This window comes from Atlantibacter sp. MEI4A-1023, assembly GCF_056155425.1.
In genome coordinates this window covers 1,898,739-2,360,111 of sequence record NZ_CM149568.1, presented here as the reverse complement: position 1 = coordinate 2,360,111, position 461,373 = coordinate 1,898,739, and the positions used below count along the sequence as shown (strand labels likewise).

Below are 461,373 nucleotides of genomic sequence, written 5' to 3'. Positions count from 1 at the left end.
ATTGCTCCACTCAGAGGTAGAAAATTCGGCTCCGGTAAGCGTCCATTATATCCCGATTTATCTGCTGATTGCCGTCTATGTTTGCGCTGGCAAGGATCGGCGGCGTTACGCCGTTCTCCTGCATCAGCTCACACAAACGCAGCACCAGGCTGTTGGCGAGGGTCGCGCCCATGATGGTCGACAGCGGCGCGGCTTTTTGCGCCAGCCCTGGCAGGTTGACCGAGGCGTCGCCGTAGTCGCACTGATTATCCAGCGTAATGTCGGCGACCTCTGCCAGCAGTTTGCCGCTGGAGTGGCGCGAGGTGACGCGCTTTGCCGTCTCCAGGCTGGTAATGGCAATCACCGTCGCCCCACAGGCTTTTGCCGCCAGCGCCACGTCGAGAGTAATCGCGTTGCGCCCGGAAACCGAATGAATAATCAGCGTGTCCCCCGCCTCCAGCGGGGAACTTTCCACCATGACTTTCCCCAGCCCTTCGACATTTTCTACCGCGCTGGTGAGCGTTAGCGGACGCACGTTGAGCATCAGCGCCGGAGAAAAAAGCGGGTTGACGATAGCAAGCCCACCTGCGCGATAGCTCATCTCCTCCGCCAGAATCCCCGCGTGGCTGGCACCGAACACAAACAGATTGCGGGTCTTCAGCACCGTGTCCAGCATCGCCTGAGCAGCGCGGTCGATAACCGCCTGCTGCGCCGCCAGCTGCGCCAGCTTTTGCTGGATTTGTTCAAAATAGGCGTTAACTGCGTGACTCATGGTTATTTCCCTCAGAACGTCAGCAGACGGGTTAAGGCGCTAATCAGCGGCGACAGCACGAACATATCGCTGTCCCCGGCCCACAGCGCGGTGTCCGGCACGGTGTTATTAATGAAGTAGCTGACGCAGAAATATTGCCCCCAGGCCACTACCGTCGAGGTGATAAAGCCCGCCAGCAGCGCGCCCTTATACCCGCCCGTGACGTTGCCGAATACCCCGGCGGTGCCCGCATGGAAGAAAATCACGATCATGCTGGGGATAAACACGTAGCCGGTGTAATGACCAATCAGCGTCAGCCACAGCAGCGAGCCGACAAAGGCGCCCACGAAGCCGAGCACCACGGCGTTGGGCGCGAAGTTAAACAGGATCGGGCAATCCAGCGCCGGACGCGCGCCGGGAACCAGCCGCGAACCGATACCGTTAAACGCCGGGACCATTTCGCCGATAAACATCCGCACGCCGAGCAGCACTACCGCAATTCCGCCGGTAAACATCAGCGACTGTTTCAGGGCATAGATGTAGAAGCTTAAATCGCCGGACTGCGCCAGGATTTCCGCCGCTTTCGGGGTGCCTTTAATTTGCAGAATAAAAGTGCCGATAAAAAACAGCAGCGTCATGGTCAGGGCGGTCACTACGTTGGAATCACGCAGGAAGCCGAGTTTTTTCGGTACCTGGATATCTTCTGAACTGATGCTGTTGCGGGAGAACAGTTTGCCGAAAATGGCCCCCAGCAGCGCCACCGAGGCCGAAGTATGGCCGAGCGCGATATTGTCGTTGCCAGTGATTTTACGCACCCACGGCTGAACCAGCGCCGGTTGCAGCGTCCAGTACAGGCCCATGATCACGGTGAGCATCAGCGTTAGCTGCCAGCCGGCGATCGCCGGGTTGCTGTTGACCATCACGCCCGCGAAGATCATGGTGGTCCAGAACATCATGTGCCCGGTGAGGTAGATGTATTTAAAGCGCGTCAGGCGCGCCAGCAGCAGGTTGAAGGCGAACCCGCCCGCGATGGCGATGGTGACGCTGCTGCCGTAGCGCTCGCTGAACTTCACCTGGCCGATAATATTGGTCAGGTTCATGGAGCTTAAACCGAACACTTCGGTCCAGATCGGCTGGAAGATCAGCAACGCGGAGACGATAATCCCTGCCCCGGCGCCGATAATCAGGAAGCCTAAAATCCCCTTCAGCGTGCCGGAGACGATATCCGCCAGCGGTTTATTTTGCAGCACCAGCCCGAGCAGTACGATCAGGCCAATCAGGATGGACGCTTCGCCGAAGATATTGACGGTGATCCAACGCAGTACGCCGATAAATTCGTTCATGGTCTTACCCCTGAGTAAGGATGCCTGCGTTGACCAGCGCCTGGGTGATTTCGTTGGTGTCGATGTAGTTATTCACCACCACCACCGGGCAGGAAAGATGCTGTAAATTGCCCACCAGCTCGGCGTTGGTGATCACCAGATCGGCATTGGCCGACGCGGCGGCAGACACGTCCATATGCTCGACGTTCGCGTCCACGCCGTGCTTTTTGAGCACCGTTTCCACGTTCATCCGCAAAATTAAGCTCGACCCCATTCCCAAACCGCACACAGTTAGAATTTTCATTGTTATTTCTCCAGACGGACGTAGTGGTTTATTCCGCATCGATCATCAGACGATAAATCTGCTGCGCATCATGGGAATTCATTAAGGTTTGCAAATTTTCTTCATCGCCCAACAGGGTGACGATTTTTTGTATCAACTGAATATGCTGATCGCTGTTGGTCGCCGAAAGGCCCAGCACCAGTTGCACCGGGTCGTTTTCCGCGTGACCGAACTCCACCGGCTCGCGCAACCGCACCAGGCTGATTTGCGGCGCAATCGCCCCGTTTTCCGGGCGGGCATGGGGCATCGCCAGGCCCGGCGCAATCACAAAATAGGGGCCGAACTGGTGATAACTGTCGATCATCGCCTGGGTGTACTGCTCGCTACAGGCTCCGGCGGCGCACAGCGCATCGCCGGATTTGCGGATGGCCTCGTCGGCAGACGTGGCCGGGTAATCCAGATGGATTGCGTTCGGGCTGATCATTGCGCCTCCCTGATAATACGCGTGATGGACGCCAGCGTGGATTCCAGCGCCTGTTGAACGAAAGCTTCGCCTTTCTCTGCGCTGGCGCAGCGCGGATCGCCCAGTACCGAATAATCGGAAAACGCGGTCCAGGGCACGGGGCGGTAGCGGAAATCTTCCGGGAACGCGGGGTAATGCTCCCGCGCCTGGGACATGTCCACCGTCTCCGGGGCGAGCGCCAGCATCAAAGACGTTTCGATTTCATCGGCATGCATATAGCCCGGATACGCCACCGCCGATTCGCGCAGCTTCGCCACGCAGCAGTCCATCCCAGCCCAGCTGTAGCTGAGCAGCGTGATGCCCTCCTCCCGAAGCGTGCGCGCCGCCGCCTTGATGGCGTCGAAATTGCCGTAATGGGCGTTGATCACCGCCGTGGTGGTAATGCCGTAGCCCGCCATATTGCGCGCCAGGCTCACCAACAGATCCCCCAGCAGCGCGTTGCCGATATCAATCGCCCCGGCGTGGCCGCGCAACGACCATACCTGGCTGTAACACATCACCGGCAGGGTAATGGCGTCCTCGCCCAGCGCGCTATCAAGCCGTTCGCAAAAGCGTTCGGCTAGCAGGTTATCGGTATCCAGCGGCAGGTGATCGCCATGTGGCTCCACCGCGCCTAAGGGCAGCAGCGCGATTTTGGCGCGGGGGAGCGCCTGCTTCGCCTGCTGTTCGTTAAGCTGATGCAGTTTCATAGGCTGCCTTAACCGAAGCTGAAGTAGCGCGCCGGGTTTTCGACGAAGAAGTCATGCAGCAACGCTTCGCCGTCAAAACCCGCTTCCCGCGCTTCTTCAAGGAACCGTGGGCGCCAGTCCGCCAGGATAAATTTCAATCCCAGCCCGCCTTTTCCATAATGGGCGCTCATGCTTTTGCGAGCGAAATCGCCGCCGATCAGGATCTGTTTTTGATACCCCTTTTTGCACAGCGCCAGAATGGCTTCGGTGCGCACGTGCTCGGGGAAATATTTGATCCGGCTGATACCGTCAAACGAGATGAATGCCCCGGTGTTGGCAAGTTGACGGTGTAGCCACGGATCGGGATTGCGATCCATATGTGCAAAGCAGATGCGGGACAAATCAAGGCCCAGTTGTTTAAAAATCGCGGCCTGCTCCAGGGCCATCGTGCCCATTTCCGTATGGCTGTGCATCGGCGCGTGAGTCGCCTGTTGGGCGCGCACCACCACTTCCATAGTTTTACGCTCCAGGGGGGAAATGGCGTTATAGCCGGTGCCACACTTCACCATCCCGGCGCGGTACGCGGTGCCATCGATGCCGTCGGTCACTTCCCGGCTGACGTGTTCCACCAACGCATCGAGCGGCGTGTTGGCAATCCAGTCGGCGAAGGTCTGGTCGGTGCCGGGGCGTTTCGAACTCCACAGGAAGCCCTTGTTAAACCCGGCGGTGGCGACGATCTGCACCTGCTGACGGCTGGCGATTTCCGCCACTACCCCGACGTGACGGCCATAATCCGGCGCGGTAGCGTCATAAATCGACTGGCCGCCCGCGGCGCGGAAATCCGCCAGTTCCCGCTCCGAAGCGGCTTTATCGTCAAGCAACAGATCTTCTTCGTTGCGCTCCTGCCAGTACGGCGGGATGCAGTAAAGGTGGTCGTGACTGTAAGTCACCCCAAGCTGCTGCGGTGCGATGTCACCGGTGAGTGTGCGAATAAACCCCATACGATACGCCTTGTTATCAGTGAGTTGGTGTATTCAACTTAGAACTTGTCCACCTGACTGGTCAAGTGATCATGGTCGCAAAACAACCAGCAAAAAGCCCATTGCTGCGAGGCAACGCACACTTTCATAGGAAATGTCGATAATTCAGGAAAAGCGCCTGGGAAGCGTGCGAGACAGTTGGTGTGATAACAAGCCGCAGAAATCGGGCGTAGGGGGAGGTGAAAAGCTAACCGGGAACGCGGCAGACGCATTCCCAATTGACGGCGTTAATCCAAATCTGCGCCGTTGCTGGATATGACTTTCGTATACCAGTAAAACGATTTTTTACGGGTGCGCGCCAGAGTGCCCGCGCCGCTGTCGTCCCGATCGACATAAACAAAACCGTAGCGTTTGCTCATCTCGCCGGTAGACGCCGACACCAGGTCGATACAGCCCCAGGTGGTGTAACCGATCACCGGGATGCCGTCTTCAATGGCTTCGCCCATGGCTTTGATGTGCTCGCGCAGGTAGCTAATGCGGTAATCGTCGTTGATTTCGCCCTGCTCGTTGAACTCATCTTTCGCGCCGAGACCGTTTTCCACCAGGAACAGCGGCTTCTGGTAGCGGTCATACATCATATTCATGGTGATGCGCAGCCCCAGCGGGTCGATGCCCCATCCCCATTCGCTGGCCTGGATATGCGGGTTCTTCAGGGATTTCACCACGTTGGCGGCGCTGCTGTTGCCGTCGTTCATCTCGGCGGAGGCGCAGCGCGAGGCGTAATAGCTGAAGGAGACAAAATCCACGGTGTTTTTCAGGATCTCGTTATCACCCGGCTCGCTGACGATGCTGATGCCCTTCTCTCTGAACATCCGCGCCGCATAAGACGGATAGGCCCCGCGCGCCTGCACGTCGATAAAGAACAGGTTCTCGCGGTCCTTTTCCAGCGCTGCCCATACGTCTTCCGGCTTGCAGGACCACGGATAGAAATTGCCTCCCGCCAGCATACAGCCCACCTGGTTCGCCGGGTTCACCTCATGGGCGATTTTGGTCGCCAGGGCGCTGGCCACCAGTTCATGGTGCGCCGCCTGGTACTTCACCTGCTCTTTATTGTCGCTTTCATCGAACACCAGCCCGGCCCCGGAGAACGGGCTGTGCAGCAGGATGTTAATTTCGTTGAAGGTCAGCCAGTATTTCACCAGCCCGTCGAACGCTTCAAAGCAGGTGCGCGCATAGCGGGTAAAGAATTCGACCATTTTGCGGTTGCGCCAGGAGCCGTATTCACGCACCAGGTGCATCGGCACGTCGAAATGGCACAGCGTCACCAGCGGCTCAATACCGTACTTTTTGCACTCGGCGAACAGGTCACGGTAAAACGCGATGCCTTCGGCGTTGGGCGTTAACTCGTCGCCCTGGGGGTAAATACGGCTCCAGGCAATAGAGGTGCGGAACACGGTAAAGCCCATTTCCGCCATCAGGGCGATATCTTCTTTGTAACGATGATAGAAATCGATAGCCTGGTGGCTGGGATAGAACTCATCGTCCCGCAGCGTAAAGCGCGGTTCGAGGCCCAGTTTGACCGCCATCCGCTGGCTGCCGTGGGGGATCATATCCACGGTTGTCAGCCCTTTCCCGCCTTCAAGGTACGCGCCTTCCGCCTGGTTGGCGGCCAGTGCGCCGCCCCATAAAAAACCGTCCGGAAATTGTGAAACAGACATGAAGCACTACTCCTTGAATTAATTAACTTTTACTGCCGGTTCGATCTGTGGGTTGGCGGATGCGGGCTGTTCAGCCTCCACCGGCTTTTCTACCGGGATATCTTCAAAGCCCAGCAGCAGCGTGACGAAGAACGAAATCACCACCGACAGGATCATCACGCCCACCACCCAGGCAATGCTCATTGGGTTAGCCGGGTCAAAGAACTGGACGCTGGTAAACAGCCCCGGCGACGCCATCGAATGGCTGGCAAGCCCGCCAATACCCGCTACCGCGCCGCAGATAAAGCCGGTAATTAAACAGGCGATCAGCGGGCGTTTGAGGCGCAGCGCCACGCCGTACAAGGCAGGTTCAGAAATCCCGGCGACAATCGCCGATGCCGCAGCGGCCAACGCCGTCTGGCGCAGTTCCGGGTTTTTGGTACGCCACGCCACCGCCAGCGACGAGCCGCCCAGCGACAGGTTGGCACCGATCTCAGACGGCATCACCATGCCCTCTTTGCCGGTTTCCGCGATGGTTTGGATAATGGTTGGCGTAAATACGCGGTGCATCCCGGTCATGACCAGCAATGGCCAGATGGCGCCCATAATCGCCACCGACAGCCAGCCCAGATGGCTGTGAATGGTGTAAACCACGCTGGAAATCCCGCTGCCGATCCAGATGCCCACCGGGCCGATAAACATAATCGCAATGGGTGCGGCAATCAGCACAATCAGCATCGGTTTCAGGAAGTTTTTGGTGACCGCCGGGGTAATTCTGTCAACCCAGCGTTCGATGTACGACAGGATCCAGGTCATGCACAGCGCCGGGATCACGGTGTAGGTGTATTTCACTGCCGTGACCGTCAGGCCCATAAATTCAACGTGCTGGCCCTGGGCGGCTTTTGCCATCAGGTCAATAAAGTTCGGGTGTACCAGCACGCCTGCGATGGCAATCGCCAGCGACATGTTAGTTTTAAATTTCACGGCCGCCGAGGCCGCCACCATGATCGGCAGGAAGAAGAACGCGCCATCCCCGATGGTGTTGAGAATAATCAGCGTTGAGGAGCCTTTCTCGAACACGCCGGTCATATCCAGCATCATCGCCAGCAGCTTCAGCATCGAGCCGCCGATAATCGCCGGGATCAGCGGCGACATGGTGCCGATCAGCGCATCGAGAATGCCCGCGCCGATGCGCCGCAGAGTAATTTTGTTTTTCTGCGGCAGTTCGTTATGCGCCACCGCGCCTTCCGGCAGCAGCTTCAACACGTCGGCATAGGCCTGGGATACGGTATTGCCGATGATCACCTGGCACTGGGTATCGTTATTCACCACGCCCAGCACGCCGCTGATGCTTTTTAGTTTAGCGATGTCCGCCGCGCTGTCGTCTTTCAGCACGAAGCGCAGACGGGTCATGCAGTGCGTCACCGACGCGATATTGTCCGCACCGCCAATGGCATCCACTATCGAGCGGGATACTGCTGCATAATTTTTTGACATGACTGATTCTCGCGTAATGCCTTACCGTATTTTTATCGCCGAGCTTGCTGGCCGGCAAAATCAGCGCGTTTATATCGGTAAGGCCATTACTTTCATAGGGTTAGACAAGAACTTCACGAAACGCCGTTTTTTGTGTAACAGTATAGGTAACCGGTTCCACATAAGGGTGGTTAAATCACGTTTAGTTTTCAACACAAAATTAATATTGATTGTGAATCTGTGACTCAGATCGCCACAGAGCCCCTGCATCACCTTTCTCTTCGTGAAAACTGCCGCTGCCATTCGGGGAAAACTGTGTAGAATGGCTGGCGTACTCACCGTCCGGGATCGATTCATGTCAACAATGCAGGAAGTGGCAAAAAAAGCGGGTGTATCAAAGGCGACGGTGTCGCGGGTGCTCTCCGGCAAGGGGTATACCAGCGAAGAGACCAAAGAACGGGTGTACAAAGCGATTGAGGAAACCGGCTATCGCCCTAACCTGCTGGCGCGCAACCTGGCGACCAATAAATCACAATGCATTGGCCTGGTGGTGACCAATACCCTGTATACCGGCAGCTACTTTAGCGAACTGCTCTCTCAGGCGGCGAAAAAACTCGAAGCCAATGGCCGACAGTTGATCCTCGTCGATGGGAAACACAGCGCTGAAGAAGAGAAAGCCGCCATCGATTTTCTGCTCGACCTGCGCTGTGATGCCATCATCATCTACCCGCGTTTCCTCAACGTGGATGAAATGGACGCCATCGTCGAAAAGCACAAACAGCCGATTATGGTGATGAACCGTAAGCTGCGTAAGCATCACAGCCACTGCATTTGCTGCGATCACCACGGCGCGAGTTTTATGGCAACAAAGCACCTGATTGACCGGGGGCATCGCAATATCGCGTTTATTACCGGTTCGATGGACTCTCCAACTGCGATTGATCGTCTGGCGGGTTACAAAGCGGCGCTCACGGCCAGCGGCATCCCGGTACGCGATGCGCTGATCGCCTTCGGTAAATGGTCCCCGGCCAGCGGCGCGGAGGCGACGGATAAACTGCTGAGTGCAAAATTACCCTTTAGCGGGCTGGTGGTCAGTAATGATGATATGGCGATCGGGGCCATGAAGACCCTGCACGGTGCGGGTCTGACGGTGCCGGGCGATGTCTCGATCGTGGGTTTCGATAATATCGCTACCGCGCCATTCCTGCAGCCCGCGCTGTCGAGCATCAAAGATCCGGTGAGTGAGATGATTAACGAAGTGATTGAGCGGCTAATTTCGATGCTGGATGGTGGATATTTGTCGACCAACAGCCTGTTTTCTTCACGGCTGCTGGAACGGGATTCGGTACAGGACGGGCCGTTTCGCTAAAACCCGTCCTGCAACAGGACGGGTTATTAACGGTTAGCCTGCTTTACGGGTTGAACTCGCCATATGCCGCTGCTGCAATAGCACCAGCCGTTCCATATAGGCAATGTCTTTCGGTTCGAGACTGAATGCCGCCTCGACCCAGTCTTCGGTGATGTCCATCAGCTCCGCACGCGGAAGGCTCAGCACCCGCTGCCGGGTACGCAGCATGGCCCTGACGCCGTTCAGCTTAAGCGTCAGCGAATCGATAAACGTGCGTGTCGCCACGGTTCCCTGCCCCGGTTCGAACAACATATCCACCAGGCCATGCTGCTCATGCCACTGCGCCGGATGCGCCTCGCCTTTGTAGATTAACGCCTCTGCGAGCTTCATCCCCGAACGCCGCGCCACCAGAGAGTACGCCCCCATGCCGGGGAATAAATTAAAGGCAATTTCCGGGAAACCGAGCCGAACGTCGTGCTGCGCCAGTATAAAATGATGCGCCAGCGCGGCCTCGAACCCGCCACCCAGCGCGCTGCCCTCTACCATGGCAATGCTGATCGCGCCCGCGTCAAACCCCCGCGACGCGGCGTGGACACAGTCTACGCAGGCCCGGGCATAGGCGCGTAATGCTTCCCGCCGACCGTTTTTTATCGCCTCGACGAAAAAGGCCAAATCCCCGCCCGCGTTATACAGGCCAGGGACCAGCGATCCGGTTACCCAAAAATTTACCGCAAAGCCGATTTTTTGAACCAGATATTGCAGGTTCATAATTTCCTCGATTAATTGATGATTAAACGATGGCCGGGGTTGCGCATTTAACATCATCCAGATGGTTTTGCGTTTTTCCTCATACCAGGCCGAAAGTTGGGTGTATTGCGCGCTATCAGTAAATAAATGGCAATCAGGATGAGTTATTATCGTCATAGTCTTTCCTTATTAAACATTATGCGAAAATCGCAGCGAAAGACTACTTCAGACGTTAAGCCAGCAATACATCAACAACCCTATCGCCAATTAACAAGATTGTTATGCATTTGAAAAAGAAGAAAAGCGGAGTGATACATAACGTGCTATTAACCATTAATAGCACGAGCAATAAAAACACCAGCACAATATACTCCCCCCTGTTCATGAACAACAAAAAATATTGAGGTCACAAACATTTATCCATTTCAGGTTAAACAAGTAAAATGAGTGGCATTGTCAGTGAAAAACTCCGGAGTGATAAAATAAAGAGAGATTCATAAGGTTATTTGAAAAAGCAAGGCCGTGATAACCGTTATTAGCTGCGGATTGTAAACCATTAAGATAATCCTATAATTAATTGTACCGTCCCCGCCTGCGGTTAAGCTTAACAGTCATAGACGTGATAGTTTAATGGAATGGAAGTGATATGGATACTCTGGTAAAAGTCTTTATATGTACCGATAACTATTACCTGTACAAAGGCATCGTTTGCTCTCTTTCAGAAAGAGTAAACTGCCATTTCGTTTGGGTAAGTGATATTGATAATAAATCTTCTTTTGTTCTGAATGCGCTACGGCAACAAGATATTGTCATTCTGCTAACAGAGACAAAAATGATTGATTTCTATTTTCTAATCAAGCTTTGCAAGTGTCAATGCAAGGTCGTAATGGCAAGCAACGAGCAAAACTGGTTACTCAACATTATGTTTAACTTTGCCATGATAAATACTCATTTTTATTTGAGCGATCTCTTGCTTGCGATCTACAGTAAAAGCAATCAAAATTTTTATGCGAAGTACCCGAAATTCACAAAACAAGAGAAAAAGGTGTTGTTCTATACGTCTAAAGGGCATTCCGTTAGTGCAATGAGCAGATACCTGGAAATATCCGAGAAAACAATTTACCAGCATCAGCGCAATGCACTGAATAAAATTGGAATGGACAGGCCACGCAGCGTGGTAGGTTTGCCAAAAAATTTCCTTGATTTTTTATTCCATAAACAGAGCTGAAACTATATTAGCAATATGCGTCGGAAAAGTGGTTTTTTACCGCAACATTCTCAATGAGATATAATGCACTGATTAAATGACGATACTTAATAAGATCCTGTACAGTATGCATCCCTAATTTCCTGATGGCGGACATTCTTTGATTATAAAGAGTTTTATAATGTCCGCTATATTCTTTACTGGATTCTTTAACGCCTCTTCCAGTGAAAACATTGGTTACGGCAATAAGCTCTGCCGGAGATAAACTCCTGGCTCGGTAGTTTCTTCTGTGGGCGGGATGGAGGGTCCTTTTTGCCGTAAATGGCGTTTTGCTGCTCCCTTTACATTGCCCAACATAGTCTTTCAACTGTAGCTTAAGGATCTCAATATCACTTCTGCCATCTACAAAATGTACGATATTCAGTTCTTTGACAAAAATCGATTTCAACTTAGAAATTGCATCCGATACGATAATGACTTTGTGGCTATCCAGTTTAAGCCTCTCAATATCCTCTACTAAAAATCTTACTATTTCCGCACGCATCATGTTCATCTGGTCATGGATATGGATAATGATAGAATTAATCTCCCCGGCGAAACTCTCCCGCCAGGTAATAAATTCATTCACATCTTCGAAAACACAGCATCGTAATGCCGGAACCGGTGATTTCAATATAGAGGTCATGGCGGCCCGACTATAACAACATTCATCTATAATAATATTCACAGCTGAATCATAGGGTTGATTAATTTTCATTGGCATTTTACTGTCCCTGTTGGAGGTCGTTTTCATTAACATCTGGTTGAGTAAAAGAGCGCCTGAATACCACAGGAATTGCAGGCGCTAAGGGGGCTACTATTTGTTACTGCTTTTTTTGTTATTTATAACGGGGGTCGCTTTATCATTTTCTTCCGTTGTAGTCTGCTGCTGTGGCTGGACTTGAGCCTGAACATCATTAATTACCATAACATCAGAAAAATATTCTTTACCTAATATTTTACCACTACCAAACCACGGAACCCCTTTGGAAGTAAACATCACATTGCCCGCTTGCTGGGTTAGCACGTCACCCGTTGCGTTTGCCACAGTAAAGCTGTTCAACGTCACATTCACTGGCACCAGTGATTTCGCGGAGTTACTTTTATAAAACATTGTGATTTTACGTAAATATTCAGGCGCATAGTTATAAACGATACCGGCGATTTTTTGTTGGTAACCCGCCCAATACTGATCCTTCTCATTCTGAATATTTTCAGCGATTACGGCATACATCTGCGCAGTAGCCTGAACAATGGCCATTTTAACCTGCGCATCATGAATGAATTGCGGCTGGTTAAATACAATCTGCTCGGTTTTCTCAGAGGTAGTCTGTTGTTTATCAGACTTCCAGAAACTCCAGCCACTTGATTTTGCCTCTTTTTTATCCGCTTTTTCTTTCGTGGGCTGTTTAGAGAAATAACCTCCATTATTAACAGGCGCGAATACAGAATTTGCCAGATAAACAGCACAGGTCATCTGCTGCTGCTCTTTATCGCCATTAACCAGCAATGATGCCACGCTGCCACTACGGGGGATTTTCGCGGTATCAACGCCTTTTTCTTTTAACGTGGTAATAACGTCTTGTTGAGTTTTTTCGCCTCTCGCCAGCGCACAGATCTGCTGCATCGCAAAATCATTACGCTTTCCTTCAATCGTCGGCATGATCGACTGGAGGGTGTCAGTGATCATATTATACGCCGGTACACTGATGGTTTTAACCGGCAAATCCTGGGGTGCGGCGACAGCCTGTTCTACAGCCAGGAGGAGAAGACCGCCAACGGCGGTCTTAATTACATTTGAAACGGACATGCTTATTTACCTGAATTAATATCTACAACATCAAAAGTCATTCGACGGTTTGGTGCAAGGCACTCAATAACAGCCGGAGATTTTTTACCGGGGCAATTTACGCGTGGCATCGCATCGCCCATTCCACGGGTCTCAATCGCTGAGCCCGTAATACCGTTCTCAATCAGCATTTGTTTGACTGATTCAGCACGTGCCAGTGACAGCTGCTGGTTTTTTACCGGGTTGCCAATACGATCGGTATGACCGGTTACAACAACATGTTTGCCAGCAAGCGATTCACCTTTTAACTCAGTGGCAAGACGGCTCACCTGTAATACCCCTTCAGCGCTCAGTGCAGGGCTTCCAAAGGCAAACAGACTTGAACCACTCAGTTCTTTATGCACTGGCGCTTTTACCTGCGGGGCTGCGGGCGCTTTCAGTCTTGACAGACAATCTTCTGGCAAGAAATAGAAACTCTGCGCGGTCATCTGCGAATCAAATAAAACTTTGTATTGGCACGTTAATAAAGATTTATCCGGCTGAGTGAAATGGAAAATATAATCCCACTCTTTCACACGAATAACGCCTTCTTTGAAATGTGGCACGCCAATCAACTCGTAAACCTGCGGTTTGGTTAAACCCGGACGCATTTGCTTCAGGTTATCGAGATTAACAAAGCTGCCCTCTTCCCTTACTGCGCTGGACTGCTCCGGGAAAACTGGCTTTGCGGTTTTGCCTTGAGCGTCAACATCGCTAATAGAGTGAGTACAGGCAGATAATAACGCCATGCCACCCATCGCCAGCGCCAGACGAGCTGTTTTTAAATAATTCATAATCAATTCTCTATAAAGAGGTAACAGGCCCCCGGACATTACCGGGGGCATGATTTATGCGAAAATTAGAACTGGTAGCCTACGCCTACAGCCGCGCCGACATCGCCCTGGCTGTTGGTGGTACCAGAAATTTTCGTTACCCACTTACCGTTATCGGAAATAGTGGAAACACCCAGTGCAATCGCAGATTCACCCTGGTAGGTGCCGCCAGCCAGACCAACCATACTTGCGCCTGGTTGATAAGGCTGTGGTAGTCCCGCCATGGCCATTGCACCCGCCACGCCCGCGCTCAACTTATCCTTCTGGTCATCGACCATGTTTTTAAGATCGTTGAACTTTTTGTTGGTGTACTGATAAGAGTTGTTAACACCCTCTTTCAGCTGACCCACGTTCACGGCGTCGGTGTTTTGAGTCCCTGCTGCAACGTTTGTAATTTGACGCTCATTGCCGACAGAGCCCACTGAGACGCTGTTGTCACGATCGGTTACCGAGTTGTAACCCAATGCAACAGAGTTGGTATGGGTTGCTTTCGAGTGAGTACCGATTGCAGTACTGTGATCCGCACTGGCAATTGCGCCAGCGCCGCCCGCGACAGCATCTTTCCCGGTCGGTTTCGGTTTCGGCAGATTACTGGTGTTATTCACCTGGAACATGCCGTCCGTACCGTTAGAGATGTTGGTTACACTCTGGTTAACCTGATCCAACTGGTATTTGTTCACTGCATCGCTTGGGGCTTCGCCATTCGCGACGTTAGTGATGGTAGTACCACCGGTGTGAGTGGAGTTGTCGTAAGTATCCCCGCCCATAATCACTTTGTTGTAGTTAACCGTACCGTCAGAGTTAGTCTCATACTTCACGCTTCCGGCATCAATATTGTTGATGTCGCCAGAGATCTTCTCAATTGCCTGGTTGGTGGCGTAGAGCTCAGAACCGTTCACCGCATCGGTGCTGTCAGCCGTAATACGGCCTGCAGCGACATTAGTGATAGTCCGTTCGTTGCCTTCGCTACCCACACTGACAGTGCTGGTCGGCGTAGTGCCTGCAACTGCATAGGCTTCACCATTGATGGTTACGCTGGTAGTTGCTACCGCTGCCTGAGTGACCGAGCCTGCACCCAGCGCCACATCGTTGGCGTTGTTTGCGATAGAACCCGTACCCACGGCTACACTGTTCTCTCCATTGGTCTGAGACCTCTGGCCAATCGCTGTACTGCCTTTGCCCGTAGATTTGGCATCGTCACCCATTGCGACGGAGCCATCACCCAGAGACTGGGCGTTAGGGCCTACCGCGATGGAATCCATGCCGCTTGCCACTGAATCCGCTTTATCGGAATTGGCGTGGAAGTACTTGGTCCCGTTGTTGTAGATATTGGTGGTGGCATCAGTCAGTTGCTGCACGTTAACCGCATCGCTCGGATCGCTACCGTAAGCTACGTTAGTGATACGCGTACCGCCGGTTTTGGTCACGCTGTTATACGTGTCGCCGCCCAGGGTGATGTGGTTGTAGTTCACCGTGCCGTCTTCGTTGATCTCATACTTCACCGTGCCTTGATCCAGCGAAGTAATCGCTGAATTGGTAGCAAACAGTTGAGAACCGTTGATGGCATCGGTGCTGTCAGCCGTCAAACGACCCGCCGCCACATTAGTGATGGTGCGTTCATGACCGCGGCTGCCCACAGAGACGGTACTCAGCGGATTGATGCCCGCGAAGCCGTAATCAACATCATTGATGCGTACACCCGTAGTGGCCACTGCGGCTTCAGTTACCGAGCCGGAGCCCAACGCCACATCGCCGTCGTTGATGGACTGCGCATCGCGGCCCAGCGCCAGGCTGTCGAGACCGGTTGAGCGTGCGTTGTAACCCACCGCCGTGCTGCCCTGACCGTTGGCATAAGCATCAGCCAGCGCCAGACCGGCATCGTTGGTACGTACATAGCGGATACCACGACCGTTGATCTCGGTGTAATCATCACCCTGATCGCCCGCGAAATTATTCACGGTATTGGTCACGTTGGTGATGTTGTTGTTGGTTTCCGTCAGCTGCGAGAAGTTAACCGCATCACTCGGCGCCACACCGTCCGCCACGTTAGTGATGGTGGTGCCGCCCGTGTGGGTGCTGTTGTCGTAGGTATCGCCGCCCAGCGTCACGCTGTTGTAGTTCACCGTACCGTCAACATGGGTGTCGTATTTCACCGCGCCCTGTTCCAGACCGTTGATTGCCGTATTGGTCGCAAACAGCTGCGAGCCGTTAATGGCATCGGTACTGTCAGCGGTGATACGACCTGCCGCCACGTTGGTGATGGTGCGTTCATGACCCAGGCTGCCCACAGACACGGTGCTCAGCGGATTGATACCTGCGAACTCATAGTCAACGCCCTGAATACGCACACCCGTGGTTGCTACCGCAGCGTCGGTTACCGAGCCGGAGCCCAGCGCCACATCGCCGTCATTGATGGACTGCGCATCGCGGCCCAGCGCCAGGCTGTCGAGACCGGTTGAGTGTGCGTTGTAACCCACCGCCGTGCTGCCCTGACCGTTGGCATAAGCATCAGCCAGCGCCAGACCGGCATCGTTGGTACGTACATAGCGGATACCACGACCGTTGATCTCGGTGTAATCATCACCCTGATCGCCCGCGAAATTATTCACGGTATTGGTCACGTTGGTGATGTTGTTGTTGGTTTCCGTCAACTGCGAGAAGTTAACCGCATCACTCGGTGCCACACCGTCCGCCACGTTAGTGATGGTGGTGCCGCCCGTGTGGGTGCTGTTGTCGTAGGTGTCGCCGCCCAGCGTCACGCTGTTGTAGTTCACCGTACCGTCAACATGGGTGTCGTATTTCACCGCGCCCTGATCCAGCCCGTTGATGGCCTGGTTGGTGGCGAACAGCTGCGAGCCGTTGATGGCGTCAGTGCTGTCAGCAGACAGGTGACCGGCTGCCACGTTGGTGATCAGACGCTCATTCCCTTCCGAGCCCACGCTCACCTGGCTGGCCGGATTGGCACCCGCGAACGTGTAGTCCACGCCCTGCAGGGTGACGCCCGCCGTCCCGGTGGTTGCGCCCGTGACCGAGCCTGCGCCCAGTGCGATATCATTCGCATTGTTCGCCACTGCGCCCATCCCGATTGCCACCGAATCCGCACCCAGCGCCTCAGAATCCGCGCCGGTGGAGTTGGCGTGGAAGTACTTGGTACCGGTGTTGTAGATGTTGTTTACGGTGTCGCCCAGATCCGTCACGTCACCCTGGATAGTGGTGATATCACCCTGAATGTTGGTGATATCGGTGGTGTTGGTGTCGACCTGGTCGCCCAGGCTGTTGATGGCCGTGTTGGTTGCAAACAACTGCGAACCGTTCACCGCGTCAGTGCTGTCAGCAGACAGATGACCGGCTGCCACGTTGGTGACCAGACGCTCATTCCCTTCCGAACCCACGCTCACCTGGCTTGTCGGAGCCGCACCCGCAAAGGCAAAGTCCTCACCGTTGATGGTGACGCCCGCCGTCCCGGTGGTTGCGCCCGTGACCGAGCCTGCGCCCAGCGCGATATCATTCGCGTTGTTCGCCACTGCGCCCATCCCGATTGCCACCGAATCCGCACCCAGCGCCTCAGAATCCGCGCCGGTGGAGTTGGCGTGGAAGTACTTGGTACCGGTGTTGTAGATGTTGTTTACGGTGTCGCCCAGATCCGTCACGTCACCCTGAATGTTGGTGATGTCGGTGGTGTTGGTGTCGACCTGGTCGCCCAGGCTGTTGATGGCCGTGTTGGTTGCAAACAGCTGCGAACCGTTCACCGCGTCAGTGCTGTCAGCAGACAGGTGACCGGCAGCCACGTTAGTGACCAGACGCTCATTCCCTTCCGAACCCACGCTCACCTGGCTTGTCGGAGCCGCACCCGCAAAGGCAAAGTCCTCACCGTTGATGGTGACGCCCGCCGTCCCGGTGGTTGCGCCCGTGGCCGAGCCTGCGCCCAGCGCGATATCATTCGCATTGTTCGCCACTGCGCCCATCCCGATTGCCACCGAATCCGCACCCAGCGCCTCAGAGTCCGCGCCGGTGGAGTTGGCGTGGAAGTACTTGGTACCGGTGTTGTAGATGTTGTTTACGGTGTCGCCCAGATCCGTCACGTCACCCTGGATAGTGGTGATATCACCCTGAATGTTGGTGATATCGGTGGTGTTGGTGTCGACCTGGTCGCCCAGGCTGTTGATGGCCGTGTTGGTTGCAAACAGCTGCGAACCGTTCACCGCGTCAGTGCTGTCGGCAGACAGATGACCGGCTGCCACGTTAGTGACCAGACGCTCATTCCCTTCCGAACCCACGCTCACCTGGCTTGTCGGAGCCGCACCCGCAAAGGCAAAGTCCTCACCGTTGATGGTGACGCCCGCCGTCCCGGTGGTTGCGCCCGTGGCCGAGCCTGCGCCCAGCGCGATATCATTCGCATTGTTCGCCACTGCGCCCATCCCGATTGCCACCGAATCCGCACCCAGCGCCTCAGAATCCGCGCCGGTGGAGTTGGCGTGGAAGTACTTGGTACCGGTGTTGTAGATGTTGTTTACGGTGTCGCCCAGATCCGTCAGGTCGCCTTCCACCGTGGTGACACGGTTGTCCAGGTTGGTGACGTTAGTATTGGTTTCCGTCAGCTGCGAGAAGTTCACCGCATCACTCGGTGCCACACCGTCCGCCACGTTAGTGATGGTGGTGCCGCCCGTGTGGGTGCTGTTGTCGTAGGTGTCACCGCCCAGCGTCACGCTGTTGTAGTTCACCGTACCGTCAACAAAGGTGTCGTATTTAACCGAGCCAGCATCCAGGTTATTGATATCGGTGTTCAGTGTATTGATCGCCGTGTTGGTGGCGAACAGCTGCGAGCCGTTGATGGCGTCAGTGCTGTCAGCAGACAGGTGACCGGCTGCCACGTTGGTGATCAGACGCTCATTCCCTTCCGAGCCCACGCTCACCTGGCTGGCCGGATTGGCACCCGCGAACGTGTAGTCCACGCCCTGCAGGGTGACGCCCGCCGTCCCGGTGGTTGCGCCCGTGGCCGAGCCTGCGCCCAGCGCGATATCATTCGCATTGTTCGCCACCGCGCCCATCCCGATTGCCACCGAATCCGCACCCAGCGCCTCAGAATCCGCGCCGGTGGAGTTGGCGTGGAAGTACTTGGTACCGGTGTTGTAGATGTTGTTTACGGTGTCGCCCAGATCCGTCAGGTCGCCTTCCACCGTGGTGACACGGTTGTCCAGGTTGGTGACGTTAGTATTGGTCTCGGTCAGCTGCGAGAAGTTCACCGCATCACTCGGTGCCACACCGTCCGCCACGTTAGTGATGGTGGTGCCGCCCGTGTGGGTGCTGTTGTCGTAGGTGTCCCCGCCCAGCGTCACGCTGTTGTAGTTCACCGTACCGTCAACAAAGGTGTCGTATTTAACCGAACCGGCGTCCAGAGTTTCGATGGCAGAGTTAGTTGCAAACAACTGCGAACCGTTGATGGCATCGGTGCTGTCGGCTGAAATGCGCCCTGCTGCAACATTCGTTACAGTTCGTTCAGCGTTTACATCACCGACACTGACAGTAGCGACAGGCGAAATGCCTGCAAAGTCATACTGCTTACCATTGATGATCGTACTGGAGGTACCCACCGCTGAGGATGTTTGAGCGCCTGAACCTAAGGCTACAGACATATCATGTAATGCCTGTGCACCCTGACCCAACGCCAGGCTGTTAGCGCCAAACGCTGACGTGTCTGCACCAACCGCAGTCGCACGTTCACCTGCTGCCTTAGAATTCGCACCAAATGAAGATCCGCCTAATCCCGTGGCAATCGCACCAGAACCAAAGGCAGCCGTAAACTGCTCCAGCGCCTGAGCATTTTGACCTACAGCAGTAGAGGCAAACTGAGTAGCCTTGCTGTTTGCGCCAACCGCGGTAGCAAAGTCAGCCACTGCCTGACTATCCTGACCAATCGCAACAGTTGCGGTGTTCATCGCCTGGCTGTTAGCGCCTAATGCCAGAGAATAGTCACCGGATGCACTGCTTGACTGACCGATTGCGGTTGCAACATAGCCATCCGCGAGACTGCCCTGACCCAATGCCATGGTCTTTTCACCCACTGCGGAGCTGTTCGCGCCTATTGCAGTAGACTCATCACCCTGTGCATTTGCGGATAAACCAATAGCCACGCCATCCTGACCCGCCGCCGAAGCATTTACGCCAGCTGCCAGTGCATTAAGACCCGTTGCACCGTCATTGTTGTAATTACCACCCTCAACGCCATTGTCATTAACGCTGTAGTAATGGGTTTTGACACCCTCTACCGTTTCGTTAAGCTGATCAACGTTCACCGCATCGCCACCCTCCACGCCATAAGCAACGTTATTGATGACAGTACCGCCAGTGTGAGTGCTGCTGTCGTAGGTGTCACCACCCAGCGTGATGTGGTTGTAGTTCACCGAGCCATCAACAAAGGTGTCGTATTTAACAGAACCGGCATCCAGAACGTTGATCGCGGAGTTGGTGGCAAACAGCTGCGAACCGTTCACCGCGTCAGTGCTGTCGGCAGACAGATGACCGGCTGCCACGTTGGTGACCAGACGCTCATTCCCTTCCGAACCCACGCTCACCTGGCTTGTCGGAGCCGCACCCGCAAAGGCAAAGTCCTCACCGTTGATGGTGACGCCCGCCGTCCCGGTGGTTGCGCCCGTGGCCGAGCCTGCGCCCAGCGCGATATCATTCGCGTTGTTCGCCACTGCGCCCATCCCGATTGCCACCGAATCCGCACCCAGCGCCTCAGAATCCGCGCCGGTGGAGTTGGCGTGGAAGTACTTGGTACCGGTGTTGTAGATGTTGTTTACGGTGTCGCCCAGATCCGTCAGGTCGCCTTCCACCGTGGTGACACGGTTGTCCAGGTTGGTGACGTTAGTATTGGTCTCGGTCAGCTGCGAGAAGTTCACCGCATCACTCGGTGCCACACCGTCCGCCACGTTAGTGATGGTGGTGCCGCCCGTGTGGGTGCTGTTGTCGTAGGTGTCCCCGCCCAGCGTGATGCTGTTGTAGTTCACCGTACCGTCAACGTTGGTGTCGTACTTAACAGAACGATCGCTGAGATCGTTGGTTACCTGTGCAACCGCTGAGAGCTGTGCAACGTTAACGGCATCAGAATCTTCAGTACCCGCTGCTACGCCGGTGATTTGGCGGAACTTACCGGTATCAACATCCCCGATACTTAACGCACCCAGTGTGCTGGTGGTTGCATTGATAGCCATGGCCGCAGCAGAAGAAAGACCTTCCGGCAAGTAACCCGGTTTACCCGCAGAGGTATTTGCAACTGAGTTGGCACCCAATGCAATACCATCAGCAACATTGGCCTGCGCACCGTAGCCCATCGCTACTGCGTTATCGCCGACAGCAGTTGCCGCGATACCGGCAGCCATGGAATTTACGCCCGTTGCGCCGTCATTGTCGAAGTTGGCATTTTGGAAGCCGTTGTCGTTAACGCTGTAGTAATGGGTTTTGGCACCCTCTACCGTTTCGTTAAGCTGATCAACGTTCACCGCATCGCCACCCTCCACGCCATACGCAACGTTATTGATGACAGTCCCGCCCATGTGGGTGCTGTTGTCGTAGGTGTCCCCGCCCAGCGTCACGCTGTTGTAGTTCACCGTACCGTCAACAAAGGTGTCGTATTTAACAGAACCGGCATCAAGGGTGTTAATGGCAGAGTTAGTTGCAAACAACTGCGAACCATTGATGGCATCGGTGCTGTCGGATGAAATACGTCCTGCTGCAACATTCGTTACAGTTCGTTCAGCGTTTACATCACCAACACTGACAGTGGCGACAGGCGCAGCGCCTGCAAAGTTATACTGCTTGCCATTGATTATCGCGTCGGGAGTCGCCACCACAGGGGCTGTCCGGGAGCCTGAACCTAAGGCTACAGACCTATCCTCCTGAGCAATCGCACCTTCACCCAATGCCAGCGTGCTGGTACCAATTGCCCTGCTATTCCAGCCGACAGTAACGGAACCGCCACCTAGTGCAGTTGTACTCATACCAACAGCTACGCTGTTGTCACCCCCTGCGTAAGCTTTTACACCAGCCGCCAGTGAATTTTCACCGATTGCACCGTCATTGTCGTAGTTGCCATGTTGAACGCCGAAATCGTTAACGCTGTAATAGTGGGTTTTAGCACCCTCTACCGTTTCGTTGAGCTGATCAACGTTCACCGCATCGCCGCCATCCACGCCATAAGCAACGTTATTAATAACGGTGCCGCCAGTGTGGGTACTGCTGTCGTAGGTGTCTCCGCCCAGCGTGATGTGGTTGTAGTTCACCGTGCCGTCAACAAAAGTGTCGTATTTAACAGAACCGGCATCCAGGGTGTCTATCGCGGAGTTGGTTGCAAACAACTGCGAACCGTTGATGGCATCAGTACTGTCAGCTGCGATATGACCTGCCGCGACATTCGTGATCAGACGCTCGTTACCTACTGTGCCTACACTCACCTGGCTGGTCGGATTCGCACCAGCAAAGAAGTAATTTTTACCGCCGATTATCGCACCAGGCGTACCTGCGGTAAGACCGGTCTCTGAACCTGCACCCAACGCTACGTCATTGTCATTATTCGCCAGAGCGAATTCGCCAAGCGCCATTGAGCGAGTGCCAGCAGCTTTACTGCGCGTACCCATCGCAATTCCGCTTTCATTCATTGCCGTTGCACGATCGCCAAGCGCAATGCTGCTTTCGCCTTCTGCACTGGCATACGGACCGATGGCGGTACTGGCCGCTTTCTGCGCTTTTGCGCCTGAACCCAAAGCCGTTGCATCGGTATCCGCAGCCAGAGCCTCCCAACCAATGGCTACTGCGCCGGTGCTGGTCGGATTACTGGTGCTGGAATCCACACCTAACGCGATGCTATTGATACCCTGAGAGCTGGCACCAAAACCGGTGGCAATACTGGATTCACCAATGGCTTTAACGTTGGTGCCCATAGCCACAGACGATTGTCCCAGCGACATAGCACCGACGCCCGCAGCAAGCGAGTTCATGCCCGTTGCGCCATCGTTGTTGTAGTTACCGCCAGGCGTGCCGAAGTCATTAACGCTGTAGTAATGTGAGGTAACTGCATTAAGACCGGTTTTCAACTGCGCAACGTTAACCGCATCAGTATCCAGCGAACCGGCGGCAACGCTGGTGATCTGACGAGTCAGGTTATTGGCAATATCACCGACGCTGACGGCACCCAGCTTACTCTTCCATGTTGCAGAAGTATTGGCGCTGATAGCTTTGGTTAACGGATCATAACCTGCAACACCCGCTTCGGTGGATGCAACAGAACCTGCACCCAACGCGACGGCATTCAGCACAGTGGCGCTTGATGCCAGTGCGAAGTTACCACCCAGAGCAAGCGCGCCCTGCGCGGTCGCGTTACTATAAGCACCCAAGGCGGTAGCATAGAGCGCTAACGATTTTGAGCCGTAACCCAGCGCAGAGGAACCGGTGAAAGTAGCCTTAGTACCATTACCGATTGCGGTGGCGTTATCGCCAGTGGCTGCTGCCGCTGCCCCGACTGCGGTACCGTAATAGTTACTCCGGGTACCGCTACCTATAGATACAGCACCTTCACCGCTTGCTTTGGCATCACGTCCATAAGCAGAAGCGTAGTTTGCATTAGCCAGAGATGAATCACCTACAGCCGTAGCAGAACTACCGCTTGCAGTGCTATATGAACCGATGCCAACAGCGTTATCACTGGTAACACTGGTGTTATTACCCATTGCCAGGGACTGGTAACCGGTAGTCGAGGTTTTATAACCAATAGCAATGTTATTGCCATTTGTATTATTGACTGTAGCACTATTACCAATCGCGATACCGTTATAATTCAGCGCCTTAGCGTTAGTGCCCATTGCAACGCTGTCACTGCCGGTTGAACCCGCGCCTACGCCAGCCGCCAGGGCGTTAGTGCCCGTTGCGCCATCGTTGTTGTAGTTACCGCCAGCCGTACCGCCATCGTTAACACTGTAATAATGGGTTTTTGAATCATTCAGATCGGTCGCAATGGCAAACAGTTGCGAACCGTTCACTGCATCAGTACTTGTGGAGCTGAGACTACCCGCCGCCACATTTTTGATTTGACGTTCAGCGCCTACAGCGCCAACACTTACTACGTCGCCCGCAGCAGGTGTGCCGCCAGCAAAGGTGTACGCTTTACCTTTGTAGGTGAATCCAGCCGTTGGAGTTGATGCGGTTACCGTTGAACCGTTACCCAGAACCACGGCGCCGTCAAACCCTGTACCGACAGTCACATTGTTACCGACCACAAACGCATTGTTCGCGGCGATATTATTGTTGTTACCCAGTGAGTAACTTCCGGCACCGGTGATGGTGGTTGGGTCGCCGATAGCGCCTGAGTTATTGCCAGATACTGTATTGCCGGTACCGATACTTAAAGAACTGGTACCCGTTGCTTTGGCTCCGTTACCCATGGCAATGCTGTTGGTGCCTTGCGCAAGAGAAGACTGGCCGAACGCCACGCTGGATGCGCCCACGCTGTTGGCCAGATAGCCCATAGCCAGACCGCCTGTCCCCGATGCCGTCGCTTCACGGCCAATTGCCATGTTGCTGGAGCCTACACCGCTGGTGATGGCCTTATAGCCCAGCGCAATGGAGTAATCTGGTGTTGCTTTGGCGCTATTGCCCATCGCAATACCACTGTAGCCCGTAGAGTTAGCATTTGCGCCCTGCGCAATACTGTAACTACCTGTCACAGACGCGCCGGTACCTAACGCCATTGAACCGATGCCGGTTGCAGATACGCTGCTGGAACTACCCAGTGCAATCGCGTTATCGGCCATAGACTGGGTATTCGCACCCAGTGCAACAGCGTTTTTGCCCGCGGCTTTGGCGTTATAACTTTGTGCCAGTGCCGCTTCACCCGTCGCAGCGGTCTGCGCGCCCAACGAAGTAGAGTTAATGCCCGCTGCGTTTGCGCTCTGCCCCAGTGCCAGCGCGTTACTTTGTGCTGCTACGCTATTTGAACCAATAGCCACGCCATAAGACGCACCGGTATTCACATTGGCGTTGTAGCCCATACTGATACCGTGCATGGCATTGGATTTGGCACCTTCACCGACCGCAACGGAGTAGATTTCGGTCGCGTTTGCGCTATGACCGATCGCCGTCGCCCCTGCCGAAGTGACCTGAGCCTGGTAACCCATCGCAATTCCGTTCAGCGCGTTGGTTGCGTGAGCATCAGTACCCAAAACGACAGAATCCGAACTGATGCTATCAATGGTAGAAGAGGTGCCCACCATCGTGCCGCGTGTGGCATCGTTAGTTGATGCTGCGCCTATGGTCACGCCACGTTGGGCATTGGATTTAGCGCCATTACCCATTGCAATAGCATCGCCCGCTGCGGCAACGCTGTTGGCGCCCGCTGCAATCGCTCCGCCAGCAGAGGCTTTCGACATGGTACCAATCGCAGTGGACGCGGTACCGCTCGCCGCGGCCAGGGTCCCCATCGCAAATGCCTGGGTTTTGGTTGCTGACGCGCTGGAACCCAATGCCACGGTATCCTGTGCAGAAGCCTGCGCGGTATAGCCGATAGCCAACGCACCGGTTGAAGCCGGGTTCGCTGGATCGCTTAACGCTTTTGAGTTTTGACCAATGGCAATACCGCTAATAGAGGTTGCGCTTGCAAGGTTGCCTACTGAAACAGCGCCATTGCCTGATGAGTTACTCAGTGCGCCAATGGCAGTAGAAGCGTTGCCCGTTGCAGCGGCACCGCCGCCCATCGCAAAGGCTTGTTTTTTGGTGGCTTGCGCAGACGCACCCAGCGCCAGGGCATCCTGAGCATTGGATAACGCACCCCATCCGATCGCAATCGCGCCGGTGGTGGTTGAATCTGCCGGGTCGACTAAAGCTTTGGATATCTGACCAATAGCAATACCGCTACCCGAGGTGCTAAGCGCGCCGAGGCCCAGAGCGACTGAGTTATTACTTGACGCCGTAGCATTTTGGCCCATTGCCAAAGAGGCTTCGCCGGATGCGCTTGACGCCATACCAAAAGCCGACGCGGCTAAACCCGACGCCACCGCACCGGTACCTACCGCAGTAGAATCAATGCCAGTTGCTTGCGCACTTTTACCAATGGCAATCGCTTCCTGCTGACTGGCGACAGCGTTAGCGCCCATCGCAATAGTGTATTGATCGCTTGCTGTAGCGGTTGGGCCAATCGCGGTGGCGTTGCCCGTGACCGCCGTTGCTTTACCACCATTGATAGAGGTGTTGCTGGCTATGTTACCGTCAAGCGAAGCATTACTGGTGCCTGTGCCTGCAACCCAGGCATGGGCATCGTCGAGGGGAATAAACGCTAACGTTAACGCCCCCAGCACGCCTGCGGTGGTGCTGGCGAGTTTGTTGCGGCCGGTTTTACCCTTTCCTTTGGCCTTAGCAAACTCGCTCACAGCCACCCACGACTGCAATGCCGGATTCCAGACAATCCGATAAATTTTATTCATAAAAGCTCCTGCCATTCCTTACCGAATGGCCATTTCCTTATTTACTTTGAAGGGCAAGCTTGTTTAACGCGGCGCATTCTCGATCAATAAACGGTCGTTCAAGCGAGACGCTATTAAGCTTGTTGAGATTGCCGTTAAACAGTTGCATCGCAGCCGCGTTGTCGTGCTTAACGTTTTGCAGATATCCTCCTGCAAAAAAAGTGGCTTCAGTGAGCGCATCTTTGCGTAACGCTTCATCTAAAACCTGGGTGGAAATAGAATTAAATACGCTCTCGATGGTTTCCTGACCGGCGTATAATTTTGCGATGTTTTTCATATAAGACGGTTGCCAGTCTTGTGCATTGACCAGACGTTCTAATTTTTTATTAAGCTCCTTGTTGCTTCCCCTCCATTTTTTTGCGGTTAACCATAACTGCCAAAGTTGTGCATATTCTTTTTCACGCACGTTGGCACTCTTAGTTAAACGACTGAAAGCTTTTTGGGCGCTGGAATAATTTCCCATCGCGGCCAAATTAACAGCAGCAGGCACAGCGCTAACGCTGGCATAATCCGTTTTGCGTAATTTATCGAACGCCTTTTTGGCCTCACCGTAACGCCCAGCGAAATAGTCATCCACCGCATGTTCAAAGGTGCTCTTACTCTCTACGACCACGGCGGTAGATGCGCTATTGTTCGAAAAATTGCTGGCTGACGCACCCTGGCTAAAAATAACGCAGGAGCCGATCAGAATAATGTTCAATACATTTCTGACGCAGCCGATATGCAGACGCAAAGATGAGGACTCATACAATGCTTGTTTCATAAAATAAATACCTTTCAGAAAAATAGTACTTTTCATGGTCATTACGACCCATGAAATGCTTTCAATCCCTGGGGGCAAAATAGTGCCGATAAAATAAATCAAACATCAAAATAAAAAAGTAAATTAATAATTATTAAGCCATGCTTTTATCATCGATAAATTCATCACTCTTTTTATAGTACAACGCAGTAATATCACGATATTCGATAACGTATCCTTTTCCTTTTACGTAATGGATAAAGCCATCGGGAATACCAAGCATGCTCAATTTTTTATTAAGCGCATTCAGAACCTGCCATAAACGTTGCGTTGATGGGCTGAGGTCGTGGTCTTCCCAGATCTTCTTTAAAAGCTCATCCTTAGATACCTCTTTCTGACACGCGTGACTCAAAAGATAGAGAAATAAATTCATCATGGTGTCGTTAAAGTAAATCGTACCGAAAATGAGATTTTTTTCTGCACCGCTTGCGGATAAGCGATATAGACATTTATTTTCAATATCGAAATGGATATCTCTGCCGATTAAAAAGCCATAAAGTTGGTAATTCATAACAGTATTCCCTGGTGCATTAATCCAGTAAAACGTGCAAATTTACTCAATTAAAAAACCTTAACTTTTATTGGGCGATTATAAATCCCGAACATTGAGTTTCAATACACGCAGTAATATCAGTAGGCCCTCCTGTTGATAGTAATTTTTTACGTTGTTCCCCTTGACCAACACCTTTGTCTGGTATGAAAGCCCGTCAAAGAAGTCAATCACAGAATAAATCACTAAATATTGCGCTCATCGACATCATCAACTTTTCATAACGAAATAAGCGCAAGTTTCAGAGAAAAAATCTATTTAATTTCTTAACTCCTTGTATCATTGAGAAAATTATTCACGGTTATTAGTAATATTCTTATGAAACACTCAAAAATGGTTTCTGTTCTCTATTGACGTTCTGTTTAGAAGCAAAGGAAAGACTACATTTTGTCTTTCCGCGCCTCCCTTCCTTTGAGCTAACGCGTCCCCATCCGGCTGGTGGAGACACAATAATGGGCTTGGGAAAAATCTGTGTGTGAAGTTATGTGAAATTCCCTGAATCAAACCCAACCTGTTGATATAAAAGAATTTAATTTGGTTATGATTAAAAGTATAACTTGCCTTTCTTTGAATAGAGATTAACTCATTGATTATTAAGCAATAAATATCTTATTAAGAATTTTACCCGGCATTGAATCTTAATCATTCATTAGCTATCCTCAAACTAAATATGATTATTAAAGATAGAGTTATGGACGAGAATGGCACGTACGTCATCAACGATAAGGTTATGTTTTCACCCGATACTAATAGCTTGCACGCTCTCGATGGAGCGGCAAACCCCATTTTTTTACACACGCCAAGTAGCCAATGTTTGCTCATTTTGCTGCAAAATAATAATGCGGTTGTGAGCCAAAAAATCCTCTTTGAGGAGGTCTGGGAAAAAAACGGGACACTGGTTAGCGCAAATACTCTGTACCAAAATATCGCGTTATTACGAAAGGCGCTAAAAACGCTCAGTATTGACGAAGAGATAATTAAGACGATTCCTAAGCAAGGATTTAAGCTCTCCGCGCAAGTGAGTTATCGCGAATACCTCGATGGAGGTAGTTGCGATGAAAACATTTTAGAAACCCACGATCAATTAAGCATTGAAGATAATGTATCGTCGGTTAACAACCCGGTTATTGCTCCCGATCCGTCACCTGTCGTTGTCCGCGCGCCACATGATGTTAAAAAACATGAAGACATAGTTAAATTAATTGTTAAATTAAAAGGCAGCTTTTTTTTCAAATACGTCCTACCGCTGATATTCAGCACTATCTTTTTAAGCATTTTGTATCCTGCTTTTTTAACTCAACTCCGATTGGGTAAAGATTTTTTCAGTAGCTACTACTCACTGGGCGAGATCGACAAGTGCGCCATCTATTCATCTTTTGATGTGAAAGAAGCCAGTCTGGAGAAATTTAAAAAATTAGCCCGTGCCAGTAAGCTCGTTTGCAAGCCAGGTAATGTCGTTTACCTCACCTTTAATCGGCAATACGGGCAAGACTCCATGGTTTTTTGTGATAAATCTATCCGCGATGATACCGCCCACTGTAAGACCATCATTTATCAGGAGACCATCCTTAATGAAAATTAATTTATCCCGTACGCTTTGGTCTCTGGCACTGGTGTTAGGGGTGTTAAGTGCTGCGATTTATTATCTGGTCAACTATCGTATGACTCACTTTTATTGCCAGAATGAAGTGTCCGTTGTACAGAACGACACCCTATTCAATCTGATAAGCAGCTTTGATTTCAATGGGGATAAAGGAAAATACCGTTCAAGTGGGCAGGTTGGGCAAGCCGGGAAAATCTTTGAAGATGCCACACAAAGCGTTTCCTTTGATTTCTGGTATATGAATGGTCAGATTATTGCCGTTTCCACAGATAATAGCTCTCACAGCAAAAACCTTGAAGACATTCCCATCTTCATCCCTGCGTTCTTCATCCATCGCGGTAGCGGCATTGCTCTGGAGCTGATTAAAATTAATGCCTCTGCATACTTGATCACTAAAGAAAAAACCCCGTTCTTTTATTGCAAGCTGGCTTCAGCAACGTAAACGCCTTTATTCGTCGTCCTTTCTCTTTAAAATTCCGAAAAACCGCCTTACTCATTGCGAGATAAAACCCTAAGATCTTACTTTAACGTCTGGCGTTGACGACCTGGTAAAGCGCAATGGAAAAGGATGAACAATACACAGCGATCCGTAACGCCCAGACGTTATTGTACCTCTACAAATCAAGAGATTTAACGTTGTTACCGGAAGACATTCACGCAGCCCTGCGGGACTGTTACCGGTTTGATGCAGGTAAACCGGGCTTATTATTACGTATGTATTTGGGCGCGGATTATCAATTGATCGGAATGGGCTATAAATGCGAGGCGCTACAAAATGTGGCGGTGGAAGTTTTTTGTTGCCGGCAAAACCATCATTTAATTAATTTAATTCATCAGGCTGAAATGATCATGGAAGACATCCGTCCCTAAACTGCGCACCGGCATCAACCGGTGCGCATAAGCGTTAGTACAATCCCATCGGCTTATTGTCAAAGCTCACCAGGATGTTCTTCACCTGCTGGTAATTATTGAGCGCCATTTTGTGGGTTTCGCGGCCAATACCGGAGTTTTTATAGCCGCCAAACGCCGCGTGCGCCGGATACAGATGGTAGCAGTTGGTCCAGACGCGGCCCGCTTTAATCGCCCGCCCCATACGCCATGCGCGGTTGATGTCACGGGTCCAGACGCCTGCGCCAAGCCCAAACTGGGTATCGTTAGCCAGCGCGATGGCTTCCGCTTCATCCTTAAAGGTGGTGATGCCGATCACCGGCCCAAAAATCTCTTCCTGGAAGCTGCGCATCTGGTTGTTGCCTTTGATTAGCGTCGGCTGGATGTAAAAGCCGGTTTCCAGCGCGTCGCCGTGCCCGACGCGTTCGCCGCCCACCAGAATTTCACCGCCTTCTTCACGGGCAATAGAAATGTACGAAAGGATCTTGTCGTACTGCTCTTCAGACGCCTGCGCACCGATCATGGTGTCAGTATCAAATGGGTCGCCCTTGCGGATGCTTTCCATTTTGGCGAGCACTTTTTCGATAAACTGCGGGTAAATCGATTCCTGAATCAGCGCGCGCGACGGGCAGGTACAGACTTCGCCCTGGTTAAAGAAGCCCAGCACCACGCCTTCCACCGCTTTATCGATGAAATCCTGGTCGCCGTTCATCACATCTTCGAAGTAGATGTTTGGCGACTTCCCACCCAACTCGACGGTACTCGGAATAATGTTTTCCGCCGCGCAGGAAAGAATATGGCGGCCAATCGGCGTTGAACCGGTAAAGGCGATTTTCTCAATGCGTTTACTGCGCGCCAGCGCTTCGCCCGCTTCTTCACCGAAGCCGTGAACCACGTTGACCACGCCTGCCGGCAGCAGATCGCCAATGGTTTCCATTAATACGCAGATACTCAGCGGGGTTTGTTCAGCCGGTTTCAGCACCACGCAGTTACCTGCCGCCAGCGCCGGTGCCAGTTTCCATGCCGCCATCAGGATCGGGAAGTTCCAGGGGATAATTTGGCCGACTACGCCCAGCGGCTCGTAGATGTGATACGCCACGGTAGTGTTATCGATTTCCGCCGCAGTGCCTTCCTGGGCGCGAATACAGCCCGCGAAGTAGCGGAAGTGATCCACCGCCAGCGGCAGGTCTGCGCCTAAGGTCTCGCGGATCGGTTTGCCATTATCCCAGGTTTCGGTCAGGGCCAGTTTTTCCAGGTTCTCTTCAATGCGATCGGCAATCGCCAGCAGCACGTTCGAACGCGCCTGAACGCTGGTTTTACCCCACGCGTCGGCAGCGGCATGGGCGGCGTCCAGCGCGCGCTCAATATCCTGTGCGTCAGAGCGCGGGAATTCCGCCACCACTTTGCCCGTGACCGGGGTGGTGTCAGGGAAGTAGTTGCCTGCAACCGGCTCAACAAATTTACCGCCAATATAGTTGCCGTAACGCTCACGGAAAGTGACTTTTGCGCCTGGCTGGTCAGGATGGGCATATTTCATTGTAATGTCCTCTGATTATGATGTTGTAGGGTAAGGCCTATCTCCATAAGCAGTTCTTATGCCAGGATTTCCTCCGCCGCGTTTAAATTTTTTTTCTTTTTATATTCATAACGTTACAAAACCGCCTGACACACAGTGTCCCGCCCTGTCGCGGAATTGTGTTGCGCATCGCAACAGGTGAGACACTTTGATGCTACATATATGCAACACTCATGACGCGGAGAGGATAATGCCACGCAGAATCGGATCACATCATGTCGACGTCAGCACTTCTCGCCTGGTGCTCCCCGGCCTGGTCAGCGAATCCTGGCAGCGTTCCGAACGCCTGGGCCTGCGGCGGGACGATGAAGCGGCACCTGTTCTCCCGCTTGCCGATCTGAATAATGCCCGCGAGCAAAATCCGTGGATATCCCGCCTGCTCCAGCCGCAACTGAGTACCCTGCTGCCAACCCTGAAAAATAGCCCGTCAATTATTGTGATGTCCGATGCGCAGGGGCTGGTGCTGGATACGCTCGGCAATCAGGACTTCCTGCATAAAGCCCAGCGCTTCGCCCTGCTGCCCGGCAGTTTATGGGGAGAGAAAGCGCGCGGCACAAACGCCATTGGCACCGCGCTGGCGATTGGCAATTTTTGCGAAGTGGCGGGCGAGCAGCATTTCCTGAATCACAACGCCGGGTTGTATTGCGCCGCTACACCGGTTTACGGCCCGGACGGAAAAATCGCCGGGGTACTGGATTTATCGACGCCGGCCGACCACCCTGGACGTGACGCTGTCACGCTAATCCGCCGCGCCGTGTCGCGAATTGAGCATGACTGGGCCTGCAGTATGCTGAATAAAGACCGCTGGCTGCTGCGTTTACACGCAGAACACGATCCCGAGAATGAAATGATTATGGTGTTCAATGATGAGATATTGCTCGGCGCAAACCGGCAAGCGATGCAGGAGTTTGGCCTGTCGTCGGCGAGTATCGGCAGCGTGGCGTGGCGTGCATTATTTACCCACCGGCCTAATCACCATCCTGAGCCTGTTGAAGCCCTAAACCAGCGCCGCTATATGGCGCATCAGCAAACCCAGCGCAGCGCGCGTGTTACCGTGCCGCCATTACCCGAGCCGGTACATCCCCAGGCGCTGCGGCTGCTGAATGCCGGGATTGCGCTGTGCATTACCGGCGAAACCGGCAGTGGTAAAGAGCATCTGTGCCGCGCCCTGCATCAACAAAGCCACTGGCGCAGTGGGCCGTTTGTTGCCATTAACTGCGCCGCCGTCCCGGAAAATTTAATTGAGTCAGAACTGTTTGGCTATGTGCCCGGCGCGTTTACCGGCGCGAACCCGAAAGGCTATGAAGGCAAACTGCGCGAGGCCAACAACGGCGTGCTGTTTCTTGATGAAATCGGGGATATGCCGCTGGCGATGCAAACCCGCCTGCTTCGGGTACTCCAGGAAAAATGCGTCACGCCGCTGGGCGGCAATGGTCGTCACAACGTCAATTTCGCCCTGGTGTGCGCCACCCACCGCGATTTGCAACTGTGCGTGGAGCAAGGCAGCTTCCGGGAAGATCTGCTGTACCGCATCCAGGAATTCCAGCTGCGCTTACCGCCGCTGCGTGATAAACCCGATCTCGCCGCGTTTATTCTTACGCTGTGGGAACAATTGGGCGGCGTAAAGCGGCACATCGCGTTGTCAGAGACTCTCCTCCACACCCTTGCCCGCCTGCCCTGGCCGGGCAACGTGCGGCAACTGCTTAGTTTCCTGAAAGTGCTGTTGGCGCTGTATGACGATGGCGATGTAATAGAAGAAGAAACCCTGCCAGAAGGCGTGGTATGCCCTGGACTCCGCGCGGCGCCAGCGCTTAGCGCCGTCGCCCCGCCACCGGATGAACTGGCGGCGTTGCGTGAAGCCAACGGCAATATGGCCCAGGCCGCCCGCCAGTTGGGCATTTCCCGCAGTACGTTGTATCGCCGGTTAGAGCGGCGCAGCGTCAGTTAAGCGAACGGTAACGCCTCATCCGCCCAGCCGGTAATGCCGCCAGGCATCACTTTCACATATCGTCCCATTCCGGCGAGCATTAATGCCGCCCGGTCCGCGCCGTTGCAGTGCGGCCCGGCGCAATACACCACAAACAGCGTGTCCTGCGGCCATTCTTCCATGCGCTCAGGCGTCATCTCCCGATGGGGCAAAAAAATCGCGCCCGGCAGATGACGGCGAGCGAAGGTCGTTTCGTTGCCTACCACATGCAGTAAAACAAAATCCTGCTGACCGTCGCGGATGGCCGCATGAACATCCGCGCAATCGGTCTCAAACGCTAAACGCTGTTGATAATGGGCAACCACCTGCTGCGGCTCGGCGGGGGAAAATTCAGTAACGTAGCTCATTGGTATGACTCCTGTTTTGTGTTAACAATACTCTAACTTCCGCCCTGCAAAACGGCTGCAGTCAGACGTGACAGAAATCGCCAGGATCATGACATGATGAAACACTCCCTCGCCCAACCGCTGGTTGTTGCGCTGGCCTACGACGGCTTGTGTACTTTTGAATTTGGCGTCGCTGTGGAAATATTCGGTCTGCCGCGACCGGAGCTGGGAGAAAACTGGTATCGCTTCGCCGTTGCGTCCGTGGATGCAGGCGAGTTGCGTGCGACAGGCGGTGTTCGGGTGGTAACGGATGGCGATTTATCGTTAATTGCCCAGGCCGGAACGGTGATGGTGCCAGGCTGGCGCGGGGTGGACGAGCCGGTTCCCGAGGCGCTGTGCGAGCAGTTGCGCGCCGCTTACGAACGGGGTTGTCGAATTATGTCGATTTGTTCCGGGGTATTTGTGCTGGCGGCTGCCGGATTGCTGGATGGGCGCAAAGCAACTACCCACTGGCGCTATCTTGACGCGCTACAGCAGCGTTTTCCCTCTATCGACGTGGTGCCCGATGTGCTGTACGTCGATGAAGGCGATTTACTGACATCCGCAGGCAGCGCGGCGGGCATTGATTTATGCCTGCATCTGGTCCGGCGTGATTTCGGTCAGGAGACGGCGAATAGCGTGGCGCGGCGTTTGGTCGTACAACCCCACCGCGACGGCGCGCAGTCGCAGCGTATTGTTCGGCCCGTGCCGGTGGCACGCGAAAGCAAACGGCTGGGCTTACTGTTTGATTATCTGCACCAGCAACTGGCGGAAAACCATACCGTGGCGTCGCTGGCCAGCCGCGCCGGAATGAGTCCGCGTACCTTTCTGCGCCGTTTCCAGGATGCCACCGGCACCACGCCTGCGCGTTGGTTGCTTAACGAACGACTGGTGCGCGCCAGAACTATGCTGGAAAAAACCCGGTTGTCGCTTGACCTTATCGCCGCGCAGGTCGGATTCGGCAGCGCCAGCACCCTGCGCTATCACTTTCAGCAACACTTTTCCGTTTCGCCTGCGGCTTATCGCAAAAGTTTTACCTGACAGCCGCATTATCTTCACACAGTTCTGCTTTTGTTTAGGTTGGGTGCGGTAATCTCTCTGCACTCGGTTGAGGTTCTTTTTACTAAAGTGAGGTTTTATCAGTTAATAAATGGAGGTCCACCATGCTGGGCAATATGAACGTTTTTATGGCAGTACTGGGCATTATTCTTTTTTCCGGTTTTCTTGCCGCTTATTTCAGCCACAAATGGGATGATTAATGAACGGAGATAGTCCCTTCCAGAGACAGGCCCCTCGTTGATACGCACACCGAGGGGCCTTTTACTTTTGCGGTTTTGTTAAGTCAAAAAAAAACCGCCAGAGCCCTGACGGTTAAATGCTTGCATGGATAGATCTTTGAAATTCGTAGTCTGCGCGCAGTTCTCAATGGCAAAGAGAACGCCGGAATACCCTTTAAACTTATCAGTCTATTGCTCAACGGCGAGTAAACGAAGCACGTAAAATTAATGGAAACGTGTCCAGCACAGGATCAGCAGCCAGGCGCTGAGACTCCAGCATCCTACCGCCGCAATCAACGCGAAGGGCACCCGCATCATGCCGGTGAAATACCACAGCGACGCGAGATAAATAAAGTAGGGAATAATCGACCACATCCCGAAAATAATGGTAGTGCGTAACGCGTCGACCCCACGTTCGGTGGCGACGATATAGTGCGCAATCAGCGCGAATGTCGGAAATAACGGAATAAGCCCGGCGATATAATAATTTTTGGTCCGCGATAGGATCGCAATTAACACCACAATCAGCGCACCCAGCGCCGCTTTAATCAGTAAGCCCATTTTCCCTCCCGAAAAGCCACCCGGCAGCATACGCAGCGAAGCGAAACGATAGCAACCTTTAACGGGTGAAAATTTTTCAGGCCTGCAACGGCGTTTATCGTTGCGTTATCTATAGTTATCAGATAACTCCACACGGCAAGGACATGCGCTATGCGAATCTCGAAAAGTCATCTGCGAACCATTCTGAACAAGCTGGAAGATCTTTATCCTCTGCCGATGGAAGCAGAAGATTACGCCGATCTGGCGGCCTCATTAGGGGATGAGATGACCCTCGACGGACACCTTTTATATCTCCAGGAGAAAGGATTCATTCATATCACAATGAATTACAACGTAGGTCAGCGCGCCTGGCGCATCCACTCACAGGAAACCCGTATTAGCGCCGAAGGGCTGGACTATCTTGAGGATCAGCGCAGCATTTAGCTGCGCTGTTTACGCGGCGCCATCGCCAGGCTGTAATAGTCGCGCAGCGCGCGCTCAAGTCCCTGACGGGTCATAGTGATATGGGTGCGGTGCCCGGGTCGCGTCAGGCGATACTCTTTGTCTTTGGTGACGACGGTAACCCGATACCATTCGCCACGATAATAAATCCAGTTCATATCATGCATATTACGTATTGACAGTACCCTATGTATACCTGTCATTCATCGAAAAAACCGAGATATGACAGGTAAAATGGCCATAATGACCAGGTACTTTTAGCGCTTACCGCTATACGTATAACGACATTTCACCAGCAGGACGCGTTTTGAACCGACGGTGCACCCAGAGATATTGTTCCGGCGCGCGCAGGATTTCATGTTCAATAATCCGATTGGTAAACGCCGCCGCTTCCGCTTCGTTGGTCGGGTAATTTTCAATTTCCGGGGAAATAAACAATCGATAGCCGCTGTTATCCGCCCTGCGCACCATCGTCACCGTCAGCAACGCCGAGCGCGATAAGCGCGACAGCACAAAGGTGCCATTGGTGGTGGCGACATCTTTCACCGCGAAAAACGGGGCAAAACAACTGCCTTTGATACCGTAATCCTGATCCGGCGCAAACCAAACCGATTCGCCTTTTTTCAGTGCGCTGACCATGCCTTTGAGGTTACGGCGGTCGATCATCGCTTTATTAGAGCGCATACGGCCTTTCGTCTGCACCCACTCCATCATCGCATTGTTATGAGGCCGGTAGGTCGCCATCATTGGCTGGCAAAGGCCCATGATCCGCCCGCCAAGCTCCAGCGACATAAAATGCACGCCCACCACCATCACACCCCGCTGTTGAGCGGCGGCGCGGCGGAGATTGTCCAGGCCTTCTACATCAAAATATTTGCGTACCCGGCGATCGGACCAGAACCACGCCATCCCGGTTTCCAGCAGCGCCATGCCCAGAGATTTAAAATTCTCCGCCACCAGGCGCTCAGTATCTGCCGGCGTATTGTTGGGGAAACATAACCCGATGTTTTTACGGGCGATGGTTTCGCGGCGTTTTAAAAAAGGCCGCGACAGTTTGCCAGCGTTAAACCCAATCGCGCGGATCGCCGGATAGGGCAATTGCACCAGCAGCCACAAAAAACCAAGGCCAAACCATGTCAACCAATATTTAGGATGTAAAAATTGGTTTTTAAAACCCGTTAACTTAAACATAAAAACCTTACGCGCAGCTCTTTTGAGGGCGCTAATGATGAGAAAATTCTTCACGCTGCTTACTTAGGCACCGTTATAAGAAATAATTCATTTTTTATTGTAAATCCCAGAAAAAATACTGGGACAATATGTTTCTGGAGATATTAATTATTGAAATCAATAACTTAAAATTCGTACTGCGTTATTCATCTGCATAACGCCGGGCGTCATCACGTGTCACAATGCATTTAAGAATCGAAGTATATTATTTTGCGAATTTCATATCCATTTCATTTACTTTAAAGAAATTCTTAATTCTGAAGCACGGTCATTAAATTTATCTGCTGCTGTTTTTTAAACCGTTATTACCCGAAAAAGCTTAATTAAACATTAGCTTTATTAAACTCAGATGACGCGCCATTGTGCTTCCCTTGTTATAAATGCCTGTTGCTGTTTTATCGCTCGGGCGTTCCGATGCATGTATCTCCCTCCTGAAGCAAAACCCGTGACGCCACAACAGGTTAATGAGCAGATTTACCGTCATTTATTCGAAAAGAACGTATACTGAGAGATTCGCATTTTGTTAAACCTCTTTTAACAAGCGTGCTTTTCGGGGCGTTGTGTTCCCCCTCACTTGCCACACGGAGCCTGACATGGGCCGCTTTTCAATTGAAATACTCGCTTCTCAGTGCGGTGTGACCACGCAAAATTTACGTTCGTGGCAGCGTTATGGTCTGATCAAAGCCTTTAAAGATGAAAAGGGTCACCGTTACTACGATTTTTCACATATTAACCAGTTAAATTTGATTGTGCAGTGGATTGGCAAAGGCGTGCCGCTGCGCAACATTCATGCGCTGATGAGGGGAGAAGAAATCCGTAAAAACTCCGGCTGGTTTGCCTTGCAGGAGCAGCTCTACGCGCTGTGCGAAGCAGGCAACCTGAGCAAACTGCGTGGTTTCATCTGGAAGATCGCCCGTGAAGTGCCGCCGCACGTGTTTATCGATGAGTTTATTCGCCCATTCCGGCTGTGGCTTACGGCAGGCCGCCAGCCAGGCCTGGAAATCAGCCGCGTCAGACTGGATACCGCGCTGATCGAGTACGCCGCCTTTACGATGAGTAGCGTCCGTAAACGCGCAGGCGGTTCGATGCTGATCCTCGGGGTTAATTTCAGTGATACGGTGGAGCTGTGGCTCGAAGCCATTCGCTTTGCCGGGGAAGGTTTACAGGTTGAGGTGCTGGCGGGCGTGGTTTCCCAACCGGATCTCAGCCGCGAGCCCTACGACCATATTCTGGTCTGGGCTGAACGTCCGTTAACCGCCGCGCAGAAAGCGCGCCATACCGCCTGGCTTGAACAGGGCGTACCGGTCGCCATCACCGGGCCCGGCGTGCGTCCAAAGATGAAGACAGCCAGCCTGGGGGGAGACCTCATACTTAAAACGCTGCCTGCCGCTAACCAAAACCCGCCGGATAATCTCGATATCAAAACCGCCTGACGTTCAACCCGCGCGACCTGAAAAGGTAGCGCGGGCTGATGTTATCTGGGCGTCAGGCCAGACCGCGGTTTTTCAGCATCGGCTCAATCTCGGGCTCGCGCCCGCGCCAGTCGCGGTACAGCAGCTCTAAATCGCTGCTGTTGCCGCGCGATAAAATCGCCTCACGGAAACGCTGGCCGTTATCCCGGGTTAAGCCGCCCTGCCCGACAAACCATTGATAACCATCATCCGCCAGCATTTGTGTCCACAGGTAAGCGTAATAGCCTGCTGCGTAACCACCGCCGAAAATATGCGCGAAGTAGCTACTGCGATAGCGCGGCGGCACGGCCTCCATCCCTACCTTCTCTTTCTCCAGCGCCTGGCGCTCGAACGCCGCCACGCTCTCCAGCGGCTCGCCCGCTGAGCGAGTATGCCAGTTCATATCCAGCAACGCCGCCGCCAGCAGTTCAGTCATATCGTAACCTTTATTAAACTGCGCGGCGCGGAACAGGCTTTGTTTCAAGGTTTCCGGCATCGGTTCGCCGTGACGGTAATGGCGCGCATAGTTGGCGAACACCTCAGGATGGCTGGCCCAGTGCTCATTGATCTGCGACGGGAACTCCACGAAATCACGCGGCGTATTGGTGCCGGAAAGTGTGGCGAAACGCTGCTGCGCAAACAAACCGTGCAGGGTATGGCCGAATTCATGGAACAACGTAACCACATCATCCCAGGAGATCAGTGCGGGCTGGCCGTGTGCCGGTTTCTGGTAGTTACACACGTTATAGATCACCGGCAAATTGCCAAGCAGCGTAGATTGCTCGACAAAATTGCCCATCCACGCGCCGCCGCCTTTGCTGTCGCGGGCAAAGAAATCACCATAAAACAGCGCCAGCCCTGCACCAGTGTGATCAAAAATTTCCCATACCCGCACGTCCGGGTGATAAACCGGGATATCTGCACGTGGGATAAATTTCAGGCCGAACAGTTTGCTGGCGGCCCAGCACACACCATCATTCAGCACTCGGTCCAGCTCGAAGTATTCGCGAAGTTGGTTTTCATCCAGCGCGTATTTTTCACGCCGTACCTGTTCAGCGTAAAACGCCCAGTCCCAGGCTTTAGCCTGAAAACCACCCTGCTGTTTATCAATGCAGGCCTGAATGTCCGCCTGTTCCTGGCGCGCACGCGCCGTCGCGGCCGGAACAATATTGCGCATAAAGCCCAGCGCGGCGTCCGGGGTTTTTGCCATCTGGCTGGCAATGCTCCAGGCGGCGTAATTATCAAAACCTAATAACGCCGCTTTTTCAGCCCGCAGCGTCGCCAGCTTTGTGACAATGTCACGCGTATCGTTAACATCGCCTTTTTCAGTACGATGCCAGGCCGCGTTAAACAACGCTTCGCGGGTAGTGCGATCCTCCAGCGATTGCAATGCGGGCTGCTGAGTCGTATTAAGCAGCGCTAGCCACCAGCGCCCTTCCAGCCCTTTATCCGCTGCGGCCTGGGCGGCAGCCTGAATCTCCGCGTCCGTCAGACCTTTCAGTTGGCTAACGTCGCGAATTTCCAGCCCGCCGGATTTATCCGCCGCCAGTAAGTGTTGATTAAACTGGCTGGTCAGGCGCGCCAGCGACTGGTTAATCGCTTTGAGCGACGCTTTTTGCTGCGGTGCCAGCGTGGCCCCCGCCAGCATAAAGTTCTGCCATATCACCTCAATCAGGCGCAGCGCTTCTGCATCCGGGGCCATTTCATGACGTTGCTGATACACCGTATCCAGTCGGCTGAACAGTACCGGGTTAAGATAAATTTCATCCGCCAGCGCCGCCAGTTCGGTTGAAAACTCTTCATCCAATTGCTGAAGGTAATCGTTGGTATGCGCCGAGGTCATAGCGAAGAACACGTTAACGACGCGGCTGAGCATCTGGCCGCTGAGCTCCAGCGCCAGAAACGTGTTATCAAAGCTCGGCGGTTCGACGAACGCGGCGATCTCCGCGATTTCCTGACGTTTTAACCGCAACGCCTCATCAAACGCCGGGCGGTAATGTTCATCGCGTATTTCGTCAAACGGCGGTGCCTGGTAAGGCTTCAGGCTGACGCTAAAAAAAGGATTGGATTGCTGCATAACGCGCTCCCGCAGGAATTCTGGAAAACTCAAGCTTATGCAACCCCTTGCCTGGCCGCAATAATTTCTGACAACGGATGCCCTTACCACAACCTGGCTCCGCATGCTAAGGTATTCAACACTTCGAAAAGCGTTGAGGAACAGCGAGATGATTATCCTGGTTACTGGAGCCACCGCCGGTTTCGGCGAGTGCATTACCCGTCGTTTTATTCAAAATGGTCATAAAGTGATTGCCACTGGCCGCCGTCAGGAGCGTTTGCAGGAGCTGAAAGACGAGCTGGGCGATAATCTGTACACCGCGCAATTGGATGTACGCAACCGCGCCGCGATTGAAGAGATGCTGACTAACCTGCCGCAGGAGTGGCGCGCGATTGATGTGCTGGTCAACAACGCCGGGCTGGCGCTGGGGATGGAGCCAGCGCATAAAGCCAGCGTTGAAGACTGGGAAAACATGATCGACACCAACAACAAAGGGCTGGTGTATATGACCCGCGCCGTGTTGCCGGGGATGGTGGAGCGTAACCGCGGTCATATCATCAATATTGGCTCTACCGCAGGCAACTGGCCTTACGCGGGCGGCAACGTCTATGGTGCCACTAAAGCCTTTGTGCGCCAGTTTAGTCTGAACCTGCGCACCGACCTGCACGGCACTGCCATTCGCGTAACCGACATTGAGCCAGGCCTGGTAGGCGGCACCGAGTTCTCTAACGTGCGCTTTAAAGGCGACGATGAGAAAGCCGACAAAACCTATCAGAACGCGAATCCGTTAACCCCGGATGATGTCACCGAAGCGGTATGGTGGGTCGCCACGCTGCCTGCGCACGTCAACATCAACACCCTTGAAATGATGCCGGTTAGCCAGACCTATGCCGGACTAAGCGTTCACCGCGGTTCCTGATCCTTACCTGCTACCCGGCCTCGCGCCGGGTAGCAGATCCGTGGTAGATTGAATACGTTACCCGCAAACGAAGCACATACCGATGGCCGTTGAAACCCTGTTAAACCCCACCCAACCCGTTAACCAGCAAATTTACCGTATTTTGCGCAGCGATATTGTTCATTGCCTGATCCCGCCGGGTACGCCGCTGTCGGAAAAAGAAGTCTCGGTGCGGTTTGATGTCTCCCGCCAGCCGGTACGCGAAGCCTTTATCAAACTGGCAGAAAACGGCCTGATTCAGATCCGCCCGCAGCGCGGCAGCTACGTGAATAAAATCTCGCTGGCGCAGGTACGTAATGGTTGCTTTGTCCGCCAGGCGATTGAATGCGCCGTGGTGCGCCGCGCCGCCGGGATGATCACCGCCGGGCAGTTGTATCAGCTGGAGCAAAACCTTAACCAACAGCGCACCGCCATTGAGCGTAAGCAGATTAACGACTTTTTCGAACTCGACGACGCCTTTCACCAGAAACTGGCTGACATCGCGGAATGCCAGCTTGCCTGGGACACCATTGAAAATATCAAAGCTACCATTGACCGGGTGCGTTATATGAGTCTCGACCACGTGTCACCGCCGGAGATGCTGCTGGAACAGCACCTGAGCATTTTCCACGCGCTGGAAAAAGGCGATGCGGATGGCGTTGACCTTGCCATGACCCGCCATTTGCAGGAAATCAGCGAGTCGGTTCAGCTCATTAAGCAGGAAAATCGCGACTGGTTCAGCGACGACGTCTGAGCGTGACATTCATCACACAAATCCGCTTTTTTTGATCGGCGTTAAGGTTTTCGCTGCGGTGATTTTTAAAATATTCACCGTCTGAATTTTCAGTCTATTCAGGAGAAAACCACCATGATGACCTATGACCGTAACCGTAATCCCATCACCGAAGGCAGCCGCGTCATGATCAATGGCACCGGCCATACCGGCATTGTTCGTGCTATTCTTAGCGACGGGATGACTGCCGCCGATGTGCGCCGCCAGCAGACGGTAGAAGTGGAAGGCTATGACGGGAAAGTTGCGCCGGTTGAATTAATTCGCCTCGGCATGCACTAAGTGGTGAGAATGCCGCCGCGGGCGGCATTCATTCGGTTTTTATAACGCTTTTGCGTATTCCGCGACCGTTGCTTTCGCACCTTTTTCCAGCAGCTTCAAATACGCTTTCGTCACGCCTTCCACAAACGCCGGGTTTTGCGGTAAATCATTGCCAAATATCGCCGACAGGCCCAGCAGCGCGTTAACCCGCGCCTCGCCCTGCTCGCTCTGCGCCACTTTTGCCGCAATGTTGGCTTTCAGCGGATCGCTGATTTCAATGGCTTCGCCCTGCTCATCGACGCCTGCCACATAGCGCATCCAGCCCGCGACGCCCAGCGCCAACAGCGACCATGACGACCCGTTTGCCAGATGCCAGCGGATGGAGTCGAGCATACGTTGCGGCAACTTCTGGCTGCCGTCCATGGCGATTTGCCAGGTGCGGTGCGCCAGCGCGGTGTTCTCATAGCGGGCGATCAGGCTGTCGGCGTAGCGGGATAAATCCACACCCTTCACCTTCAACGTCGGGGCCTGTTCGTTTAGCATCAACGCCCGTGCGGTAGCGCGAAAGTTGGCATCTTCCATACAGACGTTAATTAGCGGATAACCCGCCAGATACCCCAGATATGCCAGGAACGAATGGCTACCATTGAGCATCCGCAGTTTCATTTCTTCAAACGGCAGCACATCCTTAACCAACTCTGCGCCCGCCTTTTCCCACGCAGGGCGACCGGCAACGAAGTTGTCTTCTATTACCCACTGACGGAACGGTTCACAGGCTACGGCCACCGGATCGTTAACACCGGTCTGCTCAGCGATGCGATGCAGCGTTTCCGGCGTAACCGCCGGAACAATACGGTCCACCATGGTAGAGGGGAACGTCACCTCGCTTTCAATCCAGTTCGCCAGTGCGGCATCTACCGCGTGGGCATAGGCCAGCACCACATTACGGGTGACGTGGCCATTTTCCGGCATGTTATCGCAGGACATCACGCTGAAACCGCGCAGGCCCGCTGCCTTACGGCGCGCGAGAGCGGCGACAATCACGCCGACTGCAGAAACCGGTTGCTGCGGCTGTTTTAAATCTGCGGCGATTAACGGGTGATCGCGCATCAGTTCCCCGGTCGCCGGAGAGTGGCAGTAGCCTTTCTCGGTGATGGTCAGCGACATAATCGCGATTTCAGGCTGGCACAGCGCGTTAAGCACCGCCTCCAGGCCATCGACCTGCGCGTGCAGCGCCTGGTTTACCACGCCCACTACGCGGGTCGCCCAGCCGTCGGCGGACATTTCCGCCACGGTGTATAAACGGTCCTGCTGATTAAGATCGGCAATTTGCTGCTCGCCACCAATCAGGTTGACTTCGCAGTAACCCCAGTCGCTGTGATGATCGGTCGCCAGAATATCGGCGTAGACCGCCTGATGGGCGCGGTGAAAGGCCCCGAAACCGAGGTGGACGCAACGGGTAACCAGCGCGCTGCGATCGTATTGCGGTGAAGGTAACTTTCTGTTTTCCATGATTAACTCGCTTTAAACACATTAAAAAGCCCCCCTTTGCAGGAGGGCTGGTTGTTAACTGTCTCGTGAAACACGAAGCTCAGCGGGTTTCAGAGGTGATGCTGACTCGCCGTTGCACCACAATTCTTCGTAACGATAACCGGTGAGATCCTCAACCACTTTGCGGGTCTCTGGCTGAACATCGCTTTTCGCGCCGTGCGCTTTAAGGCGCTCTACTTCATCGACAAAAATCTTGTGGGTGCGTTTATTCAGGCGGAAGGTCAAGGCTTGCCACAGTGCAATCAGCAGCAGGCCCGCCGTACCGATAAACAGCAGTGAAGCGATGGTATTTACCGCACTCTCCGGCTGAACCTGGCTGCCCTTCACGAATCCGCCGCTTTGTAACAGCAGGCCCACGATAAAGGTCGCAATCGCCACCGTGGTTTTACGGGAGAAGGTCATGACGGCGGCAAACAACCCTTCACGACGCTGACGGGTGATCATTTCATCGATATCGGGAATAAACGGGAACACGTTCCACGGGGTAAATTCCAGTACACAACGCCCAACCTGATACACCGCGGCCAGTACCACTAACAGCAGCACTTTATTGTCGGTCGGGAACTGATAAACCAGGAACAAGCCAAACAGGCACAGCATCATCACGGTATAGGCGAAGACATACAGACGCGACGGGCCGTATTTGATGATCGCAACGCCCGCCAACAGAGTGACCGGCAACCCGACGATACTCATGGAAAGCAGCGTACCGGCAAGAGACGAAGAAACTTGCAGACAATACACGCAGAAGAATACAAACACGGTGTTATAAACATCTTTGGCGGTAAAGGAGAATAAATAGATCGCCAGATGTTTTCTGAACGCCCGGACTTTCAGGGTGGAGCCGTAATCTTTAAATAAGTTGCCCAGCAGAGCCAGTTTTTCCCTGAAGGTTTTTGTTTCGCTGGGGCGCTCAAGCTCTGCCAACATTTCTGGGGTTAATTCACGCTCCCAGGTCACTTTCCAGGAGATAAATACGCACACCATAAACAGCACGGCAAATACCACACCGTTGATCAGATAAGCATTGGCGTTATGTTCCCCGAAGAAACCGATCAGCAGCCCCGGAATAAAGGTTGCCAGAAAAGTCCCGGTCGCGGAGAAGAACATCCGGCAGGTGGATAATTTGGTACGCGAGTTAAAATCTTTGGTCATTTCCGACGGCAGGGTTTCCCAGGGAATAAGCACCATCGCCGCGATAATTTCAAACGCCAGATACACCGCCAAATAAAAAGCCCAGGTCATGCCGTCCAGCCAGAGTAAGGAATAAACCAGCATTAACGGCGCGCCAATTAACAAGAAGAAGCGGCGTCGACCAAATTTTTTACCTAAATAGTTTTTATAAAAATGGTCGGTAAAGCTACCCATAAACAAACTGACAATCGCATCGACAATACGCGCAATGGCGACAATAGAGGCGGCCTCCACCGGAGACAAGCCCACGAACGTGGTATAAAAGAAGAGAAGCCAGGCACCGATAACGGTAAAGGCCCCGCCGCCCATAATATCGGTTACCCCATACCCAATACTGACGGGTATGGTGATTTGTTTTTTGGACTGAGACATGGTCTACCTCAATAGGGTCAGAGTATTCAGAATCGGAAATAATTTTTAGCGTTGTCGTGACAAATATTTGTTATTAGTTTCGATAATATTTTCGGATTATCAGGTACTTCTCCACGCTCAACCCATCCGCCGACCAGATTACATAAAATACGGCGGAAATAGTCGTGGCGCGTATAGGAAATAAAACTGCGTGAATCAGTCAACATACCGACAAAGTTCATCAGCAACCCCTGATCGGCCAGGCAGTTCAGTTGGCTTTCCATACCCCGCCGCGTGTCGTTAAACCACCACCCGGAACCAAACTGGATCGGTGATTTCACGCCGTCTTCAGCGGACTGAAAGTTTGCGATTGTCGTGGCGACGATATCGTTATAGCCAGGGTTCAGGTTATACAGGATGGTTTTTGGCAGCGCGTTATTGCGCGCCATGCTATCCAGTAAGCCGTTTAATCCCTGCGCCAGATGAGATTGATCGGCAATCGAATCAAAACCGGTGTTGATGCCAATCTTCTCTTTCATGCGCGTGTTGTTGCTACGGATAGCGCCAAAGTGGATCTGCATGGCCCACTGGCGTTTCTTGTAGTGCCCGGCTAGCATCACAAATATTGCGCTCATCAGTGCCGCATTCTCTTGATGGCTTAATGTCTCGCCGCTGCATTTTTTAGTGAACAACGCCTCGATTTCGGTTTCCGTCGCGGCCTGGTAATAAATTTCTACCGGGCCGTGATCGGAGATTCGACACCCGACGTCATGGAAATAATCGATGCGATTTTCCATTGCGCGTGACAGGTCGGCGAAATGCTGAATATTCACCCCGGTGAGAGCGACCAGCTTTTCGATGAATACCCGAAACTGCTGCGGGTTTTCCTCAAAAATTTCGTCTGGCCGGAATGTAGGTAATACCTGAGGCGTAAATTCAGCCTCATCGCGCAATAACCGATGGTATTCGAGCGAGTCCAGCGGCGAGTCGGTAGTACAAATTACCTCAACATTTGAGCGGGTAATCAGCGCGCGGGGTTTAAAATCGTCCTGTAATAAAAGCTGATTGCAGGCAGCCATGATTTCGCGCCAGTTGCCGGAATCCAGATTATCTTCAATGCCGAAATAATAATTCAGCTCCAGGTGCGTCCAGTGATAAAGCGGATTGCCGAAACAGGCCTCGACCGTTTCCGCCCATGCCTGAAACTTTTCTTGCGAAGACGCGTTGCCGGTAATTTTTTCTTCGCTGACGCCATTAGCACGCATCGCGCGCCATTTATAATGATCGCCCGCCAGCCATAATTGGGTAATATCTTTAAAAGATTTATTTTCATAAATCTCTTTCGCATCAAGGTGGCAATGATAATCGATAACTGGCAAATCCTTTGCCAGTTCACGATACAGTTTGCGCCCTGATTCATTATTAATCATAAAACTATCGTTTATAAATTTCATGACTGCTCTCCAGACCTGCGCATGGATTAAATTAAATCGTCAGGGCTTACCAGTTCCACAATGTGCCGTCTTCAAGACGGGCCACCGGCAAATAGGCCGGGTCATAGGGGTATTTCGCCGCCAGTTTTTCATCAAATTCGATGCCCAGACCCGGTTTGTCGCCCGGATGCATATAACCGTTATCAAAGGTCCAGTTATGCGGGAAGACTTCAAGCATCTGTTCGGAGTAGCCCATGTATTCCTGAACGCCGAAGTTAGGCACCCACAAGTCGAAGTGCAACGCTGCCGCCATGCAAACCGGGGAGAGATCCGACGGGCCATGTGAACCGGTGCGTACCTGGTACAACGAGGCGAAATCGGCAATGCGACGCATACCGGTGATGCCGCCTGCATGGGTAATGGTGGTGCGGATATAATCGATGAGCTGTTCTTCGATCAGCTGCTTGCAATCCCAGATGCTGTTAAACACTTCGCCCACCGCGATGGGTGTGACGGTGTGCTGGCGGATCAGACGGAAGCACGCCTGGTTTTCCGCAGGTGTTGGATCTTCCATCCAGAACAGGCGGTGTTGTTCTACGCTCTTACCGAAACGCGCGGCCTCGATGGGCGTCAGGCGGTGGTGCATATCGTGGAGCAGGTGCTCATGAAAGCCGAATTTATTGCGTACTGCTTCAAACAATTTCGGGGTGAAGTCGAGATATTTCTCAGTTGACCACAACTGCTCTTCCGGCCACTCGCCTTTGGTCGCCGGTTCGTAAGCCTGCCCTTTGCCTTTCGCCATCCCGTAAGTGGTTTTCATCCCCGGTACGCCGCACTGCACGCGAATGGCTTTAAAGCCCATCTCTTTATGGCGCGCGTAGTCGTCCAGCACTTCGTCAATGCTATGGCCGGTAGTGTGGCAGTACACCATCACCCCTTCACGGGATGCGCCGCCGAGAAGTTGATACAGCGGCATATTGGCGGCTTTGGCTTTGATATCCCACAGCGCCATGTCGATAGCGGAAATGGCCGACATGGTTACCGGGCCGCGACGCCAGTATGCGCCCTTATAGAAGAATTGCCAGATATCTTCGATGCGGTGTGCATCGCGCCCCACCAACTGCGGGCACAGATGATCTTTTAAATAGGAGGCCACGGACAGCTCACGGCCATTGAGCGTGGCATCCCCTAACCCGGTTAACCCGCTATCGGTCGTGATTTTTAAGGTGACAAAGTTGCGGCCCGGACAGGTCACAAAAACTTCAGCACTGACGATCTTCATGGTTTTTCCTTACAACGTGAACGGCATGTATTAAGTTGCGTTCAATTTACGCAACTGAGCTACTACCATACAAGTATGAAGATCGTGAAAGTTTGAGTGCAGTCACAAACAGTTTGGAGACTTGCTCATTTTTGCAGCTGAATTTGGGTTATGCGCGGCCCCAGCCTGCGACGATGATCAGCATCCCGCACAGGGCGATCCCCGCCCCAAGCCAGTCATAAACGCTGAGTTTGACGCCGTCCACCACCCGCAGCCATAGCAGCGCGGTCATCACATAAACGCCGCCGTAAGCGGCATATACGCGGCCACTTGCCGCCGGATGCAGGGTTTACAGCCAGACAAACACCGCCAGCGAAAGCCCGGCGGGCACTAACAGCCACGCGCTCGCGCCACGCCGCAGCCAAAGCCACGGAAGAAAACAGCCAATAATTTCAGCAAGCGCGGTGGCAAAAAACAGCAGGGTTGTTTTAATCATGTTGAGGGAAAATCCTGATAATGGTGTTCGAGTGTGCTGCTCTGTAACGCGGCAATGGTATAATAAAAGCATTGGGCTACCGATATGTACTGTTTAACCTTAAAGGAAACCAGGATGAAAAACCTCCGTAGCAAATCTGCAGTTCTGATGTTGCTGGCTGGTGTGTTTACCTTCGCTTCGCCGACCCATGCGCAAACCGACAGACTGGTCATCGAATCCGGTGACAGCGCGCAGTCGAGCCAGAATGCAGCGATGGATAAAGAGCAATGGAATGACACGCGCTCGCTGCGTCAGAAAGTGAACAAGCGCGCAGAAAAAGAGTGGGATAAAGCGGACGTCGCCTTCGACGCCCAGGACAAATGCCAGCAAAGCACGAATATGAACGCTTACTGGGAACCGAATACCCTTCGCTGCCTGGATCGCCGCACAGGCCGCCAGATTATGCCGTAATACTCAGGGCTCCCGGCGGAGCCCTTGTTTCACCTGCTTAAAAAAGGATTTACCATGCCCAGCGAGTATGCCGTGAAACTTCGTCCGCTTGAGCGCGAAGATTTGCGCTTCGTTCACCAACTCGATAATAACGCCAGCGTAATGCGCTACTGGTTTGAAGAGCCTTACGAGGCGTTTGTTGAACTCTCCGATCTGTATGACAAACACATTCATGACCAGAGCGAGCGGCGCTTCGTTGTGGAGTGCGATGGCGACAAGGCTGGCTTAGTGGAGCTGGTGGAGATTAACCACGTGCACCGCCGCGCGGAATTTCAAATCATTATTTCCCCGGAGCACCAGGGCAAAGGCCTGGCGTCGCGCGCTGCTAAACTGGCGATGGATTACGGCTTTACGGTGCTGAATCTCTACAAGCTGTATTTGATTGTCGATAAAGAAAACGTCAAAGCAATCCACATCTACCGCAAGCTGGGCTTTATGGTAGAAGGCGAACTGGTCCATGAGTTCTTTATCAACGGTGAATACCGCAATACCATCCGCATGTGCATTTTCCAGCATCAATACCTGGCGGAACATAAAACCCAGGGCAGTATTTTAAAACCCACCGCGCAGTAGCCTTTCCCGCGGCAAAGCCGCGGGATCAATAATATTCAATCGTGTTTTTGATGGTGAAATGCTGCAAGGCAGGCGGCGTTACGCTTTCATCGGTAATGTCTAGCGTACAGCTAACTGGGTTGAAATACCTATCGTATTCACAGGCCTGCTTAGCGCGCCCGATGGCTTTATCGTTCAGCGTGCTCACCGACTGGTAATCGAGCTTTTTGCGTTTATCTGCGGCGGCTGTCGCACTCACCGCCAGCGTCGAGGCTTTCGCCTGGGTCTTTTTTCCCAACGGATAGCCCTCGGCGTCGTAATGATAGTTAATGGTGGCCTCTTTACTGTGGGCCGCCACCACAAAGCCGTTGTCGTCTGTATCGTAAAGCATCCCGATGCCGGGCAGTTCGGCAAGCTGGCATTTGCCCTGGAGCTTTACCCGTTTCTCACCGGAGTTGGCTTCCAGATAATAGTTAGCATCCAGCACCAGCGCTGCGCCGGTATTGGCATCCAGATCGTGGAACTCCAGCGAATCGAAGCACCCTTCTTCCGATAACGACGCGCTCACGCGCCGGGTCACTTCACCCTTTTCATTAATCAGCGTTTGGCTGAAATCCTTCACCGGTCCACGCAGCGGGTCAAAATCAAATTCATTAGAAAAACTTGCCATTTCAGGCGTATAGGCAATCGGCCCTTGTGAGTTGTCACAGCCGCTCAGTGCTGCCGTTACCGCTATTATCAAGATCTGTGGCTTCACGCGTGGGCTTCCTCCCGTCTGAAAACAAGGCTTATGATATAAGCAAATACAGAGATTTACACTACGGATGCTATGCTTAGACCTGAGCCCAACCAAAAAGGAGCTGGATATGAAGCGTTTATCCTGGCCTGGAGCCTGTTTGATCGTGACGGCGATGCCCGCGCTCGCTGCGCCCGAGTCATGCGAACGGGTGAAGGCCGACATTCAGCAGCGAATCATCAATAACGGCGTACCGGAAACCAGCTTTAGCTTAACGATTGTGCCTGGCGATCAGGTTGATCAGGTGGATGCGCAGGTGGTGGGACATTGCGCCAACGACACGCACAAAATCCTCTATACCCGCACCAGTAGCGGTAACGCGCCGGGCAACCCGCCGGCAGCGCAGGATGGCTCGCAGAGCGAACCCCAGTAATGACACCGCCTCCGGCGCAACGCCGGAGGCGCGTGATTAGCTTAAGTCGATATTTTTACTGCCGAACAGCCAGGTCAGAATAAACCCGGAAACATAAGCCACCAGCAGCCCCGCCGCGTAGACCGCCATCCCGGCGTAAATCCCGCTGCCCGACGTCATCAGCGGTAGCGCCACCAGGCCTGAAGGGCCAAACACGGTATTCAGCCCCACCGGCAATCCCATCCAGGCCACCAGCCCGATAAAGAAACCGCCGCAGGCCCCACCCAGACAAGCGGTGATAAATGGCTTCACGCGCGGCAGCGTCACGCCGTAGATCAGCGGCTCGCCGATCCCCAGGATGCCAGGAATAATCGCCCCTTTGATCTGGGTACGCAGAAGCGCCTCTTTACTGGCGCGCACGTAGAGTGCCAGCGCCGCGCCGACCTGGCCGCCTCCTGCCATCGCCAGAATAGTAAACAGCGAGTTGAAACCCTGCGCTTCCATCAGTGCAAAGTAAACCGGCACGAAACCCTGATGCACGCCGAACATCACCGCCAGCAGGAACAGCCCCGCCAGTACCGCCGACCCGAACGGGTTGCCGTTAAGGTGCAGGAACAGCCAGGACATCCCGTTAAACAGATATCCGCCCACCGGCATAATGACGATAAAGGTGACCGCGCCCATAATCAGCAGCGTCACGGCGGAGGTCAGGATCATATCCAGATTCGCAGGCATCACGCTGCGCACCCGTTTTTCCACCCAGGCGCCGAGGATAGCGGCAATCAATACGCCGATAATGTTACCGCGCGGATCGATAGTGTGGCCAAAGAACGAAGAGATACCGGAATAGAAGCCAACGGTCGCGTCAGGGTTGTAACCGAGCACAAACAGCGCAGCGATAATCGCCCCGTTCACGCCAGAACCGCCAAAGGCTTTTTGCGCATTGTAGCCGATCAGGATGCTCAGAAAGGTAAACATCCCTTTGCTGAACACCTTCATATAGCTAATGGTTTCAACCAGCGCGCCGTTGGGCGACGGCTTGCCGAGCACAAAGATCTGTTCGGCGAGCGTTGCGAACCCCAGCAGCAGGCCCACGGCGATAAACCCCGGGATCAGCGGCGTAAAGATCGTGGCGAATTTCGCCAGGAATTTTTGCACGCTGCTGGTCTGCTTGCCTTTTAACTGTTGCTTTTTCTGCGCCGCGATTTCTTCCAGCGTTTGACTCTCGCTGACGTCTGCGGCAGGCGCGCTTTCCAGATGGTGATTCATCATCTCCGCCGCCGCCTGGGCTTTACCGGGACCCAGCACAATCTGGAATTGCTCATCGCTTTCAATCACGCCCAGTACGCCGGGGATTTGGCGGATTGCGGCGGCATCGGCACGGGTATCATCACGCAACGTGAGCCGCAGCCGGGTCATGCAGTTGCCACATTGCGCAACGTTGCCGCTGCCTCCAACGGCGTCGGTAATGCGCGCTATCATCTCGCGGGTTATTTTTGCCATTATTGTTTCCTTTACGCGTTGTGTAACGCCAGGCGAATAAATCCGTTATTTTTTTCCAGCAGCGCTTTTGCCTGCGCGGCATCCAGGCCCGACAGCACCATCACAATGGCGGTTTTACAATGCCGGTTACACTGCTGTAGCGCCATCTGCGCCGTCGTGCGGTCGCATTCGGTGGCATCCATCACGATGGAAATCTGGCGTTCGATCAGCTTGGCATTGGTGGCTTCCACATCAACCATCAAATTACTGTAGACCTTGCCGCTACGGATCATTGCCCCGGTGGTGATCATATTCAGCACCAGCTTTTGGGCGGTGCCCGCTTTCAGACGGGTTGAGCCGGTGACCACTTCCGGGCCGACAGCGGGCGTAATGGCGATATCCGCCAGCGCCGCCATTTCGCTTTGCGGGTTGCAGCTCACCACCGCGACGCAGGCGTTCAGGGATTGCGCATACGCCATTGCCCCTAAAACGTAAGGCGTTCTGCCGCTGGCCGCGAGGCCCACCAGCACATCTTTCGCGCTGAAGTTAAGGGCTTGCAGATCGGCAGCGCCCTGTTCACGGTTATCTTCAACATTCTCTACCGCGCTTAAGATGGCTTTATGGCCGCCAGCGATAATGCCCACCACCTGCTCAGGCCGGGTGCCAAACGTCGGCGGGCATTCGCTGGCATCCAGAATGCCGAGGCGGCCTGATGTGCCTGCACCGATATAAATCAACCGCCCGCCTTCAGCAAACGCCTGCGCCACGCGATCCACCAGGTGGGCAATTTGCGGCAGATAAGGCGTAATCGCCTCCGGCAGGCGCCGGTCTTCATTATTGATAACGGTCAGCATCTCCAGCGTGGAGAGCGTATCAATGTTGTTGCTCGCAGGGTTGCGGCGTTCAGTCAGTAACTGGCTTAGATCGATACTCATAACGGCCTCATCTTTTCAACGTGGTCACAGCGTAAGGAATATTTTATTCCAACCCTATGAATTCTGTCACATACCCTGAATAAAATCTTGTTAACACAACGCGAAATTCAGCCTCATCTTTACAAAAAATATAGTTATATTGCTGATTTGATTCACTTTTATTTTAAAATCGGTTTTTGCATCTAAAAGAATTTTTTATTTCGCCTGTTATACCTTCTGCCAATTGGGGAAACCAGCAAGAACACCCAATGCCCTTTGTTAATCTGACGCCACAGGGCCTAAAGGTGACAACGTCACACAGCGTTAACAAGTTTAAGATAATTCTCTATGTTGCGCATTTTTCCAGTTCTTATAAGGCCAAACTAATGGTTCTATGCATGAACCATTACCCTGTTAATGGTTCAGGAACTGGAATCATTCCCAACGCATTGCTATAGCTGTTAACACCCTGCCAACACAAGGCATAACAATTCGATAAAGCGTGCTCAGGGAGACACACCGCAATGTATAAAAACCTCGCACTTCGCGCAGTGATGGCGCTGGTTGCACTTATCGTCGTGGCAGGCTTCATCGTCTGGGGCGTCGGACTGGAAACCGTTAAAGCCCGTCAGGTTGATTTACTTTATCTCGGGAAACAGCACTTGATTCTGGTGTTCAGCTCTATGGCGCTGGCGCTGGCCGTGGGTATCCCCAGCGGTATTGCGCTTAGCCGCCCTGCTGCCCGCCGGTTTGCTGAATATGTGATGCAAATCTTTAACGTAGGTAATACGTTGCCGCCCCTGGCGGTACTGGCGCTGGCGATGGTGATCATCGGCATCGGCGACCGTCCGGCGATTATCGCATTATTCCTCGCCTCGCTGCTGCCCATTGTTCGTAATACTTACGCCGGATTGTGCTCGGTCCCCGCCTCATTAATTGAAGCCGCCAAAGGCATTGGTATGACGCGCTGGCAACAGCTGCGGCAGGTGGAGCTGCCCAACGCGTGGCCAGTCATGCTGTCCGGCATTCGTATCGCCACGGCGATTAACGTCGGTACCGCCCCGCTGGCGTTTCTGATTGGCGCCAGCAGCTACGGCGAACTGATTTTCCCCGGCATCTATCTGAACGACTTCCCCACGTTAATTCTGGGCGCGGCTGCTACGGCGCTGTTCGCGATGATTCTGGATATGGCGCTGGCGGGTCTGGGCCGCCTGATGAGCCCGCATACCGCCTGATAATAATAACAAGGAGCGAACCATGAAATTGTTGTCCCACCTGCTTGCCGCCCTTACGGCGACCGCACTATTCGCCAGCGCGGCGCAGGCCGCGCCGATCGTACTGGCGACCAAGGGCTTTACCGAACAGCATATTCTTTCCGCCATGACCACGATGTACCTACAGAAGAAAGGCTTCCAGATCCAGCCGAAAACCAATATCGCGGCGGTGATCTCCCGTAATGCAATGGTGAATAACCAGATTGACGTCACCTGGGAATACACCGGCACCTCGCTGATTATCTTTAACAAAATCGACAAGCGCATGACCCCGCAGGAGTCTTATGACACGGTCAAACGCCTTGATGCAAAACTCGGTTTAGTGTGGTTGAAGCCGGCGGATATGAACAACACTTATGCCTTCGCCATGCAGCGTGAACGGGCCGAAAAAGAAGGCATTACTACGCTGTCGCAGATGGTGGAACGGATGGACACCCTGCGCAAGCATGACCCGAAAAACAACTGGTTGCTGGGCCTCGACCTGGAGTTCGCCGGGCGTAGCGACGGCATGAAGCCGTTGCAGCAGGCTTACAACATGCATCTGGATCGCCCGCAAATCCGCCAGATGGACCCGGGCCTGGTGTACAACGCCATCCGCGATGGCTTTGTTGATGCCGGGCTAATCTACACCACCGACGGGCGCGTAAAAGGCTTTGACCTGAAAGTGCTGGAAGATGACAAAGGTTTCTTCCCGAGCTATGCGGTGACGCCAGTGGTGCGTAAACCGATCCTCGACGCCAACCCTGGCCTGGATGAGGCGCTGAACACCCTGTCCGCCTTGCTGAACAATGACGTTATCTCCACGCTCAACGCGAAGGTGGATATCGACCATGAATCGCCCCAGAAAGTGGCGCGCGAATTTCTTCAACAGCACAAGCTGCTTTAAGGAGGCGACCCGATGGATACGATTCATTACATGATGGATAACGCCGGGTATATCGGCGGGTTGACCCTCCAGCATTTGTGGCTGGTCGGTCTGGCCGTGGGCATGGCGATTGTGATTGGCGTGCCGCTGGGCGTGCTGATCGTACGCCATAAATGGCTGGCCACCCCGGTGCTCGGCATTGCCACCGTGGTACTGACCATTCCGTCTATCGCCCTGTTCGGCCTGATGATCCCGCTGTTTTCGCTGATCGGCCAGGGCATCGGCGCGGTGCCTGCGGTCACGGCGGTATTTCTCTACTCTTTATTACCGATTGTCCGCAACACCCACACCGCGCTGGAAAGTCTGCCGCCGGGGCTGCGCGAAGCCGGGCGCGGTATCGGTATGACCTTCTGGCAGCGCCTGCGCTGGGTGGAAATTCCGATTGCCCTGCCGGTGATCTTCGGCGGTATCCGCACCGCGGTGGTGATGAATATCGGCGTGATGGCGATTGCGGCGGTGATCGGCGCGGGCGGCCTGGGCCTGTTACTGCTTAACGGCATCGGCGGCAGCGATATCCGCATGCTGATCGCGGGTGCGGTAATGATTTGCCTGTTGGCGATTGTACTTGACTGGATGCTGCACCGTTTGCAGGTGCTGCTGACTCCGAAGGGGATACGATAATGATAAAACTGGAAAACCTCACCAAACAGTTCACGCAGAAAAACGGCCAGACCTTTAAAGCCGTGGATAACGTCAATCTTAATGTGCCGGAAGGCGAAATGTGTGTGCTGCTCGGTCCGTCCGGCTGTGGCAAAACCACCACGCTAAAAATGATTAACCGGTTAATCGCCCCCAGCAGCGGCAACATTCTGATCAACGGCAAAGACACCAACGATATGGATACGGTGACGCTTCGCCGCAATATCGGCTATGTGATCCAGCAGATTGGTTTGTTTCCGAATATGACCATCGAAGAAAACATTACCGTCGTGCCGCGCATGTTGGGCTGGGATAAGGCCCGCTATCAGGCCCGCGCGTCGGAACTGATGGATATGGTGGCGCTTGATCCCAAAAAGTTTCTTCACCGCTACCCCAAAGAGATGTCTGGCGGGCAACAGCAACGTATCGGGGTTATTCGCGCTCTGGCGGCGGATCCGCCGGTACTGCTGATGGATGAGCCTTTCGGCGCGGTCGACCCGATCAACCGCGAGGTGATCCAGAACCAGTTCCTGGAAATGCAGCGCCAGCTCAAAAAGACCGTGATGCTGGTAAGCCATGATATTGATGAAGCGCTGAAACTTGGCGACCGGATAGCGGTATTCCGCCAGGGGCGCATTGTACAGTGCGCCAGCCCGGATGAACTGTTGGCGAAACCGGCGAATGAATTTGTCGGCTCGTTCGTCGGCCAGGACCGCACCCTTAAGCGTTTGCTGCTGGTGCAGGCAGGCGACGTTACCGAGCAGCAACCGACGATTACCGTGCAGGTGTCCACACCGTTATCGGAAGCCTTCGCAATTATGGATGACCACGATCAGCGATCGGTCACCGTGGTGGACAGCGAATCCAAACCCATCGGCTTTGTGAAGCGCCGTGAAGCGCGCGGCGCGACGGGCGTTTGTGGCGATATCCTTCACCCGTTCCGCATTACCGGCAAAGCAGAGGACAACCTGCGCGTGGTGCTGTCGCGGCTGTATGAGCACAACACAGTGTGGATGCCGATTGTTGATGAAGACGGGCGCTACAGCGGGGAAATTTCTCAGGATTACATTGCCGACTATCTGAGTTCAGGTCGAACTCGCCGGGCATTGAATATTCACGGGGAATAAACAGAAAAGGGATACGGCGGTATCCCTTTTCTTATTCAGGCACTTAACTTGATAGGGTCAGCAGGCATCTGAATGTACTGGGCCAGCTCCCGCTGTTCGGCGCGCGGCAGATAAGGCAATTCGCCTATCAGGGGTGCCGGAATTTTTTTACGCAGCACCTCAATGATTTCAGCGTAGTGCGCCAGGCCAGGGTTAATACGGTTAGCCACCCAGCCCACCAGCGGCAGCCCATCGCTGGCAATTGCCTGGGCCGTCAGTAAGGCATGGTTGATGCACCCTTCCTGAATACCCACCACCATCACTACCGGCAGTTGTTCCTGAACCACCCACTCCGATAGCGGACGCAAATCGTTCATCAGGCTGCGCCATCCTCCCGTGCCTTCCACCACCACGTGATCCGCCTGTTCGCTGAGCTGGCTCAGCGTGTCGGTCAGCAAGGGATAGTTGATAGGGAAACTGTGCGCCACGCTGCTTTCATCTTCGCTGAGCGCAATCGGGTTGATGGTGGAATATGGCAGCGCCAAAGTGGAAACGCTTTGTAGCACCAGGGCGTCTTTATTACGCAACCCCTCTGGCGTCTCTTTACTGCTTTTGGCGACGGGTTTGAACCCCACTACGCTTTTACCTTCCGCCGCCAGGGCCTGAAGCAGCGCACGGGAAACGACCGTTTTACCAACAGCAGTATCAGTACCCGTCACAAAGAAACGCTTAAACATCACAAACTCCAGGATATGCTCTTAAAAATATATTGATTCGGAATAATTCAATAGTGAAAGTCTAAGAGAAGACGTCTGGAGTCAGCTTGAGATAGCGCAATTTTTAGTGGATTATGAAAATTTGTTAACCCTGCAACAGACGAATCAACAGCGATCCCGTATACATCGCGTCTTTTACCAGCGCGGCGCCTGCCATCGTGCCCTGATTCGTAAACTGCGTGCTTTCCACCACCGTATTGCGGCTGTAGGCTGGCAACGCCTGCTGGCGAATACAATCGGCAATTGCCGGAAACAGAATATCGGACGCGCGATTGAGCGGCGAACCAATCAGTATTTTTTGCGGATTAAACAGGTTCACCATAATCGCCAGAATACGGCCTACGTTCGTCCCTACCCCAACGATAATATCCCGCGCCAGCAGATCGCCTTTTTGGGCGGCATCACACAGCGTTTCAACGGTCAGCGGCTGACCGTGGAGCATTGATCCCATGGATTGGTTCATGCGCTGCTGCGCCAGCTCCAGTACACTGTCGATACTGGCGATGGTTTCGAGGCAGCCGTGGTTGCCGCAGTAACAGCGTTTACCGTAAGGATCGACCTGGGTATGGCCGATTTCCACCAGGCTACTGCTGCCCGCGTGCAATAAGCGCCCGTCGGTGACCACGCCCGCGCCGACGTTATGATCGATCACCACCTGAATCACATCCCGCGCGCCGCGCGATGCGCCAAACAGCGATTCCGCCATAGTCCAGGCGCTGATGTCATGCTGAATAAACACCGGCACGCCAGTGCGGTTTTCCAGCGCCGGGCCGAGCGGCATTTCCTGAACGTCATAAAACGGCATGCGGTGAACGATGCCGTTTTCGGTATCAATAATGCCCGGTAGCGTAATGGCGATGGCCGTCAGCCGCTCGAGCTTTTGCTGATGGCGAATAAAGAACTGATCGATATGGGCGATGATGCGCTCAAGTAGCGGTTGCTCGTCCTGCTGCGGCAGTGCCAGCTGTTCTTCCACCACCAGTTTGCTGCTGAGATCGCGTAACGCGAGGTTAATTTCCCCACGGTTAATGCGCACCGACAGATAGTGCCAGGCTTCGGTTTCCACCATCAACCCCACCGCCGGACGCCCACGGCTGCCCGGCTCCTGGATTTCGGTTTCCTGCACCAGGTGCGCTTCAATCATTTCGCGGACAATTTTCGTGATACTGGCAGGCGCGAGCTGCGCCAGACGCGAAAGATCAATACGTGACACCGGGCCTAGTTGGTCTATCAGACGATATACCACGCCGGCATTCGTCTGTTTAATCTGATCAATATGGCCCGGTTGACTATCAGCAACCACTGCAATCTCCCTTTATTTTCGGGCTTCGAAATAAACTTACGCTATGGTGAAGCACATCAATACGAGCCGTCAAATTTTTAGTCATGGTTGTGATTTACAGCACGTTTTAACGCGGGGTTGCGCTGTTTTTACGCACGTTGAGCGCCTCGTTCAGCAGACGCATAAACCGCAGGGCGGCGGCGCTTTTCTCGTGATGTTTCGACCACACCAGCCACATTTCCGATACTGCATCCGCTTCGGTTATCGGCACCCAGCGCATTTCATTCAGTTGAATCCGCTGGAACGAGGCCGGTAAGATCGACACGCCAAGCCCGGCGGCCACCAGCCCGATAATGGTCATCGCTTCCCCCACTTCCTGGGCGATCAGCGGCTGGATATCATAACGGTGCAGCAACCCGAGAATATCGTCATACAGCCCGGTCCCGACGTGCGGGTCGAAAAACACAAACGGTTGATCGGCCAGTTCGCGAAGCGAAATCGCGGGCTTCGCCGCCAGCGGGTTTTCGCGGTGCACCATGGCCATCAGCGGTTCGCGCAGGATCAATTGCCAGTCGAGAGTGTCGGGCAAAGGGGTGTTGCGCATTAACCCCAGCTCCAGTTTTCCTTCATTAAGCGGTGCGATTTGCGCCCGGGTGTTGATTTCAAGGGTCTGTAAATGCACATCCGGGTAACCTTTGCGAAACTGCGACAGGCTGTCAGAAATGGGTTTGATAAACGGCGCGGAGGAGGTAAAGCCGATGCGTAACTCGCCGGTCTCCCCGTGATGCAGACGCGCCGCGCGCACCGCCGCCGCTTCTACCTGGCTTAAAATCTGGCGGCTGTCCGCCAGAAACTGCGCCCCCGCCGCCGTCAGGCCAACGCTGCGATTGGTGCGCGCCAGCAGTTTCGCGCCGACCTGGGCTTCCAGGATCTGGATTTGCTGGCTTAGCGGCGGCTGGGAGATATTCAGCCGCGCCGCCGCCCGGCCAAAATGGAGTTCTTCCGCTACCGCCACGAAATAACGCAGGTGCCGCAGTTCGATATTCATATTTAATACATATCATTTGAGATTATTAATATATTAGACAGAATATTAGGCGCTTTCTACTCTGTTTATAGTCTGTTCCGTCATCCACAAGGATCTGTTTTGAGCCGTACATCCACCGTCTCGCCTGATTCGGCTGTTCAGCAAGACGTTATCACTGCTTCCCAGCCTGCTTCATTTATTACCCGCGGTACACCGCAATTTATGCGCGTGACGCTGGCGCTGTTTTCCGCCGGTCTGGCGACGTTTGCCCTGCTGTATTGCGTACAGCCGATCCTGCCGGTGCTGTCCCAGGAATTTGGCGTCTCCCCGGCGAGCAGCAGTATTTCGTTGTCTGTGGCGACCGGTTTAATGGCGCTGGGGCTGCTGTTTACCGGGCCGCTGTCCGACGCCATCGGGCGTAAAAATGTCATGGTAACCGCCCTGCTGCTGGCTTCCTGCTGTACGCTGCTCTCCACTCAAATGACCAGCTGGCACGGCATTCTGATTATGCGTGCGCTGATTGGCCTGTCGCTGAGCGGCGTGGCGGCGGTGGGTATGACGTATCTGAGCGAAGAGATCCACCCAGGCTTTGTGGCGTTTTCGATGGGGTTGTACATCAGCGGCAACTCCATTGGCGGGATGAGCGGGCGCTTGTTAAGCGGTGTGATCACCGATTTCTTCGACTGGCGCGTGGCAGTCGGCGCAATTGGCTGTTTCGCATTGGCGGCGGCGCTGATGTTCTGGAAAATCCTCCCCCCGTCGCGCCATTTCCGCCCGGCGTCGTTGCGGCCTAAAAGCCTGTTTATTCATTTCCGCCTGCACTGCCGGGACGACGGCCTGCCGCTGCTGTTCGCCGTAGGGTTCCTGCTGATGGGCGCGTTCGTCACTTTGTTCAACTACATCGGTTATCGGCTGATGCTGTCGCCGTGGCATCTCAGCCAGGCGGTAGTCGGCCTGCTGTCCGTGGCGTATCTGACCGGCACCTGGAGTTCGCCGAAAGCGGGCGCGCTGTCGGTTCGCTACGGGCGCGGCCCGGTGATGATCAGCTTTACCGGCATCATGCTGCTGGGCCTGTTGTTAACGCTGCTGCCGTCGCTGTGGGTGATTTTTGCGGGGATGCTGTTGTTTTCCGGAGGATTTTTCGGCGCACACTCGGTGGCCAGCAGTTGGATCGGCCACCGGGCGAAGCGCGCCAAAGGCCAGGCCTCGTCGCTGTATCTGTTCAGCTACTATGTAGGCTCCAGCGTGGCCGGTACGCTCGGCGGTGTTTTCTGGCACCGCTACGGCTGGAATGGCGTCGGCGGATTTATCGCCCTGCTGCTGTTACTGGCGATCCTGACGGGATGGCGGCTGCACCACCGCGCGCATTGATTTCCGGGCCTCGTGTTTCCGCCTCGGTAGTGTTACTTTTCACACTACGCTCCACCTGCACACGAGGCTTTATGGAAAACACGCATTATCAAAAACTTACCAAAACCTTTGCTCGCCTGTCGCGTTTCTCGCACCTCTCCGCCATTGCCGGATGGGATATGTTCACCATGATGCCGCCTGGCGGTAGCAAAGCGCGTTCTGAAGCGCTGGCGGAGATGAGCGTACTGTGCCATCAGATCCTCACCAGCCCGGAGATGGCGCGCGCGCTGGCCGACGCGGAGCAGGAAGATTTAAACGATCTGGAACGCGCCAACCTGCGCGAAATGGCCCGCCAGTACCAGCAGGCGGCACTGCTGCCGGAATCGCTGGTAGAAGCAAAGTCTCTGGCAGGTAGCCGCTGCGAACACGCCTGGCGCACCCAGCGCCCGAATAACGACTGGCAAGGATTCGCTGAAAATCTCAAAGAAGTCGTGAAATTCAGCCGCGAAGAAGCGGCCCTGCGTGCCGCACACCGTGGCGGTTCGCGCTATGACGCTCTGCTGGATATCTACGAGCCGAACATGACCAGCGCGCGGCTCGACGCCCTGTTCGGCGATCTGAAAAGCTGGCTGCCGGATTTGCTGGCCCGCGCCACAGAAAAACAGGCTCAGAAAACGCTGATTGCCCCACAGGGCCCATTCCCCATCGCGCAGCAGCGGGAACTGGGGCTCGACGCCATGAAACTGCTGGGGTTTGATTTTGACGGGGGGCGGCTGGACGTCAGTGCCCATCCGTTCTGCGGCGGCGTGCCGGAAGACGTGCGCATCACCACGCGCTATAACGAAAACGAGCTGTTCAGCGCCCTGTTTGGCGTGATCCATGAAACCGGTCACGCCCGCTATGAGCAAAACCTGCCGCGCGAATGGCTGGGCCAGCCGGTGGCGCTGGCACGCTCTACCGCGCTGCACGAATCGCAAAGCCTGTTTTTCGAAATGCAGTTAGGGCGCAGCGACGCGTTCCTCACCCGCCTGTTACCGCATATCACCGCGCGTTTCGGTGAACAGCCAGCGTTTGAACGCGATAACTATATCGCCTGGAACCAGCGCGTGAAGCCGGGCTACATTCGCGTAGATGCCGATGAAGTGAGCTATCCGGCGCACGTGGTGCTGCGTTATGACATTGAGCGGGCGCTGATTGAAGGCGAGATTGAGGTCAACGATATCCCGGCGCTGTGGGATGAAAAAATGCAGCACTGGCTGGGGCTGTCCACCAGAGGCGATTACCGCAACGGCTGTATGCAGGATATCCACTGGACCGACGGCGGTTTCGGCTACTTCCCATCCTATACATTAGGCGCAATGTACGCCGCGCAGTTGTTCCACGCCGCCCGCCGGGCGCTGCCGACGCTCGACCAGGATATCGCCAGCGGTGATTTCAACGCCCTGTTTGAGTGGCTGCGCCAGAATATCTGGCAGCACGGCAGCCGCTTTACTACCGCGCAACTGGTGGTGAATGCGACCGGGGAAGATCTCAACCCGCACTACTTCAGGCAGCATCTGGAAAAGCGCTATTTGTAAAACGCCGCGCCGGGTTAACGCCCGGCGCTGTACATAGCGTTACACGCCGTAACGACTCCCTCACGGAACCCCTGCATTATCAGTACTATAGTGCGGCCTGTCGCTTATCGTAAAAGGCAGGTTCAGATGCGCCGTTATCTGTTCGAGATCCTTCTTGTCTCTCTTATTCTGTGCGCCCTTGTGTCGGCCTCATTCTACTGGTAAAGCCCCGTAGCATGCTGATTTTATTCCCTCTTTATTACCAGCCCGTCTATAATCAACATCAATGGGTTTACATTAATAATCATAATTGCCCCACCCGAGAGTGATATGCGCAAAACCGTTGTGTTAATTCTGGGAACCATTTTTCTGAGCGTTTTTCCTGCCCGTGCAGATGTCGGAGAGCCGCCGGAATCCACCGCAAATGAGGTCAAAACGCTGTTTTTCGGTCACGATGACCGGCAGCGCATCACCGATCCGACGCAATCACCGTGGGACGCTATCGGCCAACTGGAAACCGAAAGCGGCAACCTGTGCACCGCAACGCTTATCTCAGCGCATCTGGCCCTGACCGCCGGGCATTGCCTGCTGGCCCCACCGCGCGGCAAGCTCGACAAACCGGTGGCGCTGCGTTTTGTGGCGCTCAAGGGTAAATGGCGTTACGAAATTCACGACGTTGAAGGACGCGTGGAATCGAGCCTGGGCAGACGGCTTAAAGCCGACGGCGACGGCTGGATTGTCCCGCCCTCCGCCGCCCAGGATGATTTTGGTTTGATTGTGCTGCGCAACCCGCCTTCGGCGATTACGCCGCTGCCGCTGTTTACCGGCGACCGCACGGATCTGAGCGCCGCGTTAAAAACCGCCGAACGTAAGGTCACCCAGGCGGGTTATCCGGAAGATCATCTGGATAATCTCTACAGCCATCAGGACTGTATCGTTACGGGTTGGGCGCAGAAATCAGTATTGTCGCATCAGTGCGATACCCTGCCCGGTGACAGCGGTTCGCCGCTGATGATCCATACCGATGACGGTTGGCAGTTGATTGGCGTACAAAGTTCAGCGCCTGCCGCCAAAGATCGCTGGCGGGCAGATAACCGCGCCATCTCGGTCACTGGCTTCAGGGAAAAGCTGGAACAGCTTGCCCAACAGTGACCACGACGGCGCGGCTTAGGGCATCAGGCGAGTTTAATCAGCACCATGCCCACCAGCAGCAGGGCTAAACCGGCCCACCCCTTGCGGTTGAGGCGCTGACCGAACAGGATCCACCCTGCCGCGACGGTAGCGGCGATACCAAAACCGCCCCATAAGGCATACGCCACGGAAAGCTCAATACCCTTCACCGCCTGCCCGAGGGCGCTGAACGCGGCCAACACCGCCAGCAGAGAAAACACGCCATACAGCGGACGGCGAAAACCGTCCGAGAACTTCAGGAAAATATTGGCGGCGATTTCCAGCACGATTGCCAACATCAGCCATGCGCCGTGAACCCATTCAAACTGCGACATGGCGGCCTCCTGTTTGCGGTTTTTTGGCTTTGCGGGTGCCGGATTTAATCAGTACGATGCCCGCCACCAGGGTCGCCAGTCCCGCCAGTTTTACCATCGACAGGCTTTCATCAAATAACCAGACGCTGAATACCGTAATAATTAAAATACCGATGCCTTCCCACAGGGCATAGGCCACCCCAAGGGCGATGCGTTTAACGGAAAAAGACAGAAAAATATAAGACAGGCTGATCATGACCAGCATAAAAATAAACGCGGCGGAACTTCCGTTCTGGCTGGCCCATTTTAATGACAGCGTCCCGGTAATTTCAGCGATAATCGCCAGACCTAATAAAGCCCAATAAAACATGATTTTTCTCCTGCATGAGAAAATAATACGCCACAGCTTGCTGCACCAAATCGATAGGGCGACAAACCGAAAAAATGAGACTGATAGCGTGGCTACGCTGTGCGCAGACGCCAGAATTCACATGCAGGGACTAAAGCGCGTTGCGCCAGTGTTGTTCACCAAACTGGTGAAAAGAAAGGGGGAAAACGTGTGGGGGTAACAATAACGTCCTGAACAGATTGTCCATAATTTTCCAACTTATCCGCGGTATTGCTTCTCTTCGTTGCGGATGAAAATTGTCCTCGGTAGTTAAACACGCTGGAATTAAACCATAGCCGTTGGGTTTACTCAATCCCTTTTCAATTCTTTACTGAGAATTTCCTTAAGCCGTTATTTTCTGGTCTGGAGTAAATTTTATTTTCTTTTTTCATGCTGACTGGTATTGATAACCACCGGTATTTTTCCAGACTCAAAAAATAACAAGGAATAAAAATGACAACCCTTCTGCACGCCCTTCAACAACGTTACCCTCAGGCGCTGGTCTGGGGTTTTGGCGACTCGCCTGAAATGGCCGACGAGCTGGCTGCGCTGGTGATTCAGGGTCACAAGCGCGCCACCTGCGGCGCGCTGGTCTCTTATCTGAAAGAGCCGATCCTGCCCGGCTGCTACAACATCATTCTCAATGGCCGCGATGAGCCGGTATGCGTGATCCGCACCACCGTGCTGCGGGTGGTGCGCTATTGCGACATGACCGCCGAGCTGGCGAGCCTGGAAGGCGAAGGCGATCGCAGCCTGGCCTGGTGGCAGGCTTCACATCAGGCTTTTTTCGAACGTGAAGGCACCTGGGCACCGGATATGGAACTGGTGTTCGAAGAATTTACGCTGGTAGAGGTGGTTTAACGCAGCGCGGCTACCCCATAGCTGTCGATCAGCGTTTGCAGCGGGGCGAACAGCGGCGACGGCAGCGCATCGGGGGAAAACCATTCCCAGCCGTCGCACTTTTCCGGCTCACGGCATTCTGGCTCGCCCTGCGCATCACGGCTAATCATAAACAGCGTGATGTAATGTTTGCCGACGTCGTGAAATACGTCGCTGACAAACCGCCCGGCTTCAAGATGATTCAGCGTCAGCCCGGTTTCTTCGGCGGTTTCCCGGCGTGCGCACGCTTGCGGCGTTTCGCCAAACTCCAGATGCCCGCCTGGTGCGGACCAGGTGGCTGCGCCGTGACTGCCTTTGCGACGCCCTAACAACAGTTTTCCGTCGCGAAAAATCAGTACTCCGACGCCAATTTGCGGTGACATAACGGCTCCTTTGTTGCTGTCTGTGATCCGCAGGCACGGTAAAAGGTTTTCTGTTTATCTTCAAGTGGCGGGTAACACGCCCAACCTTAAGCCTCTTAAGGTTTTCCTAATTTTGCTTTGGCATCCTGCATACATTGAAATGACAGGATGCTCTGCTATGCCACTCCCCCGCCTGAAAAGACCGACGCTAAGCCGGATCGCGTATATAAGCCTGTTCTCAGCGTATATTGCGCTGTTTTTAAATTTCGCCTTTTATCATCAGGTACTGAGCGTTTTCCCGTTAACCACGCCACGCAACATTCTGGTGTTTATCACCATGCCGCTGGTGATTTTTTGCGTGGTCAGCAGCCTGGCGACCCTGGCCTCGCTGGTGAAGCTTGACCGCCTGGTGATCGCGCTGTTTATTCTGGTCAGCGCCTCGGCTCAATATTTTATCCTGACCTACGGCATCGTGATGGACCGCTCGATGATAGCGAATATGCTGGATACTACGGCATCCGAAACATTCGCCCTGCTCACCCCGCAACTCACGCTGACGCTGGTGTTTTCCGGCGTGCTGATGGCGATGCTGGCCTTCTGGGTGCGGGTAAAAGAGGCCGCTTCCTGGCGTCGTTTTGCCCATCGCGCCCTGAGCCTGATTGCCTGCGCCGCCGTCGTGGTCGTGGTGGCCCTGCTGTTTTATAAAGATTACGCCTCGCTGTTTCGTAATAACAAAGAGCTGGTGAAATCGATCAACCCGTCCAATACCGTGGCCGCTGGCTGGTCGTGGTATGTCCATAACCGGGAAGACAACCTGCCGCTGGTAAAAATCGGCGAGGATGCAAAGCAAAATCCGCTGATGCGCCAGGGCAAGAAAAACCTCACGATCTTAATCGTCGGGGAAACCTCCCGGGCGGATAATTTCTCGCTTGGCGGCTACGCGCGGCAAACCAATCCGCAACTGGCGCAGCAGAACGTGGTTTACTTCCCGCATACCACTTCCTGCGGCACCGCCACCGCGATTTCCGTGCCCTGCATGTTTTCCAATATGCCGCGCGCCCGCTACGACGAGGCGCTGGCCCATCACCAGGAAGGGATGCTGGATATTATTCAACGGGCGGGCATTCAGGTACTGTGGAACGAAAACGACGGCGGCTGCAAGGGCGCGTGTGACCGGGTTCCCCATCAGGATATGACCAAACTGAACCTGCCCGGACAGTGCATTGAAGGCGAATGTTATGACGACGTGCTGTTTCACGGGCTGGATGACTACATTGACAAGCTGACCGGCGACGGCGTGATTGTGCTGCACACCATCGGCAGCCACGGGCCGACCTACTTTAACCGCTATCCGCCGCAGTTCCGTAAATTTACGCCAACCTGCGATACCAACCAGATCCAGACCTGTACGGCGGAGCAGTTGACCAATACGTATGACAACACGTTGCTTTACGTGGATGATATCGTGTCGAAAGCCATTGATACCCTGAAAGCCCATCAGGATAAATTTACCACCCGCCTGGTTTACCTTTCGGATCACGGCGAGTCGCTGGGTGAGGACGGCGTCTATTTACACGGGCTACCGTACCGTATCGCGCCCGAAACCCAGAAACATGTGCCGATGCTGGTATGGTTATCCGACGACTATCAAAAACGCTATTCTGTGGATCGGGATTGCCTGAAGAAACGCGCCGCACAGGATGCTTCACAGGATAATTTGTTTTCAACCATGCTGGGGCTGACGGGCACGCAAACCACCGAGTACATTCCGTCTGACGATCTCGTGGCGGCTTGCAGGGGAACAACGCGATGAAAATATTAGTAGTTGAAGACGATACGCTGCTGCTTCAGGGGCTGGTGATGGCGCTGGAAGGCGAAGGTTATGTGTGTGATGGCGTGTCCACCGCCCGGGCAGCAGAAGCCAGTTTACTGGCCGGGCAGTACAGTCTGTTGATCCTCGATCTGGGCCTGCCCGACGAGGACGGGCTACACGTGCTGTTACGCCTGCGCCGCCAGAAAATGATGCTGCCGGTGTTAATTCTTACGGCGCGTGACTCGGTGAACGAGCGTATCGCCGGGCTGGACGCCGGTGCCGATGATTACCTGATCAAGCCGTTCGCGCTGGAAGAACTGCTGGCGCGCATTCGCGCCCTGATCCGCCGCCACGCCAACCAGGCGGAAAATACACTCTCAGTCGGCAATCTGACGCTGGATATGACCCACCGAATCGCCAAACTTGACGGTGTGCAGGTGGAACTCACGCCAAAAGAGTACGCCATTCTGTGCCGTTTGATGTTAAAAGCGGGCCACCCGGTACACCGGGAAATCCTCTATAACGACATCTACAACTGGGACAATGAACCGTCCACCAACACCCTCGAAGTGCATATCCATAACCTGCGCGACAAAATCGGCAAAGCGGCGATCCGCACCGTGCGCGGCTTTGGCTATGCGTTAATCAAACCGGGCGAGGAAAGCGAACCATCATGAGGGAACTGCTGACCCGTCTGGGGAATCACCGCACGCTGCGCTTCCGCCTGCTGCTGGCGATCGGCCTGATTCTGGTGGTGTGCCAGGCCATCAGCGTGGTGTGGCTGTGGCACGAAAGTAAAGAGCAGATCTCGTTTCTGGTTGATGAAGCGCTGCACAACCGCAACAACCAGCGGCACATTGAAAAAGAAATTGTCGAAGCGGTGGCAAGCCTGGCGCTGCCCAGCCTGGTGATGATTTCGCTGGCGCTGCTGCTCTGTTTCCAGGCAGTGAAATGGATCACCCGCCCGCTGCAGGAGCTACAGCGCCATCTCGACAGCCGCAGCGAGGATAACCTCGACCCCATCGGCTACGTCAGTTCGGTACGGGAAATCGACGCAGTGACACACGCCATTAATCATCTGGTGTCACGATTGACCGTGACCCTTGAGCGCGAGCGGATGTTTACCGCCGACGTCGCCCATGAGCTGCGCACCCCCTTAGCCGGTTTGCGGCTGCATCTGGAACTGATTGAAAAGGCCCATCATGTGGATGTAAAACCGTTATTGCAGCGTCTCGACCAAATGACGCAAAGCGTATCCCAATTGCTGCAACTGGCGCGGGTTGGGCAATCTTTTGCCTCCGGGGAGTATCAGCAGGTGCCGCTACACGCCGAAGTGATTGAACCAATGCGGGCGGAATTCGAAGCGATGTTGCAAGCGCGCCATCAAAAGCTGCACGTTATCGCCCCGCAGGACGTCACCGTACGCGGCGACGCGACGCTGCTGCGCGCCATGCTGCGTAACCTGGTAGAGAACGCCCACCGCTACAGCCCGCAAAACTCCAACATCTTTATTCGGGTAGAAAACGCGCCCGCGCCGCTGTTGGTTGTGGAAGATGAAGGGCCAGGCATTGATGAAAACAAAAGCGGCGAGCTGAGCAAAGCGTTTGTGCGTATGGACCGCCGCTACGGCGGAATTGGGCTGGGGTTAAGCATCGTCACCCGCATCGTACAGTTACATCAGGCGCAATTTATTCTTGATAACCGCAGCCCGGAGCCGGGTTGCCGGGCGCGGGTGCGGTTTATGTAAGGCTGCGCTAATTCATGTTGCCGTTCTGGCGGGCTGTTTGAAATGTCAGCACGCCAGCGCTCAGAAGTAGCGCGCCGCTCAGTGCAAACGCGCTTTGCCAGCCCTGGTTGTCAAACACCATGCCACCTGCCGTTGAACCAAGCGCGATAGAAAGCTGGATCACGGCGACCATCAGCCCGCCGCCCGCCTCGGCATCTTCAGGCAGCGTCCGCGCAATCCACGTCCACCATCCCGTTGGCGCAGCGGTCGCCAACAGCCCCCAGAAACCTAACAGCAGCGCAACTGCCGCGACGCTGTGTCCAGCCAGGATCAGCGTCCCGGCAATGGCAGCCATCAGCAACGGGATAGCCGTTAGTGTCAGATAAAATTTCGCGTTCAGGAACGGCGTAACGATCAGCGTACCAATAAAACCCGCCACGCCAATGACCAGCAGGATCAACGACAAGCTGCCCGCGCTCACCCGGGTCACCGTCTCCAGAAACGGCCGCACATAGGTAAATAACGCAAACTGCCCCATAAAGAACAGCCCGCAGGCCAGTAAGCCAACCCGCACGACAGGGTTGCGGAACAGTCGAAACACCGAGCCCCGTGGTGCCTGGCTTTTATCATTTTCCATAGCCGGCAGGCTGACGCACTGCCAGATAAACGCCACTATCGCCACCGGCACCAGGCACATAAAGGCTCCGCGCCAGCCGATGGTGGTGCCGAGATAGCTGCCAAGCGGCGCGGCCACCACGGTCGCAAGGGCATTCCCGCCGTTAAAAATGGCTAATGCGCGGGGCACCTGATGCGCCGGCACCAGCCGAATGGCCGTGGCGGCGGACAATGACCAGAAACCGCCGATAGCGATACCGATCAGGGCCCGCCCCGCCATATACACCAGGTAGCTGGAAGCCAGGGCGATGACCATTCCTGATAATGCCATCAGCGCGGTCATCCCCAGCAGGACATATTTGCGGTTGATATTTCCGGTTATGCCCGAGATCGACAGGCTGGTTATTACCGCCAGCGCGCCGGAGATCGCTATCCCCTGGCCTGCCAGCCCTTCGGAAATATTCAGATCGCTGGCGATCGGCGTAAGCAGGCTGACCGGCATAAATTCCGAGGCAATAAGTGCAAAGACGCACAGGGTCATCGCAAAAACGCCGCTCCAGTGTGCGTGCGCTTTGCGGTGTGATGTTTTACGGATTAGTGTGGACATTTTCAGCTTTCAGGCTGGTTTTGAAAAATTGTTCGAATTTGTCGAATGGAATTTTTCCGGCCACGTTGTCATATAAATCGACATGGTTGGCCCCCGGGACAATGACCAGTTGTTTATCTTTACTGCCCACCGCGTTAAAAGCATCTTCCGCAAAATAACGGGAGTGCGCGTTTTCACCGGTCACCACCAGCGTCGGGATGGTGATTTCGCTGGCGTAGCTCAGCAGCGGCATATTCATAAACGACAGCGGCATTGTCGCGTTCCAGGCGCCCGTCGAGTTCACGGAACGCTCGTGGTAACCGCGCGGCATCCGGTAATAATCAAAAAACTCTTTCAGCACCGGGTGCGGGTCCGCCGGTAACGCTTCTGGCAGAATACGATTTCCCGCGCTGGCGTTGCCCTTTTCGTCGACATAAATATCGTGGCCGCCAGGCGCAAAGGTGCCGTTTTCCGCATCCTTCCAGCGCTGCTGGTTCAGATACTGCAACACGGCGCGGCGATCGGCGGTGGTGTAACGGTCTTTGCCATCGCCCACGCCGTGGCCCATCGCCCGGCTCATGTCATACATCACGCTGGTCGCGACTGCTTTTACGCGGGTATCCATGGCGGCGTCATTTAACGCCATCCCGCCCCAGCCGCAGATGCCGAGCAAACCGTTGCGGTTGCGATCCACCTCTTTCTGTAGCCCCAGGAAATCTACCGCCGCGCTAAAGTCCTCGGTGTTGATATCCGGAGAGGCGACATTACGCGGTTGGCCGCCGCTTTCACCGGTATAAGACGGGTCGAAGGCCAGGGTGATAAAGCCCTGCTCCGCCAGCGTCTGCGCATACAGGCCGCTGGATTGCTCTTTAACCGCGCCGAATGGGCCACTCACCGCAATCGCGGCAAGTTTGCGATCGCCACGGTTTTTCGGGATATACAGATCGCCAACTAAGGTGATCCCGTAGCGGTTCTGGAAACTCACCTTACGGTGATCGACCTTCGTGCTCTCGGCGAAGATTTTATCCCATTTTTTCACCATCGAAACGGGCAAGTTTGGATGGGTTGTATCAGCATAACTCATTGTCGTGACTCCACTTAGTGATGCGCATAGCAGCATGGCAGGTATCGCGGCTGTCAGTTTTTTGGTGAAAACGCGCATGTAAATTCCCCCTAAAAACACGGTATCGGTACAGGTTTCTTACGGACAACGCTGCTGTGCTTTGTTGCAATGCGGTCATTATAGTTAGCAGTATTTATGCTGATTAGAGGCCAAAAAGTGCTAGAATTAATATCAATTTGTTATGAATAAGGGCTGAGGATGCGCGGATGGCGAAACGGGAAAACTATAACGATCTCTACCTGTTTATGGCGGTGGTGCAGGAAGGCAGTTTTACCGCTGCGGCACAGCGGCTGGGGCTCGCGCAATCCGGGATCAGCCGTTCTGTGCGCGAACTTGAAGAACGGCTGGGCGTACAGCTTCTGGTGCGCACCACGCGCCGATTATCGTTAACCCAGGCGGGCGAGCAGCTCTACCAGACGATTGAATCCGGCTTTGATGCGTTAGATTCGGGGCTCGCGACGCTGGCACATTATCGCCATACGCCGTCCGGCACGGTACGCATCAATGCCAGCCAGCACGCCATTGACAAAGTGCTGCTACCGAAGCTGGCGGTATTTAAACAGCGCTATCCTGATATCCAGCTTGAACTGATCAGCGAAAGCCGGTTTGTCGATATTATCGCCGAGCGCTTCGATGCCGGTATCCGCCTGGGAGGCGAAGTCGGCAGCGGCATGGTAGCGGTGCGTATTTCCCCTGACATGGAAATGGCCGTTGTGGGCACGCCAGACCATTTCCGGCGCTACGGCTTTCCACAAACACCCGCTGATTTAGTTACACATCCCTGTATCGCCTACCAGTTTGCCGACGGGAGTCTGTACCAATGGGAGCTCAATCTGGACGATAAAAAAATAACCCATCGCCCGCAGGGCCAGTGGGTGTTTTCTGACAGTTACATGGAAGCGGAAGCTGCACGGTTGGGTCTGGGGCTGGGCTATGTTCCTGAAGAGCTGATTGCCGATGATGTAAAGTATGGCCGTTTGATCCGTGTATTGCATCGCTACAGCCTGCGGTTGGACGGTGCATTTCTCTACTATCCGCACCGTAATGTGTCGCCCGCGCTACGCGCCGTTATTGATACGCTGAAAATTTGAAGGTGATGGGTAGAAAATTGAGGGCATGTGGTGATGGCGTATCTGTGCCAGAATGATTGAAATTTAACGCGTAATGGAGTCTGACTGAGAATGGTGATGGTATTTATCCCTGCGCTTGTGGCAGTGCTGGAAGCAAAAGAGCAAGAAACGGGTCGTGAATTGACCCGCGATGAAGTTGAGTCGATACGCGATAATGCCACTGCTATGGCGTTGCCGGAAGAAATTGCAGTAGATATGGCCAACAGCCGTGGTTATCCCGATATCGATCCGGAGGATGTCTGGAATGAATGGTTAACCTACAAGAAAAATAAATGCCTGTGAAAACGATTGAAGAACTACGGGCGGAACTTCTTAAAATTGGAGAGCAGTTAGGTGGAGGAATAAGGCCCAATCATTACTTCATTATTCCTGATAGCCCGGATGGTCTGGCGACACCCTGGCTGGAAATTCATGGCCAGGAATACCATTTTATTGTCTGTGAAAGGGGCATCGAAATAGCGCGTAAAGTCACGTCCAGTGATGATGAGATCCTTTATTGGTTTGTTGAGTGTGGCGTGGCGGGCCTGGCTTCACGCTATGCGGCGTTAAACAGTTCGCCTGAAAAGGAATTCAGGGATATTTATTTCCGCAAGCAATACCGGTTAATGCTCGCTATCAACCCTGAATGGGCCACGAGAAAGCGTAAAGAATTCACAGCGATCCTGCGATCTCAAATTAACGAAGAGAAGTAAATTTCAACACACCATCCGCGTTGGCGTTCTGTCCTGGGCTTATCTTATTAGATCGCCGGGATTTACCCGGCCTGCTGTTTCCGCCAGGCAATCTGCGCATGGATAAATTCTACAGCGCCTGCGGCCTCACTTTCGGAAGTAAAAACCCGCTCAGGAATGACAATACAGTTGTCATTTCGCATATGAATAAAGATAAAGCCACCTTTTCGGTAACTCGTTTTAATATGTTTCCAGTAGACGCGCCCGGTCGCTGAAGGGGTGATGTTTTCGACATAATACCGGGTAAGCTTCACTCTCTGAGCAAGTTCATCATCCGTTTGCTCCGCGTCTGCATTTTTTTTCATGGCCTTGCTTAACAGCCTGTCATAAAGGTTAAACAAGGCCAGCGAAAGCGCGAACAGCGCCAGCAGAACGATATTTATCACCCGGGTTCGGGCCATCATGCTGTCATCATGAGGGACATTAATAATCTGCATAATCATTTGCAGAATAGTAAACATCGCCGCAAAAATGAAAATATACCCTGCGGCCCGCTTGATGAAGGCAATAGATCCGTAGGGCTTAATGCACGCTTTCTCATAAGCTTTTATCAGCTTGCCCGCTTCGGTGCGCTCAAGCACTGACATTGAAAAATCAACGATAATTCGGCTTTTTGTTATCATCTGGCCTATCCCTGTTTTTTTTGAGTCAATGCCTCCTGACAATATCAAATCTCGATACCGCAGGGATGGATTGACTATGAGGTGCAGGATCCTGGCTCAGCTCCCCGTGCATTAAGCGAAGGAGTAAGCCGTCGTTCATGAAAGGAAAAACGTCGCCAGCGCAACCCGCGCTGGCTGAATGGCGTGGACATTATCATTGGCAGCCGGTAACGACACTCTCAGTTACCACATCAAATCATCAGGCACTTTAAAATCGGCATACGGATCGTCCTCATCCTGCGCTTCCTGGCTAAGCGCGCTGTTTACCACAATGCTGTCTGCATCGCGCTGCGCGATTTTGTCCGCCACGCTGGCGGGAATAATGGCGTAGTCAACTGTGTCCTTGCCATCAACAGCCAGACGCGCAATGGCGAGACGGCCATTGATCAACTGCGCTTGCGTCGTCTTATCTACTACAACCTTTTTAATCAGGTTGTTATCGGTGAAGTTAAATTCAATATTGCCTTTGGCAACCGCAATACGGTTCATTTCAATCAACTGCTTCACCTGGGCTTTATATTCTTTCGATAACGCAGCCTGTTTTTGTTGTTCGCTGAGCTGCTTATCGCGCTCCAGTTGCGCCTTCTTATTTTCTTCTACGGCCTCCCTGGCCTCACGCGCCTGAACGCGTGATTTTTTTGCCGTGCGCTGGACTTTAGCCATCTTTTTGCTGGTCACTAAACCGGCTTTTAGCATCTGCTCTTGTAAGGTAAGTTTTGTCATCGTCGTTTCTACGCTCGCCTGTCATGCAATCCAAATTATTTTAATTTAAGCATTTTCACTGTGGCATCGATATCAATCTCGTCTTCCGAGAAGATTAACGTCTCGCCCTGGAACGTGGTGATCGCCAGCTTTTTCAGCGAGCGCATTTCACCCGGCTTTGCGGTTGATTTCGGCCTGATGCTGCTCATTAACGCGCCGACAGACAGCACCGCATTTTCTTTATCAATGCGGGCATCGGCAGGGACTTCTTCGCTGTAAACCAGATAAGACTTGATCGCGGTGAGCTTCAGGCGCTCGCCCGCGATAAAGATGTATTTACTTTCCGGGACCACTTTCACCGCGTACGCCGATAACCCTTTGTTATTGGTGGTGGGTTCGAACGTCACCGCCGCGTCTTTTTTAATCAACTCCGGGTTGGCGACCTTAATCACATGAAAATAGCGGTTGTCGCCGTTTTCATCTTTGATAAAACCAAAACCTTTATCTTTAAACCACGTTGTGATCTTTCCGTTCATCGCCATTACCGCCTGGTTAATCATTTAGCTACTTAATTTTTGCAGCGCGAAGTGTAAAACACAATGTCGGTACAGTCTACGCGGCAGGCTGCCCGATTTCTGGATCACCTGCCGGGCGCTCCTGCTCTTCACAAAGCAGGCACGATATCTGCTGCCTGATGAGTTGACTTCAGGAAAACGCATCGGAGACACTCACAACGACTCTTACAATTAAGCGAGTAAAGCTATGAAGAAATTGCTGATTCAACTCATTTTCTTAAGCGTGGGTTTATTCAAGGCAGGAGACCTAATGGCAAATACACCGGAACACGTCGTGATTGCTTTCCAGCACGATTATAAAATCTGGAACGATCACGCTTTCCAGCAAAGCCAGATTCACAAAGATAAAGATACGATGCCGCTGGCGCAGCAGCACTGGAATGAACTTTTAAAAAAGTACACAAAGCCCGATTTTGAAGGCGAACCTATCGCTTTTGGTTCTGAGTCCTCTCATGACCCTGAGCAGGAGAAGATCATCTCTACAAAAATCACTGGCGATGTCGCCATTGTTACCACCAGGTTATCGCAACAATATTACTCCCCGATCTATGAATATCAATTGTTCAGGCAGAGCGATAACTGGTACTTATCTCAGATTTTTTTAGTTGATGAAAACGGGAAATACCCAAGCCTGTAATTCCCTTCCACACCTACCCCACCACGCGTAAATTCGATAACCGCGTGGTTTGAGGGTGATACTTTTAGAAGATTCCCTCTCCCACCCGGCAAGTAAGCAGACCGGTATTCTCTCTTGTCAGCTTTCTGATTGTGTCATGCTCATTTATGCCTGCCATTTTCCATTTTTTTTTACAGTGATAATCAATAATCATAACCGGATATCCGTAACTCTTACCCGCTACTTTCGGCCTCGATAACATTTTTACACACTGCTCCAGTGTAAGCCTGCGGCCGAAAAATATTTCCATGCTACATGGTAATCCACCTGCCTTGTGTATTAATCCAGTGAAGTGATATCTGCGCGGCTTTTCTCTGTAAGGTGATAATATCTAATTTTGCTGACCAGAAATAATACAGAAATTCCGATCCTACAACGCATCGAATATTTGGCAGGAAAAAATATAAATTTACACGGCATATTTCTCAAGAAATCACATAACCTATGTTGTAACTTACGATCTCTTAAATATACGTAACAGAGCCCTCCCTACGGATATTGTAAGCCGTCCAGTGTATCCTATGGGTGAACGATGTTTGAATTCATTATGTTTAAAATACCTTCAGTTCCCACTGCAAAATACTGGTTATCAGAAATGATATAAACTTTATGCATAAATAACATCCTGTTGAGCGCTCTTCTGGACTGTTGCTGAAATGATTAGTGAAAATAATGTAGTAACGATTAATTTAGTATTTCTGCGGGAGATTTTTTACTCCACGTAAAATCTCCCTTTCTATCGTAATTTACCCACCTGTCTTGAGATCGGATAATACACTGTCGGCACATCAAAAATTTCGAGTAATACGCCACCAGGATATCATTATAAAGAAATCGCACCACTTTTAATGAAATAACATTTTTCAATATGTTTTTTATTAATAGTAAGTCGTGTCTTTGCACTATAGTGCCCATAACTCAAAAACGGTTCAACTTTTCCCATTGTTACTTTCAAGTAATGGGTGTTAGTGCGGGTTGAATTTATGTTCATAGTTGAAATCAAAACAAGCCAGTGAATGTAATTTTTAGCACAAGTTTTGGGTTTATCAACTTAATGCTTATGCTTTAAGTTCATAAATTTCAACTGTTCGCACCAGAAGTTTACAGAGGCTACATCAAAAAAAATAAGATTCATATCCTTATCAAGGATCAGTGGTATACAGGGATAATGTTCAGGTTTCCCCTCGTTTAGAAGGGCACTGACTTCACCTTCGGCAAAAATACTTAAATCAAAAAAACGTAAATACCATTTTTTGAATTCCTCAAATGAATGGAGAACAATAAGTTTCTGTTTTTCTGACTTTAAGTTAATCACGGTTTGCATAAAACTCCCGTTGAAAATTTTACAGGGCATTAAATAATCCTTTAGATTATAACCACACAACAAAGAACCTTAAAGCAACTGAAAGTCCAAAATTGGATCAAGATCAGGTTCTTTTAACTCCTGCAACCCATTGAAATGAAATAAATTTTTCAAAGTCCAAATTGGCACCAGTAACGAGTTGTAATTTTTTATCTTAATCACATAATAAACGCGTAAAAACCCATCTCACCCATTGGCTTTAATTAATGAAAAGCATAGCTACATCTTGCTTTTCATTATTATCGCCTTGGGCTGCGTTTTTATTCCTTTAAGGAAAAAAGTTGAACCATTACCGTAATTCATGGGGTCATAATGAATCCTAAGTTAAGTAAACTCTCGGCAGCTGTGTGTATCTTTACGCAACTGTCCAGCGCCGCAATGCCCGCTTTTATACCCTTAATATCCCGGGCACAAAGCAAACCACTCGCATCCAGTGAGATTAACACCACACCTTACACATTAAAAAAAGACGAAACTGCGGCGGTCGTGGCGGCCCGGTACTCAATCAGTGTGGACGAACTGAAAAAACTCAACGTTTTCAGAACGTTTAGTAAGCCCTTCTCAAAGATTGGAGAAGGTGATGAAATTGATGTTCCTGTCACGAAACAAAATCAGAAAGATCAGTCTGACAGTCCTCTAACCGATACAGGTTCAGTCTGGGCTAACAGGGCATCCGTAGCTGGTTCTACATTAACTTCCGACCATCCGGGTGAACAGGCCATCGGAATGGCCAAAGGTATAGCCACCGGCGCAGCCGTTTCTTCTGTCGAGGAATGGCTGGGTCAGTTTGGTACAGCCAAAGCAAAGATCAATCTTGATGAAGATTTGAATCTTGATGAGTCTTCACTGGATGTGCTGTTGCCACTGTATGACAGAAACAACCATTTATTGTTCACCCAGCTCGGTTACCGGAACAAAGATTCCCGTAATACTGTTAATGCGGGTGTGGGCTTCCGTACTTTCCAGGGGAAATGGATGTACGGTATTAACAGCTTTTATGATGACGATGTGACGGGCCACAACCGTCGTATCGGTTTTGGTCTTGAAGCATGGACCGATTATCTGAAACTCGGCGCGAACACCTACAGCGGCATCACAGACTGGCATCAGTCCCGTGATTTTGCAGATTATGATGAACGTCCAGCAGATGGTTTTGACATCCGCGCGGAAGGCTGGTTACCGGCTTATCCTCAGTTGGGTGGCAAGCTGGTTTATGAACAGTACCGTGGAAATGAGGTTGCCCTTTTCAGCAAGGACGACCGTTCTGACGATCCTAAAGCGGTTACCATGGGGCTGAATTACACTCCTGTACCGTTGGTTACGGTCAGTGTTGATCACCGACAGGGTCAGAGTGGTCAGAATGACACCAGCGTAAATCTGGAGTTTAACTATCAGCTGGGCCTGCCGTGGAACAAACAGATAGATGACTCTCTCATTGCCGCCCGCCGTACACTCGCCGGCAGCCGTCTTGATCTTGTTGATCGTAATAATGATGTGGTTCTGGAGTATAAAAAACAGGACCTGATCCACCTGACGTTACCAGCTACCCTGGAAGGAAAAGCTGGTAATACAGGAAATATCGATGCCACCGTACGGGCTAAATATGGCGTCGATCATATTGACTGGGATTACAGCGAAATCCTGGTAGCAGGCGGGTCTGCAGCGATCGTCAATAAACAAACGCTTAACGTGACCTATCCACCGTTCAGCAGTACGGGAACCAATGTTTATCACGTCAGCGCTGTTGCTTATGATGCTCAAAAAAATAAATCGAACCGTGAAACAACGGAAATCCATGTCAGCGAACCGGAAGCCACTATAGTCGCAGGGGATTTGACGGTTACTGTCGACGGAGCGGTAGCGGATGGCAAAGCCACTGATACGGTTCAGGCAAAAGTAACCGATGCTTCCCATCATCCTGTTGCCGGTGTCGCGGTGGCGTTTACTGCCGATAATGGTACTCACGTCACTGCAGACTCTGTAGTCACAGATGCAAACGGTCTGGCTACGACAAACCTGACTAACACTCATGCAGGCAAATCAAACGTGACTGCGACAGCGAACGGTGCCAGCCAGAGCGCACCAGTTAGCTTCATTGCCGACAGCAGCAGCGCGGCCATTTCCGATGGCAACCTGACCGTCATCAGAGACAAGGTTGTAGCGAACAACAGTGAAACAAACGCTGTTCAGGCCATAGTCACCGATAAAAACGGTAATCCTGTCTCCGGAACCACTGTGACGTTCTCCACTACCGCGGCCGGTGCTACCATTGTGTCATCGTCCGCAATTACCGATGAGAAAGGGATTGCCACCACCGAACTGACCAGTTCAGCCCCGGGCATTGTACCGGTATCTGCCACTGTTAACGGTAGCAGCAAATCGGTCGACACACACTTCACTCAGGACAACAGCAGCGCCACCATCACTGACGGCAACCTGACGGTCACCACCAACAACGCCAAGGCTGACGGGACCGCCACCAACGCCGTCAAGGCGGTTGTCACCGATGCCAACGGCAACCCACTTGAAAATGTTTTGGTCACCTTTAGTACGCAAAATAATGCAAAAATCGTTAATGAAAAAGTGCCTACCGATAAAAATGGTATCGCCGCAACAACGTTAACCAGCACCAAGGCCGGCGTTTCTGCGGTCACCGCCACGGTGAACGGCAACAGCCAGTCTGTCGACACCACCTTCGTGGCCGACAGCAGCACCACCACCATCACCGACGGCAACCTGACGGTCACCACCAACAACGCCAAGGCTGACGGGACCGCCACCAACGCCGTCAAGGCGGTTATCACCGATGCCAAGGGCAACGCAGTGAAAGACGCTGCGGTCACCTTCACCGCCACCAACGGCGCGACCGTGACCACCGCTTCCGCCACCACCGATGCTGACGGCTTCGCCACCACCACCCTGACCAGCACCAAGGCCGGCGTTTCTGCGGTCACCGCCACGGTGAACGGCAACAGCCAGTCTGTCGACACCACCTTCGTGGCCGACAGCAGCACCGCCACCATCACCGACGGCAACCTGACGATCACCACCAACAACGCCAAGGCCGACGGGACCGCCACCAACGCCGTCAAGGCGGTTATCACCGATGCCAAGGGCAACGCAGTGAAAGACGCTGCGGTCACCTTCACCGCCACCAACGGCGCGACCGTGACCACCGCTTCCGCCACCACCGATGCTGACGGCTTCGCCACCACCACCCTGACCAGCACCAAGGCCGGCGTTTCTGCGGTCACCGCCACGGTGAACGGCAACAGCCAGTCTGTCGACACCACCTTCGTGGCCGACAGCAGCACCGCCACCATCACCGACGGCAACCTGACGGTCACCACCAACAACGCCAAGGCCGACGGGACCGCCACCAACGCCGTCAAGGCGGTTATCACCGATGCCAAGGGCAACGCAGTGAAAGACGCTGCGGTCACCTTCACCGCCACCAACGGCGCGACCGTGACCACCGCTTCCGCCACCACCGATGCTGACGGCTTCGCCACCACCACCCTGACCAGCACCAAGGCCGGCGTTTCTGCGGTCACCGCCACGGTGAACGGCAACAGCCAGTCTGTCGACACCACCTTCGTGGCCGACAGCAGCACCGCCACCATCACCGACGGCAACCTGACGGTCACCACCAACAACGCCAAGGCCGACGGGACCGCCACCAACGCCGTCAAGGCGGTTATCACCGATGCCAAGGGCAACGCAGTGAAAGACGCTGCGGTCACCTTCTCCGCCACCAACGGCGCGACCGTGACCACCGCTTCCGCCACCACCGATGCTGACGGCTTCGCCACCACCACCCTGACCAGTACCAAGGCCGGCGTTTCTGCGGTCACCGCCACGGTGAACGGCAACAGCCAGTCTGTCGACACCACCTTCGTGGCCGACAGCAGCACCGCCACCATCACCGACGGCAACCTGACGATCACCACCAACAACGCCAAGGCCGACGGGACCGCCACCAACGCCGTCAAGGCGGTTATCACCGATGCCAAGGGCAACGCAGTGAAAGACGCTGCGGTCACCTTCACCGCCACCAACGGCGCGACCGTGACCACCGCTTCCGCCACCACCGATGCTGACGGCTTCGCCACCACCACCCTGACCAGCACCAAGGCCGGCGTTTCTGCGGTCACCGCCACGGTGAACGGCAACAGCCAGTCTGTCGACACCACCTTCGTGGCCGACAGCAGCACTGCCACCATCACCGACGGCAACCTGACGGTCACCACCAACAACGCCAAGGCCGACGGGACCGCCACCAACGCCGTCAAGGCGGTTATCACCGATGCCAAGGGCAACGCAGTGAAAGACGCTGCGGTCACCTTCACCGCCACCAACGGCGCGACCGTGACCACCGCTTCCGCCACCACCGATGCTGACGGCTTCGCCACCACCACCCTGACCAGCACCAAGGCCGGCGTTTCTGCGGTCACCGCCACGGTGAACGGCAACAGCCAGTCTGTCGACACCACCTTCGTGGCCGACAGCAGCACCGCCACCATCACCGACGGCAACCTGACGATCACCACCAACAACGCCAAGGCTGACGGGACCGCCACCAACGCCGTCAAGGCGGTTATCACCGATGCCAAGGGCAACGCAGTGAAAGACGCTGCGGTCACCTTCACCGCCACCAACGGCGCGACCGTGACCACCGCTTCCGCCACCACCGATGCTGACGGCTTCGCCACCACCACCCTGACCAGCACCAAGGCCGGCGTTTCTGCGGTCACCGCCACGGTGAACGGCAACAGCCAGTCTGTCGACACCACCTTCGTGGCCGACAGCAGCACCGCCACCATCACCGACGGCAACCTGACGGTCACCACCAACAACGCCAAGGCTGACGGGACCGCCACCAACGCCGTCAAGGCGGTTATCACCGATGCCAAGGGCAACGCAGTGAAAGACGCTGCGGTCACCTTCACCGCCACCAACGGCGCGACCGTGACCACCGCTTCCGCCACCACCGATGCTGACGGCTTCGCCACCACCACCCTGACCAGCACCAAGGCCGGCGTTTCTGCGGTCACCGCCACGGTGAACGGCAACAGCCAGTCTGTCGACACCACCTTCGTGGCCGACAGCAGCACTGCCACCATCACCGACGGCAACCTGACGGTCACCACCAACAACGCCAAGGCCGACGGGACCGCCACCAACGCCGTCAAGGCGGTTATCACCGATGCCAAGGGCAACGCAGTGAAAGACGCTGCGGTCACCTTCACCGCCACCAACGGCGCGACCGTGACCACCGCTTCCGCCACCACCGATGCTGACGGCTTCGCCACCACCACCCTGACCAGCACCAAGGCCGGCGTTTCTGCGGTCACCGCCACGGTGAACGGCAACAGCCAGTCTGTCGACACCACCTTCGTGGCCGACAGCAGCACCGCCACCATCACCGACGGCAACCTGACGATCACCACCAACAACGCCAAGGCCGACGGGACCGCCACCAACGCCGTCAAGGCGGTTGTCACCGATGCCAAGGGCAACGCAGTGAAAGACGCTGCGGTCACCTTCTCCGCCACCAACGGCGCGACCGTGACCACCGCTTCCGCCACCACCGATGCTGACGGCTTCGCCACCACCACCCTGACCAGTACCAAGGCCGGCGTTTCTGCGGTCACCGCCACGGTGAACGGCAACAGCCAGTCTGTCGACACCACCTTCGTGGCCGACAGCAGCACTGCCACACTTACGGCAAATAACCTCACAGTTACGACTGATAATGTGATAGCTGATGGTCAGGCTACTGACAGCGTTCAAGCGAAAGTGACGGATGCTAACGGTAACTTAGTACCAGAAATGACTGTGACGTTTAGTGTGACGACGGGGGCGACGGTTGTAACCGCTTCAGCCATCACAGATGCTTATGGCCTTGCCCATACAGACCTGACAAGTGAGATATCGGGTACATACACCGTAACGGCGACTATTAAAGAGGTAAGCCAGACAGCTTCAGTCCATTTTAAAGCTAATGCATCGACTGCAGTGACAACTCTGGCTTCAGATGTTGTGGAACAAGTAGCTGATGGTAAATCTGCTGTTGTGGTCACCGCTACAGTGAAGGATGCAAAGGGAAATTTGGTGCCGAATGAAGATGTTGTATTTACTACCACAGGCTCAGCCATGTTGGGTACAGCTGAAAAAACCACAACAGTGGCAACCGATATAAACGGTGTAGTACAACTAAATGTAACAGATGTAACCGGAGAATCAGTTACTATTAAGGCTCAAAGTAAGACAAATTCATCCGACACAGGTGGTGAAATTGACCTGACGTTTATAGCGCCACCTCCTGAACCCATGCCATCATCCACTCTACTGGCGGTAAATGGTTCTAATTTTGGTCTTGACTTGGGCTTCCCTAAAACTGGCTTTGTTGGCGCCAAGTTCCAATTTGCAATCAAAGGAGATAAATCTAAAAACAGTGATTATAACTGGAGTGTAGACAGTGACTGGGTATCCGTTGACGCTTCTGGAACAGTAGAGTTTATTTCTACCGGGAACAGTAGTCCTGTCACTATAAGCGCAACCCCAAAAACTGGAGGGGCGGCCATAGAATATAAATTTAGTCTCGAAAAATGGTTTATATTCCATGATGGTATGGACGAAACTACCTTTGGTGAAACGTGGTGCCCATCCCAGGGATATTCATCTCCAGATGCAAAACTGGTTCTAAGCGTAGCTGGAGCTCGAAGTGGTTCTAGCGGAACACTCTGGAACGAGTGGGGAGATATTCAGAAGTTTGGTCTCATACCTGCTGCCACCAGTAATTTGCTTGAAGTGGATGGTGCTAATACAGCTGTTTACTTACCGGTTGGTTCAATGAATAGCTCAACTGTACGCGGTGGGACAGCATGTTATAAAAACCTTTAATTAGTAAAAGACCACCTTCCTGGAAGGTGGCTTTCCAGAATACCCCCCTGTAAGGGGGGTATTGTTACCTTCCAGTTTCTGCTCTAGCAATTCCATCTGCTGTTCGTGTGTTTGTTCCGTTTTCTCCTGATGCCGCACATATCGTCCACACTTTATAACTTACTCTCATCAATGGAATAAACCTCGGTGGCAGGCGCCACCTCTTCCAGAATGCTCATCACCCGATGGCTCATGTCGCCATTTATGTGGAATAGAAAAGCAACCTTTGAGGAAAACATATGTTTCCGGAAGTGGCTTCATCGTATGCGGGCTATCGGGATATCGTCCCAATGTGTCGTCCACGCCGGGCTAAGCATTTCTCGTTTCATTTCCCACTCTCTGTTGACACTTTGTCCCGCAAACCACACGTTACCCAACCCAGATTGATTGATGCCATCCAGTACTTTCATTAGTTGGGCGCTTTGCACTCTTGGTTTGTCCTCGTCAAAGAGGCTTAGTTGGGTCACACCATTCGGCGTAAAATCATCGAGTGTGACGCCTGCTTTCATGTAACGTCGGCCATCCAGCCAGATTCGGTCGAGCGAACGCACGGCGACTTCAATAATATCTCGCGTATCCTGAGTGGGGAGAGCAAGTGCCTCCCCAGCGCTGTTACCGTAATATATTTCGTTGATAGCGTGTGGTGATGTTCTGATAAAAACCCCAACGTGCCGGCAAAACTGACGTTCCCCCCTCAGCCTTTCAGCCGCGCGTGTAGCGTACTGACATATCGCCTGCCGCATAGTGTCTTTTGACGTGATGCGCTCACCGAAGGAGCGCGAACAAACAATCTGCTGCTTTGACGGAGGAAGTTCTTCATGAGGAATGCAGGATTCTCCATTCAGTTCTCGAACGGTACGTTCCAGAACGACCGTGAAGTTTTCCCGGATAAATCTCGTGTTGGACTGAGCGAGCTGTAAGGCATTTTTTATACCCATCAGGTTAAGGCGTTTGCCTATTCTCCTGCCCACCCCCCAGACCTCCTCTACTGGCTGATTTTCCAGTAGCGTCGTTGTGCGCTTCGGGTTATCCGGCGTAAGCGCCAGGACGCCGCGAAATTGTTTCCACTCCTTGCCTGCCCATTGGGCTGATTTGGCCAGTGTTTTGGTCGGCCCTATACCCACGCCAATGGTCAGCCCGGTTGTGTTAAGAATGTGCCCTCTGAGACGTCGGCCAAAATGTTCAAGATCTTCACAGCGGTCAATGCCGGTCAAATCCAGAAACATTTCGTCGATACTGTACTGTTCGACCCGCGGCGCGATCTCCTCAAGGGCGATCATCACTCTCTGACTAAGGCTATGATAAAGCGCATAATTTGAGCTAAAAACATGTACCTGTTTCGTATAAGCCTGAGTTTTAATTTGAAACCAAGGTACGCCCATTTTTATTCCTAACGCTTTTGCACCTGCATTACGCGCGATAACACATCCGTCATTATTACTCAGCACCACAATCGGTTTGCCACGCAGGTCTGGGCGAAACAATGCTTCACAGCTGGCATAGAATGAGTTTACATCTGCAAGACCAAACATTGGCATCGTTACCTCCGGCGGGCTCGGGTACTGTTGAAAAACCAGGTGACGACACCGAGCAGTTGTAATTCTTTCGGATAAATAACAGAGAAAGCTGGGTTCATTGGCAAGAGCGCGACACACGGCTCCAGTTGAAGACGTTTAACAGTAAACTCGCCATTTACTTCTGCGATAACAATATCGCCGTGAACAGCCGCCTCTGCCCGGTCAACCACCATGATATCGCCGTCGCAGAGTCCAATATCCTGCATACTGCAACCGCTGGCGCGTACAAAAAAAGTCGAGGCTCGTCGGCGAATACAAAGCTCATTTAAATCCAGCTCTTTTTCGACATAATCCTGAGCCGGGGATGGAAATCCTGCCGCGCAAGGCTCCGCAAAGAGAGGTACACGCACCGGTGGAGTAAAAACGGGTGGACAAAAAAATGTCAGTTTCTCAGAGTAAGTGAGAGGTTTCATAGAGACATACTCCGGATATCCCTTGGAAGGAAGTGAGTGAAAACTGGTTTGCGCATAAGACACCTTTTATTTTTACTGTTTATATATACAGTATTAATGAGCGATGATGCGCTGACAAGGGGAACGAACTAACAAATTCTAAAACGCATGCACCAGGCTGAGAAAACGGGTTATTTAAGCAGCACACTTGCGATGTCATGCCTGACAAACATTAATTGTTCGCGTAATGAACTGTTAGCAGCACGGTGCAAAAGGTTAAACGAGGTTTGATCGTCAGGTATGCGAGGAAGCTTTGTGATTCTGGGAACCAAGCCCCGTCCGCTATAAATGGGTCCCGACAGTGCTGCCCGAGGAATTGGATTGGTTTTACTTAGCCCTTGGTAAGTAAAAAATTCGTACCAGAGTCGTATGGCGGAAATACGCATTGCAGAGTCGCACTAGCCACCGGTTTTTCCCTGCCAGGCAATCGTGGTCGGATATAGCCTGAAAAAACTTCAAAATGTGTATTTTGGGGGAAAAGATATTTTGCCTCGCAGTAGCTTAAATAACGGACCCGGGCCCACGGTAAGCTTTGATCGTCGCTTCGGCACGCCCATAAAAACCCTTATCGCCTTCGCCTGGGCATTGCGCGCGATCACGCAGACATCGTTATTACTCAGCACTACCACCGGTCGCCCCATAAATCTGGCCGGAAGATCGCCTCACAGGAGGCGTAAAAGCTGTTGACGTCAACCAGCGCAAACATGGTGGTCGGCTCTTAAATCAACTCGCGTCGCGGCGAGGAGGTTATGCTGCGCGCGGCAGCTGTGTGTAATCAATTAGTTGCATGATAAATATATAATGAATCTGTATATATAAACAGTATCGTTAATTCTGCATGCGGCTCAAGGCATTAGAAATAAAAATAGTTATCTTGAGGATATTTCTGATGATTTTTTGTACTAAAGAGCGCAAAGTAATCTCAGGCGTTACGTATTGATGTTTATTACGTGGAGTTTTATTGATGCAAGTGAGTCCAATCATCATTCTTCAGGTGGGTACGCCCCCGGAGGAGATGCGCGCAGTACACGATGATGTCCCGGTATGGTTTTGCCATGCGTTGCAGGTGCCCGTTGGCGCAGTCGACGTGATCCGCGTGTTTGAGGGCGAGCCGCTGCCGGAGCCCGACCCACACAGGATGGCGATCATCACTGGCTCCTGGGCAATGGTGACGGAGCGCCTGCCGTGGAGTGAAGCTATGGCAGAGTGGATCCGCGAAGCCATGCGTATCCATATGCCGCTGTTCGGCGTCTGCTACGGTCACCAGCTTATGGCGTATGCCCTCGGGGGACGCGTTGACTACCATCCCCAGGGCCGTGAAGCGGGCAACCAGCAAATCACCCTGACACCGGAAGCCAAAAAGGACCCGCTACTCAATACTTTTCCGCAGACCTTTACCGCGCACTTAACGCATATGCAGACCGTGGTCGAACTACCGCCGGGCGCCTCTGCGCTGGCCTGGTCCAGCCATGACCCGCACCAGATTGTGCGCTATGGGCCGAACGCGGTATCCACGCAGTTCCACCCGGAATTTACGCCCGTGATTTCAACGGCGCTAATGCAATTCCGCGCGGAGGTGCTGCACAGCGAAGGCCGCGATGTTGATGCGATGCTCAGTGAAGTCCGCGATGCCCCGGAAGCCCGAAACGTGCTGCGTTTTTTCATCCAACAGACGTGCGGCCACCCGAGCCAGGATATTTTCGACGAACCGAGCGTGCTGCGGGGTTAACGCGCTGTCCACCACCAGCAAATCCCCATCGGAGATGCCCTCTCCCGTCATCGAATCCCCGGAGGCCTTAAGGAAATAGGTCGCGCTGGGGTGTTGAATGCATAACGCCGCAATATCGATACGCGTTTCCACGTAATCCTGCGCGGGGGACGGAAAGCCGCACGGCACATACTCCAGAAAGAGCGGTAAAAATTCGGGGCGAGTCGCTTAGCTTAAAGGGATTAATCGGTTCATTTTTTGTCAGACCCAACATCACTGTGTTTATATACAGACTTATTGTTTTTGCGGAACCGATAACGCCATTTTGGCCGCTTCGCCGCAGGCGATTGAACAAATTGAGGATTTTATTTTTTAACCGATTCAAAACGTGACAGCGTGACACGGGGATAAAAAAGACCGCCTGCACAGGCAGGCGGTCGGGGTTAAGGGATCAGAACGTGTAGCGGTAAGAAATCCCGACCTGCTGGCCGGTGTTGTGGCTGGACGCGTCCAGGCTATAGCCCACGCCCCAGGTCATATTGCCTTTTTGCATTTTCACGCCCAGCCTGCCTTCGAACGCGGTTTTATCCATGACTTCAGCCGAGATGCTGTCTGAAGCCGGAATACCCGTCGTCCTGACTTTACTGGTCACGTCAGTATCCCCTGCGGCAAACACCACCGACATATCCGCATCGGTGCTCAGCGCCCAGCCAGAGTCCATCGCCCAGGCTTTGTTCAGCCGCACCCCTACCGGGAATTGCCAGATATCCTGACGGGTTTTATCGGTTTTAAACACGCCGTCACGATCTGCGGTGCGCGTAGTGAAGCCGTCCGTGGTGAGCTGGTTATAACGCGCGCCCACATGCGGGATGATATTCAACACCGACGCATCAATCACATACTCACCGTTCAGGCCAACGGTGAATACTGAGGCATCAACGTTATCGGCTTTCAGCTTGCCGCCCATCCCTGCCCAGCCGGGTAAATGCTGGGACAGATCGTGGCTGCCTGCGCTGTATCCAACGTCCGCCGTCAGGTTAAACGCCTCGTTGCGCCAGTTTTGATACAGCGAGACGCCGGTAAAGTTGAAATCATCGCGAGTCGCATTGAAATCACCGTCAGAGTCGGTTTTGCCTTTGCCGGTATTCACCGCCACGCCGGTCCGCAGGTTGCCGTTTGCCAGGGCGTAGTCTTTATCCACCCCGACGATCACGCCCCAGAAATCGGTGTCGTAACCGTAACGGGTGTTCCCGGCGCTAAAGCCATCGCTCTGCTGATTGCCGTACAGTGCCTGAACCCACACGCCCGCATCCTGGGCGGTATCCAGATCCGGCGCGGCATTGCGGTCGCGAATAGCATTGTTTACGGCGTTGTTTACCGCCAGGCTGCTGCTTTGCACCCCGCCCGCTACCGCCAACTGCGCGGCACTGTTCAGGGTTTTCACCACATCGCTGACGCTGGCATTCGGCGCTTCAACCGCGCGGGAGAGCAGACGAATTCCGGCGTCCGGGCTGTTCACCGCGTTGGCGTTATCGTTCATCATCCTGTCCAGCGCGTGGCTGACCATCACACCCGGCAACACCTCGCTGGCGCGTCTGGCGGTGGTAGTGACGTTTACGCCGTCCTCCGTCGGGCTGAGCGTCGCCTGCAACAGTTTGTTAGTGATTAAGTTAGTGTCGCGCCAGCCGCTGCCGACGATATCCAGCGTCGTGAAGCCGTCGGCGATGGCGTACGTGCGGTTAGCCTGGGCATCGGAGATATACAGTTTCGCGCTGTCCGCCACGCTCAGGGTGCCGCTGCTGGCGGTTAACGCCACATTGCCGTTGGTGGTGGAGCCGCTGTTCACCATCAGCAGCGACTGTTCGCCAAAAGCGGCTGTGTTGGCTGACGCATCGCGGCCCGCCGCCGGAACCGCTGCGGTGAGACTGCCATCGATACGCAGCCCGCCCTGCCCGGAGACCAGCGTTTGCGGCGCCATGACTACCAGCGCGGCGGTCACATCCTGCCCCCAGGCCAGGCCGCTGGCGGCAAAGTCGCGGTTTACGCTGTCGACATCGTTGCCGCCCAGCATCAACAGTGAGTTTTGTCCTGCGGTCAGGCGTCCGTTGACCTGATTGCCGCCCAACGCCACGCGGGAAGCATCGCTCAGCGTAGCGCCATCCTGCCAGACCGGGTCAATAAACAGCGCAGCCCCCTGTAAATCCACTTTATCGGCAGTCAACACCCCGGCGGCGCTAACGTCACCTACGGTGATACGCGCGTCGCTGCTGGCGGTTAACGAACCGGCGTTCACGGTGCCCGCCACCGCCATTTGCCCCTGCTCCTGTAGCGCGACATCCGCCGTCAGGCTCGCATTTTGATTGATGTTCAGCGCGCCACGGTTCACCACCCCGGAGCCTGTCACGGTGTGATGGCCTGCGGCCACGTTCATCACCCCTGCGCTTTCGATGCTAATCACGCCATCCAGCGTAGATTCGCTGGCCCCGGTGGCCACATTACCCAGATTCAGGGTGCCCTGATTCACATTGACCGTCACGTTACTGGCGGCAGCGCCAGAGGCGGTGATCAACGGGCCGCCGAGCGCGCCGGTCAGCGTCAGGGACTGGTCGCCTTCAATCATCACGGCGGGGTTGCCTTCGCCGTTAAGCTGCAACTGCGCTGCGCCAAAACCCTTCGTGACATGTTGGGTATCGGCATCGGCGTTTATACCGCCAATCTGGATGCGGTTTTTATCCGCCGTCACCGCGACATTCGCCAGCACCGCGCCGGTCATCGCCGCACTCTCCAGCGAGGTGGTGCCGGTGGCCTGGTCGCCATCCACCAGCGCACCCGTCATAACCAGCGAATAGCCGTTCTGGCCTGCCAGCAGATCGTTTACCGATCTCACATAATCGAGGCGGTAAGCGCTGTCGTTCAGCGCCAGTACGCTGTCGTTAAAGGCGATGCGCGAACCGGAAAGCGTAACGCTCTCTGCCGTGGCGGTTTCTGCCGAGGCCGCCTGCGTAAATAGCTGGGCCGAGTGCGTCTCCAGCACGCTGTTTTGTAAGGTCAGCGACGAGGCGTCGCCAAGCGTCAGCGTGTCGGCAATCAGTTTACTGGCGCTAAACGCGAGGTTGCCCTGGGTGAGGTTGACCGGCGCAACCACGCTGCCCCCGTTCACTGTTAGCTGTTGGCCGACGTTCGCATCGCTGAAACCACCGTCCATCACCAGATCGCCGTTCAGATTCAACGCGTTAAATCCGCTGAACTTTGCGCCGTCAAACTGCTGAACAGAGGAGCCGAGGTTTAACACGCTGCTGCCGTTACCGTAGAGATTCCCCTGCACCTGGGCGTTATCCAGCCACACGCTGGCGTTTTGCAGAGTGCCATTATTAAGGATGACGTCGCCGGTCACCAGGCTGTGATCGGTAATATGCAGCGCCAGGTCGCCTTTCCCGGCGCTGGCGGTAATATTCCCGTCCACCAGTGTATCGGCCAAATTGACCCGGATATCTTTAGCGTTGCGAAGCGTTAAATTCCCTGAGAGTTGGCTTTCTGAAAAATGACTGCTAATAAGATCGGTGCCAGCAATATCGGTATTACCGGTCACAATGGAATCGTTAACGTTTAAATACGTTTGTTTGGCATTAACCAAAGACAACGCTTTTTTATTGGTATCGGTGGTGGCTGCCACGCTGCTCTTGTTATTCAGCGATACCCGCGTGGTGCCGCCGGAACCGCTGACGGCTAATGTGCCCATCAGTTCACTTTGCTCAACCTGAACGGTATTGATATTTGCTACAGAGGCTCCACCCCGCAGATTAATCGCGTTTACCGTTTTATTAGCGGAATCCCGGCTATCGATTATGCTATTTTTCACGGTCACCGTATTATCGCCCTGACCGTTAGTAATGTAGATTTCGCCTTTATTTATCTGGCTGTCGCTAACCGAAATACTGTGGTTACCCGCGCCGCCGGTATAAATACCACCGGTCAGTTGGCTTTTATTCGCGATTTCAATTTCCTGATTCCCTTTATCTCCTGCATCCAGATAAATGGCGTAACCTTTGGCGTAGGCTTTCCCTTTGGTGTTTCTGTCGTAATCCAGGGTGGGATCAACGCCGTTCAGTTTTGAACCATCGACAACAATATGGGTATGGGTCGTTGAGCCGCCCGCTTCCAGCCAGTCAACCGAGGCATCATTGACCAGCGTAATATTGACGGATCCACCCTTACTGGCGTTGATATAAAATCCATCCAGTTTGGCTCCATCAACCAGTAAACTTTGCAGATCGTTATCGCCACGGGAAGCCCCGCCGGCGGCGGTATAGAGATTTTGCGCTTTGGCATTGGCACCGATAATCGCGTTTTGCGAGGGGACGTTAAAATACCAGGCCGTGGCTGGGCCATAGTTGCCGTAAATGGTCATTCCTTTTTCAGCCAGACCACATACGCCGCTTGCATCAGCAGAAACACACTCACTGGCGAAACTGGAACCCGCTATAGCCAGGCTGCCTGTGAAAATAATAGCCACACTTTGTGCAACGGGTGTTAACGGGAAATACTTTCTCATGATCAAGCTCCTTTTGTGAGAATAAAAAATCCAGCAAAGTGTTTACAATTTCTTATCTCCACACCTTGCTTTTAATAACAATAACAAACTTTCCGAAAAGGCTGTGTCAGACCAAAGGCCCGCCATTAAGAAAATTCTTAATCGCAATTACAATTTATTGTTTATATAAGCATTTTGTTACTAATAAAAAATTCAACCGCACGTTCGGTCACTATTTGATTAAGATTAATCCTATACTCATACAATATTTTCTGAATTGCAAAATCCTGGCTCAGGATAGAATATTCCTGGTAAGTTTCCCTTATAGGGTGTGGTTATGATTATCGTTGTAACGAATTGTGGATTATTTAAAAACGGATTTGAAAGTTTTCAGGAAAGTTACATCTGTGATTGCACCTCTTTTTCGCGCGTTGAATATGTCAACCATCTTGATAAAGCGTCTTATTTAAAATACACGCAGGTCAAGGCGGTTATTGTTGATTATGAGCAGCAGGATATATCTTTGTTAATCGCGTTAATGGAGATCAAATCTCTGGACCCTGAACTGACGCTTATTTTGATGACCCGTGAGGCGCGTTTTTCTAATACTATCGAAAACATACTGATTAATACCGTCGCAGATTATGCGCTTAACTGCACCGACTCTCTGAGAAAACTGGAGCGGGTATTAAGAGAATTACATGGCTGCACCCAGCATAAAACCATTATTAAAAACACGGCCTGGTATCGCATCGAAAAAGCGTCGAACCTGACGCGCAAAGAAGAAGTGGTGCTGCCTTATATTGTCTCGGGGAAAAACAACAAAGAGATCTCTCGTTATCTGAATTTATCGCAGAAAACAGTCAGTTGCCATCGCCGAAGCATCTATGAAAAATTTAAGGTCAATAATTTGATTGGCCTGTACAACACCTTTTGCTATATGAAATAGCCAAAAACTGAGTGGGATTATGTCTACGCCAGAATATATTGAGAAAGCGTTACAGCAGTGTTTTTTAGCGTTATATCTTCAGCGCGGCGATACCAGCCATACCGCCGCTTACTCAGCATTTTTCGCCACGCTCGGCGAACATGACGTCCCGGCCTGCCAGCGTCAGTATTACCGGGATTTAAAGCAGACCTTTCTGGCGGCCATCAGCTATATCGAGCAGAACCTGGCGCATCAGAATAGCGATGTGTTTATCGATAAACTCCGGCAAAAAATGCTGTTGCAACTGCTCGATTTTTACAGGGAAACCTGCGGCTGGCTGGCGGTAGAGGACTATATCGCCTCACGCAATACCCTCCTCTACCACCACGCGCTGTGTGAATAATCAGGCGGGCAGCCGTTGTTCCAGTACCGCGTCAATCACATCAAGTGCGCCGCTGTGGTTCAGCGAGCCCGTGGCGTATTTGGCGATCTTTTTCACTTCCGGCGCAGCGTTGTCCATCGCAAAGGAGTAACCCGCCAGTTGCAGCATCTCAATGTCGTTGCCGCTGTCGCCCACCGCCACGCATTCGCCGGGGGCGATATTCCAGCGCGCCATCAGGCGCTGCAATCCGCTGGCCTTGTGTGAGCCGGGAATAATCAAATCGACAAAACCAAAACCGCTGGTCACCGGTTTAACGATGCCGTCCAGCGAATGGTGCAGGCTGTCCACCAGCGCCGGGATCGCGTCGTCGTGCAGATTGAGTGAGAATTTAAAGATCACATCGTCGATGGCGTACAGATCGTCCACCGGTTTCAGGCGATGATAGTGTTTCGACATCAAATCGATAAACGCCTGCGGCGCGCCGGCGCGGTAATACGCGCTTTCCAGCCCGCACACCACGAAGTTAATGCCCTCGAATTCACCGAGTTCATCCACCACTTTATGGAACTGGGCCGTGGTCAATTCCCCGTGGTGGACGCGTTGCCCCTGGTCATAAACCAGCGCGCCATTTTCCGCAACGAAAGAGATGTCGTGACAAATCTCCGGGAAGAATGAAATGAGCTGGTAATACTGGTTGCCGCTGGCCACCACAAATTTGATGCCCTTCTCCTTCAGCGCGTGGTACTGCTTGTGAAACCTTTCCCGATCGTAATCCTTTTGCTCGTTGAGAAAGGTGCCATCCATATCCACTGCGATGAGTTTAATCTTCATACAACCTCATTAAATCAGTACAACTTAAGGGCAACATGCTAACACCCTTTAATCGAAGAACCATATGCATTGGGCGAATTCATACTTATCGCAAATGAATTCACGCCGATTCCAGCCGCGCCATCACTGCCCGCAACGCATCGCGGCGGATGCCGTGTACCGGGTGCGAGACATTCAGCCCGCACTCTTCCACCAGGCAATCATACAGCGCATCGGCATTCGGCAACGCTTCCGTTGCGGCAGGCATTCCGGGCATACGCCGGGTAACGCGCCGGTTGAGAACGGTGATTTTACCGCCGTCGGGGCGCATCAGCGCCAGCAGTAAATGATGCCGGAAATGGGAGTCAGGCCAGCGGGAGACAAAGTGATTCGCCATTAAATAATCCGCCGGATACTGGTGTGCCAGGTCAAAGCGGTACAGCGCCTGCCAGCCCTCGTCATTGCGCGTTTCCAGACAGTAATCGTCATCACTTTGGAGCAGCCGGTAGCTGCCGTGAGGCGTGTTCTGCACGGTATCGGGCACAAACTCAATCGGCGTCGACAGCGTCTGACCGCCGAATCCCACGTCCGCCAGCCACTGTTTGCCATCCAGGGTAATCAGCGATAGCCGATGGGTGCGCGGCGGCATCTCCAGCGGATTAGCAATCACCACCCGCGCCCCCAGATCCTGCACCGCAAACCCCAGCTCGCGCAGCGCACGGGTAAACACGCCGTTCTGCTCGTAACAGTAGCCGCCGCGCCGGGCGGTAATCAGCTTGTCTGAGAGGTGCGTATCATCCAGCAAAATGGGCCGTTCCAGCAAAACGTCGAGGTTTTCGAAGGGAATATGACAGGTATGCAGCAAATGAAGCTGTTTTAACGTCGCGTAATCCGCGTGCGCCGCACCGCAAAAACCGATGCGCGCAAAGTAATCATCAATAAAGGCCATAACCCGGTTCCTGTAAAAACACCTTACCGTTATAGCCTTAAATGACGAACGCCTGTTTCGGTTTGTGCGCTTTCAGGCGTTATCCGGGGCGATAAGGATCGCGCGGATATCGTTGACGTTGGTTAGCGTCGGGCCGGTGATTACCAGCGCCTGCTGCGCGGCGAAATAGCGGTAACTGTAAGGCTTTAAGCTGCGCCAGGCCATCTTCCAGCATCATCACGCCGTGGGCTTTGTAATAATCCGATCCCCACTCAAAGGGCTGGATCTGATTTTTATCAGGCCGCCGGCGCGGCTGGATGAGGAGTTCGCCCAGCAGTTTTTGTTGTATGAGGATATTGTGGTGGCGCCGTCGCGGCACCCGTTCGCGCTGCGCCAGTCGCTGATGATTAGCGATTTAGCCAACGAACCGATGATCGTGCCGGAGCGCCGCTCGCGCCCGCACAGTTACGATCTCACCATGAACCTGTTTCACGATGCCGGGTTAACAGTACATATTTCCCAGGTGGCGGATGAAAAACAGACCATTATTAATCTGGTGTCGGCGGAATTTGGGCTGGCGATTGTGCCGCAGTGGAGCAGCCGGATTTCGCTGCCGGGTGTGTCGTTTGTGCCGCTGAACGTCGACGCCCATTCTACCCGCAAGGGCTTGCCGCTAGCCGCCGTGTGGCTGCATTCGGCAAGCGACCCGTTACGCGATGCGATGCTGGCGGTGCTTAATGCTCATCGGGAGTTTTATTCCCGGCCTGAGTAACATGTTTACTGCTTAGCAAAGCGCAAAGAGCTCTTTGTTGCTTTCAGCGTCATCGCTATTTGCAGGCTGCAGCTTTCGCTCGAATTCACTGTCACGCAACTGACCAACCGGTATTCTGACGGTCTTTGGCAGATCATCGTCAACTGGACCGTCATCGAGTCCCAGCATTATGTTGTAACCCGAGAATAGCGGTCTGTCGTCCAGACATGGACGCGGCAGCAATCGAGTCGGTATCGTCACCCAGAGTCGCACGTCGTAATGGCATCCCAGATAAACCCCCAGGAGCGCGATCACATCTTTTCTCAACTGACCATCCGGCATCCAGCCCCAGGACTCTTCAGGATCGTCGGTATACAACTCCACCGAGGTGCAGTAGTTCACGTCACCCATCTCATCCCCGAGTATCAGATGTTCCCCAGGCGTTCTGGGGTTATCCATCGAAAGCTGCGCCCGCTCTTCCACCGGCATCATTACCGGGTAATGCGGTTTAATCTCCACGCGGGTTCGCTCAGCCTGTGCTTTTATTACCGCTGCCAGACCGTCCGCCGTACGAGTGGGGTGCAACAGGATCGGCAATAGCGCCAGCAGGCGCGAGGCCGGGGGATTGTCAGAGCGGGCGATACCGGCCAGGGCCATCAGGCTTTGCGAGACCGCATCCGTTCCACCCGGCTCAAAGGCTGACGGGTAGTGGTATTTACGCCAGATACGGTAGTACTGCGTCAGAATGCGGTGGTTGAAGATATCAAGAAACGCCATCATTGCTTCATGGCCTTCATGACCACGGGTAATATCGTCGGTCAGTGAGGTAGGAAGTGGCGACTCCACGCCGTAAAGGCCCATAAAGTTGACCCGGACAATCGGTGGGCGTTCAGGATGCTCTGCATCCGTTTCAGTGGTTCGCAGTTCTCCGGCCGGAAAACCCATCCCCGCATAAGGCAACAACCGTATAGGGTCCGGCTTCGGGGATGCCCCTTCCCCCAGACGTGTCCCTGCCAGTCGCTCGGCAAGCTGACAGAAGCGGTAAAAGTTGAACATCGCTGTGCGGTCGTGGCCGTCTTCGTTACGCCAGAAAGGCGGGAGGTTGTGCGGGTTATCGTCGTTAATCACATCAGTACCCTGTGAATGCGCCGCTCCGGCCAGGTCCATTCGGTTTTCGATTCGGTGAGCGTCACCGTCAGTTGTATGAAACGAATCACGCTGGCGTACTGCGTGAAAAACTGCTCCAGCAGTTCGCTGAACAGACGCGTATCTCCCATGCCGCTGAACTGCGTTTCATCCAGTTCGACACGGATACGCACGCCGTGCCACTGGTGCGAGGCGTTGAACGCCTGTCGGTAGCTAACCGCCGTGATACCGTTAATGCGTCGCCGGTTATTCTCTTCGCCCGTCCAGTCAAACTGGCCGATGGCATGGCGCAGGTTTTCCGCGTTGTCGATAAGAAAGCTCAGTGCGCGCGGATGCAGCAGCGACATCACTTCCCACTGGTTGCGGGGTCGCGTCGGCGGGTAATACGACATGGAAGGGAAACTGCGAGTGCGCCCGTTCAGGGCCAGGTTCCCGGTCTGGTACGGTGCGTCAAACAGCGCCTGTTGTAATGACATTCGCGGGAATGCGCCGTTGGTACAGGTGAGGTTTAGCAGCAGACGCACGCCGGGTAGCTGTTCGTGGATTCTGCCGCCGAGCATCAGCAGCGTTTCATGCAGGCCGCTCACGCCCCGCCAGGTGCGGGTATGGAAGAAACGCTCCGGCCACTCTTTCTCGTATTGCAGCATCCCACCTTTATGACGAAAGTGACGATAAGCCGCATAGGGGTATTCCGTTTCGTCTTCTTCGTCTTTCTGGCTCACCGTGTCCACGCTGTAGATTTCGGTATGGCCGTCGGTCAGACGATGGGGCTTCAGCCGGTAATCGAGTTTCGCCGGTTGCGTTACCAGCGGCTCTCCCGCCAGGCGGAACAGGTTAATCACCGGTACGCAGTGCATGCGAATCGCGTCTTCGGGAACCGGGATATCCAGGGGAAGCAGTTCGCTTAAGGCAATATCCAGCTCAAAGTGCGAACAGTGCGGCGGCAGCGTCAGAGGAGCTGAACTGCTCAGCAGTATAAAAAAGTAACGCTGCGGATTGCTGAAGTATTCCAGCAACGGGCGCACCTCACCGCACAGCGACGGGCTGTCGCTTTCCGGCCACAATGCCGGTTGCGGCGTGGTCCACTGCGGCGTGAAGGTAGCCTCCAGCGGGTAAAGCTCGGTGTCGCCACTGTAGCGAATGCGGACATGTAGGATGTGACGGCTCAGCGCCAGATACAGCGCGGCCTGCAGCGGACGTTCGCCGTTCAGGTACAGTGGGATATCGTGCAGGGTAAGCGGCCGCGCATCGCTCTGCGGCGTGACGGTAAAGCGCAGGCGCAGCGTATGACCGCCTTCTGTTCGGGTATAACGGCTGACGGTGACAAGCGTAACGGGGTATATCACCAGGTCGTTTACCGTCCGGTACGGGCAGCGGTTGCCGCGCTGGTACTGCATGGTGCTGACGGGCAAACTCAGCAATTCGGTCCCGGCAGGCAGCGTCATTTCACGGGTCGGGTCCGGCTCGTCCGGCGTCAGCTCCACCACGGCGGTTGAGGGCAGCGTACGGTTCACCACCGGCAGCAGTTGCGACAGCACCGGCTCCGTCAGCTCAGGGATATCATCATCAATTTTGCGACGAACCTGCGCCATCATAAAGGCAAAGCCCTGGAACAGTTGCTCCACCGAGTCTTCGGTTTTAAGCGACATGGAATCGATGCCGAGCTGTCTGGCCGTATCCGGGAACTGCTCCGCAAACTCCTTCGCCGCTTCTTTCAGGTAGCGCATCTCACTGTCGTAATAGCGCAAAAAATCATGGTCTGACACAGTGGCTATCTCCTGAAGGTAAAAATGGCGTCCGGCAGCTGAAAGTTTTTCAGCGTCAGTACGGTAAGCGGGTTATGCGCCGGGTCTGTTTCCAGCAAATAATTTAGCGACAGACCATCCGGTGCGGTCCAGACCAGACGGATGTGGTGGTTATCCACCTCCGTGGCTTTCGCCATATCAAGCAGGCGAATAAAGCCCCACTGCCCCGGCAGCTCCCGGTAGATACGCGCCCCGGTGCGGACGCTGGTCCACAACAGCATGGTGCCGGGTCTGTTGAACGTCCCCGGCCAGCGGATATCCTGCCAGAACGGCATCTGGTTGAAACAGGTCACGTCCTGCCCGTCAATGGTCAGCTCCGTCTGCACCACATCCCGCGCTGTTCCGGGCTGGAGACGAAAATGCAGGCCGAAGCTGTTGGCAAACAGCGTATTCCCTACCCGGCTCAGACGATTCAGCGCGGTAAGGAATCGCGGGCTGACAGCAAGGCCCGGTGGCAGCTTACCGGCAACCTGCCAGCGGTTACTCCGGTACACCAGCACACCGCGCAGATGCTGAGCGATAAACTCCGCAATAAGGCCGGTATCCGGTCGGATGAAATCCGCCACATCGGCCAGGTTACAGTCGGTCGCGCTGGCGCTGAACGGGTAACAGAGGTCAAAATGCTGTCGCCAGCTGTTGACTATCTCCTGTTGCCACTGCGTATCCATCCGTGACATCCCGCCGCGCATCACGCCTTTCCAGGTCTGTCCGGTGGGTGCGATAAACAGCGCCCCCGCCATCGGCTCCAGTTCCGGCCCCAGCTGGCGGGTAATGCGTTCCGGCAAATCCGCAGCAGCGTTATCAATCTGCGTCCCGGAGAAAACCGAGGTGGCGAGCACTTCAGTGCTGCCGGAGCGCGCCGCCAGCCTGCGTACCCGGTCACGTAAACGGGTGATATCTGTCAGCCAGGCGCTGAGCGATATACCGTCCTTTGACACCTTTCCGTTATGCGAGGTCATACCGACAATGCCGCCAAACACCGGTGCCAGCGGCGGGTTCACCACCGCATGCCGTTCATCCGGGCTGGCGACCAGCCCCTGCGCCGTCAGAGACCGCATCAGCAGCACCAGCGGCGAACGGTTACGGTCCGCAAGGCGGGTCAGCTGTTGCAGCGGGTCGCCGGAGACCACCGGCTGAATGCGGTTCAGTACCGACCGCCAGGCCGCAGCATAATCGGAGAGATAGCGCTCTGTGAGCCGCACGCCCAGTCCTTCCGGTGACAGCGCCCCTTCCGCCGGGTGTGCGGGGTCAGCCAGCACGCGGGATATCTGCTCACGACGGGTCTGCACCAGCGCGGCAATCTGCGGACGAACGGCACCGTCATACGCCTCACGGGTAAAGGCGCCGGGCACCGCTGCATCAAGGGTAAACAGTCCGGCCGCGCTTTCGCCGTCGGTTAACTGGTCCAGCGTCATGTCGGCATAGTTGCGGCTCACGTCATGCAGCATCTGCTGATACAACTGCGTTTCGGCCTGCGCTCCCGCTAGCGCATCAAGCAGGCTGCGGCGGGCACGGGCGACCAGCGCGTCGTCCGGTATAAGGTGCAGCGTCCGCTGTGCGGCAAACTGGCGAACAAAGAACGCCAGGCTGTCCGGTGAAATGTCCGGTAACAGCGTCGCCAGTTGTTGCGTCAGAAAAGTCTGTGCGGCACGGCTATCCACCCAGGACGGCGTTGCCAGCATCAGGTACGTTTTCAGGTGGTTGTAACGGATAGTGGTCTGGTCGTCGTCCGTTACCAGCAGTCGTTCCAGCGCCGTTTGCGCCGGGTTAAGAATGACCTGACGACTGAGCTGCTCCCATGCCGGAGGTAGCACCGGCTCTACCCTGCGGGTGACATCCAGACCCGCGCGACGATACCAGGGCGCGCCGCGCTGTAACCAGTCAGCCTGTTCCGTCATTACCTGCTGCAGGGGCGCAAGCCGGGAGGCCTGCGGAGCCGCGTGAATCTGTGCCACCAGCTCACTGACGCGGCGCAGCCACAGCATATTGCTCACTGCTGATGTAACGACGCCCGCGCCACAGAGCAGCAGTACGCCAGCGGCAGACCAGCGGGCAACCCGCCAGCCGTCCACCCCGGCAGGACGCCCGCGCAATCTCCGGCAGTGCGCGGCAATACCGTCCCAGATAACCGACGGTCGCCAGCGGTAGTCGCGTGACGCCAGCGATGCGTCGGATGCTTCCGGCATTTCCGGGGCCGCCAGCACCACACCGTGCAACGCAAAGGGATGCCAGCCGGTGAAGAACGGCTTAAAGAACGCCAGCAGGCGTTCTGCGCCGCCCTGGCGCAGCACCGAAGAAAGATACAGCCAGAAATGATGATGGTTATCATCGACCACTTCCGCCATACCGTAAGGCACCAGGTCGTTTGTCAGGTCAGCCAGTGCGCTTTCCAGCGTCTGTGCCGTGAACGGTGTGGTGGACAGGGCCGCACTGAACGTTTTGCGGTATGCCGTCCCCGGCCACGGCAGCGCATGAATATTCAGGCGATACAGCGGCGGCAGCCAGTTCAGCATCCGCTGCATGGTCCACAGACCATAAAGCTGCTTACCGGCAACAACCGACGTCAGCGTGCTGTCGTGATGACCGGCAAGGATCATCGCATCCACCGGGCGACGCCCGCGCAGACGACGAAGCGCTCCGAGGTCGGGCTGGTTTCCTCCCCTGGCGATATCCCCGCCCCACAGCAGCAGCACGTCACCGGCAAACTGCCAGCCCTGCTGAACAAGACCCGGCGCGGCGGCATCCACATCCCTCACCGCCCCGGTGACCAGCAGCCACGGCAGACGACGCTTCCAGCGCCAGCCGTAGCGCTGATACAGCGCCTGTTTCAGCTCAGTCAGGTCAAGGTGGTACTGCGGCAGCGCCCGCAACGCGTCTTCCGACAGCGGCGGAGCCGGGATACCTTCTTCATCCAGGCGGTGTGGTGCCCGGTGCCATAATCCGAACAGTACCGCGAGGTAAGCCAGCAGCACGCATACCGTCACCACCAGCCAGCCGGTAACGGAAGGAACCGGAAGCCCTCTGGCGAGAGTGTGCGGCAGCCACAGCGTCTGCTGCAGATAAAGCAGACTGGCGGCCACCAGCACCAGGAGTATCCCCATTACGCACGGCCTCCCGGAATCTGCACCTGCCACAGACAGCATGGTCCCTGGTCGGACGAGAACAGCTGCACGGCACCTGACGCGTGAGCCGCCAGCGACAGCATCACCGCTTCGCGGGCCACGCCGGGGAGACCCAGCGCACTGTCTGCGTCATGCAGCCGCGACGTACCACAAGCCAGATGCTGAGTCGCACAGGTCAGCTGCAGTTTTTCCACCATCGCATCAGGAACAGCGGTGTACCACCCCGTATACAGCTTATCGGCAGTCTGCTGCTGAGAGCACTGCAACTGCAGCGCCTCAGCCAGTCTGGCAAAGGGAGCCAGCAACGGACGGGCCAGCCTGCGCTGCGGCGACAGTTTCAGCGCCCGGCACTCTGCATCAGACGCCAGCAGCAACGCCGCCGACTCCTGGCTTGCCTGGTCACCCGACTCAATAAACACCAGGCAGCACAATCCCTGCGGTGGCTTATCGCACGCAGCAGTCAGCCAGCCGGTAAAGCTGTCGTTCGCCAGCGGCGCAACGGATGCGAGTGGCAATGACAGTTGTTCTGCTACCGTGGTCAAAAGCGACGACCAGTCTTCATCAGCAGGTGACGAAATCGTCCATACAAGCGATACCGGGGCACCGCCTGCATGCTGCTGATGCCAGCGGGCCACCGGCTCCAGCAAGGTTGTCAGTAACTGTTGATGGCGTTCCCATACCGGCAGGTCCGACAACGTATGCAGTTCCAGACGGTTATTCTGGTTAACCGGCAGTTCACCACTGGCAGAAAAGACTCCGCCAGATTCATCCGGCGCGGTGAGGCGATTTTCCGCCAGCAGGCACATGCCCTGATTTGCCCAGCGCCGCCACTGCTGACGCCGCTGTCCGAGCACCTGATTACGGGCGGCAACCACCGTGCCGGGAATCTCTGCGGCCATCAGCCGCAACCCGAAGAGCAGCAGCCACAGCAGAAAGGGGCCACCTGCCGCCACCGTCAGCAGATGCGGTTTATCTTTCAGCTCGTTATCGGCCATAAGATAGACGGCGAGCAAAAAACCGCCCACCAGCATCACTAACAGCACAATACCCCATACCCATAACCGGGGCATGGCGGGCCGTTCAGCTTCCACCATCTCCGGCAGCGACCAGTTCATCGTTACTGCTCTCCGGCGTTTTTAAGGCTGGCCATCAACGTGCAGCCGCATTCGGTTTTAAAGCCGTCCAGTGCCGCAAGCTTGCCGTTGATGGTTACCCGCGTTTTCCCCGGCAGAATGGCGTTCACGCCGTGGCCTTCCTGTGGGCACTGTACCTTATCCCCCACCAGCGCTACTTTTTTGCCATACACCATCGGGCCGGAGGCCGTTATCACCCGACCGCCATGGTCGGTGGCATCATCAAGACGAACAAAGGCACGCATGGTCTACTCTCCCTGCACTGGACGAACGGGCGGCATGCTCAGCACCTGCTGGCGCAGCGCATCCACATTGACGGTTTCGATATAACGGGCAATCCGGGGGAAATAATTCTCGTGGTAGCCGTATTCCGGGCGACGCAGCTGCGCCAGCACATCAGCCCGGCTGGCGTGGTCAAACACCATCTCATACAGGGCGATAATCAGTCCGGTACGGTCGCTACCGTGCCAGCAGTGCACCAGCACCGGCTTAACGGAACGGTGCAGAATGCGCAGCGCCTCAACGATATCGTCCCGGGTAAACGCCACGGTGTTCATGCTGACGTGGTAGAGAATGAGCGATGTTCCCTGCGCTTCGTCGCTGTCGCTGTGCCACTGGCGCAGGTTCAGCACGGTACGCACTCCGGCGCTTTGCAGCGCCTGCATCTGGATACCAGACGGCTGGGCGGAACGGTAAAGCTCCGCTGTGACGCGATGAAAGTTATCGGGCAGGCTGGCGGCCAGTGCAGACAAAGAGCAAAGTAATCCGGCCAGCAGCACCAGAGCCTGAGCACGGTTTCGCGGACTACGGCTTATCGCCACGAGCATTAACCTCATTGCGGCTGCGGCTCTTTTTTGTACTCAAAAGTACCGTCCCATTTTGGCAGTTCAGCAGGTGGCAGCGGGACGATTTTGTCGATATCGGGGAAACGGGCGGAAGGGTTACTGGAGAGCTCTTTGTAAATAAGATCATAACGATGAACTCGTGCTGGATCTTTAGCCAATCCTAAATAATTTATGTCATTAGTGGAACGAGGACCATTGAATAATTTTTCGAGTTTATATGCTGCTAATAAGTGGCCATTTTTTACTGCTAACTGAAAGTACTTTAAAGCTACGCTATGATTATCATCGCTGTAGTAGTTCCCCAACCTGAAAGCGGCTTCGCCGAAGCCCTGGTTTGCTGAACAGTCCAACATATTTTTACCAATTTCAGGTCGGTAGGCTGGATTATCACTCCAGTCAGGTAATACCTTAGACAGAAACAAATCGCCAATCACATACTGCCCTTCAGGACTCCCAAGATCTGCCGCCTTTCTGTAGAAAGCTAACGATGCCATTTTGTCCTGTTTTACTCCGTAACCGTTTTCCAGGTAATAACCCATCGCGTAAGAGCCTGCCGGGATATTCAGCTTGATCATCTTCTCCACAATCTCGACTGCTTCCCCTGTGGGGCTGTAACCAGGTAAAGGTTTAACCAAGCCTTCCAGCAACAGGTTTTGCAGATTACGCATCGCCTTATAGTGGTCTTTTGCTATCGCCTGGCGATAGAGAGAGCCGATTGCATCATAATTTTTTACACCAGAAGCCTTCTCCATTGCTCGTGCCTGCTTAAACCAGATATCTGCCTGCGTGTCTAAAGGCGGCAAATGGTCGGCTTCTTTCGTGCAGGTAAACTGGAGTTTTTGTTCTTGCAATGCAGTACTCATTTTCACCTCTTTATTGCTCTGGCAAGCAGCTAGCAGAAATACGCAGATAATCAACATTGGTGGGTTAACTGTTCTCATACTCATCCCTTTTTAGTCCTGATTCACCAGCTTGATGCTGCCATCATTAAACTCAATCAACGACACTTTAGGCTCACCTTTCTTAGATAAACGATCTTTATTTTCCGCAATAAGTTGCGCCCAGTCGTTATAGACACTCTCAGGATCATCCCCGACTTCCTTATTACCGCTATGCAGCCCCCACAAATTACGCCGGACTGTCGGTATAATTGGATCCTGATCGGTGTCCTGGAGCGCTATCGCAATCTCACTGTCAAACGCCATACTGCGCAGATTGATATTGGCCGATCCCTGAATCAAAAAGGTGTCATCGATCAGCATTAGCTTGCTGTGAACATAGGTGGGATACCATTGTTGCCCGGCGGGGGAGTCCGGGGAGACCAGGGTGCAAATAAGCGTTTTCAGCCCTGGAATATCCTGCGCCTTAACCGTCACCGTCGAGTTTTTATCCAGCTTTGCATATTTGGGATATAAGTCGGCCCGCCCCAGCGTATCCAGCATTTTGTAGGTCTGGTAACCGCCAGAGGCAATGGACGGCCAGGCGCTATTCTTCGCTTTTTCCGTACTGTTGGTCACCACAAACAGGTACAGATAACCGTGTTTATCGGGATCGCGACCACAGCCAATTAGCGTATTGACGGTATCTCTGATCTGCTCTGCCAGTTCTTCAAAACGAAAATACTGGTTCTCGATATAGATATACTTTCGCGCCCGCCTGACGCTTTCCATATAGGCTTTCAGAATATCGTACCGTTTGTACTGCGGCTGAGTACGGCAGATTTGCCCTATCGACGGATTCAGCGGCACCGGAAGGTTCAGCCGCGTGTTCAGCGCCTGAAGGCGAGCGGGAGTAGGTAAAAAAACGTCCGGCTGTATGCCCGCACGTTCACTTTTTGGCGTGCTGTCTCCTGCGTCCCTTTCCCAGCTCTCAACGAAGTTATCGTTCAGTTGCCAGAGCACTTCGCCGTACACACAGGAAGAGAAGTCCTGCCACGCCGTCGCCCCGTCGCGCCCGCTGTCGGGTGAATGATGTTTCCACCATTCATGTCGGTCTGTATCCCAGTACTGCGACAGCATGTTGTGCCCCATCACAAACCCGACTGCCTGATCGGGTTCTTCATAGTCAATCAGCACCATTTTCTGGTGATGTGTGGCATACAGTTTCAGCAGCGCATCCCGCACCAGAGAAGAGTCATCCTTAACCTCATAGGGCGGAGACAGCTCTTTCAGACGTGCGTTTACAGAAGAGGGATCGGCTACCCAGCTGAAATCCCGGTGGCGTACCTCAAGACCAGGGATATAGCCATGCGCGGCCTGATAATGCCAGTCCTTGTCGTACTCATATTGTTTGTCCGTTTCGTAAGCGAGCTTCATCCCCGTCGCCAGCAGTGGTACACCGTTCTTCCGCTGCTGCTGGTAGTGCGCCTGCTCCTCGTCATGGCTCCTGAACCGGCTGTTCTGCTGTTGTTGTTCTGCCGGGAAATAAGCCTCCCAGCCAGGGAAGTTAGGATCAACCTTCTGACCGGTTGGCGAGAACCAGACCATCACCCTGACCCGGACGCCGCGCTTTGTGGCTTCTTTCAGCATGTCGCCGACGTATTTCCCCGGACGCTCAAAATACATCGATGCCTGAAAACCCCAGGTGATGATATCAATGCTCTTTTTCGCCTGCGCAATCGCCTTTGCCACTGAGCCAAACGCATGCTCACCGTTGATCAGCGGTGCATACGCCGCACGGCAAACCGGAAACTCCCCCTTTTCCGGCAACCACTGCGGCGTCATGATAATTTCTTTCGTTTTCCCCGGCACGGCGTTACAGGTTTGCGGTGTAGGCATCACCTTGTTTTTCATTGCTGATGTTCCTTATTCATTCTCATCGCCGGATGGTGGATTCAGAAACTGATAAAAGACGCCGCTGAACTTCGTTCCCAGGTTGCTGTTAGCTTTCGTCTGACCGGGATCGACGGCGCGAAATCCCTGGTGCGCCAGCGTGTCTTCCGGCTTGTCTTCACCGTCATTCACCATCCTGATGGTGTAGTGTTCACCACTGGCAAGCTCCACCTGATAGTTGCTGGTAGAAACCTGGTGGTCGATCGTGATACCGCCGTTTTCATCCGTCAGCCCCTGCTGCAACAGCGCGCCATTGGCACTGAGCTTATAAGGCTCGTTTGCCAGAATTTTTGTCGGGCTTTGCGGACTGCCACCTAGCTGAAAACGCATCTGCTGCTTCGGTATGCTCTGCGGCCAGGTCGGACTGGTGATATCCATGCTGTCTCCGCTGGTCACCACCCAGTTCGATGCTTTCACCGTCTGGTTGCCAGGACTGCCAAATGTAATCTCGCCGCCCTTGAGCCGGATATACGCGCCGCCGCAGGTCAGCAGCAGCTCATCTTTCGCCGCCACGATGGTTTTGCCTGCAACGCTGGTCACCGTCATGTCTTTCTGCGAGGTCAGGTGCATCTCATCACTCTGCGCCTGCAGCTCCACGTTGCCTTTCGCAGCGAAGAACTTCATCCCCGACTCGCGGGCAAACAGGCTGATGGCCTTTCCTGCCGCCATCGTGATGCGTTTCAGCACCGAGAAGTCCGCCTGGTTGCCGGCGTTAAACGTCAGGTTCTCCCCGGCATTCAGTTGCACGGTTTTTGGCGTGGTCATCGCAATGCCTGCTGGCGAACTCATCAGCAGCGCTGCCTGTTTCAGTTCATCAATACTCTGCGACAGCAGCGCTTTCTGTTTCGACAGGTCGGCCAGTTCCGCTTTCGCCCTATCAGCGGCTTCACGCAGGGATTCAGAGAGCGTAATAGCGTCCTGCAACTGGCGTTTCGCTTCGCGCATATCCAGCTGTTGCGAGGTGGCTTTCGTGCGCAGATCGGTACTGATGAACAACCCTTTCCCGGCACGTAGTGCGCCCCAGTGATCAGTACGCAGCTCAAAACCGTCGCCGCGCTGTGCGCCATCTGCTGACGGCAGCCAGCCCGCATTCAGCTGGGTGTCACCGGCGTAAGGCGTGGACAGCCGGACAAACTCACGACCCCGCGTGTCATCCATCAGCAGGGTGTTGCCCGCTGGCGTCAGCAGGATATTGCGCTTATGGTTATAGCGGGTAACGTGGTCGGGATGGCGGGAATCGTGCATTACGTGGGCGATATACGGGCGATCACCGTCACCACTCTCAAACGCAATCAGTACGCCGGTCGCATCCAGCAGCGGCCAGTGAAAACCACAGGCATCACCGGCGTAAGGTTTCGCCAGACGCACCCAGCCGCTTTCAAAGCCTTTCTTCCACTCTTTCAGATCCAGGTCAAAGCGGATACGGTAGCGACCCTGGCTGTCGATATACGAATAGGTGTCATTGCTTTCTTCACTGGAGACCCGCGCCGGTAGTGTGGCGGGCATCTGCGGCCACGGCAGGACGGGAGGACGGTACGTCGTCTGGCTGTTCCATGGGATCGCGGTAAACGTCACCATATACGCGGTATCGCGGGCGATGTTCTCGCAACGGGTGGAAACTATCAGCAGCCCGTCCGGCGCATCGGCATACGTCTGGCCGGAAAGGGTGATGGTCATCCCCGGTCGCAGGTCAACGCAGTTAGACTTCCCTTCGAACGTCACCAGCTCGGTCAGCCAGCGTTCCTGACGGCGCTGCGCGTACCAGATCCCCTGCCCTGGCTGTTCTTCATAAGCCTTACCGCTCTCAGGGTAGTGCTCCGCCCAGCGGTAATCGGTGGCCCACAGCGCCCGGTAATCCTCACTGGTTTTCACCTCCGACTTCATGTCACTCTGCGCCTGCAGGTAATTGTCGTCACTGGTTTTCACCCGCTTCGGCACCGCGCGGCGGGTCACTGTGATATCCCACACCGATTCAAGGCCGCCGTCAAACAGCCCCGCCGGATGACGGAACGGGATCTCCGGACCTTTCATCCAGCCCCGTGAATGGTCGGTAAGGACAATCACGTCTTCGTTGTTTTCTTCGTCGTACTGGCGGTAGAACGAGACGCCGCCATCAGCCAGACGGCGGGCAACATGGGCGTAATCAGATTCTTCGTACTGCAGCATGAAATCACGCTGCGGATAGCGGTCGGTCAGCTTAAAGGCAAAGCTCAGCTTGTCTATCAGGTACTGCTCAAAGGTGTTCTCGGTCAGGCTGATGATACTGTCGTTGAGGAAAACCGCGCTGTTGCGGCCCTGCGCCATGCGTGCCATTTTGTGCTCCAGCACGGCGACGTAGCGGGTTTCATCGGCGGAGGTGTTGCACTGACGGAACTGCGTAATGATGCCGGGGATAATGCGGGGTCTGAGGCTTTCGTAAGGTTTGCCGTCGGGGTACATCAGTAACTGGGCGCTGTAGTTAATCAACAGGTTTGCAGGGATATCCGGCGTGGCACTGGTGAATTCAATTTCATAGCGTGGTATCCGGCTTATTGCCTCATCCCCGGCAAATCTGAGTACCGAAACCTGAATATCCGGCCTTTCCTGGTTCAGCTTTTTAAACAGCAACTGGTAATGGTTGTAAGTACCGTACTTACCGCCGGTAATAATGTAGTCCTGAATCGCCATTGCGAAGCTTCCCTGTTCACGCACGTGATATCTGTTCGCCTGCCGGGCATGCGGCATTATTATTTGCTGTATAAAAAAAAGATGAAAAAAATAGCGGGAAATTTTGTAAAGCCTATTCCTGCCGCAAAAGAAATCAATAAATTAACCGTAACAAAACCTGATCGATAAAAGCGTAATTACGCCTGAATCACGCCCTGACTGAATTAATAACGCCCTGACCGAAAAAACGTATTAACGGGATTAAATAAACCTTTTAATATATTCACTGAACGTATGATTATTCCCTCACTGACTGACCAGTTCCTGACGCGGAATAGTTTAGGGCCGGGCGTTATTCTCATTGCGACTGCGGCTCTTTTTTGTACTCAAAAGTACCGTCCCATTCCGGTAATTCGGCAGGCGGTAGCGGGACGATTTTGTCGATATCAGGGAAACGGGCGGAAGGGTTGCTGTCGATCTCATCGCTAATTAGCTTGTAACGACGTGAACGTTCAGGATCTTTAGTTACATTAAGATTATATTTTTCTTCTGAATACAAACGTTCAAATACTTGACTAAGTTTATATGCCACGGTCGAATTACCATATTGAACGGACAATTGAAAATACTTAATAGCGTTTTTATAATCCCCTTGTATCAATTGATAATTCAATGCTAACTGGTATGCCGCTTCTGCACTACCTTGATTCGCTGCACAATCCAGCATTATACGACCGATTTCTGGGCGATAAGCTGGATTGGGTTTAAAGTGTACTTTGTAAGGATCTGGATTTGATGCATCCTCAAACCGAGCCGTCATAAACAGTTTACCAATAACATACTGCCCTTCCGGGCTACCTAAGTCCGCCGCTTTGCGAAAATAGGCCAGCGATGCTGCTTTGTCCCGTTTCACGCCATAGCCATTTTCCAGATACTGGCCCATCGAGTAGTAACCTCCCGGTACTCCCAGTTTCATTAGTCGCTCAGACAGCTCAACAGCTTCTTCCGGTGCAGCTTTACCATAATCGGGTTTTGCCAGTCCCTGATACAACATATTCTGAAGGTTGATCATGGCCTTGTAATGATCTTTCGCTGCCGCCTGTCGATATAGGCTGGCTATCGCATCGTAGTTTTTTGCCCCTGGTGCTTTCTGCATCGCCCGCGCTTGTTTAAACAAAATATCAGCCAGTGGATCTAACGGAGGGACGTGATCAGCTTCTCTGGTACAGGTAAAGGCCAGATTTACCTCAACGGCCGTTGTATTCGTATTCATATTGTCTCCATGTTTTACCTGACACCCGGCGATACTTATCAGGCAAGTCACCCATAAACCTGTTGATAACGATCTCTTCATCAGTTAATCCTTATCCTTCTGATTGGGGCTGGGATCGATAAATTTTATTAAGGAGGCTATTAATGCCCCACCGTCTGGAGATTGCCAATTCGTTGTATTTGTCTCAATTAAATCGTTCCATGCTTTAAAAACTGACTTAAAATCATTCCCCGAGCACCCCGGCCACTTCGCCGTATGCAATTCCCACACCTTATCCCTCGTCGGCGGAATAATATTGCTGATATCAGTATCCTGGATCATGATTGCCGATTCGCTGTCAAACACCATGCTGCGCAGGTTCATATTCGCCGAACCCTGGATCATAAAGATGTCATCAATCATCATCAGCTTGCTGTGAACATAGGTGCGCTGGCGATTATTCCCCGGCGAATCTTTTGACACCAGCGTACAGATGTGCGTTTGCAGCCCGGCGATCTGCTGCGGCTGAATGTCTTCCGCCTTCACCGGATTGTCCTGATTCTTCGTGTGCTTATTGTACTGCACCGCCGTATAGCCCGGCATCCTGTCGCCGCGCCCCAGCGCATCCAGCATCTTCCAGGTCTGTACGCCACCGTCGGCAATATCCGGATCCGTAGTGCTGTTGGTCACCACGAACAGATACAGATCGTTCTTAAACCCGCCCTCCCTGATCTCTTTCAGCGCCTCATGGATTTTCAACACCAGCTCCTTAAAGCGAAAATACTGGTTTTCGATGTAGATATAGCGGCGGGCTTTTCTGACGCTCTCCATAAACCCGCGCAGAATGTCATACCGCCCGTCCTGTGGCTGGGTGCGGCAGAAACGGGCCATCACCGGCGTGAGTCCCGTTTCCAGTTTCAGGCGGGTATTGATGGCCTCCAGACGTTCAGGGGTCGGGTAATAGTTCTCTTTCGGGATGCTGTTTCGTGCAAGCAGACTTTCATCGCCCGTATCCCGCGCCCAGGCTCTGGCAAAATTATCATTCATCCCCTTCAGGGCCTGACCGTAGATGCATGAGGAAAAATCCTGCCACGCCGTTCTTCGCCGTCCTAGGGAAACCATTCCGTGCTCAGACTGATAGTCGTGCACGCTCCCAGCCGGGGCGTCACGCTGAAAGCCTGTTTTGTCGGCTTATAATCCACCATTGTTATTCCCCTGCCTGGTTATCGTTGCCTGACTGAGGATCCAGCAGGTCGCTGAACGTATTGCGCCAGCTGTTGCCAGGGCCGGAGGCATCCAGCGTCTGGGTTGAGATCCGGTGGTCAATATTCACATTGCCGCTTTCACCCGGGATCTGAATATCCGGCCTTTCCGGGTTCAGCTTTTTAGGCAGTAACGGGTAATGGTTGGTTGCACCATACCGCCCACTCTCAATAACGAGATCCTGTATACCCATGGCGAAGCGTCCTTATTCTCGCACGTGATATCTGTTCGCCTTCCGGGCACCCGGCATTATTATTTGCTGTATAAAAAAGATGAAACAAATACAAACGAAGCGGCTAATTTTGTAAAGCCTATTCCTGGCGCAAAAGAGATCAATAAATTAACGGTAACAAAACCTGATCGATAAAAGCGTAATGACGCCTGAATCACGCCCTGACTGAATTAATAACGCCCTGACCGAAAAAACGTATTAATCCGGATTAAATAAATACAGATAGATATTCACTGAGCATATATTTATTCCCTCACTGACTGACCAGTCCCTGACGCGGAATAGTTTAGGGCCGGGCGTTATTCTCATTGCGGTTGCGGCTCTTTTTTGTACTCAAAAGTACCGTCCCATTTCGGCAGCTCAGCAGGTGGTAGCGGGACGATTTTGTCGATATCGGGGAAACGGGCGGAAGGGTTAGTGTCGATCTCATCTTTGATTAACTTATAACGTTGAGCTCGCTCAAGATCTTTAAGTTGCGCCATATAATTCAATTTATCTGACACATTTGGACCACTAAAAACACGACTCAACTTGTATGCTGCCTTTGTATTACCGTATCTAACGGACAATTGATAGTACATAAGTGCTTTATTATCATTTCGTTGGACAAACTTATAATCTAAAGCAAGTTCGTAAGCCGCATCTCCATAACCCTGATTTGCGGAACAATCCAGCATGGTGCGACCGATTTCCGGGCGATAAGCCGGATTCGGTTTATATTTGATCGTATAGGGATCGGGGTTTGAAGGATCTTCAAATTGTTCCGTCATAAACAATTTACCGACTACATACTGGCCTTCCGGACTCCCTAAATCCGCCGCCTTGCGAAAATAGGCCAGCGATGCCGCTTTATCCCGTTTAACACCATAGCCATTTTCCAGATACTGGCCCATAGAATAGTAACCTCCCGGCACGCCCAGCTTCATCAGTCTCTCAGACAGCTCAACAGCTTCTTCCGGTGCAGCTTTACCATGAGCGGGTTTTGCCAGTCCCTGGTATAGCATATTCTGAAGGTTGATCATGGCCTTATAATGGTCTTTTGCAACGGCCTGACGATAGAGGCTGGCAATAGTGTCGTAATTTTTCGCGCCAGAGGCTTTCTGCATAATTCTGGCCTGTTTAAACAAAGCATCAACCTGCGGATCTAATGGCGGCAGGTGATCAGCCTCTTTGGTGCAGGTAAAAGCCAGATTTGCCTCAACGGCTGCTGTATTCGTATTCATACTGTCTCCATGTTTTACCTGGCATCCGGTGATGCCCAGCAGACAAGTCACCAGCAAACCAGCTGAGAATAAGCGCTTCATCATTTAATCCTTATCCTTCTGGTTGGGGCTGGGATCAATAAATTTAATCAGAGGAGCTATCAAATCACCTTTATTGGTACTAGCGATCTTTGAATTACTATCGATTAAATCGCCCCAACCTTTAAAAACACCTGCATAATCATTCCCTGTGCAACCATCCGAATTTGCCGTATGCAACCCCCACAGTTTATCCCTCGTCGGCGGAATAATATTTCTGATATCAGTATCCTGGATCATGATTGCCGATTCGCTGTCAAACACCATGCTGCGCAGGTTCATATTCGCCGAACCCTGGATCATAAAGATGTCATCAATCATCATCAGCTTGCTGTGAACATAGGTGCGCTGGCGATTATTCCCCGGCGAATCTTTTGACACCAGCGTACAGATGTGCGTTTGCAGCCCGGCGATCTGCTGCGGCTGAATGTCTTCCGCCTTCACCGGATTGTCCTCATTCTTCGTGTGCTTATTGTACTGCACCGCCGTATAGCCCGGCATCCTGTCGCCGCGCCCCAGCGCATCCAGCATCTTCCAGGTCTGTACGCCACCGTCGGCAATATCCGGATCCGTAGTGCTGTTGGTCACCACGAACAGATACAGATCGTTCTTAAACCCGCCCTCCCTGATCTCTTTCAGCGCCTCATGGATTTTCAACACCAGCTCCTTAAAGCGAAAATACTGGTTTTCGATGTAGATATAGCGGCGGGCTTTTCTGACGCTCTCCATAAACCCACGCAGAATGTCATACCGCCCGTCCTGCGGCTGGGTGCGGCAGAAGCGGGCCATCACCGGCGTCAGCCCTGTCTCCAGCAACAGGCGGTTATCGATCGCGCTCAGGCGCTCGCAGGTCGGGTAATAGTTCTCTTTCGGGATGCTGTTTCGTGCAAGCAGACTTTCATCGCCCGTATCCCGCGCCCAGGCTCTGGCAAAATTATCATTTATCCCCTTCAGCGCCTGGCCGTAGACGCATGAGGAAAAATCCTGCCACGCCGTCGGGCCGTCACGTCCTTTATCCGGCGCTTTCTGGCAGTCAGAATGCGCATCGTCATCCCAGTACTGCGACAGCATGTTGTGTCCCATCACAAACCCCACCGCCAGCTCCGGGTCTTCGTAATCCACCAGCATAGTTTTCTGGTGATGGGTTGCGCCGGTGGTCTGGGCCAGCGTATGCATAAACGAAACATCGCCCGAAAGGCGATACTGCGCCGGCACCTTTTCTTTCAGCCACGCTGACATCCAGCCGACATCCACCTCACTGATATCGCGGCATTTAATCGTCAGATTCGGGATATGCCCGCTGTCTGCACGAAAGTGCCAGCGTTTGTCGTAATCATACTGCCGGTCTGTCTGGTAGCTGAGCCGGGCTCCTGTTGCCAGCAGCGTTGCGCCGTGTCTGTCCACCCTGTCGAGCCATTGCCGGAACTGCTCCTCCTTCGTCAGGAACGCGCCTGACTGCTGGCGCTACCCTTCCGGCAGATACGCCTGCCAGCCGGGGAAGTTACTGCCGACAAACTTCTGTTTTACCGAATTAAACCAGACCAGGATTCTGACCTGCACGCCCCGGTTTGCTGCGGCTTCCAGCAGCTCGCCCAGCATTTTATAGCTGTTACCCGAGCCACGAACCGGATACATCGACGCCTGGAAACCCCAGGTGATGATTTCAATACTTTTCTGCGCTGATGCTATTGCGTTCGCCACGGCACCAAATGCCCGCTGCCCGTTCATCAGCGGCGCATACGCCGACGGACAGGCCGGGTATTCGCCGTCCCACGGAAACCATTCCGTGCTCAGACTGATAGTCGTGCACGCTCCCAGCCGGGGCGTCACGCTGAAAACCTGTTTTGTCGGCTTATAATCCACCATTGTTATTCCCCTGCCTGGTTATCGTTGCCTGACTGAGGATCCAGCAGGTCGCTGAACGTATTGCGCCAGCTGTTGCCAGGCCCGGAGGCATCCAGCGTCTGGGTTGAAATCCGTTGGTCAATATTCATATTGCCGCTTTCATCCGGGATCTGAATATCCGGCCGCGCCGGGTTCAGCTTTTTAGGCAGTAACGGGTAATGGTTGGTTGAACCATACCGCCCACTCTGAATAACGAAATCCTGTATACCCATGGCGAAGCGTCCTTATTCACGCACGTGATATCTGTTCGCCTGCCGGGTACGCGTCATCATTATTTGCTGTATAAAAAAGAAGAAATAAATACAAACGAAGCGGGAGGTTTTGTAAAGCCTATTCCTGCCGCAAAAGAAATCAATAAATTAACGGTAACAAAACCTGATCGATAAAAACGTAATGACGCCTGAATCACGCCCTGACTGAATTAATAACGCCCTGCCCGAAAAAACGTATTAATCCGGATTAAATAAATACAGATAAATATTCACTGAGCATATGTTTATTCCCTCATTTATTAATTAGGCTTTGTTCCGGGACGCTTTAAGCCCCAGGCGTTTTGCCAGCCGGTGCAGGTTCGCCACGTCAATATCCAGCGCCCTTGCACAGGCAGCCCAGTTATTGTCATGTTGCGCCAGAGTGCGGCGGATCAGCTGGCTCTGAAACGCATCGGTCGCGCTACGCAGCGCCAGGTTTTCTTCCGGGAGTTCCACAGACTGCGCGGGTGCGGTTTCCAGGCCCGGCGTGAGGGCAAAATGGCTGGCTTCGAGGATCAGTTCATCGCTGTTCTGCGTCGCGCCCGCCAGCAAAATCGCCCGGTGGATGGCGTGTTCCAGCTCGCGGACGTTGCCCGGCCAGCCGTAAGCGCGGATATGCGCAAGCGCGCTGGCGCTCAGCACCACGCTGCCCAGCCCCAGCCGCGCCCTGGACTGCTCGCAGAAGAAGCCTGCCAGCACCACTTTATCGTCGCCGCGCTCGCGCAAGGCCGGAACGGCCAGCGGGAACACGCTCAACCGGTGGTACAGGTCGGCACGGAAGCGCCCTTCCATCACTTCTTCTTTGAGGTCGCGGTTAGTGGCCGCTAACACGCGGACATCGACCCGCAAACTGCGATCGTCACCCACGCGTTGAATATCGCCATATTGCAAAACCCGCAGCAATTTTGCCTGTAGCGGTAGCGAAAGCTCGCCGATCTCATCTAAAAACAGCGTCCCGTGATCCGCCATTTCGAATTTCCCGCTGCGGTTGCTGATCGCCCCGGTAAAGGCCCCTTTGACGTGGCCGAACAGTTCGCTTTCCGCCACGCTTTCCGGCAAGGCGGCGCAGTTGAGATACACCAGCGGGTTGGCGGCGCGCGCCGAACCTTCGTGGATAGCCCGTGCCACCAGCTCTTTACCTGTCCCGGTTTCACCGCTAATCAGCACGTTAAGATCTGACGGCGCGACAATATCAATCGCCTTTTTCAGGGCCACCATCGGCGCGCACAGGCCGATCATCTCCGTACCCGACGCGTTGCCGGTATGGGCGGCCGTGGCCGCGGGCAGCGGGTTATTTTTCTCAAGCTGTTCTATCAGCAACGCATTATCCAGGGCGCCTGCAGCGAGCACGGCAATCAATCGCAATTCTTCATCGCTGAAGTTATCAAACTGGGTGGGATCCATGCCGTCGAGGGTGAGCGCGCCAATCAGGGTTTGCCCGGCAAACAGCGGCAGGCCGATACAGGCATGCACTTTCAGGCTTTCATGACCGGGGATCAGCCCGTCATACGGGTCCGGCAGGGTGCTGTCCGCCGGGAAGCGCACGATATCGCCAGCGCGGGCGATGGCCTCCAGACGCGGATGCTCGTTAAGGGCGAAACGTCTGCCGGGTACGTCCGGGGATAATCCATCAATCGCCAGCGGGCGAAAGTGCTGGGCCTCATAGCGCAGCAGCGCCGAGGCGTCGCACTGCAACACATCGCGTAAGGTACTGATTAAACGCTGGAAGCGGTCCTGATGGCTGATGCCCTGCTGGAGTTCGATGGCGATGGTGGCGAGAAGATTAACGGACAGACTCATAAGGCGCACTCATACATAGTCATAATGACTGCATTTTGTCATATTGACTGCGACTATGAAAGCCGCGCGGGAAATTGCCCACCGTAGCGGGCACTGAATTACATGCTGTAGCCCGGCTTCTTCGCCAGCGTCTCCAGATTCGGCGCGATTTCCGTATCCCACACCTGCGCTTTCCAGTTATCCGGCTGGACTTCTTCCAGCGCCACGCTCACCGAGGTCGGTTTGATGTCGAGATGTTGAATCACTACCTTAGCAATATCCTCGGCGAAGGCCTGGCGCTGTTCTTCGGTTAAATCACGGGGGAAAAATTTAATGTCTACATGCGGCATGGGAACACTCCTGCGAAAAGGGAACCGTTATCCTGCCCTGTTTGTTTAACTATGACAAAAGCTTATTTGCCCGCAGCACGTTCTGTAACTCGGGCCGCTCACACACCCGGTCGGCCAGCGTGTTGAGCTTCGGCGTTTCGGCGGCGAACCAGTCCGGACGTGGCCGCCAGATACGGATCGCCGGCCAGTACGCGTCAATCAGAGTAAGCCGCTCGCCAAACAGGTAAGGCGCGTGATGCAGTTGAGTTTCCAGCCAGCGCCACAGCGTCTCGCGGTAACGGTCGGTGCTGTCAGTCAGCGAGGCCGGGTTACCCGTCACCCAGCGCTGCGGGTAATCGCCATAGGTAAAGGTGGGATAGACATTCGCCACCAGCCAGACCAGCAGCCGCCAGAACTGCTGGCGTTCCCTGCTCCCCGGCTCGGGCGCGAAGTGCGGATGCCGGTCCAGCAGCCACAGCGCAATGGCGGCGCTTTCGGTCATTATCTCGCCGTCGTCCAGTTCCAGCGTCGGCACCTGGCATAGCGGATTCAGCGCCAGCAGCCGGTCACGCTGTGGGCCTGGCTGGTCGAAGCCTTCGATATCAATAAACTGGTAGGGCTCCCCCACCATCGTCAGCATGATTTCACTGATTGCCGAGCCCCAGCCCGGCGCGCCGTAAAGGTTCATCGTCACCTCCTGCGTATCACTTCAGTGTAATGGCTATTAAAACATTCACCCGGATGATTGTTCTGTCCTGAAACGAGTCAGTAGCGGAGCACTTCGCGTTACCCTTCCTTTTTCGCGTTTTTTACTCTTCCTCACGCTTCACTCACTGCGCGGATTTGCCGCCACAGTGAATTCGGGTAGGATGCTGCGCCGGAAAGCCGCCTCACCAAAAACATAACAGAGGCGGCGCAACGCTTTTATCAGGACAGGAACACAGGAAAACATGACCACCAACAAAGATCATGCGGCCGAACATCGGGCCGCCAAACGACGCTGGCTCAATTCCCATGAAGAGGGCTACCACAAAGCGATGGGCAATCGCCAGTTACAGATGATCGCCATCGGCGGCGCTATCGGCACCGGGCTGTTTTTAGGCGCGGGCGCGCGGTTACAGATGGCCGGGCCGTCGCTGGCGCTGGTTTATCTGGTATGCGGGATTTTCTCGTTTTTCATTTTGCGCGCCCTGGGCGAACTGGTGCTGCACCGCCCCTCCAGCGGCAGCTTTGTTTCTTACGCCCGTGAGTTTCTCGGCGAGAAAGCCGCGTTCGTGGCGGGCTGGATGTACTTCATCAACTGGGCGATGACCGGTATCGTCGATATCACCGCAGTAGCGCTGTACATGCACTACTGGGGCGCATTCGGCGATGTTCCGCAGTGGGTATTCGCGCTGGCGGCGCTGGCGATTGTCGGCACCATGAACATGATCGGCGTGAAGTGGTTCGCCGAGATGGAGTTCTGGTTCGCGTTGATCAAGGTACTGGCGATTGTGGCGTTTCTGGTGGTGGGGACGATTTTCCTCGGCACCGGCAAACCGCTGGACGGCAACGCCACCGGCTTTCATTTGATCACCGATAACGGCGGTTTCTTCCCGCACGGCCTGCTGCCCGCGCTGGTGCTGGTACAGGGCGTGGTGTTCGCCTTCGCCTCCATCGAACTGGTGGGCACCGCGGCGGGTGAATGCAAAGATCCTGAAAAAACCGTACCGAAGGCGATTAACAGCGTGATCTGGCGTATTGGCCTGTTCTATGTCGGCTCGGTGGTGCTGCTGGTGCTGCTGTTGCCGTGGATGGCTTACCAGCCCGGCCAGAGCCCGTTCGTCACGTTCTTCTCTAAGCTCGGCGTGCCGTACATCGGCAGCGTGATGAATATCGTGGTGCTGACGGCGGCGCTCTCCAGCCTCAACTCCGGTCTGTATTCCACCGGGCGTATTCTGCGTTCGATGTCGATGGGCGGTTCCGCGCCGCGCTTTATGTCGAAAATGAGCAAACAGCAGGTGCCCTGGGCCGGGATCCTCGCGACACTGTGCATTTATGTGTTCGGCGTGGTGTTGAACTATCTGGTGCCCAGCCGGGTGTTTGAGATCGTGCTGAATATGGCATCGCTGGGCATTATCGCCTCCTGGGCATTTATCGTGGTGTGCCAGATGCGCCTGCGTAAAGCCATCCGCGAAGGCAAAGCCGAGAAAGTCAGCTTCAGAATGCCGGGCGCGCCGGTTACCTCATGGCTGACCCTACTGTTCCTGCTCAGCGTGCTGGTGCTGATGGCGTTTGATTACCCGAACGGCACCTGGACCATCGGCTCGATCCCGGTGCTCTGCCTGCTGCTGATTGCCGGCTGGTACGCGGTACGCAAGCGCGTGAACCAGATCCACAGCACCGCGCCTGTTGAGCCTCAGGCTCCTGATGAGCCAGAGCAACCGCTGGTTAAACATCTTTCCCGTTAATCGTTACCACGCCGGAGCTCTCTCCGGCGTTTTTCTTTCTCGTTGAAATCCTCGAAAAAAGCGCTAATTTTCATTGCCTGTACTCAGGATTATGCGCAACGATAGCAGCATTATTTTTATAACGTATTCAGGAGGAATCGATGAAACCATTTGGGATATCGATAACCGCGTTAGCACTGTGCGCCGGAAGTACCGGGGTTTGGGCTGCGGATGGCGTATCGTTTAATTATAAGAACTGGGAAGTGGTCTGTGACAATACGCTGACCTGCCGTGCGGCGGGCTACGGCCCGGAAGAAGGCAGCGGCGGCTCGGTGCTGCTGATCCGTGAGGCGGGCCCCGGTACAGCAGTACAGGGGCGCGTGATGCTGGCGGATATCGAAGAAAACGATTCCCCGGAAACCGTGGAATTAACGCTGTTTATCGATAACCAGACGATGGGTACGGTCGCCCCCGGCCCGGACGGCGACTGGGAACTCACCCAACCGCAGACCGACGCCCTGATCGGCGCGGTTAAAGGCAGCGGTGCGGTGGAGTTTCGCGGCGGAAAAGCGCCGTTTATCCTCTCCGGCGAAGGCGCGAACGCGGTCATGCTGAAAATTGACGATGTGCAGGGCCGGGTGAACACGCCGGGCGCACTGATCAAAAAAGGCAACAAGCCGGAAAACAGCGTGCCTGCGGCCCCTGCGAAGCCGGTGATTGTGGCGGCGGCAACTCTGGACGCGCCGGAAAAACCGCTGGATGACCAGCAAACCGCCGTGATTCGTTCCCTACTGCAAGCCAGCACCGGCGCGGAGGATTGCGAGAGGTTGTATGCCGACCAGGAAAACCCGCCTGAAGCCATTTCCCTTACGCCGCTGGATGACAAACACGTGCTGCTGTCTACGCTGTGCTGGCGCGCCGCCTATAACGAAGGCTACGGCTACTGGGTGATGGACGCGGCGCTGAAAGGCAAGCCGCAGCAGGTGACCTACTCCGGCACCAGCTACCTGAAAGGGATCATCGATATGGCTCAGAAAGGCCGTGGGCTGGGGGATTGCTGGGGGAATGAAAGCTGGGTCTGGGACGGGAAAAAATTCCAGCTCAGCAGCAGTTACACCACTGGCATGTGCCGCTATTTACGCGCAGGCGGCACCTGGGTCTTACCCACTTTCGTGACAGACGTTAAAAAAGCCGATAACGCGCTATAACCTTCCTGTGCGGGCGCGGCCACCGCCGCGCCCGCTGCCCTGCGAATCCTCTCAGAAATCCCCTGTCATCGCTCTGTAACCCGACCCGCAGCACAAGGTGTCTATACTTGGTGCTTATGCCTGAATTATGGGAGGAGAAATGGCGTATCTGGCACAACTGAATTTCGTTACGGTCCTGATGTCGACGACGTTCTGGATTAACCTGGCTATCGTACTGGTGGTCACACTGGTGGTTTACTGGATCATCAACAGGCTACTGGCTTTTGTTTACAAGACCATTCAAAACTGGCGCAACGGCCACCCCGGCGATAGCAACCTTCGCTATATCGCGTTCGATATGCTGAAGAAAACCAGCAAGATCTTAATCCTGATTACCGCGTTTCTGTTCAGCCTGCGTTTTGCCGCCCTGCCGGACCGGCTGTTTTCCGCCATTTCCCAGGCCTGGTTTTTAGTCATCGCCATTCAAATGGCTATCTGGCTGGATCAGGGGGTGCAATCCTGGATGCGCCATTTGATGCGCGCGCCGGACACCCACCGCAATCCGGTGACGCTGGTGATCCTGGGGATGATCCTGCGGGTGCTGGTCTGGTCCATGATGCTGCTGTCGATTCTGGCTAACGCGGGCGTCGATATCACTGCGCTGGTCGCCAGCCTGGGGGTCGGCGGTATTGCCATTGCCCTGGCCGTGCAGACCGTATTGAGCGATGTGTTCGCCTCGCTGTCGATAGGTTTTGATAAGCCGTTTGAAATCGGCGACTTTGTGGTGTTTAACGACGTGGCGGGCAGTATCGAACATATCGGCCTGAAAACCACCCGTATCCGCAGCCTGAGCGGCGAGCAGATTGTCTGCGCCAACGCCAATTTGTTGCAGCAAACCATCCACAACTACAAGCGGATGCAGACCCGCCGTATTGTGTTCACTTTTGGCGTTGCCAGCACCACCCCGCCGGAAAAACTGCGCATGATCGGCGACATGGTGAAAGAGATTGTTAATGACGTCGGCAATACCCGGTTCGACCGTGCCCACTTCCTGTCATTCGATCAGGATCGCCTGACTTTTGAAGTGGTCCATATTGTTGCGACCGCCGACTATAACAAATACATGGATATTCAGCAGGAGATTAACATTCGTATCATTGAACAGTTGAACGAAAATGATATCGAACTGGCGCTGCCAAGCCTGGTGATGCGCGCCCCTGTCCAGGTCAAACGCGCGACCCCGGCGCAGAACGCCGCGTAAGCCCTGTCTCACGCCGCCTGAGTCCCGGGCGGCGTTTCCCCCTTCCTTCACAGTTTTTCTTGTGCCGCCCGCGCCGTTGTCATAGCTTGTCGTTTCGTCTTATGAATGCTAAGCGTTATATAAAAAAATTTTAAGGATCGTTATGACGACACAACGTTTAGGGCAAGCGGTAGTCATTGGCGCGGTGATGATTTTTGGCCTGACCTATGGCCTGAGCGCGCCGCTTATTTCTTTACGTCTGCATACCGAAGGATTTGATGAATGGTTTATTGGCCTTAACGCTGCGATGCATGCCGTCGGCGTATTCGCCGTGGCCCCTTTCCTCCCGGCGCTTTGTCAGCGCTACACCCCCGGCGCAATGATCACCCGTTCCCTGTTCGCCATTCTGGTGCTGCTGTGCCTGTTCCCGTTTGTGCCGCTGCTCGGCTGGTTTGCGCTGCGCTTTCTGCTGGGGGTGTTCAGTGAAATTATTCTGGTGGTCACCGAAACCTGGCTGAACCACACCACCGTTGAGCAGGCGCGGGCAAAAACCCTCGCCTGGTATACCGCCAGCCTGTCGCTGGGCTACGCGATTGGACCGCTGTTGCTGTTAATTGCGCCAGGTGATATCCCGTTTTATCTCGGCGGCGGCCTGGCGCTGTTGAGCGCGCTGATCCTCTGGACCAGCGCCCCGCCCAGCCCGCCGCTGGCGGAAGAAAAAGTCAGCGGGATTCTGCGCTACATCTGGATCGCGCCGCTGGCGATGGCGGCCACCGCGCTGAATGCCGCGCTGGAAGCCGCCGGGCTAAACTTGCTGGTGGTCTACGCCATGCAGATGGGCTGGAGCGAACAGGCTGCCACCGAATTACTGGCTGTCCTGATGGTGGGCGCAATTGTGCTGCAATTGCCGGTGGGCTGGCTGGCGGATAAGTACGATCGCCATAAGCTGCTGCTGGGCTGCGCCGCGCTGTCTACCGTCGGCGCGCTGCTGTGGCCGCTGGCGCTGAATGTGCCGTTTCTCGCCTGGCTGCTGATGTTTTTCTGGGGCGGCGTGTTTGTGGCGATCTATACGCTGATCATCACTCAGGTGGGGTCGCGCTTTACCGGCACGCATCTGGCGGGCGTTTACGCGGCGATGTCGATTATGTGGGGCGTGGGCGCGTTGATAGGTCCGAGCCTCGGCGGGATCGCCATGAGCCTGTTTACTCACGGCCTGCCGTATCTGGCGGCGCTGCTGTGCGGGCTGTTTTTTGTCTGGTCGCTGTGGATTTACAAGCGGGAAAACGGTGGGGACTAGCCCCACCGCTCGGCTTACAGGGCGATGCGGATCACATCGTCCGGGCTGGTAGCTTCCTGCTTACGGCTGGAAGGCTGCTTCACGCTGACATACAGCGTTTTGCCGTCCGGCGACAGCGCCAGGCTGTTCGGATGGACCGGCGTTTCGATGGTTTTCACCACCTTGTAGGTTTTCGCGTCAATCACGCTGACCGTGCCCGCCTGACGGTGGGTCACGTAGGCTTCATTGCGCGCCGGGTTAAACAGCACCGCCAGCGACGCTGGCGCATCGATTTTCGCCAGTACGTTACCGTCGCGGGTATCCACCGCCAGCACCTGCGGCTGTTTGGAATCGGTAATAAATGCGCGGTGGTTCGCCGGGTCAAGGCTGATGTTCAGGAAGAAATGCTCTTTACCGTCGTCGAGGACTTTCTTACGCAGCACCTGTTTACTGTTGGTGGTATCGAAGGCGATCAGTTCGCCGTCGGCATTGGTGGTATAAACGCGTTTCGCATCGCTATCCAGCGCCAGGCCGGTGCTGAATTTACCGGTGCCGGTCAGCGTGGTGCGCAGCTTCATGGTTGCGCCGTCAATCACCCAAATCACGCTGTCTTCGCTCAGTCCGGTCACATAAACGGTGTTAGTCGCTTCATCCACCACCAACTGGCGCGTGTGCATCGGCTTCACCGTTTCGCTGCGCTGGCGGTTATCCAGCACGATGCGGCCTTTCACTTCACCGGTTTTGGCGTCAATCGCCGTGACCGCGCTGTTCACCGTATTGCCAAACCACAGGGTATTGGTTTTGGTATTGATAGCGGCGCCAAACGGTTTGAGATCGTTGTGAATACGCTGTTTCACTTCCAGGGTGGCCGGATCAAGTTTATAGACCACGCCGCCTTTATCCAGCGAACGGCTCTGGGACGTCGCCACATACAGCGCCTGCTCTGCCGGACTGTAGGCCATTTCATACGCCCCCTTGTCGACTGGCTTACGCAGCAGCTCGTCTGCGGCGTGGCTGGTAAAAGTGGCGAACGATGAGCTAAACAGCAGCGCGCCAAGCAGTGCACGGCGTGCGGACAGATGACGAAATTCCATAACAACTCCCTTTTTACGTAGAAATGGCGGCGTCACATTGCATCCAGACAAGCGGCCATGATTTTTTCACGGCTCTGCTTTTAGTGAGAATAATAATCATTATTTTTACAAAAAGGGAACAATTTTGCGTAACTGCCTGGCAATTGCCCACTACACTTCAATTGTTAACGATAAGTGCTGTTAATGTTTTCAACTTATTTACAAATAACCTAACATTTTGGCGCATTTACATAAAATTGGTTCAGGCATGATTATTTCTCGCGCGTTATTTCCCTTGCCGGTAGTGCTGCTGCCCGCAATTTTTTCCCCCCTGACGGCCCTCGCCGCAGAAAACGAACAAACCATGGTGGTCACCGCCTCCCCCGGCCCGGTTTCTGAACTGGATACCCCGGCTGCCGTCAGCGTGGTAACGGGCGACGATCTGCGCCACGCCGCGCCGCAGATTAACCTGTCGGAAAATCTTGGCAGCGTACCGGGCTTACAGATTCAAAACCGGCAAAACTACGCTCAAGATTTACAGCTGTCGATTCGCGGGTTTGGTTCGCGCTCTACCTACGGCGTACGAGGTATTCGCCTGTACGTGGACGGCATCCCGGCCACCATGCCGGATGGCCAGGGTCAAACCTCGAATATCGATTTAAACAGCGTGGCGAGCGTCGAGGTGCTGCGCGGGCCGTTTTCCGCGCTGTATGGCAACGCTTCCGGCGGCGTCATTGACGTGAAAACCGAGACCGGCGAAGCCCCGCCGACGCTGGAAGCCAGCAGCTATTACGGCAGTTTCGGCACCTGGCGCTACGGGCTGAAAGCCAGCGGCGCAGTGGGCGACGGCACCCAGCCGGGCGACGTGAATTACACCGTCTCCTCTACCCGCTTCACCACCCACGGCTATCGCGACCACAGCGGCGCGCGTAAAAATCTCGCCAACGCCAAACTGGGCGTGCGGGTTGACGAAGCCAGCACCCTGACGCTGTTGCTGAACAGCGTGGATATTCACGCTAACGATCCCGGCGGGCTCTCCTACAGCGAATGGCAGGATAATCCGCGCCAGTCGCCACGCGGCGATCAGTACAACACCCGTAAATCCATTAAGCAGACCCAGGCGGGGCTTAATTACCAGCGGGCCATGACCAATAACGACGATCTCAGCGTCACCGCCTATGCGGGCGAGCGGGAAACCACTCAGTACCAGTCGATTCCCATGGGGCCGCAGTTAAACCCAACTCACCCAGGCGGCGTGATCCAGCTAAGCCGCCACTACCAGGGCATCGACAGCCGCTGGACCCACCGCGATACGCTGTGGACGCTGCCGGTTAACGTCACCCTCGGGCTCAACTACGAGAACATGAGCGAGAAGCGCAAAGGCTACGAGAACTTCGTGCTGGAAAACGGCGCGCCGGTGTATGGCGAAAAAGGCGATACCCGCCGCGACGAGCGCAACCTGATGTGGAACCTCGACCCCTATTTGCAGTCGAGCTGGCAGTTGACCGACAAGCTAACGCTGGACGCCGGGATGCGCTACAGCTCCGTCTGGTTTGACGCCAACGACCACTACATCACCGCCGCAAATGGCGATGACAGCGGCGACGCCAGTTATCACAAATGGTTACCAGCGGGCGCGTTGAAATACAGCGTGACCGATGCCTGGAGTGTTTATCTGTCGGCGGGCCGTGGATTCGAAACCCCGACCATCAACGAGCTGTCCTACCGCTCAGGCGGTCAGAATGGCCTGAACCTGGCGCTAGAGCCTTCCACCAGCGATACCCTTGAGCTGGGCAGCAAAACGCGCATCGGTAACGGCCTGTTCAGCGCCGCGCTGTTCCAGACCGATACTGATAACGAGATCGTGGTGGATGCCAGCAGCGGCGGGCGCACCACGTATAAAAACGCCGGGAAAACCCGCCGCCAGGGGCTGGAGCTCGGCCTCGATCAGCAATTCGCTTACGACTGGAAGCTGAAAATGGCCTGGACCTGGCTGGACGCCACCTACCGCAGCAATGCCTGCAGCGCGACGGACTGCAATGGCAACCGGATGCCGGGCATCGCCCGCAACATGGGTTACGCCTCGTTCGGCTATCAGCCGGAACAGGGCTGGTACGCGGGTGCGGACGTGCGTTATATGGGCGATATCATGGCGGATGACGAGAACAGTGCCAAAGCGCCCTCCTATACCGTTGCTGGCCTGAATACCGGGTATAAATTCCTGTATGACCGCTGGGCGCTCGACCTGTTTGGCCGGGTAGATAACCTGTTTGATAAACGCTATGTCGGCTCGGTGATCGTCAACGAGAGCAATGGACGCTACTACGAGCCTGCGCCGGGCAGGAATTATGGCGTGGGGATGTCGGTCAGCTATCGGTTCGAATAACCCGAAAAAAATGGCCCTTCGCCTGGAAGCCTGTTCACAAGCTCACCGGCAAGGGCCATCAAAAAACGCGCACAGTTCATTCCAGTAACGTAAGCGTATCGTGCGGCGGAACGCGTTACGGCTTACGATACCAGGCAGGATCGATATTGCCGAAATCAATGCCATAAAGATGTCCGGTTGGGATAAAGGATTCCATTACGCGCCCGCTATCGGCAGCGTGATGCACAACAGAGGTGGGAATAAAAGCGGCTTTCAGCGCCCGGCCGAGGCGGTTTAAAATCGTTTGCATATGACCTCACAGGAAAACGGCGTCTACTGAACTCAGTAAAACGCCGTTTGCATGGGAGGGGAACGAAAAAGGTTTTCTTTGGTTAGTTGAAAATTCGCTAACCGACCGACTGATAGTAAAAACGGCTCACCAAATCGTTAGCATCCTCAATCACCTGATGAACAGCGCGCACACAGCGTTCAGGATCACGTGCTTCGAGGGCATCAATGAGTTCGTGATAGTCATACTGGCATTGTTCAATTTCGGGCAGTTGTGGATACAGGAAATTGAAGCAGGGCCCAACCTGTACCCAAAGTTGCTCAATCAGGTTATTAAGCGTCGGCATTTGCGCCAGCTTATACAGCTCAAAGCGGAAATTCCGGTTAGCCACCAGCGTGTGCTCAACTTCACCACTCTGCTTCGCCAGGGCAAAATTGTCCCAGAGTTTACGCAAGGTTATTACGTCCTCTGCGGTCATTTTTTCCAGCGCTTTTTCGACGGCCAGTCCTTCAAGGCCCTGACGAATCAGATTAATTTCTCTAAAGCGTTCCTCACTTATCTCCGGCACTAAAAAGGCCTGAGCCGGCGTCGCGACCAGCGCGCCAGATGAAACCAGCCTCAACAAGGCTTCACGTACCGGAGTAATACTGGTCCCCAGCTGTTCAGCGAGGTCTTTCGTGACTAGACGCGAACCAGGCTTCAAACTACCAATGATCAACGCATTCTTTAATCTCACCTCCACTTGCGTGGTTAAACTCATCCGTTGCGCCCTTTCCAGATCAAGCATGGTATTTCCTGCCTCACTCTATGATGTCATATTCCTGTTGCCGTCCTTCAGGCACCCTCCGTTCAGGCTTGTAGAGTTAATAGCCTTATAGTTTTCGGGTGCACGTAAAGAAAATAGCGATATTTAGATAAGATGCCAGCAAAATCGTTAAGAAATGCTAATCGAATTCTTGTTAAGAAGCACGACTAAATACACGCACAACACATCACTTTCGTTAATAAAGTGACAATCGTTGGGAGGTCCGAGCTCCAGGCAGTCGCCCTGGTGCATTTCGTGGCGTACATCGCCCTCTAAAAACACCAGTTCGCCCTGCTGTATCCAGATGAGTTGACGGGTAAAGGCATACGCCGAGGCGGGCATAGGAATATCGCTGCCGGCAGGTAATTCCACCTGCACTAAATCGAGCGGGAAATCATTTTGCGGTGAGATATGGCGGCGCAAATAGTGGCTCTGCGGATCGCGCCACAGCGGCTGATCGGCATAACGCAGCAGCCGTCCGGACGGCGCTTCCGCCCGGGCGATCAACGTCGACATGCTGATGCCGAACGCGCCGGAGAGCCGCGCCAGTAACGTGGCTGTCGGACTGCTCTCGCCGCGTTCGATTTTATGGATCATGGCGCGGGAAACCCCGGCTCGCTGGGCTAAATCGTTCAACGACCAGCCGCGCACTTCACGCTCAAGGCGGATTCTGCCACTGATCCGTTGATTTAATGTGTCAATTATATTATTCATACCGTAACAATATAGTGAACACCCCCCTGAGGTTCAACCATGAAGATTCGCCGCGCCCGCGCAGAAGACTGTGAAGCCATTGCCGGTATCTACAACTACGCCGTTTTGCATACCGCGGCGATCTGGAACGACCGCACGGTGGATACCGAAAATCGCCTCGCCTGGTTTTATCAGCGCGGCAACGCGGGTTACCCGGTGCTGGTCGCCGAAGAGAATAACGCCATTATCGGCTATGCCTCGTTCGGCGACTGGCGGGCATTTGAAGGGTTTCGCCATACGGTGGAGCACTCGGTGTATGTCCACCCGGATCACCACGGTAAAGGCATCGGCAAAGCATTGATGCTGGCGTTGATTGATGAAGCGCGCGCCTGCCATAAGCACGTGATGGTGGCGGGAATCGAATCCGAAAACGCAGCGTCCATCGCGCTGCATCATAAGCTTGGCTTTACTATTAGCGCAAAAATGCCCCAGGTCGGCACCAAGTTCGGTCGCTGGCTGGATCTGACCTTTATGCAGCTCCAGCTCGACGACCGCAGCGAGCCGGATCTTCCGGCATGAACAGCTCCCTGACTCTGCTGTTTTTAACCGCCGCCGGGATCGGCCTGGTGGTGCAAAACACCATTATGGTGCGTATTACCCATTCCGCATCCACCATTCTGATCGCCATGCTGCTGAACTCGCTGGTGGGGATTGTGCTGTTTACCGGTATTCTGCTGGCGCGCAACGGCCTGGCGGGCGTTCAGGAGCTGGTCGCCACCGTGCGCTGGTGGACATTAATTCCCGGTCTGCTGGGGTCGTTTTTCGTGTTCGCCAGTATCACCGGGTATCAGAACGTCGGGGCGGCCACCACTATTGCGGTGTTGGTCGCCAGTCAGTTAATCGGTGGGCTGGTCATGGATATCGCCCGTAGCCACGGGGTATCGCTACGGGCGTTAATCGGGCCAGCCATCGGCGCAGTGCTGCTGGTGATCGGCGCCTGGCTGGTGGCACGAAGGCAGTTTTAAAGAATGGTGCCGCCGCGCGTCAGCTGATCAAGACGCGCTTTTTCCGCCTGCTGTCGCTCCTGTGCCTGGTGATGCCCATGATGAGCGATGGCGGTACGCAGCCGCTGCTGCTGTTGATAACGTTCCTCGCGGCTCAGCCCGGCATCGTCACTCAGTTCAATCAACAATTCATTCATTGGCGCAATCACGCTTTGCGCAATCGCCGCATCGACGCGGCTTATCACTTCATCCAGATGAGACATCGCCCCTCCTTATTTGGTTTTGCTAAAGCTTAGCGCGCCCGCACAGGACAAACCAGGGCATTTAGCTCAGGCGTGTCAATGCCCCGATAATTCATAGGTTTTCGCTTTTCTTCCGCCGTTTGCTTGCGGCCCGGCGCGGTAAAGTAGAGGCGTAAAAGAAGATGGGCAGGAACAACACGTGGCAAAAACACTCTTACGCAGCGGAAATCTGGATGACTTCCAGGCTGTCGGCGATAACGGGCAATCCGTTTTTGACTCTGCGCTGCAAATTCGTGAAACCCTGCGTCTGCGCAAGCAGCCGCTGGTGGATTATCTCGCCATCCCGCAGCGTAACGACGACGGCGATCGCGTGGACTGGTACGCGCCGCTGGAAGGCAAAGCGACCTCCTGGCTGGCCGCCAGCGACGCTCAGCGCAAACAGGCGCGCCGTTTACTGGAAAGCGCCCTCGCCAGCGCCAGCGCGCTCAGCCTGCGTTGCCGCCAGAGTGACAAAACCGCGTTGGCCCACTTCGGCGCGCTGCTGGAAAAAGCGCTCCAGTTCCCGGCCGCCAACCACGTCTGGCTGGTAGACGGTAAACCGGTGATCACCTTCTGGGGCTTCGTGAACATTAATGAAGGCCTGCGCGACGATATTCTGGCCTGCCTGAATGAGGTTGAACCCGCGCCGCCGGTCATCGAAACCGTGCCTGCTGACGAGCCCGACGCGCCGGTGATTAAACCGCAGATGAGCGAACCCGATGCGCCGCTGCTGATGGCCGCGCCAGAACCTGCCCCGGTTGCGCCAGCTATCGTTGCTGTTAGCGAACCGGCTCCGGCGGTTCAACCTGCCCCCGCCGCTCCGGCACCTGCGCCAACCCGACGTAAATCCGTCTGGCTGCTGCCGGTCGCCGCTGCGGTGATTGCCGCCATCGCTGCCCCGGCGCTGTGGTATAGCCTGCAAAGCCCTACCGCGCCTGCCATTGCCGCCGCGCCGAAAGCCGCCGAAGACAAAATCGCCGCGGTGCGCGCGCTGGAAAACCCTGCGCCAGTGGTTGCGGAAGTCAAACCCGCCCCGGTTGTTGAGGCCCCGGCGCTGCCGCTGGTCCAGGCGAGCATCACCCAGCCAGAACCGGTCATCGCCCCCGTACCCGCGCCGGTTGAAGACACCCGCAACGCGATGGTGATGGACGCAGAACAGGTCAAAATCGGCTCGACCCGCTTCCTGAACGGCAGTTGGCGGATTCAAGTGGAATCCCGCGATCCGATCACCGGCAAGCCGCCGTCGCTGCGTTACGACATCAAAAACAACAAAGGCAGCGTGCGCATTACCCACGGCGACAATATCGTCTGCCGTGGCGAGGTGTTCTCTGGCCTGCACAGCACCGGCGAGCTGATGATTAAAACTCGTGGCAACGCGCGCTGTACCGACGGCTCGCGTTTCCCGTTACCGGAAATTACCTGTAAAGCGGGAGAAGGTAACGTCGCTCAGTGTACAGCACGATATGACGAGAACACCCTGCTTCCCCTGACGTTTAAGAAAGCGAGCGCCTGATCCTATGCTGGCAACCCTGTGCGATTACCAACAAAACGTAGCCCTGATTGAAAACAGTGGCATACAGTTCCTTGATTTCGGCCTCACGCCGCAAGAACCGCTGCACGGCGGGCGCTTTGTGCGTAAAACCGCCAACGGCCCGTTGCTGCGTCTCGACTATCTGGCCGCCAGCGATAAATATGCACTGCCGGCCCGCGATGGCGGCGCGGCGGAGGTGGTGAAGCCGGAAAGCGTCCATCTGCTGAGTTATTCGCTGAGCGTACTGGATGGCGTCTGGCTGCCGGTACCGGTGATGCGTTTCAACCCGCCGCGCACCTTCACCACTGGCCCGGATAACTGGGCGCGGGTGCAGATCCGCCGCCTGCCGGAGCCTGACAGCGCAGGGAATACCCACCGCGTTACCTTCGCTTTTGATACCCATCTCAGTGACGACGATAGCGCCTCGTTGCTGGCCCCTTCGCGGTATGACGTGCGCAACGGCAGCCGTTTCGCCCTTGCCTGGCGCGACGACGAAGTGGGCGATTTTCTCGATCACACCTGGGTCGACGGCTGGCTGCGGGAAAGTTTTACCCACTATCTCGCCACCCATGAAAACCGCACCCAGGGCGACAGCACAAAGGCGCTTAAAAACTTCGAATACCAGGCGCACTGGCTGAACCTGCTGACCATGCTGGGCGAACAGTTGCAGGTGCCGGAAATCAAAATCGTCACCGAAACGCTCAGCACCGCCGCCATTAACGTCGATTTGATTCTTGATGTGGGCAACACCCACACCTGTGGCGTGATTATTGAAGATCACGGCGAAGCCAACGACGGGCTGCGCCAGACCATGGAACTCCAGGTGCGTTCGCTGAGCGAACCGCAATTTCTGAACTCCCCGCTGTTTACCAGCCGGCTGGAGTTCTCCCAGGCACGCTTCGGTAAACAGCATTTCTCGGTGGAAAGCGGTCGAGACGACGCCTTTGTCTGGCCGTCGATCGTGCGGGTGGGCGATGAAGCGCGCAAACTCGCCACCGGGCGCCTGGGCAGCGAGGGCCACAGCGGTATCTCCAGCCCGCGCCGCTATTTATGGGACGAAACCCCGTCCAGCCAGGCGTGGCGCTTCAGTCTGCTGACGCCGAAAACCCAGCGCGAACCGTTGGCTACCGCCTGGCCGCTGATGAACTTGATGAACGATGACGGCGAGCCGCTGTGGAAGCTGCCCGCCGACGAACGCCTGCCGGTGTTCTCGCCGCAATACAGCCGCAGTTCGCTAATGTCCCAGATGCTCTGCGAGCTGCTGGCCCAGGCGCTGGTGCAGATCAACAGCGTCGCCAGCCGTCAACGTATGGGCTTCAGCAATTCGCCACGCCATCTGCGCAACCTGATCCTCACCCTGCCGTCCGCCATGCCGGGCCAGGAGCGGGAGATTTTTCGCCGCCGGATGCAGGAAGCCATCGCCCTGGTGTGGAAAGCCCTCGGCTGGCATCCGCAGGATGAAGATTTCGCCAGCATTCAGGGCAAAAGCCAGAGCCGCATTCCGGTGCCGAATATCCATATGGAATGGGACGAAGCCAGCTGCGGCCAACTGGTGTGGCTGTATAACGAAGCGATGGTGCATTTTCGCGGCCAGACCGAAGCCTGCTTTAAAAGCTTCGCCCGCAGCGATCGCCTGCCGGAACCGGGCGAAGCCCCGGGCCGCGCCCTGCGCGTCGCCTCCATTGATATCGGCGGCGGCACCACCGATATGGCGATTACCCGCTACAGCCTCGACGACGGCGTCGGCAGCAACGTAAAAATTTCTCCGACCCTGCTGTTCCGCGAGGGATTCAAAGTCGCGGGCGACGATCTGTTGCTGGATATTATTCAGCGCTGCGTCCTGCCTGCATTACAGGCCGATCTGCAAAAAGCGGGCGTGGCGGATGCCGCCTCGCTGCTGGGGTCGCTGTTTGGCGATTCCGGGCGCATGGATACCCAGGCGATCCTGCGCCAGCAAACCACCCTGCAATTGTTAATGCCGCTGGGCCACGCGATTTTGCAGGCCTGGGAGCAAAGCGATCCGGCGGATGAACTGGCGGGTCTGTACGCCAGCGTCGGCGACTTGCTGGCAAAACGCCCGAGCGTCAACGTCCTGAATTACCTGAATCAGGCGATCGCGCTGGCGCTGCCTGCCGATGCCGACGGTTACGATCTGTTTGCCGCACCGCTGCAAATCCGCTTTAGTGAACTCCAGGAGCAGATATTTGCCGGCAAGTTCTCGCTGTGTGCGCCGCTGCATGCGCTGTGCGAAGTCATTTCTCACTACCGCTGCGACGTGCTGCTGGTCACCGGGCGTCCCGGCTGTTTACCGGGCGTACAGGCGCTGATCCGCCACCTGCAACCGGTACCGGTCAGCCGTATGGTGTGGCTGGAAAATTATGAAGTGCATGAATGGTATCCGTTCAGCAAACAGGGCCGCGTCGGCAACCCGAAATCCACCGCCGCCGTGGGCGCAATGCTGTGCGCCCTCGCCCTGGATCTGCGCCTGCCGCGCTTTAACTTCAAAGCGGCGGATATCGGAGCCTATTCTACGGTGCGCTATCTCGGCGTCCTGGACAATGAAGCCAATACTCTGCGCGATGAGAATATCTGGTATCGGGATATCGACCTTGATAACCCCGGCGAGAAACTCAACGCGAAGCTGCATTTCCCGCTGCGCGGCAACGTCACGCTCGGTTTCCGCCAACTGGATAACGCCCGCTGGCCCGCCACACCGCTGTATACCGTGGCGGTCAACTCCACCTCGCTGGCGAAAGCCATCGCCGGAGATGGTGTGCTAAATGTGCGCCTCGCGCTGCACGGCGAAAAATCGCGCCCGCCGGAAGGCTTTACCCTGGCGGAAGCCTGGCTGTCTGATGGCAGCAAAGTCCCGGTGGATCAACTGACTTTTAAACTGAATACCCTGGCGGACCGCCGCAGCAGCGGCAGCCACTACTGGATTGATAGCGGGAGTGTGTACCTCAAATGTCTGTAACATCCTCACTTCCGGCGCTGGAAAACTGGCTGGCGCAGGCGCGCCAGCGCTCGGCGCTGCTGGATGCGCAAGCCAGCGCGCTGCAACTGGTCCTCGCCCGGCTGGCCGCCAGTGCCCAGGCGCAGCAAAACCAGGCCGACGCACCGCGCACCCTCGCGCTGTGCGGCGCAGGCCAGGCCAGTAAAGCCTTTTTGCTGAGCGCGTTTTGCGGCGGCGAACAGGGCCGCTTGCCGGTCACGCCGGGCAAACATCTTGATTATCTGGCGCATATCAATCCCGGCCACAACGCCACCGCGATGGCCCTGCGCTTTACCGCCCGTGGTGCGCTGAGCGACGCATTTCCCCTGACGTTGCGGCTGTTGAGCGAAGCGGAGCTGGTTACGTTGTTTATCGAACATTACCATCACCAGCCCACTCCGCGCGGTCTCGACGACGCGCTGCTGCGTAAGCGTCTGGATGAGTTGCAGCCGTTGCGCCAGCCGCTGGCTGACAGCGCTATCAGCACTGCCAGCCTCGCCGTAGTCATCGACACCTTTACCCGTCGTGCCGGGTTCCGCGCCCGTAGCGTACAGATGGAAACCTGGCACCGCTTCACGTCGCTGATCCCCCATCTTGGCCTCGGCGAACGCAGCCAGCTTTACGCGCTGTTGTGGGGCGATCAGCGCGAGTTCACTGCGCAATGGCTGGTGCTTGCGGAAACCCTGCAACTGCTGGGCTACCACCGTACGGTCGCGGCACCGCTCAGCCTGCTGGTAGACAACTTTTCGCTGCCTGAAGAAGGCTTTTTGCTGTGCGAACATCAGGAAACAGCCAGCGCGCGGGACGTGCTGGTGTGCGCCATCAACGGCGACACGCTGCAACCGGCGCTCAGCGTCCCGATCAACCAGCTGGCGCTACTGTGCGCTGAGCTGACGCTGCCGCTGGAAACCCCGTGTGCCCTGGGCGATATCGATCTGCTCGATCTGCCTGCCCCGGCTTTTTCGGCTAGCGCGCCGCTGTGGCAAACCAAACGCGCATTTTTACTGGACTGTTACCGTCAGCAGGCGGCGATCGATCTGCTGGTAATGTGCGGTGCCACGCCGGACCGCGTCTCGACGCCCGCCATTGCCCGTACCCTGCTGCGTTGGGCGCAAGAAACGCATCCGGTGCAGGACGATACGCTGCCAGGTCTGATCTGGGCAATTACCCCCGGCGACGCGCGCTTCAGCGGCGAACAGCATCTGGATGACGGCGTCCAGCGTTTACTCGGCAAACCGGGTCAGCGCTGGGGCACACTTCAGGCGCTGGATAATCGCAGCCTGCCGCGCCTGATCGAATGGATGCAGGAAGCGCTCAGCGAACAACGGCGCGCGAAGCGTCACGCAGCGCAGCAACAGCGGTTGCGCCACGCCCTCAGTGACGCTTTCGCGCCTTATTATAACGATTGCGCCACCGCCGTTGATGCCGAACAGGCTATCCGCGCGCTGCAACGCCAGGCGGCGCGTCACGGGGACATTCTGGCAGCGCTGCTGCCACCGGTCGCCACGCTACAGGCGCTGTGTGACACGCCAGATAGCGCGCCGGTTGCGCATGCGCAGGGGCTGTTCGATCAGCAGATCGATTTGTTCGCCGAGCCGCAGTCCGGCGACGCGCCCTTAACGTCTGCGCAGGGCACGCTCGCCGCCCGGACGCATCAGTTATGGATTAACCATGTCCGCTTGTGGAGCCAACAGCCCGAACAGGCGCGCTTGCTGGATCTGGAGCCTACGGTGCTGGCCTGGCTGGGGGAAACGCTGATTGTCACCAGCTATCGCCTGCGGCTGGATGCGCAGTTGGACGCTATCGCCCGTGAAGAAGGCGTCTGCGGCGCACTGCTGTATGCGGGGCTGGGGAACTTCATTACCTGGCTCGGCGTCAACGATTTGCCGCAGGATACGCGCCCTGCCAGCCGCGTGAATGCCGGAAAACCGGTATTTGCGCCGCAGCCAGGCTGTAATACCCGGCTGACCCGGCTCAGCGAACAGCCCACTCACGCCGCAACGGGCTACGTCTATGACTGGCTGGTGATGTTGTATCACCAGGCGCGCGGAAATCAGGGCTATCAGCACCCCGACGCGCTGAACGTCCGGGACAGAGAATCGTTAGAAAGGCTGTTGTCGCCGATCGTATAGCCATAAAAAAAGACCAGCCCGCGTAAGCGCCTGGTCTTTTTTGTCGCGATCACGCATTTACCAGGCCAGCCATTCGCCCCCTCTGGCGCTGCTGGTTTTCACCGTTTCAATAAACTTCATTCCACTGATGCCAGCATCAATACCCGGCAGCAAAGGCGCGTCACTCTCGCCGCGAATCAACTGCGCCGCTTCTCGATAGATTTGCGCGAAGCCTTCGAGATACCCTTCGGGATGCCCGGCAGGCGTGCGGCACAGCTCGCGGGTTTCATCGCGGTTTTCCGGCCCGTTGCGCGTGACAGTGTAACTACTTGCGCCCTGCGGATAGATCACCAGGTGCTCCGGGTTTTGCTGATGGAAGCTTAAGCTGGCACGGCTACCGATAATCCGCAGCCGCAAATCGTTAAGATAGCCGCCCGCCACCTGGCTTGCCAGCAATCGCCCATGCGCGCCGTTGGCGTAGCGCATATCAGCCACCACCTCGTCGTCCAGCCGTCGGCCTTCCACGCGGGTCATCAGCTCGCCGCGCAGGGAAACCGGCTCCATGCCGCTGACAAAGGCCGCCAGTTGCCAGGCGTGAGTGCCGATATCGCCAATCGCGCCCGCCCCGGCGAGCGTCGGGTCGCCGCGCCAGCGAGCCTGTTTATTATCGGTATCTTCCAGCCGTTCGCTGAGCCAGCCCTGCAAATACTCCACTTCGATGCGGCGAATATCGCCCAGTTCGCCCGCCGCGACCCGCGCCCTGGCTTCACGCACCATCGGTAAAGCACTGTAGTTGTGGGTGAGGATAAACCGGCAGCCGCTGTCGCGTATTTTTTTAGCCAGCGCCCGGCCTTCCTCCAGCGTAATGCCCAGCGGTTTATCACAGATGATATGGATACCGCGATCAAGAAACGCCTGCGCCACCGGCACATGCAGATGGTTGGGGGTAACGATGGACACCACATCGATGCTGTCGTCGCGCGCCGCTTCGCGCTCCGCCATCTCCTGCCAGCTGGCGTAGCTGCGATCCGGGGCGATAAACAGCGCCGCGCCGGAGCGCGCCGCCACGTCAGGGCGGGATGAAAACGCCCCGGCGACCAGTTCAAACTGGTCATCCAGCCGCGCCGCGATGCGGTGTACCGCGCCGATAAACGCCCCTTCGCCGCCGCCCACCATGCCTAACCGTAAACGCCGTGTCATGAGCCCTCCGCTAAACCAAGCATCTGGCGGATGGCCGTGCGGTCGCTGTTGCGCAGCGCAAAGTCATCAAAGGCGTGGTCGGCAACGTGAATAATATGATCGGAGATAAATTTCGCCCCTTCCCGCGCGCCGGTTTCGCCATTTTTCAGGCAACACTCCCATTCCAGCGTCGCCCAGCCCGGGTAATCGTATTGCGCCAGTTTGCTGAAGATGCCTTTGAAGTCCACCTGGCCGTCGCCGAGCGAACGGAAGCGACCGGGGCGATCGACCCACGCCTGGTAGCCCCCGTAAACGCCGCTCTGTGCGCTGGGCGTAAATTCTGCGTCTTTGACGTGGAAGGCGCGGATGCGTTCATGCCAGTAATCGATAAAGCCCAGGTAATCCATCTGCTGGAGCACCATATGGCTGGGGTCGAACAGGATGTTGCAGCGCGGGTGGTTGCCGGTGAGTTCAAGAAAGCGACCAAACGTTGCGCCGTCGTGGAGATCTTCGCCGGGGTGTAGTTCATAACACAGATCCACGCCCGCCTCGTCAAAGCTATCAAGGATCGGCGTCCAGCGCTGGGCCAGGGTGGTGAAGGCTTCATCAATCAGCGCCACGTTACGCGGCGGCCAGGGGTAAAAATAGGGCCAGGCCAGCGCGCCGGAAAAGGTGGCGTGGGCGTTTAAACCGAGCTGCTGTGAGGCTTTGGCAGCGTTTTTCAGTTGCTGCACCGCCCACTGCTGACGACCGGCGCGATCGTTGCGCAGCGTTTCGGGCGCGAACCCCGCGAATGCCAGTTCGTAAGCCGGATGCACCGCCACCAGTTGGCCCTGCAAATGGGTCGACAGTTCGCTGATCACCAGACCAACATCCGCCAGTTTGCCGCGAACCTCATCGCAGTAGGTTTTGCTGGCAGCCGCCTGGTCGAGATCGAAAATATGAGGTAAATGGGTCGGAATTTGTACCGCCTTGTAGCCCAGCCCTGCCGCCCAGGCGGCTAAGGTTTCCAGCTTATTGAACGGCGGCGCGTCGCCAATAAACTGGGACAAAAACAGGGATGGTCCTTTCAGAGTCTTCACTTACATACCTCCTTTAAAAATACCGTTCGCTGTTCGCGTACCGCGCGGTCTGCCGCCAGTACCACCGCCAGGCTGTCTATCGCCTGGCGCAGATGGGCGTCAAGCGGCGCATCGCTGGCAATCGCATGGGCAAAAAATTGTTGTTCCCGGCGGCACAGTTCGTAGTGATCGGGCTCGTCATCGGTGTCGATCCACTTATCGGCGTTGACGAAGTTACCCTGAGCGTCCAGCCCGGCATGATGCAGGCGTAAGGATTCGGTGCGGGTATGGGCCTCGACGTTCGCCGACTGCCCTTCGCCGCCCGCCTCGCGCGCCACAATGGAGGCCGAGCCGTTGGGGCCAATCACATCTTTTACAAAAAACGCGGTCTGGCTCATCATCGGGCCCCAGCCCGCCTCATACCAGCCTACCGAACCGTCGCTGAAACGCACCTGGAGCTGGCCGTAGTTGTACTGCTGTTCAGGGATTTCCTCAGAAAGCCGTACGCCGATGGCGCTCACAGCTACCGGCGTGCTTTGGGTCATCTGGCACATTACGTCCAGATAATGCACCCCGCAGTCGACAATCGGCGACAGGGACTGCATCAGCGCTTTATGAGTTTGCCACGCCTCGCCTGCGCTTTGCTGGTTAAGGTTCATGCGCATCACCAGCGGCTTGCCGAGCGTGTGGCTAAGTTCGATAAAACGCTGCCACACCGGGTGCTGGCGCAGGATATAACCCACCACCACTTTTTTAGCGGCGCGGGCGGCGGCATCCACTACCCTTTCGGCACCGCTCACCGTGGTGGCGAGCGGTTTTTCGATGAACAGATGGCAACCCGCGTTCAGCGCCTCGATAGCCAGGCGCTCATGGCTATCTGGCCAGGTGGCGATGCACACCGCGTCAGGCCGGGCGTCGCTCAGCGCATCGGCAAGCGTGTCATACAGCGCGACGTCGCCGGTAAGTTTTTCCCGCAGGCGCGCTTTAGATTCGCCACGCGCCACCAGTCCGCACAGGGTGAATTCCGGCATGGCGTCCAGGGCCAGCGCGTGCGCGCTGCCCATGTTGCCGCATCCAACCACCACAATGCGCAGCGGTTTAGCCATGCTGTTTCTCCTCACGGTAGTTGAAGGTGAAGAAGAAGATGGCGGCAATGATCACCGCCGCGATTGCCGGTAGCCACCAGAAGTCCTGCCACTGGGCCAGCGCTTCTGCACCCTGGGCGGTAACGGAACGGTTGAACACCGCGCCGCTGATTTGCGAACCGATCAGCATCCCCAGACCGTAGGTGAACAGCACCAGCAAACTTTGAGCCTGGCCTTTAACTTTGTTGCCCGCCACTTTATCGGTATAGATAAAGCCGATAACAAAGAAGAAGTCATAGCACACGCCGTGCAGGATGATGCCGATGTAAATCATCCAGCGGGTTTCTTCATTGATGCTCAGGGCGAACATGGCGTAGCGCAGGAACCACGCCAGCATCCCGATCAGCAGCATCATCTTGATGCCCAGCGCCCGGAAGAAGAACGGGATCAGCAGCATAAACAGCAGTTCAGACATCTGACCAAACGCCATCACCCCACTGACGTTCTCGAAGCCGAGAGCGGAGATAAACGGCGCGGCGTAGGCGTAATACGCCGCCAGCGGGATGGAAATCAGCGTGGCGCAGATGATAAACACCAGGAAATGGCGCTGTTTCAGCAGTGCGAACGCATCGGCACACATCAGGTCGCGCATCGACAGTGGCTTACCGCGATCGGGGGCCGGGGTATGCGGCAGCGTGAAGCTGTAAATCCCGAGGATCACCGAAGCAACCGCCGCCAGCGTGAAGATGCCAGTGCTGTCGGACAGCCCCGTCGCGCCAACGATCAGGCCCGCGACAATCCAGCCGATGGTGCCGAAGGCGCGGACAACCGGGAAGCCTTTCTCGCTGTTGCTCAGGCTGTGGAATGCCACGTTATTGCTGAGCGCGATGGTCGGCATGTAGCACAGCATGTAGGCGAAAATAATCCACAACAGCCCGCTCTGCCCGCTTTCGAACAGCGTCGGCAGCCACCACAGTAGCGCCGCGCCTATCAGGTGCAGAATACCCAGCACTTTTTGCGAGGCAAAGAAGCGGTCCACCAGCATGCCCAGCAGGAACGGCGACAGAATTGAGGCGATCGGCCCGGTGGAGAACGCATCACCAATCAGCGCGCCCAGGCCGTACTTCGACATAACAATCCCTAAGGTGACGTACCAGGCCCCCCAGACGAAAAACTCTAAGAACATCATGAGTGACAGACGCGGTATCACCCATTTATGGGTGGCAACCTGTGCGCCGACGGCTGATTGAGAAGACATAGCATCCTCCAGAGATGTGGGTTGAGGTAAGTGTCCGGAACATCCTTGTAATCGATTACATGTTATACTGAGGTAAAATGTAATCGATTTCAGAAAGCTTCTCCAATCTCGGGAACGGCTTTTTGGTATGATTGACGCAATTCTGCAAGGGGCTTCACAGTTCAAGGATAAGCATGTCGATCGATAAAGTGGCGCGAGTCGCCGGCGTTTCAACTGCCACCGTTTCCCGGGTGCTGAACGGCAATCCGGGCGTGAAGCCCCTTACCCGCGAAAAGGTACTGGCCGCTATCGCCACCTGCGACTATCAACCTAATCTGCTGGCGCGCCAGCTGCGCACCTCGCGCAGCAACATGCTGCTGGTGCTGGTATCGAGCATCCTTAACCCCTTCTGCGCGGGCGTGGTGCGCGGCATTGAAGAGGAAGCGGAGAAAAACGGCTATCACATCCTGCTGTGTAATTCCGAGTCCCGGCTCAACCGTGAATCGGCCTATTTGCGCTTGTTGAGCGGCAAAGTGGTGGATGGCGTGATCACCATGGACGCCATTAGCTGTTTGCCTGGCCTGACGACGCTGATCGGTGATTCGCCGTGGGTACAGTGCGGTGAAGGCGACCCGGGATATAACGCGTCGTCGGTGACCATTGATAACGGCCTTGCGGCTAAAGCGGCGGTGGATTATCTGGTTGAGAAAGGTTATCAGCGTATCGCCATGATCAACGGCGATGTGCGCTATTTGTATGCCTCCCAGCGTGAGGCCGGTTATCGCGAAGCCTGTGAGGGCCGCTGGCAGCAGGTGGTCTATACCGAAAGTCTGGAGTATCAGGCCGGGTTTCAGGCGATGGAGCAACTGCTTAATCAGCCCGAAAAACCGGATGCAGTATTCGCCATTTCCGATTCGCTGGCGGGCGGCGCGCTGGCCTGCGCGCATCAGCGTGGGCTAAAAGTGCCTGAAGATTTAGCGATTATTGGGTTTGACGGCATTCCGTTCGGGGAGATCACCACCCCGCCGCTGACCACTATCGCCCAGCCGATTCATCAGCTGGGCGTGCGTAGCGTTCAGTTACTGCTGGAGCGAATTGATAACCCGGCGATGACGCCGGTGTATGAGATGCTACCCTGGTCGTTGGTGCAGCGCGGTTCAGCGTAAGCGGCCTGCTACTTTGGCAGGCCATAAAATCATTATTCTTTCTGGAAACGATGCGCGACGATGTGCACGTTATCGCCTTTTTTCTCCAGGGTCCCGCTCACGCTCATTAAGTGATCCGGGCTCACCTGGCGGTCTCCGGCGACATTCTGCGGGATCATGACTTCCACTTCGCCGGTTCTGTCACGTAACAAATAGCGCTCTTTGCCGGTTTCCTGGATCAGGTTGCCGCGCAGGGAAACCGACGCGCCCTGGTGCATCGCCAACGCCTGTTTCACCGTCATGATGCGGGCATCCTCAATGCCGCGATAGCCGTCGGTTTGTTCATGAGCCGGTGGCGCGGGTTCGTCGTTTTTCAGCACTTTACCTTCCTGGGCCTGAGCGCCAAAACCGAATAACGTCAGGAAAAGAATACCGTGAATCGCTTTCATCATGCTCTCCTGTCATTTTTAGTGTTGCTTAAGCCTGGCATACTCCCGTTATATTGATGGCGCAAAAGCGCTAACGCCGCGAATTTCAGGATTATTCTTTGTTTTGCCGAAACTTATTTTGCCGCTGCGTTTAGCTGCTACCCAGGGATGATGGAATACCGGCCAAACTCTCCTACACTTATTAAGCGTTGCGTTAAAACCCGTCGGTCATGACTCATTTTGTTTAAAATGAACAGGTTGATTTATGCCAAAACCCGCATCGGTGCAAAATAAAATCCCGGTCAAAGAGAGCCCTAAATGGCTGGCCTTTGAATATATCATGCAGAAGTATGGCGGCGTGGCGCTGGTCATCATCGTCTGCCTCGGTCTGGCCGGATTATTTTCCGACGGGGTATTAAGTTCCAAACGCCTTAGCAATCCGACCCATACCCTGAGCGTGGAATATGAAAATGTGGGCCGTATCGACAGCGATATGAATATCAAAATCGAAACGGCAGCAACCGGTGAAAATGTCACGCTGGTGTTTGGCGGCGACTGGATGGAAGCCAACGAAATCAAATCGCTTTATCCGACAGCAGAACGGATGACCAGCCAGAATGGCGAATTAATTTTACAGTATCGCGCCAGCGCCGCTTCCGGTCCCTTCGCGGTCTGGCTGGGCGTGACGCCGCGTAAGGCGGGCAGGCACGAGTACCGTATACAGTCCGGCGATAGCTCGCTGGCGTTCAGTCAGGTTATTCTTCCCTAGCGAGGCGGCAACAATGGAAACGGTACTGAGAGCGGTCAGCGTTTATGTTGTTCTGGTGATCGTGTTTAAAATCGCCGGGCGCCGCACCCTGCTGCAAATGACAAACTTTGATTTAATCTTAATTTTAATCATCAGCGAAGCCACACAGCAGGCATTATTGGGTAATGATTTTTCGGTGGTTGGTGCGTCATTAACCATTATCACCTTAATTTGTGCTGATATTATTTTTGGCATTATGAAGAAATACGTGCCCGGCGTTGACAATATGATTGACGGCGTACCGGTTATTTTGGTGGCGGATGGCATTCCCAATCAGAAAAAACTGAAAATGACTGATATCAGCGTGGATGATGTCATGGTGGCTGCGCGCTGTAATCAGGGCATTATCGATATCAAAGATATTAAATTTGCTATCCTTGAAAAGAATGGACAGATATCCATTATCCCATATCAATAAAATAGAGTACCTGCGATGGATCAAGACGAATTAATTAACCAAGCCAATGAACTGGGGAAATTACTGATTGCCCGACAATTACGCCTGACCACGGCGGAATCCTGCACCGGCGGACAGCTCGCCGTGGCACTGTGCGCGGCGGAAAACACCCCGGAGTTTTATAGTTGCGGATTTATCACTTTCAACGACGACGCCAAGAGCAAACTGGTGAATGTGAAGCCGGAAACCCTCACCCGCTACACGGCCGTTAGCCAGCAGACGGTGGAAGAAATGGTCGCAGGTGCTATCGAACGCTCTGGCGAAAACATTGGCGTGGCGATCAGCGGCTACGCCGGACCGGACGGCGGCCCCGACGGCACCCCCGCCGGTACGGTCTGGTTCGCATGGGGACATGCCCACACTATCAAAACGGCGGTAAAACGCTTTGAGGGCGACAGCGTGTCGGTGCTCCAGCAGGCGGTGGTTTACGCTATTTCAATGCTCAAGGAGTATGTCACTCATCTGCAAGATGATGATGTCTAACAGACTGGTTACGTCAGCGGGATCAGGCTCCGGGCGGCCCCGGAGCTCAGGTCTGCCTCTTTCAGGCAACGTTCTGCGCCTGCGCCGCAGGGCTCACTAACGTCCGGCTACGGCTGCCATCCACTCCCACCGCGCTTTCCCCTTCCACCGTCACGCGGCGCACCAGGCGCGGCTGATTACCGTAGTCATTCACCGCGTAATGCTGAGTGGCGCGGTTATCCCAAATCGCCACATCGTCCTGCTGCCACTGCCAGCGCACGGTGTTTTCCAGCCGGGTGATGCGGTTTTGCAGCAGCTCGAAAATCTTCGCCGATTCTTTACTGCTAAAACCCACTAGCCGCTTGAAGAAATGCCCCAGCAGCAGCGCGCGTTCCCCGGATACCGGATGAACGTGTACCAGCGGGTGCTCCGCTTCCCAGACCGAAGAGACAAACACGTTCTGGTGGTGCTCCAGCCGGTGCGCCTCGGTCACCGTGCGTTCAGCGCCGTAATCATAATCGTTGCTGTGGACCGCGCGCAGCGACTCGGCGAAGCGTTTGAGCGATTCCGGCAGCTGTTCATAGGCCGCCGCGGTATTGGCCCACACCGTATCGCCGCCGTACGCCGGAATGGTTACGCCGCGCAAAATAGAAATTTTCGGAAAGGCATCCACGAAGGTGACATCGGTGTGCCAGGAGTCGGCGCGCCCGCCGCCTTTTGAGGCATCCAGCTCAAACAGCTTACTGTTGCCTGGCGCAGGCACGGTAGGATGCGCAACAATTTTGCCAAACCGCGCGCCAAATGCCTGATGGGTTTCATCCGTCAGATGCTGCTGGCGGAAGAACAGCACCTTATATTTGATTAACGCCGCGTCGATTTGCGCGAACAGCGCATCATCCAAATCGGGGGATAAACGCACGCCGCGAACTTCAGCGCCAATATTCCCCGCCACCGGGCGAAGGTCTAATAATGAAAAGTCGTGACCAACAGCATTAACCGACGTACTCATGCGATGTTCCTCAATAGTGAGCGGAAACATCACCTTAAAGAGCGCGGCGATCGGACCAAACTAATTTATCTGGATATCGATATGCGGCGCGCCCGCCTATTCTTTGCCAGATTGCGCAAATAGCCTGGCACCCGGGATTTTAAACAGGCCGCAAATTAGCGCATGAAATCCGGCGAATGCGCCAGAATTTCTTATCCTTAAAGACTGACGTCGCTGCCCTGGCTACTACCGAACAGAGAAATCAACGTTAACGCAAAGATACGATGCCCCCTGGTGCAGGAGCACATTATGTTTTCAGGACTCAATCAATACGAAACCAAAAAGCTCGCGGCGCTGGATTTGCTGCGCCGGGATGATAAACCGCGCGATCGGGTGCTGGGCGAGTTTGCTCGTCTTGCGAGCACGATCATGGGCGTTTCTGGCTGTTTTGTAACGATTTTCGACCCTAAGTTCCAGTACATCAAATACTCAAAAAATATTCCGCTACCCGACAAGATCCCGGCGGAGGAGTCGATGTGCCAGCACTCGGTGCATTCCTGCGAATCGATTATTTGCCCCGATACCCGCCAGGATGAACGTTTTCATCATCATCCGCTGGTGCAGAGCGGCGCAGCGGTGTTTTACGCCGCCTCGCCGTTAAAAACGCACGATGAATTTGTGCTGGGTACGCTCTGTGTCACCGAACAACACCCGGTCAAACCCTCACAGGACAAGATCGACCAGTTTCTTCATATCGCCGCCCTGGCCAGCGCTTATCTGGAGGCCTGGTATTCCGTGGGACAGATCGATGCGTTAACCGGCCTGCCTAACCGGCAGAATCTACTCAACGAACTGGAAAGGATCGTGCAATCGAAAACGACCGAACTGCATACGCTGCTGATTTTCGACTGCATTGAGATCCCCAAGTTGTATGAGCTGTCGCGCTATTTAGGGGTTGCCGCCGTGGAAACCATGTTGCGCAACTTCGGCGCGCTGCTGCGGCTGCGGCTTGATTTGAGCAGGTCGATTCCGCTGTATGCGTTTGCGACCGGGCGTTTCGCGGTGCTGGTGAAGGCCAGTCAGGCCAGCGCGATCGTGGAAAAAGCCGAGCGAATGCCGCCGACACTGGCGAGTATTACCGGCGATATTGAGCTACAACTGCAAACCCACACCGGCTACGCGCTGTTTTGCCCATCCCAGACCAACGGGCAGGAGGTGTTCCGCCACGTCATCAGCGCGTTGCATGAAGCCATACGCCAGGGCGTGCCGGTGAAAGCCTTTGACCCGGTACTGGATCGCAAACGCAATGACGACTTCAAACTGCTGTATGACATCGGCGAAGCCATCAAAGCGCCAAACCAGCTCTATCTGGTCTATCAGCCGAAAATTTCCCTGCATACCGGGCAAACCATTGGTGCGGAGGCGTTATTGCGCTGGGACCACCCAACGCGCGGCAACATTCCCCCTTCCACTATCGTCGCGCTGGTGGAAAGAACCACGTTGATGAGGGATATCACCCAGTGGGTGATCCGGGAAACCCTCCGCCAGACCAAAATATGGCGCGAAAGCGGTATTTATTTGCCGATCTCGATTAACGTCACGGTGAGCGATTTTTCGGTTCCTGGTTTCGCCAGCGACCTGGAGAAACAGGTGCTGAATGCCGGGTTGTCCTGCCAGGATTTCCGTATCGAATGCCTGGAAACCGACAAAGTGCTGGAAAGCGACGTGGCGTTAATGGAGCTTGATTTGCTCAAGGCGAAGGGATTTTTAATTTTGCTCGACGACTTTGGCGCAGGCTACAGCAATATTAATTATCTGCGGCGTATCCCTATCGATATTATCAAACTGGACCGCTCGCTGATTAGCCAGATAACCACTGATGAGGCGAGCCTGGTGATTGTGCGCAACGTTATCGTGATGCTGAAAGAACTGGATTATCAGGTGCTGGCGGAAGGCGTGGAGGATCGCGCGACGGCGAGAATATTAAAAGAGTTCGGCTGCGATGAGGTGCAGGGGTTCTATTTTTCCAGGCCGCTGTTGCCGGAGAAGATCCCAGAATGGATGGCGACGACGAATGTTTTAGAGGGGCTATAGCGCGAGGACGGATGAATGAGTGCGGGAATGGGGTTCCCAAGAATTTTTCGCTCGTTTTGAGGTTGTGCATTTATGCGGCCACAACCTCCTTAAACGTATAAAACAACTACTCTGTTCCGACCAGTGCCAAACCATTGTAAAGATACCCTCCCTACGCCCATTAGCATTCCCTACGATAGCATTGCCCTCCATGAATGGTGGGGAATGGGTGCTTAGGTTTATAAAAAATCAATTCAAATAAAATGACCAGAGAGATTTTTTAATTGAAAGACACTATTTTACGTGAATTATAAATCAGGGGTATTTATTGTCGATAAATAATTCACAAGCATGATATCTTTTGCTGAGCTTATAACTTTAGAAATGATATACCCATTCAATTTAATATCAAACGCAGAGCTGCAACAATCGTGGGAAATGTCACTATAATTTGACTAATATCAACAACGAAATAAATGAACAATGATCATTTTCCATGTAGCAGTATATTTCAATCAAAGGAACTCCATTAGATCAACAAGGAAAGACTCATGAAAGAAAAACAGAAAGTAGATATTATTTTCAACACCACTCTAATATGCCCATGGAACTGCGATATATGTTGTGTCGATGCGGCACACGTTGAAAAAATTGGTAACAAAATATCGGTTAAAGATAATAATCTTCAGAATATTGAAATGATTCCTTGTAACAGCAAGGACAGTATCTATGACCAGGCCGCTGCAATGAGGATCCAACGAGGCGAAGAATTAAGCCTTAGCGATAAAAAAAGAGTCATTGATAACCTTTCAGGTTATGCTGTCAGAATGGATATTTCTGGTGGAGATGCACTGGTTCTTAAGGATAATTTAGAATTACTTCATTACGCCTCTTCAAAATTAGGAAAGAATAATATTACTCTCACTGCTACAGGCATGGGCACATCCAAAGTTAATATTAAAGAAGTAGGGTCACTCATAGCAGAGTATAATTTTACTTTTGATGCTGCATCTGTAAATGATATAGCAAATCGTCCGAATGGTTATTCGGCTGGCAATCTTAGACGAGCAAAACGCTTTTCAGATTTAGGATGTATGACAAGAGCCGAACTCCCCTTAACAACAGATATTTTATCCCGTGAACATCTTGAGCGGCTCTATAAAAAGTTGAATGCATTCGGAATAGATAAGCTACTCATTATGCGCCTTTTTCCAGTAGGCCGAGGCGCAGGTAAAATCGGAAAAACTCCAAATAAACATGAATATTTATTTGCGATTGATATTCTGCGTGAAATGGAGTCTGTATTACAGAAGCCCAAGGTTAAATTACAATGTGCTTTGAGTAATATCATCCCGGAGGGCTCAGGTGTTAATCCATGTGACATGCTCAGAGAGTCATTTGGCATAACGCCTAATGGGAGATTACTGGCATCGCCTTGGGCTTATAGTTGTGGGGGAAAAATGCTGAACGATTGCTGGGATTTAGGAAACATTGTAGAAAACACACTTGAGAGCTTACTTACCAGTAGCAAGGCTGAGCGTTATTACAAACGTCTTGATGATAATATTGGTCACTGTAAGCTGTTTAGTTTTCTTGGCTCAGAGAAAGATAACCCAGAAGAAAGAATGTTCGATTGCGCAGATGTCTTATATTATAAGAACATTGAGTGAATATCATGAGTAATAAATTATGCACGCCTTTTCTGGGTAAAGATTTATATAGCCCTATAATTGTTGGTTCCGGTCCTGGTTCAAAAAGTGTCGCAGATATTTTAGAAGCTGAGAAATTTGGCGCTGGGGCAGTAATAATAAAATCTATTGGATGGCATACTGAAGTTATAAAATCCGATAAAGATAGAAAAAGATATCGTTGGATAAAAGGATATGGAACATATCTTAAATCAACATACCTTTGTGAAATACTATCAAAACCTTACGGATGCGATCTCATTAAAAGTGTCAGAGAGGTTTCAAGCATTCCATTATATGCATCAGTTTTCTATCCATCATTACAAAATGCAGAAGATATAAATCGTTGGATTCAATTGATTGGAGAAATATCTGATGCAGGCGCAGATGCAATTCAACTGGATTTCTTTTATCTTGATTTACGCAAATTAACACAGGCAGAGATAGAGTTCTTTATTGATGCAATAGATCAAATATGCGCATCTACGCAATTACCTGTACTCCCCAAAATTAATATCGCGATGGATCTTGATCTCATAAAAGCTTTGGCATGCAGGAGTCTTTCTGCAGGTTTTATTTTCATAGACTCAATCAATACAGAACCATATATAGATATTTGGAATAACGGCGAGCCCGTGTTTGATGGTGTGCTTTACAATACTCAGTCAGGTAAATCGGGAAGTGTTTTTGCCGGGGAACCGCTGTTACCTTTTACTTTTAATATGACGCAACATCTTAATAAGATAACAAATAAACCATTATCTGCTGGAGGTGGGATCGAGCGCTGGGAGGATATTGTAAGGTGTCTAATGTTGGGTGCTTCTACCATACACCTCACTTCCGTTCTTATGCGGCGTGGATTCAAATATATAAGAGAGCTGAATGCGTCTCTTAACAATTTCCTGGATAAAGAGGGAGTTGAGCGAGTTTCTCAATTAAAAGGAATAAGCTATACAAAGGGAGCCTCAGGCAAAATCGTCCCAGAAAGAAAACTTCAGGACAGAAAAGCGGTCGTTGATTATTCAAGATGTAATCATTGCGGTATCTGCGAAAGACTGCGCGTATGCGGCTCGTTTGCGGTAAAACCGTATAACTTCCTGGATAACTGTGATGGTTGTACTTATTGCATTCAATTCTGTCCAAAAAAAGCGATAAGTTTACAGGAGTGTAGCAATGAGCAGGTTTAATGATAAATCGTTGTTAAATATAGTTTACTTCTTATTTACTCTTGTATTCTTCTCGCTGCAACTTCGACTTGCTATTGAGTCATTTTATTTTGACCGTTATTCCTTTTCGGCACTGTTTGTGAGTCTTCTGTGCTTTAAGTTAGGGGAACTTCTTAATGAGATAACGGATTTTGGAACGACGAAATTTTATGCGATATTAGGAACGATAGCTATACCGTTAATTCTTTATAATACGCATGCGTTTCTTTTTTTTGGTTGTTTCTTATTTGGCTTTTCAGTAATGAAAGTCAGAGACAAAACAATACATTATAGTTCAAAGAGAGTTAAATTCACAGCGCGTGCAATAGGTTTTATTTTATCTCCAGTTTTACCTTTATCTCTGTTAGTTGCAACAAGCATTATTGCCACGCTGATTCTTTTGTTCTGCCGACTGGATGATAAATTAAAAAAAATTAAATTAAAATGGTATCAAAAAAATTCAGATATTGCAGGAAACTGGAGCATGGGGATTCACCATTTCCATTACTTCTCATATGCATATTCAATACCATTAATTTATCAATTACACACTACTTTAAAATATTTATGGCTGGGACTGATTTTCTACATTGGTTGGGCGGCATATAATGCATATGAACGTTTTGTAAAACCAGCATGGAGCCTTGTTTTTTTTGGTCATGTCGTCGCAGCATTATCATTAATTATGCTTGCTAGTGCTACATCCCCTTTTTCAATGACATTCTGGTGGTTTATGACAGGGCTTGGCGGTGGAACAGTATATATGATTCAACCCTTAACTTCACATAATAAAAATCATGAGACTGAACTTAAAATATCAGAAGGCTTTGGACATGTTGTGGGGATTGTGATTTGGGGAGCGGGTTATTTTGTCTTCGGAGTGAATGCCACATTTTTGACAGGAGCACTGGGTGGTCTGACTGTGGCAGTAATAGCACTAAATAGAATGAAGTTAAAAAACTGAAATAAGGAATTCTACATGAAAAAGATTTGTTATGTTGTCGGGGTTGCTGGTGCCGCTTTGGAGTTCTCACTTCCTCGCATTAGAAATAAAGGGGATATTTATGCGCTTGTCGCTGCACCTTTAGCGCGCGCCAAGATTGATACCCTAAGCAATTTCTGCACAGATGTAAAAATTATTTCTGAGCTAACAGATCATTCATTTAATGAAAATGCGTTAGAAAACTACATTATTACTTACGCTAAATCAATTAATGCTGATGCAATAATGACACTTGATGAATTCAGCATTGCTGCGGTTTCCAGAGCCGCTTTAAAACTTAACCTACGTGGCGCTGGAAAAAACATCATTTATTCGAGAAATAAGTTTTTAATGCGTGAAGCTTTTAGCCGGCACGGTGTACCAAACCCCAATTACTTTAGAATTACCGAAGACACTAACAGAGAAAAATTTTTAAATAACATCACCCCGCCTTTTATAATTAAAGTTACCGAGGGGGGGGGTTCTTTTTGCCACACGGTAATCGACAAAAGAGAAAATTTTAACGCTGAATTTGATACCTTACTGCAAACTGTTTCTAAAATTGGTAATGAAAAATTCCTTGGCGTTGTTGACTCCTTTAACAAACCTGAGTTTATTGCTGAAGAGGTAATCAATGCTACCACTGACTCATGGTATGATGAAACGGATTACGGCAACTACGTCAGTGTTGAAGGATTTGTTGTTAATGGCGTTTACAAGCCAATATCCATTACCAGTCGCTTACCAACCATTCCTCCTTTTACAGAGACAGGGCTACAAACTCCATGTGTTTTAGGCACCCAAAAAAGAAAACTCATTGAAGAGATGGCCAAAAGAGCTGTAGATGCAATGGAACTGCAGTTTTGTGGCACTCATACAGAAATTAAGCTTCTACAGAATAATTGCATGTGTTTAATTGAGACCGCAGCCAGATTGCCCGGAGCCTCGATCACTTCTATGGTAGAAGATTCATTTAACATTGATTTAATTGGTGCCCTTGCTGAAGTACTCCTTTATGGAGATTCGTCAGAAATTCCTGACAAAATGCTGGATGATCAGGCAGTTCAGGCCACAGGGTCAGTTGCGCTGGTCCCTGCTAATGCAGCTGGCATTCCATGGAAATCAACGCCTAAACTTAACAAAGATATTAACCTCCAACCCCTACTTCCTGAGGGAGTGACCTATGAAATCATCTGGAACAAAGATTTAAAAGAAGGTCAAATTATTCAGCCATATGATATGAAAAAAGGGTACTTCAATTTTTTTGGTGGTGTTTACTTAAAGTCACAGAAAACGGCAGATATAGCCAAGGCACAAATCTCAATTTTGAACTCGATGGAATCAATATTAACTGGCACAAAGGAAGCTTAAAATGGATGATATTAAAGCATTAGCTAAACAGTCGTGGCCAATATTTCTTAGTCATTTAGCCGTCACTCTGTTTGGTGTTGTTGACACCATTTTTGCAAGTCAACTTTCTCCGGACTCCCTTGTGGTCGTAAGCGTAAGCTCTAATATCTATAGTACAATATATATTACCTTTTCAAGTGTTTTGTATATTTTGACACCGTATATTTCTCAGTTGTTTGGTGCCAAAAAAAACAAAGAAATGATAGATGTACTACAGCAAGGAGTTTGGTTATCTCTTATTTTATGCGTACCAATTATTTTCTTACTTCTCTTCCCGGACCCATTTCTTAACATAGCAAACTTATCAACTAATCATATTGATAGCATTAGAAACTATCTTGCAATTACTATTATTAGCATCCCGGCCATAATGATACTTCGCGTCTATTTTTGTTTTTGCACAAGTACATTAAGACCCACTTATGTGATGCACCTCAATTTTGCAGGATTAACATTTAAAATAGTACTATCCTATCTTTTAATCCACGGAATGTTCGGCATGCCAAAATTAAATATATATGGATGCGCAATTTCCACGGTTATAGTTAGCTGGATGACTTTATTGATAAGTATTCTCATAATGAAGAAAGATGTTGCACATGGTGGGAAACTTTTTTTCAAAAAGTTTCCTGTACCAAACTTTGGCTATTTGATTGAATTAATTACTAAAGGTTTTCCTATTGGATTGACGTTTTTTATTGATTTCACTTCATTAACATTCATTGGATTGCTTATTGCAAGGATGGGCGATATTATAACGGGTGGTTACCAGATCGCTTCAAGTATTTCTTTACTCTGTTATCTATTTCCCTTATCTATAGGCAGCGCAGCAAGTGTTTTAGTTGCCAGGTCGGTAGGAGTATCGGATTTTGAAAAGACCCAGCGGATAAGAAATGCTGCGTTGTTCCTTACGTCCGCAGTCAGTTTATCTATTTGTATAGTTTTGGTTTTTTTATCTCACAAACTTTCATTGATTTATACTAATAATCCTGAGTTAATCGAAGTATCCTCAAGCTTGATACAGCTTGTCGCAGGGTATCATTTCTTCGACTCCTTACTCACAGTAATAAGTGGATTATTACGTGGTTATAAAAAAACCTCATTCCCAACTGTTATTTATGGAATAAACCTTTGGCTCTTTGGATTAGGTGGTGGATATTATTTTGCTTTTCTTAGAGGTGTTGGTGCAGCAGGGTTCTGGTATGGTTTAACGTTTGCAGCATTTGTTGCTTCATTATGTCTGATAATTTATCTTCTTCGTGTTGAAGCATCACAACCTTCAAATTAATTCATTAGATAAATGGAATTTGTATGAAAATATCTGAAGTTAATGCAAAATCAATTATTACCAAATCAAAATTGCCAGATGCTGATTATGTTGTAAACCCTTATACAGGCTGTGCTTTTGCTTGCATGTACTGCTATGCGTGTTTTATGAGTCGTTTTGTGGGTGAGCAAGACACGCCCTGGGGTGAATATGTTTATGTAAAAAAAAATTCTGTTGAGCTTTTTAAAAATGAAATAGCCAAAATGATGGACAAAAAGAGAACCGGAAGCATATTTCTCAGTTCTGTTACCGATCCGTATCAAAATGTTGAGCATAAATATGAATTAACTCGTGGTATTTTATCAGCGACTGCCGATATCGCTTACCCTGGCCAAATCAGTATCTTAACAAAATCCCCTCTCGTTATGAGGGATGTTGATTTGCTCCTGAAAATTAAGAATATTGAAGTTGGCATGACAATTACTTCGTTGAGTGACAAATTAAGCAGGGTTCTTGAGATGAATGCGCCATCCACGGCAAGGAGATTAAGGACGCTTAAGGAATTGAACAGCTATGGTATAAAAACATACTGTTTTATTGGACCTTTGTTACCTCATTTTCGTCATCAAGTTGATGAACTCGAACTACTCATATCTTCAATTGCTCAAACTGGCGTAAGATCAGTGTATGTTGAACATATAAATTTAAAGAAATATATTTCTGATAGCCTAATAAAATACACCCATTCAGATCCGCTTACTCATCACATTTATAAAGATGCACGGTCAAAAAAAAGTCGTCTTGAACTTGGGGAAATTGTAATGGGGCTTCTTAATAAATATGGGTTGCAGTTAAAAATGGGACAAATGCTTGACCATATGACCGCTACTTCGAAGCTGTAAGCTTCCTGCTTAATATTATGATAAGCTTAAATTAATGGTGTTATAGACTCCTGGACAGAAAGTAAAGAAACAGGCACGGCGTGCAGTGCCTGTTTCTGGGTACAGTCGGGAAGCCAGCGAAGCGATGAGCGTCTGTTATTCCTTTTTTAGTCATAGATATTCCCGCCGGGTGTTCTTAGCCGACAGCTCTAAATATGGCGCGTGGTCATTATTTGACGTCGCTAACCTGGATTCGCTGACGGATATTGTCACCGATGCGGGAATTGTGCATGAAGCACGAGAAAAAATTATCCAGTTAAATGTCAGCTTTACAGTGGCTGAATAGCGATACGTTAATTTTTCAGCCCATAAAAAAGCCTCGCTATTGCGAGGCTTTACAGTTATTACTCTCTGGCGAGAGCGGTAATTTATTTATGGAGGCTGCCAGAAACTTGTGCGGGCTGCACACGAAACGCCACGTTATCTAACGTCACCATGGCCGATTTACAAAAAATACATTTTGCGCCAAATGGGTTTTGCTCCGAGACGTCAAAATGCGAAGTGCGATACTGAGAGCCATGACAGCAAGGGCAACGGAAATGAATATGTAACATAATAAGAAATTCCTCACAGCGCCGTAGCGCTGACTGTAACCAACCACTCCACTCCCTGTTCTTCGTCTACGTGTTTTTTTGAGTATGACGGCAGGAGAAGCAATGTCTGGTAAAAATTAACAATTACCGAAAAGACCGTTTTTCAGTTTTAAGCTTGATAAATCAGGATAGTCCATCCGGTAACGCTTTGTTCGATCGGTGCCAGAATATTTTATTTATTTTGACCGTCAGCGATGTTTTTTGACTGACGTGCTCTAAGATCGAGCTTGATGAGGTAAGAAAAGAAAAAACTCAAAAGGAAATATCTGAAAGATATGTGTGATGAGAATGACTTAAAAACCGCTAAAAATAACTTTATCTCTAAACCGATATTTCATTAACGCATGTTTACAGCCTATAAGCAACCCATTAATGATAAGATTCTGATAAATCATCAATTAAGCGGCCCATTCTGTTTCCTTTCGACTGACATGTGGTTGACTAACCTGACAATTCTCTCACCCATTATCATTATCTCTCTAACGGTTTTATTGTATCACCATGCTTCAGCACGCATTTTCCTGACCCCAGCAGGAATATTGTGGGTGCTGTTTCCAGGAGGACACTCGCATGAAAAAATTACTGATTTGCTGTTTGTTTGGAAATACGGCTAATTCACTGGCCAAAAAAATGCAGAAATTAGCAGACGCCCAGGGCATTGCGATGGTGATTGGCGCGGTGGGGCTGGATAATTTCGCAAGCGTGGCGCCTGCTTTTGACTGTTTTCTTGTGGCACCACACGTGCAGTACAAGCTGGACGAGCTGATAGCAGCGACGGGCGACTCGCAGTCAATCGCCATTATTGACAGCCTGCCCTACGCATCGCTGGACGCTGAGCAAGTTCTGAATTTTGCCCGTTCCCGCTTCCCCGAATTAGCTCACTGATACCCAGGAACTCATGCTCAGGGATGAGTTTATTTACCGCTATTAAGGGTGCCAGGCCAGCAGGGTATATAATCAAAAGCGTGTTATTCCTCACAGAACCGTGTAAGGTTATCGGCCATCCAAACAGGAAAGAACCTATGACCGAACGGAAAAACGTTAAAAAAGCCCGCAATTACCTCGTTACCAGCCAGTGCCCTAAGTGCGAAAAAAACTCTGAACATAGCTTCTCGCGGGTACAAAAAGGCTCCACGCTTATCTGCCCACACTGCAATCAACTTTTCCAGCCCGCTAAAAACGTCGCCGCATAATGCCTGCGTAATCGATAAACCCGCAGGGATAGACGGTGTTATCCCGGCGGGTTTGAGCCAGTTAATGCTTAATCATCACATGCCGAACAATCGTGTAATCCTCTAACCCATACACCGACATATCTTTCCCGTAGCCTGAAAGTTTCTGTCCGCCGTGCGGCATTTCGCTGACCAGCATAAAGTGGGTGTTGACCCAGGTGCAGCCGTACTGCAACCGGGCGCTTAAGCGATGGGCGCGGCCTACGTCCTGCGTCCAGACCGATGATGCCAGCCCGTACTGGGAGTCGTTGGCCCACGCCAGCGCTTCGGCTTCATCGCTAAATTCCGTCACGCTGACGACCGGGCCGAACACTTCACGCTGCACGATGGCGTCATCCTGCTTCGCACCGGCCAGTACAGTGGGTTTAAAGAAGTAGCCTGGGCCCTCGACTTTCTCGCCGCCCGTTACCACCTTGATATGACCCAGCGCTTTGGCGTCGTTCACCGCCTGGGTGACGCGCTCCAGATGCGCCTGTGAACTCAGCGGGCCAAGCTCGGTGGATTCATCATCCGGCGAGCCGTATTTAAGGCTGCCCACCGCGTCGCCGAGTTTTTCCACCAGTTTGGCGTAAATGCCCGACTGGGCATAAACACGGCAGGCGGCGGTACAGTCCTGCCCGGCGTTATAAAAGCCGAAGGTGCGAATGCCTTCAACCACTGCATCGAGATCCGCGTCGTCAAACACCAGAACCGGGGCTTTGCCGCCCAGCTCCATATGGGTGCGCTTCAGGGTGCTGGCGGTGCGGCCCACAATGTGCGCGCCGGTGGCGATAGAGCCGGTGAGCGACACCATGCGCACTTTCTCATGCCCGGTTAACGGGTCGCCGACGTTTTTCCCGGTGCCGAACAGCACGTTCAACACCCCAGCCGGGAAGATATCTTTCGCCAGTTCCGCCAGCTTAAAGGCGGTAAGCGGCGTGATTTCCGAAGGTTTAATCACCACGCAGTTGCCTGCCGCCAGCGCCGGGCCGAGCTTCCAGGCGGCCATCATCAGCGGATAGTTCCAGGGAGCAATCGACGCCACCACGCCCACCGGATCGCGGCGGATCATCGAAGTGTGTCCCGGCAGATATTCGCCCGCCGCCAGGCCGTTCAGGCAGCGCGCTGCACCCGCGAAGAAGCGGAATACGTCCACCACCGCCGGGATCTCATCATTCAGCACACAGTGATACGGTTTGCCGCAGTTCAGTGATTCGAGTTTCGCAAAGGTTTCGCCGTTTTGCTCAATCACGTCCGCCAGTTTCAACAGCGCTTCAGCGCGCTCTTTCGGCGAGGTTTGCCCCCACTGGTCGAAGGCGGCGTCGGCGGCGTCCACGGCGTCGTTCACTTGTTCCGCCGTGGCTTCGGGGATTTCCAGCAGCACGTCGCCCGTGGCCGGGTTGTAAACCGGCAGGCGCTCGCCTTTGCCGTCTACCAGTTGTCCGTTAATCAATAATTGACTCTGCATAGCCTGCCTCATCGATATCGAATTTTATTTACCGCTACCGGCGACCATTTCGCCATCGCGCGTTAGCCACCAGGCCCCGAGGATCGGGATGGTGGTGACCAGCATCACGCAAAGCGCCACCACGTTGGTGACGGGTACATCGCGCGGTCTTCCGAGCTGGTTGAGCAACCACAGCGGCAGCGTACGTTCATGCCCCGCCGTGAAAGTGGTGACGATGATTTCGTCAAACGACAGCGCAAACGCCAGCATGCCGCCCGCCAGCAGCGCCGAACCGAGATTCGGCATAATCACATAGCGGAAGGTCTGCCAGCCGTCTGCGCCTAAATCCATGGATGCTTCAATCAGGCTGTACGAGGTGCGCCGGAACCGGGCGATCACGTTGTTAAACACCACCACCACGCAAAACGTGGCGTGGCCCACCACGATGGTCAGAAAACCCGGTTCCAGATCCACCGTTTTAAAGGCGGTCAACAGCGCGATGCCGGTGATGATCCCCGGCAGCGCAATTGGCAGCAGCAACAGCAGCGAGATGGCGTTCTTACCAAAGAAATCCCGTCGCCAGAGCGCTGCTGCAGCAAGCGTGCCAAGTACCAACGCCAGCGCGGTCGCGAGGGAGGCGATCTTCACGGATAGCATCACCGCGTCCAGGATATCGCCGCGCTGCGCCGCCACGCTAAACCACTTCAGGGTGAAGCCCTGCGGCGGAAAGCTAAAGGCCGCGTCCTCGGTATTAAAAGCATAGGTGCCAATAACGAAAAGCGGCCAGTGGAGGAACACAATCGCGCCCCAGGCGGCGATTTTGAGCCATATTGGTGCGCGTTCAGAGTGCATCGAAGGCTCCCAGGCGTTTCACGATCGCCAGATAGATTGCAATCAACACGATCGGCACCAGCGTAAACGCCGCCGCCATCGGCATATTGCCGATCGCCCCCTGCTGGGAATAGACCATGTTGCCGATGAAATACCCCGGCGGGCCAACCAGTTGCGGCACGATAAAATCGCCTAACGTCAGGGAAAAGGTGAAGATGGAGCCCGCCGCCACGCCCGGAATGGCGAGAGGTAAAATCACGAAGCGGAAGGTTTGGGTCGGCGTGGCCCCCAAATCCGCCGAGGCCTGGAGCAATGACGGCGGCAGACGCTCCAGCGCCGCCTGAATCGGCAGGATCATAAACGGCAGCCAGATATAGACGAACACCAGGAAGCGCCCGAAGCCGGAGGTAGACAGCGTGTTGCCGCCCACCAGCGGCAGCGTCAAAAACGCTGCCAGCGCGCCGTCTAACCCCAGGTGTTGCAGGAACCACTGCGCCACGCCGTCCTTCGCCAGCAGCAGGGTCCAGGCATAGGCTTTCACGATATAGCTGGCCCACATCGGCAGCATTACGGCGATATAAAAGAAGGCTTTCATTTTGCCACGCACATAGCGCGCCATGTAGTAGGCAATCGGGAACGCGACAACCGCACTGGCGAGAGTCACGACAATCGCCATCGTCACGGTACGCACGATGATGTCGTAATTCGCCGGCTGAAACAGGGCGGCCAGGTTAGCCAGGGTCAGATCCGACGTCACCGACATGGTGAAGTCGTCAAAGGTGTAGAAGCCTTGCCACAGCAGGGTCAGCAGCGATCCTAAATAGACCACGCCGAACCACATCAGCGGCGGCAGCAGCAGTAACAGCAGCCACAGCGTCGGGCGTGCCCAGAAAAAGGCGGTCACGCGGCGCATCAGGCCTGGCTGTTGAGTGGGTTGCGGGAGCGTCATATCCATGTCATCCCTCCGCGTGCAATGGGATCATCGCGTCACGGGACCAGGAGGCCAGCACCGGTTGGCCAATATGAAACGCGCCGCCAGGCTGGGCATCATAAAGGTTGGCCTGGCTGACCAGCAACCGCCCGCCGTCATCAAGCCGCAGTTCGAGGCGCGTCGCTGCGCCCTGGTACTGGATTTCCTGCACCGTACCCTGCACCTGGATATCGCCCGGCTGATTCAGCGCGATATGTTCCGGGCGCAGGGAATACGCCCCGCTGCCGCCCCACAGCCGCTGCACCTGCTCGTCTGTCAGCACGTTGGAAGTACCGACGAACCCGGCGACAAACGGGGTGCGCGGGCGCATATACAGTTCGCGCGGCGAATCGACCTGCTCAATACGGCCATTGTTGAACACCGCCACCCGGTCAGACATCGACAGCGCTTCGCCCTGATCGTGGGTAACGAAAATAAAGGTGATGCCCAGCTCGCGCTGGAGTTTTTTCAGCTCGCCCTGCATCTGCTCGCGCAGCTTCAAATCCAGCGCGCCGAGGGGTTCATCCAGCAGCAGCACGCGCGGCTGATTGACCAGCGCGCGGGCAATCGCCACCCGCTGGCGCTGGCCGCCGGAAAGCTGCGACGGTTTGCGGGCGTGCGTAAACCCGAGCGCCACCTGGTCCAGCGCCTGGGCCGCTTTCGCCAGCCGCGTCTTTTTATCCACGCCTTTGACCATCAGCCCATAGGCCACGTTTTCCAGCACCGACATATGCGGGAACAGCGCGTAATCCTGGAACACCGTGTTGACGTCACGCTGCCACGGCGGCAGATCGCGCGCTTCCTGGCCGAAGATGCGGATTGAGCCTGACGAGAGCTGTTCAAAACCGGCAATTAACCGCAGACAGGTGGTTTTACCGGAGCCGGATGGCCCCAGCATGGAGAAGAACTCGCCATCGTTGATCTTGATGGTGACGTCATCCACCGCCCGCACGTCTCCATACAGGCGGCTGACATTGATAAATTCTACTGCGTACGACATGGTAACCCCGCTTAGCGTCCGCCCATAATGGCGATATAGTCCTGCGTCCAGCGGCTGTACGGAACGAACTTCCCGCCGTTGGCGACCGGGGTTTTCCAGAACACGATCTTATCGAAGTAGTCGAAGCCGTTGGTTTCGCAGCCTTTATCACCCAATAGCTGGCTGGCTTTACAGCCTTCCACCACTGCTGGCAGCGAGCCGAACCAGGCGGCCACGTCGCCCTGCACTTTCGGGGTCAGCGACCAGTTCATCCACTTGTAGGCGCAGACCGGGTGCTTCGCCTGGGCGTGCAGCATGGTGGTATCCGCCCAGCCGGTAACGCCCTCTTTCGGGAACACGGTGGCGACAGGCTGCCCTTCGGCTTTCAGGGCGTTGGCCTGATAGGGCCAGGCGCTGGACGCGACCACGCCCTCGTTTTTGAAATCGCTCATCTGTACGGTGGTGTCATGCCAGTAGCGGTGCACCAACTGATGCTGATCGCGCAGTACTTTCAGCACCGCCTGGTACTGCTCTTCGGTGAGCTGGTACGGGTCGTTGATTTTTAAATCCGGCTGGGTTGTTTTCAGATACAGCGCGGCATCGGCGATATAGATTGGCCCGTCATACGCCTGTACGCGGCCCTGGTTAGATTTGCCGTCTGGCAGATCCTGCTTAACAAACAGTACGGCCCAGCTATCCGGCGGGGTAGTAAAGGTTTTGGTGTTGTACATCAGCAGGTTTGGGCCCCACTGGTACGGCGTGCCGTAGACGTTGCCATCGACGTTAAACCATTCACCCTTCACCAGCCGGGGATCGACGTTTTTCCAGTTGGGGATTTTGCTGATGTCGATGGGCTGAACGCGTTTGCCCATAATCAGCCGCAGGGAGGCGTCGCCGGAAGCGGTGACCAGGTCGTAGCCGCCTTTCGCCATCAGGCTGACCATTTCATCGGAGGTGGCGGCGGTTTTCACGTTGACTTCGCAGCCGGTCTCTTTCTCGAACTGGGTTACCCAGTCGTATTGTTTGTCGGTCTGACCACGTTCGATGTATCCCGGCCAGGCGATAATGTCCAGCCGCCCTTCCCCTTTGGCATCGCTGTCGGCAGCCTGAGCGGTAAGCACAGTCAGGCACAGCGCACTCAATGTGCTCAGCGCAAATTTCTTACTCATAAACGGGTACTCCTGTCTGAAGTCGTATCAGGCAGCCTTGCCGTAAAATTATGTCCCACTTGAAAAAATAGCCTTCGCCTTAAAACCATTCCTGTAGATTGGCAGGAATTTATTAAGGTTGTGACAAACCGCGCACTATTTCATGCAAGCAGCACGACAGCATTTTTAGAGTGTAGACAGGGAGTTAGCTTTTTTTGTAGATATCAACATTTCCTATGACGGTTATTTTTGGGGTTGGCAAAAATGACCTTCTATAAAAAATGCCGATATTGTTAATCGCTGAAAATAAGTTATTCAGCGAAAGAGAAAATAAAGCATCAGTGCGCAAAATTAATTATTTAGCGTGTTGAGTTTGTAATCCACCGATCAACGTCCCCAGGGTTTTTACCGCCTGCTCTTCCCGCTCGCCCCACGCCCAGGAAGCGTTAAAACGGAAATAGCTGTCGTAGATACGTTCAGTGGTAAACATTTTGCCCGGCGCGATGCTGATTTTATGGCTTAACGCCCGTTCGCTAAGCTGTCCGGCATCCAGGCCTTCAGGTAATTCAATCCATATGAAATAGCCGCTTTCGCTGCGGTGGATTTTCACTTCCGGGGGAAGATGGCGGCACAGGGATTGCCACGCCTGCTGTTTGCGTTGCGCCAGCTCGCGGCGTAAACGGCGCAGGTAATTGTCATAACGCCGTGAGGAGAGATAATCCACCAGCGCCAGTTGCATTGGCGAACTGGTAGACAGCGTGCTCATTAATTGCAACTGCTGAATACGCCGGGCATGGCGGCCCGCAGCCACCCAGCCGATGCGAAAACCCGCCACCAGGCATTTGGAAAACGATGAGCAGTGCAGCACCTGGCCTTGGGTGTCCCAGGCCAGCGCGGGCAGCGGTTTTTCCCGTCCATAATAAAGCTCGCTGTAAACATCATCCTCGATTAGCGCCACGTTATGACGGGTCAACAGCGCCACCAGTTGTGCTTTCTTTTCCGGGCTCAGGGTAAAACCCAGCGGATTCTGGCTGTTGGTCATCAGCCAGCAGGCTTTGACCGGGTATTCATTCAGCGCCTGCTCCAGCGCCGCCAGGTCGATACCCTGCTCCGGCGTGGTCGCTATCGACAGCGCTTTTAACCGCAGCCGCTCCAGCGCCTGAAGCGCGCCGTAAAAACAGGGGTTTTCGACAATCACCCAGTCGCCCGGCTCGGTCACGGCCTGGAGGCTGAGATTTAACGCTTCCAGCGCCCCGGCGGTGATCACGATTTCATCCGGCGAGACGTTGATCCCCTGTTGGGCATAGCGTCGGGCGATGGCGTGGCGTAACGCTTCATTGCCGGGCGGCAAATTATCGATCACACTCATGGCGGTGGCCGTTTTACTGACGTTCGCCAGTGAGCGGTTAAGCTGGGCCAATGGGAACAGACGCGGATCGGGAAATGCCGAGCCGAACGGCACCACGCTGGCGTCGCAACTGGCCTGTAAGACATCGAAAATATAGGTATTGATGTCCACCGTTTCGCTGCGCATGACCTGCGTGGCGGGGGCGCGTGACGGCGTTGTTGGGCGCGGCGCGACGTAATAACCCGACTGCGGACGCGCCACGATCACGCCCTGGCTTTCCAGCGTCTGGTAAGCGTGGCTAACGGTCATAAAACTGATGTCGCCGCTGGCGCACTGTTCACGCAGGGAGGGAAGCCGGTCGCCCGGTTGCCAGACGCCTAATTCAATTTGGTCAATAATTTGCTGCGCCAGCCGCTGGTATTTTTTCATGGTCCCTCCCGTTTGAGCCAGGAGTATAACAATATCGCAACCCTCTGCGAGCGGCAGCAAAAGCGATTAACAACTTATTCGGCTGCCAATAACAGAAAACGCGTTTTTTACTGAGAACAATCCTGAACATTTTCCAGGTCAATGGTTTGCGTTGATATATCATGTTTCACGGATACACTGCGCTTCAGGTTACTACGCCACTACAACGGAACGCGATTCATGAAAAAACTGATTGCCAGCTCACTGCTATGCTGTTTCCTCGCCGCGCCGGCTCTGGCTGCGGATAAAGTCACCACGGTGCCGGTGCAATTTGCCAAAGGCACCTCCAGCGCCCAGATGAAAGGCACCTTTGCCGGTTATGACACCATTAACTACACCGTGACGGCGAAACAGGGCCAGCAAATGACGGTGAAAATCGCTGGCAGCAACAATGCTAACTTTAACGTATTCGGCCCAGGCGCGACGCCGGGCGCAGCGGAGGCGTTAGGTTCCGGCTACGTCGGCGGCGACTGGACGGCGAAACTGCCAGCCAGCGGCAAATATACCGTTCAGGTCTTCCAGACCCGCGCCACTGCCCGTAAAGGCAGCAAAGTGCCGCATACGCTGACCGTTAGCGTGAAGTAAATTGTGCGCGGCTGGGAGACCAGCCGCGTATTTTAAGGCTTCCACTCCGCCGGAAGGGTGACCATTTTGTCGTTCAGTTCCGACAGATTACTGACACCCAGCAGGATCATGGTCTGGCGAATCTCTTCCTGATAGATATCGATAACCCGATCGACGCCTTTCTCCCCGCCTGCCGCGACGCCCCAGACCCAACTGCGCCCCAGCGTGACGGCATCTGCGCCCATGCACAGCGCTTTGATCACATCCACGCCGGAACGAATGCCGCCGTCGAGGAAAATTTCACACCGATCGCCCACCGCTGCCTTTAATGCCGGTAAACAACTCACCGCGCTTTTTGTGGAATCCAGTTGCCTGCCGCCGTGGTTGCTGACGATAATCCCATCCACGCCGCAGTTGACGGCGTTAAGCGCATCCTCCACCGTTAATATCCCTTTGATGTAGAGCTTTTTCGGCCAGCGTTCGCGCAGCTTTTTTAAATCTTCCCAGGTGGCAGAGAGATTCGACAGTTCCTTATTAATAAATTCGCTATGCGATAAGGCGCTGTTCCCTTCAGCGATGCCGACGAAATTACGAAATCCAATCGGATCGCCGGAGGTAATATCCATCAGCCAGCGCGGTTTAGTCATTGCCTCAAACGCGTTGCGGAATGTGATTTTCGGCGGTATCGACATGCCGTTGCGTAAATCACGTAGCCGGTTAGCATTTAACGGCACGTCGATGGTTAATACGAGGGCGTCGCACGCGGCTTTTGCCGCCCGCTCAATTAATCCGTCGACGATGTCTTTATTGCGCCATAAATAAAGCTGAAACCATAACGGCCCCTGCGCCACTTGCTTAATATCCTCGATGGAATATGACGATGAGGTGCTGATGGTATAAACCAGCCCGCGTTTCCCGGCGGATTTTACCGCCGAAACTTCGCCTTTATTCCCTACCACGCGCACTAACCCTGCCGGGCCGAGAATAATCGGCAGCGGGAAATCCCGCCCACAAAAGTGAGCGGAGGGGTCTTGTTTTGACACGTCTACCAGCGAGCGAGGGTTAAAAAATACACGCTGAAAATCGCTTTCGTTATGGCGCAGCGTCACTTCATGCCCTGCACCGCCGTCGACAAAATCAAAAATCATTTTCGGCACATTACGTTTCGCCATCAGCCGCATATCGGCAATGCTGGGCACCTGTTCCAGTTTGCTTTTGTTGTCCCTTTTGAATAACGATGATGCCAGTAATTTATACGTCTCTAATGACATAACTCATTCCTCGCTGAGCACTAACTTCTTCTCGTAGTTAATTAACAGGCTGCATACCAGGTAGCACAATCCGCAGGCGGCAAACAGAATCAACGCCGCAAAATAGGAACCGGTCATGCTAACAACCACACCGGTCACCAGCGGAATAATGATCCCGCCGACGTTAGAAAACATATTCATCATGCCGCCCAAAATACCCGCCTGGCTGCGCACGGTTAAGGTGCCCGGCAGCGACCAGTACAATCCCAGGAAGCGCCCAAAGAACAAGGTCACCGCCAGCAGCACAATGGCGGCGTTAGCGCTTTCCACAAAGGCCACCGCGAAAATCGCCAGGGTGGCAATCGCCGCAGAGATGCCCAGCAGCGTGCGCATCACCACGTTCTGACAATAGCCGCGACGCAGCCCTTTTTGCGCCAGCCAGCCGGCAAAATTTTCGCCGAAGAAACCGGAAATATAAATAAAGAACGACGCGCTGGCTAAGGCGTGAATATCCAGGCCGCGCGCCTGAAATAAATAGAGCGGACCAAAGGTTAATAATCCGTAGAACAGCATATTGGCGGTCATAAAACCGACGGCCATAAACCAGAAGGTACGGTGTTTAAGGAAATTTACCGGTTTGCCGATCAGCGTTTTTTGTTCTTCCTGGCTGTCTTCTTTACGATGCTCTTCAGCAATATATCGTGCTTCCAGTTCATTCACTTTCGGGTGCTGTTCCGGCTTATCACGTATATAACGATGGATCACAAACCCTGCCCCGGCGGTAATAATCGCCACGGCGATAAAGGATTCGCGCCAGCCGCCTAATAAACTGATTAACCCGGCAACAATTAAACTGCCAAATGCCGCACCCAGCGTGGATGAGGAGTCCATTAATACTGCGCCCCTGGCGCGGTCTTTTAACGGCAGCCATAGCGCAGCGAGTTTTGCGCCGGTGGGATATTGCGGCGCTTCCGTCGCCCCCAATCCCAGACGGGCGATCAGCATCATGGTGAAGTTCAGCGCCAGCCCTGTGGCTAACTGGCAAACCGACCAGAGCGTTACCGCCCAGGTTAATATCCGGCGCGGCCCAATTTTATCCGCCAGCCAGCCGCCAGGAATTTGAAATAACGCGTAGGTCCAGAAAAATGAGCTTAATAATACCCCTTGCATTTGCGGGCTTAAATCAAACTCTTTGGCAATAAGCGGCATCCCAATGGAGAGAGAAATACGGTCGATATAACTTAACGCGCCCACAAACAATAACAGCACAAATGTTTGCCAACGGACTTTGGTCATTTTAGTGGTATTCGCAATGCTGATTGGGTTTTCCATATACGCACCGTTCATATGTTCATTAAGTGAGCATTTAGTTAAGCAGAGCGCAGGAAAATTAACCAGTGATCACAATCACGTAAACGATCATTAACCGTAATTTCTCATTTTGCGGAAAATAATGAGATTTAAATCACTAAATATCAGCCTTAAAAGCAGTGCTAATGATTTTATATTGAACTTATGAACAACATATTTTTAACCTTTGTACGTTTGCGTCGTTGAATTTCATATAAGTCAGTGAGTAACACTCACTCGCAACCATAACAAAAACAAAATATCAGCAGATTAAATAAACTGTTATAGCCAAATACCCCGCCACTGTTTCTTATCATCCGCCTCGCCTGGGCCTATTCTCCCGCCAGAGCTATTGTCAGGAGCCAGGCATGTTTGATTTGGATGCGTTTCACTTAGCGCGAATACAGTTCGCGTTTACCGTTTCTTTCCACATAATCTTCCCCGCGATTACCATTGGTCTCGCCAGCTATCTGGCGGTGCTGGAAGGCATGTGGCTGAAAACCAAAAATCCGGTATGGCGTTCGCTGTACCACTTCTGGTCGAAAATTTTTGCCGTTAACTTCGGGATGGGCGTGGTGTCGGGGCTGGTGATGGCCTATCAGTTCGGCACTAACTGGAGCGGATTTTCCCAGTTTGCGGGCAGTATTACCGGCCCGCTGCTTACCTATGAAGTGCTGACCGCGTTCTTCCTCGAAGCCGGTTTTCTGGGCGTGATGCTGTTTGGCTGGAACAAAGTCGGGCCGGGGCTGCACTTTTTCTCGACCTGCATGGTGGCGCTGGGCACGCTGATGTCCACTTTCTGGATCCTGGCCTCTAATAGCTGGATGCAAACACCCCAGGGCCACGAAATTATTAACGGCCAGGTGGTACCGGTGGACTGGTTCGCGGTGATCTTTAACCCGTCGTTCCCCTATCGTTTATTCCATATGACCATCGCCGCGTTTTTGAGCAGCGCCCTGTTTGTCGGCGCGTCGGCGGCCTGGCATTTGCTGCGCGGCAACACTACCTCCGCCATCCGCACCATGTTTTCGATGGCGCTGTGGATGACGCTTATCGTCGCGCCCATCCAGGCGCTGGTGGGTGATATGCACGGGCTGAATACGCTCAAGCACCAGCCGGCGAAAATTGCCGCCATTGAAGGCCACTGGGAAAACCCGCCCGGCGAGCCGACACCGCTGCTGCTGTTCGGCTGGCCGGATATGGAGCAGGAGCGCACCCGCTACGGGCTGGCAATCCCGGCGCTGGGTAGCCTGATTTTGACCCACAGTCTCGATAAACAGGTTCCGGCGCTGAAGGCGTTCCCCAAAGCCGATCGCCCTAATTCGCCGATTGTGTTCTGGTCGTTCCGCATTATGGCCGGGCTGGGCATGTTGATGCTGCTGCTCGGGGCGATGGCAGTGTGGCTGCGCTACAAACAGCGCTTGTACACCTCGCGGCCTTTCCTGCGTTTTGCACTGTGGATGGGGCCTTCGGGACTGATCGCTATTCTGGCGGGATGGGTAACCACAGAAGTGGGCCGCCAGCCTTGGGTCGTGTATGGCCTGCAACGCACCGAGGATGCGGTGTCTGCCCACGGCACGCTGCATATGAGCATCAGCCTGCTGGCGTTTTTCGTGGTGTATATGTCGGTATTTGGCGTCGGGTACAGCTATATGGTGCGCCTGATTAAGAAGGGCCCGCAGCCCGAGGACGCGCTGCCGCCGGTTAATGGCACCCCCGCCCGACCGCTGTCTGCCGCAAGCCAGTCAACCTCCGGGGAGGCCGTATGACCTTTGATTTCGCTATTATCTGGTTTGTGATTATCGTATTCGCCACCCTGATGTATATCGTCATGGACGGTTTCGATTTGGGGATTGGCATCCTGTTCCCGTTTATCCGCGATAACGACAATCGCGATGTAATGGTCAACAGCGTCGCGCCGGTATGGGACGGCAATGAAACCTGGCTGGTGTTGGGCGGTGCGGGGCTGTTCGGCGCGTTTCCGCTGGCCTATGCGGTGATTGTCGATGCGCTGACTATACCGCTATCGCTAATGCTGATTGGGCTGATATTCCGTGGCGTGGCCTTTGAGTTCCGCTTTAAAGCCACGCCAGGCCACCGACCGTTCTGGGATAAAGCCTTTATGGCCGGTTCGATTCTGGCGACCTTCTGCCAGGGCGTGGTGGTCGGCGCGGTGGTCAGCGGATTTGAGGTAACCGGGCGCACCTTCAGCGGCTCGCCGCTGGGCTGGCTGACGGCGTTCAACCTGTTCTGCGGCGTAGGGTTAGTGGTGGCTTATGCCCTGCTGGGCGCAACCTGGCTGGTAATGAAGAGCGAAAACCCGCTGGAACAGCGAATGCGCGCCCTGACCCGCCCGCTGCTGCTGGCGCTGCTGGCCGTGATTGCCGGGATCAGCCTGTGGACGCCGCTGGCCCACGCAGAGATCGCCGCACGCTGGTTTACCCTGCCGAATCTGTTCTGGCTGCTGCCGGTGCCGCTGCTGGTTATCGTCTTCAGCCTGTGGCTGTGGCGCTGTGTGGCGGATAGCCGCAGCCATACGCTGCCGTTTGTCCTGACGCTCGGGCTGATTTTCCTGGGTTTCAGCGGATTAGGGATCAGCATCTGGCCGCAAATTATCCCGCCGCACATCAGCATCTGGCAGGCCGCTGCGCCCGTGTCCAGCCTGAGCTTTATGCTGGTCGGCGCGCTGCTGATTATCCCGATTATTTTGATTTACACCTTCTGGAGCTACTACGTGTTTCGCGGCAAGGTGCAGCACGGCGAGGGGTATCACTGATGAAAACCACACTCTGGTCGAAACGGCTGTTCTGGCTGGTGGTGATTTGGGGAGGCAGCGTGTTAACGCTGGCTGCAGTGGGCCTGTTTTTTCGGGTGATTATGGCAGCCGCCGGGTTTACATCCCATTAGGATCAGGCAGTAAAACATGCCCAACCTCAACCCAATGGCAACCAACACGCTTCTTCGTGAGACTTTGCAAAACTGACACAGGGTTTGCAGGCATTTAAAAATCGCAATAATAAACATACGTTATTATTGCGAAATTAGCGCCACCTGCCACACGGAGCAATCTGATGACAAAGAAGCTGATAAGCGCCCTGCTGCTATGCACGGCGCTTTTTTCCGGCCAGAGCGCGGCACAGCGCAATGGGCATGTGTTTTATAAAGTGCAGAACGCGGATACCACGTTACGCCATGCGGCTGACAGCGATGAAATAAGAAGCGCCGCCGAAGAGGCCGCGCTGGATGTGCGGGAACATCATCACTGGTCTACATCCCGCAAGCCGGGGACGCACCAGAATTAACGGCTCAGACTGAAAACAGCCCGCGCAGGTGATGCGGCTCGCTGCGCTGATACTGCGGGACGACGGCGATTTTGCTGCCGAGCTTTGCTGCCGCATGCCACGGCCAGCGCGGATTAAACAAGATCCCACGCGCCAGGGCGATAAACTCCGCCTGGCCGGTGGCGATAATCGCTTCCGCCTGTTCCGGTTCGGTGATCAGCCCCACGGCGATAACGGGCGTCTTCACCTGTTGCTGGATCTGCTGGGCGAAAGGCACCTGGTAGTTCGGGCTGACGGCAATTTGCTGCGCCGGGGATAAACCGCCGGAAGAGACGTGAATATAGGCGCTGCCGCGCGTTTCCAGCGCTTTCGCCAGTTGAATCGAGCTGTCGATATCCCAACCCCCTTCCGCCCAGTCGGTGGCGGAAATACGCACCCCTACCGGCAGCGACACGGCGGCTTTAACGTCATCAAAAATCTCCAGTACCAGCCGGATACGGTTCACCAGGCTGCCGCCGTAATTGTCCGTGCGCTGGTTCGACAGCGGCGACAGGAACTGATGCAGCAGATAACCATGCGCGGCGTGCAGTTCAATCAGATCGAAACCCGCCTTTTGCGCCCGGCGCGCCCCGTCAACAAACGCCTGTTTGATCTGCGCAATATCTTCTGTGGTCATGGCTTTTGGCGCGCGGTATTCGCCAAATCCCAGCGCCGACGGTGCAAGGGTTTCCCAGCCGCCTTCGCTATCTGACAGCGATTTGCCGCCTTTCCACGGCGCATCCACCGAGGCTTTACGCCCCGCATGGCCGAGCTGTATACCGAGTTTAACTGGTGACCAGCGGCGAATAATCTCTACTTCCTGCTGCAACGCATCGCCCAGTTCGTCGCTCCAGATCCCTAAATCCCAGGGAGAGATACGCCCTTCCGGCGTCACGGAGGTGGCTTCAATAATCAGCAGCCCGGCCCCTGACTGCGCCAGGGTGCCGAGATGCACACGGTGCCAGTCTGTCGGCGCGCCATTTTCAGCGGAATACTGGCACATCGGCGCGATAATAATGCGGTTATTCAACGCAAGCTCGCCAAGATGACCAGCGGAAAACAGGTGACTCATCACAAACCTCCAGGGATGGTAATTCCAGTAAATAAACGCTGTGGTCCAGTATAGAAAGGAACCGCCTGTTTCTGTTGGCGATTTTTGCGGCTAACGCCAGGGCGCTTAATATCCGGTTACGGGCTGTTTCCAGAAAACGCACAATATTTACGAATATAGAGCTGTTTGTAGAAAAAGTAGCTTGATTTTCCACCAGGCAACCGCGTTACAATTATGCCTTCACGCTCAAAGCTGAAAGGCCGGGCGTCTCAGGGTTAATTATCAGATTATTTCCCCAGGACATGAAATGCGGGCGAAATAAATGAATTTTAAGCCCATTTGCATCGATGATGCGTCAGTTGTATCGGCCTTTGCGCCCTGAGTTCTTGCCGCTTACCGGCCCGACAAATCCATTTGCTAAACTTAAGAGTAACGCTTTCATAAAAAGCTACTCTGGAGGTTGTTATTAGTATGCTTAATCAGACATCTCGACTCACATTATCGGAATCAGAAGCTTACGAAGAAGACGTTCGGTATGAGTTCGATCCCTGTGAGCTCAAGCTGGATGAGATGGTCGAAGCGGAACCGCTGCCCGAGCTGATTGAAGGCATGCCTGCTCCTGATGCGCTGACACCGGCGGATCGTTATCTGGAGCTGTATGAGCATGTGCAGTCTTCACGCATGTTTCCTGACAGCAAAACCTTTGCCGACTGCGCGCCAAAAATGACGCCGCTGGCGATTTTACTGAACTATCGTCGTGCGAAACGCTATCCGGGTTTTCAGCTGGAAAAATTCGTGCACGACCATTTTCATCTGCCGCAAGACTACAGCAAAGAGTACATCTCCGACCCGGACCGCAGCCTGAAAGACCATATCGACAGCCTGTGGCCGGTACTGACCCGTGAGCCGCAGGAGCATATTGAGTTCTCGTCGCTGCTGCCGTTGCCTCAGTCCTATATTGTTCCGGGGGGGCGATTTCGCGAGGCCTATTACTGGGACTCTTACTACACCATGCTGGGGCTGGCGGAAAGTGGCCGCAACGACCTGCTGCGCTGCATGGCGGATAACTTTGCATGGATGATCGAAAACTACGGTCATATCCCCAACGGTAACCGTACCTATTACCTCAGCCGCTCGCAGCCACCGGTGTTCGCCCTGATGGTGGAACTGTTTGAAGAAGACGGGGTACGCGGCGCGCGGCGCTATCTCGATCATCTGCTGATGGAATACGCTTTTTGGATGGACGGCGCCGATAGTCTGGATTACAACCAGGCCTACCGCCGCGCGGTGAAAATGCCGGATGGCGCGCTGCTTAACCGCTACTGGGATGACCGCGACACGCCGCGCGACGAATCCTGGTATGAGGACGTGGAAACCGCCAAACTGTCTGGACGCCCGGCCAGCGAAGTGTATCGTGATTTACGCGCGGGCGCGGAATCCGGCTGGGACTACTCGACCCGCTGGCTGCGCGATGCCGACCGTCTGGCGAGTATCCGCACGACCCAGTTTATCCCGGTGGATCTCAACGCGTTCCTCTACAAGTTAGAGACCGCGATTTCCAATATCGCAGGCTTGAAGCAGGACGCCATCATGGCGGCCCGATTCCGCGAAAAAGCGCAGGCCCGCCGTAACGCCATGAACCGCTACCTGTGGGATGAGGCCACCGGCACGTTCCGCGATTACGACTGGCGACGCGAATGCCTGGCCTCATTCTCTGCAGCCTGCGTCGTGCCGCTGTATGTCGGCATGGCAACTCACGAACAGGCGCAGAAAATCGCGATTAACGTGCGCGAACGGCTGCTGACGCCTGGCGGTATTCTGGCGACCGATGTGGAAAGCGATCAGCAGTGGGATAAACCCAACGGCTGGGCACCGCTACAGTGGATGGCGATCCAGGGCTTTAAAAACTACAGCGAGGACGGCCTGGCGGACATCATTGCCCATAACTGGATGCGCACCGTGAAGCGCGTGTATATGGAGCAAAACAAGCTGGTAGAAAAATACCATATCGCGGATTACGCGCCGCAGCCCGGTGGCGGGGGTGAGTATCCGTTGCAGGATGGGTTTGGCTGGACCAACGGGGTAACACGCCGGTTAATCAGCCTGTACGGGGAACCGTAATACAACAGCGCCGCCTTAAAGGCGGCGCTGTTGTTTTCAGGCTTTGCGGCCCGGTAAGGTTTTTAACAGCTCATCGGGGCTGATAGAGGCCACCACGCCGCTACCCGGCAGCGGCATCTTCAGAATGTGATTTTTGATTTTGCCGATAACGTGCATTTCGCAAGGACGGCAGTCAAATTTCAGCGTCAGCACTTCATCGCCGTGGATCAGCTGCATCGGCGTGGCCTTCCAGCTCTTAATCGACCCTTTCGCCTGTTTCGGGCACAGATTAAAGGCAAAGCGCAGGCAATGTTTAGTGATCATCACCGGCACGTCGCCTTTTTCCTGATGGGCTTCAAACGCCGCGTCGATGAGCTGCACACCATAGCGATGGTAAAACTCGCGCGCTTTATGGTTATACACGTTCGCCAGGAAGCTTAAGTGGCTGTCCGGGTAGACTGGCGCAGGTTCGCTCACCGCTTTGCGGGTCGCACGCTGATAGGCCGCCAGCCGGGCTTCATCCAGCGCCTCGCTGGTTTCGCGGCGCAACTGGTTAAGCAAGCTGTTCGGCACAAACAGTGCGCCAGGCAAGTTAATCGTCACTGCGCGGGCGTAATACATCGTCTGACCGAGTTTTGTGACACCGTCACGCAGGCTGTTATACGCTTTTTCCGGGTTATTGGCCTCGCTGAATTCCCCGTCCAGGGTTCGCGTCACGCTGACCCCCTCTTCGGAAGTCATGGTCAGGATAAGCTGTTCCTGCCAGCCGCCCAGTTCGATATCCACCGCCACCCGGCGTTCGCTGGAGGTTTTCAGCAGCGCCTGCTGCCAGTTGTGATCGAGGTTACGGTTCAGCGGATGGTGCGGACGCAAGGTTTTCAGCGCATCCGGCATGTCGTTTGGCCAGACGCGGTAACGGCTTTCGGTGAGTTTTTCCACGGTATTGGCGCGGAACCCGACGGCTTCACGTTTTACCAGCACGTTCAGCCCGTCGCCATTTGACAGCGGCTCCGTGACGTCCACGTCAAGGTAATCTTTCGCCACTTTCATCACTTCACCCACCGGCAGGCCGATAAACTTCGGTGAGTCAAACGCGCCGATATCAATTTTGCGGGCGTTAACGAAATAGTCAGTGCTGCCGCGATGGAAGGTTTTATCCGGCGACGGCACAAAGTAGTGCTGGGTCACGCCCGCCGAGGCGCGCGCCAGGTCGCCGCGCTGCTCCATGACTTCATCCAGCAACTGGCGATAGTACGCGGTGATGTTTTTCACGTAGCTCATGTCTTTGTAGCGCCCTTCGATTTTGAAGGAGCGTACGCCTGCATCGACCAGCGCCGCCAGATTGGCGCTCTGATCGTTGTCTTTCATCGACAGCAGGTGTTTTTCATAGGCTACCACGCGGCCCTGGTCGTCTTTCAGGGTGTACGGCAAACGGCAGGCCTGGGAGCAGTCGCCGCGGTTGGCGCTGCGACCCGTCTGGGCATGGGAGATATTGCACTGCCCGGAATACGCCACGCACAGCGCGCCGTGGATAAAGAACTCAATGGTCGCGTCGACGCTGTCGTGAATAGCTTTAATCTGGTCAAGATTCAGTTCGCGCGCCAGCACGATTTGCGAGAACCCGACGTCAGAGAGAAACGTCGCCTTTTCCACGCTGCGGATATCGCACTGGGTACTGGCGTGCAGCTCAATCGGCGGGATATCCAGTTCCAGCACGCCCATGTCCTGGACAATCAGCGCATCGACGCCCGCCTGCCATAACTGGTGGATCAGCGCCTGCGCCGGTTCCAGTTCATCATCATGAAGAATGGTGTTGAGCGTCACGAAGATCTTCGCGCCATAGCGATGGGCGAACGGCACCAGCTCGGCGATATCCCGCAGGCTGTTGCTGGCGTTGTGGCGCGCGCCAAAGCCCGGGCCGCCGATATACACCGCGTCGGCGCCATGAAGGATCGCTTCACGGGCGATGGCGGTGTCGCGTGCCGGGCTCAGAAGTTCAAGATGATGGGAGTGCAGGCGCATGTTTTGTCGTTATCCAGTATTTGAAATGGCGGCTATTGTAGTCACAAGGCGGGCAGATCAGAAGTATTACGTGTCTTTTGCCGTTCTGCGGCAATGCTTCGCGTTTTTTGTTGGTTTGGCGCAGAGAAAATCCGCGCTAAGGTGAAGCCGTATTCCTTCTTGTTCGAATACCCATATCGTCGTGTGGTTATTGATTTTTATTACCGCAAGTTATCGCTTGCGGTATTTTTTTGTCATATCCGCGCGTAATGAATTAACGAATGGAAGCGTACCGGTTCAGCGGTCTGGTTGCGGTAAGCATGCGTCTGATCGGCGTGGAAGCGTTGTCCCTCTCCCACCGCCAGCGTTTGCCATTCTCCCTGAAGCCGCAATTGCAACTCGCCGCTAATGACTACTACGTGTTCTATCACACCGCGCTCATGGGCTGATGATTCGCTCATCGCACCGGGAGCCAGCGTGACCACCAGCAGATCAAAACCCAGGTGTTCATCATACGGGAACAGCGGTTCGGCGGTCATTCCCTGATGGGCATCATACACCGGGCGTTCGCTGGCCTGCGGTGGGATGATAAACGCCGAAAACGGCACGTTAAAACCGGTGGCGATTTTCCACAGCGTCGCCACCGTCGGGCTTGATTCCTGGCGCTCAATTTGCCCCAGCATCGCCTTCGATACGCCGGTCTGTTGTGCGGCCTGGGTTAAACTCCAGCCGCGCGCCTGGCGCAGCGCTTTCAACGTATCGCTTAAATGGGTAGCAATATCCATCACATTCCCCAACGGCTTAAAAAGGCCAGTTTACCTGCTTGTGCGTTATAGCGCACAGTGTTATTTTTCATGGACGCTATAACGCACAACGGACATAAACGATGCGTCAATTCACTTTTCCCACGTTACTGGCCGGATTGGTCGCCGTACTGGTGGGCTACGCCAGCTCCGCTGCCATTATCTGGCAAGCCGCGGCGGCGGCAGGCGCGAATGCAGATCAGATTGCAGGATGGATGACCGCGTTGGGCATCGCGATGGGCGTCAGTACCCTGGGATTATCACTGTGGTATCGCGTACCGGTATTAACCGCCTGGTCGACGCCCGGCGCGGCGTTGCTGGCGACCAGCCTGCACGGCGTGACGATGAATGAAGCCATTGGCGTGTTTATCTTCGCCTCCGCGCTGATTGTGCTGTGCGGCGTCACCGGCCTGTTTGCCCGGCTGATGACGCTGATCCCTCACAGCCTGGCCGCCGCGATGCTGGCCGGCATTTTACTGCGCTTTGGCCTCGATGCTTTCGCCACCCTGCCCGCTAACGGCTTGCTGTGCGGCGTTATGTTGATCGCCTGGCTTATCGCCAAAGCCATTGCGCCACGTTACGCCATCGTCGCGACGCTTGTCGCCGGGCTGGCGATTTGCCTGGTGACCGGGCAGTTTCACACCAGCCAGACGGATATCACGCCTGCGCTGCCCGGCTTCACCCTGCCGCACTTTACGCTGCAAAGTTTACTCGGCATCGGCCTGCCGTTTTTCCTGGTGACCATGGCGTCGCAGAATGCGCCCGGTGTGGCGACGCTAAAAGCCTCGGGCTATCAGGTGCCGGTATCGCCGTTGATGACGGTCACCGGGCTGATTGCGCTGGTGATGGCGCCGTTTGGCGTGTTTTCCGTGTGCATTGCTGCGATCACGGCAGCGATTTGCCAGAGCCCGGATGCGCACCCTGAGATGAATAAACGCTGGCTGGCCTCGGCGGCGGCAGGCGGATTTTATCTGCTGGCTGGCGTATTCGGCGGCGCAATCACCGCGCTGATGACGGCGCTGCCGCTCGCCTGGATCCAGATGCTGGCGGGCCTGGCGCTGCTGGGCACCATCGGTGGCAGCCTGCACCAGGCGCTAACCCATGAAACCGATCGCGATGCTGCGATTGTGACGTTTTTAATTACCGCATCGGGCATTACGCTGGGCGGAATTGGCTCGGCATTCTGGGGATTAATTGGCGGCGGAATTGGCTATGTCGTATTGGGTATGGCGCGGAGCCGGGGAAATAAAAAAATGTGACGCGCTATAAAACCTATTTAACGGGGGAGCGAACTCCCCCGAATTTATTATTGCTTTTTGGTGATATCAAACATTTTGGCGTCGGTCGCCATATCGTCGACAACCTGTTTTAAGTTTTCTAAAGCCATGGGGGTATTTTCGTTGTTCAGGTCTTTACCTTCACCTTTACGCACCACTTTAAACACCGGCTTTTTAGTTGCGGCGTCAATCAGCTCGCCTTCAAAATAAAGGTTGGTATCCATTGTGCGATGGCCAGTGGCCATTTGCGTTCCGGCGACTAACAACGCGACCGGCACTACTTCATAGAACTGTAAGCCTTCACTGCTGCTGTCAACACCGGTGATCGCGCCACGGAAGATCAGGCTGCGCGGCCCTGGGGTCGCAACCAGCGGCTTACGTTCTGCGGCCGCCGCTTTCATCTGCTGATTGGTGTAATTAAGCAATTGCGTCAGAACCTTCTCACCAATCTGCGTGGTGGGTTTAGGAACCGGGTAGTACACGATCGGGGTATAGACAATGCTGTCGTAATTATTTGGATTAAAGTCAGGTGCAACCCAACGCATCACGGTTTTGCCGGTGGATGAAGTTGTTTCCTGTAAGCCTGAGTAGTCTTTCAAAAAACCGGAGTATTTTTCCGGTGAGGTGACTTTTGACGCACAGCCTGCAAGCGCGAGCGCTGCACAAAGCACCGAAGCCTTAACAAATAAAGAGGTTCTCATTTTTTGCACCTGTAATTGCACATAAGCAGACAAGTTATAGCAAAGCTATCAAAGAGTTTTGAGGCATAAATAGCTATCTGAGAAAAAATCCGATTACCTGTGCAAATTTAAGGCAGTAATATTTTTCTGGCAAATAAAATCAATATCCGTATTTCAAGATTTAATTAGCAGAGTAAGCAATCGGCAGGAAACAAAATGGCTGGCGCGAGAGGATCGCGCCAGCGGAATATTAAGGTTTGCGCGCCAGCAAGGTGGCAAAACGTAATTTAATGCGGTTACCCGCTTCATCAGTACGGTGCAACTCACCCGGCTCTTCGTTGTATTTCACAACTTCCCAACCGGCATAGTAACCGCTCAGCTCACCCTCGCGGAACGCGAACGGGAAGCCAACAGTGCACGGGAAGTCTTCGGTATCCATCGCCGCGACAATCAGGTTATAGCCGCCGCTTTTGGTGCAGCGCTGCATATTGTCAATCAGGCCTGCAATGGTGGTCGATTCAAGGAACATCATCACCACAGTGGACAGAATGAAATCATACTCACCGTCGAATTTCAGGCTGTTCAGATCGCGCACGTCGCTTTGCAGATTGTTCAGCCCTTCCGCTTCCACCACGCGTTGCAGATTGGCGATGCTCATCGGGTTTTTGTCCCAGGCGGTGACGTCAAAACCGTTGGCCGCCAGGTACAGGCTGTTGCGGCCATTACCACAACCCAAATCCAGCACCTTGCCAGGTGTCAGGTAAGGCATGGCAGCGACAACTTCAGAGTGCGTGCGGGTTAAGCCATATTTGTCGGTAAAATAATTTTCATCACGAACGGTCATAGTGATTCCTTAGAAGTATGAGAAACAGAAGTACGAATCAAGAGTTTGCCCTGGCACAACAAAATCAGCGTGCGAACGAGCAGCAGGCCGATAAGCACGTTACTGCTGATAAACAGCGGTAACGCCAAAAAATGAAAAACGCCGTCCGGCGCGGCATGCCCAAGATGCAGCGTGGTAGTGGCCAGCGCCGACAGGCCGAACGAGAAGCTCCAGAAGGTGGGGTTAAACGGCTGGGAGAGATACCACGGCGCCAGGCGGATCATAAACAGCGCCTGCAACAAACCATAGCCGAACAGCATTTTCGCGAACATATCCGCCTCGCCGCCGTTAACGCTTAGCAGCGCGCTACAGGCCACCAGCGCCGGGGCCATCTGGATGCCAAGCGAGGTGCGCACCGCCGGGGGCATTTCCCCTGCGCTGCGCATACGGTGCAAAATCGCCGGTTCCAGGCTCAGCCAGGACAATACCCCGGCCCCTAAAAACAGAATGCCTAAATCATGGAAACCCAGCGCGCCGCAGGCCATGGTGCTGATGAAGTTGTTAGCGACGGTGGGTAAATAGAGTCCCGGCGTGGTGGCTTCATGGGGATGCTTCCCGCGCCACAGCCCGGCGTTTTGCCAGGCGGCATACAGCAACTGGCTCACCGCGCCGATGCTGAACAGCGCCACCGCCAGCGGGCGCACCCACGGGGCCAGTCCAATCGATACCAGCATCGTAGTGGCCGGGAACAGGCTCACGTAGCTGCTCATCAGCGGATGCAGGATTTCCGCTTTTACCGTTTGCGGGTGCGCCATCAGACGCCAGACAAACGCCATCGCCAGCAAAAACCAGATCAGCGTCGCCAACGCCACCAGCCCTTCGCCGATCCACGGCGATACCAGCCAGATTGTTGCCGCGTAACGCCAGGAGAAGCCGATCCCGATAGTGCCCAATACCATACCGAAATACCCGGCAGGCAGATTCAATAGAGTTGATGACGCGCTGGCGGATTGCCAGGCAATGGTTTTATTCATTTTGTTTAAAGTTTAAAAATATATTTGATATGCATTTTATGGGACTCCGGCGCGAATTACCATAACCCGCAGGTTGCTGAAAAGTTTGCTACGGTTAGTCAATGCGCATAACGGAGCCATTAGCATGGAAAAATACCGGTTAACGGACGCCACCAGAACGGTTGACTATCAGGAAAATGGCGTCACTCACAAATTTACCCTGCGCCAGATAGAAGCGCTGCGTGATTTTAGTGATATCAAAGCGGGAACCCTGGGCGGCTGGATGGAGGATGAAAGCAATCTTAGCCATGACGGCGATTGCTGGGTTTACGATCATAACAGCGCGGTCTTCGCCGGAGCGAGCGTCAGCGGCAATGCGCGAGTTACCCAGCCCTGCACCCTCAGCCACGGCGCGTCGCTCGCTGGTGAGTGCTGGGCGGATCGCGCGGATATCAGCCACGGTGCGGCTGTATACGATCGCGCCATGATCCAGGCATCGCAGGTACGGGGTGAATGTCGGATTTATGGCGATGCGCGGGTAATGCATCAGAGCCAGGTGATCGCCGCCGTGGGGTTGACCGAAGACCGCGACCAGCGGCTGCAAATCTACGATAACGCCACGGTTAACGCCTCACGCATCGTCCACCAGGCGCAAATCTATGGCCGGGCGCTGGTGAACTACGCGTTTATCGAGCATCGCGCCCAGATCTACGAGGATGCGATTTTAGAAGGCAACGACGAAAACAACGTCTGGGTCTGCGACTGCGCGCAAATCTACGGCCAGGCGCGGATTGTTGCCGGAACCGAGATCGACCAGTGCCCCACCATCCGCTACAGTTCGCAGGTGTTCGGCAACGCGGTGATTGAAGGCGACTGCGTACTGAAACATCACGTACACGTGTTCGACGACGCGGTGATTACCGGTGGCCCGGTGCAACTGGACGACCGGATAAAGATTTGCGGCCATGCGCGGGTGACCGGCAACGTATTGATTGAAAATCAGGTCACCGTCATGGATAACGCCGTGATAGAAGCCTTTAACGGCGATCCGCTGCATCTTCGCGGCGCGAAAATTCTCAACGGCAATCAGTATATTACCCGCACGCCGGTTATTGGGGCGATTTAATGCCCGGTTTGTGATGGTTTATCTATGATGCGCGCATACATATTCTGATCGTGAAACGCGCCGTTCAGGTATTCCGCCTGCTTCAGGCAACCTTCCAGAACAAACCCGTTGCGCAGCGCCACCTGGTTGCTGGCATGATTAGTGACGATGCACTTAATCACGAAGCGGCGCACGCTGCCTTCGTTGGCGTAATGCTGCATCATCGCCTGTAGCGCCTGAGAAATAATGCCCTGCCCCTGTAAACCTTCATCCAGCCAGTAGCCAATATAGGCGGCCTTATTCGTCGGTTCGATCTGGTTAAACGAAATCACGCCGCATACCGCGTCATGGCGCAAAATCATAAACATTTTGGCATAGCCGCGATGGTGCAACTGATAATTGCCCTGCACCGTGCGGCGGATATCGTTACTGCTGACCACCGACTTCGGCCACTCCATCGCCTGTTGCAGGTAGGCTTTATTGCGCTCAACCAGTTGATATAGCGGCTCAATAAACGGGTCGTTGACCGAGTGCAGTTTCAGGGTGTCGTTAATAATAATGATGTCGTCATGCCACTCAGCGGGATTTTGCACGCGGGGTCTCCGGATGGTGTTTTTTTATTAGCATAACGTAAAAAGGGGAGCCTTCGCTCCCCTCAACATTTGCCAGACCGATTAGCGCATCTGGCGATCGTCAACGTAATGACGTTTGTCCGGCGCGGGCGGGAAGTACTGATACAGCCAGGTTTCGCTGATGGTCTCGCCCTGGCAGCGCAGGAACATGCGCATTTCCACCGGATCCGTCGAGTCGGATGTCGGGTGCCAGTCGAACAGAATACGGTAACCGTCAAACGGTTCGACATACAAAATTTCAATCTGCTTCGCTTCGCCGCTGGACAGCGTGATCACCGGCTCAATGCCTTTCGGCGCGGCGTCTTTCAGATTGCCGCCGATAAAATCAATGGCGAAACGGCGTGACCAGGTGGTCGGGAAATGCTCGCCCGGTGCCCAACCTTCCGGGAAACTGCCCATCCCGGTGCGGGTGGCGAGAATATTCGCCAGCGGCGAGCGCACCGGCGGTTCGCCGCTCCAGTACAGCTTGTATTTGAAATTGAGCTGATCGCCCGCTTTCACCGGCTTTTCCGGCTGCCAGAAGCAGACGATGTTATCCAACGTTTCCCCGGTGGTCGGGATCTCCATCAGGCCGACGGTACCCTTGCCCCATTTGTTGGTCGGTTCGACCCACAGGCTTGGGCGTTTGTTGTACCAGCCCATGATGTCCTGATAGCTCTCGAAATTACGGTCGGTTTGCACCAGGCCGAAGCCTTTCGGGTTATCGTCGGTAAAGGCGTTGAACTGCAGACGCTGCGGGTTATTCAGCGGACGGCACACCCATTCGCCGTTGCCGCGCCACATTGCCAGGCGGTCGGAGTCGTGGATTTGCGGATGGATGGTGTCGCACATCCGGCGCTCGTTAGTGCCGCAGGCGAACATACTGGTCATCGGCGCGATACCCAGTTGTTTGATGTCTTTACGCGCGAACAGGCGGTTTTCTACCTCCATCACCACCCGCTTCTCTTCGCAGTGGATAATGAATTTGTACGCGCCGGTGACGCTCGGGCTATCGAGTAGCGCATACACCACAAATGTGGTGTCGTCGGCTTTCGGGGTTTCAAACCAGAAGGCGGTGAAATCCGGGAATTCTTCCAGGCTATCGGTAAAGGTATCTACTGCCAGACCGCGCGCCGAGAGGCCGTACTGGTAGGTACTGTCAACGGCGCGGAAATAGCTCGCGCCGAGGAACGACACGATATCGCGGCGCGCCAGTTCCGGGGCTTTGAAAGCGCGGAAACCGGCGAAGCCGAGATCGGGCTGGCCCACTAGCTGTTTGGTGTCGACGCCCGCATCGTGATATTTGAACAGTTCAGGGCGGAAGTGGATTTCACGCGCCTGATGGGAGGACGGGTCGAGGGAAAACATCCGCACGCGGCGGCGGAAGCCCATGCCAACGTGGAAGAACTGCACGTCCAGTTCGCGCCCAGGGATATTGTTCCACAGCGAGTGTTCCGCATCGTACTGAATGCTGTTGTACGCCTGCGGGGTTAAGGTCGCCAGGGTATCCGGCAACGGACGCGGTGCGCCGCCCCAGGGTTTTTTGGCTAAATCGCCTGCCATGGATTGCAGAACGTCGAAATCAAATGCGCGCGACAGCCCGTCGGCGATATCTGACTCTTGCGCCCATGCTGCGTTAGAAAACAGGGTCATCAGACCCGGCGTACCGCAAGCGGCGGCAAGTGCCATTGAGGCTTTAATAAAACGTCTGCGATTCATGCCTGAGAACGCGTCCTTTTGGAGTCAAAGAGTGCTGTCACGCGCAGCGCCAACAGCGGCAATTTATTGTATTTGTTACGACCGCTCACTCTAGTCAAAATTCATTTTGAAGCCAATAGCTTTCCACGCGCACCGTCACGCTTGTAGAAAGGAAAAACGTGTTATCTTGCGCCATGTAAAGAAAGGTCAACTTTCAGAAAAAATAAGCTGTTGTTATTTAGCTGTTTCGCAGCATCTCATTAAACCGGTTTGCACGTTTTGACAAATCGCTTTCTGTTTCGATGTCGGGGATAAACAGAATCATCTGAAGGGGGATTTTGCACGCCCACACATAACTGAAATATATCTTTCGGCGGGCTTGCCAGGCGGTAAAAGACGGGGTAGTTTCAGCGTCGCGCCAGGGGTGGGATTACCCTCTCCCTTGCGTATATGCCTTTATTCCTCTCGTTGAGAGGGCCCGATACCACAATAAAAATATCGGGCGGACACCAAATTATATTAATGATGATAGCTTGTGGTGGCCCGGCGTTGCCGGGTTCTCTTCAAATGTCCAGCGGCATAAAAAAACCCCGTTTCGCAAGAAATCGGGGTTTTTACTTTTCAGGGGGAGCGGTTATTTAACGCTAACGTCGATGCCTGGGAAGTACTGCGCAGCCAGTTTAGTGATGGTGCCGTCGGCGCGGACCTTATCAATCGCGGCGTCCAGCTGTTTTTTGGTTTCCTCATCGCCTTTACGCAGGCCGAAACCGATACCGCTACCGAGGATTTTATCGTCAACCACCGGTTTGCCGATAAAACCGAAGCCTTTGCCCTGCGGTTTGCTCAGGAAGCCGCCCTGACCCGCAGCCGACATCACCAGCGTGGCGTCGATACGTCCGTTCACCAGGTCACCCCACGCCAGGTTCTGATCTTTATAGGAAACCACTTCAACGCCCTGCTTTTCCCAGTGCTCTTTGGCATAGGTTTCCTGAATGGACCCCTGCAATACGCCGATGGTTTTGCCTTTCAGCGCTTCCGGAGTGGCATCCAGCGCGCTGCCTTCTTTACCCACCAGCTGTGACGGAATACGGTAGATCGGCTGGGTAAAGTCGATGCTCTGGCGGCGCTGTTCGGTAATGTTCATCGCCGAGTTGATAGCATCGAATTTCTTCGCGACCAGGCCGGGGATCAGGGTATCAAACGAGGTTTCTACCCAGCTACATTTCAGGCTGGCAGCCTGGCAGATGGCTTTGCCCAGTTCGATATCAAACCCTTCCAGTTCGCCCTGTGAATTGCGGCTTTCAAACGGCGGGTATTCTGCTTCCAGGCCGTAGCGCAGCTCGGTCGCCGCCAGAGAAGAGAACGATGTCACCATCCCCAGTGCCAGACACAGCATTTTCATTTTAGTCATTGTGATCCCCTTCTTAGCGTGGCTTAACCTGACAGAGCGCCTGCGCCCCTGCCCGTAACGTCGCTTCATCTTTGGCAAAAGAGAGGCGAATCAATTTATTATCGGTTCCGTCTGTGTAAAACGCCGACAGCGGAATCGTTGCTACACCATAATCCACGATCAGCCGTTTCACCATCTCGCTGTCGCTTTCATCGCTAAAATGTTCATAGCTCGCCAGCAGGAAGAACGATCCGGCGCTCGGCAGCAGTTTAAACGGCGACGCCGCCAACAGCGTTTGCATCAGATCGCGTTTACGCTGGTAAAACTCGCCTAGCGACAGATAGCGCGCCGGGTCGCTCATATAGTCGGCGAAAGCGTACTGCATCGGCGTATCGGCGGAAAACATCAGGAACTGATGCACTTTTATCACTTCATCCATCAGCGCCGCCGGCGCCAGGCAATAGCCCACGCGCCAGCCGGTTACATGGAACGTTTTGCCGAACGAGGAGATAATCACGCTGCGTTCCGCCAGCGCCGGATGGGTCGCCATACCGTGGTGCTTCAGACCATCGAACACGATGTGCTCATAGACTTCATCAGACAAAATCACGATATCGGTGTTGCGGGTGATGGCGGCGAGTTTTTCCAGATCGTCGCGGCTGAACACCTGGCCGCTCGGGTTATGCGGCGTGTTGACGATAATCATCCGGGTGCGCGGCGTGATCGCGGCCTGCACTTCATCCCAGTCCACGGCGAAATCCGGCACCGTCAGTTTGATCGCCACCGGCGTCGCGCCCTGCAACCGGACAATCGGCGCATAGCTGTCGAACGACGGCTCGAAATAGATAACCTCGTCTCCCGGATGCACCAGGCCGCTGATGGCGCAGTAAATCCCTTCGCTGGCGCTGGCGGTGATCAGTACTTCGCTGTCGGCGTCGTAGTTCGCGCCATACAGCGCCGCGACTTTTTCGGCGATCAGCGTTTTGAGGGTAACCAGCCCGGTCATCGGCGCGTACTGGTTGCGGTTGGCTTCCATCGCCCGGGTGACGCCGGCGATCAACTGCGGATCGCAGGGGAAATTAGGCGCACCCTGAGAAAGATTAATCGCCTGGTGTTGGGCGGAAAGCTGACCAATCACAGTAAAAATCGTGGTGCCGACATCGGGCAGTTTGGAGCGTAATTGTACCGGCGTGTGATGGGGCATATTGGTTCCTTTCTCGTTTTGAGTGCATAACTATTCAAACCGCAGTGCGATAGCTCTGCAACCGATTTGTTGTCATAATAGCCATGCAAAAAATGCATGGCTTAAAACTTCAGGGAGCCGTTATGACGCGCCGCACTCTTCCTTTAAATGCGCTTGAGGCGTTTTTAGTGACCGCCCGCCACCTCAATTTAACCCACGCGGCGCGCACGCTGTATCTGACCCAGGGCGCAGTAAGCCGCAAAATCGCCGCGCTGGAAAACTGGTTCGGTTTTACGCTTTTCGAGCGCCATGCTCGCGGATTACGGCTGACGCCGCAGGGCAGCGCCCTGCTGCCGGAACTGCAAAGCGCATGGGATCAGTTAATGACCACCGCCGAACAGGCGCGCCAGCAGCATAACATTATCCGCCTGAAAGCCCCGACCTGCGCCATCCGCTGGCTGGTGCCGAAGCTGATGCAACTGGAAAAGACGCTCAACGACGTACAGGTCACGCTGACCACGACCACCGATCATGACGTCAATTTCAAAACTGAGCCCTACGACGCGGCGATTATTTTCGGTGCCCATAAAACCCAGGGATTTTTGCTGTTTGATGAGGCGCTAACGCCGGTATTAAGCGCTTCAACGATCGGTGAAATACCCGCCACAGCGGAAGCGCTGGCACCGTTGACCTTTTTGCATCCCACCCGTGATAAAACCGACTGGTCGCTATGGCTGGCCCAGCAGGCGTCGCCGCGGCCGGTTATGCGTAAAAATCAACACTTCGATACTATGGATTTAGCCATCAGCGCGGCGATCCAGGGGTTTGGCGTGGCGATTGCCGATGAACGGCTGGTGGCAGAAGATTTACGCGCCGGGCGGCTGGTCCGTCCGTTCCCCCAGAGCGTAAAAACCGGCGCCAGCTACCGTCTGGTGCTGCGCGATGCGCCGCAGGAAAACGAGCTGATGGCGGCATTTGTCGCGCAGTTGCTTACTCCAGACTGACATGATGGCGCATCACCCGCCGGAACAGCGCCAGCCGGGCGCGCATAAAGCGGTTCTCCAGTTTAAAGCGCGGCTGTTGATCTACGCCCAGGCGCATCAGCCGGTCGCGCCCTGGCAGGCAGGCTGGCCAGCGTAGCGGCCCTTCTAAAACCGTATGCTCAGCGCTGGCGTGTTTGGCGAAGCTGACCCAGTAATCCGCTATCCGGGCGCTGAAGGTTAAATCGCGCGCGTTAACGTAATGACGCGCCGGTTCGCTGAGCGTTAAGGTGTCAAATACGTAAGGCACTTCATTGCCGTGCCAGGTGCCGTTGGGATAGGTTTCACGCTCCGCTTCAGCCACATAGTCAAACCAGTAGCGCCAGCAGGGCTGATTGACCCGCTGCTGGGCCTGCATCGCCACATAGCCCATGGTGGTGAACGCCATATCGCGGCATACCTGACGGCCTAATTCCTCATCGCCGCGCACGCCGGGATAGAGCAGTTTAATTAACCCCAGTCCCAGCCGCTTTTCCCGCCGCAGCTTGTGAATTTGCGCTTCCAGCGACACGCCAAAGTACGCCAGTACGCTCGCCTCATCACTATTACTGCCAATCATCAGCGGCAGTGGGTGCTGACGGGCGTGAAACAACACATCGAGCATCGGCTCTGGCAGTACCCGGTCGCCGCTAATGGGCGCGGGGCCGATATTCAACGGCGCTTCCAGCGGCCAGAAGGCGTCGGCAGGTAGCTGGCGCAATTGCGCTGCCGTGGCGTCTTCCAGCCCAAAATGCTTCGCGACGCGCTGGCCTTTCTCCAGCGCTTTTTCACGCTTCACATCAGGCAAGGTATAGGCGCTTTGCACAATGGCCTTATGAAATAAACCGCTGGCCAGCGGCGACGCCATCAGTGACAATACGCTGCGCCCTCCGGCGGATTCGCCAAACAACGTGACGTTGTCACGGTCACCGCCAAACGCAGCGATATTTTCCTGCACCCAATGCAGCGCGGCAATTTGATCCAGCAAGGCGAAGTTATGGGTCGGCCCGTCAGGATCTTCCCCCTCCAGCGCCGGATGAGCGAAGAAACCCAGGTGCCCAAGCCGGTAATTTATCGTTACCAGCACCACGCCGCGTTTTGCCAGCGCCTGCCCGTCATAGGGCGGTAACCCGCCTGCGCCAATGGTGTAGCCGCCGCCGTGGATCCACACCATCACCGGGAGCGGCTGAGGCAAGTCGACGGGCGACCAGATATTGAGATACAGACAATCTTCAGAGAACTGCCCCGGATCGCCGCCGCCGATGGCCTTACAGTAGTCGAGGTTTTGCCAGCTGGCGCGGGAGAACGCATCGGCCTGCCGTACGCCCCGCCACGCCGCAAGCGGCTGCGGGGCGCGCCAGCGTAAGTCACCGGTGGGCGGCGCAGCGTAGGGAATACCGCGCCAGACATGTATATCGTCAATTTGCTGGCCGAGCAGTTGCCCCTGAGCCGTCGCGACCAGCGGATGTTGAGGTGTTTTCATCGGCGTTCCTGCAAAAGACCTCTTTTACAGTAGCCCGCAGCGGCGTTTGCTGCGATCGGAGGCTTCCTGGTACAGCGCAAACTCATCCTGCACCGGGCAACCCAGCGCCTCCTGGAACGCTTCCCGGCTGGCATTGCCGTGGCTGCGCCCGCGCGCCTCATCGCCCAGATTAGACTGGAAAATCCCCGCCGCGCTGACCGGCAGGAAATCTTCATAAATAATCGGCTGGGCGGTGATCCAGCCGCGCTCAATAAGCGGTTGCGGGTCATCGCCGGGGTTGATCTGTTTGCGGTGGGTTTCGCCCACCGGGGTTAAACGGTAGCGGAAATAGGCCAGCCCCTGATGCCGCAGCAGCATGTCGCTGTCAGGAAACGCCTGGAACACCTCCTGCAAATGAAGCTGATGTGTCAGGTTATCGCTGCCGTTGCCCGCCTCGCCCAGCAGTTTGTCATACAGCGCCCGGCCTTTCGGGGTCAGGGCGATGCCGCGCTGTTCGATTTCACCAAATCGCGCGGTATGGGTGCCGTGATGTTCGCCGTTAAACATAATCGGCTCTTCCAGCGCTTTGAAACTGGTCTGGCGCAGCAGGATCGGGATCTCCCGGCGCGGCGGCCCTTCGATAATCATTTTGGGTTCGATGCCGTATTCCGGCATCAGCGACTGCACGCGGTCGATGTCCAGGGTGCGCGGCGTCAGATGGTTGATGTGACAACCGCGAAACGACACCACATCGGCAATCAGCCGATGGGCGTTATGCAGCGCGTGGTAGGTTTCAGTATCCACCGTGGCATGGCTGTGCCAGCGGAACGTTTCCAGCGCTTCGCTAACAAACTCCCTGGCCTGCTTCTCATCCAGCCCGCCCTGCGCGTCATAAATATCCAGCAGTTCGCGGCAACGCGGCGTGAAAATGTCCCGCGCGGCGAGAATGCGGGCAGCCTTTTTGCGCAGGTTTTCATCTTCGATCAGTTCCAGGCGCAGCAGCGAGGTAAAAACGCGAAACGGGTTGCGTTGCAGCGCGGTGTCGTCAATGGGGCGAAACGCGGTAGAGTGCACCGGTACGCCCGCCTGGGAAAGATCGTAATAGCCCACCGGATACATGCCCAGCACCGCGAACACCCGGCGTAGCGTGGATAATTCCTCCGCTGTTCCAACCCGGATCGCGCCGTGGCGCTCCACATTCAGGCGCGCCAGTTCGTCGGCGTTTACCAGTTGCTCATGCAATTGCGGATTATTTTCCAGCACCGCCAGGTTCACATCCGCCACCAGTTCAAGCAGCGTGCCGTACTGTGGCACCTCTTTCTGGTACATCGCTGACATTGCCTGCGAAAATTGTTCCCGAATCTCATCTGCCGTGATGCTGTTCGCCATGATGTCATTTCTCCAGTGAATATTGCTGAGATTGTAGGAAACGACGGAATAGATTGACGTGAAGAATGTGGAATCTGTGATCTCAGGCCGGGGTGATGATTTTATAAGCCAGGCGCGGAATTTGATCTTCAGACAAGTCCTGGGCAATACCCCAATAATTGGAATATATCCGCGTTGTTTTGTTAACTTAAATACCGTAATGTTAATAATAATTTGCTATCAAGTTATCAAAATCACACAACTTTTCTTGTCACGGATCACGTTTCGTTTTTAACATCGATTATGGAAAAAAACGGTTTGTTCAGTCAGCGCATTCGTTTGCGCCATTTACATACATTCGTTGCCGTCGCTCAACAGGGAACGCTGGGGCGCGCGGCAGAAACCCTTAATTTAAGCCAGCCTGCATTATCAAAAACGCTTAATGAACTTGAGCAGTTGACCGGTGAGCGCCTGTTCGACCGTGGTCGGCTGGGTGCACAATTGACGCTGGTCGGTGAACAGTTTCTCACTCACGCCATCAAGGTGTTGGACGCGCTCAACCACGCCGGACAGTCGCTGGCCCGCAAAGAAGAGCAATCCAAAGACGTGGTGCGCATTGGCGCGCTGCCTACCGCTGCGCTGGGCATTCTGCCAGCAGTGATCGGTCCGTTTCACAAACATCAAACCAACCTGACGCTTCAGGTCGCCACCATGAATAACCCAATGCTGCTGTCGGGGCTGAAATCGGGCGAGCTGGATTTAGGCATTGGACGCATGTCTGACCCGGAAATGATGACCGGGTTCAATTATGAACTGCTGTTTCTGGAGTCGATGAAGCTGGTGGTGCGCCCCAATCATCCACTGTTAGCCGACACCATTACCTTAAGCCGGGTGCTGGAATGGCCGGTCGTGATCTCCCCGAAAGGCACCGCACCGCGCCAGCACGCCGACGCGCTACTGGCGAGCCAGAACTGCAAATTGCCGAATTCCTGTATTGAAACGCTGTCGGCGTCGCTGTCGCGCCAGCTGACGGTGGATTACGACTACGTATGGTTCGTGCCCTCTGGCGCGGTCAAAGAGGATCTGCGCCAGAACACGCTGACCGCTCTGCCTATCGCTAACCCTGGGGTTGGCGAGCCCATCGGTATTCTGACACGGATCGATAAGCCGCTCTCGCCTGGGGCGCAACTGTTGCTGGCGTCAATCAGAAAATCCATGCCGCTGTAATGGCGGCTGTTTTCATCACCTGCTGGAATAATTAAGCGCATAAAGTGATAACCGCCGTTTCTCCGGGCGTACATAATGAGTTCACGCAATCAGACCCGGAGAAACCTATGCCCACCCTGTATGATCCCGTAAAAATCGGCGCGCTTGAGCTGAAAAACCGTATCGTTATGGCCCCGCTGACCCGCATGCGCGCGGTTGACGAGCGTGCGCCCGGTCCACTGACCAAAGAGTATTACGTCCAGCGCGCCAGCGCCGGGCTGATCTTTACCGAAGCCACCTCCGTGACTCCCCAGGGCGTGGGTTATCCCAACACGCCGGGCATCTGGTCGGAAAAACAGGTACAGGCGTGGAAAGAGATCGTCGACGCGGTACATGCAGCGGGCGGTAAAATCGTCAGCCAGCTCTGGCATGTGGGCCGCGTGTCCGACCCGGTTTTCCTCGACGGCGCGTTGCCGGTTGCCCCCAGCGCCATCGCGCCAGAAGGCCACGTCACCACCGTGCGCCCGCAGCGCCCGTATGAAACCCCGCGCGCCCTGGAAACCGACGAGATCCCGGCCATTGTGGCGGATTTTGTCCGTGCGGCGGAAAATGCCAAACGCGCCGGGTTCGACGGTGTGGAAATCCATGCCGCTAACGGCTATCTGTTTGATCAGTTCCTGCATGACGGCTCTAATAAGCGTACCGACCGCTACGGCGGCAGCATTGAAAATCGCGCCCGCTTTCTGCTGGAAGCGGTGGATGCGGTGCTTAACGTTTGGCCTGCTGACCGGTTAGGGGTACATCTGAATTTGATGTCCAACTCCTATTCTATGGAAGACAGTAACCCGCTGGCGCTGTTTAGCTATGTGGCGGAGCAGCTCAGCCAGCGCAAGGTGGCCTATATCTTCGCCCGCGAATCCCAGGATTTCCCTGGTCGCGTGGGGCCGCAGGTGAAGCAAAAATTCAGCGGCGCGTGGATCGCCAACGAAGGGCTGACACAACACTCGGCGGAGGCGCTGATTGAACGCGGTGAAGCCGATGCCGCCGCGTTCGGCAAGCTGTATATCGCTAACCCCGATCTGGTGGAGCGCTTTAGCCAGCAAGGACCGTTTAACGAGCTGAACAATGCAACCATTTATGCGCCAGGCGCGACGGGATATACCGATTATCCGGCGTTAAGTTAACCGCAAAAATAAAGAGAGCGGCATAGTTGCCGCTCTCTTTTTATCTTCAGGGGATGAGCAGGATTTTAGCGGAAGAGACCCGCTGGAATTCCAGGTCATCAAACGCCCGTTGCCCGGCCAGCAGTTCCCGCTGTTCAATCCAGCCCAGCGTCCCCAACGCGCCCTGCTCCAGCATCGACAGCGTCAGATGGAAATCTTCCATGGTGTAGGTGTACGTCCCCAGCAGCGTGATCTCCCCGAGGGTGATTTTGCGCATATCTATTTCGCTGTCCCAGTCCTGCAAACCGATATGCATCACCACCCCGCCCGGCTTGACGGTTTTAATCGCCAGTTTGCGGGTGATGGCGGACCCTACCGCGTCGATCACCACCTGACGGCTGGATTCATCAATCGTCTGGTTGATGGGATTAACGCATTCGCATCCGGTGTATTGCTGTGCCGTGTCGGCGCGCAGCGGATTGGTTTCCGCCAGGGTGATTTCCCGGCATCCCCAGGCGCGCAGCACCAGTACCGTCAGCAGGCCGATCGCCCCGCCGCCGATCACCAGCACCCTGGCGTCCGCCAGCGGCATCTGCATCGCCCGCTGCGTCAGGCGCAGGGCGTGCACCACGGTGGCAGCGGGTTCGGTGATCGCCGCGTCCTGTAACGACAGGCCATCGGGCAACGCCACCACCGAGGCCGCCGGGATTGCCATGTATTCGGCGAACGCCCCCGGCCAGTCCATGCCGATCATATGCCGGTCGCTGCAAAGGTTGTCGCGGCCCTCGCGGCAATAATCGCATTTCCCGCAGGTGATCAGCGGATTGGCGGTGACCCGCTGGCCCGGCTTAAAGCGCGGCGACTGGCTTTCGACGATTTCGCCGGACAACTCATGCCCCAGCACCAGCCCCGGCTGGCGGCGCGGATCTTTACCGTGAAAAGCATGCATATCCGAGCCGCAAATCCCGGCGGCGGCAATGCGGATCACAACCTGATCGCCGCCTTCCGGCAACTGCGGATAAGGCCGCTCCTGAATCTCAACGCCCAGCGGGCGGGTATAGACAAGTGCTTTCATGCATCCTCACTTCATCATGACTGAATGGGTTACCGCCATGCGGCCTGCACCGTGGGTGCGTCGCCACAGATACACTGCGCAGGCGGCGCTGATCAGGCCGATAACCAGTACGTAGGCGCAGATGAGCCACGGCTCGCCGCCCATCGATTCGGAGAACAGGGTTGCCAGCACCGGCGTTAAGCCCCCGGCGAAAACGCCAGAAATCTGGTAGGCAAACGAAATGCCGGTATAACGCACCGACGCGTCGAAACATTCCGAATAGACCGACGACATGGTGCCAAACACCGCCGCATGGAAAATCCCGAACGGCACGATGATCGCTGCCCACACCAGCCAGATTTGGTCCGCGTTGTAATGCATAATCGCGAACGCCGGGAATGCCGACAGGCCCGAAAGCGCCGCCCCCATGGCGTAGACCCGCGCCCGCCCCCAGCGGTCCGCCATATAGCCCCAGAACGGAATAAAGAAGCTCATCACAAAGGCGCTGCCGAGTATCGCCACAATCGCCTGATCGCGCGGAATGTTCAGGGTCTGTGTCAGGTAAGTCAGCGAAAACACCCCAAAGATATTAAAGAACACGCCGTCGATCAGGCGCATCCCCATGCAGGTGAACACCAGTCGGGTATGTTTGCGGAACAACTCCACCAGCGGGATACGCTTCGGCGCATCTTTTTGCTTTTCTTTGGCTTTCAGGAAGTCTTCAGTTTCCGCGACATTTTTACGGATGTAGGTGCCGATAATCACAAACACCCCGCTGAGCAGGAACGGCACGCGCCAGCCCCATGACATAAAGTCCTCATCGGAGAGGGTAAATGAGGCCAGGCCAATCGCGCCGGAAGCCAGCAGCAGGCCCAGGGACATCCCCACCTGGGGAATACTGGCGAAGAACGCGCGGTTCTTTTCCGGGGCCGATTCAAAGGTCATCAGCACCGCGCCGCCCCATTCGCCGCCGAGGCCGATGCCCTGAATCATGCGACAGGCAATCAGCAAACACGGCGCCCACAGGCCAATTTGCTGATAACTGGGTATCAGCCCTATCACCACCGTCGCGCCGCCCATGATCACCAGCGTCAGGATCAGCATGTTTTTGCGCCCGAGGGTGTCGCCGAAGTGGCCGAAAATAATCGCCCCGAGCGGCCGGGTCAGAAAGCCGATGGCAAACACGCCGTAGGAGAGCAGCGTGGTGATAAACGGATCGCCTTCCGGGAAATAGAGTTTGTTAAACACCATCCCGGCAACGGTGCCGTAGAGAAAGAAGTCATACCATTCAATGGTCGAACCGAACAGGCTGGACAGCGTAACGCGTCGCAAGTTACCGGCAGCGGGTTTTTGCATGATGTGTTCCTCTGCGCTGAAAAGAAGAGATCAAATGGCGCTGTAACCGCCGTCGACCATCAGGGTTTGCCCGGTGATATAGGCGCTGGCGTTGCTGGCGAGAAACAGCGTCACGCCAGACAAATCCTCCAGCTCGCCGTTACGCCCCAGACAGGTGTGCTGGGCGTGACGTTCGCGCAGGGCCTCGTCGGCAAACACCGGCCCGGTTAACGCAGTAGGGAAAAAGCCCGGCCCGATGGCGTTGCACGTGACACCGTCACGCCCCCAGCGCTGGGCGATGGCCCGCGTGAGCTGCACCACGCCGCCCTTGCCTGCGCCATAGGGGGCGCTGTTGGCAAACGCCCGCGTCGACTGGAGCGAGGCGATATTAATAATCCGCCCCCAGCGCCGCCGGGCCATGCCCGGCGCCAGCGCCTGGGTCAGGAAAAACGGCGCTTTAAGATGCAGCGCCAGTTGCTCATCCCACGCCGACTCACTGACCTCTTCAAACGGCTGGCGTAAATTGACCCCCGCCGCGTTGACCAGAATATCCACCGCGCCGCAGGCTGCCGCCAGTTTGTCGATATCGGCTTTTTTGCTGATATCCGCGCACAGATAACTGGCGCGCCCGCCCGCTGCGGACAAGCGCTGGACGGTTTCGGCCAGGGTGCCTTCGCGCCGCGCGGCAATAATAACGGTCGCCCCGGCCTGCGCCAGCGCCCCGGCCATCGCCGCGCCGATCCCGCTGCCGCCGCCAGTGACCAGCGCGGTTTTGCCCGTCAAATCAAATAAAGCTGAAAGTTGCATAGGAGTTCCTCAACGGGTGACCGGGACGCCGGTCAGGAAAGACTCGCCGGCGAAATATTTCTCCAGCCGGACTTCTGCGGTGCGCGCGTGCGCTTCCATGCCTTCCAGCCGCGAAATGCGCGCGGTGGTTTCGGCAATTTGCGGCACCGCTTCCCGGGACATCTGCTGCCAGGTCAGGGTTTTCAGGAATTTGTGTACCGACAGGCCGCCGGAATAACGCGCCGCGCCTTTGGTCGGCAGGACGTGGTTAGGGCCGCTGCACTTGTCGCCGAACGCCACGGTGGTTTCTTCACCGAGGAACAGCGAGCCGTAGCAGCTCAGGGTATCGCGCCACCAGTTCAGGTCGCTGGTATGGACTTCGAGATGCTCGGAGGCGTAGCGGTCGGAAATCTCCACCACTTCTTCGCGTGTGTCGCAGACAATCACTTCGCCGTAATCACGCCAGGCGCAACTTGCCGCGTCGCGGGCTACCGGCGGGAGCTGGTCGATCAGCTGCGGGACGCGCTCAAGTACCTCTTCCGCCAGTGCGCGGGAGGTCGTAAACAGCCAGGCGGGCGATTCATGCCCGTGCTCCGCCTGCCCAACCAGATCGCTGGCGACAATATGCGGATCGGCGCTGTCATCGGCGATCACCGCCACTTCTGATGGCCCGGCAAACACGTCAATCCCTACCTGACCAAACAGCGTGCGCTTGGCTTCTGCAACAAACTTATTGCCTGGCCCCACGACCACATCGGCGGGTTTACCGGTAAACAGCCCCCACGCCATCGAAGCGATGGCCTGTACGCCGCCCAGCGTCATAATGGTGTGCGCCCCCGCCCGGTGAAACGCGTACAGCACACACGGGTGAATCGATTGCCCCAGATAAGGGCCCGAACAGGCAATAATGTTTTTCACTCCCGCCGCTTTAGCGGTCGCCACGCCCATATAAGCAGAAGCGATATGCGCGTAGCGGCCAGCGGGCGCATAACACCCCACGGTCGTGACGGGCAGAACTTTTTGACCTGCCACCAGCCCGGAAGGTAAAGTCACTTCAAAGTCTTTCACCGATTCGCGCTGGGCGCAGGCAAAGGTGTATACCTGCTCGATGGCGTAGTCGATATCGCGGCGTACGTCGCCGGGCACTTCGCGGATTTGCGTGGCGATTTGGTCGGGGGTCAACATAATATCGCCCGTCCAGTTATCGAGCTTACTGGCGTAGCGACGTACTGCCTCTTCACCCTGTTCTTTAATGGTGGCGAGCATCTCATCCACCACACGACGCGCTTCAAACGTGTTGGACTCCGGTGTTTTACTCGCTTTCTTTAACCAGTTAATAGACATACGTATCTCCACGGATTGTTTAAGGGACCGGGCTGAACTGCTGACCGTTATTCCTGTGTCATATATATGACTATCGTTATCTATAGTGAGCATCGACGCGAACTGCAAAAGATAATCGAACAAAAAGTGATCGCGATCGCCCTCATTCCCCAGAACTCCTGCCCCGATCACATTTTTTTCACATCTCAAAGCCCTTATTAAATAAAGTATTATTAATCATCGATTTAAACGATTAGTCCTTTCTGACCTTTGTTGCCTTTCTGTTTCTCCAGGGTGACCCCCTCTATTCGTGAGCCGGATCTCAAAAACTAACCACCCGCGCTAAATTAATTTGGCACCTTAAGGTCATTTAATATATGTCATATACATGAGTTGATTTCTTGTGCACTAAAACGGAGGCGATTATGAGTATCGATTTTGTCGTACACGATGATGGTGATTCAGTAGGGGTGGTGGTGATAGAGGGCGTTGAAGCGGGCCAGAAGCTCACCGGCTGGATTATGGACCAGAACAAAACCATTGAATTTGAAGTAAAAAATGACATTCCCATCGGCCATAAGCTGGCCATTCGCGATTTGGCCGTCAATGACTCGGTCATTAAGTATGGGGAAGACATTGGCCGCGTCGTCTCGGCGATCAAGCAAGGCGAACATCTGCATGTACACAACGTGAAAACCAAAAGGTGGTAATGATGGAAATCAAAGGACGTCAGTTTGCAGGTTATCGCCGTGAAAATGGCCGGGTCGGTATCCGCAACCATGTGATTGTGCTGCCGGTGGATGATATTTCCAACGCCGCAGCGGAAGCGGTCGCCAACAACATTAAAGGCACCATCGCCCTGCCGCACCCGTATGGGCGCTTACAGTTTGGCGAAGATCTGGAGTTGCACTTTCGCACCCTGATCGGCACCGGCTGTAACCCTAACGTGGCGGCGGTGATCGTCATCGGCATCGAACCGGGCTGGACCCAGCGCGTGGTCGACGGCATTAAAGCCACCGGCAAACCGGTCGCCGGTTTCTGGATTGAGCAGAACGGCGATCACAACACCATCTGCAACGCCTCGCGCAAAGCGCGTGAGTTTTCACAATATGCGTCGGAACTTCAGCGTGAGATGTGTGACATCAGCGAGCTGTGGGTGTCCACCAAGTGCGGCGAATCGGATACCACCTCCGGCTGCGGCGCCAACCCTGCGGTCGGCAATCTGTTCGACCGGCTGTACGAGAACGGCAATACCCTGCTGTTCGGCGAAACCTCGGAGCTGACCGGCGGCGAGCATCTGGTCGCGGCCCGCTGCGCCAACAGCGATGTGCGCCAGAAGTTCCAGTTTATGTTCGACCGCTACAGCGCCATGATCGACCGCTGGAAAACCAGCGATCTCTCCGAGTCGCAGCCTACCAAAGGGAATATTGAGGGCGGGCTGACCACCATCGAGGAAAAAGCGCTCGGCAACATCCAGAAAATCGGCAAGAAATGCCGGGTCGACGGGGTACTGGATAAAGCCGAAATGCCCACCGGGCCGGGATTGTGGTTTATGGATTCCTCCTCCGCCGCTGCCGAAATGGTGACGCTGTGCGCCGCCGGGGGCTATGTGGCGCACTTTTTCCCCACCGGCCAGGGCAACGTGATCGGCAACCCGATCCTGCCGGTGATCAAGGTGTGCGCTAACCCGCGCACGGTGCGCACCATGTCGGAACATATTGATGTGGATGTGTCGGCTATTCTGCGCCGCGAGATGAATCTGGATGGCGCGGGGGATGCGCTGTTGGAGAGCCTGCTGCGCACCGCCAATGGCCGCCTGACTGCCGCCGAAGCGCTGGGGCACCGGGAGTTTGTCCTCACCCGTATTTTCGAAAGCGCCTGATCCTTTGCCCGCCGCTCCGGCGGGCCTCTCTTCACGCTTGCCTGCGGTGCCGTTCGGGCACCGATTCTCACGCGAGGATATCCAGATGCGATTGCTCAAGCACCTCTACGTCCAGGTTTTAATCGGCCTGGTCGCCGGGGTTGCTGTGGGGTACGCCTTTCCTGATTTTGCTGTTCAGATGAAACCCCTCGGCGACACCTTTATTCGTCTTATCAAGATGATCGTTACCTTAGTAATTTTTTGTACCGTGGCGATTGGCATTGCCCGTATGGAAAGCCTGAAACAGGTGGGCAAAGTCGGCGGTAAGACGCTGATTTACTTTGAAGTGGTGACGACGCTGGCGTTGATCATCGGCATGGTGGTGGCCGATGTGATGAAACCCGGCGCGGGCATGAACATTGACGCCAGCAAGCTGGACGGCAGCGCCGTCAGCCATTACGTCAGCGCCAATGAGCACAGCAAAGGCTTTATGGAGCAGATCATTCCCGATTCGGTGATTGGCGCGTTCGCCCAGGGGAATCTGTTGCAGGTGCTGCTGTTCTCGGTGCTGTTCGGTGTCGCCCTGTCGCTGGCCTCCCAGCGTAGCGAATTTATCACCAAAACCATTGAGCAGTGCGGCGAAGTGTTGATGCGCATCGTCGAGCTGATTATGCGTCTCGCGCCCCTCGGCGCATTCGGGGCCATTGCTTTTACGGTCGGCAAATATGGCCTGACCTCGCTTTCGCATCTCGGGATGCTGATCGTCTGCCTGTACATCACCAGTTTTTTGTTTATCGGCGGCGTGCTGGGGCTGATCTGCAAGCTGGTGGGGGTCAGTTTATGGCGGCTAATCCTCTACTTCCGCGAGGAGTTGCTGATCGTCCTGGGCACCTCGACCACCGAATCAGTACTGCCCCGGCTGATGGTGAAAATGGAAAAACTGGGCTGCGACCGCGCCATTGTCGGGCTGGTGCTGCCGACCGGCTACTCTTTTAATCTGGACGGCGCAGCGATTTACCTGACCATGACGGCGCTGTTTATCGCCCAGGCGACCAATACCGATCTCACCCTGTGGCAACAAATCAGCCTGCTACTGATATTACTGTTGACGTCGAAAGGCGGCGCGGGAGTGGCTGGCGCGGCGTTGATTGCGCTTACCGCGACGCTGGCGACCCACAATATTATTCCACTGGCGGGCATAACCCTGGTGCTGGGTATCGACCGGATTTTGAACGAGATGCGCGCCGTCACCAATATGATCGGCAACGTGGTGGCGACGCTGGTGATCGCCCGCTGGGAGCAAAAATTAGATCTGGCGACGGCCAGAGAACAATTGCGTCTTGGCCCCGGCAAAATCACCCTGCCGCAGGATACGCCGATCCTGGAGCCGGAAAAAAGGAGTATGCCGTGAACGATCTTGTCTCCATTAGCGTGGTGCAACTAGATGCCCTTGCCCGTCAGGCGTTAATGAAAACCGGCGTCACGGCGCAGGCCGCCGAGGCAACATGCCGGGCGCTAATGGCGGCAGAACGTGCGGGCATTGCCTCGCACGGTTTCGCGCGGCTGCCGTTTTATCTTGATCAGCTCGCCAGCGGCAAACTCAACCCCAACGCGCGGCCCGCCATCACCCCGCGCGGCGCAGTGCTGAACGTGAATGCGGACGCCGGGCTGGCGTTTCCCGCCGTACAGTGCGGGCTTGAACGCGGCCTGGCGCTGGCGGAAGAGTTTGGCGTGGTCGCGGTGGCGATTGGCCGTTCGCACCATTTCGGTATGGCGGGATACTATGTCGAGCAGGCGGCGCAACGGGGTATGCTGTGCCTGGCCTTCAGCAACGGCCCGGCGGCGATGGCACCCTGGGGCGGTCAAACGCCGCTGTTCGGCACCAATCCCATCGCTTTCGCCTCACCGCGCGTGAATGATGAACCGCTGGTCATCGACCTGTCGCTCTCTGAAGTGGCACGCGGGAAAATCATGATAGCCAGCCAGAAGAAGCAAGCGATCCCGCAGGGATGGGCGTTCGATCGCCAGGGAGAGCCGACCTCCGATCCCGACGCCGCGCTGGCGGGCAGTATGGCTCCCGCAGGCGGCGCTAAGGGGGCCGCACTGGCGCTGATGGTGGAACTGTTAACCGCAGGCTTAACCGGCAGCCATTACGGCTTCCAGGCCAGCTCGTTTTTTACCGCCGACGGCGAACCGCCATTAATCGCCCAGCTGTTGCTGTTGTTCAATCCTGGTTTTTTCCCGCCAGGTTATCTTCAGCATTGCGAAACGCTGTTCAGCGCGATGCTGGCGCAGCCCGGCGTGCGTTTACCTGGCGAGCGGCGGCGGGAGGTCGCCAGGCAAAACAGCGAGACGCTGCAGATGCCTGGCGCGTTAATGGCGCAGTTGCGGATCAGAGCTGGTTAAAGTACGCATGATGCCGGGTGAGTACCGTGGAAACGCGGTACTCCACCGGTTTATCCTGAAAATCCCGGGCGATACGGTAAACCCGCAGCAGCGCCTCGCCCTCTTCTGCTTCAAGATGCAACACCTCATCCGGCCCCGCATTCACCGCTTTAATCTGCTCGTGCGCATTCGCCACGGTGCAGGCGAATTTCTGCTGATAGAGCTGGTAGAGGGTATTGGGCAGAATTTCCGGGTCGCGATCGAGGCCAGGGAACAGCGCGGCATCCACATAGACATGCTCAAGAATTGCCGGCGCGCCATCCAGATCGCGTACGCGCCAGATATGGATCACTTTGCTGCCTGGCGCGATACTCAGCGCGGCAGCCTCCTCCTGCGACGCGGCGCGTAAATGGCGTGCCAGCACGCGGGACAGCGGCAGCGAGCGTTCGCCATTTTCCCGCAGAATATTAAAGAAGCGGAACAGCGCGCTGTCGGAGTCATGCGCTGCCACCACGGTGCCTTTGCCCTGGTAGCGGATCACCACGTTATTGCTGACCAGTTCGTTCAGCGCCTTGCGTAAGGTGCCGATGCTAACGTTATACGCCTCGGCAAGGCTGGCCTCGCTGGGAATATAGGTGCCTGCGGGCCACTCGCCAGAGGCGATCCTTTCCAGCAACAGCTGGCTGATTTGCAGATAAAGCGGCTGAAAAACGGCTGACTTCATTTCAGCAGAGGGTGAAATGTCCTGATTCATGCGTACCTTCCTCCCGGAACGAGTCCTACAACATCACGGTAGAATTACTATGACATATAGAGGAGTGGCTGACATCTTTTGCAGGCGAATTTCGTGAGGATGTTGCGGTTTTCTGGATGTTTTTACATGATTATTCGTTTTGGCTTAGTTGATATTGGGGAGTATATTGACTGGAAATTTTTGCGACTTGGTTTCAGGTAACATCTTTATATATTGATTTATATCATTTTTAATCTTATCCCGTCTTTGCAAAAACCATTAACACAACCTGTTTTGCGCTTCCGAGTCCTTCAGGTATGTCCATACCGGTTATTTCGATTAATTATAACGATATAATAAATTTTTCTTTTCTCAGGTTATGCCTCATGCTGAGTCCTATACATGAGAGGGAAAGTGATTATGGCCGAGATTTCCAGCACGCGATATCAGCACGACGTTAAACGCTTTGTTCCTGGCCTGGCGCTGACGGCGGTTATCGCTTTCGCCACGGCGTGGATTGGCAACATCCCCGCCGTCTCGTCGCTGGGCCTCGGCGCGCTGACTCTGGCGATTATCGTCGGTATTGTGCTGGGGAATACCCTTTATCCGGCGGCGCATCCGCTGTGCGATACTGGCGTGCAGTTTGCCAAACAGAAGCTGCTGCGACTGGGGATTATCCTTTACGGCTTTCGCCTGACCTTTCAGCAGGTGATGGACGTGGGCGTGAGCGGCGTGGCGATCGATATCGTGATGCTAACCAGCACTTTTCTGCTCGCGACCTTTATCGGCGCGCGGTTGCTGAACCTCGACCTGAAAACCTCGTGGCTGATCGGTGCGGGCAGCAGCATCTGCGGCGCGGCGGCGGTGCTGGCGACTGCCCCGGTGGTTAAGGCGGAATCCTCGAAAGTCGCCGTGGCTGTGGCAACCGTGGTGATTTTCGGCACGGTTGGGATCTTTCTCTACCCGGTGATTTGGCATGAAGTCGCCAGCCACTACCCGGCTATCTCCGCAACGCAATTTGGCGTCTATACCGGCTCAACCATGCACGAAGTCGCCCAGGTAGTGGCAGCGGGCCACGCGGTCAGCCCGGAAACCGAAAGCGCGGCAGTGATTGCCAAAATGCTGCGGGTGATGATGCTGGCACCGTTCTTACTGTTGCTGAGTATTGCGGTCAGCCGCCATGTGGAAAGCGACGATACGCATAAACAGCCCATCGTTTTCCCCTGGTTCGCCCTGATGTTTATCCTGGTGGCGCTGTTTAACTCGTTTCATCTGCTGCCCACGCAGTGGGTAGCGATGATTAACGTGGTGGATAATGTGCTGCTGGCGATGGCGATGGCGGCGCTGGGCCTGACTACCCGCATCATCCAGTTGATGAAAGCAGGGCTGAAGCCGTTCCTGCTGGGCTTGATCCTGTTTGCCTGGCTGATTATCGGCGGCGGCGCAATCAACCTGGCGATCCACAGCTGGATTGGCTGATGATGGATTTCAGGTATAAGAAACCCCGCGTGATGCGGGGTCGTTTGTTTGAGCGAACTTAAAACGTTTCCCAGTTATCGCCGTGCGCCGCCGCCGGGCGGGTAAAGGTGTTCGCTGGCGGCGCGCTATCTGCTTTCGCGTTTTCACGTACCCTTTCCGCGTGTGACGAGAGACGGAAAATACCCACCGCATCAGTTAGCCGCGCCGCCTGCTCTTCCAGCGCCAGCGCCGCCGCTGAAGCTTCTTCCACCAGTGAAGCGTTTTGCTGGGTGACGTTATCCATTTCCGACACCGCCTGGGCGACCTGCTGGATACCGCGGCTCTGCTCGTCCGAGGCGGCGGCGATTTCCTGCATCAGATCGGTCACACGCTGCACCGCTTCAACGATACCCTGCATGGTTTGACCGGCCGCCACCACTTCGCTGGAGCCTTTATCCACCAGGCTTACCGAGTTCTGGATCAGCCCTTCAATCTCTTTCGCCGCCTGGGCGCTACGGCTGGCAAGGGTACGAACCTCGCTCGCCACAACTGCGAATCCTCGTCCCTGCTCGCCCGCACGGGCAGCTTCCACGGCAGCGTTGAGTGCCAGGATGTTGGTCTGGAACGCAATGCTGTTAATTACTGCGGTGATTTCCGAGATTTTCTTCGAACTGGTGGAGATATTGCCCATGGTGGTCACCACGCCCGAGACCATGCGCCCGCCGGCGCTGGCTTTATCGGATGCATCGTTCGCCAGCTTGCTGGCGTGGTGGGCGTTTTCAGCGTTCTGTTTCACCGTGGCGGTGAGTTGCTCCATGCTGGCGGCGGTTTGCTCCAGCGCGGACGCCTGTTCTTCGGTACGGGAAGAAAGATCGGTATTCCCTGCGGAAATTTCGCTGGTGCCCTGATAAATGGCTTCGGCACCGGTGCGCACCGTGCCGACGGTTTCCGCCAGCGAATGCTGCATTTTTTGCAGGTTCTGGCTGAGTACGCCGATTTCACTGCGGCCTGCGGCTTCCGGCGCCACGGTTAAATCACCGTTGGCAATATGCTCGATACGGTTGGCCGCCCGGCGCAGCGGTAAAATCACGATGCCGCGCAGCGCCACAAAGGTAATGATGGTCATTAACACGGCAATGGTCAGCGCCGCGATCATCGCCATCACGCCCCAGGTGGTGCGCGTTTCCGCCGCCACGCCCAACGCTGTCGCGCGCTCCATACGGATCGCGATGGCCTTTAACAGCACCTCGTTATAGGCGCTGTCCAGGCCGCGCGCCTGCTCGTTTTCGTGTTTGATGATCGCTTCGAACATGCCGTTTTTAGCGAATTTCACCATTGGCTGCATGCCCTGAATATAGGCGTCGAAACGGGCTTTAAGTTCGCCATCCAGCGCTTCGTCCTGCGGGGTTTTTACCCGGCGCGCCATATAGCTGTCGAATCCTTCCTGCGCCTGCTTCAGGCGTTTTTCCGCATCGGCGACGTTACGTTTCAGATCGTCCATTTCCGCCACTCGGCTGGCGGCCCCGGCGTTGATCAGGTTGATTCGCGCAGTGCGCAGATGGTTGGAACTGTTGGAAAGCCCCATGCGTACCTGGATCTCCTCGGTAACGTCATGAAGCGCGGTGTTGCTCTGAACCATGAAATAACTTGCTAATCCAACGCTCGCCGCGAAGAGCACCAGAATACCACCGAGAATAAAGCTAAAGAGCGGGACTAAACGGATGTGATGCCAGAAACTCACAGCTGCAGGTTTTTGAATTATCGTGTTGTGTGTCGTCATAACAGTCTTCCTGGGTCAGGTATATGCTCGTCAGATAGTCATCGGCAAAAACCCGGGTTTCGATTACCCCAGAAAACGTCAGATGGGTCACAAATCAGGATAAAGATAAATTATGGCCAGCGACAGGACGCCGCTGGCCGAAGGAATTACTGGTCACCGAAGTGAATAACGGTACGGATCGACTTGCCCTCGTGCATTAAATCAAAGGCTTCGTTGATCTGTTCCAGCGGCAAACGGTGGGTGATAAACGGGTCGAGCTGGATTTTGCCGACCATCGCGTCTTCCACCATGCCCGGCAACTGGCTGCGCCCTTTCACGCCGCCAAACGCCGAACCGCGCCATACGCGACCGGTGACAAGCTGGAACGGACGAGTGCGGATTTCCTGGCCCGCACCCGCTACGCCAATGATCACGCTTTCACCCCAGCCTTTATGGCAGCATTCCAGCGCGGCACGCATCACGTTGACGTTGCCGATGCACTCGAAGCTGAAATCCACGCCGCCGTCGGTGAGTTCAACGATCACGTCCTGGATGGGCTTGTCATAATCGTTCGGGTTGACGAAATCGGTGGCACCCATTTCACCCGCCAGCTTAAATTTCTCGGGGTTAGTATCCACGGCGATGATGCGGCCCGCTTTGGCCTGCACTGCGCCCTGGATCACCGCCAGGCCGATACCGCCCAGCCCGAAGACCGCGACGCTGTCGCCTTCTTTCACTTTCGCGGTGTTATGTACTGCGCCGATGCCGGTGGTCACGCCACAGCCCAGCAGGCACACTTTATCCAGCGGCGCTTGCGGGTTGACTTTCGCCAGCGAGATTTCCGCACAGACGGTGTATTCACTGAAGGTGCTGGTGCCCATGTAGTGGTAAATCGGCTCGCCGTTGTAGGAAAAACGGGTGGTGCCGTCCGGCATCAGGCCTTTGCCCTGGGTGGCGCGAACGGCCTGGCAAAGATTGGTTTTACCGGATTTACAGAACTTACACTCACCGCATTCGGCGGTATAAAGCGGAATAACGTGATCGCCCGGCTTCAGGCTGGTGACGCCCTCGCCCACTTCCACCACAATCCCGCCGCCTTCGTGGCCCAACACCGCCGGGAAAACGCCTTCAGGATCGTCGCCCGACAGGGTAAACGCATCGGTATGGCACACCCCGGTGTGGGTAATTTTGACCAGCACTTCGCCCTTCTGCGGCGGCGCAACATCAATTTCCACAATCTCCAGCGGCTTGCCAGGGCCGAATGCGACGGCTGCACGTGATTTCATATCGTCTCTTCCGTTGTTGTGAGTCGTGACTCTTATTTTAGATAAGCGCGCAATAAATGACCGATTTCATCCATCCGCTGCGCGCGTTGTTCGCGAGTGGTTTCGCCGTTGACCAGTTCATCGTTGAGATGGATTTCCACCATCTCGCCCATCAAACCGTTGGCCGCGCCACGTACGGCGGCAATTTGTTGCAGAATTGCGATGCAGGGTTCGCCCGCTTCCAGTGCGCGCTCCAGCGCCTCAACCTGGCCGCGGATCCGCCGGACCCGCGTCAGGGCGCGTTTTTTATCTTCAGGGGAATGGGGCATGGTTGCCTCCTGTATAGTATAGGGGGGTATAGTAACAGGATCGGCAAGTGATTGTAAAATTTATGTTTTTGTTTTGATTCAGAGGGTTAGAATGAGTGAGGTTAAGACACAGAGAGACATAAGCGGCCTCTTCGTTCAATCCGCGCACTGACTCTCCAGCCACTGACCAACGGCGGGCCATAATTTCTCCGCACATCGCGCACGAAAAAAGCCCATATGACCAATGGACGAAAGACCAAAATCTGCGCGTCGTATTTCGCGGCGTTCGATTTTTGCGTTTTGTACAGGCTCCATCAACCGCGCAATGGCTTCAGGGTTAGCCCAGGGATCGTCATCAAAACCCATCACCAGTACGGGTAACGTTATCTCACTGGCCCGCTGGCGTGCATTCCAGTCTGGATCGTCGTAGAAATATCCCTGCATTGTGCTCCAGCGCCCCCACTGAAGCATCACTGGAGCCGGTAAATCTTCGCCCAGCCCCAGGCGCCTGGCAGGCATGTACCCGAATATACGGCACAGAACCGGGGCCAGCACACGCAGCAGGCACCAGACACGCACCTTTTCTGTGGTTTGTTTTATTGTGCTCGTCACACCCGCATGTGAAGCCACAATGACTGCCGCCTCCAGGTGGTGAGTGGCTGTCGAAAGCAGAATGGCATGCCCTCCTACACTGTGCCCTACCGCCAGCAGGCTAAGCCCGGGGAAACGCGCTTTCGCCCAGGCTGTTATGCATCCAACGTCCTGCTCGATCCAGTCTGACATGGAGACGCTGTAGCTACGGACCGTCCCGGATTTCGACCGGCCAGTGCCACGGTAATCGTAAGTGAGGACACTGAATCCCCTGTTAAAAAGGTATTCTGCGAACCCTTCATAAAACGTTTGCACAACCGCCGTTGCGGGATGAAGGATAACCATCGCTTTGGCATCACTTCTTTCCCAAATCGTGGCAGCCAAAAATCCGCCTTCATTGACGGGTATTATTATTGAATTCATTAAATGAGCCTGTTCTATGTGGTCATACCAGTGGCACCTGAATTCAATTTAGCCTTTACTACCAAATCTGGCGATTTTTTTGTTGTGAATTTTGACGTCGGCATATCGCTCATTGAGGCCCTTCGGCGGTAGCGACTTACCCGCTTCGTGCCAGAAGCGGTCCTTCGCTATGTTTACAGCCTGTCGAACGGCAGCTTCAGGCCAATTCTGGTCGTTACAGCTTGCGACTGCCTATAGCGAGCATCGATCGGCACACTTACAGGAAAGGTCGTCCCTGTCCTTCAATACTGTCAATAATGACGCTCCTACCGTGACGTTATGAAACTTTTTGACCGTGTGCCCACCGAACAACCTGGCTACTTACCTGATTGCATCGACAACTGCTGAGCGGCCTTCAGGTGCTGCTCAACAACGGGGGTATGCGCGTCGGCCAGGGCTTTCACATCTGGATCCTTGATCTTCTGGGCGTCACTTTTCAGTTTCGACAGCACCATCTCGTGGTCTTTGGTGCCGGCATTTTCCATATACATCTTGTCAAATGCCTCGCCGCTCTGTTGTTCAAGCCGGGCGGCCATGTCCTTGTGCATAGGGTCTGGCTCAGTCGGCAGCGTTACGCCTTTTTGCTGGGCAACAGCCTGTACTTTGGCCAGGGCATCGCCGTGGTCTTTGACCATTTGCTGAGCGAATGTTTTGACTTCGCTGCTTTGGGCTTTGTTCAGCGCGATCCTGGCGGCGGCGATTTCATTGATATTGGCCTGCGCCATGTCCTTCAACGCTTGTTCGTCGCCGGAACTGAGTTTAGTGTTCGATGCGGTCTGGCCTGCGGCGTCATTCTGCGTGGCGGTCGACTGGGTCTGGGCTTGCACGCCAACAGTGGTGAACATCGCGACGACTGCTGATATAGCCAGCAATCCTTTCAAGGTTTTACTCTTTTGCATGTTGTTCTCCTGGTGGTCATGGGAAAGGTGGGTAGCAGGTAATAAACCGTGCGCAGTTCCGTATGAAAATGACAACTGCATTGGTCAGTATAGTGGGAGGCAGCAGTTTAGGTTATGTTCTGAACGGAGAGCGGCAGAAAATGACGTAAGCGAGCCGCTTTATGTTCCGAAAATGTTGCTCAGGTAAGGTCATGCAGCGGCTTGCCGGAAGGGGTACTGAGGATAAAGCTCTCGAAAGCGACGTCGAGCCCCTGCCTTTCAGGTGTGCACGCCATCACCCCGACAAAACGTTGTTGGCGTTGCGGCCAGTGGCACAACCTGAGTAACGGCCAGGTTTGACCATCCACGGAATACTGGATCCGCAATGCCTCATTTTCCAGCGTGGCGCGCATCCAGAACTCGCCGGGATCGCCCAGGAAAAGGCCGGTTGACCAGTCCGATGTTTTACGGGTTACCACGCTTCCTGTAGAGGGCCGATCGTCATTAAATTCTATGCCTGCCTTAACCCAGTGATCTTCGTCATCCTGCAGGAACAGGCCGGCCTGGTCATAAAGATGGGAAAAATCAGCCCTGATTTTTACCTGGAGGGTAAAATCATCGGCCAGATAAAACCCAAAGGCATGGCCGGAGTGTCGCTGGAAGCCATAGTAAGTTTGTTTCCAGAAATCCGTGTTGCCTTGCGTTGTGAAGCGCAGCATCCCGTTTTCGAAACTATAAATATCGGGCGGGTTGATCCAACTCCCCCCCTCTGCGTGCAGCGAATCAATCATGATCATCAGTTTTCTCCTCGTCTCACGTTATTTATAGCAGGCATCAAACGGGACTTAACGGGAAATAACAAGGCCCACCGAAGTGGGCCTTAAAAATGGCGTTATGAAGCCTTATGCTCAATAACCGGCTGTGAATTTTCGATCGCGATTTTACGCGGCTTTTCGCTTTCCGGTATTTCCTGATAAATGGACACGTATAACAGCCCGCTATCCAGTTTTGCATTGTTCACCTTCGCAAATTCAGGTAGCGAGAAGCTCAGGCGAAAATCAGCACGTCGAATGCCCCGGTAAATCCAGCCTTCTTCACTCTCAGATTCGCTGGCAGAACGTTTACCCGACACGTGCAGGGTTCCGCCAACCGTTTCAATCTCCAGCTCGTCCTCTTTCCAGCCCGGCACGCTTAAGGTAAGCAGATAATTATTGCCATCGACTTTCCTTAAGTCGTAAGCAGGTAAAGACGATACCGGCGTATCCCCTGTTAACTGGCTGAAAAGCCGATCGATACGATTAAAGCGATCGCTAAATACAGAATCAGCAAAGCCTGGAAGTGCTGACAAGGTTCTGAGTGCCATAAGTTAACCTCCTGAATAACCCATTCAAAAGTTCACGTTAAAGGCAAGCGTGGCTTGTCCGCTATTTAAATATGATCGCTGGCTGGGGTTTCAAGGGCAGAAATAAAAAAATTTTTACCAAAGGATCCATTCCCCCTTCTGTACCCGGGCCGCATCTCAACCAGAGCCAGACTGTTTGCCTGACACCCTACAAGAAAAGGGAGTTGAGTGGCGCAGGCAATATACCTATCCTGCTTTTTTATTTAGCAGGTTATTCTGTACCCTTGGGGAGCCGTCATGAGCACATTCAATATCATCGCCATCCCGTTTTTTGCGACGGCCATGGTATTTTTGATCCTGGGCGCGGCCCAGCAAAATCGCGCCTTTTTTATCGTCGGCGGCGTGTTTATGGCCTCATCGGTGGTAAATGCGGTAATTGGTCTGTCGCTATAGTCTGCGAATTGTCCCCCCCCCTTTGAATCGCTTCGCCTCAGGATCGCTCAGGCATAATGGACTCAGGGGGGATAAGAAATTTAACGTTCTCATTTTTTGCAAATACCCGGTTGCATTGCAGACATATTAAAGACTTTTACTTTCACGCTTCATTTCCGCTCTTTAATCTCACACCACTACGCATCATTTATTAAGCAATGTCTTATTACCTACATTAACTAGTACCTTTGTATAATAATAGTCAAAATATAATCCCGCAGAGAACTAAAAACGCAATCGCTACGCAAAAAGTCTTATGTATCAAACGGTAAACATAATAAAAAGATCGTCACAATCATTAAAATTTTGTTTAAGGCATTTTTTTCACATTTTCATTAGACATCATCATTTCATTTGCTAATATTGAATTGCAGTTTCAAAACGCTATTGGATAAATGCAAACACACCACAGGAGTAGTATTTTCGCATGGAATGGGTTGTAGAAAAGCAGTTAGTTTGTCCCTCGACCGGCACATGTTTCGCACTGGTATCAAGTGCCAAAAACCTAAAACTCATATTATGGTATAAAGGTAGTTATTTTATACGTGCTGGAAACACAATCAGGACGGGGTACTTCGGAATTAATATTAATGGGCGAGCCAGAAACATCGAAATTCTTCATGCCTTCCCTTACAATATTATTCTCTGGAACACTTTTAAATCAACAATGTGCTGTCCGGGCAATGAAGCCCTGATTTCTTGCGAATGTACGCGCGCTGAGAGTTGTTTATTTAAAATATGCCCTTACGGCATTAGACCTTTTAAAGGCTAACTCACGCTGCCAACGAATATAAAAATTACAGTCAATACGAGCAAATAAATAATGAAGCAAATAAAAACGCTTCATTATTTATCATTAACATTTCTCCAGAAAATATTGGCGTAGTATTCTGCCCATTACGTCTGAGTGTCCGTTATTTTGAAAGACTGGTTCTGGAAATGGGCTTGTGCTGTTTTTCCTGCCCTAAACCATAATTTATAACCGGGCGTACGATATTCTGTGGGCCCGGTTTGTCTGACGTTAGCTACGCGGCGCGAGTGCTTCCTGAATCGCATCCGCCAATGGGCCGATCTCTCTTGCTACCGACTGTAAATCGTATTCCGTACGCGCCCCAGAAATCCCGTTGCCCGCGCCCACAGCGGATTTCGCAATTTCGAGTGCGGCCGCAACGGCGAGCAGACGCTGTTTGTTTTGTACTGCATCAGTATCGTCAAAATACCCCTCTAACATCATGATCTCCTTTTATATCAATCAAAATGCCAGCATACGCCACGGTATCAGCGGAACGAAGTCATATTCATAAAATCTATGGATAAGGCCGCAGGAGCTCATCAATCACGATCTCCTCGCGCGCGAGCCGTATTTTACCAGCCGCAAACCTCGTGCTCATTTTCGGTATCATAGGCGCGCACGGTGTTAACCAAATCCTTCACCACTTCGGCGGCCACTTCCGGCACCAGCAAAGCCATCGGCGTTTCGGTTTCATAATCCACGGATACACCGTTGCTGTTATTGGTCACGGTGACGGTATAGGTTGCTTTGCCCATTATTGATTCCTTATTTCTTCACGTTGCGCAATGTTGCGCCCTCTAACAGCACCTCGGGAGCGACGAAAAAGTCGACATTAAACCAGGTGTCGTCAGTCAGTAATTCGATGTAATGCCATTTTTCCGGTGGGAAAACGCCAAACTCTCCGGCGTTGATCACCCGTTGGCTGTCCGGCTCCGGGCATTCGCCATCGGCAAAACCGTAGTATTTCACTGCGCCCTGCATGACCGATAATCGCGGATAAACGCCCGGACGGGTGCCGGTATCAAGGTGGCGTTTGAAAATGCCCGCAGGGGCGGTGTCTTTATTCCAGAAAGGCGTAGAACGGGTATGAATACAGTTGGGTGGAATGCGTAGCATGTGATCCCCTTTTAATGTCGCATCATGCGTTGCGACTATTTAACCACGTCGTGTCAGGGGTCATTTTTCAAAATGTGCAGTTAAAATGCAACTTTATTTTAAGGTCGTTTGCCCGGCATCATGCGCAGCAGCGTATTGTCTTTCCAGACGTAGTGATGAAACAGCGCCGCCCCCGCATGCAGGCCCAGCACGATATAGCCCAGCCGGGCGATAAGCCCATGATAATCCGCAAGCGTATCGGCGAAATCCTCATCCGGCTCCGGTGCGACGGGCATGGAAACGCCGAATGCCACCCAGTCGCTACCGCCATAATATTTTAGGGTGACGCCCAGCAGCGGCAGCGCGAGATAGATGAGATAAATCAGCAGATGCACCAGATGGGATAGCCCGATAAACAGCGGATGGGGTTTAGGGGTTATCGGTGGCGCAGCGTATCTAATGCGCAAGAATAACCGGGTCGCCATTAACAGGAAGATAGCGATCCCGCAGCTAAAATGGGTCGACACCCCCAGCGGCCGGACACTGCGCGGAAATTCGCTGCGCAGCTCCATCGCCGTACAGGCGATAATCACCAGCAGGAAAACCAGCCAGTGCAGCGTAATTTGCAAAGAGGTGTATTTTGAGCGCATTGCGAAAACCCGGACAGTGATCCCTGTTTAAGCGTAGCCGCAAGCTGTTGGCATGGCGAAAAAAAACGGCCCGTTATGGGCCGCCTGGATTACTCGTTGATGTCCGGATGCTGCTGCACCAGGCGCTGGCGCTTCTCCTGAAGTTCAGCGATTTCATGGTCGATATCGTCGATTTTTTGCTCGATGTTATCGTGATGCTCCTGAAGGATTTCCCGCGCTTCCTGAATGTCCGATGCCGCTGGCGTCGCGCCTTTAAGCGGACGGTTGGCGGTTTCTTTCATCGTCAGGCCGGTAATCAGACCGATCACTGCAATCACCATCAGGTAATAAGCAGGCATCATCAAATTGTTAGAGGTTTCCACCAGCCAGGCTGCGAGAGTTGGCGTCAGGCCCGCGATCAATACCGAAATATTAAACGCGCTCGCCAGTGCGCTGTAGCGGATATGGGTCGGGAACATCGCAGGTAGCGTGGAGGCCATCACGCCGGTAAAGGCGTTAAGGATCACCGCCAGCATCAGCAGGCCCGCAAAAATCAGCCCGATAACGTTGCTGTTAATCAGGATAAACGCCGGGATTGCCAGCAACAACAGCGCGATGCTACCGAAAATCACAAACGGGCGGCGGCCAAAACGGTCGCTCAGCAGGCCCATAATCGGCTGCACAAACAGCATCCCGATCATGATGGCGATAATAATCAGCACGCCGTGATCTTCGGAGTAATGCAGGTTGTGGGACAGGTAGCTCGGCATGTAGGTGAGCAACATGTAGTACGTCACGTTGGTGGTGATCACCACGCCGATACAGGTCAACAGGCTGCGCCAGTGTTTAGTGGCAATCTCTTTAAACGAGACTTTCGGCCCGTCGCGCAGACCCTCGCGATCGCCCTGCTCCAGCTTTTCAACATGCTGCTGGAACGCCGGCGTCTCTTCCAACGCGTGGCGCAAATACAGGCCAATGATCCCTAACGGCAGCGCCAGGAAGAATGGAATACGCCAGCCCCACTCAAGGAATTTTTCTTCGCCAATCATCGCGGAGAGCATGACCACCACGCCCGCGCCCAGCACGAAACCGGCAATAGACCCGAAGTCCAGCCAACTGCCCATAAAACCGCGCTTACGGTCTGGCGAATATTCAGCGACAAAAATTGACGCGCCAGTATATTCCCCCCCCACCGAGAAGCCCTGCGCCATTTTACACAGCAGCAGCAATACCGGCGCCCAGATGCCGATCGAGGCATAGGACGGTATCAGCCCGATACAGAAGGTACTGACCGACATAATCACTATCGTGATGGCGAGAATTTTCTGGCGACCATATTTATCGCCCAGCATCCCAAAGAACAGGCCGCCGAGCGGGCGGATCAGGAAGGGGACAGAGAAAGTCGCAAGCGCGGCGATCATCTGAACGCTGGGATCGGCACCTGGGAAGAAGACTTTACCGAGCGCATAGGCCACGAAGCCGTAAACCCCGAAATCGAACCATTCCATGGCGTTACCCAGGGAGGCCGCCGTTATCGCTTTACGAAGCCGCGAGTCATCAATAATCGTGACATCGGAGAGCGATATCGGCTCAATTTTTTTCCTTTTAAGTTTCATAGTCATCCTCTAAAAATCCCCGCAGCGACAGCAGAACACACGCGTTTTGCCCAGACTGGGCAGAGCGTGATTTCACTAAGCGGCGAAATAAAAGTAAGAAACAGGGTTGCCCCTTTGAAAGCGTAGCAGGTTTGTTATTTCAGCATGGTGAAGTAATAAGCAATCGCGCTGTGTGTGCGTCAGGCGTTGCTGTAACAACTTATTTACCTTATCAGGGATGTAAATAGTGATCAACTTCACATAATCTGAAGTTATGGATAGGAGGGTAACTTTTTACAGTTTTCGTAAACGAATGATTACAAAGCTAAAGACGGAAATATGACTGCGCCGGGTCAGGCCCGGCGTCAATTTATGAAGCACTCAGCGATTCAGTATCGCAGTAAGCGAGGGATCGTTACGCAGCGTTTGCCAGGCCGCTAAAACGGCTTCAGGGATGTCCACCGCTTCAATAAAACCGCGCCCATTAGGACCATAGCCGTCTTTATCATTACGCAACCGGGGGATTTCCCCGACAATCAGTGAAAGATAGCGATCCACCGACCACAACCCTTCTCCTTCGGCAAAACGGGTGTCGCGCGGCGTGGTGGTGAGCATCGGCACAATTCCCGGCACGTTAAACCATTCAACCTGATGTTCAGCATCGCGCCATACGCGGGCAAAGGTCGCGGCGGTACGGCGCTGCATGGTCGGGTCCTGCACCACAATCGCCTGGGGCGGCACTACGTCACGTGCGGTCATCATGTCGCGTGTGAAGGCCGCGTTCTCGCCACAGTTGGTGGATTTATCCTCTACCAGCAATTTATCGGCGGGGATGTTCCAGAACCGGGTGGCGATATCCGCAAGTACTGCCGCTTCGCTACGTCCGGTGGTGGGCAAGACGTTATAGCGAGGGTGACGCGCGACGGCAGCGTACAAAAATGGCGTGGAATGGCCAATCCCACCGCTGATCAACAGCGGCACCTTGCGCTGCGCCGCTTCCCGGCACGCCGCGTCAATGGCGGGGATGGCCGCATTACCCGCCAGCACCACCAGGCCGATATCTTTCGCGGCTGGCAGCTCGGCGCTGTCATCCTGCGCCAGCCACTGTCCAAGTGTGTTCGCGGCGTTAATCAGCGCGGGGGATATAGGAGGAAATGGCGTCATCGTTTGGCACTCCATGTTAGAAACCAGCGACCAGTGTATCGTCGCCAGATGAGGGTTGCAGGGAGAAGCGTCCGAAAGACTTATTCCTGCGCATCGCGGTACAAACTCCCCTGACCGGAACGCGCCCTTTCCCACAGTTCTTCATCGTTCAGCCCGGTTTGAATCAGCTCTATCGGCACGCCCGCATCGTTAATCACCGCCACGAAATAGTCGTCGATAGGCTCATACGGCCCGAGGATCACCTCTTCGCCTTCGATAGCCCGCTGTAAATCGTCCACCTTGAACGCGACGTGCGGTACGGTCTTTAACAATGGGTGCAGCGGGGAATCGTCGGTAAAACGATGCCACTGGACGCGAAACTTACCGGGGTTATCGGTGGTATACATTCCCGCACTGGCGCTATGAACCCCTTCGTGAACCCCGTCCTGCAACGGAATACCAAAATGGTGAAAGGTGTAACTGATATTAGCTTTCATGATGTTCATCCCCAGGCAAATGAATAATTAACGTGACCTGCTCCAGTATGCGTTCGACCAGCGTCTGGGCATTTTCAAACGGGCTGACTCGTGCAATACCGGTCAGGCGCTTATCGATCAGCAAGGTCGCCAGCCCGTGCAAATACGCCCAGGCGACGGTCACGCGCATTGCTGCCGCCTCATCCATGACCCTGGTCCCGTCACCCGCGTCCGACGAAACGCTACGCGCCATCATAAACATGGCGTTGCGCATCGCGCTGAGCAGGTTTGGATTAGATAAGCTGATGATCTCGTTGCGAAACATCAGGCTAAACATGTGTGGATGTTCAGCGGCGAAGTGAACGTAGGTTTTCGCCATCTCGCGCCGCCGCGCCGCGTCATCCGTGCAGTGTTCCGTGGCGTTGAACAGCGCCGCCGCCAGCCGCTGATAGCCTTTTGCCGCCAGCTCGCTCAGCAAATTCGCCAGGTCGCCGAAATGATGCTTTGGCGCGGTATGCGATACCTCCGCTTCCCGCGCGATGGCGCGTAACCCTACGCCCGCGATCCCGTCGCGCACCAGCACCCGCTCAGCGGCTTCCAGTACCGCCTGCGGTAAACTGCCGTGATGATAGGGGCGTTTCTCATCCGTCATAAAAGCTCCTTAACAGCGCTACATCTTACCATTGTAAAAATAAACCTCACGGGTTAAACCGCCCGTCAACGCTCCGGCTGATGGCTTTGTAAAACGGAGTAGAGGCAATGGAAAATTCCGTTAATTTACGGCATCATTTTGCGCCTTTGAGGCTCCGGCACGTTTATTGATAAACCAGGTATTCACGCGTTATGAAAACCCGTTACACCTTAATCGCCCTTGCGGCGCTGTTTGCGCTTAGCGGATGCAGCACCCCTTCCCAGCTCCGCGCCCAGTATGACGTGGATTGCACCCAAAAATCTGATGGCGAGCAGAAAGCTTTTGATACCTGTTACAGCGAGTCCAGAGAGGCCATTCGCAAGCGGATGAATTTCGTTAACCCGCTCGGCGCGGCGGAACTGGCGCAAATCCTCGAAAAACTGGATGCCCAGAAATCAGCATTTAAACCGAAGCCGAAGCCGAAACCTCTAACCGGCGACGAGTATCAAAAACTGGTGGTGGCTGAATTAGATAAGCGCTTTGATGCTGAGCAGTCCGCGTATGCCGGTCAGGCCTGCGAAGTGCTAATGAGCGTGAACGCAGACGGCACTATCGAACAGATTGAAGGCACTCCGGCGCTGCCGAGCGCCCAGGCCGCTGCCGCCAGTGCAGCGATGGCCGATGCCAGTATTGATGATGCGCTGGCAAATGGGCCATCAGCCGATGGATCCGCCGCCACGCCTATCGCGCCGCCGGAAATTCAGCAACAGCAAAACGGCGGCTCGCTGTGCAATGCGTTTATTACTACCGCCAAAGCCAGCCCGCTACCCAAACCGCCCCTGGCGAAGGGCGAAAGCAGCTTCCCGGTCTCCTTCACCTATGAAGATGCCGCAAAGCCGCAGAGTTAACCGATAAAAAAGGCTGCACATAATGTGCAGCCTTTTCATTTACGCAGCGCCGATCTGCTCCATCGCCTGCAACACCCGTTTATCCGAAATGGGATACGGCGTGCCCAGCTGTTGGGCAAAGTAGCTTACCCGCAGTTCTTCTATCATCCAGCGGATCGCAGTGACTTCTTCGTCATCACGACGCGCGGCAGGCAGTTTGTTCAGCCACTGCTGCCACGCCTGCTGTACCGCTTCCACTTTCAACATCTGGGCACGATCGCGATGCGGATCGATAGCCAGCTTCTCAAGCCGTTTTTCGATGGCTTGCAAATAGCGCAGGGTATCGCCTAACCGTTGATAGCCATTGCCGGTCACGAAACCGCGATACACCAGACCGCTCATCTGGGCTTTGATATCGGACAGCCCCAGCGCCATCGTCATATCGACCCGCCCCTTGAGCCGCTTGTTGATGTTAAACACCGCCGTCAGGATCTGCTCGACCTGTTTAGCGATATCCACCACCGTGTCGTTAAGCCCGGCACGCACGTTTTCATGCAACTGCGCGAAGCCTTCTTCGGTCCACACCGGCCCGCCGTGTTCGGCAATCAGCTTATCCACGCCGCAGGAGATGCAATCGTCGATCAGATCCAACACTTTGCCGTACGGGTTGAAATAAAGGCCCAGCTTGGCTTTGTTAGGCAGTTTTTCATGCAGATACTTAATCGGCGACGGAATATTAAGCAGCAATAAGCGCCGCAGCCCGCGCCACATGGCGTTCTGCTGGTCCTGCGGGTTATCAAACAGCTTGATGCCGACGCTCTCTTTTTCATCCACCAGCGCGGGCCAGGCTTTAACCTGGTAGCCGCCGCGCTTCTGCTCGTAGTGATCGGGCAGCGTGCCGAAGCTCCAGATATGCAGGCCGCTTTGCTCGATGCCGTCATCCGCCACGGCGGAGAGCGTTTCCTGCACTTTATCCTTCAGGCTGCCTTTCAGCGCCGTGAGATCTTTACCTTCATTGAGTTTGCGGTTCTTTTCGTCCACGACCCGAAAGGTCATTTTCAGGTGATCGGGCACCTGTTCCCACTGCCACGCCTCGCGGTCAACGGTGACGCCGGTCATGCGGCGCAGTTCGCGCTCCAGTGACTCGAGCAGCGGCTGTTCCAGCGGCGTGGCGCGCCCTAAGAATGCTTCTGCATAATTAGGCGCGGGCACAAAGTTACGGCGTAACGGCTTGGGCAGCGATTTAATCAGCGCGATAACCAGCTCGCGGCGCATCCCCGGCACCTGCCATTCGAACCCCGCATCTTCCACCTGGTTCAGCAGCGGCAATGGAATATGCACTGTCACCCCGTCCGCATCGCCGCCCGGCTCAAACTGGTAGCTGAGGCGCAGCTTGAGATTGCCCTGATGCCAGAAGTTCGGATAGTCCAGCTTGCTGACTTTCTCCGCGCCTTCTTTAATCAACATGCTCTTTTCAAAATTGAGCAGGTCCGGGTTCTCTTTACTGGCCTTTTTCCACCAGCTGTCGAAGTGACGCGCCGATACCACGTCGTGGCCGATGCGCTGGTCGTAAAACTCAAACAGCGATTCGTCATCCACCAGGATGTCGCGACGACGCGATTTGTGCTCCAGCTCTTCCACTTCGGCACGCAGTTTCTGGTTATCCCGGAAAAAGGCGTGACGGGTTTGCCAGTCGCCTTCCACCAGCGCGTGGCGGATAAACAGTTCACGGCACAGCGCCGGGTCAATCTGGCTGTAATTCACCTTACGCGCCGCGACAATCGGCAGCCCGTAAACCGTGACCTTCTCCGTGGCCATGACCGCGCCCTGCGCCCGCTCCCAGTGCGGCTCGCTGTAGCTACGCTTCAGCAGGTGCTGCGCCACCGGTTCAATCCACTCGGGATCGATGCGCGCGGCAATACGCCCCCACAGGCGGCTGGTTTCCACCAGTTCGGCGACAATCGTCCATTTCGGCGGCTTCTTAAACAGGCCGGAACCGGGGAAGATCGAGAACCGGGCGTTGCGCGCGCCGGTAAACTCCTGTTTATCGGTATCCTTCATGCCGATATGCGACAGCAGGCCGGTGAGCAGCGCAGTGTGGATCTCGCGGTACTCCGCCGGTTCGCTGTTTACCGGAATGCCCAACTCTTTGACGACCTGGCGTAGCTGGGTGTAGATATCCTGCCATTCGCGCACCCGCAGATAGTTCAGGTAATCGGCCCGGCACAGGCGGCGGAACTGGTTCGAGGAGAGCGCTTTTTGCTGCTCGCCGAGGTAATTCCACAGGTTCACAAACGCCAGGAAATCCGATTCCTTATCATGGAAGCGGCGGTGTTTTTCATCGGACGCCTGCTGCTTATCCATCGGACGCTCGCGCGGGTCCTGAATCGACAGCGCCGAGGTGATAATCATCGCCTCGCGCACACAGCCAAGCCGCTGGGCTTCCAGCACCATACGCGCCAGACGCGGGTCAACCGGCAGTTGCGAGAGCTGGCGGCCCTGCGGGGTAAGCTTGTAGACCGAGGCCTGCTCGTCGGTGGTAATCGCCCCCAGCTCTTCCAGCAGACGCACGCCGTCCTGGATATTGCGCTTGTCTGGCGCTTCAACGAACGGGAAGGCGGCGATATCGCCCAGCCCCAGCGCGGTCATCTGCAAGATAACTGACGCGAGGTTGGTACGCAGAATTTCCGGGTCAGTAAACGCCGGGCGCGACAGGAAATCGTCTTCCGAATAGAGACGGATACAGATGCCTTCCGACACGCGGCCGCAGCGGCCTTTACGCTGATTGGCGGAGGCCTGCGACACTGGTTCAATCGGCAGGCGCTGCACTTTAGTGCGGTAGCTGTAGCGGCTGATGCGCGCCTGGCCCGGATCGATCACATATTTGATGCCTGGCACGGTCAACGAGGTTTCCGCCACGTTGGTCGCCAGCACGATGCGCCGCCCGGTATGGGACTGGAAAATCCGGTTCTGTTCGCTGTTGGATAAACGCGCGTACAGCGGCAGCACTTCGGTGTGCGGCAGATTCAGCTTGTTCAGGCCGTCGGCGGTATCGCGGATTTCCCGCTCGCCGCTCATAAAGATCAGGATATCGCCGGGCGCTTCGTGGCTCAGTTCGTCCACGGCATCGAAAATCGCCTGGAGCTGATCGCGTTCGGTGTCGTCGGCGTCTTCAACAATCGGACGATAGCGCACTTCCACCGGGTAAGTCCGTCCCGACACTTCAATAATCGGTGCGTGGTTAAAGTGGCGTGAGAAGCGTTCCGGGTCAATGGTTGCCGAGGTGATAATCACTTTCAGATCCGGACGACGCGGCAGTAGCTCTTTCAGGTAGCCGAGCAGGAAATCGATATTCAGGCTGCGTTCGTGGGCCTCATCGATAATCAGCGTGTCGTACTGCATCAGCAGCCGGTCCTGCTGGATTTCCGCCAGCAGGATCCCGTCGGTCATTAGCTTGACCTGGGTGGATTCGCTAACGTGATCGCTAAACCGGACCTTATAGCCCACCGCGCCGCCCGGCTCGGTTTTCAATTCTTCGGCGATACGGTTCGCCACGGTGCGCGCCGCCAGACGGCGCGGCTGGGTGTGGCCAATCAGCCCCGTGATGCCACGCCCCAGTTCCATACAAATTTTCGGTAACTGGGTGGTTTTGCCCGAGCCGGTTTCCCCGGCGACAATCACCACCTGGTGATCCCGGATAGCCGCCAGGATGTCATCTTTTTTCTGGCTGACCGGCAGATTATCCGGGTAGGCGATCGCCGGGCGCGCGGCAAGGCGCAGCTGAACCTTCCCTACCGCTTCGTTAATTTGCTGGTCCAGCTCGGCCAAAATGGCCTGTTGGGCATCAGGATTTTTCACTTTTTTCGCGCCATGCAGACGGCGCGCGAAACGCTGGCGATCTTTCAGCATCAGCGTATCAAGGCGCGCCATCAGCGCGTTTACGTTCAGGTTTTTGGTTTCCATGGTGCTTTTAAATGTTAGGTGCACAAGGTGTTAAGGCGTCGAGCGCGATGCGGCGTAGAGTACCACATCGCTCAATCCCACGCCTTGTTCAATAAATTCGAACCTAGGAATCGATATATTGCGCTATCACTGCAATCGGATTGTGAATAAAGTGTTTTTAAGCAAGGGGCATTACCCCGACTATCAAATAAAAGGAACCACCCATGAGCAAAGTATTAGTTCTCAAATCAAGCATTTTGGCAGGGTATTCACAGTCTAACCAGTTATCTGATTATTTTGTCGATCAGTGGCGTGAGCAGCACAGCGCGGACCACATCACCGTGCGTGACCTGGCAGCAAACCCAATCCCGGTACTGGATGGCGAACTGGTCGGCGCGCTGCGTCCGAGCGATGCCCCGCTGACCCCGCGTCAACAGGACGCGCTGGCGCTGTCTGATGAACTGATTGCCGAGCTGAAAGCCCATGACGTGATTGTTATTGCGGCGCCAATGTACAATTTCAACATTCCGACCCAGTTGAAAAACTATTTTGACCTGGTAGCGCGTGCGGGTGTGACGTTCCGTTATACCGAGAAAGGGCCGGAAGGTCTGGTAACCGGTAAACGTGCGATTGTGCTGTCCAGCCGTGGCGGTATCCATAAAGACACCCCGACCGACCTGATTGCACCGTACCTGAGCCTGTTCCTTGGCTTTATCGGCATCACCGATGTGAACTTCGTGTTCGCGGAAGGGATTGCTTACGGTCCGGAAGTCGCGACCCAAGCCCAGAGCGATGCCAAAGCGGCGATTGATAGCCTGGTCGCGGCGTAAGCTTCACCGTTCAGTAGAATGTGTAAGAAGTGGGCCTCGCGCCCACTTTTTTTATGGCTACACCACTTCCCACGGCGTTTCATCAAGCGTAATCACCAGCGCATCCCCTTCCCGCTGATAGGCCACCGTATACTGATGCTCATCATGCATATTGCGATCGCAGCACGGCTCAAAGTAGTGCGTCAGGCAGCGGAACGTGAATTGCTTATCGTCGAGGGTAACGATTTCAAACGACTCCGGCTGGTACGCATAGCGACGATCGCCGGGAAACGCCGACATCACGAAGCGTTCGAAAATCGCCGCATGGCGGGTGATTAACGGGATAAGCTGCTGCTTGTCCTGCGCATCGATGCCGTCCAGCGGCAGGCGAAACGTGTGTTGTTCCATGACGGTTCTCCATCAAAATAAGACTCACAGCGTAACACTTCAGGCCTGGCGCGGAGACTACCCGTCAGGGGTAGCAGGTTAGCGGCGCATCCATTGCCCGTTAATTCCGCGCACATATTCACCCGGCGCGGCGCGCTCCACCAGTTTCTGTCCGGCCATTTTCGCCACGTCGTCGGCGGGTAAATTATTCCGCTCGGCCAACTGGCGGTAGCTTTGCGCCCTCGCCGCATTGATTTGTTTGACCAACGCCAGCGTCTGGCTGTCCTGAGCGCGCGGCGCGATATAGCCGTCCAGCGTTTCACCCACTAATCCCTGTTGGCGCGCCTCGTTGAGGGTCAGCGCCAGCACGGGCTGGCACAGCAATAATAATCCGGCGAGCGCGGCCATTTTACTTTTCATGGTCAGTTGCTCCCGAAGATATCGCTGCGGTTTTTGAGCAGCGCTTCCACGTCTTTATCCACTTTGATATGGATTTCGTGCTCGATTTTTACGTTCATATTGATGGTAATCGGCTCTTTCGGGGCCGCCACCTCAATACGCGGCGTGCAGCCGCTGAGCACCGGAAACAGCAGCGCCAGCCCGGTTGCTAACATCACTCTCATTGGGGATCCTCACAGGTTTCGCCGGTTGCACACGCGCTATCCGGCAAACTTGCATGTTGTTCAAGCCAGGCCTGAAGATTGTCGCCAAATCGCAAGCTGCGCCACAGGGTGAAGAGGTTCTCTTCATGCTGGTAGTTCAACTTGACGGTATTACTTTTGCCATCGATACGGCTGATGCCCTGGAGTTCGGCATGCAGCGTCAGCACGCCGAGATTGGTCAGATTAAGCCGCGTCCAGGAGCGAGAAATCTCCATATAACGCAGCCAGTTGATGCCCACTCCCGCTGCCATATTATCTTTGACGATGGCGTCCGCCATGTCTTTATCCAGCCGCAGCGTCATCGGACCAGGGTTGGTCAGCCAGCCGTCGCGAATAATCCAGTCCGGGTTATCCAGCCACAGCGGCAGCGCGCCGTTCACCCGCCCGGACAGGGTAAACTGTTTCGGATTTACCGCCGTAATCAGTTCGCTGGAGGAAATATTGTTTACCCGCAGTAGCGCCGCATCGTGCTGTGGCATCCGCAGCTGCTGCATACTGATATTGCCGCCCAGCACGTCAACGTTGACGTTACTGAGGATCAGCGGCTGCTGTTCATTCCAGGGATACCAGCCTTCCAGATCCGCCGTGAGGTTTTTCGCCACCACCTGGTTTTCTACTCTGGCGATACGTAGCGTTACCGGGCCGCGCGTGCCGAGTTGCCAGGTCGAGTCGCTGAAGCGGAACGGCAGGACAAAATCCACGCCGTCGAGTTTGTTATCCGGCATCCAGGCGCTGCCGCCCTTGAGAACGCCGTGCCCGCCCGCTTCAAAACCCTGCTCCGCCGCCGCCGAAAACGCGATCTGGGCGTAGAACGTGCCGTTGCGCAGGGCCATTTTCCAGTCAGGCGGGATCAGCGGCTGAAAAACTGCCAGCGGCTGGGCGGGCCACCACGCCTGGCCGCGCAGGCGAATACCGTCCCAGCGACCGTTAACCTGTACCGGGCCAATCTCATCGGCATGCAGATCGCCTTTGAACTGGAACGACGTGGGGTCGCTGCCCTGAATGCTAAAGTTGAGCCGCGACGGCGGCAAGACGCTACCGCCAGTGAAGGTGGTTTCTCCCGCATCCAGGGTCATCGCCCCTTCAAACAGTGGATGCTCCCCGTCACGCACCCAGCGCACCGGCTTGTTCATCGCCAGGCGCGGCGCGTTGATGCGCATCGAGCCGTATTGCAATTTGTCGAACCCGGTAGAAAGCGTGTTCAGCGTGATGGTGCTGTCGTGCCATTCGCCGGTGCCCTTCACATCCCAGCGCGCCTGCATCGGCGTAAAGCCGCCTTCACCCCAGTAGCGCCACTGCCACAGGCCGCTGTCGGGTAAAAAGTCATTCGCCTGGCCGTCGAGATGCAGTTCAAAATCGCCCATCTGGTTTTCATGGGCGCGCAGAATGGCCTGGAGCCTACCGTCCACGCCGGTTGAGGCGACTTTCACCCCCGCCAGCGGCCAGCGGATTTCGTCGATATTCAGCGAGTCGATCACCCGCCCACGCGAGCGCAGTAGCGCGCCGGGCGCGAAGCGCAACTGCGGGTCGAGCAGCGGGCCGCTCAGCGCCCCTGGCAGCACCGCGTAGAAAATCATCTGGTCCTGTTTGGCTTCCCCGGTGAGCTGTACCGGCATGGCGCTGTCGATCAGGCTCAGTTTGCCCGGCCCAAAATTGAGTACCGCGTTGCCTTTCCCGGCGGTCCCCTGAGTCACCACGTTCAGCCGCCCGCTGATTTTCGCCGCGTCCAGCCCCTGCTGCCAGTTATCGGCGTTGATAGCCAGACGGCCGCTCAGCGGCATGCCTTCCAGCGCCCAGTGCCAGCGACCGTCGCTAATGGACAAGCGATCGGCGGTCACCGTCCAGGGAAGGTCGAGCAGCGGATCGGGATCGTCCGGGGCGCTAATCAGCAATTGGCCGCGATTTTGTTCCCATTCCAGCTCGGCATCCGCCAGCGGCAGCGGACCTGGCAAGTGGACGCGCGTAGTCAGGTGCCCCTGGGTCGGCAAGCCGTCCGGAAGCAGGCCCAGCGTCACGTCGCCCGCCAGCGACAGTGGCTCCTGCCCTTCAAGGGCCTGCAAGGAGAACGATTTGATGGTGGCGGTTTGCCCGTCGATTTGCGCACTCAAAGATACCGTATCACCCTGATAGCTGATGGTCTGGCGCGTCGGGGTCAATCCCACGTTGAGTGCACCCGCAAACTGCTGCCAGGGGGCAAGCGTGAATTGATTAATTGTTAGCCAGCTATAGGGCAGCATCGCCTGCCATTCCGCCAGAGTACGCGGCGCGGCGGGGTTTTCTTCACCTGCGGGGAGTTGATTAAAACAGGCGCTGTTAATATCGAGCGCATCGACGTCGAGCTTCCAGCGGCTGGGATGGCTGAGCGTGGCGTGGGTTACTTTCGCCAGTTCGCAGACTCCCGCCAGATAGCTGAGATGCGGGATCACCACGCTGTTGCGCGTCATGCGCGGGCTCTCTTCCAGCGCGATACGGGTGCCCGGAGGCAGCCAAATCCCCACCAGCCCCGGCAGCCAGTGCGCCACCGTCAACAGCAGCGCCAGCGGCAGCAGGACCAGCAACAGCGCAAGGGCGATAAGAGCTCGGTATTTACCCCTCATGGGTGATTAATATCCTGATAATGAAAGAGATTTAAACGGGCTATCCCGCGCATTGTGCCATTTTTATCAGTAACGTTGAACCTGGCCGTTGATTTAAGCGTAGTTGGCCTAAAATTATTGATAACCCTAACTTTCATATCAGATTTTTTAGACTTTGTAAGAAAATTTGAATCATGCTAACGTGATCACAGAAAATCACTGGAGAATGTCTTATGAAACTGGCCGTGTATAGCACAAAACAGTATGACAAGAAGTATCTACAGCATGTTAACCAGGAGTATGGTTACGATATCGAATTTTATGACTTCCTGCTCACTGAAAAAACCGCTAAAACCGCGCACGGCTGCGACGGCGTGTGTATTTTCGTGAACGACGACGGTAGCCGCCCGGTTCTGGAAGAGCTTAAAAAGCAGGGCGTGAAGTTTATCGCCCTGCGCTGTGCCGGGTTTAATAACGTCGATTTAGACGCCGCCAAAGAGCTTGGCCTGCGCGTGGTGCGCGTACCCGCCTACTCGCCGGAAGCCGTTGCAGAACACGCTATCGGCATGATGATGTGCCTCAACCGCCGTATTCACCGCGCTTACCAGCGTACCCGTGACGCCAACTTTTCTCTCGAAGGATTAACCGGTTTTACCATGCACGGCAAAACTGCCGGGGTCATCGGCACCGGTAAAATCGGCGTCGCCACGCTGCGGATCCTAAAAGGCTTCGGGATGCGCCTGCTGGCGTTTGACCCGTACCCGAGCGCGGCGGCGCTGGATATCGGCGTGGAATACGTTGATTTACCGACGCTGTTCTCCCATTCGGACGTGATTTCCCTGCACTGCCCGCTCACCCCGGAAAACTATCACCTGTTAAACCAGGCGGCCTTCGATCAAATGAAGGATGGCGTGATGATCATTAACACCAGCCGTGGCGGGTTGATTGACTCCCAGGCCGCCATCGATGCCCTGAAGAATCAGAAAATCGGTTCGTTGGGCATGGACGTGTATGAAAACGAGCGCGATCTGTTCTTTGAAGATAAGTCCAACGACGTGATTCAGGATGACGTGTTCCGTCGCCTGTCTGCCTGCCACAACGTGCTATTCACCGGGCACCAGGCTTTCCTGACCGAAGAGGCGCTGATCAGCATTTCCGAAACCACGCTGGATAATTTGCGCCAGCTGGAAAACGGCGGCGAGTGCCCGAACGCGCTGGTATAGGTCTTTTAAGACGATCCTCAATGATTACGCGGACATAACGTGGCACACTCCCCGCGTAATCATTGATGGCGTAAATACTTATGGAGGAGTTATGAAGAAATTAACCTGTTTAGCACTCGGCATCACCCTGCTCGCAGGCTGTGCGCAATCCGCCAGCGATGCGCTGTCCCCGAAAGACCTGGAGCATCGCCGTTATGTGCTGGAAAGCGTCGACGGTAAACCGCTAACCGTAAATTCACGCCAGCAGGATCTCAGCTTCGGAGAAAATCTGCACGTTGCGGGCAGCATGTGTAACCGCTTTATGGGCCAGGGCAAACTGGATGGCAACATGCTGAAAGTGGACGGCATGGCCTCCACCCGGATGCTGTGCGCCGAGCCTGAACTTAACCAACTGGATAACCTGATCGGCGAGATGCTGACAACGGGTGCCACAGTCGACGTTAAGCCGCAGTCGCTGACGTTAAAAAACCCACAGCACACCCTGGTTTATAAGCAGGCCGACTGGGTCAATTAATAGCTGGCGCAGCTACCGGACGCTAAAGCGGCTTCGCTACAGCGTTTGCCGTTCGGTAATGCGCACATGCCAATTAACGAGCCGTCCAGTTGCCGCGCGGATAAAGCCGCGCCGCCGACCATCGCGCAGTTGGCTTCGCCGGAACTGGACATTGCGGCCTTCATGCCGGGCGCCACGTGCGCCGCCGTCGCCTGTTGGACCGGTTCATTACTGCACGCGGACAAAAAAAGTGCCGCACACCCCACTAAAAACGCTGCACGCATGACGCTCCCCTCATTAATAAACAGCAAAACCCCTGCAATATAGGCGAGCCAACGCCGTCACGTCGATAGCACCTGCGCCACTTTCGGCGTCTGGACACATTTTTTAGCACTTTTATGGCTATTCACGCCTGAAACGATCAGAAGATATATCGAGGACACAAAAGCGAAAATGGCCCGGGCGGCGCTTTGCTAAACTTAGTGAATTATTTCAGGACTCCACGCTGAGGGAGTTTATTTAATTTTGCGCAATGTAAGGGTGTCGAATGATCACAATTGACGGTAACGGCGCAGTCGCCTCGGTGGCGTTTCGCGCCAGCGAAGTGATTGCTATCTACCCCATCACCCCCAGTTCTACCATGGCGGAGCAGGCCGACGACTGGGCTGGAAACGGGGTGAAAAACGTCTGGGGCGATGTCCCGCGCGTGGTGGAAATGCAGTCTGAAGCCGGGGCGATCGCCACGGTTCATGGCGCGCTGCAAACCGGTGCGCTGTCGACGTCGTTCACGTCCTCACAGGGATTGTTACTGATGATCCCGACCCTGTATAAACTTGCCGGACAGCTCACCCCGTTTGTACTGCACGTGGCCGCGCGTACCGTCGCCACCCACGCGCTGTCGATTTTCGGCGATCATTCTGACGTGATGGCGGTGCGCCAGACCGGGTGCGCCATGCTGTGCGCCAGCAGCGTGCAGGAAGCGCAGGATTTCGCTCTGATTTCCCATATCGCCACCCTGAAAAGCCGGGTGCCGTTTATTCATTTCTTTGATGGTTTCCGCACCTCCCACGAAATTAACAAAATCGTTCCGCTCTCCAACGAGACGCTGCTAAGCCTGCTGCCGCAGGAGGAAATTGACGCCCACCGCGCAAGAGCGCTGAACCCGGAACATCCGGTGATCCGCGGCACCTCCGCCAACCCGGATACGTATTTCCAGTCCCGGGAAGCCACCAACCCGTGGTACGACGCGGTCTATGACCACGTTCAGCAGGCGATGGACGATTTCGCCGCGGCGACGGGCCGTCAGTACCGGCCGTTTGATTATTACGGCCACCCGCAGGCCGAACGCGTGATCGTGCTGATGGGCTCGGCTATCGGCACCTGCGAAGAAGTGGTGGATGAACTGCTGACGCGCGGCGAGAAAGTCGGCGTGCTGAAAGTCCGGCTGTTCCGCCCGTTCAACGCCAGCCAGATGCTGGATGCGCTGCCGCAAAGCGTGCGTCATATCGCCGTGCTGGACCGCACCAAAGAGCCTGGCGCGCTGGCGGAGCCGCTGTACCTGGACGTGATGACCTCACTGGCGGAAGCCTTCAGCCGCGGCGAGCGCGAAACGCTGCCGCGCGTGATTGGCGGGCGCTATGGGCTCTCCTCTAAAGAGTTCGGCCCGGACTGCGCGCTGGCGGTATTTGAAGAGCTGCGCCAGGCGAAACCGAAATCACGCTTTACGGTGGGGATTTATGACGACGTCACCCATCTCTCTCTGCCGCTGCCGGAAAACACCCTGCCGTCTCACGCCAAACTGGAAGCGCTGTTCTACGGTTTGGGTAGCGACGGCAGCGTGTCAGCCACCAAAAACAACATCAAAATTATCGGTAACGCCACGCCGTGGTACGCCCAGGGCTATTTTGTCTATGACTCGAAAAAGGCGGGTGGCCTGACGGTTTCCCATCTGCGGGTCAGTGAAAAGCCGATTAACTCCGCTTATCTGGTGGACAAAGCCGATTTCGTTGGTTGCCACCAGCTACAGTTTATCGATAAATACCAGATGGCCGAGCGCCTGAAACCCGGCGGCATTTTCCTGCTTAATACGCCGTATAGCGCTGAAGAAGTCTGGGATCGTTTGCCGCAGGATGTCCAGGCGGTGCTCAATCAGAAGCAGGCGCGGTTTTATATCATCAACGCCCAGAAAATCGCCCGCGAATGCCAGCTCGGCGCGCGTATTAACACGGTAATGCAGATGGCGTTTTTCCATCTGACCCAGATTCTGCCTGGCGACAGCGCCCTGCAACAGCTTCAGGGCGCAATAGCGAAAAGCTACAGCAGCAAAGGCCAGGAGCTGGTGGAGCGCAACTGGCAGGCGCTGGCGCTGGCGCGGGAATCGATCTCCGCCGTGCCGTTACAGCCGGTGAACAGCCAGAGCGCCAACCGCCCGCCGGTGGTCTCCGACGCCGCGCCGGACTTCGTCAAAACCGTCACCGCCGCCATGCTGGCGGGCCTCGGCGACGCGCTACCGGTTTCAGCCCTGCCGCCGGACGGCACCTGGCCGGTGGGCACCACCCGCTGGGAAAAACGCAATATCGCTGAGGAAATCCCGATCTGGAAGCCTGAGCTGTGTACCCAGTGTAACCACTGCGTCGCCGCCTGCCCGCATTCGGCTATTCGCGCCAAAGTGGTCTCGCCTGAGGACATGGAGCACGCGCCGGACGCCCTGCAATCGCTGGATGTAAAATCCCGCGATATGCGCGGTCAGAAATATGTGCTGCAGGTTGCGCCGGAAGATTGCACCGGCTGTAATCTGTGCGTAGAAGTTTGCCCGGCAAAAGATCGCCAGAACCCGGACATCAAGGCGATCAACATGATGTCGCGCCTTGAGCACGTGGAAGAAGAGAAAGTGAATTATGACTTCTTCCTGAATCTGCCGGAAATCGATCGCAACAAGCTGGAACGTATCGATATTCGTACCTCGCAGTTAATAACCCCGCTGTTCGAATACTCGGGAGCCTGTTCCGGCTGCGGCGAAACGCCGTATATCAAACTGCTGACCCAGTTGTACGGTGACCGTTTGCTGATTGCTAACGCCACTGGCTGCTCGTCAATTTACGGCGGCAACCTGCCCTCCACGCCGTACACCACCGATGCCAACGGGCGCGGCCCGGCATGGGCTAACTCGCTGTTTGAAGACAACGCCGAATTTGGCCTCGGCTTCCGCTTAACGGTGGATCAGCACCGGGCGCGCGTGATGCGTTTGCTGGAGCAATTTGCCGACAAGATCCCGGCAGAGCTGAACCAGCAACTTCACAGTGAGGCCACGCCGGACGTCCGCCGTGAACAGGTGGCGCAACTGCGTCAGCATCTTGCCGGGGAAACCAGCGTTGATGCGCGCCAGTTGCTCACCGATGCCGACGCGCTGGTGGAAAAATCCATCTGGCTGATTGGCGGCGACGGCTGGGCCTACGACATCGGCTTTGGCGGTCTGGACCACGTGTTGAGCCTGACCGAGAACGTCAACATTCTGGTGCTGGATACTCAGTGCTACTCCAACACCGGGGGCCAGGCGTCTAAAGCGACGCCGCTTGGCGCGGTGACCAAATTTGGCGAGCACGGCAAGCGTAAAGCGCGCAAAGATCTCGGCGTCAGCATGATGATGTACGGGCACGTTTACGTGGCGCAGATCTCGCTGGGTGCCCAGCTTAACCAGACGGTGAAGGCGATTCAGGAAGCAGAAGCCTATCCGGGGCCGTCGCTGATTATCGCCTATAGCCCTTGCGAGGAGCACGGCTACGATCTGGCGCTCAGCCACGATCAGATGCGTCAGTTAACCGCTACCGGCTTCTGGCCGCTGTACCGCTTCGACCCGCGCCGTGCCGATGAAGGCAAACTGCCGCTGGCGCTGGATTCTCGTCCGCCGTCAGACGCGCTGGCCGAAACGCTGCTCAATGAACAACGCTTCCGCCGGCTCAATTCGCAGCAGCCGGAAGTGGCGGAGCAGTTGTGGAAGGATGCCACGGCGGATCTGCAAAGACGCTATGACTTCCTGGCGCAGATGGCGGGTAAAGCTGAGAAAGCCAGCAGCGAGTAAGCTGGCTGTATAAACCAAAATCCCCGCTTTTTTGAGCGGGGATTTTTTTATCTGGCGAAAGTTACTTCAACAGGCGCACCTTACAGGACTTGCCTTTGATTTTCCCCTGCTGAAGCTGCTTCCAGGCATGACGGGCTACCGACTGGCGTACCGCCACGTAGGCGTGCATCGGATGCATATCGATTTTGCCGATGTCCGCGCCATCCAGCCCCATATCTCCGGTCAGTGCGCCGAGAATATCCCCCGGACGCATTTTGGCCTTTTTACCGCCGTCGATGCACAGCGTCGCCATTTCCGGCTCCAGCGGTTTGACAGTAGTGCCCATCACCGGCTCACGCCAGTCCAGCGACAGGCCCAGCATCTCAGCAAGAATCGTTGCCCGCTGCGCTTCTTCCGGGGCACACAGGCTAATCGCCAACCCGCTCTGCCCGGCACGTGCAGTACGGCCAATGCGGTGAACGTGGACTTCCGGGTCCCAGGAGAGCTCATAGTTGATGACCATCTCCAGCGACTTGATATCCAGCCCGCGCGCGGCGACGTCCGTGGCCACCAGCACCCGGCTGCTGCCGTTGGCGAAGCGCACCAGCGTCTGGTCGCGGTCGCGCTGTTCCATATCGCCATGCAGCGCCAGCGCGCTCTGGCTGTGCTCGTTCAGCGCGTCGCACACCTCCTGACAGTCTTTTTTAGTATTGCAGAACACCACGCAGGACGCAGGCTGATGCTTGCTTAACAGGCTCAGCAATAACGGGATTTTCTGGCGGCGAGAAGCCTCATAAAACTGTTGCTCGACGGCGGGCAACTCATCCACGCTGTCGATTTCAATATGCTCGGCGTTGCGCTGCACGCGGCTGCTGATGGCGGCGATGGATTCCGGCCAGGTGGCAGAGAACAGCAGCGTCTGGCGCTGCGGCGGCGCATGGCGGATCACATCGTCAATGGCATCGCTAAAGCCCATATCCAGCATGCGATCGGCTTCATCCAGCACCAGCGTTTTTAACGCTTCCAGCGATACGGTGCCCTTTTCCAGATGATCCAGCAGACGCCCCGGCGTGGCGACAATGATATGCGGAGCATGTTGTAATGAGTCGCGCTGCGCGCCAAACGGCTGGCCGCCGCATAGCGTCAGCACTTTGATGTTCGGCAGATAGCGCGCCAGGCGACGCAGCTCTTTTGCCACCTGATCCGCCAGTTCACGGGTCGGGCACAACACCAGCGACTGGGTAATAAACTGGCTGGCGTCGATATGCTGAAGCAGCCCCAGTCCAAACGCCGCCGTTTTGCCGCTGCCGGTTTTCGCCTGCGCGCGCACGTCTTTTCCCGCGAGAATGGCCGGTAATGCCGCCGCCTGAACCGGGGTCATGGTGTGGTAGCCCAGCTCGTTAAGGTTGGCGAGCAGTTCGGCAGGCAAAGCATGTAAGGTTGAAAAGGCAGTCACGGTCATCTCTCTGAAATCAAGCGGGCCGCTATGCTAGCAGATTCAGGTGGCGCGGTCATTTGGCAGACAAAAACAAACAGGCCCGAAAACCGGGCCTGATGTTTATTGCGCGTTAAACGGGTCTTTTTCATCGTCTTCACTGTCGTCGCGCTTGCGGGGGATTTCACCCTGCTTATTGGGCGCGTCGTTCACCTGATGCTCATCCTCTTCCCAGGCGTTCCCCGCGTTTGGCGCGGCCTCAGGCAACCCTTTGCTCACTTCGCCTTCTTTATTGCGTTCGAAATTGGTTTTATCAGACATAACGTTCTCCCATCAGATGTCGTCAGTTAAGTGTAGACGACGGGGGAAAAGTGAGGATATTCAGCGGGTTTTTGCACACTTCAATGCGCTACCGGTGCCGCCCCGGTCATCAAGGGTTTGCAACACCACCGAATCCGCGCCCAGTTTTAAGGCTTCCATTTGCAGATCGTTTTTCACCTGCTGCTGGTATTCAGCCATGTCCAGGAAAGCCATAGGATTACGGTGCGATACCACATTGCCGACAAACTGGCACTGCGCGGAAAACGCACTGTTGCCTTTAATGATACCGACCTGTTCCGCCTGCGGGTTAACCGTCGCGCAACCCGCCAGGCTTACCATTCCCAACGCCATAATGATTTTTTTCATGATTTCACCCCAGATTAATTTACGCGCAGCATAATGCATAAACCTCAGCGGATCATAAACGGAATGTCACCAGGCCCGGCGATATATTCTGCATCCGGCATCCCGTTTACTCTTTATTGATGACAATGGATAGCAGGCAGAGAGAAATCCTGCTGGCAATCGCCGCCGTAATCCGTACCATACACGCCACGCAACGCATTGCTCATGCATTAACTGATACGGGAACGCTCCGTATCCCTCTGAATCAACCGGTCACGCGAACTATGCAAGATACCCAGCAGATTGATAAAAAAACGCAATACAACCTGAATAAACTCCAGAAGCGCCTGCGCCGCAATGTCGGCGAAGCCATTGCCGATTTTACTATGATCGAAGACGGCGACCGGATCATGGTTTGCCTGTCGGGCGGCAAAGACAGCTACACCATGCTGGAGATTTTGCGCAATCTGCAACAAAGCGCGCCGATCAGCTTTAGCCTGGTGGCGGTTAATCTCGACCAGAAACAGCCGGGTTTCCCGGAGCATGTGCTGCCGCAATATCTGGAAAGCATCGGCGTTGAATACAAAATTGTGGAAGAAAACACTTACGGGATCGTGAAAGATAAAATCCCGGAAGGAAAAACCACCTGTTCACTCTGTTCCCGTCTGCGTCGCGGCATTTTGTACCGCACCGCCACCGAACTGGGTGCTACCAAAATCGCACTCGGCCACCATCGTGACGACATTCTGCAAACCCTGTTCCTGAACATGTTCTACGGCGGGAAAATGAAAGGCATGCCGCCGAAGCTGATGAGTGATGACGGCAAACACATTGTGATCCGTCCGCTGGCCTACTGCCGTGAGAAAGACATTGAGCGTTTTGCCGAAGCCAAAGCCTACCCGATTATCCCTTGCAACTTGTGCGGCTCCCAGCCAAACCTCCAGCGCCAGGTGATTGCCGATATGCTGCGCGACTGGGACAGACGCTACCCGGGGCGCATCGAAACCATGTTCAGCGCCATGCAAAACGTGGTGCCGTCGCACCTGAGCGATATCAACCTGTTTGATTTTAAATCCATCACGCACGGCAGCGACGTGGTAGATGGCGGCGATCTGGCATTCGACCGCGATGAAATCCCGGTACAGCCGGTGGGTTGGCAGCCGGATGAGGACGAACAGCTGGATATCAGCAACCGTCTGGATATCGTCGAAGTGAAATAAGCGAAACGCCCTCAATCTCGAGGGCGTTTTTTTATCGTTGCGGCGGTGACGCCAGGATCGGGCCCGGATCGGGTGTGGGTTCAGGGATGGGCTGAGGCCGTGGGATCGGGTCCGGAACGGGAACCGGATCGGTGGGTACCGGGTCGCTCATCTTGATAGTCATCGTTACCTCCAGAAGTGGCTGTACTCCTTAAGCGTAGAAGCCCCTTTCCGACTGGCAAAAAAAAAGCCGACTGATTAGAGTCGGCGTCGTACGAATTAAATTGTGCTATGCAGTAATTCAAAAAAGGAAGTAAGACAATATGGAGCGCAACGCCCATCGCTTGACGTTGCATTCACCTGCAAGAGAGAGTTTGCCCGCAGTAGCCGCTTTTTTTATTGACTTCGCTCAATAAGAAACGCTTTAAAAGGTTCCAATATTGTTAAAAATGTGAATTTTTACAGCCATTTACTGCGATGCAACCACCAGGTAACACCCCCAATTAGCACCACTAACATCAGGCAAAACAAACTAAATCCTAACCGCCACTCGCCGCCGGGGATGCCGCCGAGGTTAACGCCGAACAGCCCGGTTAAAAACGTACTGGGTAAAAACACCATCGCCATCAACGACATGGTATAGGTCCGGCGCGCCAGGGATTCCTGCATCACCTGGGCGATTTCATCGGCCATGATGGCGGTACGCGAGATACAGGCGTCGATTTCATCCAGGCCGCGCCCCAGCCGGTCAGCAATGTCCTGCATTCTGCGGCGATGATCGTCGGTCATCCACGGCAGGCGTTCGCTGGCGAGCCGCGCATACACGTCGCGCTGGGGTGCCATATAGCGGCGCATCACGATCAACTGCTTGCGCAATAGCGCCAGAAAGCCGCGCGGCGGGATTTGCTGATCCAGCAGGTTGTCTTCGAGGTCAATAATCTTATCGTGCAGTTCCTCGATAAACTCACTGGCGTGATCGGTTAGCGCATCGCAGATGTCCACCAGCCAACTGCCGCCATCCGTCGGGCCGGTACCGTCGTTGAGATCCTGCACCACATCGTCCAGCGCCAGCACTTTACGTTGCCGGGTAGAAACAATGAGCCGCTCGTCCATATACAGGCGCATCGCCACCAGCTGATCGGGGCGCTCGTCGGTGCTGCCGTTAATACAGCGCAGCGTAATCAACGTACCATCGCCCATACGGGTCACGCGCGGACGGGTGCTTTCCCCTGCCAGCGCATCGCGCACGGTATTGGGTAGCAGCGGCGTGGTCGCCAGCCATTGTGCGCTTTCAGGGTGGGTATAGTTGAGATGCAGCCAACACGGGTGCTCTTTATCAATGGTGTCATCGTTATCCAGCGGTTTCACGCCGCCTTTTCCATCCAGTATCCATGCAAATACCGCATCCGGTACATTCAGTTCCGATCCCTTTATCGCCTGCACGTAAGCCTCCTGGTTTGACCGGGCAATGGTGTCAGTCTAGTCTCCTGCTTCTCTGTGGCAAGAGGTCACCGTTTGCTGTCATACCGTTTGCTCATTACGAAAGCAAACAGTTAACATAAGCAATAAAAATACGTGAATCCCCTTTCCTGTTTTCTTTTGTTTTTCTTCGTACCAGGAGCGTTAAGTGACTGATAAACAGCCACGCTGCGTTAATTTTGAACTTCATGCCGCTGAAATGCGTCGCCAGGCCATTACCGTCAGCACAAGCTGGTTCCTGTGGGTAAATATCCTGTTTTCGCTGTTTATTCTTGGACGTAACTACTTTTCGCCGGAACCGCTCGTCGCCGTGCTGCACCGCCCCCACCACGTGCTGGAAAGCGCGATGGTGCTTGTGCTTGCGGCGGCGTCCAGCGTGCTGTTTATTTTACGCATGGCGCCGGATCGCGAGGCAATATGGTTAAGCCAGCTCGCCAAAGGCACGGTGCTGTTTTTAAGCCTGGCCTGGGCGCTTTCGTTTTATGTGTTTATCGCCAGCGGCGATATGCGCGTTATCTTCCCCCTGGCGGCGCTACTGCTGTTTACTGCTTTGATTTCGCTCTATTTTGATGCTCGTGTGTTGCTCACGTTTATTGTGCCGATCTGGCTGGCGATACTGGTGAGCACATTTGCTTACGACCAAAGCCCTACCGCGCTCAATGTGGTGCTGTGGTTGCTGCTGGCCGCGCTGCTGGAATCAGGCCGCCGGATGCTGAATAACTGGTTTTTACTGGCGCTGCGACGTGGGCAAGAAAAAAGGGATTTGATTAAGCAACTGGAAACGCTGGCAAGCTACGATCCGTTGACCGGCATCGCCAATCGCCGTAACTTTCAGCAGCAGCTTGATATTGCTATCCATGAGGCCACCCAGACAGGCGGCGAACTGGCAATGATTATGGTGGACGTCGATCATTTTAAACGTTTTAACGATCATTACGGTCATCAGGCCGGGGATGTCTGTCTGAAGGAAGTGGCGAACCAGCTCAAAAGCGCGGTGAGAAAACGTGAAGACAGTGTCGCGCGCCTCGGCGGCGAAGAGTTCGCTATCCTGTTGCCGGGCGGCGGCGGCGAGGCGGCACACCGCGTGGCGCGTCGGTTGGCATGGCGTCTGGAAAATTTAGCCATTGAGCATGCCGCATCGCCGGTCAATAAACATGTGACGGTCAGCCAGGGGATTTCGGTCTGGAAACCAGACATGTCAGGAACGGTATTTATTGCCCAGGCGGACGCGGCGCTGTATCAGGCTAAGGAGAGCGGACGTAACCGCTGGAATGAATATACTGCGGCACGTCATCCGGACTAACGCAACTGGCTGTCTTTTGAACCACGCCGGTTGTAACCCGAGAAGCGTTGTTTTTCAGCATCTGCCTTCTGCTGGCAATTAATGCATAACCGCACCCCCGGCACCGCGTTTTGCCGGGCGAGTGGGATAGGTTCACCGCACTCTTCGCAATGCGTCAGGCTTTCACCTGACGTCAGATCCTGCCGAGCCCGGGAAATTGCGTCTTCAATCGTACTGTCGATTTGCTGCTGTACTGCATCGTCATTCGCCCAACCCGATGCCATAACCGCCCCCTTAAGCATAAATGCTTAGTAGTCGTGTTTACTATCGTCAGCTGCCGACATAAAAACCCACACAGCAGCCATGAAAATCAGTAATGCAATGACTACTACCATCCACCACATATCGATTTTCCATTCCGCTTCACCTAAGAATAAGTATATCGGGTATTAAGAAATTTCCCTCCAGGCATAAGCTGAAAGCGCATCAGCCTTGATGGCTTTTAGTGAACGGCTCCGCCGTGGCGAAAACCGAAGCCTGGCACCGGTACGCAAACGAGCAAAGTACTCGTCTGGTGTTCACCATGACGGTCGGGGAATTTGATCAGTCACTCGCTACTGACCAGCCATTGCAATAAATGAAAAAGGCCGCTCATCTTGAGCGGCCTGAACCTGGTGCTGGCAATCATTAATGGTGCAGCATTTCGTCCACCACCTGCTCCTTTGAGAGCTGGTACGGGTAATACGTCGGCCAGTTGTCCATCTCTTCCAGCAGGGCTTCCTGAGACGTATTGCCCATAAAGATGTGGTAATGCGTGGACTTACGTGGCGCGATAATGTGATCGCTGAACTGGACGAATTTCGGCGCCTGACTGCTGGCATCCTTACACTCAAACAGATAGCGCACGCCTTTTTTGCCGGATTTATAGGTCAGGATCTTATGCCCGGCATAATCATATTTACAGGCGCGAACGTTATCCCCGACGTGAAATTCCATCACGCCATTTTCGATGCCGATCGTGTCCACATCGGTGGCATAGCCTTTGCCGTAATATTCTTTGATCTCCTCGAAGGTTTGGGTCTTATCTTTCCCCGCTTTCATTTTAAATACCGGATCCAGATCGCCGCTCTGCAAATACGGATAGACCGACTGCCAGACGCCGTCCCAGTCAGACAGGCTGCGGTCTTTCACGTTTTTGTTATCAAACACGCCTTCAGCGGCCTTTTGCTCGATTTCCGTCAGCGGCTTCCCGTGGGAATGCCCATGCGCCAAAGCATTGCCGCTTACCAGTACCGCACCCAGAGTGAACGCTAATTTAGAAAAATAACCCACCAACATGTCTCCCTCATTTGCCCTGTGATTGTACGTTACAATATAACATAACATGTTTCAGGATTATGAAAAGAGGCGGGCGCGAGTTTTCGCGCCAGCCATGTTGAGCAGGAAGAATAAACAGGAAGGAAATTAATGCTTAATCAGGTACATCGTACGGGTATAGGCCACATCTTCCGGGTTGTTAATCGGATAGCCTTTCACCCAGGGCTTGATTAAGCGCCCATTGGTGTACTGATAAATCGGCGCAATCGGCGCTTTCTCAGCGATGATTTTTTCCGCCTGGTTGTAATCGCTGTTACGGGCTTCCAGGGTGTTTTCGCGGCTGGCCTGTTCCAGCACTTTGTCATAAGCCGGATCGTTAAAGCGCGAGATGTTGCCGCTGTGAGTCGAGGTCAGCAATGAGAGGAAGGTGGACGGTTCGTTATAATCTCCTACCCAGGAGGCGCGGATCACATCGAAATTGCCGGTATTGCGGCTGTCAATATAGGTTTTCCACTCCTGGTTTTGCAGCTTCACCTCCACGCCGAGGTTCTTTTTCCACATCGACGCCACCGCGATGGCGATTTTCTGATGGTTCTCTGACGTGTTGTACAGCAATGTCAGTTTCAACGGCTTATTGGGACCATAACCAGCGGCCTGGAGCAGGGTTTTCGCCTGGGCGTTTAATTCCTGCTGGCTCATTTCCTCAAACATCGACGGTGTCGGTTTGAAGTCCGCCGTGACATCCGGTGTGAATCGCCAGGCCGGTTTCTCACCGGTGCCCAGCACTTTTTCGGCCATAATGCGCCGGTCAATCGTCATACTCAGCGCCAGCCGGACCCGCTGGTCCGCCGTCGGGCCTTTCCGTGTGTTAAACGCGTAGTAATACGTGCCCAACTGCGGCGGCGTATACACCTGGCCGGGAATATCCCTGAGGAGCTTCTGGTACATGTTTTTCGGGAAGGACTCGGTGATATCGATATCTCCCGCCAGATAGCGCTTGGTGGCGGCGGATTCCTGGTTAACGGGAATAAACGTGACTTTGCTAATCACCGTTTTGCCGTTATCCCAGTAATTTTTATTCGGCGTCGCCACCAGCTTTTCATTCACCACCCGCTCGGTCAGCGTATAGGCGCCGTTACCTACCAGATAGCCGGGTTTGGTCCACTCGCCGCCCCACTTTTCAATGGTGGCTTTGGGGGTGGGATAGAACGAGAAATTGGCGGTCAGGTTGGGGAAATACGGTACCGGTTTGTCCAGCTCCACCCGCAGCGTGGTCGCGTCGGGTGCGGAAACTCCCAGCTTATCGGCAGGCATTTTGCCATCGATAATCGCCTGCGCGTGGGTAATGCCCGCCAGCGCCGCAAACCAGGCAAAGGGCGAGGTGTTTTTCGGATCGACCAGCCGTTGCCAGCTGTACACGAAATCCTGCGCGGTGACCGGCGTACCGTCGGACCAGCGGGCGTCGCTGCGCAGGCTGAAGGTCCAGACGCGGTTGTCGCTGCTCTGCCAGCGGGTAGCGACGCCAGGCGTCAGCTCGCCCTTCTCGTTCTGGTTTACCAGCCCTTCGAACAAATCGCGGATCACCTGAATTTCCGGCAGACCCACGGCTTTTACCGGGTCCAGCGAGGCCGGTTCATCTTTGATATGGCGCACCAGCTCCTGTTTCTCCGCCAGCACCGTGCCTTGCGGATCCTCCGCCGCGACAGCAGGCCCCCATGTACTACCCGCCAGCAACACACCGGTTGCGATACGCACGGGAAATTTCATACCAACCCCCTAAACTCAACGATACCGACGCGTCTTTTCAGGCGGGCCAGCTGATTATTAATTGGCGTTTATTATTTGTTTTGATGTATTGAAATGCAAACGCCGGGGGTAATTTATCCTCAGAAATGTGGACAGCCGCAGGCAGTTGATTTCCCGGCGCTTTTGCTCAACACTCATCTCATCATCACTTCAAGGAATGAGACCTATGACGACGTTACGCCCTCGTTCGCAGCGCGGCCATTTTCCACCCGGTGCGGAACGCTATGGAAAAAGCGTATTAGGCGCGCCGCTGCTGTGGTTCCCGGCACCGGAAGCCAGTGAAAATGCCGGATTGATCCTCGCTGGCACCCACGGTGATGAAAATGCCGCGATGGTGGCGCTCTCCTGCGCGTTACGCGCCCTTGAGCCAACGCACCGCCAGCATCACGTGGTGCTGGCGGTCAATCCAGATGGCTGCCAGCTTGGCCTGCGGGCCAATGCGCACGGCGTGGATTTAAACCGGAATTTCCCGGCGGCAAACTGGAAAGCAGGCGAGACGGTATATCGCTGGAACAGCGCAGCGGATAAGCGCGACGTGGTGTTGTCCACTGGGGATAAACCCGGTTCAGAACCGGAAACCGTGGCGCTGTGCCAGTTAATTCACCAGATTGCGCCGCGCTGGGTAGTCTCGTTCCACGATCCGCTGGCCTGTATTGAAGATCCGCGCAGCAGCGCCCTCGGGCAGTGGCTGGCGCAGGCGTTCGGTTTGCCGCTGGTTACCAGCGTCGGCTATGACACGCCGGGTTCCTTCGGCAGCTGGTGCGCGGACATTAATTTGCCCTGCATCACCGCCGAATTCCCGCCCATTTCCGCCGATGAAGCCAGCGAGCGCTATCTGGACGCCATGACGGCGCTGCTTCACTGGCAGCCTTACAGGTGAATCGCGCCGGTTGAAAAGTTAAGCGCTGGCTCCACGTCCACCGCCAGCCACGTGGGGCCATCCAGATCGGCGAAACGCGCCTGAACGCTTAACGGCAAGGCGGCGCTGATGGCCCGTGAAGTACACAGCATACAGCCGAGCATCACCTCAAAGCCCTGCTCCCGCGCTGCGTCGCTTAACAGTAGCGCTTCGGTCAGGCCGCCGGTTTTATCCAGTTTGATATTGACCATCTCATAGCGCCGCGCCAGACCGGCAAGGGAGTCGCGGGTATGGCAGCTTTCATCGGCGCATATCGGCAGCGGATGGATAAAGTTTTCCAGTTGGCTGTCCTGGGCCGCAGGTAGCGGCTGCTCCAGCATCGCCACGCCTAAATCCGCCAGGAGCTGGCAGCGCGCCGCCAGGCCATCGTGGGACCAGGATTCATTGGCATCGACAATCAGTATGGCGTCCGGCACGGCGGTGCGGATCGCCACCATGCGCTCGGTAATCAGCCGGTCATCGAGCTTGATTTTAAGCAGCCGCGCACCCTTGTCCCACAGCACCGCCGCCGAACTCGCCATCTGCTCCGGGGTGCCGATGCTGACGGTCTGCGCAGTGAGTACGAACTCCGGCAGTGTGACGCCCAGCAGGCCGCTGAGCGGTTTCCCTTCGCGGCGCGCCTCGAGATCCCATAGCGCACAGTCCAGGGCGTTGCGCGCCGCACCAGCGGGTAATAGCGTCTGAAGCGCGTCGCGACTGGCGCCGGCTTCCAGCGGTTCTACCACGGTCATGATTTGCGCCATCACCGACTCGACGCTCTCGCCGTAGCGCGGATACGGGGTACACTCCCCGACGCCTTTAACGCCGTCCTGCTCGATTTCTACTACTACCACCACCGCTTCATTGCGCGTCCCGCGCGAAATAACGAACGGCGAATGCAGGGGCCAGGATTCCTGATAGACCTTTACGCTGCGCATTTCATTAGCCTCTCCAATGGTTTGCCTCATTATAGCGAGCGAATTTAGCTTACGCCGACTCAGTTTTTTATATTCATCTGTTGAATGATGGCATACACTGTCGGCGACGTTAACTATATGTAAACAGGAAGATAACTATGTCACAAATCGTTCATTTTCAGGGCAATCCGGTATCCGTAGTCGGTCAGATCCCGGCGCAAGGAAGCAAAGCACAGCCCTTCAGCCTGGTGGCAAAAGATCTGTCTGACGTTACGCTTGGCCAATTCGCCGGCAAACGTAAGGTCCTGAATATTTTCCCGAGCATTGATACCGGCGTGTGCGCTGCGTCAGTGCGTAAATTCAACCAGCTGGCGACCAGCGTGGACAACACCGTGGTGCTATGCATCTCCGCTGACCTGCCGTTCGCCCAGTCGCGCTTCTGCGGCGCGGAAGGCCTGAGCAACGTCATCACCCTGTCTACTTTGCGCAACCCGCAGTTCCAGCAGGATTACGGCGTGGGCATTGAAGAAGGCGCGCTGAAGGGCCTGACCGCTCGCGCAGTGGTTGTTATCAACGAGCAAGACGAAGTGGTATTCAGCGAACTGGTGAATGAAATCACCCACGAGCCGAACTACGACGCCGCTCTGGAAGCACTGAAATAACAAAAGGGGGCGTTAAGCCCCCTTGTTCTTCGCCTGACAACCGCTACTCTTCGCCCTTCTTCTGGCTTAATCCATATTCACGCAGCTTATTAGCAATCGCGGTATGCGACACGCCCAGGCGCTTCGCCAGCTTACGGGTGCTGGGATAGGTGCGATAAAGCTGATTCAATACCGAACGCTCGAAGCGCCGGGTGATCTCATCCAGCGAACCGTCCATCGCCTCTTCGCCGACCGGCAATGTACCGGCGTCAAAGTCCGGCAGCAAAATATCCTGAGCGCGCAGTTCATAGCCTTCCAACTGGGTCAGCGCCCGGTATACGGCGTTTTTCAACTGGCGCACGTTGCCCGGCCAGCCGTAGCGGGTCAGCATATTGCTTAGATCGCTGGACAGCTTCGGACGCGCCACGCCCTGTTCATCGGCAAAACGCGCCACAAACAGCTCAGTCAGCGGCATGATATCCTGAGGACGATCGCGCAGCGGCGGCAGGTTCAGGGTCAGCACGTTAAGGCGATAGTAGAGATCCTCACGGAACGTGCCCTTTTGCACCATCTCCACCAGGTTTTTCTGGGTCGCGCAAATCACCCGCACATCCACATGCACTTCATGCTCCTCGCCGACACGCCGGAAGGTGCCGTCATTTAAGAAGCGCAGCAGTTTGGTTTGCATGCGCGGCGACATTTCGCCGATCTCATCCAGCAGCACTGAGCCGCCGTTAGCCTGCTCGAAGAAGCCTTTTTTACCTTCCTGGGCGTTGGCGTACGCGCCCGGCGCATGGCCGAACAGTTCGCTTTCCACCACGTCTTCCGGGATAGAGCCGCAGTTGAGCGCCAGATAGGGTTTCTCGGCGCGCGGGCTGGCCTGATGGCAGGCGCGCGCTAATTGATCTTTACCGGTGCCGGTGTCGCCGACAATCAGTAGCGGCGCATTCAGCATCGCGAATTTACGCGCCTGCTCTACCACCTGGCGCATGCGCGGGCTGACCGCGACGATCTGGCTAAACGCGCTGGCATCCAGGCTCGACAGGTTTTGCAACTGGCGGCCCATACGCACCGTGGAGCGCAGCATCACTACCGCGCCAATCAGCATGTTAACGCCTTTGTCCTCTTCCAGATGCACCGGGGTGATTTCCATCAGGAAATTCTGGCCGCTGATGATCACATGCTCGGAATGCGATTCCACCGGGTCGCTATCCAGCCAGCGCTGGAAGTTGAAGCTGTTAATCAGCGCGCTGGCGTTATGGTTGCGCAGCTTCGCTTCGCTCATGGCGAACAGCGCGCAGCTGGCAGGGTTAGCCCGTTCCACTTTGCTTTTTAAATCCAGCGATAACACCGCTTCCGGCAATGCTTCCAGCAGGGCCGCCAGGGCACGGTTCTCGCGCTCCGACGGCATCCACGGCACGGTGCGCACATCGGTCACGCCTGAGATACGGCGGATTTCCGCCATCAGGCTACTGAAGGAATCAAAATCGAGGGTGGAAAAGTTGAGGTAGATACGCCCGATAGGGTCAATTTCGATTCCGCGCAGGTCAATGCTGCGCAGCACCAGTAAATCCAGTAATTCTCGGGTAAGACCGATACGGTCTTCGCAAAATACTTCCAGACGCATGGGGGTAACCTTCATGCTTAAGGGCCAATGACGGGGCGATGATACTCAAGATAACCTTCACCAGGAAGATGTCTGTCAACAATCATTGACAGTATGGCGGAAAATTGGGCGCTGCGCCGTAAAGTTAAACGTTCACAGCGCCGAAGGGTTAGTTTTCGCGCGGTTTCTTTTGCAGAGTCTCTTTAACCTGGGTCAGCAACTGGCGGCGGAAATCGCCGAGGCGCGGCTTATCATCAAGCCACGGCAGCGGGCGGCACAGCTCCATCGCCTTGATGCCGAGACGCGCCGTCAGCAGCCCTGCGCCAATGCCCTGCGCCGCACGGGCAGACAGCCGCGCCGCCAGATCCTGAGACATCCAGTCCAAGCCAATTTCGCGCACCATTTCGCTGGCTCCGGCGAAGGCGATATTCAGCAGCACCAGCCGGAACAGCCGGATGCGGCTGAAATAACCCAGCTCAATGCCATACAGCGCGGCAATGCGGTTAATCAGGCGCAAATTCCGCCAGGCGATAAACGCCATATCCACCAGCGCCAGCGGGCTGACGGCGATCATCAGCGTAGATTCTGCCGCCGAACGGCTGATCTCACGCCGCGCCTGGCTATCCAGTACCGGCTGCACCAGATGGGCGTAAAGCTCGACAATCTCCCGGTCGTTATGGGTTTCATGGATAGCGGCGTACCAGCGCTGTAACGCTGGATGACCCTGGTCTAGCCCCGCCTGGCGCGCCAGCTTCTCGCAGAACGCCCGACCTTTGCCCATGCCGTGGCTGGTGAGCAGTTCCCGCGCTTCGTCGCGTTCGGTGGCGCGTTCGCGCAAACGGTGCAAACGCCGCCATTCGGTGCCCACTGCACCCACTCCCGCTGCGACAATCAGCCCACCCGCCGCCAGCCCGCCCACGGCGATCCAGTCCTGATTATGCCAGGCGGTCATCGTCCACTGTACGCCTTGCGCCACCACGCTAACGCCGAACAGCGCCAGCCCGGCGGTGACCATACGCCGCCACAGGCTGCGCTTAGGACGCAGCGCGGCTTGCACCACCGCTTCGGCCTGGCCGTTTTCTGGCTCCAGCTCGGTGGTTAACGCGGGGGTAAACCGTTCCGCTTCCGGCTCGCTGAATGCCTGGGCGCTTTTAATCTGTGGCTCCTGCTCTGCCTGTAACGGCTCGGCGAAATCGATTCGCGGTTTTAACGGCTCGCTCATCGCAATTTATCTCCTATTAAAAACTCCAGCGCCGCATCCAGCCGGATATGCGGCAGTGGCGTATCCACCGTCATCTGCTGCGGGCGGAACTGCTCAAACTGAAATCCCTGGTTTTCCCAGAAGGCGTTACCCGGCAGGCGCGCCGGAACTTCGCCGGGATAGACCGTGAGCGGTACGCCATCGCTTAATCGGTGACCGCGTAACGCCGGGATTTTTTCCCCCTTCACCTCCACCAGCCCGCTTTGCGTGGCCTGCACCGACGCCAGCCCGAGGCAGTCCATGCTGATGCCTTCAAACGCCGCGTTTTGCCAGGCGTCCTGCACCAGCTGCTGCAGCAGCGATACCATATTGGCGTGCTGATCGGCGGTAATGTGGTCGGCTTTGGTGGCGGCAAACAGCAGTTTATCAATCACCGGGGAGAACAGGCGGCGGAACAGCGTGCGCTGGCCGTAGTGAAAGCTTTGCATCAGTTGCGTCAGCGCAAGGCGCATATCGTTAAACGCCTGCGGCCCGCTGTTAAGCGGTTGCAGGCAGTCCACCAACACAATCTGGCGGTCAAAACGCAGGAAATGGTCTTTATAAAAACCTTTGACCACTTTTTCGCAGTAGTAGCGATAGCGTTCGCGTAGCATCCCGGCGTTGGTGGATTTGTCCGCCTGGGCGAGGCGCGATTCGCCGATGCCATCCACGTCCGGCCAGGGGAAAAATTGCAACGCGGGCGCGCCCGCCATATCACCGGGCAGCACAAAACGCCCCGGCTGGATAAAGTGCAGCCCTTCGCGTTTACAGGTGTGCAGATAGTCAGTCCAGGCTTCGGCAATTGCCGCAAGGCGGTTTTCATCGGCGGGGGCCAGCGGGTCAAGCCCGTGGCACAACTTACGCCACTGTTGAGACCATTTTTCACGATCGCCCTTGAGCAGACCGGTCATCTGCCGCGACCAGCTCAGGTAATCCTGAGCCAGCATTGGTAAATCCAGCAGCCATTCGCCGGGATAATCGACGATTTCCAGATACAAGGTTGAGGTATCTTTGAAATGGCGCAGCAGGGATTCATTTGAGCGGTAACGCAGCGCGAGGCGCATTTCGCTGACGCCGCGGGTTGGCGTCGGCCAGTCCGGCGGCTCGCCGTACAGTTGCGCCAGCCCTTCATCGTAGGTAAAACGCGCCACGCCCAAATCGCGTTGCGGCACGCGCTTCACGCCCAGCAGCCGCTCTTCGCGCACCGCATTCAACAGCGGCAGACGCGCCCCAGCATGAAGGTTTAACAGTTGATTCACCATCGCAGTGATAAAAGCCGTTTTGCCGCTGCGGCTCAGGCCAGTGACGGCCAACCGTAAATGGCGATCGACGCCCCGGTTGACCAGTGCATTGAATTCAGTTTTGATTCGCTTCATCGTCATCCTGTTTTCGAACAAGCGTACAGATAAGGATATTATGGGGATGATTTATCCGACAGGCACGTCCCCGTTGTGCCCTGGCGATGCGATTTTTGTGAATTAGGGTTTGATATTGCGCGACAATTTGGTCGCCAGGCGTTTTAACAGCGGTTCGAGGGCGAATGCCAACAGCATTTTTACCGGCCGGCGCGCAACCGACTTTACCGCCCAGCCTGCTACGCCCGCAGGCCCGTAACGCAATGCGCCGAGTATGATCAGTTTACCGGCTAGTTTCAGGCCGGGACGCGCTTTCACAGAAGCCTGCTGCCAACGGGTTTGTTTCATTCGCTCTCCAGTTAAGGGTTAAAGCTGGCGAAAACGGCTGCGCAAGGTGAATGTGTCGGAAGTGACATAACGCTCCATTGCGCGTAAACGCTGCTCGGATTCAGCCAGTTGGGCATCGGCGTCGTTCAGCAAATCACCGCTGCGCGGCGCGCCTTCGCCCTGCTCCGCGCCTTCCGGCATCGGGTCGAGAATAAATGTCAGGGCGATATACGCCACCAGGGTAAAAAAGAACAGACCGAAAAACATCGACAGCACCACGATCAGGCGCACCAGCTTAACCGGCACGTCGAGATACTGCGCGACGCCCGCGCAAACCCCTTTAACCATGCCCTGCTGGGGAATACGCCACAGCTTGCGATTTCCAAAAGAAGGGGTCATTAGTCATTTCTCCAGTTGGGGTGTTCAGCATCCAGAATCTGCTCCAGCGACTGGATGCGTTCGCGCATCCGGCGAGCTTCTTCGGTCAATTGCGCCAGGCGCTGCTGTTCGCTTTGCGTTAACTCGCTGCGCGAACTGCGGTTGCTGTAATGCAGCCACAGCCAGATTGGCGCGACGAACAGCACGAAAATGGTTAGCGGTATAGCGAGAAAAAGTGCGCTCATGTGTACTCCTTGACAGTAAAAGCGCTGCGGCGCGTCATGTCGCCGCAGCAAAGTTTTTATTCAACATCGCGCTGTACTTTGGCTTTAAGCGCAGCCAGTTGAGCGCTGATTTCATCGTCCGCTTTGAGATCGGCAAACTGCTGATCGAGATTTTTTTGTTTGCCAAAACGCTGGCTTTCAGCTTCTGCTTCCATGTGATCGATACGGCGCTCAAAAGATTCAAAACGCGCCATCGCTTCATCAATTTTGCCGCTGTCGAGCTGGCGACGCACATCGCGGGAAGACGATGCCGCCTGGTGGCGCAGCGTCAACGCCTGCTGGCGAGCGCGGGTTTCCTGGAGCTTGTTCTCCAGCTCGCCGATTTCGGTTTTCATACGTGCCAGGGTTTCATCAACCTGGGTGGCTTCGTCGGTCAGTACCGTAATCAGGTCGGTCAGCTTTTGTTTTTCGATCAACGCCGCACGGGCTAAATCGTCTTTATCTTTACGCAGCGCCAGTTCGGCTTTTTCCTGCCATTCGGCCTGCTGCGCGGTAGCCTGCTCAATGCGACGGCTCAGCTGTTTCTTTTCAGCCAGCGCACGCGCGGAGGTGGAACGCACTTCAACTAAGGTGTCTTCCATTTCCTGAATCATCAGACGCACCAGCTTTTGCGGGTCCTCTGCTTTTTCCAGCAGGGAGTTGATGTTGGCGTTCACGATGTCGGCAAAACGAGAAAAAATACCCATAACTCAATCCTCTTTGATTATCCGGGCGTTATGCGCCCTGCTCGATTTCGCTTTAACTAATACAAACATCGTGCCACTTTTTTAACTTGCTGTTTTTACAGATTTTACGCCTTTTATCGCTTGGTGTGTTATCTTCAATAGTAGTCATATCCACCAACAAGTGGTCAATTTCATCATGGCAGATTACAAAGATAATTTGATTGGCGAGGCGAATAGCTTTCTTGAAGTGCTGGAGCAAGTGTCGCGGCTGGCACCGCTGGATAAGCCGGTACTGGTGATTGGCGAGCGCGGGACCGGTAAAGAACTGATTGCCAGCCGCATTCACTTTTTATCACGCCGCTGGCAGGGGCCGTTTATTTCCCTGAACTGCGCGGCGTTGAATGAAAATCTGCTCGATTCCGAGCTGTTCGGCCATGAAGCGGGCGCGTTTACCGGTGCGCAGAAGCGCCATCCCGGTCGTTTTGAACGGGCCGACGGCGGGACGCTGTTTCTTGATGAACTGGCCACTGCACCGATGATGGTGCAGGAAAAACTGCTCAGAGTCATTGAGTACGGCGAACTGGAACGCGTGGGAGGCAGCCAGCCGTTGCAGGTCAATGTGCGTCTGGTGTGCGCTACCAATGCCAGCCTGCCGGATTTAGTGGAAGAAGGAAAATTCCGCGCCGACCTGCTCGACCGGCTGGCGTTTGACGTGGTGCAGCTCCCGCCGCTGCGCGAGCGGCGCAGCGACATCATGCTGCTGGCGGAACAATTTGCCATCCAGATGTGCCGGGAACTCGGCTGGCTGCTGTTCCCCGGTTTTACCCCCGATGCCGAACAAACCCTACTGGAATACGGCTGGCCGGGTAATATCCGTGAACTGAAAAACGTGGTGGAGCGGTCGATTTATCGCCACGGCAGCAGCGATACGCCGGTAGATACCATTATTCTCGACCCCTTTTCACGCCCGACGGTGCTAAAAACCGAAGCCAATGACAACGGATTACCCGCCCTGCCGCTCGATTTACGCCACTGGCAGCAGCAAAGCGAAAAAACGCTGGTAGAAACCAGCCTCGCCCAGGCGAAATATAACCAGAAACGTGCCGCGCAGCTTTTGGGCGTCACCTATCATCAGTTACGCGCCCTGTTGAAAAAGCATGAGATTGCCGCCCAGTGATGGCTTTTGCGCCAACTGGCGCAGAGATTTTTCCCTGGTCCGTCCAAGTGCGATACACTTTGACTATTGGTCAAAATAACTCAAAAACTTATGCGCGTATTTTTGTCTTCCCTGATTATGGCGCTCGGCATTTCTGGCGGGTACGCCCATGCGGCCCCTGCCCCAAAACCCCTTGCCGATATTCGCCAGAGTGGGTTTGTTTATTGCGTCAGCGGGCAAGTGAACACCTTTAATCCGCAAAAAGCGGGCAGCGGTCTCACCGTTGATACCCTGGCGGCGCAACTCTACGACCGCCTGCTGGACGTCGACCCTTACACTTACCGGCTGGTTTCCGAGCTGGCAGACAGTTGGGAAGTGCTGGACAATGGCGCAACCTATCGCTTCCACCTGCGCCGCAACGTGCATTTCCAGACTACCGCCTGGTTTACGCCGACCCGCCCCCTCAATGCCGATGATGTGGTGTTTAGCTTCCAGCGTATTTTCGATCGCAATAATCCGTGGCACAGCGTCAATGGCGCGAATTATCCCTATTTCGATAGCCTGCAATTTGCCGATACCGTTAAAAGCGTACGCAAAACGGGTGAATACAGCATTGAGTTTCGTCTCGCCCAGCCGGACGCCTCGTTTTTGTGGCATCTGGCAACCCATTACGCGTCGGTAATGTCAGCAGAATACGCGGCGAATCTGACCAAAGCCGATCGCCAGGAGATGCTGGACCGCGAACCGGTTGGCACCGGCCCGTTTAAACTGAGCGAGTACCGCGCCGGGCAATTTATTCGCCTGGCACGCCACGATAATTTCTGGCGCGGCAAGCCGTTAATGCCGCAAGTGGTTATCGATTTGGGCTCCGGCGGCACTGGGCGTTTATCCAAATTGCTGACTGGCGAATGCGATGTGCTGGCCTGGCCTGCCGCCAGCCAGCTTTCCATCTTGCGTGACGATCCGCGTTTGCGCCTGACGCTGCGCCCTGGTATGAACATCGCCTATCTGGGGTTCAACACCAATAAAGCGCCACTGAATAATCCGGCGGTACGCCACGCGCTGGCGCTGGCGATTAATAACCAACGCCTGATGCAGTCGATTTATTACGGCACCGCCGAAACCGCCGCCTCAATTTTGCCACGCGCATCATGGGCTTATGACAATGATGCGAAAATCACCGAATACGATCCCGCCAGAGCCAAAGCGCAGCTTGAGGCGCTGGGCGTAGAGAATTTAACCCTGCAACTGTGGGTGCCGACCAGTTCTCAGGCCTGGAACCCCAGCCCGCTGAAAACCGCCGAACTGATTCAGGCCGATTTAGCGCAAGTGGGCGTGACGGTGGTGATCGTGCCTGTTGAGGGGCGTTTCCAGGAAGCACGGCTGATGGATATGAATCACGATCTCACGCTCGCGGGCTGGGCCACCGACAGTAACGACCCGGACAGTTTTTTCCGTCCGTTGCTGAGCTGTGCGGCAATTCGCTCCCAAAGCAACGTGGCGCACTGGTGCAACCGTGAGTTCGACGAGGTGCTGCAAAAAGCGCTGTCATCACAGCAGTTAGCATCGCGCATCGAAGCCTACGACGAAGCCCAGCGGATGCTGGCAAAAGAGTTGCCGGTGCTGCCGCTGGCGTCGTCTCTGCGCTTACAGGCATCCCGTTATGATATCAAAGGGCTGGTCTTGAGCCCGTTCGGCAACGCGTCATTCGCCGGGGTCTCCCGGGACGAGGCGGAGGTGAAAGCGCCATGATTATTTTTACTCTGCGTCGTTTACTGCTGTTGCTGGTAACGCTGCTATTTTTGAGTATCGTCGGCTTCTGCCTGAGCTATTTTACCCCGCATGCCCCGCTACAAGGCGCATCGTTGTGGAATGCGTGGTGGTTCTGGTTTGACGGCGTACTGCATTGGGATTTTGGCGTATCCAGCATCAACGGTCAGCCCATCACTGCCCAGTTGCGGGAAGTATTCCCGGCCACTATGGAACTGTGCATTCTGGCGTTTGGCTTTGCGTTGCTGATTGGTATTCCGGTTGGAATGCTGGCCGGGATTTTGCGCAATAAATGGCAGGACACGTTTATCAGCGGGCTGGCATTGGTGGGCCTGTCTATTCCGGTATTCTGGTTGGCCCTGCTGCTGACGCTGTTTTTCTCGCTCACCCTCGGCTGGCTGCCGGTGTCTGGCCGGTTCGATCTGCTGTATGAAGTCAAACAGGTGACCGGTTTCGCCCTGATTGATGCCTGGCTTTCCGATTCGCCGTGGCGCGATGAGATGATTATCAGCGCCGCGCGCCATATGGTGCTACCGGTACTGACGCTGGCGGTGGCACCGACCACCGAAGTGATCCGTCTGATGCGCATCAGTACCATTGAGGTGTTCGATCAGAACTATGTCAAAGCGGCTGCCACACGCGGCCTGTCGCGGCTAACGATTTTGCGCCGCCATGTGCTGCATAACGCCCTCCCTCCGGTGATCCCCCGCCTGGGACTGCAATTTTCCACCATGCTGACGCTGGCGATGATTACTGAGATGGTGTTTAGCTGGCCTGGCCTGGGCCGCTGGTTGATTAACGCCATCCGCCAGCAGGATTATGCGGCGATTTCCGCCGGGGTCATGGTCATTGGCGCACTGGTGATTGCGGTTAACGTGCTGTCGGATATTCTCGGGGCCATGGCGAACCCGCTGAAGCATAAGGAATGGTATGCCCTACGATAATGTTTACAGCGAAAAGCGACCGCCGGGAGCGTTACGCACGGTATGGTTCAAATTCTACGGCGATACCATGGCAATGGTTGGCCTTTATGGTTGCGCCGGGCTGGTGCTGCTATGCGTCTTTGGCTCGCTGTTTTCCCCCTATGACATCAACCAGCAGTTTCTCGGCTACCAGCTGCTGCCGCCGTCATGGTCGCGCTATGGTGAAGTGTCATTCTTTTTAGGCACCGACGATTTAGGCCGCGATGTATTAAGCCGCCTGCTGAGCGGCGCCGCCCCGACCGTAGGCGGCGCGTTCGTGGTGACGCTGGGCGCGGCGGTCGTGGGTTTAGTGTTAGGCGTGATCGCCGGATCAACCCACGGGCTGCGTTCGGCGTTGCTTAACCATATTCTGGATACGCTGCTGTCGATCCCTTCCCTGCTGCTGGCAATTATCGTGGTCGCGTTTGCCGGGCCAGGGTTGACCCATGCGATGTTCGCGGTGTGGCTGGCGCTGTTACCGCGCATTGTGCGTTCGGTATACAGCATGGTGCACGATGAACTGGAAAAAGAGTACGTCGTGGCGGCCCGCCTTGACGGCGCCTCTACCCTGAATATTCTCTGGTTCGCCGTACTACCCAACACGGCCTCGGTGTTCGTCAGCGAAGTGACGCGCGCCCTGTCGATGGCGGTGCTGGATATTGCGGCGCTCGGATTTCTCGATCTCGGCGCGCAGCTGCCTTCGCCCGAGTGGGGAGCGATGCTGGGGGATGCGCTAGAATTAATTTATGTTGCGCCGTGGACGGTGATGCTGCCCGGTGCCGCCATTATGGTCAGCGTGTTGCTGATCAACCTGCTTGGCGAAGGTATCCGACGCGCCATTAATGCGGGAGTGGAATAATGCCGTTACTTGATATCCGTAATCTCACCATTGAATTTAAAGCCGGTGAAGAGTGGGTGAAAGCCGTGGACCGGGTCAGTATGACGCTGGCTGAGGGGGAGATCCGTGGGCTGGTGGGCGAATCGGGTTCAGGCAAAAGTCTCATCGCTAAAGCGATTTGCGGCGTGACCAAAGACAACTGGCGCGTTACCGCCGACCGTATGCGCTTTGATGATATCGACCTGCTGCGCCTGTCCGCGCGTGAACGACGCCGTCTGGTGGGCCATAACGTGTCGATGATTTTTCAGGAGCCGCAGTCATGTCTGGATCCTTCAGAAAAAGTTGGCCGCCAGCTGATGCAAAACATTCCCGCCTGGACCTGGAAAGGCCGCTGGTGGCAGCGCTTTGGCTGGCGTAAACAGCGCGCTATTGAGCTGTTGCACCGGGTGGGGATTAAAGATCACAAAGATGCGATGAACAGCTTCCCGTATGAGCTTACCGACGGGGAGTGCCAGAAAGTCATGATCGCCATCGCGCTGGCCAATCAGCCGCGTTTACTGATTGCCGATGAGCCGACCAATGCCATGGAACCGACGACTCAGGCGCAGATTTTCCGTTTGTTGACCCGGCTTAACCAGAATAACAACACCACCATTCTGCTGATCAGCCATGATTTGCAGATGCTCAGCCAGTGGGCTGACCGGATTAACGTGATGTACTGCGGCCAGACGGTGGAAACCGCACCAAGCGAAGAGCTGATCACCATGCCGCATCATCCTTATACCCAGGCGCTGATCCGCGCTATTCCCGATTTTGGCAGCGCCATGCCGCATAAAAGCCGGTTGAATACACTCCAGGGCGCGATCCCGTTGTTGGAACACCTGCCGATTGGCTGCCGTCTGGGGCCGCGCTGCCCCTATGCCCAGCGCAAATGCGTCGAAACGCCGCGTCTTGCCGGCCCGAGAGGGCATCTTTTCGCCTGCCATTTCCCGCTAAACATGGAGAAAGAGTGAAGTGGTCGAGACGCTATTAGAAGTCCGCAATCTCAGCAAAACCTTTCGCTATCGCACCGGCTGGTTTCACCGCCAGACCGTGGAAGCCGTTAAGCCGTTAAGCTTTACCCTGCGGGAAAAGCAGACGCTGGCGATTATTGGCGAAAACGGTTCGGGGAAATCTACCCTGGCTAAAATGCTGGCCGGCATGGTGGAACCCACCAGCGGGGAACTGTTGATTGACGATCATAAGCTGCACTACGGTGATTATTCATTCCGTAGCCAGCGTATCCGTATGATTTTCCAGGACCCCTCGACGTCGCTTAATCCGCGCCAGCGCGTTTCGCAGATCCTCGATTTCCCCTTGCGGTTGAATACCGATCTGGAACCGGAACTGCGTAAAAAGCAGATTCTGGAAACGCTACGTATGGTGGGGTTGCTGCCGGATCACGCCAGCTACTACCCCCATATGCTGGCACCCGGCCAGAAACAGCGTCTCGGGCTGGCTCGCGCGCTGATCCTGCGCCCGAAGGTGATTATCGCCGATGAAGCGCTGGCGTCGCTGGATATGTCGATGCGCTCCCAGTTGATCAACCTGATGCTGGAGTTGCAGGAGAAACAGGGGATTTCGTATATCTATGTGACTCAGCATATCGGCATGATGAAGCACATCAGCGATCTGGTGATGGTGATGCACCAGGGCGAAGTGGTGGAGCGCGGCAGCACTGCTGATGTGCTGGCGTCACCGCTGCACGATCTGACTAAGCGGTTAATCGCCAGCCATTTTGGTGAGGCATTGACGGCGGACGCCTGGCGCAAAGACCGCTGAACAATGGGCGGGGCAACCCGCCTGCTAGCAAGTTATATTTCACAAACCCATTAATTATCCAGTGTGATTATTTAAGATAAACCTCCACGGACGCCTGTTCCTCTTATATTAATTAAGAGAAAAATTATCATTAACTGTTTAGTCCTCCCCATATGCCTTTCAAAATTAATTCAATCAATAATTGCCATTTTAAGCATAACCATTAAAAATATAAATGTTCATTTCAGAACAAAATTATCCTTTCTGAATGTGTCGGAATAAAAGATCATGCACTGTCTTTTTTGGGACAGCTATTTCATATAGTTATATGTCTATTGAGTTATTTTCTGTAAAGTAATCATGTAGTAAGTATGAACCTCCCATTTTGTAAAAAATGCTATCCTGATACCAGTGCTCAAGGGGGGTTTAGCCGGGATGGGCACAATAAAGCTTTTATTTGTTTACACAAGCAACCATTATTCATCTTTACAGTTTATCAACAATAACAACCGGGCTTGATCACGTTAAGCATTTGGTGTGCAAGTCATACGATAAACCTGAAAATAACAGGCATTACGAGTAGATGAGCGAGAATAGTTTAAGAGCTGCGGTAAATAATCCATCACCTTATGCGGCACAGTTAATTGATTCTTTAAAACCCTATCCATCGCGCCATTATGCAAGAGGCACGAGACTTGATTTCATACAGGGTGGCGTCAGAGTATGTCATATACTCGAAAGCGGTATTATTGAACTGCGTCGTAGCGCTGACCAAATCCTTATGGTGAGATTGACCGCGCCAACGGTACTGGGCCTTGCTGTTTCCGAGGCCTACCTGGTGATTAAAGACACCGCAATAGTTTCTACCCTTCCCCTTGAAGAGGTGCTTCAGCGCATCGAAGACAGAGGGTTATGGGAGATGTTTGCCCGCCATATGATGGTGCAGACCAACAAATTATATCTTTACAGCGGCCAGCTCAGCGCGCCCACTTCGTATGAGCTGGTCCGCAAGCAACTCATTGAGTTAATTAATGAACCAGAATCCCTGAGAAACAGCATTTCGGTCGAGCGCTACATTCGCGATAAAGTGCATCTCTCCCGCACCTGCGTGATGAAAATTCTCTCAGATTTGAAAACGGGCGGCTATATCGTGATTGAAGTGGGACGTCTACGTGAAATCAAGCATCTGCCGCTCAAATACTGATGCTTCTTTAAAGGTTGGATTCAGTGCGTCGTTATCCGCATGGTATATTTCTGTCGTCAATGGATGCGGTGAAGGGCTTAGCACGATTTCTGCCGCATCCGTCTTAGCAAAAAGGCGTGACAACTCATGCCTGTAAAAGGCTATAATTTCATTCTGCATTGCATGTAATTTGGTTTTAGACTCATAATCGTATGATTTTAAAACAGAATAAGTAACGACGATAAGGATTAAAAGCTATGGGTTTTCTTACCGGTAAGCGCATTCTGGTGACTGGCGTCGCCAGCAAACTTTCCATCGCCTTTGGTATCGCGCAAGCGATGCACCGCGAAGGGGCTGAACTGGCGTTCACCTATCAAAACGACAAGCTGAAAGGCCGCGTGGAAGAGTTTGCCGCTCAACTGGGCTCCAGCATTGTGCTGCCGTGCGACGTAGCTGAAGATGCCAGCATTGACGCGCTGTTCGTGGAACTGGCGAAAGTATGGCCGAAGTTCGACGGTTTTGTGCATTCCATCGGTTTCGCGCCGGGCGACCAGCTGGATGGCGACTATGTCAATGCCGTCACCCGCGAAGGCTTTAAAATCGCTCACGATATCAGCTCTTACAGCTTTGTTGCCCTGGCAAAAGCCTGCCGCGAGATGCTGAATCCAGGTTCCGCCCTGCTGACCCTGTCCTACCTCGGCGCAGAGCGCGCAATCCCGAACTATAACGTCATGGGCCTGGCGAAAGCGTCGCTGGAAGCCAACGTGCGTTATATGGCGAATGCAATGGGTCCTGAAGGCGTTCGCGTCAACGCGATCTCTGCGGGTCCGATCCGCACGCTGGCGGCTTCTGGCATTAAAGATTTCCGTAAAATGCTGGCGCACTGCGAAGCGGTTACCCCGATTCGTCGCACCGTCACCATTGAAGACGTGGGCAACAGCGCAGCATTCCTGTGCTCCGACCTCTCTGGCGGCATTACCGGTGAAGTGGTTCACGTGGATGGCGGGTTCAGCATCGCCGCGATGAACGAGCTGGAACTCAAGTAATCCAGATTTCCGTATTGCTAAGGCGGGCTGCGGCCCGCCTTTTTATTACCTGCGCCCCGCCTTCCCTCCCGCTGTTTATAGCTTTCCGATCTTAAATATCACTGAACAATCTTTTGTTGGCCGTTGCCCTTACGCCAGGATAAGGCTGCGAACCAGGCCCGGTAAGCCGATCGGGCTTCGGGTCTTTCATTTTTTTCAAGGAAAGCTCATGGAACAACGCCGCCGCGAAACCGGTCGTAACCACTGGTATCATGAAACTCAGTCAAGCCGCCTTCCTGATGATGTGGTGTCGCTCGTACCGGAAGCTGCCCATGTGCAGGATCGGTTTTTGCTGGATTTAACGGTGGAGGACGAGCTGGTGGCTCCGCACCTGTTAGGGTTATCCACCGCCCGCAAGCTTAGCGCCCTGTTCTTCCCCGATCGCGTTGTGCCTGACCGGCTTAATACGTTAAGCAGTTATGACCGCCTGAGCACCGCGCTCACGGTGGCGCAGGTGTGTGGCGTACAGCGGCTGTGTAACCACTACGCTGCCCGCCTCACGCCGCTACCCGGCCCCGATTCCTCCCGCGAAAGCAACCGCCGCTTAACCCTCATTACCCAGTACGCGCGCCAACTCGCCAGCCAGCCGACGCTAATCGATAGTCATCTTCGCCAACAACTTGACGAAGCCGGGCTGTCGACGGGAGATATCGTCACGTTTAATCACATTATCGGCTTTGTTGGTTTCCAGGCGCGGGTTGTTGCGGCGTTTCAGGCTGCGATGGGGATACCGGTACGCTGGTTGCCCGGTTTTGATATGCAGCAGGATGCGCCCGCCGAACGGTTCCATCAAACCCCGTCAAGCTGGCACGCTGATTTACCCCAGTCCGACACACCACAGGCTAACGATAAACTTCAGGAGCGATTTCTTCAGTGCGCCCGGCAGCCGCTGTTGCGCGAGCTGGCGGGTTTATTGATTCAGGATCCTCTGACGGTTGAGCCTTTTGTGCAGCTAAGTACAGAACTTCGGCCCGCACAAGATATTCTCAATGCCGCCAACCTTGCCGCGCTGGTGAGTGCCAGAATCAACGGCAGCGTGGCCTGCTTTAACGATGCGGCCGAAATATGGTGCAGCGATACCAGCCTGCCGGAAGCGGTGCGCAACGGTGAACGGGCGCTGAATGCCTGGAGCCATCATCATCCAGCTGAGCGAGCAGTTATTCAGGCGACGCAATGGCTAACCCGAGCACCCGATCGCTTTAGCCAGGCGCATTTCCAGCCGTTAATTGAACAGGGATTATCCTCCCACCAGGCGTTGCGTTTGCTAATATGGGTGGGGTTCTGCGGGTGGCTCAATCGGTTGAAATTGGGTTTCGGCGATATCGGCTAAAACCGCCCGATCGCGTGATTTCAGGGCAAAGAGCGCTTGCTGACACCCCCGGAATCGCGTAAAACTGTCAGCCGCTCAATTGGCCACGAAAATGCGAAAATATGTTTCAGGATAACCCGCTGCTAGCGCAGCTTAAACAGCAACTGCATTCCCAAACGCCACGCGCCGAAGGCGTGGTAAAAGCCACCGAAAAAGGATTTGGTTTTCTCGAAGTTGACGCGCAAAAAAGCTATTTCATTCCGCCGCCGCAGATGAAAAAAGTGATGCACGGCGACCGGATCAGCGCCGTCATTCACACTGAAAAAGAGAAAGAAAGCGCGGAACCAGAAACGCTGATTGAACCCTTCCTGACCCGTTTCGTTGGCCGGGTACAAAAGAAAGATGACCGTCTTTCCATCGTACCGGACCATCCATTGATCAAAGATGTTATCTCCTGCCGCGCCGCCCGCGATGTCGAACACGATTTCCAGAACGGTGACTGGGCCGTGGCAGAAATGCGCCGCCATCCGTTGAAGGGCGATCGCGGTTTCTACGCGGAACTCACCCAGTACATTACCTTTGGCGACGACCATTTCGCCCCGTGGTGGGTAACGCTGGCACGCCATAATCTGGAACGTGAAGCGCCGAACGGCGTGGCGACGGAAATGCTGGACGAAGGCTTGGTACGCGAAGATCTTACCGCGCTGGATTTCGTCACTATCGACAGTGCCAGCACCGAAGATATGGATGATGCGCTGTTCGTCGAGCAACGCGAAGACGGCAGCCTGGCGCTGACCGTAGCGATTGCCGATCCTACCGCCTGGATCGCGCCCAACAGCAAGCTTGACGGCATGGCGAAAATCCGTGCGTTCACTAACTACCTGCCGGGCTTCAATATCCCGATGCTGCCGCGCGAACTGTCAGACGATCTCTGCTCGCTACGCGCCCATGAAGCGCGTCCGGCGCTGGCCTGCCGCATGGTGATCCAGCCGGACGGCGCTATCGACGACGAGATCCATTTCTTCGCCGCAACCGTGGAATCAAAAGCCAAACTGGCTTATGACAATATCTCTGACTGGCTGGAAAACAGCGGTGAATGGCAACCGGAAAGCGACGCGATTGCCCAACAAATCCGTTTGCTGCAACAGGTCTGCGAGCGCCGTAACGCGTGGCGCCACCAGCATGCATTGGTCTTTAAAGATCGTCCTGACTACCGTTTTGTGCTGGGTGAAAAAGGCGAAGTGCTGGATATCGTGGCTGAGCCGCGCCGTATCGCCAACCGCATTGTGGAAGAATCGATGATTGCCGCTAACGTCTGCGCCGCGCGCGTGCTGCGCGACAAGCTGGGCTTTGGCATTTACAACGTGCACGCGGGTTTCGACCCGGCGAATACTGAGCAACTGGCGGCCCTGCTGCAATCTCACGGCATGCATGTTGATGCTCAGGACGTTCTGACGCTGGAAGGTTTCTGTAAACTGCGCCGCGAATTAGACGCGCAGCCGACCGGCTTCCTGGATAGCCGCATTCGTCGCTTCCAGTCGTTCGCTGAAATCAGCACCGAGCCGGGGGCGCATTTTGGTCTTGGCCTTGAAGCCTATGCTACATGGACATCGCCTATCCGTAAGTATGGCGACATGATCAACCATCGCCTGCTGAAAGCCATTATCAAAGGCGAAACCGCAGAGCGCCCGCAAGATGACGTCCTGACGCCGATGGCGGAACGCCGCCGCGCCAACCGTATGGCGGAGCGTGACGTTAGCGACTGGCTCTATGCCCGTTTCCTGAAGGATAAAGCCGGCACGGACACGCGTTTTGCGGCGGAAATTATCGATATCAGCCGTGGCGGTATGCGCGTGCGTCTGGTGGATAACGGCGCGGTGGCGTTTATCCCTGCGCCGTTCCTGCATACGGTGCGCGATGAGCTGGTGTGCAGCCAGGAAAACGGCACCGTGCAGATCAAAGGCGAAGTGGCTTACAAAGTGACTGATGTGATCGATGTGACCATTGCTGAAGTGCGCATGGAAACCCGTAGCGTCATCGCTCGTCCGGCAGCGTAATGTCTTTCTCCCCGGTTAACGCCGGGGGTACTTTCAGATTTTTACGGTCAACGCAGAACAGGATTATCGGTTCTGCTCGCAGTCCTCGTCAAAATTTCCCGGTAAAATAGCGTTTAGCGTTGTTATTCATTAATAACGATGAACTAAGCAGATAGTGCTACACTTCACATTGCCACGTTAAATCAATTAACTTCTGTAAAAACAAAATATTTACATCCGAATCCTGCTTGCCAGTAACCCTTGATTTTAGCTATAAAATTCAGCGGTTGCGATTTTAAAAAGGTGTTCAGGAGAACCCATGAAAGATGACCTGGAACAAAACTTGCTGTACCGCTATTTGGGAACGGCCAGCCCTTACTGGCGGCTGCCACTGGATAGTAACGCATTGCAATTATCCGCAACGGAAAATGGCGACAGCAATCAGGTTATTAGCCTGACGCCGGAAGAGGCGTTGCAAATACGCGAAATGACGGTAATAACGTCAAGCGTTACCCTGAATGTTTCTTTTTTTGGCGTGACCATGCCATTACATTTAGTGGGCCGAAAAATTTCTCGCCGTGAATGGGGAGGAACAGCGTCCGCCTGGAATGATACCCCTTCCGTCGCCCGCGATTTAGTCCAGGGCCTCTCGTTCGCCGAGCAGGTGGTGTCTGAAGCGAATTCGGTGATCGTCATTCTCGATAAGATGGGAAATATTCAGCGCTTTAACCGCTTATGCGAGGAATATACCGGGCTAAAAGAGCACGAAGTTATCGGCCAGAACGTGTATAAATTATTTATGAGCCCGTCTGAGGCCGCTGCGTCACGGCAAAATATCTCAACTTTCTTCCGCGATGGCAGCTCCTATGAAGTCGAGCGCTGGATTAAAACCCGTAAAGGGCAGCGTTTATTTTTATTCCGCAATAAATTTGTGCACAGCGGCAGTGGGAAAAATGAAATTTTCCTTATCTGTTCTGGTACGGATATTACCGAAGAGCGCCGCGCCCAGGAGCGTTTACGGGTATTAGCCAATACCGATACCGTCACCGGTTTACCCAATCGCAACGCCATTTATGAATTGATTACCGAAGCCATTACCCAGCGCGGCGAAACACAGGTCGGCGTGGTGTATCTGGATCTGGATAACTTCAAAAAAGTGAATGACGCCTATGGGCATCTGTTTGGCGATCAGCTTCTCCAGTCGGTTTCGCTGGCGATATTAAGTTGTCTGGAGGAAGGCCAGGTGCTGGCGCGTCTCGGCGGCGATGAGTTTATCGTGCTGGCCAACGATACGTCCCAGAGCGCGCTGGAAGCGATGGCGTCGCGCATTCTGACCCGATTAAAACAACCCTTTCGCATCGGCCTTATCGAGGTGTATACCAGCTGTTCATTGGGCATCGCCCTGGCACCCCAGCATGGGCTCGACCATGAGAGCGTGATCCGCAACGCCGATACCGCCATGTATACCGCGAAAGAAGGCGGCCGCGGCAAGTTTTGCGTGTTTTCTCCCGAAATGAACCAACGGGTTTTTGAATATTTATGGCTCGATACCAACCTGCGTAAGGCGCTGGATAACGATCAGTTGGTTATACACTACCAACCGAAAATCACTTGGCGAGGCGAAGTACGCAGTGTCGAAGCGCTGGTGCGCTGGCAATCGCCAGAGCGCGGTATGATCCAGCCGCAGGATTTTATCGCTTATGCCGAAGAGTCAGGGCTGATTGTGCCGCTTGGGCGCTGGGTGATGCTTGATGTGGTGCGTCAGGTCGCCAAATGGCGCGACAAGGGCCTGAATCTGCGGGTGGCCGTCAACGTCTCTGCCCGCCAGCTCGCCGATCAAACCATTTTTACGGATTTAAAACAGGCGCTGGCGGATCTGGATTTCGAATATTGCCCCATCGATGTGGAACTCACTGAAAGCTGTTTAATCGAAAACGAGGAGTTAGCGCTGTCGGTTATTCAGCAGTTCAGCAGCCTGGGCGCGCAAATTCATCTGGACGATTTTGGCACAGGCTATTCGTCATTGTCGCAACTGGCGCGCTTCCCCATTGATGCGATAAAGCTCGATCAGACGTTTGTCAGCAATGTGCACAAGCAGTCGGTGTCTCAGTCGCTGGTGCGTGCGATTGTGGCGGTGGCGCAGGCGTTGAATTTGCAGGTGATTGCCGAGGGCGTGGAAAATGCGAAAGAAGACGCCTTTCTCACAAAGAACGGCGTCAATGAACGGCAAGGTTTCTTATTTGCTAAGCCAATGCCCGCTGCCGCACTCGAACGCTGGCTCAAACGTTATCAAACCAGAATGATGCGTTAACTGGCTTTGCGTAACGCGCTGGTGGTGTGGCGGTTTTGCAACAGCACCAGCCGCTCCATATAGGCGATATCCTTAGGTTCCAGGCAGAACGCCGCCTCGACCCAGTCCTCGGTAATATCCATCAGCTCGGCGCGCGGTAGCCTCAGCACCCGCTGACGGGCGCGTAACATAGCGCGCACGCCGTTAAGCCGGGGTTGCAGCGTATCAATAAAGGTCCGGGTAGCGATGTAACCCTGTCCCGGCTCGAACAATTCATCGACCAGACCCTTTTGCTGATGCCACTCGGCGGTATGCGATTCTCCGGTAAAAATAAGATCTTCAGCGAGCCGCATTCCTGCCCGGCGAGCCACCAGCGAATAGCCGCCCATGCCCGGGAAGAGATTAAAAGCAACCTCGGGGAACCCAAGCCGCGCGTCGCGCTGCGCCAGCACAAAATGGTGCGCTAATGCCGCTTCAAACCCGCCGCCTAAGGCGCTGCCTTCGACCATTGCAAGGCTGATCGCGCCGGTATCAAACCCCCTTGAGGCCGCGTGTACGCAATCCACGCAGGCGCGAGCATACGCGCGCAGCGCTTCACGTCGTCCATTGCGAATGCAATCGACAAAAAAGTGCAAATCGCCGCCCGCGTTGTAGATACCGGGAACCAGAGAGCCGGTCACCCAGAAATCGACTTTATAGTCACTTTTCTGCACCAGATAGCCCAGATTCATAATCTCTTCGATCAGGGCATGGTTAAAGCACGGACGCGGCTGTGCCCGCAGCATCATCCAGAGGGTACGGCGCTCTTCCTCATACCAGGCGCAAAGTTGCGTGAAACGTGAAGGATCGGTGAAGAGTTTACAGGTGGGGTGATTTAAAACTGTCATAGTCATTCCTCTTTTATGTGAATGCGGTAACCGCAGAGAAAGACTAATTCACCGCAATTACGTCGGCGTGTGTTTGCGGTTATTTATAATTATTCTTTATGTTTTAGGATCAAATAATTGGTTGCAGACGACATAAAGCCGGGATGAAGGCTTCTCTTTTGCAGCGCTTTTTAGCATCATGGTGGTCGCTAAATGAATAAGGACGCATCATGTCAACGCTCGACGCCAAAGCCCTCGCCCATCGAATCGACACCGTGCTGGATATTCTGGTGGCCGGTGATTACCACTCCGCCATAAATAACCTGGAAATCTTAAAAGCCGAATTACTGGCGCAGGACCAGGGTCACGGCGATGAATTGCCCTCTCAGCCCAAAGCGCCCTGGGAAATATAGTCGCTGCGATACCGTACAGGACCTGGCGGTTTTGTAAGCGGGATATATTTTTAAAGTTGAATCGCTGCGCTTAAACGGTCACACTCGACTTTTCGCACTGCCCCCTGCGCGGTAATTCCTTGTGCAGAATGGCAGGCTCCACTGATAGATGGCTTAACCACGCTAAACTTGCTGATATGAATTCTCGACAACAAATAATTTTGCAAATGGTCATCGACCAGGGCCGAATGAGCGTCTCTGATTTGGCGAAAATGACCGGGGTTTCGGAAGTGACGATTCGCCAGGACCTGAATCTTCTTGAGAAGCACAGCTATTTGCGCCGCGCACATGGTTACGCCGTGCCGCTGGACAGCGACGATGTGGAAACGCGGATGTTGAATAACTATGCGCTGAAGCGTCGTCTGGCAGAATTCGCAGCTTCCCTGGTGAATGACGGCGAAACGGTGTTTATCGAAAACGGCAGCAGCAACGCGTTACTGGCGCGCACCCTTGCCGAGCAGAAAAACGTCACCCTGATCACCGTCAGCGGATACATCGCCCATCTTCTGAAAGAAACGGACTGCGAAGTCATTTTGCTGGGCGGGATTTATCAAAAGAAAAGCGAAAGCATGGTCGGGCCCCTCACCCGCCAGTACGTGCGGCAGGTGCATTTCAGTAAAGCGTTTATCGGCATTGATGGCTGGCAGCCGGAAACCGGCTTTACCGGGCGCGATATGATGCGTACCGATGTGGTCAACGCCGTGCTTGAAAAGGGCGGCGAAGCCATTGTCCTGACCGACAGTTCCAAATTCGGCGCGGTGCATCCGTATACACTGAGCCCGGCCAACAGTTTTAGCCGCGTGATCACCGATGACGGGATCAAACCCGACGCACTCCGCCATCTTCAGAACACTGGACTTCAGGTTAACCTGATACCGCAATTCCCCGCCGCGTAATTATCAGGGCCTGTTCGTTATGCAGGCCCGCTCTCTGAGACTATTCCCATCGTCCAATTAGGACTATTTACCTGTATCAATGTTACAAAGAATTTAAAATTACTGTAGCGATATCACAGGAAGTAACTATCACCTGCGTGATGTGAATTACCTGACGCAACCCCGTTTCACGGATCAACGCTTTATTTAGCAGAGAGCTTCTATACTTAAGGCGTGACTTCCTTCCGTGAATCAATTATTCAGGAGAAAGTATTATGACATTAAATTACAAAAAAGCGGCTGCTGCGATGCTTGCTGTTACTCTGGTTATGTCTCTGAGCGCATGTTCTAACTGGTCTAAACGCGACCGTAACACCGCAATTGGCGCGGGTGCCGGCGCAATTGGCGGTTCCGTACTGACTGATGGCAGCACCTTGGGGACATTAGGCGGTGCAGCGGTTGGCGGTATTATCGGTCACCAGATTGACTAATAATAATGTCAAGAATAATGCTTTAACGTAAAGAACGAACAGTATTTTAACGTTGGGCTATACAGCAGTGTAAATTAATGGCCACGGTATTTTACCGTGGCCATGTTATTTTAGCCGCCAGCCAGTTTGACCTTCATCCCTTTGGCTTCCAGCAGCGATTTGATTAAATCGCGTTTGTCGCCCTGAATTTCAATAATCCCGTCTTTTACTGCGCCGCCGCAGCCGCATTTCTTTTTGAGTTCTGCCGCGATTTTATTCAGTGTAGCGTCATCTTCATCAATACCTGTGATCAAACACACCCCTTTGCCTTTACGCCCGCTGGTCTGGCGCTGGATACGCACAATGCCGTCCCCTTTTGGGCGCTCGGGCTGTGCTTTCGGTTCGTCGATGCGCCCGGTCCCGGTGGAATAGACTAACCGGCTGTTATCGTCTTTCATTACGCCTCCCGCAGGCTGTCCAGAATATCGCGCAGGGTTTGCGACGGGTTGTCCGACTGCGTCACTGGACGTCCAATCACCATATAATCCACACCGGCCTGTTGCGCCTGTTGAGGCGTCATAATACGGCGCTGGTCACCTGCCGCGCTGCCTTCAGGACGGATGCCCGGCGTCACTAATTTAAACGCATTGCCCAACGCTGATTTGAAGCGCACGGCTTCCTGAGCCGAACAGACCACGCCGTCAAGGCCGCATTGCTGCGTTAAATGCGCCAGGCGTTCCGCATGTTCCGCCGGTGTAAGCGTGATGCCGATATCCGCCAGATCGCTGCTTTCCATGCTGGTGAGCACCGTCACGGCAATCAGCAACGGCGCGTCCTGACCGAACGGCACCAGCGCCTCGCGCGCAGCCTGCATCATACGCGCCCCGCCGCTGGCATGAACGTTTACCATCCAGACGCCCAGATCCGCCGCTGCCGCCACCGCCTTCGCGGCAGTATTGGGAATATCATGAAATTTTAGATCGAGGAATACGTCGAACCCACGGCCCTGTAAATCGCGGACCAGTTGCGGCCCAAACCGGGTGAACATCTCTTTACCGACTTTCAGCCGGCAATCTTGCGGATTAATAAGATCGACGAAGGCCAGCGCTTTATCGCGGCTATCGTAATCCAGGGCAACCACAATCGGTGAATCAGTCGCAGAACGGGAAGTGGAGGCAAGTAGCGTCATGACCAGACCTTCTGATAGGGGCACCGATAAGGCGCGAAACAATAAACGGCAAGCATTCTACCTGCGGAGCCTGAAAAATTACAGACGCTTAGCGCCCTGCCAGGCGAATCCAGGTACGGCGTTACGGCCAATAACGCTGATAACTTCTAAGTATGTTGTAACTAAGTCGATAGGTTAAAAAATTTATTGTCCATCCAGACCACGAATCGGCTTAATGGTGGACCACGCCCGACACGACGGGCAATGCCAGTACAGGGTAAACGCGGTAAAGCCGCATTTCTGGCAGCGGTAGCGCGGTTTGGTGCGCATCTGTTCGCCGACCATATCGCGCAGAGCCAGCAGGCTCTCTTTGGCCCGGCCTTCTTCCGCTTCGTTGAGATGATAGTCCATCAGGCGATGGAATACGCGCATCGTCGGATGCCGCTGCAATTGCCGGGTAATATAGACCTGCGCCGCATCAGAGCCTTCTTGTTGCTCCATTAACTCAGCGAGCATCAGCTCCGCCACCGCGCCGGTATTTTCCTCAACGCAGCGTTTGAGAAACTCCGCCCATTCGTCATGCTTGCCCAACTGCTGGTAGCAGGTTTGCAGCATTTCCAGGGTTTCGCCCACCAGCTCGCGGTCCTGCTCAATCACTTTGAGCAGCGACTCCTGCGCTTTGGCATACTCCTGCTTATTGATATAAATGCGGCCCATCATGATGGAAACGCGCGCGCTGTTGCTGTCCGCCGCCGCGCCCTTTCTCAGCAGGCCCAGCGCCTTGTCCATCTCTTCGCTGGCCATCATTTGCAGCGCCAGTTCGCAATAGAAATGCGCAATTTCAACGCGATGATTTTCTTTACCCAGTTTCACCAGGCGCTCGGCCACGTCGATGGCTTTTTGCCAGTCGCTGGTCGCCTGATAAATCTGTAAAAGCTGGGAAAGCGCGCTGATACGGAAGTCGGTTTCATCCACCAGTTGGCCAAACATCTCTTCCGCCCGGTCATAAAGCCCGGCGGCCATATAGTCGCGGCCCAGTTGCTGTACCGCAAGCAGGCGTTGCTCATAGGTTAGCGAGGCGCTTTCCATCAGGGTCTGGTGAATACGGATAGCCCGGTCTACTTCGCCGCGTGAACGGAAAAGGTTGCCGAGGGTCAGGTGCGCTTCAACGGTGCCGGTATCTTCTTTCAGCATCTCGAGGAACAGATCCACCGCTTTGTCCTGCTGATTGCTCAGCAGAAAGTTAACCCCAGCGACGTAATCTCTGGAGAGGCGGTTGGTTTCCTGATCCTTCGCCTGTTGTGCACTTCTGCGCCCCATATACCAGCCATAGGCGGCGGCAACAGGCAGCAGCAGAAATAACAGTTCCAGCATCGAATCAGCCTTTTACCGCAGGCGCAGCAGGGGCCGGCGTGGTTTCAGGCAGCGGAGAGAGCTGGTTTTCCAGACGCTTAACTTTGCGCTCGGCCCGCGCCAACTGTACGCGCACCCGCAGCCAGAAAAGCCCGCAAATTAACCAACCAATGATAAACCCCGTCGCGAACAGCACGGCCAGCAGTGTAGAGATACGATATTCACCCTGAGCCAGCAGATAATTGAAGGTTACCTGTTGGTCGTTTTGCGCGCCCAGTGTGACGGAAATGACAAATATCGCTAATACCAGTAAGAAAATGAGTAAATATTTCACATTACTTCCCGTTATGTGGTTTGAGCGAATAAATCGTGTTCAACTCTTTCTTGTAACGCTATAAATTAACATTTCCTGGCTAATCGGGAAATGAGAATGCACCACCGCAAAAGGAATAAATGCGGATCCACTGCACTCTTTTCAAGCCGACGCTATTCATTTTCGCGTTCGGCGATCTCTTTCTTCTCTTCCACTGGCGGCGCAAACGGCCCACATAATTTTTGCGCAACCCATACCGCCAGCGTGACCAGCAGCCAGGAGATCAGCGTGGCGACCACCAAATCACGTGGCCAGTGCATCCCTAATAGCATGCGGCTGGCCATCACGCCGCTGGCCCAGACTAACAGCACCGCCAGCGTGATTGTGCGGCGGCGCGGCCATAAGAGCCCCACGCCCAGCAACGCCCAACTGGCGGCAAACATCGTGTGCCCCGAAGGAAACGCGAAACCGGTCTCTTTCTGCCAGTGTTTGCGCAGCCAGACCGGAATGTTTGCCTCGTTCTGCAATTGCTCTTTGACTAAATGCCCGCGGTCTTTACGCTTTAAATTGTAGAAGTCGTCCACCGGAACGTGACGCGTTTTTTCAAGCCACATGACAAACGGCCTCGGTTCCTGCACCGAATCCTTGATCCAGGATTTGACGCCCTGCCCGACCAGAATCGCGGCACCTAAGATCAGAAACAACACCACCGCAGCGCGCAGACGGTAACGCAGGCACCACAAAAACCAGCCGCAGAGTAGCACATGCGTGATGATCCCCCAGGGTTGGGTAACCGTTTCGGTGATCCAGAACATGCCCTTTAACAAGAATGAGTCGGTTGTAGGTTCCCATTGCCAGCCGGAGATCCAAACCAACAAAGGCATCACCAATAACAATCCCGCGCCAAAGGTGGTGCGCGTAGCAATCGACAGCATGACGTCTCCTTCATCGTAATGTCACACAAGGATAACCGAAAATTTAACATTCACCCATTTACTGTCAGTTTTGTGCGCTTAACAATTGCGTGACCGGGCTCACAGTAGGCGAACGGCAGTGCATTGTGGCAAAATAGCGCCAATAACAGAAAGCCAAAATAGTGGCTGGCGCGAAAGCGTCCTATAACGATCTGGAGAATCACATGCAGCTTAAACGTGTGGCGGAAGCTAAACTGCCAACCCCCTGGGGCGATTTCCTGATGGTGGGATTTGAAGAACTGGCTACCGGTCATGATCATGTCGCACTGGTGTTTGGCGATATTACCGGCGAGTCGCCGGTACTGGCACGCGTGCATTCCGAATGTTTAACCGGCGATGCGCTGTTCAGCCTGCGCTGCGATTGCGGTTTCCAGCTCGAAGCGGCGCTGTCCCACATTGCCGAAGAAGGCCGTGGTATCCTGATGTACCATCGTCAGGAAGGCCGTAATATTGGCCTGCTGAATAAAATCCGCGCTTATGCGTTGCAGGATCAGGGTTACGATACCGTTGAAGCCAACCACCAGCTCGGCTTTGCCGCTGACGAACGTGATTTCACGCTGTGCGCCGATATGTTCAAGCTGCTGGGCGTGAATGAAGTCCGCTTGCTGACTAATAATCCGCGTAAGGTGGAAATTCTTAGCGAGGCGGGGATCAATATTGTTGAACGCGTGCCGCTTATTGTCGGCCGTAATCCAAACAACGAACACTATCTGGATACCAAAGCCGCGAAAATGGGCCATCTGTTGTCCCGCGACTAAATACCTTCAGAAAAAAGGCCTGCATTTGCAGGCCTTTTGCTTTTAGGTGAGCATGTTGCGTATCACAAAATGCAGGATGCCGTCGTTCTGGTAATATGTCAGCTCATTGCCGGTATCGATGCGGCAGCGGCAGTTCACCACCTCTGTTGTCCCATCAGTACGGGTCAGCGTGACCGGAACCGTCGCGCCCGGCGTCAGGGATTGCAGCCCGCTAATGTCAATTTGCTCTTCCCCGCTCAGATTCAGCGTCTTACGCGTCACCCCTTGTGGGAACTCCAGCGGCAGGATGCCCATACCAATGAGGTTCGAGCGGTGGATACGTTCAAAAGACTCCGCAATCACCACCCGAACGCCCAGCAGACGCGGGCCTTTTGCCGCCCAGTCGCGGCTGGAGCCGGAACCGTACTCTTTACCGGCAATGACCGCCAGCGGCACGGATTTGGCATGATAGGCCATCGCCGCGTCGTAAATCGACATGACTTCATCACCCGGCAGCAGGCGCGTCATCCCGCCTTCCACACCCGGCACCATTTCGTTACGAATACGGATATTGGCAAAAGTACCGCGCATCATCACTTCATGGTTACCACGGCGCGAACCGTAGGAGTTGAAATCGCCCCGCTCCACGCCGTGGCTTTGCAGATAGCGCCCCGCCGGGCTATCGGCCTTGATGCTACCCGCCGGAGAGATATGGTCAGTGGTGACCGAGTCGCCCAGCATCGCCAGAATGCGCGCCTGGTGGATATCCTCGACCGGCTTCGGCTCTGCCAGCATGTCGTCAAAGAACGGCGACAGGCGAATATAGGTCGAATCATCCTGCCAGCCGTAGGTGTCGGAACGTTCGACTTCAATGGATTTCCATTCGTCGGTACCTTCGAATACTTCGGCATATTCTTTACGGAACATATCGGTAGAAACCTGTTCCACCGCCCTGGCGATCTCCTGGGATGACGGCCAGATATCTTTCAGATACACCGGGTCGCCTTTTTTATCATGGCCCAGCGGATCGGTCGCCAGGTTGACGTTCATATTCCCCGCCAGCGCATACGCCACGACCAGCGGCGGCGACGCCAGCCAGTTGGTTTTTACCAGGGGATGGATACGGCCTTCAAAGTTACGGTTGCCGGAGAGCACGGCGCCCACGGTCAAATCGCCTTTTTTGATCGCCTGCTCAATAGGGTCCGGCAGCGGCCCGGAGTTACCGATACAGGTGGTGCACCCGTAACCCACCAGGTTAAAGCCAAGCTCATCAAGATAAGGCGTGAGCTTCGCCTGGGCCAGATAATCGGAAACCACTTTTGACCCTGGTGCCAGTGATGCTTTCACCCACGGCTGGCGCTTCAGCCCTAAGGTGACTGCTTTTTTCGCCAGCAGGCCAGCGGCCATCAGCACGCTGGGGTTTGAGGTGTTGGTACAGGAGGTGATCGCGGAAATCACCACTGCGCCGTCAGGCAACTGATACTGCTGCCCGTTCATCACATAATCTACCGGTGCGCGATCTTTCTGGCTGTGGTTCACTTCCAGTTCATTACTGGCAGCAAATGCGGCAGGTACATCTTTAAGGGTCACGCGATCTTGCGGGCGTTTAGGCCCGGCGAGGCTCGCCTGCACTTCGGCCATATCCAGCGCCAGCGTACTGGTAAACACCGGCTCATCGCCGGTATTGCGCCACATCCCCTGGGCTTTGGCATACGCTTCAACCAGCGCCACCTGCTCTTCGCTGCGCCCGCTGAGCCGCATATAGTCCAGCGTGACGCCGTCAATCGGGAAGAATCCGCAGGTTGCGCCGTATTCCGGCGCCATGTTGGCAATGGTCGCGCGGTCCGCCAGCGGCAAATCGTCCAGCCCGTCGCCATAGAATTCTACGAACTTACCCACTACGCCGTGTTTACGCAGCATTTGAGTAACGGTCAGCACCAGGTCGGTGGCGGTAATGCCCTCCTGTAACTTACCGGTAAGCTTAAAGCCCACCACGTCCGGGATCAGCATCGACACTGGCTGGCCAAGCATGGCCGCTTCCGCTTCGATCCCGCCTACACCCCAGCCTAATACGCCGAGGCCGTTAATCATGGTGGTGTGAGAGTCCGTACCGACCAGGGTGTCCGGGTAGGCCACCATTTCACCGTCCTGCAATTCGCTCCAGACCGCTTTGCCGAGATACTCCAGGTTCACCTGGTGGCAAATACCGGTGCCCGGCGGCACCACGCTGAACCGGCTGAATGCCTGCTGGCCCCAGCGCAAAAACGCATAGCGCTCATGGTTACGCTCCATTTCCAGACGCACGTTTTCTTCAAATGCGTCGTCATTGCCGAAATGGTCCACCGTGACCGAGTGGTCGATCACCAGGTCAACCGGCGAGAGCGGATTCACCTTCGAGACATCGCCACCCAGGCGTTTCACCGCTTCACGCATCGCGGCGAGATCCACCACGGCGGGCACCCCGGTAAAGTCCTGCATCAGCACGCGCGCCGGGCGGTAGGCAATTTCCCGGTCAGCATGGGCATTTTTCAGCCAACCGGCCAGCGCCGCGATATCCTCACCGGTAACGGAATCTCCGTCCTGCCAGCGCAACAGGTTCTCCAGCAGCACTTTTAACGACTTGGGCAATCGCGAAATATCCCCAAGTTCCCTGGAAGCCAGCGGCAGACTGTAATAGTGGTAAGTTTTATCGAGTGCCTGCAACGTATCCTTACTGGCTTCGCGTAGTGTCGACGACATATGCTCCTCCTTAATAGCTGAGATGCGATACCCTGACGATAACCAGGGTTTGTATTAAAGATAACACAAACATGTCGTAACGTTTTGATAACAACCCAAATTGATAAATTACCGCCGCTGGCGTCAGAACATCACTCAGGAAAATGTCCGTGGAATCGGGAAGTTGTCCGCCGAGTGGAATGTCTGCTTTCAGGAAGCGAATAAAGATGGCGACAAGAAATAAGGGCATTCTTAACTTTATCATTAACATTCGCGGCGCGAATTAATTCTATTTACCCCGATATTTTCACGAATGATTCAATTATACCATGACAGAGTTAAACCCTAAAAAAATCAAATTATCAAAATCATCATCTATAATAATGCTATATCTTGATTTAAAAACCCAAAAACAAACAAAAAATCGCAAAGGTAATATAATGATAAGGTTTTGTGCACTTCATCATAAACGCAAAAATATCATCAAAATAGTTATTGATAATTCGCTTCGCGAAAAATAAGGTGAACGCACCCTTAACCAGTGCGGAAATTAATCTCTCACACTAAACGCCGAATATGGCGAATCACTCACACGTGCTCTCTTATTATTTTAAAAGGAATTATTATGCATTCGTTTAATAAAAAACGGCATGCCTTCGGCTGGGCGTTGCTTAGCCTGAGCGCAGGCGCGTCGGGGCTATTTATTCCCCAAGCCAGTGCCGCAGGTTTTGTTGAAGATTCGACGCTAACGGGCGGCGTTTATTACTGGCAACGGGAACGCGATCGCAAAGACGTTGTGGAAGATAAATATAAAACCAACCTTTCCCATTCTACCTGGAACGCGAATCTTGATTTCCAGTCAGGCTACATTAACGATATTTTGGGTCTGGATATCGCGGCCTTTACTGCCATTGAAATGGCGGAAGCGGGTGACAGCGGCCATCCTAACGAAATTGCCTTCTCTTCCAGCAATAAGGCCTATGACGAAGACTGGTCCGGCGATAAAAGCGGTATTAGCCTGTACAAGGCTGCGGGGAAACTGAAACTGGGGCCGGTATGGGCGCGCGCTGGTTATATTCAACCCACCGGCCAGACGCTGCTGGCGCCACACTGGAGTTTTATGCCCGGCACCTACCAGGGCGCTGAAGCAGGCGCGAATATTGATTACGGTGATTCGGGCGCATTCAGTTTTTCTTACATGTGGACCAATGAATATAAATCACCCTGGCACCTTGAGATGGATGATTTTTATCAGAACGATAAAACCACCCATGTGGATTATCTCCATTCCGTCGGCGCGAAATATGATTTTAAAAATAACCTGGTGCTCGAAGCCGCATTTGGTCAGGCTCAGGGATATATCGACCAATATTTTGCCAAAGCCAGCTATAAATGGCCGATAAGCGGGAACCCATTGACCACCAGTTATCAGTTCTACGGCACGCGCGATAAGGTGGACAACGGCGGCATCAATGATATTTATGACGGCACCGCCTGGCTTCAGGCATTAACCTTCGGCTATAAGCTCGGTCAGGTGGATTTGCGCCTTGAGGGCACATGGGTCAGGGCGGACGGTCAGCAGGGTTATTTTCTGCAGCGTATGACCCCTACTTACGCGTCCTCCAATGGTCGTCTGGATATCTGGTGGGATAACCGCTCAGATTTTAATGCCAACGGAGAAAAGGCAGTGTATTTCAGCGCAATGTACGATCTGGGCAACTGGGATTTAGCCGGTTTCGCCGTTGGCGGCTCTTATGTTTACGCATGGGATGCGAAACCCAGCTCAGCGCCCACCCGCGATGGGTACTACGATGCCGGTAATCGCCTGAAAGAATCCGCATACAGCCTGGATGCCAGCTACACGCTGCAACAAGGCCGCGCGAAAGGCGCTCTGTTTAAGCTTCATTTCACGCAGTATGACAACCACTCCGACATTCCCAGCTACGGCGGTGGATATGGAAATATTTTCCAGGATGAGCGCGACGTGAAATTCATGGTCATCGCCCCGTTCACGATTTTCTGAAGGGCCGGAATACCTCAGCGTTAAATATCGATCGTTACGATCGGGAAAATCAGCGAGACATCATAAGGATTTTGACATGAATAAATTATCTTTGAGTCTTTTAGCCGCGTCTGTCCTGGCGTTGCTAAACAGCCCTTCAGCCGCCGCCAGCCAGCAAACGGTGGATCAAATCAGTCAGTTCACGTTGAACTACACGGTCAACGATAATCATGCCGCCCTGCACGGCACCGACTGTGCGAAATTAGGCGCAGACTGGGCGTCCTGCACCAAAGCGACCATTACGTTGGCCAATAACGGCGACGCGGTAACGGACAAATCATGGGCCATCTATTTTCACAGTATTCGCCGCATTCTGCAGGTTGAAAACGACCAGTTCAAGGTCAGCCATATCATGGGCGATCTGCATAAGCTGGAGCCCACCGATAAATTTACCGGCTTCCCGGCGGGACAGCGTGTGGAAATTCCGATTATCAATGAATACTGGCAGCTTTTTATCACCGATATCTTGCCGCGCTGGTATGTGACCGCAGACCATGCGGCGCCCAGGATTATTGCCAACACCGATACCGAAGAACTGACCCAGTTCGTTACGCCGTTAGGCGAACAATGGAAGCGCACCCCGGATGATAAAAATATCCTGATGACTGCGCAGACGCGTTTCGATAAAAACAGCGATCTGCATTTACTCGATAGCCGGACGCTGCGCGGGCAGATTATCCCTACACCGCTTGAAATCCATATTCATAAGCAGGACGTTGATTTACGCCGGGGCGTTACATTGCAGCTGGCGGCGCTGGCGGCCCCTGCCCGGCAGGCCATTGAGTCTCGCTTTGCGCTGCTTAACGTAAAAACCGATGGTGACTACCCGATTCGCGGGGAAATCGCTCCCCGGGCCTTTGGCGGGAAAGAGGCGGTAAGCGGCGCGTATCACCTTAATGTGGGACTGAAAGAGGCCGTGGTAACGGGTTATGACCAGGCCGGACTGTTTTACGGGCTACAGTCAATGTTGTCGATGATGCCGGGAGAAGGCGCGCCTGTCATCGCCACGCTGGATGCCAAAGACGCTCCGCGCTTTGCTTACCGCGGTATTCATCTGGATGTAGGTCGTAATTTTCACTCCAAAGCAGCGGTGTTGCGCCTGCTGGATCAAATGGCCGCCTATAAACTCAATAAATTCCATTTTCATCTTAGCGATGATGAAGGATGGCGTCTGGAAATTCCCGGTCTGCCGGAACTGACCGATGTGGGTGCCAAACGCTGCCATGACCTGAGCGAAAAAACCTGCCTGCTGCCACAGCTCGGCTCCGGGCCAGACAGCGACAACAACGGCAGCGGCTATTTCACGCGCGAGGATTACATCGCGATCCTGAAATATGCCGGGGCCCGGCAAATCGAGGTGATCCCGGAAATCGATATGCCCGCACATGCCCGTGCGGCAATTATCGCTATGGAAGCGCGCTATGACCGGTTGAACCAGCAAGGTAAAACACAGGAAGCGGAGCAGTATCGGTTGCTGGAGCCTGGCGACATCTCGAACACCACCGGTGTTCAGTACTATAACCGTACCGGTTATCTCAACCCGTGCCTGCCCGCATCAGGCCGTTTTGTGGATAAGGTCATCGGCGAAATCCAACAGATGCACAAAGAAGCGGGTGTCCCACTCAATACCTGGCACTTCGGCGGCGACGAAGCGAAGAATATTTATCTGGGTACCGGCTATACCGATCGGGCGAAGCCTGAAGACGGAAAAGGCGTGATTGACCAAAGCCAGCAGGATAAACCCTGGGCGAGATCCCCCGCCTGCCAACGGATGGTCAAAGAAGGCAGCGTTGCCGATGTTGACCATCTCTCCAGCTATTTTGGTATTGAAGTCAGTAAGCTGGTTAAAGCGCACGGCATCACAGCGATGCAGGCGTGGCAGGATGGCCTGAAAGATGCCAAAGACGCCAGCACGTTCGGGACCGACCACGTTAACGTCAACTTCTGGGATACGCTCTACTGGGGTGGTTTTGATACCGCGAACGACTGGGCCAATAAAGGATTCCGTGTAGTGGTATCTAATCCAGACTATCTCTATCTGGACTTCCCTAATGAAGTTAACCCGGAAGAAAGCGGTTATTACTGGGGGACGCGCTTTAGCGACGAGCGCAAAATCTTCAGCTTTGCACCAGATAACCTCCCTCAGAATGCAGAAACCTCCGTCGATCGCGACGGCAACGCCTTTACCGCCAAATCTGATAAGGCCTGGCCCGGCGCTTACGGCCTGTCTGCGCAACTGTGGAGCGAAGTGGTGCGCACCGATAAACAGATGGAGTACATGATTTATCCGCGAATGATTTCCGTGGCGGAGCGGGCCTGGCATCGGGCTGGCTGGGAACAGGATTATCAGGCCGGACGCGAATACAAAGGTGGCGAAACCCATTTTATCGATGTGGCAGCGATGAACAGAGAATGGGAGCGATTCGCCAATCTTTTGGGGCAACGTGAACTGGCGAAGCTGGAAAAAGCAGGTATTCAGTACCGCCTCCCGGTGCCAGGCGCACAGGTGCTAAACGGCAAGCTGGTGGTAAACAGCGCGCTTCCCGGTACGCCGGTTGAGTATTCGCTGGATAACGGGCAGAGCTGGCAGCGTTATAACGATAAATCCCACCCGGAGGTGACGGGAAATATCCGCGTGCGTTCAGTGAGTATTGACGGGCAGCGGGTCAGTCGCCAGGCGGTAGTAAAAGAATAATTACATTATTAACAAAAAGAAAAAACCCTCTGAAAACTTCAGAGGGTTTTGCGAAAACAGGCAATATTACTCGTTTCTGTTATTCGTTATTTGTCTCGTCATCTTGCGAAAACAAATCGATAAACGCTTTTTGCTGTTTGGTCAGAGTCCATGACGTTGGGATTGCCGGTTTTTGTTCCTGTTGCGTCTCGCCATCGCGATCCGTCTCAGCGCCCGTCGTCTTGTTCTCTTCCGAAACCATGCTAGCCCCAGATGTACCAGGCAAGCCCGCCAACCACAACCCAAAACAGGGCGGAGAGTGCGAACGCTGCGAGCCAGGCTCTACGTTTCAGGTTCGCACCACGTTGTGGTTGATGGCTTTCTGAAGGCATCGGGGTCCTCATATAATCGACATTGCTTATCATTTTCCACCAAACAATAGTCAAAATTAATCAGTTGATGAGACAAATCCTAATTAAAAAGTACCAAAAAAGCCAGCGGATTTATGTGAGATCACCCTCTAAATAATCAATCTTTTGACATCAAATAAATAATCGAAACCCGGAATTTGCCGGGATGGAAATTATTTTCTATTTTTGTCGTCCCACAGAGACAGAAAACCCACGTTTAACACGTGGGCTTTTAACGGGAAGTCTTTACGTTTAATCGGCAGCAGATAATATATTCTTTATTAAAGAGACGCTTATTTAGCCGGCAATTTAATGTCTTTGAACATTTCTTCAATGTCCTCATTAGAACGCAGCGACACGGCGGTATCCACCACATCGCGGGTTAAATGTGGAGCGAAGCGCTGAATGAAGTCGTACATATAGCTTCTTAAAAACGTGCTGCGGCGAAAACCGATTTTCGTGGTGCTGTGACTAAAAATTTCGTGGGCGTCCAGACGCACCAGATCCGGATCTGCAATCGGGTCCACCGCCATGCTGGCGATAACCCCTACCCCTAAGCCGAGGCGTACGTAGGTTTTAATGACATCCGCATCGGTAGCGGTAAACACGATACGCGGAGTCAGCCCGGCGCGGTTAAAGGCAGTATCCAGTTCCGAGCGCCCGGTAAAGCCGAAGGTGTAAGTCACCAATGGGTATTGCGCCAGTTCCTCGATAGTAACCGACTCTTTAGACGCCAGCGGATGATCCGGCGTGACGACAATCGAACGGTTCCAGTGGTAGCACGGCAGCATCACTAAATCGTCATACAGGTGCAACGCTTCGGTGGCGATGGCGAAGTCCGCGTTGCCCTTTGAGACCGCTTCAGCAATCTGCGTTGGTGAGCCCTGGTGCATATGCAAGGAGACGCGCGGATAGCGCTCAATAAAGCCTTTAATCACGCCAGGCAGCGCGTAACGCGCCTGAGTATGAGTGGTGGCGACATACAGCGATCCTTTATCAGGCCAGGTATGCTCTCCCGCGACCGATTTGATGGCGTCGACTTTCGATAGCACTTCCCGGGCAATGCGGATGATTTCCTGCCCGGCTGGCGTCACTTGGGTTAAATGCTTGCCGCTACGGGCAAAAATTTGAATTCCTAACTCGTCTTCCAGCATGCGGACTTGTTTACTGATACCGGGCTGGGACGTATACAGCCCTTCTGCTGTCGACGAGACATTAAGGTTGTGATTGACCACCTCAACGATATAACGAAGCTGTTGTAGTTTCATGGCAGACCATCCGCGCTGACTGCGCTTTCTGACGAGATTAAGACCGAATCAGTCTAAAAAAGAGGTTAACTATAACCACTATATCATTTATATCTTCTGTGTATAGATGGTGAAAATAAATAATAACGCCGTAATAAACAAAAAGGGCCGGATTTCTCCAGCCCTTTTTTTAGTTTCATTTACAGCAAGTTACTTAGTGCCTTCAACCCACTTGCCGTCGACGTAAAACGCAGACCAACCGGTGGCTTTACCCGCTTTCTCTGAAGAAACGTACTGCTGTTTGGTTTTACGGCTGAATTTAACCACCGCCGGATTACCTTCCGGATCTTTCTGCGGGGCATATGCCAGATAACGCAGTTTTTCCGGCAGACGATCGCGGAAGCGGTACAGTTCTTCCACTAACGGCGCACGGGTTTCACGCGATTTCGGGAAAGTATTCGCTGCCAGGAACACGCCCGCCGCGCCGTCACGCAGCACGAAGTACGCGTCGGATTTCTCGCACGGCAGCTCCGGTAACGGAACCGGATCTTCCTTCGGCGGCGCAACGTCGCCGTTACGTAAAATCTTACGGGTGTTTTTGCACTCGTCGTTAGTACAGGCCATGTACTTACCGAAACGGCCCATACGCAGATGCATCTCCGAACCGCACTTCTCGCACTCGACGATCGGGCCGTCATAGCCCTTGATGCGGAACTCGCCCTCTTCGATTTCGTAGCCATCGCAGGTTGGGTTATTGCCGCAAACGTGGATTTTGCGCTTCGGATCGATCAGGTAGCTGTCCATCGCGGTGCCGCATTTCTGGCAACGGCGCCTTGCGCGCAAGGCGTTGGTTTCGGCATCATCGCCTTCCAGCACGTTGAGCACTTCGTTTTCCGGCACCAGGTTGATGGTGGTTTTGCAGCGCTCTTTTGGCGACAGCGCATAGCCGGAACAGCCCAGGAACACCCCGGTGCTGGCGGTGCGAATGCCCATTTTGCGACCGCAAGTCGGGCAGTCGATGCTGGTCAACACCATCTGGTTCGGGCGCATCCCACCCTCTTCCGGGTCTTTCTCCGCCGTATCTAACTGGCGGGTAAAATCACCAAAGAAGTTATCAAGCACCGCTTTCCATTCAGCCTGATGGTTTGCCACCTGGTCGAGGCTGCTTTCCATCTGGGCGGTGAAGTCGTAATTCATCAGCTCGCGGAAGTTTTCTTCCAGGCGGTCGGTGACGATCTCACCCATTTTCTCCGCGTAGAAACGGCGGTTTTCAACCCGCACATAGCCGCGATCCTGAATAGTAGAGATGATCGATGCATAGGTAGACGGACGGCCAATACCGCGTTTTTCCAGTTCTTTGACCAGAGACGCTTCGCTAAAGCGTGCAGGCGGCTTGGTGAAGTGCTGCGCCGGCGTCAGTTCGACCAGGGACAGTACGTCACCAGGCTCAACGGCAGGCAGCGTACGGTCTTCGTCGCCTTTACGCAACGCAGGCATCACTTTGGTCCAGCCATCGAAGCGCAGGGTACGGCCACGCGCTTTAAGGCGGAAATCGCCTGCTTCAACGGTCAATGTGGTGGAGTCGTATTGCGCCGGGGTCATCTGACAGGCCACAAACTGACGCCAGATCAGCTGGTACAGTTTCTGTGCATCGCTTTCCATATCTTTCAGCACGTCCGCGACCACGCTTACATCCGAAGGACGAATGGCTTCGTGCGCTTCCTGGGAGTTGTCTTTGCTGGCGTACTGGTTAGCCGACTCCGGCAGGTATTTTTTGCCGAATTCGTCTTTAATATAGTCGCGCACCATGCTCACCGCATCCTGGCTCAGGTTGGTGGAGTCGGTACGCATATAGGTGATGTAACCCGCTTCGTAGAGACGCTGGGCCATCATCATGGTTTTCTTCACGCCAAAGCCGAGGCGCGTGCTGGCTGCCTGTTGCAGCGTCGAGGTGATAAACGGCGCGCCAGGTTTGCTGCTGGTGGGTTTATCTTCACGATCCAGCAGGGTGTAACGCGCTTTTTCAAGCAGGCTTACCGCCGCCATCGTTTGATCGCGGTTAACCGGACGGAACGGTTTGTCGTTCTGGTGGGTCACTTCAACCTGCAGCGCGTCGCCTTTCGGCGTGGTCAGCGCGGCATCAATTTCCCAGTATTCTTCCGGCACGAAGGCTTTGATTTCGCGCTCGCGCTCAACAACCAGACGAACGGCAACGGATTGCACGCGTCCGGCAGACAGGCCACGGGCGATTTTCTTCCACAACAGCGGAGAAACCATGTAGCCCACGACGCGATCCATAAAGCGGCGCGCCTGCTGAGCATTAACCCGGTCGATATTCAGTTCGCCCGGCTTCTCAAACGCCTGGCGAATCGCATTCTTGGTAATTTCGTTGAACACCACGCGGCTGTAGCGGGTGTCGTCGCCGCCGATCACTTCCCGCAGGTGCCATGCAATGGCCTCCCCTTCGCGGTCAAGGTCAGTTGCGAGATAGATATGGTCGGCTTTTTCAGCCAACGATTTCAGTTCAGAGACAACTTTCTCTTTGCCCGGCAGCACTTCGTACTGTGCTTCCCAGTCATGCCACGGATCGACGCCCATGCGATTCACTAACGCACCGCGTTCATCCTTTTTGACTTTTTTGCCGGTTTTGGCCGTTTTGGTGGAGGCAGAGTCAGCGCTCTTTTTCTGGGTTGATCCGCTGGTCGGCAAATCACGGATATGACCGACGCTGGATTTCACCACGTAGTCATTGCCGAGATACTTGTTAATCGTTTTGGCTTTTGCCGGGGACTCAACGATAACGAGAGCTTTACCCATATTCACCTTTACCTGGTTGATTCTTCCAAATGACGTCGCACGATAATTCACTTTATCGGGCCATACGCCAGGAGATATTGCGATAGCCGTAAAGGAATTCAACCCTGCTTCTTTGACCAATGCGACGGAACGCACTTTCAGGTGCCTGAGACAGCAGGTTTTTCGCGCCATGACGACACAGCACGACGAAAGTCTGGTCGAATGTCAAGCAATTCTGTTGCCAGATTTGCGAAAGCGTCACACTCTACCTGATAAAATTCGTTACGCAACTTTATTAGCATGCCTTGCTCCTGAGCGCCAACTTGTCGGTGAGGATAAATCCACACTCTCTTTCCGGGAAAATTTGCACCTTATGTCAGGCCCGGCGTACACTACGCGCAGTTTTGAAGGAGTAGACTATGCAACAGACGATTCAACCGATAGACAAAAAAACACTGCTTGAAAAAGCAAATGCATTAATTGTCGAACATGAAGATTATATCGCGGGCATCGTAGCCACTGACGTTGAGCAGAAAAGCGGGGTGCTGGTCTTCAGAGGCGAATACTTCCTGGACGAACAAGGTTTGCCGACGCCGAAGAGCACGGCGGTATTTAACATGTTTAAATACCTCGCCCACGAACTGTCTGAAAAGTATCGTTTGCAGGATTAAAAAAGAGGCCGTATGGCCTCTTTCACGTTGCGCGGTTACAGCAGCGGTTTCTCACCGCGCTGCCACCAGCGTAGCAGCAAGCGATCGACGCTTTCCGCCGCGCTGCCGGTAAAACGGTCCATCATTTTTTTACGCCGCAGATAGCGCACACCGACCACGTCCCGCTGTTTCATCTTTTCCAGAATCAGATCGTCGCTGGTGCTGATGGCGTCGACCAACCCTTTCTCTTTCGCCTGAACGCCATACCAGTGTTCGCCGGTCGCCACCTCATCAATATTCAGGCTCGGGCGCATCTCTTTAACAAAGCTTTTGAACAGCAGATGCGTATCGTTGAGATCTTCGCGGAATTTCTCGCGCCCTTCCTCGGTGTTCTCGCCAAACAACGTCAGGGTGCGTTTATATTGCCCGGCGGTATGCAGTTCCACGTCAATATCCTTGCGTTTAAGCAGACGGTTAAAGTTGGGGATCTGCGCCACTACGCCAATCGAGCCGACGATAGCAAACGGTGCCGCCACGATATGGCTGGCGACGCAGGCCATCATATAACCGCCGCTGGCCGCCACTTTGTCCACGGCGACTGTTAACGGGATACTGTGCTCGCGCAGCCGCTGGAGCTGCGAGGCCGCCAGACCGTAGCCGTGAACCACGCCGCCGGGGCTTTCAAGACGCACCAGCACTTCATCCTGCGGCGTCGCAACCGCCAGCACCGCCGTCACCTCTTCACGGAGTGACGTGACTTCATGGGCATCCATACTGCCTTTAAAGTCGAGCACGTACAGTTTGGCACGGCCATCCGCGGTCGGTTTACCCTGCTTTGCCAGCGCTTTCGCCGCTTTGGCTTCTTGCTTGTGCTTTTTCTTCTGCGCTTTATGCCACAGTTTTTGCTGATGGGGATCGAGCAGCGACACCGTCATCTCTTCCTGCATTTCCTTATATTGTTCGCTCAAACGGGTCACGCGTAATTCCCCGCGCTGCTGTTTCCTGCGCTGGGCAACATTGACGATAATGGCTGCAACAATCGCAATAGCGATCACAACCGTGGCGATTTTGGCTAAAAACAACCCATATTCAGAAAGTAGATCCACAACATCCGCCTTGATATTACGTCCAAAAGTTAGCTTCAGTTTACCGACTCAAGCCCGATCAGTCTCGTATGACATGTTTATCATGGAATCTATCCCGTAAATTTCATCGACGGTGAATTATTTCAAAATGTTAACCTTCGGCTACCGGGGCGGATGGCTGATTGAAATAGCGGGCGGATTCAGGCATAACACGTTAAATCTCTGTGAAAAGACCCTGTTTCGCACGCTAACTGCCCGCTCAGGAGTGATTTGTGCACTATCAACCCCAACGCGATTTGCTGCAAAATCGCATCATTCTGGTCACCGGTGCCAGCGACGGTATTGGCCGTGAAGCGGCGATGACCTATGCGCAATACGGTGCCGAGGTGGTCCTGCTGGGCCGCAACGAGCAAAAACTGCGCGATGTCGCGCACGCTATTCATCAGCAAGGTTATGCGCAGCCGCGCTGGTTCCTTCTCGATTTCTCCAGCGCCACGCCGCCGCAGTGCCAGGAGCTGGCAAGCCAAATCGCCGCCCAGGTTCCCCGGCTCGACGGCGTGTTGCATAACGCGGGCGCGCTCGGCGAAGTGCGGCCAATGATCGAACAAACCCCGGAAAGCTGGCTGGATGTCATGCAGGTGAACGTAAATGCCACCTTCTTTCTGACCCAGGCGCTGATCCCGCTGCTGCTGAAGTCTGATTCGGGCTCGCTGGTATTTACCTCCTCAAGCGTTGGCCGTCAGGGCCGCGCGGGTTGGGGAGCCTACGCCGTGTCGAAATTCGCCACCGAAGGCATGATGCAGGTGCTGGCGGAAGAGTATGTCCACCGCAATTTGCGGGTAAACTGCATCAACCCCGGCGGTACCCGCACCGCGATGCGTGCCAGTGCGTTTCCGTCGGAAGATCCGAATAAACTCAAGACCCCACGCGATTTGATGCCGCTCTATCTGTGGCTGATGGGCGATGACAGCCGTCGCAAAACCGGCATGACCTTTGATGCCCAACCCAACCGAAAACCAGGAATTTCTGAATGAGTGACGATCGTTACCAGCAACGCCAGCAGCGAGTAAAAGAGAAAGTGGATGCCCGCATTGCCAATGCCCAGGAAGAGCGCGGCATACTGATGGTGTTTACCGGCAACGGCAAAGGCAAAACCACCGCCGCTTTCGGCACCGTGACCCGCGCGGTGGGCCACGGTAAAAAAGCCGGTGTGGTGCAGTTTATCAAAGGGACCTGGCCTAACGGCGAACGGAATTTACTGGAGCCACACGGCGTCGAGTTCCAGACCATGGCCACCGGCTTTACCTGGGAAACCCAGAGCCGCGAATCCGATACCGCCGCCTGCCTCTCTGCATGGCAGCACGCCGAGCGGATGCTGCGCGACGCGTCACTGGATCTGGTGGTGCTGGATGAGCTGACCTATATGGTGGCCTATGACTATCTGCCGCTGGAGGTGGTGCTGGAAGCGTTAAATAATCGCCCTGAACAGCAAACGGTGATTATTACCGGGCGTGGCTGCCATCGCGATATTCTCGAGATTGCCGACACGGTGAGCGAATTGCGTCCGGTAAAACACGCATTCGACGCGGGCGTGAAAGCCCAGATGGGCATCGATTACTGATCTGTGCGCAAAAAAATGGTCGCCTTAAGCGACCATTTCTGTTTATGAGCAAAGGCGATTATCTTTCGCGGGTTTTCTTCACTGCCGGGCCGCTGCTGCGGCGCGCGGTCGTCTGGCCGTGACGCTTCACCGCACGGCGGATCTGGTTCGCCTTCATGCGACGACGATCTTTTTCTACCGCCACTTTGCTGCTGGTTTCAGCAGGCAGGCCTACCAGCTCGCGCAGGTAGTTGGTTTGCGCTAAGTCCAGCTCGGTATAACCGCCGCGCGGCAGACCTTTCGGCAGCGGGATATCGCCGTAGCGCACGCGGATCAGACGGCTAACCTGTACGCCTACCGCTTCCCACAGACGACGCACTTCACGGTTGCGCCCTTCGGTCAGGGTGACGTTGTACCACTGGTTAATACCTTCACCGCCGGTGAATTTAATGGTTTTGAACGCCGCCGGGCCATCTTCAAGCTGAACGCCGCGCGCCAGATCGTTAACTTTGCTGTCTTCAACCTGACCAAACACGCGTACCGCGTATTCCCGTTCCACTTCACGGCTCGGGTGCATCAGACGGTTAGCCAGTTCACCATCGGTGGTGAACAACAGCAGACCGCAGGTATTCACGTCCAGACGCCCTACCGCAATCCAGCGCGCGCCGCGCAGCTTCGGCAGACGGTCAAACACCGTCGGGCGGCCTTCCGGATCGTTACGGGTGCACAGCTCGCCTTCCGGCTTGTAATACGCCAGCACACGGCAGATCTGCTCGGCGGATTCTTTAATTGAAATCAGGTGGCCATCAATACGAATTTTTAGCGCGCTGTTAACTTCAACGCGATCGCCCAGGGTGGCAATTTTGCCATCAACGCTGACGCGACCGGCAGAGATCATGGTTTCGAGTTCGCGGCGCGAACCGTGACCTGCGCGGGCCAATACTTTCTGTAGCTTTTCGCTCATGGAGCTTCCTTAAGATGTCGCCTTCCCAGGCGTCGAATGGGGAAGGCGGCAGTCACCCGCCGCCTTTAAGGCCGCGTAGTATAGCGGCTCAGGGCATTACAGGAAAGGCTTAACGTCGCCAACCCCTTCACGTATCACCACCGGGGAATCGTCGGTTAAATCAATGACCGTGGTGGGCTGCTGGCCGAGGTAGCCGCCGTGAATAATCAAATCGACCACTTTTTCCAGGCGGTTTTTGATCTCTTCCGGGTCGGATTCAGTAAATTCGCTACCCGGCAGCATCAGCGAGGTGGACAGCATCGGCTCGTTCAGCGTTTCCAGCAGGGCCAGCGCAATCGGGTTCGACGGCACGCGCAGGCCGATAGTCTTACGCTTTTCCTGTAACAACCGGCGCGGCACGTCTTTGGTGCCCTTCAGGATGAAGGTGTAATTGCCCGGCGTATTGTTTTTAATCAGGCGAAACGCCACGTTATCCACAAACGCATAGGTCGACAGCTCCGACAGGTCGCGGCACATCAGGGTGAAGTTGTGGCCGTTCGGCAACTGACGAATACGGCAAATGCGCTCCATCGCGCCCTTATCTTCCAGCTTACAGCCTAACGCGTAGCCGGAATCGGTGGGGTAAACGATCACACCGCCTTTACGCACAATGTCCACGGCCTGGTTGATCAGCCGCGGCTGCGGGTTGTCCGGATGAACATAAAAAAACTGACTCATACTGCCCTCTCTTTACTCGATTCTGGCGCGTCCCAGCGCTGCCAGACAGGCTGAAGGCCTTCGGGAAGCCAGAGTTTGCGGCCCAGCTCGATCCACGGGCAAGGCTGATGAAAATCCGATCCCTGTGATGCCAACAGTCCGAATTGGGTTGCATACGCGGCAAGCTTCGCGCGCTCGTCGGGCGCTTGCTGGCACTGCGCCACTTCCATCGCGTCGCCGCCCTGTTCGGCAAAATGCCCCAGCAAACGCTTAAGCCACTTCGCCGACAGCCGGTAACGCCCCGGATGGGCAACCACCGCCAGACCGCCAGAATGGTGAATCACATCAATAGCTTGTTTTATTGTACACCACTGCGGCGGCACATAACCGGTTTTCCCACGGGCTAAATAGTGTTTAAACACGTCAGCCATCGAATTGGCGCGCCCGTCCTCTATTAAAAATTTGGCAAAATGACCGCGCGTGACCGTTCCGCCGTCCGCCAGGCGCAACGCACCTTCCCAGGCACCGGGAATACGCGCTTTCTCCAGCCGTTCGGCGATCATTTCTGCACGGCGGTTGCGGCGCGCATGTTGTTCGCCAAGGAATTCAATTAACGCAGGGTGTTCAATATCGATGTTCAGCCCGACGATGTGAATCTCATGGTTTTCCCACAGCGTGGAAATTTCACTGCCGTTGATCAGTTGCAGAGGCAGTTGCTGTCGGGCGATTTCCCGATGTGCAGCGGGCAGGCCTGCGGTAGAGTCATGATCGGTAATAGCGAGGGTCGTCACGCCCATCTCAACGGCGCGGTGCACCAGTTGTTCCGGCGTGAGCGCGCCATCAGAGGCAACCGTATGGCTGTGTAAATCATAAATCACAGCATTAGCAGAAGAATTCAAAACAGCTCCAGCACGTGTGGCATAGCATTTGGGCGTCTATCATAACGATTCCCGATGATTTTCTACAATCGGGGTTGACAATGAACGCGCGAACCAGTTAACTAGTACGCAAGTTCACACAAGACAGGTATCTGAAGATGAAAGCAAACATGATTGTTAACCGCTGGTGGCGCACTTCCTGACTCAGGGCAGTGAATCCACTGTGCGCCACGCACACCAGATACCCAGCCCGCCTTCAAGCGGGCTTTTTTTTGAACAGAATAATGAGAACCGATATGCAAACCCAGAAACCCGCGTTGCAACTCCAGGCTTACGAAGCCGCCTATCGCGATAATCCGACCGCGCTGTTTCATCAGCTTTGCGCTTCTCGCCCTGCCACGCTGCTGCTGGAATCGGCGGATATCGACAGTAAAGACTCGTTAAAAAGCCTGTTGTTGGTGGACAGCGCGCTGCGCATTACGGCGCTGGGTGACACTGTCACCATTGACGCGCTGACCGCTAACGGCGCAGCGCTGTTGGATTTACTGGATAAAGCGCTGCCTGCCGGGATCGACAATCAAATCCTGGCCCAGGGCCGCGTGCTGCGCTTCCCGCCGGTGAGCGCGCTGCTGGATGAAGACGCGCGCCTGTGCTCGCTGTCGGTGTTCGATACCTTCCGCCTGTTACAGGAACTGGTCACCGTTCCGGCAGAAGAGCGGGAAGCCATGTTCTTCGGCGGATTGTTTGCCTACGACCTTGTTGCCGGTTTTGAAGAGTTGCCTGCGGTAGAGCAGCATAACCGCTGCCCGGACTACTGCTTCTACCTGGCAGAAACCCTGTTGGTTATCGACCATCAGAAAAAATATATCCGCATTCAAACCAGCCAGTTCACCCCGTCAGACAGCGAAGCGCGTCGTCTGGCGCAGCGTATTGACGAAATCACCCAGCAGTTGAATCAGCCTGCAGAGCCGCTACCGGTGGAAACCGTGCCGACCCTGCGCTGCGAATGCAACCAGAGCGATGAAGAGTACGGCGCGGTAGTACGCGATATGCAAAAAGCGATTCGCGCCGGGGAAATTTTCCAGGTGGTGCCGTCGCGCCGGTTTACGCTGCCCTGCCCGTCGCCGCTCGCCGCCTATGAGACGCTGAAAAACAGCAACCCCAGCCCGTACATGTTTTTTATGCAGGATAACGATTTCACGCTGTTCGGCGCATCGCCGGAAAGCTCGCTGAAATATGACGCCGTGTCCCGCCAGATTGAAATCTACCCGATTGCCGGCACCCGTCCGCGCGGCCGCCGCGCCGATGGCTCGCTGGACCGCGACCTGGATAGCCGTATCGAACTGGAAATGCGCACCGACCATAAAGAACTCTCTGAGCATTTGATGCTGGTGGATCTGGCACGTAACGACCTGGCGCGCATCTGCACGCCTGGCAGCCGCTACGTAGCGGACTTAACCAAAGTTGACCGTTACTCCTTCGTGATGCACCTGGTATCACGCGTAGTGGGCGAACTGCGCCGGGATCTGGATGTGCTGCACGCCTATCGCGCCTGCATGAACATGGGCACCCTGAGCGGCGCGCCGAAAGTCCGCGCTATGCAGCTTATCGCGGCGGCGGAAGGCACGCGGCGCGGCAGTTACGGCGGCGCGGTCGGCTATTTCACCGCCCACGGCGATCTGGATACCTGCATTGTGATCCGTTCGGCCTATGTAGAAGATGGCATCGCCACCGTCCAGGCGGGCGCGGGCGTGGTGCTCGACTCGGTACCACAGTCAGAAGCAGATGAAACACGTAATAAAGCTCGCGCGGTGTTGCGCGCAATCGCCACGGCACACCACGCACAGGAGATTTTCTAATGGCCGACATTCTGCTGCTCGATAATATCGACTCGTTCACCTATAACCTGGCCGATCAGCTGCGGGCCAGCGGGCACAATGTGGTGATCTACCGTAACCATGTTCCGGCACAGACCTTAATTGATCGGCTGGCGACCATGAAAAGCCCGGTACTGATGCTCTCCCCTGGCCCGGGCACGCCGTCAGAAGCAGGCTGTATGCCGGAACTGCTGACCCGGATGCGCGGCAAGCTGCCGATTATTGGCATCTGCCTCGGCCATCAGGCGATTGTCGAAGCCTACGGCGGCTACGTGGGCCAGGCCGGGGAAATCCTGCACGGCAAAGCCTCCAACATTACTCACGACGGGGAAGCCATGTTCGCCGGGTTGCCCAATCCGCTGCCGGTGGCGCGCTACCATTCGCTGGTGGGCAGCAACGTCCCGGCGGGCCTGACCATCAACGCCCACTTCAACGGGATGGTGATGGGCGTGCGCCACGATGCGGATCGCGTGGTCGGCTTCCAGTTTCACCCGGAATCAATCCTGACCAGCCAGGGCGCACGCCTGCTGGAGCAAACCCTCGCCTGGGCGCTGAAATCGCTGGAAGAGAAAAATACTATTCAGCCGATCCTCGACAAGCTGTATCAGGCGCAAACCCTGAGCCGCGAAGAGAGCCACCAGCTGTTCTCGGCGATTGTGCGCGGCGAGCTGAAGCCGGAACAGCTGGCGGCGGCGCTGGTCAGCATTAAAGTACGCGGCGAACATCCGAATGAAATCGCCGGGGCCGCGACGGCGCTGTTAGAGAACGCCGCGCCTTTCCCGCGCCCGGATTACCTGTTTGCCGATATCGTTGGCACCGGCGGCGACGGCAGCAACAGCATCAATATATCTACCGCCAGCGCTTTTGTGGCGGCTGCGGTCGGAATGAAGGTGGCGAAACACGGCAACCGCAGCGTTTCCAGCCGTTCGGGTTCATCGGATCTGCTGGCGGCGTTCGGTATCAATCTGGATATGAACGCCGATTTATCACGTAAAGCGCTGGATGAACTGGGCGTTTGCTTCCTGTTCGCCCCGAAATACCACACCGGCTTTCGTCACGCCATGCCGGTCCGTCAGCAGTTGAAAACCCGCACCCTGTTTAATGTGCTGGGGCCGCTGATTAACCCGGCGCACCCGCCGCTGGCGCTGATTGGCGTTTACAGCCCGGAACTGGTGCTGCCGATTGCCGAAACCCTGCGCGTGCTGGGCTATCAGCGCGCCGCCGTGGTGCACAGCGGCGGAATGGATGAAGTGTCGTTGCATGCCCCGACCCTGGTGGCGGAGCTGCATAACGGCGAAATCAAAAGTTATCAGCTGACCGCCGACGACTTTGGCCTGACGCCTTATCATCAGGACGCGTTACTGGGCGGTACGCCGGAAGAAAACCGTGACATTCTGACCCGCCTGTTACAAGGTAAAGGCGAGAGCGCCCATGAGGCCGCCGTGGCCGCTAACGTCGCGATGCTGCTGCGTTTGCACGGCGAAGAGGATCTCAGGGCAAACGCTCAACGGGTTATCGAGGTGCTGCGCAGTGGTGCCGCTTATGATCGTGTTACCGCATTGGCAGCGAGAGGATAAATCATGCAAACCGTGTTAGCGAAAATCGTCGCCGACAAAGCCATTTGGGTGGAAGCGCGCAAAGCACAGCAACCGCTGGCCAGCTTTCAGAATGACATTGTGCCGAGCCAGCGCCATTTTTACGAGGCGTTGCAGGGTGCGCGGACCGTCTTTATTCTCGAATGTAAAAAGGCGTCCCCGTCCAAAGGCGTGATCCGCAATGACTTCGACCCGGCGCGTATCGCAGGCGTTTATAAGCACCACGCTTCGGCGATTTCGGTATTGACCGATGAGAAATATTTCCAGGGCAGCTTTGACTTCCTGCCCATCGTCAGCCAGATCGCTCCACAGCCGGTGCTGTGCAAAGATTTTATTATCGATGCCTACCAGATTTACCTGGCGCGCTACTATCAGGCCGACGCCTGCCTGCTGATGCTCTCCGTGCTGGACGACGAGCAGTACCGTCAACTGGCGGCCGTGGCCCACAGCCTGAAAATGGGTGTGCTGACCGAAGTCAGTAATGAAGCGGAGCTGGAACGCGCGATTGCGCTGGAAGCGAAAGTGGTCGGCATTAACAACCGCGACCTGCGCGACCTGTCGATTGATCTGGACCGCACCCGCCAGTTGGCACCGCGCCTCGGCGCAGGCGTCACGGTGATCAGCGAGTCCGGCATTAACAGCTATGCCCAGGTGCGCGAACTCAGCCATTTCGCCAACGGTTTTCTGATCGGCTCTGCCCTGATGGGCCATGACGACCTCAACGCCGCGGTACGCCGCGTGCTGTTGGGCGAAAATAAAGTCTGCGGCCTGACCCGCCCTCAGGATGCGCAAGCCGCGTATGAAGCGGGCGCAATCTTCGGCGGGCTGATTTTCGCATCGTCATCTCCGCGCTACATCTCACCGGAGCAGGCCCGTACGGTAATCGCTGCCGCACCGCTGCGCTATGTGGGGGTGTTCCGCGACAGCGCCCTTCAGGAGGTTGCGGAAATCGCCAAAACCCTGAATTTATCTGCCGTGCAGCTGCATGGTAGCGAAGACCAGGCCTATATCAGCGCCCTGCGCGAAGCCTTGCCCGACGACGTGGCAATCTGGAAAGCGCTCAGCGTGGCGCACAGCCTTCCGGCGCGGGATTTACAGTCTGTCGACCGCTATGTGTTCGATAACGGCCAGGGCGGCAGCGGCCAGCGTTTCGACTGGTCGTTACTGGCAGGTCAACGGCTCGATAACGTATTACTGGCAGGCGGACTGGGCGCGGATAACTGCGTCGATGCGGCCAAACTCGGTTGCAGCGGGTTAGATTTCAATTCCGGCGTGGAAAGCGCGCCGGGTATCAAAGACAGCAACAAGCTGGCGGCGGTATTCAAAACGCTGCGGGCCTATTAAGGAAGAGACCATGACAACATTACTGAACCCCTATTTTGGTGAATTCGGCGGTATGTATGTTCCGCAGATCCTGATGCCTGCCCTGCGCCAGCTTGAAGAAGCGTTTGTCAGCGCACAGAAGGACCCTGAGTTCCAGGCGCAGTTTACCGATCTGCTGAAAAACTACGCCGGTCGCCCAACTGCGTTGACCAAATGCCAGAACATCACGGAAGGCACCCGCACCACGCTATATCTGAAGCGTGAAGATTTACTGCACGGCGGCGCGCATAAAACCAACCAGGTGCTGGGCCAGGCGCTGCTGGCGAAGCGGATGGGTAAAACCGAAATCATCGCCGAAACCGGCGCAGGCCAGCACGGCGTGGCCTCTGCCCTGGCGAGCGCCCTGCTCGGCCTGAAATGCCGCATCTATATGGGTGCGAAAGACGTGGAGCGCCAGTCGCCGAACGTGTTCCGTATGCGTCTGATGGGCGCGGAAGTGATCCCGGTGCACAGCGGTTCCGCTACGCTGAAAGACGCCTGTAACGAGGCGCTGCGCGACTGGTCCGGCAGCTACGATCGCGCCCACTATATGCTGGGCACCGCAGCGGGCCCGCACCCGTTCCCGACCATCGTGCGTGAATTCCAGCGCATGATTGGCGAAGAAACCAAAGCGCAAATTCTCGAAAAAGAAGGCCGTCTGCCGGATGCAGTGCTGGCCTGTGTGGGCGGCGGATCTAACGCCATCGGCATGTTCGCGGACTTTATTGAAGAAGAGAGCGTGGGGCTGATTGGTGTAGAGCCAGCCGGCCACGGTATCGAAACCGGCGAACACGGCGCGCCGTTGAAGCATGGCCGCGTAGGGATTTACTTCGGCATGAAATCGCCGATGATGCAGACCGAAGACGGGCAAATCGAAGAGTCCTATTCCATTTCTGCCGGTCTGGATTTCCCGTCTGTCGGCCCACAGCATGCGTATCTGAACAGCACAGGCCGCGCGGATTATGTGTCGATTACCGATGATGAAGCGCTGGAAGCGTTTAAAACCCTGTGCCTGAAAGAAGGGATTATCCCGGCGCTGGAATCCTCACACGCGCTGGCTCACGCCCTGAAAATGGCGCAGGAGAATCCGGAAAAAGAGCAACTGCTGGTGGTTAACCTCTCTGGCCGTGGCGACAAAGACATCTTCACTGTTCACGATATTTTGAAAGCAAGAGGGGAAATCTGATGGAACGTTATGAGCAGTTGTTTAAGCAGCTTGAAGCCCGTAAGGAAGGGGCGTTTGTACCTTTCGTCACCCTCGGCGACCCCTCTCCGGAACAGTCACTGCGCATTATCGACACGCTGATCGACGCGGGCGCGGATGCACTGGAGCTGGGCATCCCGTTCTCTGACCCGCTGGCGGATGGCCCAACGATCCAGAACGCCACCCTGCGTGCTTTTGCGTCCGGCGTTACTCCAGCGCAGTGTTTTGAAATGCTGGCGGCCATCCGCCAGAAACACCCGCAGATCCCGATTGGCCTGCTGATGTACGCTAACCTGGTGTTCAGCAACGGCATCGACGCGTTTTACCAGAAATGCGCCCAGGTGGGTGTGGATTCGGTGCTGGTGGCGGATGTGCCGGTAGAAGAATCCGCGCCGTTCAGCGAAGCGGCGCTGCGCCATAACGTGGCACCGATTTTCATCTGCCCGCCGAATGCCGATGATAATCTTCTGCGCCAGATTGCCTCACGCGGTCGCGGCTATACTTATCTGCTGTCTCGCGCAGGCGTTACCGGTGCGGAAAACCGCGCCAGCGTGCCGCTGAATCATCTGATCGACAAGCTGGCCGAATACCATGCTGCACCACCGTTGCAGGGCTTTGGGATCTCTGAGCCGTCGCAGGTAGAAGCCGCAATTAGCGCAGGCGCTGCCGGAGCGATTTCTGGCTCTGCCATCGTGAAGATTATTGAGAAGAACCTCAACGATCACAGCGCGATGCTAAGCGAACTGAAGGCCTTTGTGCAAAGCCTGAAAGCCGCTACCCGCCAGGGATGATCGCCCCGCTATAAGGCCCCTGATTCAGGGGCTTTTTTATTTCTGCGAATAACAGGCGATGTCATTGAGCTGATGCGATGAGCGCGGAGATAGCGGAACATGCCCGGAAAGCGGCGGTTATTATTTTTCACCCGCAAACCGATACAGAGCAGACTGGGATGGACGCAAAACCTGTTGAGAGCGGCAGGTTATTCCAGCGGCGCTTTAGCGATATAACGCGCCATACGGCATGCCGATGACAGAGGCAAGGTGCTGACTTTATTAATATGAAACGGCGGATGAGCCGCAGTAAGCCGGCTGGATAATTCATCAATGGCGGCGGCGGCCGTTAATAATAAATTCTTATCAATAACGCACTGGTCGCGTTCACCTTCCACAATCATCCTGAGATAATCCGCAAATTCTTGATATTTTTCGATATTCATTGCTGCTCTCCCTGAAATGGCACTGATTCAATCTTATTGCTGAAGGATCCGTCACGCCTGCCGGAAATCGCTATCAATGCGATAGGAAGTAACATTTATGTTAAAACCAATAGTATTCATAACAACTACCCGAACGATTTCAGTTTATTTTTTTACTGCTTCCCAGAAAGTGTAGCCGGGATAAAAACTGGCCGACGAGCGGCCAGTTTATGACTTACCAAAAATTGACCCGCCTCAATTCTTTACTGCGTCAGAGGCTAAGGAAAATTAAAAACGGTATCCTGCCGAGAACATAAACACCCAGGGATCAATACGGGTTTTAATATTCTGCTGCTCGCCTGCCGCTTTGAATTTCACTTCAGTATCGATATCCATGTACCAGACAGACATGTTAATCAGCCAGTCCGGATTGATAAGGTAATCGAGGCCGACCTGACCCGCCGCGCCCCAGGAGTCTTTAACACTCAGGTCGCTTAGCTGCGCGTCCTTACCGGTGTCGTTGAATTTGGTATCAAAGAACGTGGTGTAGTTCACCCCAACGCCAACATACGGACGCGCTTTGCTGGAGGCATCGCCAAAGTACCACTGCGCCATGAGTGTCGGCGGTAGCTGGTGAACGGTCGCCAGATCGCCTGTCGGGCCCAGACCGACTTTATGACGAAACGGCGTCGCTGCCAGCAGTTCCACGCCGATATTGTCCGTCGCCATCCAGGTGAACGTCAGGCCCAGTTGGGTATCATTACTGACGTTAAACCCCCCCATGCCCAGTACATTCTGCGAACCTTCCGTTGGGCGCACCGTCGCGGTTCCCGCGCGCATAAAAAATTCACCTGCTTCGTGAGCTGGCGCAACACCCGAAAAACAACCCAAAAGTGCCAATGCCACTGTCAGCTTCTTCATATCCATTCCCTCTTTGTGGTTTTATTTGCGCGGTGAATATACCTACAAAGAAGTAATAAGTGATCTCGGTTCGATCACACTTATTTTGTAAATTTAACATTTATTGATTTAGATTAATTTTTACATGCCTTTCACCCATCAACACTTTGCATCCACATCAATCGCCAGATTACAGAACAAATAAAATTTATTTTTAACATCTTGCGTGCACCGTTAAGGCTGGCTAACGTGATAACTCCTCTTTAAGCGAATGCGTTGAGTGCGGGTGTACGATGAGTAATGAATGCTTGTCTTGCGGTGCCTGTTGTGCGTTTTTTCGTGTCTCTTTTTACTGGGCGGAAGCCGATGATGCCGGGGGTCTGGTCCCTGCTGAACTGACGGAGCCTGTCAGCCCTTTTCTTCGCTGCATGCGCGGCACCAACCAGCGCCAGATCCGTTGCGTGGCGCTCCGGGGTGAACCGGGGATTAACGTGAGCTGTGCGATTTATCAGCAGCGGCCTTCTCCGTGCCGGGAATTTACCCAGTCGGGTGAAAACGGCGTCACCGAAGACGCCTGTAACCGCGCCCGCGCCCATTACGGTTTGCCGCCGCTGTATGGTACAGATTTACTGAGCTTGACCATTCACAGTGCTGCAAGTGACAGCCCATCCAGGTTACAATTGCCGCCAGATTAATACGGCAATCAACTCAAGGAGAGTGCATGTCTATCACGGCAAAATCCGTTTACCGTGACACGGGGAATTTTTTTCGCAATCAGCTGGTTACTATTCTGCTGATCGCGCTGTTATGTGCCTTTATTACCGTTCTTTTTGGGCATGCCTTTTCACCCAGCGAAGAACAGCTGTCGATTCTTAGCGAGGGCGATAATTTAACCGGGAGCGTTGGGCTGTTTGAACTGGTGCAAAATATGACGCCAGAGCAGCAACAGGTGTTACTGCGCGCCTCAGCGGTGTCGACGTTTTCCGGCCTGTTCGGGAACGCGATCCTCGCGGGCGGCATTTTATTGCTGATCCAGATGGTTTCCGCCGGACAACCGGTGAGCGCCCTGCGCGCGATTGGTGCCAGCGCGCCGGTTTTGCCGCGCATGTTTCTGCTGATTTTACTGACCACGCTCTTAGTGCAAATCGGCATTATGCTGATCGTTTTGCCGGGCGTGATTCTGGCGATTGTGCTTTCGCTGGCGCCGATCATGCTGGTGCAGGATAAAGTGGGTATTTTCCAGGCGATGCGTAACAGTATGCGCCTGGCCTGGAGCAATATGCGCCTGGTCGCTCCGGCGGTGATGAGCTGGCTGCTGGCGAAAACTGCCCTGCTGCTGATGGCCTCCGGCTTTGCGGCGCTGACTCCCCAGGTGGGTGCGATTGTGGCGAACACGCTGAGCAATTTAATTTCAGCGCTGCTGCTAATCTATCTTTATCGCCTGTACATGCTGTTACGCCAATAACCTGTCCCTGCTCCTGGCTGTTGCGTTATAGTCAGGAGCCTTTCGTTACGGAATCGATTATGAAGCAGTTTCTCGACTTTTTACCGCTGATTGTCTTCTTTGCGTTTTATAAGCTTTACGACATTTATGCCGGAACCGCGGCGCTGATTGTCGCCACCGCCGTGGTGCTGGTTTATAGCTGGTTTAAATACCGCAAGATTGAAAAAATGGCATTAATTACCTTTGTTCTGGTGGCGGTATTTGGCGGCCTGACGCTGTTTTTCCACAATGATGAATTTATTAAATGGAAAGTCACCGTGATTTACGCGCTGTTTGCCAGCGCCTTGCTGATTAGCCAGTGGATCATGAAAAAGCCCCTGATCCAAAGTATGCTTGGCAAAGAATTGACGCTGCCGCAGACGGTGTGGTCGCGGTTGAATATCGCCTGGGCGCTGTTCTTTATTGCCTGTGGCCTCGCCAATATTTATATCGCGTTCTGGCTGCCGCAAAGCGTGTGGGTCAATTTCAAAGTCTTTGGCCTGACGGCGTTAACCCTGGTGTTCACGCTGTTAAGCGGGATTTATATTTACCGCCATATGCCTCAGGAAGAGAAAAAATGAGTAATGAGCAAGCTGCGCCGCAGGGGGAACTGGTATTACGTACGCTGGCGATGCCAGCGGATACCAACGCCAACGGGGATATTTTTGGCGGCTGGCTGATGTCGCAAATGGATATTGGCGGCGCAATTATGGCGAAAGAGCAGGCGCATGGCCGCGTGGTGACCGTGCGCGTTGACGGGATGACCTTTCTGCGCCCGGTCGCGGTAGGCGATGTCGTCTGCTGCTACGCCAGTTGTATCAAGCGCGGCAACACCTCAGTGACCATTAACGTGGAAGTGTGGGTGAAGAAAGTCTCTTCCGAACCTATCGGCCAGCGTTATAAAGCCACCGAAGCGCTGTTTATTTATGTCGCGGTGGACGAACAGGGGAAACCCCGACCATTACCCACCTTAAAGTAAAAAAAGCACGCCAGATGGCGTGCTTTTTATTTATGGAGAGGGTTATTCCACCGTCGCGCCGCCATTGATGCGGAACACAATGTTCACCACCAGCCCATTACCCGGTTTACCCGGCTCATAGCGCCATTTGCGCATCGCGTTTTTCACTTCTCGCTCGAACATGTTGGTGGGTTTGGCAGACAACACCTGGATGTTATCTACCCGGCCATCGGCACCCACGTCGAATTTCACCCGGACATTACCTTCCATCCGCAGCGCAAAGGCACGCGCCGGATAGGTCGGCTGGTTGCGGCTCACCGCGCGGGGACCTGACGGCGCGACCACGGCAGGCGCAGGCGCAGCCGGACGGTTTGTCACCGTTTTCGCCGGCGTTTTATTCTCGAATGGCGAGGCGGCGCGCGGCTCGGCGGGCTTCACTTCGCGCTTCGGCTGCTCTTCCACTTTTTTCACTGGCTTAGGCTTCGGTTTTGGCTTCGGCTTCGGCTCGGGTTTGTGGATCACCACCGGCGCTTCTTTCGGTGGCTCCGGCAGCGGTTCAGGCTCTGGCTCCGGTTCAACCACCGGTTCCGGTGGTGGCGGCTCGACCACCGGCTGCGGCGGCTCAAGCACTTCCGGCGCAACCATTGTCACGGAGATAGGCTGCGACGGCGCAGGCAATTCAATAACCTGATGTACCGAGGTATAAAGTAGCCCCGCCACTACGGCACCATGTACCGCCACTGACAGCAGCGTTGGCCATGGAAAACGACGAGGTAAATCGAGGGTCATTGAAGTCATAGCAATTTCGTTAAATGAGCAATGGGTCGATTTTAAATGCAAATAGCAATCATATTCAACAACGCATCACCCATTGATGTAAATCTCGTCTGGCAAACCTCAAAAACACCCGGAATATGTTAAGGAATTAGCAGGGAGTTTATCTTTACGTTGCAGGATCAGGCACTTTCCAATACCGTAAACGCTCTTACGATTTTTAAAGGAACTCTGCCTGTGCTTTACGTGATTTACGCTGAAGATAATGCTGATTCTCTGGAAAAACGTTTGTCGGTGCGCCCTGCTCACCTGGCTCGTCTGCAATTGCTGCGGGATGAAGGGAAATTGCTGACCGCCGGGCCGATGCCGGCTGTCGACAGCAATGAACCTGGCGCTGCGGGTTTTACCGGTTCAACGGTTATCGCTGAATTCGAATCGCTCGAAGATGCCGAGGCCTGGGCCCAGGCAGATCCTTATATCGCGGCAGGCGTATATAAAACCGTTTCGGTGAAGCCGTACAAAAAGGTTTTCTGAGCAGACGAGTAAAAAATCATTGGGCACCGCATGCGGTGCCCTCTTTTTTTGCGCTTACATCGCGTGGATTGCAAACAGTAAAGTGCCGCGTTGACGATTAACAATGCACTTTCTGATGGCGTGGATCCGCATATTGCGTCGCGACTGCGCTTCCAGCCAGCGCGATTTGCGCCGCTGAGTCTGGCGTAACATCCGCCAGCGCCCAACCTCAGTTCTACTACGCCTCATGACTACTACTCTTGATAAGAACAGACGCGTCATTATAGACCCTTCCGGGTGGCTTCATAGGGGTTTTCTGGCGCATTTTCTGTTTGATGGATGGCGACTTGTGCGTACACTCATAAGACAGCGAATCAAAAGGATTTTCAGGATATGACGACTTTCTACACCGTGATGAGTTGGCTGGTGTTTTTGGGTTATTGGCTGCTTATTGCCGGTGTGACACTGCGTATTTTGATGAAACGCCGCGCCGTTCCCTCCGCCATGGCCTGGCTGCTGATTATTTATATTCTTCCGCTGGTTGGAATCATCGCTTATTTATCGTTCGGCGAACTGCATCTCGGTAAACGCCGGGCCGAGCGCGCCCGCGCGATGTGGCCTTCTACGGCAAAATGGCTGCATGAATTAAAAGCCTGCAAACATATCTTCGCCGAAGAGAACAGTGAGGTGGCGAGCTCGCTTTTCCAGCTGTGTGAACGGCGTCAGGGCATCAGCGGCGTTAAAGGCAACCAACTTCAGTTACTGACGGATTCCGACGATGTAATGCAGGCGCTCATCCGCGATATCCAGCTCGCCCGCCACAATATTGAGATGGTTTTTTATATCTGGGCACCGGGCGGCATGGCCGATCAGGTCGCGGAGTCATTAATGGCGGCGGCAAGGCGCGGCGTGCATTGCCGCTTAATGCTGGATTCCGCCGGCAGCGTGACGTTTTTCCGCAGTCCCTGGGCGGCGATGATGCGCAATGCAGGCGTGGAAGTGGTGGAAGCGTTAAAAGTAAACCTGATGCGTGTGTTCCTGCGCCGCATGGATTTACGCCAGCATCGCAAAATGGTGATGATCGATAACTACATCGCTTATACCGGCAGTATGAACCTGGTTGATCCGCGCTTTTTTAAACAGGATGCCGGCGTGGGCCAGTGGGTGGATTTAATGGCGCGCATGGAAGGCCCGGTCGCGACCGCGATGGGCATTGTGTATTCCTGCGACTGGGAAATCGAAACCGGTAAGCGCCTGCTGCCGCCCCCGCCGGATCTCAATATTATGCCGTTTGAGCAGGCCAGCGGGCATACGATACAGACCATCGCCTCCGGGCCGGGCTTCCCGGAAGATCTGATTCACCAGGCGCTGTTAACGTCGGTGTATGCCGCACGGGAATACCTGATTATGACCACGCCCTACTTTGTGCCGTCGGATGATTTGCTGCACGCGATTTGCACCGCTGCGCAGCGCGGCGTGGATGTGAGCATTATTCTGCCGCGCAAAAATGATTCGATGCTGGTGGGCTGGGCCAGCCGCGCCTTCTTTACCGAGCTACTGGCCGCCGGGGTGAAAATTTACCAGTTTGAAGGCGGCCTGCTGCATACCAAGAGCGTACTGGTGGATGGGCAATTAAGCCTGGTGGGAACCGTCAATCTGGATATGCGCAGCCTGTGGCTCAATTTTGAAATCACGCTGGTGATCGACGACGCGGGTTTCGCCGCCGATTTAGCCGCCGTGCAGGACGATTATATTTCACGCTCCCGGTTGCTGGACGTGCGTTTGTGGGTAAAACGCCCGTTATGGCAACGGATCACCGAGCGTTTGTTTTACTTCTTTAGCCCGTTGCTGTAAAACGGGCCTCAATGAATCAATCAAGGTAGTGATGATGGAAATGGATCTGAATAATCGCCTGACGGAAGACGAAACGCTGGATCAGGCATACGATATTTTTCTCGAGCTGGCGGCGGATAACCTCGATCCGGCCGATATTATTCTGTTTAATTTGCAGTTCGAAGAGCGCGGCGGCGCAGAGCTTTTCGACCCGTCCCAGGAATGGGAACAGCATGTGGATTTCGATTTAAATCCTGATTTCTTCTCCGAAGTGGTGATTGGCCTGGCGGATAGCGAAGACGGTGAAATCACCGATGTATTTGCCCGCGTTCTGCTGTGCCGCGAAAAAGATCATAAATTCTGTCATATCCTGTGGCGTGAATAATCTGGCGCGGCGTCCGCCGCGTCTTATTCATCGATTTTTGGTAATGCTCCGCCGCATTTATTGCAATATTTCGCCGTCACCTCATGGCCCTGTGTTTTACATGTTGGGCAAACCCGCGCTTTATTTCGGTTTTGCAATTCCGTGGTCATTTGCGCGGTCAGGATCCCGGTGGGGATGGCGATAACGGAATAACCGATTAAGATCAGCAGCGACGCCACCAGCCGTCCGGCAGCGGTTTGCGGCGTAATATCGCCATAACCTACAGTGGTAACCGTCACCACTGCCCAGTACACCGCCGTCCCCAGCGTTTTAAAGCCGCTTTCTGGCCCTTCAATGCCGTACATCAGCGCCCCGGCAATCACCATCACAATGCCAATAAAACTGTAAAACAGGATCAACTGATGCCGGGCATTGACCACCGAACGCCACAGACTATTTACCGCAGGCATAATGCGCAGCAGTTTCAGGATACGGAATACCCGGATAGCCCGCATGGCCCGCCAGAGATAGACATAGCTCAGTGCAAACTCCGGCCACAGCAGCAGTACGTAGAGCGGCAGCAGCGTCAGTAAATCGATAATGCCCCAAACGCTCCACGCATAGCGGGCCGGATTGGGCCATACCCAGAGCCGCAGTAAATATTCGGCGGTGAACAGCAGCGTAAAGCCAATTTCCAGACCAACAAAGATCATCCGCTGGTAGCCGGAAGGATGATATTGGGTGCCAAAACCGGATTCGATAAATACCACAACCACGCTAAGCAGCGCGATAAAACCGCACAGCGCTTCAAAGCGCCGGCCGCTGCGGGTACGTTGATCGAATAACCGGTAATAGAGACGCGAGCGCAGCATCGCCATTTCCACACTCTCTTGATAAAAAAGGCCAGCGATTGCTGGCCCTGAGATCCTGGCATAATGCCGGAAAGCGGTCTTGATATTTATGGCTTCAGATAAACACCCGGCTGGCCCTTACAGCGGGTCAACCTTCAGACAAGAAACCGCATGACGGAAGCTGCCTTCCAACATCGGACGGGTTTTCGCGCATTCCGGCCCGGCAATCGGGCAACGGGTACGGAACACGCAGCCCGACGGCGGATTAATCGGCGACGGTAATTCCCCTTCCAGCAGCTGAATTTGCTTATTTCTCTCCAGGTCCGGGTCGGGGATCGGCACCGCCGACATCAGCGCTTTGGTATAAGGGTGCAGCGGATTGTGGTAAACCTCGTCATAAGTGCCAAGCTCTACCGCATGACCCAGGTACATCACCAGTACGCGATCGGAAATATGTTTCACCACCGCCAGGTCGTGAGCGATAAAAATCAGCGACAATCCCATTTCGCGTTGCAGTTTCTGAAGCAGGTTTACCACCTGCGCCTGAATCGACACATCCAGCGCGGAAACCGGCTCGTCGCAGATAATCAGCTTCGGCTCCAGGATCAACGCGCGCGCAATGCCGATACGCTGGCACTGACCGCCGGAAAACTCGTGCGGGTAGCGGTTAATCAGGTTCGGCAACAGCCCCACTTTCATCATCATGGCTTTCACCCGGTCCTGCACTTCCTGGCGCGGCATTTTCGGATGATAGGTGCGCAGCGGTTCGGCAATGATATCGCCGATATTCATACGCGGGTTCAGTGACGCCAGCGGATCCTGGAAAATCATCTGGATATCACTGCGCACGTCGCGCCACTCCTGCGGGTTTAACCCCATCAGGTCTTTACCGAGCCACGCCACGCGGCCGCTGGTGGCTTTAACCAGACCAATAATCGCCCGCGCGAAGGTAGATTTACCGCAGCCAGATTCCCCGACTACCCCCAGCGTTTCGCCTTCGTACAAACGCAGCGTGACGCCATCCACCGCTTTCAGGGTTTTCGGCGGCTGCCAGAACCACTGTTTGCCGTCTTTGATCTCGAAATGCACTTTAAGATCGGCGATTTCCAGCAGAACTTTTCTTTCCTGAGTCACAGCGTTCATACCAGTTCCTCCACCGGTTTAAAGCAGGCGCGCAAACGCCCTTCGGCAAATCGCTCCAGTGGCGGCATGGTGTTGCATATCTCCATAGCATGCGGACAGCGCGGCTGGAACGGGCAACCCTTCGGCAAACGCAGCAGGTTCGGCGGGTTGCCGGGAATGGTCATCAGCGACTCCCCTTCGGCGTCGAGGCGCGGAACCGCATTAATCAAACCGATAGAGTACGGATGCGCTGGCTGGTAGAACACATCGCGCGCGCGGCCATATTCCATGGTGCGCCCGGCGTACATCACCAGCACTTTGTCGCAAATCCCCGCTACCACACCGAGATCGTGGGTGATCATGATGATGGCGGTGTTAAATTCGCGCTTCAGGTCGTTCAGCAGCGTCATGATTTGCGCCTGTACCGTGACATCCAGCGCCGTTGTCGGCTCATCGGCAATCAGCAGTTTTGGACGGCACAACAAGGCCATCGCGATCATCACGCGCTGGCGCATCCCGCCGGAAAACTCGTGCGGGAACATGCGCATCCGCTTGCGGGATTCCGGCATTTTCACCGCATCCAGCATGCGCACCGACTCTTCGAACGCTTCGGCTTTGCCCATGCCCTTATGCAGCATCAGCACTTCCATCAACTGCTCACCTACCCGCATATAGGGGTTCAGCGAGGTCATCGGATCCTGGAAAATCATCGAGATTTGCTCGGCGCGCAGGCGGTTAAGCTCGCGCTCCGGCAGGTTCAGAATTTCTCTGCCGTTAAAGGTAGCGGAACCGCCGATACGGCCATTGGCCGCTAAAAGGCCCATTAGCGCAAATGCAGTTTGTGATTTACCGGAGCCGGATTCGCCGACAATACCCAGCGTCTCGCCCGCGTTGAGGCTGAAGTTGAGATCGTTCACCGCCGTTACATCACCGTCCGGGGTGCTGAACGTCACACGTAAATCTTTCACGTCTAACAGCGCCTGGCTCATAGCCTTTTCATTGGTGCTCATCAGGGCGCTCCTTAGCGATCTTTCGGGTCGAGGGCATCACGCAGGCCATCGCCGATAAAGTTAAAGCAGAACAAGGTAATCACCAGAAAACCGGCCGGGAACAGCAGCAGCCACGGAGAAACTTCCATCGAGTTCGCCCCATCGCTCAGCAATGCGCCCCAACTGCTTAACGGCTCCTGGGTACCTAAACCGAGAAAGCTCAGAAAAGATTCAAACAGGATCATGCTCGGCACCAGCAGTGACGCATACACCACCACCACGCCCAGCACGTTCGGCACGATATGGCGAACGACGATATTTGCCGTAGAGACGCCGCCAACCTGGGCAGCTTCAATGAATTCTTTGCGCTTCAGGCTTAACGTCTGGCCACGCACAATACGCGCCATATCCAGCCAGGACACCATGCCGATAGCGACGAAGATCAGCAGGATGTTTTGGCCAAAGAAGGTCACCAGCAGGATCACGAAGAACATAAACGGGAATGAGTTAAGTATTTCCAGCAAGCGCATCATCACCGAATCGACTTTCCCGCCGAGATAGCCCGACAGCGAACCGTAAAGCGTACCCAACAGCACCGCCACCAGCGCGGCGGCAATCCCTACCATCAACGAAATGCGCCCGCCGATAGCGACGCGCACCAGCAAATCGCGCCCCGATGAGTCGGTGCCGAAATAGTGGCCGGACTCCCTATCCGGTGCGCTCGACATCATGCCCCAGTCGGTATCAAAGTAGGTAAACTGCGACAGCATCGGTGCCAGGGTGACGAACAGTGCAATCAACAACAGTACCACCAGGCTGGCCAGCGCCGCCCGGTTATGCATAAAACGACGGCGCGCGTCCTGCCACAGGCTGCGGCCTTCCACGTCCAGCTTTTCACTGAAGTTTTCCAGCGCCTCGCTGTTTTTCTTACTCAACATTATGGCGTACCTCAGCGTTAATAACGGATTTTCGGGTCGATGACGGCGTACAGCACATCAACCACGGCATTGAACAGGATCGTCAGCGCGCCTACCAGAATGGTCAGGCTCAGCACCAGCGAGTAATCGCGGTTCAGTGCGCCATTAACGAACAGCTGGCCGATACCCGGCAGGCCATAAATCGTTTCGATAACCATCGAACCGGTAATGATCCCCACAAACGCGGGCCCCATATAGGAGAGCACCGGCAATAAGGCGGGCTTCAGGGCGTGACGCAGCACGATGCGGCGCATCGGCAGGCCTTTGGCCCGGGCGGTACGAATAAAGTTAGAGTGCAGGACTTCAATCATCGAACCCCGGGTGATACGTGCAATGCTGGCGATGTAGGCCAGCGACAGCGCCACCATCGGCAGGATCATAAATTTCAGCGCCCCGCCGTTCCAGCCGCCGCCCGGCAGCCACTTCAGCGTAATGGCGAAGATCAAGACCAGCAATGGTGCCACCACAAAGCTGGGTATCACTACCCCGGTCATGGCGAAGCCCATCACTGTATAATCCCATCTGGTGTTTTGCTTCAGCGCCGCAATCACCCCCGCACTGACGCCTAAAAACACCGCCAGGAAAAATGCGGCTGCGCCCAGTTTGGCGGACACCGGAAACGACGTCGCGACCAGGTCGTTAACCGAATAATCTTTATATTTAAACGATGGGCCGAAATCCCCGTGCGCCAGTTGCTTCAAATAACTGAAGTACTGGGTCAGGATGGGATCGTTCAGATGGTATTTTGCTTCAATATTCGCCATGACCTCTGGCGGGAGGGTGCGCTCGCCGGTAAACGGACTCCCCGGCGCGAGACGCATCATAAAAAAGGAAATCGTAATAAGAATAAATAGCGTCGGAATCGCTTCCAGACAACGACGTAGAATGAATTTTAACATTGCCCGTACCTTCTGGCGTGTGCCTTTGTAGTGCGCTAAAAACAGACACAGTGGGGCAAGGAAAACCGTTTATTCAAAAACAACGTCCGTCCCTGCCCCACGCATTGCCATTAATGTTTGATAATATACAGATCTTTCACATAGATATTATCGAGCGGGTCTTTACCGGTATAACCACCGACCCAGGGTTTCACCAGGCGGGCGTTCACGTAATAGAACACCGGCGCAATGACCGAGTCTTTATCCAGCTGTTGCTCAGCCTTGTTATAAAACTCGGTACGCTGCGCCTCGTCGGTGGCCTTAATCGCTTCATCCATAATCTTGTCAAACGCGTCGCTCTTATAATGCGCGGTGTTGTTTGAGCTCGTAGACATCATGGTATTCAGGAACGACGTCGGTTCGTTGTAATCCGCACACCAGCCAGCACGCGCTACGTCATAGTTGCCCTGATGACGGGTATCCAGGAAGGTTTTCCACTCCTGGTTTTCCAGCTTAACGTTGACGCCAATGTTTTTCTGCCAGATTGACGACACGGCGATGGCCAGTTTCTTATGCAGATCGGAGGTGTTGTACAGCAGGTTGAAGGTCAGCGGCTTATCTTTGGTGTAACCCGCTTCGGCTAACAGTTTACGTGCTTCTTCGTTACGCTTCTCTTGCGTCCAGCCAAACCACTCCGGCTTGGTAAAGTTCGCGCCATCGGTATAAGGCGGGGTATAGCCGAAGGCTGGCAAATCGCCCTGATTTTTCACTTTATTAACGATAATGTCGCGGTCAAGGCCAAGCTTCAGCGCGGCGCGAACGCGCGGATCGTTAAACGGCGCTTTCTGGTTGTTGATTTCGTAGTAATAGGTGCACAGATAGGGGTCGACGTGAACTTCGTTGGGGATCTCTTTTTTCAGTTTCTGGAACAGTTCAATTGGCATGTTGTTATACGTCATGTCAATTTCGCCGCTGCGGTAGCGGTTTACGTCAGTGACTTCTGAAGAAATCGGCAGATAAGTGACCTGGTCGATGACGGTTTTGGCGTTATCCCAGTAGTGGGTATTACGTTCCAGCACCATTTTTTCGTTAACTACCCAACTGGTTAACTTATACGCGCCGTTGGACACGATATTGGCAGGCTGGGTCCATTTTTCACCAAATTTTTCTACCACGGCTTTCGGGACTGGGGCCATGGATGAGTGAACCAGCAGCTTATAGAAATAGGGAACCGGCTCGCTTAAAGTGACTTCCAGCGTATTGTCGTCAATCGCTTTCACGCCCAGCTCAGTCGAAGGCTTTTTGCCGGCGATGATGTCATCAATATTGGCGATGTGGCCGTATTGCAGATAACTTTCATAAGGAGAGGCAGTTTTCGGATCGGCCAGACGTTGCCAGCTGTACACAAAGTCCTGCGCGGTAACCGGGTCGCCGTTGGACCATTTCGCGTCTTTACGCAGATGGAACGTCCAGACTTTGAACTCTTTATTATCCCAGGATTCCGCTACGCCAGCCTTTGGATGACCATCCGGGCCGGTAATCAATAAGTTTTCAAACAGGTCGCGGTTAACGTTCGACTCCGGCACGCCCTCGATTTTATGCGGGTCAAGCGACTGCACTTCCGAACCGTTATTACGCACCAGCGTTTGCTTTTCTGCCAGTTGAACGCCCGCCGGCACATCGGCAGCCATTGCCGAACCTGCGATTAGCGCTGATAAAATACCCGCTGCAACCAGACTTCTTGTTGTGATGATGGACATTGTGTTGTTACTCCACTCGTTATAATGAAGACCTTTTTACGGCCTGTTTTTTCCCTTAGGGAGTTCTGTACAGCGCAGGAGTGAATAGCCGCTGCCAGATGTTTTTTTACTTCTTCGTTATCGACGGATTCGTCACCCAGCGACCTGACTCTGTAGATACTGAGCCGGCGAATGTTTTGGCCGGAAAGTACCAAATGCGTTCCACCCGCGCCAATATAATTTGCAAATTTGTTAAGCGTTTCTCTTTTGGAATGCGCAATCTGGAGGACAGATGAGCGCAAAACCACACGAAACTTCATAAAAAGCCTTCTTAATCAATTGCTTGCTATAGTTATGCTAATCATTACGGCATCGTGAACACCGATATCGGATATTTTGCATAAATTTAACAACTGACTATTTTTTAGCAGATTACGCTACGATAGCCACAAAATTACTAATATCATTTCAATAATGTTGCAGCAAGTATCAGAGTTGATTGTGAGAGAAATAACAGCTCAGGCGGAGAAGAAATAATCGGAAGCCATCAAAGCGATTTTTAATTGATTGAAAAGCAATGCTTTTATTAACTATTACTTTTTATTATACAAAGGAGGATGATTGGTGGGTTTTGCAATAATGCGAGTAAATTTTCAAAAATAGCGAAGCTCTGCTTCGCCTTTTTTCAAATGAAAGTGATTCAGGACACCAGGCCGGGAAAAAGCGCTCTTATACCGGTGACAATAAATTCGATACCCAACGCCATTAACAGTAATCCCATAATACGAGTAATGACGTTAATACCGGTTTGCCCTAATAACCTCACCAGCCAGGGAGCCAGGCGAAACACGCCCCAACAACATAAAGCGAACAGCGCAATGGCGACCGAAAAACCGATCAGATGCGAAATAGAATGGAATCGGGTGCCCCATACGATAGTCGAACTGATCGCCCCCGGTCCCGCCATTAACGGCAGGGCAAGCGGCACAACGCCAATGCTTTCACGGATGGCGGTTTCTGATTTTTCCTGCTTGTTTTGCTTATCTTCACCGAGCTTGCCGCTAATCATCGACATGGCGATGGTCACCACAAGGATGCCACCAGCAATACGAAACGAATCAATAGAAATGCCGAAGATTTGCAGAATGCCGTCGCCGAGGAACAGCGAAGTCCATAAAATAATCGCTACCGACAGGTTTGCCGTAAGATTGGTTTTATTGCGCGCCGCCGCCGTCTGATAGCTGGTCATGCTAATAAACACCGGGATAATGCCCACCGGGTTGACCAACGCAAATAATCCTATAAAAAATTTAAAATAGGTCGGCAAATCAAAAAACGACTGCATCACGGGGAGCTCCGCATTTCAGGGGGTAGTTGTGGCTTGCGTAATGTAATGGAAAACCTCAACTGCCGTCACGCTCTTTCACAGCACATTTATCTGAATAATTTCATAATGATGGAATTATTCATCTGTGTTATACATGTGTTGTATTCATGGAACTTTAATATTTGCGTGTTGTAATCAGTATTATTTTGTTAACAAATCGCCACGAATAAGCCCTGCTGAAAGGTGTCAGCATTGAGAATAATTGATCCAGATCACACATTTTCTACTCAGAAGTGAGTACTCTTGATTACGCCCCAATTGATAACAACATCATATATTAGTGGTGTTTCAGGTAAGGCTCTTTTAATAAATCAGTAGATAATAAGTAGTAGCGTGGCGTTACATACTGTCTTTACCCAAGCTGTTTCATGCTGACTATACTGACGTGTCGAACAGCTGATTTACTAAAAGAGTTTAACATTATCAGGAGAGCATTTATGGCTGTTACCAACGTCGCTGAACTTAACGCCCTCGTCGAGCGCGTAAAAAAAGCCCAGCGTGAATATGCCAACTTCACTCAAGAGCAAGTAGACAAGATCTTCCGCGCCGCCGCCCTGGCCGCCGCTGATGCTCGAATCCCCCTCGCGAAACTGGCCGTTGCCGAATCCGGAATGGGTATCGTAGAAGATAAAGTGATTAAAAACCACTTCGCTTCTGAGTATATCTACAACGCCTATAAAGATGAGAAAACCTGCGGTGTGCTGTCTGAAGACGACACCTTCGGAACCATCACCATCGCTGAACCCATTGGTATTATTTGCGGTATTGTTCCGACCACTAACCCAACCTCTACCGCAATATTTAAATCTTTAATCAGCCTGAAAACCCGCAACGGTATCATCTTCTCTCCGCACCCGCGTGCCAAAGATGCCACCAACAAAGCGGCAGATATCGTGCTGCAGGCTGCTATCGCTGCCGGCGCGCCGAAAGATCTTATCGGCTGGATCGATCAGCCTTCTGTGGAACTGTCCAACGCCCTGATGCATCACCCGGATATCAATATGATCCTGGCGACTGGCGGCCCGGGCATGGTGAAAGCGGCATACAGCTCCGGTAAACCTGCTATCGGCGTAGGCGCGGGCAATACCCCGGTTGTGATCGACGAAACTGCCGATATCAAACGTGCTGTGGCTTCTGTTCTGATGTCTAAAACTTTCGACAACGGCGTTATCTGTGCTTCCGAGCAGTCCGTTGTGGTCGTCGATTCCGTGTATGACGCAGTGCGTGAGCGTTTCGCCACCCACGGCGGCTATATGCTGCAGGGCAGCGAACTGAAAGCCGTTCAGGACATTATCCTGAAAAATGGCGCGCTGAACGCCGCCATCGTAGGCCAGCCAGCAACCAAAATCGCTGAACTGGCAGGCTTCACCGTACCGGCAGATACCAAAATTCTGATCGGCGAAGTGACTGTTGTTGACGAATCTGAACCGTTCGCCCACGAAAAACTGTCTCCGACTCTGGCAATGTACCGCGCAAAAGATTTCGACGACGCGGTCACCAAAGCGGAAAAACTGGTGGAAATGGGCGGTATCGGCCACACCTCATGCCTGTATACCGACCAGGACAACCAGCCGGAACGCGTTCGCCTGTTTGGCAACAAGATGAAAACTGCCCGTATTCTGATCAACACCCCGGCTTCACAGGGTGGTATCGGTGACCTGTACAACTTCAAACTGGCGCCTTCCCTGACGCTGGGTTGTGGTTCCTGGGGTGGTAACTCCATCTCTGAAAACGTGGGTCCGAAACACCTGATCAACAAGAAAACCGTGGCCAAGCGAGCAGAAAACATGTTGTGGCACAAACTTCCGAAATCTATCTACTTCCGCCGTGGCTCTCTGCCTATCGCGCTGGATGAAGTGATTACCGACGGCCACAAACGTGCGCTTATCGTGACCGACCGCTTCCTGTTCAACAATGGTTATGCTGACCAGATCACATCCGTTCTGAAAGCTGCCGGCGTTGAAGTTGAAGTGTTCTTTGAAGTCGAAGCTGACCCAACGCTGTCTGTCGTACGTAAAGGCGCAGAGCTGGCGAACTCCTTCAAGCCTGACGTGATCATCGCGCTGGGTGGCGGTTCCCCGATGGACGCCGCGAAAATCATGTGGGTTATGTATGAGCACCCGGAAACCCACTTCGAAGAACTGGCGCTGCGCTTTATGGACATCCGTAAGCGTATCTACAAGTTCCCGAAAATGGGCGTGAAAGCGAAAATGATCGCCGTCACCACCACTTCGGGTACCGGTTCTGAAGTCACGCCGTTTGCGGTAGTGACCGATGATGCAACCGGTCAGAAATATCCGCTGGCAGACTACGCGCTGACCCCGGATATGGCGATTGTCGATGCGAACCTGGTGATGGATATGCCGAAATCCCTGTGCGCCTTCGGCGGCCTGGATGCGGTGACTCACGCCCTGGAAGCTTATGTGTCGGTACTGGCGAGCGAGTTCTCTGACGGCCAGGCGCTGCAAGCCCTGAAACTGCTGAAAGAAAACCTGCCGGCGTCCTACCATGAAGGGTCTAAAAACCCGGTAGCGCGTGAGCGTGTACACAGTGCAGCAACCATCGCTGGTATCGCGTTTGCTAACGCCTTCCTGGGTGTTTGCCACTCTATGGCGCATAAGCTGGGTTCTCAGTTCCATATTCCGCACGGCCTCGCTAACGCCCTGCTGATTTGCAACGTAATCCGTTATAACGCCAACGACAACCCGACCAAGCAGACGGCATTCAGCCAGTACGACCGTCCGCAGGCGCGCCGTCGCTATGCAGAAATCGCTGATCATTTAGGTCTGAGCGCGCCGGGCGATCGCACCGCTGCGAAAATCGAGAAACTGCTGGCATGGCTGGAAAGCATCAAAGCTGAACTGGGTATTCCGAAGTCAATCCGTGAAGCTGGCGTGCAGGAAGCGGACTTCCTGGCCCACGTAGACAAACTGTCTGAAGATGCTTTCGATGACCAGTGCACCGGCGCGAACCCGCGTTATCCGCTGATCTCCGAACTGAAACAGATTCTGATGGATACTTTCTACGGCCGCGAATTCAGTGAAGGCGAAGTCGCGAAGAAAGACGCCGTTGTGGCGCCAGTGAAAGCTGAGAAAAAAGCCAAAAAATCTGCCTGATTGTTATCGGCAATAATAAAAAACCCGCCTTATTGGCGGGTTTTTTTATCTTGTTACTTAACAGTAACGGCAATAGTCATTATTTATTCTGGATTTCTTTCAGAGAGCCTGTCGCAAGAGCGATTTTATAATGCTTACGGCACACTGAGACGTAACGCTCATTGCCCCCTATCACCACCTGTTCACCTTCATTATAAGGCTTACCGTTCTGGTCTAAACGCAACACCATGCTGGCCTTACGACCGCAATAGCAAATCGTTTTCAGCTCCACCAGCTTATCGGACCAGGCCAGTAAATATTGGCTTCCGCAAAATAATTCCCCACGGAAGTCGGTGCGTAACCCGTAACACAGGACAGGAATATCCAAATTATCGACCACTTCGGAAAGTGCATGCACCTGCTCACGGGTCAGGAACTGGCTTTCATCCACCAGAACGCAATGAATCGCCTCACGCTGGTGTTCGGCATGAATATCCGCGTACAGGTCAGTACCGGGATTAAAAAGCCGTGACGGCGATGAGAGGCCGATACGTGAAGTGACTTTACCGGTGCCAAAGCGGTCATCAATCTCTGCGGTGTAGACCAGCGTTCTCATCCCTCTTTCCTGGTAATTCCACGAGGATTGAAGCAGCGCGGTAGACTTACCTGCATTCATTGCCGAGTAGTAAAAATATAGTTGCGCCATACGCCGCATCACTCCGTTCGTCATGTAATTTTATCATGCGCGATTGTACCATATTCTTCTGTGAAGGCAGCGCGGCAGGCCATTGACATGGTGGTTTCTGCTACGCCCGCTTCGTCATTATATATAAGAAATCACGTTTATTTTTTGTTCGCTGCGGGTTAATCGATTATGATAAAATTAGCGTAACCCCCAGAAATAAAAGTATTTTTCAAATAACACCTCTTCATTAAGCACATCGCTAAATGTATTTATAAACCTTAGATTTTTCCATCATCCGCCACTCCATAATACATTAGGATGATATTAATGCGGGGCCGCAATAATGGCCTGTCGAAGCCGGTAGTTTAGTTATCCTATACGCAATATTTTGTCTGAAATTTACCTTACTCCCGCTTTTTTTGTGCGGTTGTTCAAGAAAAACGCCCAAGACAATATTTAGAACCGCTAACATATATTCTGTAATTTTGAATTCCTTACATTTCGCCCTATTGCGAAAATTAAATTAAGGCTCTATTATTAGCTCAACAAACCCCCCCAATATAAGTTTGAGATTACTACAATGAGCGAAGCACTTAAAATTCTGAACAACATCCGTACTCTTCGTGCGCAGGCAAGAGAATGCACCCTCGAAACGCTTGAGGAAATGCTGGAAAAATTAGAAGTTGTTGTATCTGAGCGTCGCGAAGAAGAAAGCGCAGCTGCTGCTGAAATCGAAGAGCGTACTCGTAAATTACAGCAATATCGTGAAATGCTGATTGCTGACGGCATTGATCCTAATGAATTACTGAACAGCATGGCTGCGGTTAAAACGGGTGCTAAAGCAAAACGTGCTGCTCGCCCAGCTAAATATAGCTATATCGATGAAAACGGCGAAAGCAAAACCTGGACTGGCCAGGGTCGTACGCCGGCAGTAATCAAAAAAGCTATCGAAGAGCAAGGCAAACAACTCGACGATTTCCTGATCAACGAGTAAGTTTCCAAACCTCAATAAAAAATCCCGCCTGGGCGGGATTTTTTTATTCACGTTCAGTAATTAATTAGCGACGTGATAGAAATTTTTATACCAGTCAACAAATTGCTGAACTCCTTCCTCGACCGAGGTATGGGGTTTAAAACCAATAACCTTATATAACGCCTGCGTATCCGCGCTGGTGGCCAGCACATCGCCAGGCTGCATCGGCAGCATATTCTTAATGGCTTCTTTGCCAAGGGCTTTTTCCAGTGCAGAGATATAATCCATTAGGGCTACCGGCGAACTATTACCGATATTGTAGACTCGATAAGGGGCAGAGCTGGTGGCCGGGGTTCCCTCTTCAACCGTCCATTCAGAATCAGGATCAGGAATAACATCCTGCAAACGAACAATAGCCTCGGCAATATCGTCTATATAAGTGAAGTCGCGGCGCATCTGACCGTGGTTATAAACGTCGATGCTTTTGCCTTCAATGATCGCTTTAGTAAATTTAAACAACGCCATATCAGGACGCCCCCACGGTCCATAAACGGTAAAAAAGCGTAGGCCTGTTGTGGGTAATCCGTAAAGGTGTGAATAAGTGTGCGACATTAATTCATTGGCTTTTTTTGTTGCCGCATACAGAGAAACCGGATGATCGACTGAATCTTCCGTTGAAAAAGGCATTTTACGGTTCAAACCATAAACGGAGCTGGATGAGGCGTATAATAAATGTTCAACTTTATTGTGACGGCACCCTTCGAGAACATTTAAATGGCCAATCAGGTTTGCCTCCGCATACGCATGTGGGTTCTCAAGCGAATATCTCACCCCAGCCTGCGCCGCAAGATGAATCACGCGCTGAAACTGTTCTGCTGAAAATAACGCCGCCATCGCTTCACGATCGGCGAGCTCTATTTTATCGAAGCGAAAGTTGGAATGCTTTTTGAGAAGATCGAGGCGGGCAAGTTTGAGGTTTACATCGTAGTAGTCATTCAGGTTATCGATACCGATAACCTGGTGACCGGCAGCAAGCAGACGCTCGCTTACATGAAAACCGATAAAGCCTGCTGCGCCGGTAACCAGAAATTTCATATGACCCTCATTTATTCTGCAATATTAATGGATGCTCCACGGCCAATTGCATAATAAACAAAGCCGCGCTTATCGAGCCTGACAGGATCATACAGATTACGGCCGTCAAAGATAACCGGTTGTTTCAGTGATTTTTTGATGGTATCGAAATCCGGGGCCCGGAAAGCCTGCCATTCAGTACAAATGATTAACGCATCTGCACCCTGTAGCGCCGCTTCTTTGGTGCCCATCAGACGCAAGTCCGCGCGGTGCCCATAAATCCGCTGCGTTTCATCCATGGCTTCCGGATCGAACGCCTGGACTACTGCCCCGCGCTTCCAGAGTTCTTCCATCAACACACGGCTGGAGGCTTCACGCATATCATCGGTGTTTGGCTTAAACGACAGCCCCCACAGCGCGAAGGTTTTACCCTGAAGATCCTCGCCGAAATGACGGGTAATGAACTCAGGGAGTTTCATCTTTTGATCTTCATTGACCTCTTCCACCGCTTTCAGAATGCGCGGTACATAGCCAATCTGCTCCGCAGTACGGATCAGCGCCTGTACGTCTTTCGGGAAGCAGGAGCCGCCATATCCGCAGCCAGGATAGATGAAGTGATAGCCGATGCGCGAATCAGAACCAATCCCCTGGCGCACTTTTTCAATATCCGCACCCAGACGCTCCGCCAGGTTGGAAATCTCGTTCATAAAGCTGATTTTAGTCGCCAGCATGCAGTTAGCGGCATACTTGGTCAGCTCTGCGCTGCGGATATCCATTAAGATCAGGCGGTCATGATTGCGGTTAAACGGCTCGTACAGCTCACGAAGCAGATCGACCACATCGTTGTTATCAGTCCCAATCACGATGCGCTCAGGGCGCATACAGTCAGATACCGCCGCGCCTTCTTTCAGAAACTCGGGGTTTGAAACCACATCAAAGCCCAAATCACTGCCGCGCGCTTTCAGCGCGTCAGCCATCACTTTACGCACTTTATCCGCCGTGCCGACCGGCACCGTGGATTTATCCAGCACGACTTTGTGGTCCGTCATATGTTCGGCGATGGTGCGCGCTACGGCAGTCACATATTTCAGATCGGCAGAGCCGTCTTCATCCGGCGGCGTACCTACGGCGATAAACTGCATAACCCCGTGATCGACACCCTCTTTCGCATTGGTGCTGAAATGAAGGCGTCCTTCTTCATAATTTTTCTTTACCAGCGGCGTCAGGCCAGGCTCAAAAATAGGGATGATACCCTGTTTGAGGTTCTCGACTTTCTGCGCGTCCACATCGATACACATCACATCGTGACCGACTTCCGCCAGCACTGCGGCCTGTACCAGGCCAACATAGCCAATACCAAATACGGTTACTTTCATTGCATTTTCCTGCGGTGAGAAACTTATTTCTTAATGCCGACCGCGCCTTCAAGCCAGGTTTTAAATTCCTCGCCCAGGGTGTTGTGACGAATACCGTACTCGACGAATGCCTGCATATAGCCGAGTTTGTTACCGCAGTCGTGGCTCTTGCCTTTCATGTGGTAGGCTTCAACGGTTTCTTTATCCATCAGCATTGCAATGGAGTCGGTCAACTGAATTTCGTCGCCCGCGCCAGGAGGGGTTTTCGCCAGCAGCGGCCAAATATCCGCGCTAAGCACGTAACGACCCACTACCGCCAGATTTGAAGGCGCCACATTCGCTTTCGGTTTCTCAACGATGCCGACCATCGGTACGCTATCGCCAGGGCTAAGTTCAACACCTTTGCAATCCACCACACCGTAGGCGGTGACGTCTTCAACAGGCTCCACCATAATTTGGCTATTGCCGGTTTCATCAAAGCGTTGGATCATTTCCGCCAGGTTATCCTGGGACAGGTCGGATTCGAATTCATCCAGGATCACGTCCGGCAGGATCACCGCGACCGGTTCGTCGCCAACTACCGGATGAGCGCACATGACCGCGTGGCCCAGACCTTTCGCCAGTCCCTGACGCACCTGCATAATGGTGACGTGCGGTGGGCAAATAGATTGCACCTCTGCCAGCAGCTGACGCTTAACGCGTTTTTCCAGCATGGCCTCCAGTTCGAAACTGGTATCAAAATGGTTTTCAATGGAGTTTTTAGAAGAGTGGGTCACCAGAACAATCTCGGTGATACCGGCTGCGATACATTCGTTAACTACATATTGAATCAGGGGCTTATCAACCAAAGGCAGCATTTCTTTTGGGATCGCCTTTGTTGCAGGCAGCATACGGGTACCCAGACCCGCAACCGGAATTACTGCTTTTTTCACTTTGGAATTAATGGCAGCCATGTAAATTTCTCCTGAACCGTTCAAGTTTTATACTTGTTCGTCAATTAAATATCGCGTTCGAGTATATCAGCATAAAAACGTCGTTGGGGCTGAACACGCCGAAGCGCGGCAATTTCGGACTAATATGAAGAAGTTGCCGCGATATTAACACCGGGATCATCGCGGCAGGAAAAGCATTCTGGCATTTTTAAATCAAACGGTTATTCCGCAGACAGCATCAATCGCAGACGGCCGCCTGCCCCCCAAATCTGGCACTGCCATGCTTCGCACGGCTGGCTAATTTGATTTAAATAAGTATTGCCCAACGTGCCTAAAGGGACACCGTTGCTGAGTTGAATTTGTTGCTCACCGGTATTAAGCGTTGCGTTAAGACCCGCAGAAACTAATATCAGATTTTTTAATCCGCTATGGTAGTAACCGACTAATAAAGGAAACTGGCCGGTTAAATTCGCCTGGCGCAACAATTGATTAACCTGCTTAAGTAAATGCCCCAGCTCCGGCAAGCGTTGTTTCTGGCGAGAGAGTTGTTCCTGCAATAGCCCGTTAAACAGCGCGCGTAATAATAATGCCGCCAGTACGCCGTTATTTCCGGCGCGGGTCACATCGAGGCAATAAAATGCCAGGTCGCGATCGGAAAGTGGCGCAATATCGAGCACCATTCCTGGCTCATTGGCGGAGACCAGTTGACGGTAGTTGACCCGGCAATGGGAAATCACCTGTTGCACCGGCGGTTGCAATTCCTGAAGTAGCGTTGCCGCCGCCTGAGGATTGCTGACCAATGCGTCCCAGTCCTGGAACAACCGTTCCTCTTCCTCAACGCGGGAATTAAACATGGCGGGATAAAGGCAGGAAAACACCGTTTCGCGCAGCCGGTTTAAATCTTTGACCGGTTTTAAAATCACATCCTGAACGCCCAGGCGCAGCGCTTTGGCAATATCGGACATATTTTCGGTCGCGGAGATGACCAGAATCGGCAGTTGATGGCCTTCGTTGCGCACATGCTCAACCAGCTTCAACCCGTTCATGCGCGGCATGGCGAGGTCGCAAATCAGCAGGTCCGGCACGGACAGGCTCATTTTTTCCAGGGCTTCTACACCGTCGACGGCAACCGTGGTTATCGCACCCAAAGAGGCCAACCAGGAGTCCAGCAACGAGCGGAATACCGGCTCGTCCTCAACGATAAGAATCTTTTTTCCTGACAAGGGCTGGGTCATGCGATCACCTCTGACTGACGATAGTTAAATAGTGGCATGCCCGAGCCGCTATCGCCTGTCAGAATATCCCGAAGAAATGGACGAAACGCCTGGTAAAACCGCGCAAAGGCAAGTACCTGCGCGAGATTTGAACGATGACGGGCGTTGGGATCGTTGGAATGCGGTCCGCCGGAGTGGCGCGCCGCCTGTGTGAGCGTTGGCTCTGTCTCTGATAACAATGTGTTTCGTAAAACAGTTAATGCATCAATCGAGTCCACTCTTCTGGTGTTAGCCAGTTCACTGAATATTACTCTCATTCGTCTCGATTGCTCCCCCGGTTCTTCACAGCATGGCATCAATGCTGCCAGTCAGTTAACATAGAGCCGCCTGGCGATAAACGCCGTTTATTTTTATTCAAGGAGCCACGCTTTGTCGCAGCTTTGTCCTTGTGGCAGCGCTCTGGAGTATAGCCTATGTTGCGCGCCTTATATTAGTGCAAACGTGGCGGCGCCCACTCCAGCGCGGCTTATGCGGTCTCGTTATTGTGCTTTTGTGACGAAGAACGCGGATTATCTGGTAAAAACCTGGCACCCATCCGTTCATGCCGCTAAGTTCCGCGCCGATATTGAAGCCGGTTTCGCGGGCACGGAGTGGCTGGGGCTGACGGTTTTTGAAGAGGCAGCGGGCCGCAGTGAAAGCGAAGGCTTTGTCAGCTTTGTGGCGCGTTATCGTGAAAACCAGCGCAACGGCGCGATCATCGAACGCTCGCGTTTCTTGTACGAAAACGGCCACTGGTATTATATAGACGGTCAGCGCCCTGAATTCGGACGTAACGATCCCTGCCCGTGCGGGTCAGGTAAAAAATTTAAAAAGTGTTGCGGGCAATAAAGCCTTAACAGCACTCGATAAGCAGACACTCAACAGGATTTCCCCGGTAATGCAATCAATTCAACGTAAAGTACTGCGCACCATCTGCCCGGATCAAAAAGGGTTAATCGCGCGCATCACCAATATTTGCTACAAGCACGAACTGAACATTGTGCAGAACAATGAGTTTGTCGATCATCGCACCGGGCGCTTTTTCATGCGTACCGAGCTGGAAGGTATTTTCAACGACGCCACGCTGCTGGCCGATTTGGACGGCGCGCTGCCGCCGGGTTCGCTGCGTGAGTTAAACCCTGCCGGTCGCCGCCGGGTGGTAATTCTGGTAACTAAGGAAGCGCACTGTCTGGGCGATCTGTTGATGAAGGCTAACTACGGCGGTCTGGATGTGGAAATTGCCGCAGTGATTGGCAACCATGACACGCTGCGCACGCTGGTAGAGCGTTTCGACATTCCGTTCCAGTTAGTGAGCCATGAAGGGCTGACCCGCGAAGAGCACGATGACAAGATGGCTGAAGCGATCGAGTCTTATCAGCCGGATTACGTGGTACTGGCGAAATATATGCGCGTGTTGACACCGGAATTCGTGGCGCGTTTCCCGAACCAGATTATCAACATTCACCATTCGTTCCTGCCGGCATTTATCGGCGCGCGTCCCTATCATCAGGCCTATGAGCGCGGCGTAAAAATCATCGGTGCGACGGCGCACTATGTGAATGACAACCTCGACGAAGGCCCGATCATTATGCAGGACGTGATTCATGTGGATCACAGCTACACGGCGGAAGATATGATGCGCGCTGGCCGAGACGTTGAGAAAAACGTATTAAGCCGCGCGCTGTACCACGTACTGGCGCAGCGGGTGTTCGTTTACGGCAACCGCACTATTCTGCTTTAAGCCGTAACGTATTGATTAGCTTTCCGTCGTTAAGGGTAAAAAGTACGCAAACGGCACATTTTCCAAAAAGGAAAGCTTTACAGGGGCGTTTCATTTGATATGATGCGCCCCGCTTCCCGGTCAGGAAGCGATTAGTAAAGCATTACCCCGTGGTGGGGTTCCCGAGCGGCCAAAGGGAGCAGACTGTAAATCTGCCGTCATCGACTTCGAAGGTTCGAATCCTTCCCCCACCACCATCTCAGGCAGTACCTCAACAATATGAATTACCCCTGGTGGGGTTCCCGAGCGGCCAAAGGGAGCAGACTGTAAATCTGCCGTCATCGACTTCGAAGGTTCGAATCCTTCCCCCACCACCATCTCAAAGACGCCACTGAAATCACGTAAACCAGCAAAGTTGCATTCTTCACCGGACGGGGAAGGATGAGAAGCTTCGACTAAGGTTCGATTCGAGCGCCAGCGAGAAAGCGTTGCCGCAGGCAACGACCCGAAGGGCGAAGCGCGCAGCGCTGAGTAATCCTTCCCCCACCACCATCTCAAAGACGCCACTGAAATCACGTAAACCAGCAAAGTTGCATTCTTCACCGGACGGGGAAGGATGAGAAGCTTCGACTAAGGTTCGATTCGAGCGCCAGCGAGAAAGCGTTGCCGCAGGCAACGACCCGAAGGGCGAAGCGCGCAGCGCTGAGTAATCCTTCCCCCACCACCATCTCAAAGACGCTACTGAAATCACGTAAACCAGCAAAGTTGCCTTCTTCACCGGACGGGGAAGGATGAGAAGCTTCGACTAAGGTTCGATTCGAGCGCCAGCGAGAAAGCGTTGCCGCAGGCAACGGTTTTAACCCGGCCCCTCACTCCCTGCCGCCAGTAGCGGAACCACCACATCGCTAATGGGCGTCGCAATTCCTAACGCAGCCCCATACCGCTGAATCACGCCGTTGCGGATGTCCCACTCTAGCGGACGATTCGCCTGCCTGTCGGCGAGAATAGACGTGCCTAAATCCGCAGGGGCACGATGAAAACCGTCCACGATCTCCTGCACCACCGTATCCTCCAGAACCGCGCCTTTCGCACGGGCGACGGTCAGACACTCACGCAAATAAGCCTGCGCCAGTTCAGTGATATCCAGGCGTGAAAACATTCCGGCACGGCGATTTGCCAGCACCATCAGCCCTGCCACCGCGTTTTGCAATAATTTGCGCCAGGCGATGGAGGTAAAATCCCCTGACAGCGCCACCGCGCAGCGCGTGCCGTTGAGCGCATCAACCACCCGTTTCGCCGCCGGGACGTCGGGCAGCGTCAGGCGCGGTTTTGCACGTAGCCATACCGAGGCATCCGGCTCACGCTGCGCCGGGAACCACACCACCGAAGGCAGCACCGTGGCACCGTTAACATAAGGTTCCAGCAGGGCTGGTTGCTCAACGCCGTTTTGCAGCGCGCATACCACCGTGTTCCGATCGCACAGCGCAGCTAGCCAGTTGGCGCTGTCAGCGATCTGGGTGGTTTTCACCGCCACGAACACCAGGTCGACCGGTTCACCGAGGGTTGCCGGATCGTTTAATACCGGGCCAGGTACCACCACCTCTCCCTCATCGTGGCGCAGAATAAGCCTCGGATGCGCGGTACGCCCGCAAAGCACTGGCGTACGGCCAGCCTCGTGAAGTGCAGCGGCGATGGTAGTCCCAATAGCTCCCGGGCCGATAAGTGCAATCGCTGGACGGTCAGACATCGTGTGTTCTCCTGATTTGAATAACCCTACTCATTGTAGCGGCGGCAGCCGCCGCTTTACCGGCGAACTCTTCACAATCGACGTATTACTCTGCACATAATCCGCCAGGCTATCCAACACCACGTCCAGCTGTTCGATAGAGCGCACCACCAGCCGCATCACAAAGCAATCCTCCCCGGTGACTTTGTCACACTCAATGCACTCCGGCATCGCCTGAATCATTTTCTCGACCTTGTGAAGCATCCCCGGCAGCGGCTTGACCCGCACCAGCGCCTGGAGCGAATAGCCCAGCGCGGCGAGATTTATCCGCGCGTTGTAGCCCTGGAGCACACCCTTCTCTTCCAGTCGCTTTAAACGTTCAGCCGTGCTGGGCGAGGAAAGCCCCACTTTACCGCTAAGCACTTTTAACGACAGCCGCGCGTCCTCTGCCAGGCAGGCCAGAATCTGACGATCGATATCATCGATAAGGTAATCCATCATCAATTCCTAATTATAAAAGGATAATCACTACAACAACCTTATCCCTGCTCTGTAACCTGCGCCACAATTTTTACACAATAGCGCTCTCACAGAGGAGATACCCTATGCGTAATAGTCAACCCGGCGTCGGACAGATGAGCCTGGCGATGCTGATATCCGGCTCTATCGGCGCGTTCGTTTTGCTTTCAGGATTACCGGTGATGGAAGTGGTATTCGCTCGCTGCCTGATCGGCGGCATCACCCTCTATATATTTATCCGCCTCAGCCGCGAACCGCTGGCGCGGTTAAGCCGGCTCACCCTGCTGTTGATGGCGGCGGGCGGCATGGCAGTGGTGATTAACTGGCTGCTGCTGTTCGCTTCCTACCGCCATCTTTCTATCGGCCTTTCCACCGTTATCTACAACACCCAGCCCTTTATGCTGGTGTTGATGAGTATGCTGCTCGGGGAACGGGTCAGCAGCGTGAAATGGGCGTGGCTGACGCTCGCGTTCGGCGGCGTGGTGCTGGTGCTATCCAGCGAGCTGGGCGCATCGCATCAGGGCAACGGACTGCTGGGCGTTGTGATGGCGCTGGGCGCGGCATTTTTCTACGCGCTGACGGCGCTGATTACCCGCCAGCTGCGCCAGGTCTCACCGCAGCAAATCGCCCTGGTTCAGATGGTGGTTGGCACGCTGATGCTGCTGCCGCTGGTACACATCACGTTTGGCCTGCAACCGATGCAGTGGGGGATCCTGCTCACCGTGGGGATTGTGCATACCGGCATCATGTACCAACTGCTGTACGCGGCGATCCAGAAACTGCCAACGCCGATCGTTGGTTCGCTGTCGTTTATCTACCCGCTGGTGGCGGTAGTGGTGGATAAGCTGGTGTTTAACCATTCGCTAAGTCTGGTGCAACTGGCTGGCGGGGTGTTGATTCTGCTGGCGGCGGCGGGGAACAACCTGGGATGGGGAGAAAAGCGGGCGAAAGGGGTTAACGAGGCGAAATAACACCGCTTACCCCGGTAAGCGGTGTTTGATGGCAAACCCCTTAGCGACGCGCTCTGACCACCTGGTATTTACGCGTCAGGTACTCCACCGGCGCGCTCCAGATGTGCACCAGACGGGTGAACGGGAACAGCACAAACAACGTCATCCCCAGCACCAGGTGCAGACGGAACACAAAGCCCACGCCGTCCAGATGTGCAGACGCGCCGCCGTGGAAAGTCACTACCGACTGCGCCCAGCCAACCAGCTTCAGCATTTCGCTGCCGTCCATATGCTGCGCAGAGAACGGAATGGTTAACAAGCCCAGCGCGCATTGCAGCATCAACAGTGACAGGATCAGGATATCCGCCGTGGTAGAGGTCGCGCGAATACGCGGGTTAAACAGCCGGCGCTTCAGCAACAACAGGCCGCCCACCAGCGTCATCACGCCGCTTGCGCCGCCCATGATCATCGCCATCTTCTGCTTCACGTCCATCGGCAGGAACGATTCGTACATCCAGTGCGGCGTCAGCATCCCGAAGAAATGGCCGACGAAAATACCCAGGATGCCGAAGTGGAACAGGTTAGACGCCAGGTTCATCCCCTTACGATCCAGCATCTGGCTGGAGCCTGCACGCCAGCTGTACTGGCCGTAGTCGTAGCGCAGCCAACTGCCCACTAAAAACACGGTGCCGGCAATATACGGATAGATATCGAAGAGAAGCATATTCAGGAACTGCATTATTGCTGTCCTCCTGTGGTGATATTCAAATACTGCGGGGCGACCGCGCCCGCAAACCGGCGTTGATGGGAGGCGATGGCGGAATCGCCGCAGCCCTGATCGGCGAAGAATTTCACCTGCTCTTCTTCCCATACTGCGTCCAGCGCCGCTGGCGTATCGTCGCGCACTTCGTCGGCTAACTGGCGCTGTACTTTTTCGGCGTCAACCTGGCTGTTGGCGAGGCTGAGCAGCAGATCGAACAGCACCGCGTAACGGCTTTCACGCTGTTTCAGACGGGCGCTGAGCAGCGCCAGAATCGGCGCCACATCCTGCAACCCGCCTACCGCTTCGCTATGGGGCAACTGCGCCAGATATTCCAGATACAGCGGCAGATGATCCGGCAGCTCGCGGCTGTCAATAAACAGCCCGGCGCGCTCATATTGGCCCATCAAATCCACCATCGCCTGGCCGCGATCCCGCGATTCGCCGTGCACGTGTTCGAACAGCAGCAGCGAGGTCGCGCGTCCCCGGTCGAACAACTCGCTGTAGCGCGACTGCACGTCCAGACGGTCCTGTGACAGCAAATCGCGCAGGAACAGGCCCAACGCGTGGGCCTCCTCTTTACTGATCTGCTCAAGCTCGGTCATGGCGTCGAACATCTCGCGTTGATGCTCCCACAGCGCATGATCCGGGTACTCCAGCAGCCGGGAGATAAGTTTGAGTTCCATCATGGGCGCGACTCCGATTTCACCGTCACATCCACCGCATCGATACGACGGCTGTTGAACAGGTTGGCTTTGCTGTCTGAACCGTGGCAGCCGTCGCCGAAGCTAAAGCCGCAGCCTTTGCTTTCCGGGAAGGCGTTGCTCGCCAGTTCGCGGTGGCTGGTCGGGATCACAAAGCGGTCTTCGTAGTTAGCAATTGCCAGATAACGGTACATCTCCTGCGCCTGGGCTTCGCTTAAACCTACTTCTTCCAGCGCACGGGTATCGTTAACGCCGTCAACGGTTTCAGCACGTTTGTAATGGCGCATCGCCATCATCCGTTTCAGGGCGCGCAGCACCGGCCCGGTGTCGCCCGCAGTCAGGATGTTTGCCAGATACTGAACCGGGATACGCAGGCTTTCCACGTCCGGCAGAATACCGGTGTGCGGCAGCTCGCCCGCGTCGGCGGCAGACTGGATCGGCGATAACGGCGGCACGTACCAGACCATCGGCAGGGTGCGGTATTCCGGGTGCAGCGGCAGCGCCAGCTTCCAGTCCATCGCCATTTTCCATACCGGCGACTGCTGCGCCGCGTCGATCACACTCTGTGGCACCCCGTCTTTCAGCGCCTGCGCGATCACTTGCGGATCGTTCGGGTCAAGGAACACGTCCAGTTGACGCTGGTACAGATCGGTTTCGTGCTCGGTGCTGGCCGCGTTCTCGATGGCGTCCGCGTCATACAGCAGTACGCCGAGGTAGCGGATACGGCCCACGCAGGTTTCGGAACACACCGTCGGCATCCCGGCTTCGATGCGCGGATAGCAGAAGATGCACTTCTCGGATTTGCCGCTCTTCCAGTTGAAGTAGATTTTTTTGTACGGGCAGCCGGTGATGCACATACGCCAGCCACGGCACTTATCCTGGTCGATCAGCACGATACCGTCTTCTTCACGCTTGTAGATCGCGCCGCTCGGGCAGGTGGCAACGCACGCCGGGTTCAGACAGTGTTCGCACAGGCGCGGCAAATACATCATGAAGGTGTTTTCGAACTGGCCGTACATCGCCTTCTGCATGTTTTCGAAGTTCTTATCTTTGGCGCGTTTTTCAAACTCGCCGCCGAGGATCTCTTCCCAGTTCGGACCGGTTTCGATTTTATTCATCCGCTGACCAGTGATCAGCGAACGCGGACGGGCGATCGGCTGATGCTTGCCTTCTTTAGCGGTGTGCAGATGCTGATAATCGAAATCAAACGGTTCGTAGTAATCGTCGATGCCCGGCAGATGCGGGTTGGCGAAGATTTTGCCCAGCAGCATCGCACGGTTGCCCATACGCGGTTGCAGTTTGCCGTTGATTTTACGGATCCAGCCGCCCTTCCATTTTTCCTGGTTTTCCCAGTCATTCGGGAAGCCGACGCCCGGTTTGGTTTCCACGTTGTTGAACCAGGCGTACTCCATACCTTCACGGCTGGTCCACACGTTTTTACAGGTCACTGAGCAGGTGTGGCAACCGATGCATTTGTCGAGATTCAGCACCATGCCGACTTGTGAACGAATTTTCATTTAACGCTCTCCTGTACCTGGTCACACCCTTCGCCATCTAACCAGTCGATATTTTTCATCTTACGCACCACCACAAACTCATCGCGGTTAGAGCCCACGGTGCCGTAGTAGTTAAAGCCGTAAGCCAGTTGCGCATAGCCGCCGATCATATGGGTCGGTTTCGGGCTGATGCGGGTCACGGAGTTGTGAATACCGCCGCGCTGCCCGGTCACTTCGGAACCCGGCAGGTTCACGATGCGCTCCTGGGCGTGATACATCATGGTCATCCCTTCCGGGACGCGCTGGCTCACCACCGCACGGGCGGTTAACGCGCCGTTGGCGTTGAACACTTCAATCCAGTCGTTATCTGCGATACCCAACTCTTTGGCGTCGATTTCGCTCATCCAGACAATCGGGCCGCCGCGCGACAGGGTCAGCATCAGCAGGTTGTCGCTGTAGGTGGAGTGGATACCCCACTTCTGGTGCGGCGTCAGGAAGTTGAGCGCTTTCTCCGGGTTGCCGTTGGATTTCTGCCCCATCACCGCCTTTACCGAACGGGTGTCGATCGGGGGACGGTACACCAGCAGGCTTTCACCGAAATCACGCATCCACGGGTGATCCTGATACAGCTGCTGGCGGCCAGACAGGGTACGCCACGGGATCAGTTCATGAACGTTGGTGTAACCGGCGTTATACGACACGTGCTCATCTTCCAGGCCAGACCAGGTGGGGCTGGAGATGATTTTGCGTGGCTGGGCCTGAATATCGCGGAAGCGGATTTTCTCTTCCTCTTTATTGGTCGCCAGATGGGTATGATCGCGCCCGGTGAATTCGCTGAGCGCCGCCCAGGCTTTCACCGCCACATGGCCGTTGGTTTCCGGGGCCAGGGTGAGGATCATTTCCGCCGCGTCAATAGCGGTATTCAGCATCGGCTGGCCTTTAGCCGGGCCGTCTGCTTTGGTGTAATTCAGCTTGCGCAGCAGGTCCATTTCGCTCTGGGTATTCCAGGAAATGCCCTTGCCGCCGTTACCGATTTTCTCCATCAGCGGGCCGATTGAGGTAAAGCGTTCATACGTTGCCGGGTAGTCGCGTTCCACCACCATAATGTGCGGCGCGGTTTTGCCTGGGATCAGATCGCATTCGCCTTTTTTCCAGTCCCTGACGTCCAGCGGCTGCGCCAGTTCGGCGGCGCTGTCGTGCTGGATAGGCAGAGTGACCACATCGGTTTCTTTACCCAGATGGCCGACGCACAGCTCGGAGAATGTCTTCGCGATGGCTTTATAGATTTCCCAGTCGCTTTTCGATTCCCAGGCCGGGTCCACGGCGGCGGAAAGCGGATGAATAAACGGATGCATATCCGAGGTATTCATGTCGTCTTTCTCGTACCAGGTGGCGGTTGGCAGCACGATATCGGAGTACAGGCAGGTGCTCGACAGACGGAAGTCCAGCGTCACCACCAGGTCCAGTTTGCCGTCGAGGCCGTTGTCATGCCATTCCACTTCTTCCGGTTTCACGCCGCCCTGCTGGCCCAGATCCGCGCCCTGAATACCGTGGTCGGTGCCCAGCAGATACTTGAGCATGTACTCGTGCCCTTTACCGGAAGAACCCAGCAGGTTAGAGCGCCAGACGAACAGGTTACGCGGGTGGTTTTTGCCGTTTTCCGGCTGCTCTGCCGCAAAATGAATTTCGCCGGATTTCAGCGCCTGCACGGTGTAATCCACCGGGTTCATGCCTGCAGCATCGGCAGCGGCTTTAATGCGCAGCGGGTTGGTGCCCAACTGCGGCGCGGACGGCAGCCAGCCCATACGCTCGGCGCGCACGTTGAAGTCCAGCAGATGGCCGGTGTAGCGGGATTTATCCGCCAGCGGCGACAGCAGATCTGCCGCGCCGAGGGTTTCATAGCGCCACTGGCTGGAGTGGTTGTAGAAGAACGAGGTGCTGTTCATATGACGCGCCGGACGCTGCCAGTCAAGGCCAAACGCCAGCGGCTGCCAGCCGGTTTGTGGACGCAGTTTTTCCTGGCCCACATAGTGCGCCCAGCCGCCGCCACTCTGGCCTACGCAACCGCAGAAGATCAGCATATTGATCAGGCCACGGTAGTTCATGTCCATGTGATACCAGTGGTTCAGACCGGCACCGACGATGATCATTGAGCGGCCGTGGGTCTTATCGGCGTTATCGGCGAACTCACGGGCGATACGGATAATGTGGCTGCGGGATACCCCGGTAATCGCTTCCGCCCAGGCCGGGCTGTAGGCTTTCACGTCGTCATAGCTGCTGGCGCAGTTCACGTCGCCCAGACCACGGTCCAGACCGTAGTTAGCGAGGGTTAAATCATAAACGGTGGTCACCAGCGCGCTGCTGCCGTCCGCCAGTTGCAGACGTTTAACCGGCAGTTTATGCATCAGCACATTATCCAGCGCCACGCTGTTGAAGTGTTCGCTCTCTGCGCCGCCAAAATACGGGAAGCCGACATCGGCGATCTCGTCATGGCTGCCGAGCAGCGACAGGCGCAGTTCAGACTCTTCGCCGGTGGTGCCGTCGCGCTGTTCAAGGTTCCATTTGCCCTTCTCGCCCCAGCGGTAGCCAATCGAGCCATTCGGGGCAATCATCTCCCCGTTCTGGTTATCGACGGCGACGGTTTTCCATTCCGGGTTGTTTTCCTGGCCCAGACCGCCCACCAGGTCGGAGGCGCGCAGCATACGGCCCGCCGCATAGAAACCATCACGCTCTTCGAGCATCACCAGCATCGGCATATCGGTATAACGACGCACGTAGTCGGTGAAGTACTGGCTCGGGCGTTCCAGATGGAATTCGCGCAGCATCACGTGACCCATCGCCAGCGCCATCGCGCTGTCGGTACCCTGTTTCGGCGCTAACCACTGGTCGCACAGCTTGGCGATTTCCGCGTAGTCCGGGGTGACGGCCACGGTTTTGGTACCTTTGTAACGTACTTCGGTAAAGAAGTGGGCGTCCGGGGTACGGGTCTGCGGGACGTTAGAGCCCCAGGCAATAATGTAGCTGGAGTTATACCAGTCGGCGGATTCCGGCACGTCGGTCTGCTCGCCCCATGTCATCGGTGACGCAGGCGGCAGGTCGCAGTACCAGTCGTAGAAGCTCAGGCAGGTGCCGCCGATCAGCGACAGATAGCGTGCGCCCGAGGCATAAGACACCATCGACATCGCCGGGATCGGCGAGAAGCCCGCGATACGGTCCGGGCCGTAGGTTTTGGCGGTCCAGACGTTGGACGCGGCAATCAGCTCATTCACTTCCTGCCAGGAAGAACGGACGAACCCGCCGCGACCGCGCGCCTGCTTGTAGCTTTTGGCTTTATCGCTGTCGGACATGATCGCCGCCCAGGCGTCCACCGGATCGCTGTGCTGCGCTTTCGCTTCGCGCCACAGTTTCATCAGGCGTTTACGCATCATCGGGTATTTCAGGCGGTTTGCGCTGTACAGATACCAGGAGTAACTCGCGCCGCGAGGGCAACCGCGCGGTTCATGATTCGGCATATCGGGACGGGTGCGCGGGTAGTCGGTTTGCTGGGTCTCCCAGGTCACCAGACCGTTTTTGACGTAAATCTTCCAGCTGCATGAGCCGGTGCAGTTTACGCCGTGGGTAGAGCGCACAATTTTGTCGTGCTGCCAGCGCTGACGGTAACCGTCTTCCCAGTCCCGGTTGGTATCCAGAATCTGTCCGTGCCCATCGGCAAAGGTATCGCCCTTCTGTTTGAAGTAGCGAAACCGATCCAGAAATTTGCTCATCGGGGGTTCTCCTGTAAGGAGCCTGTAGGCTCTTCTGCTAAATCGACATTGCAAGAATTTGAGCCAAGGTTACTCCCCGCTTTTGGCGCGAAATTGATACCGATCAACCCCGTAACCCTTTGAAAAATTTCAAAACACGGGAAATACCACCAAAGTGGCAGAGAAATTTATTTTTTAACTAACTGTATTGAATAGATATTTTCAGAAAAGGGTATATTTTATCCGCCGTTATTCAGCATAACGGGGTATTTGGGGGTAGAAGTGTAGTGCTGCATGTGAGGCTCAGTAAAAAGTGTGACGCCGCGCAAACCGCGGTTCGCTACAGTAATAGTAACGCGGTGTTATTACTCACTATGAGGGAGTACGCCCATGTCTGCCGACCAACCTGAAACCAGCGCTAAACTGACTTCAACCGAGCGAACCTGGATTAACTACCGGCGCGCCAAAGCGGGAGTGGATAAAGACCTGCCGGAAATTGGCCTGGCGTTGTCCGGCGGCGGGATCCGCAGTGCCACCTTCTGCCTCGGCATCATCCGGGCGCTGGCAAAAAACCGCCTGCTCAGCCGCGTTGATTTCCTCTCCACCGTGTCGGGCGGCGGTTACACCGGCGGGATGCTGGGCCGCCTGTTTCATGGCGACACTACGCCGAAGCAGGTTGAGCAGGCGCTTGCCAGTGATTCCACCCTGCTGCTGTGGTGGTTACGTAATAACGGTCGCTACCTGTCACCCGCCGGGATAAGCGACCTGACACAATCTTTGGCGCAAATTCTGCGCTCGTTCCTGTTCACCTTTATGCTGATCACCCTGCTCTCCACGCTGGTGTGCAGTCTGGCTATCGGATTACGCACGCTGTTTGGCCCGTGGCTGGATGGTTTCGGTACTGCGCTGGCGGTTCCGCTGGCGTTTGCTGGCTGGCAATGTTGTGCCTACTGGTGTTTTGAATCGCGACGGCGCTATTTTGCCGCCAGCGCCGTGATCACCGTGATTATTCTGCTGGTCGTCCTGACGCAAACCTCGCTGCCGTGGTGGTTATCCCTGAGCCTGGCCGGGCTTTGCCTCGCCCCGGCAATAGCCGATGGCCTGATACTCAAAAAGGGGCTGCCCGCCCTGCGGTTGTACCTCACCCGTTCCCTGACGGTCTGCCTGCTGGTGGCCGCCGGGCTACTGTTCATCGGTCTGGTTAACCGGCTGGGATACGCAACCTGGTATGCGCTGGAGCGCGACATTGATGATATTTATGTCGCCCTGCCCGCTACGGTGGCACTGCTGAAACTGATGGGGGAAATACGTCCTTTGCGGCGTTTAGGCGCGAAGCTGGCCGCCTTCGGCAACCGTAAAAACGCCAACCCGCTGGCATGGGTGAATATCGCGGGCTTCCTGGTGGCCTTTGCGGTACTGATTTTTGGCTGCGCCGGGTTGATTGACTTTACCAACCGCTGGTCGGCGTTCTGGCCTGCCGTCAGCGCCCATTATCTTCCTGTCATCGAGGCGCTGGCTGCGCTGTTGGTGTTGATGGCGTGGCGCGATCTAACCCGCTTTCTCAACCTCAGTTCCCTGCACAATCTTTATCGCGCCCGTATTGAACGCGCCTGGCTGTCGGTAGCGAATTTCGCCGCTGCCGGAAGCAAACGGCCGCGCTTCCCCTGCGATCCGGCACAGCCTTACAGCCGCGAACAGGCAGAACAGATTGAGAAAGTCACCGCCGCGCTGCCCGACGACGACATCCGTTTCGCCCACTACAACCCGGCGCAGTTCGGTGGCCCGCTGCATCTCATTACCTGCTGCATTAACCAGACGGTGGATGATCGCACCGGCAATTACAATGCCGATCGTAAAGGGATTGCGTTAACCGTCAGTACGTTAGGCGTGGAAACCGGCACTGGCGAAGCGCAGCCGATAATTGACAACGCCCACGCGACGCTGTCACGTTGGCTGGCAATTTCCGGGGCGGCGGCCAGTAGCGGGATGGGATCGCGAACCGCGCCGGGGCTGGCGTTTTTGCTGTTCTTTTTTGGCGGGCGGTTAGGCTACTGGTCGAAAAATCTGGTGACCCCCGCCAGCGAAATCCGCAACGCCCGCGACAATCCGGATCGCAATGGCTGCTGGGCATTCTTCAGCGCCCTGTTCGCCCCGGCGGGTTATCTGTTTGGCGAAATGTTTGCCCGCTTTCCCGGCCTCGGCAATGCCAAATGGTATCTCTCCGATGGCGGGCACTTCGAGAACACTGCGGTATATGCGCTACTGAAACGCCGGTTGCCGGTAATTGTCGTTGCCGACTGCGGCGCGGACCCCACGTTCCAGTTTGCGGATATCGAAAACCTGGTGCGTAAAGCGCGCATTGATTTCCAGACCCGACTCACCTTTTATGACTACCTGCCGCTTAATGACGTTGGCGAAATGGCACAACTGCGCGCCGGAACTGCCGCCGCGCCGCTGTTAATGGCGCGCATTGCGTACCCGGATCGTGCGCCTGGTGTTTTAATGGTCATCAAACCACACCTTCTGGAAGAGATGCCGCTCGATAGCGAGCGCTATGCCCGGCGTAACCCGCTGTTTCCCCAACAGACTACCGGGGATCAATTTTTTGATGAGGCACAATGGGAGGCGTATCACCAGCTTGGCTGGCAAACGGGGCTGACTGTCGATGAAACGCTGCTGATGGACGCACTGGACTGGGCCCGAAAGGCATCGCCGTGAAGCAAAAAAAAGCGCGGACTAAGCCGCGCAAAGGATAACACAAACCGTTAAATCGCTATTTTCAGACGGATTTGCGGCCATACACCAGCCACGTCACCACCACACAAACAATGTAAAAAACAAGGAAGACTTTCATGGCGTCCGCCGGGGAGCCGGTCAGCTCCAGCGAGGTGCCGAACGCTTTCGGGATAAAGAACCCGCCAATCGCGCCAATCGCCGAGATAAAGCCCAGCGCCGCCGCGGTGTCGGTGGCCGATTCGCGCATCGCTTGCTCCTCGCTGCCTCCCGCCGCTTTCACGCGGTCCATGGTCAGCTTGCGGAAAATCACCGAAATCATCTGGAAAGTCGATCCGCTGCCCAGACCGGCGGTTAAGAACAGCATCAGGAAGACAGCGAAGAAAGCGATAAAGCTGCCGCCCTGGCCCGCCGTCGGCAAGGTGGTGAACAGCAAGGCGCTGAAAATAGCCATCAGCACAAAGTTCACCAGCGTCACCCGGATGCCGCCGAGCTTATCGGACAGCGCCCCGCCCGCCGAACGCGCCAGCGCGCCAATCAGCGGCCCGAAGAAAGCGAAGTGCAGAATATTCACGTCCGGGAACTGGGTTTTGGTCAGCATCGCGAATCCGGCAGAAAACCCGATAAACGAGCCGAAGGTCGCCAGATACAGGAAGCTCATGATCCACAAATGCGCACGCTTTAATACCGGCAACTGAGAGCGCAGCGACGCTTTCGAGGCAGCCAGGTCGTTCATGCCGAACCAGGCGGCAACGGTGAAAATCGCCAGCAGCGGCACCCAAATCCAGGCGGCGTTTTCCAGGTACAGCGTCGAGCCGTCCGGCTGAACCACGCCACCACCGCCAAAGAAGGCAAAAATCGACATTGAAATCGCCAGGGGTGCCAGCAGTTGCATCACGCTAACGCCGAGGTTGCCGAAACCGCCGTTAATGCCCAGCGCGCCGCCCTGCTTCTGCTTCGGAAAGAAGAAGCTGATGTTCGCCATACTGGAAGCGAAGTTAGCGCCCGCGAAACCGCACAGCAGGGAAATAATGATAAAGGTGCTGAACGGCGTGGCGCTGTCCTGGACCGCAAACCCTAACCACAGGCACGGGATAATCAAAATGCCGGTGCTGAGCGCGGTCCAGCGGCGTCCGCCGAACAGCGGCACCATAAAGGCGTAAGGTACGCGCAGCAGCGCGCCGGACACCGACGGCAGCGCGGTCAGCATAAACAGTTGATCGGTCGAGAAATTAAAACCCACTTTGTTCAGATTGACCGCCACGGCACTGAAAATCATCCAGACGCAAAACGCCAGCAGCAGGCAGGGAACGGAAATCCACAGATTACGACGCGCAATGTGTTGCCCCTGCTGTTGCCAGAAGGCGGCATCTTCAGGACGCCAGTCGGTGATCAGCGGACCTGATGACGAAGTCGGAACGGAGGATTGGCTCATAGATACCTCAGAAACGTGAAATAACTGTCGCCACCTTAGGCGTTCGCGGTGCGTGTAAGTTGATGTAAATCAATGGATAAGCGGACGGTTTAACGGGCAAAAATCGCCTGTTATCCTTTGTGAGTAGCAAGGATGGCTAAAAAAAGTGTGGTTTTTCACTCCAGTGCGTAGGGTTAGCCCACCCGGTCCCCCAACGCTCTACCCACCGGCAATAAAGGAGTAACCCCTTGTTGGTATGGGTATACTCCATACTATGTTTGAGAATAACGGCCTACTTTCCATGCCCCTGTTTGTGCGACCCGTCAGGAAACTGAACGCCATGATAAAACGCCTGTGCGCCCCGCTTACCCTCGCCAACCAGCTTGCGCTGGTGGTACTGATGCTTGCCCTGTTGGGATTAGCGGGCATGGCGGTATCGGCGTGGTTGATTCAGGGTATCCAGGGCAGCGCGCACGCCATCAACAAGGCCGGTTCGCTGCGCATGCAGAGCTATCGTCTGCTGGCAGCGGTGCCGTTGAAAAGCGATGACAACGCGCTGATGCGCGAAATTGAACAGACCGCCTGGGACCCGGAACTGCGCCATATCGCGCAGCGCGACGGCGAAGTGCAAAAACTTGACGCCCTGCACGCTTACTGGCGTGACCAGCTTGAACCCGCACTGCTTGAGGCCGCCACTACCGACGAGGTAAAACCCGCCGTGGCGCAATTCGTCAACCAGATTGACGCGCTGGTCAGCGGCTTTGACCACACCACCGAACAGCGCATCAGCCGGGTGATTGTGGTGCACTGGACGATGGCAATCCTTACTACCCTGCTGCTGCTGCTGGCGGTGATCTGGCTGCGCAAACGGCTGCTGCGCCCGTGGCGGCAACTGATGGCGATGGCCACCGCCATCGGCCAGCGCAACTTTACCCATCGCGTGGCCGCCAATGGGCGCGATGAAATGGCGACTCTGGGCCGTGCGTTAAACAGCATGAGCGACGAACTGGCGGAAAGTTACGCCGGGCTGGAGGCGCGGGTGAAAGAAAAAACCGCCGGGCTGGAATACAAGAACCAGATCCTGACCTTTTTATGGGACGCGGGCCGTCGGATGCACAGCCCGCTGCCGCTGTGTGAACGGCTGGCACCCGTGCTGGCGCGCCTGCAACAGCTTACCCCGCTGCGGGATATTGAACTGCGGATTTACGAGACCGGCGATGACGACAACTATCAGGAGTTCGCCTGGCAGCCGGACCCGCGCTGTGATGAAAAAGGCTGCACCCTGTGCCCGCGCGAACGGATCAAAGGCGAGCTTAGCGATGCGACTCTGCAATGGCGGCTGGCCGACGGGCTAACCCGCTACGGCCTGTTGCTGGCGCGGCTCCCGGAAAAATCGGCATTGAATCAGGATCAGCAGCACCTTATCGACACCCTGGTGGAGCAAATCACTTCGTCGCTGGCGCTGGAGCGCCAGCAGGATCGCCAGCAGCAGCTTATCGTGATGGAAGAGCGCGCCGCCATCGCCAGGGAACTGCACGACTCCATCGCCCAGTCGTTGTCATGTATGAAAATGCAGGTCAGCTGTTTGCAGATGCAGGGCGAGAGCCTGCCGGAGCAGAGCCAGTCGATTCTGGCGCAAATCCGCAATGAGCTGAACACCTCCTGGCGGCAATTGCGCGAACTGCTGACCACTTTCCGGCTCCAGCTTACCGAGCCGGGCCTGCGCCCGGCGCTGGAAGGCAGCTGTCAGGAATTTAGCGCACGGCTGGGTTTCCCGGTGGCGCTGAACTATCATCTACCGCCGCGCCTGGTCCCGGCACATCAGGCTATTCACCTGGTGCAAATCGCCCGTGAAGCGTTGAGCAACGCGCTGAAGCATTCAGGCGCGAGCGAAATTAGCGTTACCGCGACCCTGAACGATAATCAGGTCAGGCTGGTCATTGCCGATAACGGCTGCGGCGTGCCGGAACACGCCGAACGTACTAACCACTATGGTTTAATTATTATGCGTGACCGCGCCCAAAGCCTGCGCGGTGACTGTCAGGTCCGGCGGCGGGAAACCGGAGGCACCGAAGTGGTGGTGACCTTTATCCCCGATACGCCCCAATTATCTGCCCGAGGAGAAGTCCATGAGTAATCAGGAACCGGCAACGATTCTGTTAATTGACGATCACCCCATGCTGCGTACCGGCGTAAAACAGCTGATCAGCATGGCGACGGACATTACCGTCGTTGGCGAGGCCGGGAGCGGCGAGCAGGGTATCGAAATGGCGGAGTCTCTCGATCCCGATCTGATTCTGCTCGATCTCAATATGCCCGGTATGAATGGCCTGGAAACCCTCGACCGCCTGCGCGAAAAAGCGCTCTCTGGCCGGGTAGTGGTGTTTAGCGTCTCCAACCATGAAGAAGACGTGGTGACTGCGCTGAAACGCGGCGCGGATGGGTATCTGCTGAAGGATATGGAGCCGGAAGAGCTGCTGAAAGCGCTGCACCAGGCGGCTGCGGGCGAGATGGTGTTAAGCGAAGCCTTGACCCCGGTGCTGGCCGCCAGCCTGCGCGCCAACCGCGCCACCTCGGATCGCGACGTGACTCAACTGACGCCGCGCGAGCGCGATATTCTCAAGCATATTGCCCAGGGACTGCCGAATAAAATGATCGCCCGCCGTCTCGACATCACCGAGAGTACGGTCAAAGTGCACGTGAAGCATCTGCTGAAGAAAATGAAGCTGAAATCCCGCGTCGAAGCCGCGGTATGGGTGCATCAGGAACGTATTTTCTGATTATTCGTCCGGCAGCAGCGGATACGTGCGGCTGTCGTCGTTGAGTTCCACCGGCGGCGAGAGTTGCAGCGCGATAACATTCGACGTCACCCGCTGCCCTTTGTTGTCCTCCACGATGACCGACAACTGCCAGCGGTGGGTGGCGTCGGGCTGGCTGTTCCAGGCGGGCATAATGAGCGTCCAGCCGTCGATGCTGTTTTCATCAGGCGGCGCGGTCAGGCTCAGCGCCTGGGTATCGCCCTGCCAGGTCAGCCGTTTGATGCCATGAACGCTATTCACCTGGAGCTTTAACGCCACGGTTTCGCCTGGGCTCACGGTCCAGGGCGGCGTCGCCAGAAACACCGACAACGTTTTACGCTGGCGATATTCCACTACCGGCAGATTATTGCGCACCACCCCGTCGTAGCGGCTGCCGCGCAGCGAGGTGGCGTTTGCCACTTCACTGGCGGAAAGCTGTTTACTGAGCGGCACGCCGAAGCGGTAGTTCAGCTTCAGGCCGAGGTTATTCTGGCTCACCCCGCTTTCACCCTGTTTGTGCTGGGCGTCAATCGTCACCAGCGGCACCGGCGTATAACTCACCCCCACATTCACCGCCAGCGGATCGTGGTAGCCATTGCCGTTATCAAACAGATCCACCCGATCGCCGAAGTAGCGCTCAAAACTGACGCGGGTATTGATGTGCCGGTAAAACGGCAACCGCGCCTGGGCAGTCAGATCGTAGCCCTGAGCGAAACGCTGAGCCTGCACCGCGCTGCTGTCGCGCCAACTGCCGATCGGCTGGTAATAATTGGCAGAAAAGCGCAAATTCTCGCCCCAGGCTTCCGCGCCGACCCCGGCGCGTTGCAAATGGTCATCAAAGCGGGTGTCGTAGAACGTGTTATAGCCCAGCAACCAGTCGCCGGTGCGCCAGCGCTGGCCGAGACCGGCGTTGCCGGTCAGCCCTTCGCTCTGCTGGCTGACGCCGAGCTGGCTCCAGGTTAGTCCGGCGTCGCGGTCGATTAGCGGCGTAAACAGCGAACCGCGCGTGCCGGTGAACTCTCCCGCATCGTTGACCTGCAAATCCACCTCCGCCTGGCCCCAGGGCGACAGCAGCGACTGCGCCTCACGCGCCACCCGTTCGCTGACGGCTTCCCGAAACTGATCGAAAGCGTAGGCGCGCGCCTGCTCGCTGATGCCCAGCCCGTTATCAGTCTGGCTGGCCTCCCCGAAGGATTTGGCGAATTCCGCCAGATGCTTCTCGCTGCTTTTGCTCGTGGGCGTCATACCGAGATCCGGCAGCGTGTCCTGGCTATTATCGAATGGCCTGGCGGTTTGTCGGGTATCGCGGCCCTGAACGGCCTGCGCGCCTCCGGTAACCAGGAGGCTGAAAAACAGGGGGGTGAAGAGTGATTTATACAACGCCATCGGGTAATGATAGCTAAGCTTTGCGCCTGGCTAAACCGCGAATCGGTTAACCCTGGCGGTTTTGGTCGCCGCAGGCATCATTTCCAGATTATCCTCAAACGTATTCCCCTGGCCTGCGCTACGCTTAATGCATCCAGGCCGTGTGAGATCCCCCGATGAAAAAATCACTGTTTTCAGCACTCTGTTTGCTGTCAGGGTTAGCGATGCCCGTAGCCCAGGCTGACAGCCTGTTTATTCTCCAGTCGCCGGATTTTGCCGATAACGCGATGCTGCAAAAAAAATTCGCCGGCAACGCCAAAGACAACCCCAATTGCACCGGCGAAAACGCCTCTCCGGCGCTGGTGTGGAGCCACGCGCCCACCGGTACTAAAAGCTACGCGCTGATCATGCATGACCCCGAAGGCGCGAAAGGCCTGGGCGTCACCCATCTGGTGGCCTATAACATCCCGTCCTCGACCACCGGCTTTGCCGCCAATGCGCTGGTCAAAGAAGAGGGTTTCACCGGCGGGAAAAACAGCCCCGGCACCACCACCTGGTACGGCCCCTGCCCGCCGCCCGGCACCGGGGCGCACCACTACACCTTTACCCTGATTGCCACCGATCTGGACCCTAATCTCAACGCGGGCATGACCAAAGAGGAATTGCTGGCGGCACTGAAGGGCCATGCCCTGGCGGCCACCGGGTTAGTGGGTCGCTTTGGACAGTGAGGCGGCTATCAGCGTCCTTAATTCCGGGATGCAGGAACCGCACTGGGTGCCGCAGCCTAACTGCTTGCCGAGCGCGGCGGGCGTGTTGCAGCCTGCCGCGATAGCTGCGCAAATCGCGGTTTCGCTCACCCCCATACAACTGCATACCGTACGGCCGTGCGGCGTTTGCTGCGCGCCGCCCCCCGCCAGTAGCTGATGGCGCTGGGCCGGGTCGGTCATCGGCGCGTCAAAACTGGCGACAATGGCTGGCTCATCCAGCGCGGTTTCATGGCGGCTAAGGTATAGCGCCAGTTGCAACGCCGATCCCTGCCAGGCCAACAGATGAACGAACGTGTCGCCCCGGGCGTACTGTAACTGCCAGCCTTCGCGCCCGGCGAGGCTTTCAATCCAGCTAACGTCCTGGGTGCTCGCCGCCAGTTTCCAGCCAGCGGCCTGCCGCCACCACATGATCGAACCGGGTATCTCCAGCGCGTGTCGGCTAAACAACGATCCCTGCCACGGCGCGTTGACCCGCTGAAGGCGCACCGCGGTCTGCTTGCTCTCCGGCTGCCCCGAATGGGGATCGACCACCGACGCCACCAGCGCGTTGACCCGGCTCTGGCTGGCGAAATGATTATTCCAGTGCATCGGCATAAACAGCTCGCCGGGGCGCTGGTCGGGCGTGATGCAGGCATAACCCAGCGCCCAGCCGCGCGGCGATGAGAGCCGCACCAGCGACTGTTTGCTAATACCCTGTTGCGCCGCGTCATCGGGATGGATCAGCACCCAGGGCAGCGGCTGGTGCTGCATCAGGCGCGGCACCATGCCGGTACGGGTCATGGTGTGCCACTGGTCGCGTATCCGGCCGGTGTTGAGCAGTAGCGGATAGTGCGCGGTGGTTTGCGCCTGGGCGTTTTGCGGATCCACCGTAATCAGCTGCAAGCGCCCCGAGGGATGCCAGCCCTGCCCCGTTTCCAGTAATCGCGCAGTGCCGCGCGGCGCGTTGGCGGTCACCGGCCACTGGATCGGCGCTAAATTGTCCCACTGCTCAATGCTCAGCGACGCCAGGCCGCTGATATCGAACGCCCGGCTGCCGTGGTTTTCAAAGCCCGACAGCCTGGCATGTTCGCTGAAGATCGCTGCCGGATGCTGCCAGCTAAACGCGTCGCTAAACCCGAGCCGCTGCGCCACTTGGGCGACGATCCACCAGTCCGGGCGGGTATTGCCCGGCGCGGGCAGAAACGCCCGCTGGCGCGAAATCCGCCGTTCGGAGTTAGTCACGGTGCCGTTTTTTTCCCCCCACGCCTGGGCCGGGAAAGCGATATCGGCGAAGGCGACGGTATCGCTGTGCCGGGAAACCTCAGAGACGATCACCAGCGGGCAGCGGCGCAGTGCCTCGCGCACCCGGTCGCTGTCGGGTAATGACACCGCCGGGTTAGTGCCCATGATCCACACCGCTTTCACCTCGCCGCGATAAATCGCCTCAAACAGCTCCACCGCCATTAACCCCGGCGTTTCAGCGATGCGTTCGCTGCCCCAGAAGCGCCCCAGCCGGGCGATATCCTGCGGGTTAAATCCCATATGGCAGGCCAGCTGGTTCGCCAGCCCGCCCACTTCGCGCCCGCCCATGGCATTTGGCTGCCCGGTCAGCGAAAACGGTCCGCAGCCTGCACGCCCGTATTTACCGCTCGCCAGATGGACGTTAATGATCGCGTTGCACTTGTCGCTGCCGCTGGACGACTGGTTGATACCCATGGTGTACAGCGTCACGGCGCGATCGGCGCTGATAAACCAGTCGTAAAACCGCGCCACGTCATCACGCGGCAGATCGCAAAACGTCGCGCACCGATCCAGCGTCCACGCTGCCGCCGCATCCAGCGCGGGCTGTTGCCCGTCGAAGCTATCCGGCGGGATCTGCCCCGCCAGCAGGTTCAGCAGCCCGTTAAACAATCCGGCGTCGCTGCCGGGTTTAAGCGCCAGATGCAGGTCGGCAATATCGCAGGTGGCGGTTGTTCGCGGGTCGATCACCACCACTTTCATCTCTGGCCGCTGCGCTTTTGCCGCCGTCAGCCGTTGATAAAGCACCGGATGCGCCCAGGCGGCATTAGCCCCCACCAGCACCACCAGGTCGCTGGTTTCGATGTCCTGATAATTGCCCGGCACCGCGTCCGCGCCGAATGCGCGCTTGTAGCCCACCACCGCCGAGGACATGCACAGCCGGGAGTTGGTATCGATATTGGCGCTGCCGATAAAGCCTTTCATCAGCTTATTGGCGGCGTAGTAATCCTCGGTCAGTAACTGGCCCGAGGCGTAAAACGCCACCGCCTGCGGGCCATGCTGGTGGATGATTTCCGCAAGTTGCCCGGCGGCGGCATCCAGCGCGTGATCCCATGAGGCGGTTTGCCCGTCGACTTCCGGCTCCAGCAACCGTCCGGCTAATCCCAGGGTTTCCCCCAGCGCGGCGCCTTTCACGCACAGCCGCCCCAGGTTGGCGGGATGATCAGGGTCCCCCGCTACGCTCACGTTGCCGTCCGGGGATTGGGTCACCACCACGCCGCAGCCGACCCCGCAGTACGGGCAGGTGGTATGGGTTTTCATGACGCCTCCGCGCGCAGGACCAGCGCCTGGCTGCTGACCCACACTTTATCGGCCTCGATTTTTACCGGCCAGGCGCGTACCGCCTGCTGGCTGCTGCCCTGGAAACAGCCGTCGCGCAGGCGAATTTTTTGTTTGTAGAGCGGGGAAATCACCACCGGCTCCCCGGCGACGTCGCCGAGCATACCGCGCGACAGCACATTGGCGTCACTGTCCGGCTCGCGGTTATCCAGGGCATACACCGCATCGTTAAAGCGGAACAGCGCGATCTGCATGTTGCCCAGCCGCGCGCCAATACCCGCATCCGTCGGGATCTCATCGAGGCGGCACACCTCCTGCCACAGACGCGATGAGGGTGCGGCCTCCTGCTGCTGCGGTACGCTCACCAACTGCGGCTGATCGCGCAGGATCTGGCGCTGCACCGCTTCATCCGGCGTATCGCTGTTAACAAAGCTTTTAAACAGAACCAACCGGTCCGGGCTGTTGAGCGTGGTTTGCCATTCGCACTGGTAGCTCTCAATGACCAGGGCCATTTCACGCTCCAGCTCGTCACAGATGCCGAGGCTGTCGTGCAAAATCACCGCCTGAAGATAGGCCAGCCCGCCCTCCAGGTTATCCATCCAGGTGCTGGTGCGCTGGAGCCGGTCGGCGGTGCGGATATAGAACATCAGGAAGCGATCCACGGTACGCAGCAGCGTGGCGGTATCCAGATCGCTGGCGAACAGATCGGCGTGGCGCGGTTTCATGCCACCGTTACCGCACACGTACAGGTTCCAGCCCTTTTCGGTAGCGATCACGCCCACATCTTTACCCTGGGCTTCGGCGCATTCCCGGGTACAGCCGGACACCGCCATTTTGATTTTGTGCGGCGCGCGCAGCCCTTTGTAGCGATGCTCCAGCTCCACCGCCAGCCCGGTGGAATCCTGCACGCCGTAGCGGCACCAGGTCGAGCCGACGCAGGATTTCACGGTGCGCAGCGATTTCCCGTAGGCGTGCCCGGTTTCAAACCCGGCGTCCACCAGTTCGCGCCAGATTAGTGGTAACTGTTCCAGCCGTGCGCCAAACAGATCGATACGCTGCCCGCCGGTGACTTTGCTGTAAAGGCTGTAGCGTTTGGCGATCTCGCCAATGGCGATCAGCCCGTCCGGCGTGACTTCCCCGGCGGGCATGCGCGGCACAATCGAATAGCTGCCGTCTTTCTGGATATTGGCGAAATAGCGGTCGTTGGTGTCCTGCAACGGCAAATGACCGGGCTTAAGCAGATACTCGTTCCAGCACGATGCCAGTACCGAACCCACCAAAGGCTTGCAGATTTCACAGCCGTGGCCGCGCCCGTAGCGGCTAATCAACTGGTTAAAGCTGCGGATATGGTTGACGCGCACCAGGTGATAAATCTCCTGGCGCGAGTACGCAAAGTGCTCGCAGATATCTTTTTTGACCTCCACGCCCTGCTGTTCAAGCTGATAATCCAGCACCTGTTTGACCAGCGCGCTACAGCCGCCGCAGCCGGTAGCAGCTTTGGTGCAGGTTTTCAGGGCGTCGAGGTGGGTTGCGCCGTCGCTCACTGCCTGGCAAATCTGGGCTTTGCTGACGTTATGGCACGAGCAGATTTGCGCGCTGTCGGGCAACGCCGACACGCCCAGCCCTTTCACGGCGCTGGGGGAACTGGCGGGCAGGATCAGGGTTTCCGGCTGAGCGGGCAGCGCCATGTCGTTGAGCATCATCTGCAACAACGTGGCGTAGTCGCTGCTGTCGCCTACCAGTACGCCGCCCAGCAGGCGTTTGTTATCCGCACTGACCACGATTTTTTTATAGGTCTGTGCCGGGCCGTTGGTCCACTGATAGCTCTGCGCGCCGGGCGTCGCGCCGTGCGCATCGCCAAACGAGGCCACTTCCACGCCCAGCAGCTTGAGTTTGGTGCTCATATCCGCGCCGCTGAACTGCGCATTTTCCCCGTTGAGATTTGCCGCCGCCACCCGCGCCATCTGATAGCCGGGTGCGACCAGGCCAAAAATTTTGCCCTGCCACAGGGCGCATTCGCCGATAGCGCTGATGCGCGGATCGCTGGTCAGGCAGCGGTCGTCAATCACGATGCCGCCGCGCTCGCCCAGTTCCAGCCCCGCCTGGCGCGCCAGCGCATCCTGCGGGCGGATACCTGCGGAAAACACCACCAAATCGGTTTCCAGGCTCTGTTCATCGGCAAACTCCAGCGCCAGCCCGGTCTCCGTGGCGCGGATCTCCCTGGTGGATTTGCTGGTGTGTACGCTGACGCCCAGGGCGCTGATTTTCTGGCGTAGCATCGCCGCGCCGGAAGAATCGAGCTGCACCGCCATCAGGTTCGGCGCGAACTCCACTACGTGCGTCTCCAGCCCAAGCTGTTTCAGGGCGTTAGCGGCTTCAAGGCCCAACAGTCCGCCGCCGATCACCACGCCGCGCGTGGCGGTTTTCGCCCGCTCGCGGATGGCATCCAGGTCATCCAGGGTGCGGTAAACAAAACAGCCCGGCTGTTGATGGCCCGGCACGGGCGGTACAAACGGCCAGGAGCCGGTTGCCAGCACCAGCCGGTCCCAGCAGGTTTCCCGGCCTTCAGCGTCGCGCACCACCTGGCGTTCGCGGTCGATATCGACAATCCGGCAACCAGTACGTCGCTCAATGCCGCTGCGGGCAAAGAAATCGCCGTCAACCATGGAAAGCGATTCGGCGCTGCGTCCGGCGAAATACTCCGACAGATGCACCCGGTCATAGGCGGCGTGGCGCTCCTCGCCAAACACGATGATCTGGTACTGCTGATGCAGCCCGGCATTAACGCACTGCTCAAGGAAATGGTGGCCTACCATGCCGTGGCCGATAACCACTAATGTCGCTTTGCTCATTTCATCGCTTCCTGCAGCCAGCGGCTGCGGTTGGTCAATATCAAAAAGCAGCCCGGCGTGAGGTTCAACCGGCTGCTGGAACTGGTTCATCAGGCGCGGCGCGGCGTGGGTATCCCCCATCATCAGCAGCGCCGAGAGTTTGCCGTCGCGCACCAGCACACGGCGGTAGTGACCACTGAGCGGGTCGAAACTGGTGAGGGTCTGGCATGCGGGCGTGGGGTTGATATCACCCGCGCTGAACAAATCGATACCGGTGACTTTTAAGCGCGTGCCGCGCGGCTGGTAGTGAAAATCGCCCTGCGGCTGGCCCGCTAATCGGGCAGCCAGCACGTCGGCCTGGGCCAGGCACGGAGCGACTAATCCCCACAGCGCGCCGTTAAATTCGCAGCATTCGCCGATAGCGCTGATGCCCGGCAGCGCGGTTTGCAGCTGTCCATCCACCAAAATTCCCCGGTTACAGGGCACGCCCGCCGCGCTGGCGAGTGAGATATTGGGTTTGACGCCGGTGGCAATCACCACCCGCGCAGCCGTGAGCGTTGCGCCGTTGTTCAGCGTCACGTCTTGCGCGCCTATGTCGGTCAACGTCTGGCCCAGCACACAGCGGATGCCGCGCGCTTCCAGCCGCTCTGCCAGCAGACGCGCCGCCTGTTCATCCAGCTGTTGTTCCATCAGCCGGGCTGCCAGATGCACCAGCGTCACCGGGATACCGCGCTGGGCCAGCGCCGCGGCGGCTTCCACGCCCAGCAGCCCGCCGCCGAGCACGACCGCCGGGCCGTCATGGCGCAAAATTGCCTCCACATCTCCCTGAGTGCGAAACGCGTGGACGTGCGGCTGCTGATGACCGTTAATCGGCGGGATAAACGGCACAGAACCGGTGGCGAAAACCAATTCATCCCAGTGCAGTTGCTGGCGCGGGGTAGTAACGGTGCGGTTAGCGACGTCCACCGCCAGCACCTTTTCATTGCTCAGCACGGTCACGCCGTGGGCCTGATACCACGCCAGCGGGTGTAGCGTGGTATCCGCGGCGGTTTTCTCCCCGCCGAGCACCGGAGACAGCAAAATGCGGTTATACGCCACGCCCGGCTCGTCGCCGATCAGCGTGATGGCATAGCGCGCCGGGGCCAGTTGCAGCAGTTGCTCCACCAGCCGGACCGCCGCCATGCCGTTACCGACAATCACCAGTTGCGTCGTCATCGCCCGCTCCTCACGCCGCGTTGGGCTGCTTTTCATACAGGAAATGGAGGATTTGCTGGCGCAACTGGTGGTAGTGCGGATCGTCCGCCAGCTGCACCCGGTTGCGCGGTCGTGACAATGTCACATCAAGGATTTCCCCTACCGTAGCCGCCGGGCCGTTGGTCATCATCAGCACCCGGTCGCACAGCAGCACCGCTTCATCCACGTCGTGAGTGATCAGCACGATGGTGGTATTCAACGCCTGCTGGATGCGCATCACCGCATCCTGGAGGTGAGCACGGGTTAAGGCATCGAGCGCGCCGAATGGCTCGTCCATCAGCAGCACTTTCGGCTTCATCGCCAGCGCCCGGGCAATGCCGATGCGCTGCTTCATGCCGCCGGAAATCTCCCCGGGGCGTTTATCCCGTGCGTGGCCCATCTGTACCTGTTCGAGGTTGTGCATGATCCACTCACTGCGCTCGGCGCGGCTCATGGCGCGGGCAAAGATGTGGTCCACCGCCAGCGCCACGTTCTGGTAGCAGGTCAGCCACGGCAGCAGGGAATGGTTCTGGAACACCACCGCGCGCTCCGGACCCGGCCCGGCGATTTCGCGGTTATCGCACAGCAGCCCGCCTTCGCTGGGCAGCGTGATGCCCGCGATCAGGTTAAGCAGCGTGGATTTGCCGCAGCCGGAATGGCCAATCAGCCCGACGGTTTCCCCGGCGGCGATATCAAAGCTCACGTTTTGCAGCGCCAGGAACTCGCCGCCCTGGGTGGCGAAACGCTGGCTGACGTTCTGGACCTGAATAATCGGTTTCATGGTGCGCTCCTTATTTTTCCTGCCAGCTAAAACGACGCGCCAGCCACAGTAGCGCTTGCTCGAGCATCAGCCCCACCACGCCGATAATGACGATGGCGATGATGATGTTTTCGACGTTGAGGTTGTTCCACTCATTCCAGATCCAGAAGCCGATGCCCAGGCCGCCGGTGAGCATTTCGGCGGCGACAATCACTAGCCAGGCGATGCCGATAGACAGGCGCACCCCGGTTAAAATCGCCGGCAACACCGCCGGGAACAGAATGCGGCGCATCACCGTCCATTCAGAGAGTTGCAGCACCCGCGCTACGTTAAGGTAGTCGTCCGGGATGCGACGCACCCCGTCGGCGGTATTGATCACCATCGGCCAGATTGAGCAGATGAAAATGGTCCAGCTGGACGCCGGTTCAGCGCGCTGGAACAGCAGCAACCCGATGGGCAACCAGGCCAGCGGGCTGACCGGGCGCAGTAGCGCAATCAGCGGGCCGAACATCCGGGCGAAGAATACGAAGCGTCCAGTCAAAAAGCCGAGCGGAATACCTATCAGCGCCGCTAGCCCGAAGCCGATGCCGACGCGCTGTAAGGATGCCAGCACGTTCCAGCCGATCCCCTGATTGTTGGGCCCTTCGCGGTAAAACGGGTCGGCGAACAGGGTCAGCGCGGAATCCAGAGTGCTGAGCGGGCCGGGAAAGCCTTTGCTGTTGATCGACACCAGTTGCCAGGCCACCAGCGCCAACCCTAAACCCAGCAGGCCCGGCAGCAGACGCTGCGCCAGATGGTTGGCGGCGATGCGCAGGGCCGGATGGCGTTTGCGCACCTGCACCGGAGGTAGCGCGATCACCTCGGCGCTGATGATTTCTGACGTGACAACGTCACTCTGAGTCACCTGTTGCTGTTTCATGCTTTGCTCCCCTGATGCGAGATATCGAAGCTGGCGGCGTAAGACGCCGGGTCCACGCCGTTCCAGATTTTGCCGTCGAGCAGCCGGCTGCTGCGCATGGCGTCTTTCGGCAGGCTGACGCCAGTGGCGCTGGCGGCCTGCTGGTAGATGTCGGTACGGTTGATGCGCCGGGCGATGGCCTGATAATCCGGCTCCTGTTTTAATAACCCCCAGCGGCGGAACTGGGTCAGGAACCAGATGCCGTCCGACAGCCACGGATAGCTGACCTCGCCATCGCGGAAGAACTGCATTCCGTGGCGGTCCTGCCAGCGGCGGCCCGCACCGTTGTCGTAGTCGCCGAGCATCCGGCCCGTGAGGTACTGCGCTTTGGTATTCAGGTACGCGCGTTTCGCCAGTACCTGGGCGGTTTCCCGGCGGTTGTCATCGCTGGCGTCAATCCAGCGCGCCGCGTCGAGCGTGGCGGAAACCAACGCCCGCGCGGTATTCGGGTTTTGCTCCACCCAGTCATGACGGCAGCCGAGCACTTTTTCCGGATGATCCGGCCAGATATCCTGGGTCGTGGCGGCGGTAAAACCGATGCGGTCGTTGATCGCCCTGGCGTTCCAGGGTTCGCCGACGCAAAAGCCCACCATGTTGCCGATGCGCATGTTCATCACCATCTGCGGCGGCGGCACCACCACGGTGCGCACGTCGGTGAACGGATTGATGCCTTCGGAGGCCAGCCAGTAATAGAGCCACATGGCGTGGGTGCCGGTTGGGAAGGTGTGGGCGAAGGTGTAACTGCCTGGCGCGGACTGGCGCAGATAACCCGGCAGATCCCCCAGCGAGCGCACACCTTTGTCCAGTAGATCGGTAGAAAGCGTGATCGCCTGGCCGTTGTTGTTGAGGGTCATCAGGCTCGCCATCGGCTGCTTTTTCCCGGCGATGCCCAGCTCCAGCCCGTATACCATCCCGTACAGGATGTGCGCGGCGTCCAGTTCGCCGTACACCAGTTTGTCGCGCACCGCCGCCCAACTCGCCTCTTTGCTGAGGTTGAGTTTGATGCCATAGCGGGCGTCGAAGCCTTTCACTGACGCCATCACCAGCGGCGCGCAGTCGGTCAGCGGGATAAACCCGACGTTTACCTGCTGGCGCTCCGGCTGATCAGAACCGGCTGCCCAGACGCTGCTCGCCAGCCCCGGTATCATCAAAACGCCGCCCAGTGTGGCTCCCGCCTGAATCAGGCGGCGGCGGGAAAGCCCTCGTTGTGTTTCGCTCATGGCTGCTCCAATAAAAAAGGCGTCCAACAATGCGTGAACATTGCGGGACGCCTTTATCCTCATCGCCGGGAAGCCGCCGTTGGCTTCTCTGCGTTTTGTGTTGTGGTCAGTTAAGGTTTTGCAATTGCTGTGCCAGGAATTTGCGCCGCGTTTGCCGGGGTTTCAGCGGTTTTTTTGTGAGCCAGCGCACCATAAACTGTCACGCTCTGCCCCGCAGGTGTGCAGCTAACGCTTTGGCGTTAGCTGCCACAGCGATGCGCTGAGCAGCAGCGAACGGGCGATATCCACCATTCGCTGGTTCTGGTTCATGGCGAGCTTGCGAAGCTGTTGCCAGGCCTGTTCTTCACTGATGCCCTGATGGCTCATCAGCAGGCTTTTGGCTTTATCGATGGTTTTGCGCTCTTCCAGCGTTTCCTGAAGCGAGGTGAGTTCACGGCTGAGTTTTTCCAGCTCGCGCGCCTGCTGGCGCACCAGCGGCAGCAGATGACGTTCCACCGGCGCGACCCTGCCGCTGCTCTGCTGCACTACCCACGCGGCCAGCGCCGTTTCGCCGGTATGTGAGTCATCTAAAGTATGTTGTAACGAAAGTTGCGCAGCGGCGGAAAGCGTGTCGATTAACCGGGTTTCAATCAGCCGCAGCGCGTCCAGACGTTCGGTCTGGAGTGCAAACCAGCGCGCCGCCGAGTGCGGGTTGGCCGGGATGCGAGTGCAGGCTTCCCGGCGCATTTGTTCGATATCCCGGGTCGCCTCTGCGCAGTCGCGAAACATCGCCGCCTCAGAGGGGCCAGCCAGCGACAGGAAGGTGGAAAAGCTGTGCTGCTGGGCGTCGATGCGGTCCACCAGCATCTGGCGCAGCGCGGCGTCGAACTCGCCGCGGGTAAAGCCAATCGCCCCCACCGCCCGCTCCTGCCCGACCCACTCTTTGCCCTGCATCAGGCTGTATAGCGCGGTCAACGCCTGGGCCACCTGCGGATCGCTCAGGGTGTCGTTGGCTTCCGGGATAATCTCCATTAGCGGTTGAACGGTGCGGATAAAGCGGTCCATGGCCTGCTCCGGCGTGATGCGCGCAGCGAGGATCTCTACGCGTAACGCGCTTAACCCTTCCAGAAACCACAATGCGCAGGCCAGTTTCGCCGCCGCGTTGCCGTTCATCAGGGCGTGATGTTCGGTCAGCCAGCGCTGGAAAGCGGCAAGGGCGTCATCCACCTGCTGGGCGCTGTGCTGCAATTGCGGGCCAAACAGCGCGCCCCTGGAGCACAGCCAGACGTTAGACGCGCCGCGCTCGCGCTGGAGCGCGTGCACCAGTTGGCTAATCAGCGTGGCGAACTCCCCCAGCTGTGCAAGATGCTGTAACTGCTGCTGTTGCTGGCGACGGGTATAGCGAAACCATTCCAGCGCGGATTGTGGGCGTGGCGCCTGTTGATTCATGTCATACTCCCGAAGTCATTACCGCTTTACTCTGGTCATCAATTAACAAAGCAATAACCATGCCCAAACGGCAAAGGAGTCAACGTGCAAAATATCGTGATTATCGCTAACGGGGCGGCTTACGGCAGTGAGTCGCTGTTTAACAGCCTGCGTCTGGCTATCGCCCTGCGTGAGCAGCAGGACGATTTGAGTCTGAAACTGTTTTTGATGTCGGATGCGGTGACGGCGGGCATTCGCGGCCAGAAACCGGCGGAAGGCTACAACATTCAGCAGATGCTGGAGATCCTCACCGCGCAGAACGTGCCGGTGAAGCTGTGTAAGACCTGTACCGACGGGCGCGGCGTTTCCGGGCTGCCGCTGATTGATGGCGTGGAGATTGGCACGCTGGTAGAACTGGCCCAGTGGACGCTGGCGGCAGATAAAGTCCTGACCTTCTGATTGCCTGCTGCCGTATGCGCCCCGCTGCGGCAGTTTCCAGACTATTAACGCGATTCGGCACCCCGCCGCGAAATAGCTGGCTGAACGCGCCGCCCGTTTCCAGAATTTCCCGCCTCGTTTGTACATTTATCACGCGCAAACCTGCCAGCGCTGAATGCTTTGAGGGGATTTATAACTAAAGTTTAATGATTATGAAATTCGTTGATCAAAGTCAGCATCTGCCCCCTCCCTCTTTGGTGTTATGCATAAGCGTGATTTGTGAAGAGAGTCACGTCCTGGGGTAGTCTTTTATATGGCAGAGGGTAAAAAGATGGCGATGGTAAAAACGAGTCTAAAGTTATTTGGCGGAGATACGGTGGTGGTGCGCTGTTCTGATTCTTGTCACATACATTTGATGAGCGCCAAAGGGGCAGCCAGCAGTACGGCGGATATTTTAAGCGTGCAAAACCGCAAGCACGCTTATCTCACCGTTCCCTACAGCGGTACCTGGAACGTGCTGATCGACAGTCACAGCCAGTCGCTGGAGCACTCCATCAGCTACGTTCCCGCCTGAGTTTATGCAAATCCCGGTTGCCAGTTAGCATCGGACTGGGGTGCCTGCAACGCGCGAACCGCACTAATAACTTCATCTAATGTCGGGTCGCGCATCCCCAGCTTGTCGAGTTCCTGCTCCAGTGAAAACAGATACTGGGCATTGGTGCCGAGCGGGCCGCTGGCGGCGGCAATCAGCGGGGCGATGATCGCGGCGCGGGTGTCGGATTCATACAGCGAGTGGCGCGGGTCCATAATAAACACCAGCGCGTTGACGGTACGGCCATCGTCCAGCGCCAGTTTGCACCAGGTGGGCAGATAGCAGCCGGTGATCATTTCACGCTTCCACAGCAGCTCCAGCTCTTGATCGAGCGTCGCTTCCGGCAGGCGATACGCCACGCCGGTGGTGCGGCCGCCCTCTTTCAGCGCCAGCATCCGTCCCGGCTGGCAGGCGGTGCCGCGGCCTGCGGTTAAGCGCAGGCAAAACGCCCGGTGCCAGCCCGGCAGCGTGCCGGTGGCTGACTCGTCATACTCCAGCGCCGGGTTCCACATTAGCGAACCGTAACCGAAAATCCATACCGGGCCATCGTCAGGCCGACAGGCAAGCGTCGCCGCAAGAGACGCCGCGCGCTGCTCAGATGACCACAATAACGATTCCTCAATGGCTCCAAAAGCCGTCTTACAATCCGCTTTCATTAAGAAATCACGTGTTAGCACTTCATACCTCCACCACTGCCACTCTTCCCTGACACCCTCTTGCCCTGTCTGCTGTTCATTTCGAAAGCAATTATGCTGTGACGATAGGCAATTAACCCAACGCTGGCAAGAGTTGAAAAATTGATTTGGCACAATTTCGGAGATTTGAAGACGTTTTGCGGGGCGCTGGCGACGCAGTGCCCCGGGTTATCAATTAATTAGCAGTGGATTTATTTTTTCTTATGCCACTTTTCATCGTCACCTTTTTGGTAATCATGTTTTACAGCCGCCCACGCCACGCGGTGCGCGGTTTCTTCACGGCTGGCGTCTCCGCGCCGGTCGTCAGCATCTTTATACTGATCCCAGGCGCTGTTAAACGCTTCTTTGTAGATATCCTGGGCGTGAGCTGGCAGTACATTGGTGACGTTTTCGGGTAAGTCGCTACGTGATTTATACGGCATACGAACCTCTCTTTTCAGGGACAACTCCAAAGTGTGGGCCAGGACGTACGGTTTTGCCAGGTCACGGGATAAATGTCAGAACCTTCTCATTAATTCATTGTTAGTTAAATGGATTCTAAACAAGATAGCGGTTTATCCCCTTCTGAGGAAAAATTTTACTGCAGGCCGTAAAACTTCGTAAATATTCCCGGTGACTATAAGGTTTTTTGCTATTTTAGTGACCTTTCTCACAATGACTATAATGATAAAACCTGCTTCTCTGGAGTTTAACAATGACAAAAACAGTACATGAGGCGGTGAAAACCCGCCATAAGGAGTCTTCCCTCATTTTCCCGGTGATAGCGCTGGCGGTGCTGGCATTTTGGGGGGCCAGCCAGTCGCTGCCAGTGGTTATCGGCATCAATGCGCTGGCGCTTGTCGCGATCCTGAGCAGCGCATTTAGCGTGGTGCGCCATGCGGATGTTCTGGCGCATCGACTGGGCGAACCTTACGGCTCGCTGATCCTCAGCCTTTCAGTGGTTATTCTTGAAGTCAGTTTGATCTCCGCGCTCATGGCGACTGGCGATGCCGCGCCAACCCTGATGCGCGATACCCTTTATTCCATCATCATGATCGTCACCGGCGGCCTGGTCGGCTTTGCGCTGCTGCTGGGCGGGCGTAAATTCGCTACGCAGCATGTCAATCTGTTCGGCATTAAGCAGTATTTAATTGCCCTGTTTCCGCTGGCGGTGATTGTGCTGGTGTTCCCGATGGCGTTGCCAGAGGCCAACTTTACGGTCGGCCAGTCGATCCTGGTGGCGCTGATTTCTGCCGCCATGTACGGGGTGTTTTTGATCATCCAGACCAAAACCCACCAGAGCCTGTTTGTGTATGAGCATGAAGATGAAGGCGACGACCCGCACCACGGTAAGCCGTCCGCGCACAGCAACGTATGGCACGCGGCCTGGCTGGTGGTGCACCTGATTGCGGTGATTGCCGTGACCAAAATGAACGCCAGCCCGCTGGAGTCGCTGTTGACCACGCTGAACGCGCCGGTGGCATTTACCGGCTTCCTGGTGGCGCTGCTGATCCTCTCCCCGGAAGGGCTGGGAGCGATTAAAGCGGTGATGAATAACCAGGTACAGCGCGCGATGAATTTGTTTTTTGGCTCGGTACTGGCGACCATCTCGCTGACCGTGCCGACGGTGACGCTGATTGCGATCCTGACCGGCAACGATCTGATTTTCGGTCTCGGCGCGCCAGAAATGATCGTGATGCTGGCCTCTTTGGTGCTGTGCCAGATTTCGTTCTCCACCGGACGCACCAATGTCCTTAACGGCACCGCGCATCTGGCGCTGTTCGCCGCCTATCTGATGACGATATTCGCCTGACCGCGAAAACAAAAATGCCCTGCAATTTGCAGGGCATTTTTTTATCACAGCGGAAAATTAGTTTTCCGTGTCCAGCTCATCGAAGCTCTTAACCAAATCGTCAATCGCTTTGATCTGCTTGAGGAACGGTTCCAGTTTCGCCAGCGGCAGCGCGGACGGACCGTCACATTTCGCATTGGCTGGATCCGGGTGCGCTTCGATAAACAGACCGGCGATGCCGACCGCCATACCCGCGCGCGCCAGCTCGGTCACCTGGCCGCGACGGCCACCGGAGGCCGCGCCAAACGGGTCACGGCACTGCAGCGCGTGGGTGACGTCGAAGATCACTGGCGAGTTGCCAGACGCTTTCTTCATCACGTTGAAGCCGAGCATATCGACAACCAGGTTGTCGTAACCGAAGTTGCTGCCGCGATCGCACAGGATCACTTTGTCATTGCCGCCTTCGATAAATTTGTCAACGATGTTGCCAACCTGGCCTGGGCTGACGAACTGTGGTTTCTTCACGTTGATTACCGCGCCAGTTTTCGCCATCGCTTCGACCAGATCGGTCTGGCGAGCGAGGAACGCCGGCAGCTGGATCACGTCAACCACATCGGCCACCGGCTGCGCCTGGGAGGCTTCGTGAACGTCGGTAATGACTTTCACGCCAAAGGTCTGTTTCAGTTCCTGGAAGATTTTCATCCCTTCTTCCAGGCCCGGCCCGCGATAAGAGTGAATCGACGAGCGGTTCGCTTTATCAAAGGAGGCTTTGAATACGTAAGGGATACCGAGTTTGTCGGTCACGGTGACGTAATGTTCGCAGATGCGCATCGCCAGATCGCGCGATTCCAGAACGTTCATACCGCCGAAGAGAACGAACGGCAGATCGTTCGCTACGTTGATATCACCAATACTCACCACTTTTTGTTTCATACGTTCGCCTTATCAGGTGTAAATCAGAAACGTGCTGCGATTAATGCAGGGTAATCTGTTTGTGAGAAATCGAATTGATTTGCGCCCGGATCATTTCGCTGATCGGGTCTTCAGGACACTGCTCGACGAAGTAGCTCAGATCGGTCAACGCCACATGGTCGCAGTCAAGCTGGGCGTAGATCAGCCCGCGATCGCGGATTTCATACGGATCTTCCGGGTTGAACTGCAACAGCGCCTCGCTGGTGCGCAGCGCCAGCAGCATCTGCCGCTCTTCCATCAGCGCCGCTTTCAGGGTGTCAAGCAGTTTGCGGATCACTTCAGCGTTTTCGGACTCTTCGAGATCGTCCACGAACAGTTCCGCCACCGGGCTGATGTTGCCTTTCAGCCACACTTCCAGCGTATGTTCGTCGAGGGTTTCGCCGTTGAACGGGTTGATGAGCCACATTTCGCCATCCATCCAGTCGGCACGCAGGATCAACTGGGTCGGGAAAATCACCGGCATCAGCGGGATATCCAGCTGTTCGGCAATCCACAGCAAAATCGCCCCCAGCGCAACGGCGCTGCCCTGGCGGTTTTCCAGCACTTTATCCAGCCACAGCGCGTCTGACAGCTTGTAGATGCCCCGGGAATCCTGGAAGCCCCACTCGCCGTAAAACAGATCCAGCAGTTTTTCCAACTGGATATCCTGGTGCAGCCCGCCGCTGATCTCTTCCCGGGCGAGCGCGACCAGCGATTGCAGCCGCTCGTAAACGTCCTTCGTTGGGAAGTCCTCGCGGATTATCTGCGAAATCAGAATCATGCCGTCACATAACGGCGCTTTATTAAACTCGAAATCGGCTAACGACTTCATACAAACCCCAATAACGGTATTTTGGTGGTAGCCAGCTTTATCACAATGTAAATGACTACCAGGCCCAGCAGAAAAGCTATCCAGCGCACCTGCTGGCTACGCGGGCGTTTGCCCAGCGCGATAAAACCTAAAACGATATAGATGATAACGCCAAAAAGCTTCTCAGTCAGCCATGCGCCTTGTGGGGTGAATGGGTAGAAATGGGTGATCATCACCAGCGCCACGCCCGTTACCAGCAACAGCGTGTCGTTAATGTGCGGGACAATCCGCACCCAGCGTTTGGTCGACATGGCTGAACCGCGATATTGCCACCAGTAGCGCAGAATAAACAGGCTAACAGAAAGGAAAGCGGTGAGAATATGCACGTGCTTAAGCGCAAAATACGTTGCCATGACTTACTCCTGTGATGTTATTTGTCCCATGGTCAGGCGTTCATTGCCGCCATAATCCAGACCGGTTTCTACTGCGATAAATCCTGCTTGATGAAACAACGCGCGCACCGCCTCGCCTTGCCGCCAGCCGTGCTCCAGCACCAGCCAGCCGCCAGGTTCAAGGTAAGCCCGCGCTTCACGAATTAAAAAATCGATATCGGCCAGGCCAGAATCCTGCGCCACCAGCGCAGACAGCGGCTCAAACCGCACGTCGCCCTGCTGGAGATGCGCATCTTCGCTGTCGATATAAGGAGGATTACTGACGATAAGCTGAAAGCGCTGGCCCTGAACGGCGCTAAACCAGTCGCTGTGCCTGATGTCGATATTAGCGATGCGCAGGCGCTGCGCATTACGCTGCGCCAGCTCCACCGCGTCTGGCACTTTATCCACCGCAACCACCCGGCAGTCCGGGCGCTCGGAGGCCAGCGCCAGCGCAATCGCGCCGGTGCCGGTACCTAAATCGAGAATGCGGCAGGGTTCTGCGGGCAAGCGGGCCAGCGCCTGCTCTACCACACATTCGGTGTCCGGGCGCGGGATCAGCGTAGCCGGCGAAACCATCAGCGGCAGCGACCAGAATTCCCGAACGCCTGTAAGATACGCGACGGGTTCCCCCGCCGCGCGCCGGGCTAATAGCGCGTCAAGCTCAGCCAGTTGCGCCTGGGTTAACGGCGTTTCGCCGAATGCCAGAATAAAGGTACGCGCTTTGCCGGTTACCAGGCCCAGCAGGATCTCCGCGTCACGACGCGGCGATTCGCTGTCAACAAGCTGTGCGGCGGCCTGCCGTAACCAGTGCTGAAACTCCATTATTCCTGCTCGGAAAGTGCGGCGAGCTGATCGGCCTGGTATTCCTGGACGATAGGTTCGATCAGCATATCCAGCTTGCCTTCCATCACTTCATCCAGACGGTACACCGTCAGGTTGATGCGGTGGTCGGTTACGCGGCCCTGCGGGAAGTTATAGGTGCGGTTGCGATCGCTACGATCGCCGCTGCCCAGCAGGTTGCGGCGGGTTGAGGCTTCCGCCTGGTGGCGTTTGGCCATTTCCGCCGCATGGATACGCGCACCCAGCACCGACAGCGCTTTGGCTTTGTTTTTATGCTGGGAGCGTTCGTCCTGGCACTCCACCACAATGCCGGTCGGCAAGTGGGTAATACGGATCGCGGAATCGGTGGTGTTAACGTGCTGGCCGCCCGCGCCTGAGGAGCGGAACGTATCAATACGCAAATCGCCAGGGTTAATGTCTGGCAGCTCGGCTTCCGGCAGTTCCGGCATTACCGCCACGGTACAGGCGGAAGTGTGGATACGGCCCTGGGATTCGGTGGCCGGTACGCGCTGGACGCGGTGGCCGCCGGATTCGAATTTCAACCGGCCATAGACGCCGTCGCCGCTGATTTTAGCGATCACTTCTTTGTAGCCACCATGTTCGCCGTCGCTGGCGCTCATGATCTCGACCCGCCAGCGGCGCGATTCGGCGTAGCGGCTGTACATGCGGAACAGATCCCCGGCAAACAGCGCGGCTTCGTCGCCGCCGGTTCCGGCGCGCACTTCAACAAACGCGTTGCGCTCATCATCAGGATCTTTCGGCAGCAGCAGTACCTGTAATTCCTGCTCAAGCTGTTCGCTTTTCTGTTTCGCTTCGCTTAATTCTTCCTGCGCCATGTCGCGCATTTCCGGGTCATCCAACAGCATTTGTGCCGTTTCGATGTCTTCCTGAACCTGTTGCCAGAGCAAAAAACAGCGCGATACATCGCTCAACTGTGCGTATTCACGGGAGAGCGCGCGAAAGCGATCCTGATCCGCGATAGTCGCAGCATCGCCAAGCAGGGCCTGAACTTCTTCGTGGCGCTCCTGCAAGGCTTCTAGTTTGGCAACGATAGAAGGCTTCATAGGCGGTGTTTCACCTTGTTATATGTATTGTTGTGCTACTCCAGCCCAAGGCTGTTGCGCAGAATATGCAGGCGATCATCATCCCCGTCACGGGCGGCCTGCTGGAGAGATTTGGTTGGCGCATGGATCAGCCGGTTGGTTAACTTCCAGGCTAAATCCTGCATGATGGCTTCGGCGTCGCCGCCTTGTTGCAGCGCAGCAATGGCGCGGGCGGTGAGATCGTCACGCACCTGTTCGGCCTGGCTGCGGTATTCACGAATGGTCTCGGTGGCACCCTGGGCGCGCATCCAGGCCATAAATTCGCTGGCTTCCTGGGCTACGATGGTTTCAGCCTGTACGGCGGCGGCTTTGCGCTGCGCCAGGTTGTGCTGAATGATCGATTGCAGGTCGTCCACGCTGTAGAGATAGGCGTTGGCAAGTTTGCCCACTTCCGGCTCTACGTCACGCGGCACCGCGATATCCACCAGCAGCATCGGTTGATTGCGGCGGGCTTTTAACGCGCGCTCCACCATGCCTTTACCGATGATCGGCAACGGGCTGGCGGTGGAACTGATAATAATGTCGGCGTCTTTCAGGCGTTCGTCGATTTCGCTAAGTTCGATCACATCCGCGCCCACTTCATCCGCCAGACGCTGGGCGCGCTCGCGGGTGCGGTTGGCGATGATCATTTTCGAGACGTTGTGTTCGCGCAGATGACGCGCCGCCAGTTCGATGGTTTCCCCCGCGCCGACCAGCAGCACGGTGACTTTCGAAAGCGATTCAAAGATTTGCCGCGCCAGGGTACAGGCGGCGAAGGCCACCGATACCGCGCTGGCGCCAATTTCGGTTTCGGTACGCACCCGTTTGGCCACGGAGAACGATTTCTGGAACATGCGCTCCAGTTCGCTGGACTGGGTATGCCCACGCTGGGAATCCGAGAACGCTTTTTTGACCTGGCCGAGAATTTGCGGCTCGCCGAGCACCAGCGAATCCAGCCCGCTGGCAACGCGCATCAGATGGCTGACGGCGTCATTATCGTGGTGCCAGTACAGGCTGTTGCGCACTTCTGCTTCATCAAGCTGGTGGTAATCGCACAGCCAGCGCACCAGGCGTTCGTGGAGATCGTCCTGCTGCTCGACGCTTAAATAGAGTTCGGTACGATTACACGTGGATAACACCACCCCGCCCTGCACCATCGGCTGCGCCAGCAGACTTTCCAGCGCCTGGTCGAGCGTTTCCGGCGAAAACGTAACGCGTTCTCGCAGTGAAATCGGAGCCGTTTTGTGGTTGATGCCGAGTGCTAAAAGGGTCATGTGTGCGGGAATAGTACCAGCGTTGATAAGGTTGAACCTGGAGCATCATACAGGATGAGCAGGGTCAATAAAAGAGAGCGACCTCTTTTGAATCAATCGGTGAGCCGATCATTTAAGATAACTTGACCGTAGACGCATTTCTCGCTGACAGCTAGCATGAAAGGTTATCAAGCTAACCTACTTTCAAGGATTTGCCGCCACCATGATTCGCTCCCCTTTCCCGTTCGTCCGTCTTTTACCGCTGGCAAGCCTGATCTTAACGGCCTGTGCCGTGACAACGCCAAAAGGTCCGGGCAAAAGCCCCGATTCACCGCAGTGGCAGCAGCATCAGCAGCAGGTCGCGAAGATTTCCCAGTACCAGACGCGCGGCTCGTTCGCCTATCTTTCTGACCGGCAAAAAGTGTATGCGCGCTTTTTCTGGCAGCAAACTGGCCAGGACCGCTATCGCCTGCTGCTGACCAACCCGCTGGGCAGCACCGAGCTGGAGCTGAACGCGCAGCCGGGCGTGGTACAACTGGTGGATAACAAAGGCCAGCGCTATACCGCGACCGACGCCGAAGAGATGATCGGCAAGCTGACCGGGATGCCGATCCCGCTCAACAGCCTGCGCCAGTGGATTTTAGGGATCCCGGGCGACGCCACGGATTACAAACTGGATGAAAACTACCGCCTGCGCGAAGTGAATTACAGCCAGAACGGCAAAAACTGGACCGTGACCTACGGCGGTTATGACACTAAAACCCAGCCGGCGCTGCCCGCTAATATGGAGTTGCGCGAAGGCGATCAGCGCATCAAGTTGAAGATGGATAGCTGGACGGTGAAATAATGCGTCGCTGGCCCTCTCCTGCAAAACTGAACCTGTTTTTATATATCACTGGCCGTCGCCCCGACGGCTATCACGATCTCCAGACCCTGTTTCAGTTTCTTGAATACGGCGACACCCTGGATATCGACCCGCGCGATGATGACCAGATCCGTCTGCTGACCCCGGTGGACGGCGTAGCAGATGAAGATAATCTGATCGTCCGCGCCGCGCGGATGCTGGCGGCCAACGCGCGCGACAACGGTTTTACTGGCCCGCTGGGTGCGGATATCGCTATCGATAAGCAGTTGCCGATGGGCGGCGGGCTGGGCGGCGGGTCGTCCAACGCCGCGACAATTCTGGTGGCGCTGAACCATGTGTGGAAAACCGGCTTTAGTGATGAACAGCTGGCGCAGCTCGGCATTACGCTGGGTGCGGATGTACCGGTATTCGTGCGCGGCCGCGCCGCGTTCGCCGAGGGCGTGGGCGAACTGCTGACCTTCGTTGAACCGGCTGAAAAATGGTATCTGGTGGCGCACCCCGGCGAGAGCATTTCCACGCCGGTGATTTTCGGCGATCCCGATTTACCGCGAAACACCCCGAAACGCAGCCTGGAAGCGTTACTAAAATGTGAATTCAGCAATGATTGCGAGGTTATTGCAAGAAAACGTTTTCGTAAGGTTGATGCCGCGCTTTCCTGGCTGTTAGAATACGCGCCGTCGCGCCTGACTGGCACAGGGGCCTGTGTATTTGCTGAATTTGACACAGAATCCGCTGCTCGCCAGGTGCTTAAACAAGCCCCGGAATGGCTGCATGGCTTTGTCGCCAGGGGAGTTAACCGCTCTCCGCTGCATCAAGCACTTGACGTAGTTGTTGACGAATAGCGCAGGAATTCCGGGCATACTGAGTAATGGTGACAACGTCACCCTGTTCCAGATGTTGCGCCATGCTCTTTAAATACACCGCCTGGATGGCGAGCTTCACCCGCATTGATGTCGTCATCCACCACTGGACGCATGCCTGAGGTTCTTCTCGTGCCTGATATGAAGCTTTTTGCTGGTAACGCCACCCCGGAACTAGCACAACGTATTGCCAACCGCCTGTACACTTCCCTCGGCGACGCTGCTGTCGGTCGCTTTAGCGACGGCGAAGTCAGCGTACAAATTAATGAAAATGTACGCGGTGGTGATATTTTCATCATCCAGTCCACCTGTGCCCCCACCAACGACAACCTGATGGAACTGGTTGTGATGGTAGATGCCCTGCGTCGCGCTTCCGCAGGCCGTATTACCGCTGTGATCCCGTACTTTGGCTATGCTCGCCAGGACCGCCGCGTGCGTTCCGCGCGTGTGCCGATCACCGCAAAAGTGGTTGCTGATTTTCTGTCGAGCGTCGGCGTAGACCGCGTTCTGACGGTGGACCTGCACGCAGAACAGATTCAGGGCTTCTTTGATGTGCCGGTAGACAACGTCTTCGGCAGCCCAATTCTGCTCGAAGATATGATCCAGAAAAACCTCGACAACCCGATCGTGGTTTCCCCGGATATCGGCGGCGTGGTGCGCGCTCGCGCTATCGCTAAACTGCTCAACGATACCGACATGGCCATCATCGACAAACGCCGTCCGCGCGCTAACGTCTCCCAGGTGATGCACATTATCGGTGACGTGGCTGACCGCGACTGCGTAATGGTTGACGATATGATCGATACCGGCGGCACCCTGTGCAAAGCGGCGGAAGCGCTGAAAGAGCGCGGCGCGAAACGCGTCTTCGCTTACGCAACCCACCCGATTTTCTCCGGCAACGCAGTGGAAAACATCAAGAACTCCGTGATCGACGAGTTCATCGTATGTGACACCATTCCGCTGGCACCGGAAATCAAAGCGCTGGAAAAAGTTCGTACCCTGACCCTTTCCGGCATGCTGGCAGAAGCGATTCGTCGTATCAGCAACGAAGAATCTATTTCTGCAATGTTCGAACATTGATAGACATGCGTTCAGAAACCCGCTGCGGCGGGTTTTTTTTATTGCATGATGTATTTGTATGACTAATGCCTCCTTCATCTGACATACACTCAACAGATGATGCGCTCATGGATGAAACACAGTGAAAATATCTTCAATCGCCCATTTCCTGCCATTTCGCGCCCTCATCGACGCCTGCTGGCGGGAGAAATACACCGCGTCGCGCTTTAGCCGCGATTTAATTGCCGGGATCACCGTCGGGATTATCGCCATCCCGCTGGCGATGGCGCTGGCCATTGGCAGCGGCGTTGCGCCCCAGTACGGCCTGTATACCTCCGCCGTCGCCGGGATCGTCATCGCCTTAAGCGGCGGCTCGCGTTTTAGCGTCTCTGGCCCTACCGCCGCCTTTGTGGTGATCCTTTATCCGGTGGCCCAGCAGTTCGGGCTGGCGGGCCTGTTAATGGCGACGCTGATTTCCGGGCTATTTCTGGTGCTGTTCGGCCTGGCGCGCTTTGGCCGATTGATTGAATATATCCCGCTGTCAGTGACGCTGGGCTTTACCTCCGGTATCGGTATCACCATCGCCACTATGCAGATCAAAGACTTCTTTGGGCTGGAAATGGCGCACGTGCCGGAACACTATTTACAGAAGGTCGGCGCGTTAGTGATGGCGATGCCGACCCTGAACATAGGCGATGCGGCCATTGGCATTGTGACTCTCGGCGTGCTGGTGTTTTGGCCGCGCTTCGGCATTCGCCTGCCGCCACATCTGCCTGCGCTGCTGGCAGGTTGTGCGGTAATGGCCGCCGTGAATATGCTCGGCGGCGACGTCGCCACCATCGGTTCCCGCTTCCATTACGTACTGGCGGACGGCACCCAGGGCAGCGGCATTCCGCAACTGTTGCCGCAACTGATGCTGCCGTGGAATATTCCCGACTCCGGTTTCACCCTGAGCTGGTCATCCATTCAGGCGCTGCTGCCCGCCGCGTTTTCCATGGCGATGCTTGGGGCGATTGAATCGCTGCTGTGCGCGGTGGTGCTCGACGGCATGACCGGCACCAAACATAACGCCAACAGCGAATTGATCGGTCAGGGGCTGGGCAACCTGGTTGCGCCGTTCTTTGGCGGGATCACCGCCACGGCGGCGATCGCCCGTTCTGCCGCCAACGTGCGCGCCGGGGCCACCTCGCCGGTGGCCGCCGTGATCCACTCGCTGCTGGTGATTATGGCGCTGCTGGCGCTGGCTCCCCTGCTCTCCTGGCTGCCGCTGTCGGCTATGGCGGCGCTGCTGCTGATGGTGGCGTGGAACATGAGCGAGGCCCACAAAGTGGTCAGCCTGCTGCGCCATGCGCCGAAAGACGACATCCTGGTAATGCTGCTGTGTATGTCGCTCACCGTCCTGTTCGATATGGTGATCGCGATCAGCGTCGGCATTGTGCTGGCCTCACTGCTGTTTATGCGCCGGGTCGCGCGCATGACGCGCCTCGCGCCGCTCAACGTCACGGTGCCGGACGATGTACTGGCGGTACGCGTCACCGGCCCGCTGTTCTTTGCGGCAGCTGAAGGAGTATTCGGCCCACTGATGCAGCAGGCCGAGGGGAAACGCATCATCGTGATGCAGTGGGATGCGGTGCCGGTTCTGGATGCCGGCGGGCTGGACGCCCTGCAACGCTTTATCGCCCGCTTGCCGGAAGGCTGCGAGCTGCGCATTTGCCATCTGGAATTCCAGCCGCTGCGCACTCTCGCCCGCGCCCACGTCAAGCCGATCCCTGGGCGTCTGGCGTTCTTCCCTGACCGCGAGGCGGCGCTCGCCGAGCTGTGATCCGTTATGCTGATGCGGGCCGCTGCGCCTGCATCAGCGCGCCTGATGGCTGTTGAAGCAAAAAAAAACGGCCCCGCCTGCGGAGCCGTCTTTTAAAATTGATGAGTTAACTATGACGCTGTTCGTCGCGGCGGCAGCGCTTATCAAAGTGGCGCACCCACCAGTAACGGTCACAAACCTGTTCATGTCCACCAACGCGTGCGCCAGCAAGCCAGAGAACGGCCCCGACAAAGATGCTTAATACCGCTCCATGGGCAAAAAATTGTGGCAGGTTTAGCTGAGGCAACTGATTCAGGATGGAATACGCGACGCCAACAACCATAACCACTAAGCCCAACCCCATAAGAAAGTTACCGAGTAACGAAGCGTTTTTGCGTTTCATATGTCACCTCCGGAACGAAAGGGTGTGTGGGAATATCCCCATTCCTTGTGTGTAAAGTATAGACAACAGTTATGGTTCTCTGTTGCGCCTGGGATCACATTTACGCGCCTGAGCTCACAAAACTTGACATATAACTTGCTGAACTGCATGAAATTCTAATGGTTCAGTACAGTTATTATTCAATGCTGCCACGCCACCGATCGTGCCGCTTTGTCATCATGACCTGAGCGAAGTAAACTACCCAGCGATTTACGGGCAAACTGGAATAACAACGTGACGATAAAATTGATTGTCGGCCTGGCGAACCCCGGCGCTGAATATGCGGCGACCCGCCATAATGCCGGGGCATGGTATGTGGATTTACTGGCGGAACGCCTGCGCGCGCCGCTGAAAGAAGAGGCCAAATTTTTTGGCTATACCTCGCGAGTATCTCTCGCCGGGGAAGATGTGCGGCTGCTGGTTCCGACGACCTTTATGAACCTGAGCGGGAAAGCGGTCGCGGCGATGGCGGGCTTTTACCGCATCGCGCCGGATGAAATCTTAGTGGCCCATGATGAATTAGATCTGCCGCCTGGCGTGGCCAAATTTAAATTAGGCGGCGGCCACGGCGGGCACAACGGCCTGAAAGATATCATTAGCAAGCTGGGGAATAACCCGAATTTTCACCGTTTGCGCGTGGGAATTGGTCATCCCGGCGATAAAAACAAAGTTGTTGGATTTGTGCTGGGCAAACCGCCCACCTCCGAGCAGAAATTAATTGATGACGCCGTAGACGAAGCGGCGCGTTGCACCGAGATTTGGCTAAAAGAAGGTCTGACCAAAGCCACTAACCGTTTGCACGCCTTTAAGGCGCAATAGACGGCTTTTTATCGGGCGACGGGGTGAAATACGCCCCGAATAACGCCTGTTACATGTATAATAGGCAAAGTTATTTATTTTCAGTCATTGAGCCTGTTTTAACTCAATGATAAACAAGCAATTAAGGTGATCTAAACCATGGGATTCAAATGCGGTATCGTCGGCCTGCCGAACGTCGGTAAATCCACTCTGTTCAATGCGCTGACCAAAGCCGGTATTGAAGCGGCTAACTTCCCGTTCTGTACCATTGAGCCGAACACCGGCGTGGTTCCAATGCCCGATCCGCGTCTCGACAAACTGGCGGAAATCGTTAAGCCCCAGCGCATTCTGCCTACCACCATGGAATTCGTGGATATCGCGGGCCTGGTGAAAGGCGCATCCAAAGGCGAAGGCCTGGGCAACCAGTTCCTGACCAACATCCGTGAAACCGAAGCCATCGGCCACGTGGTTCGCTGCTTCGAAAACGACAATATCATTCACGTAGCGGGTAAAGTTGACCCGGCGGAAGATATCGACGTTATCAACACCGAGCTGGCGCTGTCTGACCTGGAAACCTGCGAGCGCGCCATTCACCGCGTGCAGAAGAAAGCCAAAGGCGGCGACAAAGACGCTAAAGCCGAGCTGGCGGCGCTGGAAAAATGCCTTCCGCACCTGGAAAATGCCGGGATGCTGCGCGCGCTGGACCTGACGGCGGAAGACAAAGCGGCTATCCGCTACCTGAGCTTCCTGACCCTGAAGCCGACCATGTATATCGCCAACGTTAACGAAGACGGTTTCGAGAACAACCCGTACCTGGATAAAGTCCGTGAAATCGCCGCGGCTGAAGGCTCCGTTGTGGTGCCGGTTTGTGCCGCCGTGGAATCGGATATCGCCGAGCTGGACGACGCCGACCGCGAAGAGTTTATGGCCGAGCTGGGCATTGAAGAGCCGGGCCTGAACCGCGTGATCCGCGCCGGTTATGCCCTGCTGAACCTGCAAACCTACTTCACCGCTGGCGTGAAAGAAGTCCGCGCATGGACCATCCCGGTTGGCGCGACTGCCCCGCAGGCGGCCGGTAAAATCCACACCGATTTCGAGAAAGGCTTTATTCGTGCTCAGACCATCGCTTATGAGGATTTCATTACTTATAAGGGTGAGCAAGGGGCAAAAGAAGCCGGCAAGATGCGCGCTGAAGGGAAAGATTACATCGTGAAAGATGGCGATGTGATGAACTTCCTGTTCAACGTGTAAGTTTTTTAGCGGGCATGAAAAAATCCACGCGTCGGCGTGGATTTTTTTTACTCTTATTTCTTGTTGAGCATCGACTTTAAATCGGCAAACGGATTATAGGTGGCCGCCCCAACATCTTTTTGCGCATCCTCCCCCGCCACCACGGTAGTGCCGTACTGATCGGCTTCGGTGTACTTCGAATGTTCGTGGTCATGGCAAAACAGACACAGCAACTCCCAGTTACTGCCATCTTCCGGGTTGTTAGTATGGTCGTGATCGATATGGTGGACCGTGAGTTCACGCAGGTTGGAGTAAACAAATTCACGCGAACAGCGCCCGCAGACCCAGGGATATATTTTTAATGCTTTTTCACGGTAGCCGCTTTCCAGCCGCGCGTAGTTTTTGGGGATCAGAGCCATTGTCGAGGTAACCTGTCATAAAGGGATATTTATCCGTTGATTTTAGCAGGCTCGCGTTGTTAACAGGGAGCACTAAGTTCAATAATCGGCTCACCGCAGATCCCCATAAAAATGCTATGCTCCAGCCTGTGCCTCTTTCTAAAAGGAAATGACTATGACACCTGCCATCCCACTGAAATTTTATGACATTGCCGACGAGTACTCGACAGAAACAAAAACGCCTGTCTCTGAGTCCGAACGCGACGCCCTGGCGCACTATTTCCAGTTGTTGATCACCCGCCTGATGAATAACGAGGAAATCAGCGAAGAGGCTCAGCAAGAGATGGCTGTTGAGGCCGGGATTAATGAAGGCCGTATCGATGAGATAGCTGATTTTCTCAACCAGTGGGGCAATGAGTAACGCCTGTTTGTGACGTTATCTCAGACAGGAAATATACTTTTTCCCTGAACGCCGCACGATCTCCCCGGCGTTGTTTAAAATCTCTTTTCCTTCAAACGCGCCGTAGCGTTTTGCGAATTTCACGGCGCTCAGGCGGCACGGAATTTACTCCTCGCCCCCCTCTCTCTGCTTCTGCAAATTGTCCCGACCGACTCCGCCAATAAACGGCAGTCTCAGCTTCAGCGGCGAGACATCCACGCCCACATTTAGCCCCAGCACATTCACCTCAAACCCTTCTTCCGCCCCCAGCGTCACTCCGGCAACGCCCAGCAGCGATATCTGTACGCCACGCCCTGACGGCGGCAAGCCAATCACATTACGCAGCGAGCGGAAGTCTTTGCCAATTGCATTGGCGGGCATATCCAGCTTCAGCGCCGGCACTTCGCGCCCGATGTGGGCGATAAACGTATTGCTGTTCGGCCCTGGCCAGACGCGATAGCTATCCGGCCACGGATAAGAGGCAATCGCCGCTTCTATCTGCGGGATCATGGCTTGTGCTTCTGCTCCGCGGTGCTCCACCAGCAGACGGGGTTTTGAGCCGTACCAGTAGCCGTCCGGCGAGTTGCGATTGCGCCTGACTTTCTCTCCCGATCCCCAGCTAATCACCTCGTAACGGTTGTAGTGGGTCTCCCCGGCGCGTTTGAAAATGATCCACGGATGCACCGCCACCACGCCTTTCCAGCCCCAGGTCGGTGCCGCGTAAACCTGTACCACCGCCAGACCGGCATTTTTACGCGGATCGGGCGCCAGTCCGGCAGAGTCGCTGCGGGCGGCCCACCACCCTCTCTGCGCCTCAGGATCGCGGTGATACATCGCCTGGCCGACGCTGGCGACAAGGGAAAGCAGGATGATGCAAAGAAGACTGAGTGAAATCGTTTTAATCAGGATCATTGGGTCCGGCGCGGTTAAAAATACGTCAAAGAGAGAACTATTGTACGGGTGTTTTTTTATCCAGCAATCGACAACATGCTTTTTGTTTTGCTCTCCGAAAAGTCTTATACGCCCGACCTTCCACGGATCTATGCCAGGCTTGAATAAGTATTTCTGTTAAGGAGCGCCAGCACCTTACGTAATCGACAACGATGACAACGTGGAGAAAGCATGACGCAGACACAAACACTCTCTGACCATGACGTTCAGTTAATCGACCGCTACTGGCGAGCCGCCAATTATCTCTCCGTCGGGCAAATCTATCTGATGGATAACCCGCTGCTGCGCGAGCCGCTCAAACCCGAACATATCAAGCCGCGCCTGTTGGGGCACTGGGGAACGACACCGGGCCTGAACTTTATCTACGCGCACCTGAACCGGGTTATCCGCCAGCGCGATCTCGATATGATTTATATCTGCGGGCCGGGGCACGGTGGGCCCGGCATGGTCGCTAACACCTGGCTTGAAGGCAGCTATAGCGAAATCTATCCCGATATCAGCGTTGATGCTGACGGCATGAAAAAACTGTTCAAACAGTTCTCCTTCCCCGGCGGCATCCCCAGCCACGCGGCACCCGAAACACCGGGCTCCATCAACGAAGGCGGCGAATTGGGCTACTCGCTGTCCCATGCGTTTGGTGCGGTGTTCGATAACCCGTCGCTGATTGCCACCTGCGTGATTGGCGATGGCGAAGCGGAAACCGGCCCGCTGGCCTCCAGCTGGTACGGCATCAAGTTCCTTAACGCGGCGCGCGATGGCGCGGTGTTGCCAATTTTGCATCTTAACGGCTATAAAATCGCCAACCCGACGATCCTCGGGCGCACCCGCGATGACGATTTACAACATCTTTTCCAGGGCTATGGCTATGAGCCGCTCATCGTTAGCGGTCATGAACCGGAGAAAATGCACCGCCAGATGGCAGAAACCCTGGAAAAGACGCTGGACAGCATTCGCCAGTACCAGCAGCAGGCGCGCAGCGGCAACCCACCTGACGCACTGCCGCGCTGGCCGATGATCATTTTGCGCAGCCCGAAAGGCTGGACCGGCCCGCAAACGGTCGATGGCAAAAAGGTTGAGGATTTCTGGCGCGCCCATCAGGTGCCGATTTCCTCGTGCCGCGAGAATGACGAGCACCGCCAGATCCTCGAACGCTGGATGCGCGGCTATCAGCCGGAAGATCTATTTGACGAGAACGGCACGCTGAAGCCTGAGCTGCGCGCCCTTGCCCCTGAGGGCGACAAGCGTATGGGAGCCTCGCCCTGGGCCAACGGCGGCCGCCTGCGCCGGGAACTGGTTACGCCGCCATTGCGGGAATACGCCGTGGATGTCGTCAAGCCAGGGGATACCCAGGCCGAATCGACTTCTGCGCTGGGTGCTTATCTGGCCGGGATTTTCCAGCGCAACCCTGACAACTTCCGCCTGTTTGGGCCGGATGAAACCGCATCCAACCGCCTCAGCAACGTGTTCGACGTGACCAATCGTACCTGGCTGGAGCCGCTTAAACCCTATGATGAACAGCTGGCACCGGATGGCCGGGTGATGGAAATCCTCAGCGAGCACCAGTGCCAGGGCTGGCTGGAGGGCTATTTGTTAACCGGGCGGCACGGCCTGTTTAACTGTTATGAAGCCTTTATTCACATTATCGACTCGATGTTTAACCAGCACGCCAAATGGCTGAAGATCACCCGCAAGCTGCCGTGGCGTGAGCCCATTTCATCGCTCAACTATCTGCTCTCTTCGCACGTCTGGCGTCAGGATCACAACGGTTACAGCCACCAGGACCCCGGTTTTATGGATCACGTGGCGAATAAAAAGGCCGATATTGTGCGCATCTATCTGCCGCCGGATGCCAACACGCTGCTGTGCGTCGCCGACCACTGCCTGCAAACCTGGGATCGGATTAACGTCATCGTAGCCGGTAAACAACCTGCGCCCCAGTGGCTGACGCTGGACGACGCGGCGGAACACTGCGCCGCCGGGATGGGCATCTGGCACTGGGCGGGCACGGTGCCGCAAGGCGAGTCCCCGGATGTGGTGATGGCCTGCGCGGGCGACGTGCCGACCATGGAAACCCTGGCAGCGGTGGATTTGCTGCGCGAGTATCTACCCGATTTACGCATTCAGGTGGTCAACGTGGTGGATTTAATGGCGCTGCAAACCCAGGATGAGCACCCGCACGGCAAAAGCGAGCAGGATTTTGAGGTGATATTTACGCCTGACAAGCCGGTGATTTTCGCTTTCCACGGCTATCCGAGCCTGATCCACCGCCTGACTTACCAGCGCAACAACCATCGTAACTTCCACGTGCGCGGGTTTATGGAAGAAGGCACCACCACCACGCCGTTTGATATGACGGTGCTGAATGAGCTGGACCGCTTTCATCTGGCGCAGGCGGCGATCCTGCGGGTTCCGTCATTGCAAGGCAAAGCCGACGCCATTCTTGACGCGTTACAGGAAAAAATCGCCGCTCACCATCAGTACGTGCGCGAGCATGGCGAGGATCTGCCCGAGGTGCAAAACTGGAAGTGGCCTTCCCAACAGGGAGAAGGCCAGGCACCGGAGTAAGCTGACCGTTTTACGCTAAACGGTCTCGTTGTCCAGCCGCGAGCGGTGGCGCAAACTGGCTGCCCACCGCTCAGCCCCCGGTTGACTTATTTTGTAAAAAGCCTACATTTCAGGACATGAAAACTATCCTGATTATCGTCCCTGATGGCGGCATGCTATTCGAAGCCGCCGGTATTGCCGACATCCTGATGCAGGCCAACCGGCTGCATCCCGGTTCGTCCGGCGCGCCCCGTTACCGCATCACTATCGCCACGACCCAGCCGCACCAGGTGATCCACGGGCAGTCGGGGTTAAACCTGCTGGCGGATCATCGCCTCACTGAACTGGACCCGTTCGAGCCCCGCGACACCATTATGATCACCGGGCGCGGCACCCATCTGGACGAGCGCGACGCGGTAGCAAGCTGGGTGCGCATGGCCGCGCCTCATGCACGGCGCGTGGCGTCAATCTGCGGCGGCGCGATGCTGCTGGCGCAGGCGGGTTTGCTGGATGGCCGCCGCGCCACCACCCACTGGCGCTTGCTGGAAACCCTGCAGGCAACGTACCCGCTGGTTAAAGTGGAAGGCGGCCCGCTATACGTGCAGGATGGCCCGATGTGGACCTCCGGTGGCGTCAGCTCCGGCTTTGATTTAACCCTGGCGCTGGTGGAAGAGGACTACGGCTTTACCCTTGCCCGGGACGTGGCCCAGGATATGGTGATGTACCTACGCCGTCCCGGCGGGCAGTTACAGTTCAGCCGCTATAAGCTCGATCAGGCCGAGCATGACGGCCCGGTGGGCGAGCTGCAAACCTGGATCCTGGCGAACCTCGCCGACGATCTGTCGGTAGAAAATCTGGCGCAGCGCGTCGCCATGAGCCCGCGCAACTTCACCCGGGTGTTCACCCGGGAAGCCGGCGTCTCCCCTGCCCGCTACGTCGCCGAAGCCCGTCTGGCTGCGGCCCGCGACCGGCTGGAGCAGACCACCGAAACCCTGGAACGCATCGCACAGATCACCGGTTTCGGCAGCAGTATCAATTTACGGCGCATTTTCGAGAAACAGTTGCACCTTACCCCCGGCGAATACCGCCAGCGCTTCCACTGCCGCAAATTGGCGTAAAGTGATCCTTTTTTGTCATTTACGCCATTACGCCTGACGCCTACCCTGATGGCAGAAACCGCACATCAGGAGGTAACTATGTTAAAGATCGGCATTAACGGCTTTGGCCGCATTGGGCGCAACGTCTTCCGGGCAGTCCTGAAAGATCAACAGGTCGAGATCGTGGCGATTAACGACCTGACCGACAGCAAGACCCTGGCGCACCTGCTGAAGTACGACTCCCTGCTTGGCACCCTGCCGCTTGCGGTCGAAGCAGGCGAAGGCGAACTACGCATCGACGATAAAGTGGTGAAAGTGTTCTCCCAACGTGACCCGGCGGAAATCCCGTGGCGCAGCGTTGGCGTGGATATCGTGATTGAAGCCACCGGGTTCTTCACCGAACGCGAAAAAGCAGCGGTACACATTACCCACGGCGGCGCAAAGCGCGTCATCATCTCGGCCCCGGCAAAAAACGACGACATTACCGTTGTGATGGGCGTAAACCATCAGCAGTACGATCCCGGGAAGCATTTTGTGGTCAGCAACGGCAGTTGCACCACCAACGGACTGGCTCCGGCGGCGCAGGTGCTGCACCAAACATTTGGCATTGAACATGGCCTGATGAACACCACGCACGCCTACACCAACAGCCAGGCGCTGCATGACCAGCCGGAAAAAGATCTGCGCGGCGCGCGGGCCGCTGCCCTGTCGATTGTTCCCTATTCCAGCGGCGCGGCGAAAGCGCTCGGCAAAGTGATCCCGGAACTTGACGGTCGGCTGACCGGGTATTCACTGCGCGTACCGGTTCCGGTGGTATCGATTGTCGATTTAACCGTGACGCTGAAACGCGATGTCACCGCTGAAGAGGTCAACGCCGCCTTCCGCGCCGCGGCGACAGACGGCCCGCTTCAGGGAATTTTGGGTTACAGCGAGGAGCCGCTGGTTTCCAGCGATTATCAGGGCGATGCCCGTTCATCGATTATCGACGGGCTGTCAACGCTGGTCATCGGCGGCAATCTGGTGAAAATCCTTGCCTGGTATGATAACGAATGGGCGTTCTCCCGACGCCTGATTGACCTTGCCCGCCTGATGGAACAACGCGGGCTGTAAACACGCTTGCATCGCCATCTGAACATGCGTCAGATGGCGATTTTTTTGTTTACACGCCAGGCCCGATCCCGCCTGCCCTGGCGATGACAAACTTGTACATCGTAAAGTTACAAACTTGTACACTGCATGACTGGCGAACCCCCGCGCCGCAGTCTACGGTTAAACACATACTTAAGTCTGTTTCCATGGCGGTCCCTCATCAATGAGCGAGAATCAAAACACCCCGTCCGGTGGCGTGTCGGTCCACGAAATCAAAAGCACTATCGAGCATCACCTCAGCGGATTACTGAACAGTTGCGACAATAAAACCGCAGTGGGCATGGCGATGCAGGAGAGCGTCTTAGGACCAGGAAAGCGGATCCGCCCCCTGATGATGATGCTGATCGCGCACGACCTGGGGTATCCGGGCGAAAAGAAGACCCTGCTGGATCTGGCCTGCGCCGTGGAGATGATCCATAGCGCCTCGCTGATCCTCGACGATATCCCCTGTATGGACAACGCGGACATGCGGCGCGGCAAGCCGACCATCCATAAAAAATATGGCGAAAGCGTGGCGATCCTCGCGGCGATTGGCCTGCTGACCAAAGCCTTCGCGCAGGTCTCTGCCGCCAGCGGGTTGAGCGGCGAACAAAAAGCGCGCGTGGTGGGCGCGCTGGCGAATGCGGTTGGCGAACAAGGGCTGGTGCTCGGCCAGTTTCGCGATCTCGCGGGCGTCGGGCACACCCAGAATATCAACGACATTACCGCCACCAACGATTTGAAAACCGGGGTGCTGTTTATTGCCATGTTGCAGGTGATCGCCCTTGCCGCCAGCGCCAGCGACGCTACCCACCAGCGGTTATCGGCGTTCGCCACCGATTTTGGTCAACTATTTCAACTGCTGGATGACCTGTCAGATTCTCACTTCACCACCGGGAAAGACCGCAACAAAGATGCCGGTAAGCCGACGCTGGTGAACGTGCTGGGCCGGGAACGGGTTTGTGATCGGGTTTATCACCATTTTCATTCCGCCAATGAACACCTGGCCGCCGTGTGCACGGCCGGGCAGGAAACCCGCCAGTTTATTCACGCCTGGTTAACCCTGACGCTGGCAGGAGAAAAACCCGCCATGAAAAGCGCTTGATCACCCCCTTTAGACACTCGTTTACCAGCCAGGTTGGAGGAATACCATGGCGTTGAAACACCAGGGAATTGTACAGAGGAAAAACGATCATCTGGACATTATCCTTAACTCTCCACAGGACGTGACGGGGACATCCACCGGCTTTGAACACTGGCGTTTTGTGCATTGCGCCCTGCCGGAAATTGATTATCAGGCCATTGATTTATCCAGCCAGTTTCTCGGCAAAACCCTGAATGCGCCGTTGCTGATAAGCTCCATGACCGGCGGCGCGCAGCGCTCGAAATTTATCAATCACCATCTGGCGGAAGCGGCCCAGGAACTGCGGGTTGCCATGGGCGTAGGTTCACAGCGCATCGCCCTGGAAGGCAAGTCTGACAGCGGCATCGACAAGTCGCTGCGCAGGCTGGCACCCGACATTCCGCTGATGGCGAATCTGGGCGCGGCGCAGCTGGCGGGTGAAAAAGGCATCGACGCGGCACGACGGGTGGTAGAGATGATTGAAGCCGACGCGCTGATTGTCCATCTCAACCCCTTGCAGGAGATGCTTCAGGCCGACGGCGATCGCGACTGGGCCGGCAAACTCGACGCCATCGCCCAGGTGGTGCGTTATCTTGATGTGCCGGTCGTGGTCAAGGAAGTGGGGGCCGGTATTTCTGCCACCGTCGCTGGTAGGCTGATTGATGCTGGCGTCAGCGCTATTGACGTGGCGGGCGCAGGCGGTACCAGTTGGGCGGCGGTTGAAGGCAAACGCGCGGAAGATCCGCACTTGCGGGCGCTGGCGATGGCCTTCGCCGACTGGGGCATTCCTACCGCCGAGGCGGTTAAGGCGATTGCCGGGGCGTACCCGGAGGCCACGCTGATCGCCTCCGGCGGCATCCGCACAGGTATCGATGTGGCGAAAGCGCTACGGCTCGGGGCCAGCCTCGCCGGACAGGCAGCGGCGATCCTTGATAGCGCTACCGAATCCAGCCAGGCGGTGGTGGCGCGTTTTTCTCTGACCATCGATCAGTTAAAACTGGCCTGTTTCTGTACCGGCAGCCCCAGTCTGGAGACCCTGAAACGCGCTGACATCGTCTGGTGCGGCCGCTGACATGAGTCATTTTGCCATTATCGTACCGCCGTTATACAGCCATATCCGGGCGATGGAAGCGCTGGCGCTGCACCTGAGCGGTAAAGGGCATCGGCTAACGTTTATTGTCAGCCCGGAACTGATCGCCCGCGATAACCCGCGCATCAGCGGCTGTATGCCGCTGCCGGAGGCGATTCGCGAAGCCCAGCAACGCTTTCGCGACCCTGCTGCGCGTACCTTTTTCCGCATCGCCGGCACGCTCGCCCGGCATACCGACGCGCTGTGCCGTGAGCTGCCGGGCCTGTTAAAACGTTTGCAGGTGGATGGCGTCATAGCCGACCAGATGGAGCCTGCGGGCGGGCTGGTCAGCAGCTATCTGGGGCTGCCGTTCGTGTCGGCGGCCTGCGCCCTGCCCGTCAACCGCGAACCAGACTTACCGCTGCCGGTGATGCCGTTCAACTATGCCGATGATGACGCGGCCCGCAAGCTCTACGCAGGCAGCGAGCGGGTGTATGACCGGTTGATGCAGGCGCATTACCGGGTGATCGACAATTACAGCCGCCGCTTTGGATTGCCAGGCCGCTATCGGCTGGATCACTGCCTGTCGCCGCTGGCACAGGTGGCCCAGGGCGCTGCGGCGTTTGATTTCCCACGCCGCGCACTGCCAGACCATTTTCACTACATCGGCGCGTTTCAGTCAGTGGACGCCACGCCAAACCCGCCGCGAAATACCAAACCGGTGGTCTACGCCACGCTGGGTACGCTGCACGGCCACCACTATTCGCTGCTGCGCACGCTGGCGCGGGGCTGCCACCTGGCGGGCGTCGAGGTGACGATATCCCACTGCGGCGGGCTTGACGCCGCTCAGGTCGATGGGCTGTACCGTAATGGCGCGCACCGGGTGGAGAGCTTTGTTCCCCAGCGCGAGGTTATTCTTCAGGCGGATATGATCCTGTGCCATGCAGGGTATAACACCGTGCTGGAAGGCATTGCCGCCCGGCGCCCGCTGATGGTGATGCCGGTGGCGTTCGATCAGCCTGCCGTGGCGGCGCGGGTGACGTATCACAATCTGGGGCGACGGGTTTCCCGGCTGGCGACGGCCTCAGCCATCGCCAGGGAGATCACTGCGCTGCTGGACGACAACAACGGCGTGGGCAAACGGCTGGAAGAGACCAGCCAGGCGTTACGTGACGCGGGCGGCGCAGCGCGGGCGGCGGCTCTCGTCGAACAGGCACTGCTCGCTGGACGCCCGGTTTACCGCGGGACGGGGCAGCCATGAGCCTGGACCTGATTTTAGTGGGCGCAGGCCTGGCGAACGGCCTGATCGCCTGGCGTTTAAAACAGCGCCATCCGCAGATGAACATTCTGCTGCTTGAACAAGGGGCGTCGCCGGGGGGTAACCATACCTGGTCGTTTCATCACCACGATATCAGCGCCGGGCAGCATCAGTGGATCGCCCCACTGGTGGCCCACCACTGGCCCGGTTATCAGGTGATTTTCCCGGAGCTGGTGCGCGATATCGATCAGCCCTACTACACCGTCACCTGCGACCGCTTTGCGAACCGGTTGCGCGAGGCGCTGGGCGACCATCTGCGGCTGAATTGCCCGGTCGCTGCCGTCACGCCTGACAGCGTAAAACTGGCCGATGGCACCACGCTACGCGCCCGGGCGGTGATTGACGGGCGTGGCCAGCGCGCCATGCCCGGCTGGCGCTGCGCCTGGCAACTGTTCGTCGGGCAGGAGTGGCGGCTTGCCGAGCCGCACGGCTTAACGCGCCCGCTGTTGATGGACGCCACCGTGGCCCAGCACAACGCCTACCGGTTTTTCTATTTACTGCCGCTGACGCCCGACACGCTACTGATTGAGGATACCCGCTTTAGCAACGCGCCGGACTTACCGCCCGAGGAATACCGCGACGCCATCCGCCAGTACGCCGGGCAGCATGGCCTGGTGCTCGATCAGCTAATCCGTGAAGAGTCCGGTTGCCTGCCGCTCACGCTGGCGGGCGACGCGCCGTTAAACGCTGACCAGCCCTGCTCGGGAATGCGCGCCGGATTGTTCCATGCGGTCACCGGCTATTCTCTGCCGCTGGCGGTACAACTGGCCGATGCTATCGCCGCGCAGCCGCGCTTTGACGCACCTGGCCTGCAACGGCTGGTTCAGCGCATGTCCACGCACCAGTGGCGCAGCCAGGGGTTTTTACGCCTGCTCAACCGGATGCTGTTTCTGGCAGGCCAGGCGGACCACCGCTGGCGCGTGATGCAAAAATTTTATCGCTTACCCGATGCGACCATCGCCCGTTTCTATGCCGGGAACCTGACCCTTTCTGATAAAGCGCGAATACTGACAGGCAAGCCCCCCGTCCCCGTTTTTGGGGCGTTACGGGCGGCAATAAACACAGGGAATAAACAATGAAAAAAACCGTGGTGATTGGCGCAGGTTTTGGCGGGCTGGCGCTCGCGATCCGCTTGCAGGCAGCAGGCATCCAGACCACCCTACTGGAACAGCGCGATAAGCCAGGCGGGCGCGCCTATGTTTATCACGACCAGGGATTTACGTTTGATGCCGGGCCGACGGTGATCACCGATCCCAGCGCGCTGGAAGAACTGTTCAGCGAGGCGGGCAAACGGCTGGCAGATTATGTTGAACTGCTGCCGGTCGACCCGTTCTACCGGCTGTGCTGGGAAGACGGCAAGCGCTTCGATTACAGCAATAACGAAGCGCTGCTCCAGCAGCAAATCGCCGACTTTAACCCGGCGGACGTGCAGGGTTACGCCCGCTTTCTGGATTATTCCAGAGCGGTGTTTAAAGAGGGCTACCTGCGGCTCGGCGCAACGCCGTTTTTGCACATCAGCGATATGGTCAAAGTCAGCCCGCAGTTGATGCGGCTACGCGCCTGGGAGAACGTCTACCAGGCGGTGTCGCGGTTTATCCAGGACGACCACCTGCGCCAGGCGTTTTCTTTTCACTCCCTGCTGGTGGGCGGTAATCCGTTCGCCACCTCGGCGATCTATACCCTGATCCACGCCCTGGAGCGGGAATGGGGGGTCTGGTTCCCACGCGGCGGCACCGGGGCGCTGGTCAACGGCATGGTGAAGCTATTTACCGATTTAGGCGGTACGCTGGAGTTAAACACGGCGGTTGAGCGCATCGAGGTAAACCAGCAGACGGTCACTCAGGTGATCGCCCGGGACGGACGGATATTTACGGCGGATGCGGTGGCCTCCAACGCCGATGTGGTGAACACCTATCAAAAACTGCTGGGCCACGATCCGCACGGCAAAACCAAAGGCGAGAAGCTGGCCGGGAAGCGAATGAGCAATTCGCTGTTTGTGCTTTACTTCGGCCTGAACGCCCCGCACCCGCAGCTGGCGCACCACACGATTTGCTTCGGGCCGCGTTACAAGGCGCTGGTGCAGGAGATTTTTAACGGCTCGACGCTGCCGGATGATTTCTCGCTGTATCTGCACTCACCCTGCGCCACCGACCCGTCGCTGGCCCCACCGGGCTGCGGCGCGTTTTACGTGCTGACGCCGGTCCCGCATTTGGGTAATGCCCCGCTTGACTGGCGCGTGGAAGGCCCGGCGCTGCGCGAGCGGATTTTCGACTACCTGGAGCGGCGCTATATGCCGAACCTGCGCCAGCAACTGGTGACGCACCGCATCTTCACGCCGGATGATTTCCAGCACACCCTGGGCGCGCATCTGGGATCGGCGTTTTCCCTCGAGCCTTTGCTGACCCAGAGCGCCTGGTTCCGGCCACATAATCGCGATGAGCATCTGCAAAACCTGTATCTGGTGGGCGCAGGAACCCATCCCGGCGCGGGCATTCCTGGGGTGATCGGCTCGGCGAAAGCCACAGCGCGGCTGATGCTGGAGGATCTGGCATGAACCAGCCGCTATTGCGCCACGCAGCCAACACCATGCGCAGCGGCTCGAAGAGTTTTGATGCCGCCGCCCGGCTGTTTGACGCCGAAACCCGCCGCAGCGTGCTGATGCTCTACACCTGGTGCCGCTACTGTGATGACGCTATCGATAATCAGATCGCCGGTTTTGCCGCTCCTGCGCCCGCCACTGACTCCCCGGTCCAGCGGCTGATGCAGTTGCGTACCGCGACCCAGCAGGTGTATCAGGGCCACGCGATGAGTGAGCCGGCATTTGCCGCGTTGCAGGACGTGACGGTGCGTCACCATATTCCCGCCAGATGGCCGCTGGAACACCTGGAGGGCTTCGCGATGGACGTGCGCGGGGAGCGTTATCACACGATCGACGATACCCTGCGCTACTGTTACCACGTGGCGGGCGTGGTAGGCCTGATGATGGCGCATATCATGGGCGTGCGCGACGAGCGGGTGCTGGACAGGGCCTGCGATTTGGGGCTGGCGTTTCAGTTAACCAATATCGCGAGGGATGTCATTGAAGACGCCGGGGCCGGACGCTGCTATCTCCCGCAACAGTGGTTAGCGGAGCAGTCCCTGGATGCAGAAAACTTTCATTTAGCGGAAAACCGGGCGGCGCTGTTTCGCGTGGTGGCGCGCCTGCTGGACGAGGCGGAGCCTTATTATATTTCCGCGCTGGCGGGGTTGCCTGCCCTGCCCCTGCGATCCCGCTGGGCGATTGCTACTGCCCGGGACGTGTACCGCGCGATTGGGAGCAAAGTCGCTGACGCCGGGGTAAACGCCTGGGATAGCCGCCAGCACACCGGTAAAACGGAAAAGCTGGCGCTGTTGCTCAAGGGCGCGGGGCGCGCGGCGATTGCGCCGGTGGCGGCTCGCTCGCCGCGTCCTGATTCACTGTGGCAGCGCCCCGTTTAGCCGGGCGGCGGCGATGGCGTAGCTGTGCCTGTAATTCTTCCGGCGAGCGCACCACTAAAAAGCCGAACGACACGCAGCCCTCTTTGCCATTCACTGCGTGATGGAAACGGTGCGCCAGCCACAGCCGCTTCAGATAGCCTTTGCGCGGCACCCAGTGAAACGGCCAGCGCTGATGCACCAGCCCGTCGTGGACCAGGAAATAGAGCACGCCATACAGCGTCATTCCCGCACCGATCCACTGCAACGGCCATACTCCGGCGGTGCCAACGGCGATCAGCACGATAGCGACCCCCGCGAATACTACGGCATACATATCGTTTAGCTCAAACCAACCGGTACGCGGGGAGTGATGGGACCGATGCCAGCGCCAGCCGAAGCCGTGCATGATATAACGATGGGAAAACGCGGCCACGGCTTCCATCGCCGCCGCGCTAACCAGAACAATGACTACGTTAAGCCAGATACTCACATCCCTTTCCTCGTCAGCGGGCATAAACCTGTAGCAGTATAGTGCACCTGCTGAATTTGGCGGGATGTAGCCGGATAACAGCGTGGGCTACAGTTATTGCGAACCAGATGGCAATTGCAAGGATAACGGGATGACAAAAACAGCACTCGCCTTATTTGTAATGAGCGTCGCGGGCTATGCCTGGGCCGCTGACGCGCCACAGTATGACGACGCCAGCCAGAGCGTTTATTTGCAGTATTACCCTTCCTCGAAAGCGCCGACTGGCGTTGCCCATACGCCGGGCCTGCGGATTAATTTCCCCGGCGGCGACGCGCGCCCGATTGAGATGGATACCGGCTCTACCGGCATTGTGATCTCTGCCGAATCCATTCCCGGTTTTTCAGCGCTTCCCGGCACGCCGGGCAAACTCACCTACAACAGCGCCGGGCGGATCATGATCGGCTCCTGGGTGACCACGCCGGTGACGGTGAGCGGCAGTAACGGCCAGCATTTCACTACCGCGCCGATCCCGGTGCTGGCGGTGACGCAAATTGCCTGCCAGGACAATGCCCGCCACTGCACCCCGGAAGATAACCCGCGCGGCGTCGCTATGATGGGCGTGGGCTTTGCCCGGGAAGGCAGCGAGCAGAAGCAAAGTACGCCCGCTACTAACCCGCTGTTAAATCCGGCTACGGCGGATAATTTTCATAAAGGCTACGTGGTGACGCGCAACGGGGTTCATGTCGGGCTGAATGCAGAGGTGACGAAGGGCGGATTTTCTTACGCAAAATTGCAGCCCGATCCGCATATCCCCGGCGAATGGCAGGCCGCACCGGTGTGTATTGTGGTAAATAGCGATGCAAAACGCTGCGGAACGGCGCTGGTTGATACCGGGGTGACCGATATGTTTTTAACGCTGCCGAATTACCCGTCCAAAACCCTGTCTGATGAGGCCTCGCTGACCTTTACGTTTACGCCAGCGGTGAGCTATACACTCAGCGGCAGCGATTCACCGCTTGCACCGGAGAAAATCATCCTGAATACCACCCGGCAAACGCCGTTTGTGAATACCGGTGTGAATTTCCTTAATGGCTTTGATGTGCTGTATGACGCGCAAAACGGTTATTTTGGCTATCGGTCGGTACAGCGTTAATCCCACCAGGTTGTCAATGCAGGGCTGCTACCATTAACCGGGTCCTGCTCAGGAAACGGCAGCGCGGCGATACGCGCCAGCATTTCCGGCGTCGCCGCCTGCCTGCACAGATCAAAATCCGCACCCGGCGGATAGGCCCCAACCACCAGAAAATCCTCGCTGGCCGATAACCGCCGATGCCCGGTGCCCGCCGGGAGTAACAGCGCGTCGCCGGTTTTCACCTCAATCTCTTCACCGCCTGGCCCGCCAATCATCAGGCGCGCCGAGCCCTGGGCTACGCCTAACACTTCATGGGCGTTAGAGTGGTAATGGTGATAGTCGAAAATCCCGTCACGCCACTGGGGCGGCCAGCCGTTATCAGCGAACCGCTGTTCAAACCGGCTGGCGATATCGCCGTCGGTAATCACGCTTTTATAGATTAAGACCGGTAAATGGGGATTATTAGGCACCCAGTCGTGGGCGGCGAGCATCAGGGTTTGGGGAATAATGGCCTGGCGAGCAGTCATCCGCAATCTCCTTCCGTTAACGTGTCTGTTAACTGTAGACGGCTTATCGACCCGCCAGTAATTGTTCCAGAAGACTCCGCATGGCTGGAGATAATGCGGCCCCGTCGCGATAGCAAAAGCAGAGCTGTCGCTGCGCCCAGCTATCCGCCAGCGCCAGGATAGCGTAGCCATAACGCGGCTGATAGCGCGCGGCAATGCTCAGGGGCAATATACCGATACCAATGCCCTGCGCCACCATTTCCCCGACACCCTCAAAGGTGTTCATCCGGATACGCAGCGCCAGCGGGCGGCGGGCGTGGGCGTTGATATGCTCTTGCAAGGCGCTGCCCGGATATAACCCAATAAAAGCCTGGTCCTGTACATCCGCAAAGTGGACCGTTTTCTGCGATGCCAGTGGATGCTTTTCCGCGACGATCAGCGCCAGGTTGTCGGCGGCCAGCGGCCATAATTGTAGCCCCTGCGCGTCGACGGCATCGGACACGATCCCCGCCTCGCCCACGCCGTTCACCAGGCAGTTGACGATATCGCTGCTGGTGCGTTCCTCCAGTTCAACATGCAGCGTGGGATGCGCCGCTAACCAGCGCGCCAGCCGGGACGGCAGAAATTCGCTGACCGCCGAGGTATTGGCGAAAAGCCGTAGCGTCTGCTGTGCGCCGCTGGCGAAGCCGTTAAGTTCACTTTTCAACTGGCTTTGCTGCTCAAGGATCAGCCGGGCATGGCGTTCAAACGCTTTGCCCGCCGCCGTGGTCGCCACGCCGCGCGGATGGCGTTCCAGCAGTTGTACGCCCGCATCCACTTCAATATTACGCAGCCGTTCACTGGCCGACGCCAGCGCCAGGTTTGCCCGCGCCGCGCCCTGGGTAATGCTGCCCGCGTCAACGATGCATAAGAACAGTTTGAGATCTGCCAGATCGAGCCGCATACGCTGCCTTTTCTCCCTTCGGTTGTGCCGAAGGCCGTGTGGGGAAAACCAGATTGTGCCCTGTCCAGCACATTGATTCAATTGAGCAATGGACCTCTTACTTACTGAATACGCTATGAATGAGTTAATGCTGATTTTTGTCGCCGCCGGCCTGGTAAAAGGCGTGACGGGGATGGGTTTGCCAACGGTGGCAATGGGCCTGTTAAGCCTGGTAATGCCGCTGCCGGCGGCCGCCGCGCTGCTGGTGCTGCCGTCGTTTATCACCAATATCTGGCAGCTATTTACCGGCCCATCGCTGGGCCAGATTGTGCGCAGGCTGTGGCCGATGATGGCGTGTATGGTGCCCGCCACGTTTGCCGGTTCGGCATTGCTGATCGGCGCAGGGCAAGGGGCGGTAGCCGGATTAGGCGCGGCGCTGATTATTTACGCCAGCTATGCGCTGCTGGCCCCGGCATTGGCGGTTCCGGCACGCGCCGAAGCGTGGCTTTCGCCGCTCACCGGGGCCATCACCGGCGTGGTGACCGGCGCGACAGGCGTGTTTGTGATGCCCTCTGTGCCCTATCTTCAGGCGCTATCGATGAGTAAAGACGAACTGGTGCAGGCGCTGGGACTGTCGTTCACCCTTTCTACCGTGGCGCTGGCGGTCGGTTTGGCGGCACATAACGCCTTTCCCCTCGCGCAGCTTAACCAGTCGCTGCTGGCGATCGTTCCGGCGCTGTTGGGAATGTGGCTGGGGCAGAAGATCCGCGCGCGGTTGAGTGCAAAACATTTTCGGCTGTGCTTTATGCTGTTTTTGCTGGGGCTGGGAGTTGAACTGGCGTCGAGGCCGTTTATTTGACGGGGCGGGCATCGCGAAGGTTCGCGATGCCCGCCCAGAGTTAGATTTTGATGCCGTATTTCGCGGCAACAGTATCGTAGTAATCAATTTGATCTTTTACATCAGCGATAACTGGCGGGTAATCTTCTTTAGCAAACTCAAGACGGCGATCGCAATAATATTTAAGAGACTCGCGGAAAACTTTCATCGATACAGAGCTGTACTGGTAATCAGCAAATTTTACGCCGGTCGCTGTCGCTGCCCGTTGAGAAATATCTTGCCGCCCTTCATTGCCAAATAATGAATACATAGCAGCCTGGCGCGCTTTAAAAATATCGTTTGCTACCGCGTCGCCATTATCTTTCATGAGTTCTTTAATGCACGTTGCCTGAGGTTTGTTATATTGGGCATATTCTTTATTCAGCCTGGCCAGGCGTTCAACCGCTTCTTTGCGTTCCTCAGCAAAGGTTTTCTGCGCCTTCGGGTCCGCGCACACCAGACGAATAATTTTGCCGTTTAAGTCTTCGTGGAGCGTCCCTTCCTTCATACGTTCGCGCATATAATTGATTTGTGTCCGACACTCATATTCCGACCCGTTGATCCGATTCTCAGGGTGCGCAGTAACATATTCAATAGTATCAGCGAGATTCTTGCTGGGGTTCTTGCCGTACTCTGTCATGGCCGCTGACAAAAATAATGAATCCCAGGTCATTCCACCTTCGTTAAACAATTTAACCGTGCGCAAGTCACCGTGCTTGATCGCCTGCTCCATGGTGCCCCGATCCCACTGCACCCCAAGGTTCGCCAGCTCTTTACGCGGATCGACGCTGGTTTCCTGCTTCACTTTGCCAAGCTTTTCCTGCACGTCGCTGACTTTATCTTTGATGATTTCGGTATTCACAAAGCTGCCGCCGCTAAAATGCAGCGTCACACCAGTAATGGCGATAATGCCCACAATACCCGCCAGAGCCCAGGTGAGTTTGTGATTTATTTTCTTCACGACCACTTCATTGCGTTCAGCGGTGGCATTCAGTTTCGCCAACTGTGTCTGATACGCTTTGACAGCCTCGGCGGGCGCGTGGTACAGCGCATCCGGGTCCGTCTGCAAACGCCCCTGCTGATGCGCATTGCGCAGCGGCTCCACCACCTGGTCGAAATACTCGTTCAGCAACAGCATTTCCGATTCGGTTAACTTTTTATGGTGGGCGATTTTATTGCGGATATGGTTCAGGCTCTGCAAAAACTGCGACAGCGTTTCCCGGGTGGTGGAAGCGTAATTCAGCCCCGAGGCGCCGTCAAAATAGGCGTCGTAATAATTCGGGTAATCCTCTTGATTGGAGAAAATAATCCGCAGTTGTTCCAGCAACGTACCGCTGAGAATATTGTCCTTCTCGGCGCTTTTCATAATCCGCGCCACCTGCTCTTTACCAAACAGCGTTTGCAGCCGCGCGGCTAATTTCTGCTGGTCTGCCCAGGCTTCGTCAATCACCTGGCGGATTAACAACTCGATGGCGCGCATCTGGCGCACCGCGTTATCCTCGCTGGTTTCGTCGGGCAATGAATAGCGGCTGTCCCAGTTCAGATGCGGATATTTGTGTTTTGCCAGTTCAAGCAGGTTGACGATTTGCAGGCAGGCGATCAGGCATTTATTCAGGGTGATCGGATCAAGGTTTTGTACATCGTCGCAGCCGCGCAGCCCTCTCATCAGGTCGGCATAATCCAGCATTTGCTGCCGATTAAATCCCAGCAGTTCGCCCACTTTGATCCAGTTGCCGTTCTCGTTGCGGGCGTCGTCCAGCATCCGGTAGCTGGCGTCGAAGCTGTTATTTTCCGGTTGCGGTACGCTCAACTCCCTGGCCAACTGTGCATGGGCCAGGGCGATAATATCCCGTGAACGGGTAACAATGGCGATAGCGGTTTTATTATTCATTCGGTTATTTCTCCGTGCGCATTACTCTTCCTGGCTGCGAATATCAAAGAACCAGAAGAGGATGAATCCCAGCAGACCAAAAGCTAAAAAGACAATCAGCGTGATCAGTTCAAAGTGGGCGCTCTGCCCGGCGATCTCCGCCAACTGCTGCGGCGTGGTATCGGGATGTTTAAACAGCAACAGCTGCCACTCATATTCATTGGTAGTGAGGATATCGCGCACCGGCTCCCAGACATGGCTGGCGGCAATGCCCATCCCCAGCGCCGAAAACAGCGAACCGTAAATGCGGTGGCGGCGCGAATTCTGCCGGGCGATGGCGTCGCGCATCAGCGCATCCAGCCTGTCGACCTGGGCAAACAGGTTGCCACGCTGCTCGTGTAGCCCCCACTGGCGTTGCAGCATCTCGCTCAGGCGGTTTTGTTGGGCGCTGGCAAACAGGGTGTCGGTGCTGTTCAGCACGTTCAGGGCATTGACGCGCAGGGCGAAGATCTCCTCTTCCCACTGTTTATCTTCGAGGGTGCCCGTCTGCTGCTTTAACTGCGCCGGCCATTTTTTGAAGATTTCGCGGGTCTGGCGCAGGAACTGGGCGTACTCGTCGCTGAGCGCGGCGATGCGCCGGGCAACCTTCAACAGGCCCTCCAGCGCCGGAGCGTCCGGCGAGCGGCTAAACAGCGTGACGCCCTGCTGATGGCTAACAATCAGTACATCGCCCTGCCACTGCGCCTCGTAATGATCCGCCTGCGGCAAGGTGTACGGCGTGGTGGGCAGGGATTGTTGGCTACAGCCTGCCAGCCAGGCTTCAAACGACGGCGTGCTGGTCAGGTAGCTGCTGGTATCGGTTTGCTGCAAACGCGCGTCAGGCTGGTTCCAGCGCCAGGCGCACACCCGCTTTTGCCCTTCGGCTTGCGGGTTGGGATCGTCAACGCGCGTCAGGCACGGTTCCAGATGTTCGACAAATCCTTGCCGCCAGATCAGCGGCAATACATCCTGCCACCAGTCGAGTTTGCTGCCGGGCGTCTCCGTGTCATCGAACTTTTTCGGTGCGCCCAGCAGCGTGTAACGCCCCGCATCATCCCACCAGGGTTGGTCCGGCGCGTTCGGCACTCCAGCGTAACTGTGTAACGGGCGGGGTTTGCTGCACGGGCGCTGCCCCGCCCAGCGGTGATTTTCCCCGGCTTCCAGCGCCTGCCACAAATTTTGTAACGACAGGCCGCTTTTCGGATCCACCGAAATTACCATGTCGTTGCCGGTGCCCTGCTGGTGCTGGCGATAAATGCCCAGCAGCGTAAACCCGTTTTTACTCCAGCTGTGGGTCCGGTCATTACGGGCGAAGATCTTGAACAGGCCGCTGGGGTTTTGCTCATTAAGGAACAGCGCATCCACCAGCATTTTGCGGCGGCTGTCGGCCTGCTCCACCAGCAGTTGACAGGTGGCGGCGCGTTCAATCGCCAGCTGATAAAGCTGGTATTCATAGGCCAGCGCGGCCTGCGCCGAGAGATAATCCGCCGACGGCAGGGCCTGAATGCCCTGTAACGGCTGTCGGGTGTGGTTAATGAATGCTGTGAGTAATTTCAGGCAGCGGATAAAGCCATCGCGCAGTAACTCTGCATCGTAATGATGAGGTGCGGTTTGGGCGGCATGCAGGCGCGCATGGGCGAACACCGTGTGCAGGCAGGCGGCAGAATGGCCGACGTTATCGCCATCGAGATAAAATCCCTGCTCCCACTGGTCGATATAACGCACCCACTCGTCCAGCTCGTGAGTGTCACCGCGGGTGAATACGCTGAACAGTAGCCAGGCAAAACAGCTATCCAGTGAAAAATCTTCAATCGCGATATGGGTAATCGTCTGCGAACGCGCTTTGTCGCTTAATGCGCGCCGCTCACTGTCGCCCATGGCCCACAGCCACGCAGAAAGCGAACGGTGCTGGCTGCCGTTTTTGCAGTTCAGGGCAATACCCGGCGAGGCCGCGTCGCCAATACCCAGCGCCAGCATACCCGCAGGCAACTCGCGCACCGAAGGGCGCATTGAAAAAGTGACATTTTCAAGCGCAGCGGCAAGGCAGTCCCAGTTAAGTCTTTCGGCCATTCATCATCCTTTAATGCCCGCAGAAATTCAGGCGGCAACGCAGTTAGGGTTATTATTTGTCGGGAAAGAAATGCAGCAAAAAAGAATATTATAGATGGGGTAATGCGGCAATAATATTAAAGTAAATTGCGCTTAAGTCATGAATAGTTACGACCCTGAATAATTAAACGGGTCGTAACTATTAATTTTAATAGCTTGTATTTTACTGCACGTTATTACTCTGCCACCAGCGGCTGAATGTCTGCTGGCTATTCTCCATTTCCACCGTTTCACCGATTTTCGGCGTCAGCAAACGCCAGGGCTGATTTGCGCTGGCAGCGGAGAGCCGCTCCAGCGGCTCATTCCAGCGATGGTGCGCCAGTTTGAATTTGCTATTGTGGGAAGGCAGTACGGCTTTGGCCTGTATGTCGCTGGCGGCTTTGGCTGCGTCTTCCGGGGTCATATGGATAAACGGCCATTGCGGATCGTACTGCCCGCACTCAAGCACCGCGAGGTCAAACCCACCGAGCTTCGCGGCGATATCTTTGAAATGCCGACCGTAGCCGCTGTCGCCGCCGAGGTAGATCCGCTGGTTGGGCGTAATAATGGCGTAGGAGGCCCACAGCGTTTGGTTGCGCTTAAAGAAGCGGCCTGAGAAATGCTGGGCAGGCAGGATATGGATTTCCAGCCCGCTGGTTTTCATTACGCTGTTCCAGCCGCCCTCGAATATTTTGTCTCTCGGGAAGCCCCATTTTTCAAAATAAGAGCCAACGCCGGTGGGGGTAATAATCTGGCCAATTTTATCGCGCAGGGCATTAATGGTCGGATAATCCAGATGGTCCCAGTGATCGTGGGTAATTAACAGATAGTCGATCGGGGGAATATCATCGGCACGATAAATATTACTGCCGCTAAATGCCACGTTGGTGCGCGGGATTGGCGACGCATAATCGCTGAATACCGGATCGATAAGATAATTTTTGCCGTCGAGGCGAACAAAATAGCTGGAGTGTCCCATCCACACCACGGCGTTTTCCTTGAGCGGGTGCAGATTGGTTTTTTGCGAAGGCAGCACGCCGTCCGGCTGCGCGCCCTCGTCTTTGCCGAATAAAAAGCGATACCACAGGGTTAACCGGCTCTGGGTGCGGGTCACTGGCGGTGGATCTTCGGCGTTAAAAAATTGCCCGTCGCGGTACAGGGGATTATCTGCCTGCGCCGGGACCACGGGCGAGGCGTACTGCGGCTGCTGAAGCCAGGCAAAAATGAACAGCGTTAAAAGCGCGATGATGATAATCAAATAGCGGATCCCACGTTTAAGTTTTGAAGCTTTTGTCATTGAGGCCATTGAGGCATGTGCTCCGGGGTAAATAGGCGATACGCTGGCACGTTGGATAAGGGTACAACAATTGGGCTGTCGCCGGGGGAGGATGGCACGAAGTGGCAAGCTGTCTTTTGTTTCGTTCGGGGGCGTTGTTCGGTTCGGGGGAAGGGTTCCGTTCAGTGGCGTTGTTCCGTTCGCCAGGCGTTCGTGGCTCAGCGTAACTCCGTAGCACGCGAACGGGCAAAGGGGGATTCCGCATCCCCCTTTGCAATCCCCGCTCCCGGCCAGCAAAATCGCCGCTGCGCGGTTCCCTCGGCTCCCTCTCCTCGCTTCAGGTCGGTCGTGATGCTACATCCTGTAGCTCACGACCTCAGCCAGCATCCATGCTGGCTGACCTGGCTCGTCAATTGCGCCTCGGCGATTTTGATGCCGGACTCAACTGCCCCAACTTCAAGCCGTTTATTTTTTACAAAGCTGTCTTTGTCGCTGTGAGTATTTTTCATACTTTCAGCGACACGTTGGTTGCATTGAAAACCTGAATGTATCGCGGGGGTTTTCCTCCCCATCGAAATCGCCGAGGCGTTCGCGGGAGGCCGGGGCAAGCCGCAGGGATGCGGCTTGAGGGCGAGAAAGGCAGGATGCCGTATCTCGCCCGACCCGGAGCCGGACGCGATAAGCCGAGGGCACCGCGAAGCGGCGATTTCGCTCGGGGGAGCCGGGGGTGTTGGGGGCGCGGCGGCGAGCGCCCCCAACCCGTTCGCGTACACCTGCGCTTAAGACTGACTCGAAAGCCCAGGCGAACGGAACAATTCCACTAAACGGAACAATTCCACTGAACAAACTGAACGAAACAATTCCACTAAACAAAAACAAAAGCCCAAAAGCGTAACACCTACTTCTGCGTTTGAATAAACGCCGCCAGCCCCTTAATCTGCTCATCCGTAAGCTTCGCCTTCGCCCGCGCCGCCGCGCTATTCCCCCCACCATCGCGGATCGTCGTCATCCCTTCCACCGCCTGCTCCTCGCTGAGTGTGATCAGCGGCGGCGCTTTATTAAACGCCGTTTTATCCGCCTTACGCCCGTGACAGCTTGAGCAATCGCGCTGGAATTGCCGGCCATAATCCTCGGTGGCAGCAGCGCTGGTGGAAATGAACGCCAGACCACACAACATCAGCATCCGAAGCGTCATCACCCTTCCCCCGCCAGTTTGCGGAAGGTCGCGGTCAGCGCCTGTTCATCCCGTGCGCCCTGGTGCATATCAATCACCCGGCCTTTAGGATCAATCAAAAACGAGGTCGGCGTGCCGATCACCTGATAACGCTCCTGGGTGATTTTCATCTGGTCGCGCACTACCGGGTAGCTTATGTGGTGCTGCGCCAGCAGCGGCGCGATATCCACCGCGTCGTTATCGGTATTCACCGCTACCACTACCAGCTTGTCGCCCCACTGCTGGCTGAGTTTTTCAAGCGATTGCATCTCCGCCAGGCAGCCGCCACAGCTGGCGGACCAGAAATTCAGGTACACGCCTTTGCCCTGCCACTGTTCCAGTTTCGCTTCGTGGCCCTGGCTGTCGAAGGCTGCCAACTGGGGTGCCGGTTCGCCCAGCGTCAGTTTTTCCTCTTTGCAGCCCGCCAGCGCCGCCAGCAGGATGAATAACAGGTTACGCCAGCGCATGGTTTCGCTCCTCGCTCAGGTATTTGCCGTGTTGCAGGCGGATCACCCGGTCAGCAAACTGACCCAGCGCCGGGTTGTGGGTCACCATCACAATGGTGCGGCCCTGGCGGTGCAGATCCTTTAACAGCGCCAACACCCGGCTTTCGTTTTCTTCGTCGAGGTTGCCGGTAGGCTCATCGGCGAAGATCACCGGCGGCTCGTTGACCAGCGCCCTGGCGATGCACACGCGCTGCTGCTCCCCGCCGGAAAGCTGGCTCGGCAGGTGCGTCATACGGTGCTCCATGCCGACCTGCGCCAGTACCGCTCTGGCGGCGTTTTCATCCACCACGCTGTGGTAATGCTGCGCCAGCATCACGTTTTCCAGCGCGGTGAGAAACGGGATCAAGTGGAACTGCTGGAACACCAGGCCGATTTTCTCGGCGCGAAAGCGGCGACGGCCCTCTTCGTCCAGCCCGGCGGCATCAGTGCCGTCAAGAAACACCTGGCCGTCGCTCACCGTATCCAGACAGGTGAGAATGTTCATCAACGTGGTTTTCCCGGAGCCGGAGGCGCCCATAATCGCCACAAACTCGCCGCGCGCGATGCGCAGGTTGATATCATCCAGCGCGGTTACGTCGCCGAAGCGTTTATACAAATGGCGGGTTTCAATCACCGCCTGCGGAATGCGCGATACAGACATAGCGCTACTCTCCTTTGAGAACTTTTGCCGGTTCGACGCTCACCGCGCGGCGCACCGGGACAATGGCCGCCGCAGCGGCGACCATAAGCGATAAAATTAAAGTGATCGGCAGGACCGGCAGGCGCAGCGCGATAGTGGCGTTAAACACCGTCATGCCCAGCAGTTGGGCCAGTAAATAACCCAGCACCCAGCCGCAGGCCACCGCCGCCAGGGCAATCAGCCCGGTTTCCGCCAGCATCTGGCGGATGATGTCCCGGTGGGTTGCGCCGAGCGCTTTTTGCAGGGCGAACTCTTTGGCCCGCTCGCCGACGATCGCCATCAGCGTGGTATTCACGCACAGCGACGACAGCGCGAGGATCACGATCGAGACCAGCCCCATCAGCCCTTTGATTTTGTCCAGCACCTGGCCTTCGGACGCCGAGACTTTGCGGATCGGGCGGATATCCAGTTGTGGAAACTGTTTTTGCAGTGTCTCAGCGTACTGGTCCACCTGCCCGAGATCGTTATTCACGCTGAGCAGCGCGTGGTTCAGTTCGCCGGTTTTGTGCAGCAGGGTTTGCGCCAGGTCGACGTTGACGATCAGCATGTTGTCAGTAGCGTCGCCCGCTTCCACCAGCCCCTTAATGCGCAGCTTTTTCTTGCCATCCTCAGTCATCACGGTGACGCTGTCGCCGACTTTCAGGTTCAACCGCTCGGCCAGCTTGACGCCCACCATCGCGTTGCGATCGTCAAAGTTAACGCCCACCCAGTCGCCGGTCACCTGCCAGTACGGGGCCAGCTTCGGCATCGATTCGAACCACACGCCCATCACCACCACTTTTTCCAGTTCGGTGCGGGCCATGCCGTAGAGCATCGGGCTGGCGGCGTTGATCAAGCCCGGCGGCGCGTCGGCGATAATCGGCTCCAGCTCGCGCTGTTCCATACTTTTGCCGTGGCCGGGGCCGATGTAAAAGTTGGCACCGAAAGTGCGCAGTTCTTCGCTCATCTTGGCGTTGATATCGAAATAGACCGCCGACAGCGCCGTGACAATCGCTGCGCCGACGGTAAGTGCCGCGAACACCACGCTGACGCGCTGCATCCGCAGGCGCAGCGCGCGCCACACCAGCAGCCACAGCATGGAATGCTTACCGCCCATACAGCACCTCCACCGGGTAGAGGCGCGCAATGCGCCGCGCCGGGAACCAGGTGCCGATCAGCGAAATCAACACCGCCACCACCAGCACGCAGGGCACCACCACCCAGGTAAAATTCAACGGGGCGTCAAACAGCATCAGGCCGATGGACTTCGCCAGCCCCCAGCCCGCCACGCAGCCCGCCGCGCCGCCCAGCAATCCGCTGCTCGCCGCTTCGAGATAAAACAGCAGCATGATTTGCCACTGGCGCGCGCCGAGGGCTTTCATCAGGCCGATCTCTTTAGCGCGCTCCATGATGGTGCTGGTCATCAGCGAGGCGATGCCCATCGCCGCCGCCACCAGCGCCGCCAGGGTGACCACCGCCAGCAGCAGTTGGATCTTGTCGATCACCACCCCTTCCGAGGCTGCTACCTGCCAGATCGGGCGCACCACCGAGCCGGAAATGGCTTCTTCAAGCTGATGAGCAATCGACGAGACAAACGCGGTGCAGTACCACAGGTCGTACTCTTCGGCATTCAGGGCGTCGAGGTTTTCCCTGGCGCGGCGCGACAGTTCGTTTTCCGGCACGGTCAGCGCCGACACGCGGATCGCCTGCACTTTACCCGGCAATCCCAGCAGCGTTTGCGCGATGCTCAGCGGCATCACTAACTGGTTGTCTTCATCGCCGCCGCTGGCCAGGAGCCCGCTCACGGTGACGGTCTGGACGGTTTTCTCGCCTTGTAATGTCAGAACGTCGCCTGTTTTCAGACCCAGGCGCTTCGCCAGGGTCTGGCCGACCAGCGTTTGCGGCTGCGCGGCCACCGGCTCCTGAGGCCACGCGCCGGTCACCTGCCAGTACGGGCTCACCGCCTGCTGGCCGATGCGGTAATCCTCTTCGTCCGGTACATCCACCGGCTGGTTGAAGAAGGTGCCAAGAATATTCACCGGCTTACCGTTGAGCATCACCTCGCCGCCCAACAGCGGGGCGAAGCCGACGATGTTATTGCGCCAGAAGATGTCTTTGATATTTGGCAGCTCTTTCTCATCGAGAAAATCCTGGCCGGAAAGCGGATTGCTCTGCTCGCTGAACAGCGCAGGCAACGCCGCCTGGCCCGCCGGTTCGATCAGGATATTCGCGCCGTAGGATTTCAGCTCCCGGGACATTTTGTCGCCGATATCAATCGACACCGCCAGCAGCGCGGAAATCAGCCCGGAGGCCAGAAATACCGTCAACACCGCCAGCAGTTTCCGGCGCAGATTTCGTCCCCAGGTCTGACGTAGCATTCGCCACAGCATGGTTACTCCTCCTTCTCGCCCGGCACGAACTGTTCCGGCGCGTCGCGAAAGCGGTTGTAGTTGGCTTCGGAGGCAAAGAACCAGGTTTTGCCGCCATAGCTGAATTTGTATTCGGCTTTGTCGTTGGTCAGGGTCGCGCCGTTCACCGGATCGGTGACGTTCATGCTGATCACGGTAGAGAAGTAATTGACGCCCGCTTCCAGCGACGCTTTGGTCAGGGTCAGCTCTTTGTCGTCACTCTGCCAGTCCTCAATCGGCACCGGGTTGCAGCCGCCCGCTTTGCCAATGGACGGGATAAAGATATGCACCCCACAGGCCACGCAGATCACTTGGTTACCTTCCATTACGTAGCCCTGGTCACCGCACAGCAGGCAGGCGTCAAACACCACGCCGAGGCGCAGCTTGTCCGGGTAGCGGTTGATTACAAAGAAGCGCACCGCTTTGCCGTCGTCGGCGACCCAGACAAAGCGGTGCAGTTTGCCGTCGCGCACCTGCTCGATGGGAATATGCACTTTGCCGTCTTTTTCCAGCATCACCGGTTTGGCTTCAGAGAGGCGCGGCGGCTGAGAGGCGACTAAATCCCAGTACAGTTGCCCGGCGGCGATCAGCACCGCAGCGCATCCGGCGGTAAGCAGCAAACGGCGCGCGCCCAGATAACGGGCGCTGGCGAGCCGATGGGGGATCGGCTCGTTGGTTTGCGCCAGGGTTTTACGGCGGCGCTGCAACTCCGGCAGCCAGCAGGCCGCCAGCGCCAGCAGCAGCGCGGCTCCCGCCCAGTTAAACCACGGGGCGTTATTGGTGACGCGCGAGACAAAGCTCAGCAGCGCTTTGGTCAGCGGCAGCACCTGCAATTTCATTAACAGCAGCAGCAAATCCCCCGCCAGCGGCACCAGCAGTAAAACGGTGACGGCGATAACGGTGGGCCACTGGGCGCGCGGCATCCGGCGCAGCAGCATAGCGCACAGCACCGCCGCCAGCGCCAGCAGCGCAAATGCCCCGACCAGCGCGGTGATGTTAAGCAGCAAATCGGTATTGAGCACATGGGTGGTGGTGACGGCACCAAGATTCGGGTCCTGCACCCAATGGCGGGCCGCGCCGAAAATCAGTACGCCCTGCCAGAGATAACCGAGCCGAGAGGAAGGGTGACGCCAGGTTATCAGGAACAGCAGCAGCGCCCCGATTTCCACGCCGGTCAGCGAGAGCTGGATCATCTGATTATTCGGCAGTTGCCGCCCCAGCCAGCCGCCCAGCGCCACGGCCAGCAGGCTTATCCACACCAGCGGACGCAGCGTCGCCGTCCGCCGTACCCCGTTGACCCCGCACAGCAGCGCAATACATAAAAACGCCTGCAGGGTCGTGACAAAAAAGTAACTCATAACGTCAACTCAATGCGCTCAAAACCGCCGTAGCGTAAAACCAGAAAAGGGCGGCGGCATAGCCGACACCCTGGTCACATCCTGTTGCATCTTCTGCGATGATGGCGATCAGTTCAGCCCGACGTATTTAAACTCGTAGCTGACGTCGAACGGCTTCCACCAGCGGCCTACGCCAGTTTCACCATCGGTATGGCGATGCATGCCCGCTTTTGATGGCGGATCGATGTGATAGGTGACTTTGTAGTTGCCCACGCCCATCATTTTAATATTCGCGCCGTAGTGCGGGCCATCGCTCGCCACCATCGGCATGAAGGTGCCTTCCTGTTTCGCGCCGGTATCGGTGTTCACCAGGGTGTAATTAATGGTCAGGAACGGGATCCACTCACCCGCGCCGAAGCCGTTTTTATTGCCTTCCACCGCGTGAATATCCGCTTCAAGGTGAATATCCGCTTTGGCTGCCGGCAGGCCCATGCCACGCGGCTCCATGTCGATCGGCTGGAGGTAAACCGCCGCCAGTTCCATTTCGTTCATGGTGATCGGCTCACCCGCCGGGTACTCTTTAAAGGCAAACGCCGCAGGTGCGGTAAAAATCCCGGCGATCACGGCACTGGCAATCAGGCTCTTCTTGATGGTCATCAGACTTATCCTCTCGTCTAAAAGAAAAATTCAGTTAAGGTTTGCTTTTAATGATGTCTGGCCCGGATACCGTCGCCCCGCGCCGTTGCATCACCCACAGGGCAATCAGCGCGGCGACCAGCAAAGCGGCCTGCGGCAGCAAGGTTTCAACATAGGGGTAGATGCCAAGCCAGCCGATTTCCGGCATGCCTGGCAATAACGTAGGCTGGAATAGCTTACCCTCGATCAGCTCCAGTACCCCTTTCCCGGCGAAGACAAACGCCATCAGGTACATAAAGCTGCCGGTAAACATAAAGAACGGTTTCAGCGGCAGTTTGACCACCGAGTAACGCATCACCAGCCAGGCCACCAGCAGCACCACGCAGCCGATGGCGAAGCCTGCCAGGATCGCCAGATGGCCGGAGACGTTGCTGGCATCGCCCACCAGCGCGTAGTAGAACAGCACGGTTTCCGCGCCTTCGCGATAAACCGCCAGGAAGCTGGTCATCCACAGGCCAATCAGCGATCCACGGCTCAGGGAGTGAGAGAGTTTGCCTTCCAGCCAGGCTTTCCAGTGGCGGGCCTCCACTTTGGAAAGCAGCCAGTAGCTCATGGAGAACAGCATAAACACAGCGATCAGCATGGTGATGCCTTCGAGCAGTTCGCGGCTGGCCCCGGAGTGGGTAAACAGCATCTGGAAGATCGCGGCGGTGATCCCACTGCACACCAGCGCCACGACGACCGACTGGCGGATCAGCGGCAGCTTGTCCTGATGGTTGTTTTTCACCATGTAGGCCACGATGGCGGCCACGATCAGCAGCGCTTCCAGCCCTTCACGGACGATGATCATCAGGCTATAGAGCAGCAGGCTCCACTGGGTTTGCTCGCCTTCGCCAAGCAGAGAGACCGCTTTCGCCAGATCCTGCTCCAGCGCCTGCGCTTCGGCATTCAGCGCCGCTTCAGGCTGCCCGGCTTTCATCAGGCTAACCAGGCGGGTGAAGTGGCCTTCGAGCTGGGTTTTAAAGGCGGCATCCCGGGAGCCGACTTTGTTTTCCATGCCGCTGGCTTCAAACAGGTCAAAGTAGGTGTCCTGCACCGCCATCATGCCGTCCTGGACGTTGCCGTCCTGATAAACCGCAATGGCTTCTTTCAGGCTGCTATTGATGCTGGCGGAGACCTTGCCCCAGTCGGCCTGGGCGGCGGTATCGGCTTTAGCGGGCGCATCGCCGCTTTGCGGGGCGCTCACGGCCTGGGTGTCGCGGGTCGTCGGCAGACCGGGCAGCACGTCCTCGATATCCTGCAACAGCGTGGTGACGCCGTAAGCGACATCGTTAAGATTGTCCGGTTTGGCGGTCAGGGCGATAAGCGTGGTGAACTGCTGATTGATCGACGCGGCCTGTTGCGCAGAGCGGTTCTTGCGCACCGACATTTCCATTTCCGAGTTTTTGAAACCCTGATAATGGGCCTGCTGCACGCTCTGGCTGGCTGCGGCAAACTGCCCTTGCTGATACTGCGTGACCGCCTGGGCCAGCAGATCGTCGATGGTCTGGAAACTCTGCTGCCAGTAGTGGGCGATTTCCCCGTTGCTGTACGCGCCGTGCTGCTCTTCTGCTACCAGCTTGTGGCCGCCGTCCAGCACCGGTTCAACCTGGTCCAGCTCGTGCTTCAGCCAGTCAATTTTACCCTGCACGTCCGCCACGGATTTGCCTTCGCCGATCATCTTGCGGATTTCGCCGAAGGTACTCTCCATCTGGTAGCTCTTCTGGGCGGAAATATTAATACGGATCGGGCCTTCGAGGTTTTCGAACACTTCGAAATAGGCCATCTGCACTTCGTGGCGGGCTTCGCTGACCTGTTGCTGCTGATACAGCGTGGCGGTTTTATCGAGGCGAGTTTTAATGTCGTTGATATAAGGGGAATAATCGGTGGCTGCCCACGCCAGTGAACTCACCAGCAAGCAGCAAACGGCAAGGAAGAATGAACGCATGTTGAACACGGTACGCCCTGATAATCTAAATAATATTCATTATCATTACCTGTTTTGTCAGGTTTTGTACATGATTAAAATCATATAAGTGACAATTATTGACGTTACCTTTCAAAAACTGCGATGAATGTATCCATTTCGGTTGAATTTTGTGCTACCCGGCGAATTTTCCTCCGCCCTGCTCTTTACGTGACACCAATCCCAAATTCCAGCTATTGAATTCAGAAATTGATATTTCATTTTCAAATCTTCGCAACGTTATGCTCTCAAAACGTTAACAAACACGTCTGCGAATATGATGGAGATGAACAATGACAAGACAAATTAAACTCGGCGCGTTTCTTCCTGGCGGCGGCCAGCACGTGGCGGCCTGGCGTCACCCCGATCAGCCCGCTGATGGCGCAACCAGTTTCGAATTCCACAAACAGCTGGCGCTGACCGCCGAACGCGGCCTGTTTGACGCTTATTTCCTGGCCGACGGACTGGCGGTCCCGGCTAAAGGCGGCACCGAAGGCGGCCGCGCAAAAATCGCCGGTTTCGAGCCGGTAACGCTGTTTTCCGCACTGGCACCGTTAACCAAAAATATCGGTTTTATCGCCACCGCCTCCACCACTTACGAAGAGCCCTACAACACGGCGCGTAAATTCGCCTCGCTGGATCTGATTTCCCAGGGCCGCGCGGGCTGGAACGTGGTGACGACCGCCACCGAAGCGGCGGCGGTGAACTTCAACCTCGACCAGCAGCATCCGCATGATTACCGCTACGAGCGCGCCCAGGAGCACGTGGAGGTAGTGAAGAAGCTGTGGGATAGCTTTGAAGACGATACCTTTATTCGCGATAAAGCCTCCGGGCAGTTTATCGACCCGGACAAAGTGCATACCGCCGATCACGTCGGTAAGCATTTCAAAGTGAAGGGCCCGCTCAACGTGCCGCGCTCGCAGCAGGGGCACCCGGTGATCGTCCAGGCCGGGCAATCGGATAACGGGCGTGAACTGGCTGCCGCCACCGCCGAGGTGATTTTCACTTCCCACCAGCATATTTCCACCGCCCAGGCGTTCTACCGCGACATCAAAAACCGCGCCAGAGCGTTGGGCCGCCGCCCGGAGCATATTCTGGTGATGCCAGGCGTCGCGCCGTTTGTTGGCCGCACCGAAGAAGAAGCCCAGGAAAAATACCGTGCGCTGACTTCATTAATCGTTGAGGAAGACGGGCTGGCGCTGCTCAACGGCCTGACCGGCGGCACCCTGAATTTCGCCGATTACGATCTTGATGGCCCGCTGCCACCGCTGCCTGCTACCGAAGGGATGAAGTCACGCCAGGCGCTGATCCGCCAGATTGCCGATGAGCACCAGTTCACCATCCGCGAGCTGTACCAGTGGATCGCTACCGCGCGCGGCCACTTCACCATCGTGGGCACCGCCGAACAGGTAGCCGATACCCTGCAAGCGTGGTTTGAAAACGAAGCCGCCGACGGTTTCAACATTCTGCCGCCGTACCTGCCGGGCGCACTGAACGATTTTATCGACCTGGTGATCCCGGAACTGCAAAAGCGCGGCCTGTTCCGTACCGCCTATGAAGGCACCACCCTGCGCGAAAACTTAGGATTACCGTATCCAGAAAACCGTTATTCCATTCTCCGCAATAACAAAGTGGCATGAGGGATTCACGATGACTGACTTCAGCAAAGTATGGGTGCGCCCCCGGGCGCGCAGCCCTGGCGTCAAGCTGGCGATTAACGGGAAATGGCGCAAGCGGGCGCTGGCGTTCAGCGCCGATTACGGCCTGCTGGTGTTTTTCTTCGCGGGCTGGCAAATCGCCAGCACCCAGGGATGGCTGAACCCGGCGGTGATCCCGCCGCTGGATAAGGTGTTTTTTGCCCTGTGGAACGGTATCACCTCCGGCGCGTTGCTGGACGATATCACCATCAGCCTGCAACGCGCCGGGCTGGCGTTCTTCTCGGCAGTGATTATGGGTATTCCGCTTGGGCTGTTTATGGGGCAAATCCGCCCCCTGGAGCGCGCGCTGGACCCGCTGTTGCAACTGTTCCGCCAGACCTCAGCGCTGGCGCTGTACCCGGTGTTTATCCTGCTGTTCGGGCTCGGCGAAGGCTCTAAAGTGTTCGTGATTTTCTGGGCTGCGCTGTTCCCGGTGCTGTTGGCGACCATCAGCGGCGTAAAAGAGGTGGACCCGAAGCTGCTGGAAATGGCGAAAACCTTTGGCGCGCGCCGCTTAACGGTGTTCCGCCGGGTGATTGTGCCGGCGTCGGTGCCGTCGATTTTCGTCGGCCTGCGTCTGTCTGCCACGACCGCCCTGCTGCTGCTGATTGCCGCCGAGATGATTGGCGCCAATAAAGGCATCGGCTTCCAGGTGATGAATGCGCAATACAACTTCCAAATCCCGGTGATGTTCGCCGCCATTTTCATGCTGGCATTCTTAGGGCTGATGGCTAACCGCATCCTGGTGGTCCTGCAACGCCGTCTGTGTCGTTGGAATACTCATAACCATTAATTAGCCGTTCACTTTTCGATTATCGATTGTCTTATTTGGGAATTTAAAAAATGAAGAAACGCATCGCCTTGTTTGCCGCATTCGCCTTTGCCAGCCTGAGTTTGACCTCACTCGCCCAGGCGCAGGACAACGTTACGTTACGTTATCTCGCCAGTTACGGTGGTATTTCCGCCCATGAACTGGCCGACGCGCTGGGTTATTTCAAAGGCACCGGCGTGTCGCTGGAAAATAAAGGCTATGCCAGCGGCGGCCCGGAATCGTTATTCGCGCTGGCCTCCGGCAGCGTGGATATCGGCTCCGCCGCCACTCCGGCGGTGCTGAATTCCATCGCCAGCGGCAATAAATTCGTGGCGGCCTACCCCACTAACGGCATCGATAACACCACCAAGTCCATCTTCTACGTGCGGGAAGACAGCCCGATCAAGACCGTAAAAGATCTGGCCGGTAAATCTGTGGCGATCAATACCCTGGGCGCGCATCTGGATTACACCCTGCGCGAAGCGTTACGCCAGGCGGGTTTACCGCAAAACGCTGCTAAGCCGGTGGCGGTCCCTGGCCCGCAGCTTGAGCAGGTGCTGCGTTCCGGGCAGGTGGATGTCGCCGCGTTCGGCTACTGGCAAACTACCTTTGAAGGCGTGGCCCGCAGCCACGGCGGCCTGCGCCCGGTGTTCAACGATACCGCCGTATTAGGCGAAATCGCGGGCGGCTTTACCGTACTGCGCGAGGATTTCGTGCAGGAGCACCCGGAAGCGGCGAAAGCCTTTGTTCAGCAATCGGCCCGCGCGCTGGACTATGCCCGCGAACACCCGCAGGAAGTGCGCACCATTATGGCGAAAATCCTCAAGGAGCGCGGTGAAAACCCGGACGTCGCCCAGTACTTTACCGGCTACGGCGTGCGCCCTGGCGGCAAGGCGGAAACCCGCGATGTGCAGTACTGGATTGATATCCTTGAGCGCGACGGCGCGCTGGGTAAAGGCCAGATCCAGGTGACCAACGTTCTGTTTAACGCGCAGTGAGGTGAATGATGACTACAGCAACCGATATCCGCCGGGGTGAAGTGTCCGTACAGCGCGTCTATAAATCGTTTTCCCTGAACGGCGAGCAGTTTGATGTGTTCCGCGATTTGAATCTGCATATCAGCGCCGGGCAAAGCATTGCCATCGTCGGGCCGAGCGGCTGTGGCAAAACGACCCTGCTGCGCATCCTGGCCGGGCTGGAAGAGCCGAATACCGGCGATGTGTTGATTGACGGCAACGCGGTCCACGGCCTGAGCCGCGAGCGGGCGGTGATTTTTCAGGAGCCGCGCCTGCTGCCCTGGCTGTCGGTGCTGGATAACGTCAGTTTTGGCCTGGATGTGCAGGGCGTGTCGACGCGCGAAGCCCAGCAGCGCGCCCGCAAGGCGCTGGCGCTGGTGGGGTTGAGCGAGTTCGAAAAAGCCTGGCCGCGCCAGCTGTCCGGCGGAATGGCCCAGCGCGTCGGTATCGCCAGGGCATTGACCGTGCAGCCGGAGATTCTGCTGCTGGATGAACCGCTGGGCGCGCTGGATGCGATGACCAAAATCACCATGCAGGAAGAGCTGGCGCGCATCTGGGCAGAAGAAAACGTGACCATGATTCTGGTGACCCACGATCTGGAAGAGGCCATTTATCTCGCCGACCGGGTGCTGGTACTGCCGAAACATAAAGGCGGGGAAATCCGCTTTATCGACGTCACCCTGCCCCGCCCGCGCCTGCGTAGCCAGAGCGAGTTTGTCGCTTTACGCCAACAGTTGATGGCGGAGTTCGGGTTACACTAAGCCGCTGTATTTACATGGCTTACCGCGTCCTGGCAAAAACCAGGGCGCTTTTTTTTGCCCGATTGCCAGGGAATTCGTCTGTAAACCTCAGATTTGCCACTTCGGATCCCTCGGTTCGCCAATATTCGTCTAAGGTTTTTCTATGGTTGTTTTCAGCCCCTGCGCTGAACGCCCTATATGGAGAATCATTGATGACAAAATCAGCTATGCGTCAACCCCGTACCCTGCTGTTCGCGATCCAGATAGCGCTGGGTAGCGCCTTCCTACTCTTCGGCCCACAGACCGCGCTGGCGGAAGATCAACCCAAAGTCGCCGTGCAGCCGCCCGATGTGCTGTTAGGCCCGCTGTTTACTGATGTGCAGAGCGCTAAACTGTTTCCCGATCAGAAAACCTTCGCCGATGCGGTGCCGAAAAGCGATCCGTATATGATCCTGGCGGATTACCGGATGCAGCGGAACCAGTCGGGCTTCGATCTGCGCCACTTCGTGAACCTGAATTTCGACCTGCCAAAAGCGGGCGAGAAATACGTACCGCCCGCCGGGCAAAGCCTGCGCGAGCATATCGACGGGCTGTGGCCGGTGCTGACCCGCACCACCGATAAAGCCGCGAAGTGGGATTCACTGCTGCCGCTGCCGGAATCCTATGTGGTGCCGGGCGGGCGCTTCCGCGAGGTCTATTACTGGGACAGTTACTTCACCATGCTGGGGCTGGCGGAGAGCGGTCACTGGGACAAAATCGCAGATATGGTGAAGAACTTCGCTTATGAGATCGACACCTGGGGCCATATCCCCAACGGCAACCGCAGCTACTATCTGAGCCGCTCGCAGCCGCCGTTTTTCTCGCTGATGGTCGAGCTGCTGGCGACTCACGATAAAAACGCCCTGAAAACTTACCAGCCGCAGCTGACCAAAGAGTATCAATACTGGATGGAAGGCGGCGATAGCCTTGCGCCAGGCAGCGCCAGCAAGCGGGTAGTGAAGCTGGAGAACGGCGCGCTGCTTAACCGCTACTGGGATGACCGCGATACGCCGCGTACCGAATCCTGGCTGGACGACGTGACTACCGCGAAGAACAACCCGGATCGCCCGGCTACCGAGATTTACCGCGATCTGCGCGCGGGGGCGGCATCTGGCTGGGACTTTAGTTCGCGCTGGATGGATAACCCGCAGCAGTTGGGCTCGATTCACACCACCTCGATCGTGCCGGTGGATTTAAACGCCCTGATGTACCAACTGGAAAAAACTCTTTCCCACGCCAGTAAAGCGGCGGGCGATGAGGCGGGCGCGGCACGCTATGACAAACTTGCCAGCCAGCGCCAGCAGGCGATGGAATCAACCCTGTGGAATGACAAACAGGGCTGGTACGCCGATTACGATCTACGCCGCAAAGCGGTACGCGATCAGCTCACTGCTGCGGCATTGTTCCCGCTGTTTGTTAACGCCGCCGCCCAGGATCGTGCCGATAAAGTAGCGGCCGCCACCCAGTCTCAACTGTTAAAACCGGGCGGCGTGGTGACTACCACGGTGAATACCGGCCAGCAGTGGGATGCACCAAACGGCTGGGCGCCGTTGCAATGGGTCGCCGCCGAGGGGCTGGAGAACTACGGTCATAAGGATCTGTCGATGGAAGTGACCTGGCGATTCCTGACTAACGTGCAGCATACCTACGACCGCGAGAAGAAACTGGTGGAGAAATATGATGTGTCTTCAACCGGGACCGGTGGCGGCGGCGGGGAGTACCCGTTGCAGGACGGGTTCGGGTGGACTAATGGGGTTACGCTGATGATGCTGGATAAGCTGTGCGCGGCACAGAAACCGTGTGATAGCGTGCCGCAAACGCGGCCGGGGGCGGGGTCGTCGGCTCCGGCGGATTCGGATTCGGGGTCTGAACCCGCGAAGGTGGCGGAACCTGAGGCGGCGAACGCACAGTAAGATTTTCTCTTGGGGGATGTCCGGTGGAATGTTCCGTTCGCTCAGGCTACGTCCATCTATGCGGCTTCAGTGACGGCGAACGTGTCAGAGACTGACTCGAAAGCCCAGGCGAACGGAACAATTCCACCGAACGGAACAATTCCATCTTATAACGCATAAAAAAAACGGCCCATCAGGCCGTTTTCTCATTACTGAAAAAGCTTAATCCCGTCGTAGCATACGGTAGATCAACAGCACCACAATGGCACCCACTACCGCGACCAGGAAACTCTGTAGGTTAAAGCCCGTGACATCTCCGCCAATACCGAAGAAAGTCGCCAGCCAACCACCCACAACCGCACCCACAATCCCGAGAACACAGGTGAGGATAAATCCGCCCCCGTCCCTACCCGGCATAATGAACTTGGCGATCACACCTGCTATCAATCCAAAAATAATCCAGGACAAAATACCCATCGTGCGGCTCCTTTTTCTTCGCTGAAAAACATCACCCGCCACTGGCGGGGTACTCTTGATGAAAGACAGATCAAGTATAGGCAACTTTTAGAAAAAGGTGAGGAAGGTCACACGCTTAATCGTCATTTTGCCGATTCCCCCCTGGAATTTGTATTAAGTTTTTTGCCGCGTTGCCGATATTCTTGCCATCACTTTGTACAGAGCAGGTATCGGGGACGTGAGTAGCTATAATGAGCAGTTTCTGAAACATCATCCGCTGGCGGTGCTGGGCGTTTTACGGGATTTGCACAAGAATCGCGTGCCGATCCGCATTTCCTGGGGCAGCCAACAACTGATCAGCCGCATTCTCGACGTGGATGCCAGCAAGCTGGTGATGGACTTCGGTAGCCAGAGCCATGAAAATAAATCGGTGCAGGAAGCCAGTGATATCCAGATTTCCGCCGAAACCCAGGGCGCGAAAATCGAGTTCAATTTGCCGCAGCTTAAAGCGGGCGATTTTCAGAGTCTTCCGGCATTTGTCACCCAACTCCCCCCTTCCCTGTGGTTTGTGCAACGCCGCGAGTATTTCCGTATTCCTGCCCCCCTGTCTCCCATTTTCTATTGCGAGGCGACGCTGAACAGCGGCAACGCCTTTCGTTTTCGGCTGGCGGATTTATCCCTCGGCGGTATGGGCGCGCTGGTCGACGGCCCGGTGCCCGAGGGGCTCCAGGAAGGACAGCTGTTTTCCCAGGTGAAAATCGAGCTGGGCGAATGGGGAACGTTTCACTTTGATATGCAGTTGATCACCATTTCAGAACGCCTGACGGTGAGCAATAAAAACGAGACGATTGTGACGCCCCGCCTGAGTTTCCGTTTTCTCAACATCAACCCGGCGGCGGAGCGGGAATTGCAGCGGATTATTTTCGCGCTTGAACGTATCGCGCGCGAAAAGGCCAATAAAGTGCGCTAATTACATCGCGTCCATGGCCTTCTGCATTTTCCAGATATAACGGGGGGCCTGCGGCGACGGGTGATTTTTTTGCACGTGTTCGACAAACTCATCCGGGCTGAGATCGTTAATCTTATCAATCGCCTTTTTACGATCCGACGAGAAGGTGCGCAGCAGCGCGCCTGCACCGTTGGCATACGACACCATTAGCGCGTATTGCATGGTCGTGGTGTTCTCAATACCGTTTAACGCGCCATGTTCGAGAATGCTCAGGTATGCCGTTCCCATCGAAATATTGCGCTCCGGGTTTTTAAGCTCGCTGGTGGAGGGCTGCCCGCTCCAGCCCATATGGCGATAAACGTCACGCCCGGAGGTAGAGGCTTTAAGCTGCATCAGACCGACAGCGTTCGATTTACTGACCGCATTGGGATTGCCGCCTGACTCGATCGCGATGATGGCGGTAATCAGACGCGGGCTGACGCCCCACGCCTCACCTGCTTTTTCGCTAATCGGATACCACTGCATGGCGCGTTTGACCGGAACCTCAGGGTCCCACGGTTGACTCTTATAGTCGGGCGTTGAGGAACATCCTGCCAGCAACAGGACCAGTACAATCAGCCATTTAAAATTCACGCAAACTATCCTTATCGTTTCGCCAAACCGGCATGAAAACCCCGTCGCGCTGGCGAGCCGCAAACCACACGACGGATGACAACCCTCAATGTTAGCGGCATGATAACCATTCTATGTAATAAATCAGCAAGGAAATGCCATGTCTCGCATCCATCTTATCGCCCCTTCCGGTTACTGTATTGCGCAGGAAGCCGCGCAACGCGGCGTGCAAAGACTCACTGAAGCGGGCCATCAGGTGAACAACCAGGCGGTCATTTCCCGGCGTTTTCAACGGTTTGCTGGCGATGACGCGGCGCGTCTTCACGATATTAACCATCTGGCGGCGTTGGCCAATTCTGATATCGTGCTGCCAGTACGTGGCGGTTACGGTGTCACGCGGCTGCTCGAAAATATAGATTATTCCGCAATCGCGGCGCGCCAGCGTCGGGATCCGTTGGTGATTTGCGGGCACAGCGATTTTTCCGCCGTTCAGCTACAGTTGCTGGCGACCGAAAATGTCATCACTTTCTGCGGGCCAATGCTGGCGGGCAATTTCGGTGCGCCGGAAATGAACGCCTTCACGTGGGACCATTTCTGGCAGGCCATTACCTCGCCGGAGTTTACCCTTCACTGGCAGACACGCGCGCCGGCCTGCCAGGCCAGCGGCACGATTTGGGGCGGCAACCTGGCGATGCTGTGCTCGCTACTGGGCACGCCGTGGATGCCGGATATTGACGGCGGCATTCTGGTGGTGGAAGACATCAACGAACACCCGTACCGCATCGAACGGATGCTGTTGCAGCTGCATCAGGCGGGCATTCTGAACCGGCAGCGCGCGCTGGTACTCGGCAGCTTCAGCGCCAGTAAACCCAATGATTACGACAACGGCTACGACCTGGATGCGATGGTAGACGCCCTGCGCCAGCGCCTGGCGATCCCGGTGATCCCGGGTCTGGACTTCGGCCACGAGCAACGCACCGTTACGCTACCGCTCGGTGCTTCCGGCACGCTGAACTGTGATGCGCATCAGGCGTCGTTGACCGTCAAAGGTCATCCCGTCGTGAATAATTGCGCAAATAATCATTCACATCGTTAATTAGTCCATCACGCCCACCGTAATTGTGGTATACCAAAAATAGGCCCGGCGGCGTTGCGCCGCCTTGATGAGAGCATGATGAAGGAGAACGATAACGTTGGACGGCGGGGCGATTTTTAGTCTGTTTATTCTGGGTTCGGTGCTGATTACCTGTAGCATTTTATTAAGTTCGTTTTCTTCCCGTCTCGGTATCCCTATTCTGGTTATCTTTCTCGCCATCGGCATGTTGGCGGGCATCGACGGCGTTGGCGGCATTCCTTTTGACAATTACCCTCTCGCCTATCTGATCAGTAACCTGGCGCTGGCAGTGATCCTGCTGGACGGCGGGATGCGCACCCAGGCAAGCTCATTTCGCGTGGCGCTGGGCCCGGCGCTGTCCCTGGCAACCGTCGGGGTATTGATAACGTCCGGGCTGACCGGCATGGCGGCGGCGTGGCTGTTCGGCTTGCCGATGATGGAAGGCCTGCTGATCGGCGCGATTGTTGGCTCGACGGATGCGGCGGCGGTGTTTTCCCTGCTTGGCGGTAAGGGACTGAACGAGCGTGTCGGCGCGACGCTGGAAATCGAATCCGGCAGCAACGACCCGATGGCGGTGTTCCTGACCATTACCCTGATTGAGATGATCCAGCATCACACCAGTACGTTGAGCTGGATGTTCGCCTGGGAAATCATCCAGCAGTTCGGCCTGGGTATTGTTATTGGCCTGGGCGGCGGCTTCCTGCTGTTGCAGATGATCAACCGTATTTCCATGCCCCAGGGGCTGTATCCGTTGCTGGCGTTAAGCGGCGGCATCATGATCTTCGCCATTACCACGGCGATAGACGGCAGCGGCATTCTGGCGGTGTACCTGTGCGGGTTCCTGCTGGGCAACCGGCCCATCCGCAACCGCTACGCTATTCTGCAAAATTTTGACGGCCTGGCCTGGCTGGCGCAAATCGGTATGTTCCTGGTGTTGGGCCTGCTGGTGAACCCATCAGATTTACTCGCTATCGCCATTCCGGCCCTGTTGCTGTCGCTGTGGATGATCCTGTTTGCCCGTCCGCTGTCGGTGTTCCTGGGCCTGCTGCCGTTCCGCGGCTTTAATCTGCGCGAGCGCATTTTTATTAGCTGGGTGGGGCTGCGCGGCGCGGTGCCGATCATTCTGGCGGTGTTCCCGATGATGGCGGGTCTTGAGAACTCGCGGCTGTTCTTCAACGTGGCGTTCTTTGTGGTGCTGGTGTCGCTGCTGTTGCAAGGGACCTCTCTGGGCTGGGCAGCGAAAAAAGCCAAAGTGGTGGTACCGCCGGTAGGCGTGCCGATTTCCCGGGTTGGGCTGGATATCCACCCGGAAAATCCGTGGGAGCAGTTTGTTTACCAGCTGAGCGAAGAGAAATGGTGCGTGGGCGCGGCGCTGCGTGATTTGCATATGCCAAAAGAGACCCGCATCGCGGCGCTGTTTCGCGATAATCAACTGTTGCACCCCAACGGCAGCACCCGGCTTCAGGAAGGGGATATTCTGTGCGTGATTGGCCGCGAGCGCGATTTGCCCGCGCTGGGCAAGCTGTTTAGCCAGTCGCCGCCGGTAGAGCTGGATCAGCGCTTCTTTGGCGACTTTATCCTTGAAGCCAGCGCCAAATTCACCGATGTGGCGTTTATCTATGGTCTGGAAGCGGATGCCGCGCATGACGCCCAGCAAACCGTTGGCGAGATGATGCTGGCGCAGTTGGGTGCCGCGCCGGTTGTCGGCGATCAGATTGAATTTGCCGGGATGACATGGACCGTGGCGGAGAAAGAAGATAACCAGATCCGCAAAGTGGGCCTGCGGGTGCCAGAACCCGAGGCGGAGTAATCCGCCCCGGTACGTTGCTAGAGAGTGACTACCGGCACGCGCGGCGCGAGTGCGCACATCAGCTCATAGCCCACGGTGCCTGAGGGCGCGGCCACATCATCGATTTTGATGTTGTCGCCCCACAATTCTACCGAACTGCCGATGCCCGCCTGCGGGCACGGCGTTAAATCTACCGTCAGCATATCCATCGACACCCGGCCCACCAGCTGGGTGCGCACGCCATCGACCATCACCGGCGTACCGGTTGGTGCCTGACGCGGATAGCCGTCGGCATAACCGCAGGCCACCACCCCGATACGCTGTTCGCCAGTGGCCTTGTACAGGCTGCCGTACCCCACCGTATCCCCTGCTTTCAGGTTTTGAATCCCGATGATTTCGCTGTTAAGCGTCATCACTGGTTTGATGCCGGAGGTAGCAACATCGCGCCACTGCCCGCTCGGCGAAGCCCCATACAGCACAATCCCCGGGCGCACCCAGTCGAAATGGGCTTCCGGGTGCCACAGCGTGGCGGCGGAGTTCGCCAGCGAGCGTGGGCTGTCCAGCCCTTCCGCCGCCTGTTCAATGCGCGCCAGCGGTTCAGCTATACCGTCCGGGTGTTCGGCATCGGCAAAGTGCGCCATTAACGTCAGTTGGCCGACGTTTTTCAGCTCGCGCAATTGCCTCCACACCGTCTGGACCCGCTCCGGCGTAAAGCCCAGCCGGTTCATGCCGCTGTTAATTTTAAGGTACACATCGATAGGCGCATTCAGCCGGGCGTTAGCCAGCACTTTCACCTGCCAGTTACTGTGCAGGCTGGTGGTTAGCCGGTAGCGGTCGAACAGCGCCAGTTCATCCGCGTGGAAAAACCCTTCCAGCATCAGAATCGGGCCTTTCCAGCCGCGCTCACGCAGTAAAATCGCCTCTTCAATATTGAGCATTGCGAAGCCGTCGGTGCCGGAAAGCCCCGACCAGATGCGATCGAGACCGTGTCCATAGGCATTGGCTTTGACCACCGACCACACCCGGGAGTGGGGTGCGGCTGAGCGCACCACCTGAAGATTTTGCCGCAATGCTTGCAAGTCGAGACGCGCGACAATTGGACGAGCCATGACTACTCCTGTGTTATTGGTGCGCCCCGTGTAAACGATGGGATGACGTTGGGCGGAATCCGGAGGAGTAACGCGCCACGCCAAGATCGTCAAAAGGAATCGCCGGGGTGCGCCCGGAAATCAGATCGCTGATTAACTGGCCGGAGCCGCAGGCCATCGTCCAGCCCAGAGTGCCGTGCCCGGTATTCAGCCATAAGTTTTTATACGGGGTGCGCCCGACAATCGGCGTGCCGTCCGGCGTCATGGGCCGCAGCCCGGTCCAGAACGTCGCCTGCTCCACGTGCCCGCCGCGAGGATAGAGATCGCGCACCACCATTTCGAGGGTTTCGCGACGCGGTTGCAGCAGCGCGGTATTAAAGCCGACGATTTCGGCCATGCCGCCCACCCGGATACGCGAATCGAAACGGGTAATGGCGATTTTGTAGGTTTCATCCAGTACCGTCGACATCGGCGCCCCGCTCTCTTCGGCGATCGGGATCGTCAGAGAGTAGCCCTTCAAAGGATAGACCGGAATATCGACAATGCCCTTGAGCATCGCGGTGGAATAAGAGCCGAAGGCCATGACGTAGGCGTCGGCTTTGACCACTTCCTGGCCGCACTGAACGCCGTAAATCTGGTTGCCTTCATACAGCAGGCTGTCCACCGGGGTGTTATAGCGGAACACGACGCCCGCCTCGGCAGCCATACGCGCCAGGCGTTGAGTGAACAACTGGCAGTCGCCGGTTTCATCGTTCGGCAGCTGTAAACCGCCGGTCAGCTTGTGGGCAACGTCGGCCAGCGCCGGTTCCACTTCCGCCAGCCGGTGGGATTCCAGCAGTTGATACGGTACGCCGGCATCTTCCAGCACCGCGATATCCTTCGCCGCGCTTTGATACTGCTGCTCGGTGCGGAACAGTTGCAGCGTGCCGCCCTGCCGCCCTTCGTAGGCGATCCCGGTGCTGGCGCGCAGTTCTTTCAGGCAGTCGCGGCTGTATTCCGCCAGACGCACCATGCGGCCTTTGTTTTCCATGTAGTGGCGGGTATCGCAGTTACGCAACATCTGCCACATCCATTTAAGCTGAAAGCTGGAGCCGTCGAGGCTTATCGCCAGCGGCGCATGGCGCTGGAACATCCATTTTATCGCTTTCAACGGTACGCCCGGCGCAGCCCAGGGGGCGGCGTAACCCGGCGAGATTTGCCCGGCGTTGGCTGCGCTGGTTTCCAGCGCCGCATCCGGCTCTCTGTCGATGACGGTGACGTCATGACCCTGCTGACGTAAATACCAGGCGCTGGTGACTCCCACCACGCCACTTCCCAGCACAACGACTCGCATATCCACTCCGATTTAACCGAAAGAATAATCTTCTGATTACAAATTGATAACCCAGAAGAAAATATTATTCAACATAGGCTTTTTTTATGGTGACTAACCTCACATCTTGCCGGACCAGCACAGGATGCTGAAAATTAGCATCTCCTGCTTCGGCGCACATTTCTGCAAGATAAAATTCTGAAGCCGCCCGGCAAATTCCCCGTTCTGGATCACTAAATCGCGGAGAAAAAAATTCGTTAAGCCACGGATTTTTCCGCTGTGTTCTATGCTTTGTAGGTAAGGTTCCCCGTGCAGAGGGTTCCGCAACAATGAGGGCGCGCTGATGGCTATTATTGATTCCGAAACAAGGGATTCCCGTCGCCTGAGCGATGGGCCAGACTGGACGTTCGAGCTGCTGGATATCTATCTTGCTGAAATTGATAGAGTGGCGAAGCTGTACCGCCTCGAGACTTACCCACATCAAATTGAAGTCATCACCTCCGAACAGATGATGGACGCCTATTCCAGTATCGGGATGCCGATTAACTATCCCCACTGGTCGTTTGGTAAAAAGTTCATCGAAACCGAAAGGCTGTATAAGCACGGCCAGCAGGGCCTGGCGTACGAAATCGTCATCAACTCTAACCCCTGTATCGCATATCTGATGGAAGAGAACACCATTACCATGCAGGCGCTGGTGATGGCCCATGCCTGCTACGGGCATAACTCTTTCTTCAAAAATAACTATTTGTTCCGCAGTTGGACCGACGCCAGCTCGATTGTCGATTACCTGATTTTTGCGCGCGGTTATATTACCGAGTGCGAAGAGCGCTACGGCGTGGATGAAGTGGAGCGGCTGCTGGACTCCTGCCATGCCCTGATGAACTACGGTGTTGACCGCTATAAACGCCCGCAGAAAATCTCGTTGCAGGAAGAGAAAGCGCGCCAGAAAAGCCGTGAAGAGTACCTGCAAAGCCAGGTGAATATGCTGTGGCGCACCCTGCCGCGCCGGGAAGAGGAAAAAGCGGTCGAAGCCGAGCGCCGCTACCCGTCTGAGCCACAGGAAAACCTGCTCTATTTCATGGAGAAGAACGCGCCGCTGCTGGAGCCGTGGCAGCGTGAGATCCTGCGTATTGTGCGTAAGGTCAGCCAGTATTTTTATCCGCAGAAACAGACCCAGGTGATGAACGAAGGCTGGGCGACGTTCTGGCACTACACCATCCTCAATCATCTGTACGATGAAGGAAAAGTCACCGAGCGCTTTATGCTGGAATTCCTCCACAGCCATACCAACGTGGTGTTCCAGCCGCCGTATAACAGCCCGTGGTATAACGGTATTAACCCGTATGCGCTGGGTTTCGCCATGTTCCAGGACATCAAGCGGATCTGCCAGTCGCCGACCGAAGAGGATAAATACTGGTTCCCGGATATTGCGGGTTCGGACTGGCTGGAGACGCTGCACTTTGCAATGCGCGATTTTAAAGACGAGAGCTTTATCAGCCAGTTCCTGTCGCCGAAGGTGATGCGCGATTTCCGCCTGTTTACCGTGCTGGATGACGATCGCAATAATTATCTGGAGATTTCCGCGATCCACAACGAAGAAGGCTATCGCGAAATCCGCAACAAACTTTCATCGCAGTACAACCTGAGTAACCTTGAACCAAATATTCAGGTGTGGAATGTGGATTTGCGTGGCGACCGTTCGTTAACCCTGCGTTATATCCCGCATAACCGCGCGCCGCTGGATAAAGGCCGCCGGGAAGTGCTGAAACACGTGCATCGCCTGTGGGGATTTGATGTGATGCTGGAGCAGCAGAACGAGGATAGCAGCGTCGAGTTGCTGGATCGCTGCCCACCGCGCATGAATACTCTGTAAAATTAATTTTCCACTTAACCTGGCGCCGACGCGCCAGGTTTTTTATTTGTCCTTCCGCTGACTTATAACCTTCCGTAATACATCAAGTTTTCTCTCGGCTTTTAGTTAATAGGCAATACCTATATCAACGATAGGCAAAACTTTATAAATATATTACCGGGTGTGACTAGAATTTTTAGCATTAACACGGATTATTCGTTAGCTAATGATTAGCGTTGACATAGCTTTACAGAGGAGAACATCTCGCCAGGACGACGAATTCATATGGACTTTTCAATTTGAGCACTGCAACACGATAAAACAGGAGTGTGTCCCCCCATCTGGCTACACCCGCAGAAGGAAAATAATATGATCATGCTATTACCTTTACTGAAAGTGCTAATAGTCATTACGGTGTTGTTCGGTCTCTGGATGTTATTAGGCGGTACCGTACTTTTCGCCTTTGTGTCGGTTCTTATCACTGGCTTATTGTTAATTAGACAACATAACATCATCTAGACCAGCCTGTTTCCTCACGGGCGTTTTCGTCACTACTTTGCTCACTGCGCGCTACAGGTGACATCGCGATTAAAAGGCATGTGGCTTTCGCGAGTGGGCAAAGTAAGTCGCACTGCCTCCCTTTTCAGGCATAAAAAAAGCCCCTCTGCCTGAGCGCCAAAGGGGCTAATTATGAAGTATGTCTTTTTTTACGCGTTGTTATTCAAAATCAGTTGGCCATTGCTGTCCAGAGGGATAGTTTCGCCAGGCTGTTTGTCCATACGGATTTTGCCCTGCTGATCGCCAATTTTGTACGTAACGTCATAGCCGATCATCTTCTCAGACTTGTCATAGACCGTCTGGCAACGCTGTTGGGTGGTGGTATAGGTATCACGATCCTGCATAGCGCCCTGAATCTGGTTACCCGCATACCCGCCGCCTAACGCGCCAGCGACCGTGGCAATATCTTTACCGCGTCCGCCGCCGAACTGATGGCCTATCACACCGCCTGCCACCGCGCCTAATACCGACCCGGCGAGGCGGTTTTCATCCTGTACCGGACGACGATGCGTCACGGTGACATTGCGACATTCTTTACGCGGCGTTTTGACCGTTTCCTTTATCGGTGTGGCGGAAACCACCTGCGCGTATTTTGGCGCTGGATTGAATACATTTAAGCTGGCTACCGCAGCCACACCCAGCGCGGCTGCTACGCCAATCCCTATACCCGCTAACATTGATTTGTTCACAGGACATCCTCCTGGCTGTGTTATTCATAACAATTCTGCAACCAGATGTAAGGAGAAAACATCAGACGAAGGAGTAAAAGCGAGCAATAGTTGGCTTTTGAAGGGAGTTTCAGAGGAGTCTGAGGTGACTTAAGGCAAATTTGCCTGATTTATGCTGAAACCCTCCCGGCATGCGGGAGGGGCATAACGATTAATGCAGCTTCAGACGCGGGCGAATAACCCGGTTGATACTGCCTACCAGCATCATCAGGCCGGTTTTGATGTAGCCGTGCAGCGCGATCTGGTGCATACGGTACAGAGAGATGTACACGAAGCGCGCGATACGCCCTTCCACCATCATTGAGCCGCGCATCAGGTTGCCCATCAGACTGCCCACGGTGGAGTAGTTAGAGAGCGACACCAGCGAACCGTGGTCTTTATAGACGTAGTTCTTCAGCGGCTTGTTCTTGTACTGCGCCAGGATGTTATCCAGCGCCAGGGAGGCCATCTGGTGCGCCGCCTGGGCGCGCGGCGGCACAAATCCGCCCTCCGGGCGGGCGCAGGATGCGCAGTCGCCGATGGCGAAAATGTCCGGGTCGCGCGTGGTTTGCAGCGTCGGCTCTACCACCAGCTGATTGATGCGGTTGGTTTCCAGGCCGCCGATATCCTTCATAAAGTCCGGCGCTTTGATGCCTGCGGCCCAGACCATCAGATCCGCTTTGATAAACTCGCCGTCTTTGGTGTTCAGTCCGTTGGCTTCCGCGCTGGTTACCATGGTGTTGGTTAACACGCGCACGCCCAGTTTGGTCAGCTCGCTGTGTGCCGCACTTGAGATACGCGGCGGCAGCGCCGGCAGGATGCGTTCGCCCGCTTCCACCAGCGTGACGTTAAGCGCCTCGTTGGTTAAGCCTTTGTAACCGTAGCTGTGCAGCTGTTTCACCGCATTATGCAGCTCCGCCGACAGTTCAACACCCGTTGCCCCGCCGCCGACGATGGCAATATTCACTTTGCCGCTGGCACCGAGATTGGAAGAATATTTCAGGAACAGGTTAAGCATCTCCTGGTGGAAACGCCGCGCCTGATGCGGGTTATCCAGGAAAATGCAGTTCTCTTTCACGCCCGGGGTATTGAAATCGTTGGAGGTACTGCCCAGCGCCATCACCAGGGTGTCGTAGGCAAGCTTGCGTTCCGGCACCAGCAGTTCGCCCTTCTCATCGCGCAGTTCCGCAAGGGTAATGGTTTTGCTTTCGCGATTGATATCCACCACAGAACCCAATTGGAACTGGAAATGGTGATTACGCGCGTGGGCCAGATAGCTCAGCGCATCCACGCCTTCGTCGAGGGAGCCGGTAGCCACTTCGTGCAGCAGCGGTTTCCACAGATGGCTGTGATTGCGATCCACCAGGGTGATTTTGGCTTTTTTACCGCGACCCAGCTTTTTACCCAGCTGCGTCGCCAGCTCCAGTCCGCCAGCACCACCGCCGACAATCACAATCTTTTTCAATGGTGTAGTCAACGTGACCCCCTTAAATTATTAACCAATTGTTAATTAAAGGTTATACAAATAGCTTTTAATTAACAAAGGGTTACCCGTGTTTCTTCATCCTGTTGACCAAAGAATAACATGAACGGGTCAATGGTCATACCAAATTTGATGTGAATCAATTTTTCCGCCGAAAACTTCAACAAAAAGGGCCAGCACATGGCTGACCCGTTAACATTTTGACCGCAAAAACGCTTATCCGAGGCTTTTAAACGCCTTGATACGCTGCAAATGGGGCGAAATGTTTTTAAATTTGTGGGTCTGCTGCTCGTCCCAGACAATTTCGTAATAAGGGAGCAACGCCTGCGCCGATCGCTGACTGTCGAGCGCCTCGTCATTACGGGATAACAGTACCAGGCAGCGATCGCGGTTTTTCTCGCGGAAGTTCTCCACGCATTTGGTGGCGATGTCCTGATACTCTTCCGGGCGGTCAATTTTCCCTTCCATATTTTCATAGGGAAACAGGTTCGGGTTGAAAATAGCCTGGCGGATGTCACACAGGAACCCCACCCGCTCGGCCCAGTAGCCGCCAAGACCGACGCCGCAAATCAGCGGTCGGTCATCCGCATTTAACTGTAGCATCTTGTCCACTTCACGCAGCAGATGTTGCATATCATGTTTGGGGTGCAATGTGCTGTAGCTGATCAGCCGCACGTCCGGATCGATAAATTGCAGTTGCAACACTTTCTCATGGTTACCCGGACTACTGGAGTCGAAACCGTGTAAATAAATTATCATCGTAACCTCACCCTGCCGCTTACCGATAAACGATCACAGCCCTGCTTTATGGGCCTGCCAGCGCTCATGCTGCGCTTCCAGCGCGCGATTCACCTGCTTCCAGCGCGATGAAGCAAGCAGTTCGCTGCGCGAAAATGAACCTTTATGATACAAATGCGTAACACGTTCAGCATTGATCGGCGACAGGTTATCTAACACGCTAACCGCGCCTTCACGATTATTACAAACCAGGATCATGTCGCAACCGGCGTCCAGCGAAGCCTGGCCGCGCTCGGCATAGCTACCCATGATCGCCGCGCCTTCCATTGACAGATCGTCGGAGAAAATCACGCCGTCGAAGCCCAGCTCCCCACGCAGCACCGTTTTCAGCCAGTGCGGCGACCCGCTGGCTGGACGGTCATCCACCTCCGGATAAATGACGTGAGCAGGCATAATGGCGTCGAGCTTGTTGTCGAGGATCAGATTTTTAAAGATCGACATGTCGCGGGTGCGGATTTCCTCTTCAGAACGCGGATCGCGCGGCGTTTCTTTATGGGAGTCCGCCATCACCGCGCCGTGGCCGGGGAAGTGTTTGCCAGTGGTTTTCATCCCGGCGCTGTGCATGCCGTCGATAAACTGTTCGGCAACCCGCAGGGCAATTGCCGGGTCAGCGTGGAATGAACGCTCGCCGATGGCGGCGCTGATATGCCCGAGATCCAGCACCGGGGCAAAGCTGATGTCGATGTCCATGGCGATCATCTCGCTGGCCATCAGCCAACCGGCGTCAAACGCCAGTCTGGCCCCCTCTTCCTCGCCATACAGCTCGGCGAAAGATTGCGCGGCGGGCAAGCGGGTAAAGCCTTCACGAAAACGCTGAACGCGCCCGCCTTCCTGGTCCACCGCCACCACCAGGCGATGACGGGACGCCGCGCGGATTTGCCGCACCAGTTCGCGCAACTGCGCCGGATCGTGGTAATTGCGGGTAAACAGGATCAGCCCGCCCACCAGCGGATGGTTTAAAATCTCGCGCTCTTCGGCATCCAGTTCGAAGCCCGCTACATCCAGCATTACTGGTCCCACATCAACCTCCGGTTAATTATTCTTAAGCCTGTTCCAGGCGTCATTAGCAAGTGTAATAAACTGGCTATCGCGCGTTTGCCAGAAATGGCGCTCGTACCAGCCCGCCATCAGTGCGACAGTCCAGGGCCGCCAGCGCGCGACCTGTAAACGCAACTGCGCCGGGTTAAGCGCTGCGCGCCGTGCGTAATCGGTTATTAATGGTTGCCGTTCGCTTTCTTCCAGGCTGGCAGCGGCAAGCTCCAGCGCCACATCGCCATCTCCGGCGTATTCCCAGTCGATAAGCCGTAGCTTACCCGCGCTGCGCACCAGATTGCCCGCATGAAGATCCATATGCAGCGGCGCCAGGCGCAGCGGGCGCGGCTCACCCTGCGCGCCCAGACGTTGCAGCGTGCGTAGCCATAGTAGCGTGCGCCGGGCCGGATCGCTCTGCTGCCAGTAGCTTATCAGCAGCGGCAGCAGGTGAATGCGCCAGCCGAATCTTTTCTGGCGATGCAGAGTATACAGCAGCGCGGCCAGCTCACCCGCATCGGGTAACGTTTCGACCACGTCACCGCGAATAAATTCGCTTACCAGCCAGCCGTCGCCCAGAGCGTAAGGTTTTGGCCCCAGGCCGGGGGCGAGCCGCTTCAGGGCGCGGTAGTGGCGGCGCAGGCTAACACCAGATTGCAGCGTCGCGCTATCGCGCCGGGCAACCAGCGGCATGCCAGCCCATTCAAGGCGCAGGCTCTGGCCGCTGGAGCCGGGGAGCGGAGAAACAGAACCGGCGGCCTGAGCCGCCGGAAACCGGGTTTGAAGCAGTGCGTTTAACGCCGCATCACTGGATTTGGGAAACCGCACCTTTACCTGACCAGATAATTTCGCCGGTTTGCACCAGCATCAGTTGCATTTGCAGGGTCGGGGCGCTGACGTTGCCGCCTGCGCTGGTATACAGCACATAGTGCGCACCGACGTTACGGGCAATGCCAATCGCCTTGCTGCGCGTGCCCAGGCTGTCCTGCGGGGAGAGGCCGAGCTGCTGCTTCGCCATCGAGAGTTGTTGCGCGGAGACCAGCGTGAAGGTGTTGTTATTGGCTAAAGCATTGCGCAGTGCTTCGGTAGCCGGACCGGTTTGCAGCGAACCGTTGGTACGGTTGTTGACCGAATCCACCAGCAGCACGCTACCAGCATTGACACCGCCCGCCTGCAACATTTTGCCGACCATCGGCTGAACCGCGCCGCTCCAGTCGTACTGGCGCACTTTCGGCTCCGCAGGGGTGGGCTCCTGATGCTCAATCGGACCCGGCTGCGGCGGAACTTCAGGTACAGACGGCACCGTTGGCACCGGTTCAGGTGTTGGCACCGGTTGCTGTGGCGCAGGTGTGGCTTGATCGACCGGCGCAGGCTCCTGTTGCCCGCGCATCACACACCCGGAAAGTATTAACGCTACTGTCGCCAGTAGCCAAAAACGAGGCATCGCCCTCATTAATATCACCCCTTATAACCAGAGATAGAGTCGAACCTGGCTGGCGCCCAGAAAAGGCGACGCCGCATTCAGCACGATGCGGCTGTGCGCAGGTATGATTACCGTGGCGGACTTATCCAGTGGATGCAATTCCAGTCCGCTCTCTTCGTACCAGTAAAATTGATAGTTCAGCGTTACGGGCACATCCTTTTCATTGTAAAGCGTACTGGTGGCGACGAGCTTGCCGGATTGACTGGATAATTCTGGTTTTTCAGCCATCACCCCCGCCGCCATCACCGAGGTTTCCATCACCAGCGTCTGGCGCTCGCTCACCGGAATTTCCGGGCGCGAGCTACACCCCGCCAGCACCATCAGTGAACACAATGCAAGAAGGCACGCACGTTTCATGTTACAGCCCTTTATGGGAAAGCATCGGCCCCAGCGCGCGTCCACCCAACAGGTGCATATGGATATGGTATACCTCCTGCCCACCGTGACGATTACAGTTCATGATCAGGCGATAGCCATCTTCGGCGATGCCTTCCTGTTCGGCGATTTTCGCCGCCACGGTCAGCATACGGCCCAGTGCCTGTTCGTGCTCCGGGGTGACGTCATTAACGGTTGGGATCAGCACATTAGGAACGATTAAGATATGGGTCGGCGCTTGCGGAGAGATATCGCGGAACGCGGTGACCAGTTCATCCTGAAACACGACGTCGGCTGGGATCTCGCGACGAATGATTTTGCTAAAAATAGTTTCTTCAGCCATGACCGTATCCTTTTTTAACGCTGCGGCGGTATTAAGCGCAGTAAACGAGTGAACATCTGTGCATTCAGTATATCACCCTCGCTGATTGCCACAAATGAAACACTGGTTTTAATCAATAGGTTGCGTGGAGTCCAACGGGATAAAACGGTTTGTTTCGCCGCATCGCCAGCAAAACAAACCGCAGGGTTACGACGCCAGGGACGCCATATCGATCACGAAGCGGTATTTTACGTCGCTTTTCAGCATCCGTTCGTAGGCTTCATTGATCTCCTCAATCTTGATGATTTCCACGTCTGAAACGATGCCTTTTTCCGCGCAGAAATCGAGCATCTCCTGAGTTTCCGCAATCCCGCCGATGCAGGAACCCGCCACCGAGCGACGGCCCAGGATCAGCGGCACGGTGTTGACATAGGGTTGCAATTCGCCCAGCAGGCCGACAAACACCAGCGTGCCGTCGAGGGTCAGCGTCGGCAAATAGGGGTTGATGTCGTGGGTATAAGGCACGGTATCGATAATCAGGTCGAACTGGTTTTTCACCTGCTCCATATGCGACGGATCGGTGGAGATAATCACGTGATGGGCCCCGAGGCGGCGCGCATCCTCTTCCTTGCCCGGTGAACGGGTAAACAGCGTGACTTCCGCGCCCAAACCGTTCGCCAGCTTGAGGGCCATATGCCCTAACCCGCCGAGACCGACTACCGCGACTTTACTGCCCTCGCCAATATTCCAGCGCTTGAGCGGTGACCAGGTGGTAATGCCCGCGCACAGCAGCGGTGCCGCGCCTTGTAAATCCAGTCCCTCCGGGATACGCAGCACAAAATCTTCACTGGCGAGAATAGCCTGGGAATAGCCGCCAAAGGTGGGGCGATGATCGAAGCGATCCTGGCCGTTATAGGTCTGGATATTGCCTTCTTCGCAATATTGCTCCAGCCCCTGCCGGCACGGATTGCACTCGCGGCAGGAATCCACCATACAGCCGATGCCCGCCAAATCGCCGGGTTTAAATTTCGTTACTTTGTCGCCGACCTCAGTCACCCGGCCAATAATTTCGTGGCCCGGCACCAGCGGATACTGGCTGAAGCCCCAGTCATTTCTGGCCTGATGGAGATCGGAGTGGCACACGCCGCAATACAGAATTTCTATCGTCACATCATCGGGGCGCGGCGTGCGTCGCTCAACCTGAAAAGGCGCTAACGGCGCGGTGGGGGAAAGCGCTGCATAACCTGAAACTTTCATCTTGGTTCTCTCTCGCTGTTAACAGACCTATTCACTGTAGACCCGCCCCCTGCTGATAACCACTGCGCGAAAAAAAACGCCGCGCGCTGCGCCACGGATAACGTTTGTTCCCGAAGTGTTTATAGAGATTTATGTTGATAAATCGTTATTTCGTGAGAGGAATGACGTTAATCGTTTAACTCATCAGCGCGATCGCTATCACCGTTTCTGGACTCCTGTTTCAGTTTCATTCTTACATTTGTTTACACCGATTCACCAAATGCATATAGTTCTCATTTTTATTCGTATCTCTGATGTTATTACCACACACAATATGCCACGCGGCGTTGGGAAACCCAGGCCGCGCAGCAAAATTTGCGTCTTTTATTAAGGGTTAATCATGTCTTTAGTTTTTGATACCAGGAAAAATTCTCTGCCGCACCGCTCGCTGCTGGCGATGTGCATTTGCGCCGCGCTGCCGGTGAGTTCGGCATTTGCCGCGCCGCAGTCTGAAGATACTGTGTTAGTTGAGGCATCAGCCGTTAACGCACAAGCCGAAGAGAGCCAGGATTACAGCGTTAAAACCACCTCTGCCGGCACAAAAATGATGCTGGTACAGCGCGATATTCCGCAGTCTGTCAGCGTAGTCAGCGAACAGCGTATGCAGGATCAAAAGCTGCAAACGCTGGGCGATGTTCTGTCTAACACCACGGGCGTTAGCGCATCGGTAGCCGACTCGGATCGTATTTCTTATTACTCTCGCGGATTCCTGATCGATAACTACATGGTGGACGGCATTCCCACCTTCTTCGAAACCCGCTGGAACCTGGGCGATGCCCTTTCCGATACCGCATTGCTGGAGCGTGTGGAAGTCGTTCGCGGCGCGACCGGTTTGATGACCGGGCCTGGCAATCCTTCCGCCGCCGTGAACATGGTGCGTAAGCACGCTGACAGCCGCGAATTTAAAGGCGACGTCTCTGCGGAATACGGCAGTTGGGATAAACAGCGCTATGTTGCCGACGTACAGTCACCGCTGACCGATGACGGCAGAATTCGTGGCCGTATGGTAGCCGGTTACCAGAATAACGACAGCTGGCTGGACCGGTATAACAATGAGAAGAAATTCTTATACGGCGTGCTGGATGTTGATTTGACCGACATGACCCGCTTCTCCGTGGGCTATGAATATCAGGATATCAACGTCGACAGCCAGACCTGGGGCGGCCTGCCGCGCTGGTATACTGACGGTAGCCTGGTTGGCCATAACAAACACGACAGCACCGCGCCAAACTGGGCCTATAACGACAAAGACTTTAATAAAGTCTTCGCGACACTGAAGCAGGGTTTCGAAAATAACTGGGAGCTGACCCTCAACGCCACCCATACCGAAATGAACCTCGACAGTAAGGCGCTTTATCTTGACGGTCTGGTGGATAAATCTACCGGGATGATGGAAAGTTACTACGGCGCAAGCTATCCGGTGGTGGGCGGTACGGGCTACAACACCGGTAAACGCAAAGTCGATGCGCTGGATGTCTATGCCAGCGGGCCGTATGAACTGTTAGGCCGTCAGCATCAGTTAATGGTGGGCGCAAACTACAGCAAACAGCATAACCGCTACCTGAACAGCTGGGCTAACATCGGCCCAGACGAGCTGGGCAGCTACTACGACTACAACGGCAAGTTCCCGGAAACCCAGTGGGGCGAACTGACAGTAGCGCAGGACGATAAGATCCATATTAAATCGGCCTATACCGCGACCCGCATCTCGCTGGCCGATCCACTGCACCTGATTGTTGGCGCGCGCTACACCAGGTGGAGCAGCGACACCCTGACCCAGAACATTGAGAAAAACAACACGACGCCATACGCCGGTCTGGTGTTCGATATCAATGAAAACTGGTCAACCTATGCCAGCTACACGTCGGTATTCCAGCCGCAAACCGTGCGTGACATTAACGGTAAATACCTGTCGCCGATCACCGGCAATAACTACGAGCTGGGCGTGAAATCTGACTGGATGGACAGCCGCCTGACCACCTCGCTGGCGGTATTCCGCATCGAGCAGGACAATCTTGGCGTTACCACAGGCCAAGTGATCCCGGGCAGCGCGGGTGAAAGCGCGTATGCTGAAGCCGATGGCACAGTAAGCAAAGGCGTAGAGTTTGAAGTTAACGGTGCCATCACCGACTACTGGCAGATGACCTTCGGGGCGACGCGCTACGTGGCGGAAGATCGCGACGGCAACGCGTTTAACCCTAACCTGCCGCGCACGACGCTGAAACTGTTCACCAGCTATAACCTGCCGATGCTGCAACAGCTAACCGTCGGCGGCGGCGTGAACTGGCAGAATCGAGTCTACCAGAACGTTGCTACCCCATACGGCACCTTCCGTGCTGAACAAGGCAGCTACGCGCTGGTGGACCTGTTTGGCCGCTACCAGGTGACCAAAGACTTCGCCATTCAGGCCAACCTGAATAACCTGTTTGATAAAGAGTACGATACCAATATCGAACAATCCTATATCTACGGCGCGCCGCGCAACTTCTCTGTGACCGCGAACTACAGCTTCTAATCACTTTCAGGCGAGGGCGTTAAAGCGCCCCGCCTCTTTCCTGTTTCAAAACCGCAGGCAATAAAAAAGGGAGCCTTGCGGCTCCCTCAGTCTCCCCGAACAACACTTAGCTGTTACGGATGTATTCATCCATTTCAGTTTTCAGGTTATCGGATTTAGTACCGAAAATCGCCTGAACACCTGAACCTGCAACCACCACGCCAGCGGCGCCGAGTTTTTTCAGGCCAGCCTGGTCTACTTTCGCCACGTCAGCCACGCTGACACGCAGACGAGTGATGCATGCATCCAGGTTAGTGATGTTTTCTTTACCGCCGAATGCAGTAACCAGAGCCGGTGCCATTTCGCTGGTGCCGGTGGTTTTGCTGTCTTCGGTAGCATCTTCACGACCCGGGGTTTTCAGGTCCAACGCTTTGATCAGCACGCGGAAGATGGTGTAGTACACCACCGCGTAACCTGCACCCACAATCGGGAACAGCCACAGTTTGCTGCTGTTGCCAGACAGAACGATGAAGTCGATCAGGCCGTGAGAGAATGAAGTACCGTCACGCATACCCAGCAGGATACAGATCGGGAATGCCAGGCCTGCCAGAATCGCATGGATAACGTACAGGATCGGCGCAACGAACATAAAGGAGAACTCGATCGGCTCGGTGATACCGGTCAGGAACGAGGTCAGCGCAGCGGAGATCATGATACCGCCGACTTTAGCGCGGTTTTCCGGCTTAGCAGAGTGCCAGATGGCAATCGCAGCAGCAGGCAGACCGTACATTTTAAACAGGAAGCCACCAGACAGCATGCCCGCAGTCGGGTCACCCGCCATGTAACGCGGGATATCGCCGTGGAACACCTGGCCTGCCGCGTTGGTGTACTCGCCAATCTGCATCTGGAATGGAACGTTCCAGATATGGTGCAGACCGAACGGCACCAGGCAGCGCTCGATGAAGCCATAGATACCAAACGCCACTACCGGGTTCTGATAAGCAGCCCACTGGGAGAAGGTCTGGATGGCGGAGCCAATCGGCGGCCAAATGAAGGACAGGATCACGCCTGTGAAGATCGCAGCCAGACCAGAGATGATCGGCACGAAACGTTTACCGGCGAAGAAGCCCAGATACTCAGGAAGCTTGATGCGGTAGAAACGGTTGAACATGTAGGCGGCAATCGCACCCGAGATGATCCCGCCAAGCACACCGGTATCGGCCAGGTGTTTAGCCGCGATCTCTTCTGCGGGGAGATGCAGGACCAGCGGCGCAACCACGGCCATGGTTTTCACCATAATGCCGTAAGCCACCACAGCGGCCAGAGCGGAAACGCCATCGTTATTGGTAAAGCCAAGTGCGACACCAATGGCGAAAATCAGCGGCATGTTGGCGAAAACTGACCCGCCCGCTTCTGCCATAACATGGGAAACCACCGCTGGCAGCCAGCTGAAGTTTGCGGAACCGACGCCCAGCAGGATACCTGCGATCGGGAGTACGGATACCGGCAGCATCAGCGATTTACCCACCTTTTGCAGGTTAGCAAATGCATTCTTAAACATAATTGAGAGTGCTCCTGAGTATTAGTGCTTTTTACGCGTTTAACGCATCAGCCTGTGGGGAGAGACAGGCCATAAACAGGGCATCTAAGCGCCCTTTATTTATTACGCAGAGTAAAATAAATAGGCTCAACATTGTTTGACAGCTATCACGTTTCAGCAAAGCGCAGGCCAAAAACTTGCATTTCTTTACATTGAGGATGTCTAAATGTGTCTAAACGCTGCGTCACCGCCCATTTTTAGGCGGTGAACTTTACTCGCTTTAAATATTAATTACGAGCTTTAAAATAACTGAGAGAGCCTGCAAATCAGGCGAGGTGGGAGAGGTCAAGATGGAAGAGTTCGGAGAAATTACGCGTCGTAATACGCGCCAGTTCCTCGACGGAAACCCCTTTAAGCACAGCCATGTACTCAGCGACATCTCTCACTAACGCTGGCTGGTTCTCTTTGCCGCGATGAGGCACTGGCGTGAGCCAGGGGGAGTCCGTTTCGATCAACAAACGGTCGAGCGGTACATAACGCGCGGCCTCGCGCAATTGCTCTGCATTCCGAAACGTCACGATACCGGAAAACGAGATATACATTCCCATATCGAGGAGCTTCGCTGCCGTTTCCCTGTCCTCAGTAAAACAGTGTAGTACGCCGCCGCATTCCGTCACGTTTTCCTCACGCAGGATCGCCAGGGTGTCTTCACGGGCATCACGGGTATGGACAATCACGGGTTTATTCAGCTCGCAGCCAATACGTAAATGATTGCGGAATGATTCCTGCTGCTGAGGTTTGGTTTCCGGGGTGTAGTAATAATCGAGCCCGGTTTCGCCCATAGCGACAACGCGCGGGTCCGCCGCCAGTTGGCGCAGTTGCGCGACATCCCAGGCTTCATCCTGATTCAGCGGATGAACGCCGCAGGAGTACGCCACGTTATCGCGCTCGCCGATCAGATCGCGCATCGCCCGGTAACCCGACAACGTGGTCGCCACCGCCAGGCAAAATTTCACGTCGCGCGCGGCAGCTTTTTCCAGTACATCATCAACGCTGCTGTGCAGCGTTTTATAGTCCAACCCGTCAAGGTGGCAGTGTGAATCAACTAAAAACATAGCGTCTCTCAGAGAGGGGAATGTGGGAACGGTGCGCCAGTGCGCCATACCTGTTCCCAGTTTAAGAGTAGTTCAGTGAGCATCAGTTCGCGGTTAAGGCCGGCGACCGAGATAAGCTGCTCGCGGCATGGCAGCAGCCGATCCAGCATAGCTTGCAGGTGGCCGGTGGGAAGTAACGTCGCCAGCCGCTGGCTGTGCGCGGTTAAATCAGCATGAGTAATATAGCCTGCCGCGCCCTGCTGGCATTTAATGGCATCCAGCAACAGCGCCGCCAGCCAGTGCAGGCGCATCGCCGCATCGTCGTGATGCAGTTCCGGCAGCAGCGCCAGCGCATCACGGGTGTTAATGGCCTGTTCCAGGCGCTCCGCCAGCAGCGGACGCTGCGACCAGGCGCTGGTTTGCAACAGTTCCAGTGCCGCAGCAGGCGCACCGCCGCTTAGCCGCAACGCGGCAATACGCTGGGCCTGAGGTGCATCGGTTTCACGCGCCAGCCAGGCTTCAGCCCAGCGGTCTTCCGGCGGCGCCAGATGCCAGTATAAACAGCGGCTACGCAGCGTCGCGGGTAAACGTTCCGGCGCGCGGCATCCCAACATAAACCAGGTATTTGCTGGCGGCTCTTCAAGGGTTTTCAACAACGCGTTAGCAGCAGCTTCCGTCAACTGCGCGGCATCTTTGATCCAGACCACTTTCGCCCCGCCCAGCCGGGCGTGATCGTAGAGTTTTTCGGTAATGTCGCGGATCGCGTCAATGCCCAGCGTCGCCTTCCCTTTCTCGGGTTCAGCAAGATAATAATCGGGATGCGTCTGGGCCTGCATCAACTGGCAGGCGCGGCATTTCCCGCAGCTCTTCTGCCCGTCGGGCTGCTGGCACATCAACCAGCGGCTGATCGCATAAATCAGCGAGTCTTCACCCATGCCCGGCAAGGCATGCACGAGCAAGGCATGGTGACCTCGGCCAGCCTGGTGGTTCGCCACCAGTTGCTCATAGCCCGGACGCAGCCACGGGTACCATTTCATTACGCCTGCTCCTTAACCCAGCGCGTAACCGTCTCACGAATCGCTTGCGTCACCGCCTCCAGCGATTGCGTGGCATCAATGGTATGGATACGGCTGTCCGCCGCCGCCAGCTCAAGGTAGCGGGCACGGGTGCGATGAAAGAAATCAAAGGATTCTTGCTCGATGCGGTCCAGCTCGCCGCGCGCGCGGGCGCGTTTAAGCCCCACCACCGGATCAACATCCAGATACAACGTCAGATCGGGGGCGAAATCACCTAACACGGCCTGGCGTAACGTGCTGAGGAGATGGGCATCGATACCCCGTCCGCCGCCCTGATAGGCCTGGGTCGAGAGATCGTGCCGATCGCCAATCACCCACGCGCCGCGCGCCAGCGCCGGTTTAATCACGGTTTCCACTAGTTGAACCCGTGCGGCGTAAAACATCAGCACTTCGGCTTTATCGGTAATCACTTCGTCACCGACGGATTTGATATCCAGTACCAGGCTACGCAGTTTTTCTGCAAGAATGGTGCCGCCAGGCTCGCGGGTAAAGGCCATATCCTGAATGCCCAGCGATTTCAGCGTCTCTACCACCACATTGCGCGCCGTGGTTTTCCCTGCTCCCTCTAATCCTTCAATGACAATGTACTTGCCCATCTTTTTCCTTCATAACTTTTAAATAATCCTGCACCGACTTGTTATGGTCCGCGAGGTTGGTATTAAACGTGTGTCCGCCATCGCCATCGGCAACAAAGTAAAGATAAGGCGTTTTTGCCGGCTTCGCCGCCGCCATCAGTGAGGCTTCGCCCGGAATAGCGATCGGGCCTGGCGGCAAGCCGTTAATCACATAGGTGTTGTATGGCGTAGGCGTATCCAGCGCTTTGCGGGTCAAATTGCCGTCATAGGCTTTGCCCATGCCGTAAATCACGGTGGGATCGGTTTGTAAACGCATGCCGATGCGCAGGCGATTCACAAAAACCGAGGCGACATCAGGACGTTCACTGGCTACCGCCGTTTCTTTCTCGATAATCGAGGCCATAGTCAGTAACTGTTCTTTATCCTGGTACGGCAGCCCCGCGGCTTTTTCATCCCAGGCTTTATCAACGGCCTTTACCATACGCAGGTGCGCCCGTTTTAGCAAAGCCACGTCGGTGGTATTGGCGGTATACAGCCAGGTGTCTGGATAGAACCAGCCTTCGATCGATTTAGCACTGTCGAACCCGAGCGCCTCAGCAACGGTCGCGTACTCATCGTCTTTCAGAGTGTGCTTGATATAAGGCGCTTCACGCAGCTTACTGAGCCAGTCGCTCAGGCGGGTGCCTTCGACAAAACGTAGCGGGAACTGCGCCTCTTTACCGCTTTCCAGCAGCTTTAACATGTCGCGCACGGTCATGTCCGGCGTGAAACGATAGGTGCCAGCTTTGAAATGCGAAAGCTCTGGCTCCACTTTCAGCAGCCACTGAAAAACACGCGGCCGATTAATAATTTTCTCATCGGAAAGCTGGTTACCGAGCGCCAGGCGGCCAGTACCGGCTTTTAGGGTAAAAATAGTTTCTTGTTTAATCAGCAGGTGACTGTCCGCCAGTTGGCGTACTTTCCAGTAGCCAACGCCTGCGGCAATTGCCAACCCGATAATCATCAGCAGAACAAAACGCAGCATTTTCTTCATTGGTTCAATACGACTCACAAAGAGGGGCTAAATAGTGGTAAAGGTCGCGGGAAGCAAAGCGCGTGCGTATGGCCTGTTTCACCGGGACAAGCGGCATCAGCGCATTGCAGATAAACACCTCATCCGCCGTTTCCAGATCGCTTAGTAAGGCGCGCACTTCTTCAACATGCCAGGGGCTGTCATTCAGTTGGCGCAGGATATGCTGGCGCATCAACCCATTGACGCCTGCCTGGTCGAGCTTCGGCGTATAGACACGCTGACCTTTGCGCCAGAACAGATTGGCAGCACAGCACTCCGTCAACCAGCCTTCGCTATCCAGCACCAGCGCTTCCTGGGCTTCAGTCTGTTCCAGATGACGCCGAATCAACACCTGTTCCAGCCGGTTGAGATGCTTAATTCCCGCCAGATACGGGTTACGCCCCAGTTGTACCGGGCTTTGGGTTAAGGTAATGCCCTGCTCCCGCCATTGGGCATAAAACGCTGGATAAGGCGCAACGGACAGCAGGCGGGTCGGCGCACCGCAACCTGCGGCGCTGTACCCTCGCCCGCCCGCGCCACGGGTAATAATGGCCTTCAGTACCGCGTGTAGATGCGGCTGGGCCACGGTGCGCATCTCTTCGCCCAGCACAGTGGCGTCAGGAAAGGCGATGCCCAGTCTTTCGCACGCCTGCGCCAGCCGTTGCAGATGCGCATCGAAAAGCTGAATTTGACCGTCGACCACCCGCGCCGTGGTAAAACACCCGTCGCCAAACTGGATCGCCCGATCGTTAGCCGCCAGCGTCTGTTGCCATGTGCCATTGATTAAGAACATGAAGGCTCCTTACCGATAGCGCGCTAGTTTCGCAGGATGTAAAGCGAGGGGCAAGAGGAGAAGTCTGATGAAAAGGCCCGCAGAGGGGCCTTTAAAAAGAATCGGTTAGATCTTTTTGAAGATCAACGAACCGTTGGTGCCACCGAAGCCGAAGGAGTTACACAGGGCGTAATCCATACCGGATACCTGGCGTGCTTCGTGCGGGACGAAATCCAGGTCGCAACCTTCATCTGGGTTATCCAGGTTGATGGTCGGTGGGATAGCCTGATCGCGCAGTGCCAGAATAGAGAAAATGGACTCTACCGCACCCGCTGCACCCAACAGGTGGCCCGTCATCGATTTGGTGGAACTGACCATCACGCGATGGGCTGCATCACCAAACACCGATTTCACCGCCTGCGCTTCCGCCACGTCGCCCGCAGGGGTCGAGGTGCCGTGGGCATTGACATAGCCAACCTGGCCCGCTTCGATACCCGCGTCACGCAGGGCATTGGTCATTGCCAACGCCGCGCCCGCGCCGTTATCCGGCGGAGAGGTCATGTGATAAGCGTCGCTGCTCATCCCGAAACCAACGATTTCGCAATAAATTTTCGCGCCGCGTTTTTTCGCGTGCTCGTACTCTTCCAGCACGATAATACCCGCGCCATCGCCCAGTACGAAACCATCGCGCTCTTTATCCCACGGACGACTTGCCGCTTGCGGATTGTCGTTGCGAGTGGAAAGTGCACGAGCGGCACCAAAACCACCCACACCTAGCGGGGTACTGGCTTTTTCAGCGCCGCCCGCAAGCATTGCGTCCGCATCACCATAGGCAATCATGCGCGCGGCATGACCGATATTGTGAACGCCAGAAGTACAGGCCGTGGCGATAGAGATGCTCGGTCCGCGCAGGCCGAACATGATAGTCAAATGACCTGCCACCATGTTTACGATAGTAGACGGGACGAAGAACGGGCTGATCTTACGCGGGCCACCAGCCACCAGCGAGGTGTGGTTTTCTTCGATAAGACCTAAGCCACCGATCCCGGAACCGATAGCGGCGCCAAATCGGGTTGCGTTTTCTTCCGTTACTTCCAGACCAGAATCATGCATGGCCTGAATACCGGCAACAACTCCATATTGAATGAAGGCATCCATCTTGCGTTGATCTTTACGCGAGATGATGTCATCACAGTTAAAATCCTTTACTAAGCCAGCAAATTTCGTTGCATAGGCGCTAGTATCGAAATGGTCGATCAGGCTGATGCCACTCTGACCGGCAAGGAGAGCTTTCCAGGTAGACTCTACGGTATTGCCGACAGGAGACAACATGCCCAGTCCGGTCACAACTACACGACGCTTAGACACGTTTGTCCTCCAGGGAGGGATAAAAAAGGGATTCGTGGGATAAAAAAACTCAGGCGGTCGAGTGACCGCCTGGAGATGTTCACTTACGCCTGGTGACCGTTGATGTAATCAATGGCAGCCTGAACAGTAGTGATTTTCTCAGCTTCTTCGTCCGGAATCTCAGTATCAAACTCTTCTTCCAGAGCCATTACCAGCTCAACGGTGTCAAGAGAATCAGCGCCCAAGTCTTCAACGAAAGAAGCATTGTTGGTAACTTCTTCCTGCTTAACGCCCAGCTGCTCGCCGATAATTTTCTTAACGCGTTCTTCGATAGTGCTCATACTCTTAAATTTCCTATCAAAACTCGCTTTCGCGATGGTTTTCGTAGTGTATAAAATGTTGAAAAAGTTGCAACTAAATCCCGGCAGGTCGTACCACGATTTTACGCTATTTTGCGGGCAATCGCCCTAATAACGCAAATAATTTTATACCCTTCTCCATTCAGACGGCAGGTTTTAAGCCATCTCTGACCCTTCTTGCTCACAGAGTAGACTGTGCAGACGAGAATCTGTTCAGCGGCTTTTCCTGCCTCTGGCGGCGAGAGGTATAAACATGGTTAAACCATATACATCCCGCCGTTGACGTGCAGAGTTTCACCAGAGATGTAACCCGCTTCATCAGAAGCTAAGAATGCAACCGCACTGGCGATTTCCTTCGCATCGCCTAAGCGACCCGCAGGAACCTGCGCCAGGATACCCGCACGCTGATCGTCAGATAGCGCACGCGTCATGTCCGTTTCAATAAAGCCCGGAGCAACAACGTTCACTGTAATACCGCGAGACGCTACTTCGCGCGCCAGCGATTTACTAAAGCCGATAAGACCCGCTTTCGCCGCAGCGTAGTTGGCCTGACCCGCATTTCCCATGGTACCAACCACAGAACCGATAGTAATAATACGCCCATGACGTTTTTTCATCATAGCTCGCATTACTGCTTTTGACAGACGGAAAACAGATGAAAGATTCGTTTCGAGGATATCGCTCCACTCTTCTTCTTTCATGCGCATCAGCAAATTATCGCGAGTGATACCGGCATTATTGACCAGAATATCCACTTCACCAAATTCGCTGCGAATATTTTCCAGCACAGATTCGATAGATGCCGGGTCGGTCACGTTAAGCATCAGACCTTTACCGTTAGCACCCAGATAGTCGCTGATCGCCTGCGCGCCGCTTTCGCTGGTCGCGGTGCCGATGACTTTTGCGCCGCGCGCCGCAAGGGTTTCAGCAATTGCGCGGCCGATGCCGCGGCTCGCGCCGGTAACCAGCGCGACTTTTCCTTCAAAACTCATGGTATTCCTCGTCTTATTGCTCGAGTGCTGCGGCCAGGCTTGCCGGCTCGTTGATCGCGGACGCGGTTAAGCTGTCTACGATGCGTTTAGTCAGGCCGGTCAATACTTTGCCTGGACCAACCTCATAAAGATGGGTGATATCACGGGAAGCCATGAGCTCAACGCTTTTAGTCCACTGCACCGGGCTGTAAAGCTGGCGCACCAACGCATTGCGGATCTCATCAGGATCGGTGGCGCAGGCGACATCAACGTTATTCACTACCGGGACTGCCGGCGCGTTAAAGGTGATGTTTTGCAGCTCTACCGCCAGCTTTTCCGCAGCAGGCTTCATCAGGGCGCAATGTGACGGCACGCTGACCGGCAGCGGCAGCGCGCGTTTAGCGCCAGCGGCTTTACAGGCTGCGCCTGCACGTTCAACCGCCTCTTTATGCCCGGCGATAACCACCTGGCCCGGCGAATTGTAGTTAACCGGCGATACCACCTGGCCCTGCGCGGATTCTTCGCAGGCTTTGGCGATGGACTCATCATCCAGACCGATAATGGCCGACATGGCGCCAGTGCCTTCCGGCACCGCATCCTGCATCAGTTTGCCGCGTAACTCCACCAGACGGACCGCATCGCTAAACGCGATAACGCCCGCGCAGACCAGCGCGGAATATTCGCCAAGACTATGGCCCGCCATCATTGCAGGGGCTTTTCCGCCTTCCTGCTGCCATACGCGGTATAACGCGACGGATGCGGTCAGTAGCGCAGGCTGAGTCTGCCAGGTTTTATTTAATTCTTCGGCTGGGCCTTGCTGAACCAGTGCCCAGAGATCGTAACCTAAAACCGCAGAAGCCTCGGCGAAGGTCTCTTCAACGATGGGATACTGCGCGGCGATATCCGCCAGCATGCCCACAGCCTGGGAGCCCTGTCCCGGAAACACAAATGCAAATTGCGTCATGTTTTTAATCCTTGTTTATCAGAAACGAACCAGCGCCGAGCCCCAGGTAAAGCCGCCGCCGAAAGCCTCAAGCAGCACTAAATGGCCAGGCTTGATGCGACCATCACGCACCGCTTCATCCAGCGCGCTGGGCACGGACGCGGCGGAAGTATTGCCGTGACGATCCAGAGTCACCACGACATTATCCATCGACATGCCGAGTTTTTTGGCGGTGGCGCTGATAATGCGCAGGTTGGCCTGGTGCGGCACCAGCCAGTCCAGCGAGGAACGGTCGAGCTGATTCGCGACCAGCGTTTCATCAACGATATGCGCAAGCTCAGTCACGGCAACTTTAAAGACTTCGTTACCGGACATGGTTAAATAGATAGGATTTTCGGGCACCACGCGGTCGTGGTTCGGCAGCGTCAGCAACTCACCGTAGCTGCCGTCTGCATGCAGGTGGGTCGAAATGATGCCCGGCTCTTCAGACGCACCCAGTACGACTGCGCCCGCGCCATCACCGAACAGAATGATCGTGCCGCGATCCTGCGGGTCAAGGGTGCGTGCCAGCACGTCGGAACCGATCACCAGCGCATACTGCACCGCGCCGGATTTCACGTACTGATCGGCAATGCTGAGCGCATAGGTAAAGCCCGCGCAGGCGGCGGCGACATCAAACGCCGGGCAGCCTTTAATGCCCAGCATGCCCTGAATCTGGCAAGCGGCGCTTGGGAAAGCATGGGTAGCGGAGGTGGTTGCTACCACGACCATACCGATTTGTTCTTTATCGATACCGGCCATCTCAATGGCGCGCAGCGCCGCCTGATAGCCCATGGAATCAACAGTCTCGTCAGGACCGGCGATACGACGCTCACGAATGCCTGTGCGGGTGACAATCCACTCGTCAGTCGTTTCCACAATTTTTTCAAGATCGGCGTTAGTCCGCACTTGCTCAGGCAGGTAGCTGCCCGTGCCAATAATCTTCGTATACATGTACGCTCAGTCACTCTTGGGTAATATACCCGCCGTTGGTATTGCCGGGGCGTTTTCGCCTTGCTGCAATTCGAAACCTGCGGGATATAAACATTCCAGGCGAGCGGCTATCCGTTGTGGAACCTGCCGCTGCACCGCCTGCACTGCCTGTTCAATCGCCACGCTAAACGCGCGCTGATTAGCTGCGCCGTGACTCTTAATCACGGTGCCGCGCAATCCTAACAGACAGGCGCCATTATACTGGTCGGGGTTGAGGTGACTGAATCGCCTTGAGAGGCTTTTTTGTAACCAGTGCTTTAATAAACGCCACCACCACGACCGTTTTTTCCCTTCTCCCTGCGATTTGAGCAGAGAAAGGAACATTCGTACAACGCCCTCCATGGTTTTGAGTGTGACATTGCCTACAAAACCGTCACACACCAGCACGTCCGTTTTGCCGGTTAATAATTCATTGGCTTCAAGATAGCCAATATAATTCAGCGACGGCATGGTTTTTAGCATAGCCGCCGCGTCACGAATACTGTCGAGCCCTTTGGTTTCTTCTTCGCCGATGTTCAGTAACGCCACGCGCGGTGTCTGAATGCCGAGCACTTCCTCGGCCATCACCGAGCCCATAATGGCGAACTGCACCAGCATCGTACTGTCGCAGGCCACGTTAGCACCTAAATCCAGCACCACGGTTTTGCCTTTTTGCTGATGGGGCAGCACCGTCATCAGCGCCGGACGTTCAATGCCGTCAATCGGTTTAAGCAGCAGCTTCGCAAGCCCCATCAACGCGCCCGTATTTCCGGCGCTGACGCAGGCCTGGGCCCGCCCCTCTTTCACCAGCTCCAGCGCCATGCGCATCGAGGAACCCCGGCTATTGCGCACGGCCTGAGACGGTCTTACATCACTGGCGATAACCGACTGGGAGGCAACGATCTGCAAACGCGAACGTTGTTCAAAATCAGCTTTGGCGAGTAATGGAGTAATGGCGTCGGGATCGCCGACTAAAAGGAGATTCAATTGCGAATTAGAATTCAGTGCCTGCAAGGCTGCAGGCACTGTCACGGAGGGACCAAAGTCCCCGCCCATGGCATCTAACGCAAGGGTTAGACGTGTCAAGGTATCGCCGGGCGACGTTATATCCCCGCATAAACGGGGAAACGACGCTAAGTTTAATCACGCTTGCGCGTGATTACTTAGCGATAACCTTGCGGCCGCGGTAGTAACCGTCGGCAGTGATGTGGTGACGCAGGTGGGTTTCACCAGAAGTCTTGTCAACAGACAGGCTGGTTACAGCGGTCAGTGCATCGTGAGAGCGACGCATGCCGCGTTTGGAACGGGTTGGTTTATTCTGTTGTACGGCCATGGACCTTACTCCTCAATTACGGTTTACCCCGTTTGCGCGGGGAAGACCAATTACTTACGCTTTAAGCTGGCTAATACGGCAAACGGATTTGGCTTTTGCGCTTCTTCAGGCAGTTCACCAAATACCATGTCCGCTTCGGACACTTCACAGTGTTCATGATCATGCACCGGAACCACTGGCAAGGCGATGATGATTTCATCTTCGACTACCGCCAGTAGATTGATTTCACCGAATTCGTTAACCTCAATCGGCTCATACGCTTCCGGGAGTGCTTCAGCCTGTTCGTCTGAACGGACCGGACTGAAACAATACGTCGTGTGAACCTGATGGGAGAACGGTTTCCCGCAGCGCTGACATGCCAACGTCACCGTCACCTTCGCATCGCCGGTTAACACCGCGAGACGTTGGTTATCGATGGCGAAGCGCATGGAGCATTCCACATCGCTGTCCACACTGACAACTGATTCGGCGACGCGCTCCACCTGTTCAGGGGTATACACGCCATGATAATCAAGGCGCTTTTGAGCGGTACGAACCGGATCGAGAGTCAGGGGTAATTTTACCTTTTGCATAGGGCGCGCATATTAACGTCGTAATGTCATAGAGTCAAAGGAAAAGGCGGTATCAACATGCCATTTGCTAATAAATCACACACAGCCTTGTCCACAGTTTAAGATGTCATAAATAGAATCGCGAATTATGGCAGAAAAAATGACCCGACTGGTACTTGCTTCAACCTCTCCCTTTCGTCAGAGCCTGCTTGAAAAATTGGGCCTTCTCTTTATTACCGCCGCGCCAGACTGCGATGAAACGCCTTTACAGGGCGAAGAGGCTCGCCATCTGGTGGTGCGCCTGGCGAAAGAAAAAGCGCAATCCCTGGCAGGCCGTTTTCCGAATCATTTGATCATCGGCTCCGATCAGGTCTGCGTGCTGGAGGGCAACATCACCGGCAAGCCGTTAAGCGAGGAAAACGCGCGTTGGCAACTGACTCAAGCCAGCGGTCATGTCGTCACCTTCTATACCGGTCTGGCGCTGTATAATTCCGCCAACGGGCAGTTACAAACCGAATGCGAGCCGTTTGACGTGCACTTTCGTCATCTCAGCGCGGAAGAAATCGCTGGCTATGTAGAGAAGGAGCAGCCGCTTTATTGCGCGGGCAGTTTTAAAAGCGAAGGGCTCGGCATCACGCTTTTTGACCGCTTAAATGGACGCGATCCGAATACCCTGGTTGGCCTGCCGTTGATCGCGCTCTGCCAGATGCTGCGTAATGAGGGGATAAATCCGCTGGGATAACCTCAAAAAAGCCCGGTACTAAACCGGGCCATTTCTGTTACTTGCCGTTGCGCAGTACGCTCAGACAATGTTTAAGCTCATTATCGAGCGGCGCTTCAACACGCAGGGTCTCACCCGTATTGGGATGCTGGAATTTCAGCGCCGCCGCATGCAGGAACAGGCGGCCCAGCCCGGTATTCGCCAGCTGTTTGTCAAACTCCCGGTCGCCGTAACGATCGTCAAACGCGATAGGATGGCCGGCATGCAGCGTATGCACGCGGATCTGGTGGGTACGGCCCGTCACCGGGCTACAGCGCACCAGCGTGGCGAACGCATAACGTTCTTCCACCTTAAAGCGCGTTTCCGACGGTTTACCTTCGCTGTTAACCCGCACAATGCGCTCACCGCTTTGCAGGATATTTTTCAACAACGGCGCCTGCACCACTTTCACATGCGACTGCCACTGACCGCGCACCAGCGCCAGGTAATCTTTTTGCATCTCTTTGCCGCGCAGCTGTTCATGCAGTGAACGCAGGGCCGAACGTTTTTTCGCCACCAGCAGGACGCCGGAAGTATCGCGATCCAGACGGTGGACCAGTTCCAGGAAACGGGCTTCCGGGCGTAATGCGCGCAGACCTTCAATCACGCCAAAGCTTAATCCGCTGCCACCGTGAACGGCAGTGCCGGACGGCTTATTCAGCACCAGGATATAATCATCCTCATACAAAATCGCCTCGGTGAGCGCGGACACTTTTTGCAGATGCGGCGATACCGCCTGCTCTTCACGCTCGGCGACGCGAACCGGCGGGATACGCACTTCATCGCCGTCTTCGAGTTTATATTCCGGCTTAATACGCTTTTTATTTACCCGCACCTCGCCTTTACGCAGGATGCGGTAAATCATGCTCTTAGGCACACCCTTTAATTGGGTGCGCAAAAAGTTATCGATACGCTGCCCCGCTTCATCAGCGGAAATGGCAACGATTTTTACGGCTGGGGTCTCAGTTTTCATGGTGGCGATTCTAATTATCGACATTCATTAGCGCCACTCATTTTTATATGCTTATACTTACTGTCACCCGGATTCTGGTGGCTTATGAATCACCGGATTGGTGGATATAACAACAATCGGTAATTTGTGGTTAAGAAACTGTGAGTAACCGGGTGATAAATGGCAAAAGTCATCTTGCTATAACAAGCTTAGCAATGGAATAATGCTGAAGTTTTCCGTGTTAAAACTTGTTAAGACAAGGAACTTTGCGGAATTACCAGTTTTGCCTGACCGTTCATCCACGCAGCAATGGCGTAAGACGTATTGAACCTTCAGGCAGTTAGCGGGCTGCGGGTTGCAGTCCTTACCGGTAAAATGGAAGCTTCTCTGGCGAAACATCCCAGGCAGTTCCCCTGATAATTGCGCTGTATTTCCAGATGAAATACAGGCTACCGACACTCTGCGCCTCTTAAGCGAACGACAACCGTGAGGTTGGCGACGTGAATAGTCACGAGGCCATCGGTTCATACCCGGAAAGGCGATATCTTGCCCGCAGCTTAGTCGTCAATGTAAGAATAATGAGTAAGTTACGATGAAAAGAATGTTAATCAACGCAACTCAGCAAGAAGAGTTGCGTGTCGCCCTTGTGGATGGGCAACGCCTGTACGACCTGGATATTGAAAGCCCTGGGCACGAACAGAAAAAAGCAAACATCTACAAAGGAAAAATCACCCGCATTGAACCTAGCCTTGAAGCCGCCTTTGTTGATTATGGCGCTGAAAGACACGGTTTTCTCCCTCTCAAAGAAATCGCCCGCGAATACTTCCCTGCTAACTATGCTTCCCACGGTCGCCCGAACATCAAAGATGTGCTGCGCGAAGGCCAGGAAGTTATCGTTCAGATTGATAAAGAAGAGCGCGGCAACAAAGGCGCAGCCCTGACCACGTTTATCAGCCTGGCGGGCAGCTACCTGGTTCTGATGCCGAATAACCCGCGCGCGGGCGGCATTTCTCGCCGTATCGAAGGCGACGATCGTACCGAACTGAAAGAAGCGCTGGCCAGTCTCGAACTGCCGGACGGCATGGGTCTTATCGTGCGTACCGCAGGCGTGGGTAAATCCGCCGAAGCGCTGCAGTGGGACCTGAGCTTCCGCCTGAAACACTGGGAAGCCATTAAGAAAGCCGCTGAAAGCCGCCCTGCCCCGTTCCTGATCCATCAGGAAAGTAACGTGATTGTGCGCGCATTCCGTGACTATCTGCGCCAGGATATCGGCGAAATCCTTATCGATAACCCGAAAGTGCTTGAGCTGGCTCGCCAGCACATCTCCGCGCTGGGCCGCCCGGATTTCAGCAGCAAAATTAAACTGTACACCGGCGAAATCCCGCTGTTCAGCCACTACCAGATCGAATCGCAAATTGAATCCGCGTTCCAGCGTGAAGTGCGCCTGCCGTCCGGCGGTTCTATCGTTATCGACAGCACCGAAGCGCTGACCGCTATCGACATCAACTCCGCACGCGCGACCCGCGGCGGCGACATCGAAGAAACCGCGTTCAACACCAACCTGGAAGCGGCAGATGAAATTGCGCGCCAGCTGCGCCTGCGTGACCTCGGCGGCCTGATCGTTATCGACTTTATCGATATGACCCCGGTGCGCCACCAGCGTGCGGTGGAAAACCGCCTGCGTGAAGCCGTTCGCCAGGACCGCGCGCGCATTCAGATTTCCCATATTTCACGCTTCGGCCTGCTGGAAATGTCCCGTCAGCGCCTGAGCCCTTCTCTCGGCGAATCCAGCCATCACGTGTGCCCACGCTGTAGCGGCACCGGCACCATTCGCGACAACGAATCTCTGTCCCTGTCGATTCTGCGTCTGATTGAAGAAGAAGCGCTGAAAGAGAACACCAAAGAAGTTCACGCCATCGTTCCGGTGCCGATTGCTTCTTATCTGCTGAACGAAAAACGTGACGCCATTACCGCCATTGAAACCCGTCAGGGTGGCGTGCGCGCGGTGATTGTGCCGAACGACCAAATGGAAACGCCGCATTATTCGGTACTGCGCGTGCGTAAAGGCGAAGAGACCAAAACGCTGAGCTACATGCTGCCGAAGCTGCATGAAGAAGCAATGGCCATGCCGTCTGATGAAGAGCCAGCCGAACGCAAGCGCCCGGAAGAACCCGCGTTAGCGACCTTCGCAATGCCGGACATTCCGCCCGCGCCGCAGGAGATCCCTGCCGTTCAGGAAGCACCCGCTAAAGTTCAGGCCGCGCCGCAGCCTAAAGTCCCGCAGGAGGCTAAACCTGGTCTGCTTTGCCGCTTTATCAGCGCGCTGAAATCCCTGTTCGCCGGTGAGCCTGCCGCACCTGCTCCCGTGGCAGAAGAGCCGAAGAAAGAAGCCGTTGAAGAGAAGCAGCGTGGCGATCGCCGCAATAACCGCCGCCAGAACAACCGCCGCGATCGTAACGACCGCCAGGGCCGTGACAACCGCGATAATCGTGAAAACCGTGAGCCGCGTGAACCACGTGAGCCGCGCGAGCCGCGTGAAGAGAACCGCCGTAACCGCCGTCAGGCCCAGCAGCAAACGGCTGAAGTGCGTGAAGTCGCCATTGACGAAACGGAGCAGGCCAAAGGCCGTGACGAGCAGCAGCCGCGTCGTGAACGCAGCCGCCGCCGTTCTGATGACAAACGCCAGGCACAGCAGGACGTTAAAGCGCTTAACCGTGAAGAGCATCCGGAGCAGGATGCTGAACAGGAAGAACGCGTTCAGGTCATGCCGCGCCGTAAACAGCGCCAGTTGGCTCAGAAAGTCCGCTTCACAAACGATGTGGTCGAATCAGAAGCGATTGTCGATGTTGAACCGCAGGAAACCGCGCCAGCGCAGCGCACCGAGTTGGCGACCATCCCGCTGCCTGCTGTGGTTGAAAACGAGGCCGCCGAGCAGGAAGAAAGCGTTGAAACCCGTGCTGATGCAAACGGTATGCCGCGACGCTCCCGCCGTTCGCCGCGTCACCTGCGCGTAAGCGGTCAGCGCCGTCGCCGTTACCGCGATGAGCGTTACCCGACTGCGTCCCCGATGCCGTTGACCGTCGCGTGCGCGTCACCGGAAATGGCCTCTGGCAAAGTCTGGATCCGCTATCCGGTCGCCCAGGCGCCTGTAGTTGAGCAGGTTGAACAGGTTGAACCGCAGGAACAGCCGGTTGAGCAGGCAGCGATTCAAATTGCGCCAGTGGTCACCGACGTTGCGGAAGCGGCACCGGTTGAAACCACCCATCCGCAAGTTATCGCCGCGCCGGTAGATGCCCAGCCGGAAATCATCGCGCCGCAGGACGAGGTGGTTGCTGAGCGGGTTGCAGAAGAAGCCAAACCGGTGGACTCTGCCCCTGTTGAAGAAGAGGCACAAGGTGCCGCGCAGGAAGAAGCCATCGTGGTTGAACCCGTTGCGGAAGAAAGCATCGCTGATGCGCCGCAGGAGCACCCTGCCGCGCATGACGTTGAGCCGCAGCCCGCAGTGGTTGAAACACCAAAAGCAGACGTTGCCGCGCAGCCTGAGCCGGTTGTTGAACCCGTGAAAGTTGAAGAGCCGGTGAAAGCGGAGCCGCAACCTGAAGCGACACCGGCTGCCGCTAAACGGGTTGCCAGCGCGCCGATGACCCGTGCGCCTGCGCCTGAATACGTACCGGAGCCGCCGCGTCATAACGACTGGGTGCGTGAACCGTTTGACTTTAGCGGTAAAGGCTCTGCCGGCGGCCACAGTGCCAGCCATCAGGCTACCGCACCTGCCACCCGCCCGGGCCAGGCTAAGTAACCTCCCCACAAGCCGGTCTTTATGACCGGCTTTTTTTTGGCTTCTCCGGCGGTTGCATCCCCATCAGTCCAGGCAGAATTTCACGCATTAAATCGAGGAATTTACGCAATCGTGCTGGGTAGTAGCGGCTGTACGGATAAGCCAACCACACCGGCAGCGGCGCCGCCTGCCACTGCGGCAGGACATGAACCAGTTTGCCCTCTTCAAGATCCTGCGCCACGATCCACGCCGAAACGATACCCACGCCTAACCCCGCCAGCACCGTCTCTCTGACCGCGTACAGACTATCGGTACTCAAACGCGGTGCGATAGTGAGCGAGCGCGTGTCGCTGCCTGCGATCTGTTTCAGGGTTACTTCCTGCTGATAAAACAGGTTTAGCGCCACCCAGGGCAATGCCGCCAGCGCCTCAGGCTCGTTAATCTCGGGATATTGCGCCAGCAATTCCGGCGTCGCGACCACGATACGCGGCACTTCCGCCAGCAACACCGAAATGGTCGACGGGTCAGGCTGCGCGCCGAGGTGGATGGCGCAATCAATATTCTCGCTGATAAACAGCGGCGCTTTGTCGTTCAGCATCCACTCCACATTCATCTGCGGATACTGGCGGAGAAACTGCGTTAACGGCGCGATCAACTGCTGTTGGCCGAAAGCGTGAGGCGCACGCACCCGCAATGTCCCGACCGGTTCATCCCCGGCGTTGCGCAGGTCATCTTCCAGCCTCATCCAGTGGCCCGTCACGGTTTTGGCGTGCTGATAACAGCGTTCGCCATCGTCAGTGAGCTTCATCGCGTGCGTGGTACGTAGCAACAGCTTGCAACCCAGCATTTCCTCCAGCGATTTAAGCCGTCGGCTGATGGTCGCCTGCGTGGTCGTTAACTGCACCGCTGCCGCGCTTAGCGAGCCGCTTTCAATAATGCGAATGAAAGTATTCATCAGCTCAATTCTGTCTATACGCTCATTCTTCATTATTTTTTTCCTGTTATACGTATCACGTATAACCGTTTTATCAGTTGTCCTTCTACCGCGCCAGCGCGGCGTGACTGACAATCCCTCTCACTGTCAGACAACGAGGATTTCTCCATGAATACGCTTTCTCCTTCAGCCTTACTGCGGACGTTACTGGTGCTGGCCACCGCAGCCGGATTCAGTGTGGCGTCAATCTACTATGCCCAGCCGATCCTGCCGCAAATTGGCGAAAACCTGCATCTCAGCATCGCCAGCCTCGGGCTGATCCCTACCCTGACACAGGCGGGTTATGCGCTGGGTATCTTGTTCCTGTTACCGCTGGGTGACCGTTTCGATCGCCGTCTTATCATCCTGATTAAATCCCTGGCGCTGGCGCTGATGCTGATGCTGTACAGCTTCTCGACGGGGGAACACAGTCTGCTGGCGTTAAGCCTGCTGCTGGGCGCCTCAGCCACTGTGGCGCAGGACATCGTTCCCGCAGCCGCCATCCTGTCCACCTCAGGCAAACAGGGTAAGGCAGTAGGGATGGTGATGACGGGATTATTGCTGGGGATCCTGCTCTCCCGTACCGTGAGCGGGCTTATTAGCGCCGCCTGGGGCTGGCGCATGATGTACCAGTTGGCAGCGCTGAGCGTCGCGCTGGTGGGTGTGGCGCTATGGCGGGTACTGCCGCGTTTTGCCGCCCAGTCAGCGTTAACTTACCCGTCGCTGATGAAATCGATGGTTTCCCTGTGGCTCCGTCACCCTGCATTGCGCCGCGCGGCGCTGGCGCAGGGCCTGTTGTCCGTCGGGTTCAGCGCCTTCTGGTCGATGCTGGCGGTGATGTTAAGCCAGCAGTTTCATATGGGCAGCGCCGTGGCGGGAGCCTTCGGCATTGCGGGAGCCGCGGGCGCGCTGGCTGCGCCGCTGTCGGGTTCGCTTGCGGATAAAGTAGGTTCAAGCCGGGTCACGCAATATGCCGCCGCACTCGCCACGGTGTCATTTGGGCTGATGTTCTTTCTTCCCCTGCTCTCGCCCTTCTGGCAACTGGTGCTTATCGCGCTGTGCGCCGTTGGTTTCGACCTTGGGCTGCAATCCTCACTGGTAGCGCATCAGACGCTGGTCTACCGCCTCGATCCCCAGGCGCGCGGCCGTCTTAACGCGCTACTGTTTACCGGCGTGTTTATTGGTATGGCGGCAGGCTCCGTGCTCGGTAGCGCCATGTGGGAAGAGTATGGCTGGATGGGAGTCGTGATGCTGGCAGTTTTGGCCAGCGCAGGTAGTCTGCTGGTGCGGATGACTGAGCGTCGTCAGCCTCACGCTAATACTCGTGCTTTATATTAGTGAAATCCTAAAACCAAGGCTTATCGCGCGTACGATCGTTCATTTGAGATAATATTCAGCCCTGCATCACCCTTGTCTAAACCACTGATAATTAATATCAGTCAGCATTACGATGATCAAAGCCCGGCGATATGGATTGCATCGGGCACGATCGTTCCGTCACTGAATAAAGGGAATTATATGAGCAACGTCCGTCAAAGTACGCCGGATCGTAAAATCCCGCTCAACATCACTGTCTACGATGCAGCTGTTGAGCGGATTTCATGGGTCTTCGACACCTTTTCCCGGGTTTGTGTATCGTTTTCCGGCGGTAAAGACTCCACCTTATTATTTCATTTAACGGCACGGGAGGCGCGCAAGCGCGGTAGAACGTTCAGCGTGCTGTTTCTCGACTGGGAGGTCCAGTTCCAGTACACCATCGACCACGTTCAGGCGATGAAAGCCTTATGCGCAGATTGTACGGAAACGTTTTATTGGGTGGCCCTACCTGTCACTACCGTTAACGGTACATCAGCCTGCCAACCGGAATGGACGGCCTGGGAGCCAGGCATCGATTGGGTTCGCACACCGCCAGCAGATGCCATCACTAACCCTGAATTTTTCCCGTTCTATACACCCGGCATGACCTTTGAAGATTTTGTTCCTGCATTTAACGACTGGCTGGCCCGCGTAGCGCCTATAACCCCCACCGCTATCCTCACAGGAATGCGCGCCGATGAATCCCTGATGCGTTTTCAAAGCATCTGCGATCGCCGTAAAAATCGCTACAGCATGGACCGGCCCTGGACGACAGCCAGCATGACATCCGGAGCCTGCACCGTTGCCCCGTTATACGACTGGCACACCGCAGATGTGTGGTCGTGGTTTGCCCGTACAAACGCGCAATGCAATCCGCTTTACCAACTGATGCACCAGGCAGGCGTAAAACCCCGTTATATGCGGATCTGCGAACCCTTTGGCCCGGAACAGCGCGCTGGCCTTTGGCTGTTTCATGTCCTTGAGCCAGAGCGGTGGGACAGGATCTGTTGCCGGGTGAGCGGCGCGCATACCGCGGAGTTATACGCCGCCGGACGCAATGGATTTTATGGTCAGGGGCATATCTCAAAACCGCAGGATAAGACCTGGAAAGAATACGCCTTGTTTTTACTCGACAGCCTTCCCCCGACAACCGCTGAACATTACCGCAACAAAATCGCCATCTATTTACAGTGGTTCCGGCAGAGGGATTATCCCGACGATATCCCCGATTATCAGGACAAAGATACCGGCAGCCGGGATATCCCCTCATGGCGGCGCATTTGCCGAACCATCCTGCGCAACGACTACTGGTGTCGGACGCTCTCATTCAGTCCTACCCGTACCCACCATTATGAACGCTGGAAAAAACGTGTTCAGGAGAAACGCAAACTATGGCAAGTGATATAACATCTACTCTGGCAACGCTGATGGAGCCGCTGACACACTGGCTAAACGAGCTGCCGGAACAGGCGCGTATTGAGGCGCTGAATGGAATTAAAACGCAACTGCATAACTTAAGTCCCTTTCAACAAGAACCGGTCGACTGTGTACTGTGGCTTAAAACCGACCGGTTAAAAGAGAATAACTACAATCCAAACGTTATGGCGGCAACGGAACGAAAATTACTGATCCGCTCGCTGATCCAGGATGGTTACACGCAACCGGTGGTGGCTATCCCCACCGTTGAAAATAGCCTGAACTTAGTGGATGGCGCGAATCGTTTTCGTGCAGGGATAAAAGATCGTACCCTGGCGGAGCGGCTACACGGCTATATACCGGTCGTGCTACTTCAGAAAGACGACACGGAACGTGACGCCAGTATAGCCTCCACGGTACGCCATAACCGTGCCCGCGGTAAGCATCAGGTGCCCGCCATGTCGGATCTGGTCCAGGAATTAGCCCGGTACGGGTGGGATGATGAGCGTATCGCAAAAGAGTTAGGTATGGAGGCGGATGAAGTGTTGCGCCTGAAGCAGACGGCGGGCTTGAAAGATATGTTCGCTCACCGCCATTTTTCACAAGCCTGGACGGTAGAATAACGCCACCCTAACCGCTAAAAAAAAGCCCGCTCCGGGGTGCGGAAGCGGGCATAAAGCATATCCAGTTTCAAAATATGCTCAAATTGTTCACCTTATCTGTTCAACTGGAACAGCGACATGCCCTGCATATCGGTGAAGGTCTTGTAAGACGCCTGAAGCGCAGCTTGCTGCATCACATAGGATGAAATCACCGAGTTCCAGTCCGCATCAATCAGGTTGCTCATCTGCTGCGTTTGTCCGAGGGCACGATCGCTGCCCAGGGTATCCAGGCTGCCCAGCTCGGCCAGTTGGGTACCCAGCTCAGCCTGCACCGTCAACACGTTGTTGAGCGAGTTTTTCAAACCACGGTTGGTTTTATCCACAGCGGCATCCAGCGCGGCCTGTTCTTCTTCCGTCGCCCCAGCTTTCGGGGTTTTCAGCGCCGCGATCGCGGTGTCGAGCATGTTAAACAGGCTCTTCTCCTGGGTGCTGCCTTCCGGCTCCGGTACAGCGTTACTGGTGACGTTCATAAACACCGAATCGCCGGTATGCCCAATCACCATGCTGCGCGCGGCATCCACCTTTTGGGTGATCTGTTCGGTGCCGCCGTTGTATTCGATCTTGCCCGGCTCGCCGCTGAACGGCGCGGCATCGGTTTTGAAACCGGCGAAAATATAGCGCCCGTTACCGTCGGTGCTGTTCGCCAGGTTCAGCAACTGATCGCGGATCCCTTGCAAATCGGTAGACAGTGAAGCGCGGTCGTCATCGCTCAGCGTGCCGTTGCCCGCCTGTACGATCTTTTCCTGCGCGGTCTGGATCGCGGTAGTGACTTGGGTCAGCACGCTGGTTTCCAGCGATACTTTCTGGGTCGCGAACAAACGTGCCTGGGTGTACTGGCTGTTTTCCGCCTGAGCCTGGGACAGCACCACCGCCTGCGCGGCGGCAATCGGATCGTCCGAGGCTTTATTCACCCGCTTGCCGGTGGACATTTGCTCGCCGTAACCCAGCCATTCGGTCTGCGCGTTGGTGATACCGCGCATATTCTGCTGGTACATCATTTGAGTACTGATACGCATCGATCAATTCTCCCGTTAGCGGATGGACAGCAGCGCATCAAACAGCGTGGACGCGGTCTGAAGCACCTGGGCATTCGCCAGGTAATATTGCTGGAAACGTTGCAGATTGCCGTACTCTTCGTCGAGGTTGACCCCGGAGATAGACTGCTGCTGGTTGGTCAACTGCACAACCACATTGCTCTGGGTGGTGCTGGTCACTTTGAGCGTGCTGGTTTGGTTACCGACATCGCTCACCAGGCTGGCGTAGGCGTCGTTAAAGGTTTTATTGCCGCCGACCATTTTTTTGTTTTGCAGGTCGAGCAGTTTCTGACCGTTGGTATTGTCGCTCTCACCGGTGTCTTTGCCGCCCGCCATCGCAATGAGCGACTCGTCTTTGATCTTCACTTCCATATTGATAATGGCGTTGGTGACCGGTTTTACCATAAACGAATCGTTATTGGCCGCCGTACCGGTGATGTCGATCTTCAGACCGTCGAATTCAATGGAGTCGCCATTGTCGGTCAGCTTAACATTGGCATTGTCGGACAGACGCGTTACCTGCCACTCACCGCCGACGCGGGTCACTTTATAATCCGACGCCTGCACTTCCGACGTATTGGCGAAACTCACCTCAAACGTCGCGCCCGATTTGCTATTTTTGGTATTGCTCAGCGCTTCCGGTTTACCGAAGCTGAAGAAATCGGTGCCGCTTTCATTATTCGCATCCACACCCGCTTTATGCTGGGTGTTGAAGGCATCGGCAAATGCCAGCGCCATCTGGTTCAGGGAGTTACGCGTCTGATCCAGGTTCTGGGAACGGAACGTCATCAGGCCGCCCAGAGAGCCGCTGGTTAGCAGTTTTTCCGGGATTTCGACATTGCCTGCGGTTTTATCAACAAACGCCACCGTCGTGCGCGACGGATCGGCGCTTGACGTTACCGCCGCCAGTTGGTTGGCCGTACTGCCCTGCACCAGGGTGTAGCCGTTGCCGACGGTCACGTTGTAAGTGCCACCGTCCTGAACCGTCACTTCCACACCGACGATCTTGTTCAGCTCGCTCACCAGTTGGTCGCGCTGATCCAGCAAATCGTTCGGCGACGCCCCTGCACCCACGCCGGTCAGGCGCGTGATCTGGTCATTAAGATTGGCGATCTGCTTCGCGTAAGTGTTGATCTGGCTGACGCTGGTGCCGATAGAGCCATTCACTTCTTTATTCTGGTCGCGCAGATACTGGTCAGTGACGCGGAACTGGTTAACCAGCCCTTCCGCCTTGCCCAACAACGCCTGGCGCGACGCCGGATCTTCCGCGTTGCTCACCAGCGTCTGCATGGTTTTAAAGAAATCCTGCATGGTGGTCGACAGCGTGTTGGTGCTGCTGGAGAGCATATTGTCGATTTTCGACATCTGCTCATAGCGGGTCGTCAGGCCGCTGCTCTGGTTCTGCGCGGCGCGTAATTGATTGGAGATAAACGCGTCATATTCACGGTGTACACCGGTCACGTTAACGCCATTGCCCACCCATCCACCGGCACCCAGCGTACTGTTGGCCTGAGAAAGCACCGTCGTCTGACGGGTAAAGCCCGCAACATTGTAATTGTTGATGTTGTTACTGACAGTATTCAGTGCCGCCTGAGCCGCAGAAAGGCCGCTCATTGCGCTGTTAATTAAGCTACTGGACATGGAGGTTCCTTATGAACTTTCAGACTCGGTTCCTGCATACCGTTATCGGCAACCCTGTACCGAACTTGAGGCATTTTCAGAACAAAGTAGAAATATCGTTGCTATAGGCTTTGGAGACTTTTTCGCTCATCGCTTTCAACTGGCCAATCATGGTGGTCAGCTTGCGGGCGTAGTTGGGATCGGTGGCGTAACCGGCGTTCTGCAGGGCCGTCGCGCCCTGCTCCGCCGTCGCCGCGCTGGTCACGGCGGCATAGCGCGGGTTGCGGGTCAACAAGCTGACGTAATCCGACAACGCTTCCAGATAAGAGCCGTAAGCGCGGAATTTGGCTTTCACTTTTTTGGCTTCACCGTTTTCATATTCGGTGGTGGTGATTTCAGCCACCTCACCTTTCCAGCCGGGGCTGGCTTTAATGCCAAACAGGTTGAAGCTCGGCTCGCCGTTGGCTTTTAAAATCTGCCGTTGGCCCCAGCCAGATTCCAGCGCCGCCTGGGCCAGAATCAGGTGATGCGGCACGCCGCTTTGCTCGCTCGCCAGCTTCGCCGGCAGCGACAGCGCCGCAAGAAAGTCTTTGCTGTCGCCGCTAAGCGGCTCTTCCTGCGACGGCGCGCGTGGCACCGCCTGGCGCACGGTCTGCGCCAGGGTTTGGGTCTGGTAGCGATTGATGGTTTCCAGATCGAACTTCAGCGGCACCTGATCCGGCGTGTCGGCTGGCTCCTGGGATTCGCGGGTCATTTGCTTAACCATCGCATCCGCCAGGCCCAACCCTTTGCCACCAGACAGATGCTGAGCGATCTGCTGATCGTACATACTGGTGTAAAGCCGCGTCTGGTCGCTGCTGAACAGGCCGTCTTTCGGCAGCGCCTCACGCATGCTTTTCAGCATCATCTGGACAAACATGCCTTCGACCTGCTGAGCCACCGCTTTGACGTTCGCCTTCGGGTCCTGTCCCGCTTTCGCTTTGAGATCGTTCAGCGAGTTCGCGTCCCATGCGGCGCTGGAGAGCAGTTTGGTGTCGTTCAGCATAACAATGACCTAGATGATTTCCAGTTTGGCGCGCAGGCAGCCCGCCGTTTGCATCGATTGTAAAATCGACATCAAATCCATCGGTGTGGCACCCAGCGCGTTAAGCGCCCGCACCACGCTGTTCAGGCTGGCGCTGGACTGCACGCTTTGCAGCGAACCGCCGCTCTGGCGCATATCGATCTGGGTATTCGGCGTGACCACCGTCTGGCCGCCGCCGAACGGCGTATCCGGCTGGCTGACGTCAAGCTGGCGGTTTACGGTGACCGACAGGTTGCCCTGCGCCACGGCACAACTGTCCAGCGTCACTTCGCGGTTCATCACCACCGAGCCGGTACGCGAGTTAATAATCACTCTGGCATCCTGCGGCGCGACGTTCACTTCCAGGTTCTGGATATCCGCCAGGAAGCGCACCTGGGAGCTGCCGCCGGTCGGCACGCGCACCTGGATGGTGCGGGAGTCCAGCGCCGTGGCGCTGCCGTAGCCGCGAACCCGGTTAATGGTGTCGGTGATTTGCTGCGCCAGCGTGAAGTCTTCGCGGTTGAGCTGAAGATTCAGGGTATTGCCGTTGCCGAACTGGCTGGGCAATTCACGCTCGACCACCGCACCGTTGGTGATGCGCCCGCCGTTCAACTGGTTAACCTGAACACTGCTGCCGCCCGCCGACGCGCCCGCGCCGCCGACCAGAATATTGCCTTGCGCCAGCGCATAAACCTGATTGTCCACGCCTTTCAGCGGGGTCATTAACAGCGTGCCGCCGCGCAGGCTTTTGGCGTTACCCATCGAGGAAACCACCACGTCGATGGTCTGTCCCTGGCGGGCAAAGGCCGGGAATGACGCCGTGACCATCACCGCTGCGACGTTTTTCAACTGCATGTTGGTGCCCGGCGGCACGGTGATGCCCAGTTGGGAGAGCATGTTATTTAAGCTCTGGGTGGTAAATGGCGTCTGGGTGGTCTGGTCGCCCGTTCCATCCAGGCCCACCACCAGCCCGTAGCCAATCAAGGAGTTTTCCCGTACGCCCTGTACGCTTGTGAGGTCACGAATACGGTCGGCCTGGGCGAGTGACGCCACCAGCAGCAACCCGATTGTGAGGAGTGATTTCAACATAGTCACCTCGCTTACATCGGCGATAAGTTAAGGAAGAAACGCTGCAGCCAGCCCATGTTCTGCGCTTCATTGATATAGCCGTTGCCGACATATTCGATACGCGCGTCCGCCACGTTGGTAGACGGAACAGTGTTGCTGCCGCTGATGGTGCGTGGGTTCACGACACCGGAGAAACGAATGAATTCTGTGCCCTGGTTAATGGCGATCTGTTTTTCGCCCACCACGTGCAGGTTGCCGTTCGCCAGCACCTGATCGACGGTCACGGTGAGCGTGCCGCTAAAAGTATTGCTGGCGTTGGCGCCGCCTTTGCCGTTAAAGCTGTTGCCGCCGGAGGCGTCCACCGTCGCGCGGTCGTTGCCGAATAATCCCTGAAGGTAGCGCGGCACCGCGTCAAAGCCGAAGTTGGTTTTGCCGTCGCGGCTGGCGTTGGCCGAGGAGCTCTTGCTGGCGCTGACGTTTTCTTGCAGGACAATCGTCAGGGTATCGCCGATATTGCGCGGTCGGCGGTCTTCGAACAGCGGCTGGTAGCCGTAGTTAATCGGCTGGGCGGACTGGAAAATAGAACCGTTGACCACCGGCGCGGCGCCAGGCGCGGGCTGCGCGGTTGTCGCGCCCTGCACCAGCGGCTTCGAGGGTACCCAGGCACACCCGGATAATGTCACCATCAGGGCGATAAAGAGAGGGCGATATTGCGCACCGGTATTTTGCATTGCTTTCATCTTCAGTATTCGTGCCCGGCGCGGCGCGAACCGCGCCGGAGTCACGTTAGAGTTGTGTCAGTTTTTGCAGCATCTGGTCCGTGGTGGAGACCGCTTTACTGTTGATTTCGTAAGCGCGTTGCACCTGGATCATGTTCACCAGCTCTTCCGCCACGTTCACGTTAGAGGTTTCCACATAGCCCTGATACAACAGTCCCGCACCGTTCAGCCCTGGCGTACTTTCGTTCGGCGCGCCGGAGGACTGTGTCTCGATGTACAGATTTTCACCAATGCTTTCCAGACCGGTGTCGTTCATAAAGGTGGTCAGGTTTAACTGCCCAACCTGAACCGGTGCGGCCTGGCCCTGCTGGGTCACGCTCACCAGGCCATCGCGACCGATGGTGATGCTAAGCGCGTTCGCCGGAACGGTGATCGCAGGCTGCACCTGGAAACCGCCCGCCGTGACCAGTTGGCCGTTCTGATCCACCTGGAACGAACCGTCGCGGGTATAGGCAGAGGTACCGTCCGGCAACATCACCTGGAAAAAGCCCTGGCCTTTGATCGCCACGTCTTTGCTGTTGCTGGTTTGCGACAGGTTGCCCTGGCTGTGCAGGCGTTCGGTCGCCACCGGACGCACGCCGGTACCGATCTGCAAACCGGACGGCAGCGTGGTTTGTTCAGAGGACTGCGCACCCGGCTGGCGGATGGTTTGATACAGCAGGTCTTCAAACACCGCGCGCTGGCGCTTAAAACCGTTAGTGCTGACGTTCGCCAGGTTGTTGGCGATCACGTCCATATTGGTTTGCTGGGCGTCGAGGCCGGTTTTCGCAATCCATAATGAGCTAATCATAAAGTGCCCTTATTAAGTCATCGACAGCAGCTGGTTAGCCCGCTGAGAATTTTCATCGACGCTGGAGATCACTTTCATCTGCATCTCAAAGCGTCGTGCGTTGGCGATCATATCGGTCATCGCTTCGACGGGTTTGACGTTGCTGCCTTCCAGCACGCCGGACATCACGCGGATGCTCGGGTCGGCCTGCAACATCGGCCCACGTTGCGCCTGCGCGGCGGCGCTTAAGCGGAATAACCCGTCATCGCCACGCACGATTTCATTCCCATCGGCTTTAACCAGCTTCAGACGGCCTACCGGCGCGACGGTGTTCGGCGGATCGCCGGGATTGAGCGCCGAAATGGTGCCGTCCGCCGCGATGGTGATTTCCGCCCCTTCCGGCACCACAATCGGGCCGCCGTCGCCCATCACCGGATTACCCTGAATGGTTAACTGCCCCCCGGCAGTCACCTGGATATTCCCGTTTCGGGTATAGGCTTCGGTCCCTGCCGCACTCTGCACGGCAATCCAGCCGTCCTGCTGTAGCGCCACGTCCAGCGGACGCGAGGTGTAATCCAGCGCGCCCTGGGACATATTGGCCCCCGGGGTGGACGCCGCCACCAGGGTGCGGGTCGGCATTGACAGGCCTTCCACCGGCACCGCACGCAACGCGGTAAGCTGGGCGCGGAAACCTGGAGTAGAGGCGTTCGCCAGGTTGCTTGCGTTGACCGCCTGTTGGTTCAGGGTCTGGCTGGCAGCCCCCATAGCGGTATAAATAGCGTGATCCATTAGGCCGTCCCGTCAGGCGTTAACGCAGATTAACCAGCGTGTTCAGGATCTGGTCCTGAGTCTTGATGGTCTGGGCGTTCGACTGGTAGTTACGCTGGGCCACGATCATGTTGACCAGCTCTTTACTCAGATCGACGTTGGAGGCTTCCAGCGCGCCGTTGGTCAGTTGGCCAAAGTTGCCGCTGCCCGCAGTGCCCAGCAGAGCCACGCCAGAGGCGTTGCTCGCTTCCCACAGGTTATCGCCCTGTGAAGAGAGTCCTTCCGGGTTGGCGAAGTTCGCCAGTACGATTTGACCCAGCAGTTGCTGCTTCTCGTTGGAGTAGTTGCCGACCACGGTGCCGTCATCGTTAATCTGGTAGCTCACCAGGTCGCCCGGCTTATAGCCGTTTTGCTCGGTGGATACGATGTTGTTGGAGCCGGTGTTCTGCTGCATCGAGCCGGTAAAATCCAGAGTGAACCCGGTCGGCGCAACGCCGTTTAATGAACCCGGCGTCATGGCGATCGAAGCCGGATTCGGCGCGGTCAGGTTACCGTTGCCGTCAAAGGTCATGGTGGTCGGCGCGGAAACCGGGCTGCCCGCCACGCTGCTGTCCTGGTAATACACCGCCCAACTGCTGTCGGCGTTCTTACGGAAATAGACGTTCATGTCATGGGCATTACCCTGGGTATCGAATACCGTGACGCTGCCCTTTTTGTTGTAGCTGTCTGCGTTAGCCGGGTTAAACGCCACATCCGCGGCAATGGTTTTATCCGAAGAGTTCAGGTTAACCACCATCGACGCGGTGGTGGTGACTTTCGCAGACATCAGGGTGTTCGGGATAGTCAGACCTACCGGGTTTGCGCCCTGCTGAATAGTCGGCGGGGTGCCTGTCGCCGGGTAGCCGGTCACCTGCATGCCCTGCATGTTGGTCAGGTTGCGGCTTTCGTCCAGTTTGAACTGGCCGTTACGGCTGTAAAACACCGAACCGTTACTGTCCACCAGACGGAAAAAACCGTTCTGGCTGATGGCGACGTCGAGGCCACGACCGGTATTGGTGGTGATGCCGTCGCTGAAATCCTGCGTTACCGCCGCGACTTTCACGCCGAGGCCCACTTTCGAACCGGCGAACATATCAGCGAAGGAAACGGAAGCGGATTTAAAACCATAGGTCGCGGAGTTGGCGATGTTGTTGCCAATCACGTCCAGGTTGGAGGCCGCAGCATTCAGGCCGCTGACCGCTTGAGAAAAGCCCATGTCTTACTCCTGTAAGTGCAAGCGTTAGATAATTTGTCTCACTTCGCTGATTGCGAGAGTGCCGTAGGTGCCTAAATCCAACAGGGTGCTGCCATTGCTGCGCGTCACGCCGTTGACTAAAGCGAAGTTAAGCGGCTGCGCCACCAGCTGCGTCGTGCCTGAGCTGGCAGAAATAGTCACGTTATACGCGCCGTCCGGCACGGCAGTGCCGTCGGCCATCTTGCCGTCCCAGCTAAAGGTGTGAACGCCTGCGCTCAGCTTGCCGATATCCAGCGTCTGCATCACCTGGTTATCTTTATTGGTGATGGTAGCGGTGACTTTATCCGCCGCCTGCTGCAGCTCGACGCCAAACGGCGTAGTGGTTTCTTTACCGGCCAGAATGGTGCTGCCGGGGATCATCACGCCGCGATCGATCAGGGCGCTGGCCTGCAACGACTGGTTGTTATCAAGCTGGCCGGATACCGCGCCAAGCGTGGTATTCAGTTTCTCGATACCGCTCACGGTGCTGATTTGCGCCAGTTGGGTGGTCAGTTCGTTGTTTTGCAGCGGGTTGGTGGGGTCCTGGTTTTTTAACTGCGCGACCAGCAGCGTCAGGAAGCTGCTCTGGAGATCCGACGCGCTGTTGCCGGTCAGGCTGTTGGAACCGGTTGAGGACCGGGTTCCACTGACGCCGGTATTGGTTGGGTCGTTGACGTTAACGGCAATGGACATGGTGTTCTCCTTATTGTCCGATGGTCAGCGTTTTCAGCATCATGCTTTTCACGGTGTTCAGCACTTCGACGTTGGCCTGATAGCTGCGCGACGCCGACATGGTGTTGACCATTTCGCCGACCACGTCGACGTTAGGCATTTTGACGTAGCCGTTCGCGTCCGCCAGCGGGTTGCCTGGCTCATAGACCAGCTTGTCCGGGGCCTGGCTTTCTACCACCTGGCTGACTTTTACGCCGCCTGTCGCCGCACCGGGCTGGGCATCCACCTGGAACACAACCTGTTTGGCGCGATAGGGCTGGCCATCCGGCCCGGTCACGCTGTCGGCGTTGGCGAGGTTACTCGCCGCGACGTTAAGGCGTTTCGATTGCGCGGTCATGGCAGAACCGGCGATATCAAAAATATTGAGCAGTGCCATGATTAGTTTCCTTGTTGCAGCACGGACATCATGCCTTTGATTTGCCCGCTCATCAGCGTCAGATCCGACTGATATTTCAGTGCGTTATCTGCAAACTGGGTACGCTCGCGGTCCATATCCACAGTGTTGCCGTCCATCGACGGTTGGTCGGGAATGCGGTACAGCAAATTCATGGATGGGGCCGTGGAAGCCTGGGCGGGAATGTGTTGCGCGGAGGTCATGGTCAGTGCAACCGTGTTGCCTTGAGCCCGTCCGCGCTCCATTACCTGTTTGAGTTGGCTGGCGAAATCAATATCCCTGGCCTGGTAGCCTGGGGTATCGGCATTAGCAATGTTCGCCGCCAGGATCTCCTGACGCTGCGCGCGCAAATTGAGCGCTTCCTGCTGAAAACGCAACGCGGCATCGAGTTTGTCGAGCATGGTTCCTCCGCGAATAGCATGGTGATGGCGACAGCTTAATGCGCGACCACCTCGCCTTATCGTTGGAATAAGCGCAAAATGCGTCGCTATTTGTTGCCTTGAGTCATTACGAGTCGCGGTAAAATCTTCACCATCGCGCTACCGGAGCCTCGGATGAAACGTTTACCCGCCACGCTTGCTACCGCTTTAATGCTGCTTAGCGCATCGGCTCATGCTGATGTGACGGCAGGATTGACGGCTTTTTTCGCCCAACGACTGGCGGGTATCAGCGATGAGGTTCAGGTCACGGTCAAGTCGCCGCAAAGCAACTGGCCGGCCTGTGACAATCCGGCTTACAGTCTGCCCGGCAACGCCAGGCTGTGGGGCAACCTGAGCGTGCTGGCGCGCTGCGCAAACGATAAACGCTACTTGCAGGTCACGGTTCAGGCATACGGCGAGTATGTGGTGGCGAGCGCCCCTGTCGCACGGGGCAGCGAGTTGAATGAGAGTAACCTGCGCCTGCAACGCGGTCGGCTGGACCAGTTGCCGCCGCGGGCGATGTTGTCGCTCGATCAGGCGCGTCAGGCACAGACGCTGCGCGATCTGGCACCGGGCCAAATCCTGACGATGGCGATGGTACGCCAGCCCTGGCGGGTAAAAGCCGGGCAGCGTGTGATTGTGATCGCCACGGGCCAGGGATTCAGCGTCAACAGCGAAGGACAGGCGTTAAATAACGCCGCTGTAACGCAGAATGCCCGGGTCCGCATGGCTAACGGCCAGGTGGTCAGCGGAACGGTAGATAATGATGGGAATATTCTGATAACGCTATAATCTCCAGCCTCTACACTCAACCCGATGCCGCGTAACAGGCGCACCGGGGCTGAGACCGTAAGGTAAAACATTCATTCTCGTCATTAATCTTCGGGTAAGCGTAATGATGGGTGTAAAGATTTTGCTGCGGCTGCCGATAGAATATCAACAAATGATAAGACAGGCTCACAGCCACGAGCCCCCTCGATGAGGATTGTACAATGAGCATAGAACGCACATCGCCTTTAAAACCAATCGGCACTGTCCAACCGCGCGAGGCGGCCGAGCCTGCACACGTTCCCGTTAATCGCCTGGATAAATCTGCATCCGCCACCAGTACCAGCGTGACCTTTAGCGGCGCGCAGGCGCGGCTGATGCAGGCTGGCAGCAGTGATATCAATATGGAGCGCGTTGAAGCGCTCAAAACCGCTATTCGAAACGGCGAGCTCAAAATGGACACAGGCAAAATTGCCGATGCGCTAATTAACGAAGCTCAGAGTTTCCTGCAGAGTAAATAATGGTATGAGTCGTCTGTCAGAAGTGCTGGATCAAATGACGGCTGTCCTTAATTCACTGAAAGAAGTGATGGACGCCGAGCAACTTCAATTATCAGCAGGCCACGTGAATGGCAGCGTGTTACAGCGCATCACCGAGCAAAAAAGCTCGCTGCTGGCCACGCTGGATTATCTGGAGCAGCAGCGCCGTGCGGAACAAAACGCAGGGCGTAGCGCCAATGACGACGCGCCGGGACGCTGGCAGGCGATCACCGAAACCACACAGCAATTGCGCACGCTTAACCAGCACAACGGCTGGCTGCTGGAAGGGCAGATTGCCCGCAATCAGCAGGCGCTGGAAGTCCTGAAGCCGCACCAGGAACCGACGTTGTACGGCGCGGATGGCCAGACGGCGAATACCCTGCGCGGTGGGAA

419 protein-coding genes, 2 tRNA genes, 2 other RNA genes, 8 pseudogenes and 1 other annotated feature (1 of these 432 cut by a window edge) are annotated in these 461,373 nt (G+C 55.5%); of the genes and pseudogenes, 173 read left to right on the top strand and 258 right to left on the bottom strand.

All coding sequences use genetic code 11. The annotated features are described in order from the left end of the window. Positions 1 to 10 precede the first annotated feature (10 nt). From ACVV26_RS11370 to ascF, 8 genes are all read right to left on the bottom strand, one after another. Entirely contained in the window at positions 11 to 751 is a 741-nt protein-coding gene (locus ACVV26_RS11370) for a sugar isomerase domain-containing protein (RefSeq protein ID WP_474801667.1), read from the bottom strand. Positions 752 to 762: 11 nt separating this feature from the next. Next, positions 763 to 2,073: a PTS ascorbate transporter subunit IIC gene (gene ulaA, locus ACVV26_RS11365; RefSeq protein ID WP_474801665.1), complete on the bottom strand. Its 1,311-nt coding sequence runs from the start codon at positions 2,071 to 2,073 to the stop codon at positions 763 to 765. 4 nt (positions 2,074 to 2,077) lie between these two features. Further along, on the bottom strand, positions 2,078 to 2,356 hold the full coding sequence (locus ACVV26_RS11360; protein WP_312979453.1) for a PTS sugar transporter subunit IIB: 279 nt from the start codon (positions 2,354 to 2,356) through the stop codon (positions 2,078 to 2,080). 28 nt (positions 2,357 to 2,384) lie between these two features. Beyond that, the gene (locus tag ACVV26_RS11355; RefSeq protein WP_125293281.1) at positions 2,385 to 2,819 is read right to left on the bottom strand and encodes a PTS sugar transporter subunit IIA; all 435 of its coding nucleotides are present in this window, start codon (positions 2,817 to 2,819) and stop codon (positions 2,385 to 2,387) included. Beyond that, complete coding sequence (locus ACVV26_RS11350; protein WP_474801663.1) at positions 2,816 to 3,547, bottom strand: creatininase family protein; 732 nt, start codon at positions 3,545 to 3,547, stop codon at positions 2,816 to 2,818. The genes ACVV26_RS11355 and ACVV26_RS11350 overlap by 4 nt, the downstream gene beginning before the upstream one ends. Before the next feature lie 8 nt (positions 3,548 to 3,555). Continuing rightward, positions 3,556 to 4,527, bottom strand: a complete 972-nt coding sequence (locus ACVV26_RS11345) for a phosphotriesterase family protein (RefSeq protein ID WP_474801661.1) — start codon at positions 4,525 to 4,527, stop codon at positions 3,556 to 3,558. Positions 4,528 to 4,793: 266 nt separating this feature from the next. Next, positions 4,794 to 6,224, bottom strand: coding sequence for a 6-phospho-beta-glucosidase (locus tag ACVV26_RS11340; RefSeq protein WP_474801659.1), 1,431 nt, complete (start codon positions 6,222 to 6,224; stop codon positions 4,794 to 4,796). Positions 6,225 to 6,242: 18 nt separating this feature from the next. Beyond that, entirely contained in the window at positions 6,243 to 7,700 is a 1,458-nt protein-coding gene (ascF, locus tag ACVV26_RS11335) for a PTS cellobiose/arbutin/salicin transporter subunit IIBC (protein WP_474801657.1), read from the bottom strand. A 334-nt stretch (positions 7,701 to 8,034) separates the two neighbouring features. Here ascF and ACVV26_RS11330 point away from each other — a divergent pair, with 334 nt between their 5' ends. Then, positions 8,035 to 9,048 carry a LacI family DNA-binding transcriptional regulator gene (locus tag ACVV26_RS11330; RefSeq protein ID WP_474801655.1) on the top strand — a complete coding sequence of 338 codons (1,014 nt, stop codon included), beginning with the start codon at positions 8,035 to 8,037 and terminating at the stop codon, positions 9,046 to 9,048. A 33-nt stretch (positions 9,049 to 9,081) separates the two neighbouring features. On the opposite strand, the gene ACVV26_RS11325 is transcribed toward ACVV26_RS11330, so the two are convergent. Then, entirely contained in the window at positions 9,082 to 9,951 is an 870-nt protein-coding gene (locus ACVV26_RS11325) for a crotonase/enoyl-CoA hydratase family protein (RefSeq protein ID WP_474801653.1), read from the bottom strand. A 469-nt stretch (positions 9,952 to 10,420) separates the two neighbouring features. Here ACVV26_RS11325 and ACVV26_RS11320 point away from each other — a divergent pair, with 469 nt between their 5' ends. Continuing rightward, positions 10,421 to 11,002 (top strand): helix-turn-helix domain-containing protein, encoded by a 582-nt coding sequence (locus ACVV26_RS11320; protein ID WP_474801651.1) that lies wholly within the window; start codon positions 10,421 to 10,423, stop codon positions 11,000 to 11,002. Between the two features lie 7 nt (positions 11,003 to 11,009). Here the strand turns inward: ACVV26_RS11320 and ACVV26_RS11315 are convergent, their stop codons facing one another. From ACVV26_RS11315 to ACVV26_RS11290, 6 genes are all read right to left on the bottom strand, one after another. Then, positions 11,010 to 11,744: a hypothetical protein gene (locus ACVV26_RS11315; protein WP_474801649.1), complete on the bottom strand. Its 735-nt coding sequence runs from the start codon at positions 11,742 to 11,744 to the stop codon at positions 11,010 to 11,012. A gap of 93 nt (positions 11,745 to 11,837) precedes the next feature. Further along, positions 11,838 to 12,830: a hypothetical protein gene (locus tag ACVV26_RS11310; protein ID WP_474801647.1), complete on the bottom strand. Its 993-nt coding sequence runs from the start codon at positions 12,828 to 12,830 to the stop codon at positions 11,838 to 11,840. A 2-nt stretch (positions 12,831 to 12,832) separates the two neighbouring features. Continuing rightward, positions 12,833 to 13,642 (bottom strand): OmpA family protein, encoded by an 810-nt coding sequence (locus ACVV26_RS11305; protein WP_474801645.1) that lies wholly within the window; start codon positions 13,640 to 13,642, stop codon positions 12,833 to 12,835. 65 nt (positions 13,643 to 13,707) lie between these two features. Further along, positions 13,708 to 26,151: a YadA-like family protein gene (locus ACVV26_RS11300; protein WP_474801643.1), complete on the bottom strand. Its 12,444-nt coding sequence runs from the start codon at positions 26,149 to 26,151 to the stop codon at positions 13,708 to 13,710. A 37-nt stretch (positions 26,152 to 26,188) separates the two neighbouring features. Then, positions 26,189 to 26,995, bottom strand: a complete 807-nt coding sequence (locus ACVV26_RS11295) for a hypothetical protein (protein ID WP_474801641.1) — start codon at positions 26,993 to 26,995, stop codon at positions 26,189 to 26,191. 91 nt (positions 26,996 to 27,086) lie between these two features. Beyond that, positions 27,087 to 27,503, bottom strand: coding sequence for a winged helix-turn-helix domain-containing protein (locus ACVV26_RS11290; RefSeq protein WP_312979419.1), 417 nt, complete (start codon positions 27,501 to 27,503; stop codon positions 27,087 to 27,089). Between the two features lie 730 nt (positions 27,504 to 28,233). Here ACVV26_RS11290 and ACVV26_RS11285 point away from each other — a divergent pair. From ACVV26_RS11285 to ACVV26_RS11275, 3 genes are all read left to right on the top strand, one after another. Beyond that, positions 28,234 to 29,124 carry a winged helix-turn-helix domain-containing protein gene (locus tag ACVV26_RS11285; RefSeq protein ID WP_474801639.1) on the top strand — a complete coding sequence of 297 codons (891 nt, stop codon included), beginning with the start codon at positions 28,234 to 28,236 and terminating at the stop codon, positions 29,122 to 29,124. Next, positions 29,114 to 29,587, top strand: coding sequence for a hypothetical protein (locus tag ACVV26_RS11280; RefSeq protein WP_474801637.1), 474 nt, complete (start codon positions 29,114 to 29,116; stop codon positions 29,585 to 29,587). Before ACVV26_RS11285 ends, ACVV26_RS11280 begins: the two co-directional genes overlap by 11 nt. A 116-nt stretch (positions 29,588 to 29,703) precedes the next feature. Further along, positions 29,704 to 30,015: a hypothetical protein gene (locus ACVV26_RS11275; protein WP_474801635.1), complete on the top strand. Its 312-nt coding sequence runs from the start codon at positions 29,704 to 29,706 to the stop codon at positions 30,013 to 30,015. 34 nt (positions 30,016 to 30,049) lie between these two features. Here the strand turns inward: ACVV26_RS11275 and exaC are convergent, their stop codons facing one another. Continuing rightward, positions 30,050 to 31,570, bottom strand: a complete 1,521-nt coding sequence (gene exaC / locus ACVV26_RS11270; protein ID WP_474801633.1) for an acetaldehyde dehydrogenase ExaC — start codon at positions 31,568 to 31,570, stop codon at positions 30,050 to 30,052. Between the two features lie 229 nt (positions 31,571 to 31,799). Between exaC and ACVV26_RS11265 the strand changes: the two genes are divergently transcribed. Beyond that, positions 31,800 to 33,557 carry a sigma-54-dependent Fis family transcriptional regulator gene (locus tag ACVV26_RS11265; RefSeq protein ID WP_474801631.1) on the top strand — a complete coding sequence of 586 codons (1,758 nt, stop codon included), beginning with the start codon at positions 31,800 to 31,802 and terminating at the stop codon, positions 33,555 to 33,557. Here the strand turns inward: ACVV26_RS11265 and ACVV26_RS11260 are convergent. After that, complete coding sequence (locus tag ACVV26_RS11260) at positions 33,554 to 33,943, bottom strand: rhodanese-like domain-containing protein (protein ID WP_474801629.1); 390 nt, start codon at positions 33,941 to 33,943, stop codon at positions 33,554 to 33,556. The genes ACVV26_RS11265 and ACVV26_RS11260 overlap by 4 nt on opposite strands. A gap of 93 nt (positions 33,944 to 34,036) precedes the next feature. On the opposite strand from ACVV26_RS11260, the gene ftrA reads away from it, so the two are divergent. After that, on the top strand, positions 34,037 to 35,002 hold the full coding sequence (ftrA, locus tag ACVV26_RS11255) for a transcriptional regulator FtrA (RefSeq protein ID WP_474801627.1): 966 nt from the start codon (positions 34,037 to 34,039) through the stop codon (positions 35,000 to 35,002). Between the two features lie 122 nt (positions 35,003 to 35,124). After that, positions 35,125 to 35,220: a protein MgtS gene (gene mgtS / locus ACVV26_RS11250; protein WP_000901367.1), complete on the top strand. Its 96-nt coding sequence runs from the start codon at positions 35,125 to 35,127 to the stop codon at positions 35,218 to 35,220. Between the two features lie 243 nt (positions 35,221 to 35,463). Here the strand turns inward: mgtS and ACVV26_RS11245 are convergent, their stop codons facing one another. Continuing rightward, positions 35,464 to 35,799 carry a GlpM family protein gene (locus ACVV26_RS11245; protein WP_312979397.1) on the bottom strand — a complete coding sequence of 112 codons (336 nt, stop codon included), beginning with the start codon at positions 35,797 to 35,799 and terminating at the stop codon, positions 35,464 to 35,466. Between the two features lie 150 nt (positions 35,800 to 35,949). Here ACVV26_RS11245 and ACVV26_RS11240 point away from each other — a divergent pair, with 150 nt between their 5' ends. Next, complete coding sequence (locus ACVV26_RS11240; protein ID WP_312979394.1) at positions 35,950 to 36,222, top strand: hypothetical protein; 273 nt, start codon at positions 35,950 to 35,952, stop codon at positions 36,220 to 36,222. Here the strand turns inward: ACVV26_RS11240 and ACVV26_RS11235 are convergent. Both ACVV26_RS11235 and lpxP read right to left on the bottom strand, forming a co-directional pair. Continuing rightward, the gene (locus tag ACVV26_RS11235) at positions 36,219 to 36,398 is read right to left on the bottom strand and encodes a hypothetical protein (RefSeq protein ID WP_474801625.1); all 180 of its coding nucleotides are present in this window, start codon (positions 36,396 to 36,398) and stop codon (positions 36,219 to 36,221) included. The genes ACVV26_RS11240 and ACVV26_RS11235 overlap by 4 nt on opposite strands. Before the next feature lie 112 nt (positions 36,399 to 36,510). Continuing rightward, on the bottom strand, positions 36,511 to 37,431 hold the full coding sequence (gene lpxP / locus ACVV26_RS11230) for a kdo(2)-lipid IV(A) palmitoleoyltransferase (protein WP_312979392.1): 921 nt from the start codon (positions 37,429 to 37,431) through the stop codon (positions 36,511 to 36,513). A gap of 632 nt (positions 37,432 to 38,063) precedes the next feature. Here lpxP and ACVV26_RS11225 point away from each other — a divergent pair. Further along, on the top strand, positions 38,064 to 38,903 hold the full coding sequence (locus ACVV26_RS11225; RefSeq protein WP_474801623.1) for a MerR family transcriptional regulator: 840 nt from the start codon (positions 38,064 to 38,066) through the stop codon (positions 38,901 to 38,903). A 52-nt stretch (positions 38,904 to 38,955) separates the two neighbouring features. Here the strand turns inward: ACVV26_RS11225 and dcp are convergent, their stop codons facing one another. Then, entirely contained in the window at positions 38,956 to 40,998 is a 2,043-nt protein-coding gene (dcp, locus tag ACVV26_RS11220) for a peptidyl-dipeptidase Dcp (RefSeq protein ID WP_474801621.1), read from the bottom strand. Positions 40,999 to 41,146: 148 nt separating this feature from the next. Here dcp and ydfG point away from each other — a divergent pair, with 148 nt between their 5' ends. The 3 genes from ydfG (at position 41,147) to ydfZ (ending at position 42,986) form a co-directional block, all read left to right on the top strand. Continuing rightward, positions 41,147 to 41,896, top strand: coding sequence for a bifunctional NADP-dependent 3-hydroxy acid dehydrogenase/3-hydroxypropionate dehydrogenase YdfG (ydfG, locus tag ACVV26_RS11215; protein WP_474801619.1), 750 nt, complete (start codon positions 41,147 to 41,149; stop codon positions 41,894 to 41,896). A gap of 82 nt (positions 41,897 to 41,978) precedes the next feature. Continuing rightward, positions 41,979 to 42,668: a GntR family transcriptional regulator gene (locus ACVV26_RS11210; protein WP_474801617.1), complete on the top strand. Its 690-nt coding sequence runs from the start codon at positions 41,979 to 41,981 to the stop codon at positions 42,666 to 42,668. A gap of 114 nt (positions 42,669 to 42,782) precedes the next feature. Beyond that, on the top strand, positions 42,783 to 42,986 hold the full coding sequence (gene ydfZ, locus ACVV26_RS11205) for a putative selenium delivery protein YdfZ (RefSeq protein WP_474801615.1): 204 nt from the start codon (positions 42,783 to 42,785) through the stop codon (positions 42,984 to 42,986). Between the two features lie 39 nt (positions 42,987 to 43,025). Here ydfZ and ACVV26_RS11200 read toward each other — a convergent pair whose 3' ends face one another. From ACVV26_RS11200 to ACVV26_RS11180, 5 genes and pseudogenes are all read right to left on the bottom strand, one after another. Beyond that, a complete protein-coding gene (locus tag ACVV26_RS11200) occupies positions 43,026 to 44,477 on the bottom strand; it encodes a mannitol dehydrogenase family protein (protein WP_474801613.1) in 1,452 nt (483 codons plus the stop codon). 54 nt (positions 44,478 to 44,531) lie between these two features. Next, complete coding sequence (locus ACVV26_RS11195; RefSeq protein ID WP_474801611.1) at positions 44,532 to 46,082, bottom strand: MFS transporter; 1,551 nt, start codon at positions 46,080 to 46,082, stop codon at positions 44,532 to 44,534. A 26-nt stretch (positions 46,083 to 46,108) separates the two neighbouring features. After that, entirely contained in the window at positions 46,109 to 47,515 is a 1,407-nt protein-coding gene (gene uxaC / locus ACVV26_RS11190; protein WP_474801609.1) for a glucuronate isomerase, read from the bottom strand. 46 nt (positions 47,516 to 47,561) lie between these two features. Beyond that, positions 47,562 to 48,776 (bottom strand): starvation-sensing protein RspA, encoded by a 1,215-nt coding sequence (rspA, locus tag ACVV26_RS11185; protein WP_474801607.1) that lies wholly within the window; start codon positions 48,774 to 48,776, stop codon positions 47,562 to 47,564. Positions 48,777 to 48,924: 148 nt separating this feature from the next. After that, a pseudogene (locus ACVV26_RS11180) lies at positions 48,925 to 49,251 on the bottom strand (YnfA family protein). Positions 49,252 to 49,365: 114 nt separating this feature from the next. On the opposite strand from ACVV26_RS11180, the gene ACVV26_RS11175 reads away from it, so the two are divergent. Together ACVV26_RS11175 and speG are read left to right on the top strand one after the other, a co-directional pair. Continuing rightward, a complete protein-coding gene (locus ACVV26_RS11175; protein ID WP_474801605.1) occupies positions 49,366 to 49,701 on the top strand; it encodes a DUF1283 family protein in 336 nt (111 codons plus the stop codon). A gap of 54 nt (positions 49,702 to 49,755) precedes the next feature. Beyond that, on the top strand, positions 49,756 to 50,313 hold the full coding sequence (gene speG, locus ACVV26_RS11170; protein WP_312979365.1) for a spermidine N1-acetyltransferase: 558 nt from the start codon (positions 49,756 to 49,758) through the stop codon (positions 50,311 to 50,313). Between the two features lie 25 nt (positions 50,314 to 50,338). Here speG and ACVV26_RS11165 read toward each other — a convergent pair whose 3' ends face one another. Further along, positions 50,339 to 51,049 carry a YnfC family lipoprotein gene (locus ACVV26_RS11165; RefSeq protein ID WP_474801603.1) on the bottom strand — a complete coding sequence of 237 codons (711 nt, stop codon included), beginning with the start codon at positions 51,047 to 51,049 and terminating at the stop codon, positions 50,339 to 50,341. Positions 51,050 to 51,158: 109 nt separating this feature from the next. Between ACVV26_RS11165 and ACVV26_RS11160 the strand changes: the two genes are divergently transcribed. Next, a complete protein-coding gene (locus tag ACVV26_RS11160; RefSeq protein ID WP_312979360.1) occupies positions 51,159 to 51,461 on the top strand; it encodes a DUF1161 domain-containing protein in 303 nt (100 codons plus the stop codon). 36 nt (positions 51,462 to 51,497) lie between these two features. Here ACVV26_RS11160 and murP read toward each other — a convergent pair whose 3' ends face one another. Further along, on the bottom strand, positions 51,498 to 52,943 hold the full coding sequence (gene murP / locus ACVV26_RS11155; RefSeq protein ID WP_474801601.1) for a PTS N-acetylmuramic acid transporter subunit IIBC: 1,446 nt from the start codon (positions 52,941 to 52,943) through the stop codon (positions 51,498 to 51,500). An 11-nt stretch (positions 52,944 to 52,954) separates the two neighbouring features. Continuing rightward, positions 52,955 to 53,857, bottom strand: coding sequence for an N-acetylmuramic acid 6-phosphate etherase (gene murQ / locus ACVV26_RS11150; protein WP_474801599.1), 903 nt, complete (start codon positions 53,855 to 53,857; stop codon positions 52,955 to 52,957). Between the two features lie 533 nt (positions 53,858 to 54,390). Here murQ and osmY point away from each other — a divergent pair. Genes osmY through osmV form a run of 4 tightly spaced genes read left to right on the top strand, consistent with a single transcriptional unit; the run spans position 54,391 to position 57,801 of the window. Further along, entirely contained in the window at positions 54,391 to 55,071 is a 681-nt protein-coding gene (gene osmY, locus ACVV26_RS11145; protein WP_409515017.1) for an osmoprotectant ABC transporter permease OsmY, read from the top strand. A 22-nt stretch (positions 55,072 to 55,093) separates the two neighbouring features. Beyond that, the gene (osmX, locus tag ACVV26_RS11140) at positions 55,094 to 55,996 is read left to right on the top strand and encodes an osmoprotectant ABC transporter substrate-binding protein OsmX (RefSeq protein ID WP_474801597.1); all 903 of its coding nucleotides are present in this window, start codon (positions 55,094 to 55,096) and stop codon (positions 55,994 to 55,996) included. A 12-nt stretch (positions 55,997 to 56,008) separates the two neighbouring features. Beyond that, on the top strand, positions 56,009 to 56,656 hold the full coding sequence (osmW, locus tag ACVV26_RS11135; protein WP_474801595.1) for an osmoprotectant ABC transporter permease OsmW: 648 nt from the start codon (positions 56,009 to 56,011) through the stop codon (positions 56,654 to 56,656). Further along, positions 56,656 to 57,801: an osmoprotectant ABC transporter ATP-binding protein OsmV gene (gene osmV / locus ACVV26_RS11130; RefSeq protein ID WP_474801593.1), complete on the top strand. Its 1,146-nt coding sequence runs from the start codon at positions 56,656 to 56,658 to the stop codon at positions 57,799 to 57,801. Before osmW ends, osmV begins: the two co-directional genes overlap by 1 nt. Positions 57,802 to 57,836: 35 nt before the next feature. On the opposite strand, the gene bioD is transcribed toward osmV, so the two are convergent. The 3 genes from bioD to ACVV26_RS11115 all read right to left on the bottom strand — a co-directional run bounded on the left by bioD (position 57,837) and on the right by ACVV26_RS11115 (position 60,886). Continuing rightward, positions 57,837 to 58,517 (bottom strand): dethiobiotin synthase, encoded by a 681-nt coding sequence (bioD, locus tag ACVV26_RS11125; RefSeq protein WP_474801591.1) that lies wholly within the window; start codon positions 58,515 to 58,517, stop codon positions 57,837 to 57,839. A 124-nt stretch (positions 58,518 to 58,641) separates the two neighbouring features. Then, positions 58,642 to 59,859, bottom strand: coding sequence for a sugar metabolism global transcriptional regulator Mlc (mlc, locus tag ACVV26_RS11120; protein ID WP_474801589.1), 1,218 nt, complete (start codon positions 59,857 to 59,859; stop codon positions 58,642 to 58,644). 106 nt (positions 59,860 to 59,965) lie between these two features. Beyond that, positions 59,966 to 60,886 (bottom strand): LysR family transcriptional regulator, encoded by a 921-nt coding sequence (locus ACVV26_RS11115; protein ID WP_474801587.1) that lies wholly within the window; start codon positions 60,884 to 60,886, stop codon positions 59,966 to 59,968. A gap of 99 nt (positions 60,887 to 60,985) precedes the next feature. Here ACVV26_RS11115 and ACVV26_RS11110 point away from each other — a divergent pair, with 99 nt between their 5' ends. The 4 genes from ACVV26_RS11110 to ACVV26_RS11095 all read left to right on the top strand — a co-directional run bounded on the left by ACVV26_RS11110 (position 60,986) and on the right by ACVV26_RS11095 (position 64,923). After that, the gene (locus tag ACVV26_RS11110) at positions 60,986 to 62,236 is read left to right on the top strand and encodes an MFS transporter (protein ID WP_474801585.1); all 1,251 of its coding nucleotides are present in this window, start codon (positions 60,986 to 60,988) and stop codon (positions 62,234 to 62,236) included. Positions 62,237 to 62,307: 71 nt separating this feature from the next. Next, positions 62,308 to 63,792, top strand: a complete 1,485-nt coding sequence (locus tag ACVV26_RS11105) for a carboxypeptidase M32 (protein WP_474801583.1) — start codon at positions 62,308 to 62,310, stop codon at positions 63,790 to 63,792. A 126-nt stretch (positions 63,793 to 63,918) separates the two neighbouring features. Continuing rightward, a complete protein-coding gene (gene ydgU, locus ACVV26_RS11100) occupies positions 63,919 to 63,996 on the top strand; it encodes a small membrane protein YdgU (RefSeq protein ID WP_474801817.1) in 78 nt (25 codons plus the stop codon). 105 nt (positions 63,997 to 64,101) lie between these two features. Further along, entirely contained in the window at positions 64,102 to 64,923 is an 822-nt protein-coding gene (locus ACVV26_RS11095; protein WP_474801581.1) for a trypsin-like serine peptidase, read from the top strand. Positions 64,924 to 64,946: 23 nt separating this feature from the next. Here ACVV26_RS11095 and mdtI read toward each other — a convergent pair whose 3' ends face one another. The 3 genes from mdtI to ACVV26_RS11080 form a co-directional block, all read right to left on the bottom strand. Beyond that, the gene (gene mdtI, locus ACVV26_RS11090) at positions 64,947 to 65,276 is read right to left on the bottom strand and encodes a multidrug/spermidine efflux SMR transporter subunit MdtI (protein WP_474801579.1); all 330 of its coding nucleotides are present in this window, start codon (positions 65,274 to 65,276) and stop codon (positions 64,947 to 64,949) included. Then, positions 65,263 to 65,628 (bottom strand): multidrug/spermidine efflux SMR transporter subunit MdtJ, encoded by a 366-nt coding sequence (mdtJ, locus tag ACVV26_RS11085; RefSeq protein WP_474801815.1) that lies wholly within the window; start codon positions 65,626 to 65,628, stop codon positions 65,263 to 65,265. The genes mdtI and mdtJ overlap by 14 nt, the downstream gene beginning before the upstream one ends. A gap of 127 nt (positions 65,629 to 65,755) precedes the next feature. Next, a complete protein-coding gene (locus tag ACVV26_RS11080) occupies positions 65,756 to 65,851 on the bottom strand; it encodes a protein YdgV (RefSeq protein WP_474801814.1) in 96 nt (31 codons plus the stop codon). A 245-nt stretch (positions 65,852 to 66,096) separates the two neighbouring features. Here ACVV26_RS11080 and ACVV26_RS11075 point away from each other — a divergent pair, with 245 nt between their 5' ends. Further along, positions 66,097 to 66,504, top strand: a complete 408-nt coding sequence (locus ACVV26_RS11075; RefSeq protein WP_474801577.1) for an ASCH domain-containing protein — start codon at positions 66,097 to 66,099, stop codon at positions 66,502 to 66,504. Here ACVV26_RS11075 and ACVV26_RS11070 read toward each other — a convergent pair. After that, entirely contained in the window at positions 66,501 to 66,905 is a 405-nt protein-coding gene (locus ACVV26_RS11070; RefSeq protein WP_474801575.1) for a nucleotide triphosphate diphosphatase NUDT15, read from the bottom strand. The two genes, ACVV26_RS11075 and ACVV26_RS11070, sit on opposite strands and share 4 nt — an antisense overlap. 157 nt (positions 66,906 to 67,062) lie before the next feature. Between ACVV26_RS11070 and eptA the strand changes: the two genes are divergently transcribed. The 3 genes from eptA to pmrB are packed head-to-tail and all read left to right on the top strand — an operon-like array spanning position 67,063 to position 70,444. Next, positions 67,063 to 68,697, top strand: a complete 1,635-nt coding sequence (eptA, locus tag ACVV26_RS11065) for a phosphoethanolamine transferase EptA (protein ID WP_474801573.1) — start codon at positions 67,063 to 67,065, stop codon at positions 68,695 to 68,697. Continuing rightward, entirely contained in the window at positions 68,694 to 69,374 is a 681-nt protein-coding gene (gene pmrA, locus ACVV26_RS11060; protein WP_474801571.1) for a two-component system response regulator PmrA, read from the top strand. Before eptA ends, pmrA begins: the two co-directional genes overlap by 4 nt. Continuing rightward, entirely contained in the window at positions 69,371 to 70,444 is a 1,074-nt protein-coding gene (gene pmrB, locus ACVV26_RS11055) for a two-component system sensor histidine kinase PmrB (protein WP_474801569.1), read from the top strand. The genes pmrA and pmrB overlap by 4 nt, the downstream gene beginning before the upstream one ends. 7 nt (positions 70,445 to 70,451) lie before the next feature. Here pmrB and ACVV26_RS11050 read toward each other — a convergent pair whose 3' ends face one another. Next, complete coding sequence (locus tag ACVV26_RS11050; RefSeq protein ID WP_474801567.1) at positions 70,452 to 71,645, bottom strand: MFS transporter; 1,194 nt, start codon at positions 71,643 to 71,645, stop codon at positions 70,452 to 70,454. After that, positions 71,626 to 72,786 (bottom strand): alpha/beta hydrolase, encoded by a 1,161-nt coding sequence (locus tag ACVV26_RS11045; protein ID WP_474801565.1) that lies wholly within the window; start codon positions 72,784 to 72,786, stop codon positions 71,626 to 71,628. Before ACVV26_RS11045 ends, ACVV26_RS11050 begins: the two co-directional genes overlap by 20 nt. Before the next feature lie 167 nt (positions 72,787 to 72,953). Between ACVV26_RS11045 and ACVV26_RS11040 the strand changes: the two genes are divergently transcribed. The 3 genes from ACVV26_RS11040 to ACVV26_RS11030 all read left to right on the top strand — a co-directional run bounded on the left by ACVV26_RS11040 (position 72,954) and on the right by ACVV26_RS11030 (position 74,569). After that, positions 72,954 to 73,838, top strand: coding sequence for a LysR family transcriptional regulator (locus ACVV26_RS11040; protein WP_474801563.1), 885 nt, complete (start codon positions 72,954 to 72,956; stop codon positions 73,836 to 73,838). A gap of 90 nt (positions 73,839 to 73,928) precedes the next feature. Next, entirely contained in the window at positions 73,929 to 74,159 is a 231-nt protein-coding gene (locus ACVV26_RS11035; protein ID WP_474801561.1) for a hypothetical protein, read from the top strand. Next, positions 74,156 to 74,569, top strand: coding sequence for an Imm63 family immunity protein (locus tag ACVV26_RS11030; RefSeq protein WP_474801559.1), 414 nt, complete (start codon positions 74,156 to 74,158; stop codon positions 74,567 to 74,569). Before ACVV26_RS11035 ends, ACVV26_RS11030 begins: the two co-directional genes overlap by 4 nt. A gap of 62 nt (positions 74,570 to 74,631) precedes the next feature. Here the strand turns inward: ACVV26_RS11030 and ACVV26_RS11025 are convergent, their stop codons facing one another. The 3 genes from ACVV26_RS11025 to ACVV26_RS11015 form a co-directional block, all read right to left on the bottom strand. Next, complete coding sequence (locus tag ACVV26_RS11025; RefSeq protein WP_474801557.1) at positions 74,632 to 75,231, bottom strand: hypothetical protein; 600 nt, start codon at positions 75,229 to 75,231, stop codon at positions 74,632 to 74,634. 222 nt (positions 75,232 to 75,453) lie between these two features. Then, positions 75,454 to 75,993 carry a DUF2058 domain-containing protein gene (locus tag ACVV26_RS11020; RefSeq protein ID WP_312979313.1) on the bottom strand — a complete coding sequence of 180 codons (540 nt, stop codon included), beginning with the start codon at positions 75,991 to 75,993 and terminating at the stop codon, positions 75,454 to 75,456. 35 nt (positions 75,994 to 76,028) lie between these two features. After that, complete coding sequence (locus ACVV26_RS11015) at positions 76,029 to 76,514, bottom strand: cold-shock protein (protein ID WP_312979686.1); 486 nt, start codon at positions 76,512 to 76,514, stop codon at positions 76,029 to 76,031. Between the two features lie 283 nt (positions 76,515 to 76,797). On the opposite strand from ACVV26_RS11015, the gene ACVV26_RS11010 reads away from it, so the two are divergent. Next, positions 76,798 to 77,184: a hypothetical protein gene (locus ACVV26_RS11010; RefSeq protein WP_474801555.1), complete on the top strand. Its 387-nt coding sequence runs from the start codon at positions 76,798 to 76,800 to the stop codon at positions 77,182 to 77,184. Between the two features lie 64 nt (positions 77,185 to 77,248). On the opposite strand, the gene ACVV26_RS11005 is transcribed toward ACVV26_RS11010, so the two are convergent. Both ACVV26_RS11005 and ACVV26_RS11000 read right to left on the bottom strand, forming a co-directional pair. Then, on the bottom strand, positions 77,249 to 77,473 hold the full coding sequence (locus ACVV26_RS11005; protein ID WP_474801553.1) for a DUF1187 family protein: 225 nt from the start codon (positions 77,471 to 77,473) through the stop codon (positions 77,249 to 77,251). Between the two features lie 801 nt (positions 77,474 to 78,274). Further along, entirely contained in the window at positions 78,275 to 78,547 is a 273-nt protein-coding gene (locus ACVV26_RS11000) for a hypothetical protein (protein WP_474801551.1), read from the bottom strand. 351 nt (positions 78,548 to 78,898) lie between these two features. Between ACVV26_RS11000 and ACVV26_RS10995 the strand changes: the two genes are divergently transcribed. After that, positions 78,899 to 85,492, top strand: coding sequence for an Ig-like domain-containing protein (locus tag ACVV26_RS10995; protein ID WP_474801549.1), 6,594 nt, complete (start codon positions 78,899 to 78,901; stop codon positions 85,490 to 85,492). Positions 85,493 to 85,788: 296 nt separating this feature from the next. On the opposite strand, the gene umuC is transcribed toward ACVV26_RS10995, so the two are convergent. The 3 genes and pseudogenes from umuC to ACVV26_RS10980 all read right to left on the bottom strand — a co-directional run. Beyond that, the gene (gene umuC, locus ACVV26_RS10990) at positions 85,789 to 87,063 is read right to left on the bottom strand and encodes a translesion error-prone DNA polymerase V subunit UmuC (RefSeq protein WP_474801813.1); all 1,275 of its coding nucleotides are present in this window, start codon (positions 87,061 to 87,063) and stop codon (positions 85,789 to 85,791) included. Positions 87,064 to 87,071: 8 nt separating this feature from the next. Beyond that, positions 87,072 to 87,521: a translesion error-prone DNA polymerase V autoproteolytic subunit gene (umuD, locus tag ACVV26_RS10985; RefSeq protein WP_474801547.1), complete on the bottom strand. Its 450-nt coding sequence runs from the start codon at positions 87,519 to 87,521 to the stop codon at positions 87,072 to 87,074. Positions 87,522 to 88,090: 569 nt separating this feature from the next. After that, positions 88,091 to 88,266 (bottom strand): annotated as a pseudogene (locus tag ACVV26_RS10980) (Y-family DNA polymerase); the annotation flags it as partial. A 258-nt stretch (positions 88,267 to 88,524) separates the two neighbouring features. On the opposite strand from ACVV26_RS10980, the gene ACVV26_RS10975 reads away from it, so the two are divergent. Beyond that, positions 88,525 to 89,289, top strand: a complete 765-nt coding sequence (locus tag ACVV26_RS10975) for a glutamine amidotransferase (RefSeq protein WP_474801545.1) — start codon at positions 88,525 to 88,527, stop codon at positions 89,287 to 89,289. Here ACVV26_RS10975 and ACVV26_RS10970 read toward each other — a convergent pair. After that, positions 89,263 to 89,466, bottom strand: a pseudogene (locus ACVV26_RS10970) (S24 family peptidase); the annotation flags it as partial. The gene ACVV26_RS10975 and the pseudogene ACVV26_RS10970 sit on opposite strands and share 27 nt — an antisense overlap. Before the next feature lie 253 nt (positions 89,467 to 89,719). Next, entirely contained in the window at positions 89,720 to 93,820 is a 4,101-nt protein-coding gene (locus ACVV26_RS10965) for an autotransporter outer membrane beta-barrel domain-containing protein (RefSeq protein WP_474801543.1), read from the bottom strand. Positions 93,821 to 94,136: 316 nt separating this feature from the next. Between ACVV26_RS10965 and ACVV26_RS10960 the strand changes: the two genes are divergently transcribed. Further along, positions 94,137 to 94,748 (top strand): helix-turn-helix domain-containing protein, encoded by a 612-nt coding sequence (locus ACVV26_RS10960; protein ID WP_474801541.1) that lies wholly within the window; start codon positions 94,137 to 94,139, stop codon positions 94,746 to 94,748. Positions 94,749 to 94,767: 19 nt separating this feature from the next. Then, a complete protein-coding gene (locus ACVV26_RS10955; RefSeq protein WP_474801539.1) occupies positions 94,768 to 95,130 on the top strand; it encodes a hypothetical protein in 363 nt (120 codons plus the stop codon). Here the strand turns inward: ACVV26_RS10955 and ACVV26_RS10950 are convergent, their stop codons facing one another. The 3 genes and pseudogenes from ACVV26_RS10950 to ACVV26_RS10940 form a co-directional block, all read right to left on the bottom strand. Beyond that, positions 95,131 to 95,940 carry a Cof-type HAD-IIB family hydrolase gene (locus tag ACVV26_RS10950; protein WP_474801537.1) on the bottom strand — a complete coding sequence of 270 codons (810 nt, stop codon included), beginning with the start codon at positions 95,938 to 95,940 and terminating at the stop codon, positions 95,131 to 95,133. It lies immediately after the preceding gene. Positions 95,941 to 96,040: 100 nt separating this feature from the next. Next, complete coding sequence (locus tag ACVV26_RS10945) at positions 96,041 to 96,868, bottom strand: arylamine N-acetyltransferase (protein WP_474801535.1); 828 nt, start codon at positions 96,866 to 96,868, stop codon at positions 96,041 to 96,043. A gap of 72 nt (positions 96,869 to 96,940) precedes the next feature. Next, a pseudogene (locus ACVV26_RS10940) lies at positions 96,941 to 97,045 on the bottom strand (hypothetical protein); the annotation flags it as partial. A gap of 46 nt (positions 97,046 to 97,091) precedes the next feature. Between ACVV26_RS10940 and ACVV26_RS10935 the strand changes: the two are divergent. Continuing rightward, complete coding sequence (locus ACVV26_RS10935) at positions 97,092 to 97,619, top strand: LysR family substrate-binding domain-containing protein (RefSeq protein ID WP_474801534.1); 528 nt, start codon at positions 97,092 to 97,094, stop codon at positions 97,617 to 97,619. 12 nt (positions 97,620 to 97,631) lie between these two features. On the opposite strand, the gene tssG is transcribed toward ACVV26_RS10935, so the two are convergent. The 19 genes from tssG to ACVV26_RS10840 form a co-directional block, all read right to left on the bottom strand. Continuing rightward, positions 97,632 to 98,765, bottom strand: a complete 1,134-nt coding sequence (gene tssG / locus ACVV26_RS10930) for a type VI secretion system baseplate subunit TssG (protein ID WP_474801532.1) — start codon at positions 98,763 to 98,765, stop codon at positions 97,632 to 97,634. Further along, positions 98,723 to 100,510, bottom strand: coding sequence for a type VI secretion system baseplate subunit TssF (gene tssF / locus ACVV26_RS10925; protein ID WP_474801530.1), 1,788 nt, complete (start codon positions 100,508 to 100,510; stop codon positions 98,723 to 98,725). The genes tssG and tssF overlap by 43 nt, the downstream gene beginning before the upstream one ends. Positions 100,511 to 100,515: 5 nt before the next feature. Next, positions 100,516 to 103,650, bottom strand: a complete 3,135-nt coding sequence (locus tag ACVV26_RS10920) for an ImcF-related family protein (RefSeq protein WP_474801529.1) — start codon at positions 103,648 to 103,650, stop codon at positions 100,516 to 100,518. After that, positions 103,650 to 104,786 (bottom strand): hypothetical protein, encoded by a 1,137-nt coding sequence (locus ACVV26_RS10915; protein WP_474801527.1) that lies wholly within the window; start codon positions 104,784 to 104,786, stop codon positions 103,650 to 103,652. Before ACVV26_RS10915 ends, ACVV26_RS10920 begins: the two co-directional genes overlap by 1 nt. Before the next feature lie 2 nt (positions 104,787 to 104,788). Continuing rightward, positions 104,789 to 105,049: a PAAR domain-containing protein gene (locus ACVV26_RS10910; RefSeq protein WP_474801526.1), complete on the bottom strand. Its 261-nt coding sequence runs from the start codon at positions 105,047 to 105,049 to the stop codon at positions 104,789 to 104,791. Between the two features lie 3 nt (positions 105,050 to 105,052). Next, positions 105,053 to 105,640 carry a tyrosine-protein phosphatase gene (locus ACVV26_RS10905; RefSeq protein WP_474801525.1) on the bottom strand — a complete coding sequence of 196 codons (588 nt, stop codon included), beginning with the start codon at positions 105,638 to 105,640 and terminating at the stop codon, positions 105,053 to 105,055. Beyond that, on the bottom strand, positions 105,637 to 106,590 hold the full coding sequence (locus ACVV26_RS10900; RefSeq protein ID WP_474801523.1) for an SEL1-like repeat protein: 954 nt from the start codon (positions 106,588 to 106,590) through the stop codon (positions 105,637 to 105,639). The genes ACVV26_RS10905 and ACVV26_RS10900 overlap by 4 nt, the downstream gene beginning before the upstream one ends. A gap of 12 nt (positions 106,591 to 106,602) precedes the next feature. Further along, positions 106,603 to 108,441, bottom strand: coding sequence for a phospholipase D-like domain-containing protein (locus ACVV26_RS10895; RefSeq protein WP_474801521.1), 1,839 nt, complete (start codon positions 108,439 to 108,441; stop codon positions 106,603 to 106,605). Between the two features lie 12 nt (positions 108,442 to 108,453). Next, a complete protein-coding gene (locus ACVV26_RS10890) occupies positions 108,454 to 111,147 on the bottom strand; it encodes a type VI secretion system Vgr family protein (RefSeq protein ID WP_474801520.1) in 2,694 nt (897 codons plus the stop codon). 337 nt (positions 111,148 to 111,484) lie between these two features. After that, on the bottom strand, positions 111,485 to 112,399 hold the full coding sequence (locus ACVV26_RS10885) for an SEL1-like repeat protein (RefSeq protein ID WP_474801519.1): 915 nt from the start codon (positions 112,397 to 112,399) through the stop codon (positions 111,485 to 111,487). A gap of 84 nt (positions 112,400 to 112,483) precedes the next feature. Then, a complete protein-coding gene (locus ACVV26_RS10880; RefSeq protein ID WP_474801518.1) occupies positions 112,484 to 113,425 on the bottom strand; it encodes a phospholipase D-like domain-containing protein in 942 nt (313 codons plus the stop codon). A 160-nt stretch (positions 113,426 to 113,585) separates the two neighbouring features. Further along, positions 113,586 to 113,834 carry a hypothetical protein gene (locus tag ACVV26_RS10875; protein ID WP_474801517.1) on the bottom strand — a complete coding sequence of 83 codons (249 nt, stop codon included), beginning with the start codon at positions 113,832 to 113,834 and terminating at the stop codon, positions 113,586 to 113,588. A 344-nt stretch (positions 113,835 to 114,178) separates the two neighbouring features. Then, positions 114,179 to 115,180: an SEL1-like repeat protein gene (locus tag ACVV26_RS10870; protein WP_474801516.1), complete on the bottom strand. Its 1,002-nt coding sequence runs from the start codon at positions 115,178 to 115,180 to the stop codon at positions 114,179 to 114,181. Further along, positions 115,181 to 116,578, bottom strand: coding sequence for a phospholipase D-like domain-containing protein (locus ACVV26_RS10865; RefSeq protein ID WP_474801514.1), 1,398 nt, complete (start codon positions 116,576 to 116,578; stop codon positions 115,181 to 115,183). Between the two features lie 60 nt (positions 116,579 to 116,638). Further along, on the bottom strand, positions 116,639 to 117,040 hold the full coding sequence (locus ACVV26_RS10860; RefSeq protein ID WP_474801513.1) for a hypothetical protein: 402 nt from the start codon (positions 117,038 to 117,040) through the stop codon (positions 116,639 to 116,641). Between the two features lie 2 nt (positions 117,041 to 117,042). Next, positions 117,043 to 117,291, bottom strand: a complete 249-nt coding sequence (locus tag ACVV26_RS10855) for a hypothetical protein (protein ID WP_474801511.1) — start codon at positions 117,289 to 117,291, stop codon at positions 117,043 to 117,045. Positions 117,292 to 117,594: 303 nt separating this feature from the next. Beyond that, positions 117,595 to 119,130 (bottom strand): nitric oxide reductase transcriptional regulator NorR, encoded by a 1,536-nt coding sequence (norR, locus tag ACVV26_RS10850; protein WP_474801510.1) that lies wholly within the window; start codon positions 119,128 to 119,130, stop codon positions 117,595 to 117,597. A gap of 98 nt (positions 119,131 to 119,228) precedes the next feature. After that, positions 119,229 to 119,459 carry a tautomerase PptA gene (pptA, locus tag ACVV26_RS10845; protein WP_474801508.1) on the bottom strand — a complete coding sequence of 77 codons (231 nt, stop codon included), beginning with the start codon at positions 119,457 to 119,459 and terminating at the stop codon, positions 119,229 to 119,231. Positions 119,460 to 119,508: 49 nt separating this feature from the next. Next, entirely contained in the window at positions 119,509 to 120,126 is a 618-nt protein-coding gene (locus tag ACVV26_RS10840) for a glutathione S-transferase family protein (RefSeq protein ID WP_474801507.1), read from the bottom strand. A 262-nt stretch (positions 120,127 to 120,388) separates the two neighbouring features. Between ACVV26_RS10840 and ansP the strand changes: the two genes are divergently transcribed. The 4 genes from ansP (at position 120,389) to ACVV26_RS10820 (ending at position 125,591) form a co-directional block, all read left to right on the top strand. Then, positions 120,389 to 121,888: an L-asparagine permease gene (gene ansP, locus ACVV26_RS10835; RefSeq protein ID WP_474801505.1), complete on the top strand. Its 1,500-nt coding sequence runs from the start codon at positions 120,389 to 120,391 to the stop codon at positions 121,886 to 121,888. Between the two features lie 140 nt (positions 121,889 to 122,028). Further along, positions 122,029 to 123,075 carry a DUF1176 domain-containing protein gene (locus ACVV26_RS10830; RefSeq protein WP_474801503.1) on the top strand — a complete coding sequence of 349 codons (1,047 nt, stop codon included), beginning with the start codon at positions 122,029 to 122,031 and terminating at the stop codon, positions 123,073 to 123,075. 139 nt (positions 123,076 to 123,214) lie between these two features. Continuing rightward, on the top strand, positions 123,215 to 124,315 hold the full coding sequence (locus tag ACVV26_RS10825; protein WP_474801501.1) for a mechanosensitive ion channel family protein: 1,101 nt from the start codon (positions 123,215 to 123,217) through the stop codon (positions 124,313 to 124,315). 142 nt (positions 124,316 to 124,457) lie between these two features. Then, a complete protein-coding gene (locus tag ACVV26_RS10820) occupies positions 124,458 to 125,591 on the top strand; it encodes an MFS transporter (protein ID WP_474801500.1) in 1,134 nt (377 codons plus the stop codon). Between the two features lie 14 nt (positions 125,592 to 125,605). On the opposite strand, the gene yncE is transcribed toward ACVV26_RS10820, so the two are convergent. Beyond that, a complete protein-coding gene (gene yncE, locus ACVV26_RS10815; RefSeq protein WP_474801499.1) occupies positions 125,606 to 126,664 on the bottom strand; it encodes a 7-bladed beta-propeller protein YncE in 1,059 nt (352 codons plus the stop codon). Positions 126,665 to 126,911: 247 nt separating this feature from the next. On the opposite strand from yncE, the gene pqqU reads away from it, so the two are divergent. Further along, on the top strand, positions 126,912 to 129,029 hold the full coding sequence (gene pqqU / locus ACVV26_RS10810; protein ID WP_474801498.1) for a TonB-dependent receptor PqqU: 2,118 nt from the start codon (positions 126,912 to 126,914) through the stop codon (positions 129,027 to 129,029). 115 nt (positions 129,030 to 129,144) lie between these two features. Here pqqU and ACVV26_RS10805 read toward each other — a convergent pair whose 3' ends face one another. The 3 genes from ACVV26_RS10805 to ACVV26_RS10795 all read right to left on the bottom strand — a co-directional run bounded on the left by ACVV26_RS10805 (position 129,145) and on the right by ACVV26_RS10795 (position 130,816). Continuing rightward, positions 129,145 to 129,318 (bottom strand): hypothetical protein, encoded by a 174-nt coding sequence (locus ACVV26_RS10805; RefSeq protein ID WP_312979264.1) that lies wholly within the window; start codon positions 129,316 to 129,318, stop codon positions 129,145 to 129,147. 97 nt (positions 129,319 to 129,415) lie between these two features. Further along, positions 129,416 to 130,084 carry a GntR family transcriptional regulator gene (locus tag ACVV26_RS10800; protein ID WP_474801496.1) on the bottom strand — a complete coding sequence of 223 codons (669 nt, stop codon included), beginning with the start codon at positions 130,082 to 130,084 and terminating at the stop codon, positions 129,416 to 129,418. A 147-nt stretch (positions 130,085 to 130,231) separates the two neighbouring features. Then, positions 130,232 to 130,816, bottom strand: a complete 585-nt coding sequence (locus ACVV26_RS10795; RefSeq protein ID WP_474801494.1) for a helix-turn-helix domain-containing protein — start codon at positions 130,814 to 130,816, stop codon at positions 130,232 to 130,234. A gap of 39 nt (positions 130,817 to 130,855) precedes the next feature. Here ACVV26_RS10795 and ACVV26_RS10790 point away from each other — a divergent pair, with 39 nt between their 5' ends. Next, positions 130,856 to 131,374, top strand: coding sequence for a GNAT family N-acetyltransferase (locus ACVV26_RS10790; protein ID WP_474801492.1), 519 nt, complete (start codon positions 130,856 to 130,858; stop codon positions 131,372 to 131,374). Continuing rightward, positions 131,371 to 131,820: a DMT family transporter gene (locus ACVV26_RS10785; RefSeq protein ID WP_474801490.1), complete on the top strand. Its 450-nt coding sequence runs from the start codon at positions 131,371 to 131,373 to the stop codon at positions 131,818 to 131,820. The genes ACVV26_RS10790 and ACVV26_RS10785 overlap by 4 nt, the downstream gene beginning before the upstream one ends. On the opposite strand, the gene ACVV26_RS10780 is transcribed toward ACVV26_RS10785, so the two are convergent. Continuing rightward, complete coding sequence (locus tag ACVV26_RS10780) at positions 131,817 to 132,062, bottom strand: DUF2526 family protein (protein ID WP_474801488.1); 246 nt, start codon at positions 132,060 to 132,062, stop codon at positions 131,817 to 131,819. The genes ACVV26_RS10785 and ACVV26_RS10780 overlap by 4 nt on opposite strands. Positions 132,063 to 132,240: 178 nt before the next feature. On the opposite strand from ACVV26_RS10780, the gene ACVV26_RS10775 reads away from it, so the two are divergent. From ACVV26_RS10775 to ACVV26_RS10765, 3 genes are read left to right on the top strand one after another with little or no spacing between them, the layout of a single operon-like run. Then, a complete protein-coding gene (locus ACVV26_RS10775; RefSeq protein WP_474801486.1) occupies positions 132,241 to 133,593 on the top strand; it encodes an SrfA family protein in 1,353 nt (450 codons plus the stop codon). Positions 133,594 to 133,597: 4 nt separating this feature from the next. Further along, positions 133,598 to 136,585, top strand: a complete 2,988-nt coding sequence (locus tag ACVV26_RS10770; RefSeq protein ID WP_474801484.1) for a virulence factor SrfB — start codon at positions 133,598 to 133,600, stop codon at positions 136,583 to 136,585. Beyond that, positions 136,576 to 138,735 (top strand): virulence factor SrfC family protein, encoded by a 2,160-nt coding sequence (locus ACVV26_RS10765; protein WP_474801482.1) that lies wholly within the window; start codon positions 136,576 to 136,578, stop codon positions 138,733 to 138,735. The genes ACVV26_RS10770 and ACVV26_RS10765 overlap by 10 nt, the downstream gene beginning before the upstream one ends. A gap of 57 nt (positions 138,736 to 138,792) precedes the next feature. On the opposite strand, the gene ACVV26_RS10760 is transcribed toward ACVV26_RS10765, so the two are convergent. Genes ACVV26_RS10760 through ACVV26_RS10745 form a run of 4 tightly spaced genes read right to left on the bottom strand, consistent with a single transcriptional unit; the run spans position 138,793 to position 143,297 of the window. Next, positions 138,793 to 139,914, bottom strand: a complete 1,122-nt coding sequence (locus ACVV26_RS10760) for a Gfo/Idh/MocA family protein (RefSeq protein WP_474801480.1) — start codon at positions 139,912 to 139,914, stop codon at positions 138,793 to 138,795. Further along, complete coding sequence (locus ACVV26_RS10755) at positions 139,911 to 140,975, bottom strand: sugar phosphate isomerase/epimerase family protein (protein ID WP_474801478.1); 1,065 nt, start codon at positions 140,973 to 140,975, stop codon at positions 139,911 to 139,913. Before ACVV26_RS10755 ends, ACVV26_RS10760 begins: the two co-directional genes overlap by 4 nt. Then, positions 140,972 to 142,060: a Gfo/Idh/MocA family protein gene (locus tag ACVV26_RS10750; RefSeq protein ID WP_474801476.1), complete on the bottom strand. Its 1,089-nt coding sequence runs from the start codon at positions 142,058 to 142,060 to the stop codon at positions 140,972 to 140,974. Before ACVV26_RS10750 ends, ACVV26_RS10755 begins: the two co-directional genes overlap by 4 nt. Beyond that, positions 142,053 to 143,297: an MFS transporter gene (locus tag ACVV26_RS10745; RefSeq protein ID WP_474801474.1), complete on the bottom strand. Its 1,245-nt coding sequence runs from the start codon at positions 143,295 to 143,297 to the stop codon at positions 142,053 to 142,055. Before ACVV26_RS10745 ends, ACVV26_RS10750 begins: the two co-directional genes overlap by 8 nt. 173 nt (positions 143,298 to 143,470) lie before the next feature. On the opposite strand from ACVV26_RS10745, the gene ACVV26_RS10740 reads away from it, so the two are divergent. Continuing rightward, on the top strand, positions 143,471 to 144,442 hold the full coding sequence (locus ACVV26_RS10740; protein ID WP_474801472.1) for a LacI family DNA-binding transcriptional regulator: 972 nt from the start codon (positions 143,471 to 143,473) through the stop codon (positions 144,440 to 144,442). A 32-nt stretch (positions 144,443 to 144,474) separates the two neighbouring features. On the opposite strand, the gene ACVV26_RS10735 is transcribed toward ACVV26_RS10740, so the two are convergent. Then, positions 144,475 to 144,873, bottom strand: coding sequence for a NirD/YgiW/YdeI family stress tolerance protein (locus ACVV26_RS10735; protein WP_474801470.1), 399 nt, complete (start codon positions 144,871 to 144,873; stop codon positions 144,475 to 144,477). Positions 144,874 to 145,114: 241 nt separating this feature from the next. Between ACVV26_RS10735 and ACVV26_RS10730 the strand changes: the two genes are divergently transcribed. From ACVV26_RS10730 to ACVV26_RS10720, 3 genes are read left to right on the top strand one after another with little or no spacing between them, the layout of a single operon-like run. Next, entirely contained in the window at positions 145,115 to 145,618 is a 504-nt protein-coding gene (locus ACVV26_RS10730; RefSeq protein ID WP_474801468.1) for a hypothetical protein, read from the top strand. A gap of 13 nt (positions 145,619 to 145,631) precedes the next feature. Next, the gene (locus tag ACVV26_RS10725; protein ID WP_312979232.1) at positions 145,632 to 146,075 is read left to right on the top strand and encodes a DUF421 domain-containing protein; all 444 of its coding nucleotides are present in this window, start codon (positions 145,632 to 145,634) and stop codon (positions 146,073 to 146,075) included. Between the two features lie 15 nt (positions 146,076 to 146,090). Then, positions 146,091 to 146,597, top strand: a complete 507-nt coding sequence (locus ACVV26_RS10720) for a 2-oxo-tetronate isomerase (protein WP_474801467.1) — start codon at positions 146,091 to 146,093, stop codon at positions 146,595 to 146,597. A gap of 61 nt (positions 146,598 to 146,658) precedes the next feature. On the opposite strand, the gene ACVV26_RS10715 is transcribed toward ACVV26_RS10720, so the two are convergent. Next, on the bottom strand, positions 146,659 to 147,585 hold the full coding sequence (locus ACVV26_RS10715; RefSeq protein WP_474801466.1) for a TauD/TfdA dioxygenase family protein: 927 nt from the start codon (positions 147,583 to 147,585) through the stop codon (positions 146,659 to 146,661). A 288-nt stretch (positions 147,586 to 147,873) separates the two neighbouring features. Between ACVV26_RS10715 and ACVV26_RS10710 the strand changes: the two genes are divergently transcribed. From ACVV26_RS10710 to ACVV26_RS10675, 8 genes and pseudogenes are all read left to right on the top strand, one after another. Further along, positions 147,874 to 149,658, top strand: coding sequence for a sensor domain-containing protein (locus tag ACVV26_RS10710; RefSeq protein ID WP_474801464.1), 1,785 nt, complete (start codon positions 147,874 to 147,876; stop codon positions 149,656 to 149,658). Between the two features lie 530 nt (positions 149,659 to 150,188). Next, positions 150,189 to 151,307 (top strand): SPASM domain-containing protein, encoded by a 1,119-nt coding sequence (locus tag ACVV26_RS10705; RefSeq protein WP_474801463.1) that lies wholly within the window; start codon positions 150,189 to 150,191, stop codon positions 151,305 to 151,307. A 5-nt stretch (positions 151,308 to 151,312) separates the two neighbouring features. Further along, positions 151,313 to 152,512 (top strand): hypothetical protein, encoded by a 1,200-nt coding sequence (locus tag ACVV26_RS10700; RefSeq protein WP_474801462.1) that lies wholly within the window; start codon positions 151,313 to 151,315, stop codon positions 152,510 to 152,512. Continuing rightward, a complete protein-coding gene (locus ACVV26_RS10695; RefSeq protein ID WP_474801461.1) occupies positions 152,499 to 153,494 on the top strand; it encodes a hypothetical protein in 996 nt (331 codons plus the stop codon). The genes ACVV26_RS10700 and ACVV26_RS10695 overlap by 14 nt, the downstream gene beginning before the upstream one ends. A 15-nt stretch (positions 153,495 to 153,509) precedes the next feature. Next, on the top strand, positions 153,510 to 154,883 hold the full coding sequence (locus tag ACVV26_RS10690; protein ID WP_474801460.1) for an ATP-grasp domain-containing protein: 1,374 nt from the start codon (positions 153,510 to 153,512) through the stop codon (positions 154,881 to 154,883). Between the two features lies 1 nt (position 154,884). After that, positions 154,885 to 156,210 (top strand): MATE family efflux transporter, encoded by a 1,326-nt coding sequence (locus ACVV26_RS10685; RefSeq protein WP_474801459.1) that lies wholly within the window; start codon positions 154,885 to 154,887, stop codon positions 156,208 to 156,210. A gap of 23 nt (positions 156,211 to 156,233) precedes the next feature. Beyond that, complete coding sequence (locus ACVV26_RS10680) at positions 156,234 to 157,091, top strand: SPL family radical SAM protein (RefSeq protein WP_474801457.1); 858 nt, start codon at positions 156,234 to 156,236, stop codon at positions 157,089 to 157,091. Positions 157,092 to 157,254: 163 nt separating this feature from the next. Then, positions 157,255 to 157,416 (top strand): annotated as a pseudogene (locus ACVV26_RS10675) (DeoR/GlpR transcriptional regulator); the annotation flags it as partial. Positions 157,417 to 157,498: 82 nt separating this feature from the next. Here the strand turns inward: ACVV26_RS10675 and ymcF are convergent. Next, a complete protein-coding gene (gene ymcF / locus ACVV26_RS10670; protein WP_312979683.1) occupies positions 157,499 to 157,687 on the bottom strand; it encodes a cold shock small protein YmcF in 189 nt (62 codons plus the stop codon). A 606-nt stretch (positions 157,688 to 158,293) separates the two neighbouring features. On the opposite strand from ymcF, the gene ACVV26_RS10665 reads away from it, so the two are divergent. Beyond that, positions 158,294 to 158,608, top strand: a complete 315-nt coding sequence (locus ACVV26_RS10665) for a PTS sugar transporter subunit IIB (RefSeq protein ID WP_312979222.1) — start codon at positions 158,294 to 158,296, stop codon at positions 158,606 to 158,608. Between the two features lie 137 nt (positions 158,609 to 158,745). After that, complete coding sequence (locus ACVV26_RS10660; RefSeq protein WP_312979219.1) at positions 158,746 to 158,916, top strand: YnfU family zinc-binding protein; 171 nt, start codon at positions 158,746 to 158,748, stop codon at positions 158,914 to 158,916. Positions 158,917 to 158,977: 61 nt separating this feature from the next. On the opposite strand, the gene patD is transcribed toward ACVV26_RS10660, so the two are convergent. The 6 genes from patD to ACVV26_RS10630 form a co-directional block, all read right to left on the bottom strand. Beyond that, complete coding sequence (gene patD, locus ACVV26_RS10655) at positions 158,978 to 160,402, bottom strand: aminobutyraldehyde dehydrogenase (RefSeq protein WP_474801455.1); 1,425 nt, start codon at positions 160,400 to 160,402, stop codon at positions 158,978 to 158,980. Between the two features lie 24 nt (positions 160,403 to 160,426). Next, on the bottom strand, positions 160,427 to 161,233 hold the full coding sequence (locus ACVV26_RS10650) for an ABC transporter permease (RefSeq protein ID WP_144129547.1): 807 nt from the start codon (positions 161,231 to 161,233) through the stop codon (positions 160,427 to 160,429). Continuing rightward, the gene (locus ACVV26_RS10645; RefSeq protein WP_474801454.1) at positions 161,223 to 162,167 is read right to left on the bottom strand and encodes an ABC transporter permease; all 945 of its coding nucleotides are present in this window, start codon (positions 162,165 to 162,167) and stop codon (positions 161,223 to 161,225) included. The genes ACVV26_RS10650 and ACVV26_RS10645 overlap by 11 nt, the downstream gene beginning before the upstream one ends. A gap of 1 nt (position 162,168) precedes the next feature. After that, on the bottom strand, positions 162,169 to 163,182 hold the full coding sequence (locus ACVV26_RS10640; RefSeq protein WP_474801453.1) for an ABC transporter ATP-binding protein: 1,014 nt from the start codon (positions 163,180 to 163,182) through the stop codon (positions 162,169 to 162,171). 11 nt (positions 163,183 to 163,193) lie between these two features. Beyond that, positions 163,194 to 164,330, bottom strand: a complete 1,137-nt coding sequence (gene ydcS, locus ACVV26_RS10635) for a putative ABC transporter substrate-binding protein YdcS (protein WP_474801452.1) — start codon at positions 164,328 to 164,330, stop codon at positions 163,194 to 163,196. 334 nt (positions 164,331 to 164,664) lie between these two features. Then, a complete protein-coding gene (locus ACVV26_RS10630) occupies positions 164,665 to 166,086 on the bottom strand; it encodes an aminotransferase-like domain-containing protein (RefSeq protein ID WP_474801450.1) in 1,422 nt (473 codons plus the stop codon). Between the two features lie 219 nt (positions 166,087 to 166,305). On the opposite strand from ACVV26_RS10630, the gene ACVV26_RS10625 reads away from it, so the two are divergent. After that, positions 166,306 to 166,710: a g-type lysozyme inhibitor gene (locus ACVV26_RS10625; RefSeq protein ID WP_474801448.1), complete on the top strand. Its 405-nt coding sequence runs from the start codon at positions 166,306 to 166,308 to the stop codon at positions 166,708 to 166,710. Between the two features lie 32 nt (positions 166,711 to 166,742). Here ACVV26_RS10625 and ACVV26_RS10620 read toward each other — a convergent pair whose 3' ends face one another. After that, entirely contained in the window at positions 166,743 to 167,960 is a 1,218-nt protein-coding gene (locus tag ACVV26_RS10620) for an alpha-hydroxy acid oxidase (protein WP_474801446.1), read from the bottom strand. A 3-nt stretch (positions 167,961 to 167,963) separates the two neighbouring features. Continuing rightward, positions 167,964 to 169,271, bottom strand: a complete 1,308-nt coding sequence (locus ACVV26_RS10615; RefSeq protein WP_474801444.1) for an MFS transporter — start codon at positions 169,269 to 169,271, stop codon at positions 167,964 to 167,966. Positions 169,272 to 169,657: 386 nt separating this feature from the next. Here ACVV26_RS10615 and ACVV26_RS10610 point away from each other — a divergent pair, with 386 nt between their 5' ends. The 4 genes from ACVV26_RS10610 (at position 169,658) to ACVV26_RS10595 (ending at position 172,591) form a co-directional block, all read left to right on the top strand. Next, positions 169,658 to 171,058: a cytochrome ubiquinol oxidase subunit I gene (locus ACVV26_RS10610; protein ID WP_474801442.1), complete on the top strand. Its 1,401-nt coding sequence runs from the start codon at positions 169,658 to 169,660 to the stop codon at positions 171,056 to 171,058. Then, a complete protein-coding gene (gene cydB / locus ACVV26_RS10605) occupies positions 171,055 to 172,065 on the top strand; it encodes a cytochrome d ubiquinol oxidase subunit II (RefSeq protein WP_474801441.1) in 1,011 nt (336 codons plus the stop codon). The genes ACVV26_RS10610 and cydB overlap by 4 nt, the downstream gene beginning before the upstream one ends. Beyond that, complete coding sequence (locus ACVV26_RS10600) at positions 172,065 to 172,196, top strand: DUF2474 domain-containing protein (RefSeq protein WP_474801440.1); 132 nt, start codon at positions 172,065 to 172,067, stop codon at positions 172,194 to 172,196. Before cydB ends, ACVV26_RS10600 begins: the two co-directional genes overlap by 1 nt. A 164-nt stretch (positions 172,197 to 172,360) precedes the next feature. After that, complete coding sequence (locus ACVV26_RS10595) at positions 172,361 to 172,591, top strand: DUF2554 family protein (protein ID WP_474801438.1); 231 nt, start codon at positions 172,361 to 172,363, stop codon at positions 172,589 to 172,591. A 4-nt stretch (positions 172,592 to 172,595) separates the two neighbouring features. Here ACVV26_RS10595 and ACVV26_RS10590 read toward each other — a convergent pair whose 3' ends face one another. Further along, positions 172,596 to 173,681 (bottom strand): NADH:flavin oxidoreductase/NADH oxidase, encoded by a 1,086-nt coding sequence (locus ACVV26_RS10590; RefSeq protein WP_474801436.1) that lies wholly within the window; start codon positions 173,679 to 173,681, stop codon positions 172,596 to 172,598. 450 nt (positions 173,682 to 174,131) lie between these two features. On the opposite strand from ACVV26_RS10590, the gene treF reads away from it, so the two are divergent. Next, complete coding sequence (gene treF, locus ACVV26_RS10585; protein ID WP_474801434.1) at positions 174,132 to 175,781, top strand: alpha,alpha-trehalase TreF; 1,650 nt, start codon at positions 174,132 to 174,134, stop codon at positions 175,779 to 175,781. Between the two features lie 36 nt (positions 175,782 to 175,817). Here treF and ACVV26_RS10580 read toward each other — a convergent pair whose 3' ends face one another. Beyond that, positions 175,818 to 177,782 carry a peptidase U32 family protein gene (locus ACVV26_RS10580; RefSeq protein ID WP_474801433.1) on the bottom strand — a complete coding sequence of 655 codons (1,965 nt, stop codon included), beginning with the start codon at positions 177,780 to 177,782 and terminating at the stop codon, positions 175,818 to 175,820. A gap of 233 nt (positions 177,783 to 178,015) precedes the next feature. After that, positions 178,016 to 178,546: a helix-turn-helix domain-containing protein gene (locus ACVV26_RS10575; protein ID WP_474801431.1), complete on the bottom strand. Its 531-nt coding sequence runs from the start codon at positions 178,544 to 178,546 to the stop codon at positions 178,016 to 178,018. Positions 178,547 to 178,647: 101 nt separating this feature from the next. Between ACVV26_RS10575 and ACVV26_RS10570 the strand changes: the two genes are divergently transcribed. Next, positions 178,648 to 179,823, top strand: coding sequence for a benzoate/H(+) symporter BenE family transporter (locus ACVV26_RS10570; protein ID WP_474801430.1), 1,176 nt, complete (start codon positions 178,648 to 178,650; stop codon positions 179,821 to 179,823). A 47-nt stretch (positions 179,824 to 179,870) separates the two neighbouring features. Here the strand turns inward: ACVV26_RS10570 and ACVV26_RS10565 are convergent, their stop codons facing one another. The 3 genes from ACVV26_RS10565 to tehA form a co-directional block, all read right to left on the bottom strand. Next, positions 179,871 to 180,542: a DUF3313 domain-containing protein gene (locus ACVV26_RS10565; RefSeq protein WP_474801811.1), complete on the bottom strand. Its 672-nt coding sequence runs from the start codon at positions 180,540 to 180,542 to the stop codon at positions 179,871 to 179,873. Positions 180,543 to 180,771: 229 nt separating this feature from the next. Continuing rightward, positions 180,772 to 181,365 carry a tellurite resistance methyltransferase TehB gene (tehB, locus tag ACVV26_RS10560; RefSeq protein WP_474801429.1) on the bottom strand — a complete coding sequence of 198 codons (594 nt, stop codon included), beginning with the start codon at positions 181,363 to 181,365 and terminating at the stop codon, positions 180,772 to 180,774. Beyond that, positions 181,362 to 182,378, bottom strand: coding sequence for a dicarboxylate transporter/tellurite-resistance protein TehA (tehA, locus tag ACVV26_RS10555; RefSeq protein ID WP_474801428.1), 1,017 nt, complete (start codon positions 182,376 to 182,378; stop codon positions 181,362 to 181,364). The genes tehB and tehA overlap by 4 nt, the downstream gene beginning before the upstream one ends. Positions 182,379 to 182,502: 124 nt before the next feature. Between tehA and ydcK the strand changes: the two genes are divergently transcribed. Further along, positions 182,503 to 183,483 (top strand): YdcK family protein, encoded by a 981-nt coding sequence (ydcK, locus tag ACVV26_RS10550; RefSeq protein ID WP_474801426.1) that lies wholly within the window; start codon positions 182,503 to 182,505, stop codon positions 183,481 to 183,483. Here the strand turns inward: ydcK and rimL are convergent. The 4 genes from rimL to ACVV26_RS10530 all read right to left on the bottom strand — a co-directional run bounded on the left by rimL (position 183,480) and on the right by ACVV26_RS10530 (position 188,365). Continuing rightward, on the bottom strand, positions 183,480 to 184,055 hold the full coding sequence (gene rimL, locus ACVV26_RS10545) for a 50S ribosomal protein L7/L12-serine acetyltransferase (protein WP_474801424.1): 576 nt from the start codon (positions 184,053 to 184,055) through the stop codon (positions 183,480 to 183,482). The genes ydcK and rimL overlap by 4 nt on opposite strands. A gap of 81 nt (positions 184,056 to 184,136) precedes the next feature. Beyond that, on the bottom strand, positions 184,137 to 185,792 hold the full coding sequence (locus ACVV26_RS10540) for a glucan biosynthesis protein D (protein ID WP_474801422.1): 1,656 nt from the start codon (positions 185,790 to 185,792) through the stop codon (positions 184,137 to 184,139). Between the two features lie 613 nt (positions 185,793 to 186,405). Further along, a complete protein-coding gene (locus ACVV26_RS10535; protein ID WP_474801420.1) occupies positions 186,406 to 187,182 on the bottom strand; it encodes an ABC transporter substrate-binding protein in 777 nt (258 codons plus the stop codon). A gap of 13 nt (positions 187,183 to 187,195) precedes the next feature. Beyond that, positions 187,196 to 188,365: a pyridoxal phosphate-dependent aminotransferase gene (locus tag ACVV26_RS10530; RefSeq protein WP_474801418.1), complete on the bottom strand. Its 1,170-nt coding sequence runs from the start codon at positions 188,363 to 188,365 to the stop codon at positions 187,196 to 187,198. Positions 188,366 to 188,487: 122 nt separating this feature from the next. Between ACVV26_RS10530 and ACVV26_RS10525 the strand changes: the two genes are divergently transcribed. Next, complete coding sequence (locus tag ACVV26_RS10525; RefSeq protein ID WP_474801416.1) at positions 188,488 to 189,348, top strand: LysR family transcriptional regulator; 861 nt, start codon at positions 188,488 to 188,490, stop codon at positions 189,346 to 189,348. Here the strand turns inward: ACVV26_RS10525 and ACVV26_RS10520 are convergent. Both ACVV26_RS10520 and hglS read right to left on the bottom strand, forming a co-directional pair. Then, positions 189,335 to 190,846: a carboxylesterase/lipase family protein gene (locus tag ACVV26_RS10520; protein ID WP_474801414.1), complete on the bottom strand. Its 1,512-nt coding sequence runs from the start codon at positions 190,844 to 190,846 to the stop codon at positions 189,335 to 189,337. The two genes, ACVV26_RS10525 and ACVV26_RS10520, sit on opposite strands and share 14 nt — an antisense overlap. 24 nt (positions 190,847 to 190,870) lie before the next feature. Further along, the gene (hglS, locus tag ACVV26_RS10515; RefSeq protein ID WP_474801412.1) at positions 190,871 to 192,214 is read right to left on the bottom strand and encodes a 2-oxoadipate dioxygenase/decarboxylase HglS; all 1,344 of its coding nucleotides are present in this window, start codon (positions 192,212 to 192,214) and stop codon (positions 190,871 to 190,873) included. A 282-nt stretch (positions 192,215 to 192,496) separates the two neighbouring features. Between hglS and ACVV26_RS10510 the strand changes: the two genes are divergently transcribed. Beyond that, positions 192,497 to 193,420, top strand: coding sequence for a LysR substrate-binding domain-containing protein (locus ACVV26_RS10510; protein WP_474801410.1), 924 nt, complete (start codon positions 192,497 to 192,499; stop codon positions 193,418 to 193,420). Positions 193,421 to 193,527: 107 nt separating this feature from the next. Beyond that, on the top strand, positions 193,528 to 194,583 hold the full coding sequence (locus ACVV26_RS10505; RefSeq protein ID WP_474801408.1) for an alkene reductase: 1,056 nt from the start codon (positions 193,528 to 193,530) through the stop codon (positions 194,581 to 194,583). Positions 194,584 to 194,629: 46 nt separating this feature from the next. Here ACVV26_RS10505 and ACVV26_RS10500 read toward each other — a convergent pair whose 3' ends face one another. The 4 genes from ACVV26_RS10500 to hpsN are packed head-to-tail and all read right to left on the bottom strand — an operon-like array spanning position 194,630 to position 199,081. Continuing rightward, on the bottom strand, positions 194,630 to 195,637 hold the full coding sequence (locus tag ACVV26_RS10500) for an alcohol dehydrogenase catalytic domain-containing protein (protein ID WP_474801406.1): 1,008 nt from the start codon (positions 195,635 to 195,637) through the stop codon (positions 194,630 to 194,632). Positions 195,638 to 195,643: 6 nt separating this feature from the next. Then, positions 195,644 to 196,972: an MFS transporter gene (locus tag ACVV26_RS10495; RefSeq protein ID WP_312979141.1), complete on the bottom strand. Its 1,329-nt coding sequence runs from the start codon at positions 196,970 to 196,972 to the stop codon at positions 195,644 to 195,646. A gap of 30 nt (positions 196,973 to 197,002) precedes the next feature. Next, positions 197,003 to 197,758, bottom strand: coding sequence for an SDR family NAD(P)-dependent oxidoreductase (locus ACVV26_RS10490; protein ID WP_474801404.1), 756 nt, complete (start codon positions 197,756 to 197,758; stop codon positions 197,003 to 197,005). 9 nt (positions 197,759 to 197,767) lie between these two features. Next, the gene (hpsN, locus tag ACVV26_RS10485; protein ID WP_474801403.1) at positions 197,768 to 199,081 is read right to left on the bottom strand and encodes a sulfopropanediol 3-dehydrogenase; all 1,314 of its coding nucleotides are present in this window, start codon (positions 199,079 to 199,081) and stop codon (positions 197,768 to 197,770) included. Positions 199,082 to 199,485: 404 nt separating this feature from the next. On the opposite strand from hpsN, the gene ACVV26_RS10480 reads away from it, so the two are divergent. The 4 genes from ACVV26_RS10480 (at position 199,486) to ACVV26_RS10465 (ending at position 203,327) form a co-directional block, all read left to right on the top strand. Further along, positions 199,486 to 199,770, top strand: coding sequence for a UxaA family hydrolase (locus ACVV26_RS10480; RefSeq protein WP_144129505.1), 285 nt, complete (start codon positions 199,486 to 199,488; stop codon positions 199,768 to 199,770). Positions 199,771 to 199,772: 2 nt separating this feature from the next. After that, complete coding sequence (locus ACVV26_RS10475) at positions 199,773 to 200,942, top strand: UxaA family hydrolase (RefSeq protein WP_125294449.1); 1,170 nt, start codon at positions 199,773 to 199,775, stop codon at positions 200,940 to 200,942. Positions 200,943 to 201,021: 79 nt separating this feature from the next. Then, complete coding sequence (gene dctA, locus ACVV26_RS10470; RefSeq protein WP_474801809.1) at positions 201,022 to 202,332, top strand: C4-dicarboxylate transporter DctA; 1,311 nt, start codon at positions 201,022 to 201,024, stop codon at positions 202,330 to 202,332. Continuing rightward, positions 202,329 to 203,327 carry an Ldh family oxidoreductase gene (locus ACVV26_RS10465; protein WP_474801401.1) on the top strand — a complete coding sequence of 333 codons (999 nt, stop codon included), beginning with the start codon at positions 202,329 to 202,331 and terminating at the stop codon, positions 203,325 to 203,327. The genes dctA and ACVV26_RS10465 overlap by 4 nt, the downstream gene beginning before the upstream one ends. Here the strand turns inward: ACVV26_RS10465 and ACVV26_RS10460 are convergent. Continuing rightward, the gene (locus tag ACVV26_RS10460) at positions 203,314 to 204,060 is read right to left on the bottom strand and encodes a GntR family transcriptional regulator (protein ID WP_474801399.1); all 747 of its coding nucleotides are present in this window, start codon (positions 204,058 to 204,060) and stop codon (positions 203,314 to 203,316) included. The genes ACVV26_RS10465 and ACVV26_RS10460 overlap by 14 nt on opposite strands. A gap of 399 nt (positions 204,061 to 204,459) precedes the next feature. Between ACVV26_RS10460 and ACVV26_RS10455 the strand changes: the two genes are divergently transcribed. Continuing rightward, positions 204,460 to 205,518 (top strand): YeiH family protein, encoded by a 1,059-nt coding sequence (locus tag ACVV26_RS10455; RefSeq protein WP_474801397.1) that lies wholly within the window; start codon positions 204,460 to 204,462, stop codon positions 205,516 to 205,518. A gap of 58 nt (positions 205,519 to 205,576) precedes the next feature. Here the strand turns inward: ACVV26_RS10455 and ACVV26_RS10450 are convergent, their stop codons facing one another. The 7 genes from ACVV26_RS10450 to ACVV26_RS10420 form a co-directional block, all read right to left on the bottom strand. Continuing rightward, positions 205,577 to 207,277, bottom strand: coding sequence for a methyl-accepting chemotaxis protein (locus ACVV26_RS10450; RefSeq protein ID WP_474801395.1), 1,701 nt, complete (start codon positions 207,275 to 207,277; stop codon positions 205,577 to 205,579). A gap of 146 nt (positions 207,278 to 207,423) precedes the next feature. Next, entirely contained in the window at positions 207,424 to 208,542 is a 1,119-nt protein-coding gene (locus ACVV26_RS10445; RefSeq protein WP_312979121.1) for an S-(hydroxymethyl)glutathione dehydrogenase/class III alcohol dehydrogenase, read from the bottom strand. A 32-nt stretch (positions 208,543 to 208,574) separates the two neighbouring features. Continuing rightward, a complete protein-coding gene (locus ACVV26_RS10440) occupies positions 208,575 to 208,850 on the bottom strand; it encodes a metal/formaldehyde-sensitive transcriptional repressor (protein WP_474801393.1) in 276 nt (91 codons plus the stop codon). A 135-nt stretch (positions 208,851 to 208,985) separates the two neighbouring features. Next, positions 208,986 to 209,843 (bottom strand): alpha/beta hydrolase family protein, encoded by an 858-nt coding sequence (locus tag ACVV26_RS10435; protein ID WP_474801391.1) that lies wholly within the window; start codon positions 209,841 to 209,843, stop codon positions 208,986 to 208,988. Between the two features lie 356 nt (positions 209,844 to 210,199). Next, positions 210,200 to 210,781 (bottom strand): DUF4142 domain-containing protein, encoded by a 582-nt coding sequence (locus ACVV26_RS10430; protein WP_474801389.1) that lies wholly within the window; start codon positions 210,779 to 210,781, stop codon positions 210,200 to 210,202. Positions 210,782 to 210,960: 179 nt separating this feature from the next. Continuing rightward, positions 210,961 to 211,557: a DUF1349 domain-containing protein gene (locus ACVV26_RS10425; RefSeq protein ID WP_474801387.1), complete on the bottom strand. Its 597-nt coding sequence runs from the start codon at positions 211,555 to 211,557 to the stop codon at positions 210,961 to 210,963. 95 nt (positions 211,558 to 211,652) lie between these two features. Further along, on the bottom strand, positions 211,653 to 212,123 hold the full coding sequence (locus ACVV26_RS10420; protein WP_474801386.1) for an Hsp20 family protein: 471 nt from the start codon (positions 212,121 to 212,123) through the stop codon (positions 211,653 to 211,655). 276 nt (positions 212,124 to 212,399) lie between these two features. On the opposite strand from ACVV26_RS10420, the gene ACVV26_RS10415 reads away from it, so the two are divergent. Both ACVV26_RS10415 and ACVV26_RS10410 read left to right on the top strand, forming a co-directional pair. After that, the gene (locus tag ACVV26_RS10415; RefSeq protein ID WP_474801384.1) at positions 212,400 to 212,555 is read left to right on the top strand and encodes a hypothetical protein; all 156 of its coding nucleotides are present in this window, start codon (positions 212,400 to 212,402) and stop codon (positions 212,553 to 212,555) included. 466 nt (positions 212,556 to 213,021) lie between these two features. Beyond that, a complete protein-coding gene (locus tag ACVV26_RS10410; protein WP_474801382.1) occupies positions 213,022 to 213,366 on the top strand; it encodes an anti-adapter protein IraM in 345 nt (114 codons plus the stop codon). A 249-nt stretch (positions 213,367 to 213,615) separates the two neighbouring features. Here ACVV26_RS10410 and ACVV26_RS10405 read toward each other — a convergent pair whose 3' ends face one another. The 8 genes from ACVV26_RS10405 to ACVV26_RS10370 all read right to left on the bottom strand — a co-directional run bounded on the left by ACVV26_RS10405 (position 213,616) and on the right by ACVV26_RS10370 (position 218,977). Beyond that, positions 213,616 to 213,828, bottom strand: coding sequence for a hypothetical protein (locus ACVV26_RS10405; protein WP_474801380.1), 213 nt, complete (start codon positions 213,826 to 213,828; stop codon positions 213,616 to 213,618). Positions 213,829 to 213,959: 131 nt separating this feature from the next. Beyond that, positions 213,960 to 214,142, bottom strand: coding sequence for a DUF1869 domain-containing protein (locus ACVV26_RS10400; protein WP_312979092.1), 183 nt, complete (start codon positions 214,140 to 214,142; stop codon positions 213,960 to 213,962). A 10-nt stretch (positions 214,143 to 214,152) separates the two neighbouring features. Continuing rightward, positions 214,153 to 214,503, bottom strand: a complete 351-nt coding sequence (locus tag ACVV26_RS10395; RefSeq protein WP_474801378.1) for a TehB family protein — start codon at positions 214,501 to 214,503, stop codon at positions 214,153 to 214,155. A 98-nt stretch (positions 214,504 to 214,601) separates the two neighbouring features. Further along, positions 214,602 to 215,132 carry a cytochrome b561 gene (gene cybB / locus ACVV26_RS10390; protein ID WP_474801376.1) on the bottom strand — a complete coding sequence of 177 codons (531 nt, stop codon included), beginning with the start codon at positions 215,130 to 215,132 and terminating at the stop codon, positions 214,602 to 214,604. 89 nt (positions 215,133 to 215,221) lie between these two features. Next, complete coding sequence (gene proP, locus ACVV26_RS10385; RefSeq protein WP_474801374.1) at positions 215,222 to 216,727, bottom strand: glycine betaine/L-proline transporter ProP; 1,506 nt, start codon at positions 216,725 to 216,727, stop codon at positions 215,222 to 215,224. Positions 216,728 to 217,087: 360 nt separating this feature from the next. Beyond that, complete coding sequence (locus tag ACVV26_RS10380; RefSeq protein ID WP_474801372.1) at positions 217,088 to 217,870, bottom strand: YdcF family protein; 783 nt, start codon at positions 217,868 to 217,870, stop codon at positions 217,088 to 217,090. Positions 217,871 to 217,950: 80 nt separating this feature from the next. Beyond that, on the bottom strand, positions 217,951 to 218,346 hold the full coding sequence (locus ACVV26_RS10375; protein ID WP_474801370.1) for a VOC family protein: 396 nt from the start codon (positions 218,344 to 218,346) through the stop codon (positions 217,951 to 217,953). Then, positions 218,336 to 218,977, bottom strand: coding sequence for a TetR/AcrR family transcriptional regulator (locus ACVV26_RS10370; RefSeq protein ID WP_474801368.1), 642 nt, complete (start codon positions 218,975 to 218,977; stop codon positions 218,336 to 218,338). The genes ACVV26_RS10375 and ACVV26_RS10370 overlap by 11 nt, the downstream gene beginning before the upstream one ends. 191 nt (positions 218,978 to 219,168) lie before the next feature. Here ACVV26_RS10370 and ACVV26_RS10365 point away from each other — a divergent pair, with 191 nt between their 5' ends. After that, positions 219,169 to 219,864, top strand: coding sequence for a hypothetical protein (locus ACVV26_RS10365; RefSeq protein ID WP_474801366.1), 696 nt, complete (start codon positions 219,169 to 219,171; stop codon positions 219,862 to 219,864). A gap of 39 nt (positions 219,865 to 219,903) precedes the next feature. On the opposite strand, the gene hrpA is transcribed toward ACVV26_RS10365, so the two are convergent. Continuing rightward, complete coding sequence (gene hrpA, locus ACVV26_RS10360) at positions 219,904 to 223,806, bottom strand: ATP-dependent RNA helicase HrpA (RefSeq protein WP_474801364.1); 3,903 nt, start codon at positions 223,804 to 223,806, stop codon at positions 219,904 to 219,906. Between the two features lie 203 nt (positions 223,807 to 224,009). Here hrpA and azoR point away from each other — a divergent pair, with 203 nt between their 5' ends. Then, positions 224,010 to 224,615, top strand: coding sequence for an FMN-dependent NADH-azoreductase (azoR, locus tag ACVV26_RS10355; RefSeq protein WP_474801362.1), 606 nt, complete (start codon positions 224,010 to 224,012; stop codon positions 224,613 to 224,615). A 57-nt stretch (positions 224,616 to 224,672) separates the two neighbouring features. Here the strand turns inward: azoR and ACVV26_RS10350 are convergent, their stop codons facing one another. The 4 genes from ACVV26_RS10350 to ACVV26_RS10335 form a co-directional block, all read right to left on the bottom strand. Beyond that, the gene (locus ACVV26_RS10350) at positions 224,673 to 225,002 is read right to left on the bottom strand and encodes a hypothetical protein (RefSeq protein ID WP_474801360.1); all 330 of its coding nucleotides are present in this window, start codon (positions 225,000 to 225,002) and stop codon (positions 224,673 to 224,675) included. 78 nt (positions 225,003 to 225,080) lie between these two features. Beyond that, a complete protein-coding gene (locus ACVV26_RS10345; protein ID WP_474801358.1) occupies positions 225,081 to 225,401 on the bottom strand; it encodes a YdbL family probable chaperone protein in 321 nt (106 codons plus the stop codon). A gap of 2 nt (positions 225,402 to 225,403) precedes the next feature. Continuing rightward, on the bottom strand, positions 225,404 to 225,604 hold the full coding sequence (locus tag ACVV26_RS10340) for a YnbE family lipoprotein (RefSeq protein WP_474801356.1): 201 nt from the start codon (positions 225,602 to 225,604) through the stop codon (positions 225,404 to 225,406). Beyond that, the gene (locus ACVV26_RS10335) at positions 225,601 to 228,240 is read right to left on the bottom strand and encodes a YdbH family protein (protein WP_474801354.1); all 2,640 of its coding nucleotides are present in this window, start codon (positions 228,238 to 228,240) and stop codon (positions 225,601 to 225,603) included. Before ACVV26_RS10335 ends, ACVV26_RS10340 begins: the two co-directional genes overlap by 4 nt. 212 nt (positions 228,241 to 228,452) lie before the next feature. On the opposite strand from ACVV26_RS10335, the gene ACVV26_RS10330 reads away from it, so the two are divergent. After that, positions 228,453 to 229,442 (top strand): 2-hydroxyacid dehydrogenase, encoded by a 990-nt coding sequence (locus ACVV26_RS10330; protein WP_312979060.1) that lies wholly within the window; start codon positions 228,453 to 228,455, stop codon positions 229,440 to 229,442. 91 nt (positions 229,443 to 229,533) lie between these two features. Beyond that, on the top strand, positions 229,534 to 229,956 hold the full coding sequence (gene hslJ / locus ACVV26_RS10325; RefSeq protein ID WP_474801352.1) for a heat shock protein HslJ: 423 nt from the start codon (positions 229,534 to 229,536) through the stop codon (positions 229,954 to 229,956). On the opposite strand, the gene ACVV26_RS10320 is transcribed toward hslJ, so the two are convergent. Beyond that, positions 229,953 to 230,219 carry a putative hemolysin gene (locus tag ACVV26_RS10320; RefSeq protein WP_125294415.1) on the bottom strand — a complete coding sequence of 89 codons (267 nt, stop codon included), beginning with the start codon at positions 230,217 to 230,219 and terminating at the stop codon, positions 229,953 to 229,955. The genes hslJ and ACVV26_RS10320 overlap by 4 nt on opposite strands. A gap of 263 nt (positions 230,220 to 230,482) precedes the next feature. Between ACVV26_RS10320 and nifJ the strand changes: the two genes are divergently transcribed. Continuing rightward, complete coding sequence (gene nifJ, locus ACVV26_RS10315; protein WP_474801350.1) at positions 230,483 to 234,013, top strand: pyruvate:ferredoxin (flavodoxin) oxidoreductase; 3,531 nt, start codon at positions 230,483 to 230,485, stop codon at positions 234,011 to 234,013. Between the two features lie 61 nt (positions 234,014 to 234,074). Here the strand turns inward: nifJ and dbpA are convergent, their stop codons facing one another. From dbpA to ACVV26_RS10300, 3 genes are all read right to left on the bottom strand, one after another. Further along, positions 234,075 to 235,448 (bottom strand): ATP-dependent RNA helicase DbpA, encoded by a 1,374-nt coding sequence (gene dbpA / locus ACVV26_RS10310; RefSeq protein ID WP_474801348.1) that lies wholly within the window; start codon positions 235,446 to 235,448, stop codon positions 234,075 to 234,077. 102 nt (positions 235,449 to 235,550) lie between these two features. Then, positions 235,551 to 235,748 (bottom strand): hypothetical protein, encoded by a 198-nt coding sequence (locus tag ACVV26_RS10305; RefSeq protein WP_474801346.1) that lies wholly within the window; start codon positions 235,746 to 235,748, stop codon positions 235,551 to 235,553. 60 nt (positions 235,749 to 235,808) lie between these two features. Continuing rightward, the gene (locus ACVV26_RS10300) at positions 235,809 to 236,114 is read right to left on the bottom strand and encodes a DUF4156 domain-containing protein (RefSeq protein ID WP_312979049.1); all 306 of its coding nucleotides are present in this window, start codon (positions 236,112 to 236,114) and stop codon (positions 235,809 to 235,811) included. Positions 236,115 to 236,377: 263 nt separating this feature from the next. Between ACVV26_RS10300 and ttcA the strand changes: the two genes are divergently transcribed. Next, a complete protein-coding gene (gene ttcA / locus ACVV26_RS10295; protein WP_312979047.1) occupies positions 236,378 to 237,313 on the top strand; it encodes a tRNA 2-thiocytidine(32) synthetase TtcA in 936 nt (311 codons plus the stop codon). A 31-nt stretch (positions 237,314 to 237,344) separates the two neighbouring features. Here the strand turns inward: ttcA and ynaL are convergent, their stop codons facing one another. Then, positions 237,345 to 237,476, bottom strand: a complete 132-nt coding sequence (ynaL, locus tag ACVV26_RS10290; protein WP_474801344.1) for a proline-rich small protein YnaL — start codon at positions 237,474 to 237,476, stop codon at positions 237,345 to 237,347. A 275-nt stretch (positions 237,477 to 237,751) separates the two neighbouring features. Beyond that, positions 237,752 to 238,735 carry a zinc transporter ZntB gene (gene zntB, locus ACVV26_RS10285; RefSeq protein ID WP_312979044.1) on the bottom strand — a complete coding sequence of 328 codons (984 nt, stop codon included), beginning with the start codon at positions 238,733 to 238,735 and terminating at the stop codon, positions 237,752 to 237,754. Positions 238,736 to 238,919: 184 nt separating this feature from the next. Between zntB and ACVV26_RS10280 the strand changes: the two genes are divergently transcribed. Continuing rightward, the gene (locus tag ACVV26_RS10280) at positions 238,920 to 240,074 is read left to right on the top strand and encodes a GGDEF domain-containing protein (RefSeq protein ID WP_474801342.1); all 1,155 of its coding nucleotides are present in this window, start codon (positions 238,920 to 238,922) and stop codon (positions 240,072 to 240,074) included. Here the strand turns inward: ACVV26_RS10280 and ACVV26_RS10275 are convergent. The 3 genes from ACVV26_RS10275 to ACVV26_RS10265 all read right to left on the bottom strand — a co-directional run bounded on the left by ACVV26_RS10275 (position 240,071) and on the right by ACVV26_RS10265 (position 243,137). Next, complete coding sequence (locus ACVV26_RS10275) at positions 240,071 to 240,337, bottom strand: DksA/TraR family C4-type zinc finger protein (protein WP_474801340.1); 267 nt, start codon at positions 240,335 to 240,337, stop codon at positions 240,071 to 240,073. The two genes, ACVV26_RS10280 and ACVV26_RS10275, sit on opposite strands and share 4 nt — an antisense overlap. Positions 240,338 to 240,740: 403 nt before the next feature. Next, the gene (zinT, locus tag ACVV26_RS10270) at positions 240,741 to 241,391 is read right to left on the bottom strand and encodes a metal-binding protein ZinT (protein WP_474801338.1); all 651 of its coding nucleotides are present in this window, start codon (positions 241,389 to 241,391) and stop codon (positions 240,741 to 240,743) included. Between the two features lie 126 nt (positions 241,392 to 241,517). Next, on the bottom strand, positions 241,518 to 243,137 hold the full coding sequence (locus tag ACVV26_RS10265) for a peptide ABC transporter substrate-binding protein (protein WP_474801336.1): 1,620 nt from the start codon (positions 243,135 to 243,137) through the stop codon (positions 241,518 to 241,520). A gap of 205 nt (positions 243,138 to 243,342) precedes the next feature. Between ACVV26_RS10265 and mpaA the strand changes: the two genes are divergently transcribed. After that, positions 243,343 to 244,056 carry a murein tripeptide amidase MpaA gene (gene mpaA / locus ACVV26_RS10260; RefSeq protein WP_474801334.1) on the top strand — a complete coding sequence of 238 codons (714 nt, stop codon included), beginning with the start codon at positions 243,343 to 243,345 and terminating at the stop codon, positions 244,054 to 244,056. On the opposite strand, the gene ycjG is transcribed toward mpaA, so the two are convergent. After that, complete coding sequence (ycjG, locus tag ACVV26_RS10255) at positions 244,047 to 245,012, bottom strand: L-Ala-D/L-Glu epimerase (protein WP_474801332.1); 966 nt, start codon at positions 245,010 to 245,012, stop codon at positions 244,047 to 244,049. The two genes, mpaA and ycjG, sit on opposite strands and share 10 nt — an antisense overlap. A gap of 137 nt (positions 245,013 to 245,149) precedes the next feature. Between ycjG and tpx the strand changes: the two genes are divergently transcribed. Further along, positions 245,150 to 245,653, top strand: a complete 504-nt coding sequence (gene tpx, locus ACVV26_RS10250) for a thiol peroxidase (protein WP_161658871.1) — start codon at positions 245,150 to 245,152, stop codon at positions 245,651 to 245,653. A 43-nt stretch (positions 245,654 to 245,696) separates the two neighbouring features. On the opposite strand, the gene tyrR is transcribed toward tpx, so the two are convergent. The 7 genes from tyrR to pspA all read right to left on the bottom strand — a co-directional run bounded on the left by tyrR (position 245,697) and on the right by pspA (position 251,508). Next, positions 245,697 to 247,259 carry a transcriptional regulator TyrR gene (tyrR, locus tag ACVV26_RS10245; protein ID WP_474801331.1) on the bottom strand — a complete coding sequence of 521 codons (1,563 nt, stop codon included), beginning with the start codon at positions 247,257 to 247,259 and terminating at the stop codon, positions 245,697 to 245,699. A gap of 148 nt (positions 247,260 to 247,407) precedes the next feature. Beyond that, positions 247,408 to 248,460 carry a TIGR01620 family protein gene (locus tag ACVV26_RS10240; protein WP_474801329.1) on the bottom strand — a complete coding sequence of 351 codons (1,053 nt, stop codon included), beginning with the start codon at positions 248,458 to 248,460 and terminating at the stop codon, positions 247,408 to 247,410. Further along, positions 248,457 to 249,854 carry a YcjX family GTP-binding protein gene (locus ACVV26_RS10235; RefSeq protein ID WP_474801328.1) on the bottom strand — a complete coding sequence of 466 codons (1,398 nt, stop codon included), beginning with the start codon at positions 249,852 to 249,854 and terminating at the stop codon, positions 248,457 to 248,459. The genes ACVV26_RS10240 and ACVV26_RS10235 overlap by 4 nt, the downstream gene beginning before the upstream one ends. A 102-nt stretch (positions 249,855 to 249,956) precedes the next feature. Next, a complete protein-coding gene (gene pspD, locus ACVV26_RS10230) occupies positions 249,957 to 250,181 on the bottom strand; it encodes a phage shock protein PspD (RefSeq protein ID WP_312979015.1) in 225 nt (74 codons plus the stop codon). A gap of 18 nt (positions 250,182 to 250,199) precedes the next feature. Then, positions 250,200 to 250,559 (bottom strand): envelope stress response membrane protein PspC, encoded by a 360-nt coding sequence (pspC, locus tag ACVV26_RS10225; RefSeq protein WP_474801327.1) that lies wholly within the window; start codon positions 250,557 to 250,559, stop codon positions 250,200 to 250,202. Then, positions 250,559 to 250,783 carry an envelope stress response membrane protein PspB gene (gene pspB / locus ACVV26_RS10220; RefSeq protein ID WP_125294389.1) on the bottom strand — a complete coding sequence of 75 codons (225 nt, stop codon included), beginning with the start codon at positions 250,781 to 250,783 and terminating at the stop codon, positions 250,559 to 250,561. The genes pspC and pspB overlap by 1 nt, the downstream gene beginning before the upstream one ends. A gap of 56 nt (positions 250,784 to 250,839) precedes the next feature. Further along, the gene (gene pspA / locus ACVV26_RS10215) at positions 250,840 to 251,508 is read right to left on the bottom strand and encodes a phage shock protein PspA (RefSeq protein WP_125294388.1); all 669 of its coding nucleotides are present in this window, start codon (positions 251,506 to 251,508) and stop codon (positions 250,840 to 250,842) included. 160 nt (positions 251,509 to 251,668) lie between these two features. Between pspA and pspF the strand changes: the two genes are divergently transcribed. The 11 genes from pspF (at position 251,669) to pdeR (ending at position 265,937) form a co-directional block, all read left to right on the top strand. Further along, entirely contained in the window at positions 251,669 to 252,664 is a 996-nt protein-coding gene (gene pspF / locus ACVV26_RS10210; RefSeq protein ID WP_474801326.1) for a phage shock protein operon transcriptional activator, read from the top strand. A gap of 90 nt (positions 252,665 to 252,754) precedes the next feature. Then, the gene (sapA, locus tag ACVV26_RS10205; RefSeq protein ID WP_474801325.1) at positions 252,755 to 254,395 is read left to right on the top strand and encodes an ABC transporter substrate-binding protein SapA; all 1,641 of its coding nucleotides are present in this window, start codon (positions 252,755 to 252,757) and stop codon (positions 254,393 to 254,395) included. After that, positions 254,392 to 255,357, top strand: a complete 966-nt coding sequence (gene sapB / locus ACVV26_RS10200) for a putrescine export ABC transporter permease SapB (RefSeq protein WP_312978993.1) — start codon at positions 254,392 to 254,394, stop codon at positions 255,355 to 255,357. The genes sapA and sapB overlap by 4 nt, the downstream gene beginning before the upstream one ends. Continuing rightward, entirely contained in the window at positions 255,344 to 256,234 is an 891-nt protein-coding gene (sapC, locus tag ACVV26_RS10195; protein WP_474801324.1) for a putrescine export ABC transporter permease SapC, read from the top strand. Before sapB ends, sapC begins: the two co-directional genes overlap by 14 nt. Further along, positions 256,234 to 257,226 (top strand): putrescine export ABC transporter ATP-binding protein SapD, encoded by a 993-nt coding sequence (gene sapD, locus ACVV26_RS10190; protein WP_474801323.1) that lies wholly within the window; start codon positions 256,234 to 256,236, stop codon positions 257,224 to 257,226. Before sapC ends, sapD begins: the two co-directional genes overlap by 1 nt. Position 257,227: 1 nt before the next feature. Beyond that, positions 257,228 to 258,034, top strand: a complete 807-nt coding sequence (sapF, locus tag ACVV26_RS10185) for a peptide ABC transporter ATP-binding protein SapF (protein WP_312978986.1) — start codon at positions 257,228 to 257,230, stop codon at positions 258,032 to 258,034. 562 nt (positions 258,035 to 258,596) lie between these two features. Next, positions 258,597 to 259,217, top strand: a complete 621-nt coding sequence (locus ACVV26_RS10180; RefSeq protein ID WP_474801322.1) for a helix-turn-helix domain-containing protein — start codon at positions 258,597 to 258,599, stop codon at positions 259,215 to 259,217. A 236-nt stretch (positions 259,218 to 259,453) separates the two neighbouring features. Beyond that, positions 259,454 to 260,242, top strand: a complete 789-nt coding sequence (fabI, locus tag ACVV26_RS10175) for an enoyl-ACP reductase FabI (protein WP_474801321.1) — start codon at positions 259,454 to 259,456, stop codon at positions 260,240 to 260,242. 208 nt (positions 260,243 to 260,450) lie between these two features. Next, entirely contained in the window at positions 260,451 to 261,611 is a 1,161-nt protein-coding gene (locus tag ACVV26_RS10170) for a carboxymuconolactone decarboxylase family protein (RefSeq protein ID WP_474801320.1), read from the top strand. A 101-nt stretch (positions 261,612 to 261,712) separates the two neighbouring features. Then, positions 261,713 to 263,647 carry an exoribonuclease II gene (locus ACVV26_RS10165; RefSeq protein ID WP_474801319.1) on the top strand — a complete coding sequence of 645 codons (1,935 nt, stop codon included), beginning with the start codon at positions 261,713 to 261,715 and terminating at the stop codon, positions 263,645 to 263,647. 298 nt (positions 263,648 to 263,945) lie between these two features. Next, positions 263,946 to 265,937 carry a cyclic di-GMP phosphodiesterase gene (gene pdeR / locus ACVV26_RS10160; protein ID WP_474801318.1) on the top strand — a complete coding sequence of 664 codons (1,992 nt, stop codon included), beginning with the start codon at positions 263,946 to 263,948 and terminating at the stop codon, positions 265,935 to 265,937. Here the strand turns inward: pdeR and ACVV26_RS10155 are convergent. Then, positions 265,934 to 266,803: a crotonase/enoyl-CoA hydratase family protein gene (locus tag ACVV26_RS10155; RefSeq protein ID WP_474801317.1), complete on the bottom strand. Its 870-nt coding sequence runs from the start codon at positions 266,801 to 266,803 to the stop codon at positions 265,934 to 265,936. The genes pdeR and ACVV26_RS10155 overlap by 4 nt on opposite strands. A gap of 209 nt (positions 266,804 to 267,012) precedes the next feature. Here ACVV26_RS10155 and ACVV26_RS10150 point away from each other — a divergent pair, with 209 nt between their 5' ends. The 3 genes from ACVV26_RS10150 to osmB all read left to right on the top strand — a co-directional run bounded on the left by ACVV26_RS10150 (position 267,013) and on the right by osmB (position 268,600). After that, positions 267,013 to 267,195, top strand: a complete 183-nt coding sequence (locus tag ACVV26_RS10150) for a YciZ family protein (protein WP_312978967.1) — start codon at positions 267,013 to 267,015, stop codon at positions 267,193 to 267,195. Positions 267,196 to 267,371: 176 nt separating this feature from the next. Next, complete coding sequence (gene yciT, locus ACVV26_RS10145) at positions 267,372 to 268,130, top strand: DNA-binding transcriptional regulator YciT (protein ID WP_312978961.1); 759 nt, start codon at positions 267,372 to 267,374, stop codon at positions 268,128 to 268,130. Between the two features lie 254 nt (positions 268,131 to 268,384). Continuing rightward, the gene (gene osmB, locus ACVV26_RS10140; RefSeq protein ID WP_161658847.1) at positions 268,385 to 268,600 is read left to right on the top strand and encodes an osmotically-inducible lipoprotein OsmB; all 216 of its coding nucleotides are present in this window, start codon (positions 268,385 to 268,387) and stop codon (positions 268,598 to 268,600) included. Between the two features lie 110 nt (positions 268,601 to 268,710). Here the strand turns inward: osmB and yciH are convergent, their stop codons facing one another. From yciH to pgpB, 5 genes are all read right to left on the bottom strand, one after another. Then, the gene (gene yciH, locus ACVV26_RS10135; protein WP_474801316.1) at positions 268,711 to 269,037 is read right to left on the bottom strand and encodes a stress response translation initiation inhibitor YciH; all 327 of its coding nucleotides are present in this window, start codon (positions 269,035 to 269,037) and stop codon (positions 268,711 to 268,713) included. Continuing rightward, positions 269,037 to 269,768, bottom strand: a complete 732-nt coding sequence (gene pyrF / locus ACVV26_RS10130) for an orotidine-5'-phosphate decarboxylase (protein ID WP_474801314.1) — start codon at positions 269,766 to 269,768, stop codon at positions 269,037 to 269,039. The genes yciH and pyrF overlap by 1 nt, the downstream gene beginning before the upstream one ends. A 183-nt stretch (positions 269,769 to 269,951) precedes the next feature. Beyond that, the gene (lapB, locus tag ACVV26_RS10125; protein WP_312978954.1) at positions 269,952 to 271,121 is read right to left on the bottom strand and encodes a lipopolysaccharide assembly protein LapB; all 1,170 of its coding nucleotides are present in this window, start codon (positions 271,119 to 271,121) and stop codon (positions 269,952 to 269,954) included. 4 nt (positions 271,122 to 271,125) lie between these two features. Continuing rightward, positions 271,126 to 271,434 (bottom strand): LapA family protein, encoded by a 309-nt coding sequence (locus tag ACVV26_RS10120; protein ID WP_312978951.1) that lies wholly within the window; start codon positions 271,432 to 271,434, stop codon positions 271,126 to 271,128. 152 nt (positions 271,435 to 271,586) lie between these two features. Next, positions 271,587 to 272,348, bottom strand: coding sequence for a phosphatidylglycerophosphatase B (pgpB, locus tag ACVV26_RS10115; RefSeq protein ID WP_474801313.1), 762 nt, complete (start codon positions 272,346 to 272,348; stop codon positions 271,587 to 271,589). A 203-nt stretch (positions 272,349 to 272,551) separates the two neighbouring features. Between pgpB and ribA the strand changes: the two genes are divergently transcribed. Then, positions 272,552 to 273,145, top strand: coding sequence for a GTP cyclohydrolase II (ribA, locus tag ACVV26_RS10110; protein ID WP_312978947.1), 594 nt, complete (start codon positions 272,552 to 272,554; stop codon positions 273,143 to 273,145). 42 nt (positions 273,146 to 273,187) lie between these two features. On the opposite strand, the gene acnA is transcribed toward ribA, so the two are convergent. Beyond that, positions 273,188 to 275,863 carry an aconitate hydratase AcnA gene (acnA, locus tag ACVV26_RS10105; RefSeq protein WP_474801312.1) on the bottom strand — a complete coding sequence of 892 codons (2,676 nt, stop codon included), beginning with the start codon at positions 275,861 to 275,863 and terminating at the stop codon, positions 273,188 to 273,190. 10 nt (positions 275,864 to 275,873) lie between these two features. Next, positions 275,874 to 276,107 (bottom strand): hypothetical protein, encoded by a 234-nt coding sequence (locus tag ACVV26_RS10100; protein WP_474801311.1) that lies wholly within the window; start codon positions 276,105 to 276,107, stop codon positions 275,874 to 275,876. Positions 276,108 to 276,467: 360 nt separating this feature from the next. On the opposite strand from ACVV26_RS10100, the gene chiP reads away from it, so the two are divergent. After that, positions 276,468 to 277,865 (top strand): chitoporin ChiP, encoded by a 1,398-nt coding sequence (gene chiP, locus ACVV26_RS10095; RefSeq protein ID WP_474801310.1) that lies wholly within the window; start codon positions 276,468 to 276,470, stop codon positions 277,863 to 277,865. Between the two features lie 76 nt (positions 277,866 to 277,941). After that, positions 277,942 to 280,599, top strand: coding sequence for a beta-N-acetylhexosaminidase (locus tag ACVV26_RS10090; RefSeq protein WP_474801309.1), 2,658 nt, complete (start codon positions 277,942 to 277,944; stop codon positions 280,597 to 280,599). A gap of 79 nt (positions 280,600 to 280,678) precedes the next feature. Here ACVV26_RS10090 and ACVV26_RS10085 read toward each other — a convergent pair whose 3' ends face one another. The 4 genes from ACVV26_RS10085 to topA all read right to left on the bottom strand — a co-directional run bounded on the left by ACVV26_RS10085 (position 280,679) and on the right by topA (position 285,052). Beyond that, positions 280,679 to 280,840 carry a YciX family protein gene (locus tag ACVV26_RS10085; RefSeq protein ID WP_474801308.1) on the bottom strand — a complete coding sequence of 54 codons (162 nt, stop codon included), beginning with the start codon at positions 280,838 to 280,840 and terminating at the stop codon, positions 280,679 to 280,681. A gap of 1 nt (position 280,841) precedes the next feature. Beyond that, positions 280,842 to 281,003: a YmiA family putative membrane protein gene (locus tag ACVV26_RS10080; protein ID WP_474801807.1), complete on the bottom strand. Its 162-nt coding sequence runs from the start codon at positions 281,001 to 281,003 to the stop codon at positions 280,842 to 280,844. A gap of 278 nt (positions 281,004 to 281,281) precedes the next feature. Beyond that, positions 281,282 to 282,256, bottom strand: a complete 975-nt coding sequence (cysB, locus tag ACVV26_RS10075; RefSeq protein ID WP_312978932.1) for an HTH-type transcriptional regulator CysB — start codon at positions 282,254 to 282,256, stop codon at positions 281,282 to 281,284. A gap of 189 nt (positions 282,257 to 282,445) precedes the next feature. Next, positions 282,446 to 285,052, bottom strand: coding sequence for a type I DNA topoisomerase (gene topA / locus ACVV26_RS10070; protein ID WP_474801307.1), 2,607 nt, complete (start codon positions 285,050 to 285,052; stop codon positions 282,446 to 282,448). A 398-nt stretch (positions 285,053 to 285,450) separates the two neighbouring features. Here topA and ACVV26_RS10065 point away from each other — a divergent pair, with 398 nt between their 5' ends. After that, the gene (locus ACVV26_RS10065; RefSeq protein WP_312978927.1) at positions 285,451 to 285,702 is read left to right on the top strand and encodes a YciN family protein; all 252 of its coding nucleotides are present in this window, start codon (positions 285,451 to 285,453) and stop codon (positions 285,700 to 285,702) included. Between the two features lie 35 nt (positions 285,703 to 285,737). Here ACVV26_RS10065 and sohB read toward each other — a convergent pair whose 3' ends face one another. Then, complete coding sequence (gene sohB, locus ACVV26_RS10060; protein WP_474801306.1) at positions 285,738 to 286,787, bottom strand: protease SohB; 1,050 nt, start codon at positions 286,785 to 286,787, stop codon at positions 285,738 to 285,740. Between the two features lie 251 nt (positions 286,788 to 287,038). Here sohB and ACVV26_RS10055 point away from each other — a divergent pair, with 251 nt between their 5' ends. Together ACVV26_RS10055 and cobO are read left to right on the top strand one after the other, a co-directional pair. Next, positions 287,039 to 287,800, top strand: a complete 762-nt coding sequence (locus tag ACVV26_RS10055; protein WP_474801305.1) for a YciK family oxidoreductase — start codon at positions 287,039 to 287,041, stop codon at positions 287,798 to 287,800. Further along, positions 287,797 to 288,387 carry a cob(I)yrinic acid a,c-diamide adenosyltransferase gene (cobO, locus tag ACVV26_RS10050; RefSeq protein WP_474801304.1) on the top strand — a complete coding sequence of 197 codons (591 nt, stop codon included), beginning with the start codon at positions 287,797 to 287,799 and terminating at the stop codon, positions 288,385 to 288,387. Before ACVV26_RS10055 ends, cobO begins: the two co-directional genes overlap by 4 nt. A 58-nt stretch (positions 288,388 to 288,445) precedes the next feature. Here cobO and rluB read toward each other — a convergent pair whose 3' ends face one another. The 3 genes from rluB to rnm all read right to left on the bottom strand — a co-directional run bounded on the left by rluB (position 288,446) and on the right by rnm (position 290,925). Then, complete coding sequence (rluB, locus tag ACVV26_RS10045; protein ID WP_125294360.1) at positions 288,446 to 289,330, bottom strand: 23S rRNA pseudouridine(2605) synthase RluB; 885 nt, start codon at positions 289,328 to 289,330, stop codon at positions 288,446 to 288,448. Between the two features lie 96 nt (positions 289,331 to 289,426). Continuing rightward, positions 289,427 to 290,047, bottom strand: a complete 621-nt coding sequence (locus ACVV26_RS10040; protein ID WP_474801302.1) for an L-threonylcarbamoyladenylate synthase — start codon at positions 290,045 to 290,047, stop codon at positions 289,427 to 289,429. After that, entirely contained in the window at positions 290,044 to 290,925 is an 882-nt protein-coding gene (gene rnm / locus ACVV26_RS10035; RefSeq protein WP_474801301.1) for an RNase RNM, read from the bottom strand. Before rnm ends, ACVV26_RS10040 begins: the two co-directional genes overlap by 4 nt. Positions 290,926 to 291,083: 158 nt before the next feature. Next, positions 291,084 to 291,178, top strand: a sequence feature (Trp leader region). A gap of 22 nt (positions 291,179 to 291,200) precedes the next feature. On the opposite strand from rnm, the gene ACVV26_RS10030 reads away from it, so the two are divergent. From ACVV26_RS10030 to trpA, 5 genes are read left to right on the top strand one after another with little or no spacing between them, the layout of a single operon-like run. Next, positions 291,201 to 292,763: an anthranilate synthase component 1 gene (locus tag ACVV26_RS10030; RefSeq protein WP_474801299.1), complete on the top strand. Its 1,563-nt coding sequence runs from the start codon at positions 291,201 to 291,203 to the stop codon at positions 292,761 to 292,763. Continuing rightward, a complete protein-coding gene (gene trpD / locus ACVV26_RS10025; RefSeq protein WP_474801298.1) occupies positions 292,763 to 294,358 on the top strand; it encodes a bifunctional anthranilate synthase glutamate amidotransferase component TrpG/anthranilate phosphoribosyltransferase TrpD in 1,596 nt (531 codons plus the stop codon). The genes ACVV26_RS10030 and trpD overlap by 1 nt, the downstream gene beginning before the upstream one ends. 3 nt (positions 294,359 to 294,361) lie before the next feature. Then, positions 294,362 to 295,720: a bifunctional indole-3-glycerol-phosphate synthase TrpC/phosphoribosylanthranilate isomerase TrpF gene (gene trpCF / locus ACVV26_RS10020; protein ID WP_474801296.1), complete on the top strand. Its 1,359-nt coding sequence runs from the start codon at positions 294,362 to 294,364 to the stop codon at positions 295,718 to 295,720. 10 nt (positions 295,721 to 295,730) lie between these two features. Further along, a complete protein-coding gene (gene trpB, locus ACVV26_RS10015) occupies positions 295,731 to 296,924 on the top strand; it encodes a tryptophan synthase subunit beta (RefSeq protein WP_474801295.1) in 1,194 nt (397 codons plus the stop codon). Continuing rightward, the gene (trpA, locus tag ACVV26_RS10010) at positions 296,924 to 297,733 is read left to right on the top strand and encodes a tryptophan synthase subunit alpha (RefSeq protein ID WP_474801294.1); all 810 of its coding nucleotides are present in this window, start codon (positions 296,924 to 296,926) and stop codon (positions 297,731 to 297,733) included. The genes trpB and trpA overlap by 1 nt, the downstream gene beginning before the upstream one ends. Before the next feature lie 188 nt (positions 297,734 to 297,921). Here the strand turns inward: trpA and ACVV26_RS10005 are convergent, their stop codons facing one another. Together ACVV26_RS10005 and ompW are read right to left on the bottom strand one after the other, a co-directional pair. Next, on the bottom strand, positions 297,922 to 298,158 hold the full coding sequence (locus ACVV26_RS10005) for a hypothetical protein (RefSeq protein WP_474801292.1): 237 nt from the start codon (positions 298,156 to 298,158) through the stop codon (positions 297,922 to 297,924). A gap of 267 nt (positions 298,159 to 298,425) precedes the next feature. Then, the gene (gene ompW / locus ACVV26_RS10000) at positions 298,426 to 299,058 is read right to left on the bottom strand and encodes an outer membrane protein OmpW (RefSeq protein ID WP_312978891.1); all 633 of its coding nucleotides are present in this window, start codon (positions 299,056 to 299,058) and stop codon (positions 298,426 to 298,428) included. 272 nt (positions 299,059 to 299,330) lie between these two features. Between ompW and ACVV26_RS09995 the strand changes: the two genes are divergently transcribed. The 4 genes from ACVV26_RS09995 to yciA are packed head-to-tail and all read left to right on the top strand — an operon-like array spanning position 299,331 to position 301,499. After that, positions 299,331 to 299,732 (top strand): YkgJ family cysteine cluster protein, encoded by a 402-nt coding sequence (locus ACVV26_RS09995; protein WP_474801291.1) that lies wholly within the window; start codon positions 299,331 to 299,333, stop codon positions 299,730 to 299,732. 26 nt (positions 299,733 to 299,758) lie between these two features. Then, a complete protein-coding gene (locus tag ACVV26_RS09990; RefSeq protein ID WP_474801290.1) occupies positions 299,759 to 300,502 on the top strand; it encodes a YciC family protein in 744 nt (247 codons plus the stop codon). A 59-nt stretch (positions 300,503 to 300,561) separates the two neighbouring features. Beyond that, positions 300,562 to 301,101 (top strand): septation protein A, encoded by a 540-nt coding sequence (locus ACVV26_RS09985; protein WP_474801289.1) that lies wholly within the window; start codon positions 300,562 to 300,564, stop codon positions 301,099 to 301,101. Then, the gene (gene yciA, locus ACVV26_RS09980) at positions 301,098 to 301,499 is read left to right on the top strand and encodes an acyl-CoA thioester hydrolase YciA (protein WP_474801288.1); all 402 of its coding nucleotides are present in this window, start codon (positions 301,098 to 301,100) and stop codon (positions 301,497 to 301,499) included. Before ACVV26_RS09985 ends, yciA begins: the two co-directional genes overlap by 4 nt. Positions 301,500 to 301,541: 42 nt before the next feature. Here the strand turns inward: yciA and tonB are convergent, their stop codons facing one another. Further along, the gene (tonB, locus tag ACVV26_RS09975; RefSeq protein WP_474801286.1) at positions 301,542 to 302,276 is read right to left on the bottom strand and encodes a TonB system transport protein TonB; all 735 of its coding nucleotides are present in this window, start codon (positions 302,274 to 302,276) and stop codon (positions 301,542 to 301,544) included. Between the two features lie 213 nt (positions 302,277 to 302,489). On the opposite strand from tonB, the gene ACVV26_RS09970 reads away from it, so the two are divergent. Continuing rightward, on the top strand, positions 302,490 to 302,786 hold the full coding sequence (locus ACVV26_RS09970) for a YciI family protein (RefSeq protein ID WP_254488415.1): 297 nt from the start codon (positions 302,490 to 302,492) through the stop codon (positions 302,784 to 302,786). 54 nt (positions 302,787 to 302,840) lie between these two features. Here ACVV26_RS09970 and ACVV26_RS09965 read toward each other — a convergent pair whose 3' ends face one another. Next, on the bottom strand, positions 302,841 to 303,014 hold the full coding sequence (locus ACVV26_RS09965; protein ID WP_312978877.1) for a YciY family protein: 174 nt from the start codon (positions 303,012 to 303,014) through the stop codon (positions 302,841 to 302,843). A gap of 144 nt (positions 303,015 to 303,158) precedes the next feature. Here ACVV26_RS09965 and cls point away from each other — a divergent pair, with 144 nt between their 5' ends. Next, on the top strand, positions 303,159 to 304,619 hold the full coding sequence (gene cls, locus ACVV26_RS09960) for a cardiolipin synthase (protein ID WP_474801284.1): 1,461 nt from the start codon (positions 303,159 to 303,161) through the stop codon (positions 304,617 to 304,619). A gap of 34 nt (positions 304,620 to 304,653) precedes the next feature. Further along, positions 304,654 to 304,983 carry an HI1450 family dsDNA-mimic protein gene (locus ACVV26_RS09955; protein ID WP_183171560.1) on the top strand — a complete coding sequence of 110 codons (330 nt, stop codon included), beginning with the start codon at positions 304,654 to 304,656 and terminating at the stop codon, positions 304,981 to 304,983. Between the two features lie 23 nt (positions 304,984 to 305,006). On the opposite strand, the gene ACVV26_RS09950 is transcribed toward ACVV26_RS09955, so the two are convergent. From ACVV26_RS09950 to ACVV26_RS09915, 8 genes are all read right to left on the bottom strand, one after another. Continuing rightward, on the bottom strand, positions 305,007 to 305,840 hold the full coding sequence (locus ACVV26_RS09950; protein ID WP_474801282.1) for an ion transporter: 834 nt from the start codon (positions 305,838 to 305,840) through the stop codon (positions 305,007 to 305,009). 111 nt (positions 305,841 to 305,951) lie between these two features. Further along, positions 305,952 to 306,956 (bottom strand): murein tripeptide/oligopeptide ABC transporter ATP binding protein OppF, encoded by a 1,005-nt coding sequence (gene oppF, locus ACVV26_RS09945; RefSeq protein WP_474801281.1) that lies wholly within the window; start codon positions 306,954 to 306,956, stop codon positions 305,952 to 305,954. Continuing rightward, positions 306,953 to 307,945: an ABC transporter ATP-binding protein gene (locus ACVV26_RS09940; protein ID WP_474801280.1), complete on the bottom strand. Its 993-nt coding sequence runs from the start codon at positions 307,943 to 307,945 to the stop codon at positions 306,953 to 306,955. The genes oppF and ACVV26_RS09940 overlap by 4 nt, the downstream gene beginning before the upstream one ends. 11 nt (positions 307,946 to 307,956) lie before the next feature. Then, positions 307,957 to 308,865 carry an oligopeptide ABC transporter permease OppC gene (gene oppC, locus ACVV26_RS09935; RefSeq protein ID WP_312978865.1) on the bottom strand — a complete coding sequence of 303 codons (909 nt, stop codon included), beginning with the start codon at positions 308,863 to 308,865 and terminating at the stop codon, positions 307,957 to 307,959. Positions 308,866 to 308,879: 14 nt separating this feature from the next. Then, positions 308,880 to 309,800, bottom strand: coding sequence for an oligopeptide ABC transporter permease OppB (gene oppB / locus ACVV26_RS09930; protein WP_312978862.1), 921 nt, complete (start codon positions 309,798 to 309,800; stop codon positions 308,880 to 308,882). Between the two features lie 110 nt (positions 309,801 to 309,910). Then, positions 309,911 to 311,539, bottom strand: a complete 1,629-nt coding sequence (oppA, locus tag ACVV26_RS09925) for an oligopeptide ABC transporter substrate-binding protein OppA (protein ID WP_474801279.1) — start codon at positions 311,537 to 311,539, stop codon at positions 309,911 to 309,913. Next, the gene (locus ACVV26_RS09920) at positions 311,485 to 311,838 is read right to left on the bottom strand and encodes a hypothetical protein (protein ID WP_474801277.1); all 354 of its coding nucleotides are present in this window, start codon (positions 311,836 to 311,838) and stop codon (positions 311,485 to 311,487) included. Before ACVV26_RS09920 ends, oppA begins: the two co-directional genes overlap by 55 nt. Positions 311,839 to 312,218: 380 nt before the next feature. Next, positions 312,219 to 312,866 (bottom strand): YchE family NAAT transporter, encoded by a 648-nt coding sequence (locus ACVV26_RS09915; protein WP_312978856.1) that lies wholly within the window; start codon positions 312,864 to 312,866, stop codon positions 312,219 to 312,221. Between the two features lie 476 nt (positions 312,867 to 313,342). Here ACVV26_RS09915 and adhE point away from each other — a divergent pair, with 476 nt between their 5' ends. After that, entirely contained in the window at positions 313,343 to 316,021 is a 2,679-nt protein-coding gene (gene adhE, locus ACVV26_RS09910) for a bifunctional acetaldehyde-CoA/alcohol dehydrogenase (RefSeq protein WP_474801275.1), read from the top strand. 79 nt (positions 316,022 to 316,100) lie between these two features. On the opposite strand, the gene tdk is transcribed toward adhE, so the two are convergent. Continuing rightward, positions 316,101 to 316,706 carry a thymidine kinase gene (gene tdk, locus ACVV26_RS09905; RefSeq protein WP_474801274.1) on the bottom strand — a complete coding sequence of 202 codons (606 nt, stop codon included), beginning with the start codon at positions 316,704 to 316,706 and terminating at the stop codon, positions 316,101 to 316,103. Positions 316,707 to 317,265: 559 nt separating this feature from the next. Between tdk and hns the strand changes: the two genes are divergently transcribed. Next, positions 317,266 to 317,679, top strand: coding sequence for a histone-like nucleoid-structuring protein H-NS (gene hns / locus ACVV26_RS09900; RefSeq protein WP_125294334.1), 414 nt, complete (start codon positions 317,266 to 317,268; stop codon positions 317,677 to 317,679). 60 nt (positions 317,680 to 317,739) lie between these two features. Here hns and ACVV26_RS09895 read toward each other — a convergent pair whose 3' ends face one another. The 4 genes from ACVV26_RS09895 to rssB form a co-directional block, all read right to left on the bottom strand. Continuing rightward, positions 317,740 to 318,753: an NAD-dependent epimerase gene (locus tag ACVV26_RS09895; protein WP_474801273.1), complete on the bottom strand. Its 1,014-nt coding sequence runs from the start codon at positions 318,751 to 318,753 to the stop codon at positions 317,740 to 317,742. An 11-nt stretch (positions 318,754 to 318,764) separates the two neighbouring features. After that, a complete protein-coding gene (locus tag ACVV26_RS09890; RefSeq protein WP_474801272.1) occupies positions 318,765 to 320,108 on the bottom strand; it encodes a UDP-glucose dehydrogenase family protein in 1,344 nt (447 codons plus the stop codon). Positions 320,109 to 320,131: 23 nt separating this feature from the next. Beyond that, positions 320,132 to 321,040, bottom strand: coding sequence for a UTP--glucose-1-phosphate uridylyltransferase GalU (galU, locus tag ACVV26_RS09885; protein ID WP_474801271.1), 909 nt, complete (start codon positions 321,038 to 321,040; stop codon positions 320,132 to 320,134). Between the two features lie 200 nt (positions 321,041 to 321,240). Then, positions 321,241 to 322,254 carry a two-component system response regulator RssB gene (gene rssB, locus ACVV26_RS09880; RefSeq protein WP_474801270.1) on the bottom strand — a complete coding sequence of 338 codons (1,014 nt, stop codon included), beginning with the start codon at positions 322,252 to 322,254 and terminating at the stop codon, positions 321,241 to 321,243. Between the two features lie 408 nt (positions 322,255 to 322,662). On the opposite strand from rssB, the gene ACVV26_RS09875 reads away from it, so the two are divergent. The 6 genes from ACVV26_RS09875 to ACVV26_RS09850 all read left to right on the top strand — a co-directional run bounded on the left by ACVV26_RS09875 (position 322,663) and on the right by ACVV26_RS09850 (position 324,719). Next, on the top strand, positions 322,663 to 323,121 hold the full coding sequence (locus ACVV26_RS09875) for a YchJ family protein (protein WP_474801269.1): 459 nt from the start codon (positions 322,663 to 322,665) through the stop codon (positions 323,119 to 323,121). Between the two features lie 49 nt (positions 323,122 to 323,170). Further along, positions 323,171 to 324,013, top strand: coding sequence for a formyltetrahydrofolate deformylase (purU, locus tag ACVV26_RS09870; RefSeq protein ID WP_474801268.1), 843 nt, complete (start codon positions 323,171 to 323,173; stop codon positions 324,011 to 324,013). A gap of 151 nt (positions 324,014 to 324,164) precedes the next feature. Beyond that, positions 324,165 to 324,249, top strand: a tRNA-Tyr gene (locus ACVV26_RS09865). A gap of 35 nt (positions 324,250 to 324,284) precedes the next feature. Further along, a tRNA-Tyr gene (locus ACVV26_RS09860) sits at positions 324,285 to 324,369 on the top strand. Between the two features lie 43 nt (positions 324,370 to 324,412). Then, positions 324,413 to 324,544, top strand: a non-coding RNA gene (locus ACVV26_RS09855) — RtT sRNA. A gap of 43 nt (positions 324,545 to 324,587) precedes the next feature. Then, positions 324,588 to 324,719: non-coding RNA, RtT sRNA (locus tag ACVV26_RS09850), on the top strand. Positions 324,720 to 324,848: 129 nt separating this feature from the next. On the opposite strand, the gene ACVV26_RS09845 is transcribed toward ACVV26_RS09850, so the two are convergent. Beyond that, complete coding sequence (locus ACVV26_RS09845; protein ID WP_474801266.1) at positions 324,849 to 325,739, bottom strand: oxidoreductase; 891 nt, start codon at positions 325,737 to 325,739, stop codon at positions 324,849 to 324,851. 30 nt (positions 325,740 to 325,769) lie between these two features. Continuing rightward, entirely contained in the window at positions 325,770 to 326,216 is a 447-nt protein-coding gene (locus ACVV26_RS09840) for an Lrp/AsnC family transcriptional regulator (protein ID WP_474801806.1), read from the bottom strand. Positions 326,217 to 326,323: 107 nt separating this feature from the next. Between ACVV26_RS09840 and ACVV26_RS09835 the strand changes: the two genes are divergently transcribed. Then, on the top strand, positions 326,324 to 327,208 hold the full coding sequence (locus ACVV26_RS09835) for a DMT family transporter (RefSeq protein WP_474801265.1): 885 nt from the start codon (positions 326,324 to 326,326) through the stop codon (positions 327,206 to 327,208). Between the two features lie 40 nt (positions 327,209 to 327,248). Here ACVV26_RS09835 and narI read toward each other — a convergent pair whose 3' ends face one another. Genes narI through ACVV26_RS09815 form a run of 4 tightly spaced genes read right to left on the bottom strand, consistent with a single transcriptional unit; the run spans position 327,249 to position 333,911 of the window. Then, the gene (gene narI, locus ACVV26_RS09830) at positions 327,249 to 327,926 is read right to left on the bottom strand and encodes a respiratory nitrate reductase subunit gamma (protein WP_312984617.1); all 678 of its coding nucleotides are present in this window, start codon (positions 327,924 to 327,926) and stop codon (positions 327,249 to 327,251) included. After that, the gene (narJ, locus tag ACVV26_RS09825) at positions 327,926 to 328,636 is read right to left on the bottom strand and encodes a nitrate reductase molybdenum cofactor assembly chaperone (RefSeq protein ID WP_474801264.1); all 711 of its coding nucleotides are present in this window, start codon (positions 328,634 to 328,636) and stop codon (positions 327,926 to 327,928) included. The genes narI and narJ overlap by 1 nt, the downstream gene beginning before the upstream one ends. Beyond that, positions 328,633 to 330,168, bottom strand: a complete 1,536-nt coding sequence (gene narH, locus ACVV26_RS09820) for a nitrate reductase subunit beta (protein WP_474801263.1) — start codon at positions 330,166 to 330,168, stop codon at positions 328,633 to 328,635. The genes narJ and narH overlap by 4 nt, the downstream gene beginning before the upstream one ends. After that, positions 330,165 to 333,911: a nitrate reductase subunit alpha gene (locus ACVV26_RS09815; RefSeq protein ID WP_474801262.1), complete on the bottom strand. Its 3,747-nt coding sequence runs from the start codon at positions 333,909 to 333,911 to the stop codon at positions 330,165 to 330,167. Before ACVV26_RS09815 ends, narH begins: the two co-directional genes overlap by 4 nt. Positions 333,912 to 334,280: 369 nt before the next feature. Here ACVV26_RS09815 and ACVV26_RS09810 point away from each other — a divergent pair, with 369 nt between their 5' ends. Further along, positions 334,281 to 336,608 carry a patatin-like phospholipase family protein gene (locus tag ACVV26_RS09810; protein ID WP_474801261.1) on the top strand — a complete coding sequence of 776 codons (2,328 nt, stop codon included), beginning with the start codon at positions 334,281 to 334,283 and terminating at the stop codon, positions 336,606 to 336,608. Positions 336,609 to 336,669: 61 nt separating this feature from the next. Here the strand turns inward: ACVV26_RS09810 and ACVV26_RS09805 are convergent, their stop codons facing one another. Further along, positions 336,670 to 338,058, bottom strand: coding sequence for a NarK family nitrate/nitrite MFS transporter (locus ACVV26_RS09805; RefSeq protein ID WP_474801260.1), 1,389 nt, complete (start codon positions 338,056 to 338,058; stop codon positions 336,670 to 336,672). A gap of 319 nt (positions 338,059 to 338,377) precedes the next feature. Here ACVV26_RS09805 and narX point away from each other — a divergent pair, with 319 nt between their 5' ends. Then, entirely contained in the window at positions 338,378 to 340,174 is a 1,797-nt protein-coding gene (narX, locus tag ACVV26_RS09800; RefSeq protein ID WP_474801259.1) for a nitrate/nitrite two-component system sensor histidine kinase NarX, read from the top strand. Continuing rightward, complete coding sequence (gene narL, locus ACVV26_RS09795; protein ID WP_125295406.1) at positions 340,167 to 340,817, top strand: two-component system response regulator NarL; 651 nt, start codon at positions 340,167 to 340,169, stop codon at positions 340,815 to 340,817. The genes narX and narL overlap by 8 nt, the downstream gene beginning before the upstream one ends. On the opposite strand, the gene ACVV26_RS09790 is transcribed toward narL, so the two are convergent. Then, a complete protein-coding gene (locus tag ACVV26_RS09790) occupies positions 340,818 to 342,221 on the bottom strand; it encodes a YchO/YchP family invasin (RefSeq protein ID WP_474801257.1) in 1,404 nt (467 codons plus the stop codon). A 155-nt stretch (positions 342,222 to 342,376) separates the two neighbouring features. On the opposite strand from ACVV26_RS09790, the gene ACVV26_RS09785 reads away from it, so the two are divergent. Beyond that, positions 342,377 to 342,928 carry a YbhB/YbcL family Raf kinase inhibitor-like protein gene (locus ACVV26_RS09785; RefSeq protein WP_474801256.1) on the top strand — a complete coding sequence of 184 codons (552 nt, stop codon included), beginning with the start codon at positions 342,377 to 342,379 and terminating at the stop codon, positions 342,926 to 342,928. Here ACVV26_RS09785 and ACVV26_RS09780 read toward each other — a convergent pair. From ACVV26_RS09780 to ACVV26_RS09755, 6 genes are all read right to left on the bottom strand, one after another. Continuing rightward, the gene (locus ACVV26_RS09780) at positions 342,905 to 345,505 is read right to left on the bottom strand and encodes a nitrate reductase (protein WP_474801254.1); all 2,601 of its coding nucleotides are present in this window, start codon (positions 345,503 to 345,505) and stop codon (positions 342,905 to 342,907) included. The two genes, ACVV26_RS09785 and ACVV26_RS09780, sit on opposite strands and share 24 nt — an antisense overlap. Beyond that, positions 345,502 to 349,569, bottom strand: coding sequence for a nitrite reductase large subunit NirB (gene nirB, locus ACVV26_RS09775; RefSeq protein ID WP_474801253.1), 4,068 nt, complete (start codon positions 349,567 to 349,569; stop codon positions 345,502 to 345,504). Before nirB ends, ACVV26_RS09780 begins: the two co-directional genes overlap by 4 nt. 10 nt (positions 349,570 to 349,579) lie before the next feature. Continuing rightward, positions 349,580 to 350,368 carry an ABC transporter ATP-binding protein gene (locus ACVV26_RS09770; protein ID WP_474801252.1) on the bottom strand — a complete coding sequence of 263 codons (789 nt, stop codon included), beginning with the start codon at positions 350,366 to 350,368 and terminating at the stop codon, positions 349,580 to 349,582. A gap of 10 nt (positions 350,369 to 350,378) precedes the next feature. Then, positions 350,379 to 351,266: a nitrate ABC transporter permease gene (gene ntrB / locus ACVV26_RS09765; protein ID WP_474801251.1), complete on the bottom strand. Its 888-nt coding sequence runs from the start codon at positions 351,264 to 351,266 to the stop codon at positions 350,379 to 350,381. Further along, positions 351,263 to 352,525, bottom strand: coding sequence for a CmpA/NrtA family ABC transporter substrate-binding protein (locus ACVV26_RS09760; protein ID WP_474801250.1), 1,263 nt, complete (start codon positions 352,523 to 352,525; stop codon positions 351,263 to 351,265). The genes ntrB and ACVV26_RS09760 overlap by 4 nt, the downstream gene beginning before the upstream one ends. 225 nt (positions 352,526 to 352,750) lie before the next feature. Next, positions 352,751 to 353,953 (bottom strand): nitrate- and nitrite sensing domain-containing protein, encoded by a 1,203-nt coding sequence (locus ACVV26_RS09755; RefSeq protein ID WP_474801248.1) that lies wholly within the window; start codon positions 353,951 to 353,953, stop codon positions 352,751 to 352,753. Between the two features lie 84 nt (positions 353,954 to 354,037). Here ACVV26_RS09755 and ACVV26_RS09750 point away from each other — a divergent pair, with 84 nt between their 5' ends. Together ACVV26_RS09750 and ACVV26_RS09745 are read left to right on the top strand one after the other, a co-directional pair. Beyond that, positions 354,038 to 354,391 carry a DsrE/DsrF/TusD sulfur relay family protein gene (locus ACVV26_RS09750; protein WP_312984648.1) on the top strand — a complete coding sequence of 118 codons (354 nt, stop codon included), beginning with the start codon at positions 354,038 to 354,040 and terminating at the stop codon, positions 354,389 to 354,391. A 310-nt stretch (positions 354,392 to 354,701) separates the two neighbouring features. Continuing rightward, the gene (locus ACVV26_RS09745; protein ID WP_125295397.1) at positions 354,702 to 354,944 is read left to right on the top strand and encodes a DUF1883 domain-containing protein; all 243 of its coding nucleotides are present in this window, start codon (positions 354,702 to 354,704) and stop codon (positions 354,942 to 354,944) included. 2 nt (positions 354,945 to 354,946) lie between these two features. On the opposite strand, the gene ACVV26_RS09740 is transcribed toward ACVV26_RS09745, so the two are convergent. Beyond that, the gene (locus ACVV26_RS09740) at positions 354,947 to 355,639 is read right to left on the bottom strand and encodes a gamma-glutamylcyclotransferase (RefSeq protein ID WP_474801246.1); all 693 of its coding nucleotides are present in this window, start codon (positions 355,637 to 355,639) and stop codon (positions 354,947 to 354,949) included. 209 nt (positions 355,640 to 355,848) lie between these two features. Continuing rightward, entirely contained in the window at positions 355,849 to 356,079 is a 231-nt protein-coding gene (gene chaB / locus ACVV26_RS09735) for a putative cation transport regulator ChaB (RefSeq protein ID WP_144129267.1), read from the bottom strand. Between the two features lie 272 nt (positions 356,080 to 356,351). Here chaB and chaA point away from each other — a divergent pair, with 272 nt between their 5' ends. Next, positions 356,352 to 357,449, top strand: a complete 1,098-nt coding sequence (gene chaA / locus ACVV26_RS09730) for a sodium-potassium/proton antiporter ChaA (protein ID WP_474801244.1) — start codon at positions 356,352 to 356,354, stop codon at positions 357,447 to 357,449. A gap of 57 nt (positions 357,450 to 357,506) precedes the next feature. On the opposite strand, the gene kdsA is transcribed toward chaA, so the two are convergent. Genes kdsA through hemA form a run of 6 tightly spaced genes read right to left on the bottom strand, consistent with a single transcriptional unit; the run spans position 357,507 to position 362,820 of the window. After that, positions 357,507 to 358,361: a 3-deoxy-8-phosphooctulonate synthase gene (gene kdsA / locus ACVV26_RS09725; protein WP_474801242.1), complete on the bottom strand. Its 855-nt coding sequence runs from the start codon at positions 358,359 to 358,361 to the stop codon at positions 357,507 to 357,509. Positions 358,362 to 358,401: 40 nt separating this feature from the next. Continuing rightward, positions 358,402 to 359,211 carry an invasion regulator SirB1 gene (sirB1, locus tag ACVV26_RS09720; RefSeq protein WP_474801240.1) on the bottom strand — a complete coding sequence of 270 codons (810 nt, stop codon included), beginning with the start codon at positions 359,209 to 359,211 and terminating at the stop codon, positions 358,402 to 358,404. Further along, entirely contained in the window at positions 359,208 to 359,603 is a 396-nt protein-coding gene (locus tag ACVV26_RS09715) for a SirB2 family protein (protein ID WP_474801238.1), read from the bottom strand. Before ACVV26_RS09715 ends, sirB1 begins: the two co-directional genes overlap by 4 nt. A 3-nt stretch (positions 359,604 to 359,606) precedes the next feature. Continuing rightward, complete coding sequence (gene prmC / locus ACVV26_RS09710; RefSeq protein WP_474801236.1) at positions 359,607 to 360,446, bottom strand: peptide chain release factor N(5)-glutamine methyltransferase; 840 nt, start codon at positions 360,444 to 360,446, stop codon at positions 359,607 to 359,609. After that, positions 360,446 to 361,528 carry a peptide chain release factor 1 gene (gene prfA / locus ACVV26_RS09705; protein ID WP_474801234.1) on the bottom strand — a complete coding sequence of 361 codons (1,083 nt, stop codon included), beginning with the start codon at positions 361,526 to 361,528 and terminating at the stop codon, positions 360,446 to 360,448. The genes prmC and prfA overlap by 1 nt, the downstream gene beginning before the upstream one ends. 35 nt (positions 361,529 to 361,563) lie before the next feature. After that, positions 361,564 to 362,820, bottom strand: coding sequence for a glutamyl-tRNA reductase (hemA, locus tag ACVV26_RS09700; protein ID WP_312984663.1), 1,257 nt, complete (start codon positions 362,818 to 362,820; stop codon positions 361,564 to 361,566). A 202-nt stretch (positions 362,821 to 363,022) separates the two neighbouring features. Between hemA and lolB the strand changes: the two genes are divergently transcribed. From lolB to dauA, 4 genes are all read left to right on the top strand, one after another. Continuing rightward, positions 363,023 to 363,646, top strand: a complete 624-nt coding sequence (lolB, locus tag ACVV26_RS09695) for a lipoprotein insertase outer membrane protein LolB (RefSeq protein WP_474801232.1) — start codon at positions 363,023 to 363,025, stop codon at positions 363,644 to 363,646. Then, entirely contained in the window at positions 363,646 to 364,506 is an 861-nt protein-coding gene (gene ispE, locus ACVV26_RS09690; protein ID WP_474801230.1) for a 4-(cytidine 5'-diphospho)-2-C-methyl-D-erythritol kinase, read from the top strand. The genes lolB and ispE overlap by 1 nt, the downstream gene beginning before the upstream one ends. A 150-nt stretch (positions 364,507 to 364,656) precedes the next feature. Next, positions 364,657 to 365,604, top strand: coding sequence for a ribose-phosphate diphosphokinase (prs, locus tag ACVV26_RS09685; RefSeq protein ID WP_002437209.1), 948 nt, complete (start codon positions 364,657 to 364,659; stop codon positions 365,602 to 365,604). A gap of 148 nt (positions 365,605 to 365,752) precedes the next feature. Then, the gene (gene dauA, locus ACVV26_RS09680) at positions 365,753 to 367,405 is read left to right on the top strand and encodes a C4-dicarboxylic acid transporter DauA (protein WP_474801804.1); all 1,653 of its coding nucleotides are present in this window, start codon (positions 365,753 to 365,755) and stop codon (positions 367,403 to 367,405) included. A 106-nt stretch (positions 367,406 to 367,511) separates the two neighbouring features. On the opposite strand, the gene ychH is transcribed toward dauA, so the two are convergent. Beyond that, positions 367,512 to 367,787: a stress-induced protein YchH gene (gene ychH / locus ACVV26_RS09675; RefSeq protein ID WP_474801228.1), complete on the bottom strand. Its 276-nt coding sequence runs from the start codon at positions 367,785 to 367,787 to the stop codon at positions 367,512 to 367,514. Between the two features lie 273 nt (positions 367,788 to 368,060). On the opposite strand from ychH, the gene pth reads away from it, so the two are divergent. Beyond that, entirely contained in the window at positions 368,061 to 368,645 is a 585-nt protein-coding gene (pth, locus tag ACVV26_RS09670; RefSeq protein WP_312984669.1) for an aminoacyl-tRNA hydrolase, read from the top strand. Between the two features lie 138 nt (positions 368,646 to 368,783). Next, complete coding sequence (gene ychF, locus ACVV26_RS09665; protein WP_144129263.1) at positions 368,784 to 369,875, top strand: redox-regulated ATPase YchF; 1,092 nt, start codon at positions 368,784 to 368,786, stop codon at positions 369,873 to 369,875. Positions 369,876 to 369,928: 53 nt separating this feature from the next. Here the strand turns inward: ychF and yajD are convergent, their stop codons facing one another. Further along, a complete protein-coding gene (yajD, locus tag ACVV26_RS09660; RefSeq protein WP_125295381.1) occupies positions 369,929 to 370,273 on the bottom strand; it encodes an HNH nuclease YajD in 345 nt (114 codons plus the stop codon). A gap of 154 nt (positions 370,274 to 370,427) precedes the next feature. Between yajD and ACVV26_RS09655 the strand changes: the two genes are divergently transcribed. Next, positions 370,428 to 370,673: a YmjA family protein gene (locus tag ACVV26_RS09655; protein WP_474801226.1), complete on the top strand. Its 246-nt coding sequence runs from the start codon at positions 370,428 to 370,430 to the stop codon at positions 370,671 to 370,673. Positions 370,674 to 370,688: 15 nt separating this feature from the next. Here ACVV26_RS09655 and ACVV26_RS09650 read toward each other — a convergent pair. Further along, positions 370,689 to 370,808: pseudogene (locus tag ACVV26_RS09650) on the bottom strand (MBL fold metallo-hydrolase); the annotation flags it as partial. Between the two features lie 9 nt (positions 370,809 to 370,817). Further along, positions 370,818 to 371,603 (bottom strand): DUF3750 domain-containing protein, encoded by a 786-nt coding sequence (locus ACVV26_RS09645; RefSeq protein WP_474801224.1) that lies wholly within the window; start codon positions 371,601 to 371,603, stop codon positions 370,818 to 370,820. 210 nt (positions 371,604 to 371,813) lie between these two features. Between ACVV26_RS09645 and ACVV26_RS09640 the strand changes: the two genes are divergently transcribed. From ACVV26_RS09640 to crtB, 9 genes are all read left to right on the top strand, one after another. After that, the gene (locus tag ACVV26_RS09640) at positions 371,814 to 374,207 is read left to right on the top strand and encodes a phosphoketolase family protein (RefSeq protein WP_474801222.1); all 2,394 of its coding nucleotides are present in this window, start codon (positions 371,814 to 371,816) and stop codon (positions 374,205 to 374,207) included. Between the two features lie 116 nt (positions 374,208 to 374,323). Further along, entirely contained in the window at positions 374,324 to 375,304 is a 981-nt protein-coding gene (locus tag ACVV26_RS09635) for a GlxA family transcriptional regulator (RefSeq protein ID WP_474801221.1), read from the top strand. Between the two features lie 78 nt (positions 375,305 to 375,382). Next, the gene (gap, locus tag ACVV26_RS09630) at positions 375,383 to 376,393 is read left to right on the top strand and encodes a type I glyceraldehyde-3-phosphate dehydrogenase (RefSeq protein WP_474801219.1); all 1,011 of its coding nucleotides are present in this window, start codon (positions 375,383 to 375,385) and stop codon (positions 376,391 to 376,393) included. A gap of 202 nt (positions 376,394 to 376,595) precedes the next feature. Continuing rightward, a complete protein-coding gene (locus ACVV26_RS09625; RefSeq protein ID WP_474801217.1) occupies positions 376,596 to 377,516 on the top strand; it encodes a polyprenyl synthetase family protein in 921 nt (306 codons plus the stop codon). A gap of 52 nt (positions 377,517 to 377,568) precedes the next feature. Continuing rightward, positions 377,569 to 378,606, top strand: coding sequence for a type 2 isopentenyl-diphosphate Delta-isomerase (fni, locus tag ACVV26_RS09620; RefSeq protein WP_474801802.1), 1,038 nt, complete (start codon positions 377,569 to 377,571; stop codon positions 378,604 to 378,606). A 1-nt stretch (position 378,607) separates the two neighbouring features. After that, positions 378,608 to 379,864, top strand: coding sequence for a glycosyltransferase (locus ACVV26_RS09615; RefSeq protein WP_474801215.1), 1,257 nt, complete (start codon positions 378,608 to 378,610; stop codon positions 379,862 to 379,864). After that, entirely contained in the window at positions 379,861 to 381,000 is a 1,140-nt protein-coding gene (crtY, locus tag ACVV26_RS09610) for a lycopene beta-cyclase CrtY (protein WP_474801213.1), read from the top strand. The genes ACVV26_RS09615 and crtY overlap by 4 nt, the downstream gene beginning before the upstream one ends. Further along, positions 380,997 to 382,475 (top strand): phytoene desaturase, encoded by a 1,479-nt coding sequence (locus ACVV26_RS09605; protein WP_474801211.1) that lies wholly within the window; start codon positions 380,997 to 380,999, stop codon positions 382,473 to 382,475. Before crtY ends, ACVV26_RS09605 begins: the two co-directional genes overlap by 4 nt. After that, positions 382,472 to 383,398: a 15-cis-phytoene synthase CrtB gene (crtB, locus tag ACVV26_RS09600; RefSeq protein ID WP_474801209.1), complete on the top strand. Its 927-nt coding sequence runs from the start codon at positions 382,472 to 382,474 to the stop codon at positions 383,396 to 383,398. The genes ACVV26_RS09605 and crtB overlap by 4 nt, the downstream gene beginning before the upstream one ends. On the opposite strand, the gene ACVV26_RS09595 is transcribed toward crtB, so the two are convergent. Then, a complete protein-coding gene (locus ACVV26_RS09595) occupies positions 383,316 to 383,891 on the bottom strand; it encodes a sterol desaturase family protein (RefSeq protein WP_474801207.1) in 576 nt (191 codons plus the stop codon). The genes crtB and ACVV26_RS09595 overlap by 83 nt on opposite strands. A 106-nt stretch (positions 383,892 to 383,997) precedes the next feature. On the opposite strand from ACVV26_RS09595, the gene ACVV26_RS09590 reads away from it, so the two are divergent. Beyond that, positions 383,998 to 384,999: a hypothetical protein gene (locus ACVV26_RS09590; protein WP_474801205.1), complete on the top strand. Its 1,002-nt coding sequence runs from the start codon at positions 383,998 to 384,000 to the stop codon at positions 384,997 to 384,999. Here the strand turns inward: ACVV26_RS09590 and ACVV26_RS09585 are convergent. Continuing rightward, entirely contained in the window at positions 384,996 to 385,505 is a 510-nt protein-coding gene (locus ACVV26_RS09585) for a cupin domain-containing protein (RefSeq protein WP_474801203.1), read from the bottom strand. The genes ACVV26_RS09590 and ACVV26_RS09585 overlap by 4 nt on opposite strands. A gap of 43 nt (positions 385,506 to 385,548) precedes the next feature. Then, the gene (locus ACVV26_RS09580) at positions 385,549 to 386,427 is read right to left on the bottom strand and encodes a LysR family transcriptional regulator (RefSeq protein WP_474801201.1); all 879 of its coding nucleotides are present in this window, start codon (positions 386,425 to 386,427) and stop codon (positions 385,549 to 385,551) included. A gap of 115 nt (positions 386,428 to 386,542) precedes the next feature. On the opposite strand from ACVV26_RS09580, the gene ACVV26_RS09575 reads away from it, so the two are divergent. After that, on the top strand, positions 386,543 to 387,265 hold the full coding sequence (locus ACVV26_RS09575; RefSeq protein ID WP_474801199.1) for a sulfite exporter TauE/SafE family protein: 723 nt from the start codon (positions 386,543 to 386,545) through the stop codon (positions 387,263 to 387,265). Positions 387,266 to 387,305: 40 nt separating this feature from the next. Here ACVV26_RS09575 and ACVV26_RS09570 read toward each other — a convergent pair whose 3' ends face one another. The 3 genes from ACVV26_RS09570 to ACVV26_RS09560 all read right to left on the bottom strand — a co-directional run bounded on the left by ACVV26_RS09570 (position 387,306) and on the right by ACVV26_RS09560 (position 392,577). Continuing rightward, positions 387,306 to 389,174 carry an STY4199 family HEPN domain-containing protein gene (locus tag ACVV26_RS09570; protein WP_474801197.1) on the bottom strand — a complete coding sequence of 623 codons (1,869 nt, stop codon included), beginning with the start codon at positions 389,172 to 389,174 and terminating at the stop codon, positions 387,306 to 387,308. 21 nt (positions 389,175 to 389,195) lie between these two features. Then, positions 389,196 to 391,262, bottom strand: coding sequence for a hypothetical protein (locus ACVV26_RS09565; RefSeq protein WP_474801195.1), 2,067 nt, complete (start codon positions 391,260 to 391,262; stop codon positions 389,196 to 389,198). A 202-nt stretch (positions 391,263 to 391,464) separates the two neighbouring features. Beyond that, a complete protein-coding gene (locus tag ACVV26_RS09560) occupies positions 391,465 to 392,577 on the bottom strand; it encodes an MBL fold metallo-hydrolase (RefSeq protein ID WP_474801800.1) in 1,113 nt (370 codons plus the stop codon). Between the two features lie 368 nt (positions 392,578 to 392,945). Between ACVV26_RS09560 and ACVV26_RS09555 the strand changes: the two genes are divergently transcribed. Continuing rightward, a complete protein-coding gene (locus tag ACVV26_RS09555) occupies positions 392,946 to 393,101 on the top strand; it encodes a hypothetical protein (RefSeq protein WP_474801193.1) in 156 nt (51 codons plus the stop codon). 353 nt (positions 393,102 to 393,454) lie between these two features. Here ACVV26_RS09555 and ACVV26_RS09550 read toward each other — a convergent pair whose 3' ends face one another. From ACVV26_RS09550 to ACVV26_RS09515, 8 genes are all read right to left on the bottom strand, one after another. After that, positions 393,455 to 393,751, bottom strand: a complete 297-nt coding sequence (locus tag ACVV26_RS09550) for a c-type cytochrome (protein WP_474801191.1) — start codon at positions 393,749 to 393,751, stop codon at positions 393,455 to 393,457. Next, positions 393,751 to 394,236 (bottom strand): TlpA family protein disulfide reductase, encoded by a 486-nt coding sequence (locus ACVV26_RS09545; RefSeq protein ID WP_474801189.1) that lies wholly within the window; start codon positions 394,234 to 394,236, stop codon positions 393,751 to 393,753. Before ACVV26_RS09545 ends, ACVV26_RS09550 begins: the two co-directional genes overlap by 1 nt. After that, complete coding sequence (locus ACVV26_RS09540; RefSeq protein WP_161659950.1) at positions 394,223 to 394,915, bottom strand: ABC transporter ATP-binding protein; 693 nt, start codon at positions 394,913 to 394,915, stop codon at positions 394,223 to 394,225. The genes ACVV26_RS09545 and ACVV26_RS09540 overlap by 14 nt, the downstream gene beginning before the upstream one ends. Before the next feature lie 4 nt (positions 394,916 to 394,919). Next, positions 394,920 to 396,050, bottom strand: a complete 1,131-nt coding sequence (locus ACVV26_RS09535) for an ABC transporter permease (RefSeq protein WP_474801187.1) — start codon at positions 396,048 to 396,050, stop codon at positions 394,920 to 394,922. Next, positions 396,040 to 397,323: an ABC transporter permease gene (locus ACVV26_RS09530; RefSeq protein WP_474801185.1), complete on the bottom strand. Its 1,284-nt coding sequence runs from the start codon at positions 397,321 to 397,323 to the stop codon at positions 396,040 to 396,042. Before ACVV26_RS09530 ends, ACVV26_RS09535 begins: the two co-directional genes overlap by 11 nt. A 2-nt stretch (positions 397,324 to 397,325) precedes the next feature. Further along, complete coding sequence (locus ACVV26_RS09525; protein WP_474801183.1) at positions 397,326 to 398,699, bottom strand: Fe-S-containing protein; 1,374 nt, start codon at positions 398,697 to 398,699, stop codon at positions 397,326 to 397,328. Between the two features lie 108 nt (positions 398,700 to 398,807). After that, positions 398,808 to 399,335 (bottom strand): iron transporter, encoded by a 528-nt coding sequence (locus ACVV26_RS09520; RefSeq protein WP_312982590.1) that lies wholly within the window; start codon positions 399,333 to 399,335, stop codon positions 398,808 to 398,810. A gap of 34 nt (positions 399,336 to 399,369) precedes the next feature. Beyond that, positions 399,370 to 401,301, bottom strand: coding sequence for an FTR1 family iron permease (locus tag ACVV26_RS09515; protein WP_474801181.1), 1,932 nt, complete (start codon positions 401,299 to 401,301; stop codon positions 399,370 to 399,372). Positions 401,302 to 401,612: 311 nt separating this feature from the next. On the opposite strand from ACVV26_RS09515, the gene ACVV26_RS09510 reads away from it, so the two are divergent. The 5 genes from ACVV26_RS09510 (at position 401,613) to ACVV26_RS09490 (ending at position 407,535) form a co-directional block, all read left to right on the top strand. After that, on the top strand, positions 401,613 to 402,959 hold the full coding sequence (locus ACVV26_RS09510; RefSeq protein WP_474801179.1) for an LLM class flavin-dependent oxidoreductase: 1,347 nt from the start codon (positions 401,613 to 401,615) through the stop codon (positions 402,957 to 402,959). Positions 402,960 to 402,969: 10 nt separating this feature from the next. Beyond that, a complete protein-coding gene (locus ACVV26_RS09505; RefSeq protein WP_474801177.1) occupies positions 402,970 to 403,809 on the top strand; it encodes an ABC transporter permease in 840 nt (279 codons plus the stop codon). 50 nt (positions 403,810 to 403,859) lie between these two features. Beyond that, a complete protein-coding gene (locus ACVV26_RS09500) occupies positions 403,860 to 404,825 on the top strand; it encodes an ABC transporter substrate-binding protein (protein ID WP_474801176.1) in 966 nt (321 codons plus the stop codon). A 5-nt stretch (positions 404,826 to 404,830) separates the two neighbouring features. Next, complete coding sequence (locus ACVV26_RS09495) at positions 404,831 to 405,604, top strand: ABC transporter ATP-binding protein (protein WP_474801174.1); 774 nt, start codon at positions 404,831 to 404,833, stop codon at positions 405,602 to 405,604. Positions 405,605 to 405,795: 191 nt separating this feature from the next. Next, on the top strand, positions 405,796 to 407,535 hold the full coding sequence (locus tag ACVV26_RS09490; protein ID WP_474801172.1) for an alpha,alpha-trehalase: 1,740 nt from the start codon (positions 405,796 to 405,798) through the stop codon (positions 407,533 to 407,535). 201 nt (positions 407,536 to 407,736) lie between these two features. On the opposite strand, the gene ACVV26_RS09485 is transcribed toward ACVV26_RS09490, so the two are convergent. Further along, a complete protein-coding gene (locus ACVV26_RS09485) occupies positions 407,737 to 407,991 on the bottom strand; it encodes a GlsB/YeaQ/YmgE family stress response membrane protein (RefSeq protein ID WP_183171963.1) in 255 nt (84 codons plus the stop codon). 217 nt (positions 407,992 to 408,208) lie between these two features. On the opposite strand from ACVV26_RS09485, the gene ycgR reads away from it, so the two are divergent. Then, complete coding sequence (gene ycgR, locus ACVV26_RS09480; protein WP_312982601.1) at positions 408,209 to 408,940, top strand: flagellar brake protein YcgR; 732 nt, start codon at positions 408,209 to 408,211, stop codon at positions 408,938 to 408,940. Here the strand turns inward: ycgR and emtA are convergent, their stop codons facing one another. After that, positions 408,941 to 409,552 carry a membrane-bound lytic murein transglycosylase EmtA gene (gene emtA, locus ACVV26_RS09475; protein WP_312982602.1) on the bottom strand — a complete coding sequence of 204 codons (612 nt, stop codon included), beginning with the start codon at positions 409,550 to 409,552 and terminating at the stop codon, positions 408,941 to 408,943. A 139-nt stretch (positions 409,553 to 409,691) separates the two neighbouring features. Between emtA and ldcA the strand changes: the two genes are divergently transcribed. Both ldcA and ACVV26_RS09465 read left to right on the top strand, forming a co-directional pair. Then, positions 409,692 to 410,627, top strand: a complete 936-nt coding sequence (gene ldcA, locus ACVV26_RS09470) for a muramoyltetrapeptide carboxypeptidase (protein ID WP_474801170.1) — start codon at positions 409,692 to 409,694, stop codon at positions 410,625 to 410,627. A gap of 139 nt (positions 410,628 to 410,766) precedes the next feature. Then, a pseudogene (locus ACVV26_RS09465) lies at positions 410,767 to 412,389 on the top strand (potassium/proton antiporter); the annotation flags it as partial. Here ACVV26_RS09465 and ACVV26_RS09460 read toward each other — a convergent pair. The 3 genes and pseudogenes from ACVV26_RS09460 to ACVV26_RS09450 all read right to left on the bottom strand — a co-directional run. After that, a pseudogene (locus tag ACVV26_RS09460) lies at positions 412,384 to 412,512 on the bottom strand (hypothetical protein); the annotation flags it as partial. The pseudogenes ACVV26_RS09465 and ACVV26_RS09460 overlap by 6 nt on opposite strands. Beyond that, on the bottom strand, positions 412,473 to 413,543 hold the full coding sequence (gene dadX, locus ACVV26_RS09455; protein WP_474801168.1) for a catabolic alanine racemase DadX: 1,071 nt from the start codon (positions 413,541 to 413,543) through the stop codon (positions 412,473 to 412,475). The pseudogene ACVV26_RS09460 and the gene dadX, both read right to left, overlap by 40 nt. A 13-nt stretch (positions 413,544 to 413,556) precedes the next feature. Continuing rightward, entirely contained in the window at positions 413,557 to 414,855 is a 1,299-nt protein-coding gene (locus tag ACVV26_RS09450) for a D-amino acid dehydrogenase (protein WP_474801166.1), read from the bottom strand. Positions 414,856 to 415,177: 322 nt separating this feature from the next. On the opposite strand from ACVV26_RS09450, the gene ACVV26_RS09445 reads away from it, so the two are divergent. Continuing rightward, positions 415,178 to 416,710 carry a SpoVR family protein gene (locus tag ACVV26_RS09445; protein ID WP_474801164.1) on the top strand — a complete coding sequence of 511 codons (1,533 nt, stop codon included), beginning with the start codon at positions 415,178 to 415,180 and terminating at the stop codon, positions 416,708 to 416,710. A 686-nt stretch (positions 416,711 to 417,396) separates the two neighbouring features. On the opposite strand, the gene ACVV26_RS09440 is transcribed toward ACVV26_RS09445, so the two are convergent. The 9 genes from ACVV26_RS09440 to ACVV26_RS09400 form a co-directional block, all read right to left on the bottom strand. After that, on the bottom strand, positions 417,397 to 417,936 hold the full coding sequence (locus ACVV26_RS09440; protein WP_312982610.1) for a glycine zipper 2TM domain-containing protein: 540 nt from the start codon (positions 417,934 to 417,936) through the stop codon (positions 417,397 to 417,399). A 190-nt stretch (positions 417,937 to 418,126) separates the two neighbouring features. Beyond that, on the bottom strand, positions 418,127 to 419,431 hold the full coding sequence (locus ACVV26_RS09435; RefSeq protein ID WP_125292089.1) for an NAD(P)/FAD-dependent oxidoreductase: 1,305 nt from the start codon (positions 419,429 to 419,431) through the stop codon (positions 418,127 to 418,129). Positions 419,432 to 419,653: 222 nt separating this feature from the next. Then, positions 419,654 to 420,196: an alpha/beta hydrolase YcfP gene (ycfP, locus tag ACVV26_RS09430; protein WP_312982613.1), complete on the bottom strand. Its 543-nt coding sequence runs from the start codon at positions 420,194 to 420,196 to the stop codon at positions 419,654 to 419,656. Positions 420,197 to 420,229: 33 nt separating this feature from the next. Further along, on the bottom strand, positions 420,230 to 421,255 hold the full coding sequence (nagZ, locus tag ACVV26_RS09425; RefSeq protein WP_474801162.1) for a beta-N-acetylhexosaminidase: 1,026 nt from the start codon (positions 421,253 to 421,255) through the stop codon (positions 420,230 to 420,232). A gap of 12 nt (positions 421,256 to 421,267) precedes the next feature. After that, positions 421,268 to 422,092, bottom strand: coding sequence for a thiamine kinase (gene thiK, locus ACVV26_RS09420; RefSeq protein WP_474801160.1), 825 nt, complete (start codon positions 422,090 to 422,092; stop codon positions 421,268 to 421,270). After that, on the bottom strand, positions 422,070 to 422,717 hold the full coding sequence (lpoB, locus tag ACVV26_RS09415; protein WP_312982618.1) for a penicillin-binding protein activator LpoB: 648 nt from the start codon (positions 422,715 to 422,717) through the stop codon (positions 422,070 to 422,072). The genes thiK and lpoB overlap by 23 nt, the downstream gene beginning before the upstream one ends. 12 nt (positions 422,718 to 422,729) lie before the next feature. Then, positions 422,730 to 423,104 (bottom strand): YcfL family putative periplasmic lipoprotein, encoded by a 375-nt coding sequence (locus ACVV26_RS09410; RefSeq protein WP_474801158.1) that lies wholly within the window; start codon positions 423,102 to 423,104, stop codon positions 422,730 to 422,732. A gap of 1 nt (position 423,105) precedes the next feature. After that, positions 423,106 to 423,465, bottom strand: a complete 360-nt coding sequence (hinT, locus tag ACVV26_RS09405; RefSeq protein WP_312982622.1) for a purine nucleoside phosphoramidase — start codon at positions 423,463 to 423,465, stop codon at positions 423,106 to 423,108. Positions 423,466 to 423,651: 186 nt separating this feature from the next. Next, positions 423,652 to 424,701 carry an NAD(P)-dependent alcohol dehydrogenase gene (locus tag ACVV26_RS09400; RefSeq protein ID WP_474801156.1) on the bottom strand — a complete coding sequence of 350 codons (1,050 nt, stop codon included), beginning with the start codon at positions 424,699 to 424,701 and terminating at the stop codon, positions 423,652 to 423,654. A gap of 376 nt (positions 424,702 to 425,077) precedes the next feature. Here ACVV26_RS09400 and fhuE point away from each other — a divergent pair, with 376 nt between their 5' ends. After that, complete coding sequence (gene fhuE, locus ACVV26_RS09395) at positions 425,078 to 427,255, top strand: ferric-rhodotorulic acid/ferric-coprogen receptor FhuE (RefSeq protein WP_474801798.1); 2,178 nt, start codon at positions 425,078 to 425,080, stop codon at positions 427,253 to 427,255. Positions 427,256 to 427,361: 106 nt separating this feature from the next. Here fhuE and ptsG read toward each other — a convergent pair whose 3' ends face one another. The 14 genes from ptsG to yceD form a co-directional block, all read right to left on the bottom strand. Beyond that, entirely contained in the window at positions 427,362 to 428,795 is a 1,434-nt protein-coding gene (ptsG, locus tag ACVV26_RS09390) for a PTS glucose transporter subunit IIBC (protein WP_474801154.1), read from the bottom strand. A gap of 305 nt (positions 428,796 to 429,100) precedes the next feature. Beyond that, positions 429,101 to 429,889 (bottom strand): metal-dependent hydrolase, encoded by a 789-nt coding sequence (locus ACVV26_RS09385; protein ID WP_474801152.1) that lies wholly within the window; start codon positions 429,887 to 429,889, stop codon positions 429,101 to 429,103. Positions 429,890 to 429,897: 8 nt separating this feature from the next. Continuing rightward, entirely contained in the window at positions 429,898 to 430,905 is a 1,008-nt protein-coding gene (gene holB / locus ACVV26_RS09380) for a DNA polymerase III subunit delta' (RefSeq protein WP_474801150.1), read from the bottom strand. Further along, positions 430,905 to 431,540 (bottom strand): dTMP kinase, encoded by a 636-nt coding sequence (tmk, locus tag ACVV26_RS09375; RefSeq protein WP_474801148.1) that lies wholly within the window; start codon positions 431,538 to 431,540, stop codon positions 430,905 to 430,907. Before tmk ends, holB begins: the two co-directional genes overlap by 1 nt. After that, positions 431,518 to 432,552, bottom strand: a complete 1,035-nt coding sequence (yceG, locus tag ACVV26_RS09370) for a cell division protein YceG (protein WP_474801146.1) — start codon at positions 432,550 to 432,552, stop codon at positions 431,518 to 431,520. Before yceG ends, tmk begins: the two co-directional genes overlap by 23 nt. Positions 432,553 to 432,556: 4 nt before the next feature. Further along, positions 432,557 to 433,363 (bottom strand): aminodeoxychorismate lyase, encoded by an 807-nt coding sequence (pabC, locus tag ACVV26_RS09365; protein WP_474801145.1) that lies wholly within the window; start codon positions 433,361 to 433,363, stop codon positions 432,557 to 432,559. A 105-nt stretch (positions 433,364 to 433,468) separates the two neighbouring features. Beyond that, entirely contained in the window at positions 433,469 to 434,710 is a 1,242-nt protein-coding gene (gene fabF / locus ACVV26_RS09360) for a beta-ketoacyl-ACP synthase II (RefSeq protein ID WP_312982635.1), read from the bottom strand. 83 nt (positions 434,711 to 434,793) lie between these two features. Further along, positions 434,794 to 435,030, bottom strand: a complete 237-nt coding sequence (acpP, locus tag ACVV26_RS09355; protein WP_000103754.1) for an acyl carrier protein — start codon at positions 435,028 to 435,030, stop codon at positions 434,794 to 434,796. Positions 435,031 to 435,305: 275 nt separating this feature from the next. After that, positions 435,306 to 436,040 carry a 3-oxoacyl-ACP reductase FabG gene (fabG, locus tag ACVV26_RS09350; protein WP_125292105.1) on the bottom strand — a complete coding sequence of 245 codons (735 nt, stop codon included), beginning with the start codon at positions 436,038 to 436,040 and terminating at the stop codon, positions 435,306 to 435,308. Positions 436,041 to 436,053: 13 nt separating this feature from the next. Then, positions 436,054 to 436,983: an ACP S-malonyltransferase gene (fabD, locus tag ACVV26_RS09345; protein WP_474801143.1), complete on the bottom strand. Its 930-nt coding sequence runs from the start codon at positions 436,981 to 436,983 to the stop codon at positions 436,054 to 436,056. A gap of 18 nt (positions 436,984 to 437,001) precedes the next feature. Then, the gene (locus ACVV26_RS09340; protein ID WP_474801142.1) at positions 437,002 to 437,955 is read right to left on the bottom strand and encodes a beta-ketoacyl-ACP synthase III; all 954 of its coding nucleotides are present in this window, start codon (positions 437,953 to 437,955) and stop codon (positions 437,002 to 437,004) included. Between the two features lie 6 nt (positions 437,956 to 437,961). After that, complete coding sequence (gene plsX, locus ACVV26_RS09335; protein WP_474801141.1) at positions 437,962 to 439,059, bottom strand: phosphate acyltransferase PlsX; 1,098 nt, start codon at positions 439,057 to 439,059, stop codon at positions 437,962 to 437,964. A gap of 73 nt (positions 439,060 to 439,132) precedes the next feature. Then, positions 439,133 to 439,306, bottom strand: coding sequence for a 50S ribosomal protein L32 (rpmF, locus tag ACVV26_RS09330; RefSeq protein WP_002435125.1), 174 nt, complete (start codon positions 439,304 to 439,306; stop codon positions 439,133 to 439,135). Between the two features lie 50 nt (positions 439,307 to 439,356). Further along, positions 439,357 to 439,878, bottom strand: coding sequence for a 23S rRNA accumulation protein YceD (gene yceD / locus ACVV26_RS09325; protein ID WP_474801139.1), 522 nt, complete (start codon positions 439,876 to 439,878; stop codon positions 439,357 to 439,359). 139 nt (positions 439,879 to 440,017) lie between these two features. Between yceD and ACVV26_RS09320 the strand changes: the two genes are divergently transcribed. Next, entirely contained in the window at positions 440,018 to 440,599 is a 582-nt protein-coding gene (locus ACVV26_RS09320) for a Maf family protein (RefSeq protein ID WP_474801138.1), read from the top strand. Between the two features lie 37 nt (positions 440,600 to 440,636). On the opposite strand, the gene rluC is transcribed toward ACVV26_RS09320, so the two are convergent. Then, positions 440,637 to 441,590, bottom strand: a complete 954-nt coding sequence (gene rluC / locus ACVV26_RS09315) for a 23S rRNA pseudouridine(955/2504/2580) synthase RluC (RefSeq protein WP_474801796.1) — start codon at positions 441,588 to 441,590, stop codon at positions 440,637 to 440,639. 571 nt (positions 441,591 to 442,161) lie between these two features. Here rluC and rne point away from each other — a divergent pair. Then, complete coding sequence (rne, locus tag ACVV26_RS09310) at positions 442,162 to 445,368, top strand: ribonuclease E (RefSeq protein ID WP_474801137.1); 3,207 nt, start codon at positions 442,162 to 442,164, stop codon at positions 445,366 to 445,368. 19 nt (positions 445,369 to 445,387) lie between these two features. Here the strand turns inward: rne and ACVV26_RS09305 are convergent, their stop codons facing one another. Next, on the bottom strand, positions 445,388 to 446,335 hold the full coding sequence (locus ACVV26_RS09305; protein WP_474801136.1) for a LysR family transcriptional regulator: 948 nt from the start codon (positions 446,333 to 446,335) through the stop codon (positions 445,388 to 445,390). Positions 446,336 to 446,449: 114 nt separating this feature from the next. On the opposite strand from ACVV26_RS09305, the gene ACVV26_RS09300 reads away from it, so the two are divergent. The 3 genes from ACVV26_RS09300 (at position 446,450) to ACVV26_RS09290 (ending at position 449,715) form a co-directional block, all read left to right on the top strand. After that, a complete protein-coding gene (locus tag ACVV26_RS09300) occupies positions 446,450 to 447,658 on the top strand; it encodes an MFS transporter (protein WP_474801135.1) in 1,209 nt (402 codons plus the stop codon). Positions 447,659 to 447,838: 180 nt separating this feature from the next. After that, on the top strand, positions 447,839 to 449,083 hold the full coding sequence (locus ACVV26_RS09295; RefSeq protein ID WP_474801134.1) for a phosphoadenosine phosphosulfate reductase: 1,245 nt from the start codon (positions 447,839 to 447,841) through the stop codon (positions 449,081 to 449,083). Further along, a complete protein-coding gene (locus ACVV26_RS09290) occupies positions 449,068 to 449,715 on the top strand; it encodes a ParB N-terminal domain-containing protein (protein WP_474801133.1) in 648 nt (215 codons plus the stop codon). Before ACVV26_RS09295 ends, ACVV26_RS09290 begins: the two co-directional genes overlap by 16 nt. Before the next feature lie 92 nt (positions 449,716 to 449,807). On the opposite strand, the gene flgL is transcribed toward ACVV26_RS09290, so the two are convergent. From flgL to flgB, 11 genes are all read right to left on the bottom strand, one after another. Then, entirely contained in the window at positions 449,808 to 450,770 is a 963-nt protein-coding gene (gene flgL / locus ACVV26_RS09285; protein ID WP_474801132.1) for a flagellar hook-associated protein FlgL, read from the bottom strand. A gap of 15 nt (positions 450,771 to 450,785) precedes the next feature. Beyond that, positions 450,786 to 452,429 (bottom strand): flagellar hook-associated protein FlgK, encoded by a 1,644-nt coding sequence (flgK, locus tag ACVV26_RS09280; protein ID WP_474801131.1) that lies wholly within the window; start codon positions 452,427 to 452,429, stop codon positions 450,786 to 450,788. 76 nt (positions 452,430 to 452,505) lie between these two features. After that, positions 452,506 to 453,453, bottom strand: a complete 948-nt coding sequence (gene flgJ / locus ACVV26_RS09275; protein WP_474801130.1) for a flagellar assembly peptidoglycan hydrolase FlgJ — start codon at positions 453,451 to 453,453, stop codon at positions 452,506 to 452,508. A gap of 9 nt (positions 453,454 to 453,462) precedes the next feature. After that, a complete protein-coding gene (locus ACVV26_RS09270; protein ID WP_474801129.1) occupies positions 453,463 to 454,560 on the bottom strand; it encodes a flagellar basal body P-ring protein FlgI in 1,098 nt (365 codons plus the stop codon). Between the two features lie 11 nt (positions 454,561 to 454,571). Continuing rightward, on the bottom strand, positions 454,572 to 455,270 hold the full coding sequence (gene flgH / locus ACVV26_RS09265; RefSeq protein WP_125292496.1) for a flagellar basal body L-ring protein FlgH: 699 nt from the start codon (positions 455,268 to 455,270) through the stop codon (positions 454,572 to 454,574). 55 nt (positions 455,271 to 455,325) lie between these two features. Continuing rightward, the gene (gene flgG / locus ACVV26_RS09260; RefSeq protein ID WP_125292120.1) at positions 455,326 to 456,108 is read right to left on the bottom strand and encodes a flagellar basal-body rod protein FlgG; all 783 of its coding nucleotides are present in this window, start codon (positions 456,106 to 456,108) and stop codon (positions 455,326 to 455,328) included. 12 nt (positions 456,109 to 456,120) lie between these two features. Further along, on the bottom strand, positions 456,121 to 456,876 hold the full coding sequence (locus ACVV26_RS09255; RefSeq protein ID WP_474801128.1) for a flagellar basal body rod protein FlgF: 756 nt from the start codon (positions 456,874 to 456,876) through the stop codon (positions 456,121 to 456,123). Between the two features lie 19 nt (positions 456,877 to 456,895). Next, positions 456,896 to 458,110, bottom strand: coding sequence for a flagellar hook protein FlgE (gene flgE, locus ACVV26_RS09250; protein WP_312982664.1), 1,215 nt, complete (start codon positions 458,108 to 458,110; stop codon positions 456,896 to 456,898). Positions 458,111 to 458,134: 24 nt separating this feature from the next. Next, the gene (flgD, locus tag ACVV26_RS09245; protein WP_312982666.1) at positions 458,135 to 458,821 is read right to left on the bottom strand and encodes a flagellar hook assembly protein FlgD; all 687 of its coding nucleotides are present in this window, start codon (positions 458,819 to 458,821) and stop codon (positions 458,135 to 458,137) included. Positions 458,822 to 458,831: 10 nt separating this feature from the next. After that, complete coding sequence (gene flgC, locus ACVV26_RS09240; RefSeq protein ID WP_125292124.1) at positions 458,832 to 459,236, bottom strand: flagellar basal body rod protein FlgC; 405 nt, start codon at positions 459,234 to 459,236, stop codon at positions 458,832 to 458,834. Between the two features lie 2 nt (positions 459,237 to 459,238). Beyond that, positions 459,239 to 459,655 carry a flagellar basal body rod protein FlgB gene (gene flgB / locus ACVV26_RS09235; protein WP_312982668.1) on the bottom strand — a complete coding sequence of 139 codons (417 nt, stop codon included), beginning with the start codon at positions 459,653 to 459,655 and terminating at the stop codon, positions 459,239 to 459,241. 153 nt (positions 459,656 to 459,808) lie between these two features. Between flgB and flgA the strand changes: the two genes are divergently transcribed. The 3 genes from flgA to flgN all read left to right on the top strand — a co-directional run. After that, positions 459,809 to 460,465, top strand: coding sequence for a flagellar basal body P-ring formation chaperone FlgA (gene flgA / locus ACVV26_RS09230; protein ID WP_474801127.1), 657 nt, complete (start codon positions 459,809 to 459,811; stop codon positions 460,463 to 460,465). Between the two features lie 200 nt (positions 460,466 to 460,665). Then, positions 460,666 to 460,962, top strand: coding sequence for a flagellar biosynthesis anti-sigma factor FlgM (flgM, locus tag ACVV26_RS09225; RefSeq protein ID WP_312982672.1), 297 nt, complete (start codon positions 460,666 to 460,668; stop codon positions 460,960 to 460,962). Positions 460,963 to 460,966: 4 nt separating this feature from the next. Next, positions 460,967 to 461,373, top strand: partial view of a flagella biosynthesis chaperone FlgN gene (gene flgN / locus ACVV26_RS09220; RefSeq protein ID WP_474801126.1) — the 5' portion only. The gene runs 16 nt beyond the window's last position; the window shows 407 of its 423 coding nt (coding positions 1-407); it begins with the start codon at positions 460,967 to 460,969; its stop codon lies off the right edge, out of view.

Bases quoted from the DNA above. Each gene is read 5' to 3' on its own strand.
- ACVV26_RS11370 (WP_474801667.1), bottom strand. From the start codon at position 751: ATGAGTCACGCAGTTAACGCCTATTTTGAACAAATCCAGCAAAAGCTG.
- ulaA (WP_474801665.1), bottom strand. From the start codon at position 2,073: ATGAACGAATTTATCGGCGTACTGCGTTGGATCACCGTCAATATCTTC.
- ACVV26_RS11360 (WP_312979453.1), bottom strand. From the start codon at position 2,356: ATGAAAATTCTAACTGTGTGCGGTTTGGGAATGGGGTCGAGCTTAATT.
- ACVV26_RS11355 (WP_125293281.1), bottom strand. From the start codon at position 2,819: ATGATCAGCCCGAACGCAATCCATCTGGATTACCCGGCCACGTCTGCC.
- ACVV26_RS11350 (WP_474801663.1), bottom strand. From the start codon at position 3,547: ATGAAACTGCATCAGCTTAACGAACAGCAGGCGAAGCAGGCGCTCCCC.
- ACVV26_RS11345 (WP_474801661.1), bottom strand. From the start codon at position 4,527: ATGGGGTTTATTCGCACACTCACCGGTGACATCGCACCGCAGCAGCTT.
- ACVV26_RS11340 (WP_474801659.1), bottom strand. From the start codon at position 6,224: ATGTCTGTTTCACAATTTCCGGACGGTTTTTTATGGGGCGGCGCACTG.
- ascF (WP_474801657.1), bottom strand. From the start codon at position 7,700: ATGTCAAAAAATTATGCAGCAGTATCCCGCTCGATAGTGGATGCCATT.
- ACVV26_RS11330 (WP_474801655.1), top strand. From the start codon at position 8,035: ATGTCAACAATGCAGGAAGTGGCAAAAAAAGCGGGTGTATCAAAGGCG.
- ACVV26_RS11325 (WP_474801653.1), bottom strand. From the start codon at position 9,951: ATGACGATAATAACTCATCCTGATTGCCATTTATTTACTGATAGCGCG.
- ACVV26_RS11320 (WP_474801651.1), top strand. From the start codon at position 10,421: ATGGATACTCTGGTAAAAGTCTTTATATGTACCGATAACTATTACCTG.
- ACVV26_RS11315 (WP_474801649.1), bottom strand. From the start codon at position 11,744: ATGCCAATGAAAATTAATCAACCCTATGATTCAGCTGTGAATATTATT.
- ACVV26_RS11310 (WP_474801647.1), bottom strand. From the start codon at position 12,830: ATGTCCGTTTCAAATGTAATTAAGACCGCCGTTGGCGGTCTTCTCCTC.
- ACVV26_RS11305 (WP_474801645.1), bottom strand. From the start codon at position 13,642: ATGAATTATTTAAAAACAGCTCGTCTGGCGCTGGCGATGGGTGGCATG.
- ACVV26_RS11300 (WP_474801643.1), bottom strand. From the start codon at position 26,151: ATGAATAAAATTTATCGGATTGTCTGGAATCCGGCATTGCAGTCGTGG.
- ACVV26_RS11295 (WP_474801641.1), bottom strand. From the start codon at position 26,995: ATGACCATGAAAAGTACTATTTTTCTGAAAGGTATTTATTTTATGAAA.
- ACVV26_RS11290 (WP_312979419.1), bottom strand. From the start codon at position 27,503: ATGAATTACCAACTTTATGGCTTTTTAATCGGCAGAGATATCCATTTC.
- ACVV26_RS11285 (WP_474801639.1), top strand. From the start codon at position 28,234: ATGGACGAGAATGGCACGTACGTCATCAACGATAAGGTTATGTTTTCA.
- ACVV26_RS11280 (WP_474801637.1), top strand. From the start codon at position 29,114: ATGAAAATTAATTTATCCCGTACGCTTTGGTCTCTGGCACTGGTGTTA.
- ACVV26_RS11275 (WP_474801635.1), top strand. From the start codon at position 29,704: ATGGAAAAGGATGAACAATACACAGCGATCCGTAACGCCCAGACGTTA.
- exaC (WP_474801633.1), bottom strand. From the start codon at position 31,570: ATGAAATATGCCCATCCTGACCAGCCAGGCGCAAAAGTCACTTTCCGT.
- ACVV26_RS11265 (WP_474801631.1), top strand. From the start codon at position 31,800: ATGCCACGCAGAATCGGATCACATCATGTCGACGTCAGCACTTCTCGC.
- ACVV26_RS11260 (WP_474801629.1), bottom strand. From the start codon at position 33,943: ATGAGCTACGTTACTGAATTTTCCCCCGCCGAGCCGCAGCAGGTGGTT.
- ftrA (WP_474801627.1), top strand. From the start codon at position 34,037: ATGATGAAACACTCCCTCGCCCAACCGCTGGTTGTTGCGCTGGCCTAC.
- mgtS (WP_000901367.1), top strand. From the start codon at position 35,125: ATGCTGGGCAATATGAACGTTTTTATGGCAGTACTGGGCATTATTCTT.
- ACVV26_RS11245 (WP_312979397.1), bottom strand. From the start codon at position 35,799: ATGGGCTTACTGATTAAAGCGGCGCTGGGTGCGCTGATTGTGGTGTTA.
- ACVV26_RS11240 (WP_312979394.1), top strand. From the start codon at position 35,950: ATGCGAATCTCGAAAAGTCATCTGCGAACCATTCTGAACAAGCTGGAA.
- ACVV26_RS11235 (WP_474801625.1), bottom strand. From the start codon at position 36,398: ATGAACTGGATTTATTATCGTGGCGAATGGTATCGGGTTACCGTCGTC.
- lpxP (WP_312979392.1), bottom strand. From the start codon at position 37,431: ATGTTTAAGTTAACGGGTTTTAAAAACCAATTTTTACATCCTAAATAT.
- ACVV26_RS11225 (WP_474801623.1), top strand. From the start codon at position 38,064: ATGGGCCGCTTTTCAATTGAAATACTCGCTTCTCAGTGCGGTGTGACC.
- dcp (WP_474801621.1), bottom strand. From the start codon at position 40,998: ATGCAGCAATCCAATCCTTTTTTTAGCGTCAGCCTGAAGCCTTACCAG.
- ydfG (WP_474801619.1), top strand. From the start codon at position 41,147: ATGATTATCCTGGTTACTGGAGCCACCGCCGGTTTCGGCGAGTGCATT.
- ACVV26_RS11210 (WP_474801617.1), top strand. From the start codon at position 41,979: ATGGCCGTTGAAACCCTGTTAAACCCCACCCAACCCGTTAACCAGCAA.
- ydfZ (WP_474801615.1), top strand. From the start codon at position 42,783: ATGATGACCTATGACCGTAACCGTAATCCCATCACCGAAGGCAGCCGC.
- ACVV26_RS11200 (WP_474801613.1), bottom strand. From the start codon at position 44,477: ATGGAAAACAGAAAGTTACCTTCACCGCAATACGATCGCAGCGCGCTG.
- ACVV26_RS11195 (WP_474801611.1), bottom strand. From the start codon at position 46,082: ATGTCTCAGTCCAAAAAACAAATCACCATACCCGTCAGTATTGGGTAT.
- uxaC (WP_474801609.1), bottom strand. From the start codon at position 47,515: ATGAAATTTATAAACGATAGTTTTATGATTAATAATGAATCAGGGCGC.
- rspA (WP_474801607.1), bottom strand. From the start codon at position 48,776: ATGAAGATCGTCAGTGCTGAAGTTTTTGTGACCTGTCCGGGCCGCAAC.
- ACVV26_RS11175 (WP_474801605.1), top strand. From the start codon at position 49,366: ATGAAAAACCTCCGTAGCAAATCTGCAGTTCTGATGTTGCTGGCTGGT.
- speG (WP_312979365.1), top strand. From the start codon at position 49,756: ATGCCCAGCGAGTATGCCGTGAAACTTCGTCCGCTTGAGCGCGAAGAT.
- ACVV26_RS11160 (WP_312979360.1), top strand. From the start codon at position 51,159: ATGAAGCGTTTATCCTGGCCTGGAGCCTGTTTGATCGTGACGGCGATG.
- murP (WP_474801601.1), bottom strand. From the start codon at position 52,943: ATGGCAAAAATAACCCGCGAGATGATAGCGCGCATTACCGACGCCGTT.
- murQ (WP_474801599.1), bottom strand. From the start codon at position 53,857: ATGAGTATCGATCTAAGCCAGTTACTGACTGAACGCCGCAACCCTGCG.
- osmY (WP_409515017.1), top strand. From the start codon at position 54,391: ATGGCGCTGGTTGCACTTATCGTCGTGGCAGGCTTCATCGTCTGGGGC.
- osmX (WP_474801597.1), top strand. From the start codon at position 55,094: ATGAAATTGTTGTCCCACCTGCTTGCCGCCCTTACGGCGACCGCACTA.
- osmW (WP_474801595.1), top strand. From the start codon at position 56,009: ATGGATACGATTCATTACATGATGGATAACGCCGGGTATATCGGCGGG.
- osmV (WP_474801593.1), top strand. From the start codon at position 56,656: ATGATAAAACTGGAAAACCTCACCAAACAGTTCACGCAGAAAAACGGC.
- bioD (WP_474801591.1), bottom strand. From the start codon at position 58,517: ATGTTTAAGCGTTTCTTTGTGACGGGTACTGATACTGCTGTTGGTAAA.
- ACVV26_RS11115 (WP_474801587.1), bottom strand. From the start codon at position 60,886: ATGAATATCGAACTGCGGCACCTGCGTTATTTCGTGGCGGTAGCGGAA.
- ACVV26_RS11105 (WP_474801583.1), top strand. From the start codon at position 62,308: ATGGAAAACACGCATTATCAAAAACTTACCAAAACCTTTGCTCGCCTG.
- ydgU (WP_474801817.1), top strand. From the start codon at position 63,919: ATGCGCCGTTATCTGTTCGAGATCCTTCTTGTCTCTCTTATTCTGTGC.
- ACVV26_RS11095 (WP_474801581.1), top strand. From the start codon at position 64,102: ATGCGCAAAACCGTTGTGTTAATTCTGGGAACCATTTTTCTGAGCGTT.
- mdtI (WP_474801579.1), bottom strand. From the start codon at position 65,276: ATGTCGCAGTTTGAATGGGTTCACGGCGCATGGCTGATGTTGGCAATC.
- ACVV26_RS11080 (WP_474801814.1), bottom strand. From the start codon at position 65,851: ATGGACAATCTGTTCAGGACGTTATTGTTACCCCCACACGTTTTCCCC.
- ACVV26_RS11075 (WP_474801577.1), top strand. From the start codon at position 66,097: ATGACAACCCTTCTGCACGCCCTTCAACAACGTTACCCTCAGGCGCTG.
- ACVV26_RS11070 (WP_474801575.1), bottom strand. From the start codon at position 66,905: ATGTCACCGCAAATTGGCGTCGGAGTACTGATTTTTCGCGACGGAAAA.
- eptA (WP_474801573.1), top strand. From the start codon at position 67,063: ATGCCACTCCCCCGCCTGAAAAGACCGACGCTAAGCCGGATCGCGTAT.
- pmrA (WP_474801571.1), top strand. From the start codon at position 68,694: ATGAAAATATTAGTAGTTGAAGACGATACGCTGCTGCTTCAGGGGCTG.
- pmrB (WP_474801569.1), top strand. From the start codon at position 69,371: ATGAGGGAACTGCTGACCCGTCTGGGGAATCACCGCACGCTGCGCTTC.
- ACVV26_RS11050 (WP_474801567.1), bottom strand. From the start codon at position 71,645: ATGTCCACACTAATCCGTAAAACATCACACCGCAAAGCGCACGCACAC.
- ACVV26_RS11045 (WP_474801565.1), bottom strand. From the start codon at position 72,786: ATGCGCGTTTTCACCAAAAAACTGACAGCCGCGATACCTGCCATGCTG.
- ACVV26_RS11040 (WP_474801563.1), top strand. From the start codon at position 72,954: ATGGCGAAACGGGAAAACTATAACGATCTCTACCTGTTTATGGCGGTG.
- ACVV26_RS11035 (WP_474801561.1), top strand. From the start codon at position 73,929: ATGGTGATGGTATTTATCCCTGCGCTTGTGGCAGTGCTGGAAGCAAAA.
- ACVV26_RS11025 (WP_474801557.1), bottom strand. From the start codon at position 75,231: ATGATAACAAAAAGCCGAATTATCGTTGATTTTTCAATGTCAGTGCTT.
- ACVV26_RS11020 (WP_312979313.1), bottom strand. From the start codon at position 75,993: ATGACAAAACTTACCTTACAAGAGCAGATGCTAAAAGCCGGTTTAGTG.
- ACVV26_RS11015 (WP_312979686.1), bottom strand. From the start codon at position 76,514: ATGGCGATGAACGGAAAGATCACAACGTGGTTTAAAGATAAAGGTTTT.
- ACVV26_RS11010 (WP_474801555.1), top strand. From the start codon at position 76,798: ATGGCAAATACACCGGAACACGTCGTGATTGCTTTCCAGCACGATTAT.
- ACVV26_RS11005 (WP_474801553.1), bottom strand. From the start codon at position 77,473: ATGGAAATATTTTTCGGCCGCAGGCTTACACTGGAGCAGTGTGTAAAA.
- ACVV26_RS11000 (WP_474801551.1), bottom strand. From the start codon at position 78,547: ATGCAAACCGTGATTAACTTAAAGTCAGAAAAACAGAAACTTATTGTT.
- ACVV26_RS10995 (WP_474801549.1), top strand. From the start codon at position 78,899: ATGAATCCTAAGTTAAGTAAACTCTCGGCAGCTGTGTGTATCTTTACG.
- umuC (WP_474801813.1), bottom strand. From the start codon at position 87,063: ATGTTTGGTCTTGCAGATGTAAACTCATTCTATGCCAGCTGTGAAGCA.
- umuD (WP_474801547.1), bottom strand. From the start codon at position 87,521: ATGAAACCTCTCACTTACTCTGAGAAACTGACATTTTTTTGTCCACCC.
- ACVV26_RS10975 (WP_474801545.1), top strand. From the start codon at position 88,525: ATGCAAGTGAGTCCAATCATCATTCTTCAGGTGGGTACGCCCCCGGAG.
- ACVV26_RS10965 (WP_474801543.1), bottom strand. From the start codon at position 93,820: ATGAGAAAGTATTTCCCGTTAACACCCGTTGCACAAAGTGTGGCTATT.
- ACVV26_RS10960 (WP_474801541.1), top strand. From the start codon at position 94,137: ATGATTATCGTTGTAACGAATTGTGGATTATTTAAAAACGGATTTGAA.
- ACVV26_RS10955 (WP_474801539.1), top strand. From the start codon at position 94,768: ATGTCTACGCCAGAATATATTGAGAAAGCGTTACAGCAGTGTTTTTTA.
- ACVV26_RS10950 (WP_474801537.1), bottom strand. From the start codon at position 95,940: ATGAAGATTAAACTCATCGCAGTGGATATGGATGGCACCTTTCTCAAC.
- ACVV26_RS10945 (WP_474801535.1), bottom strand. From the start codon at position 96,868: ATGGCCTTTATTGATGATTACTTTGCGCGCATCGGTTTTTGCGGTGCG.
- tssG (WP_474801532.1), bottom strand. From the start codon at position 98,765: ATGGACCTGGCCGGAGCGGCGCATTCACAGGGTACTGATGTGATTAAC.
- ACVV26_RS10920 (WP_474801529.1), bottom strand. From the start codon at position 103,650: ATGGGGATACTCCTGGTGCTGGTGGCCGCCAGTCTGCTTTATCTGCAG.
- ACVV26_RS10915 (WP_474801527.1), bottom strand. From the start codon at position 104,786: ATGAACTGGTCGCTGCCGGAGATGGTGGAAGCTGAACGGCCCGCCATG.
- ACVV26_RS10910 (WP_474801526.1), bottom strand. From the start codon at position 105,049: ATGCGTGCCTTTGTTCGTCTTGATGATGCCACCGACCATGGCGGTCGG.
- ACVV26_RS10905 (WP_474801525.1), bottom strand. From the start codon at position 105,640: ATGAGGTTAATGCTCGTGGCGATAAGCCGTAGTCCGCGAAACCGTGCT.
- ACVV26_RS10900 (WP_474801523.1), bottom strand. From the start codon at position 106,590: ATGAGAACAGTTAACCCACCAATGTTGATTATCTGCGTATTTCTGCTA.
- ACVV26_RS10895 (WP_474801521.1), bottom strand. From the start codon at position 108,441: ATGAAAAACAAGGTGATGCCTACACCGCAAACCTGTAACGCCGTGCCG.
- ACVV26_RS10890 (WP_474801520.1), bottom strand. From the start codon at position 111,147: ATGGCGATTCAGGACTACATTATTACCGGCGGTAAGTACGGTACTTAC.
- ACVV26_RS10885 (WP_474801519.1), bottom strand. From the start codon at position 112,399: ATGAATACGAATACAACGGCCGTTGAGGTAAATCTGGCCTTTACCTGT.
- ACVV26_RS10880 (WP_474801518.1), bottom strand. From the start codon at position 113,425: ATGAATGATAATTTTGCCAGAGCCTGGGCGCGGGATACGGGCGATGAA.
- ACVV26_RS10875 (WP_474801517.1), bottom strand. From the start codon at position 113,834: ATGGGTATACAGGATCTCGTTATTGAGAGTGGGCGGTATGGTGCAACC.
- ACVV26_RS10870 (WP_474801516.1), bottom strand. From the start codon at position 115,180: ATGATGAAGCGCTTATTCTCAGCTGGTTTGCTGGTGACTTGTCTGCTG.
- ACVV26_RS10860 (WP_474801513.1), bottom strand. From the start codon at position 117,040: ATGGTGGATTATAAGCCGACAAAACAGGTTTTCAGCGTGACGCCCCGG.
- ACVV26_RS10855 (WP_474801511.1), bottom strand. From the start codon at position 117,291: ATGGGTATACAGGATTTCGTTATTCAGAGTGGGCGGTATGGTTCAACC.
- norR (WP_474801510.1), bottom strand. From the start codon at position 119,130: ATGAGTCTGTCCGTTAATCTTCTCGCCACCATCGCCATCGAACTCCAG.
- pptA (WP_474801508.1), bottom strand. From the start codon at position 119,459: ATGCCGCATGTAGACATTAAATTTTTCCCCCGTGATTTAACCGAAGAA.
- ACVV26_RS10840 (WP_474801507.1), bottom strand. From the start codon at position 120,126: ATGAACCTTTACGGCGCGCCGGGCTGGGGCTCGGCAATCAGTGAAATC.
- ansP (WP_474801505.1), top strand. From the start codon at position 120,389: ATGACCACCAACAAAGATCATGCGGCCGAACATCGGGCCGCCAAACGA.
- ACVV26_RS10830 (WP_474801503.1), top strand. From the start codon at position 122,029: ATGAAACCATTTGGGATATCGATAACCGCGTTAGCACTGTGCGCCGGA.
- ACVV26_RS10825 (WP_474801501.1), top strand. From the start codon at position 123,215: ATGGCGTATCTGGCACAACTGAATTTCGTTACGGTCCTGATGTCGACG.
- ACVV26_RS10820 (WP_474801500.1), top strand. From the start codon at position 124,458: ATGACGACACAACGTTTAGGGCAAGCGGTAGTCATTGGCGCGGTGATG.
- yncE (WP_474801499.1), bottom strand. From the start codon at position 126,664: ATGGAATTTCGTCATCTGTCCGCACGCCGTGCACTGCTTGGCGCGCTG.
- pqqU (WP_474801498.1), top strand. From the start codon at position 126,912: ATGATTATTTCTCGCGCGTTATTTCCCTTGCCGGTAGTGCTGCTGCCC.
- ACVV26_RS10805 (WP_312979264.1), bottom strand. From the start codon at position 129,318: ATGCAAACGATTTTAAACCGCCTCGGCCGGGCGCTGAAAGCCGCTTTT.
- ACVV26_RS10800 (WP_474801496.1), bottom strand. From the start codon at position 130,084: ATGCTTGATCTGGAAAGGGCGCAACGGATGAGTTTAACCACGCAAGTG.
- ACVV26_RS10795 (WP_474801494.1), bottom strand. From the start codon at position 130,816: ATGAATAATATAATTGACACATTAAATCAACGGATCAGTGGCAGAATC.
- ACVV26_RS10790 (WP_474801492.1), top strand. From the start codon at position 130,856: ATGAAGATTCGCCGCGCCCGCGCAGAAGACTGTGAAGCCATTGCCGGT.
- ACVV26_RS10785 (WP_474801490.1), top strand. From the start codon at position 131,371: ATGAACAGCTCCCTGACTCTGCTGTTTTTAACCGCCGCCGGGATCGGC.
- ACVV26_RS10780 (WP_474801488.1), bottom strand. From the start codon at position 132,062: ATGTCTCATCTGGATGAAGTGATAAGCCGCGTCGATGCGGCGATTGCG.
- ACVV26_RS10770 (WP_474801484.1), top strand. From the start codon at position 133,598: ATGCTGGCAACCCTGTGCGATTACCAACAAAACGTAGCCCTGATTGAA.
- ACVV26_RS10765 (WP_474801482.1), top strand. From the start codon at position 136,576: ATGTCTGTAACATCCTCACTTCCGGCGCTGGAAAACTGGCTGGCGCAG.
- ACVV26_RS10760 (WP_474801480.1), bottom strand. From the start codon at position 139,914: ATGACACGGCGTTTACGGTTAGGCATGGTGGGCGGCGGCGAAGGGGCG.
- ACVV26_RS10750 (WP_474801476.1), bottom strand. From the start codon at position 142,060: ATGGCTAAACCGCTGCGCATTGTGGTGGTTGGATGCGGCAACATGGGC.
- ACVV26_RS10745 (WP_474801474.1), bottom strand. From the start codon at position 143,297: ATGTCTTCTCAATCAGCCGTCGGCGCACAGGTTGCCACCCATAAATGG.
- ACVV26_RS10740 (WP_474801472.1), top strand. From the start codon at position 143,471: ATGTCGATCGATAAAGTGGCGCGAGTCGCCGGCGTTTCAACTGCCACC.
- ACVV26_RS10735 (WP_474801470.1), bottom strand. From the start codon at position 144,873: ATGATGAAAGCGATTCACGGTATTCTTTTCCTGACGTTATTCGGTTTT.
- ACVV26_RS10730 (WP_474801468.1), top strand. From the start codon at position 145,115: ATGCCAAAACCCGCATCGGTGCAAAATAAAATCCCGGTCAAAGAGAGC.
- ACVV26_RS10725 (WP_312979232.1), top strand. From the start codon at position 145,632: ATGGAAACGGTACTGAGAGCGGTCAGCGTTTATGTTGTTCTGGTGATC.
- ACVV26_RS10720 (WP_474801467.1), top strand. From the start codon at position 146,091: ATGGATCAAGACGAATTAATTAACCAAGCCAATGAACTGGGGAAATTA.
- ACVV26_RS10715 (WP_474801466.1), bottom strand. From the start codon at position 147,585: ATGAGTACGTCGGTTAATGCTGTTGGTCACGACTTTTCATTATTAGAC.
- ACVV26_RS10710 (WP_474801464.1), top strand. From the start codon at position 147,874: ATGTTTTCAGGACTCAATCAATACGAAACCAAAAAGCTCGCGGCGCTG.
- ACVV26_RS10705 (WP_474801463.1), top strand. From the start codon at position 150,189: ATGAAAGAAAAACAGAAAGTAGATATTATTTTCAACACCACTCTAATA.
- ACVV26_RS10700 (WP_474801462.1), top strand. From the start codon at position 151,313: ATGAGTAATAAATTATGCACGCCTTTTCTGGGTAAAGATTTATATAGC.
- ACVV26_RS10695 (WP_474801461.1), top strand. From the start codon at position 152,499: ATGAGCAGGTTTAATGATAAATCGTTGTTAAATATAGTTTACTTCTTA.
- ACVV26_RS10690 (WP_474801460.1), top strand. From the start codon at position 153,510: ATGAAAAAGATTTGTTATGTTGTCGGGGTTGCTGGTGCCGCTTTGGAG.
- ACVV26_RS10685 (WP_474801459.1), top strand. From the start codon at position 154,885: ATGGATGATATTAAAGCATTAGCTAAACAGTCGTGGCCAATATTTCTT.
- ACVV26_RS10680 (WP_474801457.1), top strand. From the start codon at position 156,234: ATGAAAATATCTGAAGTTAATGCAAAATCAATTATTACCAAATCAAAA.
- ACVV26_RS10665 (WP_312979222.1), top strand. From the start codon at position 158,294: ATGAAAAAATTACTGATTTGCTGTTTGTTTGGAAATACGGCTAATTCA.
- ACVV26_RS10660 (WP_312979219.1), top strand. From the start codon at position 158,746: ATGACCGAACGGAAAAACGTTAAAAAAGCCCGCAATTACCTCGTTACC.
- patD (WP_474801455.1), bottom strand. From the start codon at position 160,402: ATGCAGAGTCAATTATTGATTAACGGACAACTGGTAGACGGCAAAGGC.
- ACVV26_RS10650 (WP_144129547.1), bottom strand. From the start codon at position 161,233: ATGCACTCTGAACGCGCACCAATATGGCTCAAAATCGCCGCCTGGGGC.
- ACVV26_RS10645 (WP_474801454.1), bottom strand. From the start codon at position 162,167: ATGGATATGACGCTCCCGCAACCCACTCAACAGCCAGGCCTGATGCGC.
- ACVV26_RS10640 (WP_474801453.1), bottom strand. From the start codon at position 163,182: ATGTCGTACGCAGTAGAATTTATCAATGTCAGCCGCCTGTATGGAGAC.
- ydcS (WP_474801452.1), bottom strand. From the start codon at position 164,330: ATGAGTAAGAAATTTGCGCTGAGCACATTGAGTGCGCTGTGCCTGACT.
- ACVV26_RS10630 (WP_474801450.1), bottom strand. From the start codon at position 166,086: ATGAAAAAATACCAGCGGCTGGCGCAGCAAATTATTGACCAAATTGAA.
- ACVV26_RS10625 (WP_474801448.1), top strand. From the start codon at position 166,306: ATGAAAAAACTGATTGCCAGCTCACTGCTATGCTGTTTCCTCGCCGCG.
- ACVV26_RS10620 (WP_474801446.1), bottom strand. From the start codon at position 167,960: ATGTCATTAGAGACGTATAAATTACTGGCATCATCGTTATTCAAAAGG.
- ACVV26_RS10615 (WP_474801444.1), bottom strand. From the start codon at position 169,271: ATGGAAAACCCAATCAGCATTGCGAATACCACTAAAATGACCAAAGTC.
- ACVV26_RS10610 (WP_474801442.1), top strand. From the start codon at position 169,658: ATGTTTGATTTGGATGCGTTTCACTTAGCGCGAATACAGTTCGCGTTT.
- cydB (WP_474801441.1), top strand. From the start codon at position 171,055: ATGACCTTTGATTTCGCTATTATCTGGTTTGTGATTATCGTATTCGCC.
- ACVV26_RS10600 (WP_474801440.1), top strand. From the start codon at position 172,065: ATGAAAACCACACTCTGGTCGAAACGGCTGTTCTGGCTGGTGGTGATT.
- ACVV26_RS10595 (WP_474801438.1), top strand. From the start codon at position 172,361: ATGACAAAGAAGCTGATAAGCGCCCTGCTGCTATGCACGGCGCTTTTT.
- ACVV26_RS10590 (WP_474801436.1), bottom strand. From the start codon at position 173,681: ATGAGTCACCTGTTTTCCGCTGGTCATCTTGGCGAGCTTGCGTTGAAT.
- treF (WP_474801434.1), top strand. From the start codon at position 174,132: ATGCTTAATCAGACATCTCGACTCACATTATCGGAATCAGAAGCTTAC.
- ACVV26_RS10580 (WP_474801433.1), bottom strand. From the start codon at position 177,782: ATGCGCCTGCACTCCCATCATCTTGAACTTCTGAGCCCGGCACGCGAC.
- ACVV26_RS10575 (WP_474801431.1), bottom strand. From the start codon at position 178,546: ATGGATATTGCTACCCATTTAAGCGATACGTTGAAAGCGCTGCGCCAG.
- ACVV26_RS10570 (WP_474801430.1), top strand. From the start codon at position 178,648: ATGCGTCAATTCACTTTTCCCACGTTACTGGCCGGATTGGTCGCCGTA.
- ACVV26_RS10565 (WP_474801811.1), bottom strand. From the start codon at position 180,542: ATGAGAACCTCTTTATTTGTTAAGGCTTCGGTGCTTTGTGCAGCGCTC.
- tehB (WP_474801429.1), bottom strand. From the start codon at position 181,365: ATGACCGTTCGTGATGAAAATTATTTTACCGACAAATATGGCTTAACC.
- tehA (WP_474801428.1), bottom strand. From the start codon at position 182,378: ATGAATAAAACCATTGCCTGGCAATCCGCCAGCGCGTCATCAACTCTA.
- ydcK (WP_474801426.1), top strand. From the start codon at position 182,503: ATGGAAAAATACCGGTTAACGGACGCCACCAGAACGGTTGACTATCAG.
- ACVV26_RS10540 (WP_474801422.1), bottom strand. From the start codon at position 185,792: ATGAATCGCAGACGTTTTATTAAAGCCTCAATGGCACTTGCCGCCGCT.
- ACVV26_RS10535 (WP_474801420.1), bottom strand. From the start codon at position 187,182: ATGACTAAAATGAAAATGCTGTGTCTGGCACTGGGGATGGTGACATCG.
- ACVV26_RS10530 (WP_474801418.1), bottom strand. From the start codon at position 188,365: ATGCCCCATCACACGCCGGTACAATTACGCTCCAAACTGCCCGATGTC.
- ACVV26_RS10525 (WP_474801416.1), top strand. From the start codon at position 188,488: ATGACGCGCCGCACTCTTCCTTTAAATGCGCTTGAGGCGTTTTTAGTG.
- ACVV26_RS10520 (WP_474801414.1), bottom strand. From the start codon at position 190,846: ATGAAAACACCTCAACATCCGCTGGTCGCGACGGCTCAGGGGCAACTG.
- hglS (WP_474801412.1), bottom strand. From the start codon at position 192,214: ATGGCGAACAGCATCACGGCAGATGAGATTCGGGAACAATTTTCGCAG.
- ACVV26_RS10510 (WP_474801410.1), top strand. From the start codon at position 192,497: ATGGAAAAAAACGGTTTGTTCAGTCAGCGCATTCGTTTGCGCCATTTA.
- ACVV26_RS10505 (WP_474801408.1), top strand. From the start codon at position 193,528: ATGCCCACCCTGTATGATCCCGTAAAAATCGGCGCGCTTGAGCTGAAA.
- ACVV26_RS10500 (WP_474801406.1), bottom strand. From the start codon at position 195,637: ATGAAAGCACTTGTCTATACCCGCCCGCTGGGCGTTGAGATTCAGGAG.
- ACVV26_RS10495 (WP_312979141.1), bottom strand. From the start codon at position 196,972: ATGCAAAAACCCGCTGCCGGTAACTTGCGACGCGTTACGCTGTCCAGC.
- ACVV26_RS10490 (WP_474801404.1), bottom strand. From the start codon at position 197,758: ATGCAACTTTCAGCTTTATTTGATTTGACGGGCAAAACCGCGCTGGTC.
- hpsN (WP_474801403.1), bottom strand. From the start codon at position 199,081: ATGTCTATTAACTGGTTAAAGAAAGCGAGTAAAACACCGGAGTCCAAC.
- ACVV26_RS10480 (WP_144129505.1), top strand. From the start codon at position 199,486: ATGAGTATCGATTTTGTCGTACACGATGATGGTGATTCAGTAGGGGTG.
- ACVV26_RS10475 (WP_125294449.1), top strand. From the start codon at position 199,773: ATGGAAATCAAAGGACGTCAGTTTGCAGGTTATCGCCGTGAAAATGGC.
- ACVV26_RS10460 (WP_474801399.1), bottom strand. From the start codon at position 204,060: ATGAATCAGGACATTTCACCCTCTGCTGAAATGAAGTCAGCCGTTTTT.
- ACVV26_RS10455 (WP_474801397.1), top strand. From the start codon at position 204,460: ATGGCCGAGATTTCCAGCACGCGATATCAGCACGACGTTAAACGCTTT.
- ACVV26_RS10450 (WP_474801395.1), bottom strand. From the start codon at position 207,277: ATGACGACACACAACACGATAATTCAAAAACCTGCAGCTGTGAGTTTC.
- ACVV26_RS10445 (WP_312979121.1), bottom strand. From the start codon at position 208,542: ATGAAATCACGTGCAGCCGTCGCATTCGGCCCTGGCAAGCCGCTGGAG.
- ACVV26_RS10440 (WP_474801393.1), bottom strand. From the start codon at position 208,850: ATGCCCCATTCCCCTGAAGATAAAAAACGCGCCCTGACGCGGGTCCGG.
- ACVV26_RS10435 (WP_474801391.1), bottom strand. From the start codon at position 209,843: ATGAATTCAATAATAATACCCGTCAATGAAGGCGGATTTTTGGCTGCC.
- ACVV26_RS10430 (WP_474801389.1), bottom strand. From the start codon at position 210,781: ATGCAAAAGAGTAAAACCTTGAAAGGATTGCTGGCTATATCAGCAGTC.
- ACVV26_RS10425 (WP_474801387.1), bottom strand. From the start codon at position 211,557: ATGATCATGATTGATTCGCTGCACGCAGAGGGGGGGAGTTGGATCAAC.
- ACVV26_RS10420 (WP_474801386.1), bottom strand. From the start codon at position 212,123: ATGGCACTCAGAACCTTGTCAGCACTTCCAGGCTTTGCTGATTCTGTA.
- ACVV26_RS10415 (WP_474801384.1), top strand. From the start codon at position 212,400: ATGAGCACATTCAATATCATCGCCATCCCGTTTTTTGCGACGGCCATG.
- ACVV26_RS10410 (WP_474801382.1), top strand. From the start codon at position 213,022: ATGGAATGGGTTGTAGAAAAGCAGTTAGTTTGTCCCTCGACCGGCACA.
- ACVV26_RS10405 (WP_474801380.1), bottom strand. From the start codon at position 213,828: ATGATGTTAGAGGGGTATTTTGACGATACTGATGCAGTACAAAACAAA.
- ACVV26_RS10400 (WP_312979092.1), bottom strand. From the start codon at position 214,142: ATGGGCAAAGCAACCTATACCGTCACCGTGACCAATAACAGCAACGGT.
- ACVV26_RS10395 (WP_474801378.1), bottom strand. From the start codon at position 214,503: ATGCTACGCATTCCACCCAACTGTATTCATACCCGTTCTACGCCTTTC.
- cybB (WP_474801376.1), bottom strand. From the start codon at position 215,132: ATGCGCTCAAAATACACCTCTTTGCAAATTACGCTGCACTGGCTGGTT.
- proP (WP_474801374.1), bottom strand. From the start codon at position 216,727: ATGAAACTTAAAAGGAAAAAAATTGAGCCGATATCGCTCTCCGATGTC.
- ACVV26_RS10380 (WP_474801372.1), bottom strand. From the start codon at position 217,870: ATGACGCCATTTCCTCCTATATCCCCCGCGCTGATTAACGCCGCGAAC.
- ACVV26_RS10375 (WP_474801370.1), bottom strand. From the start codon at position 218,346: ATGAAAGCTAATATCAGTTACACCTTTCACCATTTTGGTATTCCGTTG.
- ACVV26_RS10370 (WP_474801368.1), bottom strand. From the start codon at position 218,977: ATGACGGATGAGAAACGCCCCTATCATCACGGCAGTTTACCGCAGGCG.
- ACVV26_RS10365 (WP_474801366.1), top strand. From the start codon at position 219,169: ATGAAAACCCGTTACACCTTAATCGCCCTTGCGGCGCTGTTTGCGCTT.
- hrpA (WP_474801364.1), bottom strand. From the start codon at position 223,806: ATGGAAACCAAAAACCTGAACGTAAACGCGCTGATGGCGCGCCTTGAT.
- azoR (WP_474801362.1), top strand. From the start codon at position 224,010: ATGAGCAAAGTATTAGTTCTCAAATCAAGCATTTTGGCAGGGTATTCA.
- ACVV26_RS10350 (WP_474801360.1), bottom strand. From the start codon at position 225,002: ATGGAACAACACACGTTTCGCCTGCCGCTGGACGGCATCGATGCGCAG.
- ACVV26_RS10345 (WP_474801358.1), bottom strand. From the start codon at position 225,401: ATGAAAAGTAAAATGGCCGCGCTCGCCGGATTATTATTGCTGTGCCAG.
- ACVV26_RS10340 (WP_474801356.1), bottom strand. From the start codon at position 225,604: ATGAGAGTGATGTTAGCAACCGGGCTGGCGCTGCTGTTTCCGGTGCTC.
- ACVV26_RS10335 (WP_474801354.1), bottom strand. From the start codon at position 228,240: ATGAGGGGTAAATACCGAGCTCTTATCGCCCTTGCGCTGTTGCTGGTC.
- ACVV26_RS10330 (WP_312979060.1), top strand. From the start codon at position 228,453: ATGAAACTGGCCGTGTATAGCACAAAACAGTATGACAAGAAGTATCTA.
- hslJ (WP_474801352.1), top strand. From the start codon at position 229,534: ATGAAGAAATTAACCTGTTTAGCACTCGGCATCACCCTGCTCGCAGGC.
- ACVV26_RS10320 (WP_125294415.1), bottom strand. From the start codon at position 230,219: ATGCGTGCAGCGTTTTTAGTGGGGTGTGCGGCACTTTTTTTGTCCGCG.
- nifJ (WP_474801350.1), top strand. From the start codon at position 230,483: ATGATCACAATTGACGGTAACGGCGCAGTCGCCTCGGTGGCGTTTCGC.
- ACVV26_RS10305 (WP_474801346.1), bottom strand. From the start codon at position 235,748: ATGTCTGATAAAACCAATTTCGAACGCAATAAAGAAGGCGAAGTGAGC.
- ACVV26_RS10300 (WP_312979049.1), bottom strand. From the start codon at position 236,114: ATGAAAAAAATCATTATGGCGTTGGGAATGGTAAGCCTGGCGGGTTGC.
- ttcA (WP_312979047.1), top strand. From the start codon at position 236,378: ATGCAAGATACCCAGCAGATTGATAAAAAAACGCAATACAACCTGAAT.
- ynaL (WP_474801344.1), bottom strand. From the start codon at position 237,476: ATGACTATCAAGATGAGCGACCCGGTACCCACCGATCCGGTTCCCGTT.
- ACVV26_RS10275 (WP_474801340.1), bottom strand. From the start codon at position 240,337: ATGGCATCGGGTTGGGCGAATGACGATGCAGTACAGCAGCAAATCGAC.
- zinT (WP_474801338.1), bottom strand. From the start codon at position 241,391: ATGTTGGTGGGTTATTTTTCTAAATTAGCGTTCACTCTGGGTGCGGTA.
- ACVV26_RS10265 (WP_474801336.1), bottom strand. From the start codon at position 243,137: ATGAAATTTCCCGTGCGTATCGCAACCGGTGTGTTGCTGGCGGGTAGT.
- mpaA (WP_474801334.1), top strand. From the start codon at position 243,343: ATGACGACGTTACGCCCTCGTTCGCAGCGCGGCCATTTTCCACCCGGT.
- ycjG (WP_474801332.1), bottom strand. From the start codon at position 245,012: ATGCGCAGCGTAAAGGTCTATCAGGAATCCTGGCCCCTGCATTCGCCG.
- tpx (WP_161658871.1), top strand. From the start codon at position 245,150: ATGTCACAAATCGTTCATTTTCAGGGCAATCCGGTATCCGTAGTCGGT.
- tyrR (WP_474801331.1), bottom strand. From the start codon at position 247,259: ATGCGTCTGGAAGTATTTTGCGAAGACCGTATCGGTCTTACCCGAGAA.
- ACVV26_RS10240 (WP_474801329.1), bottom strand. From the start codon at position 248,460: ATGAGCGAGCCGTTAAAACCGCGAATCGATTTCGCCGAGCCGTTACAG.
- ACVV26_RS10235 (WP_474801328.1), bottom strand. From the start codon at position 249,854: ATGAAGCGAATCAAAACTGAATTCAATGCACTGGTCAACCGGGGCGTC.
- pspD (WP_312979015.1), bottom strand. From the start codon at position 250,181: ATGAAACAAACCCGTTGGCAGCAGGCTTCTGTGAAAGCGCGTCCCGGC.
- pspC (WP_474801327.1), bottom strand. From the start codon at position 250,559: ATGACCCCTTCTTTTGGAAATCGCAAGCTGTGGCGTATTCCCCAGCAG.
- pspB (WP_125294389.1), bottom strand. From the start codon at position 250,783: ATGAGCGCACTTTTTCTCGCTATACCGCTAACCATTTTCGTGCTGTTC.
- pspA (WP_125294388.1), bottom strand. From the start codon at position 251,508: ATGGGTATTTTTTCTCGTTTTGCCGACATCGTGAACGCCAACATCAAC.
- sapA (WP_474801325.1), top strand. From the start codon at position 252,755: ATGCGCGTATTTTTGTCTTCCCTGATTATGGCGCTCGGCATTTCTGGC.
- sapB (WP_312978993.1), top strand. From the start codon at position 254,392: ATGATTATTTTTACTCTGCGTCGTTTACTGCTGTTGCTGGTAACGCTG.
- sapC (WP_474801324.1), top strand. From the start codon at position 255,344: ATGCCCTACGATAATGTTTACAGCGAAAAGCGACCGCCGGGAGCGTTA.
- sapD (WP_474801323.1), top strand. From the start codon at position 256,234: ATGCCGTTACTTGATATCCGTAATCTCACCATTGAATTTAAAGCCGGT.
- ACVV26_RS10180 (WP_474801322.1), top strand. From the start codon at position 258,597: ATGAGCGAGAATAGTTTAAGAGCTGCGGTAAATAATCCATCACCTTAT.
- fabI (WP_474801321.1), top strand. From the start codon at position 259,454: ATGGGTTTTCTTACCGGTAAGCGCATTCTGGTGACTGGCGTCGCCAGC.
- ACVV26_RS10170 (WP_474801320.1), top strand. From the start codon at position 260,451: ATGGAACAACGCCGCCGCGAAACCGGTCGTAACCACTGGTATCATGAA.
- ACVV26_RS10165 (WP_474801319.1), top strand. From the start codon at position 261,713: ATGTTTCAGGATAACCCGCTGCTAGCGCAGCTTAAACAGCAACTGCAT.
- pdeR (WP_474801318.1), top strand. From the start codon at position 263,946: ATGAAAGATGACCTGGAACAAAACTTGCTGTACCGCTATTTGGGAACG.
- ACVV26_RS10155 (WP_474801317.1), bottom strand. From the start codon at position 266,803: ATGACAGTTTTAAATCACCCCACCTGTAAACTCTTCACCGATCCTTCA.
- ACVV26_RS10150 (WP_312978967.1), top strand. From the start codon at position 267,013: ATGTCAACGCTCGACGCCAAAGCCCTCGCCCATCGAATCGACACCGTG.
- yciT (WP_312978961.1), top strand. From the start codon at position 267,372: ATGAATTCTCGACAACAAATAATTTTGCAAATGGTCATCGACCAGGGC.
- osmB (WP_161658847.1), top strand. From the start codon at position 268,385: ATGACATTAAATTACAAAAAAGCGGCTGCTGCGATGCTTGCTGTTACT.
- yciH (WP_474801316.1), bottom strand. From the start codon at position 269,037: ATGAAAGACGATAACAGCCGGTTAGTCTATTCCACCGGGACCGGGCGC.
- pyrF (WP_474801314.1), bottom strand. From the start codon at position 269,768: ATGACGCTACTTGCCTCCACTTCCCGTTCTGCGACTGATTCACCGATT.
- lapB (WP_312978954.1), bottom strand. From the start codon at position 271,121: ATGCTGGAACTGTTATTTCTGCTGCTGCCTGTTGCCGCCGCCTATGGC.
- pgpB (WP_474801313.1), bottom strand. From the start codon at position 272,348: ATGCTGTCGATTGCTACGCGCACCACCTTTGGCGCGGGATTGTTATTG.
- ribA (WP_312978947.1), top strand. From the start codon at position 272,552: ATGCAGCTTAAACGTGTGGCGGAAGCTAAACTGCCAACCCCCTGGGGC.
- acnA (WP_474801312.1), bottom strand. From the start codon at position 275,863: ATGTCGTCGACACTACGCGAAGCCAGTAAGGATACGTTGCAGGCACTC.
- ACVV26_RS10100 (WP_474801311.1), bottom strand. From the start codon at position 276,107: ATGATAAAGTTAAGAATGCCCTTATTTCTTGTCGCCATCTTTATTCGC.
- chiP (WP_474801310.1), top strand. From the start codon at position 276,468: ATGCATTCGTTTAATAAAAAACGGCATGCCTTCGGCTGGGCGTTGCTT.
- ACVV26_RS10090 (WP_474801309.1), top strand. From the start codon at position 277,942: ATGAATAAATTATCTTTGAGTCTTTTAGCCGCGTCTGTCCTGGCGTTG.
- ACVV26_RS10085 (WP_474801308.1), bottom strand. From the start codon at position 280,840: ATGGTTTCGGAAGAGAACAAGACGACGGGCGCTGAGACGGATCGCGAT.
- ACVV26_RS10080 (WP_474801807.1), bottom strand. From the start codon at position 281,003: ATGATAAGCAATGTCGATTATATGAGGACCCCGATGCCTTCAGAAAGC.
- cysB (WP_312978932.1), bottom strand. From the start codon at position 282,256: ATGAAACTACAACAGCTTCGTTATATCGTTGAGGTGGTCAATCACAAC.
- topA (WP_474801307.1), bottom strand. From the start codon at position 285,052: ATGGGTAAAGCTCTCGTTATCGTTGAGTCCCCGGCAAAAGCCAAAACG.
- ACVV26_RS10065 (WP_312978927.1), top strand. From the start codon at position 285,451: ATGCAACAGACGATTCAACCGATAGACAAAAAAACACTGCTTGAAAAA.
- cobO (WP_474801304.1), top strand. From the start codon at position 287,797: ATGAGTGACGATCGTTACCAGCAACGCCAGCAGCGAGTAAAAGAGAAA.
- rluB (WP_125294360.1), bottom strand. From the start codon at position 289,330: ATGAGCGAAAAGCTACAGAAAGTATTGGCCCGCGCAGGTCACGGTTCG.
- ACVV26_RS10040 (WP_474801302.1), bottom strand. From the start codon at position 290,047: ATGAGTCAGTTTTTTTATGTTCATCCGGACAACCCGCAGCCGCGGCTG.
- ACVV26_RS10030 (WP_474801299.1), top strand. From the start codon at position 291,201: ATGCAAACCCAGAAACCCGCGTTGCAACTCCAGGCTTACGAAGCCGCC.
- trpD (WP_474801298.1), top strand. From the start codon at position 292,763: ATGGCCGACATTCTGCTGCTCGATAATATCGACTCGTTCACCTATAAC.
- trpCF (WP_474801296.1), top strand. From the start codon at position 294,362: ATGCAAACCGTGTTAGCGAAAATCGTCGCCGACAAAGCCATTTGGGTG.
- trpB (WP_474801295.1), top strand. From the start codon at position 295,731: ATGACAACATTACTGAACCCCTATTTTGGTGAATTCGGCGGTATGTAT.
- trpA (WP_474801294.1), top strand. From the start codon at position 296,924: ATGGAACGTTATGAGCAGTTGTTTAAGCAGCTTGAAGCCCGTAAGGAA.
- ACVV26_RS10005 (WP_474801292.1), bottom strand. From the start codon at position 298,158: ATGAATATCGAAAAATATCAAGAATTTGCGGATTATCTCAGGATGATT.
- ompW (WP_312978891.1), bottom strand. From the start codon at position 299,058: ATGAAGAAGCTGACAGTGGCATTGGCACTTTTGGGTTGTTTTTCGGGT.
- ACVV26_RS09995 (WP_474801291.1), top strand. From the start codon at position 299,331: ATGAGTAATGAATGCTTGTCTTGCGGTGCCTGTTGTGCGTTTTTTCGT.
- ACVV26_RS09990 (WP_474801290.1), top strand. From the start codon at position 299,759: ATGTCTATCACGGCAAAATCCGTTTACCGTGACACGGGGAATTTTTTT.
- ACVV26_RS09985 (WP_474801289.1), top strand. From the start codon at position 300,562: ATGAAGCAGTTTCTCGACTTTTTACCGCTGATTGTCTTCTTTGCGTTT.
- yciA (WP_474801288.1), top strand. From the start codon at position 301,098: ATGAGTAATGAGCAAGCTGCGCCGCAGGGGGAACTGGTATTACGTACG.
- tonB (WP_474801286.1), bottom strand. From the start codon at position 302,276: ATGACTTCAATGACCCTCGATTTACCTCGTCGTTTTCCATGGCCAACG.
- ACVV26_RS09965 (WP_312978877.1), bottom strand. From the start codon at position 303,014: ATGAGGCGTAGTAGAACTGAGGTTGGGCGCTGGCGGATGTTACGCCAG.
- cls (WP_474801284.1), top strand. From the start codon at position 303,159: ATGACGACTTTCTACACCGTGATGAGTTGGCTGGTGTTTTTGGGTTAT.
- ACVV26_RS09955 (WP_183171560.1), top strand. From the start codon at position 304,654: ATGGAAATGGATCTGAATAATCGCCTGACGGAAGACGAAACGCTGGAT.
- ACVV26_RS09950 (WP_474801282.1), bottom strand. From the start codon at position 305,840: ATGGCGATGCTGCGCTCGCGTCTCTATTACCGGTTATTCGATCAACGT.
- oppF (WP_474801281.1), bottom strand. From the start codon at position 306,956: ATGAACGCTGTGACTCAGGAAAGAAAAGTTCTGCTGGAAATCGCCGAT.
- ACVV26_RS09940 (WP_474801280.1), bottom strand. From the start codon at position 307,945: ATGAGCACCAATGAAAAGGCTATGAGCCAGGCGCTGTTAGACGTGAAA.
- oppB (WP_312978862.1), bottom strand. From the start codon at position 309,800: ATGTTAAAATTCATTCTACGTCGTTGTCTGGAAGCGATTCCGACGCTA.
- oppA (WP_474801279.1), bottom strand. From the start codon at position 311,539: ATGTCCATCATCACAACAAGAAGTCTGGTTGCAGCGGGTATTTTATCA.
- ACVV26_RS09920 (WP_474801277.1), bottom strand. From the start codon at position 311,838: ATGAAGTTTCGTGTGGTTTTGCGCTCATCTGTCCTCCAGATTGCGCAT.
- adhE (WP_474801275.1), top strand. From the start codon at position 313,343: ATGGCTGTTACCAACGTCGCTGAACTTAACGCCCTCGTCGAGCGCGTA.
- tdk (WP_474801274.1), bottom strand. From the start codon at position 316,706: ATGGCGCAACTATATTTTTACTACTCGGCAATGAATGCAGGTAAGTCT.
- hns (WP_125294334.1), top strand. From the start codon at position 317,266: ATGAGCGAAGCACTTAAAATTCTGAACAACATCCGTACTCTTCGTGCG.
- ACVV26_RS09895 (WP_474801273.1), bottom strand. From the start codon at position 318,753: ATGAAATTTCTGGTTACCGGCGCAGCAGGCTTTATCGGTTTTCATGTA.
- ACVV26_RS09890 (WP_474801272.1), bottom strand. From the start codon at position 320,108: ATGAAAGTAACCGTATTTGGTATTGGCTATGTTGGCCTGGTACAGGCC.
- galU (WP_474801271.1), bottom strand. From the start codon at position 321,040: ATGGCTGCCATTAATTCCAAAGTGAAAAAAGCAGTAATTCCGGTTGCG.
- rssB (WP_474801270.1), bottom strand. From the start codon at position 322,254: ATGACCCAGCCCTTGTCAGGAAAAAAGATTCTTATCGTTGAGGACGAG.
- purU (WP_474801268.1), top strand. From the start codon at position 323,171: ATGCAATCAATTCAACGTAAAGTACTGCGCACCATCTGCCCGGATCAA.
- ACVV26_RS09845 (WP_474801266.1), bottom strand. From the start codon at position 325,739: ATGTCTGACCGTCCAGCGATTGCACTTATCGGCCCGGGAGCTATTGGG.
- ACVV26_RS09840 (WP_474801806.1), bottom strand. From the start codon at position 326,216: ATGGATTACCTTATCGATGATATCGATCGTCAGATTCTGGCCTGCCTG.
- ACVV26_RS09835 (WP_474801265.1), top strand. From the start codon at position 326,324: ATGCGTAATAGTCAACCCGGCGTCGGACAGATGAGCCTGGCGATGCTG.
- narI (WP_312984617.1), bottom strand. From the start codon at position 327,926: ATGCAGTTCCTGAATATGCTTCTCTTCGATATCTATCCGTATATTGCC.
- narJ (WP_474801264.1), bottom strand. From the start codon at position 328,636: ATGATGGAACTCAAACTTATCTCCCGGCTGCTGGAGTACCCGGATCAT.
- narH (WP_474801263.1), bottom strand. From the start codon at position 330,168: ATGAAAATTCGTTCACAAGTCGGCATGGTGCTGAATCTCGACAAATGC.
- ACVV26_RS09815 (WP_474801262.1), bottom strand. From the start codon at position 333,911: ATGAGCAAATTTCTGGATCGGTTTCGCTACTTCAAACAGAAGGGCGAT.
- ACVV26_RS09810 (WP_474801261.1), top strand. From the start codon at position 334,281: ATGTCTGCCGACCAACCTGAAACCAGCGCTAAACTGACTTCAACCGAG.
- ACVV26_RS09805 (WP_474801260.1), bottom strand. From the start codon at position 338,058: ATGAGCCAATCCTCCGTTCCGACTTCGTCATCAGGTCCGCTGATCACC.
- narX (WP_474801259.1), top strand. From the start codon at position 338,378: ATGATAAAACGCCTGTGCGCCCCGCTTACCCTCGCCAACCAGCTTGCG.
- narL (WP_125295406.1), top strand. From the start codon at position 340,167: ATGAGTAATCAGGAACCGGCAACGATTCTGTTAATTGACGATCACCCC.
- ACVV26_RS09790 (WP_474801257.1), bottom strand. From the start codon at position 342,221: ATGGCGTTGTATAAATCACTCTTCACCCCCCTGTTTTTCAGCCTCCTG.
- ACVV26_RS09785 (WP_474801256.1), top strand. From the start codon at position 342,377: ATGAAAAAATCACTGTTTTCAGCACTCTGTTTGCTGTCAGGGTTAGCG.
- ACVV26_RS09780 (WP_474801254.1), bottom strand. From the start codon at position 345,505: ATGAAAACCCATACCACCTGCCCGTACTGCGGGGTCGGCTGCGGCGTG.
- nirB (WP_474801253.1), bottom strand. From the start codon at position 349,569: ATGACGACGCAACTGGTGATTGTCGGTAACGGCATGGCGGCGGTCCGG.
- ACVV26_RS09770 (WP_474801252.1), bottom strand. From the start codon at position 350,368: ATGAAACCGATTATTCAGGTCCAGAACGTCAGCCAGCGTTTCGCCACC.
- ntrB (WP_474801251.1), bottom strand. From the start codon at position 351,266: ATGAAACAGCAACAGGTGACTCAGAGTGACGTTGTCACGTCAGAAATC.
- ACVV26_RS09760 (WP_474801250.1), bottom strand. From the start codon at position 352,525: ATGAGCGAAACACAACGAGGGCTTTCCCGCCGCCGCCTGATTCAGGCG.
- ACVV26_RS09755 (WP_474801248.1), bottom strand. From the start codon at position 353,953: ATGAATCAACAGGCGCCACGCCCACAATCCGCGCTGGAATGGTTTCGC.
- ACVV26_RS09745 (WP_125295397.1), top strand. From the start codon at position 354,702: ATGGCGATGGTAAAAACGAGTCTAAAGTTATTTGGCGGAGATACGGTG.
- chaB (WP_144129267.1), bottom strand. From the start codon at position 356,079: ATGCCGTATAAATCACGTAGCGACTTACCCGAAAACGTCACCAATGTA.
- chaA (WP_474801244.1), top strand. From the start codon at position 356,352: ATGACAAAAACAGTACATGAGGCGGTGAAAACCCGCCATAAGGAGTCT.
- kdsA (WP_474801242.1), bottom strand. From the start codon at position 358,361: ATGAAACAAAAAGTGGTGAGTATTGGTGATATCAACGTAGCGAACGAT.
- sirB1 (WP_474801240.1), bottom strand. From the start codon at position 359,211: ATGAAGTCGTTAGCCGATTTCGAGTTTAATAAAGCGCCGTTATGTGAC.
- ACVV26_RS09715 (WP_474801238.1), bottom strand. From the start codon at position 359,603: ATGGCAACGTATTTTGCGCTTAAGCACGTGCATATTCTCACCGCTTTC.
- prmC (WP_474801236.1), bottom strand. From the start codon at position 360,446: ATGGAGTTTCAGCACTGGTTACGGCAGGCCGCCGCACAGCTTGTTGAC.
- prfA (WP_474801234.1), bottom strand. From the start codon at position 361,528: ATGAAGCCTTCTATCGTTGCCAAACTAGAAGCCTTGCAGGAGCGCCAC.
- hemA (WP_312984663.1), bottom strand. From the start codon at position 362,820: ATGACCCTTTTAGCACTCGGCATCAACCACAAAACGGCTCCGATTTCA.
- lolB (WP_474801232.1), top strand. From the start codon at position 363,023: ATGATTCGCTCCCCTTTCCCGTTCGTCCGTCTTTTACCGCTGGCAAGC.
- ispE (WP_474801230.1), top strand. From the start codon at position 363,646: ATGCGTCGCTGGCCCTCTCCTGCAAAACTGAACCTGTTTTTATATATC.
- ychH (WP_474801228.1), bottom strand. From the start codon at position 367,787: ATGAAACGCAAAAACGCTTCGTTACTCGGTAACTTTCTTATGGGGTTG.
- ychF (WP_144129263.1), top strand. From the start codon at position 368,784: ATGGGATTCAAATGCGGTATCGTCGGCCTGCCGAACGTCGGTAAATCC.
- yajD (WP_125295381.1), bottom strand. From the start codon at position 370,273: ATGGCTCTGATCCCCAAAAACTACGCGCGGCTGGAAAGCGGCTACCGT.
- ACVV26_RS09655 (WP_474801226.1), top strand. From the start codon at position 370,428: ATGACACCTGCCATCCCACTGAAATTTTATGACATTGCCGACGAGTAC.
- ACVV26_RS09645 (WP_474801224.1), bottom strand. From the start codon at position 371,603: ATGATCCTGATTAAAACGATTTCACTCAGTCTTCTTTGCATCATCCTG.
- ACVV26_RS09640 (WP_474801222.1), top strand. From the start codon at position 371,814: ATGACGCAGACACAAACACTCTCTGACCATGACGTTCAGTTAATCGAC.
- ACVV26_RS09635 (WP_474801221.1), top strand. From the start codon at position 374,324: ATGAAAACTATCCTGATTATCGTCCCTGATGGCGGCATGCTATTCGAA.
- gap (WP_474801219.1), top strand. From the start codon at position 375,383: ATGTTAAAGATCGGCATTAACGGCTTTGGCCGCATTGGGCGCAACGTC.
- ACVV26_RS09625 (WP_474801217.1), top strand. From the start codon at position 376,596: ATGAGCGAGAATCAAAACACCCCGTCCGGTGGCGTGTCGGTCCACGAA.
- ACVV26_RS09615 (WP_474801215.1), top strand. From the start codon at position 378,608: ATGAGTCATTTTGCCATTATCGTACCGCCGTTATACAGCCATATCCGG.
- crtY (WP_474801213.1), top strand. From the start codon at position 379,861: ATGAGCCTGGACCTGATTTTAGTGGGCGCAGGCCTGGCGAACGGCCTG.
- ACVV26_RS09605 (WP_474801211.1), top strand. From the start codon at position 380,997: ATGAAAAAAACCGTGGTGATTGGCGCAGGTTTTGGCGGGCTGGCGCTC.
- crtB (WP_474801209.1), top strand. From the start codon at position 382,472: ATGAACCAGCCGCTATTGCGCCACGCAGCCAACACCATGCGCAGCGGC.
- ACVV26_RS09595 (WP_474801207.1), bottom strand. From the start codon at position 383,891: ATGCCCGCTGACGAGGAAAGGGATGTGAGTATCTGGCTTAACGTAGTC.
- ACVV26_RS09590 (WP_474801205.1), top strand. From the start codon at position 383,998: ATGACAAAAACAGCACTCGCCTTATTTGTAATGAGCGTCGCGGGCTAT.
- ACVV26_RS09585 (WP_474801203.1), bottom strand. From the start codon at position 385,505: ATGACTGCTCGCCAGGCCATTATTCCCCAAACCCTGATGCTCGCCGCC.
- ACVV26_RS09580 (WP_474801201.1), bottom strand. From the start codon at position 386,427: ATGCGGCTCGATCTGGCAGATCTCAAACTGTTCTTATGCATCGTTGAC.
- ACVV26_RS09575 (WP_474801199.1), top strand. From the start codon at position 386,543: ATGAATGAGTTAATGCTGATTTTTGTCGCCGCCGGCCTGGTAAAAGGC.
- ACVV26_RS09570 (WP_474801197.1), bottom strand. From the start codon at position 389,174: ATGAATAATAAAACCGCTATCGCCATTGTTACCCGTTCACGGGATATT.
- ACVV26_RS09565 (WP_474801195.1), bottom strand. From the start codon at position 391,262: ATGGCCGAAAGACTTAACTGGGACTGCCTTGCCGCTGCGCTTGAAAAT.
- ACVV26_RS09560 (WP_474801800.1), bottom strand. From the start codon at position 392,577: ATGACAAAAGCTTCAAAACTTAAACGTGGGATCCGCTATTTGATTATC.
- ACVV26_RS09555 (WP_474801193.1), top strand. From the start codon at position 392,946: ATGCTGGCTGACCTGGCTCGTCAATTGCGCCTCGGCGATTTTGATGCC.
- ACVV26_RS09550 (WP_474801191.1), bottom strand. From the start codon at position 393,751: ATGACGCTTCGGATGCTGATGTTGTGTGGTCTGGCGTTCATTTCCACC.
- ACVV26_RS09545 (WP_474801189.1), bottom strand. From the start codon at position 394,236: ATGCGCTGGCGTAACCTGTTATTCATCCTGCTGGCGGCGCTGGCGGGC.
- ACVV26_RS09540 (WP_161659950.1), bottom strand. From the start codon at position 394,915: ATGTCTGTATCGCGCATTCCGCAGGCGGTGATTGAAACCCGCCATTTG.
- ACVV26_RS09535 (WP_474801187.1), bottom strand. From the start codon at position 396,050: ATGGGCGGTAAGCATTCCATGCTGTGGCTGCTGGTGTGGCGCGCGCTG.
- ACVV26_RS09530 (WP_474801185.1), bottom strand. From the start codon at position 397,323: ATGCTGTGGCGAATGCTACGTCAGACCTGGGGACGAAATCTGCGCCGG.
- ACVV26_RS09525 (WP_474801183.1), bottom strand. From the start codon at position 398,699: ATGAGTTACTTTTTTGTCACGACCCTGCAGGCGTTTTTATGTATTGCG.
- ACVV26_RS09520 (WP_312982590.1), bottom strand. From the start codon at position 399,335: ATGACCATCAAGAAGAGCCTGATTGCCAGTGCCGTGATCGCCGGGATT.
- ACVV26_RS09515 (WP_474801181.1), bottom strand. From the start codon at position 401,301: ATGCGTTCATTCTTCCTTGCCGTTTGCTGCTTGCTGGTGAGTTCACTG.
- ACVV26_RS09510 (WP_474801179.1), top strand. From the start codon at position 401,613: ATGACAAGACAAATTAAACTCGGCGCGTTTCTTCCTGGCGGCGGCCAG.
- ACVV26_RS09505 (WP_474801177.1), top strand. From the start codon at position 402,970: ATGACTGACTTCAGCAAAGTATGGGTGCGCCCCCGGGCGCGCAGCCCT.
- ACVV26_RS09500 (WP_474801176.1), top strand. From the start codon at position 403,860: ATGAAGAAACGCATCGCCTTGTTTGCCGCATTCGCCTTTGCCAGCCTG.
- ACVV26_RS09495 (WP_474801174.1), top strand. From the start codon at position 404,831: ATGATGACTACAGCAACCGATATCCGCCGGGGTGAAGTGTCCGTACAG.
- ACVV26_RS09490 (WP_474801172.1), top strand. From the start codon at position 405,796: ATGACAAAATCAGCTATGCGTCAACCCCGTACCCTGCTGTTCGCGATC.
- ACVV26_RS09485 (WP_183171963.1), bottom strand. From the start codon at position 407,991: ATGGGTATTTTGTCCTGGATTATTTTTGGATTGATAGCAGGTGTGATC.
- ldcA (WP_474801170.1), top strand. From the start codon at position 409,692: ATGTCTCGCATCCATCTTATCGCCCCTTCCGGTTACTGTATTGCGCAG.
- dadX (WP_474801168.1), bottom strand. From the start codon at position 413,543: ATGGCTCGTCCAATTGTCGCGCGTCTCGACTTGCAAGCATTGCGGCAA.
- ACVV26_RS09450 (WP_474801166.1), bottom strand. From the start codon at position 414,855: ATGCGAGTCGTTGTGCTGGGAAGTGGCGTGGTGGGAGTCACCAGCGCC.
- ACVV26_RS09445 (WP_474801164.1), top strand. From the start codon at position 415,178: ATGGCTATTATTGATTCCGAAACAAGGGATTCCCGTCGCCTGAGCGAT.
- ycfP (WP_312982613.1), bottom strand. From the start codon at position 420,196: ATGATAATTTATTTACACGGTTTCGACTCCAGTAGTCCGGGTAACCAT.
- lpoB (WP_312982618.1), bottom strand. From the start codon at position 422,717: ATGAGGGCGATGCCTCGTTTTTGGCTACTGGCGACAGTAGCGTTAATA.
- ACVV26_RS09410 (WP_474801158.1), bottom strand. From the start codon at position 423,104: ATGAAACGTGCGTGCCTTCTTGCATTGTGTTCACTGATGGTGCTGGCG.
- hinT (WP_312982622.1), bottom strand. From the start codon at position 423,465: ATGGCTGAAGAAACTATTTTTAGCAAAATCATTCGTCGCGAGATCCCA.
- ACVV26_RS09400 (WP_474801156.1), bottom strand. From the start codon at position 424,701: ATGAAAGTTTCAGGTTATGCAGCGCTTTCCCCCACCGCGCCGTTAGCG.
- ptsG (WP_474801154.1), bottom strand. From the start codon at position 428,795: ATGTTTAAGAATGCATTTGCTAACCTGCAAAAGGTGGGTAAATCGCTG.
- ACVV26_RS09385 (WP_474801152.1), bottom strand. From the start codon at position 429,889: ATGTTTTTAGTTGATTCACACTGCCACCTTGACGGGTTGGACTATAAA.
- holB (WP_474801150.1), bottom strand. From the start codon at position 430,905: ATGAAATGGTACCCGTGGCTGCGTCCGGGCTATGAGCAACTGGTGGCG.
- tmk (WP_474801148.1), bottom strand. From the start codon at position 431,540: ATGGGCAAGTACATTGTCATTGAAGGATTAGAGGGAGCAGGGAAAACC.
- yceG (WP_474801146.1), bottom strand. From the start codon at position 432,552: ATGAAGAAAATGCTGCGTTTTGTTCTGCTGATGATTATCGGGTTGGCA.
- pabC (WP_474801145.1), bottom strand. From the start codon at position 433,363: ATGTTCTTAATCAATGGCACATGGCAACAGACGCTGGCGGCTAACGAT.
- acpP (WP_000103754.1), bottom strand. From the start codon at position 435,030: ATGAGCACTATCGAAGAACGCGTTAAGAAAATTATCGGCGAGCAGCTG.
- fabG (WP_125292105.1), bottom strand. From the start codon at position 436,040: ATGAGTTTTGAAGGAAAAGTCGCGCTGGTTACCGGCGCGAGCCGCGGC.
- fabD (WP_474801143.1), bottom strand. From the start codon at position 436,983: ATGACGCAATTTGCATTTGTGTTTCCGGGACAGGGCTCCCAGGCTGTG.
- ACVV26_RS09340 (WP_474801142.1), bottom strand. From the start codon at position 437,955: ATGTATACGAAGATTATTGGCACGGGCAGCTACCTGCCTGAGCAAGTG.
- rpmF (WP_002435125.1), bottom strand. From the start codon at position 439,306: ATGGCCGTACAACAGAATAAACCAACCCGTTCCAAACGCGGCATGCGT.
- yceD (WP_474801139.1), bottom strand. From the start codon at position 439,878: ATGCAAAAGGTAAAATTACCCCTGACTCTCGATCCGGTTCGTACCGCT.
- ACVV26_RS09320 (WP_474801138.1), top strand. From the start codon at position 440,018: ATGACCCGACTGGTACTTGCTTCAACCTCTCCCTTTCGTCAGAGCCTG.
- rluC (WP_474801796.1), bottom strand. From the start codon at position 441,590: ATGAAAACTGAGACCCCAGCCGTAAAAATCGTTGCCATTTCCGCTGAT.
- rne (WP_474801137.1), top strand. From the start codon at position 442,162: ATGAAAAGAATGTTAATCAACGCAACTCAGCAAGAAGAGTTGCGTGTC.
- ACVV26_RS09305 (WP_474801136.1), bottom strand. From the start codon at position 446,335: ATGAAGAATGAGCGTATAGACAGAATTGAGCTGATGAATACTTTCATT.
- ACVV26_RS09300 (WP_474801135.1), top strand. From the start codon at position 446,450: ATGAATACGCTTTCTCCTTCAGCCTTACTGCGGACGTTACTGGTGCTG.
- ACVV26_RS09295 (WP_474801134.1), top strand. From the start codon at position 447,839: ATGAGCAACGTCCGTCAAAGTACGCCGGATCGTAAAATCCCGCTCAAC.
- ACVV26_RS09290 (WP_474801133.1), top strand. From the start codon at position 449,068: ATGGCAAGTGATATAACATCTACTCTGGCAACGCTGATGGAGCCGCTG.
- flgL (WP_474801132.1), bottom strand. From the start codon at position 450,770: ATGCGTATCAGTACTCAAATGATGTACCAGCAGAATATGCGCGGTATC.
- flgK (WP_474801131.1), bottom strand. From the start codon at position 452,429: ATGTCCAGTAGCTTAATTAACAGCGCAATGAGCGGCCTTTCTGCGGCT.
- flgJ (WP_474801130.1), bottom strand. From the start codon at position 453,453: ATGCTGAACGACACCAAACTGCTCTCCAGCGCCGCATGGGACGCGAAC.
- ACVV26_RS09270 (WP_474801129.1), bottom strand. From the start codon at position 454,560: ATGTTGAAATCACTCCTCACAATCGGGTTGCTGCTGGTGGCGTCACTC.
- flgH (WP_125292496.1), bottom strand. From the start codon at position 455,270: ATGCAAAATACCGGTGCGCAATATCGCCCTCTCTTTATCGCCCTGATG.
- flgG (WP_125292120.1), bottom strand. From the start codon at position 456,108: ATGATTAGCTCATTATGGATTGCGAAAACCGGCCTCGACGCCCAGCAA.
- ACVV26_RS09255 (WP_474801128.1), bottom strand. From the start codon at position 456,876: ATGGATCACGCTATTTATACCGCTATGGGGGCTGCCAGCCAGACCCTG.
- flgE (WP_312982664.1), bottom strand. From the start codon at position 458,110: ATGGGCTTTTCTCAAGCGGTCAGCGGCCTGAATGCTGCGGCCTCCAAC.
- flgD (WP_312982666.1), bottom strand. From the start codon at position 458,821: ATGTCCATTGCCGTTAACGTCAACGACCCAACCAATACCGGCGTCAGT.
- flgC (WP_125292124.1), bottom strand. From the start codon at position 459,236: ATGGCACTGCTCAATATTTTTGATATCGCCGGTTCTGCCATGACCGCG.
- flgB (WP_312982668.1), bottom strand. From the start codon at position 459,655: ATGCTCGACAAACTCGATGCCGCGTTGCGTTTTCAGCAGGAAGCGCTC.
- flgA (WP_474801127.1), top strand. From the start codon at position 459,809: ATGAAACGTTTACCCGCCACGCTTGCTACCGCTTTAATGCTGCTTAGC.
- flgM (WP_312982672.1), top strand. From the start codon at position 460,666: ATGAGCATAGAACGCACATCGCCTTTAAAACCAATCGGCACTGTCCAA.